Raw genomic sequence first — 461,373 nt, forward strand, 5'->3', positions numbered from 1 at the left:
GTAGCACTTACCGAAGCACAAATCCGTAAGATGATGAATCAAGAAATTGAAGATAATGCTGGAGTTGTTAGCGGATCTGTAGTGCCTTTGGATATCACAGGATTGAATTGGAATGACCTTAATGGTTATTACCAAATGAACCAAAACACGGATTTATCTGGTGGTAATTTAGTTTCCAATAGCAATGCTATTAATGGCGTTTTAAGATATATGACCACCCTACAACCAGAAACAGCACCTCTACCCTATCAATCAGTTGCTGATGGTGATTGGATGAACAGTAATACATGGCTTTATGGTAATTCGCAAGCACTGCCAAACAGTATGGGCATTGATGGTACTACCAAAGTAGATTGGAATATTGTAAGAAGTTCACACAATATTTCTTCTGGAAATAATAATTTGACACTATTAGGACTTGAAGTGAATGCCAATACACTTCGTCTTGAAAATACCGATCCAACTGATGGGCAAAGTCTTCGAGTTACAGATTATTTAATGATTGATGGTACGGACACTGTTTTAAAATTAGTGGGTGAATCACAATTGCTACAAGATACTGGCAGTGTTGTTGATTATTCAGGAACTGGTGCTTTACATCGCGATCAACAAGGCACTAACAATTACTACAATTATAATTATTGGGGCTCTCCTGTTAGTACTGATGGAGTTTCCTATTTAGTAGGCAATAGCCTATATGATGGCTCGCAACCTGTTCAATGGACCACAGATCATGATGGTATTGGTAGTACAACGCCAGTAACTATGAGTAGTAGATGGCTCTATATATATGAAAACTATCCTGTTAATTCCTATGCTGACTGGGTACGAATAAATCAAGCAACGCCTGTTGAAGTCCCTTTAGGGTTTTTAATGAAAGGTAGTGGAACAACTGATCCAGATCAGAATTATACTTTTGTGGGGCAGCCTAATAACGGTACGTATCTTTCACCTATTACTGCTGATTATGAAGCCTTAGTATCTAATCCGTATCCGTCGGCTATTGATGCCCATGCCTTTATAAATGATAACAGTGCTAGTACATTGGGAACTATTTATTTCTGGGAACATTATGTGTCTAACATGACTCATAATACCGTAGAGTACCAAGGTGGGTTTGCAGCTTATAATTTAACTGGTGGTAATGCCGCAATTTCACCACCTGAAATTAGTGGTTTGGGCGCACCATCAAAAATCCCAGAGCGTTATATTCCTATTGCACAAGGTTTTAATGTTCGTGGTAATAGCACAGGCGGTGATATTATTTTTAATAATGACCAACGTGTATTTGTTAAAGAGGCTGTTACTGGTGCTGCAGATAATGGTTCTGTGTTTATGCGTACACAAAGCCATGCTGAAAACAGACCAGAAACACAACCTATTCAACGTGTTCGTGTTGATTTTATAACTCCTGAAGGGGCTTTACGCCCTATTATGATAGGGTTTGTTCCAAACAATCTAGCAACCGACGGTGTAGATTACGGTTATGATGCCCTTAATACGGAAGATTTACCTAATGATATGTCTTGGATGATTGAAGACCTGCCTTACATCATACAAGGTGTTGGTGCGTTTGATATAAGTAAGCGCTATCCATTGGGTATTTTCTTGGAAGATGCAGGTACTTTTGAGATATCGTTACGTGGGTTGGAGAACTTTGAAGAAGACATAACTGTTTATGTATATGATGCATTAACGGATAATTATACCCTAATAAATGATTTTAACTATACTAATACTTTAGACGGTGGTGATTATTTAAACCGTTTTTATATTGCCTTTACACCTGACAATATACTTTCGACAGTGGATAATGATATGGATACTTTGGTTGTTAATTACCTAAACGATTCTGACGTTATTTATATAAACACACCTTATTCTTCATTGATAGAAGACGTTACGTTATTTAATATGCTTGGACAGCGTGTTATTACATGGGATGTTAGCGATGTGGACCAAAGTACAGCCCTGCGAATTCCTGTTACGGATTTGGCCGAAGGCAACTACATTATAAAAGTGGTTAGCGTTAATGGCACAATCTCAAAGAAAGTTGTTGTTTCTAAAAATTAAAATATACATTTATTTAATTCGGTTTATCTTGATAATTTAACAACTTATCGAAAAAACAATTTCGTAACCATTTATTAAACTTTAAATTTTGGGAACTTAATTTTTAATTACCTACTTTTAACAAGCTATTAATCAACATATCTACTTCACTAGGGATAAGTTGAGACTAACCAAAGTCTACTTTAAATTTATTATTTTCTAACAGAACAGTTGTATTTATTAAATGTTTCTGTAAGGTGATACTTGTGTTTTGGTATTGTTATTAACCAACACAAAACACAATGAAACGTTTTTACTTTCTGTTTTTTATTGCCTTCACTTTTATATTTTCAATTAATAGTTTTGCACAAGTCACATTTTCTTCACCAACATTTGTTAAGAACTATCCCGGATACCATGGTAATTGGGTTGTAGATAGTGGCACGGGATTAATTTATGTAATACCTGGTTTCAATAATCAAACAACCGTTTATGAGTATGCATCCTTGTCTGATTTATTGACCAATACAATTAATGAAACTTACATCTTACCATTTACTTTTGATGGAACAGGTCATGTTGTTTATAACGGATACTTATATTATAATAAAAACAACAGCAACAATCTTGTAAAATATAACCTTGCAACACAATCAGTCACTTTGGATGTATCCTTACCAGGTGCTGGGTTTCATAATTCATATCCATATCAATGGGGAGGCTTTAGTGACATAGATTTTTCTGTTGATGAAAATGGATTATGGGTAATTTATTCCACTAGTACTAATAGCGGTAATCTAGTAGTCAGTAAATTAGACACTAGCACATTAACAGCTACAACCACTTGGAATACGAATCATCCAAAATCTATTGGAAATGCTTTTGTTATTGATGGAAAAGTCTATTGTATTCAATCTTATAGCTCAATTAACAATTCAATAAATTATATTTATGACACGAACACGTCTTCTGGAACAGCAGCCTCAATTCCTTGGATAAATTATTCTGGTACTTCTGGTTCTTATTTAACTAGTGCTCAATACAATCCAACAGATGGTTTGATTTACTCGTGGAATTATAATTATGGAATATATCAAGGTGACCTTTATACAACAGAAGTTTTAGGACTTCTCAACTGCCAATCATCGGATGCAACAACAGCCTTTAATAATGAGCCTAATGATGGCTTTGGTAATTGGAGTTTTACAACAACAGGTAATTCTGGAAATTTCACTGCATCTTCTACTGATAATGGTGATGGTGACAACAACGGTGATGGTGATATAAATAGCTCGGGTACGGCATGGGGCTTATTTGCTAATTCTGGACAAATAGCAGAAATGATTCGACCCTTTGATAGTCCGTTAAGTACTGGAGACACCTTTAGTATTCAAATGGATAACGGTTGGATTGAATCCGGCGGTCTGGTTGGTTTTAGTTTAAGAAATAATTCTGGTGAAAATCTTTTAGAGTTTTATTATTCAAACGGTCAACCTAGCTACACTATAGATAACCTTAATGGTGCAGAAGGAACTGGAATTGGTTTTACAGACGAAGGTTTACAGTTCGACATGACTATGGCCTCCAATAATACAGTAGATATTACCATAACAGAATTATTTAATGGTGCTACACATAATTTTAGTAAATCCTTAAAAAACCCTTCTGGTGGACAGGTTATTTCAATTTTACGTATGTTTAATTTTAATGCAGGATTTAATTCAGAGCGTAATGCTTATTTTAATAATCTAGAAATCTGTACTAGTCCTGGAACTGATAATGATGGTGATGGCTTTAATGTTGATATAGATTGCGATGATAACGATGCTGCTGTAAATCCTGGTGCAACCGAAGTATATTTTAACGGTATAGATGACGATTGTGACTCTAACACACCAGACGAAAATTCTGGAATTTTTGGTAGTAATCTTATAATAAGTGTTTCAGGTAACACAGCAACATCTTATGATTTATTAGACGATACCGGAAATTCAGATTTTAATGGTTTTGATTTTGGAAGTTTTGATTGTGGAGACGAACTTGTAATTCAAAGATTTAAAAATCATGTGTACAAATGTCCTTTTGGTAATGGTGACATTACGGGAGGAGATTATTTTTATAGGGTTTACGAAACTGGAACAACAGCACCTGCATTTATAACTTTAAATCAAGTATTCACTAGTAACGATGCTGGTGGTTTAAATGGTTGCCAAAACCAAACATGGCAGGCAGCACCATTTGTAAACGTTTTAAATGGTTTACAACCTGGAAATTACACCATAGATGTTTATAACACCGCTTTCTATACTTATACTGGTGGGTCTGGAACACATGTAGACGATAATGGTGGTAATTATTACTCCGCTAGTTTTAGTCTTATAGATGATACAACATTATCTTCATTATTAGCAACTGATGTTACATTATCACCTCCGTTTGATCCTAATACCAATTTTTATTCAGCCACTGTTTGTAATGCTGTAACTAATACTACTATTTCAGCTGTGGCCAATAATGCTTTCGCCACTATAACTGGTGATGGAAATTTTGCATTGAATGTAGGTATTAATACAAGAGATATAGTAGTGCAAACAGATTGTGGTTCTTCAACTTATACTTTAGAAATTGAAAGGTTAAGTGGAGACACGTCACTTTCATCTTTATCAGGAACCGATTTAAACATAGTACCTGCTTTTAACCCTAATGACCTTAGCTATACTGCTGAAGTATGCAACAATATTAGTAGTACAACAATTTTGGCAATTGCCAACAATCCAGATACTACCATTACTGGTGATGGAGTAATTACTCTTAATGTAGGATTGAATACTATTCCTATTACTGTAGAAACATCTTGTGGAGAGAGTACAACTTATACTATTGAAGTACATAGATCTGGTATTCCTAGTATAAATATTATTACTCCAAATAGTTTAAATACTGAAGGTGGTCAAGCAGTCACTATTAATGGTTCAAATTTCAGCTCTTCTGGAAATCAAGTACTATTTAATGGTGTATCTGCTACAATACAAAGTGAAAGCACAAACTCAATTACTGTAATTTCTCCTGCAAATTTATGTAACGGAGGTATAACAGTAACAACTACTTGTGGTTTAGTCTCTAATTCAATTCCATACAATACTAACCCTCCTGTAATTAATAGTATAAATCCTAATGCATTGCCTACACCAGGTGGTGTATCTGTTGTAATAAATGGATCAAATTTTAGTAGTTCTGGAAATACGGTATATTTTGATGGCGTTCCTGGAGTGAATGTTCAAAATGAGTCTTTCAATTCCATTACTGTTACTTCACCTAGTGGATTATGTAGTGGCAGTATTACTGTAGAGAATGCTTGTGGAGTTACTTCCGGTTTAATTCCTTATTCTGTATTTCCACCAATCATTAATTCTATAGGTACTAGCCCAGTTCAACCTAACGCTGTGTTAGTTATAAATGGGTCAAACTTTAACCCAGGTCAAAATAGTGTAGCCATCAATGGAATTAATGCTCCAATTAATAACGAAAGTTTTAATCTAATTGAAGTCACAGTTCCTGATTTAAACAATGCATGTGAAGCTAATATCGAAGTAACTACTTGTGGTCAAGTATCTAATATATTTAGCAGTCCAGCTGTAGAATTAGTACCACCTACTATTACAGGATGTCCTTCTAATTTAAGTGAAGCGGCTACAAGTGCGTCTGGTGCAATAGTATCTTGGGTAGAACCTTCTGCTATTGATGCATGTACTGCAACTACTTTGAGCATAGCATCTAGCCCTACGGCTGGTTTATCAAGTGGTTCTACATTCCCAATAGGTATTACAACAGTAACTTATACGTTTACTGATGATTACAACAATACTGCTACATGCGTTTTTGATATTGAAGTTGTTGGTGTAGCACCAGCAATAGTTTGTCCAGGAGATATTACTCAAAATACAGATGCAAATATGTGTTCAGCAGTAGTAACCTTTAGTGCTACAGACAATGCAGGTATACCTGCTTCAACTATTACCTACTCTCATGATCCTGGAACAGTATTCCCGTTAGGAACTACAATAGTAACTGCTACTGCAACCAATGCTATTGGAAGTTCATCATGTACGTTTGAGGTTACTGTAGAAGATAATGAATCGCCAACAGCTGTTTGCAATGATATCACTGTTGAACTAGATGCTTCAGGTAATTATACACTAACTCAAAATGATATTAATGAAATTGGTTTTGGTAGTGATGATGCTTGTGGTGATGTAACCTTTAGTGTAGATAATGATACATTTGATTGTAGCGATGTGGCTAGTGGACCAACTACTCTTGCTGATTTGTTTATCTCTGAATATATTGAAGGTAGTAGTAACAATAAATGTATTGAAATTTATAATGGTACTGGTGCTGCTATTGATCTTTTAGCTAGTGGTTATACTCTGGAACGTTATTCTAATGGCGCAACTTCTGGAACGTCTATTCCGTTATCCGGAACTGTTGCTGATGGTGATGTATATGTTATATGTAACCCAAGTTCTACTTCTGCTTTCTTAAGTGAGTCTGATGAAACTAACAGTAATATTAATTTTAACGGAGATGATGCGGTTGTTCTATTAAAAGATGGCACTCCTATTGACGTCTTTGGTAAAATTGGTCAAGATCCAGGTTCTGAATGGAATCAGGGTGGTAATACCACAGCTAATAATACTTTAATAAGAAACGCTAGTGTTACTCAAGGTAATACTGATGATGCCACCGATTTTCCATCTCTGGCTACAGAATGGACTGAATTTACTCAAGATTATTCTGATGATTTAGGAAGCCATACCGTTTCTGGTGGTGGTGCATCTCCTACTGTGACATTAACAGTAACTGATGCAAATGGAAATTCTGCTACTTGTACAGCAACTATTACTGTTGAAGATAATATTGCGCCTAATGCTATTTGTCAAGCCTTTACTGTACAACTTGATGCTAACGGCGTAGGTATTCTAACTGCCGAAGATATTGATGGCGGGTCTAACGATGCCTGTGGCATTGCTAGCCTTTCTGCTAGTCAAACTGATTTTGATTGTTCGCATATAGGGACTAATACAGTAACCCTTACTGTAACAGATAACAATGGTAATACTGCAACTTGCGATGCAACTGTTACTGTGGAAGACAATGTGGCGCCTACTGTAGTCTGCAATGATATCACTGTTGAACTAGATGCTTCAGGTAATTATACACTAACTCAAAATGATATCAATGAAATTGGTTTTGGTAGTGATGATGCTTGTGGGGATATAACATTTAGTGTTGATAATGATACATTTGATTGTGATGATGTATCCAGTAATAGTAGTTCTACAACTAGTGTTTGGATTAATGAAATACACTATGATAATGATGGTGGTGACGTCGGCGAGTTTATTGAAATTGCTGGAACTGCTGGAATAGATTTATCAGCATATGACCTTTTAGCCTATGATTCTGATAACGCTCTAGATAGCACCGTACAACTCTCTGGAATTATTCCTGATGAAGGCTCTGGTTTTGGAGCCATTGCTTTCTACCTTTCTGATTTGAATAGTCAGTTCTTTGAAAACGGTCCTTCAGAAGGTAGAGCTTTAGTGACTTCAGGCAATGTGGTCGATTTTATTTCTTATGAAGGCATTGTAATAGCTAGTGATGGTGCAGCTTCTGGAGCAACCTCTACAAATATTGGCGAAGAACCAGGAGACACACCTATTGGGCAAAGCTTGCAGCAGACTGGTGATGGTACTGCTCCTTGGGTTGGGCCAACAACTGCTAGTCCTGGAACTTTAAATACTGGACAGTCTTTATCATCAGGTGGAGGCTCACAAATTACGTTGACTGTAACTGATGAGAATGGAAACTCTGCTACGTGTACAGCAACTATAACTGTTGAAGATAATATTGCACCTAATGCGGTTTGTCAAGCCTTTACTGTACAACTTGATGGTAATGGCGTAGGCGTTCTAACTGCCGAAGATATTGATGGTGGGTCTAACGACGCCTGTGGCATTGCTAGCCTTTCTGCTAGTCAAACTGATTTTGATTGTTCGCATATAGGTACTAATACAGTAACGCTTACTGTAACAGATAACAATGGTAATACTGCAACTTGTGATGCGATTGTTACTGTGGAAGACAATGTAGCGCCTACTGTAGTCTGCAATGATATCACTGTTGAATTAGATGCTTCAGGTAATTATACACTAACTCAAAATGATATCAATGAAATTGGTTTAGGTAGTGATGATGCTTGTGGTAATGTAACATTTAGTGTTGACAACACAAACTTTACATGTGCTGATGTTGCCACATCTGCTAATCCTTCAAACGACTTATTCATCTCTGAATATATGGAAGGTAGTTCAAATAATAAATGTATTGAATTATTTAATGGAACTGGAAATACTGTTGACCTCTCAAACTATAACTTAAGATTTTATTTTAACGGAGGCACCGTTCCTAGTAACACATTAAATCTTTCTGGAAACTTGAATGACGGTGATGTATTTGTAGTTTGTGATGATAGTGCAACTATTATTTCTGGAGATTATAATGCTCCTGGAAATTTCTTTAATGGAGATGATGCTATAGAATTAAGAAATAATAATAATATTATAGATGTTATTGGTCAAATAGGTAATGACCCAGGTTCAGAATGGGGTTCTGGTGTAGTTTCAACGCAAAACAATACCATCCGCAGAAAAGCTTCTGTAACCGATGGAGATACCAATGGAACAGATGTATTTGACCCTTCGATTGAATGGGATGGTTTTGACATAGACACTATTGATGGCTTTGGAAGCCATTCAGTTGGTGGCGGCTCATCACCTATTGTGACTCTTACTGTTACTGATGTAAATGGAAACTCTGCTACGTGTACAGCAACTATAACTGTTGAAGATAATATTGCACCTAATGCGGTTTGTCAATCCTTTACTGTACAACTTGATGGTAATGGCGTAGGTGTTCTAACTGCTGAAGATATTGATGGTGGGTCTATCGATGCCTGTGGCATTGCTAGCCTTTCTGCTAGTCAAACTGATTTTGATTGTTCACATTTAGGAACTAACACAGTAACCCTTACTGTAACAGATAACAATGGTAATACAGCTACTTGTGATGCGATTGTTACTGTGGAAGACAATGTAGCGCCTACTGTAGTCTGCAATGATATCACTGTTGAACTAGATGCTTCAGGTAACTATACCCTAACGCAGGAAGATATTAATGCTATTGGTTTAGGTAGTGAAGATGCTTGTGGTGATGTGACTTTTAGTGTTGATAATGATACATTTGATTGTAGCGATGTATCCACTACTGGTGTCGTAATACCTAGTGTTTGGATTAACGAACTTCATTATGACAATTCGGGAACAGATACTGGTGAATTTGTAGAAATTGCAGGTACTGCTAATTTTGATTTAACTGGATACTCCATTGTTTTATACAACGGTGCAAATAGTTCAGTTTACAATACCATTAATCTTTCAGGATTCATTGACAATGAAGGCACTGGTTTTGGTGCTATTGACATTCAATTACCAGCTAATGGTTTACAAAATGGGTCACCAGACGGATTAGCTCTAGTTGATAATAACAGTGGTGTAATTGAATTCTTGAGTTATGAAGGTACTATTACTGCAGCAGATGGACCTGCTTCAGGAACAACTTCAACTGACATTGGTGTTACGGAGCCTGGCGCTATAGGAGAATCTTTACAACTTATTGGTAGCGGTTCAAACTCATCAGACTTTACATGGTCTGGACCATCAGCTGAAAGCCCTGGTATGCTAAATGCAAATCAAAATGTTTCCTCTGGAGGTGGTGCATCCAATACGGTTATATTAACCGCTACAGATATCAATGGTAACACGGCAACATGCACAGCAACTATTACTGTTGAGGACAATACAGCCCCTACAGTAGTTTGTAATCCAATAACCGTTTCATTAGATGATAGTGGTGATTACACTTTAACTGAATCAGATATTGAGGCTATTGGATTAGGAAGTGATGATGCCTGCGGAATTGCTAGCTTGAGTGTTTCTCCTGAAAGTTTTACTTGTGCTGAAATTGGTTCAAATACCGTTACTTTAACGGTTATAGATAATAACGGCAATGAAAACACTTGTACAACAACGGTTACTGTTGTTGACACTACAGCTCCCGTTGTAATCTGCCAAGATTTTACTGTTGAATTGGATTCAAATGGTTCAGCATCTATAGTAGCGGCTGATTTAGATGGTGGATCTTATGACGTCTGTAGCAATGTGTCTTTAGCAATCAATCAAAATTCATTTGATTGTGATGATTTGAATGCTATAGTACCTATTAATGATTTATTCATCTCTGAATATATTGAAGGAAGTGGTAATAATAAGTGTATTGAAATTTTTAACGGAACTGGAAGTTCAGTAAATTTAGGTAACTATACATTAGTTAGATACTCAAATGGTACCACTAGTGGATTTAATATTAGTTTGTCTGGAACCATAGCAGATGGTGATGTTCACGTAATCTGTAACTCCAGTGCCGATGGTGCATTTTTAGCTGAAGCTGATCAAACTTCGGGCAGTTTAAGTCATAATGGTGATGATGCTTATGAATTAGTAAATAGCGGAAATGTTATTGACATATTTGGAAGTGTTGGTGAAGACCCAGGTGCTGAATGGAATGTTGCGGGTAATGAAACTCAAGACAGAACCTTGAGAAGAAACATCAATATCACTAAAGGAAATATAAATAATACTCCAGGGTTCCCTTCTCTTGGAACAGAATGGACTGAATTTGCACAAAATAATGCTGATGATTTAGGTAGTCATACGGTTGATGCTAGAGGTGTTGAAGTAACCTTAACAGTTACAGACGCTTATGGGAATTCTGATACTTGTGTAGCCATTGTACGTGTTGAAGACAACATTGCACCGGAGATTACTTGTGTACCAAATACAACTTTAGATACAGACCTTGGCGTATGTGATTATACAGTTGTTGGTACTGAATTGGATGCAACGTTTACTGACAATTGCTCATCTGGTAGTATAACCAACGATTATAATAACAGTGATTCGCTTGTTGGAGCTATATTCCCTCAAGGAACCACTGTAGTCACATGGACTGCTGATGACGGTAATGGTCAGACTGTATCCTGTACTACAGAAGTAACTGTTGAAGACAACGAAGCACCTGTTGTTAATTGTTTAAGCTTACAAGTACAATTAGACGAATTTGGTAATGGTAGTATTACGGAAGACGATATTGATGGTGATTCGTACGACAACTGTGAGATTGCTAGTATTTCGCTATCACAAACACAATTTGATTGTTCAGATATTGGTGGTGACCTTGATGGTTTAATCATCTCTGAATATGTTGATGGTGCTGGTGATAATGATTGTATTGAGATATTTAACGGTACAGGTAATACGGTGGATTTATTAGGCGACAACTATACCCTTAAGGTTTATGCTGATGGCGGTACAACCGCTCTTTACGAGATTCCTATTTTGGGAACCATTGCTGATCGTGATGTGTATGTCCTTTGCTTTGGAAGCAACGATGGTGCTGGACAGGCCGACCAAATTGCTGGTTTTGCCTTTGATGGTAACGATGCTGTAGCGCTTGTTAAAGATGGTAATGCTGTTGATGTGGTTGGTGTCATTGGTGACAATCCTGGTACAGGATGGTCTTCTGGTGGTGTAACCACTGCTGGTACAACACTAGTTAGAAATGTGGATGTGCTTCAAGGTAATATTAATGCCTTTGTTGCCAACTTGGCTTCTGAATGGACACAGTTCTCTCAAGGTACTTATGGTAACTTGGGTGTGCACGATATAGAGATTACAGATCTTGCCAATAACGTGATCCTTACAGTAACTGATACTAGCGGTAACGTCTCTACTTGTGAGGGTAATGTAACCGTTGTTGATTTGGTTCCTCCAGTTCCTGCTTGTCAAGATATCACTGTGCAACTGGGTGTAGATGGCACTGTTAGTGTAGCACCTTCACAGGTGGACAATGGTTCTACCGACGTTTGTGGTATTGCTACTCTTGAATTGGATGTCTCTGAATTTAATTGCTCAAACATTGGTCCTAACCCTGTGGTATTGACCGTAACAGATGTTAATGGTAATACAGCTACTTGTAGTGCTACAGTGACTGTAGAAGACAATGTGGCTCCTGATGTTGTCACACAGGATATTACCATTCAACTAGATGACCAAGGTAATGCGACTATTGAAGCACTTGAAGTGGATGGTGGATCTACAGATGCTTGTGGTATTGATTCTTATTCGGTATCACCTAGCAGTTTTGACTGTTCTAATATTGGTGATAATACCGTAACATTAACAGTTATAGATATTCATGGTAATTCGGCTAGTAATACAGCTGTTGTAACTGTTGAGGATATGGTGAACCCAATTGCGGTTTGTAATGATATTACAATCTATTTAGATCCTGATGGTACATATACCCTATCTCAATCGGACATTGATGCCATTGCAGATGGTAGTACCGATAACTGTGATAATGACTTAACGTACAGTGTGTCTCCGAGCTCATTTACTTGTGCTGAAGAGGGTGACAATACCGTAACGCTTACCGTAACTGATGATTATGGTAATAGTGCAACGTGTACAGCTGTCGTTACCGTTGATGGTAGCTTCCCAGAAGTCACTATTTCACAAAGTGAGCTTCCAGAGTTTTGCCAAGGTGCTGTAGTTGTATTAACGGCCAACAGTGATGAGGCTGTAGAATACTTATGGAACTCCGGTGAAGAAACGGCTTCTATCGAAGTGGCTGGCAATGGTATTTATGGTGTGCTGGTCACATCGGCTACTAACTGTACAGCTTATGCCGAGTTTGAAGTAACTGGATTTGATGCTGGTTCACTTACTGCCGCATACACCATACTAGCTGAAGAGGACGTATTCCTGCATGGTAACAACCTGGTACAATCAGGTGGTGTGGGTGCTATGGATCCAAATATTGGTAATATCAAGTTACACCAAGCAACTACTGTGGTTGATTTTGGTCAGGCCGTGAGCTTTAACCTGAATCAAGGTAGTACTATTGGTAGTCAAGTGTTTGCTCCGGCTAACCCAACGATTCCTCCGTTTGTCTTTAACACGTATTCAAATAATGGTAGTCCAGATGTTACAGTAAATAACAACCAGACACAGACTCTTAACGGTAGTGTCTATGATGTAATTACTGTTAAACAAAACGCAACGGTGATATTCAGTCAGTCTAATGTTTATATTAATGAATTAAAAACCTTTGATGGCGCTTCGATTGAATTTGAAAACTGTGCCAATGTCTTTATAAACGAGAAGTTTATGTTGGCTCAAAATGGTACTATTAATGACGATGACCCGAACAAGGTGGTCTTCTATGTCAATGAGGATGTACAGATTGAAAAAGGGTCTAATGTACGCGTTAGTATTCATGCTTATTATCATGAGTTACTGGTAAAAGGCAACCAGAATGGTGCGCCAACTTATATGACTGGACTCTTTATTGCTAACCGCGTGCATGGTAACAAAAACGTTATCTGGAATGCCGATGATTTATGTGATCCGTGTCCTGTTGACCAACCTGTTTCTGGTGGTACAGACGTGAGCGATAATAATGACTTAAGAATGGGTATTGATATGGAGGTTGCGGCTTGGCCAAATCCTTCTAACTCAAACTTTAACTTAAGATTGAAAACGGCTATCAGTACAGAAAATGTTATTGTTGAAGTCTTCGATATGAATAATAGACTGGTACATAAAGGTGACTTTAAATTTGATGGCACACACGTATTCGGGGATAAACTCGATGGTGGTGTCTATATTGTCAAAGTGACCCAAAGTGGTATCCAAAAGTCCGTGAGACTTGTGAGATACTAATGTGCTTAACTAGTTTTAGTGATTAAACATAAAAAACCCTCCTATTTGGAGGGTTTTTTTTATGTATTCACACAACATCAATCCAAACTTTGTAAAGCTAGAAAGGGTACCCCAATATTATAAGCCACTTTTTCAATTTTCTGTGAAGTAAAAAGTCTATCGAAAAAATCCACATTTCTATTAATCATAGTAAACATATCAATATTATGTGTCTTAATGTAATTTTGAATAGTATATAAAAAATCAGCATGTTTTTCTTCTACAAAGACATGAGAAATATTAGCAAATGCTTTAGCCAAATGAGTTTTAACTTTACTTGATTTATCTGTTAAAGCGTTATTTTCACTCATATGCAATATGTCAAGCTGAAAATTGTAATGCTCCGCTAAATCAATTAAAATCTTTAATTCAGATTTGTCATATTCATTTTGATAAGTTGTGGTAAATAAAATTTTATGCACAGGCTTAAATACATAATTACTTGGTATAGCCAAAACTGGTGTTTTTGAATTTCTAATTACGTGCAACGTATTACTTCCAATAATCTTCTTTAAACTGTTAGTCGCGCCTTTAGTTCCCATGACAATTAGCTCTACATCATTTTTTTCAACGCATTGGTTAATGGCTTCAAGAAAATTATCATAATCAATTATTGGTACTAGTTCATGTAGAATATTGTTAAAACTATTACCCAAACGCTTAACCTCCTTTTCCAGTTTGATTTTTTCAGATTCTATTAATTGAGAGTATAAAGAGCTAGAAGGCTTCATATTCATCAAATCATCTGAAATAAAACTTGAGGCTTTTACAACATGTAATATGTAAAAAGTACAAGCTTCATACTGAAATAAATTCATAATATATTCAGCAGCATGTGAAGCATTATGAGAAAAATCTGTGGTGATAAGTATGTTTTTCATATTTAATGAATAAGTAATCTAAAATTAGCATTATTATTCTAAATATAAAATGATAAATATCATGCCGCTTTAAGACATTAAATTTTTATTAGAATTATTATAGAAACCTTTTGTATTTTCGGCACGATAAATGTAAAATACACGTTATCTATTAAATTCATGTTTATGGCGCGATACTTCTTACTAACTACCTTTTTAGTTTTTTCTGTTTTAGGCTATTGTCAAAACAATGCTGTTTCGTCTAACGAAAAATTGACATTTACAGCTGCTTATAATATGTCTGGCTTGATGACAGATTTAGCTGAAGTAACTATGGAAACAAACACTGTAAAAACATCTAACGCCACACTATTAAAACTTAAATGTACGGCAACAACCTACAGTAAGTGGGATAATTTTTTTAAAATACGTGATTTATATGAAAGCTACGTTAATATGAATTCATTGACACCTTACCTACACAAAAGGGATATTAATGAAGGTGGCTATTATAAATTCATGCAATATAAGTTTAAACATAAATCCAACACCGTAGAAAGTACCAAGCGCAAAAAAGCTAAAACTGGTGGTTTTTATGAGGAAAACAAAACACTGTCTATTGGAACATCAACAATTGATATAGTTACTACAATTTATAAAATAAGGAATTTAGATTTATCAAAGGCAACACCAAATAAGATCTATAACTTTACTGTTTTATTTGACAACAAGGAGTTAAAAATATCAGTAATATATAAAGGTACCGAAACGATAAATACTAAAATTGGCAGTAAATCATGTCATAAATTGGCTGTTACCATAAGTAATAGCAATGTTTTAAGTGGCAGTAATAATAATTTAATTTGGTTAACAGCTGATGCTAACAAAATCCCAGTATATGCCAAATTTAAAATACCTGTGGGCAACGGTGAACTGAAAATAAAATCAGCTTCTGGACTAAAAAATTAAAAATCATGAGAAAATTATGCGTCATATTGGCTTTAATCGCTGCTATTCTAGCGGTTATACTTTCAGTATTACCTGTATCAAACCTTGCCTTTATACCTGCAATCGCTTCGCTTATTTTTGGACTCGTTGCCATGTATTTATCTAACAAACAAGAAAAACCTAAACACACTATAAAGCTTGCTTTTCTTTTAACTATTCTGGCTTTAGGATTAGCCACTTATAAAAGTATTTATAGTACTTCAGAAGTTGGAGATACGGAAGAACTTGAACAAAAAGAAATCCAATCGGAAGAAGATGCTATTGAAGAGCTGAATGATTTGGATTTGGACGACATCGATTTAGAATAGTATTATTTAATACTTTTTAACATGGTTATTTAGCAATTTTTTGTTTTATTTGACTGATAATTAGCTATTAATCAATGAAGTCTTTATTAATTGTTTCTGCGCTTACGCTAGTAGGCTCCTGTGCCACCACACGATACAGTACCAAAATTGAAAACCTGAAAGAAGGTATACAATTAAGTGATAGTACGACAGTTATGACTTACGCCAATACCATAACAGCTTCTGCATTAAAGTCGCAACTTTATGCTTTTTCCGCTGATGACTTTGAAGGACGAGAAACTGGAAAAGAAGGTCAAAAAAAAGCTGCTGAATTTTTAAAATCTTATTATAAAGAACAAGGGATTCACTCTCCAATTAATGACACCATTTATTTTCAAAACATACCTGCCTCCTATCTTCCTGAAGGTACTGGTAGTTCCGAAAATGTTTTAGCATTTATCAAAGGTTCCGAAAAACCGGATGAAGTTATTATAATTTCTGCGCACTTGGATCATTTAGGTGTTGAGGACGGAAAAATTTATAACGGAGCTGATGATGATGGTTCAGGGACTACAGCCATAATGGAAATGGCGCAAGCATTTAAAATAGCAAGTGAAAATGGTCATAGACCTAAACGCAGTGTGTTATTTTTACATCTTACTGCTGAAGAAATTGGTTTACAAGGTTCACAATACTATACAGAAAACCCCATTTTTGAATTAGAAAAAACCATGGCCAATTTAAATATTGATATGATTGGGCGAATTGATAATAAGCATAAAGATAATGGCAACTACCTCTATTTAATTGGCTCTGACAGAATAAGCAAGGAGTTACATTACATTTCCGAAAAAATTAATAATCGCTATTTCAATATCGATTTAGATTATACCTATAATGATGAGAACGATAGAAACAGGTATTATTACCGTTCTGATCATTATAATTTTGCTAAACAAAACATTCCAGTCATTTTCTATTTTAATGGTGAGCATGGTGACTATCATCAAGCTAGTGATACGCCTGATAAAATTGAATATGAATTATTAGAAAAAAGAACTCGGCTTATTTTTGCAACGGCCTGGCATTTAGCAAATCAAGAAACAACTTTAGTGCACAATATAAATTTATAAGTATTACACTTCAACACGTGTTAAAGTTTGTTAAAAAGCTGATTCCTATCGGCTTAATTACTGCACTTTTTTGTAATATCGCATCACAATTTACATATCTAACACAACGATAATTTTATGAGAAAACCGTTTTTATTATTAAGCCTTGCTTTCATCATTTTTAGCTGTGGTTCTTCCAAAGAAACTGCTTCGACTAAAACCAAAGCACCTGCCAATCCTACTGATTATGCCAATACCATCACTTCTGATGAATTAAAAGAAATGTTATATATATATGCATCTGATGAGTTTGAAGGTAGAGAAACTGGTCAACCTGGTCAGAAAAAAGCTGTCAATTACCTAAAGCAACACTACATTGATATGGGCATTCCAGCTGCAAAATCTGATGGTGATTATTTTCAAAATGTCCCTTTGGAAGTCATGGAAGCTCCAAAAGTTGACTTAACAGTAAATGATGTTAAGTTTACCAGTATTGATGATTATGTATCAGTTTCAACTGCCAAAGATGGTGGTCTAGAAACAAATGAAATTATTTTTGCTGGTTACGGTATTCAAGATGCTGCTTATTCTGATTATAAAGATTTAAATGTTAAAGGAAAAGTGGTATTGATTAAATCTGGCGAACCTAAAAATGATGATGGTAATTATGTGATTAGTGGCACAACTGAATCCTCAAAATGGTCAAATTTCAGACAGGAATTCGCTTCAAAACGTGATGTGGCTAAAGAACTTGGGGCTACTGCTGTTTTGTTTTACCATCCTGACGTTTATTCTATGGCAGCAAGTAGATTTGGCAGATCAAGTGGACGTATGTCACTTAAAGGAAATGCTGAAGACATGTATTACTTATTAATAAATACAGATTTAGCCAAAGCTATTTTAGAGGATATTGAAACGGCTTCTGAATCTCAAACCATTTCAAAATCTTTAAGTCTTCAATATTTAAATGCTTCAAATGAGTTTAATTCAGAAAACGTAGCGGCATTTATCAAAGGAACCGAAAAGCCAAATGAAGTTATTGTAATTTCTGCACACTTGGATCATGAAGGCGTAAAAGATGGTGAGGTTTACAATGGGGCTGATGATGATGGCTCTGGAACCATTGCCATTATTGAAATTGCAGAAGCTTTCAAAACAGCTGCTGAAAAGGGTCACGGACCAAAACGCTCAATACTTTTTTTACATGTTACAGGTGAGGAAAAAGGTTTATTAGGTTCTAGATATTATACCGATATGGATCCTATTATTCCGTTAGAAAATACTGTTGCCGATTTAAATATTGATATGATTGGCCGTGTTGATCCTAAACACGAAGAAGCTGGTGATGATAATTACTTATATTTAATAGGAAGTGATAAGTTGAGTACTGAACTGCACAATATTTCTGAAGAAATCAATAACAAGTATATCAATATGAATTTTGATTATACTTACAATGATGACAATGATCCTAATCGCTTTTATTACCGTTCGGATCATTATAATTTTGCTAAAAATAATATTCCTGTAATATTTTATTTCAACGGAACACATGCTGATTATCACAAGCCAAGTGACACGCCTGATAAAATTCGTTATGATTTATTAGAAAATAGAACACGCTTAATTTTCTATACAGCTTGGGAATTAGCAAACAGAGCTAATAGAATTGTAGTTGATAAAGCTACTGAATAACAATCAATACTTTATAAACAAAAGAAGCCTTTCAGAAATCTGAAAGGCTTTTGTTTTGGGTGGAAGATCGGTCTCGAACCGACGACCTCCTGAACCACAATCAGGCGCTCTAACCAACTGAGCTACAACCACCATTTTAAATAGGACTGCAAATGTAATTTATTTCCTTTTTTTTACAAAGCGTTTTTAAAATATTATTTCAAATCAAAGAAACTATTCACAGCAGGATACCGCTCAACAGTAAAACCTTCACCGTGTTCCGTATTTATTAAACGTCCTAAATCTCTGGCTCTATATTCTATACTATCTGTAAAGTTCTTACTTGAAATAGGTGTTTCGGGTTCTTTACTATTCGCATCATAGAATTGTGTTTTATAAGCCAATACAGCATCAACTTTAGTCTGAATAAAACCAGTAACATCAACTACAATTTGTGGTTCTAAATTTTTCCATTGAATATAATGATAAACAGCTTTTGGTCGCCACGGCTCTTGATAACCATCATAATCATCACATTTAGTATCTATCTTTAAAAGCCCACTTAAAAAACAGGCATCACTAACCAGTTTACTACCTTTTCCATGGTCAATATGTCTATCGTCAATAGCATTACACAATACAATTTCAGGTCGATATTTACGTATTATCTTTATCAGTTCAATTTGATGTGTCTTGTCATTTACAAAAAACCCATCAGCGAACTCCATATTATCTCTAACAGCAACACCTAAAATGTCAGCTGCTTTTTCTGATTCTCTATCTCTAGTTTCTGCTGTGCCTCGTGTTCCCAATTCACCACGGGTTAAATCAACTATTCCAACTTTTTTACCATTGGCAACTTCTTTGGCTATTGTAGCACCACAACCTAACTCAACATCATCTGGATGTGCTCCAAAAGCTAATATGTCTAATTTCATGTTTTTTATTTATAATTGAACTTGTATCCGTTCTTTTGTTTTTTGTATGGCTTGTTCTATATCTGTTATCAAATCCTTTTTAGATTCAATTCCAACTGAAAAGCGAATTAATTGGTCGCTAATACCAACTTTATCACGCTCCACTTGAGACAACAAAGCATGTGATGTAAGGTGAGGTGATAACACCGTGCTTTCAACACCAGCAAGGCTCATGGACGATTTTATTAATTTTAATTCTTTCTGAAACAACTTGGCGTCTAATCCATCTTGTAATTCAAAAGAGAGCATCCCTCCAAATCCTTTCATTTGCTTTTTTGCCAATTCGTAATCTGGATGCGACTTCAAACCAGGATAATTAACCTTTTTCACATCAGGATGCTTCATCAAAAATTTGGCTAACCGTTTAGCATTTTTATTTTGCGCTTTTACACGTAAGCCAAGTGTTTTGATGCTTCGCTCTAACATCCAAACTGTCATATCGCTTAAGTTTCCACCAAAATTTTTTGCAACGTGCCAGATTTCGGCCATATGCTTTTCCGAACCCATTAAGGCTCCAGCTAGTATATCACTATGCCCTCCTAAATATTTGGTTGCTGAATGCATAACAATATCAATACCTAAATCTATAGGATTTTGATTTACCGGACTTGCAAACGTGTTATCAATGGTGGTAAGTATTCCGTTACCCTGTGCTAATCTAACCACACCTTCAATATCAGTAATAGTCAGTAAAGGGTTTGATGGAGTTTCTATATGAATAAGCTTTGTATTAGGCTGAATAGCTGCTTCAAAATCCGAAATGCTATAACCATCAGTAAAAGTATATTCAATGCCAAACTTGGGAAATTCTTCACGTATAAAATTACTGGCTCCACCATATAGCGTGTTTTGAACAACCAAATGATCACCAGCTTTCAAGAAGGTTAAAAACATAGCACTAATGGCTGCCATACCAGAACCAAAAATCAAAGCTGATTCGGTATGTTCAAGTGCTGCTAATTTTTTTGCTAAAAATTCTTGGTTTGGGGTGTTAAAATATCGTGGGTAGCGTTTGACATCAACATCATTAAATTCATAAGAAGTAGCCATGTATATAGGTGATACAGCGCCTTTAAACTGGGTGTCCTTAACTTCTCCTACATGTGTGCAAACCGTGTTTAACCCGTATTTGTTCTTTGTCATACCTTTATGATAATTTGAGCTTCTAATTTACAAATAATGTTCTACACTTTTACCAACTTCCAAGCGCCTTTTTTGAACCATATAATTCCAATTACAGCGATTAAAACCTCGGCTAAAGTAATGGCCGAAAATACACCAATAGGTCCAAAATCTAAATAGACTGACATGATATATGCAAATGGTAATTGAAATAACCAAAAGCAAACAAAATTTATGTAAGTTGGCGTCTTGGTATCTCCTGCGCCATTAAAGGCGTTTATAATAACCATACCATAACCATAAAAAATATAACCAGCTGCAATAACCCGCAAACATAAGCTACCATACTTAACCACATCTGGAGTGGTATTAAACAGTAGTATTATTTGAGGTGCAAAAATCAAGTAAGCAATGGAAACCAACCCCATAAACCAAGCGTTATATTTTCCTGTTTTCCAAACAGATTGTTCAGCCCTATCAGGTTTTTGTGCACCAAGGTTTTGACCAACAAGTGTCGCAGCTGCATTGCTCATTCCCCAAGCAGGCATAAGTGTGAACATCATTACCCGTATGGCTATGGTATAACCAGCCAAAACCTCACTACCAAACTCACTCATAATGCGCATAAGAAACACCCAACTGGATGTTCCTATTAGAAATTGTCCAATTCCACCTAATGAGACTTTTATCAGATTAAGCATGACCTCCATTTGTAACACCATGTCCTTAAGCTTGATTTTTATTTTACTATAGCCATAAAATAAAATACCTAATTGAAATAGAACAGCTGTCCCACGTCCAATTGTGGTGGCAATGGCAGCTCCTTCAACACCATAAGCGGGAACTGGTCCAAAACCAAAAATAAAAATTGGGTCTAGAATAATATTCAACCCGTTTGACAATACCAATGTCCACATAGCTACCGAAGCATTTCCAGCACCACGAAATATTGCATTGATTAAAAATAAAAGCATGATGGTGATGTTACCACCTATGAGAACCCTTGTATAACCATATCCTTCTTCAATTAAATCAGGCTCTGCTCCCATTAATGATAGCAACTCTTTTGGATATATAATACCAAATACACTAATAATTGAAGCCACCAATACACCTAAAATAATAACCTGAACCGCAGCTTTTGAGGCACCTGGTATATCCTTTTCTCCAACACGCCTAGCCACAACAGCCGTTGCTGCCATGCTCAAACCAATAGCTATGGCATAAACTAGTGTAATTACGGATTCGGTTAAACCAATAGTAGCTACAGCATTTACACTAACTTGTGAGACATACATAATGTCTACAAGTGCGAAAATAGATTCCATGAGCATTTCAAGAATCATTGGTATTGAAAGCATAAATACCGCACGCCTGATACTTCCAGATGTAAACTCCTGCTCCTTTCCAGAAACAGCCATCTTAAAATATTGAAATAGTTTTTTTAAAGAAATGTTTTGTTGTTGCATTTTTGAAATTGTTTAATATAAAAAACATCAGGTAATTAAGTACTACCTGAAACTAAACGTCGTTAAGTTCACGACTCATCTAAATGGTTATATTAAACAATCATAGGCATACAAATATGGTAAATATATTGTAAAATTCAAAAAGGACTACGAAATACATATTGTGCTGATTTATAGAATGTTATAAAATATAATTGGATTTTTTAGCTTTTTTTTGCTATCTTTACAGTTATGACTACAACAGACAAACAGGAAAATACCGTTTTTTTAAAAGAATCATTAAGTTATTTAGAAAATTTAGGTTACGACAATATCAAAGCTGATGTTGACGGTTACGAAACGCCAAAATCGTATCACAAAAAAGGCAGTGACGTTACGATCACGCCAGACATTGTTGCCGAAAAAGCTGGTAGAAAACACTATTTTGAAATAAGCTTAAAATCAGAAGAGCCTATTCTTCTTAAGTCAAAATGGCGTTTTTTAGACGTGCTGACCAGGATGAAAGATCACAAATTTAGAATCATAACACGTCGTGGACATTACAAGTTCACACAAGATATGTTAGATGATTTAAATTTGGATAAAAATCCAATAAAGCTATAATTATTCCGACCTAGATTTTAGTAATCTATTCTGTTCTTCCATTAATTCCGAAAGTCTTGACAAGAGTTCAATGTCCTTTGGGGTCGCTACCGTATGGTCTTTTGTGTCTTGGGCACGTTTTCGTAAACGATTCATGAATTTCACCACAACAAAAACGGTAAAACCAATGATTATAAAATCCAGCAGCACTTCACCAAATGCACCATAACCAATAGCAACCTCATTTGTTACAATGGCTCCTGAAGCATCTGTAACTGCATCTTTTAATATAATACGTCTATCTTGAAAATTAACGCCATCAGTAAGCAAAGACAGTGGTGGTAAGAAAACTTGTTTTACCAGTACATCAATCACTTTATTAAATGAGGCTCCTATTATAATACCAACAGCCATATCCATCATATTGCCTTTTACAGCAAACTCTTTGAACTCTTTGAAGATTTTCATGTGAACTAATTATGAAATATTATTTTTTGTAGAACTTAACATACTTTCTATACGCTAACACACCTATTACAGCAACTATTCCAAAGGCTATAGCGATAAACTTTACACTCACTATTTGATCTCCGCTGGCATAAGAATGTAATCCAGCTAAATAGAAATTCACTCCAAAATAGGTCATCATTATACTGGAAAAGGCAATAATAGATGCCAAATTAAAACCAAAACGACCACGTAACCCTGGAACCAATCGCATATGAATGACAAACGCATAAATCATAATACTGATTAAGGCCCAAGTCTCTTTTGGATCCCATCCCCAATAACGTCCCCAACTTTCGTTAGCCCACATTCCACCTAAAAAGTTTCCAATGGTCAGCATAACTAACCCAACAGTTAATGCCATTTCATTAATGATGGTAATCTCTTTAATTTTAGATAATAATCTATCCTTATTATTCTTGTTAGTAAAAATCATTAACAATAAGGCTACCAATCCTAGTATCATTCCCAACGTAAAAGGCCCATAACTCGCCACAATAACAGCAACATGAATCATAAGCCAATAACTATCTAGTACAGGCTGTAGATTTGCAATGGCAGGATCCATCCAGTTCCAATGCGCGACCATCAAAATCATTGACGTTACAAAAGCAGTTGAAGCAATGGTTAAATCACTCTTACGCCCAAAAGCAAGTCCAAAAAACATCGTAGCCCAAGCTACATAAATCATGGATTCATAAGCATCACTCCAAGGCGCATGGCCCGAAATATACCACCTGGCAATTAAACCTAAAGTATGCAAAGCAAACAGGGCATGAATAACATATTTAAAGTTTGTAAGCTTATCAATCAATTTACTTTTATCCTTGAAAATTTGAACAATCAATAACACAAATAAAATCGTTGCTGCATATAGATACCAGCTAAACAACTTTTTAAAAATATCGTATTTATTGTAGGCTATTTCTGTTTTAATTTTCTTTTCGGAAAGCATCACCTCGCTACCATACTTTCTTTGCGTTTTAGTAAAGGATTCTAAAATCTCATTAGCTTGAGAATAATCACCTGATTTTTTGGCATTATTCAATGTCATTAAATAGGCACTAAATCCATTATTGATAAAGTTCCCGTAAAGTGAATCTTTTACTTGCTCTTTATACCCTTCTCGCCTATACTCTATTGACGAAATCCATTTATTGTTTTCATCATCAGGTAAGGGGAAAATTCGCAGCGCATAACCATCTATAGTATTGTACAGCAAATTGACTCGTTGATCAGTTTCCTTAAATTCTTTTTGAAAACCATTAGGGATTTGAGCCTTATAAGCTTCTTCAAGATAAGGAGCCAGTTTGTAATTACCTTCAGGCGTGAAAAAATCAACTAAAGCGATATATTTCTGATCCTTTTCTACACCTATTAACCTCCTGATAGAATCACCTTTTTGAGGTTTTAAATAAATGATTGGTACATTGTACCATAACAATGGGCTTTCTTGAATAGATAAAAACACCTGATTAGCATCAAATTCCTCATAAGTATCATGCTTACTCAATTTTCGTAACATTTCAGAAGCAAATGTATTGACAGGCATCATACGGCCACTAACATCCTGTATAACCAAATGCCCAAATTTATCAGCATGATCTTTGGGTGTGATATTGGCTCTTAAAATAGAATCTATTTGTGCTTTTGAAGTTCTCCCGTGGTCATGACCATCATTTACACTATGCGTCTGTGAATATCCTTGAAGGCCCAAACACAGAAACAGTATAGCTGCAGCTTTGGGTTTTTTATTTTTAACCTTTTCAAGTAAACGCTTTAAGTCACCAAAACGCGAATTTTTATCAAATAAAATAGCCATTAAACCAAGGTACAGTAAAAAGTACCCAATATAGGTTACCCAAGTACCTAACATATCATGATTAACCGATAGTTTCGTGCCTTTTTCATCAGGATCAAATCCAGATTGAAAAAAACGATACCCTCTGTGGTCTAAAATGTTATTCATAAAAATGCGATAATTAAAATCGCCCTGCTCCTCATCCAACACTGTTACCTCACTGGCAAATGCCGAATAACTATTTTCAGTACCAGGATATTTATCAGCAATAAAATCATTGAGTTTTATATTAAACGGTAATTCTAATATTTTAGAGCCGTATTTTACAGCAATATCCAATCCGCCAACTGATACCTCTTCAAATGGTTTACTATAACCTTGACCTCCTAATAATTTAATACGCTTTGTTTCACCTTTTGAAGTTACTTTTAAAACCAAACCATCTTCATCGCCTCGTAATAACTGTGATTTTTTAACAATATCAAATTTACCCTTTACAACGGGTTTTGGAAATACCATTTGCATATTACCAATGATGTAACGTGAACGCAGTACCAATGGTTGAATACTATCTTTGACCAATTTACCTGTATTGCCCGTAGCCATAGTCATATACTCACCTTCAAAAGGCGATTGTATGTTAAGCTCACCATCACTATAAGTGATATTTACAGCACCATCCACCTCTTTATTTAATGAAAAAAGGATGTTATGAATACTCTGAACTTCACCAGATTTTAAAAAATGATTGTGTGGCGCACCACCTCCTGCTTCAACAAGTTTAAGGTATTCTTCACCTTCGTCATCCGGCAAAATATCTTTTTCAGCTCCAGCAATAAATTTTTCTAATTCAAAAACCACAGGTTGATCATTATAGGTTTCTGTAATTTTAAAATCGTTATCCAATCTAGGCGAAAAGTCAACTTCCTCTTCAACAATTTTACGCTGCGGTAACCCATTTATCATATAATCACCATCAATGTAGGCTGTGATATACGTTTTTTGGGAAAGAAATACATTTTCGGTTTCACCTTCACGAATAGCCATCATTCCTTCAAACCCAATATAACGGGTAATACCTGCTCCAACAATTATGAGAATAAAGGATAAGTGTAATGTTAGTGTCGCCCACTGCTCCTTTCGCCAAAGGCGATATTTTTTAATATTTCCTAAAAAGTTAATTACAAATAATAACATAATAGCTTCAAACCACCATGTATTATAAATCAAATTACGTGTATAAGGTGTTGGCGATGTCTCTTGTCCAGCATCCATAAATGTACCAATAGCCATAGCAGCAGCAAAAGCAATAAATAAAATGGATGTTAAACGGGTAGAAAATAGAATTTTGGAGAGTTTATTAAGCATAGTATGAGACTCTAAAATTGGGTCGTGCAAATTTAATGCTTTTTGTTTAGTTTTAAGTCATTGAAGCTCGCGAAATGTTGTTAAAATTACGCAAATTACTAACGCGCTTCAAATATTTTCAAATACAAAAAAGTTCCCATTTTTCTGGCTCTGCGTTTAGCATTATCTGCTACTTCACCTACAAACAATTCGTCTATGGTTTGAAACCATAAATTAAGCCATATGCCAAAATGATGTTCCGTAATACTTTGATTGTTTTCCTGATCGACCTTAACATGAACCTCAAGAGGATTTCCATAATATTTATGCTCCAACTTTCGGGTCATAAATAAACTGGTTTCCCAAAATGATGTAAGCCGGTCAATATGCGCCTCCCAATCTGTTATTATAGGTAGAAAAAAAGGGCCCAGTAAGGCATCCTCTTTTACTTTATCATAAAACGATGATACAAGTAAATGAACATCATCACGGGTTTTAATATCTTTTTTATCCATACGCTAACAAAGATAATGCTTGTTGTTTTTATATCATATAATACTTACTTATTTTAGCCATATGATTACAGTTTGTCTTTTAGGCGCAGGAAACGTTGCAACACATCTTTATAAGGCTTTTAGAGATGCTGAAGGTATAACCGTAAAGCAATGGTTCAACAGAGATATAAAAAAAATAAGCAGCTACAAAAATAATGTTGAAATCACCAATGATATACAAGCTTTGAAAAAAGCCGATATATATGTACTAGCTGTAAGTGACGATGCCATTTCAGAACTTTCACAAAGACTTCCTTTTGAGAACAGATTTACGGTACACACATCAGGCAGTGTGAATATTTACGATTTAGACAAAAAAAACAGGCGAGGTGTTTTTTATCCGTTACAAACATTCTCAAAGGATGTAGCTGTCAATTTCTCTGAAATTCCAGTTTGCATTGAAGCACTTGACAAAAAGGATTTAAAAACCCTTAAAGCACTGGCTAATGCTATTGGAAGTAATTGGTATAAAATCAACACAGAACAACGTCAAACACTACACCTGTCCGCTGTTTTTGTAAATAATTTCACCAATCAATTATACCGTATTGCCCATGAAATAAGTGATGCCAAAAATATCAATTTTGATATTCTTAAACCGTTGATTTTAGAAACTGCAAAAAAAGTTCAAGAGGTCTCACCTTACATGGCGCAAACAGGGCCTGCAAAGCGCAATGATAAAAAAACCATAAAAAAACACTTAAAACAACTAGAAAGTGAGGAACATAAGGCCATTTATGAACTGCTTACACAATCAATAAAGAAAACACATGGAAGATAAAAGCTATAAAGAGTACTTAAATCACATCACCACCTTTATTTTTGATATTGATGGCGTACTAACTGATGGATCTGTCATGGTAACTACTTCTGGAGACATGTTACGAAGTATGAATATCAAAGATGGCTATGCCCTAAAAACAGCTGTAGATCGTGGCTATAATATATGTATCATTTCTGGAGGCTCTAATGAAGGTGTTAGACTGCGTTTAAATGGTTTAGGCATAAACAATGTGTTTTTAGGTGCTCATAATAAAATTGAGCAGCTTAACAACTATCTGGATTCAAACAATATAGATTTAAAAAATGTGTTGTATATGGGTGATGATATTCCAGATTTTCCAGTTATGAAGTTAGTAGGTTTACCTACCTGCCCACAAGATGCCGTTCCGGAAATAAAAGCAATCTCAAAATATGTATCCCATAAAAATGGTGGAAAAGGCGCTGTTAGAGATGTCATTGAGCAGGTTTTAAAGGTTCAAGACAAATGGCTGGGAAGCTTCGATGCTAAATATGATTAATACAGTTACTAAAAACTAAACACTAAAATTGAACATTCTCAACCTCATCCGCTGGAAAAATCTATTAATGATTGCCTTGATGCAATATCTACTTAAATATGTGTTGCTACTTCCTTTTGGTATAGACATCACATTAAATGGTTTTGGATTTTCGTTGCTTATGATTACAACCTTATGTCTGGCTGCAGCTGGCTATATCATCAATGACATTTTTGATCAGGAAACAGACCTCATAAACAAACCCAATAAGGTAATTGTTGGCAAAACTGTTTCAGAAAAAACAGCTTACACCCTTTTTATTGTTTTTAATGTTATTGGCGTTTTGCTTGGGTTTTATCTATCGCATTTAGTAGGCAGAAGTGGTTTTTTTGCCTTGTTTGTAGTAATATCAGCTTTGCTTTACATCTATGCAAGCTACTTGAAACAACTCATATTAGTTGGTAATATTGTGATTTCTATTTTAGTGGCCTTAAGTCTAATAATAGTCGGATTGTTTGAACTACTACCCGCTGTTACTCCACATAATCAAGAAACACAGTTAACCTTTTTTAAAATCATTTTTGACTACGCCGTTTTTGCGTTTCTATTGAATGTAATCAGAGAGCTCATTAAAGATATTCAAGATATTGATGGCGATCATAAAGCAGGTATGAACACTTTACCCATAGCTATTGGGCGTAATCGTGCAGCCAAAGTTACTTTTGCAATTGCTTTTATTCCGCTTTTTCTAGTCATATATTACGTTGCCACATACATGTACAAACAAATATATGTTGTTGTATATTTTTTAATTTTCGTCATTGCACCACTTATCTATTTAATTATTAAGCTATATATGGCAGAAACAAAAAAAGATTTTGCCTTCTTGAGTAAGCTGACTAAAGCCATTATGCTTTTCGGTATGTTATCGCTTGTGGTGTATAAATTTGTACTTTTAGATTAATGTTAAATAATAACCTAAATAATTACCATATCATTCTAGCTTCTGGGTCACCAAGAAGACAACAGTTTTTTAAAGATTTAAACATCCCTTTTGAAATTCGGTTAAAACCCGTAAAAGAAGAATTCCCAGATAGACTGAATCATTTTGAAATAAGTGATTACTTGGCTCAATTGAAAGCACTGCCTTTTAAAGAAGAATTAAAAAGCAATGATATCTTGATTACAAGCGACACCATTGTTTGGCATAACAACCAAGCTTTAGGCAAACCAAATACTGAAGAAGAAGCCTTCCAAATGATTCAATCGTTAAGTAACAACACACATGAAGTCATCACATCGGTATGCTTCACAACACCTACAATACAAAAAACAGTCAACGCCATCACTAAAGTAACTTTTAAAAAGTTAAATGATTCAGAAATAAATCATTACATAGATTTATTTAAACCTTTTGATAAGGCTGGAGCCTACGGCATCCAAGAGTGGATTGGACAAATAGGTATCACTAAAATTGAAGGCTCATACTTCAATGTAGTCGGACTACCAACACACCTTGTATATGAAACACTCAATTCATTAGTTTCCTAACACCATCTATACTTCTAAAGCCAATAGAATAGATACTACTATTGTCACCTAAACTCGCTTCAGTATCCAAACGCCAAAATAGTCGTCACTTCGAGTGATTGTCGAAGTATGAGAAAATGGTATCGAGAAGCAACCCCATTCAAGCAACACCAGAAAACCACTACCACAAATACGGCATCCTTTTTTGGTGCGTTAGAAATCAACAAAGCTCTTTTAACGCTTCAAAACCTTAAACGTCTCAACAACATCCCCAACAAAAACCCGAACCAAATAAAGCCCAGACTCAAATCCAGATACATCTATAGCATCACGCGATACACCAGCATTTGGTTGAGAAACCAAAACCCGTTGACCTAATAAATTATAAACAACCACAGACCTTATAGCGCTTTTAGCCGTAACCCGCAACACATCCCCTACAGGGTTGGGGTAAACCTGCACCACATCCAAACCAGTTTCCCCAACACCAAGCGTACAAGCCTCAACCTGCTCAAAAGCATCAGCACCGTATGTTTCTATCAACCCACCTTGAAAGGTCAAGGTAGCACGATGGTTAAAACCACCATCAACTAGGTATGGGGTTATAAATAGCACATACCGCTCACCTGCATTAACAGTAACATAAGGCCAAAATCCATCAATAGTGCCTCCACCCCCTTGAATCGGGTGATCACCGATACCTGTATAAGCATCAATAGAATTATTTGGATTATCAGTATTACAGATTATTTGATAATCCGTATTGTGCAAATCGATACAATCGGGGTTGTTACCAAACAGTATATACTCCCAATCCTCTTCTATTTCCGGTAAGATATAAAACCCAAACTCACCCGTATATTTGGGTGTAAAGGTAAACCAAGCAGAACTGGACTCAAAAGCAGCAGCACTGGTATTGGACTGACAAAAAATTCCTATTTCACCATAAGCATCATCTATGGCACCAGGCCCATTTACCTCAAAATAATAGCTCTGGCTGGCATCACAAATAGTATAGGCGTCTTGGCAATCAGCCTCTGCCATTATCTGCGCTTGTGTTTCAAATGTTAATAACAAAGCACAAACCAAATAAAAAACGTTTACAATGGACTTATGTGATTTCATATTATAAAATTACACCTTTTTACCCATACGCTCACAATCTAAATTTTCTTGTCACCTAAACTCGCTTCAGTATCCAAACGCCAAAATAGTCGTCACTTCGAGTGATTGTCGAAGTATGAGAAAAAAGCATTGAGAAGCAACCCCATTCTGTAAATGCAAGAATAGGTACAATAAAGATAAAATTCATGCTTACATCAGTAACAGGCTTTTTGGTTCGCTTTCAGTATCACAAAAACGAATATACAGTGCATAAAAAACCCAAAAGAACTTAACACATATACATTTCTATACTATCTTTACACTCAACATTAAGAACACAAATTATGTTTTTTGAGAAGTACCAATCAGAATTAATCATCAGCGCCTTTTTATTGGTTTTATTATTTGTGGTTCGCATCATTGCAAACACCTTAATAAAAAAACTAGGGAGAAAATCGGGTATTAATGATGCGCGTATTCAGTTAATTTGTCGCTATACTACAGTCACAATTTTTGGACTCTGGATTTTATTTGAAGCCATTATTTTTGGTGCTGAATTCAAGGATTTAGCCTTAGTGTTTTCTTCGGTATTTGCAGTAATCGGCATTGCGCTTTTTGCTATTTGGTCTATTCTCAGCAATATCACTTCTGGTATTATCATGTTTTTCTCTTTCCCCTATAAAGTAGGTGACAAAATCCAAATACATGATAAAGATTTTCCTATTGAAGCCATTATTGAAGATATTGGTGCCTTTCAACTACATTTAAGGCAAGATAATGGTGATTTAGTTACCTATCCCAACAACTTAATTTTACAAAAGGCGGTAACACTTGTTCAAAAAGATGCTATTGATGAAGGCTCTGATGCCGTTTAGTTAAAAAAAATATTGTAAATTTCTGTTCTATGGGTAAAAAAAGAACCAGTAAATATAAAAAGCACGTTGGTCAGGTTCCAGGAACCATGGTGTACACCGGCGACAAGACTTCACAAAAACTCTTTATAGAATCCTTTGATTACAATAGCGAATTTGTTCATGAACAGGAACATTTTGATATAGACGAAATTTTAAAATTCAAAACCACAGACACCATAACTTGGATCAATATCAATGGTCTTAATTATATTGACGAAATCCAACGTATTGGTGAATTCTACAACCTTCACAATCTGATTTTAGAAGATATTGTAAACACCTCACAAAGACCCAAAATAGATGAGTATGACGATTATATATTTGTCGTCTTAAAAATGCTCTATTATGATACCGATGAAAATATTGTTGCCGAACAAGTAAGCTTTGTGCTAGGCGATAATTATGTACTCACCTTTCAAGAAGCAGAAGGCGATGTATTTGATTCTGTTAGAGATAGATTGCGCTTCGCTAAAGGGCGAATTCGAGGTCTGGGATCAGACCACTTACTCTATGCTTTAATAGATGCTGTGGTGGACCATTACTTTATTGTCAATGAAACCATGGGTAATAAAGTAGAAGATCTTGAAGACCTGCTTTTTAGTGGCATAATAAAAGAAAATCTGAACAAACAAGTACTGGAACTTAAAAAAGAATTGCTCAAAGTACGTCGCGTTATTTTTCCAATGCGCGAAATCATAAGCCGTATTGAAAAAAGTGATCACAAACTCATTAAACCTAGAACCATTCAGTTCTATCGTGATATTTATGACCATACCATTCAGCTTTCAGATACCATTGATATTTACCGCGAGATGATATTCAGTTTAATGGATATGTATATGACATCCATTAGTAATAAAATGAACGAAGTCATGAAAGTATTAACCATCATGGCAACCATTTTCATTCCACTCACATTCATTGCAGGTATCTACGGTATGAATTTTGACCACATGCCAGAACTCCATTATCAATACAGTTACTATATTCTTTGGGCTGTTATGATTGTAGTCTTTATAGGCATGTTATACTATTTCAAAAGAAAGAAGTGGCTTTAAATACCTATTGTTTAAGTTAAAGAAACTTTAAAACACAACACAACCCTCGTTTACTTTATTATATTTGGCTGTAGCTAACCAGTTTATTATGTATAAAACATTACAAGCCTCATTATTATTCCTTTTAGTATCCTTTTGTGCACTTGCGCAGCAGCCTCAAAAACCCAACGCTTCAGAAATATACGAGTCCATTAAAAAGCTAAACTTTTTGGGTTCAGTTCTCTATGTAGCTGCACACCCTGATGACGAAAATACACGGCTCATTTCGTATATGTCGAATGAGGTTAAAGCTAGAACAGCTTATTTATCACTCACACGTGGTGATGGTGGTCAAAACCTTATTGGTCCTGAAATACGTGAATTATTAGGAGTTATTAGAACACAAGAACTCTTAACAGCAAGACAGATTGACGGTGGCGAGCAACGTTTTACACGTGCCAATGATTTTGGCTACTCTAAACATCCAGATGAAACATTACAAATCTGGAACAAAAAGGAAGTATTGAGTGATGTTGTTTTAGCCATCAGACAATTCCAACCAGATATTATCATCAACCGCTTTGACCACAGAACACCTGGAAGTACGCATGGTCACCATACCAGTTCTGCCATGTTAAGTGTTGAAGCATTTGATTTGGCAAATAGCCAAACTGCCTACCCAAATCAATTGGAAAATCTTAAACCCTGGCAACCAAAACGTATATTTTTTAATACCTCTTGGTGGTTTTATGGTAGTCAAGAGCGTTTTGAAAAAGCAGATAAAACCAATTTAATCGGTTTTGATACAGGCGAATACTTTCCCTCAAAAGGTTTAAGCAATACCGAAATAGCAGCGTTAAGCCGCAGTCAACACAAATCGCAAGGGTTTGGTAATACAGGAACTCGTGGTACCCAAATGGAGTATATTGAATTGATAAAAGGCGAAATGCCCAATGATAAAACTAATTTATTCGAAGGTATTGACACATCTTGGGGTCGTGTAAAAGGTGGCCAAGCTATCGGAACTATTTTAAAGGATGTTGAAGCTAATTACGACTTTAAGAATCCATCAGCTTCAATTCCAAAACTAGTTACTGCGTATCAATTGATTCAAAAATTAGAAAATGACCATTGGAGAACGGTTAAAACAGAAGAGATAAAAAAAATCATCGCGGCTTGTGCTGGCTTATATTTAGAAGCTGTCGCCAAAACCAATCACGCGACTTTAAATGAATCCCTTGAACTCAATCTTGAAGTGATTAATCGCAGTTCTTTAAATATGGACTTGGTATCCTATATAAATCCTAACGGCTTATTAGTTAATAAAGGAATCACTCTCACAGAAAATAATAATATTGCTATTGAAGAAAACTTCAAGGTTACAGCAACAGATGATGAAGAAATTACCACCACACCATATTGGCTGACAGAAAAAGGCACGCTTGGTATGTATAAAGTTTCTGACCCATCATTAATAGGAAAACCAGAAACACCTGATTACTTTACAGTAACCTTTAATATTACAATTGACAACGTTACCATTCCATTTACAAAATCAGTAGTATATAAAACCAATGACCCTGTAAAGGGAGAAGTTTACAAACCTTTTGAAATTATTCCGGAAGCCACTGCAAGAATTACAGAGAAAGTAATCATATTCGATTCGGACAATGAAAAAGAAATTTTAGTGAGTGTAAAAGCTGGACGAAACAATTTGAACGGTGTTGTGGAGTTATGCCATCCTAACAATTGGAATGTGTACCCAGATAAGCAAACCATTTCTATTTCCAATAAAGGAGAAGAGCAAACAGTGGCTTTCAAAGTAATTCCGCCTAATAATCAAGATGAAGGCTTTGTAAGTCCATTAGTTACCATTGGCGAAAACAAATACACTGATGAACTGATAGAAATTGATTATGATCATATCCCCTATCAAACGGTCTTGTTACCAAGTGAGAGTAAAATAGTTCGTTTAGACATAAAAAAGAAAGGTGATAATATTGGATACATTGCAGGAGCTGGCGATGTTGTTCCTGAAAGCTTACAACAAATAGGCTACCATGTTTTAACGATAGCTCCAGAAGACATAACTCCAGAAAATTTAAACCGCTTTGATGCTGTAGTTATTGGTATTCGCGCATACAATACAATTGAAACTTTAAAATTTAAACAAGATATCTTATTTGACTTTGTAGAGAATGGTGGTAATATGATTGTACAATACAATACCAGTCGCGGATTAAAAGTTGATAATTTAGCACCTTATAAATTAGAGTTATCTCGTGATCGCGTTACAGATGAGTTTGCAGAAGTTAAATTTCTAGAACCTAATCATCCTTTATTAAATTACCCTAACAAAATTACAGAACAGGATTTTGATGGATGGACTCAAGAGCGTGGTTTATACTTCCCAGATTCATGGGGAAAAGAATTTACACCTATATTATCCATGAATGATAAAGGAGAATCATCAAAAAAAGGTAGTCTTCTTGTTGCACAATATGGTAAAGGCTACTACATATATACTGGCTTAAGTTTCTTCAGGGAATTTCCTGCAGGTGTATCAGGAGCCTATAGGTTGTTTGCCAATATGTTATCCATTGGACAGGAAACATTAAAACCTGAACAAAACTTAAAAAACTAATCTCATGAATGAATCCAACTACCAATGGAAGAAAATGTACACATTAGTACTTCTAGCTAATGTGGTTTATTGGATTGTCTTCTATCTAATCATGCAAGCCTTTTAATTATGCAAACATTAGATTGGATTATCTTATCATTGACTTTATTGACAATAGTTGGTTATGGAACTTACCAAACTAGAGGTAGCAAGAACGTTCAGGATTACTTAAAAGGTGGTAACTCTTCCCAATGGTGGACCATTGGATTATCTGTTATGGCAACTCAAGCTAGTGCCATTACCTTTCTATCAACGCCAGGTCAGGCGTTTAATGATGGAATGGGATTTGTTCAATTTTACTTTGGACTACCAATAGCCATGGTTGTTATTTGTATGGTTTTTATACCACTTTACCATAGACTTAAAGTATATACAGCCTATGAGTTTTTAGAAAATAGATTTGATTTAAAAACCCGAACACTTACTGCTATATTATTCCTAATACAACGTGGCTTAGCTGCTGGGATAACCATTTTTGCTCCCGCAATTATACTATCAGTGGTATTGGGTTGGAACTTATTATTGCTTAACGTTATTATAGGTATTCTAGTTATTATTTACACTGTTTCAGGAGGTACTAAAGCTGTAAATGTCACTCAAAAACACCAAATGGTTGTTATTTTTACAGGAATGGTTATAGCTTTTATTCTTATAGTAAATAAGCTACCGGAAAATATCACTTTTAGTAATGCTTTAGACATTGCTGGAGCTAGTGGTAAAATGGACATTCTTGATTTCTCTTTTGATTTGAATAATCGTTACACCTTTTGGAGTGGTATTATTGGTGGTACATTTTTAATGCTTTCTTACTTTGGAACAGACCAAAGCCAAGTGCAGCGTTATCTATCAGGTAAATCCGTAAGGGAAATGCAATTAGGTCTGATTTTTAACGGAATCTTCAAAGTACCTATGCAATTCTTTATTTTGTTAGTTGGTGTGATGGTATTTGTTTTTTATCAATTTAATAAAGCTCCTGTTAATTTCAATCCTGTGGCAACCGAAGTTGTTTTAGAAACTGAATATGCTGATGAATATGAAAGACTACAAACTGAACAAGATGCTATTTATGAAGATAAGCAAGCTCTTATTGCCGATTTCATTACCAATAAAAACGAGGCTTCAATTCAAGGTGTTGCTCTTGCTAATGCCAAGAATGATAGTATTCGAAATCGTGCCAAAGCATTAATAGAAAAAGCTGGCGAAGCCAAACAAATAAAAGTTGAAAGTAACGATAAGGATTATGTTTTTATTCATTTTATCCTAAACAATCTCCCTCGTGGTTTAATTGGGTTGCTGCTAGCAGTAATTTTAAGCGCGGCCATGTCAAGTACAGCAAGTGAATTAAATGCACTAGCATCAACCACTACAATAGATTTATATAAGCGAAATACAACTGAAAAAACTGAAACCCAAATGGTAAAAGCCTCAAGATGGTTTACTTTAATTTGGGGAATATTAGCCATTTTGGTTGCCTGTGTTGCCAATTTAGCCGAAAATCTCATCCAGCTTGTAAACATCATAGGATCTATATTTTATGGCAATGTATTGGGTATTTTTCTTTTAGCATTCTTTTTCAAATATATTAAAGGTAATGCTGTATTCGTTGCTGCTTTAATAACGCAAGTTCTTGTAATAGGCCTGTTTTTGCTGAATGAATTTGAAATGATTAATCTACCTTTTCTTTGGCTTAATTTTGTTGGCTGTGTCATTGTAATTGTCATTGCTCACATCTTTCAAGGAATTACAAAACAAACAACTTAATAAATACCATCTTCATATAAAAGGTAGCTCAAATTGAGCTACCTTTTTTTGTCATATATATTATTCTTTTTGTAAATTATATTTGTCTATATGTAAAGTTTGTTTTACTTTTGATTAATCAATTTTAAAATCGAACAGTTATGAAATCAAATTATTTATTATCAAACAAATTCAAACCGCTAGGTTGGTTTTTGTTTATTATCGGACTTATTGGTGGTATCATTCTCTACGCTATAGATTACGATGGAGAGATTATGGTTACCAAAGTATTTTCTATTTATAGCGACCCTTTTATAGGTGATGCTGGGTTCTTTAAAGTAATTGAAAACGGTATTGCAGATGAACTTGTTTATGTATGTTTAATCATAGGAGGACTTCTTGTAGGCTTTACAAAAGAAAAAGTTGAAGATGAGTATATATACAAGCTTCGGACTGAATCATTAGTTTGGGCCATTATTTTCAATTATATATTATTACTTTTTACAATAGTATTTGTGTATGACATGACCTTTTTTAATGTGTTAATTTTCAACGTTTTCACACCGCTACTATTCTTTGTATTCCGATTTAACTTTATTAAACTAAAATCTGGCAACCATGAAGAATAACCTAAAAGTTGAGCGCGCGATTCACAATTTAACTCAAGCTGATTTAGCTGACAAAATAGGCGTAAGCAGACAATCCATTAACGCCATGGAAAAAAACAAATATGTTCCATCAACAGTGTTAGCTTTAAAAATTGCTAAGTTGTTTAATAAACCTGTTGAAGCTATTTTTTTTCTTGAAGAAACTGACTAAAAAAAAAAAAAGCGACCAATTGGTCGCTTTTATATTCTTATAAATTTAGAAAGCTAGTTCGCCTCCCACTCTTTTAATGACTCTTCATTAAACTTCACATATTGATTGTTACCAGCTTCTTTAGCTCCTGCTAACGATTTTTTAGCTAGTGCAATAGCGCCATCTTTATCTCCTGCTTTTGCATAAATTAAAGACTGTTGTCTTAATTGCCAAAAAGCTGGTTTTTCAGTCATTGACATAGCCTTATCTATCCATTCTTTAGCTTGCTTCATATCTTTACCTTCCTGTAAATAGTAAACAGATGCAGCATAATAATCTTGAGCTGTTGGATTACCGTTTAAGGCGTCATTTATAGAAGTTAAAACTTTTTCATCTGTAGGGACAGTGAAAGGCACGGCAATATATGTGTCAGCCCAAATAATATCTAATGTCGCACTACCATTTCTAATGTTGTTTATATCAATTGATAATGTTTCAACATTGAATGGTAATTTGTGAGATTGTACTTTTGCTATAGCTGCAACTTTGCTCTCATCCCATTCTTGTGGAACTCCCCAATTTTCAGTATCCGAATATAAGTAAACTTCCCAAAGTGACTCTCCAGGCTTTGTGAAAATAGCATAAGAACCTGCAGGTACTTTATTACCTCCAATGGTTATAGGGTCACTAAAAGTAATAATAGTATTTTTATTAGCTCCTGTACGCCACATTTTGTCATAAGCTTCCAATCCACCAAATATTTTTCTGTCCTTTACTCCAGGACGCGAATATTCAATGGTAATATCTGTTAACCCAACCTTTTGTTCTACTTTACTAAAAGGGCTTGGTTGTGGTGTTGTAACCTGCGCATTCATAGAAAATGAAAAGGCCAATAACAATGTAAATAATAATAGTTTTTTCATATGATTAGTGTAGTTTGATTTATATAGTAAAAATACGGATAAAGATTTTTATGAAATGTTAACAAAAAGATAAATAGCTAAAGCCTTTAAAAGCTAGTCGTTATCCCAATCAAACTTTTTATAAACACTCCGTTCTAATTCTGCAAAATTCTCTAAATGATTAATATACTGATCGGTTGTCAAAATTGCTTTAACCTCCATGTTCATTTTATCAACTATCTCGTCAAATTTAATGTGTATTTCTTCATCAGTATGAGCCTTATCCTTGTCATTCAAACGACTCATATCATAAATACGTGAAAAAATAATAGCATCATATTCCTCGCGCACCTCATCAGATAGTTTCATCTCATTCACACGCTCATATAACCAATGGGCCATATTTGCACGCTCCTCTACAGTATAAACTGTATCAACTTTTGCAGCTTGACGTCTTTGTTGTTTCGTACTAACGGTGTTTTGTCCAAATGAAGACACAACAACAAATAATGTTAAAATAGTTAGATAGTAGTATTTGTCTTTCATAGTAAAATAAAATTATATTCAAATATAATAATTCTTTAGAGTGTATGATGATATCATCTTGAATAATTTAAATCATATTTTTCTAACTAATTTATCTATATGACACCATAGATTATATAGATACTCATTTACAAAATCAAGCATTTAAAAATGGTAATTTAAAAAATTAAATACTTTTTGTCAAACTTATTTAAAATAAAATTGGACAAATAAATTATTTTATCTAACTTTGAAAATGAAATATTAGACAAACAACAATTTTAAGTTAAAATAATGCTTTGATTTCTGTTACAAACATAAGTACAGCATTACAAAAAAAGAGCTATGAAAATTAAAACTTTTGAAAAACCAAAAAACGGCCATCATTTAAATGGGTTTAGTGCAACAGAAATAGGTGACGATCATTTATACACGGGAATGGAAACTCCAATGAAAAAAGATGCCTTTAAGTTAACAGATGAAGAAAAGAAAAAGCGTATTGCTTTTCTTTTTGAAGAGATTATGGATGTTATGGGATTAGATTTAACAGACGATTCGTTAAAGGGCACTCCAGATCGTGTTGCCAAAATGTACATAGATGAAATATTTTCTGGGTTAAATCCAAAAAACAAGCCAAAAGTGGCCTTATTTGATAACAAGTATCAGTATAATCAGATGCTGGTGGAAAAAAATATAACGTTTTATTCTAATTGTGAGCATCATTTTGTTCCTATAATTGGTAAAGCTCATTTGGCCTATATTTCCTCTGGTAAGGTTATTGGACTGTCAAAGCTTAATCGGATTGTCCAGTATTATGCCAAGCGTCCTCAAGTGCAAGAGCGTTTAACCAATCAAATTGCTAACGAACTTAAAAATGTATTGGGAACAGAAGATATTGCTGTTATAATTGATGCTAAACATTTATGCGTATCGTCAAGAGGTATTAAAGATGATACATCAGCGACGGTCACAACCTATTACGGTGGTGCGTTTAACGACCCTCAAAAAATAATTGAATTACATAACTATATAAATCATTAAGCTATGGAACTAATAAACAAAGCGCTTGAATTTGAGCAAAGAAAGATGAAATCTTTATCAACTAGTGATAGAATTAAAATCTCAAGAGAAGCTAAGCAATTGATTTTAGACTTAAATCAGATATACAAGCAGAAAAAAGACGATCGTATTATGGATATTATGAAACGTTTAACTGTTATAAAACGAAAAGTAGAAAAACGTTTAAAAGGTAAGCCATTAATGGCATAAAAAACACATATGAAAACATATATCGTCATAGGTGGCAGCCGAGGAATTGGGCTGTCACTTGTTAATTTATTACTGGAAAACAATAATAAAGTCATAAACATTAGTCGTAATAAACCAGACTTAAGTCACGACAACCTAACACATCATAGTGCCAATGTTTTAAAAGACGAATTACCCGAAGTAGCATCTTGTGATGGCTTGGTTTATTGCCCAGGAAGCATTAACTTAAAACCAGTAGCTCGATTAAAGCTTGATGAGTTTAGAGAAGATTACGAAATAAACGTAATTGGAGCTGTAAAGGCCATACAAGCGTATTTACCAAGGCTTAAATCAGGACAAAATCCATCAATCGTACTTTTCAGTACTGTGGCTGTAAAATTGGGAATGCCATTTCATGCCAGCGTAGCAGCAGCGAAAGCTGGAGTTGAAGGTTTGACCAGGTCATTAGGTGCTGAATTAGCGCCAACAGTTCGTGTTAATGCTATTGCGCCTACAGTAACGGATACTGATTTAGCTTCAAAACTATTACGAAATGATAAAATGATCGAAAACATCACCGAAAGGCATCCTTTAAAGAAATTTTTAAAGCCAGATGAAGTCGCAAATATGGCAGCCTTTTTATTATCAGAAAACGCAAGGTCACTTTCGGGTCAAATATTTGAAATGGATTGCGGTATTGTTTCTTTTAAAATATAAATCATGAAAAAACTCTTTATAATTTGTCTTATGATAAACTTCTTCAATAAAACAAGAGCCCAAAATACGCCTACAGAATCTATTTATGATATTCAAATTAACAGTTTAGCAGGCGAGCCAATTAATCTAGCAGATTACAAAGGCAAGTATATTCTTTTTGTTAATGTAGCTTCAAAATGTGGTTTTACAGGGCAATATGCTGACCTTCAAAAGCTGTATGATGAATACCAAGATAATCTGATGATAATTGGTGTTCCTTGTAATCAATTCGGTGGTCAAGAACCTGGTAGTGCTAATGAAATTCAAACCTTTTGCGAAAAAAATTATGGCGTTAGTTTTTTAATGACGGAGAAAATAGATGTTAAAGGTGACAATCAGCACCCACTCTACAAGTGGTTGACGAGTAAAGAATTAAACGGAAATTCAAATTCAAGTGTGAAATGGAATTTTCAGAAATATTTGGTTGATGAAAATGGCAATCTTTTAGACTATTATTTTTCAGTAACCAATCCAACAAGCGCAAAAATAACAAAGCATTTAAATAAGTAAATTATGTTTGGAATATTTAAAAAACAGTCAGAAATTGAATCATTGCAGAAAAAATATGCCAAAGCCATGAAAGATTGGCATCGTCTTTCTACTACTGACAGAAAAGCTAGTGATGAAGTCTATGCGCAAGCCCAGAGTATAGCCGAACAAATTGAAGCTTTACAAAATAAATAATATGAGTTTTATTAAACGTTTAGTACTTTTTTTAATAATTAATTTTGGAGGTTTAGCAATTGGTGGATGGCTCATGAATAATGGGCCACAATCTGAATGGTACACCAATCTTAATCAAGCACCTTGGACACCACCTGGATGGGTTTTTGGTGTGGCCTGGACAACAATAATGATTTGCTTTTCAGTGTATTTAGCCAAATTATTTAGTCATCAAAATTCAAAATTTTTAAGAATTTTATTTGCTGTTCAAGTTATTTTAAATGTTTCATGGAATTATATTTTTTTCAATCAGCATTGGGTAAGATTAGGACTTCTAAACATTTCACTGTTAACCTTACTTATCTTTTATTTCTTTTTTAAATTCAGAATGGACGACATAAAGACCTATTCATATTTATTACTACCATATATGATTTGGCTACTGATTGCCACGTCCTTGAATGCTTACATATATGTTAATAACTAATGAAGATATACACCTTACATAAAAAACAAAATCTACCAATTTCTGTTGAGCAGGCTTGGGATTTTTTATCTGACCCAGGCAATTTAAAAGTTATTACTCCAGATTACATGGGATTTAATATTCTTTCTGGAGCAGATAGACCCATGTATGCAGGGCAAATAATTCAATATATAGTTACACCTGTATTAGGAATTAAAACAAAATGGGTAACAGAAATAACACATGTAATTGACAAACATTATTTTGTTGACGAACAACGATTTGGACCCTATGCGCTATGGCATCACAAACATTTTATTAAAGAAATTGAAGGTGGCGTGGAGATGGAAGACATTATAGACTATAAAATTCCTCTAGGCATTTTAGGACAGTTGGTTCAACCAATTTTAGTAAAGCCCAAACTAGAAGAAATTTTTGAATACCGCCAAAAAAAATTAATCGAGCTTTTCGGAACTTTGTAATATGAACGAGCCTGTAAATATTTTCTGGTTTAGAAGAGATCTGCGTTTAGATGATAACCGTGGATTTTTTGAGGCCCTAAAAAGTGATAATCTTGTTTTACCTATTTTCATTTTTGATACAGAAATTCTAGATAAACTTCCGGAAGACGATGCACGTGTAACGTTTATTTTTAATACGCTTCAAGGCATGCGGCAGACGCTTCAAAACGAACATGAAAGCAGTATAGCCATATTCAATGGAAAACCAAAAGAAGTATTTGAAAATTTAATTGAAGAATACAGCATTGATGGTGTTTATACAAATCACGACTATGAACCTTATGCCAAAAAGCGCGACAAGGAAATTAAGGATTTTTTAAGCAAGAATAATATAGATTTTAAGACATATAAAGATCAAGTTATTTTTGAAAAAAGTGAAATAGTCAAAAATGATGGCGATCCATACATGGTTTACACACCATACATGAAAACTTGGAAAAGTACATTTAATACTGATAATCTAGAAATATTTTACACAAACAATTATCTCAAAAATCTAGTCAAACATTCTAGATTACCTAATGTATCACTTTCAGATATTGGCTTTAAAAAGTCAGATCAAAATATCGCAGCATATGATGTCACGCCTACCCTAATGCAGGAGTATGAAAACAAGCGCAATTATCCAGCTAAAGATGCTACATCACGATTAGGGCCTCATTTACGATTTGGAACAGTAAGTATTCGAAAAATGGTAAAAAAAGCCATTGCAGAAGAAAACGAAATATTTTGGCAAGAATTAATATGGCGTGAATTCTTCATGCAAATTCTATGGCACTATCCACATACTGTAAGTGAGAGTTTTAAACCAAAATACGATAGAATTGAATGGCGAAATAATGAAACCGAATTTAAAGCCTGGTGTGAGGGCAAAACTGGTTATCCTTTAGTTGATGCAGGTATGCGTGAATTAAATAATACTGGTTTTATGCATAACCGTGTAAGAATGTTAGTAGGTTCATTTCTATGTAAACATTTATTAATTGATTGGCGTTGGGGCGAAGCATATTTTGCTGAAAAGTTACATGACTACGAAATGGCAAGTAATATTGGAAATTGGCAATGGGTTGCTGGATGTGGAGTTGATGCTGCACCATACTTTAGAATTTTTAATCCAACAACACAAATTAAGAAGTTTGATAAAAACCATGAGTACATTAAAAAGTGGGTTGCAGATTATCAAGAATTAACGTATCCTAAACCTATCGTAGATCACAAAGAAGCCAGAGAGCGGTGTTTAGCTGCTTATAAAGCAGCTCTTAATTAATTATTTTAATTAATTAAATTATCTTTACTACATCCAATTATATAATCATGTACAAAAAACTACTCACATTAGCAGTAATAATGCCTCTAATGTCCTTTTCTCAAATTACTTTTACAAATTCAAACACCCTTCTCATCAACCCTAATTTAACCAGCGGCTGTGCTATTGGCGTAAGTGATATGAATGGTGATGGTCTCGATGATATTATCAGACTTGATGATGCTAGAAACTTACAAATTGAATATCAAACTGCAGGTGGTGGAAATTTCACGCAGTACAATTTTGGAAGTGTTGGTGGTTCACAATGGGGTTTAGCTATTGCCGATGTCGACCAAAACGGCTATAATGATATTGTAACTGGCGGTTCTTATAATGGTATCAAACTAATAAAAGCAAATGCTGACGGTACTGCATATTCTTCCACAACACTTGGCGGTAATATTTTTCTACAAAGTGTCAATTTTGCGGATATAGATAACAATGGTTTTATTGACATATTTGCATGCCATGATGACGGTGTTTCTCTTGCTTATAGCAATGATGGCAGCGGTAATATGACAGTAAACAATGGTTTGATTAATGCAGTTTCAACCATTCCTTCTGACAACTCGGGAAATTATGGTAGTATTTGGGCCGATGTTAACAATGATGGTCATTTAGATTTATACATATCCAAATGTCGTTTAGGAGTAAACAACCCAAATGATGGCAGACGCGTGAATTTATTATTTATGAATGATGGCAATAATAATTATACTGATGATGCGGTAGCGAGAGGCTTGGCTCCTCTTGGTCAGTCGTGGTCGGCGAATTTTGAAGATATTGATAATGATGGCGACTTGGATTGTGTTTTAATAAATCATGATATATCAAGTAAAATATTTACCAATGATGGCAGTGGAAACTTTACAGATATTACCGCTACTTGTGGTATTACTTCAGTTTTGGCAGGTTTAGGCTCTGGTGGAATTCAAGTTATGATGGAAGATTTTGATAATGATACGTTTATAGATTTGTTTATCACCATGCGAAGTGGCACGCATCATTTATTCAAAAATAATGGCGACAAAACCTTTACCGAGGTTACGTCACCTTTCACCTTACCTGCAGGACCTTCAAGAATACAAAGCGCTGCTGTAGGTGATCTAAACAATGATGGCTTTATAGATGTTATGGCGGGCTTTGCTACGGGATACAATGGTCCATCAAGTAATCCTGATGTACTGTATTTAAATGATGGTAATACCAACAATTGGACAGAAATTAGATTAATTGGTGATGCAAGTAATATAAATGGTATTGGTGCTAGAATTGAAATTCAAGGTGCATGGGGAACTCAAATAAGAGAAGTAAGAGCAGGAGAAAGTTACGGAACCATGAATTCCTTGATGACGCATTTTGGACTCGGTGCAGCTACACAAATTGATGCAATAGTTGTGCATTGGCCTTCTGGAGCTGTTGATACCATTTCGAATCCAAATATAAACGAAGTCATAGTAATAGAAGAAGGTCAAACCTTAAGTGCTATTGGTTTAGATAATCATGAGATAAGACTCTACCCCAACCCTGTGAATGATTTCCTAAATATAACTATCAAAGGGAATACTAGCTCAAACTATGCAATTTATAATATAACTGGTAAGTTAATTCAGGAAATGACGATGCTACCAGCTTCAAATCAAATAAACATAAAATCTTTAAAGAGTGGCATTTACTTTATACATCTAAATACCAATCAAAACACAACAATTCATAAAATCGTAAAGAAATAAATGCACATCTAAATAATAAACATGAGCCGTTATGAGATAGCGGCTTTTTTTATTTAGCCACGTTTAGTCAAATTATAACATGTATTTAATTACCTGATATTTAATTTTTTACTAGCTTTAGTAAATAACTTAAAATCCAAAAACAATGAATACAAAAGAAGTAGCAAATAAATGGCGAACCATGTGTCAAGAGGGCAAAAACTTGGACTGTATCAATGAATTTTATGCAGATAATGTAGTGAGCAAAGAAATGCCCGGTATGCCAGGAGAAGTCATTACTGGAAAACAAAATGTTTGGAATAAAAGCAAAGAATGGTTAGACAGTGTTGAAAATTTTCACTCAAGTGAAATTAGCGAACCCGTTATAGCTGGAAACTTTTTTACAGCCAAAATGGGATTTGATTGCACGTTTAAAGAACGTGGCAGACAAAAAATGGAAGAGGTCTGTGTGTACGAGGTCAAAGATGGCAAAATTGCCAGTGAACAATATTTTTATAGTATGGAGTAGCACGCAAATAAAAAAGCTTCGAAATTTTCGAAGCTTTTTTTTGTTATTCATGTTCTTTAAGACGCTCAATTTTGGCTCCAATAGCTCGTAAACGCTCGTCTATATTTTCGTATCCTCTATCAATTTGTTCAATATTGTGAATGGTTGATGTGCCTCTAGCAGATAAAGCTGCTATTAACAGCGATACACCTGCACGTATATCTGGAGATGTCATTGTTGTTGCTTTTAAATCAGACTGAAAATCATGACCAATAACGGTAGCTCTATGTGGATCGCAGAGAATAATTTTTGCTCCCATATCAATAAGTTTATCCACAAAGAACAAACGACTTTCAAACATTTTTTGATGTACTAAAACACTACCTCTAGCTTGTGTAGCAACCACCAGAATAATACTCAATAAATCTGGTGTAAAGCCTGGCCAAGGTGCATCGGAAATGGTTAAAATAGAACCATCTATATAACTTTGAATTTCATATCCATCTACATGGGCTGGTATGTGAATATCATCACCGCGTCTTTCAACTGTAATACCCAATTTTCTAAATACGTTAGGAATTTGACCTAAATCATCCCAACTTACATTGGTTATGGTCAACTCACTTTTTGTCATCGCTGCCAATCCAATCCAGCTACCAATTTCAATCATATCTGGTAACATGGTATGTTCTGTACCACCAAGGCTATCAACACCTTCAATGATTAGCATATTAGATCCAATACCTTTTATATTTGCTCCCATCCTATTTAACATCTTACACAGCTGTTGCAAATAAGGTTCGCATGCGGCGTTATAGATTGTAGTAGTTCCTTCTGCCAAAACTGCAGCCATAACAATATTAGCTGTTCCTGTAACAGAAGCCTCGTCGAGTAACATATAAGTTCCAACTAACTTATCAGCTTCTACACCATAAAAATAATCTTCGCGATTATAACGGAATTTGGCTCCTAAACTTATAAAGCCTTCAAAATGGGTATCTAAACGTCTGCGTCCTATTTTATCGCCTCCAGGCTTAGGAATATATCCTTTACCAAATCTAGCCAATAAAGGACCAACTATCATGATGGAACCTCTTAGGCCTCGACCATCTACCTTAAAAGCTTCAGATTCTAAATATTTTAAATTGACCTCATCAGCTTGAAACGAATAAGCATTATTGGATAGCTTCTCAATCTTTACACCTAGCTTTCTTAAAAGTTCTATAAGTTTATTGACATCAACAATATCAGGTATATTATGAATAGTGACTTTTTCTGGAGTCAACAATACAGCGCATAAAATTTGAAGTGCTTCGTTTTTTGCTCCTTGAGGCTGGATGCTTCCTTTTAATTGATTGCCTCCTTCAATTTTAAATATTCCCATGAAGTTTAATAGCGTTTTCTATTTCTATTATTATTTTTTTTGTGATGTGCCTTTTTACTGGAGTTAGAACTGTATTTCTTTTTACTACGCATTAAGCTACTGGCATCGGTTAAATCTTCATCTGCATTAAGCAAATTGATTTTTCCTCCTGACAATTCTCGGAGATGCTCAAAAATCACATCATCCTCAACGGTGTCTTTGTTCCAGTTTAAAAAACATTTTTTCATATGGTTGGCTATGGTATAAACCAAAGCCTCTTTCAACTCGCCTTCCTCCCAAGTATTAGCCACATCAATCATGGTTTTAATATTATTTCCGTAGAAACGATATTTTGGATGGTTCTGCGGATAATCTAATGTTTCTGGACGTTCCGAGAGCACTTCTTTTGAAGGCTTTTCATAAGGTGAATCGGCATCTAATTCAAAATTAGACATGATAAATAATTGATCCCAAAGCTTGTGTTGAAAATCTGGTACATCACGCAAATGAGGCTGCAAATTACCCATCACAGATATGATGGCTTGAGCCAATTTATTACGTTCTTCTTTAGTTTCACGTGTTTTGGCATAATTCACCATTTTCTGTAAATGCCTACCGTATTCTGGTATAATTAAATGTTCGCGTTCCGAATTGTATTCTAAATGTTCTATCAAAATAAAAATGTGTAGAGGTTAACTTTTAGCAAGAAGTATCATGCCTGCGCAAAGTACAAAAAAATTCTAAAGACTAATAACTCCTTGAACGTTTTCTGCCACTTCTTTATATTTGGCAATAACATCTTCTGGTGTTTTCATATTAACGTTAATAGAAACGCTGGTATATTTACCATTTTTTGATTCGGTGGTATTAATTACGGCTCCCATATTATCAAAAAGTGCTTCAACTTCTGAAATGCCATTACCTTCCGATTTTACAATAAACTTATACAAATACTCAGATGGCCACGTAGCCGTATCATATAATTGACCCTTTAACTTTTCGTAAAAAGCATCCGGATTTTGATTCTCTTCCATATTAATTACATTAAGCTACAAAGATACTGTTTCCAATTCATTTTTTAGTTTCCTTTTTAATTACGATTTTTACATCCAAAATGTCGCTGTCTTGAACGTAAAAAAAATTGTAATTACTGGTGGTCCTGGAACTGGAAAAACGTCCATTATAAATGAATTAAAAAGACTGGGACATGTTTGTTTAGACGAAATTTCACGTGAAGTTACTCTAAAAGCGCGTAAGGAAGGTATTGAACAGTTATTCTTAACACAACCACTACTCTTTAGCGAACTCTTATTAAAAGGACGTGAAACACAATTTTCGCAGGCAAACACATTAGGAAAAGATTTGGTTTTTTTAGATCGAGGCATTCCTGATGTTATTGCCTATATGGATTATATTGGTGATGCATATCCTGAAAAATTTGTAAACAGTTGCAAAAACAATGTCTATGATATGGCTTTTATTTTAGAGCCTTGGCAAGAAATATTTGTAAGTGATAGTGAACGTTATGAAAACTTTGATCAAGCTGTAAAAATTCATCATCATCTTCTTAATACCTATGAGCGTTTTAACTACGCGCTCATGGATGTACCCTTTGATACCATTGAAAATAGAGCACAATTTATTCTTAATGTTGTAAAGAAACTATAATGGAACAACCCATCAATATATTAGAGAGATATTGGGGTTTTACAACTTTCAGACCATTACAAGAATCCATAATTAATGCGGTACTTGATAATGAAGACACCTTTGCGCTATTGCCAACTGGTGGCGGAAAATCACTTTGCTTCCAAATACCTGCTTTAATAAAAGAAGGGATTTGTATTGTGGTTTCACCTTTAATAGCCTTGATGAAAAATCAAGTTCAGGCACTCAACGAAAAAGGTATCAAAGCTATGGCATTAACCAGTGGTATTGCCTACAGTGAATTAGACACCATGTTGGACAATTGTATTTATGGTAATTATAAGTTTTTATACCTCTCCCCAGAACGCTTACAACAAGAAATCGTACAGGATAGAATCCGTCAAATGCATGTAAACCTCATTGCTGTTGATGAAGCACACTGCATTTCGCAATGGGGAAATGATTTTAGACCAGCTTATAAAAACATTGTCACGCTCCGAGAAATTCAACCCAATGTCAACTGCATAGCATTAACGGCTTCGGCAACGCCAAAAGTGGTTGATGATATTGTAGCTGAACTCGATTTTATTGATGCCAAAATATTTCAACAGTCATTTCATAGAGATAACTTGGCGTATATGACATTCGAAACCGAAGACAAACGCTATGAACTAGAGCGCATCCTAAAAAAAAATCAAGCGCCTTCAATCATTTATGTTAGAAACAGAAAGGCTACCCTTGAAATAAGCAGCTTTCTCGAAAGCAAAGGTTTCGCGACAACATATTTTCATGGTGGGCTCTCTAATTACGAAAAAGATCAACGACTTAACGCTTGGTTACGCGAACAAAAACCCATTATGGTTTCAACAAATGCCTTTGGAATGGGTATTGATAAACCTAATGTAAAAACTGTTATTCATTTAAATTTACCAGATAGTTTAGAGAGTTATTTTCAAGAAGCTGGAAGAGCTGGTAGAAATGGTAATAAAGCCTTTGCCGTTATTCTTAAAAGTAATTCAGATGAAGCACATCTAAAAAATCAATTTTTAAAAGTTTTACCTACTATTTATTTTATTAAAACAGTATATAGAAAACTCTGTAATTACTTTCAAGTTTCCTATGGCGAAGGCCAGCATAAGAGTTTTGATTTCAACTTTAATTCATTTTGCAAAACCTATAATTTTAATAGTGCTTTAGCCTATAATGCATTACAAGCCTTAGATCGTACAAGTGTCATTAATTTATCACAGCAATTCAAAAATCAAACAAGCTTACAATTTATAGTATCTAATAATAGCTTGTTTCAATACTTGAACAACCATCCCAATTTAAGTCTTACAGTTAAGTCACTATTACGAACATATGGTGGTATTTTTGAACATGAAACAACTATTAACACGCTACGGATTTCGGAAAAAGTTTCTATTACAGAAAAAGAGTTAGAGAACAAACTCCTAATGTTAGAAAAAGATGAGATCATCGCACTAAAATTATCTCGAACAGATGCGCAAATTACATTTATTGAGCCACGGGAAGACGATAAAACCATCAACAGAATTGCCAAAACCATCGAACAACAGAATAAGGTAAAAACCAATCAAGTCGCTTCGGTTATAGCATATATGAGCAATAATGATACCTGCAAGAGTATCCAGCTTTTAAGTTATTTTGGCGAAACCAATTTGGAGCCTTGTGGTATCTGTTCAGTTTGTATTAAAGATAAACAAGTGCAGCAAACAGACGCTGTAAAAGATATTACCGAAGCCATTATCACAAAATTAGAGCTTGGTCCATTATCATCTCGGGAAATGGTTGAACAACTAAAATTCAATAAAGAAATAATCCATAACACGCTAAAAGTCTTATTAGAACATGGCGTGATAGCTATCACAAACAACAACACCTATAAATTATCACATGTATGAACAAGGAACTGCGAATAGTTTTTATGGGAACACCAGATTTTGCTGTTGCCACCTTAAAAACCCTGGTTGAAAATAACTATCAAATTGTTGGAGTCATTACAGCTCCCGATAAGCCAGCAGGTAGAGGTCGTAAAATTCAGGAGTCGGCCGTAAAGACCTATGCAAAATCACAAGGTTTGCACATTATGCAACCTACCAACTTAAAGCATGACGATTTTGTTCAAGAATTAAAATTTTTAGAAGCCAATTTACAAATTGTGGTAGCCTTTAGAATGCTGCCAAAAATTGTTTGGCAAATGCCCGAATATGGCACCTTTAATTTACATGCCTCTTTGCTACCCAATTATCGTGGTGCGGCTCCTATTAACTGGGCTATAATAAATGGTGAAACAAAAACAGGGGTTACCACCTTCTTTATTGATGAAAAAATTGATACCGGTGAAATGATTCTTCAAAAGGAAGTTGCTATTGAAGATGAAGATAATGCTGGTACTCTTCATGACAAGTTAATGACCACAGGAAGCCAACTGGTTCTTGAAACCGTTAAACGAATAGAACAAGGTCAGGTTAAAACCAGTATCCAAAAAGAAAACCCGACCATTAAGGATGCTCATAAATTAAATAAAGACAATTGTAAAATAAACTGGGATAATGATATCAAGACCATTCACAACAAAGTTCGTGGTCTCAATCCCTACCCTGGAGCTTGGTGTTATTTAGAAAATGGTGAAGAACAGTTAGAAATTAAACTCTACCAAACAAGTTGGGTATTTGATAATCATGACCTTACTATAGGAACCCTAGTTGCTGATAAAAAAACTCTTAAAGTAGCTGCATCAAATGGCTTCATTTTGGTAGAACAAATTAAACTACCTGGTAAACGAAAAATGGATATAATTTCACTGCTAAACGGATACCATTTTCACGACAATGCCAAAATGCTGTAAACCCCTATCATTACTCATATCTTAAAAACATCGATAAAATGCACGCTCGTTATTAACAAAAGTGTTAAGTTATCAACAAATTCATGCATTTGCCTTGCTATTACTTGCGTGATACGATAATCCGTATAAATTTGTAGAGGATTTAACAAAAATGTTTAACCAACAATTTATTAATAATTAAAAATTAAATTATGAACAAAACAGATTTAATCGATGCTATGGCAGAACACGCAGGAATTACTAAAGCAGCTGCAAAAAAAGCTTTAGAGTGCGCGTTAATTGAAATTGAAGGAGCTTTACAAAAAGGTAACAGAGTTTCTTTAGTAGGATTTGGTTCTTGGTCAGTTTCTAGAAGAGCTGCAAGAGATGGAAGAAACCCACAAACAGGAAAGACTATTAAAATTAAGGCTAAAAATGTAGTTAAATTTAAAGCTGGTTCTGATTTATCAAGAGCAGTAAACTAATTTAAGCTTTACCATATTTTTAAAAAGGTCTTCAATTTTGAAGACCTTTTTGCTTATAAATGCTTTTATCTATTTGTTTTTTATAAAAAAAATGTTAGTTTTAGTAAGTAAATGCCCAACTATATGATTACAATACAACCCAAAAAAGGTAATTTGTTAATCGCCGAACCATCAATCATTGGTGATGTCTCCTTCAACCGTTCCATAATTTTACTGGCAGACCATAATAACGAAGGCTCTATTGGCTTTATATTAAATAAACCGCTAGACTATACCATATCCGATTTAATCCCGGAATTAGACACCAAAATGCGGGTTTATAATGGTGGACCTGTGGAACAAGACAATCTGTACTTCATTCATAAAATCCCAGAGTTAATCCCGGATAGTGTCGAAATTTCCTTGGGTATTTATTGGGGTGGCGATTTTAATAAAGTAGCTGAGCTCATTGCCGAAAATAAAATCAATGAAAAGAGCATTCGTTTCTTTTTAGGTTATTCAGGTTGGGAAGCCAACCAATTAAACGAAGAACTCAAATCCAATTCATGGATTGTTACTGAAAATATCTACAAAAAATCCATCATCGAAAAAGACTACGAAACCTTTTGGAAAGAAAAAATGTTGGAATTTGGAGGCGAATACACCATTTGGTCCAATGCACCAGAAGATCCTAGTTTTAACTAGTTAACCGAATCAGCGTATTCACTTTTTGAAAGATGTCCTTGGCTACTTGGTTATCAAATTCCTTTTTACGGTATTTACTCACTGGCTGAATCCCTGTAATCACATTAGTAATAAATAACTCATCAGACTTTTGCAATTCAAATGGAGACACATGATCTTCAATCAAAACATAGTTAGGTGATTTCTCTATCACATCCAGTACCTGCTTGCGCATAACACCTTTAAGGCAGCCATCTTCCAAAGGTGGTGTTTTAATGTCGTTCCCTTTCACCAGAAATATATTGCCATTCAAAGCCTCAACCACATGTTTGTTTGTATTTAACAGTAAACAATTGTCAAGCGTGTTTTCTTGGGCATAAATACTACCAACCACATTAATAGCCTTGTTGTTGGTTTTTAAGGTTGACAACAAACTAGGCGACACATAATAATCCTTAAACAAATCTACTTCATAAGGCGCATCATTAAAAAGATAGAAATCTGAAGCCAAGGGCCACACCTGAATTATAAAACCAACGCCGTTATCTTCAGGTGTATATAAACCACCTGCATGTCTATAAACGGACAATTTTACCCGTGTTGTTGCCTGCCCCAAGTCATTGGCCTGTATGGTAGCCTGTAATTGCGATTCCAAAAACTCCATGGTAAAATTCATAGGGATGTCCATACGTAAGATGCGCATAGAAGCCATGAGTCTAAAATAGTGATCTTCCCAAAACAACACCTTTCCGTAAGAAACTTTAAGGGTTTCAAAAAGGGTGTCGCCATAAGCAAAACCACGGTTAGTAGGTTTTAGAATGGTATCGTTATTTGTGAGGTCGCCGTTGTGATTAATCATAAAAAAAGTCCCGAAATAAATTCGGGACAAAGATATGGTTTATATTAAAATTGGCAGTTATGCAGAACCTAATACTTGTTTTAAATCTGCAATTTGATTTTCCCATAGCATTTTAGACTCATCAACCTCATCTTCTTCGGCAAAATCAATGACAATAATTGAGACATCTTTTGTGATTTCATCAACCTGAATACGAATTTCAAAGTAATAAGGATCCTCTTCATCAGCAAGCCACTTAAACTTGATGCGCTCACCACTTTTTTTGCTCACCAATTTAGCTTGTTCTTCAGTGCCATCCCAGATGAATTTAAACAGCTCGCCACGTGAGTTCACATTCTCGGCAAACCACTCTGATAATCCAGAAGGGGTAGATATGTATTGATATAATAATTGCGGTGAAGCGTGTATAGGAAACTCCATTTCAAATTTCACTTTTTCGTCCATAGTCATAAATATAATTTGTTCGCTCAATATATACATTAATTGATAAGTTTTAAAACTATTTTTTATAAATATTTTATTGTGACAATATTTGTACTGAATAAATTTGTTGTTATATTTGCAGCCTCAAAAACGGTATGCGCCGTTAATTATGAGATTCCTATTTTCATAGGAAAATGGCGAGATAGCTCAGTTGGTTAGAGCGTCGGATTCATAACCCGGAGGTCCCGAGTTCAAATCTCGGTCTCGCTACAACAGTAAAAGCCTGATGGTATCATCAGGCTTTTTTATACCTCGAAGCGAAAAGCTTGCTTTAAAGCGCAGGGGTGTAACAAAAGAACTGTTTAGTGCCTTCGAGAGCATTTCGACAGGCTCAATGTGACACCATTAGCATCAAACAATAGGTTATTACATGTGTACAGCTTACTTGGCAAAGATTCTATAAATCTCATCAAGTACTCCCCTCCGGATTCACTGATATATAAAGCTAAAAAAGCACTTAAACGGTAAAAACGACATGCCACAGCGTTTAAAAGAAAATTCATACTGTTTGTCTTTTTTATTGTTGTATATACAACAGTGCATTTTATATTAGCCCTACCGTAACATAAGTAGGTTAAGTTTTATGGTAGATTTGGGGCAAAAAAGACAAACGTATCGTTTGTCTTTTTTCATTCGTACCCGTGTCGTACTTTGGCAACGTGAGTATTACAGAAATACGAAGTTACCATGCTGTACTCGTTACGGCTTTTATAGTCCGTCACCAAAAGTAGACTCCCAATCCAGTAACCCATTTCCTGGGCAGCAGGAACACAACGACCTACTAATTCTAGATTTTTTTGTTTCGCTTGCCTTGAACCTGTCGAAAGGTTTAGGCGATGAAAGAGAGAAAAGACAAACAAACATATTTCTGTGAATTCGCCCCTACAATTATAAGTCACTTCAAGTGTTCCGACTTTTAGTGTTGGAATGTATGAGCTTATATGCAGTGTATTGAAATACATCAATATAAAATAAATAGATACTCAAACCCAATGCTTATTATTAACAAAGCCCATCTCAAACAGATAGGCTTTAATACATTGGTGTATGTAAACTGAATTAATTCATCATACCTGTGGTTAAGGAAGGTACCAATTGCATGGTCTCCGTCATTTCGCCCCAGCTTTCTAATGAGGCATCAAAATTCGTCTGGTCTTCTTTAAAGGTGCCCCAGCCAAATAACTCATCATAGTCTTCCATAAAGTTGTTTTCATGTTCTACGTCTGACCAGCGTTTGTCTTGATACTTATTAAAACCTCTAACAACTACAAACATATTATCGCTACCGCCACTTATACATCTAAACATTAATTGCGAGTCTTGATAGCCTCTTTTTTCTAATGTTTTGGTAATACGATAAATAAATCTCCTGAAATGTGTTATGCCATCGGGTTTAACATCATAGGTGGTACGTTCTAAATACTTTGCAGGAGTTCCCGGATTTTCAGGATCCCAATTTAGGGTTGCATTGTTAATACGGTCCCATCGCATTTGACCGCTAGCTTTCGCCACAAATTTAGAGACATTTTTATCCCAATAATCGCCTTCAGCACTGCGGTCTATGTCATAGTCTTTAGGAAACTTCATAGATTCCACACGTTCATACGTACCGCTGTTTCTGCCGGTTACAATCTTATACGTAAACATGGCTGTTTCGGCTGAATTATTAAACATTTGCATTTTTTTGGCTACTGCGGCTTCAAAGTCTGCCGTTTTCCCCTCCTTTGCGGTATATCGCCAAGAGTTCCAGTAATCATTGTTTTCATTACGCTGCGCGTAAAGGTTTGCACACAAGATAAGTGCCAGACCAATCCATAAATTTTTCATAATAATTGCATTTAAAAAGCTCTTTTAGATCAACCCGAAATGGGTAAGAGAAGAAGAAAATTTAAGCTTTGGTTAGTTGAATGTGAACAAGTTACTGTTTATTTTGGAATAACGTACGTAAATAAGGACAAAAAGAGATAACTTTTAAATAAGAGTTAGTTGTTTGACTTTTACTCATTACATTTAGAAAATAATTATTTTTATACCTTAACTATAAGTTTTAAACCTCAAAATGCCCAAAACCCAATACCGCATCTATGTAGTGGAACTCAAAAAGAAGGTTTTTACGGAGAACGCCAAGTTCCGTGCTGCCAATCCGCAGTTTAATGGTGTGTTGGAGTGCCTGTATGTGGGTATGACCAGTAAGACACCCCAAGAGCGCTTTATGCAGCATAAAACAGGGTATCGCAATAAAAAGGGTTATAAATTATCGGCTAACATTGTTGAAAAATATGGGGCTTACCTCCGCCCTAGCCTCTATAACCATATTGATCCTGTAAGCACCCGAGCCGAAGCCATTAAACTGGAAGCAGCATTGGCTTTGGAACTGCGTAGGAAACGGTATGCGGTATGGTATAATTAAACATGCTTTTCTCGATACAGTTTTACTTTATATAATTACGCGAACTGACAACAACCTTAAACTGATAGATTGACAGGTCACTTTACTCCATATTATTGGACAATACTATTTTGCGTATAAATTACTCAGGAGTTTTAAGGATGGGGTTGTTATATATACACAAACAGCACGCAAGTAATTTGAAACATACAGTAAACTTCTGGAACGGAGTCCCTAAAAAGAAACAAATTTTTGAATGCATATATAGTTTAAGTTGGTTAAAAAGAAGCATCAAAAAACAGGAGCATTTTGATGCTTTTTTGTTTCGACAAACGCCCTTTTTACTCGGTGTAAAGTATAAAAAACACGATGAAATGCATTTTTTTATAGGAAATTTGATTTTTTCTTTTTATCATTGTGCTAAATAATTGAATAAAGTTATGCTAGTGAGTTTGTTATCTTAAATAAAATAAAACGATAACTTAAATAACTCACAATGTTTGGTTTACGGTTCTATACAGAATAAAATGGTATTTGAACGAATATATTTGTTCTAGGGTCGTAATCACAATAATTTCGTTCTATCCCTCTTGAACAGTTAATAGCTAACTAGTGCTAAATAAAAGCTAAAGTTCAATTAATCCATTTAAAAATTTTGGCTTCATTTTGGTTATTGGTTAACGCCCCATAACTTTTAACTATTTGAGTATGAGAAAAATTACGTTTAAGTTACTTATTGTATCTTTTTTAATAATCCACAGTGTGGGTTATTCTAAAGTCGTATATGATAGTCATCAGCCTACTGATGCGAATCTCACCACTATAGATTCAAAATCCGCCATTAACAATTTTGTATCCTTTAATCCGTACACGGAAGCTAGAGCTTTGGCTATAGCAGTTTGTCAAGATATTTCTGTGAACCTAGATGGTTCTGGTAATGCCACTATTGTCGCTGCTGACATTGACAACGGTAGTGTTGGAGATGGGTTCGCCATTGATATATCTACTTTTTCATGTACTGATGTTGGAACACCCGTAACGGTTACCTTAACGGTTACGCAAAGTTTAACAGGTACAAGCGATACTTGTACAGCGCAGGTAACTGTGCTTGACACGCTAATTCCTACTATAACGTTAAATGGGGCAAATCCGCAAACGTTAGAAGCTTGCAGTTCTTACAATGAATTAGGTGCAGTTGCTAATGATAATTGTGCTGGTGTGGGTGCTGTGGTTATTGATGCCTCGGCGGTTAATATGAACGTACCTGGTAGTTATACGGTTACCTATAATGTGGATGATGCTGCTAGTAATTCAGCGACGCAAGTAACACGTACGGTGAATGTTGTTGATACAACCGATCCGACTATCACGCTTAATGGTGCTGCTACAGTAACTGTTGAAGCTTGTGGCACCTATAATGAATTAGGCGCTACTGCTGATGATGGTTGTTTAGCTATTGGTGCGGTAACGGTTGATAATTCTGCGGTAAATACCAATGCTGTTGGTTCGTATACCGTAACCTATAATGTAACAGATGCTGAAGGTAATTCAGCGACGCAAGTAACACGAACGGTAAACGTTGTTGATACAACCGATCCGACTATAACACTTAATGGTGCTGCTACAGTAACTGTTGAAGCTTGTGGAACCTATAATGAATTAGGCGCTACTGCTGATGATGGTTGTTTAGCTATTGGTGCGGTAACGGTTGATAATTCTGCTGTAAATACCAACGCTGTTGGTTCATATATTGTAACCTATAATGTGGATGATGCTGCTGGTAATTCAGCGACGCAAGTAACACGTACGGTGAATGTTGTTGATACAACCGATCCGACTATCACGCTTAATGGTGCTGCTACAGTAACTGTTGAAGCTTGTGGTACCTATAATGAATTAGGCGCTACTGCTGATGATGGTTGTTTAGCTATTGGTGCGGTAACTGTTGATAATTCTGCGGTAAATACCAATGCTGTTGGTTCATATACCGTAACCTATAATGTATCAGATGCTGAAGGTAATTCAGCGACGCAAGTAACACGAACGGTAAACGTTGTTGATACAACCGATCCGACTATCACGCTTAATGGTGCTGCTACAATAACTGTTGAAGCTTGTGGTACCTATAATGAATTAGGCGCTACTGCTGATGATGGTTGTTTAGCTATTGGTGCGGTAACTGTTGATAATTCTGCGGTAAATACCAATGCTGTTGGTTCGTATACCGTAACCTATAATGTATCAGATGCTGAAGGTAATTCAGCGACGCAAGTAACACGAACGGTAAACGTTGTTGATACAACCGATCCGACTATCACGCTTAATGGTGCTGCTACAGTAACTGTTGAAGCTTGTGGAACCTATAATGAATTAGGCGCTACTGCTGATGATGGCTGTTTAGCTATTGGTGCCGTAACGGTTGATAATTCTGCGGTAAATACCAATGCTGTTGGTTCATATACCGTAACCTATAATGTAACAGATGCTGAAGGTAATTCAGCGACGCAAGTAACACGTACGGTGAACGTTGTTGATACAACCGATCCGACTATCACGCTTAATGGTGCTGCTACAGTAACTGTTGAAGCTTGTGGTACATATAATGAATTAGGCGCTACTGCTGATGATGGTTGTTTAGCTATTGGTGCGGTAACGGTTGATAATTCTGCTGTAAATACCAACGCTGTTGGTTCATATACTGTAACCTATAATGTAACAGATGCTGAAGGTAATTCAGCGACGCAAGTAACACGAACGGTAAACGTTGTTGATACAACCGATCCGACTATCACGCTTAATGGTGCTGCTACAATAACTGTTGAAGCTTGTGGTACCTATAATGAATTAGGCGCTACTGCTGATGATGGTTGTTTAGCTATTGGTGCGGTAACTGTTGATAATTCTGCGGTAAATACCAATGCTGTTGGTTCGTATACCGTAACCTATAATGTATCAGATGCTGAAGGTAATTCAGCGACGCAAGTAACACGAACGGTAAACGTTGTTGATACAACCGATCCGACTATCACGCTTAATGGTGCTGCTACAGTAACTGTTGAAGCTTGTGGAACCTATAATGAATTAGGCGCTACTGCTGATGATGGCTGTTTAGCTATTGGTGCCGTAACGGTTGATAATTCTGCTGTAAATACCAATGCTGTTGGTTCATATACCGTAACCTATAATGTAACAGATGCTGAAGGTAATGCTGCGACGCAAGTAACACGTACGGTGAATGTTGTTGATACAACTGATCCGACTATCACGCTTAATGGTGCTGCTACAGTAACTGTTGAGGCTTGTGGTACCTATAATGAATTAGGCGCCACTGCTGATGATGGCTGTTTAGCTATTGGTGCGGTAACGGTTGATAATTCTGCTGTAAATACCAACGCTGTTGGTTCATATACTGTAACTTATAATGTATCGGATGCTGAAGGTAATTCAGCGACGCAAGTAACACGTACGGTGAATGTTGTTGATACAACTGATCCTAATGCTGTATGTCAAAATATTACCATACAATTAAATGCATCTGGAAATGCCTCTATTACGGCTTCAGATATTAATAATGGTTCGAATGATAGTTGTAGTTCTATAACTATAAGTGCTTCACAAACTGCTTTTAATTGTTCTGATTTAGGAAACAATAATGTGACACTTACCGTTACAGATGCTGAAGGTAATACTGATACGTGTATAGCAGTTGTTACTGTAGAGGACAATGTTAATCCAAATACACCAACATTACCAACCATAACGGCTCAATGTAATGTGACGGTTCCTACTCCAACTACAACGGATGGTTGTAACGGAACCATAACTGGAACAACCTCAAACCCTACAACATATAACACACAGGGTGCTTATGTTATTACATGGACATTTGATGACGGTAATGGTAATAGCATTAATGTCAATCAAAACGTGGTTATAAATGATACAGTAGATCCAGTTGCGATCTGTCAAGATATTACTTTGCCTTTAAGTAATGGAACAGGTACAGCTACTATAACTGCTGCACAAATAAATAATGGCTCTACCGATAATTGTAATACAAGTAATTTAACATACTCGTTATCACAATCTACTTTTGATTGTACAAATATTGGTCCGAATATCATAACATTGACTGTAACTGATGCAGGTGGTAATACAGATACCTGTACAGCTACCGTTACTGTTACTAGCCCAAATATTAATGGTGGTAGTGCTATTGGCTATTTGACTAATACAGAGACTGCTGCTGACGCTGATACAATAATTGAAGTTACAGCCTGTCCAGACGAACCACAAAATGCGATAATCACATTAAGTGGACAACAAGGTAATATTGTACGATGGGAGTTTTCTACTAATGGGGGCTTAAATTGGACTTCTGTTGCCAACACAACAAATACGTATAATTTTAACGATATTTTACAAACGACTTTAGTGCGCGCCGTAATTCAAATAGGTGCTTGTAGTGCTTATTCAAATTTAGTTTACGTTGCTGTTGTCCCGCCAGATGTACCGCCAACCATAGTTGGTCCTAGTTCATTTGACAATTGTATTGGTGATGTGATTACCGTTACTGCTCAAAGTGCTTTTGGTATAAATCCAGATTTTAACAATGGTGGTATGTTCAACGAAGCAAACCTTAATAATTTGGGTTGGATTGTTGATGGTGCCGCAGAAATGTCTGCAGGTGGTAACAATACCAATGATACCTACTGGAAAGAAACTAATGGTCCGAAGAAATTTAACGGTAGATGCTATGATACTACCGATAACTCAAAATTTGCTATAGTAAGTGGCGTATCAATTTATGATGCTCCAGACCATACTATTGCTCCTTTATCCACATTAGAGACTCCTATATTTAATACTCTTGGTCTTACAAATGCATCATTAGAGTTTGATCAAGCCTACTATTTGGAAGCTGGAGCTTGGTGTAAAATAGAACTGTCAGTAGATGGTGGTGCAACGTATAACATAGAATTAGATCCAGGTGCAGCTTATAATTATACCGGACCTAGTGATTCTGGGTTCCTTGCCAGTGTACCAGGTTTTACAGGACAATGTAGAAATACCACAGGTACTTTAGTTGACAAACCTGTTTCAATTGATTTACAAAGTTATATTGGTATGACTGGTTTGCGTATTAAATTCACATATTCTGGTACTACTAATAGTGCTTGGGCGTTGGATAATATTCGTATTCCACAAGCACCAGTTGATGAAGTTATTGAATGGGAAGATGAGGCTGGCGTTGTTGTAACAACAGGTGCTACCACAACCATAACACCCATTATTCCTGGTATTCAAATTTATGGTGCCACATCCCTAATTAATGGTTGCCGTTCAGAAGGTAGTGAAGGTACTGAATTTATAGATGTTAGTGCTAGTTTAGCCTATGCAGGTTTGGATGTTGATTTAACCACAGGAAACGACTGTGGTGAAGCTGAAATTCAATTGGCTGCTTATGATAATACCATTACAGCTTTAGACAATTACAACAATGGTGTTTGGGAACCAGGTGTCTATATTTATCCAGGTCAATCTTATGACCATGATAACAATGCCGCCACACCAAATATTATTGCTAATGAAAATCCTGATGGCACCATAAAAGACTTTATAGGAACTGGAAAAACTGGTTTTTGGTCAGCTACTGTAATTGATGATTTGGGTGGTTGTAATCCAGCGTATTCTTTTACAAATGCGAATAGTCCAAACTCTAAATTTATTGGTGAACCTGGTGAATATACTCTAACATGGACTGTTATTGTAGAATCTGAATCTTCACCTGGAGCCAATGATGCTGTTACGTGTAGTAGTGATATTAATGTGAAAATAGCAAAATGTAATGATGTTGATTTTGATGGTAATAATGATTACATAGCCTTTGATGATAATTTTGATCTATCTGGTAACTTTAGTATTTCGGCTTGGGTAAAACCTGAAGCAATTGGCGGTGACAAAACCATAATTTCGAAGAGAAATCCTAATAGTCCAAGTACTGGTTACGATTTAAAACTAAATAATGTTGGAAGACTTATATTTAGCTATAACAATAGTAATATTAACTCTGGCTCACGTCATTTAAATACTGACAGATGGTATCATGTAGCTGTTGTACGCCAAGGTTCAAACTATAAACTATATATTGATGGCATTGAAATAAGTTCCACAACAGGCTCTGCTCCTACTGGAAATAACAGTGATTGTCTGTTAGGTGCTGTTGAGCGCTCTACGGGAAAAACTAGTTTCTACAATGGCTGGATGGATGAAGTACGTATTTGGAATGTTGCACTTAATGTGAACCAGTTACGAGAAACTATGAATCAAGAAATCAGAGATAATGGTGGTTTAGTTGCTGGTGAAGTCATTCCATTAGATGTTCCAGGATTATCATGGAACAACCTAGACGGTTACTATAGAATGGGTGAAAACTGTGGAAAATTAACGCCTTACGCTGGTTCAATTTCTGGAAAATTACATAATATTAATTCACAACAAACTGAAAACGCCCCAATTCCTTACACCTCTCGTGTAGATGGTCAAAACTGGGCAACTGATAATACCTGGACACATTTCCAAGTTTGGGATGCACCAAATAGTATTGGTATTGATAACAGCACACCAATTGATTGGAATATTGTTCAAATTTCACATAATATTGATTCTGGAAATAAAGACATTACTGTTTTAGGATTAATATCTGATAATACAACGAAAGAATTAACCATAGCAAATCCAGGTTCTCCTCAAAATGAGACCAATACTGGTCAAATGTTATGGGTAACACATTACCTAGATTTAGATGGAAAAATAGATTTAGTTGGTGAGTCGCAACTCATTCAAAAGCGTTATAATGCTAGTCAAGTAAATGGCAGTATTTTCAATAATACGAGTTTAGGATATATTGAGCGAGACCAACAAGGTACCAGTAATCCGTTTAACTATAACTATTGGAGTTCTCCTGTAGCACAAAACAACGCTGCTGCTGATAATAGTAATAGTTATAACTTAAGTGGTGTGTTACGAGATGGTACAACAACCGTTAATAATCCAATGGGCAGACCAATTAATTGGATAGGTGGCTATACGGCTGCGGCCAGTAATCCAGCTCAAGTGAGTAATCGTTGGTTATATGCTTATATTAACAATCCTGCCGAGGACTATTATGAATGGGAATATATAGGTAATTCAACATCCATTCCAATTGGATTAGGTTATACTATGAAAGGTAGTGGAAATGCCGGAACAACCCAAAACTACGTGTATGTTGGAAAACCAAATAATGGCACCATTACAACACCTATTGGTGCAACAAGACAGTCGTTGGTTGGTAATCCATACCCTTCTGCTATAGATTCAAGACAGTTTATAATAGATAATGGTCCAAGTGGTACCAACAGTATTACGGGTACTTTATATTTCTGGGAGCATTATACATCTAATGCAACACACGTAACCGAATTATATGAAGGTGGTTATGCTGCTTTAAATTTCACTGGAGGTGTTGGCGCTGTTCAACATCCAGACTTAATCATTAGTAATAACGGAACTAAAGTTCCAGAACGTTATATTCCTGTTGGTCAAGGTTTCTTTGTAGAAGCAGGATCAAATACCAGTAATGTTGAGTTTAATAATGGTCAGCGAATCTTTAAAACTGAAGCATTTACAGCCGATTCCTATGAAGGCTCTGTGTTTATAAGAAGTGGTAATAACCAAAATAGAACTGAAGATTTAATTCAGCGTGTGAGATTGCGATTTACTTCTCCAGAAGGTGGAAAAAGACCATTACTACTAGGCTTTGTCCCTGGTGGTGCTGCAACCGATGGTGTTGACTGGGCTTATGATGGTAAGAATAATGATGAATCAAATGACAGTGATTTATCATGGTTGATAGAAGATAAGCGATTTGTAATTCAAGGTGTTGGTGAATTTGATATGACCAAGCAGTATCCGTTAGGTATGTTTTTAACTTCCAATGGTACTATCAATATTGAACTAACAGCATTAGAAAATTTTGAAACTGAAATTGACGTGTATATTTATGATTCTTTATTAGGAACGTATACACGCATTAATGATAGAGGTTTTGAACTGGATATGGACGCAGGTGAATACCTTGATAGGTTCTTTATTGCTTTCCAATCTGAAAGCTTATCAGTTGATGAATTTGAAAGCACAATAGAAAGTGATCTATTAGTGAACTACTTGAATAATTCAGGAGAAATTTATATAAATGTCCCTAATAATGTGACTGTGAAGCAAGTATTCTTAATCCAGATTCTTGGACAAACTGTTAATTCATGGCAAATAACTAACGCAAGTACTTATTTACTAGCTCCAGAAATTAGAATTCCTGTTAAAGGAATTACGGATGGTACCTACATTGTTAAAGTGATTACAAAAGATAATCAAACAATTAATAAGAAAGTAGTCATAAAAAAATAAAATAACTTATTGAATTTCTAAAAGCGACTCATATGAGTCGCTTTTTTTATTTGACTTTGTTAAAAAATAATGCATTTCATCGTTTTTTATCGTATTTCGTAGATTTAAGAGACTAAAATCATTATTTTAGTAGCACCTAACTTCCCTCCTTTTAATACCCAAATCAATGAGATTAATAGCCAACTTTAGCCTAGCTCTATTATTTTGCTTCATGAGTAAAAATTCTAACAGCTATAACGAAACCAAAACAAATGCCTTTGAATACAGAACCATGCAACGTGTTCGTATTGATTTTGAAAGCCCTAATGGCTATGTAAGACCTTTGTTATTAGGCTTTACTACCGATAATGCTGCAACTGATGGTGTTGACTACGGTTATGACGGTGCAAACTTTGATCAATTTCCTGATGATTTATTCTGGTTAATAGAAAACGATAGTTATGTTATACAAGGAGTCGGTGAATTTGACCAAACAAAGCAATACCCTTTAGCCCTGTTTTTAGAAAACTCTGGAAATATCGCAATTTCACTAAACAGTTTAGAAAATTTTGATACTACTATTAATGTATTTGTTTATGATAGCCATTTGGATACTTATACAGCTATAAACGATACCGATTTTAGTATGGATATTTCCAGTGGTGAATATCTGAACAGGTTCTTTATTGCGTTTCAAAACAACAATACTTCTGATGAAAATAACAGTATCTTAAACACAGAAGAATTTAACAAAAATGAGACTTCAATTTCTTATGTATCAAGTAATCAAGAATTGATAATTAAATCTTCACAGAATATTTCAAAAGTTGAAGTTTATGCCATGACTGGTCAAAAGCTATTAAGTATTGATAACGTAAATTCCAAGGAAACCAAAATTCCACTTAATAACACTTTCAAATCCTATGGCATTGTAAAAGCCTATTCTAGCACGAATTTAAAAAGTAAAATTATCATGATAAATTAAAGAAAGTTCTTTAATCACATTAAAAACAAAACCTCCAAAAATGACTATTTTCTTGGAGGTTTTTAATTATAAATTAGTTTATATCACTATTTAATAATGACCTTTTGAGTGATATTTTGTGTATTACTTTTCAACTGAACTATATATACACCAGAGCTCAAATTTGAAACATCTATTTCTTGTCTATTTAAATTAGACTTGATTGATTTTTTCAGAACTTCTCTTCCTTGTGTGTCAATTAATGTTACAACAGCATCACTGTTAATCATTCCATTAATGATGACCTCTTTTGGTGAAGAAGTGGCAAAAATCTGAACCGTGTTTGAGGTATTTTCATTTATTCCCAACGTAGCAGATTCAAAATGTAAAAAGAACCTACCTATATCAGATAAATTACTGTTGGCCGTAAATTGATAATTATTGTTGTTAAGTAACGTAAAGGTGTTTGTTACATTATCTTCCAAATATACCTCTACATCATCAGGCAATGTGTTTTCTAGCATTTCTACTGTTACAGGATCACCTTGAGTTGTATTGATTCCTAAAGGAATTACAAGATTGTTAAATAAATCATTAAAGCTTAAAGACTGAATGGCCATATCAATTCCCTCACTTTCTTGCACCAAATGTGAATAAATAGCAAAGCTTGGAGCTGAACCGCCATAAACTTCAGCATCATAACCAATATTTAATCCTAAAGAAGCATTATCAGTAAAGTAGAAGTCAGTTTTATAAATATTAGAACTGTTACTTACTTGAAGATTTAAAAATGAAATAGCATCTGGCCTATTTGAGGTTCTTCCTTCAATATAATCATCATCAAGATTAGTGTCTCCAGTAGCGATAGTTCGCATACTAGAATTAAACACCATAGTACCACCTCCTATTTTTGAAGACACTAGAAACCCTTGTCCTGGTGCTATAATAGCATTAGGGTTGGCTAATGAATATGCTAAATTTAGTATTTTCCATCCATCAGATGCATTACCGTCATAACCATAAATAGCAGCACTTGAAGGTAAAAACTCTGTTATATTGGCATTTAAAAAATCTGATAATTTAATATATGATGGATAGGGATTACCTATTAAGTTCCATTCTGGAAAAGCGTTAGCTGTATGTAATATATTAATATTTACAGTTCCTGTATTTACAGTTCCTCTAAACTCAAAAGTGCTATTATTACTTGATGCTGCTCTATATCCTACTGCTGGTTCTAAAACCACAGCAGCTTCGGCTGGAATATCCGTATCATAGGTTAGATATGATCCTGATGCCTTATCAAAAGGACCAAACAACTTTTCGGACGTATTAGACGGGTTTGAGAATATATTAGAATTCATGTTAGCAAAGTCTCCAAAAGTTTGTCCTGTTAAGGGTGCAGAAACTAAATCATTACCACCTGCATTTATATTAACATGACGCTTGTAAACCACATCACCCGTTACAGTTCCATTAACTATCAAACTCGCGTATTGGTCAGAAATAGAATTTAATATTAATTCACCATTATTAGTCAAATCACCATTCAATACCACAGATTCATAATCTTGTATATCAACAGTTGCTCCGTTTATAATTGTTAAATTATTTAACTGAACATTGTTAGTAACTGAATACGTCCCGCTTAAAACTAGTGCATTTTCTGATCCTGTAGAGCCAGAAGGCGCATTTGGTATCCAGTTGTCATTTAAATAAAGTAACCCATCATAAACCAAGTTTATGGCATAATCTTCTACTTCACCATTGCTAAAGGATTCACATGCAGAAGGTATGGCATTATTCTTCATAGAAACCCTCATCCTCGTTGATCCATAATGAATGTCAGTAGGCACCGTGAACGTACCAGAAACCGGAGATGCGTCTGTTGGTGTTAAAGACCAAACTTGTTCGCCAGTGTCAGCAAAATCACCATCACCATTATAATCAATCCAAACAGAGTAACCTTCGGATGAAGATGCACCCGTCCATGTAGGTGTAATAGTTATTGTGTATTGTGTTGTTGCTGATAAATTGGTCCTTAACGCTGTATTGCCAGTAAAATTAGAATAGCCTGTACTGGTTGTTCCAACTCCAGAATTATTGTCCAACGTGTTTAATTGCACGCGACTAATATATTCATTATTAGTGTTGTTTCCGTTTGAAGCACAATATGTTGGTCCTGTGATTTGAATCTGATCAATAGCCATATCACTTCGTCTTTGACCACCATTGCCTATGGTACCAATAAATCTAAACTTAACTGTTTGTCCAGTATAACTGTTTAAATTAATAGTTTGTGAATTCCATTGGTTTCCTAGATTACCATTTCTAGTAAATATGTTTGTCCAATTACTGCCGTTATCAGTAGTTATTTCTAGATTTAAACTACCCATCGTGCTTCCATACATATGGTAGTTAAAAGAGAAATTAGCAACTGTTAAGTTAGACAAATCGTAACACGGACTTACAATAATTGCTGAATTATTAGTACCAATATCATGTGCTTCAGTATAAAAATAGTTACCACCACCTGTTATATCATTAGAAGGCCCTGTGCTATTAGTTGGTGTTCCACCTGAATTAAGCGTCCAATTACCATTGTCACCTGTGGCTTGAGTCCAATCACCTGCACCAGAATCAAATGTTTCTAAATAAGGGAATGAGGAGATTTCTGTTCCGGTACAAGTAGTTATACCCAAAGTAGTAAAGAAAACTGAACTAGAATAATCTGAACTAGTACCAACATCACATACACTTCTAACCTGTACTTCATATTCAGTTAAACTAATTAAATTAGTTAAATCACTAGATAAGGTAGAAACATTATTTGTAGTCCAAGAGAAGCTACCAACTTCTCGATACCTTAAGTCGTAAGTAGTATCAACAACCTCATTCCAACTGACTGTTGCTGTTGTTACAGCAATATTTGATACAGATAATCCCGTTGGAACAGTTGGTGAACATACTGCAGCGTCTAAAGTTGTAAACAATTCTGAACTTGTATAAGCAGAATTGACTCCAACGTCGCACACACTTCTCACTTGCACCTCATAATCTGTTAAGTTATTTAATCCTGTTAAATCAGTTGAAGTTGATGAAACGTTATTGGTTATCCACGTTGGACTACCAACCTCACGATATCTGACATCGTAAGTAGCGCCAGAAACATCATCCCATGTAACCGTGGCAGAATTTTCAGTAATGTTTGAAACTGCTAGACCAGTTGGCACAGTCGCAGTACAGCCTTTTTGAATAGTGAAATAATCTGTTATAGCTCCAGTTTCTCTAATAAACTTTAAATTAAGAGTCGTTCCACTGACTTCAAGAACACATGACCCTAACTCGTTTAATGAAGCATACATGGCGTTATGATTTAGGTTTCCTCCAGAAATTTTACCAGCCGAACCTGTTGTTATATAAACCGCACCATCAGGATTTGAAGGACTTTTAGAATAAGCACCATTCCCGTCAGTTTTTCCGTCTCCTGCTCCATTTGCTCCAACAGTCATTGCTCCGCTATTAAATGTTCCAGATGTATCATAATGACCATTTAAAAAGTATGAACGCTCATATGAATGTGAATGACCAGACAAGACTAAATCAACACCATTAGACTCTAGCATGGGCAAGAAGTTCTCTCGCATTTCTATAAGTTCAGTTTCAGTATCAGAATTATGCGACCCTTTTGTGTATGGTGGATGATGCCATAATGCCACTATCCAATCTTGAGTCGTATTCTGAATGTCATTTTGTGCCCAATTATACATAGCACCACCTACAGATCTATCTGTTTCGTAAGATTCTAATACTATAAAATGAATATTAGCATAATCAAAAGAATAATAGGCTTCTGTTCCAGAAGCTAATCCACCTGCTTCGCCATTGGTTGGAAACGTGAAAATATCATAATAGTTACCAGTTTGGGAATCAGAATCTGCCGTGTAGCCATCGTGATTTCCTAATGTTGACCAAGCCACTGATTTTTTTAACATATCACCATAAATATCAAATAAAGCCGCTTGATATTCCGTATCAGTTCCAGAATTGTAGGCATTGTCTCCCAGAAATAACATCATATCAGTAAAGTCAGGATTTGTAGTTGCATTCTGAACATAAGTATAATATTGGTCCCTAACATCTCTTTGATCTTGATTAGCAGTACCTGCATCACCTAAAATCCATGCTCTAACAAATTGATCAGTTCCTATTGGTGGCGCTGTCTTAATATACATTTGCGCATCCTCTACCATATAAACTCCGTCGCTATCAGCTATATCAAAAAAGTACTTCGTATTGGGTGTTAGGCCAGTAATAGCGAGCTCATGATTAATTTTTGGTGTATTATCAGTTACATTTGACGTTAGAGCACCTAATGACGTACCATAGTTTACAATAGATTCAGTTGATGTGTTTGTTCGCCATTTGATAATTACCGAAGTTGAAGTTCCTGATTGCAGGTATGGACCACGAATGACTTCAGATGGTAGTGCTGCAAAGCCTTGTATTCTAAAATTAAAGCTTATATCAGAACTTCCGGCATTTTCTTGATGTATTTCAACTGCAATCACATTGTTACCATTAACTAGATTACTTGCAATGGCTTGAGATATCCAAGTTGTTTCAGCAGTACCACCAACAACAGAGTTAGCAAAGGTATTGTAATTAATTGCTCCTGGGTCCATGTTGTCACGCCAGACTTCTACTCCATTTATGTAAACAATCATACCATCGTCACGAATGGCTTCCAGAAGCAAATCGTTATATAAGGATGCATCAGGAATATTGATGGTTTTTCTAAAATAAGCTGTTTCAGTTGTATTATTTATAGCAGTTGCTTCATCGCCATCGCCATAACCTAACTCAGCATTCCCTGAAGCCCAACTAGCATCATTATAATCTGATTCAATCCAAGAATCACCTTCGCCATCATTAGCTGGTTCATTTTGTAAATCATAATATTTCCAAACCTCATCTTGAGCAAGAAGATAGTTTGAAGTTGCTAGAGCTTCTAATTCAAAATCAAAACTAATATCTGAACTTCCAGCACTTTCTTGATGTATTTCAACAGCCAAAACATTTGTTCCAACAACTAAACTATTTGCTATGCTAGTAGAAGCAGTTCCATTTTCAGTTCCAACACTTGATGCAAATACGCCATAAAAAGGAGTACCTGCAGGCATATTTTGACGCCATACTTCAACACCGTTTAAGTAAACAACGGCACCATCATCAAATGTTAAGTTTAAGGATAGTGAATCATATAACGTAGGGTCTGCTACATTAAAGCTATGTCTTACATATAATGCCAGGGTACTTGAATTCACAACAGTTGCTTCATCGCCATCTCCATAACCCATATGAGCATTTCCTGAAGACCAGGAACTATCATCGTAAGAACTATCATTCCAATCAAACGAACCTTGATCTGCTGGTTGATTTTGTAAGTCATAATATGACCAAGCAGAGCCATTGCTTATCAAAGTTGTTTGAGAAGAAACACTTGATATACCAATTAGGCATATCAAGTGTAAAAACTTTAATTTAAATAAGTGTTTCATAAATGTGCTATTAATCTTGATTTTTATTCAACTAGAAATTATTATTTTTTAATTATTATCCGTTTTGTTTTAATGAGATTGTTTTCACTATCTGCCAACCTTAAGAGATACATACCTTCAGCTAAATCACTAACATCCATCTGGATAATACCGTCATTAGCATTCTTTAAATCTAATCTTTTAACCTGTTGTCCATAAATATTATATAATGCCATTTGCATATTAGTATCCTTGAAATCTGTTGATTCTACAAAGACCATATCTTTAGCTGGATTAGGATATATTAAAATATCAATTGGATTAACTAAATCCTTTGAATATGCCATTTTAGCTGCTCCTCCAATAGTACAAAATGAAACTTGACTTATGTTTACACTCATTGTTATTCCCGCATTTCCATCATATGCATCATTGAGTGCTACTGTTATTGATTGTACATCTCCAGAAATAGAAACATTAACTGAACTACTATTTGTACCTAAGAAAGTTCCATAAGTCTGATTGGAACCACTTCCGTTAACATATGTAACTACTACTCTATCAATAAATCTCTGATTCTGCTTTCCATTTTGTTTTGAATTAATACTACTTATTGTAAACGAAACATCTTGACTGTTAGCAGGTAAACTTAAAATTGTTGTACTTGAACCTCCACCTGAATGTGTTAGTGGACTATTTGGAAAAGTAGCAGAATTAGGCGCACAATTATTACAAGTTGGTGAGTTTGTATCTGGCACACAAGGATCATTGTCATTTGGATCAACTGTACTACAATAACCATCGCCATCATTATCTGCTACAGGTATACCAACACATCCACAGTTGGAATCGTAAACATCATTTATAGTACAGGCATCGTCATCATCACAAGACGTACCTATAAGCGCATCATCAAATCCTGGACATTGATCTAAATCATCGCATACACCATCATTATCCGAATCTAAAGTAACTCCATTTTCGTCCACAGTATTTGGACATGGTGAATTGATTTCTTGATCTTCTGCATCACAAACACCATCACCGTCAGTGTCTTGAGTAAGAGTTCCTACACAATCACAATTAGCATCATACACATCATTCTCAGTACAAGCATCACCATCATCACAAGCACTACCAATTAAATTGTTATCACAAGAATCGCAACCATCAGGTATACCGTCATTATCTGAATCTAAATTATCATCTGAACCAGGGCATTGATCTAATTCGTCACAAACACCATCATTATCAGAGTCTATTGAAACACCATTAGCATCTACTGTGCTTGGACATGGTGAATTAATTTCTTGATCAATACAATCACTAACACCATCAGAATCTGTATCGACTAAATCATTACAAGGATCACAACCATCTGCAATACCATCATTATCAGTATCAATATTATCATCAAAATCTGGGCATTGGTCGTTTGGATCGCATACACCATCACCATCACTGTCATTACATACAATGCTTACCACACAGAAATCGACGTTACTCAAAATAACACTCATATTAGTAGATGAATTTCCATCATAAGCATCAAAAAGGCTGACATTAAGAGATTGAACAATTCCAGATATACTAACATTCACACTACTTCCACTACCAGCATTAAAAGTTCCATAAGTCTGGTTATTACCTTGTTCGTTAACGTAGCTTATTGTAACCGCTTCAATATATCTATTAGAAGGTTTCCCGCCTGTTCTTTGATCTAATCCTGAAATAGTAAATGAAATATCTTGACCATCGGTTGGGATTGTTGCAAATGTATTGCTGGAACCAGAACCAGAATGTGATAAATTACTGGTATTAAAATTCGTAGTGTCTGGTAAGCAATTTGAATTATCGCAAAAATCTGGAATACCATCACCATCTGTATCTACATTATCATTTCCTCCAGGACAAATATCATTATCATCACAAACACCATCACCATCAGAGTCAATTGAGATTCCATTGGCGTCTACATTATTTGGACAAGGAGAGTTAGGTTCTGAATCTAAACAATTAACCACACCATCATTATCAGAATCATTAGAAACACCATTAGAATCCACATCTAATGGACATGGTGAGTCTATTTCTAAATCTTGGGCATCACATACACCATCATTATCAGTATCTGGTTCTGGCGTACCGACACAGTTACAAGTTTCATCATAAACATCATTGGTGGTGCAATCATCACCATCGTCACAACTTGTTCCTACATCACAACCTTTCTGAATTGTGAAATAATCTGCTATCACACCTGTTTCTCTAATAAATTTAAGATTTAATGTGTTGCCATCCACTTCTAAAATACACGACCCTAATTGATTTAAAGAAGCATACATAGCATTATGATCTAGACTACCGCCAGAAATTTTACCTGATGATCCTGCCGTAATATATACTGCACCATCTGGACTACTCGGACTTTTTACATAGGCACCATTACCATCTACTTTACCATCACCAGACCCATTTGCTCCTACAGTCATACTTCCACTGTTAAATGTATTAGAAGCACCATAATGGTTATTCAGGAAATATGAACGCTCATAAGAATGTGAATGACCAGACAACACTAAATCAACACCATTACTTTCCAACATAGGTAGAAAATTTTGACGCATTTGTATCAAGTTTGATTCTGTATCAGAATCATGAGAACCTTTTGTATATGGTGGATGGTGCCACATAGCTACAATCCATTGTTGCGTTGTATTTTGAATATCATTTTGTGCCCAATTATACATGGCACCTCCTATAGACCTATCTGTCTCGTAAGACTCTAAAACAATAAAATGTATATTGGCGTAATCAAATGAATAGTAAGCTTCAGTACCTGATGCTAGACCACCTGACTCGCCATTAGTAGGAAATGTAAATATATCGTAATAAGGACCCGTTTGAGAATTGGAATCTGCTGTATATCCGTCGTGATTTCCTAAAGTTGACCATGCTACAGAGTTTTTCAATTTATCTTCATACATGTTTTGAAAAACAGCATTCTGATATTGAGCATCAGTACCATCGTTATAAGCATTATCACCTAAAAACAAAATACCATCAGTAACATTAGAACCAATGTAATTGTAATAGGCATCTCTTACAGCACGCTGGTCACTATTGGCTGTTCCTGCATCTCCCAAAGCCCAAAACGTAACAGGTTGTGTAGAACCAATAACTGGATGGGTTTTAAAATACATATCGGAAGACTCTGGAATCAAAACCGCAGCATTATTTGAAATTTCATAATAATAAACGGTATTGGAATTTAATCCTGTAAGTTCCACTTCATGTTCCGTTTTTAGCGTTAAATCACTATAGTTTGATGATAAAGACCCTAATGAGGTACCGTAATCTATTATTGTTTCTGTAGGTGTAGCTGTTCGCCATCTAACAACCATACTATTGGATGTCCCTTTTTGTAAATAAGGACCTCTATTAACATTAACTGAACCTGGTGCATTAGCGCTTAATTGAAAATCAAAACTAATATCAGAACTGCTAGAACTAGCTTGGTGGATTTCAACTGAAAGTACATTGGTTCCAGTAACTAGTGAATTTACAATTGTTGTTGAGGCTGACCCGTTTTCAGTACCTACTGATGAACTAAAGGTATTATAAGAAGGTGTTCCGGCTGGCATATTTTGGCGCCAAACCTCCACGCCATTCAAATAAACAACAGCACCATCATCAAAAGTTAAATTTAAATTTAATGAATCAAACTGTGATGGATTAGAAACGGTAAAACTATGCCGAACATATAATGTATAAGTATTACTATTTACAACAGTTACTTCATCACCATCTCCATAGCCCATATGTGTATTACCACTTGACCATGAACTGGAATCATACGATATATCATTCCAATCAAATGAACCTTGATCTGTAGGTTCATTTTGTAAATCATAATAAGACCAAGATGAGCCGTAATTAATCAAAGTTGTTTGACCTATTGCCAAATTTAAACTTCCAAAACAAAGAAGTGCTATCAAAGTTATTTTAAAAAAGGTTTTCATAATATTTGGTTGGTTATTAATTTAAATTTGATTGTAATTTATTAATATCAGACACTAAATCCCTGATATTTTGTGTGTTTTTTATTCTATCGGGTAAATCATTCACACTTTCATTTGAATTTTGAAGTGCCTCTTTACAAGCATCTAAATCTCCATTAGCAAAATATAATCTGGCCAAATCAAAATAAGCATGCTCCTTTCTATTCAAAATTTTAATGATTTGTTTTTGATCTTCTATAGCTAATTCATAATTAGCGTGATTATACTGGATACTTATTTTCTCTTCTAATAAAGAAATAACATTTCCTAAATTATCAATTCCAGTTTCTAAAATCTTTATAGCTTTATTAAAACCACTATCAACTTTGGTGAGAACCCATGCATTGGCACATTCAATGTAATTTTCAGGAAATGTTTTACTACTATAGGTAATGACAGACTCAAAAGAGTTGGCAGCCATTTCATATTGCTCTTGCTTCATATAAATTCTTCCCTTAATTTTTAGGAAAACAACATTGTGTGAGTCGTCTTGTAGTAAGGCATTTATTTTATCAAGTGCATTTTCATATAACCCAACCTCATAGTAGTTTTTAGAAAAAAGTAGATCTTGTTCAATATCATTATAGCCAAGTTTAGAAGATTTTTCTAAATCCTTAATACTTGACTCATAGTCATCATGTTGAAAGAGTAATTTACCTCGCTTAAAATAAAGAAACGCACTATCAGGAGCTTTTTTTATTTCTTCTGTCACAGCCAATATACGTTCATGTAAGTCACCATGTCCAAAAACACTGGCACTAACGCATAAGCAAAGAACTATTATTAGTCTTTTATATAAATTCAATTCATGAGTTGTTAGTTATTGATAAATTTATGAAATAGTTTTCTCTGGTATATTCTTTATCTAACAAAATATATCTAATTTATTAACACTGTAACATTTAAATGATTACCACTAGCTATACTCCTAATCCTTATAAGATATTATGAAAATTCCTACTTATTCAAAATACTGATATTCAGTTATTTAAATCACACAGCAGCATTTCATCGATTTTTTTTGCGTTTTATGGATGTTTTTTAAATCAAAAAATATATATTTGCTCCCGAACCCAAACTAAAAAAACATGAAGCTAAACCTACTTGTTTCATTTTTTGTTAAAAGAAAACCTACTAAGCAATTCTTTTTTTGCTTGATTTTCTTTGCCTATTTTGTCACGTTTGCACATGGAGATTTATCTAAACGCATTGAAGAATTATCAAGTAAAATTTCTAAAACACCTCATGATTCTGAATTATATTTAGAACGCGGATTTCTTTATCAACTGCATCTCGAATTTGATGAAGCCCTTGAAGATTACTTTCAAGCTGAAAAATTGGGTCTTGACACCAAACTGCTTCAATATAGAAAAGCCGAAACATTTTATCAAAAAGGCGAATATAGAAATGCCCATATTACTGCCGAATATTGTTTGAAGTTTGATACAATAGATGTTAAAACAAAAAAATTACAGGCGCAAATATTAATAAGCCTTGAAAGACTACAAGAAGCTCTTGATGTCTATGATTTTGTGATTAAAAACACTCAAGACATTAGACCCGAAGACATTATAGAATATGCTGAATTGATTCTTACAATTAATCCGAGTAATTATCCTAATGCAACTAAAGCTATCGATATCGGGTTAAAGAAGCTTGGTCAACATACTTTTTCACTTCAATTAAAAAAACTAGACTATTTCATTTATGACAACCAAGAAAGTTTGGCCATTGATCAATTCAACTATTTTATACTAACCAATAATAGAAAAGAATTCTGGTATCATAAAAAAGCTGAATACTTATATAAAATCAATAAACCTGAAGCTGCAAAAATTGCAATAATGCAATCTCGATTAGCCATTCAGTTATTAGATAAGCGATTTCAAGAAATGAAATCCATTAAAAATTTAACAACCAAACTAGATAACCTAGAAAACCTACTTAACAATGAATAATAAAACTACTCTAATTTTATTAAGTTTCTTTTTTTGTGCGTTCAGCTTTGCTCAAGGCACATTAGAAGTTTCAGGAAGTGGCAACACAATTAGTAACCCTGACACAACCCCAACATTAGTTGACGGTACGGACTTTGGTGATGTTGGAATATCTACAGCATCTGTAAATACATTTACTCTAGATAATACCGCTAATGGAGGAAGTCCTGCAAACAGATTAAACAACATAACTGTTGGTATTTCTGGTTCAAGTGATTTCGCTTTAAGTGCCACCAATTTAGGCAACTTAAAAGGAAATGATACACCTATTGATCTGGATGTAACCTTTACTCCCAGTTCTACTGGCTCTAAAACCGCAACGATTACCATCACATTTACCAATGGCACTAATTCCCCATATACTTTTGACATACAAGGAAATGGTATCATTTCACCAGCTGATATAAATATTTTAGGGAATGGAAACAATATCTCTGATGGAAGCACCACAACATCCGCAAATAACCATACGGATTTTTCCATAGTAAATAACGGAAGCTCATTAGTTAGAGTGTTTACAATAGAAAATACTGGTGGATCTGATTTAACTAACATTTCAAATGTTTCACTTACTAATAATACAGAATTTCAGGTGAGTTTACAACCAGCTGTATCCACATTATCAGCTGGAAATTCAACAACTTTTGAAATTACATTTAGTCCAACATCAACTGGAAATTACTCTGATACAGTAACCATAACAAGTGATGACACTGATGAAAGCCCATATACTTTTTCTATAAGTGGTGAAGGTGTTATACCTGCTCTAGTTAATGAGGATAGTATTTGGAAATATTATGATTTACAAAATGAACCAGCCAATGATGGCGAAGGTGATTCTTGGATTGAATCAGATTATAATGATGGTAGTTGGAATTCAGGAAATGCTGAATTAGGTTATGGCGATGGCGATGAAGCAACCGTTATAAATAATGCAACTGAAGTTGCTTATTTTAGACAAACCATCAATATTCCTGATGCAAGTTTATATAACGATTTAGTGATGGAAGCCATTCGTGACGATGGTATGATAGTTTATATTAACGGTACAGAAGTCTGGCGTGACAACATGGATCCTGGAGCAGTTAATTACAACACGTTTGCTAACTCTGTTGTTGGTGGTGGTGCTGAAACAACTTGGATTTCAAAAACTATTGCTAGCAATCTTGTAAATGGAAATAATGTGATTGCTGTTGAAATACATCAAGAAAATGCCGGAAGTTCTGATATAAGCTTTAATTTTAGAATGCAAGGCTACGAAGCCGTGCCAGCAGTGGTTGAACGTGGACCATATTTACAAAAGGCAACACCCAGTTCAATAATAATTAAGTGGCGTACAAACACATCAGCTGAATCTATTGTTAACTATGGTACCTCATTAGGGTCTTTAACTTCTAATATAACTGACAATAATTTAAAAATTGACCATGAAGTAGAGTTAACTGGATTAAACCCAAACACAAAATACTATTTTAACATTGCAAATGATGAGGGCGTTTATTTAACTGAAGATGTACAAATGTATGCAAAAACAGCTCCTAATGTTGGTACAGATCAGTTTGTAAGAGCTTGGATTTTAGGTGACGCAGGAACAGCCAATCAAGATCAAAGAGATGTTAGAGATCAATATTATAGCTATGTTCAAAATGCTTCTGTGAATCCTGATTTAACTGATATGATGTTGTTTTTAGGTGATAATGCCTACAACTCTGGAACGGATACAGAATATCAAGCAGCATTTTTCGATATTTATGGTGATATGCTAAAAAAATCTACATCTTGGTCAACATTAGGAAACCACGATGGTTATTCAGCTAATTCATCATCACAATCTGGACCTTATTATGATATTTTCAGCTTTCCAACTGCTGCTGAATCTGGTGGTTTGGCCTCTGGAACAGAAGCCTATTATTCTTTTGATTATGCAAATATTCATTTCATTGTTTTAGAATCATATACCTTAAGTAATGATGCTGCGCAAATGGCTTGGTGTACAAATGATATTCAAAATACAACTCAAGATTGGATAGTAGCTATTTTTCATCATCCAGCATACACAAAAGGCTCACATAATTCAGACACTGAGTCCCAATTAATTAATATGAGAAATAACTTCTTACCTATTTTAGAAGCTAATGGTGTTGATTTAGTGTTGTCTGGTCATTCACATTCTTATGAGCGTTCATACTTTTTAAATGGTCATTACGGAACTTCAGGAACTTTTAATAGCGGAACCATGACAGTTGGTGCCAATGGTGGTTTATCTGGTAAAGCTGATACTGGTGATGGTGCTTATTCCAAAACAAATGCTGATACTGAAGGAGCTGTTTATATAACAACAGGTTCTGCTGGAAAAATATCTGGAGGAAATTTAAATCATAATGCCATGTATGCTTCCTTAAACCAATTAGGTTCTTGTGTTTTAGAACTTGAAAATTCAGGTGGTGTTGATCAGAATTTAACGGTTAAATTTATAACAAACACGGGTAGCGTTACTGATTACTTTACAATCAACAAAAATGGTTTTACATTATCTACTGAAACGAATGCTTTAGAAGACAATACCATTAAAGTATTTCCAGTTCCTGCAAATGATTTATTAAACATCAAAACAGGTTTAAACGAAACATTCAAAAGCATTAAATTCTATAATACCATTGGTGAAGTAGTTAAAATAAGTGATAAATCTGTTATCAATGTTAGTAATATGTCAACTGGCATGTATTTAATTGAAATAAAGACAGATAATAAATCATACTTCAAATCTATTATAATAGAATAAAACGATAAATTATTAAGAAAATTTAATAGAGTAATTACAATTGTAATTACTCTATTTTTTTGACTTTCAATATTTTACAAATTAGAAATCAATTAAAAATTAAATAGTTAATGTTTTTTAACTTGTTGATATTCAGTAATTTAAAATACATTAATGCATTTCATCGATTTTTTTTGCATTTCATGGAATAAACACATATGTTTGTACCTTAATAATTAGTCCCAAACTAAAATTAACCGCTTATGAGACAATTAACTACTCTAAACAAGCTTTTTTTCGCATGTCTTTTTCTTTTGATTAATGGACATGTCTTTTCACAACAGATAGGAGTTATAGGAAACGGTTCCTATATTTCAGATAATGATTTAACTCCAGCTGCTGCCGATCATACCGATTTTGCGGCAACAACCTCACGCGTATTTTCTATTGATAATATACAAAATAGTGGTAATACAACCTTAACTGTTAGCAGTATTACATTATCTAATGCAACTGATTTTACTATTAGTTCGCCTTTGGCTGACAACACTATTAGAAAGAATGACACACCTGTTCCATTTACAATTTCTTTAACTGCATCAGGATGTGGTATTACTTATACATCAGATGTTATTATAGCTAGTAATGCCAGTAATGATGGCGGTGATAATGTTTGGACTTACCGAATTTCGGCCACTATAACCCCAGAGGCTGATATTGTGGACATCAGCTTGGTGCCTATTAGTGATTTTAGTACGGATAGTCCATCAGTTACAAACAGTACAGATTTTGGAAGTATTGGTGTTGGAGGAAGTTCAGGAGCCACTACATATGTTATTCAAAATAATGGTACTTGTAATTTAACATTAGCACCATTGCCCTTAGTGGTATTGAGTAATACAACTGATTTTACATTAGACACCACTGGAATGTCTAGTTCAATAGCGCCAGGAAACTCAACTACATTTACTGTTACCTTTAATCCACTTACAATAGGGACCAAAACATCAACAGTAAATATTACAAATAATGATTCTGATGAACCAAATTATACTTTCACTGTTCAAGGTGTTGGTGTAACACCTCAACCAGAAATTAACGTACAAGGTAATACAACTGATATTGTTTCAGGGCAAACCGTAACTTCAGCAACAGATCACACTGATTTTGGAAATGTGAATGCAGGAGGATTTTTTGACAGAACATTTACTATTCAAAATACAGGTACTTTAGCACTAACCATTCCTAGTGCTGTCACTACAGCATCTGGTTCAGATTTTACAATACAAACACAACCAACCTCACCTATTATTCCGGGAGGATCTTCAACTTTTGTTGTTAGATTTACACCTAGTTCATCTGGAATACTAACTGACACGGTTAGCATTCCATCTAATGATAGTGATGAAAACCCTTATACTTTTGATGTTAGCGGCACAAGCTACTTAATACCTCCAGGTGGTGTTTGGAGTTATTTAGATGATGGATCTGATCAAGGAACAGCTTGGCAAACCAGTAATGCTTACAATACAGTACCTTGGGCTTCTGGTAATGCACAATTAGGGTATGGTGATGGCGATGAAGTTACTGTAGTATCCTATGGTCCAGATGCTAGTAACAAGTACCCTACGACCTATTTTAGACGCTCGTTTACTGCTACGGCCTCAGACGTTGCGAATACAACACTTAATATGAATGCTGTTGTTGACGACGGTATGGTTGTATATATAAATGGTACCGAAGTATGGAGAGACAACATGCCAACTGGCACTATTTTATATAATACATACGCAGCAGGAGTTGGAAGTGACCTTAATAATTTTATATCATTGAATGTTGCAAACATTTTAAATGTTGGAACAAATGAAATAGCTGTTGAAATACATCAAGCAAGTGCTTCAAGTTCAGATATAAGTTTTGACTTCTTTATGTACACTAGTAATGATTATATTTTTGTTCCACCAACAAAACCGGATAATGATTTAGATGATATAGCAGATTATAAAGATTCTGATGATGATAATGATGGATTAACGGATCAATTAGAAGGCTGTCATTCAGGACAATTAGAAGATTTAAATTCGGACCCATATGGAGCTGGTTCTGAAGAATCACTTTTAAGCAACTTTCCATTTACTCAAACATTAGACGATGGAAACACTATAGACTATAGTTATACAGGCACTTTTACAGACATTACAAGTTATGATGCAGGTGACCATGGATGGTCAATAAGAACAAAAGGACCTGGAACTGCTGGAACGCTTACTTTAGATTTTGCAGATCCTGTAGACAATTTAACCTTTAGATTAATTGATTTTGACGAAGATGAAACCTATACAGTAAATGCATATGACGATTCTAACAACCTAATCGATTTAATCACTAACGTAAACATATACTATTTAGGATCTTATATCCAACAAACTGGTAATACAGTAACCGACTCTACAAACGGTGGATCTACAAATAATGATGGAGAAGATATTGATAGTGACCAATACGGTACGGCTTATTTTTATTTCCCAAATGTACGAGTAAGTAAAATTGACTTCATAGTGGATCAACCTATTGGTTCTTCCATTCGTATTGCCGGAATTGAATATTGTAATTTAGATACAGATGGTGATGGTGTTGAAGATTATCATGATTCAGATAGTGACAATGATGGTATTCCTGATTTAGTTGAATCTGGCGGAACCGATATTAACGGAGATGGTATTGTTGATGATTTAACTGATAATGATAAGGATGGTTTAGCCGATATTGTAGATAATGACGCGTCAAAATACAATACTTACGAAACAACAAAACTTGAACCTTTTATTGATTTTGATAACGATGGTGTTTACAACAGTAGAGATTTAGACAGTGATAATGATGGTATAGCTGACATAATTGAAATCGGTGAAGCAGATACAGATGGCAATGGCCAGATAGATGGTTTTACTGACATTAATCTTGATGGTTATCATGATAGTTATGATGGTGTAAGCAGTCGATTAATAACTGGATCAGATACTGATGCAGACGGTTTTCCAAACTCTTATCCCAACGCAAATCTTGATGGAACTGGATACCCAAACTTTATGGATATTGATTCAGATGATGATGGGATAACTGATAACACTGAAGCTCAAGCAACAACAGCATATATAACATATACAGCAACCGATACAGATAATGATGGTGTTTTAAATATTTTTGATAATTCAGGTAGTTTCGGCGGCAGTGGTCTCATACCTGTTGATACAGATTATGATGGAACTCCAGATTATTTAGATCTTGATTCAGACGACCATGAAGAAAATGATATTATTGAAGGTCATGACACCAATGGTGATGGTGTTATTAATGGAAGTGATTCGCCAAGTGCTGGCACAGGAATATTTATTGGAGTAGATTCTGACAATGATGGTCTTGATGATGGCTTTGACAACAATACTTCCAGCCCAATAGCAACAAACACATCATTACAACCAACCTCACACCCTATTGTTGATGGTGGATATGATCGTGATTGGAGAGCAACAACATCATCAATTGATTTTGATGGATTAAATGATTATATAGATATTGGAGACAATCATGATTTACCACATCCTTTTTCATTAGAAGCTTGGATATTGCAAGAAGTCACTAAACCTTTAGGTACCATTATTTCCAAAAGAGATGCTAAAACAACGAACAAAAGAGGATATCATTTAGGAATCACAAATACCAACCATGTTATCTTAAGATGGTTTGATGATTCTGGTAATACAATCGCAAATCTAACTTCATCTGACCCAATAACAAACAATAAATGGCATCATGTAGCTGCAACTTTTGACGGAACAACCGCCAAAATATATATAGACGGAATTGAAGTAGGAAATTCAACACCATCAAGCCCTCCTTCAAACACGAGTTACAAGTTTTTTATTGGAGCAATGCACGATAGTAGTTCTCCTAGTACTCCAATACATCACTTCAACGGTTTTATAGACGAAGTCCGTATCTGGAATGTTGGATTATCGGCTACTCAAATTCGTGAAATGATGAATCAGGAAATTGAACAAAATTCAACAGCTGTTAGAGGTAAAATCATACCAATTGATATTTCTGGTGGGTTGTTATGGGCAAACCTTAAAGGATATTACCCAATGACATCAAACACTTCTGAAGATAGATCCAATAACACCTTCCACGGTAACCCTAAAAACATTACAACCACTGAACCACAAACAGCTCCAATGCCTTACACAACAGTAAGAAATGGAACTTGGACAGATACATCTGGAGCAACACCTTGGACCTATGGTAACTCCGTTTGGAATTACCCAAATTCAAATGGTGTAGATGGCACTCCTATTGATTGGAACATTGTTGTAACATCACATAATGTTACTTCTGGAAACAAAGACCTTACAGTAAGAGGTTTAATTACAGAAACAACTGGAACAACTCTGACAATTGCTGATCCAAGCGACGATCAAGATGAAACTAATTCTGGACAAAGCTTAAGAGTAACTCATTATTTAGAGCTTGATGGAAATATTGATTTAGTTGGAGAGTCTCAACTGCTTCAGGATGAAGGCAGTATTTTAGATGCAGATAGTGGCGGCTATATTGAACGCGACCAACAAGGTACTGGAGACAGCTACTCATATAATTATTGGACATCATCTGTTGGGCCAATAGGCACAGGATTAGGCACAAAAGGTATTGGAATTAATAGTACCAATACAAACTTCTCATTGGCAAGTTCTATGAGTGATGGTACTGATACCGATTCGCCAGAAGTGATAAACTTCCAACCTGCTTACAATGCTGCTGACGGTACAGTAACTAGCCCAATAACATTAAGCCAATATTGGTTATGGAAATTTAATGGTACGGATGATGACTATGACTCATGGACACAAATTGATGAACATTCATCTTTATTGCCCGGAGAAGGTTTTACTATGAAAGGCTCATCTGGAGAATCTGGATTAAGCTATCAAAACTATATATTTAGAGGGAAACCTAATAATGGTGATATAACCTTAAATGTAGGTTTAGGCAACAACAGGTTAATTGGTAACCCATATCCATCAGCGATTGATGCTAATGAATTTATTTTAGATAACATCAATGATAGTGGTGGAAGAGCTGCTAGCAACATTATTAATGGTGCTTTATATTTCTGGGATCATTTTTCTGGAGGAACGCATATCTTATCAGAATATGTTGGTGGTTATGGTACTTACACATTAATGGGTGGTGTTAAAGCTGTTTCTAATGATACTAGAATTAACAATAATAATAACGTGTCAATAGTGACACCACAAAGGTATATTCCAGTTAACCAAGGGTTCTTTGTAAATGCTACATTAGATAATGATACCGATGATACTACCACTACCGTTACTGGTGGAACTGTAATATTTAAGAATAGTCAAAGAGTATTTAGCACTGAATCTTCAGGTAGCTCTATATTTTTCAGAAATTCTTCGCAAAGAACATCTGAACCAACTATAGATGAGAGAGCTAAAATAACACTTATGTTTAATTCTGCTGGTGGTTATCATAGACCTCTTTTGGTGGGTGCAGATGACAATGCCACGGAAGACTTTGATTTAGGTTTTGAAGCACCACTTATTGAAAACATCAATGACGACATGTATTGGATGATTAATGACAGGAAGTTCGTTATTCAGGCTATAAATAATTTTAACTCTGAAACTATCATCCCTTTAGGATTACATACTAGTGTTGACGGTTTAAACAACATTACAATTGATAACTTGGAGAATGTTCCAGACGATGTTCAAATATATGTTCACGATAAAGAATTAGATTATTATCATAATATCAGAACGAGTGCTTATGAAATCTACTTGCCGATTGGCGAATATTTAAATCGTTTTGAACTTACATTTGATTACGATCAACCATTAAGTACTGAAGACAATGCTTTAAGTAGTTCGTTGAATGTCTTTTACAACAATACTCAAAATAGTATTATGATTCAAAACCCTAAACTAATTGAGATCTCAAACATCCAATTGTTTGATGTTCTTGGCCAAAGTTTGATTAACTCAAATTCTGTTGAATCCAGAGATCATATTGAAATAAAAACTAGACCATTAAGTACTGGAACGTATATTATTAATCTAGAAACAAAAGATGGTACTGCAATCACGAAAAAAGTACTGGTTAAATAGTCCTAAACAGTAGTCCCAAATCTACTATAGCCATAACCGTGCTTTAATTGAGTCCCGAATGTATTCGGGACTCTTTTTTTATGTCAATGTTGAAATTAAAGTATCTAAAGTAACTTCAGATTGTTCACCCGAAATCATATTTTTTAAAGTAAAAGCATCTTTAGACATTTCCTGTTCTCCTACTAAAACAACAAAAGGAATGTTCCTCTTATTGGCATGATTCATTTGCTTTTTCATTTTAGCAGCATCAGGATACAGTTCCACATTAAAGCCCTTGTTACGCAGTATTTTAATAGCTTTTAAACTATATAAGGCTTCTTTATCTCCAAAGTTTATAAAAAGTACATCGATATTTTTATTGACGGTTACAGGAAATAAATCCAATTCTTCAAGAACTAGATAAATTCTGTCTAACCCAAAGCTAATACCAACACCGCTGATATCTTTCATACCAAAGATTCCAGTTAAATCATCATAACGACCTCCTCCGCCAATAGAACCCATATTGACACCTTCTGGAGCAGACACTTCAAAAATAGCACCAGTATAATAGTTTAATCCTCTAGCGAGTGTAACATCTAGCTGTAGTCTGGCTGTTTGAAGGCCTAATTCTGAAATAGCGTTATCTATAAACTCTAATTCCTCAATGCCTTTCTTACCGTCTTCAGAAGCGTTTAGAATAGCCTTGAGTTCTTTTATTTGAGAGCCAAAATCTCCTGATAAGGTAAACAATGGCTGCAATCTCTCAATACCAGATTGCGAAATACCTTTGTCTAGCATTTCTTGTTTTACCTTCTCCTCTCCTATTTTATCAAGTTTATCCAGCGCTACTGTAAAGTCAATTAACTTATCACTTGCGCCAATAACTTCAGCAATTCCTGAGAGGATTTTACGGTTATTTATTTTTATTGTAGTTCCATTTAATCCTAAAGCCGTGAAAACAGCGTCATATAATTGCACTAGCTCAACCTCTTGCCACAACGACGTTGACCCAACAACATCGGCATCACATTGATAAAACTCTCTTAAACGACCCTTTTGCGGTCTATCTGCACGCCAAACAGGTTGCATTTGGTAACGTTTAAATGGAAATTCAATCTCATTTTGATGTTGTACAACATAACGTGCAAAAGGCACAGTTAAGTCATAACGCAAGGCTTTTTCGGAAATAATTGGAGTAATTTTGTTTGAATCTTTTTCTTTAAATAAGCTATTTTCTACTTTACTTAAGTAGTCCCCAGAATTCAATATTTTAAAAATCAACCTATCCCCTTCATCGCCATATTTACCCATGAGGGTTTCAGAGTTTTCAAAACTTGGTGTTTCAATAGGTTGAAATCCAAATTTTTCAAATTGGCTTTGTATTATAGTAAATATATAGTTGCGTTTAGCAACCTGCTCTGGATTAAAATCGCGTGTGCCTTTTGGAATGCTTGGTTTTTGTGCCATGTTAACTTCTCACGAAAGTGAGAATCTCATTTAAGTTAGTACTTATAAACAAAACTATTAAAAAAATAGTTCTTGACTGCGCTCGAATAGACAATCTTGCTAATTAATCAACTTATCAAAATATTGAAATAATTCGCCTTTAGTAATTGCGCCTCCTTGCTGTATTAGTTTAAACTTATCCAAATGTCTGTCATCTGAATAGTCTTTTTTAGCTTGCATGAACTCCACATCATCATCCATTAAATTATCACGAAGCCAGTTAAAACCATCAGTTGTAGTCAAATCAATTGCATTTTTCAACTGAATTCCTATAACATGCATATTGGTTTCATTTAAATAAAATAAATGTATTTGCTGTGGCGAAATATGTTCAACATACTCAACTTTAGATAAGACACCTTCCCAAACCAAATCGCTAAAAACATCTAATTCTTGTTCAGCAACTTCTGGTTTATTTTTCTTGATTTCAGTCCATTCATCGGCTGTGATTGATTGTGTAGCCAAAAAATTAATAAATTCCTTATGTAGTTCTTCAAACTGTTCTTTAGTAAGTCTTGAATATTTCATCTTTAAAAAACTTTAAAAAAAAAGCCCCAACTAGGTTGAGGCTTTTTATATGATATATATGGTTTAAGCTTGAGCAATAACCTCGAATGGTAATTCTACAGTTACTTCTCTATGCAGACGAATAACAGCATTGTACTGACCTAAACGCTTAATATTACCACCAGTAATACTAACAAATTTCTTGTCAACAGTGTGTCCTTCTTTTTCAAAAGCTTCAACTAAATCTAATTTTGTTACCGAACCAAATAATTTATCACCAGCAGAAGCACCTTCAGTTGCTTTTGCAGTAATTTTTAAATCTAGTCCTTTAATAGCTTCAGCTACTTTTTGAGCATCTTCTATTACTTTCTTTTCTTTAAAAGCACGTTGCTTTAAGTTTTCTGCTAATACTTTTTTGGCAGAAGCTGTAGCTAAAACGGCTTGTCCTTGAGGAATTAAAAAGTTTCTACCATAACCGTTCTTAACCGTTACAACATCGTCTTTAAATCCTAAATTTTCAACGTCTTGTTTTAATATAAGTTCCATTGTTATGATAATTTTATTTTAATAAATCGGCCACGTATGGCATTAATGCTAAATGACGTGCTCTTTTAACAGCTACAGATACTTTTCTTTGATATTTTAAAGAAGTTCCTGTTAAACGTCTTGGTAAAATTTTTCCTTGTTCGTTTACAAAGTTTAATAACCAATCAGCATCTTTATAATCTACATACTTAATTCCAGACTTTTTAAAACGACAATATTTTTTCGTTTTATTGGTATCTATGTTTAATGGAGTAAGATATCTGATCTCTCCATCTTTCTTTCCTTTTGCTTGTTGTTCTATAGATGACATAATTACGCTTTTTGTTTAAGTTTTTCTCTTCTTCTCTCTGCCCAAGAAATCGCATGCTTGTCTAGAGTAACAGTTAAGTAACGCATAAAACGCTCATCACGTCTAAACTCAACTTCTAACTGATTGATAACTTCTCCTGGTACAGTGTACTCAAATAAGTGATAAAAACCACTTTTTTTGTTTTGAATTGGGTAAGCTAATTTCTTTAAGCCCCAATCTTCTTTGGCTACCATCTTCGCTCCGTTAGAAACAAGAAAATCTTCGTATTTCTTTACTGTTTCCTTTATCTGATCTTCAGATAAAACGGGATTTAAGATGAAAACAGTTTCATAATGATTCATAAAAATCTAATTTATAGTTAAAAATGGGTGCAAAAATAACTATTTTTTGCTTATATTACAACATAATCCCAACATTATTATTCGATGATTTGAATATGTTAAAATTATGTTAAAAAGAACCTTTTAACGATGTTTTTTGGTTTTTAACCGAATTTTTTGTACTATTGTCGATATCTTAACCGAAATAAAACAAATGTTATGACATTAAACTGTGTAGTAGTTGACGACTCAGCGATACAACGTCTCTCAATTGTAAAGTTAATTGAAAATCATCCTTCACTTAATTTAATAGCTGAGTACAATAGTGCGTTGGAGACTAAAAACGGACTCAATACCCACAAAGTAGATTTAATCTTCTTGGATATTGAAATGCCTGTTTTAAATGGTTTCGAATTGCTTGACGTCCTAAACAACAAACCCCAAATTATTTTTGTGACAGGTAAAACCGAATATGCCTTTAAAGCATTTAATTACGATGCTACTGACTATTTGCACAAACCTATCACAAGAGAACGTTTTAATACAGCTGTAGATAAAGCTGTAGAACAACACAAGCTTAAACTAGACTTCAATGAAACAGAAGGTGAACACATTTTTGTGAAGAGTAACCTGAAAAAACGAAAAGTTTACATTAAAGACATCAAGTGGATTGAAGCCCTTGGAGATTATGTAAAACTTGTTACTGAAGAAACTAGTTTAGTGGTTCTTTCAACCATGAAAGCTTTTGAACACGAACTACCAGAAGGTAAGTTTTTGAGAATTCACAAATCTTATATTGTGAATTTAGACAAAGTAGATAGATTTAATAGTAAGAATGTTGAAGTTGGAACTTACGAAATTCCTTTGAGTAGGAATAAGAAAACCCAACTTGTTGACGCTTTAAATAATATTTAATAGTTATCGACATTTAAAACTACTCTTATAGCCCTAAAATCTTTTACACTTGAGAAGCTGTTATTAATTTTAATAATAGCTTCTTTTGTTTTTGGTAATGATTGGGTTTTAGGTATTTTAACTAAAATATTTTTGTGATACTGATTTCGTATTCTTGAAACAGGTGGAAATTCAGGACCTAAAACACCTTGCTTAAAAACATTGCGAAGTGATTTTGCAAACCAATCGGCTCCTGTATTGACCTTGTTATAATCCCGATGCTTTAATGTGATTTTAATTAACCTGTATATAGGTGGATATTTAAAATTATGCCTATCATCCATTTGTTCATGATACATCTCCAAATAATTATTATTAGAGACCTGTTGTAATATTTTATGGAAGGGATTATAGGTTTGTATTAAAACTTTTCCGCGTTCTTTAGTTCTTCCGGCTCTACCAGAAACTTGCAATAATAATTGGAAACTCCGCTCGTGAGCTCTAAAATCAGGGAAATTCAGCATATTATCGGCATTCATAACGCCAACAAGCTTAACATTCCTGAAATCAAGGCCTTTAGTAAGCATTTGCGTACCAACTAAAACATCAACTTCTCCATGCTGAAAGGCATCAATTATCTTTTCATAGCCGTATTTACCACGTGTTGTATCTAAATCCATTCTAGCTACTTTGTAATCTGGAAATAAATCACTCACCTCCTTCTCTACTTGCTGGGTGCCAAAACCTTTAGTATCCAAATTTGATGTTCCGCAAGCTTCACAAGATTTCATCATGATGGTGTTAAAGCCACAATAATGACAACGTAATTGATCTCTGTATTGATGATAAGTTAAACTAACATCACAGTTAGGACATTGTGGTGAATGTCCACACGTTTGGCACTCAACAATTGGTGAGAATCCTCGTCTGTTTTGAAACAGAATAATTTGAAAACCATTTTTCAATGTATCGGTCATTTCAGCAATCAATCTATCACTGAAATGCCCTTTCATACGTTTTCGCTTGTGCTTGTCTTTTAAATCAACTAGCTCAATATCTGGCATCAAAACATCATTATATCGCGTATTTAATTCAACCATACCATATTTCCCTTGCTGCACATTATAATAACTCTCTAAATTAGGTGTAGCTGATCCTAAAAGGGTTTTGATTTTAAAAATGTTCGCCAATACAATAGCAGTATCTCTTGCATGATAGCGTGGTGCAGGATCAAATTGCTTATAAGACTGCTCATGCTCTTCATCAACAATTACCAAACCTAAATCTTGAAATGGTAATAACACCGCCGAACGTGCTCCTATAATAACTTGTGCTTTAGTAGAATTTTGCAAAACCTGTTTCCAGACCTCAACGCGCTCGTTACTGGAATATTTAGAATGATAAACAGCTACCTTTTCTCCAAAATAACCCTGTAAGCGTTGTACCAATTGTGTAGTCAAAGCTATTTCTGGTAACAAATATAAGGCCTGCTTATTTTTGTTTAAAACACTTTGAATGAGTTTGATATATATTTCTGTTTTCCCTGAAGACGTAACACCATGAAGCAGCACAACATCTTGATTATCAAATTTTTGAACAACATCATTTAAAGCATTATTTTGATCTTCGCTTAATTTCAAGTTAGGAGTTTCGCTATCATCATCATATTCAATTCTATCGGTTTGGATAAAATGTTCCTCTAAAATATGTTTATCTATCAAAGATTTTATAATGGCACTTGATGCATCACTTTCTTCAATTAATTCTGAAACTTTTATTGGTGATTTAGATTTTGCCGAAATAGAAAAAAGTGTCATGATTACTTGACGTTGTTTTGGCGCTCGACTTAAAGATTCTAATAACTCATTTAATTTTTGATCAGCTGCGTATTGCTTGTCCAACTGAACGTATCTTACCAATTTGGGTTTATATTTAGCATAAACCTCTTCTTTTACTAAAATAACCTCTTTATCTAAAAGGCGCTTAATTACTGGTAACGCATTTTTTTTATCAATAATACTCGTAATATCCTGTATGGTTAGTGATGATTGATGATGTAAAGCTTCGTAAACCATAAATTCATCATCCTCTAATTCAGAATCGTTAATGGTTAGTGAAGTATTTCTGTAAATAATTGTTTCGCTTTCAAGAATAAAAGCATTAGGCAATGCAGCACGCATAACGTCACCCAAAGTACACATGTAGTAGCTAGCAAGCCATTTCCAAAGATCAAATTGTTTTTCAGTTATCAGAGGTTCATCATCTAAAATCTGATGAATCTCTTTAGCTTCATATAATACAGGTGGTCTGCTATGAACTTCATGAACAAGAGCCGTATAAATTTTGGATTTACCAAAGGGCACAGATACACGCATACCAGGTTTTAAAAAATCGGCTTCTGCTATAGTAATACTATACGTAAAGAAGTTTGGTAACGGAATAGGCAGTATAACATCAATAAAATTTAACATAAGTCTCTAATCCTCTATTCGTTCCCAATATTGTGTTTTGTATAAAAAGGATATATAACCTCGAACTTCAAGAATGTCTTGGTTATCATCATTTAATGCTATGCGACAGGTATAATTTTTTCCGCTTTCAGGGTCAAAAATAGTTCCGTCTTTATAATACTTCCCGTCTTTTGTCAAGGCCTTGATAATAACCAAACCCACAACAGGTTGATTATAGTCATCGCCTTGACATTTTTTACACAATGCATTTTTATCAGATTCACTGTAAATGTCAATTATTTTACCATACACCTTTCCATTCTCCTTATAAACTTCAACAATAGATTTTGGCTCATGGGTCTGATCATCAATCGTTCGCCATTTCCCAAATATGTCTTGTGAATTGACTTTGATGCTGAATAATAAAAAGAACACGAAATACCTACCCATAAATACCTGAATTTAATTTGCGTAATCGGTTTAAGGAGGCATTCAATTCATAACCTAATAACAAAATATTGGAGTTTAACCATAAATAGAAAAGCAATATTAACAAAGCACCAATAGAGCCATATAATTCATTGTATTTTGAAAAATTTTCAATGTAAATTCCAAATAAATAAGAATTGAGTATTATTAAAAATGTAGTAAACAATGCACCTATTGAAAAGAATTTTGATTGTTTACCTTCCTTTGTTCCAAAATAATATAAAGTTGCTGTCGCCACATAGACCATAATCACAAAAAAAACATATTTAGCAGCAATAATCCAACCAATTGTAGCTTCTTCATCCACAATGCCATGCGTTTCTAAATTGCCCATAATGTATATTTGAAAATACCCAAATACGGCCACAGTGAGTAATAACAAAAAAGCCAATATAAGAGCCACACCTAAAGCATATAAATATTGTTTTAAAATATTTCTTGTCAACTGCTCATGATAAGAACTTTCAAAACCAGAAAACACAGCACTAATACCATTGGCCATTAATATGAGAGAAATAAAGAATACAGAAGATATCAGGCCTCCTCGTTCCGTTTTATCAATATTCTCAAAAATATTTGTTGCAAAAAAATCTGATGTGCTTGGCGGTAAAAAAGAATCTAGAAATTTCAAAAATTCAATTTTGAAATCATCAATAGGAATGAATGGAATAATGATAAGAATAAACAATAAAAAAGGAAACAAAGCTGTAAAAAAACTAAAGGCAATAGCACTAGCTCGCGTTGTTAAAGCACCTCTTACAACACCTATTGTATAAAGCTCCAGTAAATCATATAAAGATAAGCCTTCTAAAGCAGGCAATTTAATTTGTTTAAAAAGTCTGATTAGCAGGTTGATTATTGGAATTTTATCTAATTTATCCTCAATAGGTTTCGTCATTATCACACTGCTTTTAAGCTCAAATCCATATTATAAACAGAATGCGTCAAGGCTCCTGAAGAAATATAATCAACACCGCATTCAGCATATTTTCTAATCGTTTTTTCTGTAATTCCACCTGAACTTTCAGTAAGACATTGATTACCAATCATAGCAACTGCTTTTTTGGTATCCTCATAATTAAAATTATCAATGAGAATTCTATAAACCCCTTCAGATTCAAGTATTTCTTGGATTTCACTCAAGTTTCTGGCCTCTACTATAATCTTTAAATCTTTTTGATTATCCTTTAAATATTGTTTGGTCTTATCAATGGCTTTAGTAATACCTCCAGCAAAATCAATATGATTATCCTTTAGCATTATCATATCATAAAGTGCGAATCTATGATTCTGACCTCCTCCAATTTTTACAGCCCATTTTTCTAATGCACGAATACCTGGAGTTGTTTTTCTAGTATCTAATATTTGGGTTCCTGTACCTTCTAGCAAGTCAACAAACTGTTTGGTTTTTGTTGCAATAGCACTCATTCGTTGCATAGCATTTAAAACCAATCTTTCAGCTTTTAGAATTGATTGTGACGAACCTGATACATAAAATACAATATCGCCATACTTTACCGTGGAACCATCATTAATTATAGTTTCAACCTGTAAATCACTATCAATATACTCAAACACCATTTTTGCAAATTCAACACCAGCAATGACACCTTTGTCTTTAACCAACAATTTTGCTTTTCCTTGAGCAGTATGAGGAATACAAGCTAACGAACTGTGGTCACCATCACCAACATCTTCTCGTATAGCATTGGATATGATACCAGCTATTTCTTTATCAAATTGCTCCTTACTAATCATAATAAATTGTTTACAGCTAAAATAGTAATTGCTTTTTGATTTTTTAAGTCATTTACCACAAGATTATATGCTATTAATAATAAAAAATGCTCTCACATCATCCGTATAGTTAGAATGAATAGTAATATTTAGTAATCATCTTTTATTGTATTTAAAAATAATTTGAAAAGTTTAAATTTGTGTATGACTATTAAACTTTTAGCCATAGGCAAAACCGACAACAAACAGCTTCAGACATTAATAGCTGATTATCAAAAACGACTAGGTCATTATATAAAATTTGATTTCGAAATTATTCCAGATTTAAAAAAAGCCAAAAATCTTTCTGCAATACAGCAAAAACAAAAAGAAGGCGAATTGATTTTATTGCGAATCAATCCAACTGACATACTCATTCTGTTAGATGAAAATGGCAAACAAATGGATTCAGTTGTTTTTTCACAATACCTTCAAAAACATATGAATTCTGGAATTAAGCAACTTATTTTTGTAATTGGTGGACCATACGGGTTTTCTGAAGAAGTATATAATAAAGCGCAAGGCAAGTTGTCATTATCCAAAATGACATTCTCACACCAAATGATACGTCTGTTTATTGTGGAACAGCTCTACAGAGCCTTCACAATATTAAAAAATGAACCCTATCATCATAGATAGGTAAAGACTAATTATCCTAAATTAGCCATGGCTGATACATCAATTCCTACCCTACTAAAAAAACCAATAAAGAATATTATTAATTTAATCATTGCAAATGTAGCTAACGCTAGCATTAAGATTGTTGACATATTTACAACACGATTTCTCATAATTATTTGATGGTTGGTTAAACTTAAAAAGTTTTGGCTTGAGAACCGTAATTGACTGATGATGTGCTTAATGTATAAAAAAACTATCAATAAATTAACTTTTTGTTAACAATTATTGATAGTTCTTTATAATCTTGTATGAATTTTCACATCAAAATTTTTCAAAATGTTTTAATGCGAAGAAAATTGGTGTTTTCGTTTTTTTAACTGTTTCTCTAGGTCTTTGATGGTTTCTTTTACAGCACTCTCATAGTTTTCTTCATTTGAAGTAGCAAATATTCTTGGACCTGGCAAACTCAATTCCATCTTACAAATCTTACCTTTTCCTTTAGGATCATTGATAACTTCAAAATGAACTTGAGCACTAATAACCCAGTCATACTTTTTTCCTAATTTTTCTAATTTATCTGTCACGTAGGCATTCATCGCCTCACTAGTTAACATATTAACGTATTGAATATTGATTGTCATAGTTTATTATTTTTACAAATTAAAATTACTGCAGATTCCTTTAATCTCTAATGACTTTTGTCATATTTATTTAATCATTTTTAACACAGTCAATGCATTTTGAAACATCACTTTCTGACCCAACTCATTTGGGTGCAACCCATCTTCTAAAAAATGTTCTTTTTTCATGTTTTTAGAAAAATCAATACAAATTTTATCCTGATCTATACAGTATTGTAATAAGGCTTTCCTAAAGCTATTGATTGATTCTGAATAATTTTCTTGTGCAGCATTCAATTCCTCTAAATTGTATGACAGCGTAGGCAAACCTACTACAGGAACAACCTCATGATATTTCGCTTGACTTGTAATAGCTTGTAAATTAGAAATAATATACTCTTTTTTAAGACCATACCATAAATCATTAGTTCCTCCCAGTATAATGAGATGACTTGGTTTATGCTTGAAGATTAACTGTTCGCATCGTGCCAACATACCATTTGTAGTGTCACCACAAATTCCAGCATTTATGATTTCAGCATTTAATTCTTTTCTCAACAAGTTTACCCAACCCTTTTTCTGGTCAATCCCATAAGTTTCAGTTAGGCTATCTCCTAAACAAACAATCTTCATTTATTCAAAAATTACGCTTTCAGAACTTTCAAACCATTGTTTATAAAATTCCTGATGGATTTTTTCAATAGCATTACGCTTTACTTTTAGACTTGGTGTAGTTAATCCGTTGTCCACATTCCAGTCTTCTTTCATAACAATTACTTTCTCTATTTTTTCATGCTTTTCTAGTGCTGGATTCATTGATTCAACAGTTTCAACAAGACTAGCTATTAATTGCTCATGGGATTTTAGTTTACCTAGTTCAGACAAAGTTACCAATGCTATAGGTTGAGGAATACCAGTCCCAACAATACAAATTTGCTCAATATCTGTATTAGCAGACATTAAAAGCTCCATATGTGAAGGCGAAATATACTTTCCTTTGTCTGTTTTAAATTGATCCTTTACTCGGCCAGTAATAGTTAAAAAGCCATCGTGATCAAACTCACCAATATCACCAGTTTTTAAATAACCTTCTTCATCAAAAATTTCGGCAGTAGCTTCTGGGGATTTATAATAACCAATCATTAAGCAATTATTTTTTATGCAAATCTCTCCTTCAGGCGATAATTTTGCTTTCGCTCCTATTAAAGTTTTGCCAACTGTGCCAATTTTACTTTCACCGGGAACATTAAAATGTGACACACAACAATCTTCAGTCATACCATAACCTTGATGAATGGTAATTCCCAGTTTTTTATACCACTTAACCAAACTTGATGCAATAGGTGCGGCAGCTGACACAATGAATATAGCTTCATTTAATCCCAATTTCTTTTTAAGCTTTTTCTTAACAATAGAATTTAAAATAGGTATACTTAACAACACGCTTAATTTCTTTTGAGGCATGGAATCCAGTATCTTTTCCCTGAATTTTGTCCATATTCTGGGTACTGCAAAAAATACATGTGGTTGGGTATCCTCTAGATCTTTAGCATAGGTATCCATTGTATCAAAAAAAGAAATTGATGCTCCTAAAGTCAAACCTGCATTGCAAAGTGCTCTTTCTGCAACATGCGCCAATGGTAAATATGAAAACAGTCGCACATGTTGCGGAAGCTTCATGACTTTTTTGAAAGTGTTTGAGCTCACAGCAAAATTATTGACTGTGTGCATAACCCCTTTAGGGTTTCCTGTTGTGCCAGACGTATAAATAATGGTATGTAGATCATCACGCTTTGGAATATTTACATCCTGAAGTGGTTGATGAGCTTCTAGTAACTTCTCCCAGTTATTTCCATCATGCTCACCATATAATCCTACTGAAATAATAGGCATATTAGGAATACCAGATTTTTGGGAGTTAAAGTCGTCTAGTTTACCAACAATAATGGCTTTTGATTCGCTGTGTTCTAAAATTTGTTGGATGGATTTATCGTTTAAAGTAGGATAAATAGGTATTGATACAAAACCTGCCATCATAATGGCTATATCAGCAATGACCCAATGCGAACAATTTTTGGATAGTAATGCTACATGACTTTTCTCAGGTAAACCAAAAGCAAGTAATGCAGAAGCAATCTTTCTGGCTTCAATACCTGCTTCGGCATAAGTATGGGTTTTTATTGTGCCATTAAGTGGTTGTTTAAGAAAAATATTTTGAGGCGCTTTTGCTTCCCAGTATAGAAAAGCTTCAATTGGTGATTGAAAGTCAGGCATAATGTAGTTGGTTGATTCCCATAAAGATATACAATTATTTATTAAAGAGGAATATACATAACCATAAGTGATTGAATTACAAAAAATGTTAAAAATGGTAAAACTAAATAACCCATAACATCTCTAGCTTGTAAATTAACACCAGCTCCCATAATTGGAAAAACAAGCAATAAGAAAAAAGGTTGAAGCAAATTACTTAAACTTTCTCCATAGGCAACAGATAACGAAGCTCTAGAAATCATAGCTGTAATTTCATTGGGCTGTAACCCAAAACCTATTTCTTTTACTGCATTAATAATACTAGGTGCCACTACTGCAAATTCTCCTCCAGCAGAAGGGATTGCAAAATTTACAAATCCGCCAGTGAGATAAGCATAAAAAGGGTAATTATCTATAGTGGCAACAGTTGCAAAAATTTCTGCAAGTTTATTTCCCAAACCTGTATATAACATAATCCCCATAATACCAGCATAAAATGGATATTGAAATAAAATTCCAGATATGTTCTTACTGGAACGCTTCATAGCAACAACGTAGCGCATGGGTGTTTTATGCAAAAGCAATCCAATAATAATAAAAATGAAAATCATAATATTAAAATCTAAACTAAACCCCTTATTTACGAAATGATAGACTATATAAACAAAGCCCATAACAACAATTAAATATTGTAAAATCATGCTGTTATTCAAGGTGTCAGAAACTGCTTTTATAGGAAGCTTATAACTTTCAGCTTCTTGCTTAATTGTACATTCGTCAAATTGATTATTAGAATGAATTAAATCTTTTAGTTCTTTTGGCTTTTTAGTTTTTGGCATAAACATTAAAAACAAAATCGGAGCAATAACTACAATCAAGATTATCATGGCAATATTAAGTGTGGAGCCCAAGGTGTATGATGTAGGAATGGTTGTATTTAATATCCCTGCATTAATTAAATAATTATCTTGAGTATTTAATAACAATGGAATAGAGCTAGATAAGCCGGTTACCCAACTACCATTAGAAAAATAAACACACGCAATTAAAAAGGGGTAATTAACACCTTTTACACGTAACGCTAATTCTCTAGCTAATACGCAGGTAATAACTACCCAACCAAAACTGACTAATGTTAGTAACGAACCAATAACAAGTACAAAAAAATAAACCTGTCTGGGTGTTTTTATAAAGTTGGTTAGTTTATCAATGCCATTATTTATTACAGGAGACAATGCGATACAGAAGCCTGTGATTACAATTAAGACTATTTGCATTCCAAAGGCTAATAAATCAAAAAAACCGTCGTACCAAGCAACAATTATGTCAAGTGGATTGGCCTCTAACCAAAAAAATGACGTAACACCAGTTATGATTGTTAAAAGAATAGCAAATACAAAAGCATCTGGCATATACTTTAAAAACAAATGTGTGAATTTTTCGCCGAGTTTGGTTAGCATTGATTTATCAATTAATTATGAATTATTTTTTCACTTTCAATTTATATCCTATCGCCAATTTGCCCATGGATAAATTAAATAAGTATTTATTATCAAAATCTAAATTGGTTGAATAGATTCCTGTTCCATAAATTAGATTAACATAGAATCTTTTTACATTATATGCCAATGCTAACGAAACATCAAGTTTATACAACATAGGGTTCGATGGTCTGTAGCTACCATTCTCTAACTGTACCTTTTTGTTCATCAATGCTATTCCAGGCATTAAATTGCAGGTTGCAATAAATCTATCAGTAATTACAAACTGTGACAAAAAACCTCCCAGTATCCCAACAGCTCTACCACTGTATTTCTCAATTGCGGCTTCATCATTAAAATATTGCTCACCGTTTTCTGTCAAAATATTACCATCTGATTTAAATGAATCAAACACAGCAAATGTTCCCACTCCTCCAGAAATATGCACCTTCTTTTTTTTGGTTGGTAATCCAGCTTTTAACAGTGCATACGAAAATTCTATTTCTGAAAATGTATAGAGGTAGTTAAAACCAACGGTTGACGACTTTATATCTTTCCTGAAAACATCTGGCTCATCAAAATTATTACGAATATTGAACCCATTATAGGTTTGTAGATAAAAACTAACGTAATTATGCTTTCCAATAATTAAACTCCCCTGCGCATCAAACCTGTCAGTAGCCTGTTTATTTCCTGATTTAATATTGAAGGCAATATCAATCAGCAACTTACTATTAGCCACACCAAACCCTACACCAGACTTATTGTTTGGCACATAACGAGACCTGTAATCATCGTTTAAAATGCGAAATTGCTTCACTTTATAGTTTGAAAATATACGAGCAGAATAATTACTTAAATCATGATCTATAAATAGCGAATCTATTATTTTAAAAAAACCAGATGAGCTTTTTTTTTCTTCTTCTTGTGCTTGCCCAATTATTGTGACAAATAAAAAAACAATAAGTAACGAAATTCTTTGAATCATGTAACTTTAAACAACTAAATTTGATACGTTTTATTTTATCAACCTTGTTAAAAGCTAAAATTACATTAATTCAACTAATATGCAACTTGTTTTCGCTACCAATAATTTAAATAAACTCAAAGAAGTTGAAAAACTAATTCCAGATCACATAGCACTATTAAGCCTAAAAGACATTAACTGTTTAGAAGATATTCCAGAAACCCAAAACACCATTGAAGGCAATGCCATTCAAAAAGCCGAATATATAAAAAAACAGTATGGTTATGATTGTTTTGCAGATGATACGGGTCTGGAAGTTGAAGCCTTAAATGGTAAACCAGGCGTGTTTTCAGCGCGTTATGCAGGTGAACAGAGAAATGCTGATGACAACATGAATAAACTTCTCACTGCGCTTCAAGGTTCAAACAACAGGAATGCGCAATTTAAAACTGTCATAGCTTTACATCTCAACGGACAAATACAAACCTTCACTGGGATTTGTAAAGGTGAAATTACTTTAAGAAAGTCAGGTAAAGAAGGCTTTGGTTATGATCCTATATTTAAAGCTGAAGGCTTCAATAAAACCTTTGCTCAAATGATACTTGAAGAAAAAAACAAGATTGGTCATCGTGGAAAGGCCGTTAGCCAGTTAATTTCTTTTTTGAACAGCTATATTTAAAAAGCTAATTCAACAAATATTATAAATTACAATGCTTTCTTTACATTTTTTTTTATTTGACACTTTTTTGACACTTGAAAAGTTTCTGTCACAAACCTTTAGATTACTTTTGAAAAAAGTATTTATGAGCCGTACACAATCTCTTTTATGGTTAGTTTTAGCATGGGCAACCATCTCCTGTAATGGTCAAAAAAGTCAGGTTGATTCCAAAGACCAACCCACCAAAACAGAACCCAATTCTGATTATTTATTTTCAGCAAGTGCAAAACCCGATAGTACGGATATTCCCAATGATACTTTCGTGCCCTTATTTTACGAAGGACAATTGGCGCATTGGATTCGCACCATAAACGAAGACTCAAACGGAAATCTCTGGTTTGGCACCAATCATTATGGCGTTTTACGCTATGATGGTGAGGGCTTGACATATTTTACCACGGAAAAAGGCTTCGGTGATAGTCGCGTATCGGCAGCAGTTGTTGAAAACAATGGTACTGTTTATTTTGGAACCTCTCAAGGCATCTCACAATATCATCCTGAAGACGATAGCTTTTCTTTTTTAACCACCACTGACGGATTGGTTCATAATGAAATTTGGTGTATGACCAAAACTACAGATGGCATTATTTGGATTGGTACTTCGGAAGGTATCAGTCAATTTGATGGCCACACATTTTCGACGTTTACCATACCTAAATCTGATGTGTCAAATCCAAATGCTCTCATTTCCTATAACCGAATTACCAGCATTATAGAAGACAATCAGGGTAACTTATGGTTTGGTACAGATGGCTATGGCATTTGTAAATATGATGGTGAAAACTTTACACATTACACCAAAGCTGATGGGTTATGCGATAATACCATTTCCAATATATTTGAGGATCGTTCTGGTAACATTTGGATAGGCACCATGTTTGGAGGCGTCAGTGTATATGATGGTAAAACCTTCAAAAACCTCACCCAAGAAGGGCTGATTAAAGGTGAGGAAGCTTCAGCATTTTATGAAGATACCGATGGTTCTATTTGGTTTGCTATGGAACATCAGGGTGTTTATCGCTATGATGGTAACACATTTTCCAATTTTAACATGGATTCTAGATTGGGTTCTTCAGGTATTATTATCATTATGCGCGATAATAAAAACCGGTTTTGGTTTGGCGGTTGGAAAGGCTTATTCCGTTTTAATGGTAAACAATTTGATACCATTACCAAGGCTGGCCCTTGGGAATAACATACAACAAATTTTAATAAGTACCGTTTACATACTACTAAACCAAAAGATTATGAAAACCCTACTAAAACTTTTAGGCGCTGCCTTATTGATTATTACCTTATCCTTTACAAATTCTAAAAACAAAACGGTGGTTATTGATGTAAGCCATGGCGGTCATGACCATGGACAGAAAGAGCATAGCATTACTGAAAAAGAAATAGCTTTGCAGGTTGCCCAAAAACTCCAGGAACTCTCCCAGAATAGTTCAGTAGAAATCATACTGACCAGAGATTCCGATATGTTTGTAAGTTTAAAAGATCGCGTGGCTTTTATCAACAAGCAGAAACCCCATTATGTGATATCACTTCATACCAATGGGTATAAAGACGAATCTACTTCAGGATATAAACTATTTTATGGTGATGGAGATTATCATGAAGCTTCTAAAAAACTAGCTTCCACTCTTTCAGAAAGTCTAGATATTGCTATACAATCAAGAGGTATAAAACAAGCTGGTTTTTATTTACTGAAAAACGCCGCCTGTCCTTCGGTGTTTTTGGAAATGGGTTTTTTATCTAATCCGGAAGACCGAGACTATCTAACCAGTGAATCTGGTCAGACAGCCATTGCAATAGCAATTTTCAAATCATTGGAGCAGCTTTAATTTTGATGGCTTAAGTAGGAATCCAAATAGTTGCTGGTTGTCATATACTCCTTCTGAAGCTTTCTTAAATGAGATAAAATCGCATCCCGATCTGGATATTCTGGTTTCAGACAGTCCTGTAAATCGTCGTCATAAACCGTTAGGATGAGATACCAATGGCCTGTTCTGGTGGTATGATAACCATCCATTAAAGTCGATTGACCTTCCGACTGTAACTTGGCATCGACCACTAAAGGTACTAAATTGAGGAAGGTGGTGTTTTTTTCTCGTTCGTGAAAAGACAAATAATAGGTTTTATCATTTATGGATATAGGCACATTGTACTCCACATCTATATGCTCCCGATTGTATTTGGTATTGATGAAATTATAGAACTCATTGGCCTCCTTAGGGTCTTCAAAAATAAACCCATAACTCCTAGGCAAATCCCGCTTGAACTTTTTGGAAAGCTTAACGGTGTCTGTTTCAATATTGGGTGCTACCTGCAACGGAATACAGGCATAGGACACTAGGAGTACCACAACGGCCAGTAGTTTTTTCATGGTTTGGTTTTTCAATGTGTATCAAACATTGTACCAAGAACCTTAAAATTAAACTATTACTTTATTCGTTGGGCTGGCATATTTTGTCCATTTTGATGCAAAGTTAGACTGTCAATTTTGCCTTTATCGTTAGCATTAAAGGTTACCTGTGCCTCAACCACTTTTAAATAAAACTTATTGTAACTTGAAGCAAACAACTCAAATTGTGGCTGACCGGTAGCTTGGGCAAATAATTGCTTGTCTTGGCGTGTTACTGTGATAACAAAACCTGGTTGTAGCTCATATTGGCCACAATAAGAATCCAACGTAGCTATAGGAACTTCAACATTAGAAACCAATTCCGATTTATCAACACCAAATTGTAATAAAACCGTTTTGGCATTATCATTTGCAGGGTTTAACTCCAATGATTTTTTATAATTGATTATGGCCTGTGTGGTATCGCCTACTTTTAAATAAGCTTCTCCTAGAGAATCATAAGGATTGGAAGCATCAGGAAACGAAGCCACATTCAACTTAAAAAGTTCTAGTGCTACCTTATTATTGTCTTCACCAAGATATTGATAGGCCAGAGTATTCAATTGGTTTTCATCAAACTTATAGGCATCTGATTGTTCTACCTGTAATTGCTTGTATAGTTTTATAGCCGACTCGATACCATTGGCATCAATTTCTTTATTGATAACCGTCGCTATGGAAGGTTTTGGCACTTCTAATGGTCTTGGGTCACCCAACAATTTCATCCCAATTCGACCAATATCCGTATCTGCATTACCTAATACGACGACTCCTTTTTGGGTGCCTTCTATAAAACCTGTAAACGATTTATAGCCAGCTGTCGCGCCATTGTGCCAAATAATGGTATCATCGCCATTTTGGGCATAGTGCCAGCCCAGGCCTATTTTAAATTGGTTGGCTTCATTTTCATAAGCTACTTGCTGACTTAATTGCATGGCTTCAAAAATAGCCGGATGCGATACACCCATATTGGCTTGTAAAAATCTGACCATATCCTCTGTTGTAGAACGGATACCACCAGCACCAGCCAAGCCTGTTAAATCCCAATTGGAAACCTCAACACCTTGTGCATGGGGTTTGGCCAAATGGTTTGTCATACTATCAGTTAATACCAATCGGGTACTAATCATGTTACAAGGATGGGCTATTTTTTCGATTAACAATTCCTCGTAACTTTTGCCTGTATGCAATTCCAGAATATGTCCCAATAAGCCCATGGCATAATTGGAGTATTCATATTCCGAACCGATATCTCTGGTTAATTCATAGGATGACATGAATTCATAGATAAGCTCCGGTGTATAATCTACATACGGATTTCTAGGATCTTTAGGATTGAAATTATCAGGCATTCTAGGCAATGCCGAAGTATGGGTTGCTAAATCTAAAAGCGTAATTTCTCTGCCATTGCGTGTTGGAACCGTAACTGTCTTTGGTAAATAGTTTGCAATGGGATCCGATAGTTTCATACGGCCTTTCAACACTTCATCAGCCAGCATGATACAGGTGAAAACTTTGGAAATAGAACCTATTTCATATACCGAATGTTCATCTACCGCAACATTCTGTTTTAAATCAGTAGTTCCATAATTGTAGAAATCAACTTTATCACCATTTACAAAAGCTACTGAAATACCCACATTTTCACCCGACTCAACACGCGCTTGCATATTCTCTTTGACTTCCTTTGAAATGGTTGCCTCTTGTGCATGACCGATAAAAACGGTCATAATAAGACAGATACGGACTAATAGATTTTTCATGATGGTGTGTGTTAGCGTTATAACCATAAGACGCCAAGTCATACGACTTGTTACAATTACAACTTATTATCAATAATACTTTGTACAACTTCAGGATTCAAAAGGGTGCTGATATCACCCAAATCACTGGTGTTGTTCTCGGCTATTTTACGCAAGATACGGCGCATAATTTTACCACTGCGTGTTTTGGGCAGTCCTTCGGTAAACTGAATTTTATCAAGTTTGGCAATAGGTCCTATCCTATCGGAAATTAATTGGTTGATTTCGTTTCGCAGGTTCTCCTGTTTTCTAGTTTCACCAGCATCTTTCAACGTAATATAACCATAAAGCGCACTCCCTTTTATAGCATGTGGAAATCCTACAATGGCACTTTCGGCAACAGCAGGATGTTCATTTATAGCATCTTCAATAGGTGCAGTTCCTAAATTATGTCCCGATACAATAATCACATCATCCACACGGCCTGTAATACGGTAGTAGCCAACTTCATCGCGCAGGGCACCATCTCCCGTAAAATACTTATTTTCAAATGCCGAAAAATAGGTGTCTCTATAACGCTCGTGATTGCCCCAAATGGTTCGTGCCATACTTGGCCAAGGATACTTTATGCACAAGCGTCCTTCTACCTGATTGCCTTTTAACTCCGTACCCGATTCGTCCATCAACGCAGGTTGAATACCTATAAATGGTAAGGTTGCAAAGGTTGGCTTGGTAGGTGTTACAAACGGAATGGGTGTTATCATAATGCCTCCTGTTTCGGTTTGCCACCAGGTATCAACAATAGGGCTTTTGTTTTTACCTACCACATCGTTGTACCAATGCCAGGCTTCCTCATTAATAGGTTCGCCTACGGAACCTAAAACCGTAAGGGAAGACAGATCGTATTTTTCAACTAATTCGGCACCTTGTTTTGCCAAGGCTCTAATGGCTGTTGGTGCTGTATAAAACTGATTGACTTTGTGCTTTTGAACAATCTCCCAAAAACGCCCAAAATCCGGATAACTTGGTACGCCTTCAAACATCACGGTTGTAGCGCCATTGGCAAGTGGCCCATACACAATATAACTGTGACCCGTGATCCAACCAATGTCGGCCGTACACCAATACACATCATGCTCCCGATATTGAAACACATTCTTGAATGTATAAGCGGTATAAACCATATAACCAGCCGTAGTATGCACCATGCCTTTGGGTTTTCCAGTAGAACCCGAAGTATATAGAATGAATAACGGATCTTCAGCATCCATGACTTCGGCTTTGCCTTGTTTTGAGGCCTTATCCAATAACGGTTGTAACCATTCATCACGGCCTTCCTTCATGTTGATATCAGAATGTATACGTTTGGCTACCAAAACGGTTTCCACATTAGGGCAATCTTCGAGTGCTTCGTCAACAATACCTTTTAGATCAATGGTTTTGGCACCACGATACGAGCCATCGGCTGTGATAACCACTTTACAATCGCAATCGTTAATGCGTGTTGACAAAGCTTTAGAAGAAAACCCGGCAAACACCACTGAATGAATCGCACCAATTCTGGCACAGGCCAAAAGCGCAATAGCCAATTCTGGAATCATAGGAACATAGATACAAACCCTATCCCCTTTTGTAACGCCTTTATCCTTTAGCACATTGGCAAATTGATTGACGCGTTCGTATAAGTCTCGATAGGTAATATGCTCCGCAGGTTCGTCAGGGTTGTTGGGCTCAAACAGTATAGCTGTTTTATCTCCTCGGGTTGCCAAGTGTCTGTCTAAACAGTTTTCGGTAATGTTTAGTTTGGCGCCTTCAAACCAGGTAACTTCCGGTTTTGAAAAATCCCAGCTTAAGACCTTATCCCACTTTTTTCGCCATAGGAAATGTTCTTCGGCGACTTCTTCCCAAAAGTTTTCTGGTTCCCTAACCGATTTACGGTAAACTTGAAAATATTCTTCTAAATGTTTTATGTGATAGTTACTCATGCCGTGGTAAATATGTAATAGTTGTTTAACTCATAAGATATAAATCATTGTCTGCTTAAAATTAAAGATTTGTTATGAGGAAATTTCAAATAGTCACATAAAATTTCAAAAATTCATATTTTTACAACATATCGATTCTTAAATTTTCCTTACTATAAAGTTCAAATTTTTATATTAGCAACATAATCCTTTTTTGATGTTTAAATATTCACTAACCTTTCTCTTCAGTTTTATACTAGTTTTACAACTTAATGCACAAAAAAACACAGAGCCTACTCAAAATGAAATTGCACAAGCCAATACTATCAAGGAATCTTTTCAAGAGGACAATGTAGCGGTAGAAAAAGAAAGCTACCACATTACTTTTGACTTCAATAAAAGTGATCAAAAAGTAACGGTGTTCGAGAAAATCAATAAAAATTTAATTAATTTGGATTCACGTGCAGATATTCAAGCCTATTGTTTTTATGATGGTGAATCTGAAATTGAATCTTTTACTGTTAAATATAAAACCAATCGCGATGCTGACTATCCAGTCAATGATGAAGCTATAAAGAGTAGAGATTTATTTCATAATGATGCGCGTGTAAAGTATGTTAATTTAGATTTTCCTCTTAAAGGCTACAAGTATACAACTGAAACGGTTAAGAAATATAAGGACATAAAATACTTTACAAGTTTATATTTTAATGATGATTTTCCTACTCTTGAGAAGCAGATAATTGTTGAGATCCCTGATTGGCTTGATTTGGAATTAAAGGAAATGAATTTTGACGGTTATGATATTAAAAAAACCGTTGAACCAAACACCAAAAATAATTCAAAAATTTATTCTTACACATTAGAGAATATAGCAGGAATGTATAAAGATGAAAGTGCACCAGGCCCATCCTATATATATCCTCATATTTTGGTGCTAGCAAAATCATATACCTATGGAGGAGAACAATATAAAATTTTTGAGTCAACACAAGATTTATACAATTGGTATAAATTACTAGTAAATAGTCTTGAAAATGATAATACGGTAATTAAGGCTAAAGTTGAAGAACTTACAAAAGATGCTAAAACTGACGAAGAAAAAATTAAGAATATATACTATTGGGTTCAAGATAATATAAGGTATATAGCATTTGAAGATGGTATTGCAGGTTTTAAACCAGACGAAGCTTCAAATGTATTCAAAAAACGGTATGGCGATTGTAAGGGCATGGCAAACCTTACAAAGCAAATGCTTCTAGAAGCAGGCTTTGATGCAAGAATAACTTGGATTGGTACCAAACGAATTGCATATGATTATTCTACACCTAATCTGTCAGTAGATAATCATATGATTTGTACCTTAATGAAAGACAATAAACCTGTTTATCTTGATGGCACCGAAAAATTCAATGCATATGGTGAGTTTGCAGACCGTATTCAAGGGAAGCAAGTATTAATTGAAAATGGTGACAGTTATATTTTAAATACTGTTCCCGTTTCAGATGCAGGTGAGAACATAGAAACTTATGATTATAAATTAAAAATAGTAGATGATGTTATTTTTGGATCTGTAAGTAAAAAATTTGAAGGAGAAAGTAGATCTAGTCTTTTACAATATTTAAATCAGCTAAAAACAGATAAAAAAGAAGATTTTTTAGTTTGGTATTTGAATAAAGGAAATTCTAATATTGGCGTGGTAGATGTAGTAACTTCTGATTTAAGCAATAGAGAAATTCCTGTAAATCTGGATTATTTTATTACCATTAAAAACGCCATATCATCTTTTGATGGCACAGCATACATTGACCTTGATTTTGAAAAGGAATTGTCAGGTTACTATTTTGATGAACGCAAAACAGACTACATTCTAGATTATAAAAAACACCTAATCTCTACAACCACATTGGACTTGCCTGAAGGCTATACAGTTTCCGAGTTACCAAAAAACATCAATGCATCCAGTGAAAATTTTGATCTTTCAGTGACCTTTACCAAGCAAGGTAACAGCATCATTTACAAGAAAGATTTTAAAATTAAAAATGCCATTGTAAAAACATCAGATTTTGAAACATGGAATGTTTTTATTAAAAACTTAAAAGCACTATACAACGAACAAATCATACTAACTAAATCCTAACGCATGAAATTACGATTATCCCTCCTACTTACCCTCTTTTTCTCAACAATTATCATAGCGCAATCTAAAGATGAGCAAGAAGCCAGAGATTTTTTTTGGGGTGAAAACGACACGTATAAAACAGTCGTTAACGTACCTGAAAAATGGCAAAACGAATCCGCTGTAATTATCTACAAAAACGAAAACTACGATTTTCATAAGTTCGGTAAGAAAGTTAACTATAAATCGTCCATAAGAAAACGTATCAAGCTTTTAGATAAAGCAGCAGTAGAAGAATTTTCTGAATTTTCTTACCAAAAACGCTTCAGAGTCTCTAAAGGCGTCTCTTTGGGAACACGAGGCAACAATATCATTGGAGTAAAAGTTATCAAGCCAGATGGTTCCGAAAGCATTATTGACATTAATAAAGAAGCTGTTGAAGTGGATGGGGAGACTAAAGTAGCAATCCCTAATTTAGAAGTTGGTGATATAATTGACTATTATTCTTATAGTATTGAACCTTTTAAGTCAACATATGCCTTTGGGTTTAATCCAGTAGAACGCACATTAAGTGAGGAATATCCAATTATGGATTATAAGTTATTTTTTGAAACAGAAAATGACTTTTTCATAAATTTCAAATCGTTTAATGGTGCTCCAGAATTAAAAAAAATTGAAACAGATAAGAAAAACTTAAGACGTTATGAGCTTACTGAAAGCGACATAGAAAAGCATAAAAATGAGCGATGGTTTTTTCCTTTAGTAGAATTACCCTGTTATAAATTCCAAGTCTTTTTTGCAAGGTCGGGTAAATTTGAAAAACGCGCAGATGCCTTTTTATCTGACAAGGAGGAAATAATAAAAACTTCGGTTTCTAAAGAAGAAGTCTTGAATCAGTATGATGATATTTACCCTTATGGCGATTTAAAATATGAAGAACGTTTTTTAAAGAATAAAGAATTTGCTTCTGATTCTGAAAAGGCTATTGCCATTTATTATTTTATGAGGCATCATTATTTAACACGCTTTATTGAAGCTTATATTATAAAAGATGCTGGAATTTTAGATTATCCTTTTGGTGTTTATGGTAATGATGCAACCATGTTTAACAGTGACAATACTTTTTTAAAGCACTACATAGCCATACTAAAAGACAACAAAATAAAATGTGATTTACTGGTAGGAAAAAAACGCTATGATGGTTCATTAGATGATTTATTAATCTATAAAAACTTAAATACTTTAATAAAAACCCAAACCAGCCCTCCAGTTTACGTAAAACCTTTTGGTCCACATACAACAGTCAACACATTTGACCCTATGCTAGAAGGAGCTGAAGCTTATTTGCTTTCACCTGTAAAAAGATGGGATTATGATCAAATAGAACGTACTGCTGTTCCAGTTAGCAACTACCAAGTTAACAAAACAAACAAAAATATAGCCATTAGCTTAACAGATGATTTTAATGGGTTTTCTGTAAAAAGTGTCGTTAGTTATACAGGGCATGAAAAAGAAGACCAACAATTTGATAGGTTAATTTTTAAAGATTATGTTGATGAAGATTATCAAAAATATGAAACAGAATCTTTTATTGAACTACTTAAAAAATCAAAACAAGAAAAATATAGAAACGAATTAAACGCTGTCATTGAAAAACTACGTGAAAAGCAAAAAGAAACCTTTGTGAATTCAGCCAAAACAGAGTATAATTTGACAAACATTGAAGACTATACTTACAGTATTAATGAAACTGGTCGATATACCTTTGAAGATCCTCTCTCTTATACTGAAGCTTTTATATCAACAGGAGACTTAATAAAGAAAGCAGGACCTAATTACATTATTGAAATTGGCAAGTTTATAGGAGGTCAAATAGATATTTTAGATGAAAACAAGGAGCGCGATGAAAATATTTATATGGGCTACCCAAGAAGTTATCAATACAGTATAAATCTTACTGTTCCTGAAGGTTATACCATTGCTGGTTTAGATAAACTGAATAAATCAATTGACAATAAAACAGGTTCATTTGTGAGTTCTGCAAGTTTGGATGGTAATACCCTGACAATTAAAACTTCAAAAGAGTACAAGCACAATTATGTTTCAAAATCTGATTGGCAATTAATGATTAATTTCCTAGATGAAGCACATCAATTCACAAATGAAAAGATTCTTCTTAAAAAGAGTTAAGGACTTGATGTTTTTTTAGTGGATTTTATTGGCAAAAACACGCTTTTTATAAGCTTTTATTTCTTTTATTACCCTTGGTGCCATAATAAGTGTAGCTGTCATGGTAGGGATCGCCATAAGCGCAAAAAAACCATCAATAAGATTAATCATCATGCTTAAAGAAGTTGTTGCTCCAAGTATAATACTTACAATGTAAATGTAATTATAGTAATGCTTTTTGTCAGCACCAAACAAAAAAGACATACATTTTGTTCCATAGTAAGAATACGAAAATAACGATGACACGCTAAAAACTGCAATACAAACTAGTAGTAAATATTTACCCATTAATGGCATGGTATTACTAAATGCTGCTGCTGTTAAACTCACGCCATTGGCATCTGATGATTGCCAAACACCAGTGACCAAAATAGCCAAAGCTGTCATAGTACACACCACAAGTGTATCTATAGCGGGACCAAGCATCGCAACTAAACCTTCTCTTATAGGTTCGTCGGTTTTTGCAGCGCCATGAGCCATTGGAGCTGTACCTATTCCTGCCTCATTTGAAAAAGCACCTCTTCTAATTCCCAATAAAATAAGTCCGCCAACCACACCACCTAAAAAGGTATCTCCCTTATAAAAACTGGCGCTGAAAGCATCTGTAAAAATTAAGCTTAAATATTTAGGTACTTGATCTATATGAATACCCAGAATAATAAGTACCAAAATAAAATACAGTATTACCATACTAGGAACCAGTTTAGCTGCTGTTTTACTAATTCTGTTTAAGCCACCAAGAATCACAATAGATGTAACAATTACTAATAAAATGCCTATTATCAAATTAGAACCAAACCCAACCTCAATACCATTTGGGATCAATAAAATATCATTAATGGCTTGTGTTAGTTGATTAACATTAAACACGGGAAGTGCACCGACCAAACCACAAAAACTGAACATGATCGCCAATGGCTTCCATGATTTTCCCAATCCTTCCATAATGAAATACATGGGTCCTCCTTGAATCTCACCTGCACTATCTTTTCCACGATACATAATAGCCAACGTTGCAGTAAAAAACTTTGTTGACATACCAATTACGGCACTTATCCACATCCAGAATACAGCTCCTGGTCCTCCAATAGCAATGGCAACTGCTACTCCAGCAATATTTCCCATGCCTACAGTTGCCGATAAAGCAGTTGTTAAGGCTTGAAAATGTGAAATTTGTCCTGGGTCATTAGGATCATCATATTTACCTCGTAATACCTGAATGGCGTGACCCAAATACCGAAAAGGTAAAAACCTGGATAATAGTAATAAGTAAAGACCGCCACCAACCAATAACACCAACAGTGGTAAGCCCCAAACTGCTGATGCAAAATTTTCGATAAGTTTGTTGAGTATTTCCATCTGTTGCTTAAGGAGTTTAAAAGTACTAAAGAAAATAATATACTTATATAGAATTTCACAATAATAAGCCTTAAAGTGAATATAATAGTTTATTAATATTGATGTTTAATAAAACAGTGATAGACTTAAATCTTAACAGGAAAAACAAATCTTTACAAGATTTTGTATTAGTAAACTTTTTAAATGCTCTATGATTTTTACCGAAGAACCCAAACTTTTTACCTATTGCAAAAATTAATCTTATATTTAAACCACCTAAAATACACTATCATGAAATATTTTAAAATCCTTACAATACTATTAGCAAGTTCAACACTGTTGTTATCCTCTTGTAAAGATAAAGCCGAAACACCAGAGGCTACTACTACAACAGAAAATTCTGAATTACAACCCTTACAGGTATTTGACGCGCAAAACCAACAGAAAACCACAACTGCTCAAAATGTATCAGGTGTATATCACTATACTTGTAGCAACGGTTGTGCAGGTGGTGCAGCTGCCGCAGGAAATTGTAGTACATGTGGAAACGCTTTAGCACATAACCAAGCGTACCATTCTAACAACAATAACACTGCCAATACACCAGCTACTACACCAACTAATCCTGCAGCTACACCAACGCCTGAACCAAGTCAAAATTCGGCTGGCGTATGGCATTACACGTGTGGAAACGGTTGTGCAGGTGGTGCAGGATCTGCCGGAAATTGTAGCTCATGTGGTGGAACTTTAGCACATAATTCCGCATATCATTAAACAAACGATAAAATTTAAAAAAAGCTCTTAACATAATTTGTTAAGAGTTTTTTTTTGCTTGGAATATCTTATTTTGATACCTATCAGATGTTAATGATTTTCAAGGTTGAAAAAATTACTTCGGTTTGGTCTTTAAAATAGCCATAAATAGATTACCTTCAAACAATTACAATATATTGTAAACCAAAGATCTAATTAACATCAACACCTTATGAGACCATTAATTGTAAAATCAGTTTTTGCCCTTTTTATTTTTACTTTCATTTATTCGTGTAAAAAAGAACAATCTGAAGTAAAACAGACGGTAAAAATATACACCGAAGCTGAAATTTCTGCAGAATCTAAAAAAGTAAATGACTTTTTTCAAAAATCATTTGATGATCAATTAGCATTATATCCAGAATTTCAAACGAGACTTGGAATAAAAAGGGATTATGGCAAGCTCAATGATAATTCTCCAGAAGCGCGAGAACGAGATTTTAAAAAAGATAAAGAAGAATTAGCATGGTTAACAGATTCAGTTAATATAAATGCCCTTTCAAAAGATGTATTGTTAAGTTATAAACTCTTCAAGCAAAACAAAGAAAACTCTATTGACAATTATAAATTCAAACTATACAACTATCCAATTACACATAGAGGTGGTGCGCATTCTGGCAAACCAGCATTCTTAATAAACATGCATCGTATTGATAGTGTTTCTGATGCTGAAGCCTATATATCTAGATTAAATGGGTTTAATAAGTTTTTTTCTCAAGTAGTAGAGAATCTAAAAGAACGTGAAGCAATTGGAATAATTCCACCAAAATTTGTTTATGATAAAGCCATTAAAGTAGCTGAAAACGTATTAAGTGGTCAGCCCTTTGAATCGACCGATAAACAAAGTACCTTACTAAAAGACTTCATGAAGAAAGTCAACCAATTAGATATTGATGATGACACTAAAGCTACTTTAAAAAAGCAAGCAAACCAAGCCTTATTAACATCTGTAAAACCAGCATATGAAGGTCTTATTGCTTTTCTTAAAGCTCAAAAAGAACGCGCGAATTCTGATTATGGTGTTTGGAAATTTCCTGATGGTGAGGCGTTCTATACTATGGCGTTAAAACGAACGACAACAACCGATTTAACGAGTGATGAGATTCATAACATAGGATTATCTGAAGTAGCACGAATTCATAATGAAATGGAAGTCATTAAAAACCAAGTGGGTTTTGAAGGGACTTTACAAGAGTTTTTTGAATTTATGAAAACAGACAAGCAATTTTATTATCCAGCAACCCAAGAAGGAAAAGACGCTTATTTAGCCGAAGCAGTGCATTTAATTGATAGCATGAAAACAAGACTAGACGAAATTTTCATCACCAAGCCAAAGGCTGATATAATGGTAAAAGCTGTAGAACCATTTAGAGAACAATCGGCAGGGAAAGCGTTTTACCAACGTCCAGCAGCCAATGGTACCAGACCTGGTATTTATTATGCCAACCTATATGATATGGAGTCTATGCCAATCTATCAAATGGAAGCACTAGCGTATCATGAAGGTATTCCTGGGCATCATATGCAATTGGCCATTCAACAAGAATTAGAAGAAATACCTATGTTTAGAAAGTTTGGTGGTTATACGGCCTATACCGAAGGTTGGGGATTGTATTCTGAATTTATACCAAAAGAAATGGGTTTTTATTCTGATCCGTATTCTGATTTTGGACGTTTGGCTATGGAATTATGGAGAGCTTGTAGATTGGTTGTTGATACAGGAATACACGCAAAAAAATGGACTCGTGAAGAAGGTATAAAATATTACACTGATAATACACCAAATGCCGAATTTGACGCTATTAGTATGGTAGAGCGTCATATTGTAATGCCTAGTCAAGCAACGGCTTATAAAATTGGCATGCTAAAGATTTTGGAGTTGCGTAAAAAAGCAAAAGATGCGCTGGGAGACCAATTTAATATCCGCGAATTTCATGAAGTGGTCATTTCTCATGGCGCCATTCCATTAGATGTATTAGAAGAGTTTGTAGATGACTATATTTCATCTAAAAGTTAAAAGTAGTATTGCTTTTATTATAACTAACTTATTGTTTAAAAGTATTTGTTTAATATATCTTTTAACTATTGATTTTTGTCTTTCAAAAATTTAACTTAGCTTATCGTCTGATATAAACCATTAAAACGATTCATATCATATCGATAAGCTTAACTCTAATTCCATGTCTTAAAAGAGTTAATAATAACCCCTTAAGAATACCATCTCAAATAAAAGTGTATCTTTGCCGACTGAAACACAGAAAGCTGTGTTTTAAATTCCTCAGGGTGAGGATGTGTTACCAAGAAGTTTAGGTTTAAGTATGTCGATTCGCTTCTGTTGTAACACTTTATAACATAATCGAATACTTACATTTTAGAATGAACACATTCCAAGAATTAGGTCTTAACCAAGACCTATTACAAGCTATTACTGACATGGGTTTTGAAACCCCTAGTGACGTTCAAGCACAAGCAATTCCAATTCTTTTAGACCAAGACACTGATTTGGTGGCTTTGGCACAAACAGGAACAGGAAAAACTGCGGCCTTTGGCTTCCCCATGTTACAGAAAATTCAAATTGATAGTCGTACCACACAAGGTCTTATCCTCTCGCCTACTCGTGAACTTTGTTTGCAAATCACCAACGAATTGAAACTATACGGAAAGTATTGCAAAGGTTTAAATGTGGTTGCCATTTATGGTGGTGCCAGCATTACAGAACAAGCCAGAGATGTTAAGAAAGGGGCTCAAATTATTGTAGCTACACCTGGTCGTATGAAAGATATGATTAGCCGTCGTTTAGTTGATATATCTAAAATTGAATATGCTGTTTTAGATGAGGCTGACGAAATGCTCAATATGGGATTCTACGAAGATATCACTGATATTCTTTCACATACTCCAGAAGAAAAAAACACCTGGTTGTTCTCGGCTACTATGCCAAAAGAAGTGGCAACCATTGCTAAAAAATTCATGAGTAATCCGGTTGAAATTACAGTTGGCCATAAAAACGTAGGAAGTGACCAAGTATCACATGAATATTATTTGGTTAATGCTCGTGATCGTTATTCAGCTTTAAAACGATTAGCAGATGCCAATCCTGATATTTTTTCTGTTATTTTCTGTAGAACAAAGCGCGATACTCAAAAAGTTGCTGAAAAATTAATCGAAGATGGTTATAGCGCTGGTGCCTTGCATGGTGATTTAAGTCAGAATCAACGTGATTTGGTAATGAAATCGTTTAGAAACAAACAAATCCAGATGTTAGTAGCTACAGATGTTGCGGCTCGTGGAATTGATGTAGACGATATTACACACGTCATAAACTACCAATTACCTGATGAAATTGAAACCTATACACACCGAAGTGGTCGTACGGGTCGTGCTGGTAAAACAGGTGTTTCCATGGTCATTGTTTCGAAAAGTGAGGTTAGAAAAATTAAAAGTATAGAGCGCATTATAAAAAAGAACTTTGAAAAGAAAGACATTCCAGATGGTATGGAAATTTGCGAAGTTCAACTCATGTCGCTGGCTAATAAAATTCACAATACAGAAATTAATCATGAGATTGATAAATATTTAGATAGCATTAATCAATTATTTGAAGACACAAGTAAAGATGAACTGATCAAAAAGTTCTTTTCGGTTGAATTCACGCGTTTCTTTAATTATTATCAAAAATCCCAAAATCTAAATATTTCAGGTGATGTATCTGGTGACCGTCCAGGCGATTCTGGGGACAACACGCGATATTTCATTAATGTGGGTAGAAAAGATGGTTATGATTGGATGAAACTTAAAGACTTCTTAAAAGACGTTTTAGAATTAGGTCGTGATGATGTTTTTAAAGTAGATGTAAAAGAAAGCTTTTCATTTTTCACCACTGAAAGTAAGTTACAAGAAAAGGTACTTGCCTTCTTTACTGATTTTAAACACGATGGTCGTTTTGTTAATGTTGAAGTAAGTGAAGACAAAGGTCGTGGCACAAGTCGTGGCAAAAGACGTCGTGATGGCGGCAGTAAACGAAGACGTGATGATAAACCAAGAGGCGAAAGACGTTCAGGCTCTAGAAGTGGTGATTCTGGAGATAGAAGAAGCCGACGTAGTTCTGAAGGTGGATCCAAACCAAGACGTTCCGAAAACAGAACCTCAACTAGTTCCTCGAGACCAAGACGTTCAAGAAGGTAAATAACCTAAACAGGCTGTCTAAAAAACTAAAAATTGCATTTTTGTCAATCTGAACTCGTTTCAGATTCTGAAATACATTCAGAATGACAGAATTTTAGTTTTTTAGACAGCCTTTTTTATCGTTTTAATGTAAAATGCGATCTAAACTGTTTCGCTTGGCCATCTTCCTTATAATCTACCGTAAACCAATAATCACTCGTTGGTAATAGATATCCTTTTGACGTTCCATCCCAACCTGGACTCGATGGGCTTAACTGTTTTAATAGTTTACCATATCTATCAAAGATATATATCTTGGCATCCATCTGCGAACTAATTCCTGAAATTTGCCAGGTGTCATTATCGCCATCGTTGTTGGGTGTAAAGAACAATGGATAGTCCATTACTAGCACAGTATCACTTCCAATACCACATCCATAAATATCCCTAACCTGTATAACATGCTCACCAGGTGAAACATTAGTAAAAGTATAGGTGTTCATATTAGGGTCATTGCTCACCCATGGTCCATTGTCTATGCTAAACTCATATTGAGCTGCACCGTTTCCGGTAGCTGTAACTTGTATAACATTACCATCAGCAAATGCTTCTGTAACTACAACTGCATCAACTATAGGCGGAGAACTCTCCTCAACATCAACGGATATCACGCTAAAACACATGGTATCAATATCTGTTATGGTTACTATATGCGTTCCTGCTTGAACAGCCGTATAACTCGAGTCTATACTAACAATAACACCATTGGGATCCATCCATTCAAAAGTATAATCAGTAGTACTCAAACCTGTATCTATTGTTGGCGATCCAACAACTTCTGTACCATTGGTATTAACACAAATAGTGTATAACTCATCTGGCGTAAACATTGGAACTGGGTTCACAAGCAAATCAAAAGTTATAATGGCATAACAACCTGTTCCGTCATCACTACTATCACTTGGATCACCAGTATTGGTCACTCTTACATAAATAGTTTGGGGAGTTGCTATATTAGAATAACTTGAAGCGTTAGTAATAGCATTCTCTCCAGATTCAGCATCTGCCATAGACTCATAATATGTAACTGTTTCATCAAAATCATTGAGCATAAGCCCTTCGTTTTGAGTCAGATCAAACGCCTCTTGCAAGTCACCTGGATTGTTAATATCACAATCAATTAAATCAGGTAAAACATCGTTAGGTGTTGGTAACGGATTTACAACTAATGTTAATGTTGTTATTGCATAACAATTTCCACCACTTGTTGTTTCAGTAACGGTTACAAATATTGTTTGTGGATTATGAGGCAACCCAGTAATTGATGTATTTTCATAAGCAGAATCATTAGAAATAGGATTATTAGGAATATCTGCCATAGTTTCAAAATAATCTACTTCCAAAGTAACATCACCTCCTGTATAATTATCATTTTGAGATGTTAAATCAAAAATAGCATAACCATCATTATTACTAGTGTCATCACATATTTCAAAAATACTATCTTGAGCTTCAGCAGGTATAACTGGAAGTGGATTTACAATTAAATCAAATTGTCCAACTGTAACACAACCATTTATACCTTCAAGTCTTACATAAATCGTCGCATTTCCAGATACATAATTTGATAAATCTGGTTCAATAATTGGGTTTAAACCTGGAATCGATTCAGCGTCAGTCAATGATTCATGATAAGTCAAAATATAGTCTGACGTATTTTGAGACCCATAAATAGTTGAATCCATCGTTGTTAAATTGAATGTAGCTGTTCCATCTGAATCATCATCGCAAACAATGTAAGGATCAATATCAGTTGGCACAATTGGAGAAGGTTCAACAATAAGTTGTAACTCGAGTATTGTTGCACAACCAAGCCCAGTTCCAAAATCTACTCTTACATAAATAATTTGTCCTGCTACATTAGACATTGAATCTCCTTGAGGATTAACATTATCTAACGCATTTTGATACGTTAAATGAAACGTAACAACAAGCGTAGGATCTGAAGCCAAAATATCATCTCTAACTGGTGACAAATCAAAACTTCCTAAATTATCATTATCAACATCACAATCATATAATGGTAAAGGTGGGCTAACAGAAGGACCTGTTACTACATTTAAAGTCAAAGTCGTTGTATCATAACAACCTGTATTTGAATCTTCAACTCTCACATGAACAACTTCGCCATCTGTTCCAATATAAGCAGTGGAGGAAGGTGATACTTCTGGCATACCATTTTGAGCAGCCAGCAAACTGTTGTGATAAGTCACAATATAATCCGAGTTGCTTGCTGTTATTTCATCATTTTTAACCGTTAAGTTCATTTCGGTCATACCATCTATAACTGTATCATCACATGAAACCAATGGTGATGGATTTACTATTGATGGAAACGGATTCACTTCAATAGTCATTGTTTGAGTAAGAGCGCATTGTCCTGGGTTAGGCGTAAAAGTATATGTAGTAGTAACCGTATTATCCAAAGCAGGACTCCATGTACCAATTATCCCATTATTAGAAGTTGTTGGTAAAGCAGACAAAGGATCACCTAAACAAATGGGAGCAACTTGAGTAAAGGTAGGAGCTGTTGGAGGATTAATTACAATTGTCATAGTTTGAACACTAGCACAAATACCAGCATCTGGTGTAAATGTGTATGTTGTGGTCGCCATATTATTAATGGCAGGACTCCAAGCTCCTGTAACACCATTATTGGATGTTGTGGGCAACGCAGATAAAGCATCTCCCTCGCAAATTGGTGCCACTTGTGTAAATGTTGGAGTAATTGATGGGTTCACTACTATTTGTAATGTTTCAACTGTTGCACATTGTCCTGCGTCTGGTGTAAACGTATACGTTGTAGTTACTGTGTTATCAATTACAGGATTCCAAGTTCCTGTAACACCATTATTTGATGTGGTAGGTAAAGCGGCTAAAGTTTCGCCACTGCAAATTGGATCTACTGGTGTAAAAGTTGGTGTGACTATAGGATTTACAACTATTTCCATAGTTTCAGTTGCTGCACATTGCCCTACATCAGGTGTAAAAGTATAAGTTGTGGTACTTGTGTTATTTATTGCTGGGCTCCAGTTTCCAGTTATACCATTGTTTGATGTGGTAGGTAAAGGGGAAAGTGTCTCACCACTACAAATGGGTGGAACTTGAGTAAACGTTGGTGTTGTTGAAGGATTTACGACAATCTCCACGGTTTGTGTTGTTGCACAAACTCCAGCATCTGGTGTAAATGTATAGGTCGTGGTCGTGGTATTATCTATTACAGGACTCCATGTTCCTATTATGCCATTATTAGATGTTGTTGGTAAAGGTGATAGTGCTTCACCACTACAAATTGGTGTCACCTGTGTAAAAGTAGGTGTAATAACTGGATTTACGACTATTTCCATAGTTTCTACAGTACCGCATTGTCCTGCGTCTGGTGTAAATGTGTACGTGGTTGTTGTAGTATTATCAATTGCAGGACTCCAGGTTCCAGAAATACCATTGTTTGAAGTTGTTGGCAACGGTGATAGGGCATCACCACTACAAATTGGTGATACTTGTGTGAATGCTGAAGTAACAACAGGATTTACAACAATTTCCATAGTTTCAACTGTTCCACATTGTCCTGGGTCTGGTGTAAACGTATAAGTGGTTGTTGTTGTATTATCTAACGCTGGACTCCAGGTTCCCATTACGCCATTGTTTGAAGTTGTTGGTAATGGTGATAAGGTATCGCCACTACAAATAGGAGAAACTTGGGTAAACGTTGAGGTAACATTAGGATTTACAACTATTTCCATAGTCTGCGTTGTTGCACATTGACCTGCGTTAGGTGTAAAAGTATATGTTGTTGTTACTGTATTGTCAACAGCAGGACTCCAGGTTCCTGAAACACCATTAGTTGAAGTTGTTGGTAAAGCATTCAAAGTATCACCATTACAAATTGGATCAACTTGTGTAAATAGCGGTGTAACCGATGGGTTTACTGTAACGGTTTCTGTTTGCGTTAGTGCTTGCGAACAGATGACATCACCAGATGCATTCAAAACTTGCGCATTAATTAATTCGATAGTGGTATTTACACTTGGACTTTCGGTGATGGTAGCTGTTCCACTAGCATCCAAAAGTACATCTTGAGTAGTTCCTCCATTTAAGGTATAATGTACTGTAGTACTTGGTGTTCCCGTGATGGTGAATGTGGTACTTTCGCCATCACAAATAACTGTGGGAGAAACAGATACCATAGCATCCGGTATTTCAGAAACGATTAAGTTAAATTCAACTAAAGTATAACAATCTGTAACACTGGATAGTACTTTAGCATAAATCTGTTGCGGATTGGATGTGTTAGCATAAATTCCTGGCAGCTGATTAATACCATCCGTAGCATCGGCTAAATTGGCATAATACTCAACTGTTTCATTTGCTAAATCATTACTAATACTACCACTAAGGCCATTTAAGTTAAAAATACCAATGTCAGCTGTACTACTACAGGTTATTTGATCGTCAATGGTATTTGGTTCTGGTGGTGCTGGAAAAGCACCAGTACCATCCATTGCTGTTCCTGTCCACTGTAGTTCAAAACCTCCCTCTCCAGCTGGTCTGTCAATAGCTATATAGTATGTTTCTCCAACGTTAACATTTAACCAAAATACATAACCGTTGCCATTGGCACCTGGTCCAGTTTGGGTTAATGTTGTACTGCCATTTATTCCAGTATGATTGTTTGGAAGGCCTGCTTGATTAGGGTTAGTAGTCGCACATCGAATTGGGCTTCCTAAATTTGAACAAATTCTGTTAGGTCCAAAAACCCAAAAATCGTAATCAACATTAATGTCAGGATCATCAGGTATCAAATCAAAACCTAATGTACCTGCTTGTACGATATTAACTTCTAGCCACAATGAATTATGTTCAAAACCACCACACCCAGATACTTCTTGAGTATTACCAATACCACTGGCATTAGAAGAAAATGTTCCATTGCCACAAACTGTAATGGCATCAACACAATCATTAGGTTCTTGTGCACATACTTGAGTAAATACCGTTAAAAATAATCCTAAAATTGCGTATTTGTTCATTTTAATAGGTTAATAGCCATTATCATTAAATAATTTAACTATTAGAAATTATACTTATCAAAAACCTTGAAGTCTCTTAAAGATAGTTAAATTTTATCTGTTACTTTATTATCAAAAATTCTGATCGCCTGTTTTGGGCATCTTCTTCATCTGTGCATTGAGACTTACAATCAATTTTTGGATTAGAACTACCAACCCCTTTAGCCGAAAGTCTATCTTTATCTACTCCTTTTGAAATTAAATACTGAACCGTTGATTGCGCACGCTCTTCAGACAGTTTTAAGTTGTATTCAGCACTACCCTTGGTGTCTGTATGAGATTTTACAAGAATATTCATTTCTGGATAATCGTTCATAATCTTTACAAGTTTATCTAATTCAAAGGCACCTTGTTGGGTGATATTACTTTTATTAAACTCAAAATAAATATTATTTAATTTCACTTCTGTTTCTGTAATCATCTCATTAATTGGATTCAGTGAGAACTTAACAGTTAATTCATCTTTTTTAGGTCCAGTAACGGGTATCGTCATACTATCATACCCCTCTTTAGAAACAGAAATATAATAATCTGGTTTACACAACACATTAAATTGCGCTTCGCCATTATTATCACTATTTAAGTCATTTATGACATTTTGTTGTGAATCTTTAAGCACCACGTTGGCACCTGAAATGGAAGAGCCAGAATTAGCATCGGTTATTGAAGCCCAAATATCTACATGGCAAATAGGAACAGCGATATAAATGTTATCAACTCCTGAACGATTTGATGAAAAGTATGCGATTTCCTTTTGTTCATTTATACTAAAAGCGAAATCGTCTCTTTTAGTATTTACTGCGTTTCCCAAATTAATGGCATCTTCTCCTTTATTTAAATCTACTTTAAAAATGTCAAAACCACCAAATCCCTGTCTCCCACTTGAAGCAAAATACAAGATGTTATTGTCGCTAATAAATGGAAAGCCTTCCTTGCCAGATGTGTTAACTTTTGAACCTAAATTTACTGGCTCACCATAAGAATCACCGTTGACACTCACTTTCCAAATATCAGTATCACCCAATCCACCAGGCATGTTAGATGCAAAATAAAGTGTTTTACCATCACTGCTTAAACTTGGATGACTTACTGAATAGTCAACACTATTAAAAGGTAAGGCCTGAATATTATCCCACTTACCGTCTAATAAAGTCGCTTTGTAAAGTCCTTGCTGTGCAAGTTTTACTTGATTACTCTTAAGCTTTTTAAATGCTCCTTCACTATGTCCATCTCGGGCAAAAATCATGGTTTTACCATCAGCACTCAAGGTTATTGGACCATCATGATATGGTGTATTTAAGCTTTTTACTGGCTCTGGTTCAGATAGTGTACCATCGGCATTTCTTACTGATTTGTACACATCTAAATAAGAACTTTTAGTCCATTTATCTTCTTTAGTACTTTTATTTCTAGTACTAACAAAATAAAGCACATCATCATTTGATAGAATAGCTCCAAAATCACTTTGCTCCGAATCATTAATTTTCGCCACCTCAACATCATATAATTTCGATTTATCAGCTAGTTCTGATACATAATTTGGATTTTGTAAATGATTTTTAGCACGTTGATCATTAGGCACCATTTTAGAAAATGTGTCCATTTGATCTTTTGCAAGTTCATATTTTCCTTGTGATTTTAATACTTGCGCATAACGATAGTAAGTTTCAGCATCTTGCTGCGTTTCTATGGCTTTTGCATACCATTTAGAAGCCTCATCAATGTTAAAAATATTGTAATAGCTATCACCTAAATGTTTGTACACATGGGCATCTGCCTCATTTTTATCTACTAACTTAAGATATGACTCAATAGCATCAACATACTGATAGCTTTCAAAAAGGTTATCTGCTTTTTCAGATTGTTTACTTTGCCCGAAGCTCGCTAGAGTAATTAATGCAAAGCTTAAAAGACTGTATATATTTTTCATTTTATTATACTTTTAGGTTAGAAGAATCTTGGTGAAATAGATACTTTTTTCGGGAAATTCAAATCGAATAACAACATGATTTCATGCGATCCAGATGTTCTGACATTTAATTCTGATGTAACATAATCATAAGCATATCCAATACGTAAGGATGGTGTAATCGCAAAATTGGCCATAGCACCAACAGAATCATCCAAACGATAGGTTGCACCTAATTCAAACTTTTCAAAGAATAGGAAATTTGCTGAAACATCAAGTGAAGTTGGTGCTTCAAACGCCGACTTCAATAAAAATGATGGTTTGAATTTTGTGTTATCAGATAAATTAAAGACATATCCTGCAGATAAGAAATAATGCATAACATCAGTTCCATACTTAAATTCCTGTCCATTGTTAGTGACATCCAAATAGGTGTTTTTTAACATATTTGGTATAGAGAAGGATAGGTAATACTTATCCGTGTAATAAAATAAACCAGCACCAATATTTAAATGCGTATTACTCGTGTTTTCGCTAAATGCTTCATCGTTAGCATCTGGAACATAACCATTACCAATATCACTGTATAAACCAATTTTTTGGAACGTTGCACCAGCTTTTAAACCAAAAGCTAAACGGTGTTCACCTCCCATGTTTAACGTATAGGAAAAATCACCATACACATTGTTTTCTTCAACAGGGCCTATTTTATCTGAAACAATTGATAAACCCATACCAACATTTTTTCCCACAGGACTATGTGCTGAAAACGTAGCTGTTTTAGGTGCATCATTGATACTCACCCATTGAGACCTATACAATAATCCCAGCGCCAAGTTATCTTTAGATCCAGCATAAGCTGGGTTAATCACATTCATGTTATACATATACTGCGTGTACTGTGGGTCTTGTTGAGCCTGTGTACTTGCAAACATGATAAATACAAGTGTTATTGTAATATATATATTTTTCATCGGTGTGTTATATTGCTTTTTCATATTTGATTAGTGTGCTCTATTTATATAAACCCATCCTGTAACAGAACTGCCATCTTCCTTTTGAATACTGTAATAATATGTACCGTCTGGCAAATCATTACCATCTTTAGATTGTCCATACCATTGATTGGTATAAGCGCCACTAAACTTGTAAACTTCACGACCATGACGATTAAAAATAATTACGTTTGTAGCACCATAGTCTGTAAGGTCAAACGTATCATTTTTACCATTTCCATCAGGTGAAATACCACGTGGTATAACAGTTTCTTGACAAGCCAATTGTGTAGCTGTATAACTCGTTGTTGTGGAACAACCTCCAAAATCTACAGTCACGCTAAATTGGATTGGAGCTGAAACATTACCATTTTGATTAGCGTAATCGGTAACATTAAACATTTCAGAGTTCTCTCCTACTACATTGTTATTGGCGTCCATCCATGTGTAAGTAGCGTCATCTGGATCAAAAGAATTTGAAACAGGTATTGCAGTCAACCAATAATCATTGCCATTACAAGCACCTTCAACCGATACGCCTATTGTATCTAAAACAGTAATATCAAATAGGCTGATATTACCTTCAATACAATTGTTTAAATCATCCAAGACTTCATACACTATTGTGTAATTACCTATACTACTTGTTGAAATATTAATCTCTCCAGTAGCGGCATCAATTGACAATCCTGACTCCGCAGAAAAGACACCTCCTGTGGTAAATCCTGCTTCCAAAATTGGAAGTACATTGGAGCTATCCTCACAGAAAATATCATTCTCATAAGTAAAATCTGTTATAGAAGCTGTACTCGCAGTTATTTCTATACTAGTTGTAAAACTTCCTGCTTCAAGACAGGTAGCAGCATCAGCATCAATCGTATAGGTAATATCATGATTACCAACAGTTGCTGAAGCTAAATCTATTTCTCCTGTTGTACTGTTCACTATTAATGTTCCTGAACTAAACACGCCTCCTGTAGTAAATCCAGATGCTAAATTTGGTGATATCACCGCCATAGACAACTGACAGAAAGGATTAGTTCCATAATCAAATTCAGTTGTTGGTGTGATTGCAGTTGTGAACTCTATGGTTGCCGTAAATGTTCCAGCAAGCGTACACGTATCTGAATCACCATCATAGGTATAAACCACGTCGTGTTGTCCTGCTGTAGCTGAAGTAATATCAATCTCACCAGTGTCAGAATCAACTGTTAAAGTAGCAGATGAGAATGAGCCTCCAGTAACAAAACCAGAATTTAATGTTGGTAATGGATTGTTGGTATCTACTATACAAGTTGTTTCGTAACTAAATGTAAGTTCAGGAGTAACTGAAGCATTAACATTCACTACTATTTCTACACGTGGCCCTTCGCATCCATTAGTGTCTGCATTTGCCACATAATAAGCTGTGCTTCCCACAACTGATGTGTCTGGTGTTGGTGCTGTTGTGCTCCCAGTTCCGCCAACTGCTTGGGTGTACCAAACCAATGAATAACTTCCTGTAGGTGTAGCTGTTAATGGTTGTGCTGTATCGTTTAAGCAATACTCAACTGGTGTTTCAACTGTAGGCATTTCAGCAATACCATTATAAGTAAATGCTACACTGTTTTCACAATAAGTTGTTTGCCATGTAAAGATATATTCACCTGGTTGCAAGAAACCTGAAACTGTAGTAGAACTATTGTTAGCATCATCAATGATAACAGCACCTGGATTGTCTCCGTTTGGAATCCATGTACCAGTTCCATTAGCTTCAAGGGTTAATGTGGCATCTGTACAATCTATTACGGATGGTTGTGTAATGATTTCATTGTTGGCTACAAAACTAACTGCATCTAAAGCATTACCAACATTGTCTGTTCCGTTAGCTCTAAAAATAAATCGTGTTACATCTTGTCCGTTTGGAACCACATATTCACCAGAAACCACTTGCCAAACAGCATCACCTAAATGCAATGTCACTTGTGTGTATGGTCCACCTGGAGGTCCAGCTAATAATTCAACAGCATTACCATCAAATCTAGCATAATGCGCAAAGCTATAATCAAATAAGGTGATTTCAGATGTATCAAAATCAGTGTAGTAGCCTTTTACATTGATATTATCATTTTGGTCAATGGTTGTACCTTGATCCGAAAGCAATTGCACAAACTGACCACCTTCATATGGTGCTAAACCAGGTGCATTTAAAGATTCCCAAATAAATATAGAGTCTGACGAATCTAAATTACAACGCCATCCTGGCATGGTTTTTACATCTTTAATAGTCGTTATACCACTTAATCTATCTAAATTAGGTTCTTCAAAACTACCATTTACAGCTAGATTAAATGTACAAGCATCTTCTGGAGTTTTTACACAAATATTAAATCTATAAGCATCAGATTCATTACTATCTAGTGTAATACGTAGTTTATAGTTATCTCCTATAACCAATTCAGAGGAATACATTGCCAATAATAAATTATCATAACTACAAGCTATCTCTTCAAGTGTTCCAGCATTATCTCTGTAAAGCGTCATGATTAAGTTGTGGTAAGGCAAATCGCCATTACTTTCACGTAAGTCTCCAGAGAAACTATTAATTTCTAATACATGCGCTGTAGATTCAGCTGTAAATTCAAACCAAATATCACCACCGTTTACACCGTTACAACTCATAGTTTCTGATGAAGCTGTTGCACCAATAAACGAGGCTTCCGTTGCTGAAATATGACACACTTCATCAGTGTTAATTGGTAAAGTAATTGCTGTTGTAACATCATCATTTCTAACAAATTCAAAAGGTCCAGACCAATAACTTTCATCATCTGTTCCACAAACTGCTCTTACAAAATACTCGTAAGTTACAGCGAAAGGATCTGTAAAATCTGTAGCTGTTGGCGTGTATGAATTAGTAGTAACAATAGTTCCAGACTGTGGGATTGTTCCGTTTTCAATTGGTTGAATAGCAACTTCCCATTCCGTTTCACTACCACCTGCTGTCCAAGACATCACATTTGTTGCACTAATACTTAAATCTGTAGGTTGTGGACAAGAAATCGTTCCACAAATTGCAGTTCCTTCATAAACGGTTCGTCTAGGTATTAAACCAGTTGGACTTGTATAAATGGTAGTACCTTGATCATTACGAATTTCAAATGAGTAGTTCGCATACTGAGGAGCACTACTACCAAGCGTATAGAAATATACCGAGAACTCTACTCCAGAGCATAAAAACAACGGAAATTCGTCTCCTTGGTTACCTTCAAAAGGTAGTGCCTGAACTCCTTGATTATTTTGAGAGATTTGTAATTCTCCAGAAATATCAGAGTCACTATTTAATACAAATGTATATTGACATAGGTTTTCAAAACTACATCTAGTAAGTGCCTCAACTGGCCCTGTCCATTCGCCAATGTCACCGTCACAAACAGCTCTTACGTAAATATCATAAGCTGTTGAAGCTGTTAACCCTGTAACCGTAAAAGGATTAGTATCTGCGTTGTATAAATAACTTGGATCTGTATCACCTACTGGAGCAGGTGTCCCTGAAGGTTGCACCGAAATTTCCCATTCCGTTTCTGAACCATTGGCATCCCAAGTTACTTGAAACGCTGTATCAGTTACGTTGTCTATAAAAATATTAGTAGGTGCTGGACATTCAGGGATATCTTCAATATTAACATTATCAATGACTAAAGTTTGGCCTCTGTATGGTCCAGTACTTGGAAAGAACGGTACATGGAAGGCTATATTGACATCGCCCGTGATACCATCAGGAAAATTAATAATCTTAACACGATATTCTACATTATTTAGTAAAATTGGGTCGTCATCAGAATCATATAGAACGGTTGTAAATTGATCCAATCCAGTACCATTGGTTGATAACAATACTTCTAAATCTTCTGTAAAGAAGCTATCGTTTACTCTATAATAATATCTTAAGCGTTGGTTCTCGGTAATAGTTATGGTTGGTGATATTAGCCAATCTTCATTCCTACCATTGGTTCCAGTAAACATGGCTGCTGCTTGATCGCCTTCATAAGGAAACGCGCCACTATCTAATTCCCAAGTTTCCAAATCACCATTATCATTAACAATTACCCAACAATCTTCAGTTTCGGAATCATAATTAAAAGTTTCAACAAAAGGCGTTGAAAAAGGAGAACATAAGGTTCTAAAAGTTATTGGCCCTACCCATTCGCTTCCTTCAGCACCACAATCAGCCATGACATAAAATTCATATTCTGTATCTGGAGTTAACCCAGTTGCCGAAAAATTGGTGGCTGTTACAGTTTCTCCAGTACCTGTTGGTACACCAGAGCCTGCTGGTTGCACGACAATATTCCAATTAGTTTCCTGGAAACCTTCAGTCCACGACAACTCAGCACCATCAGTAAATACAGTATCAACAGTTAAATCAGAAGGGTTTGGACAAGCTGGTGCATCTGTAATACTAACATCATCCAAATTTAAAACTGACCATCCTCCAGTAAACTGAGGTGGCACTCTAAATGCAATGTAAATAGTTCCCGTGCCTTCAAGAATAATAGATTTTTCTATATAACCAGTGTTGGTAAATACCTCAAGAGGCTCTATTACTGTAAAACTTCCTGGGCTTGTGTTAGTAGTTGACATTAATACCTCAAGCCCAAAGCGTGGAGGACCTGTAAAGAATGAAAATTCTGCTCGGTACTTGTATTTTAATTCTTTTGTTGTACCGTCTAAATTAATAGCAGGGGAAATTAAATATTCATTAAAACTAGAAGGTGGAGAAAATGGCGCAGTCTGTATTAGAGCATTATTCTCATTAATACTCCAAGTTGTCCCATCATTATTAGCATCGGTAATTTTCCAGCAAAACTTTTGAGTATCTGGATCTGCATCATCAAAACTTTCATAAAATGGTGTGTCATAAGATTCACAAAGTGTTGTAAATGCAACTGGACCTATCCATTCACTTTGATCATCAGCTGCACAATAAGCTCTTACATAAAACTCATATCTATTTCCTGAATCTAAACCAGTAGCCATGTACGGGAAATTACTATCAACAAGTAACCCACTACCTGTAGGCACGCCAGAACCTTCATCTTGTATAGCTACTTCCCATTGAGTCTCTGCATCTCCTGCGGTCCAGAATAACCAAGCTGAATTGGTTGTAATCTGTAATACAAATGGGTTTAATGGGTCTGGACAAGTTGGTTTGTCTTCTATAAACACATCATCAATAGAAAGTCTTAAGGCATCTTCAGATGCATTAGGCTCAACAATCCAAGCTATATTAACCTCTCCAGTAATATCTTCAGGCAAGTCAACTATGACTTCTTGAAAACTGGTATTGTTTATTGTAGTTTCTGGTAAAACGGTAGTTGTAAAGTCATCATAACCAACACCTGTTGTAGAAAGTTTTACTGTATAAGTGGACACTCCTTGAGTCGCTCTGTGTTTATAACGAATTCGCTTTGGAGTTCCATCAAAATTTACACGAGGTGACGCATAAATATCATAATTTTCATTTTGTGAGGATTCAGTCTGTACTGTTGCATAACCTCCTATAAAAGCCCAAGTAATTCCATCTTTATTGGCATCAATTGTTGTCCAGCAAGGTTCTGGATTTTCATTTGTAGCATTAGCAAAATCAGTAGAATAAGGTGTGTCAAAGGTTGTACATTGGGTCATAAATGTTGAGGAATTGCTCCAAATACCTGGTGTACCTCCACAAACCGATCTTACATACAAATCATAAGTTGTTGCTGGTGTTAATCCAGAATTTATTAAAGTACCATTATTTGTGTTGGTAGAAGTGCCAGATCCAGTAGGTTCTCCTGAACCTGCTGGAACTACTGCATATTCCCAAGAATCTGCAAAACCACCAATATTATCCCATGAAAAAAGAACACTATCACTAGTTAGATTGTTATATTCAAAATCACTTGGAGGTGCACAGGTTGGGCTAGATATTTCTAACTCAAAACAAATACCTGCCGTAGAAGATAATTGAGACGATACAACAATTATGTAGGTTTGACCTGCTTGAACCAACAAATTATTAATGCTTCTAGGGTCAAATGAATTTGTTGTATTTGTACCTGCAATACAATTGATACCGACATTTGAACAACCTTCATATACAAAGAGTGATGATCTATTATTAAAGCAATTTTCTCCACCTCCAACAAATGTTGTAATAGATAATGAAATTAAACCATCTTCGGTAGGTGTATAAGACAAAAATACCTTGTCGCCGTTTAAATAGTTTGCAGTAGTTGAACCCACGGTATTACAATTAGTACCTTCTGTAGAATAAACTTCATCTGGGTTTACCCAATTGGCTAGATTATCTGTTAACACATAAGGTGCAGAAGATAAATCGGTTAATTCTATTGGAAAATCACAGCTCAAACCGAATTTTAAAGTTTCAAAAGTATATGGACCAGACCAACCACTTTGCGTGTCATTGTCACAAATAGCAGAAATATAAATGTCATATTCTGTTTGTGCATCTAAATTCATAAGTGAATAGCTAGTTCCTACAACAGGAATACCACTATCTGCTGGCACGCCTCCAGTAGGTAAGATTTGTATTTCAAAATTAGTAGCTGTTGAATGGTCCCAAGTGATTTCGGCTGAATTTACTGTTATTTGATCAATTGTAACATCTTCATCTAAAACTTCAGTACATCCTTCTAAAATAGCTACTTCATCAACAAACCATTCATCTCCTGTTGGTGTAGCACCATTTTGAGTATTAATTACAACAAAAGCAACATAAATGTTTAATCCAGTTGGAATAGATTCTGGAATCTCAACAACTTTCTTCTCATATGAAGTTTGAGAGCCAACGTTTAAATTAGATTCTGTATAAGATTGAATAGGTATGTTAAAACCGTTAATATCGGGCTGTGCTGCTGTTGAGATTCTTATTTCATATTGAGCTCCATTATCAGCTTCATTGGCTTGTTTGGTATAAAACTGAATTTCACCATTTTCCGGAACAGCTATTTGTGGTGTTACTAAAAAATACTGAGCCGTGTTTCCATCACCAATATTATCATCACTTGGATTAAGAGACACTCCATTAGTTCCTAAATAGCCATCGGATGTAGTAGTCCAATCGAATGTTCCAACACCATTCCCAAAAAGTGTCCATGCTCCTGGGATACCACTATCAAAAGATTCATTTAATTGAGCAAACCCTTTTCCTGAAATCATTAAAAATAATGATAGACAAAAAACGAAAACAAAACTTTTGTTTTTGCTTCTAGCTCTTAAAAATAAGGAAGGTAAAATTGCTACAGTTCTTGGTAACTTGTTTTTCATATTCAAACAATTTCAGTTAGTAATTTTGAGTTGTGAATATATTACAATATACTCTATATATATAATGAATGTCTTTGCACTTTACTGAAATTCAAAAACACAAAACAACCTGCAACTATTTGTTTTACAGATTGTTAATAAATATTCTTTTTGATTATTATTTAGGAGGTAGAATTTGACTTTTGTAGGGTTTCAACTTCTTTTTGAAGTGATTTTATAGCTTTTTTATTCTTTCTTTCAATTAAAAAAGTTGCAGCTAACATTAAAAAAACTATTAGAAAAAACCACTTTAGCCTGCCTTTAAATGCGTTCTCAAATTCTTGTAATTGCACAGTTTGTAATTCAATAGTTTTATCAATTGAATCACTTACAGAGCTACGTTCAGATTTTTTTATATCAAGCTGGGTTTTAGAATAGAGATCATAATATTTCTGATAATTATCCCATTCATTTAAAGCCAAATAGTTTTCAAACAAGCCTTTATAAATACCGAGGTTTAAAATTAAATCACCTACTTCTTTTGATTGATTTAAAGCATCTAATAATTGTGCTTTTGCCAAGTCATATTGACTCTCTAGCGTATAAACTTCTGCCAATCCTTTTTTTGCAAAAGATATGAGGCTATTGGCATTTTCTAATTTGGCGAATTTGATTGACTTACTAAAACTATTTTTAGCGTTATCATATTCGGATAAGAGGATATAACAATTACCTATATTGTAATAGACGATACTTAAATTGGCGTTGTTATTTGAATTTTTAATTTTTTCATACTCTCTGATGCCTCTATTAAAAAATTCAAGTGCAATATCACAATTTAAATTATCCTTATATATGAAGCCTTTAACTACATAACTATTTGCTAAAAAGCGACCAACAGAATCATGTTTTGGATATGTTAGAGCCAAGCGTTCTGTTTTTTCTAAAAACTCAATAGATTTATCGTATATTTTAAGTTGTTGATATAAAATACCTGTTCGGAACAAAATCTCAACTTGCAAAACTTGATCTTTCAAATTACTTGAAAGTTCGTTAGCCTTTTCAATATATTCCAGTGCTTTTTGATAGTTTCGTTTAGAGGTGTAGCCTAGTGACACCAACATAAGCGCTCTGGTTCTTGATCGAATTGAATATTTGTCATTATCAAAAACTGATAACCCGAAGGCTATAGTTTGATCAGGGTTTTCGTAAACACGATTTGTATTGGCTTTTAGCAAGCTGTCTATTTCTTGCTCTGTTTGATAAGGCTCTGTAATAGCAAACAACTTAATACTGAATGATAAGGTAAATAAGAGAAGATAATATGTTGATTGCCTTATAATCATTCTACGTTTTCTTTCTTTTTTAAACTCTTGCGTTCTTCTTTTATAAGGCCAATAAATGTTGCCGGTGACATACCAACTATAGATTTGAATACTGTTGCGAAACTACTATGGGATGTAAAGCCACATTCTTCAGCTAAATAACTTATTTTATAGTTCATATAGTTAGAATCACTTTTAAGTTTTTCAATAATATGTTTTATTCGGAGTTTATTAATAAAGGTGTTGAAATTGTCATTATAATGCCTATTGATTATCTCCGAAAGGTATTTTGTATTGGTTTCAAATTTCCCTGCTAATAAAGCTAGAGACATATCATTATTAAGAAATTGCTTTGATTTTTCAAATCGTTTTAACTTATCCAACAAATTTTTCTCGGTTTCTTCGGGTATTGCAATACGTCTTTTAGATGATTTTTTAGTTGGTTTTGTCTTTATGAGATTGGACTTACTTATTTCTAAATAACTAATAATCTCCTTTATTCTCTTTTTTCGAGCTTGACTTGTTAAAACAAAAAATCCACAAACAACAATTATGAATAAAATACCTGCTAGTAGTAAGTTTTGATATCTCTGATAAATATCCTTTTCAGATGACACCCAACTTTCATGTTGTTTTGTTATTAAGTTGTAAACGGTATTGACCGCTTCCTGCTCAATAAGCTCTACCTCATTGTTTAACAATAAAAACACATCATTATAGACTTTATGCTGACTTTTTTGACCAGAAGCCAGGTAATTAATAGCTAGCTCCCTGTTTATTTGCAACAGCAAATTATCGTTCCCAAGTATTTCAGCAAATCTCAAAGCAATAAAAAAGTTTTCTTCACTTTTATCGAATTCCTTTTTTTGTAAATGCAGATATCCTAATTCTTTATAAAGCATAGCTCTTTCATAAAGATTAGTTACTTGTGTGGAGTCCTTAACAGACAATATTTTATTAATATATACAAATGCTGAATCATATTGAGTTAAATCACTAAAGGCCCTTCCTTTGGCTATATGCAGACTCTGTTTTTTGTGCTTGTTACTTTCAAAAAAGCTTTTAAATTGTGCTTCAGTTTTATTAATAACAGCAAGTGCTTCAGTTGAATTTCTTCTATCAATTAGCATATTGATTCGTTCCAGATCAATATTACTTTGTAGAGAATCTTGTGCTTTAATTGATTCTTTAGAAAGCATCTCACTAGCTTGATTTAAATAGTGTTCTGATTGCTTGTCTAGATATAATTTACGTAGTAAAGTAGCCTTGATGATATTAATCTCCACTTGCGTTTCAACATTAATATCGTCAAGTAGGCTAACATCATCAAACGCATTTATAACAGCTTCATTAAAAGCGCCTTTAACTAAATAACTTTTGGCTAATAAAAGCCTAGCATGAGCATTATCTTGTGAATCCTGACTTGTTTTTAGAATAAGTTCAGCAATTTTTATGGCTTCATCAGGATTTGAATAAACCAACTCTGAAGCCTTACTTATAAGATTATCTTGTTGCGAAAACACATTAAATGACAACAAACAGCCAATTAACAGAAGTGTTAATTTCTTATAATATAATACACACTGTGAATGGTGTTGTGAGAGCTTATTCACCATTAAGTTAGTTTGTTATAGTTTAAAAAATATAATCTCTTGATTACTTTATTAACAATCGCAATGGTAAATATACTAAACTTAAAAATAGAAACCTTTAGTGCAATCTACATCTTACTGCATTGATTATGTGTTGATATTTTAGTTTCCTAAAATTCAAATCGTTGTATAAAAAAACATTACAGAACTTTATTTTACTAACATAAGATAAGATATACGATTTAAATAAATAAAAAAAGCAGCCATATGGCTGCTTTTTCCTGAAAAAAACTACTCCTTTTTATGAGCAGGAATATAAAATACCTAATACAACTACTACATACATTAAAATCAGTAATATTTGCAATCGATATTTATACATTTTATTCATTGAATAATATCATTTGTTTTTTCAAAGCTTGAGCAGCATAATATGTTACTCAAGCTTTTATAGCTATTAATTGTTCTAAAATTAATTTTTAATAACTCTTATGGTTTTTTGTGCATCATTGATAGAAACCGTTACAAAATAAACGCCCTTTTTCAATGTGTTCATATTTATTGTTGACTTGAAACTGTTTGGCGTAATAACCTGTACCTGTTGACCAACAATATTATGTACTGTTATTTTAGATATAGCATCTTTAGCTTCAACAGTAAATGTGCTTACAACTGGGTTAGGATAGTATTTAAAAGTTTCAAAAACAGATGACTCAACACTTAATGAAGGGTCTGGGTAAACAAAGAATTCATACTCTGCGGCAGAAGATGCATGAATCATAACTAAATATGTGTTACCAGCTACCAATTCTCCTGTTCTTGGAGTTGTTGAATTAAAACAACTAACAAGACCAGTTACATAACCAGCGGTTTCTGTTTGTGAACAATCGTTAGTATTGTAAACCGTATAACTTGCAGAGCCACTAACTCTAGTGAAGTTAAAGTTATACAATCCTGTATATTGAGGTGTAAAATTATACCATACAGATTCAGTACTAGAACTTGCGCAACCTTCAGGAGAATAATAAGCAACATCTGTAACGTTTATATTACCTGAAATTGAATTATTTCCGTTGGAATCAGCAGATTCCAAAATAGTTACTGAACTTGAACATTCACTATTGGCAACACCATCAGGTAATTGATAAACACAAAGGTTAAAATCAATACCAGGTCCATTAAGAGATGAACGAACTTGTACGTAATAAGTTTCTGAATTATCCATAAAATAAATCTGGTCACCATTAGATGTACAAGATGTGCTTTTTTCTACCAAAGAACCACAACTACCACTAAATACGGAATAGTAAGTAGAAGGCGTAGTACTTAATCTTTCCAATGTGAATTCATAATATCCCGTGTTTCCAGGATTAAACTCATACCAAACATCACTGTAGTCTGAAGAAACTGAAGTACATGTATTATCAGCTGAAGTTGTAGCACCTATAGTTGTTCCAGCTACAGCACTACCACATGTATTATCAGCAGAGGCAGTTAAAACAGTCGCATTAGAGCAGTCGTTATTTACAGGTGCTGCTGGTAATGTTCTGATACAAATATCATAGTTTTGAGCATATTCACCAGCCAAATTAGTGCTGTTACGAATATAATAAGTGTTTCCAATGGTTAAACCACCAAAAGCAACATAACTGCCTGTATTGCAAGAAAGGCTTGTTAAGGTTCCACAAGTACCTTCTAATAATTCAGTAGCTTGTAATGTTCCTCCAGAACCAATTGCTTCAGTAACATTTAAATATTCTAATATCATTGTTTCACTAGCAGCTACAAAACTAAACCAAACATCATTTGTATTGTTACCACACGTTAATGGATCTGAAACTGATTCTGTTGCTCCAGCATTTGATGCAGCAAGCACATTTGTACATGTCCCATCAGTGTTTACGGTTAATGCAATACTGTTTGCACATTCATCATTTACAGGTGGGCAAAAGAAATATATAGAATCTGTATAAAAACAAGAATTATCATTATTGTTGGTTAATGTTATTTCAACCGTTGATCCACTTGTATATGGACCATAACCAGCATAAACTCCAGTTGCATTAATACCACCACCTGTATTACCAAAATTGTCAGATATTGTCAGTGATGAAGCATCTCCCATATATGTTACATCTACATCAACATAAAACTCACCATTACCACAATCTTGAGTAGTAGATAACGTGAAATCAGGATTAATACAATCATTTTGAGTAATTATTAAGCTGTAAGTATATGTTCTTGAAGAAGATGAGTTACTCAAAACTAAAAAGTAAGTTTCACCAGCCAATAATACAGCTTCAGAGATATTTAATGAACCACCTGTTGTGCTAAATGTACCTTCAAAGGCTAAACACTCTTTATCAACATCGGTTGGACAACCTTTCATTAAATGCATTCCGGCACCATTGTTACTGATGCTTGTTAAATCAATATTAATAGATACGTCTGTTGTTGGCGTTATCGAATAAAATACATCGTTACCTAACATATAAGATGAATCATTAGCCCCACAACTTCCGGAGTTTACATTATTCTCATAGTTGGCAGTATCATCAGAAGCAACAATATATGGAAATGCACCAACTACATGTGGGTTAGAACATGCCGCTCCAACTACAGGAGCTACACGCGTTGTAAAACTTTCTTCTGTACAACCTGTAGCAGATCCGAAGCCATTGTAAGGAACAATATTTACAAAATATTCTGTTTCATAGTTAAGTCCTAAACCATCAAGTGAGTAATTGGTTTCAGTAGTAGTGTCAGCATTTACAATATCGGTACCACCTGAAGTAGTTCCAACAGATACAGTATAACCATCTGGAAAACCAGTAGCGGCATTCCAAGTTAATACTACATCAATATCTGCAGTATCTGAACCATTTAATGGCGTAGTCAAAACAACATCACAATTTGGTGCTGAATCTGGAACTTGAGTTAAAGATACATTATCAATAGCATAAACCAATCTTGGGCTACTTGCTGCGTTATCAGCTACGATTCTAACCTGAAAATCACTACCATCTGCAATAGATCCTACTGCTATATCACCTGTAGAAGTACAGGTAGTATTATCAACAAAGGTAAAATCTGAATCATCTACAGTTGTAATTGTAGTCCAGTTAGCGCCATTATCAGTAGAATATTCCATAGTTATCGTACCCCAATCAGCAGGAGGTGCTGAAAATGAACCAGGTCCTGCAACAGCAAATACATTAAAGCTAAAACTAGCTGTTAAATTAGTGCCATTGGAAATAGCTGAATAATCTGGTGATGTTAACGAACCTTGAGTACCGCCAAACAGATTGGCAAATACACCAGAACCAGTTCCTCCACAAGCTACCAAAGCATTAGCTGAAAACCCACTAGATGTCCATCCTGTAGGAATTTGATTATTATCAAAATTTTCAACTACTTCAACTTGCGAGAAAGCAGTGATACTTAAAAGCATCATTAATAAGAAAGTAATTTTCTTCATTTCATTTTAGTTTAAATTAATAATTAGTAAGTGGTTTTTTAATGAACAAGAATTTTGAAAAACTAAAATCAATCGAGCTCCTCAACTTGCCGTTTAAAGTTGAAATGTATAAATAGAAATACTATATAAAAAGGGAACACCTTTAGCATTTCCCGAAATCTAAAAGTCCAAATAGACACTTAAATCATTGATTATCATTCATTTAATTTAAACTTATCAAAAAACACTAAGGATTAGTTAAAATGTAAGAGAAAACTCTGTTTTGTGATAAATCCGGCTATTTAATCAACGTACAAATAATCTAAAAAATGATTTAATTGGGTCTTTAATAAAAATTTAGCAAATCAGATTATTAATGCTGGAGCATCATCAATTTGTTAATATTTAGACAAAATATCATCTAATTTTCCAATCTATTTTTTTGTTTAGTACTTTTATGCCTAATTTCGTGGTAATGATTAAACGCTTTTTCCTACTTATTTTAGTTTTGACTACTACCTTGGTCTATTCTCAAGAAGACACTTCGGTAAAAGGAGTAGTTGTGAATGCCTCTGGTGGCACACCCATGGAAAGCGTTAATATTGTTAATTTAAACCAAGTTATAGGTACAACTACAAATGACGAAGGTGAATTTGAATTAAAAGCGCAAGCCAATGATACCCTTCATTTTTCTTATTTAGGATTTAAATCTATAAGAGTTCGTGTTACTAATGACTGGATCAAATATGGTGCTTCTACTATTGAACTAACGGAACTAGCTCTTGCTCTTGAGGAAGTAGTCATTAATGAATTTAAACTTACAGGTGTACTAGAGGTCGATATTCTCCAAGTACCTATAAACACCAACTATCGTTATAGTATTTCTGGCTTACCAACTACTGGTTATGAAGCTGGAAATCGATCTAATTCTGTTTCCAAAGTATTGGGTGCTATTTTTAATCCAGCAGATTTCCTCTATAAAATGTTTGGTAGGAAGCCCAATGAAATGAAAAAGCTCAAACAAATGAAGCAGGATGATGAAATAAGAAACCTCCTAGCTTCACGTTTTGATCGCGAAATGCTAACCGTTTTATTACAAGTTGATCGCGTAGATTTGGATGAAATTGTGAGACAGTGTAATTATTCAGCCAGTTTTATACAAACTGCCAATGATCTTCAAATTCTGGATGCCATAAGTGAATGTTACGAAGAGTACAAAGTATTGAGCCGCAGTCGTAACAAAGGACGGTTGTAATCAGCTAATAGCTATTCATTAGAATGTAGGGCTACCCTGTTTCCTTCAGTATCCAAAAACACAGCCATATAACCATGTTCTGGTGAAATCTGCGTTTTAGGCTGATAAATTTTACCACCTGCTCCTTCTACCCTGTCCAACTCATTCTGAACATTGTCACTAATAAAGTAAACCAGAGTGCCCTCTTGACTGGGAATATAAGATTCCTGCTTAATTAAGGTTCCTTGAGCTCCAGTTACTTGACCTCTATCTGGAAACCAACCCATCAAAATACCACCGAAATCTACCACTTGTATATCAACCTTAAAAACAGTTTCATAAAATGCCTTTGCACGATTCATATCATCTACTGGAATCTCAAACCAGCCTACCATATTATGCTTCATAATTATTGATTTTCTAAAACTTCTTTTAATTTAGCTAACCCTTCTTCAAAGTCTTTACCAACTGCTTTCTCAAAATTAAAAAAAAGCATCATAATATTGTATGGTATTGGGTTAACTCCTTTAAAACCCCAAACGACTTTGGTTTGATTCGCTCCTACCTCATCTACAGTAAAAAAACCAAGTGATTCAGATTTCCACGGTTTAAAAAACCGCAATTGGGTTTCCATACGGTTGTTTTCATCGATACTTATTATTTCTTGCTCACCAGTACCAACTTGTTTATTACCTTCCCATTTAGAAACAAATCCTACTTCACCATCAGTTCCTAAATACTCTTGTTTCATATTTGGATCTTTTTGTTTCCAAGGTGACCAGACATTTTGATTTTTAACTAATTTGATATATTGAAAAACTTCCGTTAGGTTTTTGTTGATAACAACGTCACGTTTTACTTCATAATGTCTTGGCGCTATTAAGGCTAAAACTAGTATTAAGGCAAGAATGCCAATAAAGATATAAAGAACAATCATGATAAAAAGTATAAGTTATTTACGTTAAAGTTACAAAATACTCACTCACTATAAAATCTTTTGACAATGTCATCATAGCTTTTTATAGTTTTCTTTATCCAATCTAAACGTTTAAGGTTCTTTTCATCGTCTGATAATTGCCAATTAACATCTGACTTTTTTAGTTGTGTTGTAACGTGCTGTAATATTATGGCTGCCGAAACGGATATATTCAAACTTTCTGTAAAACCCACCATAGGAATCTTCAAAAAGCTATCAGCATTATCTAAAACTTCTTGTGAAAGTCCTTCGGTTTCACGACCGAAAAAAAAACAAGATTTGTTGCTTACATCAAAATCCTGCAACATGTAATCAGTATGTGGTGTTGTGGCTACAATATGATATCCTTGATCTTTAAGTGTTTTTAAACAATCTTTGACATTCCCAAAACGATTTAAATCAACCCACTTTTGAGCTCCCATGGCTATTTCACGATCAATGCGCTTACTGTTGATTTCTTCAATAATATGAACCTCCTGAATACCAAAAACATCACAGCTTCTAATAACAGCGCTTGTGTTGTGCAATTGGTAAACATCTTCTATTGCAACCGTAAAATGTTTTGTTCGCTGATTAATTACATTAGAAAAGCGTTCTTTTCTATTTTGGGTAAGATAGCCTTCTAAATGTTCAAGTAACCCTAAATCAACCATTTAATTATTTATACCTATGTTTCCTTGTGCTACTAAAGTATTCAAATTAGTAGCACTTAAGTGGATATTGATATAGCCATTAACTTCCAAGACATCATCATATCCAAATGGTGTACCATCATCTAACTGAATCACATTTGTTTGGCTAATTCCTGTATTACCATCAACATCATTAAAAGTGAATATAACTGGTCCTGTGGTGGAAATATCATTCTGATGAATATGACCAGGATGCATACCATCAACAGGTGTATTCATTAATTCTATAATAGCCAGTGCTTCACCATTTTGACGTTTATAGAATGAGGCTGTTCCGCTAATATCTGCAATAGCTACCTCGTCAAGTTCATATACTACAGACTCACCTGTTAACTCATTTTCTCCAATGTCTCCTTGTGCAATAATAGTATCCAAATCTGTAGGACTTAAATGTACATTAATGTAACCGTCAAAATCTTCAATGTTTTCGTATAAAAAAGGTGTGGTATCATCTAGTTGAGTAATATTAGTATGACTAATTCCTGTGTCACCATCAACAGGGTTAAAAGTTAATGCAACAGTTCCACTTTCAAGGGCTGTATTATTATGAATATGCGCAAGATGCTCATTCCCAGGAATTGCATTAGTTAATTGAATCGTCGCCAATGCCTCGCCATTTAGTCTTTCAGAAAATTTAGCAGATCCACTAATTCCATCTACATCCAATTCATTTAATCCATAAGTTTTTGTTACACCAGTCAATTCATTTTGGCCTATATCGGCTTGGGCAACTAGAATATCTAAATTTGAATTACTTAAATGTACATTTATGTAACCGTCAAAATCAAGTAGTTCTTCGTAGGTTATAGGTGTACCATCATCTAATTCGGTTATAGTAACCTCACTTCTACCCGTGTTACTGTTTATGGTTCCAAGAGTAATGGCAATACCTCCTGTTTCAGCTGCTGTATTATAATGAATATGAGCAGGATGCATTTGGTCTGATAGTAATCCTGAAAGATTCAATTCAATGGTAACCGATTGGTCTTCGTTTTTCACGAACCGTGAGTAACCCGTAACACTCGGGTCACTAATGGCGTTTAGAGCGTATACCTTATAAACTAGGCTGGTTTCAATACGAGTAATGTTATCATCATTAGCACAATTTGTGAATAATAAAATAGTAAATAGACAAACAAAACCTGACAAAAGATTTTTCATGATTTGATTTTTAGACTGTCTAAATTTACAATTATTACCAGAAACTAAAAATGTAATCACGGTATTCTACAATTATCAAATAATCTTTTTAACTTTATTAGCTATGAAACATGTTGTAGTGCTCACTGGAGCTGGTATGAGTGCCGAAAGCGGATTAAAAACCTTTAGAGATGAAAATGGCCTATGGGAAGGTCATGACGTTATGAAAGTAGCAACACCAGAAGGTTTTGCACGCAATCCTGAACTAGTTCTAGAATTTTATAATCAACGTCGTAGACAATTATTAAAGGTTGAGCCCAATAGTGCACATTATGATTTGGCACAGCTTGAAAATAATTATAAGGTAAGCATTATAACACAAAATGTTGATGATTTACATGAACGCGCAGGTAGTTCGAACGTGGTTCATTTGCATGGCGAATTACTAAAGGCGCGAAGTTCTTTTAATGAATCAGATATTATGGATTGGAAAACTGATTTGGTTACTGGCGACACTTGTAGTCAAGGTTATCAAATGCGGCCGCATATTGTGTGGTTTGGTGAAGCTGTTCCTATGATTGATAACGCTATTAATATATGTACTACAGCTGATATTTTAATGATAATAGGAACTTCCATGCAAGTATATCCCGCTGCTAGCTTAATGCATTATGTACCAGAAAACACACCAACATTTTTTATTGACCCAAAACCTGCTTTTGAAAGTCAAAGTAATATCACTGTCATTGCTGAACCTGCTACAACTGGTGTTAAAAAAGTATTAAAAAGATTATAATTATTCAAGTACATTTAAAGTATCACTATCTTAATAGAGGAAAAGAATTAGTCTTTTGAATTAATCTTTTAGACTGAATTTTTCTTAATTTATACAATGAATTTTATCGAAACAAAAAAAAGCACACTAGTAGATTTCTATACTAACATTCGTTCTCATACAGAAAATTTATGTAAGCCATTATCTATTGAAGATTACATACCTCAATCTGCTATATTTGCTAGTCCTCCAAAATGGCATATTGCCCATACCACATGGTTTTTTGAAGAAATGATTTTAAAGAAATTTCTACCTAACTATGATGTTTTTAACTCGGAATATTCTTTTTTATTTAACAGCTATTACAATAGTGTGGGTGAACGATTAGAACGAAAAAACAGAGGCTTACTTTCACGTCCTTCGGTACAAAAAGTATTTGAATATCGTGCTTATGTCGATGACGCTATGCGCAAACTTTTAAGCACCAGCAATAATGAAAAGCTGCGAGAACTGACCATTTTAGGTTTAAACCACGAGCAACAACATCAAGAGTTATTAATTACTGATTTAAAGTACACATTTTCATTAAACCCTATTTACCCAAAATACAGTCATAACAATTTCATTTCAGATGAGGAAACATCTTCAGGCTGGCTAACAATTACTGAAGGCATTTATGAAATAGGTCACAATACCAATAAATTCTGTTTTGATAATGAATTAGGAAAACATCGGGTATTTTTAGAAACTTTTACTATATCAAAGAGACTTGTAACTAACGGCGAGTTTATAAAATTTATTGAAAATGATGGCTATAAAAAGTCTAAATATTGGCATGATGACGGATGGACATGGGTTCAAGAAAACAACATAACTAAACCATTATACTGGAAAAATATAAATGGTGATTGGTATCAGTATTCTTTATCCGGATTAATTAAAGTAAATCCTAATCATATTATGACTCACGTGTCCTACTATGAAGCTGCTGCTTTTGCACAATATAAAGACAAACGTTTGCCTACAGAATTTGAATGGGAAATAGCCTCAAAACAACTTAATTGGGGAAATAGATGGGAATGGACTAACTCCGCATATTTGCCTTACCCAAATTTTAAAATTGCTGAAGGTGCTGTAGGAGAATACAATGGAAAATTTATGATAAATCAAATGGTTTTAAGAGGTGCTTCAAAAGCCACTGCTCAAAACCACAGCAGATATACCTATCGAAACTTTTTTTCACCTAACACCCAATGGCAATTTTCTGGAATACGATTAGCCAACTAAAATTATTATATGCAAACTACCAAAACAAATAATACCTCTACAGAAAACATATTGTTCTTAAAAGATGTGGAAAAAGGACTATCAGCAAAACAAAAGTATCTGCCCTCAAAATACTTTTATGATGAAAAAGGTGATGCCCTTTTTATACAGATTATGAATATGCCAGAGTACTATCTAACAAATGCCGAACTCGATATATTTAAAAATCAAACCGATGAGCTTATAACGGCTCTTGACTTACCTATAGAACAAGAGTTCGATTTAATTGAATTAGGTGCAGGAGATGGAACAAAAACAAAGAATCTGCTTAAAGCCCTAAATTCAAAAGGATTCAAGTTTACGTTTATCCCTATTGATATTTCACAAAATGCTCTGAACAATCTAGAGAACTCTGTAAAAGAAGAACTTCCAGAGGTTAAACTCACACCAAAACAAGGACATTACTTTAATGTATTAAATGAAATTAAATTATTTCATAAACCAAAAGTCGTGCTCTTTTTGGGTTCTAACATTGGAAATCTTGAAGATAATCAAGCAATAGATTTTATGACACAATTAAATGCTGTTTTAGAAAAAAACGACAAGGTTGTTTTAGGCGTCGATTTAATTAAACCTGAACATATTGTTTTGCCAGCTTACAACGATTCACAAGGTATAACGAAGCAATTTAATCTCAATTTACTCCAACGCATTAATAAAGAATTGGGTGGTAGTTTTATTTTGGAGAATTTTGAACACCTTCCTGAATATGATGAAAATAAAGGTATCGCAAAAAGTTATTTGGTTAGTAAAATAGATCAAACTGTTCTTATTAAAGCATTAGACAAAACATATCATTTCAGTGAAGGAGAAAAAATATATACTGAAACATCCCGAAAATACAACAGTACAATCCTAAAGCAAATTCTTGATAATACGCAATTGGAAATATCGCATAAGTTAACGGATTCCAAAAACTATTTTGCAGATTATATTCTAAAAAAAACTTCTGATTGATAGAAACTAAAGCACATATCAACATATTAGGTCTTGGTAGTCGGAGTACGCTATTTTATTTGGAATCTTTAAACAATTTGTATCATACTTATCTAGGAGATTACCATACGTTTCCGTGTACAGTTCACAATAAAGACTTTAATGCCATAAATCCATTTCTTCCCAATCAATTTGAAAGATTAGTTCCCAACTTACAAAATTACTTAAACGACATTGTAGCCACATCAAACGGCTATTTAATTATTCCGAATATCACGCTACACGAAGCCTATGACAGATGTCAATCAAGGCTAAAAATTCTACACCCACTACAACTGGCGGCAGACCACATTTCAAACAAGTTAATAAAAAAAATAACACTTCTTGGGTCAAAATACACTATGGAATCCGACTATATTTCCGCTTTCACAAAACGGTTGCATATTGACATTGTAATTCCCAAAGAACAAGACAGAGAAGTAATCGATACACTTCGAAAAGCTGTTTACAAGAATCCTCTTAACGATGAACATTTAGATATTTATAACAATTTAATAGCGAACTACACCAAAGATTCACATGCCTTAATTGCTTGTACTGAATTATCGATACTAAATAACATTTTTCAAAATAATAAAACAATTGATATGGCTGAACTCCAGATACAAGCAGCTGTTCAAAAACTTTTAACTTTAAATTCCACAAAATAATTATGGGAACACCAGATTTTTCAAATTTAAAAGCACTTTACGTCAATTGTACTTTAAAGCAATCGCCAAGAAAAAGTCATACTCAAGGGCTTATTGATGTTTCAAAAGCCATTATGAAAAAAGAAGGCGTAACTGTTGATGACATCCGTTTTATAGACCATAATGTGGCATTTGGGGTATATCCAGATATGACTAAACAAGGTGTTGATATAGACGAATGGCCAGAACTTTTTAAACGTATTGAAGCTGCTGATATATTGATTATAGGAACGCCTATTTGGTTGGGAGAAAAATCATCTGTTGCTCAAAAATTAATTGAACGATTGTATGCTATGAGCGGAAAAACCAATGATAAAGGGCAATACTTATTTTACAATAAAGTTGGCGGTTGTATTATTACAGGAAATGAAGATGGTGTAAAACACTGTGCTATGGGTATTTTATATGCTTTACAACATGTAGGCTACAGCATACCACCACAAGCCGATTGCGGATGGATTGGTGAAGTAGGTCCTGGACCCAGTTATTTGGATGAAGAAAGTAATGCCAAGGATAATGAATTCACCAACAGGAATACCACATTTATGACATACAACCTACTCCATCTTGCCAATATGATTAAACAACATGGTGGTTATTCGGCTTATGGGAATTCTAGAGAGGAATGGGATGATGGAACACGTTGGAATTTTGAAAATCCAGAGTATCGATAATTTAATTCAGTTTATGTAGTCATCAATATCTTTTATTAATTTATTTGTTACTTCCAATAAAATTTTGTTGATATCTTTTATACTACTAGAACTCGCAAGCCTATAATTCAATTGAGCAAAAACTGTTGCTTTCTCTCGACTATCAAATATTTTAGTTGAAATAATCTCATTGTTATCATCTACTTCTAAACCTAATCCATTATTAGCAACAAAAAGGCCAAAATTTGAATCCATCATATATAAATTATTATTATTAACAACAGATTCAACATAGTCTAATCGTTGAAAATATCTAATAACATCATTTTGTAATTCCTCATTTCTAACCAAATTAATACTACCACCTGAAATCATATTATTAAAAGTGGCACGATTGGCTTTAAATGTGTGCCTTGCTGCTAGTTCTCTGAATAATCGGTTTAAAACAGCTTTATTTGCCTCATCTGACACATAATTTTTGGCAGAATCTACTTGAGCTATCACAGCAAGCTCATAATCTATTTGCTCCTTAATAAGTTCTTTTTGGATTTCTAAATCTGCCTTTAAGTTTTTAAGCGTTACAATTTCATGCGCTTTATTCTGCTTTTCTTTATTCCACGTATTAATCTGTAAAGCAATTAAAATACCAATAACTACCAATAAAATTTCACCTATGGCATATAATATGTAACGTTGTGCCCTATTTTGTTCTAGCAATTTTTTTCTAATTTTTCGTAAAGCTGATACCATTAGTCAATGCGTTTTAAATCTAAATCCTGAAAATCGAAACTAAAATCGATGTTTGGTGAAATACCTTTCATTGTAAACGCTTCGGCTTTACCATTCTCACCTATTTCAAACATAGCAAAAGCATCGGCATTCATGTCTTGATATTCCCATTTAATGGCAAAGGTTTCATCTTTGTAATGTTTCAAAGGACCATTAAGTAATGGCGACCGATGACATTTAATCCATAATTGATTGTCTTTCTCAAAAACTTCAATCTTGCCAAACCAAACGTCTTCATAAACACCAATATATTTTTCTCGCTTTACAGCTTTTTGATCCATATTGGCAACCGTTTCCCAAACCTTTTGAGTTGCAGCATCATCGCCGCTTTGTCTAGACGCCAAATAGGCCGAATATTTATCAATCCATTGAAAATCATCCATTTCGAGATACATATCTAAAATAGTTTGTGAAACTGCCGAAAACAAACCGCCACCATCATTACTCGTATTGGTTAAAATAACTATGCCCAAATTCATATCTGGAATAAGCAATGTTCTAGATAACATTCCTGGTAATCCGCCAGTATGGGAAACTTGCATATTTCCATTAACATCAGTTAGATTCCATCCTAAGCCATAACCTGCAAAATGGGAATTATATCTTGGATTTCGATTAACATCCATAACCGTATGAATTTTCCACATTTCGTAGTGATTGCTTGTCGTAAATAGCTGACTGTTTAAATTATTACCATATTTGCCTTTATTTAAATGTAATAGCATCCACTGTGATAAATCGTTTACATTTGAAAAAATGCCTCCAGCTGCACCATTTATCATTTCTTCAAAGGTTGGGATTATACGCATCTCACCGGTTTCGGTTGAGTGAGAAGCAGACAAATTACTAGAATCTTGTATTGATGCTAATGATGCATATGAATTTTCCATACCAAGTGGCTCGAAAATTCGCGTTTCAATAAAAGCTTCCCAGGTCATCCCACTTTTTCTAGCAATGAGTTCACCAGCAACTAAATACAACAAGTTGTCATAGTCCCATTTAGTTCTAAAAGCAGACTCTTGTTTAAAATGTTGAAAGCTTGACAACAAGTCGTCAATGGTAAAATCAGACCCTTGCGGAAAAAACATGAGATCACCAACACCTAAACCTAAACCGCTACGATGCGTTACCAAATCGATTATATTAAAGTTCTCTTCTACATAATCATTATACATAGTAAATTCTGGTATATGCATCTTAACCTTATCGTCCCAATTAAGTTTGCCTTCCTCAACCAACAACGCTAAAGCAACCGTTGTAAAGGCTTTACTATTTGAAGCTATCGCAAAATTTGTGTGTTCATTTACGGGTTCATTGGTTTTAATAGATTTTATTCCATAACCTTTTTCATGCAATATTTTACCATCCTTTACAACCGCAACAGCACAACCAGCTACATTAAATTTAGACATGGCATAATTGACAATAGAGTCAATTTGTTGCGAAGTGACTTGTGCTTGAAGTTGGCAAAAACAAAACGAAAGAAATAATACAAATGCAACCGATTCCTTTTTAATGGATTTCATAGAAAATGGTTAGTTGGTTATAATAATGATTTTAAAGGTAAGCAATAAAATACTTTACTTCAATTATCATACTTCCATTCCTTTTGATTGGATTTCCAAAGTTTAAAGTATTCTTCTACATAAAGGCCTCTAGTTGGTATTAACTTTCTTCCTACTAATTTGTAGTAAGGCGCCACGTAATATTCTTGAGCACTATCCAATTTAGACTTTCTAACTTTAACATAAGCATTATTTCTGAACCTAATTTCTCTGACCTTGCTCTTAATAGAATCCATTCCATTAAAATACCAACTTCGTTTAGGGTCGTAATATTTAATAGCCCATTTATTGTCTTTTGTCCTAAAAATATCTCTATGAAACATCAAATAATACTTATCATCACAATATTTCCGTACAAATAGCATAGCATATTTATGTTTGTTGTAAATAAAACTGTCAATATAAGCATGTTCTGATGTTTCGAATTTTATAAAATAATTTTCGGATGAAAAATCACCATAAACCTCCTCCACAATTTCATATTTTCCTACACCATGAGAATTACGAAAATCTGCACAAGGACCATTATCAAATACATCCTTCATATAACTCTTTTTGCCTATAAAAACCAATAATTCTTTAGTTTTTGAATCACAGTATTGAGAGCTTAAAAACTCTATATCAAATAATTTTACATTAATATTTTCATCATTAAACACTAATCTTTTTGCTATTGTATAGCATTCCTCAACTTTCTCATATGCCTTAAAAATTAAAGTATCTCCAATTTTTCCTTTTATTGAATAATTTCCATCAAAATCAGTGATAACTTTTTCGCTTGAATTAGTGTTTACGACTTGTGCTCCAACAAACGCAAACCCACTTTCATCAACTACATTACCTTTTAAAATAATTTCTTGATTAAAAGTTAATTGGCTAGATAAAACAATAATTAAAATCAAAACCTTTTTCATATCATTTCTTATTCTTCTCCTCTATCCACTTACTCATATACTTGGTACTTTGTAAAGTTTGATGTTGTAACATCTGCCCTAAAGTATTGTTAAGCCTATGTTTTTCTAAATATTCTTTCAATTGTTGCAATCGTGCTATCAATTCTTTTTGATTGATTTCTTTATTAAATCGTGTATTTAAAACCCTAAAACCATTCTGTTGATTGATTTTCCATTGGTTTTCATCTGTATACAATTGTGCAGCTTTATTGGCAAAATCTACAGGATTATCTTCCATATAACCATTGGATTCTAAATCTCCGAACATACCTTCGGCAGCAATTGTGCTCATAACACAAGGAGTACCGCTTTTCATAGCATCAATCAATTTCCCTTTTAAACCTGCTCCAAATTGTAAAGGTGCTAAACAAACTCGGGTCTGTTGCATAACTGTATTAACATCTTCAACAAATCCTTTTATTATAAATCCTTGTTTGTCATTATGCAATTGATTTATTTTTTGTGAAACATAAGCTCCATAAATATGTAATTCTGCTTGTGGTAATTGCTTTCGGATTAATGGCCAGATGGTTTCCTTTAAATATAATACCGATTGAGAATTGGGTGCATGTAGAAAATTCCCAATGGTAATAAAATGTTGTCGTAATTCAAAATTAGGTAGTTGTACTATAAACTCATCTTCTAGTCTATCTTCCATAAAGGGTAAATAAGCCAATAGTGATTTGTCAACATGCAAATCGTTAATTAGCAAGTCCATTTCAAATTCTGAAATTATCAAACTTAAATCAGTTCTGAAGATACTGGCTAGTTCTCTTTTAAAGGTGTCATTGAGCAAATAGCTTTTATCAAAGGTCTTTTGATCTTTAAAAGCCTGCTGTCTGCCTTTTCGCAGTCCATGTAAATCTTCGGTATCTAAAATTCGAAATGCATCTGGGCAGTTTTCTGCCACACGCCAACCAAATTGCTCTTCCATCATAAAACGATCAAACAAAACCACATCTGGTTTTAAATGTTTTATGAAGTCATCAAAAGAACTAGAATTGACTTCAATGGACTTTTGGGAAATTCCTATAGCTTCCAAATCAAACGCTTGCTTGCGCTTTTCACAGGGACTAGCAAAGGTTATTTGATAATCTAGCGATTGAAACGTTTCTATAAGCTGCATCATGCGGCTTCCAGCTGCAGAACTCTTGGGTTCTGGCCAAACAAAGCCAATAATGAGCAGTTTAGACATTGATTATTCTGGCTTTGGTTCTAAACCATACTTGACTCTAACGGCTTGAGCCCAGTTAATAACCGATTGAATTTGAGCATCAGAAAGTTTAGCTTCTCCATGCGTCCACGTATAAGAGTTTAATGGCATTTCCTTATCCTCAACCATTTCAATTAACTCTTCTAACTTATGGTCTTTCTTTTTGGTAGAATACTCATCCCAAACAGACACATTAAAATGACCTTTTCCATGTTTTACATGATCAGCCAACCAATAATTCACAGGTGTTATGTTATTATACCAAGGATATCGCGTTACATCAGAATGACAATCATAACAGCTTTCTTTTAATATAGCTCTGACGTCTTCAGGTGGATTAGTATCTGCTAAAAAAGCATCAATTGAGCCTAAATCACCTTCATTTTTATCTGGACCAAAAAATTGTGCTATTATAAATGCTGCTAAAAGTATGAATAAGAGTTTCTTAATTATTTTCATTATGTTTAATTTTAGATTTTTAAAAATAGGAAATATTCGTGACTACCAAACAACTTTATGACGAATTAAATTACGTGAATCATTCCCGAGAAAAACGTTTACACTATGCGAATCTCATCATTGATAATCCCGATTTAATTCCCAAGCTATTAGACATTCTTTTTATGGTTGATGATAAGATTTCTTGTCGCGCTGCATGGGTCTTTGAATTTATGTGTGGTGAAAATTTAGAAGCTGCCATTCCTTATCTTGATGATTTTACTAAAAACGTAAGTAAAGTTCATTTAGATTCTGCTGTTCGTCCTGTTGCAAAAGTATGCGAATATCTGGTTAAAGCCTATTATTCAAAAAACGACAACAACATAAAAACAGCTTTATCACCACAACATAAAGAGCGTATCATTGAGGCTTGTTTTGATTATATGATTAACGACGAAAAAATTGCGCCTAAAGCTTATGCTATGAATAGCTTGTATTTATTAGGTCAAGACTATGACTGGATTCATCCGGAATTGGCTCTAATTTTGGAGCGTGATTATCAAATGCAAAGCTCTGGTTTTAAAGCTCGGGCCAAACATATATTAAAGAAAATTAAAAAGTAATCTACCAACTCAAAATTTCCTGAAGTTCATCATTTGTAACCACCAACAATTTGCTGACAACTAATCGTGATGTTAATGTTTTCCAGTCCGCATTTTGTTTAAAAATCGATGTCATTATGGGTTTTGCTTTATCAAACTGTTTGTTGTTTAATAGGTTTATAGCATACCAGTATTGCATTTCTAAATTATCTGGAAACAATTCTTGAGCTTTCATATAAAGCGATTCAGCTTCTTCTGAATTCCCATGCTCCATAGCCATATCGCCTTTATTCATAAAATCATAGGCTTTATGAATCTGCATTAAGCGCTCCAATTCTTGAATGGGATTTTCATGATCTTCAACACGTAAATCCATTATCGTATCTTCCCAGGAGTTACCTGTAGATTCGGCTTTTACAATTAAAATAGCAGCAGATTGTTTACCACGTATGTCTCCACGTTCATTTTCAGCAGCTTTCATAGCAGCTAACATACGTTCACTTAAGCTTCCTGTTGTACTTTCAAAAGCATCAGCCATTGCATCCCATACACTATTATTCAACATCATATTTGCTTGCACCGAAAAATTCTTGCCTTGCTTATGACCAGCTTCAGCTATACACAAACTTCCTGTATGAGTAGCCACATCACCTTTATGGTTTAAGAAAGCTACTTGCCTATACATTTGCCCAGCATCATTATTAAGTAACGCATTAAGTGCTTGTTGCGGACTCAATCCTTGTGACATTAAAGCCAATCCTTTAGGTCCGTAACTAGGATTCACCAAAGATTGTGTCGCTACAACACCAACACCTGCTTCACCATAAATTACAATGCTACCTACACTAAACCAATGTGATTGTACTGCAACTCCCATGTCGCCAGTTACAGAATCACGAGCCACAATGGAATAGGTATGTGTAAATGGTTCAGATTTCTTATAAACTTGAGAAAAACTGAATTCAGAAAGAATAAATAATAATAGAAAAAACGATCTAGTCATGGTTACAAGTTTAGGTATCTAATATACTTAAAAAATAAAATACAGCTCTAAATCTTATAGGTACAAACTTCGCTCTTCTATCTAAAAAGATTATCTTTGCATCTTTCAAAAACAAAGCAAAAACATGTCTATATCATCATTAAATGCCATCTCTCCTATTGATGGACGTTATAGAAATAAAGTTGAGAAATTAGCACCTTATTTTTCGGAAGAAGCCTTAATAAAATATCGTGTTCAAGTTGAAATTGAATACTTTATTGCTTTATGTGAAATTCCACTACCGCAGCTTGCTGATTTTAATACAGATTTATTTGATGATTTACGAGCGATTTATAAGAATTTTACTGCTATTGATGCATCAGCAATAAAAGACATTGAAAAGGTTACCAACCATGATGTAAAAGCAGTTGAGTATTTTATTAAAGAGCAATTTGATAGGCTTGATATTTCTAAATACAAAGAATTTATCCATTTTGGATTAACATCGCAAGACATTAATAACACAGCCATTCCGTTAAGCATTAAAGATGCCATGAATGATGTGTACATTTCTGATTATACCGAAGTATTAAATAAGTTAGAAGTGCTATCAAAAGATTGGTCAAACGTACCTATGTTAGCTAGAACGCATGGTCAGCCAGCTTCTCCTACCCGTTTAGGCAAAGAAATTGAGGTATTCGTAGTGCGTTTAAAAGAACAGTTTAACTTATTAAACGATATCCCAAGTGCGGCAAAATTTGGTGGTGCAACAGGAAATTTCAATGCGCATAAAGTTGCTTATCCAAATATTGACTGGAAAGCTTTTGGTGCTAATTTTGTTCAAGGAAAACTAGGCTTATACCACTCCTTCCCTACGACACAAATTGAGCATTATGATCATATGGCTGCTTTATTTGATTGCTTGAAGCGTATAAACACCATTCTAGTAGATTTAGATAGAGACATCTGGACCTATGTATCTATGGATTATTTCAAGCAAAAAATTAAAGCTGGTGAAGTTGGAAGTTCTGCTATGCCACATAAGGTGAATCCCATAGATTTTGAAAACAGCGAAGGTAATTTAGGAATTGCAAATGCTATTTTTGAACATCTTTCGGCCAAATTACCAGTTTCACGTTTACAGCGTGATTTAACTGATAGTACTGTTTTACGTAATGTTGGTGTACCTTTTGGACACACTTTAATTGGTTTTAAATCAACATTAAAAGGTTTAAATAAGTTATTATTAAACGAAACAAAATTTGCTGAAGATTTAGAGAATAATTGGGCCGTTGTAGCTGAAGCTATTCAAACCATTTTAAGGCGCGAAGGCTATCCTAATCCTTATGAAGCCTTGAAAGGGTTGACGAGAACCAATGAGAAAATCAATCAAAAGTCCATTTCAAATTTTATTGATACATTAGAGGTCTCAAATCAAATTAAAACCGAATTAAAAGCTATTACGCCTAGTAATTATACAGGTATTTAGCACGTGTTATGCTAACCGACAAACAATCCATTATACTTTGTACAGTAATAACTGTTCTTTTTGTTTTATCTGGAATTTTTGGAATTTTAGAAAACTTTGCAATTATTGGATTGCTGATTGTGGGCTTATTGGTGGTAATAGTTAACATCGTCATGGTTTTAACGAAAGGGAATGAAGATTAACAATCATCTACCATTATAAAAAAACGACTGCACTTTGATAACTTCAGTGGTCAGTCGTTTTTATCATTAACATTTTAAACTATTTATTTAAAAAAATCGGTAATTCCGTTTAATTGGGATTCATCAAAATCAGCATTTTGAAGAGCATTTGCCAATGTTGCCATATTTTCAGGACGCATATCATCGCCTAAAACTCGGATAATACCAAAACCCATATCAGGTGAATTGGCAAATATTATAACTTCATCAGCTGAATCATCATCACCAATATATTTAACATCAAACTTCATGGCTTTATCGCTAAATTCCATTAAGTCAATATATTTTTCATCCTTTAGAATCGCTTTTATTTTTGAAAGTTCTGCATTATAAACATCAGCATTATTTTCATTTTTTTTGTAACCTAAAAAGTTTAAACGCTTTAAAGATTTATAAGCTTCTTTTTGATCATCAGATAGTGACGCTTCGTCTAATGTAACTACAGACGTTGGAATATCAGCTGAAATAAAATCAGGTGATTCCTGATTATCTACAAAATATGTTTGTAGTGATGGCCCATTGTTGCAGCTTACTAGCATACTTAATGCTAGTAAACCGAACAATATTGTTTTGATTGATGTTTTCATATTTGTTTTTACTTTTTCTTATTCTCTAAATGCTCACCACCTTGGATGTTCATTTTTTGAGTCAATTTTGAAATTTGGTTTAAATCAATGTCTCCAGTCAAGGAAACAACGACTGTTTCAAACTCACGTTTTTTACCGTTCATTTCAATGTTTGCATCTTTAGTAATGGCACTTAAACCATCAACGAACATTAGAAATTCACTTACATGATCTGAATCACGACCTTCTTTTACATAAAAAGTCATATTCACACCATCATCTTTCACAACCATTAATTCTTCCAAAGAACTCTTACGAGAATTCACCCAATTTGTCACATCAGTAGAAATGGCTTTGTTATCAGTAGTAATTACTTTAAAACTAGTAATGCTATTAACCATTTTTACATATTCTTGTGTTTCAGGATCGTCAGTATTAATGTCCATTTTTGCTAACATTTGGAACATTTTTGGCTTGATTGACACGTACGTTACATCTGGATTTTCTGCATATTTAGCAAAAATATCTTGTGCCATAGACGTTAATGGTAATAACATAATTGCCATTAATAAAATTACTGTGTACTTTTTCATTGTTTTTGTTTTATTATTTATTGGAGTTTTCATTGTTTTTCTATTTAAAGTCTTGAAGTATTTTCTAAAATATTATTTAAATTATTGTTTCACAAAGCGTTTTACAACACGAGAATCATCGTATATAAACTGAATTAAATAAACACCAGCTTGTAAATCAGAAATATCTAAAGTTTTGTTTTGTGCATTTATAACTTGAGTTTGTACTTGCTTTCCTTGAGCGTTTAAAACTGTAATATTAACATTATTCTTTAATTCAGATGGTAAATCTATGGTTACCTTATCCTGTGATGGATTAGGATAAACTTTTAAATCCTTAAAAACCATACTGTCTTGAGATAATATTTTAGCTGAAGATTGTTTTGATTGGATTTGATCTCCGATTAAATCAAAATTTATTTGCTTTAAATCTATATTTCCAGTTACGGAAACTACAACTGTTTCAATATTGCGCGCTTTTCCATTTCCATCAGCTTTAGAATCATTCATCTGATTACTTATACCATTAATAAAAATTAAAAGTTCTTCAACATGGTCTTGCTCTCTACCTTCTTTGATATAGAACTTAACAACTGTTCCTTCGTCTCTTATTTCAATTAGTTCTTCTAAATTTTTAGATTTTGAATCTACCCAAGTGGTGATATCATTTGAAATAGACGCTTCTCCTGTGACTAGAGCTTTTAAACTGGTAATGCTATTTACTGTCTCTAAATAATCTTGCATATCTGGATCATCAATTTTAACATCCATTTTTGCCAATATTTGAAACATTTTAGGCTTAATATCAACGTAAGTGACGTCTATATTACCATCATATTTGGCAAATATATCTTGAGCCATAGATGTTAATGGCAACAATAGAATTACCATTAATAAGGTTACCGTATACTTCTTGAAAGTATTTATTTTTAAGTTATTTATAGTTTTCATTTTTTTAGTTTTTATTTAAAAATTTTACTCGTTGTATTATGCATTTCATCAAGGTATCCAACTTTAGATACACCTGTGTCCATGCCATTTAAATAATTTATTTTACCAGCTCCTTTATTAAAATTAGAGGAAATTAGCTCCAATGCTTTTGTAACTTCGTTATAAGCTACTTCAGGATCATCATAGGTTCCTAAATCATCTTGTACAACAAATGGATTGGAAAAATAAACACTGATTAAAAGAACGGCTACAGCTGCAACAGAAATCCACTTATAATTAAATGTCTTTTTAGTTTTTAATGGAATGTTTTTGGTGAACTGTTCTTTCTCATTTACCAAAAAATACGTAAACATAGGCTTGTACATTTCTAAATGTGGCGCTACAGTTTCTTGAGAAAAATAGCTTTTTAACTGTTGCTCTTCTTTTAGGCTTGTTCCGCCGTTCTCGTACTTTTCTAGTAACTTTTCTATATTATTTAATACCATAACTATGTGTATTAGTTAATTTTTTTCTTATTGTTTTTCTCGCTCTGGACAAAGCCACTCTTACTGCTGTATTGTTCATGTCTAACATTTTGGCTATTTCGTCATAATCATATTGCTCTATATCTCGGAGTTGAATGACCATTTTTTGCTGTTCTGGTAAATCCTCCATAATCCTGCCTACCCAATCCAAACTATCATTTAACTCTACTTGCTTTTGTACAGAGACACTGTGATCTTGATAATTACTGTGTACTATTTTTAAATTTTGAGCTTGTTTGGATTTCAACTTATCTAAACACAAATTCTTGGTCATGGTCATTGAAAATGCTTCCACATTTTTGTACTCTTCAATCTTTGCTTTATTGTTCCACAACTTCAATAAAATTTCTTGAGTGGCATCTTCAGCCTCCTCCCTAGATACCAGTAATCGTTTAGCTAAACGAAATACCTTATCTTTAAAAGGCATGACAATATTTAAAAACTCACTCTGTGTCATAAGTTGTGGTTGGTTAAAATTACCCTTTTGGGGTTATTTACTATTACGACGAACTACTATCAATTTTGTTACAAAAAATTTTTATTCTTCAATAAAGTAACTACTTTTAAAGTGAAAAAGAACACTTTATTGCTATGAAAATACTCAAACACCTACTACTCTTCTTTATTATTTCGTCTGTATTCATAAGCTGTTTCGAAGATTTAGATGATAATCCAGCATCAATTAAAGATTTAAATGATTTTGTTTATCGAGGCATGAACACATATTATTTGTATAAAGATGATGTCCCAGATTTAGCCAACAATCGCTTTTCAGATAGTGAGTATGACGCTTTTTTAAATAGTTATAATTCTCCCGAAGCATTGTTCAACCATTTAATATATCAACCTGAAACTGTTGATAGATTTAGTTGGATTACTAGCAATTATATTGAACTAGAAGCTTTTTTAAATGGTACTACACAAAACAACGGTATGGATTTTGGGCTTGTAAGACGACAGACATCCAGTTCAGATATTTTTGGTTATGTTGGCTATGTTTTGCCAAATACAAATGCTTCCAATCAAGGGTTACAACGCGGTGATATATTTTATGCTGTTAACGGCACACCTTTGAATGACAATAATTACCTCTCCCTGTTAAGCAATAACACTTATACTATTAATTTAGCCATATATGATGATAATGGCACACCAGATCCAGATGATGATACGATAACTCCAAATGGACAAAGTGTGACGCTAACAAAATCACCCTATACCGAAAATCCTATATTTGAAAGAAATGTTTTCCAAGTTTCTGGTCGCAATGTTGGTTATTTAGTCTATAATGGATTTACTAGAGATTTTGATGCACAATTAAATGATACATTTGGCTACTTTTCGAATAACAATATTCAAGATTTAGTTTTGGATTTACGCTATAATCCAGGTGGTTCTGTTAATACAGCCATTTTATTATCAAGTATGATAGCTGGAAGAAATGGTGAAGTTTTTAGTACTGAACAATGGAATAATGATATTCAATCACAGTTATCAGTGGAATCAACAGTTAATAGGTTTACTAATAATGACGAAGGCACACCATTGAATATTTTAAACCTTAATCGTGTTTATGTTTTAACTACTAAACGCTCTGCTTCTGCTAGTGAATTAGTGATTAATTGTTTAAGGCCCTATATAAATGTAGTTCAAATTGGAACATCAACCACTGGAAAATATCAAGCTTCCATTACGCTTTACGATTCTCCTGATTTCAGAAGGCAAGGCGCCAGCCCTTCTCATCTTTATGCTATGCAACCACTAGTTTTAAAATCTTTAAATGCTGCTGGAGTTACTGATTATTTTGAAGGTTTAGATCCTGATATTTTAGTTTCAGAAAACTATGCTAATATGGGTGTTCTTGGTGATGAAAATGAGCTACTGCTATCTGTTGCATTACAGCATATTGAGGATAACAGCCGTTTATCAGGACAAACGTTTGAACCTCTTGAAATTGTTGGTAGTAAAAGTTCTTTTACGCCATTACAAGACAACATGTATATTGAAAAATAAAAAAATCTGGTCAGTTGAGGTTCTCAAAATGACCAGATTATTAAATTATAAACTTAAATTAAATCCAATATTTACGTTTCTTCCCTTTGTAGAATAACCATATAATTCTTGGTAATCTTCATTAAAAATATTGGTTATGTTCGTAAAAAGCTTCAACTTGTTGTTTAAAATGGTATGACTTAAATAAAAATCAAAAAGGTTATACGATTCTAATACAACTGTGTCATTCATAAAAGTCGTATTATTAAAAACCATATCATTCCTATCATCATTGTATTGGTAAGACAAACTTAAAACCGTAGTACTAAATAACTGGTAATCTAGTTTAGCGTTAACCTTAAATTCAGGAATTCTCAAATTCAAATCCTCTTCAACTTTAGTATAAGTTAAGTTTGCATTCAGGTTCAGATTGGGTAAAACTTTATAAGTGGCTATAAACTCCAGTCCACTGGCTGTGAATTCATCTGCTACATTATTATACTGAAAAGCAAAACTTCCTAAATCAACGAAATCAATAAAATTGGTTTCTCTTCTATTAAAATATACTACACTTACTGTGGCTTTTTCTTTAAATTGAAATTCCAAACCACCTTCTATAGTTGCGCTCTCCTCTGGCTCTAACTCTGCATTACCATAAGTTGGCTCAAACAATTGATACAATGACGGTGTAATATATGCTGTACTGTAACTTGCCAAAGCTTTTAAATAACCAAAATTAAAATCTTCTCTATACGAAGGGTTAAAGCTATAAACCAAATGACTACCATACTCACTATGGTTATTCAAACGCGCTCCAGCATTTATATTTAGTCCAAAATCTGATACATAAACCATATTTAAATAAGGGTCAACAATTGTAAAGGTCGCCTCTTGCGGATTGATGCTTTGTTCCAGATTGGATGATCCAAAAGGAATTGTAAAACTTTCCATCTCATTTTGCTGTGCATTCACACCTAAAACAGCATAAAATTTGTTGTTAAAATTGTATCTATTGAACAAATCGCCAATAAAACTATTGGAATAAAATTCAGCTGGGAAACTAGATTCAATACTGCGTTCTACATCATTATAAGCAGCATTTAAAGTAAGACTTCCATTCTTGTATTTATATTCAGAATTAACACCTAAACGGTATTGATTGGTGGTTGAAATATCATCGGTATCAATTCCTGAAAAACCATCATCAAAATCTGCTTTAAACTTATCAAAACTAGCATAGGTGTTTATTTTAAATGCTTCACTAAACTGATAACCCATCTTTAAATTACCATTTATGGCATTGTAAGGATCACTTTCCTGACCACTTGAAATAGCCGATAAGCCATCAGTATATTGATTACCAAAGCTTGCTAAATAATTAAAATCATTTAAAGTACCATTTACAGAAACTGAATTTCTAAAATCTGCGACCGAATAGTTATTGTCATTTTGTGATTGGTTAGTGCCTATTACACTCCTTAAATTTGCAGAAATAGCTTCTTTTGAAGCCTTTTTCAATGTAATATTTATAACAGCAGTAGCAGCACCAGAACCATATAGCGTACTTGACGCACCTTTTAAAATCTCAATACTTTCTACTTGGTCAGCATGGAGTAAGCGTAAATCATAGTCATTAGCTATTTGCGATGGATCCGTCAAAGCGATGCCATCAATAAGAATTAAAACTTGACGATTACGTCCTCCTCGTACATAATAGTTTAAGTTTTGACCTGCATTACTTTTTACGCCATTGATTTCAATACCAACGGTATTATTAATAATTTCAGCTATTGACTTTCCTTGTAATTGTAGTAATTCTTCTTGTGAAATAGTAGTGATAACCTTACCTGAATTTTCACGTTTTAGGTTGAATTTAGAATCAGTAATTACCACTTCATCCAATTGCTCAACCTGTGTAGAGTCTGTTTTTTGTTGGGCATACCCAAATAATGATGTAACACAAAGCACACCAAAAAACCATGTTTTTTTGTTCATTTTAAATTAATTGCTCGAGAATCGCATGGACTATCATACGTAAACTTTTATCCCGAAAGTTTGACTTATTTGTTTGAATTTGGCAGGTCTCCTGACTTGCGTCTTTATGTTGGTCTTCCCAGAAATTTCCAGTGACTTCAGAAGTATAACATAAAGCGTTGTAGCTTACAGTTGCGGGAACAGTTCTGGACTAGACAATTACATGTCGCACCAGATTCCCTTTTAATTGACTTTGCCCAATTGCAAAGCCAAACCAAAATTCGCTGCGAAATTAAACATTTTGTTTAATGTTTCATCAATAACATGAAATAATATTACTTTTGGAGCATAATCTATTTGTTTTGAAAAAATTATTCTTATTAATTGTATTTATCAGCTTCATCTCTTGTGAAAATAAGCCTAAACAACCTGAAAATATCAAGCAAGATGTTGTAAACTCACATTTTGAATATGCCAAAGGCTTTCATATTACAACTAATGAGAACTTCAAAATTTTAACCATAAAAAACCCCTGGCCCAAAGCCGATAAAGCTTACAAATATGCATTGGTTCATCGCAATGTATTGCCTACTATTACTTTAAATAAAGATGAGTTTGACGGGATTATTACTATTCCTATTGAACGTATTGTCGTTACCTCAACAACCCATATTCCAGCCCTAGAATTATTAAATGTTGAAAATACTTTAATTGGTTTTCCTGGTACAGATTATATTTCATCAGAAAAAACTAGAGTGCTTATAGAAAATGATATGATTCGAGAACTAGGTAAAAATGAAGGACTCAACACAGAGGTCTTGTTGGATTTGAAACCAGATGTAGTCGTCGGATTTGGCATAGATGGTAATAATAAGTCACTCGAAACCATTAAAAAATCAAATATTCCTGTAGTTTATAATGGTGATTGGGTTGAAAAATCACCTTTAGCAAAAGCTGAATGGATTAAATTCTTTGGCGTTTTATATAATAAAGAAAAAGAAGCCGATTCAGTTTTCAAAACTATTGAAAATAATTACAAAGAAGCTAAATTACTAGCGGCACATGTTGAGGAGCAACCAACCGTATTATGTGGAGCGATGCATAAAGACATATGGTATTTACCGAGTAATACAAGCCCTGAAGCACAATTGTTAAAGGATGCTAATGTCAATTATTTATGGCAAGACAGTGATGGAAATGGCAGTTTAGCCTTGAGTTTTGAAAGTGTTTACAACAAAGCTAAAGATGCAGATATTTGGTTGAGCCCTTCCTATTATGGAACCTATGAAAGTCTTGAAAAAGCAAGTGACCATTATACAAAATTTGATGCGTTTAAAAACAAATCTATTTTTACCTTTAGTAATACTACTGGAACTACTGGTGGCGTGACGTATTATGAGTTAGGAATAGCTAGACCCGACTTGGTACTGAAGGATTTAATAAAAATTTGTCATCCTGATTTGCTTCCAAATTATTACACTCAGTTCTTTAAACCGTTGATGTAAGTGTCAGATATTAAAACATATAGACTATCATTTATAGTATTGATTGCTTTATTAATCGTATGCTTTTTCACTAATATTAGTCTAGGTTCTGTTTCTATTTCATTTGGTGAGATAGTAAATAGCTTATTCGGATTTTCAGATAATTATATTGTTCAAAATTACAGATTACCAAAAGCCATAACAGCTATATTGGTGGGTTCCGGTCTTGGTGTGTCAGGGTTGTTAATGCAAACTCTTTTTAGGAATCCTCTTGCTGGTCCTTTTGCTTTAGGAATAAGTTCTGGAGCAAGTCTTGGTGTGGCCATAGTCATTTTAGGTGCTGGCTTTTTTGGTGGTGCTTTTACAACGCTATTAGTGTCAAAATGGAGTATTGTCATTGCTGCTAGCTTGGGTAGTTTTCTCGTTTTATTAGCCGTTTTAGTGGTATCTACAAAAGTGAGAGACACAATGGCAATATTAATAATTGGTCTTATGTTTGGTAGTATTACTGCAGCCGTAGTGAGTGTACTCTCCTACTTTAGCTCTGCTGAACAATTACAACAATACATTTTCTGGGGATTTGGAAGTCTTGGAAATCTCTCATGGAATGAATTATTAATATTTAGTATTATTTACGGTTTTGGATTGTTATTAAGTATTATATCAATAAAAGCTTTGAACACCTTACTGTTAGGTGAAAATTATGCCAAAAGTTTAGGCCTTAATATTAAACAAAACCGATTGATAATTATAGTAGCGACCAGTTTATTGGCTGGAACTATTACCGCATTTGCAGGGCCCATTGCTTTTATAGGTTTAGCAATTCCGCATATTGTTCGCCAAATTTTCACTACATCAAATCATAAAATATTATTGCCTGCCATATTATTATTAGGCGCAATTGTTATGCTGGTATGTGATAGTATTGCTCAATTACCAACAAGTGACTATACTTTACCTATAAACGCCATAACCTCTTTGTTTGGTGCGCCTGTGGTTATTTGGTTATTGATTAGAAAACGTAAAATGATGTTTTAATGATTAATCAAAATCAACATATTATTTTAAAAACTAATAATCTTGCAATTGGCTACAAGACTAATAAGTCAAATACAGTTATTGCATCAGGTATAAATATTAATTTATTTGCTGGTGAATTAGTTGGTTTGGTTGGAGCCAACGGTATCGGAAAATCTACTTTACTACGAACCTTAACGCAGGTTCAAGACCCGCTGGATGGTACTATTTTATTAAACGATAAAAAACTTACTGAAATTCAACCATTGGAATTGGCAAAAAACTTAAGTTTAGTATTGACTGAACAGATTGTCTCCAAAAACCTTACAGTATTCGAGTTAGTTGCACTGGGCAGACAACCTTACACCAACTGGATTGGTAAACTATCAAAGCAAGATATTGAAGTTGTTGAAAAGTCCTTAAAACAAACAAACATTATAGAATTAAAGCATAGAAAATGTTTTGAATTAAGTGATGGACAACTGCAAAAAGTAATGATTGCACGCGCTTTAGCACAAGATACTGATGTCATAATATTAGATGAACCTACTACCCATCTAGACATGTATCACAAAGCATATATTTTAAAATTACTTCAAAAACTGGTTAAAGAAACTGGTAAGACCATTTTATTTTCTTCACACGAAATTGATTTAGCCATTCAACTATGTGATAAAATGATTGTGATGACGAAAAATAATGTTATTTCTGAAATGCCATGTAATTTAATTCAAAAAGGGACATTCAATGAATTGTTCCCAAAAGATCTTATTACTTTCGATGAAAAAACTGGAAGTTTTAGAATTAAAAAATAACTCATAACTCATTCGTTTTATTTAAAATAAACTATATTTACAATATTCTCTTTCAAGCCTTTGAACTACTCCCTGAATTAATCTTTTAGCATCAAATATTAACCATTAATTCAGTAATCATGAAATTTAAACAACTGGCAGTAGCACTATCATTAATTGCTATCATAGGAATTCTATTAATTTTCACCAATCAAGAGAAGGAGTTCGACGATTCACAAAAGGTTGGCATGAATTTTATTAAATGTACACCTGCAAAATTTCTTTTGACAGATGTAGATACCACAAAGCAAATTTCTCCATTATTTGAAAATCTAGGAAACCACTCGCATAAGGTTAGTACAGATAATGAATTAGCGCAACGCTTCTTTAATCAAGGGTTGCGATTGACCTACGCCTTTAATCATGCTGAAGCCCACAGGTCCTTTATGGAAGCTGCAAGATTAGATTCCAAATTAGCCATGGCTTATTGGGGACAAGCCTATACTTTAGGTCCGAATATAAATGACCCTTTACCAGATGATGAACGCAAAAAGAAATATAATGAAGCTATAGCTCATGCTTCAAAACTTGCTCCAATGGCTTCAAAAAAAGAGCAAGCTTTAATTGAAGCACTTACACACAGATATTCTACAGATTTAGAAAAAGATGTGGCTGAATTGAATCTTGCGTATATGCAAGCCATGGAAAAAGTAGCTTCAGATTATTCACAAGATGCAGATGTTCTGACACTTTATGCTGCATCAGTAATGAATACAGTTCCCTGGAATTATTGGGATAAAGAAGGGAACCCTTCTCCTAATATTACAGAAGCTAAAAACGCTCTTGAAAAAGCGATGGCATTAAGTCCGGACAATCCGGGAGCACATCATTACTACATTCATATGGTAGAACTGCCTAAACCAGATTTAGCAGTCCCTAGTGCCGAAAAATTAGGCTCCTTAATGCCTGCAGCTGGCCACATAGTTCATATGCCATCACACATATACATTCGGGTTGGTCGTTATAAAGATGCTGTATTGGCTAACCAGAAAGCTATTCTAGCTGATGAAGATTATATTTCGCAATGCTATGCACAAGGTATGTATCCATTGGGCTACTATCCTCACAATATTCACTTTCTTTGGTCAGCATCAAGTTTATTAGGTAATAGTGAAATGGCAATTGATGCCGCTAAAAAAACAGCAGAGAAAGTTCCTATTGGCGAAATGGAGGAGTTACATTTTTTACAAAATTTTGCTGCAACTCCTTTATTAGCTTATACCAGATTTGGAAAATGGAATGATATTTTAACTTATCCCAAGCCAAACGATAGCATTAAACACCTCAAACTAATTTGGCATTATACAAGAGGTATTGCTTTCACAAGGAAAAGCAACAGTAAGGAAGCCAAAGAAGAACTCGACGCAATCAAACAACTCATAAATGACCCTCAAATGGAATCTATTTATGCTTCCGGATTTGACAACGGAACCACCATTGCAAAATTGGCTTATGAAGTTGTAGCAGGTGAAATTGCTTCTCTTGAAGGCAACTTCAATTTAGCTATTAAACACATGCAAAAAGCCGTTGAAATGGAAGACAATCTTATTTATAACGAACCATCGGCTTGGCATATACCACCTAGACAAAATTTAGGAGCCATACTCTTAAAAGCTGAAAAATATGCCGAAGCAGAAAGTATCTATTTAGAAGATTTAAAAGTCTTACGACAGAACGGATGGTCTCTTATGGGTTTATATGAAAGTTTGGTTGCTCAAAATAAGATGGATGAGGCCACAGCTATTATGCAAGAATTCAACAAAGCATGGGAAGATGCTGATATAGATATAAAAACATCTATTCTTTAAAAATAGTGAATATTTAAGCTGTTACATTTCTTTTTATCCTCATGGTAAAAATTTATCTTTGGATAAACTTCTTATTAAATGAACGACAACATCATTCTTATTCTTGCTATCTTAATTTCAGGTGGGATTGGGTCTTATATTGGTATCACCATTACCAAATTAAAAAGCAAAAGTGATAAAAGCACATTAGAAGAACGTCAAAATCAATTATCACAAACCATTAATGATTTAAAAGAAAATTTAAGTAAAGTTGAAGCCAATCGTGAAACAATTCGAAATGAAAAAGAGTTCTTGAATTCTGAATTGGCACGTCGTAATACCGAATTTGAAAACTTGCAGAAACAAAATGCAAAACGTGACGAAGAACTTGTTAAACAACAAGAGCAACTTCGAAAAGATTTTGAGCTCATGGCAAGTAAAATTTTAGATGAAAAGAGCGAGAAATTCACCCTTCAGAATAAAGAAAATATCAAACAAATACTCAATCCGCTACAAGAAAAAATAAAAACATTTGAAGATAAAGTTGAGAAATCTCAAAAAGAAAGTATCAGCATGCATTCAGCTTTAAAAGAGCAGCTATTAGGTTTAAAAGACTTAAATCAACAAATGACTAAAGAAGCCAATAACCTGACTAAAGCACTAAAAGGAGACAGTAAAATGCAAGGTAATTGGGGTGAACTGGTTTTAGAGCGTGTTTTAGAAAAATCTGGTTTAGAAAAAGACCGAGAATATTTTGTACAGCAAAACTTTAATCGTGATGATGGTTCTCGCGTGATGCCGGATGTGGTATTACACCTACCAGATAATAAGCGTATGATTATAGATAGTAAAGTTTCTTTAACAGACTATGAGCGTTATGCCAATGCTGACGATGATGACAAAGCACTATTTCTAAAAGCACACGTCAACTCCATAAACAAACATGTCAATCAGCTTTCAGAAAAAAAATATGAGGATTTATATGATATTGAATCTCCTGATTTTGTACTAATGTTTATTCCAATAGAGCCTGCCTTTGCAGTAGCTTTGAATCAAGATAACACATTATACAACAAAGCATTTGAAAAAAATATAGTAATTGTTACACCTTCTACCCTTTTAGCAACACTTCGAACGGTAGATACAATGTGGAGCAATGAAAAACAACAACGTAATGCCCTTGAAATTGCAAAACAGGCAGGTGCATTATATGATAAATTTGAAGGTCTTGTTTCTGATTTAACAGGCGTGGGAAAGAAAATTGATGCTGCAAAATCAGATTATTCTTCGGCTATGAATAAATTAGTCGAGGGTAAAGGCAATCTCATTGGGCGTGTTGAAAAGTTAAAAAAAATGGGTGCCAAAGCTAAAAAATCTTTACCGCAGCCTATTTTGAAACGCGCAGAAAATAGTGAAGAAGAATAATAACTTAATATTATGAAAAAGTTTTTTTTAAAAGTATTGGGCGGCATAATTGTTTTATTTATAGCCTATGTTGCATTTCTATATTTTGCCTCCTATAGCGAAGGTATTCGGGCTGGCAGACTTGTTAAATTCAGTCATAAAGGTGTTATTATTAAAACTTGGGAAGGTGAGATAAGCCAAGGTGTTTCTGATGCTCAAATTTTTGTTTTTTCAGTTGAAGATAAAGAAAAACAAGTGATAAGTGATTTACAACAGTTTCAAGGCAAGTTTGTGAAACTTCATTATTTTGAGCGTTTTGGTAAGCTGTTTTGGTTAGGTGATACTAAATATTTTGTCACAAAAGTTGAAGAAGATAATACTATCAACCAGTACTTAAATGATTAATAATTACAAAAAAGTAGATGCGTCTCGTATCTCAATTTCTGAATTGATGCAGCCTTCACATTCCAATTTCGATGGTAAAATACATGGTGGCTACATTCTAAATTTAATGGATCAAATAGCTTTTGCATGTGCTTCAAAACATTCTGAAACCTATTGTGTCACAGCATCTGTTGATACTGTTGACTTTTTAAACCCTATTGAAATTGGAGAATTAGTTACCATGAAAGCTTCGGTTAATTATGTAGGAAAAACATCAATGGTTGTTGGTATTCGTGTTGAAGCTGAAAACATTCGTACAGGACACATAAAACATTGCAATTCTTCATATTTCACCATGGTAGCCAAAGATGATCTAGGAAAATCTATTTCTGTTCCTGGATTGATTTTAAATGATAAATCAGAAGTGAAGCGTTTTCTTAAAGCCATAAAACGTAAAGAAACTAAAGTGCATCGAGAACATGAGTTCAACAGCGCTTCTTTTTCTTTGGAAAATTATATTGAAGAATTAGAAGGCTATAGAATTAAAATTGACTTACCTGAAAATAGATAAATTATTATTCTGTAAAAAAGGAATATTTACATATATTCCATAATTAAGGCATGTATTTGTTTATTCCATTAAAAAGGCATACATTTGATTATCGCATTTTTAAATGATATTATTATTTATCACATTTTTAAATGATATTTATAACTATCACAAAATAATATGGTAAGTGTCATAACAGGAGATTTAATTAAATCACGTAACCTAAACAGTCCAACAGAATGGATTTCTGTTTTAAAAGATAGTTTAACAAATATTAGTAATAATCCTTCTAACTGGGAAATGTACCGTGGTGACAGCTTCCAATTAGAACAACCAGATATTATAGAAAGCTTTATTAATGCTATTTATATAAAAGCATGTATAAAAACCATAAAAGGACTGGATGTAAGATTGGCAATAGGTATTGGCAACAAAACTTACCAAGGCGAAAATATTACCGAATCTAATGGTGATGCTTTTCTATTTTCGGGTGAAACTCTTGAATCTTTAAAAAAAGAAAAGCAAAATCTAAAAATAAAAACACCAAACGAAACACTTAATCAAGAACTAAATTTATATTTTAAACTAGCCTTAATTGCCATGGATAGTTGGACTACTAATACAGCAGAAATAGTAAAACTCACACTTGAGCATCCAGATGCCCTCCAAGAAACACTTGGAAACATAATTGGCATTAATCAAAATGCTGTTAGTGGCAGACAAAAACGTGCCCATTTAGATGAAATTCTGAAATTGGATGCTATGTATCGTAGAAAAATTAGTAATTTCATTTTATGATTCTTATGACCAAACTTATTCTAGCACATCTAATTGGTGATTTTCTACTTCAACCAAAAAAATGGGTCAAGGAAAAAGAAAAGAAAAAATTAAAATCACTTAAGCTTTACTTTCATGTAGCTATTCATTTCCTATTATTATTTTTAATTGTTTGGGATTTATCATATTGGCCATTACTGGTTACTATTGGCTTATCACACTTTGTTATTGATGCAACAAAACTCGTTTTTCAAAATAAAAAAACAAGAAGACGTTGGTTTTTTATAGATCAATTATTGCACATAGTAAGCATTTTTATAGCTTATTATATATTCACAAATGCTCACTTTTCTGTAGCAACTATTGACAAGGAAAATATATTGTTACTTACTACTTGTCTACTGTTTTTAACACAACCTGTTTCAATAATCATGAAAGCCATTTTTGGCAAATGGAACATTGAAAAACTTACAAAGGGCAACGAATCATTGGAAGATGCTGGCAAGTATATAGGAATTTTAGAAAGGCTATTAGTTTTTATATTTATTATAACCAATCATTGGGAAGCTGTGGGATTTTTAATTACTGCAAAGTCAGTTTTTAGATTTGGAGATTTAAAAGAAAGTAAGCACAGAAAGCTCACAGAATACATACTAATAGGAACACTTATTAGCTTTGGAATTGCCATTGTAACTGGTATATTGTTTACAATCTTGACATAAAAAAACCATCAGAAAACTGATGGTTTATAATATATGATAATTCTTTTATTATTGTTTTACAAAACGTTTAGTTGTAGTACCATTATCTGAAGATACTCTCACCAAATAAACCCCTTTTTGCCATTGTGAGGTATTAATAGAAAATTTAGAACTATTTAATGTGTTGCTGTAAACTTTAGCACCTAAAATATTATAAATAGTTACTTGAGCATTTTTTTCTAAATTCGAGATATTTAGGTTTAAATTTCTAGAACTAGGATTTGGATAAATGCTAAAACTATTCTCCATTTTTAAATCTTGTCTGCTCAAAGTAGTCGAAGCCGTGATATTATCAACTCGAAGCGTTGCAGCAATCACTTCGCCTCGCCAATTATCAATATTTTCATCGGTAACACTAATTATTCGCATAGTGAAAGCATTTGACAATACTTCAGAAACAGTGTTGGCTCCTTGAACAATTGTAAAATCACTCAATCCTAACGGTAATGAAACACTATTCCATCCTGAACTAGCAGCAACTACAACAGGAACAGTAGATATCATACGTGTTCCACCTGGACCCTGAAAAGCTAACCTTAAATGCAAGTCATTAGTTGTTACTTCTGCATCAAACTGTATTTCAACTATACCTTCAGAAATAAAATCTCCAGACCATTGATTATTAGCATTAAAAATAGCCATTCTACTACCTATACTGCCAGCACCAGTTGAAGTATATTCTAAAAAATTATCGTCAACTCCATCAGGACCTCCTGAAGCTACATTAACTGGTGAACTTGAACCAGTAGCTCCAATAATCCAGTTTTGCACTGTTCCGTCTTCAAAATCATCAACCTGACCAGCAGATACTTGTGAAAACACAACAACAGAAGTTAACATAAGTATTAAAAAAAGTAGTTTTTTCCTCATAGCACAATATTTTCTACTAAAATAATACTTTTTGCGCAACTAAAATTAAATAACTGCTAATTGAACAATTTATTTGCTTAAATACATCTTACGCCTAGAGTAAAGATTATAAAACTCATCGTCTTTTAAGCTATCTATAAACAAGATGCTCTCACCTGTACTCTTCATCTCTGGCCCTAATTGTTTATTTACATTTGGAAATTTGTTGAAAGAGAATACTGGTTGCTTTATAGCAAATCCATCTAATTTTGGGTTAAACTCAAAATCAGTTACTTTTTTCTCTCCTAACATCACTTTGGTAGCATAATTCACATAAGGCTCGCCGTAAGCTTTTGCAATAAATGGAACTGTTCTAGATGCTCTTGGGTTGGCTTCAATTATATAAACCTTATCATCTTTTATGGCAAATTGAATATTAATCAACCCAACTGTGTTAAGTGCTAAAGCAATCTTTTTTGTATGATCTTTAATTTGTTGCATTACAAATTCACCCAAATTAAAAGGTGGTAACGTAGCATTACTATCGCCAGAGTGAATTCCACATGGCTCAATATGCTCCATTATCCCTATGATGTAAACATTCTCGCCATCACATATTGCATCAGCTTCAGCTTCAATAGCACCATCTAAATAATGGTCTAACAGCAATTTATTATCTGGCATGCCGCGTAATAAATCAACAACATGCTCTTCCAAATCTTTTTTGTTGATAACAATTTTCATCCCTTGGCCTCCAAGTACGTAGGATGGTCTTACTAAAATTGGAAAGTTTAATTTATCTGCAACCGCTAATGCTTCATCGGCCGATGTAGCTACATCAAATTCAGGATAAGGAATATCATTCTCTTTTAAAAGTTTAGAAAAACTTCCTCTGTCTTCGGCTAAATCTAAAGATTGGTAAGTTGTTCCTAAAATCTTAATGCCATATCTATCTAGCTTTTCAGCCAATTTTAAAGCAGTCTGACCACCTAACTGAACAATTACACCTTCTGGTTTTTCGTGTTGAATAATGTCGTAAATATGCTCCCAGAATACAGGTTCAAAGTATAGTTTATCTGCAATATCAAAATCGGTTGAAACTGTTTCAGGATTACAATTAATCATTATAGTTTCATAACCACATTCAGAAGCTGCCAAAACACCGTGAACACAGCAATAATCAAATTCGATACCCTGACCAATACGATTTGGTCCAGAACCTAAAACAACTATTTTCTTTTTGTCACTTACTTCACTTTCATTAGCCGGTTTTATATGTCCGTTCTTATCTTGAACTTCATTTTCAAAAGTAGAGTAATAATAAGGTGTTTCAGCTTTAAATTCTGCAGCACAGGTATCAACTAATTTATAAACACGCTTAACATTAAATTCTTCACGCTTTTTATATACTTGGCTTTCTAAACATTTAAGCATGTGAGCAATTTGCCTATCGCCATAACCTTTTTGTTTAGCTTCTAAAAGTAAGTCTCGCTCAATAGTATCTATTGTGAATTTTGATATTTCTCTTTCCAAATGGAAAAGTTCTTCATATTGCTTTAAGAACCACATATCAATTTTTGTGATTTCGTGAATACGACTTAAAGGTATTCCCATTTGAATAGCATCATAAATCACAAAAACACGATCCCAACTAGCGTTAGTAAGTTTATCAATTATCTGATCATAATTCTTATAACCTTTACCATCAGCACCTAATCCGTTGCGTTTAATTTCGAGTGATTGCGTAGCTTTGTGCAGGGCTTCTTGAAATGAACGACCAATAGCCATAACCTCACCTACTGCTTTCATTTGTAAACCTAGAGTTCTATCTGAACCTTCAAACTTATCAAAATTCCAACGTGGTATTTTTACAACTACATAATCAATGGTTGGTTCAAACAATGCCGAAGTAGAACCCGTGATTTGATTTGTTAATTCATCTAAAGAATAACCAATCGCCAATTTCGTTGCTACTTTCGCAATTGGATAACCTGTGGCTTTACTTGCTAAAGCTGAAGAACGTGATACACGTGGATTAATTTCAATAGCAATTATTTCTTCTTTTTTATCTGGACTTACTGCGAATTGCACATTACATCCTCCTTCAAAATCACCAATACTACGCATCATATGTATTGCCATATCGCGCATGCGCTGGAATGTTTTGTCAGATAAGGTCATAGCTGGAGCAATAGTAATAGAATCTCCTGTATGAATTCCCATTGGATCCATATTCTCTATCGTACAGATAATTACAACGTTATCATTTTTATCACGAAGCAATTCCAATTCGTACTCCTTCCAACCCATCATGGCCTTATCTATCATCACTTCATGAATAGGTGAAATTTCCAAACCACGTGTCAATAACTCATCAAAATCTTCCTCTTTGTAAACTATTGATGCTCCTGCTCCACCCAAAGTATAAGATGCTCTAATTACTAATGGAAAACCAAATTCTTGAGCTATTTCTTTTCCTTTTAGGTACGACGTTGCTGTTGCTTGCGGTGCCATTGGAACTCCAATTTTCAACATTAACTCTCTAAACTGTTCACGATCTTCGGTAATATTAATGGCATCAATATCAACACCTATTAGTTTTACGTTAAAGTCTTTCCATATCCCTTTTTCATCAGCTTCTATAGCTAAATTTAAAGCTGTTTGTCCTCCCATAGTAGGTAAAACAGCATCTATTTGCGGATGATCTTTTAGAACTTTAATAATTGATTTGGTAGTCAAAGGTAAAAGGTACACATGATCTGCCATGGAAGGGTCAGTCATGATTGTAGCTGGATTAGAGTTAATTAGAATAGTTTCAATCCCATCTTCTCGCAACGATCTTAAAGATTGTGTTCCAGAATAATCAAATTCGCATGCTTGACCTATAATGATTGGTCCAGAACCTATAATTAAAACCGATTTTATGTTTTTGTTTTTTGGCATGTTGAAAATTTTGTTTTGCAAAAATAGTTATCAATAGGGTACAAAAAAAGGTGTTACGCCTAAGTAACACCTTTAAAATATTAACAATTGTTAATCATTATTTCTTATGTCTTGGTTCAGAAGATACAGATAATTTCTTTCTTCCTTTTGCTCTTCTACGTGCAAGGACTTTTCTACCATTAACAGTAGCCATTCTTTCTCTAAAGCCATGCTTGTTTTTTCTTTTACGCTTTGATGGCTGAAATGTTCTTTTGCTCATTATTTATATCTTTAAAATCTTCTTATTTATTTTTAGAACTGGGATTTCAAAACATACTCCCAAAACTGCGTGCAAATATACAAACCCTTTTTTATTTGACAAACCTTATTTTAAAAATATTTTTTCAATAAAATTTTAGTTTCTTTGCAGTCTAATAGAAGTGAAATTGAACACTTGTTAAAAACACAACAAGCTTTTTATAAAACATCATTAAAATATGTATAATAAAATTATCAAATTAATTATTGCTTTCGGGATTATTGCTTTTGCAATTTATCAGTTTATTGAAGGAAATATTGGTAATGGTATCATGTATATTCTACTTTCTGGAATATTTATCTTTTTATATTTTAAAAATGAATTCATTTTATTAGCCTTTTTAAGGTTGCGAAAGCAAGATTTTGAAGGTGCAAAAAAATGGTTGAACAAAATTAAGAATCCGAGTGCTGCATTAGTAAAAAAACAACAAGGTTATTACAATTATTTACATGGCATCATGGTGTCACAAGATAATATGAATGAGGCCGAAAAATATTTTAAGAATGCCATTTCATTGGGTTTATCTATGGATCATGACCTAGCCATGGCAAAACTTAATTTGGCTGGTATTGCATTTTCAAAAAGAAGAAAACAAGAAGCTCAATTATTATTGAAGGAAGCAGAAAAATTAGACAAGAGAAATATTTTGGCAGATCAAATAAAAATGTTCAAACAACAAATGAAAAAAGCTGCCATCCCTAAACAACACTATGGTCAGCCAACTTCGTCAAGACAAAATAGACGTAGCAGAAGGTAATATTATAATAAGGGAGACCACAGCCTAGCATAGGATTCTTTAAGTTTGTTTGAAATTGGTCTTTCTTGCCAACGCTTTAAGTCTAGTTCTTCAGATTCTTTTAAATCATCTAGAAAATGTTGTTTTAATTCAACGCTGGTTTTCTTGTCATAGATTATTGCATTAATTTCAAAATTAATATTAAAGCTCCTATGGTCCATATTGGTTGTTCCTACTGTTGACAGTATATCATCTACAACCATAGTTTTTGCGTGAATAAATCCATTACAATATCTATATACCTTTACTCCTGCTTCTAACAATGGTTCTATGTAGGAGTTGGTAGCATGTTTGGCTGTCCATGAATCAGACATTTTGGGTATTATTAACCGAACATCAATATTACTTTTAGCTGCAACTTGTAAAGCCGTGATTATCTCATCGTTTGGAATAAAATAAGGCGTTGTAACATATACATAGTCCTCTGCTCTATTAATAGAAACAAACATAGCTTCCATAATGTTAGGCCAATTGGTATCTGGACCGCTAGCAGATATTTGTACAGCTGTTTCATGCTTGGTTTTTACCTCCGGAAATAATTCTTCGGTAATCTTTAAATCAGAATTGGATACAAAATTCCACGTCATTAAAAAATTTACTTGAAGTGGTTTAACCGCTTCTCCTACTATTCTTACGTGCGTGTCTCTCCAAAATGATTCTCCATTTTTATAATTAACATAATTATCAGATACATTTATACCTCCAACGTAACCAATTTCGCCATCAATTATCGCGATTTTTCGATGATTTCTATAATTCAATTTTCCTGTAAATCCACGAAATAATACTGGCATAAATACATTGCACTCAACACCAGATTCTTTCATTTTCCGTTTAGCTTTATTTGATATCTTGCTACCTACGTCATCGACACTTACTTTTACTGAAACTCCGTTTCGAGCTCTTTCGCAAATAATATCAATTAATTGTGTGCCAATATTATCATCTTTTAAGATATAATATTCAAGGTGAATATGGTGTTTTGCCTTTTTTAAATCTTCAAATAACAATTTAAATTTTGTTTTACCATTTTTCAATAATGCCACCTCATTGTAACGTGTTAAAGGTGTATGCTCTGAATTGTACAGAAGATGTACTAATTTCATTTTTTCGTCCAACAAATCATCAAATTCTTCGAGCTCTTTAGAATTTAGAGTAAAATCTTCACTGATTTTTTTCACTATACTCTTGTTCAAAACGTTTTTTCGATTAAATATTTTACTCTTACGATACTCCTGGCCGAAAAAATAATAAACTAATAATCCAATAAAAGGAAACATCACTAAAACCAGAATATAGGTAATGGTTTTAGTAGGATTTATGTTTTTAAAAAGAATAATGGCAATAGCAAAAATCACCAGTATGTAATTTAAGCCTAATAGTAAAGACCAGATATGCTCCTTTATATATTCAATCATTAAGGATTTGTTGAATAATAGCCAGGCTTAGGTATTTCAATAAAGTATTGCTTTCTTGATTTATTGTTTAAATGAGGCTCTCGCAACCAAGGATTATGAATTTTGAGAATTTTATAATTGATACTGAACTTTTCGGCAAAAGCTGTAAAATCAGTTACTGCTGTATCAACCTCAACTTTGAATGTTGGAACATCTTTATACAAATCCTTTGTTCTAAAGTTAAATCCGTATTTATCAGGGTGGGACAATATTTCTTTTAATGCCACGATACGGAACATGTAACGCCCTGTTTCTTCGCCTAATAATAAATCATAATAATCTGATACATTTTGCTCTTGTAAGCGTCTTGAAATTCCAGACATACCAGCATTATAAGCTGCCGCCGCCAAAGTCCAAGAACCCAATTTCTCCTTTGATTCTTTCAAATATTTACAAGCAACTTCAGTTGCCATTTCTAAATGGTAACGTTCATCAACATTATCATTTACTTCTAGCCCAAATTCTCTTCCAGTTGCTGGCATTATTTGCCAAACTCCTCTTGCTCCAGCTGGTGACACAACATTAACCAAACCACTTTCTATTACTGCCAAGTATTTAAAATCATCTGGAATACCATTTTTTTTCAAAATAGGCTCAATTATAGGAAAATATTTATGTGCTCTTTTAAACATAAGTAACCCATTGGATTGCCAATACGTATTAACTAAAAGCTCACGATCCATACGCTCCAAAATATCTGGGTTTTTAAGTGGTAACGGCTCTCCTGCAAAATCTAAATTATCAGGAACTTGTAGCGCATAAACGTTATAATCGTTGATTAGTTTTCGTTCAAAATTTTCATCACTTGGAGCATCCTGAAGTGCAAAAATGAAAATCATGCCAAGTGCAAATAATCCTATAATTGATAGTATGTTTTTAAGAGTTTTCATTGCGAGGAATTTTTTATTAAAGTTATAAAAAAAAACGACATGTTAATCTAGTCGTCCATTTAAAATTAGTTTAGGCAAATTTTCATTAAACCACTTAAATTTATTGATAATCATAATATGTGTACCACCTTTTATTTTTATACAATTAGTAATATGATGACACGGAAACACCATATCTTGATCACCATGAATATGAATAGCTTCTGGGATTGGTTTGTCTTGATTCCAACAAACCATATTTTTTAAAGCCCAATCCAAATAACGTTTATCATTGACTGATAAGTACTTTTTATATAGCTCAATTCGTTTTTTTACATTAGACCCAAAGGCATATTTTGCAAACATATCTATGTGACTTACCAAACTTGTTGGAGCTATAGCGTAAGCCTTTGTTTTACGAGCTATTCTCATGCGTTTTGGAAGTTCGTGCTTTGAACTAACGCTAGATATGATTATCAAGCGCTTTAACTTTAAATGCTTGCTCATTTCCTGAACCAAAACACCTCCAAAAGACACACCAACTAATACCAAGTTCTCATGTTTAATTTTTTGGGTCATCCTTATGGCATAAGCCTCTAAAGTTTCATCACGTTCTGGAATTAACCATTCTAAATAATGTATTTTAAACTGGTTTTCAGGCAGTTGTATGTTTTCAAATATTTTTGGACTCGCAGCCATTCCTGGCATGAAATAAACATGTATTATATCTTGATTCATAAGGTATTATGCAAATATTATCTTTAAAATGACAATAATTTTTCGTAAATTTGCGTTACAAAACTATATAAAATAGTCCTACTCCTTATAGTTCCAATTAATAAAAAAGATTATTATGATAGAAGCACATGAACTCGTTGACAATGATTTTTTGCGTCAGTTTGAATTAAAAATTGATAATGAACTTGCGAAAATTGAATACTCCCTTCAAGAGCGTAAAATTTTCTTAACTAAATTAATTATTCCTGAAACTATTTTTACGGAAGAATTTCAAAACGAATTTATTAGAACCGTATTTGAACATATTGAAGAACGCAATTTAAGCGTTGTTCCTACGAGTCCTGAAATAGCAAAATTTATTAGACGAAATAGACAATACAAAAGTATGCTCCCGGTTGGAGTTAGAATATAAAAAAAAGCCGAAATTAAATTTCGGCTTTTTTTATAATATCAGATTACAGTTACTGTTTTTTAAAAACATATGTTAAATCTTGAACTACAGTTGTCTCAAAAGTATCAATGTCTTTCGCAACAAAACCATCATCAATGGTCATAAACAAAGTATTTCCTTCCAATAGAAAAGTAGCTTCAATATCATTGTAATTTATAATTCCAGAATTATTACTTAACATATAACTAAATGGAATATCAACACGTTCATTATTAATTGAACTAGCTACCATATAAACTAAAGTACCATTTTCATCCCGAGTATTGTAAGTAAAATTATCAGAAAAGTAAATTATACCACTGTTATTATTATTAATAATGATTTCTGTATCGTAAGGTGAGTTAGTTCCTATATAAACAACATCGGTTAAGTTGCCATCATTGTGAAAATCAATAGGTGTTTCAATTGTTTTCATTGATAACCTCCAAACACCTTCAAAATTATTTGATCTATTAGATAAGTTGTCATCATTATCAGTGGAACAAGCGGTAAAGGAAAGGATCAAAAATATTGCACCAATAATAGATAAGGCTTTAGACATAAGTAGTTGATTTTGAGATGAAAATAATTTGTTTTCGAAAGACAAACGGAAAATAGAGGACAAAAAACATTAAAACTCGTTGAACTACTTGAAAAACCGAAGAGTCAAGCAGAAATCACCGATTCTTGAAAATTGAATCTTACAATACCATCTTCACCAATATTAGTTAATTCTACTTTTTGAATAGTATTAACCAATTCTGGGTTCCAAGGTGTTTTTACTTTTACGTAGTTTTCTGTAAATCCATGAATATAGCCTTCTTTATTTTCACTTTCAAAAAGCACTTCTCTTGTGGTACCAATCTGGCTTTCGTAAAAAGCACGACGTTTTTTTACAGATAAACCACGTAACATTTTACTTCTTTTAGAACGTACATTTTTGGGGACTATTTGCTCCATTTGCGAAGCTTCGGTATTGTCTCTTTCAGAATACGTAAAAACATGCAAATAGGAAACATCCAAATCATTTAAAAAATTATAGGTCTCAAGAAAATGCTCATCCGTCTCACCAGGAAATCCTACAATCACATCAACTCCAATGCAAGCATCTGGCATAACTTCCTTTATTTTCTCAACCCTATCAACATATAACTCACGTAAATAACGACGCTTCATACGCTTTAATATAGCGTTACTACCACTTTGAAGTGGCACATGAAAGTGCGGTACAAAACTATCAGATTCCGCAACTAAATTAATGGTATCATTTTTCAATAAATTAGGCTCTATCGAAGAAATTCGCAATCGTTCAATACCTTCAACTTGATCTAATTCTTTCACCAAATCCAAGAAAGTGTGATCATGGCGTTTGTTACCAAATTCTCCTTTACCATAATCACCTATATTCACTCCTGTTAAAACAATCTCTTTAATATCTTTTGCAGCTATCTCTTTAGCATTAGCAACAACATTTTCTACCGAATCACTTCTAGAGATTCCTCTAGCTAACGGAATGGTGCAGTAGGTACATTTATAATCACAGCCATCCTGAACCTTTAAAAAAGCCCTTGTTCTGTCTCCAAAAGAATAACTACCAACATAAAAATCGGCTTCTTGAATTTCACACGAATGAACTTCGCCAAAATCATTTTTAGATAAATCGTTCAAATAATCGGTAATCTTAAATTTTTCAGTAGCGCCTAAAACCAAATCGACACCATCGACATTAGCTAATTCTTGAGGTTTAAGTTGCGCATAACATCCAACAGCAGTTATAAATGCTTCGGGATTATTTTTTTGAGCTTGCTTTACTATGGTCTTAAACCGCTTATCGGCATTTTCAGTGACAGAACAAGTGTTGATAACATAAATATCGGCATATTCAGAAAAATCTACGCGCTCAAAACCTTCGTTCTTAAAAGTTCTTGCTATGGTTGATGTTTCTGAAAAATTCAATTTACATCCTAACGTGTAAAAACCGACTTTTTTTCTTGCTGTCATTCTTGTACTTTTACCAAGTTGCAAATTTACAACTATTAAACAAAATGATAAAACGCCACCTGTCATTATTGAGACTTCCCATAAAATGGATATGGATAATGTGTTTCACCATCATAATTATCTCTTGCAACAATGAGAATAAAGAGCATGATAGTTCATTAGTTTTCAGATATAATGAGCATAAAAATATTGGCTCATTAGATCCAGCATTTTCAAAAGACCTTGCAGATATATGGGCAACTAATCAACTTTTTAATGGTTTGGTGGAAATGGATGATAAATTGAATGTGCAACCAGCTATTGCAAAAAGCTGGACTATTTCAGATGATGCACTAACTTATACATTTACGCTTCGCAATGATGTAACATATCATAAACATAGATTATTTGGTAGTGATTCCACAAGAATCGTAACTTCAAATGATTTCTTTTATAGCTTCAATAGACTCAAAGATAAGAAACTAGCATCACCAGGAAGCTGGGTATTGAATAAAGTTAAAACGTTCTACCCTGTAAACGATTCTATTTTTGAAATTAAGCTAAAGCAACCTTTTCCAGCGTTTTTAGGCTTATTGACTATGAAATATTGTTCCGTTGTTCCAAAAGAAATTGTTGAACATTATGGTAATGATTTTAGATCAAATCCTATTGGAACAGGTCCCTTTCAATTTAAACGATGGGAAGAAAATTTAAAATTGGTTTTTAGGAAAAACCCTGATTACTTTGAAGTTGATAAAAACGGAAAGCAACTTCCTTACCTAGAAGCCATTGCGATAACTTTTTTACCCGACAAACAAAGTGAATTTTTACAATTTGCCCAAGGCAATATTGATTACGTATCAGGATTGGATGCTTCATATAAGGATGAAATATTAACAGCTGATGGTAAATTACGTGATTTGTATGATTCTGATGTAAATATGATTCGTGGTCCTTATCTGAATACTGAATATTTAGCCTTTTATATGGAATCTGATGCTCCTGAAATACAGTCAGAATTAATCCGTCAGGCCGTTAATTACGGTTTCGATAGAAATAAAATGATGATTTATTTACGAAATGGTATTGGTATTCCTGCCAATGCTGGTTTTATCCCTAAAGGACTGCCTGGTTACAGTAATAAAATTGGCTTCACCTATCAACCTGAAAAATCAAAACAACTTGTTCAGCAATACATAAAAGAAACAGGAAATAACAATCCAGAAATTAGCATAACAACTACCAGCAATTATTTAAGCTTTTGCGAATACATACAACGTGAACTTCAAAAAACAGGGCTTATTGTAAACGTAGATGTTGTTCCTGCTTCCAGTTTGAAAGATGCTAAAGCAAATGGAAAATTAGACATGTTTAGAGCCAGTTGGGTAGCAGATTATCCTGATGCTGAAAATTACCTATCACTCTATTACAGTAAAAATTTTGCACCAAATGGACCTAATTACACACATTTTAGCAGTGAACAGTTTGACACTTGGTATGAACAAGCCTTTATTGAAACAGAATCAAAAAAAAGAGAGCTTTTATACTCCAGAATGGATTCATTAATTATGAGTCATACGCCAATAGTGCCTATGTTTTATGACGAAGTTGTTCGCTTTACAAGAAAAAATGTAAAAGGGCTAGGAATTAACCCAATTAATCTTTTAGAATTAAAACACGTAAAAAAGACTAACTAATCCCCCCTAAACCTCTTTGTTTCCTCAAAAACGTGTTCTAAAATGGCTGCATCTTGCTCTGTAAATTCAATATTTCTTCGAGACATGACTACTTTGGCAACTTCAAACGCTTTTTTAGTTAGATAAGTTGAAAAACCACTACTTCCTCCCCAAGAAAAACTTGGCACAAAATTGCGCGGAAAACCACTTCCAAAAATATTGGCACTTACACCAACAACTGTTCCTGTATTAAACATGGTGTTAATGCCACATTTACTGTGATCTCCCATCATAAGCCCACAAAATTGCAAGCCAGTTCTAGCAAAATTTTCGGTTTCATAATTCCACAGGCGCACTTCAGCATAGTTGTTTTTTAAGTTAGAATTATTAGTATCCGCTCCTAAATTGCACCATTCACCCAATACTGAATTTCCTAGAAAACCATCATGACCTTTATTAGAATAACCAAACAACACCGAGTTATTTATCTCACCGCCTACTTTACTGTAAGGACCGACAGTTGTTGGTCCATAAATCTTGGCAGCCATTTTTACGGTAGCACCTTCACAAAGTGCAAAAGGGCCTCTTATCATGCTCCCCTCCATAATCTCAGTATCCTTACCTATATAAATGGGGCCATTTTCAGCATTAAGTGAGCAAAGAGGTAACTTGGCTCCTTCCTCAATAAAAATATCTTTTCTATTGAAAGCAACTGTTGTTTCAGGAATAGGTTGTGACTGTCTTCCTTTGGTAAGTAGTTCAAAATCATCCTCTATAGCTAAACCATTTTTACTAAATATATCCCAAGTATTTTCTATTTTTAAAACGTCATCAAGATACTCAATAGCTTCAAACGATTCCAAATCTATATTTTCCTGATTTTCTTTAGTAAAAAAAGCTACAACATCCTCATCTTTAAAAACAGCTTGATTTTCCTCCAAGCCTTTTATAATCTCTACTAATTCTTTATTGGGTAAAAAAGAAGCATTAATCATAATATTATGCTCCATTTCAACCATGGGATATTTATCAGCAAGATAGTCTTCTGTTATGGTTGTTGTGGTATATTCTAGATAGTTTTCCCATTTCTCTCGTATGGTTAAAATACCAACTCGAATATCTGCTACTGGTCGCGTAAAGGTAAATGGTAGAAGATTGTTTCTAAATGGACCGTCAAAAAGAATATAGTTCATAAGGTTGCTTTTGGTAAAAATAAAAAAAGCCTTTCAACAATTGAAAGGCTTTTGTAATTATATTTTACTACTAAATTATTTTTTAAATTTAGCGTATTTAGTTTTAAACTTATCAATACGTCCAGCAGTATCTACCAATTTAGATTTACCAGTGTAATAAGGGTGAGACGTTCTAGAAATTTCCATTTTAACTAATGGATACTCAACACCATCAACTTCAATTGTCTCGTTGGTATTTGCAGTAGATTTTGTTAAAAACACGTCATCATTTGACATATCTTTAAACGCCACTACTCTATAATTTTCTGGATGTATATCTTTTTTCATCGCTTTTCGATTTAATATCATTACTTTTTTCGAGGTGCAAATTTAAGCAAATTTAATAAATCTACAATATTTTTTTCATTTTTTATTCTTTCAATTAATGTGTAACGTTTTGGTATATTTGTTTACTAACTAATTAAATTAACTAAACTTTCAAACTATGGAAAATCAAAAACCTTCTCCAGGTAAATTCGGAGTAAATTACGGATTAATTCTTGGAGCGATTATGATCTTAATTTCTGTAATCATGTATGCTACAGGAATGCTACTTGAAGGCACACAATGGCCACAATATTTATATTATATTATTTTTCCAGTAATTATTTTTTATGCCATTGGTCAATTCAAAAAAACAAATGCCAATAGCCTTTCTTTCAGTGAAGCATTAAAAACAGGAATGGTAATTGCTGTAATTAGTGCCTTGGTTTATGCAGTATATGGTTTAATATTTAATTACATTATTGATCCTGAATTTATGGATGAAATGATGAAATTGGCTGAAGAAAAAATAGCAGAAGACCCAAATATGTCAGTTGAAATTAAAGAGAAAAGTTTGGAAATGGCCAAAACATTCTCAAATCCTTTACTCGGATCGGCTATGTGGCTTGCTTTAAGTGCCTTTTTTGGACTTATTTGGTCGGCAATTGCAGGTTTAGTGATGAAAACTAGCTCCCAAGATTAATATTTTCATATTTTTGAAAACATAATCTTCAAAAATCGTCAATGAATATATCAGTAGTCATACCACTACTTAACGAAAAGGACTCACTAAAAGAATTACATGATTGGATTGCAAACGTTATGCAATCCAATCATTTTTCATATGAAATCATTTTTATTGACGATGGTAGTACTGATGCCTCTTGGGAAACTATTATAAAACTTTCAGAAATTAATCCTCATGTAAAAGGTATTCGGTTTTTAGCAAATTTTGGAAAATCTCAAGCCTTACATGCTGGATTTGATAAAGCAATTGGTGATGTTATCATTACCATGGATGCAGATCTTCAGGACAACCCAGAAGAAATCCCTGAATTATATGAAATGATTATTAGTGATAATTATGATATGGTTTCGGGTTGGAAAAAAAAGCGTTATGATTCTGTTTTAACAAAGAACTTACCTTCAAAACTATTTAATTGGGCAGCACGAAAAACTTCTGGGGTCAAATTAAACGATTTTAATTGCGGACTAAAAGCCTATAGACTTAATGTTGTAAAAAACATCGATGTTAATGGTGAAATGCACAGATACATTCCAGTATTAGCCAAAAATGCTGGGTTCTCTAAAATTGGTGAAAAGGTCGTAAAACACCAAGCACGAAAATACGGAGAAACCAAATTTGGAATAGATCGATTTATACATGGGTTTTTGGATTTAATCACCATTTGGTTTTTGTCTCGTTTTGGTAAAAGACCTATGCACCTATTTGGCGCATTAGGTGTTTTAATGTTTGCAATAGGATTTATGTTTGCTCTATATTTAGGTATTGATAAGTTGTTTTTCCACAAAACTGGAAGGCTCATTACTGAAAGACCACAATTTTACCTTTCATTGGCCACAATGATTATAGGTACCCAATTTTTTGTAGCTGGATTTCTTGGTGAAATTATGCTACGTACAAAACAAGACAAAAAACGCTATTTGGTTAAAGAGGTTATTAATTTAGATACTGTTGCTAATTAATTCCCTATTGACACATGTCATTTTTTTGAATTGCGTATTTTTGCGTTCTATTTTAGTTACATCATGATATATATTGAACCTGAACTATTAAATCGAGTAAACACTTGGCTGACACCCGATTTTGATAAAAAGACTCAAGACTACATAAAAAATTTAATTGCCACAAACCCAAAAGAACTCAAGGAATCCTTTTACAAGGATTTAGAGTTTGGAACAGGAGGTATGCGCGGCGTTATGGGCATTGGTACCAATCGTATTAACAAGTACACGCTTGGAAGAAATACACAAGGCTTAAGTAATTATTTGAAAAGGTCATTCCCTAATGAAACAATCAAAGTAGCCATTGCTTTTGATTGTAGACACAACAGTCAAACATTGGCACAATTAGTAGCTGATGTTTTTTCAGCTAATAACATTGAAGTTTTTTTATTCGAAGATTTACGTCCAACTCCCGAGTTGTCATTTGCCTTAAAACATTTAAATTGTCATTGTGGTATAGTATTGACTGCTTCACACAATCCGCCTGAATACAATGGCTACAAAGTCTATTGGCAAGATGGCGGCCAGCTAGTGCCTCCTCAAGATGGTGAAATTATAGCAGAGATAAACAACTTAAAGTATTCTGAAATTAAGTTTGAATCCAACCCTAATTTAATTACAAAAATAGGCGCAGAAGTTGATAAAACTTTTATAAAAGCATCTATTAAAAATGGTAGTTTTAATACTAGTCAAAGTGCCAAAGATAATTTGACCATTGTTTTCACCTCATTATATGGTACATCTATCACTATTATCCCAGAAACGTTTAAACAAGCTGGTTATAAAAACGTACATATTGTAGAAGAACAAGCTATACCGAATGGCGATTTCCCTACTGTCAAATCACCAAACCCTGAAGAACCAGCAGCTCTTAAAATGGCATTGGAATTAGCAGAAAACGTAAATGCTGATATCGTAATTGGAACTGATCCAGACAGTGATCGTGTTGGTATAGCAGTTAGAAATGATAAAGGCAACATGCAATTATTGAATGGCAATCAGACCATGGTGGTTATGACTGCTTTTTTACTGAAACAATGGCAGAAAACTGACAAAATAAATGGAAAAGAGTTCATTGGCTCAACTATTGTAAGTACACCGATGATGAAGGAACTTGCCAATGCATATAATGTGGAATGCAAGATTGGACTGACTGGTTTCAAATGGATTGCCAAAATGATAAAAGATTTTCCAGAATTGAATTTTATTGGTGGCGGCGAAGAGAGTTTTGGTTTTATGGTTGGTGATTTTGTGCGCGATAAGGATGCAGTAACTGCATCTCTTCTAGCCTGCGAAATTGCTGCTCAAGCAAAAGCAGAAAATAGTTCGTTTTTTAACGAATTAATTACTTTATATATAGAGCATGGGTTTTACAAAGAACGTTTGATATCCATGACTAAAAAAGGTATTGAAGGTGCTGCGGAAATCAAACAAATGATGATAGATGCTAGGAAATCTCCTTTTTCGAAAATTAATGGCTCGAAAGTAATAAAGATTGAAGATTATCAGTCCTCCGAAGCTCTGAACCCAATAACTGGGGAAACATCCATAATTAATATACCAAAATCAAATGTTTTGATTTATTATACAGAAGATGGCAGTCAAATTGCATTGAGACCAAGTGGTACAGAGCCAAAAATTAAATTTTATATCAGTGTTAATGACAAATTGAAAACTAAAGAAGATTTCAATAAAACTGAAGCGTTTCTGGAGCAAAAAATAGACGCTATAGTAAAAGATATGCAGCTAAACTAAAATGAAAAAAATAATACATCAATTATTACCTTTTATTAAGAAATTTAAAGGCCATGTGTTTTTAAATATCTTTTTTAATTTGCTTTATGCTCTTTTTAGTTCATTAGCTTTTGTTTCATTAATTCCAATGTTAGATGTTTTGTTTGGAAAAACTACCATTGTTAAGAATGAACCTGTATGGACTGGAAAAATTGGTGATGTAAAAGATTATGCTTTAGAATTGCTTGATTACAAAGTTAGTGGCTTTTTAGAGTCAGGAAATGCTCAAATGGCTTTGGTCATAGTCATTGCAATTGTCATTTCAACTTTTTTATTGAAAAATTTGTTTGGATATTTTGCTATGCAACACATCATGTATTTAAAAAATGGTGTACTGACTGATTTAAGAAAAGAGATGTATGAAAAAATTATCCAACTGCCATTAAGCTTTTATTCTAAAAGACAGAAAGGAGATGTAATGGCAAGAATATTAGGGGACATTAACGAAATGCAAAATTCCTTTTTTATTATCCTTGAACTTATAGTCAGAGAACCATTAACCATTATATTCTCATTAGCTCTTATGTTTGCTATTAGTTGGGAATTATCTCTTTTTGTGTTGTGTTTTATTCCATTAGCAGGATTCATGATTTCAAGAATTGGGAAAAGCTTAAAAAGCAATTCATTAAAAGCACAACAAGAATCTGGGAAGTTGATTTCTATTGTTGAAGAATCCTTAACAGGCTTAAAGATTGTTAAAAGTTATAATGCTGAGCCAATTTTTAAAAATAAATTTAAAAAATCAGCAGATAGTATTTTAAGACTTTCAAATAAAATTGGCTTAAAAAATAACCTTGCGGGTCCCGTGAGCGAAGTTTTAGGTATAGCTACTATAGCTGTTTTATTATGGTATGGTGGTAAATTAGTTTTAGTTGACAAAGTAATTGAAGGTACTACATTTATTGCCTTTATGGGATTAGCCTATGCCATTTTAACTCCGGCAAAAGCTATTAGCAAAGCCTCATACAAAGTAAAAAATGGTATGGCTGCTGCTGATCGTGTTTTTGAAATTTTACATGAAGAAAATCAATTACCTGATGTACCAAATGCGAAAGAGATAAATACTTTTAATGATAAAATAAAAGTCGATAACATTTCTTTTAAATATGAGGAAGATCTCGTACTCAAAAATTTTAGTTTAGAAGTTCCGAAAGGTAAAACAGTTGCCTTAGTTGGACAATCTGGTAGTGGAAAAAGTACAATTGCCAATCTAGTAACTAGATTTTATGATGTAAATGAAGGAGGTATTTCAATTGATGGTACTAATATTAAAAATGTTACAAAAGAATCTTTAAGAAGTTTAATGGGATTAGTTACCCAAGATTCTATTTTATTTAATGATACGATAAGAAACAATATTTTAATTGGAAAGCCTGACGCAACTGATAATGAAATTATTGATGCCTTAAAAATAGCCAATGCTTGGGAATTTGTGAAAAACCTAAAAGGTCAATTAGATTTCAATATAGGTGATTCTGGAACTAATATTTCTGGAGGGCAAAAACAACGCTTAAGTATTGCACGCGCTGTAATAAAAAACCCACCTATTATGATATTAGACGAAGCTACTTCAGCATTAGACACTGAAAGTGAGCGTTTAGTTCAAATAGCATTGGAAAACATGATGAAAAACCGTACATCTATTGTTATTGCTCATAGATTATCAACCATTCAAAATGCTGATGAAATTGTTGTTATGAGAAAAGGTGAAATTGTAGAGCAAGGAACTCATACAGAATTATTGGCAAAAAATGGTACCTACAAAAAACTGGTGGATATGCAAAGTTTCGATTAAGTATAACCATTACTATATAAAAACTAAAAAGGGCTGAATTTTAATTCAGCCCTTTTTTTAGCTATTGTTAGACTTGGGGACGACTAACAAACATAAGTAGGTTTGTTGGTGTAAACATAAAACAAATTAGTTTACAAAACAAGAAAAATATGTATTTTATCGATATTATTTGCATTTTATCGTATTTATAAATTGTAACATATTGTTTTATAGCTATTTAAAGCTTATGGAATAAGACGAGAAAAAATTTAGTGAAGTCTGTAACTAATGTAGGTATTATCTTATTCTTTGAATTTCAAAAAACGTTTTACCAGTGAAACTATCTATTACAACGCCATTTGCTCCATTTGAACCATCATTGGTTTGGAAATTTTGAACAAATATCTCAACATAATCATTTGCATTAAGACTAACTATACAGTTAATAGACCTAACAACGTCGCCCGTAGCATAGTGATTAAATGATGACTCTTGGTATAAAACATTGTTTACCCAAACTCCAATACTATAAAACTCATTGTTGTTTTGGTAAGCAGTGTGATATCCTGCATTAATTTTATAATAACCATCACTACCAGCAACAAAGCGATTATCAGTACTGTTAAATTCACCATTGGTATCGAACAATGCAGTATCAAAAGTAATTTTTTGCCATCCTGAAGTATTGAGTATTTGATTTGCAGATAAATTAACCCTTACTAATGAAAAATTATTAGAGTCTGTATCTACCCAACTGACATTCCCAGAGCCATCAGTTTGCATAATTTGACCATTTGTACCCCGGCTTGCGGGTAAAACATAAACATTGGCACCAGTCTGCCCTATTGCGAATTTACCTCCTAAAAAATATCCTGAATAAATATCTTGGTTAGCAACAGTACCATTAACTGTGCTGTAAACACCAAATATATTAGCAGTATTATTTGCATTGGTTAAATCAGCATAAAACCCATAGCTGTTACTATTAACTCCAGTAGATTGACCAACATAGCTATAAACGCCAAATATATCTGTAGTAGTTGCACCTGAATTTGGCTTAAAAACCTCACTATAAACGCCGTATCTTGTTGCTGTTCCTAAACCTGAAACGTTATTGAAAATTCCATATTTAGCAGCCGTGAGTGATGGACTACTCGAATTAGTTAGGTGTAATGAAAATGTGTTTTGTTGAGCGGTTGAAGTACTATTTAAATCTACCCGAATACCTTTTCTTTCTGAAGTTGTCGTAGCTTGCGTTACGACATCCAACTGTGCTCCGGGAGTAACAGTGCCAATCCCAACTTGAGAAAAGCTTGGGATAACAAAAATTAATGAAATAAAACTGAAAAATATTCTTTTGGCCATAAAATCAGTACCATACATTTTTGAGTCATGATTACATCTAAAATAGTCTATTTTTACGGTGAAATGCAAAAAATATCTTTCAAACGACAATAATTTCAGACTAAAAACAACTACATCGTTGTAGTTATTTTATCATTTTATCTCATTATCTAATCATTAATTAAAACGCAAGAATCCATTATTTTCATTACTTTTCTTGACAGATTAAACTATTTCTAGTTTTAGAAGTCTAAAAACAAAATGTTTTTGTGGAAGAAGTCAAACTAATTAACGATTTAAAGTCTAAAGACAAACGAGATTGTGCTTTTAATGAATTGGTATCGCTCTATAAAGAACGTTTGTATTGGCATATTAGAAATATCGTAAAATCACATGATGATGCTGATGATGTATTGCAAAACACTTTTATCAAAATTTTCAAAAATATTGACTTATTTAAAGGTGATAGTAAACTCTATTCATGGATGTATCGTATAGCTACAAATGAAGCCATTACTTTTATAAACAAACGCGCCAAACAAATGCAAATAAGTAATGAGGAATTACAAAGTTTAGCAATTGATAATTTAAAATCCGACGTTTACTTTGAAGGTGATGCTATTCAATTGAAACTACAACAAGCCATAGCAACCTTACCCCAAAAACAACAATTAGTTTTCAATATGAAATACTTTCAAGATATTAAATACAAGGATATGTCGGAAATACTTGAAACAAGTGAAGGAGCACTCAAGGCTTCCTACCATTTAGCCATAAAAAAAATCGAAGCCTACTTATTAAACCAATAGCTTTTTTATTAGTCTAAACAATACAATGAAAAAAATAGGTAAACATAATATATCAACAGGAGGTTTTAAAACGCCGAAGGATTACTTTGAAACTCTTGAAAACAATTTAATATCAGAATTGAATTTGAGAGATCAGGTTAGTGAATCTGGTTTAAATATTCCTGATGGTTATCTTGAAGGTTTTAAAGTTGAACTACCTAAATCAGAATCTAATCCAAAGGTCATTGATTTATTTAATAAAAAGTCATGGCTTTATGTTGCTAGTGTAGCAGCTGTAATCATTTTTATTTTTACAATTCCTAAAATAGGTAGTAATGCTATTACCTTTGCCTCATTAGACAATGACAGCATTGAAAATTATCTTCTAACTAATGATTTAGAATCAGTGGAATTAAGCAACTTAATAACAAACACAACCGCATTTGAAAATATAATTTTGGAAGAAACACTCAATGACATACATCTTGAGGATTATTTATATGAGAATATTGATGTAGAAGATTTTAATATAGAATAAATAATAGCAATGACAATGAAACATAACCTAATAGCAATTATCATTTTATTTATGAGTACCACAATAATGGCACAAGATAGAATGGATAGAAACGAAAAAATAAAAACACTAAAAGTTGCCTATATTACAGAAAAGCTTGATTTATCAAAGACTGAAGCTGAAAAATTTTGGCCCATTTATAACGATTTTGAAGAGAATATGCATGAATTACGAAAAGCAGCTTACGAAGATCGAAAACTCATTGACTATGAGAATCTGACTGAAGAACAAGCCACTGACTTAATTAAGAAATTCAAAGAATCTAATATTCAAAAAAACAATCTGTATAGCAAATACTTATCTGATCTTCAGAAAGTATTATCATCAAAAAAAATAGTTTTACTTAAAAAAGCTGAAGACGATTTTAAACGTAAAATGTTTGAAGAGTTTAAAAAACGTCGTCATGAAAAAAAAGATAGACCTTAAATTAAAAGAGCCATATGGCTCTTTTTTTTATGGCTTAAAAGTGAGCTTTGATATTCTCCCTCTTCCAGCAGCATAAGCGACACTATCATTTAAAAATCGAAGTGTATAGAAACCTTCATCACTTAAATGCATCCAGGTCATTCCGTTATCGTTGGAATAATCAATCCCTTTAAACCCTACAGTTATTAGCTCCTCGCCTGCTCCATTTGGAATATATTGAACACAACTGCGATACCCTGGATTTTGGTTTTCAGCAACTAATTCCCAAGTTTTCCCGCCATCAAATGTTCTTATTTTGTTAGCTGAACTATCCGCAGGTTTTGTATAATCACCGCCAATTGCAAAACCATTCAGCTTATCATAAAAATCGATTGAATAAATCCCTTCGGTCTCTTTTTCTTTAATAATAGGCGTATCAAAAACATCCCAAGTCATTCCTTTATCACCTGAAAAATAAACGCTTCCAGTTGTTGTTGCTACCCAAGTATTATCATCTACAATTTCAATGTTTGTATTGCTAGCTGCAAAGGCGCCTTCACCTTCTATTCCTTTAGGTAAAACCTCGCATGGTAATTTCTGCCATGTAAATCCACCATCACGCGTAATAATAACACTCAAACACCCATTAAATGCATCACCAATCGCAATGCCTTCTTTAGCATTCCAAAACTTCATAGAGTCATAAAACACCTTCTCATGTGATTCTTTATAAACCAATTCCATTTCTCCATTATTTCCAGTTTTATAAAGCAAAGCTGGATTACCAACACTTATCATAAAAAAATCTTCTTGGTTGTTAGCAATAGCTCGAAATTCAATATTCAGAGAGTCTTGTTCAATTTTTGAAATTAACCATGAATCTGAAGCTGAATTATACAATCCATAGGTGTTGTTATTGGCTGCAAAAGCTAAACTTTTTTGATCTAAAATTTCAATAGCACGAATACTTAATGTTGAATCTTCAAGAATCGTTTTAAACGTAATTTTAGAAAATTCTCGCTTTTTAATCTTTTCTTCAGTTTGACAAGAAAGACATGAAACAGCAATAATAAACAGTATTAAATTCCTCATTTATAAAATATTTAGGATAAAAATAAGTAATTAAAATGTACCTTTGCACGCCTAATAAATTAAAATGCGTTTACACAGAAATTTATGTTTTGCCACTATTGATGGTTTGATGAAAATCTTCAATGAGGGTGAGTATGCTGACAAGGTTATCCAACAACTTTTAAAACGTGATAAGCGTTGGGGAAGCCGAGATCGTGGATTTGTGGCCGAAACAACCTATGATATTGTAAGATGGAAACGCTTATATGCGGAAATAGCTGAAGTCAAAGAACCCTTTGATCGTGATAATCTGTGGCGTATGTTCGCTGTTTGGGCAACTCTAAAAGGCATCAAACTACCAGACTGGAAGTATTTTGAAAATACACCTACGCGAAAAATTAAAGGTCGATTTGACGAATTATCAAAAATTAGAAGAATAAAAGAATCTATACCAGATTGGATTGATGAATTGGGTGTTAAGGAATTAGGTGAAAGTCAATGGACTAAAGAAATTCAAGCGCTTAACGAACAAGCCGATGTAATTTTAAGAGTTAATACCCTAAAAACAACTAAAGAAAAGTTACAAGCAGAATTGTTTGATTTAGATATAGAGACTGAATTCCTTAAAGGATACCCTAATGCTCTAAAACTTAAAGAACGTGCCAATGTGTTTCAGACAGAAGCTTTTAAAGAAGGTTTATTTGAAGTTCAAGACGCATCTTCACAATTAGTAGCTGATTTTCTTGATGTGCAACCAGGTATGCGTGTTGTTGATACCTGTGCTGGTGCTGGTGGTAAAACCTTACATCTGGCATCATTAATGGAGAATAAAGGACAAATAATCGCATTAGATATTTACGGCAATAAACTTCATGAGTTAAAACGTAGAGCCAAACGAAATGGCGCACATAATATTGAAACAAGAGTTATTGATTCAACTAAAGTCATCAAAAAACTCTATGATAAAGCCGATCGTGTATTGATTGATGCACCATGCTCTGGATTAGGTGTGTTACGTCGTAATCCAGATGCTAAATGGAAGCTTGAAACATCTTTTTTAGAAAAAATAAAAGCTACACAACAAGATATTTTACAGCAATATTCGCGCATAGTAAAACCAGGTGGAAAACTAGTTTATGCAACGTGTTCTATCTTACCATCAGAAAATCAAGAACAAGTAAAAACATTCTTAAAATCTGATTTAGGAAAAGATTTTAAATTTGTAGAAGACAAAAAAATATTGGCCCATAAATCTGGATACGATGGATTTTATATGGCCTTAATGGAAAAAAAATAAAATGAAACAATTTTACACGCTATTATTAGTATTAATACCAACTCTTATCTGTGCCCAAATTCCAGCTGGGTATTATGATACGGCAACAGGAACGGGTTACACGCTTAAAACACAATTACACAATATCATTGATGACCACAATGATCAAGGCTATGATGCCATAGATGCTTTTATAGCTTCATACGATCTTGATAATTATTATGAAACAACTAGTAATACGATTTTAGATGTTTATTCTGAAAATCCAACTGGTAACGACCCTTATAATTATACACCTGTCACTGGTGAATGTGGTGAGTATGATAGTGAGGGAGATTGCTATAACAAAGAACATGTTATCCCACAATCCATATTTGGTTCTAATTCACCTATGAGAGGTGATGCGCATCAATTATTACCTACTGATGGTCGCGTTAATGGCTTTAGAAGTAATACGCCTTTTGGTCGTGTTGATGATAGTCAATTGACAAGTCAAAGTGGTATAAGCAATCCAACGCAAAATGGTTCTAAACTAGGTAATAATTTAAACACTGGGTATTCAGCAGGCTATACTAACGACGTTTTTGAACCCATTGATGAATTTAAGGGTGATATAGCGCGTATCTATTTTTATTTTGTAACACGCTATGAAGATCAAGTAAGCAATTGGTCTGCTTATGATATGTTTGATGGTAGTAGTGACAAAGCTATTGCTGATCCCTTCTTGAGTATTTTAAGAACTTGGCACGAAATGGATCCTGTTTCTCAAAAAGAAATTGATCGAAATAATAACATTTACTACAATCATCAAGCCAATAGAAATCCATTTATAGATCATCCTGAATGGGTAGCTCTAGTTTGGGATACAGACCCAGATACTGAAAACCCTTCAGCTCCAACAAATTTAATAGCGTCAAACCCAACGGACAATTCTATTGATTTAGACTGGGATGCCGCAACAGATAATATAGGTGTTTCTTCTTATGATATTTACATTGATGACGTTAACACATACAATACTGCAAATACCAGCTTTACAGTAAATTCATTAGTAGCAAATACCACGTATTGTTTTAAAATAAAAGCTAAAGATGCAGCCGGAAATGAGTCTGTTTTTAGTAACGAAGCCTGTGAAACAACTACTAACAATGGTAGTAGCGGATCAGCATGTTCAAGCGAAACTTTTGAAAATATGCCTGCAAATTCTAGTTCTTACTCTAATAGAAATTGGGCAGGTGATAATGGTTTTGATTGGAATGCTACTGAAGCACGAACAGACCAAACTATCAATGGTCGTGCCATTACTATTCGTGATGGTGCCTTAATTGCGCCTACCGTTTCAGGAGGTATTGGAACATTAACTGTTGTTACGCAACGCGTGTTTTCTGGAGATACTGGAACATTTGATTTAAATGTAAATGGTAATTTCATCGCAACTATTCCTTATGGTGATACCGCACAAACAGTGACCATTTCAGACATTAACATGGAAGGCTCCATAACCGTTTTAATTAATAATAACACAAGCACTTCTAATCGTGTGATGTTTGATGATCTATCGTGGACATGCTATTCAAATTTGAGTACAGATGAATATGTAACAAATTCATTTAACATGTATCCGAACCCTGTTTCTGGCAATTTAGTAACGGTTAATTATAATGAATCACTTGAATTTGAAATATACAATATACTAGGTAAGGTTGTTTCAAAAGGAAAAACTGAAAATGGAAATATTTATTTAAACAATATTAATCGAGGCATTTACTTAATTAAATTAAAAACTCGTGATAAAATCATCACCAAAAAATTAATTAAACGATAAAAATAAAGCGGCTTTTTTAAGTCGCTTTTTTTTTGGTTAATAAACACGTGAATAACTCTAATTTTTCAAATCAAGTAATAGGAGAAAATACATCAAAAAAAAGTAAATTTGCATCTTTAAAACAACACACAAACAAAAACATAATGATTCACTTCTTCGGAAACCAAAACAGTAAAGTATTTGCTGTTCAAGCAACAAAAGAATTATCAACTGAAAATATCTCAAAATTAGTATGGTTATTTGGTAATCAACCAAAAATAGAACAAGCATCAATCGATGCTTTTTTTGTTGGCCCTAGAGCTGCCATGATAACACCTTGGAGTACTAATGCGGTTGAGATAACCCAAAACATGGGCGTTGAAGGTATAATCAGAATTGAAGAATTTGAATCTTGCCCTAAAGACTTTAAAGGTTTCGACCCCATGATTTCAGAAAAGTTCAATGGGTTAAATCAAGAGTCCTTTATTATAAATATTAAGCCAGAACCTATTATTAATATCAAAGATATTTCGGCTTATAATCAACAAGAAGGTTTAGCCTTAAGCGATGAAGAAATAGAATATTTAGAAGGTGTTGCTAAAAAAATAGGAAGACCATTAACAGATTCTGAAGTCTTTGGCTTTTCACAAGTTAATAGTGAACATTGCCGCCATAAAATATTTAATGGCACCTTTGTTATTGATGGAGAAGAAAAGCCTGTTTCATTATTTAAGATGATTCGTGAAACGTCTAATAAAAATCCAAACGATATTGTTTCGGCCTATAAAGACAATGTAGCATTTATAAAAGGCCCAAAAGTTGAACAGTTTGCGCCAAAACGTGCTGATATTCCAGATTATTATCAAACTCAAGATTTCGAATCCGTAATTTCACTAAAAGCGGAAACACATAATTTCCCAACAACAGTAGAGCCTTTTAATGGTGCTGCAACGGGATCTGGTGGAGAAATAAGAGACCGATTAGCTGGTGGAAAAGGTTCTATTCCGTTAGCAGGAACAGCTGTGTATATGACATCGTATTCGCGACTAGAAGACAACAGACCTTGGGAACAAGCAATGGCTGAACGACCTTGGCTATATCAAACACCAATGGATATCTTAATAAAAGCTAGTAATGGCGCGTCAGATTTTGGAAACAAATTCGGTCAACCTTTAATTTGTGGTTCGGTTTTAACCTTTGAACACGAAGAAGATGCAAGGAAACTTGGTTTCGACAAAGTTATTATGCAAGCTGGTGGAATTGGTTATGGAAAAGCCAGTCAAGCTTTAAAAGACACGCCTAAAGTTGGCGATAAAGTAGTTATCCTTGGTGGTGAAAATTATCGTATTGGAATGGGTGGTGCTGCAGTATCATCTGCCGATACTGGTGAATTTGCTTCAGGAATTGAATTAAATGCTGTGCAACGTTCTAATCCAGAAATGCAAAAACGTGCAGCTAATGCTGTTCGTGGTATGGTTGAAAGTGAAGAAAACCATATTGTATCTATTCATGATCATGGTGCTGGTGGGCACTTAAATTGTTTAAGTGAATTGGTTGAAGAAACTGGTGGGAAAATAGATTTAGATAAATTGCCAGTTGGCGACCCTACCCTATCTGCTAAAGAAATAATAGGTAACGAATCTCAAGAACGAATGGGATTAGTTATTGATCAAAAACATATTGAAACCCTTCAAAAAATTGCAGAGCGTGAACGCTCGCCAATGTATACTGTTGGTGATGTAACTGGCAATCATAGATTTACTTTTGAATCTAAAACAACTGGAGAGAAGCCTATGGATTTAGGTATGGATGATATGTTTGGTAGTTCACCAAAAACCTTCATGCATGATAAAACTGTAAATAGAAATTATTCAGATGCAGCTTACGATAAAACCAAATTCTACGATTATTTAGATCAATTGTTACAGCTTGAAGCTGTAGCCTGTAAAGATTGGTTAACTAATAAAGTAGACCGTTGCGTCGGTGGAAAAGTCGCAAAACAACAATGTACAGGACCGTTACAATTACCATTAAACAATGTTGCCGTAATGGCTTTAGATTTTAAGGGTAAAGAAGGTATTGCCACTAGTATTGGTCATACACCAATATCAGGATTAATTGATTCTAAAGCGGGTAGTCGAAATGCCATTACTGAAGCATTAACGAACATTATTTGGGCACCTCTAAAAGATGGTCTTAAAAGTGTATCACTATCAGCAAATTGGATGTGGCCATGTAAAAACGAAGGTGAAGACGCACGTTTATATGAAGCTGTTCAAGCTGTTTCTGAATACGCTATAGATTTAGGCATCAATGTCCCAACAGGAAAGGATTCATTGTCCATGAAACAAAAGTATCCTAATGAAGATGTCATTGCTCCCGGAACTGTTATAATTTCTGCGGCTGCAAATTGTACTAATATTATGAATGTTGTTGAACCTGTATTTCAAAGAAATGCTGGCGACATCTACTATATCAACCTTTCTCAAGACGAATTTAAACTCGGTGGTAGTTCATTCGCTCAAATATTAAATAAAATTGGAAATGAAACACCAAATGTTCAAAATGCTGATTATGTAAAAACTGTATTTAACACCATTCAGAAATTAATTGCTGATGAACAAATCGTTGCAGGACACGATGTGGCCTCTGGTGGGTTAATAACAACTTTCCTAGAATTGTGCTTTGCTGATAATAGTTTAGGTGCAGAATTAGATATTTCAGCTTTAGCAGAACGCGACTCATTTAAAGTTTTATTTGCAGAAAATTCTGGAATTGTTTTTCAGGCTCAAAGTAATTCAATAGAAACGGAATTAAGAGATGCTGGAATTGAGTTTTTCAATATTGGAAAAGTAACTGAAAGTGATGTTTTAAGTATTATTAATGATACAGACGTTTTTACCATGACCATTTCTCGTTTACGCGATATGTGGTACAAAACCTCTTACCTACTTGACCAAAAGCAAACTGCTAATAATTTAGCAAAACATAGATTTAACAACTATAAAACTCAACCACTTCAATATACATTCCCAAAACATTTTACAGGAAAACTTCCTAAACTAGATAATAGTAAATCAAGGCCTAAAGCTGCCATCCTTCGTGAAAAAGGGAGTAACTCAGAGCGTGAAATGGCAAACGCCATGTATTTAGCAGGATTTGATGTTAAGGATGTGCATATGACCGATTTAATTTCTGGTCGAGAGACACTTGAAGATATACAGTTTTTAGGAGCCGTTGGTGGTTTTTCAAATTCTGATGTTTTGGGCTCTGCAAAAGGTTGGGCTGGAGCCATAAAATACAATGAAAAAGCAAACAAGGTCATCAACGACTTCTTTAAACGTGAAGACACGCTGTCGGTTGGTATATGTAACGGTTGCCAATTGTGGATGGAGTTAGATCTCATCAACCCAGACCATGAGCAGCATGGTAAAATGACCTATAACGAATCTCAAAAACATGAAAGTTCATTTACTTCTGTAAAAATTCAAGAGAATAATTCAGTTATGTTATCGTCATTAGCAGGAAGCACTTTAGGCGTTTGGATTTCTCATGGTGAAGGAAAATTCAATTTACCAAAAACCGAAAACCAGTATAACATTGTAGCTAAATATAGTTATAGTGATTATCCACATAATCCAAATGGATCCGATTATAATACGGCTATGATGAGTGATAAATCGGGGCGCCATTTGGTCACGATGCCACATATTGAGCGTTCAACATTTCAGTGGAACTGGGCTCATTATGCAAAAGACAGAAAAGACGAAGTATCTCCTTGGCTTGAAGCTTTCGTGAATGCTAGAAAATGGATTGAAAATAGGTAATTAAAAAAGGGGCTATAAAAAAAGCTCCTTTTTTATGTCGCGATGACAGGGTTTAGGGTTTATAGAATCCTGTTAAAACCTCATTGCAAATAAAGCTTCAGTTCTTTTAAGAAAGCAAGCTTTCTACAAGAACTCTCCGCTTTATCTTGTCGGGATGACAGGATTTGAACCTGCGACCACACGGCCCCCAGCCGTGTACGCTAACCGGACTGCGCCACATCCCGAATTAATTGTCAATATACTATTTCCTGCGACCATTCCACTTATAGCGAAATGCGCTAACCGGATGGAGCCTATCTCGATCATTGCAAAGAGGCCACATCCCGAAATTAAATTTCAGTAGACAAAAATAAAATTTTAAATGAAAAATCCATTTAATTTATAAGTCACGATAAAAATTATTAAAATAATTTTTCGGTCCCAAAATAATAAAACCTAAAGATGTTATAAAGATTTGAAATATCTTCAGTAATTTTATATTTTGCCCAAGCAATTTTCCCTATCCAATATGACAAAAATTACGAGACTTTTTGATTTTCCTTATCACCAGTTAGAAACCTATAATTTAAATAAAGCTTTTTCTACAAAATATGATGGTGAATGGGTTTCCATTTCAACACAGGAATATATTAATCAAGCAAATGCTATAAGTCGTGGTTTGTTGCGTTTAGGTGTAAATCCTAACGATAAGATTGCTGTTATCTCAACTACTAACCGAACAGAGTGGAATGTAATGGATATTGGTATCCTTCAAATAGGTGCTCAAAATGTACCAATCTATCCTACTATTTGCAAAGAAGATTACGAGTATATTTTAAATCATTCTGAAGCCACTTATTGTTTTGTTTCAGATAAAGAGATAATAAATAAACTCAATGCCATTAAAAGTAATACAAAACTAAAAGGTGTTTATACTTTTGACGATGTGGTAGATGAAGCCAACTGGAAAGACATTTTAGATTTGGGTAAAGACGCATCAAATCAAGATGTGGTTGAGGATAGAAAAAAACAAGTGAAACCAGATGATTTAGCTACTTTAATTTATACATCTGGTACAACAGGAACACCCAAAGGTGTTATGTTATCACATAATAATTTAGTTTCTAATGTATTGGACAGTGAAAAACGGGTTCCTTTTGATTATGGTAAATCAAAGTCTTTGAGTTTTCTTCCCGTCTGTCATGTTTTTGAACGCATGATTCTCTATCTATATCAATTTTGTGGTGTAGAAATCTATTTTGCCGAATCTATAGAAGCAATGAGCGATAACCTAAAAGAGGTTAAGCCCAATGTCATGACGGCTGTACCTAGATTGTATGAAAAAGTATACGATAAAATTGTCGCTAAAGGCAGTGATTTATCAGGTATTAAAAAAGCACTTTTCTTTTGGGCTATTAATATTGGTTTAAAATACGAACCCTATGGTGTTAATGGTTGGTGGTATGAAAAACAATTAAAACTAGCACGCAAACTCATTTTTAGTAAATGGCAAGAAGGTCTCGGTGGTAATTTAGAGCTTATGGTATCTGGGTCTGCAGCACTACAACCACGACTAACACGTGTCTTTGCGGCTGCTGGCATGCCCATTATGGAAGGCTATGGACTAACAGAAACATCACCTGTGATTTCCGTAAATGACCAAAGAAATGGTGGTTTTAAAATTGGAACTGTTGGACGTATTATTGATAATGTTGAAGTGAAAATTGCAGAAGACGGTGAGATTTTGGTAAAAGGACCCAACGTTATGCAAGGCTATTATAAGGATCCAGAAAAAACAGCAGAAGTCATATCTGGCGATTATTTCCACACAGGCGATATAGGCGAAATTGATACTGATGGCTTTTTAAAAATAACCGATCGTAAAAAAGAAATATTTAAAACTTCAGGTGGTAAGTATGTTGCGCCTGCGCTACTTGAAAATCAATTCAAGCAATCGCGATTCATTGAACAAATAATGGTGATTGGCGAAGGTGAAAAAATGCCAGCAGCTTTAATTCAGATTAACTACGAATTTGCCGAAGAATGGGCTAAACGCCATAACATTCCTTTCTCACATGACTCCATTAGAGACAATCAAGAATTAAAAGACCGCATTCAGGAAGAAATTGATTCTGCCAATAAAAAATTTGGTAAATGGGAACAAATCAAAAAGTTTGAAATCACACCCGATGTTTGGACCATTGAAGATGGTCACCTGACGCCAACTATGAAAATGAGACGTAAGATTATTAAAGAAAAATATCTAAATCTCATTGAGAAAATTTACCGGTCATAAATTAACCCTTAGTATTTCAGTTAATAACTATCCTACTCTTTATAAGTATGTTAGCTACTAATATTCTATTTTTAGAACACTAACTAATACTTTTTAATATTATGAATACAAAAACTTTTATTGTAGGTGGTTTAGTAGGTGGTATTGTTGACTGGCTTTTAGGCTGGTTATTTTACGGAATTATTTTTTCTGATAAATTCCCACAACCAGACGAAACAACCAATGCCATGTTATTTATTACATGTGGATGCTTTGCTTTTGGTTTCTTTATGTCGTTTATTTATAACAAATGGGCAGAAATAAAGACGTTGAGTGCAGGATTAAAGGCTGGTGCAATTATTGGTTTATTTATGGGATTGATCGAAGGGTTTTTCAGTCTGGCCGAGCAATCAACACCAAACTATGAATTGTTTGGAATTGTAATATTCATTTCGATTGTTATGGCTGGTGTAGTAGGTGCAGCAATAGGGATTGTAAATGGTAAAATGAATTAAAACACTTTTTTTATCGTTTTATTAGCGCTTCAATTATGAAGCGCTTTTTTTAGTTTTATGCTTATTATTTTTTTGTAATTTATTATGCGTGCATAATAAATATTTCTTATATTTGGTTTTCTAAAAATCAATCTATGAAGGATAAAACCATTGATTACGTTTTCAGAACTACTTGGTTAGCCATTAATAAAATGTACAACGAAGAAGCTGCACAATTCGAGACAACTATGGCTACAGGTTTTGCATTATTAAGTATTGATCCTGATAATGGAACACCTTCAACCTCTTTAGGTCCAAAAATGGGCATGGAAGCCACCAGTCTGTCGAGAACATTGAAGTCTATGGAAGAAAAGGGCCTAATTGAGCGTAAACCAAACCCAGAAGATGGTCGTGGCGTTATTATTCATTTAACCGAATTTGGTCGTGAGAAAAGAGCTTACTCCAGAGAGAAAGTATTAACCTTTAATGAAGCCATTCGAAAGAATGTTTCTCAAGACAAACTAGACAACTTTTATGAAGTTGCAGAATTGATAAATAATATGATTTCTAATAAAAAAATATATAACCAAAAAGAACATATACTTAAATAACATGAGCAAACGTAGAATTAAAAAAGTAGCTGTTATTGGTTCCGGAATTATGGGTAGTGGTATTGCGTGTCATTTTGCCAATATTGGTCTGGACGTGTTACTGCTTGATATTGTTCCAAGAGAACTTAATGATGTTGAAAAAGCTAAAGGCTTAACGTTAGATGATAAGTTAGTCCGCAACCGTATAGTAAACAATTCACTGCAAGCGGCTTTAAAATCGAAGCCCTCTCCTATTTATCATCAAAAATTCGCTAGCAGAATTAATACTGGGAATTTAGAAGACGATATATCAAAAATCAAAGATGTTGATTGGATTATTGAAGTTGTTGTTGAACGGTTAGATATTAAAAAACAAGTTTTTGAAAATATTGAAAAACATAGAACACCTGGAACGCTTATAACATCTAATACTTCTGGTATTCCAATTCAGTTTATGAGCGAAGGTCGAAGCGATGATTTTCAAAAGCATTTCTGCGGAACGCACTTCTTTAATCCGGCGCGTTACTTGAAATTATTTGAAATTATTCCAGGTCCTAAAACGTCACAGGACGTTCTCGATTTCTTAAATGAATATGGTGAAAAATTTCTTGGCAAAACGTCTGTTATCGCAAAAGACACACCAGCCTTTATTGGTAACCGAATAGGCATTTTTGGTATACAAAGTTTATTTCATCAAGTAAAAGAGTTGGGCTTAACTATAGAAGAAGTTGATAAATTAACGGGTCCAGTTATAGGCCGTCCAAAATCAGCAACCTTTAGAACAGTTGATGTCGTCGGTCTAGATACGTTGGTGCATGTTGCCAATGGTATTTATGATAATTGTCCTAATGATGAAGCTCATGAGCTATTCAAACTACCAGACTTTATCAACACCATGATGGAAAACAAATGGTTGGGTAGTAAAACAGGACAAGGTTTCTATAAAAAGGTAAAAGACGACAAAGGCAAAAGCGAAATCTTATCACTAGATTTAGATACCTTAGAATACCGTTCTAAAAAAAGAGCACAATTTGCCACTTTAGAATTAACCAAAACGGTTGACAAGGTTATAGACCGCTTCCCTATTTTGGCAAAAGGAAAAGATAAGGCAGGTGAATTTTATCGCAAGAATTTTGCAGCCATGTTTGCCTATGTATCGAATAGAGTTCCTGAAATTTCAGATGAATTGTACAAAATAGATGATGCTATGAAGGCAGGATTTGGATGGGAACATGGACCATTCCAAATTTGGGATGCTGTAGGTATTGAAAAAGGTTTAGAGCTAATTAAAGCTGAAGGTCATCAAGTGGCTGATTGGGTAAACAATTTAGTAGCGAAAGGCTTTTCATCTTTCTATACCGTTAAAGATGGTGCAACATACTATTATGATATACAAACAGAAAAATTCCTTAAAAAGCCAGGTCAAGACAGCTTTATTATTTTAGATAATATCAGAAAATCTAATGAAGTATTTAAAAATTCAGGTGTTGTAATTGAAGATTTGGGCGATGGTATTTTAAATTGTGAATTTCAGTCGAAAATGAATACCATTGGTGGTGATGTTTTAGCTGGTTTAAATAAAGCTATAGATTTAGCTGAAAAAGATTTTGAAGGTTTAGTTGTTGGTAATCAAGCTGCTAATTTCTCGGTTGGAGCTAACATTGGAATGATTTTCATGATGGCTGCCGAACAGGAGTATGATGAACTAAACATGGCCATTAAATATTTCCAAGACACCATGATGCGTATGCGCTACTCTTCTATTCCAACAGTTGCAGCTCCTCATGGCATGGCGCTTGGAGGTGGTTGTGAATTGTCTATGCATGCTGATAAAGTTGTTGCTGCTGCTGAAACTTATATCGGACTCGTAGAGTTTGGTGTTGGTGTTATTCCCGGAGGTGGAGGCTCCAAAGAAATGGCTCTAAGAGCTCAAGATACCTTTAGAAAAGGTGACGTTGAATTAAATGTACTACAAGAATATTTTCTAACTATAGGTATGGCTAAAGTTTCAACTTCAGCTTATGAAGCATTTGATTTAGGAATTCTACAAAAAGGAAAAGATGTTATTGTCGTTAACAAAGACAGACAAATTGCTACAGCCAAAGCTCATGCAAAATTAATGGCTGAAGCAGGCTATACACAACCTGTAAAACGAAAAGACATTAAAGTACTAGGTAAACAAGCTTTAGGTATGTTTTTAGTTGGAACAGACTCGATGAACGCGAGCAATTATATTAGCGAACATGACCAGAAAATTGCGAACAAGTTAGCATATGTCATGGCTGGTGGCGATTTATCTGAGCCAACTCGAGTATCAGAACAGTATTTATTAGATATAGAACGTGAAGCTTTCTTATCACTATGCACAGAACGCAAAACATTAGAGCGTATACAACACATGTTAAAAACGGGTAAACCTCTTCGCAACTAGTTGCGAGAAGTAATAAGGGATTAGTTACTAGGAGTAAGTAGCTCACTAAATACTAATTACTAACAACTAAATACAAAAAAAATGAAACAAGCATATATAGTAAAAGCATATAGAACCGCTGTTGGTAAAGCTCCTAAAGGCGTGTTCAGATTTAAAAGAACGGACGAGTTAGCCGCAGAAACTATTGCGCATATGATGAAAGATCTACCAGATTTTGATAAAAAGCGCATTGATGATGTTATTGTTGGTAATGCCATGCCAGAGGGTTCGCAAGGCTTAAATATGGGTAGACTAATCTCGTTAATGGGATTAGATATTGTGGATGTTCCTGGGGTAACAGTAAACAGGTTTTGTTCTTCTGGTATTGAAACCATAGGTATTGCAACAGCAAAAATTCAGGCAGGAATGGCTGATTGTATTATTGCTGGTGGTGCCGAAAGTATGAGTGCTGTCCCAATGACAGGGTTTAAGCCGGAATTAAACTACGATGTTGTAAAAGCAGGTCATGAAGAATATTATTGGGGAATGGGCAACACGGCTGAAGCCGTTGCAAATCAATTCAACGTTTCTCGTGAAGACCAAGATGAGTTTGCCTACAATTCACATATGAAAGCTCTAAAAGCACAGGCTGAAGATCGTTTTCAGGATCAAATAGTTCCTATTAATGTAGAGCAAACTTATATAGACGAAAACGGAAAGAAAGCAACAAAATCATATACCGTAACCAAAGACGAAGGCCCTAGAAAAGGAACCAATTTAGAGGCATTGGCAAAATTACGTCCAGTATTTGCTCAAGGCGGTAGCGTTACTGCGGGTAACTCCTCACAAATGAGTGATGGTGCGGCATTCGTAATGGTTATGAGTGAAGATTTAGTGAAAGAATTAAATCTTGAACCTATTGCACGTTTAGTGAATTATGCCGCTGCTGGTGTTGAACCCAGAATTATGGGAATTGGACCAGTAAAAGCCATTCCAAAGGCACTAAAGCAAGCAGGATTAAAGCAATCTGATTTAGAACTTATAGAATTAAATGAAGCATTTGCCTCGCAATCATTAGCAGTAATTCGAGAACTCGATTTGAATAATGACATCGTGAATGTAAATGGCGGAGCTATTGCTCTAGGTCATCCTTTAGGATGTACTGGCGCTAAATTATCTGTGCAGTTATTTGATGAAATGCGCAAACGAAATATGACTGGCAAATATGGTGCTGTAACTATGTGTGTTGGAACGGGTCAAGGGGCTTGTGGCATATTTGAATTTTTAAATTAAAAACGAACAAAATAAATATTGGCAATGGAAGCAACAGAAAAAGAATTATTAAGAGGCGGTCAGTTTTTAGTTAAGGAAACTAATTGTGAAGATGTTTTCACACCTGAAGACTTTTCAGAAGAACAAAACATGATGAAAGAAGCGGTTATGGAATTTAATGATCGTGAAATCATCCCACATAAAGACCGTTTTGAAGCTAAAGATTATGCTTTAACCGAAGAGTGCATGCGTAAAGCTGGTGAACTTGGCTTTTTAGGTGTGGCTGTACCTGAAGCTTATGGTGGTTTAGGTATGGGATTCGTTTCTACAGTATTAACCTGCGATTATATTTCGAGTGGTACCGGTTCGTTTAGTACGGCTTTTGGTGCACATACAGGAATTGGAACAATGCCAATAACACTCTACGGAACTGAGGAACAAAAACAAAAATATGTACCAAAATTAGCCACTGGTGAGTGGTTTGGCTCGTACTGTTTAACAGAACCTGGTGCTGGTAGTGATGCTAATTCAGGTAAAACTACGGCTGAACTTTCTGAAGATGGTAAAACTTATAAAATTAATGGTCAGAAAATGTGGATTTCTAATGCTGGATTCTGCCGATTAATGATCGTTTTTGCACGAATTGAAGATGATAAAAATATTACTGGTTTTATCGTAGAATATGATCCTGAAAATCCAAATGGTATTACATTAGGTGAAGAAGAGCATAAATTAGGTATTCATGCATCATCAACAAGACAAGTATTCTTTAATGATACGGTTGTGCCTGTCGAAAACATGTTAGCTGGACGTGGAGAAGGATTTAAAATCGCCATGAATGCACTTAATGTTGGACGTATTAAATTGGCTGCCGCTTGTTTAGATTCACAGCGTCGTGTAACAACAACTGCGGTTCAATATGCCAATGAACGTAAACAATTTAAAACTAGAATATCTGATTTTGGTGCGATAAAAAAGAAATTAGCAGAAATGTCTGCAAGTGCCTATGCAGGTGAAGCTGCAACTTACAGAGCTTCTAAAAACATTGAAGACCGTATAGCTCTTCGTGAAGCTGCTGGCAACTCACATCAAGAGGCAGAACTTAAAGGCGTTGAAGAATATGCTATAGAATGTTCTATTTTAAAAGTGGCTGTTTCAGAGGATATTCAGAATTGCGCCGATGAAGGCATTCAAATATTTGGTGGAATGGGGTTCTCAAAAGAAACACCTATGGAAGCCGCGTGGAGAGATGCTAGAATCGCTAGAATCTATGAAGGCACAAATGAAATTAACCGCATGCTATCGGTTGGTATGTTAGTTAAAAAAGCTATGAAAGGCCATGTTGATTTATTAGGTCCAGCACAAGCCGTACAGGAAGAACTTATGGGTATTCCTTCATTTGAAACACCAGATTATTCCGAATTATTTTCTGAAGAAAAGGAAATGATCAAAAAGTTGAAGAAAACGTTTTTAATGGTTGCAGGTGGAGCTGTTCAAAAATTTGGTCCAGATTTAGAAGCTCATCAACAATTATTGGTTGCAGCAGCAGATATATTGATTGAAATATATATGGCTGAATCTGCTATACTTCGTGCAGAAAAGAATGCTAAACGTTTTGGAGAAAAAGAACAATCCGTTCAAATTGCAATGGCGAAATTATACTTATATAATGCTGTAAATATTGTTGAAGATAAAGGTCGTGAAAGCATCATTTCATTTGCTGAAGGCGATGAACAACGTATGATGTTAATGGGACTTAAACGTTTCACAAAATATCAAAACTATCCAGATATAGTGGATTTACGTAACGAGATTGCTGAAAAAGTAAAAGTTGAAAATAAATACTGCTTTTAAATTTAGTTAAGTTTAGTTAGAAGTGAAAAGCCGTTTCGTAATTGGAACGGCTTTTCTTTTTTCCTATTTTAGTAAAAATTTAAAAATGAAAAAACTAACACTAGTTCTTGTTTTAATATCTATTTCGGTCAATTGCTTTAGTCAAGGCTTACTCCAAGAAAAATCCAATTTCACTCATCAAGATACCTTACGAGGAACCATTACGCCCGAACGATCATGGTGGGATCTCACCTATTATCATTTAGATGTTAACATAAACCCAGAAGAGAAATTTATTTCTGGTAGAACATCTGTTTATTATAGAGTATTAAAAGACAGTAAAGAATTACAAATTGATTTACAAGAGCCAATGAAAATCAATTCGGTTATTCAAAATGGAAAAACATTAGCAGTTAGACATGACGGTAATGCGCATTTTATAAGTCTAAAGGATGATCAAGAAATTGGAAAAGTATATTCGGTTGATGTATTTTACGAAGGTTATCCAAAAGAAGCAGTTCGCGCTCCTTGGGATGGCGGTTTCTCTTGGAAAAAAGATGATAACGACAAACACTTCGTTGCAACATCATGTCAAGGTTTAGGTGCCAGCGTATGGTGGCCAAATAAAGACCATATGTATGATGAAGTGGACAGTATGCTCATTAGTGTTACAAATCCTAAAGGCTTGAGTAATATTTCTAATGGAAAATTACGATTTAAAACTGAAAACAATGATGGCACCGTAACATCGCATTGGTTTGTTAATAATCCTATAAATAATTATGGCGTAAATGTCAATATTGGTGATTACGTGCACTTTTCTGAAGTCTATGAAGGTGAAAAAGGGCCTTTAAATTTAGATTATTACGTATTGAGCTATAATCTTGAAAAAGCAAAAGAGCATTTTAAAGACACACCAAAAATGATGAAAGCTTTTGAACATTGGTTTGGACCTTATCCCTTTTATGAAGATGGATTTAAACTCGTTGAAGTACCCTATTTAGGCATGGAACACCAAAGTTCTGTTACATATGGAAACCAATATAAAAAAGGCTATTTGGGCAGAGACATTTCAGGTTCTGGATGGGGTTTGAAATTCGATTATATTATCATTCACGAAGCAGGACATGAATGGTTTGCCAATAATATTACTTATAAAGATATTGCAGACATGTGGGTACATGAAGGGTTTACCACATATTCAGAAAACCTATTTGTAGAATACTACTATGGAAAACAGGCTGGTTCAGAATATGTAATTGGGCAAAGAAAAGGTATCTCGAATAAACGTACGATTATTGGAGAATATAATGTAAACAAGGGAGGTTCTGGTGATATGTACAGTAAAGGTGCTAACATATTACATACGCTTCGACAACTTATTGAAAATGATGAAAAATGGCGACAGATTTTAAGAGGATTAAATAGCATTTTTTATCATCAAACAGTGACGACTGAGCAGGTTGAAAATTATATTAGCCAACAAACAGGTATTGATTTAACTGAATTCTTTAATCAGTATTTAAGGACTACCATGATTCCTACTTTTGAGTATGAAATAAAAAATGGAAAGCTAAAGTATCGTTGGACCAATATTGTAGATAATTTTGATATGCCAGTTGAAGTAACTATAGATAGTAAAAAGCAGTGGTTATTTCCAAATTCAGAATGGAAAACTACTTCTATTCAAAGCAATTCAATAACAATTGATCCTGACTTTTACGTGTATTCAAAAAAAATACCATAATAGTTTCGAAAGGATTTCAAAAACTTGACGACTGCACATTCTTTAATACTAAACATTATGACTAAATACCTTTTTTTGACTTGCTTATTTCTATGTATTACAGCTTGTAAAAACGATTCTACTAAAAACAATTCAACGGATGAATTGTCTTCCAGTAATTCAGAATTATCAATTAACACCTTTGTTTCTTCTATAGAAAAAGCTCACAAAAAAGAGCATTTCTTAAAAGAATCTGCAATTCAATTACAACTTAATATCCAATTTGGAGGTAACGAAAGGCTTAATGGTACAGTAACCTTTTCCACAGATTCTTCGAAAGGAAAATTGGAATTAAGTAATGGCGATACTATAATATATATTGATAATGAAGTTTTCTATTCACCTAGCATAACAAATACGCAACGCATCCGTTTTGATGCCTACACATGGAGCTATTTTTTATTATTTCCTTATAAATTGAGCGATGATGGTACAGTGTGGAATTCTTATCCAAATTCACAATTAGGTGATATCAAGTATAATGCTCAAAAATTAAGTTTCAAAAGTGGTGTTGGCGATGCTCCTGATGATTGGTACGTAGTTTATTCAAATCCTAATTCAAATTTATTAGAGGTAGCTGCTTATATTGTTACAAGTGGAAAAACTATTGAGGAAGCTGAAGCCGATCCTCACGCTATAAAATATGAAGATTTCGTAGCTGTTAACAATATTCCATTTGCAAGAAAGTGGACTTTCTGGGAATGGGAAGCAAAATTAGGCTTAACTCATCAAATTGGAGAAGCCACTTTAAAAAACATAAAATTCATAGAAGACCAAAAACTGTTTGAGGTTCCTCAAGACTTTTTGAAAAATTAAAAATTTGACTTCATTACCTGAATTATATTTTCCTCGAGATACTGATTGGTATGATTGGCTCCTACAGAATCATAAAAAATATGATGCGGTTTATCTTATATTTTACAAACTTGAGGCTAAAGTACCAACCATGCGCTGGGAAGAAGCTGTAAAAGTAGCTTTGTGTTTTGGCTGGATAGATTCTACTGTCAAAAGTTTAGGTAATGGAAAACGAAAACAATACTTCTCACCTAGAAATCCAAAAAGTAATTGGAGCGCACTAAATAAAAAGTACATAGTAGAACTTGAGCAGCAAGGCTTAATTCAAAAGTCTGGTTACAAAACGATTCAACATGCTAAAAAAACAGGAACCTGGACAGCCATGGATAACGTTGAAAAAGGCATAATTCCTAGCGATCTACAAGAAGCATTTGACAAAAACCCAAGTGCTTTTGAAAATTTCAAAAACTTCGCATCGTCATACAGAAAAGGGTATTTATCATGGATTCATCAAGCTAAACGTTCTGAAACTCGAAAGAAACGTATCAATGAAACCATATCTTGCTGTGTTAAAAACCAGAAATCCAGAAATTAAACGTTTCTTTTTCTTTATTTTTATTTCCTAACAAACCAAAACTTATGAAAAAAATAGTGTCTCTTGTCATGTTTTTCTGCATGACGCTTTTGTTTGCACAACAAGAGTTCTCTCTCGATTTAGTAAAAAATATGAAACCGCGTAACATTGGACCAGGTGGCATGTCTGGGCGTGTTACCGCTATTGATGTGGTTCATAATAATCCAGATGTGATGTATGTTGGTACAGCTTCAGGTGGGTTATGGAAATCAACCTCTGGAGGGATAAAATGGGAGCCTATTTTTGATAACGAAGTTACTGCGTCCATTGGTTCGGTTGCTATTCAACAATCTAATCCAAGCGTTATCTGGGTGGGAACTGGCGAAGGTAATCCCAGAAATAGTTTAAATGGTGGTTATGGTATTTACAAATCTCTAGATGGTGGTAAGAACTGGCAACTCATGGGATTAGAAAAAACACGTCATATTCATCGCGTAATTATAGACCCTACAAATCCAAACGTCGTATATGCTGGAGCAATAGGTTCGCCTTGGGGAGAACATCCTGAACGTGGCGTATATAAAACAACAGATGGCGGTAAAACATGGAAACAAATTCTATTTGCCAACAATAAAACTGGAGCTGCCGATTTAATAATGGACCCAACCAATCCCAACAAGTTAATTGCAGCCATGTGGGAACACAAACGTGATCCTTGGTTTTTTAATTCTGGAGGAGTAGGTTCGGGTTTGCACATTACGCATGATGGTGGAGAAACTTGGAAAAAAGTAACGTCTGAAGATGGTTTTCCCGAAGGTAATTTGGGAAGAATTGGTGTAGCAATAGCAGCCAATAAACCAAATATCATTTATGCATTAGTAGAAGCTAAAAAAAACGCCTTATATAAAAGTGAAGATGGTGGGTTTAAATGGAAAAAAGTAAACGACAAAAATGATATTGGAAACCGACCATTTTACTATTCTGAAATATATGTTGATCCACAGAATGAAAATCGCGTGTATTCGGTATTTACCTATGTAAATGTAAGTGAAGATGGCGGTAAGAATTTTAGTCAATTAATGCCTGCTTATGGTGTTGATAATGGTGTTCATCCAGACCATCATGCCTGGTGGATTCACCCAAACGATGGTAGTTTTATGATTGACGGTAACGATGGTGGTATGAACATAACACATGACGGTGGAAAAACTTGGCGCTTTATTGGTAATCTACCAGTTGCGCAATTTTATCATATCAATGTGGATAATGAGTTCCCTTACAATGTTTATGGTGGAATGCAAGATAATGGTTCTTGGCGCGGACCAGCATATGTTTGGCGTTCTCAAGGTATCAGAAATTCATACTGGCAAGAAATTAGTTTTGGCGACGGATTTGACGTAATACCAGATAAAGACGATTCTAGATATGGTTGGACAATGAGTCAGCAAGGCTATGTTATGCGTTATGATTGGGAAACAGGTAATAATTATATGGTTCGCCCTACGCCTCCAGACGAAGATACTATGCTACGATTCAATTGGAATTCAGCGATAAATATTGACCCATTTGATAATAGTACTGTTTATTTTGGAAGTCAATTTGTACACAAATCAACCGATAAAGGTGAAACTTGGGATATTATCTCAGACGATTTAACAACCAATGACCCTGAAAAGCAAAAGCAATCTGAAAGTGGTGGCCTAACAATGGATGCTACAGGAGCAGAAAACCATTGTACAATTTTAGTAATAGAACCGTCACCTGTTGAAAAGGATATGCTTTGGGTTGGCACAGATGATGGTCGTGTTCATGTCACACAAAATGGAGGAGAATCTTGGACCGATGTTTCAAAAAATATTAAAGGATTGCCTGCTGGCAGTTGGATAGCTCAAATTAAAGCAAGTAATAAAAATAAGGGGGAAGCCTTACTAATTGCCAACGATTATAGACGTTTCAATTATACACCTTATGCATACCGAACAAAAGACTATGGTAAAACATGGTCAAGAATAGTGGATGAAAATGATGTTGAAAGCTACACACTCTCTATTATTGAGGATATTGAAGAAACCAATTTACTCTTTTTAGGAACAGATGACGGCTTGTATATATCTCTGGATGCTGGAAATAAATGGACAAAGTGGACAGAAAATTTTCCAACGGTTTCTGTAAAAGATTTGGTTATCCAGCCTAGAGAACACGATTTAGTAATTGGAACCTTTGGTCGTGCAGCTTGGGTATTAGATGATATTAGACCATTACGCGCTATGGCTAAAGATAAGTCGGTTGTAAATTCAAAGCTAGAATTGTTTGAGCCACCAACAGCTTATCAAGCCGCCTATCAGCAACCAACTGGTAGCCGTTTTGGAGCAGATGCCATGTTCCATGGTGACAATAGAGGCTATGGTGCTACTCTCTCCTATTTTATTAAAGTTGATGAAAAGAAAAAAGATGAGGACAAAGATGACAATGAAAACGGTGAAGATATAGATGAAGAGGATAATACTGATGAAGATTCAGAATCAGTAGAAAAAACAGACAAAAACGTCATAAAATGGGATTCCATTACTATGCAATTCTATGATGGTGACAGACTCATTAGAACGCTTAAACGTAAAGTGCCTAAAGAAACAGGTGTTCATAAATGGACATGGTATATGGATGAAGCTGGAGTTTCCAGACCCTCACGTAGTATCAGAGAATCTAAAAGCGAGCCAAGTGGTGTTAGCGTAAAACCTGGACGCTATAAAGTAATAATGACATATGGTGATCAAACCTCTGAAGAATTTATTACAGTTAAATCAGATCCAAGAATAGCGATTTCTCAAAAAAATATTGACGACGTTTATAATGCAGAAAAGCAATTAGAAGTTTTGCAACAGGAGATTGCAGATGCGGTAAAGCAATTAGTTGAAAGCAAAAACATTGCTAAAAAGTATCAATCAGATTTAAAAAAGCTAGACGACGAAAAATATGAGGATAACATAAAAGCATCTAAAGAAATCATAGAAAAGATAGATGAATTAATAGCCGTATATTTAGGAAAAGAAGACAAAAGACAAGGCATTACTAGAAGTAAAGAAATGACTGTTAATAATAGATTAGGAGCTGCACGTAGTTATGTGGGTTCAAGTCAAAACGGATTAACACGTACAGAAACGCAACTGATAGAGTTTGCAAAAAATGCTATTAACGATGCCTTTGAAAAAACTAATGAATTCTTCAATAACGATTGGAAAACCTATCAATCCAATATGGAAGCATTAAATATTAATCCGTTTAAAGAAATAAAGACCTTTAAAATCAATTAAAATAAACCTGCAAAACTTAAAATTTTTAAACAATGAAAAAACTTTTAGTACTTTGCTTAATTGGCGCTTTCTTATCCTGCAAGGAAGATAAACAAGAACCAGTTGCAGAAAAAACACCTGACATTCAACAATATACCATAGAACAGTTTATGGATAATGAATCTGTGGGTAATGGTAGTTTTGCACCTGATAATTCAAAGTTACTGGTGCACAGTAACAAATCTGGTATTTTTAACTTATATGAAGTACCAACCAAAGGAGGTGAATTTAAACCACTAACTCAATCAGATAGTTCATCTATTTTTGCTATTTCATACTTTCCTAATGATGAACGTATTTTATTTTCGTCTGATGGTAATGGTGACGAGTTGGACCATATTTATTTAAGAGAACCTAATGGAAATATTACAGATTTAACACCATTTAAAGGTGCCAAATCAAATTTTTATGGCTGGTCTGACGACAAATCAACATTTTATTATGGTTCAAACAAAAGAGATCCACGGTATTTTGATGTATATGAAATGGACATAACAGATTTTTCATCTAAACTATTTTATCAAAATAATGATGGCCTAGATTTAAATGGTATTTCTCGAAATGAAAAATACATTACCTTGTCAAAATCCTTGAATACAAACGACAGTGATTTGTTTTTAGTTAATAGAGATACAAATGAAAAAACTAAAATTAACAGCACTTTAAGTGGTAACTCTTTTGAAGATTTTTCTGTGGATAATAAAACAGTGTATTACACTACAGATGATGGCGCTGAATTTGCCTATTTAATGGCTTATAATATTGAAACAGGTGAAAAATCTAAAGTATTAGAAAAAAAATGGGATATTTTAGGTGCTAGCTTCACTGATAAAGGCAATTACATGACCATATTTGTAAATGAAGATGGCAAAAATGCCATTGAAGTTCTTGATGCTGCAACCATGCAACCAATTGATTTACCGAACTTTGGCGATAAAAGTATAACTAGCGTTAGTTTTTCTGATGATGAAAACTGGATGCGCATGTATGTAGGCGGATCAAATACGCCTTCGGACTTATATACATACAATATGAAAACTAAAGAGCAATTCAAACTCTCTAATGTATTAAATGATGAAATTAACGCAGATGATTTGGTATCTGCAAAAGTTGTGCGATATAAATCGTTTGATGGTGTGGAAATTCCTGCAATCTATTATTTACCAAAACAGGCTTCTGAAAACAACAAAGTACCAGCCATGGTTTGGGTACATGGTGGTCCTGGTGGTCAAACTAGACAAAATTTTAGTTCTTTGATACAATACATGGTTAACCATGGTTATGCTGTTTTAGCTGTCAATAATCGTGGTAGTAGCGGTTATGGCAAAACCTTTTATAAAATGGATGATTTAAACCATGGTGAAAAGGATTTACAGGATTGTGTAGAAGGTAAAAACTGGTTGACGAAACAACCTGAAATTAACGGTGATAAAATTGGTATTATTGGCGGCTCTTATGGTGGTTATATGACTATGGCTGCATTGACTTATACACCAGAAGAGTTTGATGTAGGTGTCAATATTTTTGGAGTAACAAACTGGTTGCGCACTTTAAAAAGTATTCCACCTTACTGGGAATCGTTTAGAGAATCACTGTATCTAGAATTAGGTGATCCTTATTCAGCTGACTCTGTTAGGTTAAAGAAAATTTCCCCTTTATTTCATACTGATAAAGTCAAAAAACCATTAATTGTTTTACAAGGTGCCCAAGACCCAAGAGTTTTACAAGTAGAATCTGATGAAATAGTCGCTGGAGTAAAAGCAAATGGCGTTCCTGTAGAATATGTTTTATTTGAAGATGAAGGTCATGGATTCGTGAAAAAAGAAAATCAAATTGAAGCCTATAGTAGTATTCTGAAATTTTTAGATACGTATTTAAAAGAAGTTGACAAACCTGTTGATGGTGAAATTCCAAATACAGAAATTGAAGCTGAATAATAGATAAGTTAAAACGCTTCCAGATTTGGGAGCGTTTTTTTATTCTATACGTTTAAGACCATTAACATCTTCAATTTTAATCTGCTTACCAGAAGTAGTTATCAGGCCTTCTTTTTTTAGTTGAGACAATATTCTGATTGCAGATTCTGTAGCAGTTCCAACAATATTAGCATAATCTTCTCTAGACAAAACAACGCTCAAATACCCGTCATCATTATTCCCAAAATGTTCGTATATGTATAATAAGGATTCTGCCAACCGTTGTTTTACAGACTTTTGTGCCATATTCACAATCACATTGTCACTTTCCTTTAAGTCATGTGCCATCTGCTGCAAAACATCCATTGAGAAGTTCGAATTATTTTGGAGATCAGACATAATCTCACTTTTTGGGATAAAACAGACTTCCATATCATTTAATGCCACAGCACTCAAGTTGGCTGATTCGTCGCCAATCAACGAACGTTGACCCAGCAAATCACCTTTCACAACAAGCTTGACAATTTGATCCTTTCCGTTGGCACTTAATTTCGAAAGTTTACAAATACCATCTTTAACACAGAATACACCATTAAGCATATCTCCTTCTTCAAAGATGACTTCACCTTTTTTTATGACTTTAGATGTTTTACATCCAGAGATGCGCAATAATTCATCCTTTGTTAATGCCTTTAAAGAGTTAAATTGCCTAATAATACATTGTTCACATTTACTCATACCTATATTAAATGTTTTGTAAATTTAGTCAAAACATGACAAAAATCATATATTGTTGACACATGTTTTGTGACTTTTGTAATAGGTAAATTGAGCAAATTATTATGAGCAAGGCTTCTTGTTTCCATTGTGGTGATATATGTGTTTCAGAACTAATAACTTACAACGATAAATCTTTTTGTTGCAATGGTTGTAAAACAGTTTTTGAAATATTTCAAGAAAACGATTTAACTTGCTATTACGATTTACAAAATGCTCCAGGGGCTGTTCCAAAGGAAATAGCGGGAAAATATGATTTTCTTTCTCAAGAAAATATAATTGAGAAACTTACTGAATTCAATGATGGTAACATTCAAATTGTTACGTTATATATTCCACATATTCACTGTAGTTCTTGTATTTGGATTTTGGAAAACCTTTCCAAACTAAATCCTAATATTAGTTCATCACAAGTGAATTTTGGTAAAAAAAATCTACGTATAACTTACAATTCAAAACAAGCATCACTCAAAGAAGTTGTTTTATTATTGAGTTCCATTGGCTATGAACCTTATATATCACTAGACGATTTTAAAACAGGTAATCAGCATATAAACAGAACCTTAATTTACAAATTGGGTATAGCCGGTTTTGCCTTTGGTAATGTTATGTTTCTATCGTTTCCAGAATATTTTGAAGTTGGTGAGTTTTGGCTGGAAAAATATAAGCATCTATTCCGCTGGCTCATGTTTTTCTTTTCATTACCAGTAGTATTTTATGCAGGTCAAGACTACTTTATTTCAGCCTACAAAGGATTGAGATCCAAAATATTAAATATTGACGTGCCAATAGCACTAGGTATTGCTGTGCTTTTTATACGAAGTACAGTTGAAATAATCTTTGATCTAGGCTCTGGCTTTTTTGACAGCTTAACTGGATTGGTCTTCTTTTTATTATTAGGAAAGTTTTTTCAGCAAAAAACATATTCTTTTTTATCATTTGAAAGGGATTACAAGTCCTACTTTCCTATTGCTGTGACTAAAATTTTTGAAGGAAAAGAAACACCTATTCAAGTTTATGACATTAAAAAAGGTGATAGATTACTTATAAGAAATGAGGAACTTATTCCTGTTGATGGTATTTTAATAAATGGTAAAGCACGTATTGATTACAGTTTTGTGACTGGAGAGTCTGAAACAGTTTCAAAACAATCTGGCGACAAACTTTTTGCTGGCGGCAAACAAACATCTGGTGTTATTGAAATGGAGGCCTTAAAATCTGTTGAGCAAAGTTACCTTACGCAATTATGGAGTAACGATGTTTTCAGTAAAAACAAGGATGATGGGTTTACTACTTTAACAAATGCTATTAGTAAACGGTTTACTATTACTGTTTTAAGTATTGCCATTTTAGCCACAAGCTATTGGTTGGTTGTAGATTCGTCAAAAGCTATGAATGTATTTACAGCTGTATTAATTATTGCTTGTCCCTGTGCCATAGCACTTTCAGCACCTTTCACTTACGGAAATTTACTGCGTATTTTCGGGAAATTAAAGTTCTATGTTAAAAATGCTTCGGTTATGGAGCAATTAGCCAGTATAAATACGGTTATTTTTGATAAGACTGGAACCATTACCTCCAATCAAAAAAGTACTGCTAGCTATGAGGGGAAAGCACTTACTGGTTCTGAAGAAACACTTCTGAAGAACACACTACGTGGCTCAAACCATCCCTTAAGTAGAACGCTTTATGATATATTAGATGAACAAGATATCATTTCCTTAAATCACTTTGAAGAGCATTTAGGTCAGGGTATTGAAGCGTCTTATGAGCAAAACTCCATTAAAATAGGTTCGGCTAGTTTTGTTGGAGCAACTGAAACAGCTTTACTTAATACTGCAGTTCATATAAGTGCAAATAGTCAATACAGAGGAAAATTCACGTTTTACAATAGTTATAGAAAAGGTATTTCAAAACTATTTAACAAACTGAAAAAAAACTATGACTTGGTGATTCTTTCAGGAGATAATGAAGGAGAACTGGAAAACTTAAAAAAACTTTTGCCTTCCAAAACAAAATTGATATTTAATCAAAAACCTGACGATAAATTAGAATACATTAAATATCATCAATCTGAAGGTGCTAAAGTGCTTATGGTTGGTGATGGCCTAAACGATGCTGGAGCATTAGCCCAAAGTAATGTAGGAATTGCTATTTCTGAAAACGTCAATGTATTTTCACCAGCTTGTGATGCTATTTTAGATGCTTCAAAAATCAATCAATTAGTTAAATTTTTAAAAGCTTCTAAAAGTGCTATAAAAATCATCAAATGGAGTTTTGTGTTGTCTTTTATTTACAACATTGTCGGACTCTATTTTGCAGTTACAGGTCAGCTAGCTCCAGTTGTAGCAGCTATTTTAATGCCTTTAAGTTCTATAAGTATTGTGGTGTTTACAACTATTGCAACTAATATAATAGGAAGAAAACTAGAATAATTACAAATAATATGAAACATGACTTATATCATATTTTTAAGTATCTTTTAATAATATTTTTGACAAATAACTTCAAATAGGTATGGGTGTTATATATATTTTATTGAGTATTAGCATAGTAGTTGCTATAATTTTCTTCATCGCTTTCATTTATGCTGTCAAAAATGGGCAGTATGATGATAGTTATACACCTTCAGTACGTATGCTTTTTGAAGATGAAATTATAAAAGATCAAAAAAATCCAACTGTTAAAACCAAAAAGACTAATTAATTATTATGGAAGTACAACAATTTCATTACGATAACAAAATCGTTAAAAATTTCCTATATGCTACAATGCTTTGGGGAGTTGTAGGTATGCTGGTAGGTTTATTACTAGCATTCATGTTTTTATTCCCCAATTTAACCGATGGTATTTCATGGTTAAGTTTTGGTCGTTTAAGACCCTTGCATACGAATGCTGTAATTTTTGCCTTTGTTGGAAATGCCATTTTTGCCGGTGTTTATTATTCCTCGCAACGGTTATTGAAAGCCAGAATGGCAAGTGACCTATTGAGTAAAATTAATTTTTGGGGATGGCAACTTATTATTGTTGGTGCTGCTATCACCTTACCACTAGGTTACACAACTTCAAAAGAGTATGCCGAATTAGAATGGCCTTTTGATATTGCTATTGCATTAGTTTGGGTTGTTTTCGGGTGGAATTTAATTGCTACCATTTTAAAACGTAGACAACGTCACCTTTACGTAGCACTTTGGTTTTATATAGCAACTTTTGTAACTGTAGCAGTACTGCATATTTTCAACAGTCTGGAAATGCCTGTAAGCGCCTTGAAAAGTTACTCGGTTTATGCAGGTGTTCAAGATGCACTTGTACAATGGTGGTACGGACACAATGCTGTTGCATTTTTCCTGACCACACCCTTTTTAGGATTGATGTATTATTTTGTTCCTAAAGCGGCTAACAGACCTGTTTACTCTTACAGATTATCTATTGTTCACTTCTGGTCACTTATATTTATTTACATCTGGGCAGGACCTCACCACCTATTATATACAGCCTTACCTGAATGGGCTCAAAATTTAGGTGTCGCCTTTTCTGTTATGTTATTGATGCCATCTTGGGGTGGTATGATAAACGGTTTATTAACATTACGTGGTGCCTGGGATAAAGTAAGAACTGATCCTGTTTTAAAATTTATGGTTGTGGCCATTACTGGATATGGTATGGCAACCTTTGAAGGCCCTATGCTTTCACTTAAAAATGTAAATGCCATTGGACACTTTACCGATTGGATTATTGCGCATGTTCATGTTGGAGCGTTGGCTTGGAACGGTTTCCTAACCTTTGGTATGATATATTATCTGATTCCAAGGCTTTTCAAAACAAAATTATTCTCAATAGGTCTGGCTAATTTGCATTTCTGGATAGGAACTTTGGGAATAATCATATATGCGTTACCAATGTATGTAGCTGGTTTCACCCAAGCAAGTATGTGGAAACAATTCAATCCCGATGGTACATTGGTTTATGGAAACTTTTTAGAAACTGTTTCTGAAATCATTCCAATGTATTGGATGCGTGCTATAGGTGGTACCTTATTCATTACAGGAATGCTTATCATGATTTATAATGTAATTGTAACTATAAAATCAGGTAGTAAAGTTACTGATGAATTAGCCGAAGCACCTGCACTACAACGCGTGTCAAAACACCGAGTAGCTGGTGAAGGTTGGCATACTTGGTTAGAACGTAAACCAATAAGATTGACCATTTGGGCCACTATTGCTATATTAATTGGTGGTATTGTACAGATTGTTCCAACTATTATGGTAAAATCTAATATTCCAACTATTAGTAGTGTTCAGCCTTATACACCATTGGAATTAGAAGGGCGTGACATTTACATTAGAGAAGGTTGTGTAGGTTGTCACTCTCAAATGATTAGGCCCTTTAGAAGTGAAGTTGAACGATATGGTGAATACTCAAAAGCTGGTGAATATGTTTATGACCACCCTTTCCTTTGGGGAAGTAAACGTACAGGACCAGACCTACACCGTATAGGTGGTAAGTATTCAGATAACTGGCATTTAAACCATATGTACGATCCACAAAGTACCTCTTCTGGTTCTATCATGCCAGCTTACCAGTGGCTTGTTCATAATGAACTGGATAAATCACAAACCGAAGCTAAAATGAATGCTATGGTCAAACTCGGTGTTCCTTATAGTGATGAAGACATAGCCAATGCACAAGAAGCCATGTTGGAACAAGGAACTCAAATAGAAAAGAACTTGTATGCTGACCCTGATTTTGCCGAAACATATGAGGCTGACAAACAATCAGGAGGAGCTGACTTTGTTGAAATGCGAAATCGTGAAATAGTAGCACTTATTGCATATTTACAACGATTAGGAACTGATATTAAAGTAACCGATTTAGAAGAAACAACCACTCAAAACTAGAATTATGCTAAAATTTGTAAAAAATCATATGGAGAGTATTACTGGTATTGAAATATACCCTATCATCTCCTTACTTATATTTTTCATTTTTTTTGTAGTCCTTTTTTGGTGGGTTTTTACCGCAAAAAAAGACTATATCAAGACTGTAAGCAATATCCCTTTAGATAACCAAAACCAAACAAAACTATGAGACAGTATATCCCATCTTGGATAAGAGTTCCAGTAGTATTTTTTATAATCTATGGACTAGTAGAATATTTTATTGAATCAGGAGAAAAACCTGCATTCATGGAGCAACCTGTAATTATGCTTTTCCTAGTTTTGGTTTTGCTCATACTAATTGCAGTAGAAGCCATAGTAAGTTCTATGGATAACATTTTGTATCAAAGCCTGGATGCCAAAGCAAAAGCACGATACGATGCTAGAAAATCAAGTACACCAAAAGTTGTTATCTGGATTCAGAATACTTACAAGAAACTATTAGGGCAAAAACCTGTTGAAGAAGAACATGAGATTATTTTAGATCACAACTATGATGGTATAAGAGAATTGGATAACGATTTGCCACCTTGGTGGTTATATGGCTTTTATGCTTCCATAATTTTTGGTGCTATCTATTTAATTAGATATCATGTTTTTAATGGTCCAAATCAATATGAAGAATTAGAGGCTAAATATGCTCAAGCAGAGATTGAAATAGAAGAATATAGGAGAACAGCAAAAGACCTTGTTGACATTAATACCGTTACTGTTTTAACAGATGCTGCTGACATAAAAGCTGGCCAAGTTATTTTTGAAGAAAACTGTGTAGCCTGTCATATGGCTGATGGAGGTGGTGGTATTGGTCCTAACCTAACCGATAAGTACTGGATTTTAGGTGGTGGTATAAAAAATGTTTTCAAAACCGTGTCAGAAGGTGGTAGAAATGGAAAAGGTATGATTGCTTGGAAACAAAGTTTAAAACCATCAGAAATTGCTCAAGTTTCTAGTTATGTCTTACAATTCGAAGGTACCACACCGGCAAAACCAAAAGAAGCTGAAGGCGAAATTTGGGTAGATGAAAATGCACCCGTTGAAGACATACCTACTGAAGCCATGGAAGTAAAAACAGATTCAATTATTACAATAGAAAATTAATATAATCTTGTAAAAAAATCGTGGAAGCTCCAGAAAACGAATCGTTTAGAGATTCGATAGGTACCATTAACGAAGACGGAAAACGCGCTTGGGTATATCCGAAAAAGCCCAGCGGACGCTATTACGAAAAACGTAAAATAGTTAGCTATTTATTATTAGTTTTTCTGTTTGCCGCGCCTTTTGTAAAAGTTAATGGTAATCAATTTCTGTTGTTTAATGTATTAGAACGACGGTTTAATATTTTTGGGTTTCCGTTTTGGCCACAAGATTTCCACCTGTTTGTAATCTCTATGATTATTGGTGTCGTATTTATTACATTTTTTACAGTTGGATTTGGAAGAGTTTTTTGTGGTTGGATTTGTCCACAAACCATTTTTATGGAAATGGTCTTTAGACGCATAGAATACTGGATTGATGGTGATAGAAATAAACAACGAAAACTAGATAGACAAAAATGGGATGCTGAAAAAATTAGAAAGCGCCTACTAAAATGGTTCTTATTTTTAATTATCTCGTTTTTAATAGCCAATGTTTTTTTAGCCTACTTGATAGGTAGTGATAAACTTATTAAATATGTTATTGATGGGCCAACAGCACATTTAGGCACCTTGTTCCCATTAATCATATTTACAGCAGTTTTCTATTTTGTATTCGCCTGGTTTAGGGAACAAGTATGTATCATTGCCTGTCCATATGGACGCTTGCAAGGTGTTCTTTTAGATAACAAATCAATTGTTGTCGCCTACGATTATAAACGTGGTGAAGGTGAAAACGGTCGAAAAAAGTTTAGAAAAAATGAAGATCGGGAAGCTTTAGGTCATGGCGATTGTATTGATTGTTTACAATGTGTACATGTTTGCCCTACTGGTATTGATATAAGAAATGGAACACAATTAGAATGCGTAAACTGTACCGCTTGTATTGATGAATGTGATCATATCATGGAAAGCATCAACCTTCCTAAAGGTTTAATACGCTATGCGAGCGAAGATGAAATAGAAAAGAAAGAAAAATTTAAGCTCACAGCTAGGATGAAAGGGTACATCGCAGTGCTTATCATTTTAATTGGTGTTTTAATTGGTATGTTGATGATTAGAAATGATGTTGAAGCCAGAGTTTTAAGGCTACCTGGACAACTATATGAGCATAAGGAAGGTGACATAATAAGTAATGTATTTACCTATAAATTAGTGAACAAAACAGTACATGAAATAGACAACGTGAGTTTTAAACTGCGAAAATATGATGGCGAAATCAAAGTTGTTTCCAATAGTGATAATATCATTATTCCTGAAGAAGGACTAGCCGAAGGAACATTGTTTATTGAAATTGATAAAAAAGATTTGACTGGTGATAAGAATAAATTAGTAATTGAAGTTTACAGTGGTGATGAATTAATTGAAACTACAAGTGTAAACTTTTTAGGGCCTAGAAGTTATAATTAAGACAAGTGTTATGAAATTTAATTGGGGAACAGGTATTGTGATTGCTTTTGTAGGGTTTATTTCTTTCATCATGTATTTTGTGATTAGCATGAATACAGATAAAGCATTAGATCATGATTTAGTAACGGAAGATTACTATAAACAGGAATTAGAGTTTCAAAATGATATTGATAAAGAAAACAATTCTAAATCATTAACCAAAAATTTATCTTGGAAGAAAACCAATGAAGGTATCATAATAACATTTCCTGAATCCCTGGAGATTAATAGCATAACAGGAAACGTGTTCCTATATAGACCATCTAATAAACAATTTGACTTTGAAACGGACATTTCTTTGTCAAACCACAATTTGCTCATACCTGACAAGCGTTTGTTAGATGGTCGTTGGAACATTAAGGTTGATTGGCAATATAACGGAAAATCATATCTCTACAAAAAAGAAATAATATACTAAATGCTATGGTCTGCAATTATATTGGGTTTATTAGGCAGCTTTCACTGTGTTGGCATGTGTGGTCCTATTGCCTTTATGTTACCTGTTGATCGCAGTAATTCATTCAAAAAAACAACTCAAATTTTTGCATACCACATTGGTCGTCTATTTGCTTACGCACTTATTGGACTAGTTTTTGGGTTAGTTGGAAAAAGTCTTTATTTGTTTGGTTTACAACAGCAATTATCTATTGCCATCGGGATAGTTATGATAGTAATAATAGTTATACCTGCAAAAACTTTTAATCAATATAATTTTTCAAAGCCTATCTATAAATTAATTGGCAAAGTAAAATCTGGCTTGGGAAAAGCTTTAAAAAGAAAAACTGCTGATACTTTTTTAACTATTGGCTTTTTAAATGGCTTTTTACCTTGCGGTTTAGTTTATATGGCAGTTTTTGCCTCTTTAGCTATGCAAAGTGCTACTTATGGCGCTTTATATATGACTCTGTTTGGTTTGGGAACAATCCCTTTAATGACCGTTGCTATTTACTTTGGGAAGTTTTTAAATGTAACTGTCAAACAACGCATTCAGAAAGCTATTCCTGTATTTGTTGTTATTATTGGATTGCTATTTATTATTAGAGGATTAGGTTTAGGCATACCTTACCTCTCTCCTGCTCCAATTGTTGAAACGGCCGATGGAATTATTGAATGTCATTAAATATTTTATTTAAGATAATTTTGTCCGAATTAAATTTTACATTAAATTTGTATTAAATTACTAACGTATGTTTTCCAAAGCTTGTGAATACGGTATTAAAGCAGCTATATTTATAGCCATCAGCTCATCTGAAGGAAAGCGTGTTACTCCCAAGGAAATTGCCGAAGAGATAAATTCCCCACAAGCATTTACAGCCAAAATATTACAAGCGCTTGTAAAGCATGATGTCATTAATTCTGTTAAAGGAGCTTACGGTGGTTTTGAGATTGATAAAAATCAGATAAATAAAATTAAACTAGCGCAAATTGTAAATGCCATTGATGGTGATAAAATTTATAGAGGTTGTGGATTAGGCCTTGAAAAATGTGATGAAAACCATCCTTGTCCTGTTCATGAAAAATTTAAAAGTATTCGTAACAATTTACAGTATATGTTAGAACATACAACATTAGAAGAACTAGCCCTTGATATTAAATCTGGTGCTTCGTTTTTAAAAGTCTAAAAAAAATTAATATTAAATAGGATGTTTTTATCCGAAATAAAAACAATATGGAAACATTAGAAAAAAACACTCAAAAACAAATTGGTGAATATGTTGCAGAAGATTATAGAACGGCTGCTGTATTCTCGAAATACAAAATTGACTTTTGCTGTAATGGTGGTAGAACCCTAGATGAAGCTTGCCAAAAAAAGGATATAAACAGTAACCAATTGCTCGATGAACTTAATGCTGTGTTAAATAATAAAGGCAACCAAGCCATAGACTACAAATCGTGGCCTTTAGATTTGTTAATTGATTATATAGAGAAAAAACATCATCGCTATGTTGAAGAAAAAATTCCTGTAATTCGTCAGTTTTTAGAAAAACTGTGTCGTGTTCATGGTGAGCGTCATCCAGAATTATTTAAAATCAATGAATTGTTTACTGGTTCAGCTGGTGATTTGGCAGCTCACATGAAAAAAGAAGAACTCATTCTTTTTCCATTTATCAAAAAAATGGTTAACGCAACTTTAGACGGAAAAGCTATTGAAGCACCACATTTTGGTACGGTTGAAAACCCTATTGCCTTGATGAAAGAGGAACATGATAATGAAGGTGGTCGTTTTAGAGAAATAGCAACCTTAACCGATAATTACAATCCTCCTACAGATGCATGTAACACGTATAGAGTTACGTTTGCTATGCTAAATGAGTTTGAGCAAGATTTACATTTACATATCCATTTAGAAAATAATATACTGTTTCCTCAAGCCATAAAATTGGAACAGTTGTTTAGTGAGTAGTACTTAATAATTAGTTTGTTTGTTTAAATTCCAGAAAGTTAACCTAAAGGCTTTCTGGAATTTTTATTTAAAAATTCCTATTTTAAATTTCTATAAAATATTTCATGCTCAAAAAACTAGTATTAGTTAGCTTATTAAACTTCCTGATTGCCGCAATAATGGGTTTGTTATTACGGTATTCATTTTTGGGAGATTTACCCATTAATTATCGATATCTAACACATGCACATTCACATGTTGCTATGTTAGGCTGGGTGTATTTAATGTTATACACTTTTTATGTGTATTACTTTATTCCTGATAAAAAACCCATTTACAATCGCTTATTTTGGCTCACTGAATTTGCTGTTATTGGTATGCTGTTGAGTTTCCCTTTTCAAGGTTATGCTGCCATATCAATAACGTTTTCTACGCTTCATATTCTATGTAGTTACTATTTTGTTTATTTAATATGGAAGCACTTTAAATCTGATTCTATAGTCACCAAACTTTTAGTGAGAGCTTCGCTCCTATTCATGCTGGTTTCAACTCTTGGAGTTTGGTGTTTGGGTCCAGCAGTTTCAGCATTTGGTAAAGCTTCAGCATTTTATCAAATAGCCATTCAATTCTTTCTACATTTTCAATTTAATGGGTGGTTTTTAATTGGCGTTATTGCTATATTCTTTCACTTACTACAGATTAAAAACTCAAAAGCATTTAAACACTTTTATATTCTGTTAATTATCTCAACCATTCTAACCCTTGCATTACCTGTACAATGGTTTACGCCTCATAATAGTTTGTTTTGGATAAACGCGATTGGTATTACCCTACAAATGATAGCTTTAATCCTGTTATTTAAATTGATTAATCCTCAATTATCAAAATTTTTCATAAAACAGTCAAGTCTTACTCGAAATCTATTTCTGTTTGCCATTGCTTGCTTGGTATTAAAAATAGTATTACAATTTACAGCGTTACTACCTGAATTTTCTCAAGTTGTTTACGAACATCGAAATTTTGTAATTGGATTCATTCATCTTACTATGCTAGGTGTTATTTCTGGGTTTTTATTTGCTCTAATATTACAGAACAACGTTGTTAAATTTTCTAAAACCATGCAGTTTGGAGTCTATTTATTTATTTTAGGATTTCTGCTGACCGAATTATTAATTGCCCTTCAAGGATATAGATATTATATAGGCGAAGGTATCATTGCGCATTATTATTTATTGTTATTTCTATTTAGTATTTTACTCCCACTAGGCATAAGCTTTTTAATTATCAATATCAAATCAACAACCTATGAAACATCATAAACCACAGAAACGCCATATAGCTTTGCAACCCTTAAGCAGAGAACATCATCATGGTCTATTACTGTGCTGGAAGATAAAAATGGGATTTAAAAAGAATATATCGTCAGAAAGAATTTGGAAGTATGCCAATTGGTTTTACGAAACACATTTAATTCCGCATTTTGAAATTGAAGAAAAACATGTCTTCCCTATTCTTGATAATACCAATAATCTTGTAAATGAAGCTATAGAGCAACATAGGGAACTACAAATGCTGTTTACAGAATCTACCAAGGTCACAAACACCTTGTCAGCTATTGAAGTATTATTGGAAAAACACATTCGTTTTGAAGAACGTGTGCTATTTCCTGAAATACAAAATATGGCTAGTGAAACCCAAATGTTAGATATTGAAAAAATACATCAATCAGAATCGTTTCAAGATAATCTGACTGATGCATTTTGGAAATAATATACTTTATTTACCTAATTACAAACGACGCATTAACATAAAAGTTTCGACCTTGTCTAGGTATATTATTCCAGTCGGCATAGGTAGAATAAAAGGTATCTAATAGGTTTTCTACACCATATTTAAAAACCAGCTTATTGCTTTTTAAGTTTACAACATTACCTAAATTTAAATTCAATACGCCATAGGCAGGTGTTTCATCTTCGCCATAAAAGCTACTAAAACGCGTTTGGTTTCCATTACCTTCTAATTGCAAAGCGGCATTAAATTTAGATGTTGAATACGCTACTTCAGCTAGGTATGAAAATGGCTTGATAATTGGTAAGGGTTCGTCATTACTACCTTGTCCGTAATTATACCCTATAGTTCCATTAAATGATATGGTTTTAGAAAAATTATATGATGTATTTAAATACACATCAAAAATAGACGCATGTTCAATTCCAGTATAAATCTTAACTCCTGTTGCTCCAATAGTCATAGGGCTCAATGTTGGATCTATTTCACCAATAATATAATCCATGATATAGAAGTAAGAACTTTCAATACCTACTTTAAAGTTTTTTAAATAGTAATTAAATTTAATATTCGTTTCAATAGATTTTTCATTATTTAAATACGGATTTCCTATATAATCAAAATTATCGAAGCTATTAAACAAGAAAAAACCATAACCTTCACTTACAGATGGTGCACGTTCGCCATAACCTAAACCAAAGGCAAAATCATAATTATCTTTTTTTAATTGATAATCACCTGAAACACCCATTAAAAAGCGGTTTTTAGAATCGGTTAATTCTGGATAGAATATTTGTAAACTTTCTAAACCGACTTGTTCTCCAATAGTATTATTTTGAAAGCCAAATCGAGCAGAAGCTGATAAGATTGTCGTTTCACTTAATGCATAAATGTCTTTTGCATAAATACCCGAATATAAGGTTCTAATATCTGGCCACGTGTACATAAACATAAGCGGTTGGTTAGAATCGTTTGGATACATGGTCATTTCGGCTAATGAACGGTTGTAGAATCCGTTTAAATTGAATAACAAATTATGCTTATTTTCTTCAATTTTCACCTTGCTATAAAAACCGTAAGTATCGCTCCATCCTGGCATATCCATGCGAATAGGTACATCTGGCCGTTGCGAATCATCCATTATATGTGTTATGGTGTTGAAATACAGTTTAGATTCCCAATTCTTAATAAACGTTGAGTCGCTTTTATACGTGTGGGTTAACGATGTTATTAAAGCTTCTGCAAGAGACACATCCATTGGTAATGCAGGGTAACCTACATCTGTAGCTTTATCATAAATTATATTAGCATCTAACTGATGATTTTCTGATAATTTATAACCGCCTTGTAATGAAATATTATATTTCTGAAATTGTGAATACAAGACTTCTTGATTGCCTCCAGCATCATAATTGTCAGATTTTCTAAAAATACCATCTGCATTCAAATAAAAGGTATTTCCAGAGTACTCTACATCTAATCCAGCGGTTCTATAATTTCCGTTAGTTTCATAACCCAAATCTATACTCGATTTTAACCCAAAATCATAATATTTAGATTCAGGCAATTGTAAATCAATGGCACCACCAACACAATGTCCATTTTCGGTACCTTCTTGACCTGATGCAATAGTGACTTTCTTTAAGTTAGATACATCAACGTATGACGTAATAGGATCCATTTTATCGGTACAAGCACCAAATATTTGCATACCATCTATGGTAACGTTTAAACGCTCACTGGTCATGTTGCTCAATGTAGGTTCCCAAGCGTAATTTCCACGCTTAATCATAGTTATTCGATTAGATTTTTCTAAATAATCATCTATACTAGATAATGTTTTCTCTTGACGGTAGTTACTTAATTTACGCTGTGTGATTAAAATAACCTCATCTAATTGCGTTGTATCCTTTTCTATTGAAGGTAAAGTGTCTTGACCAAATGAAAACGTACTATATATGACGCCCAATACGATTATGAGCTTTTTCATGACTTTAGTGTTTAATGAGACTTCATAGATAGTTATGTCATCTATGAAATCTCATGTTTTGAAAATTAAAATTCTAATTCTAGATATAAGCTACTTTGCTCATTGGTATCAGTAACATCTTCTCCTTTTAAAACCTCATCATCCACATTCATAAGTTTTAAGTTTAACACCCAATACCCTGTCATGGTTAATGATAAGTTAGCGTGGTACAAATTGTCAGTCGCATTAAACGTTAAATTGGTATTATTTGGCGAAGTATGATTACCCATTCCTGGCATACGAGGATCAAGTGTTAAGATGTAATTTTCTACAACTGGAAAGGACATCATATTTTCCATTTTATAAACACCTACTACCAAATCATTATTCCCGATAATTGGGTTTTCTGGCTCTATAATAGCAACAACATAACGACTCGAATCCGTTCCCATAAAACTTGATACGTTTTGATTATCATTTTGCATAACTGTAATCGCATCTGAAACCATATAATCAACACCATCAATAGTGTAGTCCAGCATTAATGACCAACCTGATCCATCTGTATTAGTCATTTGATAAACAATAGTTCCTGTATAAACCGTGTTTTTTCCACTAGCCTTTATTGGATTTGTGTTTGGGCAAGAGTGTTGCATGGTTGGCATTTGCATCATTGGCATCCAACTCATTGTAGCATTCTCAATATAATTATTGGTTGATTTGTCTTTAATGCGAATACTTACCGCGTTATAGCCTGTATAGAACATACCTGATTTGTTGTATAATTCAATAGTATGCGTATCGTTATCTAATTCTTGAATAAGTCTTAACCCTTCAACTTCACTCGTTGGAGGTGTGAAATCATCGTTTTCGTCATCTGAACACGAGACTGTAAATAGTGCTAAAAAAAGGATTGGTAATATATATTTAAGTTTCATTTTAATATGTTTTAGAGCATATCAATAGTTGGTAACAGCATAAGAAGTTACATGTATTGACATTAAATTTTGAGTAATTTATTTTGACCTTTTGATGTAGAATCCCGCTCCTGGCTTATTATATCAAGCTAGACCAAGAAAAAAACATCGTATTTAAATTGATAGAAACTTAAGCGAAGTTTGGAGGTGGTGTATCAATCGAGAGATATGTTTCAGTAATGATTGGTGTTTGATAAAACACCTTGTTTTTGTTTATATGAAAAGAAATAAATTGGGCTTCAACAGCATTAATATCTGACACAAAATATACATCTAAAACAACACGCTTGCTTTCTTGAACAGGTGCTTTACCATTAGTTCCAGATTCGTTTTGTGCTAACTGCTTCTTTAAATGACATTTACCATTACAACCTTGTTGGTCATCTTTCTGAATACAAAGTGTTTTGGCAATAAAATCTTGATTAGCTAAATAATCACCCACAATAACCAACGTATTGATATTATGAGCTAGTAGAATAACTACTAAAACATACGCTGTTATTTTATGGGTTATACTTTTAATCATGGTACAAATTTAATTCATCTTTTTATGTTGAAACATGATATTGGTCACATTTTATTATAATTTGAAGTGTTCAAAATACGTCTGAATTAATGCCTGTAAATTTGTTAATGCCTCTGTTGCATTTGATACATTTTCAGTTTCACGAAGCATAGAAATTTCATCTAACATAGGAACCAAAACAACGTGCAATTGATCATGTGGTTCACCTGTCATAGTACAGTTTTTAATAATGTAGCTTGTTTGCTTTGATAAGGAATCACCTAATGTTTTATAATTGGTGTTTTCACTTTTTTTAAAGTCCGAAATTATAGCGTTCATTTTTGTGACACCTTCATGAGTTTCTGTATTCACTAACCATTTATCACTTAAATTTAATTTTAAACTTAAGGTGTCAACTATTGAAATATCGTCAACTGTATTATTAGCTTCAGTTTTTACTTCTTTTTTACAACCCACAAATGAGAGTAACCCAATAACAACTATTAAATTTGATACTTTCATAATTAAAAATCTTTTCTTTTAGATTTAAACATAATACGCAGTACAGGAAGCACAACCCAAACTATGAGCATAATAAAGGATACTATGAGTCCGAAACTTGTGCCAAAAAATTGTTTGAAAATAGCTCCTGTATAGCCTAGCAATGCAGAAATATCTAGTTTCAATAATATTAAGGTTCGTGATAAATCAATTGGGTTTAGCATGGTTCCGATTAATGATAATTTGTCTAATGGATAATCTTCAAATAAAATAAGTGTCATTAAAAATAACCCATCATAAATTACAGCTAAAAACAACCATAATAATATAGCGTAACCAAACCCTTTTATCTTATTCTCGTTAGATAAAGCAATATTAAAAGCCAAAGCTGTAAATATGAGTGTTAAAAACGAACCTGTTATTAACAGTAAAGAAAAGTCCCAAATGGCATTACTTTTAAACAAACCATAAAACACAAATGGAATACCTAAACCTAATATTAAACTCATAGATAATGATAATGCCACACCTAAATACTGCCCAAGAAAAATGGACGATCGTTTTAAGGGTTGGGCTAACAGCAATTCGGTAAACTCTTTTGAATTATAATAATACATCACGCCAAAAATGGTTCCTATTAATGGTACTAAAACTATGATTACGTTCATTAGAGTAATCACTGCTTTAGATAAATCATTATTCAAAAACAAAAGCACGACTCCAAGCAATAGATAAAAGGCGAAGTACACATAACTCCAACGGCTACGCATGAGATCGAAAAAACTATATTTCAATATTTTAAGCATGATTCTCTAATAATATAGACGCAATAGCATGTTCAAAATCAGGCTGATTGGTCTTGGTTTTTAATTCTGAAATAGTGCCTTTAAAATAAATTTTACCTTCTAGGATAAATACAATTTCATCAGACACTTCTTCTACAAAACTCATGATGTGTGAGGTAATAAGAATTGTTTTTCCTTTTGCTTTCTCTACTTGTATAAGCTCCTTTAAACGAATTAATGAAATAGGGTCTAACCCAGTTGTTGGTTCATCTAGAATAATTAAAGGACTATCAAACATAAAGGTTAAAACTAGGTTTACTTTTTGTTTAGTTCCTCCTGAAAGGTTACCCAATTTTTTATCTAAAAAGGGTTGCAACTTAAATAGCTCAATTAAACGCTCATCTTCATTGGTGTTTTTTCGTAAATCCTTTATCATACGAATCAACTCTTTTACCCTTAAATTACTAGGGAAATTAGCTATTTGTGGCAGGTAATCAATTTGATGTCTGTAGTTAGGGTTTTTCTTAATATTTTTACCTTGTACGTTAATGGCTCCTTGATCTGGAATTACCATACCTAAAACCGATTTAATTAAAGTGGTTTTACCCGAACCATTTGGTCCTAGAACAGCAAATATGCCACCATCCTTAATGCTTAAATCAACGCCTTTAAGCACTTCGTTTTTGCCGAATTTTTTATGTAGATTTTCAATACTTACCATGTTATACGTTTTGTTTGCGGATTATTATCCATAAGATTATCTGGTGTAAATACTGGCGATACTTTTTCTGAAAAATCAATTATATCTATAAATAAACTACGTAATAAAATTATAGTTTCTGGTGTACGGTTTACGATATACGAAAAAAGCTTTACAGGTCTGTAAGGCACGTCGCCTATACCATCTTTATCTAAATCATAACCTGTGTAATTACTCCAGTAGTTTCTATCAAAAATATTATCATTAACCTTACTATTGTATGAAATATCAAAGGAATTGTATAAAAAATTATTCTCAATAAAACGGTTGGTATAGCAGGCTCCTTTTACTTTGACAGCCCAACCATTATTAGAAAAATTGTTGTTTTTATAAGTTATTCTGTTAGAACCTTCAATGTTAATTCCAATGGTATTTTCTTTAAAACTATTTCCGGTTATTTCAGAATCATTTATTTCTTTTAATAATAAACCATAAGATGCAGTTCCCCAGTTTTCTTTAAAGGTATTGTTAACCATTTTTATTTTCTTGGAAAACATAACCGCTACACCTGCTCCATTATTTTCAAACGTATTGTCTTGATACACATCATCATTTGAAAACATAAAGTGTAAACCATAACGCAAATTTTCAGCACTTACATTATTTTTAATAATGCAATTGTCAGAAAACTCTAAATAAATACCATCGCGTACATGTTCAACAAAGTTATGCTCAATATCTACATAGTGACTGTACCATAATTGAATACCGTTACCCGAATTATACTCTTCAACAGCATCTCCAATTATTTTGTTGTGATACACTTTTCCGTAACTCGATTTTTCAATGTAGATACCAAAGAACAATTTTTCCAAAACAAGATTCTGTATTACAAAATGCTTACTTCTTTTTACCCGTATAGCTGCATAATCTTCTGTATAGCTATTCCCAACATTTATAATAAATAAACCATCTACCGTAACACTATCAGACACTACTGTAATAACCTCCCCTTTTAATTCACCATCGATTACTGGATAATTTTCACCAATTAGTGTTAGAGGTTTATCTACAAGTACATTATACTCTTTGTAAGTTCCTTTTTTTACAACAACAGTATCGTAGGGTTTGGCTGCAGAAATACCATCCTTCAAGGTAGTAACAGGGCACGTTCTGCATACTTCAATAGTTTGCGCATACATGCTGGTTACCATAAACATGGTAGTTATAAAACCGAGCTTAAAATTCATGTTTAGTCGTTAAAGTGCATTAATAATTCTTGCCACGTGTAGAGTGTTCCATCTTTTTCAGATAGCACGTACTTAGCATCAGCTTCTTCTTTAAATGCCGATAAAAAGGCTCCCATTGGGCTAGGTACATTTTTACTTATTAAAAATGTAGCCTTTGTAGCATCAATTAATTCTCCTGGCTCTGTGTAATTATTAGACAAGTACAATTCTATTTCAGAAGTGTCAAACTCATCCATAAAATTAATCATGCATTCGGTAGCATCAAATTTATAGACCTTGCCTTTTGTGGTTACAATTTCAGCAGCATGCAATTTATCAACAATAGTCATCTTACAAAAGTGACAACCATCATTGCCGTAGTCAATAGGCTTTGGTGATACGTTACAGCTTACTAGCATTATCATCAATAGAATTGCTAGATAGTGTTTTAGTGTTTGCATTTTATTTTAGTGTTTTAGTGTTTTTTACTGTAATACCTGTTTGTTACATATCTAAAGAATTTTTATGGTTTTTTTTACCAACTAAATAAGCAATTAAGGATGTTGCTATTCCTAATCCTAAAAATAAGGCTCCTAATCGTGGGTATGAATGTGCTCTAAAGTTAAGAATATCTTTACTACCAAATAATGGCGGTTGAAAACCCATTTGCGTACCATCTGGATTTGTAAATTTCATAATAGCTTTGGGATCTAAATTATGACCATAGTCATGCTCCCATATGTAAAAATCATACAATCCTGCACTGCTTAAAACAACCATGAGTATAAACCAGTATAAAAACCATTTGTAATTGCCTTTAAAAGCAATAGCCAAACCAATTATAGTTGTTATTATAATGCCTGCAGGGAAAATTTTGAATTCAGGAATAGCATCTGGAATATACTTCATCCCTACATAATGATTCATGAGGTTGATGTTTTTAATATCATGCGGATTAGCATCTGAAAAATCATTAATGTGGATATACATCCCTAATGGTGTTGGGTATTGTGGTGCTTCTAAAGTAATTTTCCAAAGCGGGAATAAAAATAATCCAAGTGGTAGAATGGCTGCAAGCAGCATGATGATATTAGACTTTTTCATCGTGATAAAATTAGTGGTTTTAATCTCCTACTCGTGCAGGAATAATAGTGTTTTTAAAAAGAAAGGCGAGAGCGAAATAATTACTCTCGCCTTTGATAGGAAAATAAACACTAAAACAAAATTCTCCTAATCTGTTTTATTCTATATCTTCTCCCATTGACCATTTTAATGGTGTATTAGCATTTGCAGGAGATACGCGAATATAACCTTGCATCTCTTGGTGTAATGCTGAACAGAAATCTGTACAATAAAATGGCCATACACCAACTTTTGTTGGCTCCCAAACCGATGTTTTAGTTTGTCCTGGCATAATCAATAATTCAGAGGTGTTTTGACCTATTACAGCAAATCCGTGTGGTACATCAAAATCTTGCTCTAAATTAGTTACGTGGAAATATACTTTATCACCAACTTTTATACCTTCAATATTATCTGGTGAAAAGTGACTACGAATGGTTGTCATGTAGATATGTACATTATTACCATCTCTAACAACTTTTGTATCATCATCAGAAAATGCAGCGTAAGGGTGCTTATTATCCTCTAAATCATATATTTTTTGAGAACGTTCTTTAATAAGGTCAGCTTTCATAGCTGCAGCATAATGTGGCTCGCCATGTGTTGGGAAATCTAATAATAATTCCATTTTATCTCCCGAAATATCATACAATTGTGCACTATGCTCCAATTCTGGACCTGTTGGTAAATAACGATCCTTTGTGATTTTATTCATAGCAAACATATATTTCCCTTGTGGCTTTCTAGAGTTACCACCTGGAATAGTTAAATGTCCTACAGAATAATACGTTGGTTGTCTATCTAATACTTCCCATGTACCTAATTTCCACTTCACTACTTCCGAAGAAATAAAGAACGTAGTATAAGCATTACCATTAGCATCAAATTCAGTGTGTAATGGGCCTAAACCTGCTTGTTCTACAACACCTGCTAATACATCTTCAAAATTTAAAATTGGAATACCATAAGCATCTCCAGCAAACTTCTTACCTTCGATTGCTGCCAACATATTTTTAAATGAGTGTACCGTTAAATTTGCCGATAACTTACCATTTCCAATAATGTATTCACCTGAAGGATCAACGTCACAACCATGAGGCGATTTAGGTGTTGGTAATAAATATACCGCTCCAGGTACCTCTGATGGGTTAACTACACGCACCTCTTTTTTCATAGTAGAAGTAGCTGTATGCGTGGCCTCATCATATACGTTATGAGCATATTCAGCGGGCATCATAGTACCACCACCATTATTTACATATTCTTCAATTTTCTTCCAGTTAATGGCAGCAATAAAATCTTTATCATTTTGTGATGCATTAACTTCTAACAAGGTACTTGCCTCTTCTGTATTATAAGTTGAGAAAAAGAACCAACCATGAGACGCACCACGACCTGGATGCGCTAAATCATAATTAAAACCAGGCATTAAAACTTGGAATTTAATATCCATATGACCATGTTCTGGCTCTACACTAATAAATGATAAGGCTCCTTGAAAGTTTCCTTTATAGTCTTTAATTGGCATATCACGTTGAGGAACTGGAACAGAAAAACGGGTTCCTGCTACAACATACTCGGTGTTTTCAGTTACAAAAGAGGAACTGTGATTACCAGCACTGTTAGGCACCTCAATGATCTCGGTAGTCTCAAATGTTTTTAAATCTATTTTCGCAATTCTTGGCGTGTTGTTTTCATTAATAAAAATGAAACGACCATCAATCTCTCCATTGGTTTGAGAAATATCTGGATGGTGTGAATCTCCCCAAGGAATAAAACCGTGAGAGGTGTTTAACATAGGTTTTGTTTCTTCAGAATAACCATATCCCGATGTTGGAAATTGAGAAAACACAGGGATTTCTTTAAACATACGTCCTGATGGTAATCCATAAACGGTTAAGTTACCGCTATAACCACCTGAAATAAAAGCATAAAATTCATCATGTTCTCCAGGTGCTACATACACCTTTTCTGCAACATTACTAGATAAGGCTCCAGATTTTGCATTTGATTTTTTGGTGTCGTCACAACTTGTAAATGCTATAAGAACAGTTACAAGCGCAGCTACTGATTTTAAAATATTCTTCATTGTTTATTTATTAATTGAGTTAGTGATTTATTTTTCTTCTGTTGGTGGTAATAATACCTTATCAACCACATGTACAATACCATTACCAGCTTTCACACTTGCAATAATGTTAGCGCCTCCAATTACTGGTTTACCATCAACAACTTCAACTTGAACGTATTGATTGTTTGCTTGACCTAGTTTTGGAAGTTTAGTAAGTATAGATGTACTTAAATTACCAGGTGTTACATGATACTTTAAAATGTTAGCAAGAACTTCCTTATTTTCTGGTTTAAGTAAATCGTCAATAGTACCCTCTGGTAAGGCTGCAAAGGCTGCATCTGTTGGTGCAAATACGGTAAGTGGACCAACATTAACCAAGGCATTCTCTACTTGCGCAGCTTGTACGGCTGCTACTAGTGTCTTGTGATCTGGTGAACCAATGGCAATTTGCAAGCAATTGGGCGTGGCTTCATCATCTTCAATAAAAGCTTGTCCAGAGCGTTCAGTTGTTGTTTTTTCAGTTTCTGTAACTGTATTGGTCGTTGAGGCTTCCTGATTCTCGTCTTTACATGCGAAAAGTAAACTTACACATGCCAAAACAAAAAATAACTGTTTAAATGTATTCATAATGTATTATTTTAGTGTTCTAAAGTATTCTAATACGGCTCTAGCATCTTCTTCTGAAAGATTCTGGTTTGCCATTGGCGAACCATTAAACTCTATCAATAAGTCCTTTGCTAATGGATCATTTTTAACCATCTCTTCTGGATTCAAAATCATGTTCATAACCCATTCAGGAGTTCTACGTTCTAATATACCTGTAGGTGCAGGACCAATAAATTTTTTGTCTGGTCTGTGACATGCGGTACACATTTTCTTGAATACATCTTCACCATGGGTTGCCATTGACTGATCAATATCTGCCGTAAGATCAACTGAATTAATTGGACCTACGCCTTTATTAGTAAGATCTACACGTTTTGATGCTGGAACTTTTTCTTCTTTTTTAGCGACGGTTTCTGTTTTAGTTGATTTCTTTTCGTAAGAAAATTTTTCTTCTTTTTTTTCTTCTTTACCACCACAGCTAATAACTAGTAGGGCAAATAATAGGGTCATTAATTTTAGTGTTGTTTTCATGTTATTTATAATTTGTACAACAAAACTAAATACTAAAAAGCTTTAAAAACATGACAAAAATCATATTTCGGATATTTTTATCCTATTTAAAAATTGTAACTACAAATACTACTGATAATAAGCACTCTGGCACAAAAAAAATCAAGCTTAAGGCTTGATTTTTTTTTATGATATTTATCTGAATTTATATTTTAAATGTCATCACAGGAAGTGTAGAATGATTGGCAATATCTTCTGAGATACTCCCTTCAAAGAAATGCGCCAGACCTTTTCTACCATGTGTAGCAATAGCTATCAAATCAGCTCCTACCAAATTAGAGAAATTGGTAATACCCTTCTCTACCGTATAATCACTTACATAAGTTACGTTAGATAAATTATCCAAATTACCATCGGCTTTCTTTAAAAAGCTAACAACCTTACCCTCCATTTCAGCAGTGCTTCTGAAATTTTCACTTGGTAAATTAACATAGATCATATGCATTTTTGATTGTAAGCTTTCAAACATGTTTTTAGCATTTATGTAGGCTGAAACAGATTCTTCAGAAAAATCACAAGCAAAAACAACATTATCAAACTCAGTTAATATAGGATTGTGTTTAATAACCAAAACAGGTATTTCTGAATACCTCACAACCTTCTCGGTGTTTGAACCTATAAAAAATTCTTTAATACCACTGGTACCATGAGAGCCCATAACTACCAAATCGGCACCTTGTTCTTTAGCAACCTCATTAACTTCTCTAAATACTTTAAAGTGCTTCACAATGGGTGTTACTTTTAAGCCTTCTAAATAGTCTTTATCTAAAAATTCGTTAAATCGTTTTTCTGCCAATTTTAAGAAAAAGACCGTTTCCATTTGCATCTCATTCTCGCCTTTAGTTAATATGGCTTCAGACATTTCCAACATGTGTAAGGCTAAAATCTCGGCATTGTTTTTTTTGGCAAGCATGGCAGCCGTTTCTAATGCGTAATCTGAATATTCAGAAAAATCTATAGGGACTATTATTTTTTTCATGGTTTCTAATTTTAAGTTAAACAAATACTACTATAATTTACGATATTTTTTACAGAACCTTTCTTATTGTCAATGCTTTAATCTTTTATTAACATGCGTTAAACAGTCATTGAAAATAATTGTTTTTCTGGCTGCTGACGCTGTAAAAGCAGGTCAAATGCCATACAAACATTCCGTACAAAGGGCTTTCCTTTTTCTGTTACTTGTAATGATTTTGATTCTATATCAACCAAACCATCAGTTTCCATTTCTTTTAATTTTATTAATACATCAGGTAAATCATTAAATCTCATTTGGTTATTATCCCAAGTTGTTTCAAAATGACACATTAAGTTTAATATGTGGGTTCTAATAATTAAATCTTCAGAATTTAAAATATGACCTCTATAAACAGGAATTTGATTTTTATCCAATAGGTTGTAATATGATTTTATATCCTTTACATTTTGAGCAAAGCCATACCAACTGTCACTAATAGACGACACACCTAAACCAATCATCATTTGCGTTTTGGAAGCTGTATAACCCATAAAATTGCGATGCAATGACCTGGATAACATGGCTTTATAGAGCGTGTCTGTCTCTAATGCAAAATGATCCATACCTATTTCATGATAACCTAAATCAGCCAACAATTGTTTGCCCAATTCATATTGTTCACGTTTGGTTGCAGGTTTTGGCAAATCGGCTTCACTAAAACCGCGTTGACCATTTCCTTTTATCCAAGGAACGTGTGCATAGCTATAAAAAGCAATGCGATCAGGTTTTAATAATTTGGTTTTTGTAATCGTTTCCTGTACATGATTAATCGTTTGAAAGGGTAATCCAAAAATAATATCATGACCAATTGATGTATAACCAATCTCTCTAGCGGCTTCTGTTACAAATTGCACATTTTCAAAAGGTTGAATACGATGGATAGCTTTTTGAACGCTTAAATTATAATCCTGCACTCCAAAACTTACACGTCTAAAGCCAAGATTGTAAAGCGTTTGTAAATGCTCTCGAGTTGTATTGTTAGGGTGACCTTCAAAACTAAACTCATGATTCTGGGCAACCTGACTTTTAGATAGAATACCTTCTATCAATCTTTTTAAGTTATCTGGCGAGAAAAAAGTAGGGGTACCACCTCCTAAATGTAATTCTTTAATTAGGGGCTTACCTTCAAATTTTTCACAGTATAAATCCCATTCCTTAAGCACATAAGAAATGTATGGCGACTCTACTTCGTGACGTTTAGTTATACGCTTATTGCAGCCACAAAACGTACACAAACTTTCACAAAATGGTAAATGAATGTACAAACTAATACCTTCATCATGATTACTTTCTTTAAATGACGTTTGTACAGTATGCAACCATTTTGATTGAGAAAACGTTGCGCTATCCCAATACGGTACGGTTGGGTAACTCGTGTAACGAGGTCCTGCTATATTATATTTATTTATCAACTTGCTTGACATACCTTTTGTAATATGGCTCAAAATTATTGCGAATGCGTTAAACATAATATGATAATTATCATATTCTTACCTCTACATATTTTATTATGATTTAAATAATATGTAATTTTATAGTAACTAAAACGAAATTAAACATCATGAAGAAAATAAGTTTATTACTTACACTATGTATTCTTGTTACTGTTTTTGCTTGTAAGAAGGATAAAAAGGAAAACACAGAAATGGAAACAACTGAAACAACAGAAATGGAAGAACCAGCTGTGATTGAGACCAAAACTGAAGAAGTTGAAAAAATAAAAGTGGCATTAAGTCCAAAAAGCGGTAGTAATGTAACTGGTAATGCTGTATTTAGGCAAGAGAATGGTCAGGTTACTTTTACCTCTATCATGTCTGGTTTAGAGCCAGGAACACATGCTATTCATCTGCATGAAACAGCTGATTGTTCGGCTGATGATGGTACTTCAGCAGGTGGCCATTGGAACCCTACAGGACAACCACATGGAAAATGGGGTGATGCTGCAGGTTATCACAAAGGCGATATAGGCAATTTTAATGCTGATGAAAAAGGCAATGGAACCATTACCCTAACTACTGATGAATGGTGCATTGGTTGTGGTGATCCTGCAAAAGATGTATTGGGCAAAGCCATTATTGTACATAAAGGTGCCGATGATTTTACCTCACAACCATCTGGAGCCGCTGGTGCTCGTGTAAGTTGTGCAGGTGTTATTGAATAACTATCTCACAAAACAAATTTGTAAAAGCTGCCTTGTGCAGCTTTTTTTATTGCTAATTATTGACTACTTTGGTGAAAAATAAACACTACATGCAATTAGAGCTTCTGGTTTCAAAGTTTCAAAACAAAGATGAAAAAGCTTTTGAAGCACTTTATAATATGTATAGTGACAGTATGCATGGCGTTATTTATAACATTGTTCGGGATCATGATATTGCCGAAGAAGTGATGCAAGACGTGTTTATTAAAGCCTGGCATAATGCCAGTAGTTATTCATCTAAAAAAGGTCGATTTTTTACCTGGCTTATAAACATTGCCAGAAATGCCGCTATAGACAAAACACGGTCTAAAACCTTTAAAAATTCTAAAAAAAACCTTCATGCCGATTTTTTCGTAGATATACTTGAGAACCATGAAAACCTAAACAGCCAAACCGATGCCATTGGCATTAAAAAATTTGTAAAAAAGTTAGCCAAAAAATGCATTGAAGTCATTGAGCTGTTATACTTTAAAGGATATACGCAAAAAGAAGCTTCAGAAACTTTAGAAATGCCTATTGGCACTATAAAAACACGCAATAGAAATTGTATTAACGAATTGCGAAATATGTTGGATGTAACCTAATGACGAATAAAGAGTACATAGAATCTGGAATTTTAGAGCTTTATATAGCTGGTGCCCTTTCTGAAGAAGAAAACGAAGCCGTGTATCAAAAGCTGTTAGAAAATCCGGATATTTTAGATGAAGTTTTAAAAATTGAAGCGGCTATTATTAAGCTAACAGCTGCCGCAAGACCATCGGATTCTAAACATATATTTACTGCTGTTAAAGAAGCATTAGGTTTAAGTAAAACTGAACCTAAAGTTATTCCATTACCTGGAAAACCAAAAACCAATTGGTTTGCCTACACAGGTTGGGCAGCCTCTGTATTACTAGCTGGTGGCCTCATCTGGTTATTGAACCAAAATAGTGCCTTACAATCTGAAATGAATACGGTTGAAACTGAAATGAACAAGCAGCTTATTGACAACCAACTTCTTGAAGAACAAATAAGCAGAGCCAACGCAAGTTTGGAAGAAGCCAATAAACTACTTTCAGTAATACGTGATAAAGATATCATAGCCGTGCCTTTATCTGGACAAGCTGTGTATCCGGAAGCCTATGCCAAGGTGTATTGGGATAAAAAGACTAATAACATTTACCTAGACGCCCAAGGCTTACCAGAACCTCCACGAGGCAAGGTGTATCAGGTTTGGTCTTTAACATTAAGCCCACTCACGCCTACTAGTTTAGGAACTATTGACAACTTTGCCACGGATGACAACAAAGTGTTTACTATAAGCAATGCCAATGCTTCTGAAGCCTTTGGTATTACACTAGAACCTGCAGGTGGTAGCGAAACACCGACTATGGAACAACTGTACACATTAGGAGCTGTTGCTAGCGCACCATAAACCAAGACACACGTCACACACTGTTGATATTTAGATTGATATAAAAATGCGCTGTTGATAATTTACGGTTTAGTTTTTTATAACGAAGGGCATTAAATAGTAAAGAAAAGTATTAACCCATTTTATTTATATGGAAAAACATTTGCTAAATAGATGCTTTAACGCATAACAATATATATAAAGACGTCAGCAAAAATTTAAAACCAATCATATGAACAAAATCATTCTTACATCAATCAGCGTATTTTTTGCTCTCAATTCAATTTTAGGGCAAACTACTAAAGAAGAGTACGCAAAAGACGTAATATCAGTAGATGCAATCATAAATGCATATTATGATGTTGTTTCAGGTTCGAATAGTGAGCCATGGGAATTTGAGCGAGATAAGTATATTCATTCGGAAAATGCTGTTATAACAAGACTAGACGAAAATGGGAAAGCAGAATCACATACTCTTGAAGCGGAATATATTCCAATTGGATTATCACCTAAAGAGGATTTTTACGAAAAGGAACTTAAAAGAATAGTAAGTAAATATGGAAATATTGCACAAGTTTGGAGTGCTTTTGAAATCCGAACTGACCCAAAAACGGAATCTAATATTAGAGGACTGAATAGTATCCAACTACATTATGAAAATGGAAGATGGTTTATTGATAGTTGGACTTGTGAAATGGAATCTGAAAAGAATAATATAGTTTTTGAATTTTTGAATAAGGAATGAAAAACTTTTGCTAGCAATGTATAAAAATAATTGCTTGCTCTCGCCTACTAACTACAATTGCTTAAGCCAGATAGCTCCACTTGCGTTTATTCGGTTTTTATTTACTAAATTACGTAAAATCTATTTACAAGACTCTAGAATAGAGTGTATAAAGGGATTGTAAAACCATAAATTCCGATGAAAAAATCACAACTATTCGATTTTAGCCACGTACACATCAAAGCATATAAATTCAAAAAGTACAAGTCTATCACACATGTCTTCTCAATCTTACTCGTATTTGGCATCATATTATCATGTTCCGAAAAGGATGCTAAAAAGGAAGCTAAAAAGAAAATCTATGAGAGACCTAATATTGTATTAATAGTTGCCGACGATTTAGGCTATGGTGATATAGGTTGTTATGGTGGAGATATTCAAACACCAAACATCGATGCTTTAGCCCATAAAGGCATTAAGTTTAGTAGTTTCCACACGGCTCCTATGTGTGCGCCTACTCGTGCCATGCTGTTGTCTGGAAATGACAACCATATTGCAGGAATGGGTGGTCAAGGTCGGATTACGACCGAGTTTGGCTATGAAGGAAAATTAACAAACCGGATAGTAACCATTCCAGCATTATTAAGAGATGCTGGCTACCATACCTATATGGCTGGCAAATGGCATCTAGGTAAAGAGCCTGAATCTAATCCGCATCAAAAAGGATTCGAACATTCGTTTGTTCTTCTAGAAGGTGCAGGCAATCATTACAACAACCGAAGCGCTTTGCATAATGGATATTCAAATTATACCGAGGATGGAGATTCTATTTCATGGAAAGCTGGTAATTACTCTACAGATTTTTATACCGATAAAATTATAGAATACATTGATTTGAATAAAGATGATAAGCAGCCATTTTTTGCTTTTGCAACTTATACATCGCCACACTGGCCTTTACAAGTAGATGAAAAATATTGGAAAAAATATAAGGGGCAATATGATGACGGCTATGAAAAGTTACGTGAACGAAGATTAAACAGTCTTAAAAAAGCAGGAATAATTCCAAATGAGATTATAGCTCCTCCTAGTCATGAAGACGTGGTCCCTTGGGACTCTTTATCTCCTAAAGACCAGATGAAAGAAGCTAGAAAAATGGAATTGTATGCAGGTATGGTTGATAATTTAGACTATAATATTGGCCGATTGATTACACACCTAAAAGACATTGGAGAATATGAAAACACATTGTTTGTTTTCATGTCTGATAATGGCGCTGCCTACAGAGACTTTATAAGTCATGATAGTTTTGGAAGTTTAAAGGATTATTACAATGATGATTATGATAATATGGGCAATGCTAATTCTTATATCTCCTATGGCCCGCAATGGGCAGAAGCCGGTTCGTCTCCTTTTAGATATTTCAAAGATTATGCTACCCAAGGAGGTATAAATACAACAATGGTTATTAAAGGACCAAATGTGACTAGAGAAAATGAAATCCATCATGGTTTTACCAGCTTATTGGATTTGGCGCCCACTTTTTATGAGGTAGCCAATGTTAAGTATCCTGAAGCTTACGATGGGAATAAAGTTTATCCATTAAGAGGTAATTCTCTAATTCCCTTTGTGTCTGGGGAAACAAATGAAATTCATGATTCAGATTATGTATTTGGGCTGGAGCATTACGGACATGCTATGCTACGAAAAGGTCATTGGAAAATTACAAATTTCACACGCCCCTTTAAAGTTGAAAATTTTGCGCTTTACGACCTTTCAAATGATATTGGCGAGCAAAATGATCTTAAGGAATTTGAGAAAGAAAAATATGCCGAACTGTTAAAAGAATGGATGAAGTTTTCAGATGAAATAAAAATTCAAACACCAACACCCAAACCTATAGCAAAGGAGACTTTGTAGCTATTATGACTAACCAAAAAGATTCACATACTTTAGTATATAATATATGATAAAGTTTTTTAGAAAAATAAGTTACGACCTAATGGGGAAATAGAAAAATCAAAAGATACGTTATCAAAAGCGAAGGAACTTATATCATTAATTGATGAATATTTAAATGTATATAATTGAAAGTTAAAAAAAGCGTCTGCTTTCACAGACGCTTTCCAACTAACAAAAAACTCCTAACAAACTTCTTAGCATAAAACTTCAGACTCTTGTTAGTTTCTTCATTAACAACAAATTCTTAAAATCTATAACTTACAACACCTTTCATAAAAAATGGTGTACCAGGTGTAAAGTGTATTTCTTCAACTGGATTTAGTTCATTTTGCAATCGTGATTCGGTTGCAAACTGGGTTTCGTTCCATTCGGTATCAAACACGTTTTCTATAACTACGCCAAAACTCAAGTTTTTGGTTAGGGCATAATTCATATTTAAATCGGTCACAAAATAGCCTTCAGCTACAACGGAGTTGTCCTCATTGGCTGGTCTGTCATCAATATAACGATAGCGTATGCCTGCCGAAAAACCTTTTAGATCATTAATAGCCAAACCTCCTGTAAGTGTAAAGTCTGGTGCCAATGGAATGTAATCGGAACCATCCGGTTCATCAACGCTTCTTGCATGTGTAAACGTAGCATCAGTATCAAAATACAACCAATCTGTAAATTGATAACGCAGACCAATGTCTAAACCATAACGTTCTGATTTTCCGCTAGGCTCAACAATACCTGCATCACCGACATATACAAACTCTTGTTCTAAAAATAAGTACCAAACAGCTGAATTGAACACCATTTTCGGAAAGGGTTTCCAGATAGCGCCTAAATCAGTTCCATAGGCCTTTGGTAATATTTCCTCACCACCTTGCGCCACCACTACTCTAGCATCATTAGAATGAAACCCAATTCCTGATTTTAAAAACCATTGTAAGTTGTTATTCTGATTAAAAAAGATATTCAGTTTTGGACTGAATGTTGTTTTAGTTTCAGCTTGAGTTTCATAAGGTGTTATCAAGTCGTCATTATACATGAACTTAAAATAATCCAAACGCAAGGCTGGTGTAATCACAAACTTGTTCAACTCAAATTCGGCGTTAATAAATCCAAACATATTGGTTTCATTTACATCGCCTAAAGCCAAATAATCTAAAGTTTCATTCCGATTTAAGGTGTGCGATAACTCAACATCATCTACCTGATCATGGCGTAAACCAAAACCTGATGTTAATTTGGTTTCAATATTTCCCAGTTGGGTGTCTTTTATGAACTGGGTATTAAACCCATAAATATTTCGGCTTTCATGTTGTTTTATTTGGTCACCATTGATAGGATCTTCTAAGAAGAATGTGAAATTTGAAAACAGCTCAAAGTCATATTTGGAATAAAACACATTAGACTTGAATTGTAAATCCTCTTTTAACAAAGCGTTATAACTCACATTTACGTTACTTCTAGAAGTAGTCCCGCCTTCGGTATCATCTATGGCTCCCCATCGTGTGATTAAACCACTATCAACAGCGCGTTGTGGTATTTGTCCAGACGCATCCCAACGACTCGTAAAATGTGACACACTTACCGATAATTTATCATTACCTTTTAAGTAGGTACTGAATTTCCCAAAAAGATTTAAACGGTTAAAATTTTGTGGTGAATCAAAGGGTCCATCAAAGGCAATATATTCAAGAGCCACATAAGCATTGGAACGTTTGTTGTTTTTTAATAGGTCAAACATACCTAATGTTCTTAAGGAATTAAACTGACCAATACTCAAACTAATTTCACTGCTTTCTAGCCTGTCTTTGGTATTAAAATCTACAAAACCTGCAGTAGCAAAATCACCTTTATTAGCATAATACGGTCCTTTACCAAAGTTAATGGCATTGACTGTTTCTGGAATTAAAAAGTGTAAATCGCTATAGCCTTGTCCATGAGCATGAGATACCATATTTACAGGCATACCATCAACAGCCAAACTAATATCGGTACCATGATCAATATCAAAACCACGTAAGAAAATCTGTTCTGCTTTTCCACCTCCAGCATGCTGTCCAATAATGAGGCCAGGCACTTTTCGTAATACTTCTTGTGAGGAATTTACAGGATTGGTTTCCAAATCTATTTTAGCCACACTGTTAAGGGCACTCACTTGTTCAGTGATTATAAGTTCATCTAGCAATATGGCTTTCGCCTTTAAACTGACTTCTAACCCATCTGAAAGATGTGCATTGGTGACAATTATAATGGTTTTTTCAAATCCTAAAAGACCAATATTTAAAGTGTCCCCTAGTTTATTATTTTCCAATATAAAAGACCCATTGGCTAATGTATGCGCATGACTTGTAGAGTTTGTATTATAAATATATGCGTTTTCTAGAGGTTGCCCTGAATCATCTAAAACAAGACCTTTAATATCGTCTTGTGCCATGATCCAATGACAGCAGAAAAAGAAAACAAATATAAAAATGGGTTTAATCTTAAAAAGCATAAGTTATAGTTGGTTTGTTGGTTAAATTCTTTTGATATCTTGCTCCATAACTGGTCCAAGTTCATAAAGACTTGCTTCCAATTCAGCTTTTAATTCCTTGGCTTTTTCATCCATTCCATTGGCTTTATAAATAATTGCCAAGTGATACATAGCAAGCGGTTCAAAAGTATAACCAACCACATAATCTTCCATAATGCTTAACGCCTTTTTAACATTTCCTTTTTTATAATAGCTCCAAGCCAATAAGTCATAGGATTGAGCCGTTGGTCTGTTTTGAACTTCCTTCTGAGCTAATTCAATAGCCATATTAACTGTTTCCTTTTCATTAACATACAATTCAATGTTGTAAGCATTGTACATGTCTCCATATAACTCATTTGAAACCAATTGCTCATAAGTCTTAACGTTTTCTATCTGGTCTTCTTCTTTATTTAAAAATTCAGCTATTTCAGCCTTAAGCAAATACAAATCTGGCACTTGATAATTGGCCGTAATGCTATTTAAAATACGCATGGCTTCTTCTGGATTACGTTCATAGGAATACACAATCCAGGCTATCCCTTTTTTGGCATAAGCATCATTAGGATCTAGTTCTAAAGCTTTGATATAATGGTTATAGGATTTTTGAATTTCTCCTGCATGTCCATAAAAATCCGCCAAATTGGTGTAAGCCCATTGCATGGTTGTGCTAATATTTGAAGATTCAGCAATTGCTGTGGCTTTTTCCATATACTTAATAGCCGCATCTAAATTACCTTCGTGATCGCTCCATTTGGAGAGTCTAATTAAATAATCAAAATCACTAAAGTTTTTGATACGTTCTAAATACTTTTTGGCATCTGCAGCGTTACCTAATTCCAATTGCACATCAAAAAGCATTTTGTAGGTCGCAGAAATATTTTCACCATTCAATTCTGCCTTTTTAAGTAGTTGTAAGGCTTCTTTAAAGCGGTGTTGCGAAATGTAATTTCTTGCAAGCATTCTTAAATAGCCTACATGGTTATAATTAGTTCGCTCATTAACTTCCAATAAGCTTTTTTCAGCTTGAATTAAGTGAACCACTTCTCCAGTTGCGTTGAATAATTGAGAATGACATGCTGCAATTTTGGCGAGATATGGAAACTGTCCTTCTTCTTTTTCTAGCTTTTTTTCCCAAAATAGTAAATCATTATTCACCATTTGCAACGCATCATTCTCGACTAATTCAAGGTAAGTATTGTATGTAGTTGGATCTGTTATTGTTTTATTGTTATCATGACAACTCATCATGACCATTAAACAGATTAATACGATTATATTTTTTGTTGTTAATGTCATCATATTGTGTTTTTTGTTGTTATTGTTGTTTTAATAAATCAGAGCACACCGTAGTATGCCCTGATTGGAATTATTCTACCAAGGAGACGCTAAATATGGAAAGTCGCTTAAAAAAGCTTTGTCATTAGCATCCACATTATCATTGGATAATGTTGGGTTTTCACTAAAGTCCTCGCCACCAAATATTAGTAATAACTCTACAGTTATGACGTCATCAGCTAAAGCGCGACCTGTAAGCACATTGGTTCCGTCAAAGAAGGTTGTTACTCCATCTAATGAAACGTTTAAAACATCTGTAGCTAAAAGTCCAGTAAAAGTTGCTGCATCAAGACCTAAAGCATTTGTGTCACCAGGATTGGCATATGCGGGACTTAAGGCTTCTAAATTATTCTGAAACATGGATTGAAATAATCCGTTTTGTTCAGAAGGCACAGTTACATTAAATAAGTCCTTACTATCAGAACTTACAAATACTGTATTTACTGCTGGTCTTCCCATTTGGTCTTCTTGTAAATAAACGGCATAAAAAGGACCACCTTTTTTACTTGCTATTTCCGTTTCAGACGAATTGGTTATCTCGTCCTCTTTACTACAGCTAAAAGCTACAACAGCAAAACATGTAGCAACAGCTATAATTATTGTTTTTTGAGCAAACACCTTTCTAACATTATTTAACAAAGCGTGTGTTTTTATAATAGTTTTCATGATTTTCGTTTTTTAAGGATTATTGTTTTCTTTTTGATTCTACCCACGTATTGATTGTTCCCGAACCACCTATCATGGTCTTTGGAACTTCTACAACTACTGATAGCACATTGGTACCAGCAAACGTGTCTGACCCAGGATTATTAAATCCAGATGCATTGCCACTTATAATAGCGCTGTACTGGGCAAAATCCATAAAAAACGGATCGTCTCTAGGACCGGCAAAAAATGACATACCATCTCTGGATGTACCTATAATTGCTGGTGAACCATAAGGCGTGATTTCTACTTTAGAAACATCGTTACCAAAGTTTGAAGCTTCAAGCGTACTAACTAAACCTGTTTGCGAAGGCGCTACAGGACCAACAAAAATCATTTTGTCGTCTTTTTTAATGGCTTGAATTACTAAATCCTCAACATTATCACCATTGGTGTCAATGTTAAATTCAATCATGACATTCTCGTCAAAACTAGCATTTGCTGTTGCATTTGGACTCAACAGTCCTTGCAGGTTAGCAACAAATACCATATTGTCTGTGTTTTTTCCTTGAAAAACATAAAAATCAGTAATATCGCTTGTACCGCCTTGTACTTCTGGAGCATCAATATGGTCTGCTGCGATAATGAATAAACCAGCGCCTAACAGCAAACTGATTCCAAAAATTTGTCTAAATCTTTTCATAATAAATAGTGTTTAATTAATAATTTATGTTCACAAATAATAAGGCAAATTGATAGAAATGGTTTGGGTTTAAGGCTGTGTTCATAACATTACTGGTTTAGATTAAGCATCAAAGTCAGGGCAGACTTTGATGCTTTTTAATATCCTACCAAGGGCTTGCTAGGTAAGGAAACGAGGTTAAGAACGGTTTGTCGTTTGCATCTACATTATCATTGGATAAGGTTGGATTTTCTGTAAAATCCTCACCCCCAAAAATCAATAACAACTCAACGGTTATCACATCATCGGTTAAAGCGCGACCTGTAAGAAGTGCACCAGAATTTGGATTGTAAAACGTGGTTTCACCATCCAATGATAGATTAAGCACATCAGTAGCTAATAGTGTAGTAAATGCTGCAGAGTCTTGTCCAAGAGCATTCATATCACCTGGGTTTGCAAAAGCAGGACTTAAAGCTTCTAAATTGGTTTGAAACATACTTTGAAAGGCTGCGTTTTGTTGCGTAGGAATAGTAGTATTAAACATATTTTTACTTCCACTTGAAACAAACACAGTATTCACTGCAGGACGTCCCATTTGATCTTGTTGGGCATACACACCTGAAAAATCAGGTTCATTATTGCCTCCACCATTATTTGGCGGTGTAAAGTCATCATCATTAGAACAATTAAAACTAATTGCTGCTAAAGCTAATGTCATTATTAGGTATTTTATATTTATAATTTTCATAATTTAAAGTCTTTTAGTTTATTATTGTTTTCTTTTTGATTCCACCCAAGTATTCACGGTTCCAGAACTACCAACCATTGATTTTGGTACTTCCACAACTATTGACAATACGTTAGTTCCTTGAAAGGTGTCACTGCCTGGATTATCAAATCCGGTAGCGTTTCCAGCTATAATATCACTATACTGTGCAAAGTCCATAAAAAATGGATCATCACGAGGTCCTGCAAAAAATTTCATTCCAGCATTTTGCTCTATAACTGGCGTCATTCTCGTAGAAATATCAACACTTGATTGTGTTGCGCTTGTCATAATAGAACTGTTTAATCCTGTAATTGAAGGTGCCACTGGCCCAAAAAAGTACATTTTACCATCTCTAGGAATAGCTTGAATAACGAGGTCTTCAACATTGTCCTGATCGGTATCAATATTGAATTCAATAAGCACATTTTCATCAAATGTGGCTGCGTCTGTTGATCCAGGCGCCAAAAGACCTTGTAGGTTTGCAACAAATACAACGTTATCTGTATCTTCACCTTGGAAGGCATAGAAATCAGTAACATCACTTGTGCCACCAGATACGGCTGGCGCATCAATATGGTCGGCTGCAACTAATAGGAAACCAGCAATCGCAAAAATTCCGATTCCCAAATAAATTTTCATGTTTTTCATAATGTGAGGTTTTTGTTAATTATTTTTGATTCTCACTTATACCTACGGAAAAACACGAAAGTCGGTTTTGTTAATATTTTGTTAAAGGAAAAAAGGCTTCTTCTTATGGATATAAAAATTATCTTTACCCAATAAAATTAATAGCATGAATCCATCGGCTAATGGCTGGATAAAAAAACTACTCAAGGATGCTGTTCTTATTGAAAAACTAAATAAGACAGCAATCATTTCTTTTTATGAAAGCTTAAGATATTGTGGCTTTATATATGGTAGCAATATCATGGTCATTGGTAACCTTATAAAAAATGATGACTTTACAAATGAGGAAATTTGTAAAATAAATTTCCTGTTAGCCTTTTATTATACACACCATATTTCTGATAGTAACGATGATTTTGCAGATAGTGTTATTGATTTTTACACTAAAATAAATGCACATAAAACCACTTTTTTTTCTGATTTATTGGGTGAAAAGAAATCAAATAGCCTATTAGAGAAAATAATTCACAAGCGCATTCAAATTGATGACAACATCATTGACAAAAGCTTTAATTACTTTATTACTAACGCCTTATTATTTACTGACATTTTAGCCTATAAGATGTATTTGAAGAACAATAAAATTTCTGAATCCTACATACAGAATTTTGAGTCATCTATTGAAACTATTGTCGTGGAAGCCTTAAATGCTAAAGTTGAAAAAAGCAATTATGACCATAGTTTAATAAATTTATTTGAACAATCACTACGCTATCAGCACAGTCAAAAAATAAGCTATCATGAAGCTATAGGTAAAATTAAAACAATTGAAGAATCTTACTATATAATTGATATAGCGTGCATGGCTACTTGGGGTGATTCTGTTATTGATAAGGACGAGAAAAAGTTTTTGAACCAATTAGGTCATGATTTAAAGTTGGATCATCACATTATTACCAATGCCATGGAGTCTATTAATTTTTTCTATGAAAAGCATAAAGATAAAATTGCATTATTAAGTTCTAAAAACCTTGTAAAAACCTTTTATGATAATTCGAGTAAAATGGTTAACAAACTGATTTCCAGAAACAGCAAACGTTTGTTAAATGAATTACGCGAAAGCAAGGAATTAATGAAATTGCTCACACAATCTACAGTACGTGACCTTAATGATGATGAGCAGAAAAAAGTAAACGAACAATTGCTTGATATTTTTAAATCCATACCTAGCCTGGCCATTTTTATGTTACCAGGTGGTGCTTTATTATTGCCTTTAGTAATTAAGTTTATTCCTAAATTATTACCATCTGCCTTTGATGATAACCGTATTGAAGACTAAAAAACTAATTCATGAGAGCCTTAACAGTTATATTTACAATTTGTCTCCTTTTTTCACTGTATAGTGTAACTATCCCAAATAAAAATTATAATCAAAACAACAATATACAGGCATCCAAATACTATTATGATAATTTAGTTGCCTTACAAAATGAGGTAAATACACTTACTGAAATGAGCTTGATAGATACCATTTCAGTAGATTCACTTCAGAAACAATTTCTTACAACCCGAACAGCCTTTAAAAAGGTAGAGTTTTTTCTGGATTATTTCCATTCAGCTTATGTGCATTGGTATATTAATGGTGGCCCAATACCTAAATTCAACGAAGAAACTACCCAAGTCATTCCTCCAAACGGATTCCAAACACTGGATGAGTTACTGTTTATTGAGGATGTACTTGAAGTCAGACCTAATATTAAAACACTGACTATTGAACTCAAGCAACGTCTCCAATTACTCACGAACAGTGAAAAAGGTGTTCGCATAAGGGATGTTCAAATAATGGAAGCTTTACGTTCAAGCTGTGTGCGTATTTTTGCTTTAGGTGTTACAGGTTTTGACACACCAGGTTCTGGAAATGCCTTAACAGATGCTTTAACCAGTTTGCAAAGTATGGAACAAACATTTTTATTTTTTGAATCTGATGATTTTGATAAAGATGAAAGGAAACACTTTAAATCCATTTTAAAACACTTCAAGAAAGGGCAAAAACAACTCAAATCCAGTAATGATTTTGATTCTTTTGACCGCATGTCATTTTTAAAAGAAGTTATCAATCCATTATATCGCGATATTTATGCTTTTCAAAAAGCTACTAATATCACTACTGATCGTTCTATATATCATGCTCAAAATTATGACGCTACCAACCTATTTGATGAAGATTTTTTAGATACTAACCATTATTCGCAATTCTCATTTTTACCATTAGACAATCCTGAAACTATTGCTCTGGGTGAAAAATTATTTTACGACACGAATTTATCAAGCGATAAAACCATGTCTTGTGCCACATGCCATAATCCACAAAAAGGGTTTGCCGATGGTCTTCCAAAAAGTAAAACGAACAAAACAGGTGTTTTTACGACCAGAAATTCGCCTACACTTATTGATGCGGCTTATGCTTCTCGCTATTTTTGGGACTTACGCGAATATGATTTAGAAAGGCAAGTCAATCATGTAGTTGAAAACAATTTAGAGTTTAATATTGACTTTAATTTAATTGCTGAACGCTTGAGACATGATGCAACATACAGAGCTATGTTTGATGCATCATATAAAGGCATTAATAAGCAAACTATTGACCAACGGTCTATTAGTAATGCCATTGCAGCTTATGTGAATTCGCTCACTTCATTCAATAGTGAATTTGATAAGTATGTAAGAAATGAGATAAAACAGTATCCCAAAGAAGCAGAAGCTGGTTTTAATTTATTTATGGGGAAAGCTGCTTGTGCAACTTGCCATTTTGTACCTGCCTTTAACGGCACAGTACCACCATTTTATGCAGAAACCGAATCTGAGGTTTTGGGAATTACTCAAGGATTTGATACTATAAATCCTATACTGGATAACGATTTAGGACGTATGCAAAATAACCTAGGTAAAGAAGATTTACAAATGTTTAAGCGTTCTTTTAAAACAGTAACTGTTAGAAATGTTGCGTTAACAGCTCCTTACATGCATAACGGCAGTTTTGAAACTTTAGAAGACGTTATAGAGTTTTATAATCATGGTGGTGGTTCTGGTATGGGATTAGAAATTGACAATCAAACCCTTTCTCCAGAACCTTTGGGTCTTTCGTCTAGAGAAAAGCAACAGCTTATTGCCTTTATGAAAACATTGACAGATACTACGGGTTTAACTCATCCTAAATTAAAGTAATAAAATTACTCCAACCAATTCTTAAAATCTCTAACACGCTCTCGTGCTACAATAACTTCTTGTTCGTTATAGTTATTTAGTTTTATTTGAAGTCTTGAATTGGTATAACTTACCATATCTTTTATAGCATTTATATTTACAAAAAACTTTCTGTTTATTCTATAAAACATTTGAGGCTCCAACTCCTCCTCCAATTGATCCAAAGTCATATCAATGAGATAGTTTCTACCTTCAATAGTATATAAATAGGTGCCTTTATTTTCGCTAAAAAAACATTCTATTTCATCAATATTAATGAGCTTTAAGTGCTGCCCAACCTTGACAGAGAATCGTTTTTTGTATTCGCGTTCTATTGGATTGATCAATAGTTTCTTTATATCATTAAAATCTATTGTAACTTGTTGTTTTTGTGGTTGATTTTCCTGATATTTTTTTATGGCTTTATTCAGTTCGTCCTCATCAATAGGTTTCAATAAATAGTCTATGCTATTAAGTTTAAATGCCTGAAGTGCATATTCGTCATAAGCTGTTGTAAAAATGATTGCAGATTTCACTTCGACAGCTTCAAAAATTTCAAACGACAAACCATCACTCAACTGAATATCTAAAAATATCAAATCTGGATGTGGATTGTTTTGAAACCATTCAATCGACTCTTCAACAGAATGAAGCATGGTCTCTGCTTGAATAGTTAATTTATCTAACATACGCTGCAACCGCCTTGCAGATGGTTTTTCGTCTTCAATTATTATTACGTTCATTAACTTATAATTTATACAGAATAATTAATTTATTCCCAGTACTTATTTTCTTTATCAAGTAACTCTTTTATCTTTCTATTCTCCCATTTCTTTGAGAATGACATGTTCTTTCCAAACACTAAAAACCAATGTGTTAAGATACCTATTCCCCAAAAAATAGCCATAGAAACTTGACCATATCCCATTCCCCAAAAACCGTATTGCGTATAACTTGACATGTCATTTGAAACAACTAAAATTAGTATCCATATCAGGTTAATAACGAAATACACAAACAAATGAACATAAAAGCCTTTTATTTCCTTTACTCTTTTTTCTGCTTTCCGTAATTGGTAAGGTTTATTTGAATCTTGATTCATATCAACTCCAGTGTTTTTTATCGCGCTCCATAATCGCTTTAATTTTGCGTTCCTCCCAATTCTTCCCTAATATAAAATTGGGTAGAAAAACTGAAAGACCATGCACTGCTAAACCTATTCCCCAGAAAAATAGCGTGAAAAAATTTTCATATTGAAAGTAACTCTCTCCAGGACCTAAATTTTGTACATTGATAATGACTATCATTAAATTTATGACCACATAGACCAAAGCATGTGAATAAAACCCTTTAATCTTTTTTACGCGCTTTTTGGCACGTTCTAGCCGTTTTTGTTTATCAAAATTTGATTCCATTAGTTCCAGTTTTTACGTTGATTTTCTTTCTCCAAAATTTCTTGAATTTTACGCTCCTCCCAGTTCTTTCCATAACCAAAAACTCCGAAGGCATGGAAAACTATTCCCATTCCCCAACCCAAAACAGGAAACCAAAACCATTGGAAGTTCCATGATGTTCTATAATTTATAAAGATTAGAAAGGGTATAACCACTATGTAAGAAATGATATTACCATAAAATCCCTTAATCTCTTCTACGCGTTTCTTGGCCTTATAATAAGCCTCTTCTTTACTATTTGTGTAATTTGATTCCATAATTGATATTTGTTTTGTAAGCATAGGAATTGCTACTGCAAAACGGTTTGCTTGTTGATTGATGTTTACTTTTCTGTTTGTCAATAATTGGTAGCGTTGCATGATATTACTCAATCCTACACCACTACTCTTTTTTATAATTTGTTTAGGTTGAAAATTATTTTCGACTATTAAATCTCCTTCATCCTCATAAATTTTAATATGTAATGGTTTACTTGATGTAACGGTATTGTGCTTAACAGCGTTTTCTAATAACAGCTGTAAAGACAAAGGCACTACCTTACTTTCAGGATTTGAAGCTTTATCAGGGATTTCAAAGACAATACTATCTTCAAATCGCATTTTAAGAAGCATCATATAGGTTCTGGCAAAATTCAATTCTTCATCAACTGAAACCAAATCCTTATTTTTTTGCTCCAAAACATAGCGATACACTTTAGACAAAGATGTTGTAAAACGTTGTGCATTATCAGGGTTCTCATCAATTAAACTGGTAAGTACATTTAAACTATTGAACAAAAAATGTGGATCCAATTGATTTTTTAAAGCATCAAATTTGGCACTAGCCGTACCTGCTATTACCTTCTGTTCTTTAATTTTATTCTGTTGATACTTATTATAAAAGTAAATGACATGAAAAACCACAACTATACTCAAGGTAATCCATAGTCCAAATTGATACGGTTTCCAACTCTCATTATTTAAGAATTGATCAAAAGAATTATTATAGTAATACAATGAAGTGAGCATTCTTAAAAAGAATAACCCGATTAATGTAATAACAACAGAACCAAATAAACCAATAGCAATACGCTTAATGCTTTCGTTCTTTTTCCAATTTCTTGATTCCAAAAACGTAAAGTAATACATATTAGAATACCCAAGTACAAAAGCATACAACTGATAAAACACAAAATTTATAAGAAAATCTTTAGCATCATCAAAATTGAATCCATCAGAAAGAAAATTTCCAATTAAAAAAACACCAACTCCAATAAAGAATGTAATAATGATATTTTTTACATGTTTGTTCATACGTTGTAATCAGAATTCAATAATTATTTTTTGCATTCAGCTAACACTTGTTCAGCACGCTCCCTTCCCCAATTAGGCGAAAATTCAGTTTCAGGTTCAAAACTATCAAATAGCTCAATTGACTTTTTGATATCTTCACAATATGGAGCTGTATCTTTTCCAAAATAGCGCGCGCTTCCCATATCCCATTCAGCTTTATTATAGACTACTCTTGGGTTTTTAGGTGCCAAACTTAATGCCTTATTATATATTTCAGCAATAATCCCACCATATTTCATACCATAGGTTGCACCATCAAAGGCTACCCAATTAGTATAAATATGTGCTTGCAGGACCATAATTTCAGGATTATTTGGGCTTTTACTTTTTGCTATGTCTATATATTCTTGTGCTTTATCCAATTGAGCCTTAAGCACATTAATATCCTTTTCTTCCCAACTTTTCAAACTATTAATTTGAGCTACATAATAATAAGGCAGCCAGGCATCTTTTTCTGCTTTGGCAATGCGTTCAAATAATTGTTCAGCAGCAGTCATGTCTCCTGAACCCCAGAGCTCAAAAGCTTTAGACATGCCTTTTTCATACTGATTTTGGGATTGTACATTAACAAAAATTAATGCAAAAGCAATAAATAGTAATTTCTTCATAATGATGGTTTTAGTGTTATACTGATCGTTATTAATTGACAGGTACAAATATCAATATAAATCAAAGAGAAGTAAAATGGAAACATCTGAACTGTTATTTTTTTATGATGAATTGTTAAACTTCGTTTGTTAGGCTCAAATTTTTATACCTTTAAACAACCTAAAGTTTCCTTTGCCTGCTTTTTATAACTCAATTACAAAATGAAATCACTAATCTGTTTTGCGCTAGCCAGTCTCTTATATTGTTTTCAGGGAACGGCTCAACATATCGATTTTGGCATGATAAATATTGGTTCTATTGACACCATTCAATCAACCGTTTTAAATGAACCTCGTAGGTTATGGGTGCATGTGCCACTTACTGAACCTAATTCTGGAGAGCGCTTTCCTGTTGTATATTTACTAGATGGAAGTGCGCATTTTCCATCAGTAGTTGGTATGATTCATCAATTAAGTACTATTAATGGCAATACCATTGTACCTAAAATGATTGTAGTTGGTATCCCGAATACGGACAGGATGCGTGATTTAACGCCTACAAAGGATTTAAATATGAATGAACCCAATACCTCTGGTGGTGGGGAAGCATTTATGGATTTCCTTCAGAAGGAACTTATGCCTTATATTGACGAGAAATACCCAACGAGTCCTTACAAAGTATATATTGGTCATTCGTTGGGTGGACTAACTGTAATTAACACATTGTTAAAGCGTCCTGAATTATTTAACAGTTACATTGCTATTGACCCGAGTTTATGGTGGGCTGAATCTAGCACACTTAAGGAAGCTTCAACGCTTTTAAATTCGAAACAATATTTGAATGAAAAATTATTTGTAGGCATTGCCAATACTATGGATTCAAATATGACCATTAATACGGTTATAAAAGATACAACACAAACTACGCAGCACATTCGAGATATTCTTGCATTCTCAAAAGAAGTTGTTCCAAATTCAACTAGCGGATTAGATTTTAGTTACAAATACTATAATGAAGACACCCATGGAAGTGTCCCTCTAATCTCTACCTATGATGGCTTACGTTATATTTTTGGATGGTATGATATTGACAATGATTTAATCCCGTTAATAATGAATCCAGAATCAAATGCTGAAACTGTTATAAGCAAAATAGAATCACATTACGCGACCGTCTCAAATAATATGGGATATACCATATTACCTGACGAAAGCTTGATTAATCAAATAGGCTATGGTTGTTTACAAAATGATTTACCAAAAAAAGCTGAAGCCTTCTTTAAATTAAATGTTAAAAACTACCCAAACAGTTCTAATGTATATGACTCATTGGGAGATTATTATGCCGCTGTTGAACAAACCGACAAGGCCATTGAGGCCTACCAAAAAGCTATGAATACAGATGGTGGTAATAGCTATTCGCAAGAAAAGTTAGATACCCTTAAAAAGGGCAACTAACTTATTTTTGAATCTTAAAATTTATTGGAATACTATAAGGCACTTTTACAGGTTTTCCGCGTTGCTTACCTGGCTCCATAGTGGGCAGCAAACCAATTATGCGCTCTGCTTCTTTTTCGAGTAAAGCAGCAGGACCTCGTGACTTAATATTAGATACACGACCGTTGGAATCAATAGCAAACAACACGAATACTCTACCATGCACACCCATTTCTAAAGCACTTTCAGGGTATTTAAAGTGTTTTTTGATATGTTCATTCATTTTTTGAGCAAAACAATCTCTTAATTCTGCATTATTCTTACCAACACACCCTGGAAACACAGGTACATTTTCAACTACTGTAAAAGGAACAGATACTTCTTCTTCTACTTCAACAACCTCAACATCTGCCACTTCAATTGGTTCTGCAATTTCATCTTCTTGATTAGTTTCAGAACTTTCTATAACTGTTTCTTCTATTTCTTCAGTGTCTTCTACTATAGTAATAACATCTGGTGCAGCTGCTGCAGGTGGTGGTGGCGGAGGTGGTGGCGCATCAATATTGGTAATTGGAATATCATCTTCTAAATCATCTGACAATAGAATAATATCTTGAGCAATTATATCCTTGTCATAAGTTTTATACTCCAAACCAAAATATGTAAAAAGCAACATCACATTTAGTCCAATAGCAAAATAAATACCACTATTGCGACCTATTTCTAAATTGGGATTTTTTTTAGGCTTCATAATATTCATATTTATATCATTGAAGTTAAACACAATAGCCTAGAAAAAATATGATAAATATCATCTTTACATAAGTGATTTAAATATTCCTTAACAACAAATAGCTAAAAGATTTTTTACTTTGTTACTTCTTAAGCTAAACACTATGAAAACCTTATTAACTGGTATTGTTTTTTTCTTTGTAATAAATACATTCCATGCACAAACTAAGGATAAGCAATCTTCTATTGATTTTGTAACTGTACTGAACGACAACCACGCTGAAACACTTTACTATTATCAAAATAATTGGAAAGTATTGCGTGAGGCTGCTATGAAAAAAGACTATATTGAAAGTTATGAGTTACTAGAAATTAAACCCAATGAAGCCACGCCTTACAGTTTTATTTTAATAACTACCTATGCTAATCAAAATCAATATGACAGCCGAGAAATTCATTTTGAAGAATTAATACAAGCGTCAGGCGGATTAAAACTATTGAATGAAAAAACACCAAATGATTTTAGGAAAGTTATTCATGGGCAAGATAACGTAAAGCATTGGTAACTTCAGCTATAACTCATATGTTTTTGTAAGCGATTAACTTAAAGCAAAAAATTATAGCCTTAATGCTACAAATATTAGCTGCATTCATTTTTTGATAGGATGCGTTTTATAAAAACTGTATCTTTCAGATAAACTGTGATGTATGTCTAAAATTTTCAACAATCTCTATTCTATAATCAAAAACATAAAAGGCAATATAGCCTTTTATCCTACTGTTTTAACGTTTATTGGTTTTTCCTTTTCTTTATTAATGATACTCCTTGAAGAGCAAGGTATTTCAAAATTTCTGTTGGAAACAACACCAATTTTGGTTGTTGAAAATGGGAACACAGCCTTAAATATTTTAAGCGTTTGCATAACTGGACTGATTTCTATGATGGTATTTAGCTTCTCCATGGTGATGCTTTTATTGAGTCAGGCTTCCAGTAATTTTTCTCCGAGATTGTTGCCAGGATTGGTTTCTGACAAACGGAATCAAATAATTTTAGGACTTTATTTGGCCACAATTGTTTACAACATCTTTACCATGTTTACAATTGAACCTAATGGTGAGGAATATAACCTACCAGGCTTTGCCGTTCTTTTAGGTATTTTAGCAACCATGGTGTGCTTGGGTGCGTTTATTTATTTCATTCATAACATGTCACAAAGTATTCAAATTTCCAAAATACTTGATGCCATATACGAACAGGCCAAAAAGCGTTTACAAAAAATGATAACCATTCAAAACGAAAACCCTGTTTCACCATCAAAAACCTACAACACAGAATCGTGGCATGCTTATACTTATAAAACTAGTGGTTACTTTCAAAATTACAATGTAGAAGGCATTATAGAATTTTGCAAGAGCTGTGAAACTAAAATTAAAATCATTAAGCCCAAAGGTTTATTTATTTTAAAAAACGAGTCATTTCTGCTATCTGAAAAACCATTAGATGATGATCAACTTGCAAATTGTTTTTCTAATATATACCTATCTAAAAACGAGTTGGTTAAAGAAAATTACAATCTAGCTTTCAAGCAAATTAGCGAGATAATTGTCAAGGCTATGTCGCCAGGAATTAATGACCCAGGCACTGCTTTAAATGGTATTGATTATCTTACTGAGTTACTTGCTTTACGATTACTTAAAAACGATTCTGAATTAATTTTTGATAAAGAATCAAAAACTTGCTACGGTGAAGTAGCTGTTATTACTTTTGAATCCCTATTAACCAATATGATGGCATCATTACGCACCTATTGCAAGCACGACCCAACAGTTGTGCAAAAACTCTTAAATATGTTGCATTATCTGAAAAAACAAGAGAAGCACCAAGACGATTATGAATCCATAATAAGCGAGCAAATAACTATCTTAATCAATCAAGCTGAATCTGTATTTGAAACAAAAAAAGATAAAGAATTATTAAAACAACTTGTAAACAATTAAACATTTGGTGCTTTTCAGTTGAATCTGTTCTATATTCACTAAATTAGTGTTTAATATTCACAGCAAACTGCCAACAACATGCAAAAATTATTTTTACTTTCCGCAGCCCTTTTACTTTTAAATATCAATATGCAAGCACAAGAAGACCCTTATCTTTGGTTGGAAGAAGTTGACAGTGAAAAAGCACTTGCTTTTGTTACCGACTTAAATAAAAAAACAGAAGAAAAGCTCACCAAATCACCTTATTACCAAGACATTTATGATAAGGCTTTGGAAATTTATAATTCAACAGACCGTATTGCTTACCCATCTACCAATGGTAATTACGTTTATAATTTTTGGAAAGACCAAGATCATGTGAGAGGTATTTGGCGAAGAACTTTGAAAGAAGACTATACAAGCGGAAATCCAAACTGGGAAATTCTGCTAGATATTGATGCACTATCAGAACAAGATGGTGTAAAATGGGTTTATAAAGGTGCTAGTGGCTTGTATCCAGATTATAATAGATTTTTAGTACAATTATCAAAAGGTGGTGGTGATGCAGTAGTTACAAAAGAATTTGATGTTAACACTAAGGAATTTATTGAAGATGGATTCTTTATTCCAGAAGCCAAAGGTGGTGCGACTTACGTAGATATGAACACTATTATTGTTGCTACAGATTTTGGTGAAAACACTATGACCACATCTGGCTATCCCAATCAAATTAAACTCTGGAAACGTGGCACAGATTTAAAAGATGCACAATTAATTCATGAGGGAAATCAAACCGATGTTGGCTCTTGGCCAAGTGTATTGCGCGATGGCGATAAAAAATATATTGTAATATTTCAAGCCGTAACATTCTTTACTCGAAATACCAAAGTTTGGCACAATGACAAACTTGTGACATTGGATATTCCTGATGATGCTGCTCCAAGTGGCGTATTGAATAATCAATTACTAGTTGATTTAAAATCAGATTGGAGCGTGAATGGTACAACCTATAAGCAAGGTGCGATAATTAGCTTGAATATGACCGATTTATTAAATGGAAAACATACGGTTAATCTTATTTACCAACCTGATGCCTTTTCTAGCGTTTCAGGTATTTCAACAACCAAAAACCATTTGCTTTTAAATGTCCTTAACAACGTAATTAGTGAGTTACACATCTACACGTTTAAAGATAATTCATGGAGTAGCACAAAAGTTGATGCACCTGATTACGGAACACTTTCAATAGTCAATACCAATGAATTATCTGACGACTACTATTTTCAATTTGAAAATTTCCTAACTCCGGAAACTCTATTTACTGCCAATGCGCACGAGAATACATTAAAGGCCTTTAAATCCTTACCTGCTTATTTTGATGCAAGTAAATACAAGGTAAAGCAGTTTATGGCCAAGTCACAAGATGGAACAATGATTCCATACTTTGTTGTTGGTGCAAAAGACATGAATATAGATGGTAGTAATCCAACCTTACTATATGCTTACGGTGGATTTGAATCGTCTTCCCTACCCTTTTACTCTGGAGGCTTTGGTTCATCTTGGTTAAATAAAGGCGGCGTGTTTGTTTTGGCTAATATTCGCGGTGGTGGCGAATACGGACCTAAATGGCACCAAGCAGGATTAAAAGAAAACAGACAGCGTGTTTATGATGATTTTCATGCTGTTGCTGAAGATCTCATTGCAAAAAAAATTACGACACCAGAACATTTAGGCATAATGGGTGGTAGTAATGGTGGTTTATTGGTTGGTGTAGCCTTTACACAACGTCCGGATTTATACAATGCTGTTGTCTGTCAAGTACCACTATTAGACATGAAACGCTACAACAAATTATTAGCAGGCGCCAGTTGGATGGGCGAATATGGTAATCCTGATATTCCTGAAGAATGGGCCTATATTAAAAAATACTCGCCTTATCACAATTTAAAAACAGATACAGCCTATCCTGAAGTATTTTTCTATACTTCCACAAGAGACGACCGAGTGCATCCAGGTCATGCTAGGAAAATGGCAGCTAAAATGTTGGATATGGGCTACCCTATTTATTATTACGAAAATACCGAAGGTGGTCATGCAGGTGCCTCAACCAACGAACAACGTGCAAAATCAACCGCGTTATCCTTTTCATATTTATTGCTAAAACTGAAGTGATTTGAGTGAGGGATATTAGTTACATCTTTTTATTTCTCGCATTAATAGCTGAAATAGTTGGTACCGTAGGTGGTTTTGGTTCATCCGTTTTTTTTGTTCCAATTGCTAACTTTTATTTTGATTTTTATTCAGTTTTAGGGTTAACAGCCTTATTTCACTTGTCGAGTAATCTGAGTAAAATTTTTCTATTTAGAAAAGGGCTAGACAAAAAGCTACTGATGCAAATTGGAATTCCATCGGTTCTTTTTGTTATAATAGGCGGCTTTTTATCCAAGTATGTAAACAGTCAATATCTTGAAGTTATTCTAGGCATATTTTTGGTGACCTTTAGTTTATTTTTTTTAATAAAGAATAAAGTTATTGTTTTACCTAATAAGAAAAATGCCATTCTTGGTGGCTCACTTTCTGGATTTTCGGCAGGTTTATTAGGAACAGGAGGTGCTATTAGGGGTTTGACTATGGCAGCATTTAATTTAGAAAAGAGTGTGTTCATTGCTACTTCCGCATTTATAGATTTCATGATAGATTTCTCACGCACATTTGTCTATTATCAAAACGGCTACATTCATAGTCATGATATGAAATATGTGCCATTTTTATTTCTTATTGGTATTATAGGCTCTTATTTAGGTAAAAGGATTTTGGCCTATATACCTCAAACAAAATTTCGTATCCTGTCTTTAGTCTTAATACTCTTAATTGGTTTGGTTACAATCGGTCAGTTAGTAGTGAAGCACGAAGTTCTATAAATTATCCAATTGATTATCGCTTTTATTTTCACTTATGGTCCAGAAAAAGCCTATAAAAAAGAAGCTGTCTGCTGCAGGCTTTAGAGCACGTCTATCAAACACACCATTAGCATTTGGTGTATTGGCATATTGGTATCCATTAATGTTCTGTGTACCCAACACATTATTTACAGACACATACAATATTTTTTGTTGGGTTATTAAATACGCCCAGTTCAAACTTATATTATTATAGTTTTTGGTTTTTTGGTTTAAAAAACCATCCAAATTGGGGTCTGTGTAACTTCTGCCTGTAGCAAACGCATAAGCTATCCCGACCTGACTTTTCCAATCTTCAATCCAGTACTTTCCTACCACAGAAAGATTATGTGTATTGGCAAAACTTGGCGTAGCTGCTTCTGGATAATTCTGGTAATCACGCTCGGTATCTAAGAAACTATAACTAATCCAGTAATCAAGGTTTTTAAAACTTTTGTTATCGCGCCAAAATAAATCCAATCCTGTAGCATAGGCAGAACCTGTATTGGTATAATTACTATTAAACATGGTAAACTCAGTATCGTATTTTACTAGATCGTAATAATTTTTATAATACGCTTCAGCTCTAAATATTTGTCCTTCACGGTTTAACTGGTAATTTAAAATATAATGCTGTGTGTTTTCGGCTTCTAAATCCTGATTAAACTTTAAAACAGCACTATTTGGGTTTTGGTAAAAATTACCGTATGCCAAGGACATTTGGCTGTTTTGTCCTGTTTTATAAGCAAATGAAATTCGTGGTGATAATGTAAACTGCTTGAACAGTTCACTGTACTCTAAACGCAAACCGGCCTTTAAGGCGAGTTGTTTTGAAAATATAACATCGGCTTCGGTATAAGCTGCAGCAATATTATTATTAAATCCATAATCAATGGCCTCTGTAAAGGGGTTACGATAATTCTCGTTAAAATCGGTTGCAAAATATTCGGTTCCAAAATTCAATTTAAATCGGCTACTAAAACGACGTTTAAATTTCAGCTTGGCATGAAAAGAGTTTTCGGTATCTATTATTTCGTCATTAATAAATTGCACATCGGTTTTGGCATAGGTATAACTCATCCCTCCAAAAACAGACCAAGTATCGGTCAGCATACCACGATATGAACCATTAAAATATAAATTATTATTGTTCAGCTTTGTGTAAACACCTTCAGGAATGTTAATGTCTTCTTGGGTTAAGGCGAATCCACCAGCATCAAAAGCGGTATAAAGTTTTAGCATCCCAGAATTAAATTTACGTCTAAACACAGCTTCTCCTGAACCACCATAAAAGGGTTTATCCCAATCGTTACGGTCTGGAAACAAGGCAATATAAGGTGCCAAGTTAATATAGGAACCATTAACACTTAAGGAACTTTTCTCCCACTTTTCAGTATGCCCTAATGCTGCACCAACGCTCATAATACCAATATCGGTTTTCTCTTGATCGGGTTCTTCAATAGTATTTAACAATAAGACACTGGAAAGCGCCTGACCAAATTCAGCAGAATAACCACCTGTAGAGAAGGTAATACCATCAAATAAAAATGGCGAATATCTACCACGCGTAGGAATATTATTTGTTGTTGGTGTAAACGGTGTAAATACGCGAATACCATCAATAAAAATTTGCGTTTCGTTGGCATCGCCACCACGCACAAACAAACGACCATCCTCGGCTACTGTTGATGTTCCAGGTAATGTTTGTAAAGCACCAACAAAGTCGCCTAAAGCACTAGCAGTAGTAACAACATCCAAAGGTTTTAAAACCGAAACCTTACTGTTGTCACCTGCTTCAAAGGTTCCAGCAGAAATAACGACTGTATCAAGAGAATTAACATCATCACGAAGTTTTACAGTGATATTGTTGAATGAATTTACATCGGCAATTTGTTTGTAGGTTTCAAAAGACAAAAATGAAACAATAAGTGTTTGTTGTCCAGTTTCTTGCGTGACAAAAGTGAAAGAGCCATCGGCTTGTGATGTAGCTCCATCATAAGTGCCGTCCAAATAAACGTTGGCACCTTCTAGCTCATTACCTTTAGAATCGGTTACGATACCTGAAATAGTGGTTTGTGCCAGTAGTGACATTGCATTGAGGCAGAGTAATAGGATGGTTAGTGATTTCATGTTAATGATTTTACTGTTCGCTAATTAATTGATACAGCAAAAGTGCTCACAAACCAAAAATAACGAAACTAAAAGAAACTGAACCGTTAAATATCTATGATGAATTGCATATTTTTGGAAGAAATCACATTGTATGCTAACTAAATCATATAAAAACTTCACTATCCTGTTTTGTTTTATCCTGTTATTTGAGATACTAACCGCCAACTATTATACCAAGTGGCATTATTTTGCAAAACCAGCATTACTTATATCACTTATTCTATTCTATTGGTACCATTGCAAGTCCATTTCTCAAAAATTTAAAACTATAACTTTAGGTGCTTTGGTGTTTTCTCTTTTAGGAGATATTTTATTGATGTTTGTTAATGAATCGCCTCATTTTTTTACTGCAGGTTTGGCGTCTTTTTTATTGGCTCACATTCTATATATTTTGGTGTTTTTAAAAGTGAGAGATTCCAACAAAAAACCATGGCTCTTTACTGGTGTTTTATTAGTTTATGGAGGTTGTTTATTCTATATTTTAAAAAGCAATTTAGGCGCGATGCTTCTACCGGTATTTTTTTACATGCTCGTAATTTTAACTATGGCAACAAGCGCATTTTTACGTCAGAGTAGTTTAGGTAAAGTGAGTTACAATTTTGTTCTTATTGGTGCCATTTTATTTTTAATTTCAGATAGTTTATTAGCAATCAACAAATTTTATACACCTTTGGCATATTCAAATTTTAGTATTATGTTTACATACGCTTTCGCACAGCTTTTTATCGTTTTTGGGCTCTTAAAACAACGATAGATTTTGCTTATAGTTAACTTTTATAAAATTGATAATCAATATTTTTGCATAGTTTTGATAAACTATTTATTTAACTTATCAAAAGGACGTATAATCAAACGTGCTGCTTTATCAAAATTGACATAATTATACACCCAATTAAAGAAAACGACCACGCGATTTCGAAATCCAACGAGTGACATGAGATGAATAAACATCCAAACAAACCAAGCGAAAAATCCACCGAACTTTACCTTCCCTAAATCGACAACTGCTTTATTTCTTCCTATAGTTGCCATGGAACCTTTATCGTTATATTTAAATTTACGCATCGATTTATTCGCCATCAAATTCATGATGTTTTCACCTAATAATTGCCCTTGCTGAATTGCCGGCTGAGCCACCTGCGGATGACCCTTTGGAAAGGCTTCAGTTTCCATATATGCAATGTCTCCTAAAGCAAAAATGTTCGAGTAGTTTTCAACCTGATTATACCGATTAACTTTATAGCGATTTGAACGCTCCATAAGGGCATTGGCAGCCAACCCTTTTACAGGACTTCCTGTTACACCAGCTGCCCAAATTAAGGTTTCCGACTCCAATTCTAAATCCGAATTGGTTTCAACTTTTTTACCATCATATTCTTTTACTAAAGTGTTGCAATGTACTTGCACACCTAAATCTTTCAAGAATTTTTCAGCTTTGGCAGATGCTTGCTTACTCATTGGTGGCAAGACTCTGTCAGCACCTTCCAAAAGATGTATTTGCATGTCTTGAGCGTTTAAATCTTTATAGTCTCGTGGAACAACGTGATTTTTAAGTTCGGCTATTGCACCTGCTAACTCCACACCTGTTGGTCCTGCACCAACAATGACAAAATTCAAATAGGCCTTCCGCTCCTCTTCGGTTTTTGCTATGGTAGCTTTTTCTAAATTTTGTAAAATTAAGCTACGAATATTCAGTGCTTCAGGCACCGTTTTCATAGGCATGCTATAGGCTTCCACATTTTTATTACCAAAAAAATTAGTAGTTGTACCCGTTGCTAAAACCAGATAATCATAAGAAATAGTACCTATAGTTGTTTCTATAGAATTTGATTGAGGATTGATTTCTTGGACTTCAGTTAAACGGAAAATAATATTATTTGATTTTTTAATAATCTTCCGTAACGGATAAGCAATGGAATCAGGCTCTAATCCCGAACTTGAAACTTGATACAATAAAGGTTGAAACGTATGGTAGTTATGCTTATCAATTAGAAGGACTTGAATGGGTTTGTTTTTTAGTGATTTAGCCAAATTAATACCAGCAAAACCGCCACCAACTATGATTAGTCTTGGGAAATTGGACTCGGGAATGTTCATAATATTTGTAAGAAAAAATGTCTAACAAAGATACAACATACCCAACTTAAAGACTATTTTTATAGAATATTTCATGAGTCTGTAACATTTTTAAATTAATGCTACATATAGTGTAACTAAACAACCGATTTGAGCGAAGAATTAGAACATAGTTTTATCGAGCAATTAGAGAAGCACCAAAACATCGTGCATAAGGTTTGTAGGCTTTATACCAACAATAAGGACGCACACAATGATTTGTTTCAAGAAATAACCATACAACTCTGGAAAGCCTTTCCAAAGTTTCGTGGTGAAGCAAAATTTAGCACTTGGATGTACCGTGTTGGCCTAAACACAGCCATTACGCTCTACCGAAAAAAGAAACGGACTATAAACACTGAAGCTTTTGATGCGTTTGAATTTAAAATTAAAAGTGAAGAGTATGATGACACTGAAGAACAGCAACTCAAATTGCTTTACCAAGCCGTGCATCAATTAAATGATATTGAAAAAGCACTCGTGTTTTTATATCTAGAAGACAAAAACTATAGAGAAATAAGTGAAACAATGGGTATCAGCGAGGTGAATGCTCGTGTGAAGATGAATCGTGTGAAAACAAAGTTAAGAACCATTTTAAATCCGTAATACTATGGATGAATTAGATTTATTAAAAAAAGATTGGCAGAAATTGGATAGTAATTACCCGAAACTCTCCTATAATGATCTGTATAAGATGATATTAAGAAAATCATCATCCATAGTAAAATGGATTTTTATTATCAGTATCATTGAATTTGTATTTTGGATTATAATATCCTTTGCTCTCAAGGATACTAAAAGCATGGAACGTTTTAATGAATACAATGCTGATGCTATTATCATCCCATTAGCTGTCGTTGGCTACATTATTTTAGCTTATTTTTTCTATTTGTTTTTTAAGAATTATCGTAATATTTCGGTTACAGACAATGCCAAGATACTTATGGAAAACATTCTCAAAACGCGACGTACTGTGAAACACTATGTCGCTTTTAATCTAGGCTATTTAATAGTTTCTGTAATCGTTGTTCTTTTTATAGAATTTGATCAAGACCCACAAATCATTGCTCAAGTTCAAAAGGCAGCTGCCGATGGTGAAGTGCTTAAGTTCTACGCTATTTTTATTTTAACAACCATGTTGTTTTTAGCTATAGCTATTGGTGTGCTTTTATTATTTTACTGGCTGGTTTATGGCATTTTACTGGGCAGACTTAATAAAAACTACAGAGAACTTCAGAAAATGGAGGTTTAGTTTTATGTTTATGAACGCCAACGTCTTTGTGCATTCAATGCTTCTTGAGCTTCTAACTCTTCTTGAGGTATAACCTTTAAAAATGATGGGTGCTGCTCTATAGCATATTCTATTTTTTCAACAATTTCGGCAACACTTTCATTTTTATAGTCTATTTGCAATGGCTCTTTAATTTCCATAGACTGCAAAATATTTTTCTTCTTAATACGTAGTCCTTTTTTATCAAATGAACGTCTAAAACCATCAATAACAATTGGAACAACTACAGGATTGTATTTTTTGATAATATGCGCTGTACCCTTTCTTATAGGCTTAAAAGGCGTTGTTGTTCCTTGCGGAAATGTAATTACCCAACCATCATTTAGAGCCTTACCAATATTAGAAATATCACTCATTTTAACCTGTCGGTTTACATCCTTTCCTTCTGCTCGCCACGTGCGCTCAATACTTACAGAACCTACATAAGCTAATATTTTTGGTAGTAATCCAGCTTTCATGGTTTCCTTGGCCGCTACATAATAAATGTTCAATTTCGGGTTCCACAAATAACCTATACCTTTTATAGAATCTTCACGATTACTCAAACTCGCATTAAACACATGAAACATGGCAACAACATCAGCAAAATACGTTTGATGGTTGGAAATGAACAACACATTAGTTTCTGGTAAATTTTTAATGATTTCAGAACCTTCTATTTGTAATTCATTAAACCCTCTGAAACGTCTATGTGTGGCAGCTCCCAGTATTCTGATAAGCCATTTTTTCATAAAGAGTATGTGTCCGAAAGGATTTTTTTTGAACAATCCCATGTTTAAATTTCCTTGATAGTTAAGATTACAAATGTAATAAAACTGATAGTTTACAGCGTTTCTTTTAACAAGTCTTTTATTTCGCTCAACATCATAGCTGTAGCTCCCCAAACCACATGACCATTTAATTTAAATGCTGGGACAACAACATCAACCTTATAGGATGTTGACACTCTTTCGGTTATCACATTGGATTCATCAATAAAATCTGATAACGCAACTTCAATAATGGCTTCAACCTCATCATCTTGTTTTACAAATAACGGTTTGCGTTTTACCACACCAATATAAGGCTGCACAAAAAAATTACTTGGCGGAATATAAACTTGTGTCATTTGCTTTAAAACATGTATCTCTTGCCGAGGCACACCAATCTCTTCATAGGTCTCACGTACAGCTGCCTCCATAAGGCTGTTGTCACCAGGCTCTAACTTACCTCCTGGAAAACCAACCTGTGCGGAATGCACACCTTTATAGGTTTTTCGCAATATCAACACTAATTTTGTCAGGCGTTTATCATCTGGATAAAAAAGTGCCATAACACCTGCATGCTTGGCTTTTTTTATATTATCCCTTTGTATTTCTTGAAGTTTTAATCTAAAAGGAGGCGACATTTTAAACTGCGAAGCCTCTGCTGGTAGTGGGATATTTTTTATTTTTGAAGCAGATTCTAAAAATTGATCAAAATTCATTTATGAAACAGATTCTTTTAATTGGTATCAGTATTGTTCTACTAGGTTGTGAAGATAAACAATCCAAACAAAAAAATACAATCTTAAAGCCAACCTCATCAACTGAAAAGCAAGTAAAGCAAAAGGATACCACAGTAAACCAAGAGCCTGAATTTCCTTATTTAACTGATGACAATGCCATGGAATTCTTTTTGGAATACGAAAAAGAGAACAAAGAAAACAAAGTGCGCATTACCACACGCTTTGGTGAAATTGATATCTTACTCTATGATAAAACCAAATTCCATCGCGCTAACTTTATCTACTTGACCAAACGCGGTTATTTTGACAAAACCCAATTTTATAGAGTGGTCAACAATTTCATTATTCAAGCAGGTAATACGGACGACCCAAAGGTAAAACGTAAACGTAAAAAAATTGGTTATTACTTGTTGCCTCCAGACACCAAACGTGGTTTTAAACACAAAAGAGGTGTTGTAAGTATGCCAAGTAGCGAGATAGAAAACGCCTATAAGCTAGCTTCTCCCTTTGAGTTTTTTATAGTTCAAGCTGAAAATGGTGCCCATCATTTGGATGGGGAATACACAATTTTTGGAGAAGTAATACGTGGCATGGATGTCGTTGATGAAATTGCAGCTCAAAAAACGGATGGTGGTGAATGGCCAATGCGCAATATTTATATTAAAAATGTAGAGATTATTGAATAGTTAGTGGTTAGTAAAAAATAACCGTGAAAAAATTTTATTCTTTATATATACTCGGTAAACTAATTTTAAAACGTACCGCTAGTAACCTCGTTACGATGACTACCATTCCAGAAATAATAAAAACCACATTGTTATCAATTGGTAGTTTTTTGATGAGAAAATAAGATAAACCGCCCAATATACAAGCAGTTGCATAAACTTCCTTTCTAAATATCACGGGAATTTCATTACAAAGAATATCACGAATAACACCACCAAAACAGGCAGACATGGTACCTAAAGCTATACATATTATAGGATGCAATTCTGCCGAAATACCTTTTTCAACTCCTACAACCGTATATAGCCCAATACCAATAGTGTCAAACAAAAACAATGATTTTCTTAAATAATCAATTTTGTTTTTAAAGATTACTGCAAAAAAAGCAGCACCAATTATTACATAAGTATAGGTTAGATTTTCCATCCAACTTACTGGTGTATCCCCTATAAGAATATCACGTAATGTTCCACCTCCTACAGCAGTTACAAAAGCAATGATTAATATTCCAAAGGGATCCATCTTCTTACTCAATGCTACCAAAACCCCTGAAATAGCAAAGGCAATAGTTCCTAAAATATCAATAAAGTAAAACATTACATATTTTGTGTATAGTAGTTATAATCCTTTAAGATGGTGTCAATAAATTCCTTATCAAATAAATCAGATTCTACCTGAAGGACATCACAAATCTTATTGCGTAAGATTGTTAATGTTTTAAAATCGTTATTCTTTTTAGAAATGATAAACGTGTCTTTTATTATTCGCACATCCTTGTCACTTAATTGGGTTACTGTATTAAATACGGGTTGATAATCATCTGTAATGTCCTCCAAAATAGTACTTGTAATTTTGTGTTTTTTCTTTACACTAATAACAACTGTACCAGCCGCAGCATCGCCTACACGTTGCTTTTTTTCTGATAGCAAAATGCTCATAACACCAATAGAGGAAAAGAACAGCCATATATCCACAATACGCAGCATCCACCTTACTAAAAAATTATACCACTGCGTGGGTGAACCATCAAAACGAACTACTTTTATTTTCATAATCATTTTACCAACAGTCTGTCCACCAAACAACACATGACAGAGTAGTGAATAAAAAAAGGCTGGCAATAAAAATAGTCCTAAAAACCCTCGTCGTGTCCAACTATCTACATCAAAAATTGCAGAAATCTCAACCAAATTCTCAACCACAAACATATAAGCCGTTAAAATTAACCCATCAATCAAGAAAGCCACAAAGCGTTCACCGATGCCAATAAGTTTATAATCTAAATTGACATTTTGGGCAGTGTTAATTGCTAATTTGCTCATGGAAATGTATATTCGTTTAAATTTAATTTTTCTATGCGCGAAGCATCTTTCGTGAAGCAAAATAAGGAAAAATGGATGGTATTTGAAAAGGCATTACACAATAATGTAAAAATAAATCCAGATGACCTTGCTTCATACTATATACAATTAACAAATGACCTGTCTTATGCTCAAACCTACTACCCTGATAGTAAGACGTTGTTGTATTTAAATTCGTTGGCATCTGAAGCACATCAGAAAATATATATTACTAAAAGAGAATCAAAAAACAAGATTATTTCTTTCTGGAAACATGAATTTCCATTGTTCTTTAAACAATATCACAAAACCCTCCTATACGCCTTTTTAATTTTTATGTCAGCTGTTTTAATTGGTGTGATTTCAACCTTAAATGACACTAGTTTTGTGAGACTTATTTTAGGCGATGGCTACGTAAACATGACTATTGAAAATATTGAAAATGGCGAACCCATGGCAGTTTATAAAAGTGGTAGTCAGGTAGGCACATTTTTGGGGATAACCATCAACAACATCCGAGTGGCCATTATAGCATTTGCGCTTGGTGTAATGTTTAGTGTTGGAACTATATATGTACTATTTAGTAATGGTATCATGCTAGGTGCTTTTATTACATTCTTCTATAATTATGGTATTTTAGAAAAAACATCAACCGTTTGGCTGCATGGCACCATCGAAATATCTGTAATTGTTATTGCAGGATGTGCTGGACTAGTAATGGGCAATAGCTTTCTTTTTCCTAAAACCTACTCCAGACGTGTGGCCTTCATGAAAGGCGCTAAAGACGGGCTAAAAATAGTGGTAAGCACCATTCCTTTTTTTATAATTGCTGGTTTTATTGAAGGCTTTTTCACACGGTTTGGCGAACACATGCATTGGACCTTATCCTACAGCATTATTTTAGCTTCATTAAGTCTTATTGTTTATTATTATATTATTTACCCAATCCGTTTGAATCGAAAATTATCAGTAATTAATAAGTAACCTACTCATGAGTGAGAAACCCTATATTGAACTACGTACAAGAAATACTTTTGGAGACATAATCAATACGTATTTTTTATTCTTAAAGTACAACTTCAAACATTACAGTAATTTGTATCTACGCTATAATGCCATTAGTATCATTTTAACCATAATTGGAACCTATCTTTTAGTAACAGGCTTTATGGGTTTGGCAAGTCGTGATTTTCGGTTTGGCATGGGAAGCAATATTGATAATAACATGTATGTTGGTTTAGGTGCCATTGTACTCCTAATTATTTATGCGGCAACAGCTTTTCTTAACAATAGCCTTTCAAGTGCCTATATAAGTGAATATGTAAAAAACAAAGGTCATGTTGAAGCCAAAAGTGTTTGGCAGGCTATCGTTAATAAATTAGGCGACTTAATTTTATTAATCCTGATTGGTATTGTAATTTATATCATTTACCTCATAGCCACATTTGTTTTGGCCATTATACCATTCTTGGGTATGATTGCACAATATGCTTTAAATTTTACAGTTTCAGCATTTTTTGGATTATCATTTATGGTCATGTTTTCAAGCAGAAAAAGTGTGGGGCAAGCTCTCACCGAAGGCATGAATTATACAACAGGTAATTTTATGCGTGTAGTATTTTACGGATTGATCATTGGTATTCTAAATTTAATGATTGCTGGTTTGATTGCTGCTATTCCAGGCTTTATTTTAGCTATTTACACTTATTTTTCAGCAGAAAGCGGTATCGACTTATCTACGAGCATGTTTGCAACGGTCATGTTCACAATGGGTTTTGCCATTTTTATTTTAACATTTATTTTTTCTCAAGCTCTGTCACAACTGGCTTATGGCGTGTTATATTTTAATCTGCATGAAGAAAAATATAATTTATTTTTAAGAGAACGTATTGAAGAAATTGGTGTTAATGAATAAACGAATTACATACACAACTTATTTTTCAGTTTGGTTATATATCATCCCATTTCACTTTTTTTTCGGCCAAGAAAAGATAAAAAAAGACTCTTCTACTGTAACCGTAGAGTATTTTAAAGACGGAATAAAAGACCGTTACAACGGAGATGATTTCAATTATAACATTAATGATTCTGGAGGTGTTAATCTTATTCAAGATATTTTCAGAAAGTTCTTTAGATGGCTAGGTGATTTATTTGGAATTGACATTGATTTTATTGACTATCAAACCATGGAATATATTGTGTACGGTTTATTGGCTCTTGGCTCCATTTATCTGCTTTTAAAATTCTTTTTACAAGCACCATTGAGCACTGTTTTTAAAACAGAAGAACAATCTATAGAGAACTTTAAATATGTAGAAGAAAACATTACCGAAGTCAATTTTGATGCTTTGATTAAAAAGGCTTTGAAAGATTCCAACTATCGTCTGGCAACGCGTTATTTATATTTAGCATCACTCAAAAAATTAACTAGCAAAAATGTCATTGAATGGCATTATGACAAAACCAATTCTGACTATCTGAACGAAATACAGGATGATACTATTAAAGGATATTTTAAGCGTATTTCCTATATATATGACTATGTTTGGTATGGCGAATTTAGCATTGATCAATCAGCATTCAATAAGAATCAAGAAGATTTTAATAAACTAAACAAAGTGCTTAATGGATAAACGTTCTAAATTCGCTTTGTATAGTATTGGCTTTATAATTCTGTTATTAATGGCAGCTGAAATATCAAAACCCAAGGCACTCAATTGGCGTGACTCATACTCGGCTGCTGATAAAATTCCTTTAGGTTGCTATGTCATTTTTAACGAACTAAAAAATAGTAGCTACAATAAGGTTGAAACATCTTCCAAAAGTCTTTACGAAAAACTCAAAGAAATTCCTGATTCAACCAAGAGCACTATTTTATTAATAAATAATTATATCAGTATTGAAGATGAAGGTTCAGAATCATTATTAGATTTTGTGGACAAAGGCAATACAGTATTTATTAGTACCAATTATTTTTATGGAAAAATAGCAGACACACTCCATTTAGAGTTTGATAGGAATTATGAAGGCTTTTTAAAAAGTCCTTCCCATAGCACCTTTACTAATCCTATTTTAGAAAAAAACAACACGTTCTTTACAGATGTAATTGAAAATAATTACATCACATCTATTGACACAAGCAGTACGACTGTTTTGGGTTACTATTGGGATGAAGACAAAGAAGTCTCAGAAGTTAACTTTATAAAAGTAGCTTTTGGCACTAACGGTGGCTCATTTTATATTCACAGCAATCCTTTTGCATTTACTAATTACCACATGTTGGATGGTAAGGAAAATTATGTAGCTTCTGTACTATCATATTTACCCAAACAACCAATAATTTGGGACAACTACTACAAAAGCGGTCGTAAGATAGTCTCAAGTCCCTTACGGTTTATACTATCAAATGAAGCCTTGAAATGGGCATTTTATACAAGCCTATTAGCTCTTATATTATTTGTGATTTTTAAAGGAAAACGTACACAGCGTATTATTCCAGTTATTGAGCCATTAAAAAATGCTACGATAGATTATACACAAACCATTGGTGACTTATATTTTCAACATGGTGATTACTCCAACATCATACATAAAAAAATTACTTACTTTCTTGAGCATGTTCGCAGTAGTTATTATTTAGATACCAATGAGTTTAGTGAACGTTTTATTCAGAAATTAGCAGTTAAATCATCAAATACTATACAGGACACTAAAGCACTAATAGACTTTATAACTTATTTAAAATCCAAAAGCTACCATACAGAAAAGGAACTCATTGAACTTAACAATAAAATAGAAGAATTCTTAAAAACGTAAAATCAAATGGAAGACAATCAATCCGAAACACCCGATAATCAAGCAACGTCAGAACATGTCAATTTTGAAAATAGAATTGATCTAAAACCATTGCAAGACCATGTTGAAAAAATAAAAAAAGAAATTGGTAAAATAATCGTTGGCCAAAACGACATGATTGAATTGCTTATCATTTCAATCTTATCAAATGGACATACGTTAATAGAAGGTGTTCCTGGTGTTGCCAAAACTGTCACTGCCAAACTACTTGCCAAAACATTAAATGTTGACTTTAGTCGTATTCAATTTACACCTGATTTAATGCCAAGCGACATATTGGGAACATCCATTTTTAATGTAAAAACCAATGATTTTGAATATAAAAAGGGGCCTATATTTTCTAATATTATCCTTATTGATGAAATAAATAGAGCACCAGCTAAAACCCAAGCTGCTCTTTTTGAAGTTATGGCTGAACGTCAAATAACTATTGATAACAATAAGTTTATCATGGAAGCTCCTTTTTTAGTGTTTGCTACCCAAAACCCAATTGAGCAAGAAGGTACTTATAGGTTACCTGAAGCTCAACTAGACCGTTTTTTATTCAAGATTGATGTGGATTACCCATCACTAGAAGATGAAGTTCAGATTCTGGTTGATAATCATAAACGTGAAGACAAGTTAGACTATAGCACTATAAATGCTGTACTTAACGCTGCCGATATCACAAAGTATCAAAGTTTGATTAAGCAAATTTTAGTTGAAGATGATTTACTACACTACATTGCATCTATAGTAAATAACACACGTGCTAATGCCAATTTGTATTTGGGAGCCTCACCTAGAGCTTCCATAGCTATTCTGAATGCAGCAAAAGCAAATGCCGCTATTAACGGAAGGGATTTCGTAACACCAGATGATATAAAACGTTGTACAAAAGCCGTTTTAAAACATAGATTGGTGTTAACACCTGAACGTGAAATGGAGGCTTTCACCGTTGAAAAAGTTATTGATCAAATCCTAGAAACTATTGAAATACCTAGATAATTGAAGCGTATTTTTAAAAATATTTATTTAGAGTTTCGCTTTTTTTTAAGCTTAATGGTCTTGATATTCCTGTATATTCTGTCTTATCAATTTCCAGGGTTATTGGTCATTACAAACATGTTATTCTATGTTTTTCTGGCTATCGTAATTATTGATAGCATTTTACTTTTTAAGCAAAAAGGAATAAAAGCTAGTCGAATTTTACCTGAAAAATTGAGCAATGGCGATGAGAATCCTATAGAAATCAAAATACATAATAATTACAATTTTACTGTTTCGCTCAATCTTATTGATGAGCTACCTTTTCAATATCAAAAACGTGACTTTCAAATTCAAACCATAATTAAAAAAAGAGCTGATAAAAAAATCACTTATACATTAAGACCTTTAAAACGTGGCGAATACCAATTTGGCCATTTGAACATTTACACTACTTCTCCTATAGGTATTATAACTAGGCGCTTTCAGTTTGGAAATGAATCTATGATTCCTAATTATCCATCATTTTTACAGCTCAAAAAGTATATGCTCATCGCTTTTTCCAATAAGATTTTTGAGTTCGGATTGAAAAAAATCCGTCGTATTGGCCATACTATGGAATTTGAACAAATAAAAGATTATGTGCCAGGTGACGACATACGTAATATCAATTGGAAAGCAACGGCTAAACGCAACCAGTTGATGGTCAATCAATATCAAGATGAACGCTCACAACCTATTTACTCTGTAATTGATAAAGGTCGTGCTATGAAAATGCCCTTTAACGGCTTAAGTTTATTGGATTATGCTATAAATGCCACGTTAGTCATTAGTAATGTCGCCTTAAAAAAACAGGATAAAGCAGGCATGTTTTCGTTTTCAAGAAAAGTAGAAAATAAGGTAGTTGCAGAACGAAGACCTTCGCAAATGAATCAAATACTGGAAACATTATACAACCTAAACACTGATTTTTCAGAATCTGATTTTTCTAGGCTGTACATTGACATTAAACGTAGTCTTACCCAAAGAAGCCTCATATTACTTTATACAAATTTTGAAACTTTAGATGCACTGCATAGGCAACTACCCTATTTGCAAGCTATTGCTAAAAATCATGTCTTAGTGGTTATCTTTTTTGAAAATACAGAATTGGATAAACTTGTTCAAAAACCATCCTCAAGTACCTATGATATTTTTGAAAAGACCATTGCAGAAAAATTTGTTTATGAAAAAAAGCTGATTATCACAGAACTTCATAAACATGGTATTCAAAGTATTCTAACAGCTCCTGAAGACTTAACCATAAATACGATAAATAAATATCTAGAAATTAAAGCTAGAGGGCTTATTTAGTGGTTAGTGGTTAGCGGTTAGCATAATTACAGTTCATCATACAGATACTACAATTCGGTAAAACAGATTATATACTTCTTTAAAATAGTCTGACTTTTACATTGTAATTATAAAAAACCAATTAATATGAAAACGCTTGCACTATTTATTGCACTAACCTTAACGGCAATTTTTGGCTATTCACAAGACAAATCAGAAACATTTACAATAACAGTAAAGGTTGACAACCCTTTAAACGACAATGGTCATGTTCTCATTGGCTTGCACACTGTAGATACCTTTATGAAAGGACAAGGTGTTCAAAACGCAAAAGAAAAAGTTAAAGATGGAAAGGTAATTATAACATTTGAAAATGTAACACCAGGTGATTACGCCATTATGGTATTGCATGATGAAAACGATAATCAACGAATGGATTTGGAAGCCAATGGCATGCCAAAAGAATCATATGGCATGTCTAATAACCCAATGCTATATGGACCTCCTACATTTACCGACGCCAAGTTTGAATTAACTGAAAGTAAAGAAATAGTCATACGTTTCTGAACATGAAACTCATTCAGAAACGCTCTTTAGCAGGATTTATAGATTACTGTATCATAATAAGCTATGCTGGAATTCTATTTTTACTGGTAACTACTTTCCGTCCTATTGAGAATATGTTGAGAACATCAAATCCAATTATCGCACAGCTAATTGGATTTTTCACCTTAACATTACCTGTTTTTATTTACTTCTACTTATCTGAAAAAGGCAGTCACAGGGCAACCATTGGAAAACGAATAACTAAAATACAAGTTAGTTGCACCGGTTCAATACTTAAACGTAACTTGTTTAAATTCCTACCATGGGAAATAGCCCATTTAGGTGTTCATTGGATATTCTATTACTCCAATAACAATATTGAAACACCTTTTTGGGTATGGTTTTGCTTGATCACGCCACAAGCTGCAGTATTCTTGTATTGCATAAGTATCATATGGTCAAACGGTAAGTCCAGTATCTATGATAAATGGAGTCAAACTGACATTATTCAAAAATAAAAGTGGTTAGATTTGATACCTGTAAAACCTAACCACTTTAAACTATTAACCAATTAAAGAAACTTAAACGGTTTCTCCCAACCAAGCTTTCATCATCCAAACTGTTTTTTCCTGCTCTGTTATAAAATCACTCATCATAGAATTAGTACCTTCATCATTAGCATCATCAGATTTGTCTAAAATGTGACGCTCTATTTTTAATAATTCGGTTAGAGATTCTACAATTAATTGAACAGCCTTTTCGTCTTGTGAAACATTTTGTCCCACAGGCACTTTAGCCGCTTTTGAATAATCTTCAAATGTATGTAAAGGCGTGACACCCAATGTTAAAATCCGCTCGGCTATTTCATCAACTTTTAAGTTGGCATCAGTATATAATTCTTCAAATTTCACATGTAGGTCAAAAAAACGTTTCCCTTTAATATTCCAATGAATACCTCTTAAATTTTGATAATATATCTGAAAGTTTGCTAATAATTGATTTAAATCATCAGCTATTTGTTTAGTTTTATTCTCGTCTAATCCTATACTATTTAATGACATTTTTTTATATTTTTTATTATCACCACAAATTTAATTTATAATTAACAGCTATTTCCATAAATTTTATTGATAGTTTTTATATTTTTATAGCCTAAATTGATATACATGACAATCACTCAATTATATTATGTTTTGGCAGTTGCCGAAAATCAAAACTTCACTAAAGCAGCTGAAAAATGCTTTGTAACGCAACCAACATTAAGCATGCAAATTCAAAAATTAGAAGACGAATTGGATGTGCAAATATTTGACAGAAGTAAAAAACCTATTGAATTGACTGATGTTGGTCGTAAAATAGTTAATCAAGCAAAAAACATTGTTAATGAGTCATATCGCATTCAAGATATTGTAGATCAGCAAAAAGGATTTATTGGTGGAGAATTTAAATTAGGAATCATTCCCACAGTAATGCCTACTTTATTACCTATGTTTTTAAAAACATTTATAAAAAAGCACCCAAAAATCAAATTAAAAATTGAGGAGCTTACAACCGAGGAGATAATTTCACGTATTAATGAAGGTCATTTGGATGCTGCCATAGCGTCAACACCACTGGAACATGAAAACATAAAGGAGCGTGTCTTGTATTTTGAGCCTTTTGTGGGCTACATTCCTAATCACCACAGACTCTATAATGCTGGGAAAATAGATGTTTCGGATTTAGAAATTGATGACATGCTCTTATTAGAAGATGGGCATTGTTTTAGAGATGGTGTCATTAACTTGTGTAAAGCATTTAAGGATCACAATGATGATCAGTTTCAATTGGAAAGCGGTAGTATTGAAACCTTAATAAAGCTTTCTGATGAAGGCTTGGGCATGACATTATTGCCATATTTACATACGTTAGATTTAAGTGAAAAAGGCAAACAAAATTTACATTATTTTAATGAACCAGCACCAGCTCGAGAGGTCAGCTTAATTTATCATAAGAGTGAGTTAAAAATGCAGATTATTGAGGCTATGCAAACCGTTATTTCGGGTATTATACGTGGAGCCATTACATTTCAAAATGTGCAAATTATTAGCCCCATTTCAAAATAAAATGAAATCGCATACCTTTTTTAAGTCATTTCACTCATTGAAGTGACCCGTTTACTCATTATCAATAGTGTTTTGGTACCATTTTGAATACCTTGATTGTACAATCACCAAAACAAATTGCTATGAAATATCTTTACTCATCTATCATTTTTGTTTTTTGTTTAATTGTTTATCTGCAAATTCAATATCCTCCTGTTCATGTAAACAAATCTTTGAAAGATCAAAACCTGAATTACAGTACCATGCTCTATAGCTCCTATTTTCTCGCAAATGTACCTTATATAAAAACTAAATCAACTGATGACTTATTTGGAGATTTAAAGAAAACTAATGGTTTAGCGTTTGATAGTAAAGGACATATTTATGTTGTAGAACATAGCAAATCACAAATCGTTAAGTATGATGAAGATGGCGTAGTTTTAAATACTTTTAAAGTCACAGATGGTTATCCTCTTCATATTATTAAATCTTTTGATTCAGATGCTATGATTTTTACAAACGTTACGGACAACAGTATTAATAAACTTTCAGAGCATGGAAAAATCACCAAACTCTATAAAGGATACCCATTGGATGTTCCTGTAGGGCTCACTTATAATGCAAAAGGGCTTTTACACGTAAGCAATTATGAGGAGAAAAAAGTATTCTCATTTAAAGATAACAAGTTACAATATATTACTACCCTACCAGAAGCAGATACCATAGTGTGTAAGGCCAAAAAATAGCACGTTTAATTTATTAAAAAAGCGACCAATTGGTCGCTTTTTAATTTTTATGATTTTAAATAAATTAGACATTGATTTAATTCGGGGTTTTGCTGTACTAAAGATTGAATAAAAATCTTTAACTCTTCAATTTCATACGGTAATAATCGTTGAAGTGCTTTTTGTACTTCTTTGCAAAACAACGTAGCATCAAAACTTACTTTATTAAGTACTGTTTTGGTGTACTCAAACATTGCTCTTGCCATTAATCTTAAGGTTTTTTGGTTAAAAAAGTAGTTTTAGTTATAGGCGAACGGTTTTATTATTCCGATTAAATGTACAAAAAAATTACATTCAAAATTCACCATATAGAAAATTTTAACAGAACAAACTTATTTTTTTATAACCTTATGAATGGATTTAACAGAATCAGTCTGTACTTCCAAGAAATAAATACCTGTTGATAACTTATTAATATTTAAAGTAGTTGTTTGATTATTAACAGTGCTTTTAATAAAGCCGACTTCTTGACCTGTTATGTCAAATAACTTTAAAGATCGAATTTGGCGTTTAGCATTAATATTTAAAATATCTGAAGTTGGGTTAGGGAATATTTTCACAACAGTATTGACCTCAAATTCCGAAATACTCAAACCTTCTTCAACTACTGTAGTTTGCTCATTATTGGTTACAATTGGAAAATTAAAATCAAAGAAAATTTCAGCATCATTTTCAATTACATCCCAAATTTCTAAATCAGGAAGCGTTTTAACTTTATATACTATAAAGCCATCGTTATTATCATCATCAAAGGGGAGATTAATATTTTCAAAAATAAATTCAATCAAATTACCATTGCTCACTTTGGTCACAAAATCGTGACTTGCATTAAGTGGTATTAAACTAGAAACATCAAATCTATCTGTATCTAGTTCATCCTTGACCACAATATTGGTTGCATTGGCTGTACCCATATTCTCAAAACAAATCATGTAATGCAAATAGTCACCTACTTTTTCAACATCTAGTGTATTCCCTTCTAAACACGTTTTATCATTTGGGTCAAATGAATTAACAACTATTTGGTTTAATTGAAATATATTATCATCTGGTGTTTCATCTGCTGTTCCAGACACTATTTCGGCTTCAAAAGTTAATACATCATCCGAATTTAAAGGAAATTCAGAATCAGTTGGTGTATTTAAATTCATTGTTAGTTGAATGGTACGTGTTTCAAAAGGCGCTAAATCAGTAAAATCCCAATTTAATAAACCTGTACTTTGAGAACTAGTAGATGTATTTGAAGACACAAAATCCATAAAATCATCATCGTAATTTAGACTAATCGAACCTGACAGAACAGTATTCCCTTTATTTTTAAAAATCAAGCCATATTGCGAATCAAAACCTGGAACAGCATCACTATATGGAGCTAATACTATTTCTAAATCATTATAAGAGCCATTTGGTGTTATACAAAAGCCTTGAGTAACTGTTTCGCCATCTTCGGGAAAAGAAACTTTTAAACTTGAGGGAGACACAGTAAAATAATCAGGGATTTCTATAACAGGCGTAATAATATGGGTTCCGTTTTGGACATAAATATTAAAATCACCAGTATTATCTGAAAAAGCGTGACCTTCAATATTTCCATCTGTAATATGAAATTTTAATTGTGGATAACTATTATCATTAACATCACAACCATCTGTATCTAAATCTAATATGCTATTACCAGAAACCGTAAAAAACTCTCCTCCTGGTGTAAATGAACAATATGAGCTAACTACTGCGTAATCAAAAAGACTTGTTAAAAATGAGACTCGCTCTTCATCAACACATATAAACTCTAAACTTGGCAATTCAGTTAACTCAATCCCTAAATCTGACCCTACACCATTTTTAATATTCAAATATGTAAGCATGAGGTTACTGTTGCATTGTAAATAATTAAGATTAAAGTTACCGCTAACATCTAATTCAGTTAAATCATTTGTATCAACTTGTAAACTTCTCAAAAAAAGATTATTACTTAAATCAATTTCAGTTAATTGATTATTCGAACAATATAAATATTGTAAATTTACTAATGGACTTAAATCAATAGAAGTAAGCTGATTATTATCAATACTTAACCTTTCCAAGAATTCATTCTCTGATAAATCTAAATTTTGAATTTCATTGTTATAACAAGATAAAATTAATAAGTTTATAAAGTTCTCAATACCTGCTAAATTGGTAATTCCAAAACCTCCAATATTTAAGGTGGTCACTTCTTCAGCTTCACTAACTTGAATTTCCCCATCGTTATTCGTATCTACACCGACTGCTATTAAAGCTGCTTTAAAATTAGCATCTGGAATATTTACTATTTGAGCATTAATTGAGATTGAAATTAATAAAGCTGTTAGTGCTAAAAATTGTTTCATGGTTGATTGTTTGTGGTCGTTATTTAATAATGTGGTCGTTATTTAATAAGTAGATGCCTAAAACTACAAAAGGTTGCGTCAAAAACACAACCTTTTTTCAATATTTTCCTACAAGTATTTGGATTAAAACCTATTATCGCCATCCAATAAATCACCCAAGCCACCTAAAATACTGCCTTCGCCTTTGTCTTTTCCTCCTCCTCTAGGTGCAGATGCTAACACACGTCCTGCCAAACGACTAAATGGTAGTGATTGAATGTAAACTATTCCTGGTCCTTGTAATTTAGCAAAGAATAAACCTTCACCTCCAAATATGGTGTTTTTTATTCCGCCTACAAATTCAATATCATAATCTACATCTTGAGTAAAGCCCACTATACAGCCAGTATCTACACGCAAGGTTTCACCCGCTTGCAATTCGCGTCTTGCCAAGGTTCCTCCTGCATGTACAAATGCCATACCATCGCCTTCCAGTTTCTGCATGATAAAACCTTCACCTCCAAATAGTCCACGTCCTAGCCGTTTGCTAAATTCTATGCCAACACTTACGCCTTTTGCCGCACATAAAAAAGCATCTTTTTGACAAATAAATTTTCCTCTGTAATTGGTCAAGTCAATAGGAACAATCTTACCAGGATAAGGTGACGCAAAACTCACTTTCCGCTTACCTGATAAATCATTATAAAAAGCGGTCATAAACAAACTTTCACCTGTCAATATGCGCTTTCCGGCTCCTAATATAGAACCTAAAAATCCTTTGTTCTTGGTAGAGCCATCACCAAAAATGGTTTCCATTTTGATACCATCATCCATCATCATAAAACTTCCAGCTTCGGCAACTACACCTTCTTGTGGATCTAGTTCTATTTCTACATATTGCATTTCCTCGCCGTAAATGATATAGTCTATTTCGTGTGCATTCATTGTAATTTATTTTAATTGATTGATACTACTATGTGTTGTTTAAATTACGAGTTTGTTACAATTTCACTTATTTTTTCAGCTTTAAGGTCCATTCAAAATTAAATGTAGATACTTCAATTCCTTCGGAGTTTATCCCTACAGACTGCATCCAAATGGTTTGCCCCTCACCTGTTTCAATAGTTTTATTGATAGCTTCGTCAATTTTATAACCATCCTTACAAATAAAATTAATTCGTCCTGTGGCCTTTTTAGTAAATGTGGCATTATTATTTAAAACCAACATGGATATATTTTTGCCGCTGGTTTTAATTTTCCCTAACACCAAAGCGCCAGTTGTTAACTCGGCAGCAATACCTTGAACTGCCCAAAACATAGAATTAAATGGATTTTGATTTATCCAACGGTGTTTGACTGAAACAGTACAAGATACATCATCAATCTCTGTAACGCGTACGCCTGTAAAGTAAGCAGCAGGTAATTTAAATAGGTTAAATAGGTTTATTTTTCTAGGTGTTAGCTTCATTTAGTGATATTTTATTTTCTAAAATTATTGAAAATAATCGACAATTCAATTTGTTAATTTTTTGTTAAATTTTAGTACTTTGTATTGCATAATACCTTCTTTTAGATATATATTTGCATAAGAAACTATTATATGATTTTAAAAATGATCGATAATCACCAAAAAAATATAGCCACTTTTATTCATCTATCTAGCTTTTCAAGGTTTATAATACCCTTTGGAAATTTTCTTGGACCAATCATATTATGGATAGCCAATAAGGATAAATCTGAATTTATAGATGCACATGGAAAGCAAATAATCAATTTCCAAATTAGTATTTTGCTTTATGCGCTAGTAATTGGTATGATAACCGTTCCTTTTTTTCTATTTAACATCTTTAATGGATTAGATTTTATTGACATCCACGCTTTTGATAGTATCCATATAAACATTGACCAGCCTTCTCCTCTATTATATATTGGAGGTGGATTAGGATTTCTGGCAGTCATTGCTTTTTTATTAGAAATGGTATTTATAGTTAGAGCTGGTTTAGCAGCTAAAGAAGGTGAGTTATTTAATTACCCTTTAACCATCAACTTTTTAAAATAAATGCTGAATAAATTTCAGCTTCATCAAATCAATCAAAAAATGAACAGTTTAAAAAATTTAAAACGCTTTAGAATATGAAGATAGAAAACACAAAAGCACAGATGCGTAAAGGTGTTCTGGAGTATTGCATTCTTTCAGTCTTGAAGGATGAAGATGCTTATGTAGCAGAAATACTAGACACCCTAAAAGACGCCAAGTTGCTTGTAGTTGAGGGCACCATATACCCATTGCTTACTAGGCTTAAAAACGCCGGACTACTCAACTATCGTTGGGAAGAATCCACATCTGGACCGCCTAGAAAATACTATGGTCTTACCGAAACAGGCAAGTTGTTTTTAAAGGAGTTGAATACAACTTGGAGTGAATTACAAAATGCAGTTAATATAGTAACCAGTCAAAAACAAAAATCAAAATGAATAAAACAGTCAACATAAATTTAGCAGGTATATTCTTTCATATAGATGAAGATGCATACGCCAAACTACAACGCTATCTTGAGGCTATAAGACGTTCATTTACAGACTCTCAAGGTCGTTCAGAAATTATTTCAGACATTGAAGCTAGAATCGCCGAATTATTTAGCGAACGTATTAAACACGATAAACAAGTCATAGGTAACAAAGAGGTAGATGAAGTTATTACCATTATGGGACAACCCGAAGACTACATTGTTGATGATGAAATCTTTGAAGACGAACCAAAACGATCATATCAAAGACCATCAGGGCCTTCCAAAAAATTATTCAGAGATACTGAAAACTCTTATATTGGTGGTGTATCAGCTGGATTGGGTCATTACTTTGGTATTGATGCCCTTTGGATTCGATTGGCTTGGATTTTATTGATTTTTGGAGCAGGAACTGGTGTCCTACTGTACATACTGTTATGGATTTTATTACCTGAAGCAGTTACCACAGCAGACAAATTAATGATGCGTGGTGAGCCAGTGAATATTTCAAACATTGAAAAAAAAATCAAGGACGGATTTGATAGTGTATCGGATGTCGCAAAAAATGTTACTGATTCTGTAACTGGAGCAGCAAAAAATGTTTCAGAATCAGTCTCTGATGCTGCTAAAAACGTCGATTTAAAGAGACAAGGAAATAAGATAAAGTCAGGGTCTCAATCCTTTTTTGATGCCATTGGAGACATCTTTATGTTCTTCTTTAAAGTACTAGCCAAGTTTATTGGAGTTATTCTAATTATTACAGGTGCTTCGGCCTTAATTGGTTTAATAATTGGGTTGTTTACTTTTGGTGCATCTGACTTCATTAACGTTCCAGGTTTTGATTTTGTTGATGCAGCAAATGCAGCCAATACACCAGTTTGGTTGGTGTCTATGCTAACATTATTTGTTGTAGGCATTCCATTTTTCTTTGTGTTTTATTTAGGTTTAAAAATCCTGATAAACAACCTTAAATCCATTGGAAACATAGCTAAATTCGTATTGCTTGGCGTTTGGTTAGTATCAATAATTAGTTTAACTGTTATTGGACTTAGACAAGCAAGTGAACATGCCTTTGATGCTAGTGTTACTAAAAAAGAGGTTTTAAACATCAGTGCCAACGACACCTTAAAGGTTAGAATGGTTGGAAATGATGAATACAGAAAAGGTGTTTACAGACATGGAAGTTCCTACAGGCTATTACGCGATGAAAATGATGAAAAAATTATTTACTCATCAGATGTTCGTTTGATAGTACGTTCAACTAAAGATTCTTTAGCATCAATAAGTATTGAAAAAAATGCTGAAGGTAGCGACTATCAAATAGCAAAAAAGCGCGCCAACAACATAAACTATAATTACGAATTAAAAGGAAATGAATTATTGCTTGATGGTTATTTAACTACTAAAATAGAAAATAAGTTTAGTGATCAAGAAGTTGAAATTATTTTGTACTTACCAGAAGGCTCTACACTTTATGCTGATGATAACACCTATAGTTTCCATAGAAATTCAAGCTATTATAATGATATTCTGGATAATGGTATGGAAGAACACTATCTTAAAGTTATAGATGATGATGTTATCTGTTCAGATTGTCCAGATGAAAATTTTCAATTAAAGGTAGATGTTGATAATGATGGCGCTAGCGTTAAAATTAATGATAAAGGAATAGAAATTAAAACTACCGATTCAAGTCTTGAAATCAATGACGATGGCTTAAAAGCAAATGGTGAAGAAGTAAAAGTGAATATCGACGAAAACGGTATTGAAATAACATCAGAAGACAATTAAAAAACATATCAATCAATCAATCAATCAATCAATCAATCAAAAAATCAACTAATCATGACAACTTTAACTAAATTAATTGTTTCTACAATCTTGGCCTTACTCTTATTTTCCTGTGAGTTCAGTACCAACTGGAATTCAGGAATAAAAGGAGATGGTAATGTGATAACCAAAGAACGACCCGTTGAAGGTAGTTTTAACGAAATTCATGTTAGCCGTGGACTAGATGTTTATCTGACTCCTGCTGATACTGATAAGGTAATTATAGAAGCCGATGGGAATTTGCATGACATTATCACAACGCATATTGATAATAATGTTCTTAAAATTACCGCAGAAGAGAATATTGGAACTGCAAGTTCCAAAAAAGTATTAGTAAATTTTAAAAATGCTCATAAAATTGTGGCAACAAGTGGCAGTGATGTTTATTCTACCAAAACCATAACCACTGAAAATTTAAAATTAGAAACAAATAGTGGTAGTGATATGAATTTAGACCTTAACGTGAACTCATTGGTTTGTTTAGCTACTAGTGGTAGCGATTTGGAGCTAACTGGAAAGGTGACTAATTTAGACGCTGAAGCCAATAGCGGAAGTGATATAGATGCAGCCGATTTACAAGCTCATACATCCAATGTTAAAGCAACAAGTGGTGCCAGCGTTAGTGTTAACACTTCTAAAGAACTTATAGCGAGTGCCAATAGTGGTGGCGATGTTATATACTTTGGGAATCCTGAAAAATTAGAAAAAACTGAAGGTGTTTCTGGAGAAATTCGAAAAAAATAATCACACTTTTTTAAAACCAACCAAAAGAAGAAAAGCCGAAGCTAATAAATTGTTTCGGCTTTTTATTATTCTTAAAAAGTCTTAATAATATTTTTAACTTGATTTGAAATACTACCATTAGCCTCTAACCAAGTATGAATATGACCTTCATAATACATACCTAAATAGTTAGCACTTTCTCTAAAAGGCATATCAAAACCTTCAAATATTTTGGAATCTGAACCACAGCTTATTGCAGCCATATTTTTACCTCTTAATAGACGACCTAATGGTTTGTTTTCACCATGAAGCATATCAGAAATACGATCAAAAAACGTTTTCATTTGAGCACTCATAGTGTACCAATAAATTGGTGTCGCAAAGATTAAGGTATCGTACTCTAAGAGGTTTATATATAAATCCATGAAATCATCAGTAGCATTTTTAAAATCATAATCATAGTAACCAATTTGATAATTATTTAAATCAAATAAGGTTGTATCTTTATTAATATTCATATAATAATCAACAATTACTCTTGTATTTCCCATTGACCTAGAGCTCCCAATTATTATAGCCGATTTTTTATTCATAATCTCGCTTGAAAAACAAAAACCGAAGTGGCTTACTTCGGTTTTTTCAGTTTATGTTGTCTTGATTTAATTATATGTAGATGTACTTACTTCAAAAGTTGAATCTTTAGCTGCTAACCATCTTTCAGCATCTAAAGCAGCCATACATCCAGTTCCTGCTGCAGTTACAGCTTGTCTATACACATGGTCAGCAGCATCACCAGAAACAAAAACACCTTCAACGTTGGTTTTGGATGTTCCTGGTTTGTTAATAATGTAACCTGTTTGATCTAGTTCCAGATAATCCTTAAAAATATCGGTGTTTGGTTTATGTCCAATGGCTACAAAAAATCCTGTAGCTGGAATTTCAAACTTCTCATTAGTCTGATTATTAAATACACGCACACCTGTTACTACTTGACCGTCACCTAAAACCTCATCGGTTTCTGTGTTGTAAAGTATTTCAATGTTTTCAGTATTTTTTACACGTGCTGCCATAATTTTAGAAGCTCTAAACTCATCACGACGCACTAACATAGTTACTTTCTTACAAAGTTTTGATAAATAATGTGCTTCTTCACACGCAGAATCTCCTGCTCCAACAATCACAACTTCCTGATTTCTATAAAAGAATCCATCACATACAGCACAAGCTGATACGCCACCTCCTAATTTTAGATATTTCTGTTCAGAATCTAGACCTAAATATTTTGCAGAAGCTCCAGTTGAAATAATAACGGTATCACAATGTATTTCTTTGGTATCATTAACCCAAACCTTGTGAACATCTCCTGAAAAGTCCACTTTGGTAATCCAACCATCACGAACATCTGTTTCAAACCTTTCGGCTTGTTTTTGCAGTTCAATCATCATTTCTGGTCCTGTAATTCCATCTGGATAACCCGGAAAATTTTCTACTTCATTAGTGGTTGTTAATTGACCTCCAGGTTGCGAACCTTGATATAAAACTGGTTTCATATTGGCTCTTGCCGCATATATTGCCGCAGTATATCCTGCAGGTCCTGAACCTATGATAAGACATTTTACTTTTTCGATTGTATCTGACATAATTTGATTATAATTTATAAGACAAAAGTAGAATTTTTGTCAAAAACCTTACTTATAAGTTATCAACAGTTATTATAAAGCCATAAGAAAAACGTATTTATCGACCTAACTAGCATTCTCGTCCTCTAAATCCTCGTGGTTTTCTTTTACTTTTTCTTGTTCCTCACTCAACAAAGAATGATCTTTTTTAAGCCCAACTATGAGTATAATATTTTTAACAGTATGATATAGCATTAAAATTACCACCACCATAACGCCACTCAATAGGGATGATAAAAATAATGTTGCCCAATAAATAGCAGTAAACCATACCGTTGGCACATTATCAGATTCTGTAATGGGTATGTTAAATAATTGAAACAAAATGAGCGTAACAATAAAGAGTGAAGTATCAATTTTCGCAATATTCAATACCTCGAGATAATGACCATCTTTTAATTTTGATTTGGTACTTGTGCTTATTGCTAACAGCGTAAGTAACAATGCCAAAATGGTAGCCGAAGCCAATACAATAGTGTTGCAAAGCATGTTTATACCTGGCAGTGACGCGCTTAACAGTTGTTTTGCCTCATAACCTGATATGTTTCCTAATAGAAATACGCTCAAGGCAACAAAAATAAAAGTGATTAGTCCGCCATAAATAGCTCTTTTATTTTGTTTTAAAAATTCCTTCATTTAATTGCAATTGGGTTAATTTTAAAAGTATTAAGGTTACAGTGATTTGATTTTTAGAAATAATTTTATCTAAAATTAAACTCATGGGAAACATAACAACTCATAATAGACAAAACACGCTATTTTTACATTCAGAATCTTCGTTAGGGAAACAATCATTAGCATATTTGAAATCATCAGATTTTGATATTCGGATTATAGATATTTCCGAGACCAAAGTCACTGGTACACAGTGGGCGGAAATTGCTGAAAAACTAAACATGAATTTATCAGATTTAGTTGCAAAAGATCATCCTGATTTTAAATCAAATTACGATACCTCTACCAAATTATCAAGTGATGATTGGATAAAAGTTCTTCAAAAACATCCTAAAGTTCTTTGCTGCCCTGTTTTAATAAATGGTGAAAATTATCATCTGATTCAAACGCCTTCAAAAATCGCTAAAATTCTGGAAGGTGAAGAGTCTTCTCAAGATGCACGATCTTCAGACTGAATTTAAATGTCTTCATTTGACTGATCATTTTCTTTAGGAATATTCTTAAAAAACTCATCGAGTTCCGTATCACTATTTGAACCATAATTAGCAGTAACCAAACCTTTCATACCATCTTCTGTTTCAATCACATAAAGTATAGACATATCTGATGGATTACTTAGGCCCTCAAATCTATGCTCTCGTTTTATAATGACTTGCTCTGGCTTATAAGTTTTTTTTGTTTTCAGTTCAATTAAACTGTTGTTTTCACATCTAAAATTACTGGTGTAACCCCTAGCCTGATATTTTTCTATATAATCTAATTCATTTCTTTCTTGTTCCATAATATTCAATTTAAAAAAAGGTAGAGGCATGTTTCAGTAACATACCATCTACCAACTAACTAATTAACTAACTACTAGTTTCTTTATGTTATCAATCCACTGCATCTTCAACATCATCCGCAACTTCTTCTACAGCTTCTTCGGCTTCACTTTCTTTAGTATCTCTACAGCTATTTAAAGTAATAGAAAATGTAAATAGCAATAAAAATAGATATGCTAGTTTCTTCATAATAAGTGTTTGTTTTAAGTGATTTGTTAATTAATAAAATCTAGACTTTTTTCCCTCTGATAAGCGAAATGATAAAAAGAACTAAAAAGATAAAGAAAAGCACTTTGGCTATTCCAGCAGCTCCAGCGGCAATACCACCAAAACCTAAAATACCTGCAATGATTGCAAGAACTATAAAAATTATTGTCCAACGTAACATAATAAAATATTTTATGGTTAATAATAGAAAATTGACTCTCAAATTTCTATAATATAAATATCTTACTATTCACATAGATTTATTTGCTCTTTAGAATTATTCATTAACTCAAATGAAAGACAAAATTTCTTTAATTTTTAAATTATGGATTGAGTCAATACGTTAAAAATAATTATAGTATTTTTAATTCCTTAAACATATTCTATTTTGGAAATTCACTGCGAGGCTAAAAATGCACACGATATAATTCAAATTGTTGCAGATAAACTGAATACAACTATTAATGAAGACGGAAATGAATTATGTTTTGATCTTCCTGAAGAAGTAGGATCTGGTCATATTAAATCGGTATTATTTGATTTTGGATTTAGTGTTTTTGAAATCGATGTGCTACTAAAAAAGAAGTTGGTAATCAATTTTGAAAAATATTCCATAAATGCTTTATACGTTCTATTCAATTTAGATTCATCAGTAAGTCATAAATTCAGCACGAGCGACAAAGCCAATTCAATAAAACAATTGGAATGCTTGATGAGTAGTGCCGGAAATAATGAATCACATTCACTAATACTAAAAAAAGGCAATCCAATAAATGTATTTACCCTAATAATTAATCGTAAATTATTTGAATCTAAAGTAGAAGCATTTGTCAAAGACATGGACGATAATATTGAAATGTTATTTAGAGACGTTAACGGAATTAATCAGTTTGATTATATAAACTTTTTTACACTAGAAATCTCTAAATTAATTGAAGAGTTTAAAAATTGTGACTTAACAGATTTCATGAAAGCAACCTATTTAGAAGGTAAAGCTTATGAAATTCTCACAAGACAATTAGAAAATTATTTAAGCAATAAGAACGGACCAGATGGACGCACGTTATTGCGCAATGCAACCATTAATAAAGTTAAAAATGCAGTTGATATTATTGAAAGTCAACTCGAAACCAGAATAAGTGTTAATTCTCTGGCAAAAAAAGTTGGACTTAACCAAAATACGCTTCAAAACGGATTTAAAACGTTATTTAGGAAATCGGTCAATGAATATATACAACATCAAAGATTAGAACAGGCTAAAGATTTAATTGAAAACTCTGCTTTAAATATAACAGAAATCACGTACAAAATAGGTATTAATTCTCGTAGCTACTTTTCTAAAGTATTTAAAGAAAAATTTGGTGTAACTCCAAACCAATATTTATCGCAAGTTCGCAACAAAGCCTCATAGCGAAACATTTACATATATTTCTTCACGTATCATTATACTCTAAAAGCACCCAATAGTGTTAAACTTCGTGCGTATAATGTTAAACAAAATCTGTTGATTATTCGTGCTTTGCAGCACTAACAACCAAAATTGAAATTATTCTAAAAATTTAATTTTTATTTTTAAAATGATAACAATATTTGTTAAGTCTGTTGGAATAAAGCAGATTATTGATGAGATCAACAAAGGCCTAAAAGGCACAATAAAAAATGAGTTTGGTGAGCAAACTTTGCAATTTGACAATAAAATAGGTAAGGGTAGTATAAGAATTATTGGTTTTGATTGGGGAATCTCACTTTTAGATTACAATGTCCTATTTTATGAAGACGTAAAAATGGTTTTTGAAATATCAGGAAATAGTCCTATTGAGTTTCTATTTATATCTGAAGGTAATTTAAAATATAGTCCAAATGGAAAATTTGTAGATCTTGAACGTTTTCAAAACGTTATATTATCGAATAAGACAAATGCAGAAAACTCTTTCTTATTTCCTGCTAATGAATTAATTAAAGTTAATTTTATTCAAATAATAAAGCAAGAGTATCGTAAAAAAACGAATAATAATATTAATTCGTTACAAGACTCTATACTATCCATATTTAGAATGGATAATCCGGATGTTGCTTTCCAACATTTAGGTAATTACAACATTAGAATTGCTGATTACATTAAAGATTTGAATGCATGCTCGGAGACAGGAATGATAAAGTCCTTGACTATAGAAGGTCAATTGAATCTTATTTTAGCCATGCAACTTTTAGAGCATCGTAATTACGAAAATAGGACCGTATTACCAGATTCACTTTCAAAGAGCGATTTAAAACAAATTCATAAGTTGGCAGATTACATTATTGACAATATTTCAAGTCCCTTGTCCATTGAGGTATTATCTCGAGAATCTGGATTAAGCCCGAAACGGTTGCAATTAGGTTTTCAATTACTATATAACAAATCTGTTAATGAATATGTGCGTAAATTAAAACTTGAACTAGCTAGAGACTTATTAAAGGATTTTGATTTGAATATATCTGAAATTGTTTACGCTATAGGTTATAAAAGCAGGAGTTACTTTTCAAAGCGGTTTTTTGAATACTATGGTATTTTACCAACCGAATACCGATCTCAATTGAAAAATAAATTTAAGGCAAATATCATTGATTAAGGTAAATCTTTATAATTAACCGGTTCCAACATAGATTCAAATACAATGTCGTTTTTAAAAAACTCTTTTGCAATTGGGTGAGCATGTAAATCAATTTCGTTCGAAGCTTTTGCAAAACTCTCTATATCCATATTAGATTCATTTTTTAACCAGTTTTCCCTGGCTTCTTTTGGTATAATTAAGGGCATTTTTACATTAATATTGTGAATATTCCTTATAAAATTATTCGCTTCAGAAACTAGTATAGTACAAGTTTTAAAACCATCATTTAGTTTATTATACAATCCTGCCACGCTAATTGGATTATTAAGTTTAGTATAAACATAATATGGATATATTGTTCCATTCTTTATATAGGAGGTAAAGAAACCTGTTATAATAATGAGGCATCTTTTACTACAGAATTGATTATTCAATGTATTATCGTTCTGTAACATGTCTTCGTCAAAATTCAAGGTGTTATTAACATTTTGAAAAATAATCCAATCATCTTCAAAATCTTTCGGAAGTAAACCCCAAATTCCAGGAACAATTTGATGGGGCATTTCATCTGTTATGATATAAATGCTCTCTTCCTTGAATCCGTTAATCAATGGGTTTGATTCGTACAGATTTGGATATTTAAACTTTGCATTGAACTCTCTTTCAATGCGCTCTTTTGAAGCCGTATTTGATAATTTGTAAAACATATATTATAAGCGCAAGTACGTGAAAATCAATAATTGGAATTATTCGAATAAAATTATTTTTTGACACATATGAATTTAAAATGTTAAAAAAAAGTGTTAGAAATTACTTTATCTCTTAACTGCCTTAATAACGACACACATAAACCCAATAGTGTTAACCAAGCTCAATTAGTTGCAATAAATTTACAGTAATATGTTTTTTAACATTCAAGACCTTATTAACTCAATTAGAATGGAAAATCAATTAATTACAATGAGCTGCAACACTCAAGCAAGTTATCTAGCTGATTTTATTGCAGAAATCCCTGTATTAAGTCATGGTATTCATCAATATAATTTGAGTACAAATGAGGGTTCAGGTTATGTTAGGTTTATAGATTTCGGACGAGGTTTTACTTCCATAGACTTAAATTTCAGACTTAAAGATCATCTTACTTTGGTGTTGGGAAATGAGATGAAGGACATTCTATATTTTATGTATGTTACTCAAGGTATCTGTTTCTATGAATTTAAAAATCATCATAAATCTAAACGTATTGAAGAATATAAATCGAGCTCAACGCGATGTGAAGTAGGAAACGAAGGTGAAATATCTATTAGTAAGGATATGCACTTTATCATGAATATAATTAGCTTGGACAAAGAATTATATTTTAAGCGTTTCATTGCCAGAAATAATGAAAGCACTAATAAATATGATAAACTGTTTGACTCTTTTAAATTGTTAAAAAATCATATACATGTATCGTCATATAGTCTGAAAATCGCTGAACAACTGCGCGTGATTCATAATAAAACTGAAACTTTTGAAATTGTAGACTCTATACGCTTAGAAAGTCGCTATTATTTCATTGTCGCTCTCCATTTAGATCAGCTATTTGGTGAAATCTATGGCTCCAAACAAGACAACAAACTTAATAAGACACAGTTAAATAAAATCTGCAAGGTTACCGAATTTATAGTTGACAATCCTGATCATGACCACTCAATTAAAAAATTATGTGATCATACTGGACTCTCTCCTGCAAAACTGCAAGAAGGTTTTAAATGTATGCACGCTACAACAGTAGCAGATTTTGTGCGAAATGCAAGAATTGAAAAGGCCGAAATTTTGTTGGCAAACACAGATTTAAACATTTCTGAAGTTGTTTACTCTATAGGTTTTACCAGCAGAAGTTATTTCTGTAAAATTTTCAGACAGAAATATGGCTGTAGTCCAAGAGAATACAAAAAGCGCCCTAGCTTATTACAATAAGCTACTCAAAATATTGAAAATAGAACCTCTACTTATGAAAAAAGGATGTAACTCACTGTGAGTTCATCCTTTTTTACTAACCAACCAACTAACTATTATTAATCATTTAGATCTTCTAAACGCTTAATATTATTAAGATCATTACAAATTGTATTTTTTTGATTTAACAACAAGTTTTTTGTGGAATCAGGCAAAGACATTTCATTTAATACATCTTCGTATTCTTCAACAGATGCTTTTTCTCCTCGAATGGCTTCTTCGAGCATAGCCTCTTCATTATCAGAAGAAAATATTGCTTTAACATCCATCCATGTTCTGTGCATACTACCTGTGAAGCTTCCTCCTTTATCAGGTTCTTCTCCAAAAGTTTGTAATTCACTTTTTATTTCATGACCAAAATTGTATCGTTCTTGGGCTTTTCTTTGAAAGAAATTCTTTAAACTTAAATTCTCTGTATTTTCCGAAGCTTTCTTATATCCTTTTTCTGCATCATAATTCTTTTCTAATAACTCATTGAGTTTACTGCCAATTTTTTCTGTGTAAGTTTCCATTCTATTAATTTTAAAATTACAGACGATTAACCTATTCGATGCTCGTCATATCGCACCTTTTTTTTGCTTTCACAGTAAAATTAACACTTCATTATATGAGTAATTAATTCAATAGATTTTTAAATTAACTCGATAAGATAAAATTGAATTATACCACAATTTTTGGTGTATAATTTTAGAAATAGCTCACGTATTATTAAGACTGCTGGCAAATTTGTCACGTACATTCGTATGTGTATACATATGTTATAAATTTTCAGACATATAAGATTTATACGGCTTGACTAAATTCATCTTTTGAGATTCATTAAATACCTTTCCTGCCAACTGAAAAAATGTGTGTTCCTCATCTTCTAAATGATGTTCAACTTTATCCTTTAAATCCTTTGCTGTCTTAAGCCAAGCTGAAGAATCGTATTCTGTATTTTCTAACTTTTCAATTAATTCGTCAATTTCATGATGTTCAGCAATACCATGTCTTGCGTGTTCTTGCATCATGTCATTACTAATTAATGGTTTATAAAAATGGCGTTCTTCAGCTTCAGCATGAATTTGCAGTTGCTGTTTTAGTTCTTTAAATATAGAATCTCGATTTTTTGTATCTCCGCTGGTATTTATTAATTTATCTAATAAATCTCGTTGAATGTCATGGTCATGTCTAATAGCTTCAAAAATGGTCATTGAAATTTGGTTTTAATGTTAATATAGTTACGAAATTAATACCTAACATCGAAAACTTTGGATACAATCCGTGTATTTAATGACTTATATGATTATGCGTATAACATTATTAGTGCGTCGTGATGTAGTCTAAAAGTATGTGTTTGTTGTAAAAAGGCCATAACGCATGGTCTCATTTAAGTAAATAAATTAACTCAATAAAGTAAAAAGTTAAATTATTTTGAAAAAAAAGTCGAAATTGCAATCACTTATTATTTAACCATCATGAACAATTTACATATACTTCCAAGAAACAATACTGATTTACTATCGAAACTCCAAACAAAGTTAGGAGGTAACATAACAGAGACCTTTGGAAAAATTACGCTTACTGTTAATAATAGTAATGGTTTTGGGACTATAAAATATCTCCAATTAGATTGGGGTGTTGAGCTTATTCAATTAGATATTAGATTTTCAGAATATTATAACTTAACACTTGATGCTAGTGAGTTTAATCCCATTCAATTTATTTATTCGTCAAATGGGCGTTTAGGGCATTATTATGAAGATCCTAAAGATCTACAATATGTTGAAGAATTTCACACCTTAATTCTTACCAGTAAAGATGGTAGTAAAAATAATTTTGTTTTTCCTAAAGATCAAAATCTGCAAATAACTATAATACAAATCGTACGACAAGAGTTTTTAAAGAAAAAGCATTCAAACGTATCCCAACTAAACAAACAGCTATACGAGGTGTTTATGGACACCGATCATGAAAATAAATTTCGCTTTTTCGGAAGTTTTAATTTAAAAATCGCTGATAAAATTAATGAGCTTCAGAACCTTAAGTCTAAAGGTATGATAAGGATTTTAAAGATAGAGGCTATTGTCTATGAAATATTATCACTTCACATTCAAACGCACAAAAACACTTTAGACGATATTAAAATCCCAGATTCGCTTTTAAAAAGTGAGTTGCGTATCATACGGAAACTATCAAAAAAGATTGTTGATAATCCTTCAAAAAATTATGACCTAAAATCCATGTCCATGGAATCTGGTTTATCACAGTTAAAATTACAGGATGGCTTTAAACACCTTTATAACCGAACGGTTACAGATTATATAAGACATATAAGGTTGCAAACAGCAAGAGATTTAATTCGTAATTCTGAATTAAACATTTCACAAGTAGTATATACAATTGGTTTTACGAGTAGAAGTTATTTTTCAAAAATATTTAAGGAAAAGTATGGCATTACGCCCCATGAGTTTAAAAAACAAGCTTTATCGGTAAGTGTTTAGATTTATCTTTTAAACAATTTTTTGAGCAAAATAAAAGCGCCATATTTACCTGCAATTTTTATCATACTTTGTATCCAATTATAAGGTTGAAGATCTTCCTTGAAATCATTTTTAACAAGTTTGAGTTCTTCCCATGCAATTTTTCGTTCTAGATTTAGACGTTTTAAATCGGCTTCAACCTCTTGAAAATTTCTATATGTTGGTTTCATAATGTGCAATTCTTATTTAAAAAATATCATTAATTGTCTTCAGAGAAAAACTTTGATCCCAATTTCTCCAAAACTATTTTATTGATAAACGAACGATTAACATAAATAATAACGCCTATCAAGATAAATATTAGCCCAACTAACAAATAGCCCAGCGACATACTCTCTAAAGCATTTCCCAAAGCTATTGCACCAGCCACAGCTCCAAAAATAAAGCCAATAAATACAAAGGAACCAATAGCTATCAGTTTAGTAATCAAACTAATAGAGAATGTGATTTGCTGAAAGACTTTCAGTTTAAAATACTGGTGAGAAGTTTTTAAAAACTTCTCACCAGTATCTGTTGCTTTATCAGCAGTTTCTCCTAATGAATCAAATACGCTCATAAATTGAATTATTATTATACATTAACAGAATTCTTCTGAAACTTTTTGTTTTTTTCTTTGAGGTCTTTTAGCTTAGCCTCTAATGTTGTTATCACATCTTCTGCCTTGTAACTAGCGTTAGAAACAATAGATTCTACTTGTTCGTCTAATGTTTGCTTTTGAGCTCCAACACTACTAACTACGCGATCTTTTAAATCTACAGCAGATGATGCTAATCTTTCTTTTTGAGCTTCAGCTTCGTCTGCTATTCGCTGTCTTGTCACGCTTCCTTTATCAGGAGCAAACAAAATGCCTAATACAGCACCTACAGCTGTTCCTGCTAAAATTCCTAAAACTGTATTTCCGTTATTACTCATGTCTATTTTTTGTTTTTAATTAAACTAAATTTCTTATCAGCAATATCAAGATAAATGTTGAATTATGTTATCGTTATAAATTTAAATCTTAACGTAAACAAAATTACGTAAAAGAGTTAACTATTTCACGTTTAAAGATAAGCAGAAAAGCTCTTTGTAAATAATTTTGAAAAGAAAAGATAAATGATGACTATACAAACCTTAAACCCTTACTCGGGTAATCAGATAAAAACTTATGAATTATTTTCTGACAACAAGATTGATGCTTGTTTAAAAATATCAGAAGAAGCATTTAGTCATTGGAAAGACCAAGATCTTGCCACAAGAACAGATTGTCTTGAAAGACTTTCAAAAACACTATTGCAAAATATTGACAGCTATAGTACGTTGATGACTGAAGAAATGGGAAAACCCATCACTCAAAGTCGGGCAGAAATTGAAAAATGTGTGTTTTTATGTGATTTTTATGCTAAAAATGCAGCCCTTTTTCTGTCTGATGAAATAATAGAAACTGATGCCAAAGAAAGTTTTGTAAGTTATGACCCAATGGGTATAATTTTAGGTATCATGCCATGGAATTATCCATTTTGGCAAGTATTAAGATTTGCCGTTCCAACACTGACTTCTGGTAACACCGTTCTATTAAAACATGCATCCAATGTAACTGGTTGCGCTCTTGCCATTCAAGAATTATTTGAATATAGCGGTTTCCCAAAAGGATGTTTCCAGACTCTAATCGCAGAGCATGACCAAATTGAAAAGCTCATATCAGATTCAAGAATTAAAGCAGTATCATTGACAGGTAGCGAAAAAGCAGGTAAACACATCGCAGAAGTAGCAGGTAAAAACCTGAAGAAAACTGTTTTGGAATTAGGAGGAAACAATGCCTGCATAATTTTAAATGATGCTAATTTGAAAAAGTACATGGGCACCATTGTGAATGCACGTATACAAAATACAGGTCAAAGTTGTATTGCTGCAAAACGATTTATAGTAATGGCATCTGTTTATGACGAATTTATAGAACGATTTACAGAAAAGATAAAAGACCTTAAGTATGGTAATCCCAAGGACAAATCAACAACCATAAGCACATTGGCTAGAGTTGATTTGGCTGAAACCTTAAAAGAGCAAATTGATGAATCGGTTAAAAAAGGAGGCAAAATCCTAATTGGAAATAATCAAGATAAAGCCTTTTTTGAGCCAACAATTATCACCAATGTCCAACCTGGCATGCCTGTTTTTGATGATGAAACTTTTGGGCCCATTGTCGCCATAACAAAAGTAAATGCAGAAGAAGAAGCCTATAAGCTTGCTAGTAAAACCAAGTATGGTTTAGGTACAATGGTTTTTACCGAAAACACAGAAAAAGCCTTAAAGCAATCCTCAAAAATTAGTGATGGTGCCTTTTTTATTAACGAATTGGTAAAATCTGACCCTAGACTACCCTTTGGAGGCACCAAAGCATCAGGATACGGCAGAGAGCTTTCCAGAGAGGGAATTTATGAGTTTGTGAACAGAAAAACAATTTATATTAACAAATAAAAACAATTATATTATGCCTTTTATTAAAGATAGTGATTCAGATAGAGAAGATTATTTATTACAAGATGACAAAACAACCATTTTCACTGGAACTTTTGTTATTGTAGCTTTAATAGTATTAGTAATAGCTGTAATAGTTTCAGGATTCTATTTTGAATGGTTTTAAAACCAAATAACATAAAAGAAAAGCCCAACACACGTTGGGCTTTTCTTTTCTATAGCAATTCTTTTTAATTAACATACATACCCAATTAAACAATCTTTTTCAAACATTTTGACCGCGAAAAAACTAATTTTGATGCACATGGTATTTTCTAATCAAGACATAAAAGCAGTTTAGCTTGTATTTAGAGATTTCCTTTTAGTTTTGATGCGTATTCCTTTTTATAAATTCTCACAATTATTAAAAACAGACTTACTAGAAGTGGTCCAAAAATTAAACCAATAAATCCGAATAAAGGAATACCAATGATAACACCAATGAGTGTAATTAAAGGGTGAACATTATCTAATTTTTTGAGAATAAATAATCTAATTATATTATCTGTTGCTCCAACTACGACAATTCCATAAATTAAAATAGCCCAAGCTTGGAATGCATGACCATTTGATAAGGAGAGAATAAAAACAGGAAAGGTTCCCAGCATGCTACCTACAAATGGAATCATTGACCCTATAGCAACTACTGCAGCCCAAAACAACGGATCATCAATCCCAAAAATTAAAAACCCAATTAAGGCTACAAAACCTTGAGCAATGGCAACTAATGGAATTCCCAAAGCGTTGGAACGTACCATTTCTCTAATTTCCTTACCTAATGTTTTTAAATTTTCCGTACTTACTGGCATATACTCATAAAGTGATTCTCGTAACATTTTCCTGTTAGTAAGCATATAGAACAATAAAAAATACATGATTGTAATGGCTAAAAACGCATTGAAAGTACCTCCTGCCAAACTTTGTAAGTTATCTGAAAGCCACGATGAAATAGCCGAAACATCTATTTGCGAGGAAATATCACGACCAATAAACGATTCAATATGATTCAACTCTTTCTTAAAAGCCGTTACAACTTCTTTTGAATTATCAATAGCATAACCAATTTTATTTGTCAGCATCAGAATCACACCTCCTACTGGAATTAAGATGATAATAAATGACATAAACATGAGAAAACCCGACGCAAGATTAACATTCCATCCTTTATTAATTAAAAAAACCAATGGCTTTTTGAGCAAAACATATAGCGTTATGGCTCCCAGAACACCTGAAAAATATGGTAACATTTCCTTAAAAATTAATGTGCCCATTAAAACAATTGTTAAGAGCACAAAAATTTGTCTGATGGTTTTAGCTTCAATCATAAATTAATATGTAATTATTTATAAAAATACACTTTTTAATTATTCCTTAAAGCTTGTATTAATTCAGATTTAGACATTTTTGATCTACCTTCTATACCAATCTCTTTAGCTTTGTTGTACAATTCCTCTTTTGTACGATCTTCATAGGCTGAAGCCTTACCTCCTTTTTCACCTGAATTGGGTGTGTTAGCAATTCTAGCAGCTTTTTGCTTACTATATCCTTTATCTTTTAGAGCTTCATACTGTTCTTCATTTTTCACACTGGGAATATCCATGATATTAATATTTTAAATTCACTTACAAAGATTAGCTTCCTTTAGATAATTATTTAGCACATTTACTATAAAACTTAACGCCTTTAATAGCTTCTTAATGATTATAGTCAAGGATTTATTGGTTTGCGATAATTTAACAAGTCACTTTGAGTTAATTTTTACACTAACAAAAATGAAGTATTAATTAAAACACAATATTATGAATTCTGAAGAATTAAAAGGAAAATGGAATCAAGTCAAAGGAGAATTCAAACAAAAATACGGCAATTTAACCGATGATGACGTAACTTTTGCTGAAGGAAAATTTGATGAAATGCTAGGTAAATTACAAGAGAAAACCGGCAAACAAAAAGAAGCTTTGAGAAAAGAAATAAGTGAGTGGTAACATATTTATTTCGCTCATTTAAAACCTCGACAAATGTTGAGGTTTTTTATGCAATTGTTTTTAAATCTTTTTCAATATTGTAGCCATATGCATTGGCATAAACCCACGTAAACTCTGCACCAAAAAATAGGATTAAACAAGAATACGATACCCATAATAAAATAAGTACAACTGTACCTGCAGCTCCATAAGTTGAACCTGGATCGGCTTCTCCAAAATAAAAACCTAATAATGATTTTCCTAATACAAAAAGAATTGCAGTAATTATGGAACCAACCCATACTGCTTTCCATTTAATTTTAGCATCAGGTAAATATTTAAACATTAAAGCAAATAACACAGTAATAATTCCAACAGACAGTAGTGCATCTAACCCATAAGCAATGTACACCACCAAATCAGGAAACAAACTCTTTATATAAGTCGTCAGTACAGTAATAGCTGTTGTTACAATAAAACTAATAAGTAAAAGAAAACCAATTGCAAGTATAAAAGCAAAACTTCTCAAGCGCCTTATAAACATTTTTAAAATACTTAAATCATCTTTAACTTTTACTTCCCATATATGATTTAATGATAGTTGTAAATGATAAAATACACCTGTTGCGCCAAAAATTATAGTACAAATACCCAAAATAGTAGCCATTGTGTTTCTGGTATTGTTTTGGGTTTCCGCAAGCATAGTTTGAATAGAATTAGCAGCATCACTTCCTAATGCTCTAGAAATTTCATCAGTCAATTGTCCTTGAACAATTTCAGTACCCCAAACCGAGCCTACCAAATTAATGATAATAATTAGTAAACCTGGTAATGATAAAACTGCATAATATGCTACTATGGCACTTAACCTAAAAGGCTTATCCTTTTCCCACGCTTTGTAAGTTTCTACAAGCAACCTAGGTAGGTGATTTATCTTAAAATGTTTTTCATTAACATCTGACATAAATAGAATTTAAATTTATTAGAAGTAAGAAAAAAGGTCAGCATTAACGCCAACCTTTAGGAATTTTATTTAATGATTTATTTGAAAGCTGTAAAATCAAATTTTTGACCAACTACTGAAATATCAGCCATCAATCCGCCCTTTGTCATAGTGACAACGAGTACGCCATCGCTATAATCTAGGTTTTTAGACTTACCTTTGTCAAGAACAACTGCAGAAATTTCAGCTGATAACTCATAGTTACCTTCTTTAAAATCAGATAATGCATCATCAGTCTCAAAAAATATAACTTCAATTACAGCTTGACCACCAGCCTGAAGACCAACGCTCAATTTTTTTAAATCAGCCATTCCAATCTTCACACCATCTTCATACACTACTCCATTGCCGCTGGCACCTCCTATAATGAGACCACCTTTTCCAACATTTGGAAAAATGGCATAACCAGAAGATGTACTAAAAAATGGGCTAATGTCTGAATTCATTTTAATTAGTTCAGTTTTAGCAGCTTCTGCATCGTTAATTATTTTCTTATCTTTTTCTGTTTGGGATGTTGCTGTCATTGTAATCATTAAGAAAACAGCAAGACATGTTTTTAGAATTTTCATAATTATTTTATTTTTTGGTTTATCCTTAAATAACATGAAATTCAGTTACATATGTAACTCTAATAAAATTTATATTATCGTATTTAATAATTATAAATTTAATAAGACAATCACTATCGAAATACTACATTAGAAGACTATGTACTTTAAAACCGAGCCAATATCCAAAACCTAAAATAAATGGATAACCAATAAATAGCCACAAATAATCTAAAATACCTAATTTACAAAAAGCGTGTTTTCCAAATTCGTTTAATAATTCAATAAAATCATACCAAGATTTTATGCCAATTTTTACAACTAGTGCATTTGCGATAATGGCAATAATGAGAATGCTTACTCCTATTATATATAATTTAAACATACCTTTAATATAATAAAAGTTAATCAATTCCATAAAACACTATTTAAAATTGTGATTGAGTTAAATCTTGTAGTAAAAAAGTAACAGTCCTATTGGGATTAAAAATAATTTTGCTTTATGGCAATTATAGGAAATATAATAAAAGGAGTTATAAACTTAAAAGGAACTTTGGAATCAGATCCTAATCCTGTTGAAGAGCAAAAAAGTGTGCTATCTGATTTATTGGAAAAAGCGAAAGACACTGAATTTGGAAAACATTATCAATTTAAAAACATACTGGCCACTGATAATATCCAAACTACTTTTTCTACAAGTATTCCCTATCATGACTATAACAAAATGAATACTGATTGGTGGAGCAGACTTCACAATGGTGAATCTAATATTACATGGCCAGGTGATTTAGGTTATTTTGCTTTGAGTTCAGGGACTACTGGTAAAAAAAGTAAGCGTATTCCGGTTACTGATGATATGATTGAAGCTATCAGACAAGCTGGCATTAAGCAAGTTTTTGCACTCAAGAATTTTGATCTCCCTGCAGATTTTTTTGAGAAAGAAATTATGATGCTAGGTAGCTCAACAGATTTAAATGAAAACGATCAATTTCTTGAAGGAGAAATTAGTGGTATTAGCGCAAGTAACATTCCCAGTTGGTTTAATGGTTATTATAAGCCAGGAGAAGAAATTGCAAAAATTGACGATTGGGATAAGCGCGTTCAACGAATTGCAGAACGTGCGAAAGACTGGGATATTGGTGCGTTGAGTGGCATTCCATCTTGGATTGAACTCATGCTTGAAAAAGTTATTGAACATCATAATCTCGATAACATCCACCAAATATGGCCTAATCTTCAGGTTTTCACTTCTGGCGGTGTTGCCTTTGGACCTTATAAAAAAAGTTTCGAAGCTTTAATGGGAAAACCTGTTACCATTATTGACACTTATTTGGCTTCTGAAGGATTCATTGCATTCCAACAGCGACCAGAAACATCATCAATGAAGTTAATTACAGATAATGGGATTTATTTTGAATTTGTTCCTTTTAAACCTGAATATATAAATCAAGATGGATCTATTGTGGCTGATGCTCCAGCGATTACTTTAGCTGATGTAAAACCCAATCAGGACTATATTCTAATCATAAGTACAGTAAGTGGTGCTTGGCGATATCTCATTGGAGACACCATTGAATTTACTGATATTGAAAAAGCTGAAATAAAAATTACTGGTCGAACAAAGTTTTTCTTGAATACCGTTGGATCACAATTATCAGTCAATAAACTTGATAAAGCTGTTCAGTTTTTAGAGGAAGAATTAAATCTAAAAATACCGGAATATACCTTGTCAGCTAAACGCTATGATGACGATTTTTATCACAGTTGGTATTTGGCGTGTGATAAATTGAATATAGACTCTAAAATATTGGCACAAAAACTAGATAAACATTTGAGTGATGCCAATAAAAACTATAAAGTTGCACGGTCTAAAGCATTGAAAGGTGTCAAAGTTCATATTGTTTCACCAGACGTTTTTTATGAATGGAGTGGAGCCAATAAAAAGAAAGGCGGTCAAGTAAAAATGGAACGTGTCATGGGTGAAGAAAAATTTGAAGAATGGGAACAGTTTGTCAACAATTACTCATAAGTATTTGAGGCTTTATGTTGTTCTGCAACAATTTCCATTATTTCTTCAGGTGACAAATAATATTTCTTAATACGGTTCTTATAGGTTTCGGATATATCAGCATGATTGAGTATGAAATTTTTAGTTTTTAAAATATAATCTGCCATACCATGATTAACCGCAAAACGATCTGCAGCGCGTTCTGCTTCAACTATATGATTTTCTGATAATAAGTATTTCAATCCAAACCAAATTAAATTAATTTTACTACGATTTTGGTAATCCATAATATGCCCTAATTCATGACCAATCCATCCTATTAAAATATCTGAAGGTATATCACGTGTTGAGAATTGTTTATTAGATATTTTAAAAGTTTCACTTATTAATATCACATAACTTCTATATGATTTCTTCCTAAAAAAACTACCAAACTTTGGTTGGGCTAGCATAGTAGATTTTTTTATATTCTTTTTAAAGCGAATTTCAATAGGTATATTTTCCAATTCTGGAAAATGCATGAAAGCGACTTGTGCTTCATTGCTAATAGATTTGGGAATAATATGCTGTGCATTGGTTTGACTCATAGAAACGATTAAAAAACTGATTAGATAGGTTTTGATCTTTATCATAACATTCAATTATAATCGATTTCAAAAATTCTATGTGATTGTTTCAATTAAAAAAGTATCGCAAATAAAAAAGCTCAACAAAATGTTGAGCTTTAAAGTCGGGGTGGCAGGATTCGAACCTGCGACCTCCGCGTCCCAAACGCGGCGCGATAACCGGGCTACGCTACACCCCGAAAATTGGTTATCTTTTAAGGACTGCAAATATATAGTTTTTCTACAAAACAAAAATAAAATTCCAATAAAATTAAAAGCTTTGTATCAAAGCCTTTCATTTATTGGTTAAATAACTAAATTTGTGTTTGTAAACTTTTCATGCATGTTAATAATAGGAATTGCTGGTGGAACTGGTTGTGGTAAAACCACCGTTGTCAATCAAATTTTAAATCAATTACCTGAAGGTGAAGTTGGTGTCATATCGCAAGACTCCTATTACAAGGACACCTCACATTTGAGCTATGATGAACGTGTAAAAATCAATTTTGACCATCCAAGATCTATTGATTTTGAACTGCTTGAGAAACACTTAAAAGAGTTAAAAAAAGGGAATGCTGTTGACCAACCTGTTTACTCATTTGTAAAGCACAATCGCACTGGAGACACTATTAAAACCAATCCACGGAAGGTTATGATTGTTGAAGGCATCTTGATTTTAACAAATCCTGAATTACGCAATATGTTTGACATAAAAATATTTGTACATGCTGATAGTGACGAACGTTTAATAAGACGCTTGAAACGTGACATTTCAGAACGTGGTCGTGATTTGGAAGAAGTTTTAAACCGTTATCAAAACACATTAAAACCGATGCACCAACAGTTTATTGAACCCATGAAAGAATATGCGGACATTATTATTCCAAACAATAAGTACAACACGGTTGCGGTTGATATTGTCAAAACCATCATTAATCAACGTTTAGTATAAATGGCAAAATTTAAAAGTAAATACTTGAAGCCATTCAAAAATATTTTTTTATTAATATTTGTTGTGTTTGCTATTTGGATGTTATTTTTCGATGCCAATTCTTGGTTTATTCATCATGAATTGAATAGTGAAATTGATAAATTAGAGGATGAAAAAGAATATTATAAAAAAGAAATTGAAAAAGACCGTAAAGAAATAAAAGAATTGAGTAATGAGGAGGGTATTGAAAAACTAGCCCGAGAGAAATACTATATGAAGAAAGACAATGAAGAAATCTTTATTATAGAATATGAAGATAGTATTCCAAAAGAAGACAAAAATGACTAAACCATTATTTCAAGAATTTCCAGAAGTTTCATCAAAGCAATGGAAACAAAAAATACAAGCCGATTTAAAAGGTGCTGATTACAATGACACTCTTATTTGGAAAACCATTGAAGGCATTGATGTTAAACCATTTTATCATCAAGATATAGTAGAAGAGCCTTTGGCAATTGATAACTCATTAAACCAGTGGTCAATTTGCCAAACAATTTACGCACACAGCGCCAAAGCCTCTAACCAAAAAGCCATTAATGCCCTAAAAAGAGGTGCTAATGCTATTAAATTTATTATACCTTCCACAGATATTTCATTAATTGAATTATTACTTGATATTGATTTAAGCGCTGTAAACGTTTATTTAGAGTGTTTGTTTATAGATCCAGAATACATAAAAAAGCACCAAGAATTATTAAGTAACGACAATATTCAACTTGAGTTAGACATTATTGGCAATCTTTGTAAAACTGGGAATTGGTTTCAAGATTTAAATACCGATCATGATAATCATTATGACATCGTTTCAATTACAAATGCCTTAACTATAAACTTATCATTATACCAAAACGCAGGTGCCAATATTGTTCAGCAATTAGCCTATAGCCTTTCACACGTTAATGAATATCTGAACCATTTGGACGCCAAAATAAAACCAAAAGATAAAGCTAGTTTCGTATGCTTGTTTAACGTTTCAATTGGTTCAAACTACTTTTTTGAAATTGCCAAACTTCGTGCTTTGAGAGTATTATATAAATCTTTAGCAAGTGAATATGGCTTTAATGAGGCTTGTACCATTTTTGCAAAACCAAGTAAACGCAACAAAACAATATATGATTATAACACCAATATGTTGCGCACAACTACGGAATGTATGAGTGCAATTTTAGGAGGGAGTGATGCTATTTGCAATATGCCTTATGATGTCATTTATCACAAAAACAATGAGTTTGGTGAGCGTATTGCCCGCAATCAATTGTTGGTACTAAAACATGAAAGCTATTTTGACAAGGTCAATAATCCTGCTGATGGAACCTATTATATTGAAGAACTAACGAATCAACTGGCCACAAAAGCTTTAATTCTTTTTAAAGAAATTGAAGCCAAAGGTGGTTTCTTATCTGCTTTAAAAGAAGGTACTATTCAACGAAAAATAAAAGAAAGCGACCAGAAGGAACAAGAACAATTTGAAAATGGAGAGATTACGCTTTTAGGTACAAATAAACATCCTAATCCAGATGACAAAATGGAACATGAACTGGAATTGTATCCTTTTGTAAAAACGAATATTCGTAAAACATTAATTGAACCAATAATAGAAAAAAGACTTTCTGAAAAAATAGAACAACAACGATTAAAAACTGAATAAACATTAAATTTAAAAACAATGAAAACATTATTAAAACTTACTGTACTTGTATTATGCTTATCATTTTATGGTTGTAAAAATGAGCCTTCTGCTGCTACTTTTGATGATTATAAGTATGCAGATTCAGAAAATGTTTTAAACTGTAATGACATTGACACCAAATTATATAATGAAGCATTACTGTCTTTTGAAAACGACATTTTAAAGGCATTTAACAGTCGAAATAACGACTTAAGAGTGGCATACACCACATTCTTCAGAACTTTACAAGGCAACCGTGTTCAATTTCAAGACGTCGCTTCACCGCACAGTATGAAAGTATTTGAAGCCTTAAAGGGTCAGCCTGACTTATGGAATGATGACAATAGCATTAATTATCGTGCTGATATTTTTAATTGCTTAAGCAGTAATTTCAAAAATCAAAGTTTAGCAACTACTTTTAACGCATTGGTACAAACCAATAGCATGCGATTGGATTTAATAGCTGCGCCTTTACAAAAAGTAATAAAAAATGCTAATAGTGATCGCTATTTAGCTGCGTATATCGCTTTAGACATGTATTATGCAAACTTATTCAATGTAGATCCAACTAAAGTAATTGAAAAACCTGAAACAGATGAAGCTATTCAAACAACGCCTAGTAAGCCTACAATAAACCAAACTCCTGCTAATGATCCACATGCTGGTCATGATCATGACTAGAATTCACTAGCTTATAATATTCTGTAAATGTCAAGAAAAAATATCCAACATATAAAATTAGAAATAGGCAACCAAAACCTAAAATCAAACAGTTCCTTTATCACAGCTGAAGATATTCCTGTTAAATCATGTTATTCCAAAACTGATCTAAAAGGTGTGGAACATTTGAATTTTGTAGCTGGTATTGCACCAAACTTGCGTGGTCCATACAGTACTATGTATGTCCGAAGACCTTGGACAATTCGTCAATATGCTGGTTTTTCAACGGCTGAAGAAAGTAATGCTTTTTACAGACGTAATCTAGCAGCCGGACAAAAAGGGCTTTCCGTAGCGTTTGATTTGGCAACACACAGAGGCTACGATTCCGATCATGAACGTGTTGTTGGTGATGTTGGAAAAGCTGGTGTGGCAATCGATTCGGTTGAGGATATGAAAATTCTGTTTGACCAAATCCCACTAGATAAAATGTCAGTTTCTATGACTATGAATGGTGCTGTATTACCCATAATGGCATTCTATATTGTGGCAGCTGAAGAACAAGGTGTCAAGCCGGAGCAACTTGCTGGAACCATTCAAAATGATATTCTCAAAGAATTTATGGTGCGAAATACCTATATCTATCCGCCAACACCTTCTATGAAAATCATTTCGGATATTTTTGAATACACGAGTCAAAACATGCCTAAATTCAACAGTATTAGTATTTCTGGATATCACATGCAGGAAGCTGGTGCAACCTGTGATATTGAATTGGCCTATACCCTAGCCGATGGTTTGGAGTATATTAGAAAAGGACTTGCAGCTGGTATGGACATCGATACCTTTGCGCCTCGTTTGTCTTTCTTTTGGGCTATTGGTATGAATCATTTTATGGAAATTGCTAAAATGCGTGCGGCACGTATGCTTTGGGCAAAATTGGTTAAACAATTCAATCCTAAAAACGAAAAATCCCTAGCATTACGTACTCATTGCCAAACATCTGGTTGGAGTTTAACAGAACAAGACCCATTTAACAATGTAGCGAGAACCACTATTGAAGCGGCTGCTGCGGCTTTTGGTGGAACGCAAAGTTTGCACACCAATGCGCTGGATGAGGCCATTGCACTCCCAACAGATTTTTCTGCACGTATTGCCAGAAATACACAAATCTATTTACAGGAAGAAACACATATTACCAAAACGGTTGACCCTTGGGCTGGCAGTTATTATGTTGAGAAATTGACTCACGATATTGCTCAAAAAGCATGGAAACTTATTGAAGAAGTTGAAGATTTAGGTGGTATGACCAAAGCTATTGAAGCTGGTATTCCTAAAATTCGCATTGAGGAAGCGGCTGCTCGTAAACAAGCTCGCATTGATTCTGGTCAAGATATTATTGTGGGTGTTAACCAATATCGATTGGATGAAGAAGATCCTATTACAACGCTAGAAGTCGATAATCAAACGGTTCGTAGTCAGCAAATAGCCAGTTTAAACAAAATTAAAGCAGAGCGTGATGCCAATAAAGTTAATCAGGCGTTAGCAAATTTAACCAAGGCAGCGCAAACAGGAGAAGAAAATTTATTAGCTTTAGCTGTTAAAGCGGCTCGTGAACGTGCAACACTAGGCGAAATCAGTGATGCTTTAGAAACCGAATTTGGACGATATAAAGCACAGATAAAATCATTTTCAGGGGTGTATAGCAAAGAAATCAAAGACGACGAATCCTTTAAAAAAGCCAAAGAACTGGCGGATACATTTGCCGAGCAAGATGGCAGACGACCACGAATTATGATTGCCAAAATGGGACAGGATGGTCATGATCGAGGCGCCAAGGTAGTGGCTACGGGTTATGCTGATGTTGGTTTTGATGTGGATATTGGCCCATTATTTCAAACACCTCAAGAAGCTGCAAAACAAGCTGTAGAAAACGACGTCCATATACTTGGTGTTTCGTCTTTAGCTGCAGGACATAAAACGCTCGTTCCGCAAGTTATTGAAGCGCTCAAGGCTTACGGACGTGACGATATTATGGTGATTGTAGGTGGCGTAATCCCAAAACAAGATTACCAATATTTATTTGATGCTGGTGCAGTAGCAGTTTTTGGTCCAGGTACTAAAATTAGTGATGCAGCCATTAAAATTTTGGAGATTTTGATTGATTAGTTTGTTTTGATTCTAAATCAAAAATCAACTAACTTCGTTTACAGTAGATATAAATCATTGAAACGGATTCATATCAAATCGTTGTGCTTCATTATGACCAAACATTATTTATTATTATATTCTTTAACTTCTACTAGAAACATTAATTCAATAATTAATAAAACACTTACTTTAATTAATGATATAAAACATATTAATATAAGTAATCAAAACATTGTGTTTTACCTTTAAATATAGTACATTTACATAGTAGGCTAATAAATGTCCAACACAGTAGGCTAATAAATGTCCAACACAGTAGGCTAATAAATGCCCGACGTAGTAGGCTAATAAATGTCCGGCATAATAAGTGAACAAACACTAAACATAAGAAAGAAATTCACAAAGGTTAAATAATTAGAAAAGAAATACATTAATAAAGCATTAAAGATGGCAACACCAGGAGAAAAATTAGCTGCTTCGTTGAAAGAATTAAGAAAACTTCAACAGAATGAAAATGTTGTTGCTATTAAATCTACTGAAATTAATAGAACTCATAGAGAAAGATTAACTAAGAATGGATTCTTACAAGAAGTATCAAAAGGATGGTACATTTTTACAAATCCAAATGACAAACCTGGAGAATCCACATCATGGTTTACATCTTATTGGAATTTTTGCTCTAGGTATTTAGAGGACAAATATAAAGGAGAGTATTGTCTTTCACCTGAGCAATCACTCTTATTGCATGTTGGAAATACAATAATTCCAGAACAACTTATTACAAAATCCCCAAATGGACCAAATAAAATTATTCCTCTTCTTTACAGTACTGAAATTCTAGAATTAAAAGGAGAACTTCCTTCTAAAGAAAATTTAGATACAAAGAATGATGTTAAAGTGTACAATTTAGAATCATCATTGATTAATATTCAACCCATAATGTTTACATCAAATTCAAATGATATCAGAGCAGCATTATTAATGATCAAAGATGCTTCTCAAATATTGGCCCCTTTACTTGATGGTGCACATACAAGGCCCGCCGGAAGACTAGCCGGAGCTTTTCGCAATATGGGTTTTGATAAAATAGCTGATGAAATTATCAATACGATGAAAGCATTAGATCATGACGTAAGAGAAGTTGACCCATTTGAAGAAAAATGTGCCATAAATTATTTGTCTCAAAATAATTCTCCACATATTAATAGAATAAAATTGAAATGGTCCGAATATAAAAAAATAATTGTTGAACATTTCCCTGCTGGACCGGACCAACCAGTTAATACTAATGATTATCTAAATTCGATTGATGAAATATATAAAACAGATGCATATCATTCTTTATCAATTGAAAGGTATAAGGTTTCTGAAGAATTAATAGAACTAGTAAGTAGTGGCGAATGGGATGTTTTAGAGAATGAAGATCACAAAGAACTTGAAAGTGCGATGGCCGCAAAAGGATACTTTGATGCATCAAAAGAAGTAAAATCATCAATTGAGAAAATATTAAATGGCACCAACGCGGGCAAAGTAGTGGACAAAGATCATCCAACTTGGTACCAAAAATTATTCTCTCCAAGTGTTTTATCTGGATTATGTAAACCTTCAGATTTAGCAGGTTATAGAAATAGACCTATTTATATTTCAAATTCAAGACATGTTCCAATGAGCAGAGAAGCTGTTAGAGATGCAATGCCTACACTATTTGAATTATTAATTAATGAAGATCATGCCGGAACAAGAGTGGTATTAGGACACTTCTTTTTTGTATATATTCATCCTTATTCTGATGGCAATGGTAGAATGGCAAGATTTCTAATGAATACAATGCTGGCTTCTGGAAATTATCCTTGGACTGTAATTCCAGTTGAAAGAAAGGATGATTATATGAATGCATTAGAAGAAGCCAGTGTTAAAAATAATATTGAACCCTTCACTAAATTCATTTCTGAACTTGTAGATTTAAGTTTAAAAGGAATTCCAGAAGCTAAATTAGTTGATAAAAGAAATAAATAACGAAAGCACAACAACATGTATAATTCATGCTGCGCAGATGTTTAAGTGGAAGATCTTATTTTCTTTCGTATATTCACTACTCTGAAAATTATATTCGGATTTCACGCACAAACCATACACGAACACGTAAACGAAACTTAAAAAATGAACCATACACAAAAAATGCTTCGAGATGACGCTTTAAAAGGCAAAATTATTATTGTAACTGGTGGAGGTTCTGGTTTAGGCAAGGCCATGACCAAATACTTTTTGGAACTGGGTGCTCATGTTGCTATTACCTCCAGAAATTTGGAAAAACTGGAAAACACCTCCAAAGAATTGGAAGCTGAAACTGGCGGCTCGTGCCTACCCTTACAATGCGATGTGCGCCATTACGACCAAGTAGAAGCCATGCGTGATGCCGTGATTGCAAAATTTGGAAAAATTGATGTGTTATTAAACAATGCCGCAGGTAATTTTATTTCTCCAACCGAACGTTTATCAGCCAACGCTTTTGACACCATAATTGATATTGTATTAAAAGGTACAAAAAACTGCACCTTGGCTATTGGTAAACATTGGATAGACACCAAGCAAACCAATACTGTTGTTTTAAATATCGTGACTACCTACTCATGGACAGGCTCTGCCTACGTAGTACCAAGTGCTGCTGCAAAAGCTGGCGTACTTGCTATGACTCGTAGCTTGGCGGTTGAATGGGCCAAATATGGTATGCGTTTTAATGCTATTGCTCCTGGACCATTCCCAACTAAAGGTGCTTGGGACCGATTACTTCCTGGCAACTTGAAAGATAAATTTGATATGGCTAAAAAGGTGCCTTTAAATCGCGTTGGTGAACATCAAGAATTGGCTAATCTAGCGGCTTATTTAGTGTCCGACTTTTCAGCATATGTCAATGGCGAAGTTATTACCATTGATGGTGGTGAGTGGCTTAAAGGTGCTGGTGAATTTAATCTTTTGGAAGAAATTCCGCAAGAGATGTGGGATCAATTGGAAGAAATGATTCGCAGTAAAAAGCGTAATTCATAACATTTTATACTATAAAAAAACGCCTATAATTGTTTAACGTTTGTTAACAACTTACGTTTTCTAAACCCACAAATAATTGTATTTTTACGCGTATTAAAACCAAATCATTTAATGGGTAAAATCATAGCAATTGCTAACCAAAAAGGCGGTGTTGGAAAAACAACCACTTCGGTTAATTTAGCCGCTTCCTTGGGTGTATTAGAAAAAAAAGTCCTACTTATAGATGCAGACCCTCAAGCCAATGCCACATCTGGATTGGGAATTGATGTTGAATCTGTTGAAATTGGCACCTACCAATTATTAGAACACACCAATAATGCTAAAGAAGCCATTATTGATAGTGGTACACCAAATTTAGATATTATACCTGCTCATATAGACCTAGTTGCTATAGAAATTGAACTAGTTGATAAAGATCAGCGTGAATACATGCTCAAAAAAGCATTAGAAGATATTAAGGATGATTATGATTTTATTCTAATTGACTGTGCACCTTCTCTGGGCTTATTGACATTAAATGCCTTAACAGCCTCTGATGCCGTTATTATTCCCATACAATGTGAATATTTTGCTTTAGAAGGTTTAGGTAAATTGTTGAATACCATTAAAAGTGTTCAAAAAATTCACAACCAACAATTGGATATTGAAGGGCTTCTTTTAACCATGTATGATTCGCGTTTACGATTATCTAATCAAGTTGTTGAAGAAGTACAAAAACATTTTAATGATATGGTTTTTCAAACAATCATTCAAAGAAATGTACGTTTAAGTGAAGCACCTAGTTATGGTGAAAGCATCATTAATTACGATGCCAGTAGTAAAGGTGCCAACAATTATTTAAGTTTAGCCAAAGAAATTATCAATAAAAACTCCTAGTTATGGCGAAGGCAACCAAGAAACAAGCTTTAGGTAGAGGATTATCGGCATTACTGAAAGATCCTTCAAATGATATTGCTTCAGCCAAAGATAAAAACGCAGACAAAGTCATAGGAAATATAGTTGAATTGGATGTCAACGCTATTGAAATAAATCCGTTTCAACCACGTACCAACTTCAATGAAGAATCACTTCGTGAATTAGCGTCTTCTATTAAAGAACTAGGCGTCATTCAGCCTATTACGGTTAGAAAATTAAATTTCAATAAATACCAATTGGTTTCTGGTGAACGTCGCTTTAGAGCATCAAAATCTATTGGTCTGGAAACTATTCCGGCTTATATTCGCATTGCCAACGACCAGGAATCGCTTGAAATGGCCTTGGTTGAGAACATTCAACGTCAGGATTTAGACCCTATAGAAATTGCGCTTTCTTATCAACGTTTAATTGATGAAATTAATCTTACACAGGAGCAAATGAGCGAACGCGTTGGTAAAAAACGTTCGACTATTGCCAATTATTTGAGATTATTAAAACTGGATCCTATTATTCAAACAGGCATGCGTGATGGTTTTATAAGCATGGGACACGGTCGAGCTATTATCAATATTGACGACCAAAGTTTGCAATTGGATATCTATGAACAAATTATCACGAATAAATTATCTGTTCGTGAAACGGAAGCTTTGGTAAGAAATTTTCAATCAGACAAGCCTTCAAAAACTTCACAAAAACAAAAACCTGAACTTCCTAAATACATCAAAAAAGGTGTTAAGGATTTTTCTGACTATTTTGGTCATAAAATTGATGTGAAAGTTTCAAAAAATGGCAAAGGCAATATTAGCATTCCTTTTCATTCCGAAGAAGATTTCAATAGAATAATTAAATTGATTAAGCGTGCTAAATAAATTCTCAATAGCGCTTTTATTAATTTTTGGCTTTGTTATCACATCTTTTGCCCAAGAGGATGATGAAAAGGAAGACAAAAAAGCATTAACTGAAACTGAAAAGCTAAATGTTGAAGCAAAAACAGTCATCAGTGACCCTATAGATCCGCTGTCACCTGCACGTGCTGCATTTTATTCTGCTGTATTACCTGGATTAGGGCAAGCTTACAATAAAAAATATTGGAAAATACCCATTGTTTATGCTGGATTGGGAATTGGCATGTATTTTTATTTGGATAATGATAAGGAATACAATCGCTACCGAGATGCTTATAAACGACGATTAGCCGGTTTTGAGGATGACGAATTTTTCGGAACCGTAACAGATGATGGTTTACGCGAGGCTCAAAAAACCCTTCGCCGAAATAAAGAAATTTCACTTTTAGTAACCATTGGTATTTATGCCTTAAATATCATAGATGCCAACGTTGACGCACATTTACTTCAATATAATGTTGATGAAAATTTATCCTTTAAGCCCCATTATAAAATCAATGAATTTGATAACACTGGTGATTTAGGTTTAACCGTAAATTTTAAATTTTAGTTTATGAAAATTGCATTATTAGGATATGGGAAAATGGGCAAAATCATTGAGCAAGTAGCCATAAATAGAGGTCATGAAATAGTCATAAAAACGTCAGAAGAAGATGGCTACGACATTACTGATGCCGATATTGCTATTGATTTTAGCGTTCCAACTGCAGCTTTTTTTAATATAGTAAACTGTTTTAAGCATCAAATTCCCGTAATTTCAGGAACTACTGGTTGGTTGCATAATTATGATAAAGCTATTGAAATTTGTAAAGATGAAAATGGCGCTTTTATTTATGCATCTAATTTTAGTCTGGGTGTCAACATATTTTTTGAATTGAACAGTCATTTGGCCAAACTTATGAATGGTCTGGAACAATATCATGTTTCCATGGAAGAAATTCATCACACTCAAAAGCTTGATGCTCCAAGTGGCACAGCCATTACCCTTGCCGAATCGATAATTAACAAACAAGGACGATATAGTAATTGGTCACTTGATGAAAACAGAGAAGATGCTCTTTCTATAAAAGCCAAGCGCATTGAAAACATACCTGGAACGCATATTGTTAATTATAAGAGCGAGACTGATAGTATTAAAATTGAACACGAAGCACACAATCGAGAAGGTTTTGCATTAGGGGCAGTTATTGCTGCTGAATGGCTTTTGGGCAAGACTGGTGTTTATACCATGAAAGATGTGTTAAATATTGGTTAAGATAAAATCTTGTGGTAACGAATTAGAATTTTGAACCACTAATTAAGACAGAAAAAAATAAGATATGACACTTACGCAATTATTTTTTGTATTTCTAGTAATTCAACTTATACACGGATTAGGAACCTGGAAATTATACATTAAAGCTGGCAGACAAGCCTGGGAAGCATTTGTTCCTGTTTACAATGCTGTGATTTTAATGAAAATAATTAACAGACCTTGGTATTGGGTTATTTTATTATTTCTTCCCATAGTTAACCTTATTATGTTTCCTGTAGTTTGGGTTGAAACGGCTAGAAGCTTTGGCAAAAATTCATCTTTAGATACTTTTTTAGCCATTATCTCTTTTGGTTTTTATAATTACTACCTTAATTATGCACTTGATTTAGATTACAAAGAAGATAGAGACTTACATCCTAAAACTGGTTTAGGTGATTGGGTAAGTTCTATATTATTTGCTATTGTAGCCGCTACTATTGTTCACACCTATTTTATTCAACCTTACACCATTCCAACCTCTTCCTTAGAAAAATCTTTACTCGTTGGCGATTTCTTATTTGTGAGCAAGTTTCACTATGGTGCTCGAGTACCAATGACAACGGTTGCAGCTCCTATGGTTCATGATACCATTCCAGTGCTTAAAAAGAAATCGTATTTATACAATGACAATGATAAAGATGCTTTTGTAAATAAGCTTTCTCTTCCCTATTTAAGAATTCCTGGGTTTCAAAATATAAAGCACAATGATATTGTGGTTTTCAACTGGCCCGCAGATTCATCATATAGCATGGCTGTAAACAATCCGGATAGAAAGTATTTAAAGCCTATTGACAAAAAAACCAACTATGTAAAACGTTGTGTTGGATTGCCAGGCGACTCTTTAGAAATAAAGGATGGTTTCGTTTATATTAATGGTAAACAGAATGTATTGCCAGATAGAGCCAAGTTACAGTTTTTCCATACTGTTGAAACCAAGTCTGAGATAAGCCAGAATTTTTTAGATAAATACGGTATTACCGAATTAGCCCAAGTTTTTTCTCTTCCAACGAATGTCTGGGATGACAAACGCGTACAAGATTTCTTATCTAAAAACAACACGCATTTAGAAATTGTTTACAAGGATAGTACCATTGTACATGTAACAGGGCAAATGAGTCGAACGGCTTTTGATAGACTTAAATTCAATTATGTAAGCAATAAAATAAGTGCCAACGCTACTTTAGAATTGGCAAATACTATAAAAAATGACCCGAATGTTATATCGGTTGTAAAAAACAATTCTAAAACAAGAGATAGTGGTATTTTCCCTCATAATGCCAATTACGATTGGAACAATGATAATTTCGGTCCGTTATATATCCCTAAAGCTGGCGCAACCATTGATCTTAATTTAGAGGTTTTACCGCTTTATGAACGTATTATTACTGATTATGAAAACAACACAGTTCAAGTAAAAGGTAATCAGGTTTTTGTGAATGGTGAATTAGCCTCCACCTATACCTTTAAAAAAGATTATTATTGGATGATGGGAGACAATCGCCATAACTCATTAGATGCACGATCTTGGGGTTTTACGCCTTTTGACCATGTTGTAGGGAAACCTGTATTTATTTGGATGAGCTGGAACACCAACGGAAACGGCATTAAAGAAAAAATACGTTGGGAACGTTTGTTTACGACTGTTAATGGTAGTGGCAAACCGATATCTTTCTTTATTCCATTTCTAGTCTTGTTGGCTATTTGGTTTGGTTTTAATCAATTTCGCAAGCGTAAAAAAGCAAAATCTTAATCAATTTAATCCTGTGTTAAATTGGAAATATGGCTATGAGTAATATATTGATTCATTCTACATATTTTCCTAACATAGCTCATTTTGTGGCAATGCTTCAGGCTGATTCCATAACCATTGAATGGGATGATAATTTCCAAAAGCAAACCTATAGAAATCGTTGTTATGTTTATGGCGCTAATGGCAAGCTGTCACTTAATGTTCCAGTAATTCATACGCAAAAGCAACGTCAAAAATACCGAAATGTCAAGATTCAGAATACTGAAAACTGGCAACGAAACCACTGGAAATCTTTGGAGTCTGCGTATAGAACGTCGCCTTTCTTTGAGTTTTACGAAGATGATTTAAAATTCCTATTTGAAACGCCATTTGAAAACTTATATGATTTCAACACACTTTGTTTTAATACCATTTGCACGTGTTTACAATTGGATTTGTCCGTAGAGAAATCGTTAGAATATATACATCAACCACCAGATAAAGTTGATTATCGACAACTCGTTAATGCCAAGCGCGAAAAACCTTTCGGCTTTGAAAAATATATACAGGTATTTAGTGAAAAACACGGGTTTATTGAAAATTTAAGTATTCTGGATTTATTGTTCAATGAAGGTCCAAATGCTATTTCTTACCTAGAATCACAAAGTCTAAATTGTCATGATTAGAACTACATGGCATTATGGTATTCATTTTATTCTGCCATTGCTCGTTGCACTTTTTATTTATCCTAAACAATGGAAAAAAGTATATATAATCATGCTAGCATGCATGCTCATTGATTTAGATCATCTGATTGCTAGTCCAATCTTTGATTCAAACAGATGCAGCATCAATTTTCATCCGTTGCATACTTATTATGCTATAGTTGCTTATATTATTTTAATAATACCTAGACGTACGAGAATAATTGGTTTGGGATTGATTATTCACATACTAGCAGATTATGTGGATTGCTGGTTAATGTAATTTAAAACGAGCCATTATTGGATAGTGGTCAGACAACTTATTGTCGTAGGTCTTAAAACTTGTGATTTCAATTTCTGGGTCAGAAAAAATGTAATCTATCCGTACAGGAAAAAACTTAAACTCATAGGTTCTACCAAATCCATTTCCAGCTTCCTTAAAAGCATCGTTTAAATCACCTCGTACTTCTTTATACACGTAAGAGAAAGCCGTATTATTAAAATCACCACAGATTATCATTTTGTATGGACATTGGATCTTGTGTTTCAAAAATAATTCTGTTTGTTCTTGTTGCATTTCAAATGTTTTCTCAACACGTTTTAAAAGGCGTTCAGAATCTTCTTGCTTCAATTCGGCATTGGCATCAATCTTCATAGATTGTAAGTGGATATTATAAATTCGCAAAGTATCTGAAGCCTTTACAATGTCAACAAAAATAGCATTATTGGAAGTGTTTGGAAATTCTATAGAACCTGAATTAACAATAGGATACTGTGAAAAAATAGCCTGTCCGTTCTTTACTTTATTACCTGAAAGTTTTTCAAATTTATACTTGAAAAATGATAAATCAATATTTTTGTGAGGATGGTATTCTTGGATACTTAAAACATCAGGTGCTTTTAACTTAATGAAATCAACAATAGTATTTTCGACATGCTTTTCAGGTATCCAATCATATAGGTTAAATAACCTAACGTTAAAATTCATCACATCAAGTTTATCATCATGCGATACAAATTCATTAGAAGAAAACTTGTAAAGCGAACCAAAACTAAAGTAACCAATAGCTAAAACCGTCAGTGGTAAAATCAATTGTTTCTTCAGCTTAATTAACCAATATAACAGAAATAAAACATTAACAAGTATTAAAAACGGAACGCCTAAACTTAACACAGATAAGAGTGCAAATGATTTTGGTGGCACATAAGTAAGCGCGTATGAAAGCAACAGCATAAAAGCTAATAGACCATTAATTAGGTAGATTATTTTGTCTATTAACTTTAGGTTTTTCATGATTATTTTCCTGCCTTAAACAAAAACTCCTTTTCCTCTTTTGTCAGACTGTCGTAGCCACTCTTACTAATTTTATCAAGTATGAGGTCTATTTTTTTCTGTTTATTAAACTCATTAAATTCTGCTTTAGTATAACCAGCCACTTTATCTGACTTCTTTTTATGAACTGTTTTTAAGGGAGATTTGCCACTTGATTTAAATAGACTAGCAATACGATCCATCATTTTTTCAAACCCCTTACCAATATCGTTTCCTTTTACAAGTTGCTTGGCATAAACATATCCTAAAGCTGCACCTCCCAAATGGGCAAGGTTTCCACCAGCATTCCCATAAATAGGATCGCTGATACCAGCCATAACTCCCAAAACATCAAAAACCACAATCACAGCACCAATATACCATAGCTTAATGTTGAAGGTAAAAAAACGCACCTCCATTGTAGGCATATAGGCACAAAGAAAAATCAACAACGCTCTAATAGCTGCTGATGCTCCAACCAGACGTGGACTGGTTTGAAAAATATCAGGAAATAAATTGTAACCCAGTAAAAACAAGAGACCTCCAAAAATAGTCCCTAGAAAATAGACATTTAAGCCCATTTTAACGCTGAACATATTAGAAAACATCCCTCCAATAAAGTATAACCAAACCATATTGAATAGAAAGTGCCAAAAGTCATAGTGAATAAAAGCATAGGTAATAATACTCCATGGTTTTAAAATGAAATCATTGAAATCACTAGGTAGTTCAAACCATTCAAATCCAAAATGGAAAATATTTTTCAATAACAAACCAATGACAAACAGAGCAAAGTTGACTACTATAAGTTTTTCAAAAACATTAAGTCGCTGCAATTTATCTTTTATATCGTAGTTCAAACTTGTCATTACCTATCCCAACGGTTTTTATTAAACTGTGTCTTTTTCCAATACAACATGATTAAGAATCCTGTTAAAGCACCTCCTAAATGTGCTACATAAGCTGTATTACTTGGACTAAAAAATGACTGACCAGTTATGGCAGAAATTAAATCTAAAGCAATAATTCCTGGTATAAAATATTTGGCTTTAATGGGAACTGGTAAGAATATAAGCATCAGTTTAGATTCAGGATACATCATACCAAATGCAACTAGCACACCCATTATAGCTCCTGATGCACCAACCATTGTACCATTAAAGACAGTAATAAAAGTTTTTAATTTATCTTCAGTCAGAAATTCAGACCACCTTCTATCGTACATAGCATAGCCAGACTTTAGTGTTTCTAATGTCTGTGTTTGATCAAAACCTGCTGCATTTAAAATATTTAATCCTGAATAAAATTGAAAAAAGTAGTATCCAATCATAAGCAAAGCTGCTCCCAATCCAGATGAAATATAGAAAAACAAAAACTTTTTACTTCCAAAACGTTGCTCTACAGCAGTCCCAAACATCCAAAGTGCAAACATATTAAAGAAAATATGCATAAAACCGCCATGCATGAACATATGTGTTATAATCTGCCAAGGCTTAAAAGCAGGGTTTTTAGGAAAATGTAATGCAAACCAATCATAGAAAACCGTATTTTCACCAAAAGCAGCGCCTCCTATTGCAAGCGTACCAATGAACATAATCACATTGATGATTATTAAGTGTTTGACGGTATCTGTAATATTATTCAACATAAGTTTCGCTTATATAAATTTTCTATCTAGCTCATCCATACTCAAGGTTATGAACGTTGGTTTATTAGCCGGTGAAATATTTGGCTCTTTACATCCAAACAAACTATTCACCAAGTGGTCTTGTTCTTTTGCTGTTAATGATTGCCCAATTTTAATAGCTAAACTTTTAGCCATGGATTTAGCCAATAAATCTGTAGCACTAAAATTACTTTCTGGAACTTCGTTTTGAATATCAGCAATTAATTGTTCAAAAATCAAAGACACTTCACTAGCTGGAACATTAATTGGCACACCCGTTATTTCAATTACGTCTTTGGTGAAATTAGAAAATACAAACCCTGTATGCTCTAAATCGTCTCTAACGTCTTTTATTATTTCAACCTCTTCTGGAGAAAAATGTGCTTCAACAGGAAACAACAACTGTTGGCTAACACTTTCTTTGATTGTAATTTGCTTTAAAAAATCTTCATACAATACACGTTGGTGCGCACGATGTTGATTAATCATTAACATCCCAGATTTTATATTACTAATAATGTACTTATTGTGCAGTTGATAGGTATTTTGAATGGCTTCAGCATCCTTGTCATCACTAAACATATCACTTGTTTGTTCTTCACTTTCAAACTGCAATTCACTAAAATCATTTGGAGACTTGGTACCTTTTGATTCCAAACCAACATACAAACTCTCCCAACTGGCAACAGGTTCTTTTCTAAATGCGGTTTTTACGCCAGACCTCATTGTTTTTTCTTCTTTAAAAGGATTGAAAGTGCTATCTACTTCTACGGTTGGAAACGATGCATTTTTATCTTTATAATTATAAGGCGTATCTAGATTTGAATCTCTATCAAAATCCAAAACAGGTGCAATACTAAACTGCCCTAAACTGTGTTTTACCGATGCTCGTAAAATAGCATAAAGTGTTTGCTCATCATCAAACTTGATCTCTGTCTTTGTTGGATGAATGTTGATATCTATAGTTTGTGGATTAACTTCTAAATTTAAAAAGTAACTGGCATGTGTACCATCTTTCAATAAACCTTCAAAAGCAGCATTGATAGCATGGTTTAAATAAGCACTTTTTATAAATCGTTGATTTACAAAGAAAAATTGCTCACCTCTTGTTTTTTTGGCATACTCTGGCTTACCCACAAATCCTGACACTTTGAGAACTTCGGTTTCTTCATTCACAGGAACCAATTTCTCATTGGTCTTGCTTCCAAAAATATTGACAATACGTTGTCTGTAATTACACTCTGGCAAGTTAAAAACCTCACTCCCATTATGATACATCACAAAATCAATATTGGGATGAGCTAAAGCTACACGATGAAACTCATCAATAATATGTCTTAACTCAACAGGATTTGACTTTAAAAAATTACGTCTAGCTGGAATGTTGAAGAATAAATTTTTAACAGCAATTGATGTTCCTTTTGGTGTAACTATCACTTCTTGAGATGTCACTTCACTTCCTTCAATGACTATTTGTGTGCCAACATCATCATGTTCTTGCTTTGATTTCAATTCTACATGTGCAATGGCCGCAATACTAGCCAATGCCTCACCACGAAATCCTTTGGTATGCAATTGGAAGAGATCGTCAGCTGATCGTATTTTGGATGTAGCGTGTCTCTCAAAACTCAAGCGCGCATCTGTAACGCTCATACCCACACCATTATCTATAACCTGAACCAATGTTTTACCAGCATCTTTAATTAATAATTTTATGATAGTAGCATTTGCGTCAATAGCATTTTCAAGTAATTCTTTTACTACCGAAGCTGGTCTTTGCACCACTTCTCCAGCTGCTATTTGATTGGCTACATGGTCAGGAAGTAACTGTATGATATCTGCCATTAGCTTTTAGAAAAGAAAATTGACAAATCAAAACCAATTATAAACAGGAAAATGAGAACTAATATGGAAACAATAATTAAAACACGTTTATCGGCATTTTTATCGGCATTATTTCGATAATCGTCCCATGCCGAAATAAATTTCGTTTTCAGACCTTTATTACTTCCAACCGTTGTTCTAAAATCATCAAACTTATGTTTTATTTCATACGGATTTCCTTCACCTTTGTAGTGTCTTGGCGTATAGCTGAATTTTTTATTTTTTCTTGTCTTAAAAAAACCCATAATTTACTTATTCATATTGACTTAAAACATACATAATTATCAGTACTGTAATCAAAAACAAGACCAAAAAAAGCGGTGAGCTTAAAAAACTCTTTTTTCTTGACCTAGAGTGCTTTAAGTTTTGCCATTCTGTCTTAATATTGGCATTATTATCTTTAGCCGCATCATCTTGAAATCTCGGTTTGTAATTAAAATTTCTATTTGATTTTGCCAAAGCACCTACTGTTAAGAGATAAATTCAAAAATACAGAATTTACAAAGAAATACTAAAGTAATAGTCCCAAAAATTGTTAACAAGTAGAAGTTAAAGCGCTATTGAACTTTAAGTTTTCAAGTTTAGCTTATCGTATTCAAATGAGCCATTTTAATCGCAGCAATAGCAGCCTCTGTACCTTTATTACCGTGTTTACCGCCTGAACGATCAATGGCTTGCTGCATAGTATTATCAGTAAGCACACAGAATATTACAGGTGTATTATGAAGAATATTTAAATCTTTGATACCTTGTGAAACGGCATCACAAACAAAATCAAAATGCTTTGTTTCTCCTTGAATCACGCTACCTATAGCAATCACAGCATCAACCTGTTGCTCCTGCATTTTCTTACAACCAAAAATTAATTCGTAGCTGCCAGGCACGTTCCAACGCAGGATATTTTCCTGACCTACTTGATTTTCAATTAATGCGTTATAGGCGCCATTGTAAAGGCCTTCAGTTATGGTATCATTCCATTCTGAAACAACAATCCCAAACCGAAAATTTTTCGCATTTGGGATTGAAGCTTTATCGTAATCAGATAAATTTTTATTTTCCGTTGCCATAGTACTTTATAGTATTTGGCTAATTATTTATTTGCTAATGCTCTTGTTTTACCTATAAAAACATCAATATTGGCAGCCTCTGTTGACTCGGGATAATTCTCCTTAATATTTTCAAAGTGCTTTAAAGCTTTATCAGTCTTACCCAATTCCATAGCAACAATACCTGCTTTATACAAATATAATGGTGTTGTGAAATCATTGCTACGCATGCTAGCAGCCTCTTCATAATAGCCTAATGCATCCTCTTCTTGATTCAGTTGAACGAAAGCATCACCAATTCCACCTTTTGCCATTGGTGCCAAAATTTCATCCTCTCCTGAAAACTCACTTAAATATGTTACAGCATTTTTATAATCTTTCATATTTAAATAAGCCATTCCTGCATAGTAATTAGCCATATCAGCAGCCTTTGAGCCACTATATTCTGAAGCAATATCTAACATGCCATACTTTCCTTCACCACCATTTAATGCTAAATTAAAAAGCGAATCTTTTGCAGTGGTTGAAGTAACTGCTTGGTCATAGTACTTTTGAGCTTGGAACATATCATTCATGGCCTCACTTTGTTTAGGCTTCGCTATAAATTCATTGTAACCAAGATATCCCAAAACTACGGCTGCGACAACTCCGATAATAACAAAAATATACTTTTGATTTGCTATTACCCAATCTTCGGTTTTTGATGCCGTTTCATCTAGGGTATTAAATACTTCAGCTGTTGTTGAGTTATCCTCAATATTGTGCTCCTTTTCTTCTTTCGTCTTTGGTTTATATCCTCTCTTCTTGTACGTTGCCATATATTGTAAATTAATGCGCCGCAAAAATATAATTTTTCTTTAGATTTAAAAGGGTATTTATTTGTTATTTTTCAATAATTTGCACATCCTTTAGCGAAAAAAACACAAAAATTATTAATACGTCGCTTTTTTATGATTCTAAAGTCATTAGCCTTACTCAATTATAAAAATTTTGAAAATCGTTCGTTTGATTTTAATGAAAAAATCAACTGTTTTGTTGGAAATAATGGCGTGGGTAAAACAAATGTATTAGATGCTATTTATCACTTATCATTTGGGAAAAGTTATTTTAATCCTATCGCTATTCAAAATATCAAGCATGATGAATCTTTTTTTGTTATCAATGGTGAATATGATAAAAATGATGCTACTGAAAAAATAGTTGTCAGCTTAAAAAAAGGACAGAAAAAAGTAATTAAACGCAATGCCAAAGCCTATGAGCGTTTTAGTGATCATATAGGTTTTTTGCCGTTGGTCATTATTTCACCAGCCGACCGTGATTTGATTATTGAAGGTAGTGCAACACGTAGAAAGTTTATTGACAGTGTTATTTCGCAGAGTGACAAAGCTTATTTAGAAACACTCATTAAATACAACAAGGTATTGGCACAACGCAATTCATTACTAAAATATTTTGCGCTAAACAATACGTTCAACAATGATACACTGCTCATTTATAATGAACAACTAAATCAATTTGGTCATGATATTCATAAGAAACGGACTCGTTTTTTAGAGATTTTCATACCCATATTTAAAAATCGTTATAAAGCCATAAGCAATGGCAATGAATCAGTAAATTTAATTTATGAAAGTGATTTAACTGATAAAAATTTAGGACAACTATTATCAGAAGTTATCAATAAAGATAAAGCACTACAATACACAAGCGTTGGTATTCACAAAGATGATCTACTCTTTAATATTGATAATCATCCCATTAAAAAATTTGGTAGCCAAGGCCAGCAAAAGTCTTTCTTAATTGCCTTAAAACTGGCACAGTTTGATTTTATAAAAGCACAAAGTGGTGTAAATCCTATTTTATTATTGGATGATATTTTTGATAAATTAGATGAACAGCGTGTTTCACAAATAATCAAATTGGTTGATGATGAAAACTTTGGTCAGTTATTTATTAGTGATACACATGCTGATAGAACGGAAGCTGCTATAAAACAAGTACATCAATCTTATGAAATATTCAAACTATAAATTCGCCTTAACACTATTAACTTTTTTGCTATTATTCGATTGCAAGCCTGATACAACTGATTATATAAATCATCTTGAGGGCTACTGGGAAATAGAATCTGTTATTTTAAATAATGGTGAGCAAAAAGATTATAAATTTAGCAATACCATTGATTTTATTTCAATAAATGATAGCCTTAATGGTAAAAGAAAAAAATTAAAACCTAATTTTAATGGTACATTCGAAACTTCAAAAAACTCTGAAAGTTTTACTATAAAATTTGAAAATGACAGTATAAATATGTACTATGAAACACCATTTGATAATTGGAAAGAAACAGTTTTAAAAGCAACCGAAACACAACTAACAATTATCAACGCGAATAATGTGATTTATAACTATAAACGTTACAAACCCATAAATTTAAATAACCTAAATTAAAGATTCCTGCTTTCGGAGGAAATTTATATGGCAAAACGACACACAGAATACCGAAATATAGCTGATGCTTTAAAAGAGTTTGTTGAAACTAATAAACTGGATAAAGGCTTAGATGCTGTGAACGTGCAAGATGCTTGGAAAAACATGATGGGTAATGGTGTTAATAATTACACAACTAATATTCAATTAAAAGGTGATGTGTTATATGTACAATTAAGCTCTAGTGTGTTACGCGAAGAATTAAGCTATGGGAATCAAAAAATCATTAGTATGCTCAATGAGAGCCTAGGAAAAGAGCTTATTAAAAAATTAGTTTTAAGGTAGTTTATAACAATTTTTTGGTATGACTTTATCATGGATATCCTGAATTAAGTTTACGCTAAAAAACACATACTCCACAACGTTTATAACAATAAAAAAACCACCAGTTTCCTGGTGGTTTTCTTTTATTTAATATTACTTAAACCATTAGTTATTAATAATTAATCGTTTAGTAGATACGCTGTCATTAGACTGAACGCGAACTAGGTACATACCGTAAGGTACATTATTAAGTTCTATTTGTAATTTAGGATCTTGTAAATTTTGAACCGTTCTGTTTAAAATAACATTGCCTCTCAAGTCAATTACCTGAACATTAATGTCATTGTTAACAAAATCTTTTAAGTCTAATTTCACTTGACCTTTTGATGGGTTTGGATACATAGTCCATTCTAAATCTTCAGCTAATGGTGCAGCTTCACGAGCTCCTCCACCACTACACGTCCAAGAAACAGTATAGTTCCAAGGGCTAGATATAGAGCTGTTTACAGAGCTGTCAGGTGTTACTCTTACTGTAATAGTATCACCACTAGCTTGGAAAGATAATCCAGTTAAATCGCCACTGGCTCCATAACCATTATATAATTGGGTACCATCAGTATCTAAAATGATTAACTCATCAAAGTTATTTTCTGTACGTCCAGAATTAAATTCAACTTTAATAGCAGAACCGTCTGTACTTGTGTAAACAAATGATTCTGTTGTGCTATTTGTGTACGTATAGCCTGTAATAACTTGAGAGTTATCACAAACTTCTGGTTCTGGACCTCCTGTACATGCCCAAGAAACAGTATAACTCCATGGATTTGATGTAGAACTGTTTACGGAACTATCAGGTGTTACTCTTACAGTAATTGTGTCACCACTTGCTTGGAATGATAAGCCTGTTAAGTCACCAGAATTACCATATCCACTATACAATTGAGAACCATCAGTATCTAAAATAATCAATTCATCAAAATTATTCTCCGTACGTCCACTTATGAAATCTACCTTAATTGGAGATCCATCTGTACTTGTATAAACAAAGGATTCTGTAGTACTATTAGTGTAAGTAAATCCAGTAACATCTGTTGTTTCAGCACATACTTCTTCAGTTGTACATGTCCATGAAACCACATAACTCCAAGGGTTGGACAAAGAACTGTTGACAGAACTATCCGGAGTTACTCTCACAGTAATAGTATCACCACTAGCTTGGAATGACAATCCAGTTAAATCACCAGAATTACCATATCCATTGTACAATTGCGAACCATCTGTATCCAAAATAATCAATTCATCAAAATTGTTTTCAGTACGGCCTCCTGTAAACTCAACATTAATAGCAGATCCATCAGTGCTAGTGTAAACAAAAGATTCTGTTGTACTGTTGCTATATGTAAATCCAGTTACGGTTGTTGAATTCTCACAACTAGTTTCTGGTCCTGGAACATAACAATCTACATCAAAATCCCACTCGGTTCTAGAGCCGCTTCCACAACTGACAGAAAAGTCAGAATCAACTACAATCATAATTGAATCACTCGTTCCATTAACTGTTAAGCCAGCTAAATCACCACCATTATTACCGCTGTAAAGCACAGGGTCTGATGTTGTAAGACCATCATATATAATGATGTCATCACAACAACTCTCAATAGTACCAGAATTGAACACAACCTCTAATGGCGAACCATCATCACTTGTAAACTGGAATTGGGTAGTATCATTGTTACCATAGCAATAAACTGTATTCTCTGGAGAACCACAGGTTACTGTTCTTGCTGGTGGTGGAGTGTATTCATTCACACAGATAGTAAAAGTACCTTCTGTATTAAAGTCATCATACCAAATAGCTAATGTGTAAGTTGTTCCAGCAGTTAAGCCTTCAAATCTCTGATCTGTACCAGATGCACAAGCTAATTGAGTACCGCTACAGCTGTCAAATAAAGCCATTTCAGTAGTACCTGATTGAGAACCATTAGTAACTTCAACATCAACTGAACCTGAAGCTGGAGCAACAAATGTGTACCATGAATCTAAATTAACTCCAGTGGTATCACAACTAAAGGTTGCATTACTATCTGTAGCATCAGTATGATCAGTTTCATACACTACAGCACAAGGATTGTCTGAAGCATTGACAGTTAATCCAACTGCCCCATCACAATCATCATTTGGTAGCGGGTCTTCAACAGTTGTAAAGCTCGACAAAGAACAACCTGAAGCCGAACCATTCACATTATATGGTGTTACTGTTACAACATATGTAGTTTCGTAATCTAAATCGAAGTCAATATCAAAAGACAATACATCCCCTACATCTTGACTATCAATTACTGCTACACCACCAGAAGTTTCAACATTTAACAAGTATCCATCAACGATACCTGTAGCAGAAGACCAAGAAATTGATGGTCTAATAGAAACATCTGATTCACCATCTGCAGGTGCTAATACATTAGCATCACAAAATGGTAATTGTTCATCACAACTTTCAGTACCACATGCACCCAAAGAATCACCATGATTTAAATGTGCTTGCGCAGCATTTACAGACACACAAATAGTTGTACCATTATGACATATTTCTATTTTATCTGAATTACCACGGTCACAATCAATATCAACAACATAAACAAAGAACTCTTGAGTTGAAGAACAACCATCAGCATCTACCATAGTCACAGAATATTGTTGAGTACCATCTGCAGCAAATACATCAATTGAAGGTGTAGTAGCACCTGTATTCCAATTGTAAGAAACAACTGGAGCACCACCTTGTAAAACACCTGTTAACGTAGTGCTAGACGTAGGATCATATCCATCATAAAGCGTAACACATTCTGTTGACGCCGTAAAACATGGACATTCAACTGAAATTTCAAATGTACCAACTTGAGTTCCAAATCCGGTAACATAAACATAATACGTAACACCACTATCAGTAGCAAATTGCACCGTTGACGTTCCTCCAGAACAACCTACGGCATCATCATTTCCTGCAATACAGTTTAAATCATCACATGGGTTATCTTCATCTGTAGAAGCAAAGACCAATATTTTTGTATCAAAATCTGCTGCTCCACAAGTAGACAAAATAATATCACCACCTGTTCCTTCAATAGTATACCATACTCCTTTTTCAGCATCACCTGCTCCATCACAAACAGATTCTGGTGCATCTCTATCAGTAGATAATACTGTAGAACCTTGTAGTGTAGTTCCACAACTTAAAGCAACGGCTGCATCACATAAATCATTTTCTACCGCATCTTGGCAACTTACTACTATTTCATAAGAACCTGAACTAAACAGGCTAAATCCAGACAGCCAAATGTAATAGGTCTCTCCGTCTTCAGCAAAGAAATCCACAGCAGACCTTGTACTACCGCACTGACCACCGAATGTATCATCATTACCAGTAACACAAACTAATTCATTACATGAACCAGAATAAACATTCAATTTAGTATCAAAAGTTGAGTTACATGCACTCACATTAACAAACTGACCTTCTCCTTCAAGAACATAAAAATATCCTCTAGGACCTGGTGTTGTACCACAGCTAACCGATGTATCAGGACCAGCTGTAGAACCATTCTCGCCACCTATATTACCAGTGTCTGAACCACCACATGAAATTGGAATAGCAATTGAACATGGATCTGGCTGGCAAGAGATTTCTAAATTAAAATCTCCAACTGCTCCAAAGAAACCTGATACAAAAATTAAATAATCAGTACCAGATTCAGATAAGAATCTTACTGAAGAATCATCGCTGAAATCTCCATTTTCACCTATAACACATGTTAATCCATCACACCCTCCAGTATAAACCGAAATTACTGCATCATAATTAACACCTTCTAAATCTAAATCGACTATATCACCTGTACCTTCAAACGCATACCAAACACCTGGAGAATTTGTAGCCGCATCTGAATCACAGAAAGGCACTCCAGCGTTAGTTGCTAAATAAGTATCACCAGAAACCGTGTCACCACATACAATGGTTTCAGCATCTTCACAATTATCATTATCTGGCGGTGTAGGTGGATCTTGACATGTAAGTGTTATATCAAATGTTGTATCTGGTGAAGAACTAATCCAGCTACCAACTCTTACATAATAGACCATATTTTCATCTGAAAGGAAATCAACAACTGACGGGTTAGAAAAACCATCAGCTCCTGTCGTACAACTTCCCAATGTAAAGTTATCACAATTGGCATCTATAACTTCATAAACTTCAACCTGTAATTCTTCATCTCCAGTAGCATTTACCGTTAAATTAAGATTAAAACCTGTACCTGCAACCAAATACCAAACATCATTACCAATAGAACCAAAACAAGAAGAAGAACTTCCTCCTGTAGCTAAAATAGTTGATTGGTCAACTAAAGTTTCACCGCAATCTAAATCTATAGCATCGGCGCATAAATCATTTGCTGGAATGCTAGGCGGTGGTGGTGGTGCAACACCATCACATAATACCTGCATTTCATAAGGACCTGTTCCATTACTAAAATCAGAAAAACCTGCTATATAAATATAATAATCTGTATTAGGCTGGGCATCAAACTCAAAGTAAGATGCATTCCCAGAACCACATTGTGAAAACAAATCATCATTAAAACCAACACAGTCTAAATTATCGCCTGAATAAACACTTACTTCAGTATCAAATCCAGAGCCGCATAAATCAAGAACTACTCCTGTGCCATTGACAAAATCTGACGTTACATTCATGGTGTACCAAACACCCACTTGACCAGTACTAAAATTAGTATTACAGTCCACACGACCTGCTTCAGTATTTCCAAAGCCAGTTGTATCACCAGATACTACATCACCACAACCAACAGGTAAGGCGGTTGCGCTAGATAAGCCATCACCAGTTGGTGCTTGACAATTTGATGATGTAACTTCAATTTGATAAGCTCCTACAGCAGTAGCTCCTCCTGTAACATATAAATAATAAGTATCACCTCCAGCAGCGAAAAAAGATGCTGAACCAGTTCCTTGACCAGCAACACCTCCTTGACATTGTAAGGCACCACATGAACCTGAATACACATGTACTCTAGGTGCAAAACCACCACTTCCTGTTACAGAAATTACATTATTGGCATTATCACCAGTCATCACATACCAAACACCGTTACCCAAAGAGGCTCCTCCTCCACAATTAATAAAACCTGCGTTAGAAAATCCTGATGTACTACCGGAGATAGCGCCATCATTACAGTCAATCTCAACAGCGTTCGAGCAGTCATTACTACCTTGTCTGGCATAATACAATGGAATACTTTCAGGGTTTTCAATTGCATTCATTTCAGCTTGAATCTGAATTTCAGATAAGCCTTTATTTTGCAGCCTAATTTCTTCCTTTTGAAGTATTCTTTCAGCTTCAGTTGAAACTGATTGAGTACTTAACGGTGTTTGTTGAACAGCCTGTCTTTGAAACACCATAGGTTGATCAAGCTCTACCTTATTGCCATATTTGGCATCTAAATAAGCTTGATTTCTAGCTTCTTTTTCTGTTAATTGCTGTTGCTTGTTACTTTGCGCGAAAATCAATGCAGGGAGTAACAAAAGTGCAAAAAACAAAGTTGCTTTAGAATAGAGTAAACCTCTAAAACTACAACAACTTTCTTGATTTTTTTGTCGATAACTCGACTCCAAGTTAGTTTTTCTCATAATTGTTAAAAATTGGTTAAAAATTAATTGTGCAGGTTCATTATAAACCCTTGATTATTACCACAAAAATCATTTGTAATATTTAGGTTTAAAATGTAGATCTGGAATATATTATTAATTTGAAGATTTTTACAATCTCAAAAATGTATTTTAACTGTCAATAAATCAAATAAATAATATATGTGTTGTGGTTCTAATAGCAAAAACCATTTCTAAAAATAGAAAAATTGTTAAAAAAAGTGTTAAAGAAATATAGAAAATAGATGAGTGTCGTGTTTTTATAGATTATCGTCACAAAAATGCAATTTTATAGGATGAACGTAACCAAAAGAAACAGTTTATTATTTTAGTTTTGAGGATTAAAACACTGAAATTCAGACACAAAAAAACCCGCACAAATTGTACAGGTTTTTATGCTAATATTTATGTTTGTTTTAGAACATATCACGCCCTGAAAAATGAAAAGCACCTTCAATGGCAGCGTTCTCATCACTATCACTTCCATGAACCGCATTTTCACCAATTGAAGCAGCATACAACTTTCTTATGGTTCCTTCTGCAGCTTCTGCTGGATTAGTAGCACCTATCAACGTTCTAAAATCTTCTACTGCATTTTCTTTCTCTAAAATTGCAGCAACAATTGGTCCACGCGTCATATACTCCACCAATTCACCAAAAAATGGTCGCTCTTTATGAATTGCATAAAATTCTTTAGCGTCAGCAGTTGTCATTTGCGTTAACTTCATCGCGACGATTCTGAATCCTGAAGCGTTAATTTTTTCTAATATTGCGCCAATGTGTCCTTTTTCAACAGCATCTGGCTTAAGCATTGTAAATGTTCTATTTGTTGCCATTTTCTTGTTTTAATTTGGCTGCAAAAGTAAGACTTTTAAATAAAAAACCCATACAATTCATTATTAAAAAATTGTATATTCGTTGCCTATGACAAATGACGATTTAAAAGCAATTAAGCAACTTTTACAATCACCAAAAAAAATAGTGATTGTGCCACATAAAAATCCTGATGGTGACGCCTTGGGCTCTACTCTGGCCTTACAGCTTTATTTGGAATTAAAAATGCACCGTTGTACTATTATTGCTCCTAATGATTATCCAGACTTTCTGAAATGGCTACCCAAAGAATCGGAAATATTAAAGTATGATTCTGATTTTAAATCTTGTGATACCTTAATTAAAGAAGCTGACATCATTTTTACGCTAGATTTTAATGCTTTAAATAGGGCTGGCGATATGGAAACTGCTCTGTCGAACAGTTCAGCAATAAAAATCATGATAGACCACCATCAACAACCTGATGATTATGCCACTTACATCTATTCTGATAGTAAAATGAGTTCTACCTGTGAAATGGTTTATCATTTTATAGATATGTTGGGTGACAAAAATGTGATTGATAAACATATAGCTACCTGTCTTTATACAGGTATTATGACAGACACCGGTTCTTTTAGGTTTCCATCAACTACAAGTGATACGCTTCGAGTTGTGGCCTTTTTAATGGATTGTGGTGCTGATCATTCTGAAATACACAATCAAATTTTTGACACAAATAGTTATGAGCGTTTACAGTTATTAGGCAAAGCATTGTCTAATTTAAAGGTGATTTCAGAATCAAAAACAGCTTATATTTCCTTATCACAAGAAGAATTAAATGCTTTCAATTTTAAAAAAGGAGATACCGAAGGTTTTGTAAATTATGCCCTGTCATTAAAGGATATTATTTTTGCCGCTATATTCATTGAGGATAAACAACAGGATATTGTAAAAATATCATTCCGTTCAAAAGGCAACTTCTCTGTGAATGAATTTGCACGAGCACATTTTAATGGTGGTGGACATACCAATGCTGCTGGTGGTAAAAGTGATTTCAATTTACAAGATACCATTGATAAATTTATTAGTATCTTACCGGCTTATAAAAATGCCCTAAATAATGAATAAATTTTTATACATATTAGTTTTTTCGTTGCTTCTTTCAGCCTGCAAGTCTCCAGAAGCAAGACGACCTATATCTGCTTCAACTGGCTCATTTATTGATCAATCTGTAGAACGCAATATTAAGCTGAATGAACGCGAAACAGCACGATTTGAAAAGCTTATGTCTAAAAACCCAGAGATTAATTATATAGCGTCTGAAAGTGGTTTTTGGTATTATTTCAATGATAAAGCAGCAGACTCACTAAGCACTCCAAAGTTTGGTGATTTAGTAAACTTTGACTACAATGTTAAAGCCATAGATGGTTCAGTAATTTACTCGAAAGAAACCTTACAAACACAAAATTATGTTATGGACAAACAAGAACTATTTACTGGCTTGCGTGAAGGTTTAAAACTAATGCGCCCAGGTGAGACAGCTACTTTTTTATTCCCTTCCCAAAAAGCGTATGGCTATTATGGAGACGAGAATAAAATTGGAACGAGCGTGCCTCTCATATGTGAGGTTACTGTCCATAATATAAAAGATATTCAATAAGTACCAATCACAATACAAACATAAATAATATGAACATTTTAAAACATACTATGAAAATTTTAGTACTTGCTCTTTTAATGAGCTTAAATTCTTGTGAGCAACAAAAATATCCAGATTTGGAAGATGGATTGTATGCTGAATTTGTAACCAACAAAGGAACTATGGTTGCCAAGCTTTATTATGACAAAGCTCCTGTAACAGTTGCTAATTTTGTCGCATTGGCAGAAGGTATGCATCCCGATGTTTCAGAACAGTTTAAAGGAAAACCGTACTATGACAGTATCGTTTTTCACCGTGTAATTGATAAATTCATGATTCAAGGTGGTGATCCTACTGGCACAGGTACTGGTGGCCCAGGTTATAAATTCCTTGATGAATTTCATCCAGATTTAAAGCACGACAAGCCTGGTATTTTGTCAATGGCCAATTCCGGACCTGCCACAAATGGCAGTCAATTTTTTATCACGGAAGTCCCAACACCACATCTTGACAACAAGCATTCAGTTTTTGGAGAACTCGTAATTGGTTTAGATGTATTAGATACAATTTCAAATGTAAAAGTTGCGCCCGGAAATAACAAACCTGTTGACCCTGTGGTTATTGAAAAGTTAAATATTATTAGAAAAGGTAATGATGCTACTTCCTTTGACGCAGCAAAAATTTATACCGAAGAGTTACCAAAAATAGAAGAAAAACAAAAAGCACTTAAAGAAGAGGCCCGCAAAAAGCTTCAAGAATCTGCAAGTATTGCTGCTGAAAATTTCATTGAAAAGAACAGTGATTTGCCTGGACCAGTTGAAAAACTAGATACTGGAGTTGTCATGATTTTCCACAATAAGAATAAAGATGGTAAAAAACCAAGTAGTGCAGATCGTGTATTGATTAATTATGCTGGCTATTTTGAAGATGGTCGTTTGTTTGATACGAGTTGGGCAGATGTGGCCAAAGAAAATAATGTGTACAATGAACAACGTGACAAACAAGGCGGTTACAAACCATTTGATGATGCCTACAATGAAACTGCAAGAGTTGTTCCTGGCTTTAGAGATGCCATGCTCAACATGAATGTTGGTGATAAAGCACGTGTATTTATACCATCATATTTAGGATGGGGTGAGCAAGGTTCTGGACCAATTCCACCTAATGCGAATGTTATTTTTGACATAGAACTTGTTGGAATAAAATAATTTTGAGAATTTTAAATAAAAAAAGCAGCTCGATGAGCTGCTTTTTTTATTTAACAATCATATTACTTTTTAGGAATTTGCTTTAAAATTTCTAAAACAAACTTCCAATACTTTTGTGCTGAAGAAATTTGAGCACGTTCATCAGGTGAATGCGCTCCTTTAATATTGGGACCAAAACTTATCATGTCCATATCTGGATAATTTTGACCTAAAATACCACATTCCAATCCAGCATGACAAGCTGCCACGTGAGGCTTCTCATTATTCATTTCAACGTAAATGCGCTCCAATACTTTCAAAATTTTTGAATCCATATTAGGTTTCCAACCTGGATAATCACCAGAAAATTCTACTTCACATCCTGTTAGTTCAAATGTTGCACGAAGCATATTTGCCAAGTCCCACTTTGAACTTTCAACAGAAGATCGTGTTAAACATTCAATTTTTATTTCGCCATTATTAATAGAAACTTTCGCAATGTTATTAGAAGTCTCAACCAAATCTGGAATATCTGCACTCATTCTATAAACACCATTACAAGCAGCATATAAGGCACGAGTTACTCCTTCTTGAACACCCAAATCCATTATAGTTTTAGGAGTTTCACATTTAGAAATAACAATCTCTAAATCAGGTTCCATTGTATGCAATTCTGTTTTAATAGTCTGGGCTAATTGTGCCATTTCCATAATAAAAGCATCTTCATGAATGGCATCTATAGCAACGGTTGCAACACTTTCTCTAGGAATGGCATTACGCAAACTACCGCCTTGTATTTCGGATATACGCAAACCAAAATTTTCAAAACCATCAAACACCATGCGGTTCATAATTTTGTTAGCATTTCCTAATCCTTCATGAATTTGCATGCCTGAATGACCACCTTGCAATCCTTTTACAGTAATTTTATAACCGATTTTAAATTCTGGTGTTTCTTCAACTTTATAAGATCGTGTTGCCGTTACATCAACACCACCTGCACAGCCAACACCAATTTCGTCATCTTCTTCGGTATCTAAATTCAACAAAATATCACCTTCAAGTAAACCACCTTTTAAACCCATTGCTCCGGTCATCCCTGTTTCTTCATCTATAGTAAATAGGGCTTCTATTGCAGGATGTTCAATATCTTTGCTTTCCAATATAGCCATTATTGTTGCTACACCCAATCCATTATCTGCTCCTAAAGTAGTTCCTTTAGCGCGAACCCAATCGCCATCAATATACATGTCTATTCCTTGCGAATCAAAATCAAATTCAGTGTCGTTATTTTTTTGATGCACCATGTCTAAGTGTGATTGCATAACGATTGTCATGCGATCCTCCATTCCTGGAGTTGCTGGTTTTTTTATAATAACGTTTCCAACTTCATCCTCTATAGTTTCCAATCCTAATTGCTCTCCAAAATCTTTCATAAATGCTATGACACGTTCTTCTTTTTTTGAAGGTCTGGGCACAGCATTTAAATCGGCAAATTTATTCCATAAGGCTTTGGGTTCTAATTCTCTTATTGCTTCATTCATATGTCTATTTTTTAAGTCGAACAAAGGTAATTAATGTATAGCGTATTACAAACAATTCGCTATTTTTGAATCATGCGAAGAAACCCAAAACTTTATTTAGCGCTTGCTTTAATTCCGCAACTCATTATAATTAAAATTCTAACCTACTTTCCAGAATTTATTGAAACGTATTATAGTAATGGATTGTATCAATGGATTTCAAAATTATCACGTTATATTTTTGGCTGGCTTCCATTTTCATTTGGAGACATTTTTTACGCACTAGCTATTATTTATGTTGTAAGATGGCTCATAAAAAATAGGTGGCGTTTTGTTAAAGATTTAAAAGGCTGGATAATTGATGTCTTTTCTGCTGTATCTGTTATTTATTTTGCCTTTCATGTATTGTGGGCTTTAAATTATTACAGACAACCGCTTCATGAAAATTTGGGTTTACAAGCAAATTACAGCACCCAAGAATTGCTTATGGTTACTAAAAAACTTATTGATAAGTCCAATGAGTTACATACATCCATTTCCAAAAATGATAGTCTCAAAATTGAATTACCCTATTCCAAAAACGATATTTTAGATTTATCTCCAAAAGGTTATCAAAATCTACAAAATGATTATCCACATCTAGCTTACTCACCTCCTAGCCTAAAAAAATCCTTGTTTAGTTTACCTTTAACATATATGGGATTTAGCGGTTATTTGAATCCATTAACCAACGAAGCCCATATTGACAAGCTGATTCCAACTTACAAGTTTCCAACAACAGTTTCACATGAAATTGCACATCAGTTAGGTTATGCTGCTGAAAACGAAGCTAATTTTATTGGTGCACTTGCAGCCATATCTCATGACGATATTTACTTTAAATATAGTGGCTATACGTTTGCGTTGAGGCATTGTTTATTTGAAGTTTACAAAAGAGACCAAGATTTATATTTTGAATTAGTTGAAACTATTAACAAAGGCATTATAAAAAACTATCAAGAAGTTCAGCTATTCTGGGATTCCTACCAAAACCCATTAGAACCCTTTTTCAAAAAAACCTATGACAGCTACCTTATTGCAAATAATCAAAAAGATGGTATGCAAAGCTATAGTTATGTCGTTGCTTTGCTTGTGAATTATTTAAATCAACCAGCTCCCTAAATGTTAAAAATAGGGTCTTATAGTTTTTATAGACTCGTGATTGCCTATCTTTAGACTTCAAAATTTCTAACCAATATTTTATGATTAAAAAAATTCTATTTCCTGTTCTGGTTTTGTGCTTTTATTTCGTTTCCGCACAAGACTATGTTCCTAAAAACGATGGCGTAAAAGCTGAAAATACTAATTATGTAGCATTTACTAATGCAACTATACATACCACACCTTCAGAGGTCATTAATAACGGAACACTTCTAATTAAAGACGGCAAAGTGGTTTCTTCTGGAACAAATATTAGCATTCCAAAAAATGCTGTTGTTCATGACTTATCAGGCAAGCATATTTACCCATCATTTATTGATGTTTACTCTGATTTTGGGGTTAAAAAACCACAACGTTCTGAACGTTCCAATGCTCCTCAATACGATGCTTCTCGAGAAGGGTACTATTGGAATGACCATATCAGGCCTGAACAAAACGCAATAGAGCATTATAATTTTGACTCAAAAGCCGCTAAAGAATTACGTGAAGCAGGTTTTGGAGTTGTTAACACCCATATTGCTGATGGTATCATTAGAGGTTCGGGAAGTCTAATTGCTTTAGCACCAAATACTAATGATGCTGAACGTATTCTAGATGACAGATCTGGACAATATTATTCAACACGTAAAAGTGTTACCTCTAACCAAGCCTATCCCACATCATTAATGGGTACTATAGCTTTACTCAAACAAGTAAATTACGATGCAGATTGGTATGGAAAAGGATTGTCAAAAGTAACAGATCGCTCTTTAGAAGCTTTCAATAACAACAAGTCATTAGTGCAATTCATAGAAGCAGGCAATAAAATGAATGCTTTACGATTTGATAAAGTTGGCGATGAATTCAACACACAGTATGTTATTATTGGAGGTGGTGATGAATATGAAATGATAAATAACATAAAAGCAACAAATGCCACATTTGTTATTCCAATAAACTTCCCAGATGCTTACGACATGGAAGATCCGTTTTTAGCTCAAGCTGTTGGCTTATCTGAATTACGCGAATGGAATCAACGCCCAACAAACCCAAAAGTCTTAAATGAAAACGGTGTAACATTTGCATTAACACTGCACGATTTAAAAGCTCCTAAAGAATTTAAAGAGAAACTTCAAAAAGCTATTGAATATGGTTTTGACGAAATAGCTGCATTAGAATCACTAACGACTATTCCTGCTAAAACACTTGGTAAAGAAGCTAGTTTAGGGCAATTAAAAGCTGGCTATTATGCCAATTTTCTAATTACGTCAGGAAATATTTTTGATAAAGAAACTACCTTATACGAAAACTGGGTGATAGGTGATAGACATGAAATTACTCCAATGAATGCAGTAGATTTACGCGGTGATTACGATGTTAATGTTGCTGGACAGAAATACCAGGTTTCTATTTCTGGTGATGTCAATAAGCCAAAATCAAAAGTCAAAACAGACAGTCAAGAATTAGGCTCTAGTATTTCGATGACTGATGATTGGATGACTCTAATTTTCTCAAGCATTGATACCACGAAACAAGATTTTGTGCGTTTAACTTCTAAAATAAAATCAACAGAAAACTTTAATGGTGTAGCCATTTTACCAAACGGTAACGAGACCACTTTTTATGCTACCAAAAAAGTTAATGAAGACACTTCTGAAGATAAAAATTCTGACATAGAAAAAGAGAAAGACCATCCAAAAGTATTCCCAGTAACCTATCCAAATGAAGCCTATGGCTTTACTGAAAAACCAAAGCAAGAAACTATTCTATTTAAAAATGCAACGGTCTGGACCAATGAATCAGAAGGTATTTTAGAACAAACCGACATCTTAATTAAGGATGGAAAAATTGCGAAAATAGGGCAAAACTTAAGCGCTGGTAATGCTAAAGTAATTGATGCTACTGGCAAACATGTAACCTCTGGAATTATTGACGAACATTCACATATAGCAACAGCAGCTGTAAACGAAGCAGGGCACAATTCTACTGCCGAAGTTAGTATTGAAGATGTTGTTGATTCTGAAGATATCAATATTTATAGAAATTTGGCTGGTGGTGTGACTTCCATCCAAATATTACATGGTTCTGCAAACCCAATTGGTGGACGTTCAGCAATCATTAAATTAAAATGGGGTGAATCACCAGATAATTTAATTTATAACAATTCACCAAAATTTATAAAGTTTGCATTAGGCGAAAATGTAAAACAATCCAATTGGGGAGACAACGTACGTTCTCGTTTTCCTCAAACAAGAATGGGTGTCGAGCAAATGTTCACAGATTATTTCACCAGAGCTAAAGCTTATGATGCTGCCAAAAAAAGTGGCAAACCATATCGTAAAGATTTAGAAATGGAAGTCATATCTGAAATTTTAAACAAAGAGCGTTTTGTCTCTTGTCATTCATACGTTCAAAGTGAAATTAATATGCTTATGAAAGTAGCTGAAAGATTTGACTTTAACATCAATACGTTTACACATATTTTAGAAGGCTATAAAGTAGCTGATAAAATGAAAGAACACGGTGTTGGCGGTTCTACATTTAGTGACTGGTGGGCTTATAAATTTGAAGTGAACGATGCTATTCCACAAAATGCAGCAATTATGCACAATCAAGGAGTTGTAACCGCAATAAATAGTGACGACAGAGAAATGTCTAGACGCTTGAATCAAGAAGCAGCAAAATCAATTAAATATGGTGGCATCAGTGAAGAAGAAGCTTGGAAATTTGTAACACTCAATCCTGCAAAACTATTACATATAGACAATCACGTAGGTAGTATAAAGGTAGGTAAAGATGCTGATATAGTTTTATGGAGTGATAATCCATTATCTATTTATGCCAAAGCTGAAAAAACACTTATTGATGGCACGGTTTATTTTGACATGGAGCGCGATGAACAAATGAGAGCATCCATGAAACGTGAAAAAAATGAACTCACAACCATGATGCTCCAAGCCAAAAACAAAGGTTTAAAAACAAAGCCTATTGAAAAGAAAATAGATAAAGAATTTCATTGCGAAACTATAAATTAGAAAGATGAACATGAGAAAACTATATATATTAATTGCTTGCTTTTTAATAACAAATATGAGTCAAGCACAACAGACACCAGCTCCCAAACAATCAAAAACAAAAGCTATTGTTGGAGCAACAGCGCATATTGGAGATGGTAATGTTATTGAAAACAGTGTCATTATTTTTGAAAATGGTAAAATCCAAACGGTAGCAGATGGATCTACTATAAGAATAGACAGAACTAAAACTGATATCATCAATGCTCAAGGCAAACATGTATATCCAGGTTTTATTGTTCCAAATTCTACTTTGGGTTTGGTAGAGATTGATGCCGTACGTGCCACGCAAGACAGTGATGAAGTTGGGCAAATGAATCCAAATATAAGAAGCTTAATTGCCTATAATGCCGAATCTAAAATTGTTGAATCCATGAGACCAAGTGGTGTACTTTTAGGTCAAATAAAGCCAGAAGGCGGTCGTATATCTGGTACCTCATCCATTGTACAATTTGATGCATGGAACTGGGAAGATGCAGCACTAAAAGTTGATGATGGTGTTCACTTAAACTGGCCTAGCCCCTATTCTAGAGGTCGTTGGTGGTTAGGCGAGCCAAATGTATTAAAGCCTAATGAAAATTATAACAATCAAATTACAGAACTCACTGACTTTTTTGCTGCTTCAAAAGCGTATTTAGAAGGTGATAGAAAAACTAAAAATCTCCAATATGAAGGATTAAAGGGTGTTTTAGATGGTAGTCAAAAACTGTTTATAAATGTTAATGATGAAAAAGGTATAACTGATGCTGTTGAATTTGCTAAAGAAAACAAATTGAATATTGTAATTGTTGGAGGTTATCATGCTTACAAGGTTGCTAATTTGTTAAAACAAAATAATATTCCTGTGATATTAAATGGTGTTCACAGCTTACCTAACAGTGATGATGATGATTATGATCTTCCCTTTAAAGCTGCTAAGCTATTAGTTGACCAAGGTGTATTGGTTGGTTTACAATCTGAAAGCCGAAATGAACGTATTAACACACGAAATATTCCATTTTATGCAGGAACCTGCGTGGCTTATGGTTTAGACAAAGAAGAAGCCTTAAAACTTTTAACATCTAACACAGCCAAAATATTAGGTATCGACGATTTTTGTGGTACTCTTGAAGTCGGGAAAGACGCTACTTTATTTATTAGTGAAGGAGACGCTTTGGATATGCGAACCAACATCTTGACAAAAGCATTTATTCAAGGTCGTGATATCAGTTTGGAAACGCATCAAACAGAACTGGCAAAACGATACTCCGATAAATACAAAAATGAATAATAAAAAAGCCTCAATTAAATTGAGGCTTTTTTATGTTATTAATTTATAATAAGCTTTTTTATCTCCTGAAATTCATCGTTATAAAACTTAATAACATACAAACCAGTAGATAAGTTAGAAACGTCTATTTGGAAATTTATTGTGTCAGTTTTATACAATTCATCCGAAATCAATTTTCCTTGAATATCATAAATCGCCACCGACAGCTGACTCCCTATTTGACCATTCAGATTGACATTTAATACATTATTTGTAGGGTTTGGATAGATTGAAAATTGTGAACTATCAAATTCTGTTACTGATAGATTATTGACAAATTCTGTTTCAAAAGTGTTCGTAGTAATAGCCGGATTAAAATCAAAATAGATATCTGCAGTATTTGGTATAATATCGCCTACTGCAAAACCAGAATTTGGTTTCACTTTGAATAACACAAAACCATTACTTCCTGCCTCATCTTCGCTTTCGGGTGGCAAATTAACATTACTAAATTGCCATACCAGTTCATTATCTATCCTAGTCAAAGTATATTCATGGCTGGCTGACAGCATTTTAAAGGTAGATACATCCAATTGAGAATCCAGTACATCCTCTATTCGAATATTAAGGGCATCAGCATTACCTAAATTCTGAAACCTGATGGTATAAAATAAATAATCGGATTCTGTGAAATCATCAATAAGAATTTTGCCGCCATGAGATTCCGCTTTATCGTTTGGATCATAGGAATTAACAACCTCTTCGGTTAAAGTAAAGGAATTATTGCTTAAATCTAAATCTGTTTCATTATAAACGACTGTGTGCGTTAACACATCTCCAAGATTTAAAGTTGTTGGAACATTGAGTCTAATTTGTACAATCTCTTGCTCATTAGCTGGTAAATCATTAAAATCTAATATAAACCCACTTGCGGTAGTAGTAACTGTATCGTCATTATTAACATAATAAATACCTTCTAAAGTAAGTGAATTATCATAGGTAACTTCAACAGAGCCAGAAATAGTAATATCGCTGTTATTCTCAATAAATAAATTAACTCTGTCTACAAGTCCTGGCCTTGGCGGAATGGCATTTGATAAAAAAACACCAATATCATAACAACCACTTATTTCTGTTATGGGAAAATCCACTGATTCTGTATTCCCAAACAGAACATTTACATCTTCAACCAAATTAAGAGTTTGGTTCAAACAAGTCTCATATTCTTCATATAATGCGAATCCAATATCATAGGTATTGTTTTCATCAAAATTGGGTATAATAAAAGTGCCTGTTGAAGATGTGACATTGTTGACAACACCATTGTTATTGACTTCATAAGTAAATACACCATGACTAAATAAAGATTCATTGTTATCGAATATGGTATCTTCATCATTATCCAAAAAGGCATTCACCCGAATAATGCCCACAGAATCCGAGCAGTAAACATCAAAGTCAATAGGACTGGCACAACAATCACTTCCAGATTCGCAACTTACGGAACCATTTGACACAATAGCCACTTTTATTCTTCCTGTAGTTGAATTAATCACTAAATCTGTTAAATCGCCACCATTATTCCCTGAATACAATAGATTATTAGTAAAATCATCAAATACTTGAATCTCATCACAACAAACTTCCAAACTTCCTGAATTAAATATTACTGTTAATGGCGACCCATCCTCACTTGAAAAAACAAACTCGGTTGTATCATTATCTGAATAACAATAAGTAACATAAGCAGGTTCACCACATGAAACTGGGCAATACGCAACTTCAAGACTTAAATCCGTAATTTCAAAGCATCCAGAATTAATATTCTCTACTCGAGCATAAATGGTTTGTTGATAGGGCAAAACGTTAAAATAATCTGTCGATATCTCATTAGTTTCAGATTCTGCATCTACCAAAGACTCATAATAAGTTATGGAGAATTCATTTGGGTCTAAACCATTTAGAATATCTGAATTAGCTTCATTCAAATCAAACTGCGCCAATCCATCGTCGGTATTTAAATAGTCGCAAGCTGTTAATGTATTTCCTGTACCTAAAACTATATCAACGTAAATAGTTATTGTTTCTGTTGCAGTCTCAGTATCGTTCGTACTTACATTATAATACTCTAGCACGGCTGTATAATTGGTAGTTGTTTCAGGGCAAACATTTATAGTAGCCTCATTACTTAGTAATACATTATTATTATCATACCAAGCATACATATTATTGTTGGCAGGACCATCTGGATTAAATCGCCATGCTTCATTTTGTGCTGTCCAAACACCTGTATTTCGCCCAGGAGGCACATATGCTATTGTCCCAGCATTATTTTGAACACCTATAACAGCATTGCCACCATTCCAAGTTTGACACACAGGTTTATCTTGTATGTAAACATCAACAAAATTGGTTGTCTCATATAACACTATCATTTGGGTTGTTTTTAAATCATTACAACTAAAATGTGCTACATTAAACATACTAACTACAAAAGCTCTAAATGGCGCTACCCCTATTACCTCCCATCCAAACTCGTGGGTTCCATTACTGGCAGCAGGGTCAATATCATGACATGCACCAAAAATATTACCTTCACTCAATGTTGGATTGGTATTATTTGGCAGAGATTCCGAAAAAGCCCATCCGTTTCCAGTATTGGCATTCGATACATCAAACGATAAAACGCCATTTGTACCTATTACTAGTTGATTATAGTTAGCACCAAAAAAATTAAAATCGAACGGTAGATTAACAACACCACTCCATAAATCATCGGTATTTAAAAATAACTGATTTACTAATCCGTTAAAAGTTGTAGGCGGATTATATGGAATACTTTCCACCTCATAACTTGTTGTTTCACTATTTTGAGTGAAATTTATAGTTAAATCAGAACAGTTTGTATCACAATCTGTTACCTGATCAATAATACTATTTGTCTGTGAGTAACTATTAAAAAATACAATAAAGAAGAGCGTTAAGGGTAAAAGATTTTTCATAAAGATTGGTTAATGATTATTAGCGTATATGTAATAGATACAAAAAAGCTCAAAAGGTTGCGTGAAAAAATACACAAATTATAAATTACATGTTTTCAATTAATCAATAATGAGCTTTTTTATCTCCTGAAATTCATCATTGTAAAACTTGATAACATACAAACCAGTAGATAAGTTAGAAACGTCTACTTGGAAATTTATTGTGTCAGTTTTATACAATTCATCCGCAATCAATTTTCCTTGAATATCATAAATCGCCACCGACAGGTGACTGCCTATTTGATTGCTCATTTTCACATTCAGGAAATCATTTGCCGGGTTAGGATAGATTGAAAATTGTGAACTATCAAATTCTGTTATTGATAGATTATTAACAAATTCTGTTTCAAAAGTGTTGGTTGTAATAGCCGGATTAAAATCAAAATAGATATCCGCATAATTAGGAATGACATCACCTAAAGCATAACCAGCCATAGGTTTGATTTTAAAATACACATAGCCATGACTGTTGGGTTCGTCCATACTTTCGCTTGGCAAATCAATGTCGTCAAATTGCCATGTCAAGTTATTATCTGTACGTGTTAATACATAATCGTGACTGGCATGCAGCATTTTAAATGTCGAGGCATCCAATTGGGAATCCAAGACATCTTCAATACGGATATCTATAGCTTCGGCAGTTCCCAAGTTTTGAAATCGGATGGTATAGTATAGGTAATCACTGCTGGTAAAATCATCCAACACAATTTCAGGACCATGGGATTCCATCTTATCATTTGGGTCATAAGAGTTAACCACTGCTCTTGTTAATATAGATTCATTGTTATCTAAATCAAGATCGCTGACGCTATACACAGCAGAATTGGTCACAATATCTCCTAAATTTGCGGTTGTTGGAACATCAAGAATAATGGTTACAGTTTCAGAATTTCCTGATTGTAAATCATTAAAATTTAAAATAAAGCCACTGGTCGTATTCGTAATTGAATTTCCTGTATCAACATCTACAACTTCAATAAGTGACAAAATATCATCATGAGTAAACTCCACGGAGCCTGAAATTGGATTTAAACCCAAATTCTCAACAATCAGTGTATTGTTATATTCTACTCCTGGCCTAGGAGAAGCACCGGTTAAATAGATCGATATATCATCACAATCAGAAATTGGTACTAAAGGGAATTCTGCATAAACCCTTTCTCCATTAGTAGCTGTTAGATTTTCTATCAAATTTATAGTTTGTGTAAAACAAACATTATAATTGTCATACAAAGTAAAACCAATATCGTAACTGTCTCCTTCCTCAACAATGGATAATAAAAAATTTCCAGAGTTGGTATAGGCATAACGCGTTATACCATCATCGTTTAATTCATAGGTAAACTCGCCACCATTAAAACTGACTTCGGAAGCATCAAAAATAGAATTGGCATTTTCATCAATAAAAGCAGTCACTTCAACAAGTCCAATAACATCACTACAATCCGCAGTGAATAGTTCAATAGTTGAATCTCCACAAGCTCCAGATGTTGTATACTGCACTGAATATGTAAAACCTGGCGTAATTCCAGTCACTTCTCCTGTAATTGGATCAATTACAGCACCATCTGGTGGTTCTGGATTAAAACTAAATGTCCCTCCTGGAGTACCTGTAATAGTAGCAAAAGCACCTCCTTCACAATCTGGTGTCATAAAGAAACTAGGGTCATCCCAAAACAACACGGTAAATGTTTCACTTGTAGAACTTCCACAAGTCGCAGTGATTTCGTAAACTACAGTTAATGTTTGTCCAGGTGAAGCTCCTCCAACAGTTCCTGTAACCGGGTCAACCCAAGCACCATCACCTGGATCTGGATCCAAATAAAATGTCCCTCCAGGATCACCCAATAAAGTTACTGTTCCCCCATCACAAGTTGGTGTCACTATAAAGTCTGTAAAAGCCGAAAGCAATACCGTAACGCATTCTGTACTAGAAACCGTTGAGGTTCCCGAAATTGTATAAGTAACACAATAGGTTGCCCCAGATGTTCCATCCGTAATGGTTCCTGTGTCAGGATGAATTGAAGCGCCATCGCCTGGTTCAGGATCCAATGAAAAAACACCTCCAGGATCACCAGTTATGGTTGCTATGGCACCATCACAAGTTGGAGTCATATAAAACGAAGCATCTTGAGCGTAAGAAAAAATATATAATGCGGGAAGTATTAAAAAATAAAAAAGTAATTTTGATTTCATTTTTAGACAATTAGTATTTAAAGATAGTCATAATGACTTATAAATCAATAAAAAGCACACAAAACCCATTTATCAAAGACCTTTTTCAGCTTAAGGAGAAATCACGTTCAAGAAAAAAATCTGGTCAATTTTTAATTGAGGGTGTTCGGGAAATAACGCTTGCCATAAAAGGCGGTTATGATATATCGTACATTCTATTTCTACCAGAATTAATATCGGAGCAAACTGTAACGGAACTAACTAAACAATCCATAGAGCTTATTGAAATTTCAAAAGAGGTCTATCAAAAATTAGCACATCGCGATACAACCGAAGGTATTTTGGCAGTTACCAAATCCAAAGAACATAGTATCAACAATCTAAAATTGACCTCAAAAAACCCATTAATACTCGTTGCTGAAGCACCCGAAAAACCAGGTAACATAGGTGCATTATTGCGTACGGCTGATGCTGCCAATCTAGATGCCGTAATTATCGCTAATCCTAAAACCGATTTATACAACCCCAATATCATACGCTCCAGTGTTGGTTGTTTATTTACCAATCAAATAGCCACTGGAACCACTTCTGAAATCATTCAGTTTTTGAAAAAAAATAATATCCATATTTACTGTGCTGCTTTACAGGCCTCAAAAGATTATCATATTCAAGATTATTCAAAATCTACTGCTATTGTCGTAGGAACAGAAGCGACCGGATTAAGCGACGAATGGCTTCAGGAATCTACCCAAAATATTATCATTCCCATGCAAGGAGAAATAGACTCCATGAATGTGTCAGTTGCGGCAGGAATTCTTATTTTTGAAGCCAAAAGACAACGCGATTTTAAATAATTATCATGACAGTAAACACCCTATTCTGGATCATTATTGCAATAATCCTCATTAATTTTATTATTGATAAAATTTTTGATGCCCTGAATGCCAAACACTTTAATGACGACTTGCCTGACGTTATCAATGATGTTTATGATGAAGACGAATACAATAAATCACAAGCATATAAACAAACAAATTACAAATTCGGGATTTTAACCTCAACATTTTCGTTGGTTTTAACATTAGTGTTTTTATTCCTTGATGGCTTTGAATATGTGGATAACCTCGCCAGAAGTTATTCAGACAATCCTATAATTATTGCTTTGATTTTCTTTGGTATTATCATGATTGGTAGTGATATAATAACGACTCCTTTTTCCTATTACAAAACCTTTGTAATTGAAGAACAATTTGGGTTTAATAAAACCACAAAAAAGACGTTTGTCCTAGACAAGATAAAAGGTTGGATTATGTTAGCTGTTTTAGGAGGTAGTATTTTAGCACTTATTATTTGGTTCTATCAAGCTACTGGAGACAACTTTTGGTTATATGCTTGGGCCGTTGTTACTGTATTTACTGTAATTATGAATATGTTTTATGCTAAACTTATTGTACCGCTATTTAATAAACAAACGCCATTAGAAGCTGGCGCTTTAAGAGATAAAATTTCATCTTACGCAAAAACAGTTGGTTTTAAATTAGATAAGATTTTTGTGATTGATGGCTCAAAACGAAGCACCAAAGCAAATGCTTATTTTTCTGGGTTTGGCAGTGAAAAAAGGGTAACACTATATGATACCCTAATCAATGATTTGGAAGATGAGGAAATAGTTGCTGTTCTAGCGCATGAAGTTGGGCACTATAAAAAGAAGCATATCATTTTTAACCTTGTAACTTCAATACTTCTGACTGGTTTGACCTTATATATCCTATCAATCTTTATTTCTAATCCGCTTTTATCTAACGCATTGGGTGTTGAAATTCCAAGTTTCCATATAGGACTTATTGCTTTTGGACTACTGTATTCGCCCATTTCAGAAATTACAGGACTAATCATGAATTGGTTTTCAAGAAAGTTTGAGTATCAAGCCGATAATTATGCCAAAGAAACTTACAAAGCTGAACCGCTAATAACGTCGCTCAAAAAGCTCTCAAAAAATAGCTTGAGTAACTTAACACCTCATCCAGTTTATGTGTTTATGCATTATTCGCATCCAACACTTTTGGATAGAATTAGAAACTTAAAATCTTAAAAACAATAAAGGTTACTTTTTACGCTTGGCCTTTGGTGGCATTGTACCAAATACTTTGTCCCAAAAGGTATTAGAAACACCAAACGCTTTATCTGGATATTGATAATGATGTAAACTATGATGATGCCATAAATGCTTAAATCGTTTAGGTGGCTTCATTATGTGGGTTGCTCTATGCACAAATGAATACATTAGATAACCTACAAAGAACCCTGGGAAAAAGCCATAGACTAATTGTGTGTAACCTGTTATCCAAAAAATGATAAAGAAAAAAACAAATAAGATTGACGCTAGTATTAATCCAGGTACAGGAGGCATTAATAAACGCTCCTCATCTTTAGGGAAATGATGATGAGACCCATGCATAATAAAATGAAAACGTTGTGACCACTTGGCTTCAGTGACCCAATGAAATACATAACGATGTAAAACATATTCCGCAAAAGTCCAAAAAAATAAGCCTATAACAAATAGTCCAGCAAACTGCAATACACTTAAGCCCATAACTTCAATCGCAATATAGCCTAAAACTAAATTAGTTATGCCATATACTATGATATTGGATACAGGGTCTGTTTTTGTCAAACGCTCTAAAAAGGGATTTTTAAAAATCTGCGCTTGACCTGTTTGAAATTCTGTTGTGACTCGTGGCTTCATAATTACAAAATTAACTTGTGTAAATAATAACACAAAATTACCTAATTTTGAATAAAAAATTGAATTCCTTTTAAAATTCCTCAAATTTAGACTTAACAAAATCGAATTATTGCATGAGACAATTAAAATTAATTTGGGATTTCAGAGGACCAGATGCCCTAAAAACGGCTGAACACCATGAAATTCATTTAAAAGATTATATTAAAACTGAACAGTTACAGACAGATATAACTGGATTTCAATCTATATCCAATATACATGCAATTGCTTATATGGTTGTACCAGAAAATATTATGAAACCCATTCGTGATACCTTAAAACCACATCGTGGCCAACTATATCAAGAATAAATATGATACTAACAGCCTTAATTTTTATAGTTCTAGGAGTTTTAATAAAGCATGGCAAATTTTATAATCTCATTGCTGGTTACAATACCATGTCCAAAGAAGAAAAAGCCAAATATAATATTGTAAAAATAGCTACACTATTCAGAAATGTCATGTTCTACATGGCCATTATTACCATACTAGGTAATCTACTATCTAAATATTATAAAAATGACAAAATTGGCCTGTACGCTATTATTCTAGCAACAATAACTGGTTTGCCTTACCTTTTAATAAAGTCGAATTCAAATGCTTATAAAAAGAAAGACACTGATTAACGTGAATAATTAGGTGATTCTTTAGTAATGGTCACATCATGTGGATGACTTTCATTAATACCAGAAGCAGTAATCTTTACAAATTGTCCAGTCTCCTTTAATGTTTCTATGTCTTTAGCACCGCAGTAACCCATTCCTGCTCTTAAGCCCCCAACAAACTGATGAATACTTTCGTTTAATTCACCTTTATAAGGTACACGACCAACAATTCCCTCTGGGACTAATTTCTTAATGTCATCTTCGACATCTTGAAAATAGCGGTCTTTACTACCTTGCTTCATAGCTTCTACCGAACCCATACCGCGATAGGACTTAAATTTACGTCCTTCATAAATTATTGTTTCACCTGGTGACTCTTTGGTACCAGCTAACAAAGAACCTAACATTACACAGTCTGCTCCTGCTGCAATAGCTTTAGGAATATCGCCTGTATAGCGAATACCACCATCTGCAATTACTGGAACACCTGAACCTTTAATGGCCGCAGCTACTTCCAAAACAGCCGAAAACTGCGGAAATCCGACACCTGCAACAACACGTGTTGTACAAATAGAACCAGGACCAATACCAACTTTCACGGCATCTGCTCCCGCTTCAACTAAATATTTAGCAGCAGCAGCTGTTGCTATATTACCAACAATGACATCTAAATTTGGAAACTTAGACTTGACATCTTTCAATACATTTACCACACCTTTAGTATGACCATGAGCTGTGTCAATTATAATAGCATCAACACCTGCATTTACCAAAGCTTCAGCACGATCAACGGCATCGCCTGTAACACCAATAGCAGCAGCAACACGCAATCTACCATAAGAATCTTTATTGGCATTTGGCTTTTGTGTTAACTTCGTAATATCTCTAAATGTTATTAATCCAATAAGTTTAAAGTTTTCGTCAACTACAGGTAATTTTTCAATTTTATTTTCTTGAAGAATATCTTCGGCATCCATCAAAGATGTTCCTTTACCTGCTGTCACCAAATTTTCAGAGGTCATAACCTCCACTATTGGACGATTATTGTTTTTCTCAAAACGCAAATCACGATTAGTCACAATACCTTTTAAAACACCATTATCATCAACAATGGGGATACCACCAATACTATGTTCCGCCATGTTTTCTTTAGCATCACGAACAATCGCAGTTAAAGGAAGTGTCACTGGATCGATAATCATACCGCTTTCTGCACGTTTAACCTTTCTAACTTTTGATGCCTGCTCCTCAATAGTCATATTCTTATGCAACACACCTATACCGCCTTCTTGTGCCATGGCAATAGCCATTTTACTTTCGGTAACGGTATCCATAGCTGCTGAAACTATAGGTACATTAATGGTAATGTTTTTAGTGAATTTTGTTTGAATACTGACTTCGCGTGGTAAAACTTCTGAAAAAGCTGGGACAAGAAGAACGTCGTCATAAGTTAAACCTTCTCCGACAATTTTGTTTTGATGTGCAATCATGATGCAATTACGATTATAATTGCATGCAAATATACAACTTAAAATAGGAATAACGTTTTTAGCAAGCGTTAATTTATTGGTAATGCTTTTTACAATAAGTTCTTAATTTGTTTAGAGCGTATTCGTAGCGCATTTCAGCACTCTTAATATCACCTTCAAAGCGAATAGCATTTGGCACCAAAAGTGCATAAAACCCCTTCCCTTTTGCCATTTTTGTTATCGTTTTTAAGGTTTCATTATCCACATCAGAATAAATTTCTGACAGCCACAAGTATTGTTCTTTATGTAAAAACATTTTATCCCATTCTAAAGCATTCTGCCCTTTTAAATTGTTGTTTGAATTTACCAATCTAGCAATTAGTTCAAAGGCATTATTAAAAACAGCCTCACTGCCTTGATAAGCATAATCTTGTACGCTCTTTTTTGTGAAAACATTAAACGGAAACGCTTTGGTTAATCGCAACTTTTTTGAGATATAATGTGCCATTTTTGGCCAAACAACCTCACTGTTTTTTTCTTCTAAACAATGATATAGCCATTCGTAGAAATCACGCCTTTGAACTATTGTAGTATATTCAAAGGGCTGTTGGTTATTCAAATTATAAATATTGGCCTCATGCCAAACTTGAGTATGACGCTTCCTGTCCGATTTCAACCAATCGGATGCCGTTAATTCTTTTAAACCAGTTTGTTTTTGAAAATCATTTAAAGATTTATATTCTTTGGAATAGCAAAGATTAGAAATATTTAAAGCTACAATAAGAATTAAAACGTACCTCATGTTTATTTATGAAGCTTAAAAATACAAGAAATTATTAAATTTTAATCTGTAATGTGGCATACCAGTTTCTTGGAGCCGATGGAATAATTCCTGGTCCAGGATAACCTGTAGCACGCCTAGTAAAATAAGTATTATCCAAAAGATTGTTTATGCCTGTTTCTAGTTTAAATCTTTTATAGCTGTAAGACAACGAAATATCTAAAATATCATAACTCGGTATTTCTCCAATGACACCACTAATTGGTGCATCAACGGAATTGGTTGCGTCTGTAAATTGACTAGACAAGTATGTATATTGTAAATTGGCTAATAGGTTTTTATACCCAAATCGCAAACCTGTTTTAATATTAATCTCTGGAACAAATTCTACTTTATTACCTTTAATTCCGGGTTTTTCAGAAGCTGTATATTCTGAATTAATGAACGAGGAATTTAAGAAATAATTCAATCTAAATTCAGGGTTTAAACCTACTAATCTCTTGGCATCAACATCAAATAAAGATTCTACGCCAAACATAACAGCATCACCAACATTAGTTCGCAAACTAATAATACGTCCATCTGATAAAACCTCTTGAACAAACCCAATTCTATTATTATAAACCAAGCTAAATATATTAGCATCATAAGAAACAATGCGCTTAAAATTACCTCGAATACCTAAATCTGATGTAAAACCTTTCTCATCTGTAATATTAGGGTCTATGGCAAAAGCTGGATTAAAAATACTGATGTCTGAAAATGTTACTGAACGATAGTTTTGTGATACATTTCCATAGAACTCTATATTATTATTTGGTTTAAAACTTAATCCTAAACCAAGCAATACAAACGATCGCTCAAAATCTTGATTTTCATAAACGGTTTCATTAAAAATTGGATTTCCTGCTCCATCCAAACGAATTTCTTGATAAAATCCATCACTTAATGTTTTTATATATTCAAAACGCGCTCCTGGTGTGATAGAAAACTTGTCAAATAAGTAAAAAATGTTTTCTCCAAAAACAGCAATGTTTAAATTTGGAAAATCATAGGAAGACTGATTTGGATAGTTAGGAAAATCTTCTGTTGCAACATTAAAATCTGGACCTATACCATCAGATCCTGGTCCTTGTTGCTGGTCGTTATTAGCATTGTAATATTTAGCTCCTATTAAAAATGTAGCTTCTTTTTCAAGAACTTTATATTTACTTAAATATCGCGTTTCAAACCCAAAATTCTTGAAATTCCCTTTTATTAAGTCACGTTCATTCAATGGGTCAATTTGATCAACACGATTAGTTCTGAACCCAAGAGCGTAGCGTGATGCTTGCAATCCGAAAAAGTTAAATGAAAAATCATTTTTTTTAGAAAATTGATGTTCAAACTTTAAATTATATAATAACCAATCTACCTGAAACCAGTTTCTAGTTCGGTTACTTTGATAAGGGTCTTCTTCGAACATATCATCAGTTAAACCACCTGCTTGCTGTGCCAAATAACGCATATAAGTTAACTCACCAGTCAATGAGGTTTTTTCAGAAAACTGATAGCCAATATGAGCAAAGACATTTTTAGATTCGAATTCGGAATTTGGTCTAAATCCATCTCCTTTCTTATAATTAAAGTAGCCATAATAACTCCAATTGTCTTTTGTTCCACTAATGCTGGTAAAGTTGGTGTATAATCCAAAACTACCTATTGTATTTCGTGTAATGAGTTCAATAGGTTTGTTTGGATTTGGAGATTTCATTTTAAAATTCACCAAGCCACCAAACTGTGTCCCGTATTGTAAAGATGCGGCTCCTCTTACAACTTGAATTTCTTCCAATCCTTCAGAAGCTGGTGTGTAGTAACTTTCAGGGTAACCCAAAACATCGGCACTAATATCGTAGCCATTTTGGCGTGTGTTAAAGTTTGATGTTCTGTTTGGGTCCAAACCACGACCACCAATATTAAGTTGTAAACCAGCATCATCATTTTGGTAAATGTTTAAACCAGCGACCTGACTAAATATTTGTCTAGCATTGTTTGAAGCTAGATTTGCCATAGATTGATCTACCAATACGACTTCTGTTTTTTTACCAGCAAAAATGGCTGTTCCTTCTACATCTTTCAATCGTGATAATTCAAAAACCTTGGTTTTTCTTGCTGTAATTTCAACTTCAGAAAGTTTTACTGATAATGCATTCAATTGAATGTTTAATTCTGTATTTTCAGATGCTATCAAGGCTATTTCATAAACTTCAAATTCATAAGAGAAAAACGCCAAGTTGATGTTTTCCTTATTAGTTTCAAATTCATAATATCCTGAAGAATTTGAATTTGTCATTAGACCCGAATCTTTATCATAAACAGAAACTTGACTAATTGGTTGATTGTCCTTGGCATTAGTTACAAAACCAGAAATTTTATACTGTGAATAGGTTGAGACACAGAAAAAAAGCATCCCTAATAATTTAAAATCCTTTAATGTCATCTGTAAATGGTAAAATCCAGGTTTTGTGCTGGAATGATTCTTTTTCTTTATATAAATCGACTGTTGAATCAATAAATGGTTGACTCAATCGGCCATTAAGTGCCACATAACTTTCGGCAAATACCTGAACATTTTTGTGTCCTTGCGCTGAAAAATGATCTCCTAAATAATGTGCGTATTCTAAAATAAAATCAGGTTGAAAACTCATTTGTTTTTCCTGAAATGCAGTTAAAAAATCTGAATTGTCAACTACAAATTGTTTACCTGTTTCAGCATTTTTAATGGTAAATGTGGTGTATCCCATTTTTTCCATAAGCATGACACGCCATGAAAACCGATAGCCTTCTTCTGTCCAAAACAATTCGCCTGGATAGGCTAAATAGCGAAAAGGAAATAATAATTGAATAACAAAAAATACTCCTATGATTGATAGCACTATTTTCTGTCTCTTTACATTGAAATTTTCCATGATTGCCATTGTTGTGAGACCACTAGATTGTGTTCTAGGTAACAACATGGATGTTATTTTTTTTATGACATATATAACTTTATGATGAAATTTTGCATCAAAGAAAATTAATGTTGAAACAATCATGATAAATGGAAACATACCTATTGGAAACAACACACGCGTAAACACATGAAAAAACACGACTAACACAAAAGCAACTAATCGGGTACGCTTGTATAGTAATAAAAACGGAATGCTTAAATCGTAGATCATCCCACTCCAACTCATAGCAAAATGAAACCATTCTTGTTGCATAAAGTTTTCGCCAATAAAAGGTAAATCATATTTAGATGGCAACCATATTTTTAAAGGCATGGCTTTAAACAACCAATCACTATTAACTTTGGCTAAACCAGCATAAAAATAGACAATACCTAAAAGGAGTTTTATACTATCAATAGTCCATTTAGGCACTTTTGAATAACTACGTTTCTTAAAGTAACTATCTAATGAAAAATAAGCATTGGCCGGTAAGAAAATCATTAAAAAACTCAACAGGCTTATAAAATAATAATGATTTAGATAGGTCGTTTTATCCATGAGTTCGATGTAAGTAAAACTCAAGAAAAATGTGATAATAGCAACCCTGTATTTTAAACCTAAAGCCACAAACAGAGCTGCTAATCCGCAAATAATAAAAAGCAAATAGGTGTAATTTCCTAACGGTTTCACCCATTCAAAACCATAAAATGAGAAATGAAATTTTGGCTCTAAATAAAGTTTTTCAATCCAACCATTTGCCCAAAAACGAATGATACTAAATATCATCATTACGCCAAACAATACGCGAAATACAGCTAAAGGTGCTGCATCTATCTGCTGATTACTATATCTTTTAAGGTTGCATGACATACAAAAAAAGATTCCTTAATAATCAAGTGCTATTAAAGAATCTATACTGATTTATTTAAGTTTTTTAATCGCCATCAGCATCAACATAATCTACACTGATATTCATAGCTTGAACCATATCTACTTTCAATAATATGACTGCTTTTTGCAATTCGTCATAAGCTTCAGTCATTTTAGAATTATCAGTGTTTATTTGTTGTGTGAAACTTGTGTTTAGGTCTTGAATTTTAGTTCGAGCTAGATTGAATTGATTGTTAATTAAAACATCTAAATCTTCACCATTTTTCATGGTGTTTAAATACTGCAAGTAATCTTTAAAACTATTATCAATTGAAGAACTGTTGTATGCCTTACCATTAAAAAAGTCTTGAACTGCATTTAAGGCTTCCAAAGCTAAAACTTTAGATACATTGCTATTATAAAAGGCTTCAACTTTGTCTGATAAGGGATCTGTAGAAAATATACCTGCAGGTATTCCTATTTTATTAGCACGTAAACCTTTTTCATAGTAAAAAATAAAATCGTTAGTTAACTTATTGGTAGAACTTGTTGCTGTATTGGCTGTGCTATTTATGAATTGACCTCTGTAAACTGTCGTCCAATCATTCAGTACCGATTGCGTTAAATTCTTCATTTGATCAACCAAATCAGATAAATACACTTTATAATTTTCGGCATTGGTGTTTGTTGTGTAAACAGCTACAATTTCCATGTCTGAATTAGCAACACCATACAGTAAATAATCTACTGCTGGAAATCCAACAGCATCTTGATTGTTAGGGTGTGCTAAATTGTAAGTTCCAGATGTAATATTAGCTTCAATTTCAGTTACAGAAGCAGGATAGATATTCATTTGTGAGTAATAGTTAATAGCTTCTGCATTCCCAATATTAAACATCTCGGCATATTGCCAAACCTTATACGCATTTAACCATGATGTACGCAAAGTATTCAAATTAGAAGCATTTGGAACTGCTACAAAAACATCTTTTGCATCAACCAAATTTTGCAACTTACCATTTAAATCTTCAAAAACTGGAATAATGATATTATCTGCCCAATTATTAAGCATACTTTGCCTGTTGAAATTATCAGGATTATTTCCTGAACCTGGATTATTATCGTCAGAAGAGCTACAGGCAGCTACAACAATCAAGACTACTAAAACTGAAATTATTTTTTTCATTACTAATTTATTTTAATTAGAAACCATAAAACAGATACCTTAAAAAACGGCATCTGTTTATGGTTATAAACTAACTCACTTAAAAATTCCTTTTTTAATCTATAGTTTGTTCAACAGTAAAGTTGAAACGTGATGCAATTTCTTCTGATATGGTGTCTAATGTTTCAGCTGTCACATCCCAAAAACCATTTCCTGTCATTAATTCAGTTACATAAGCTTCCACTTCCTCATGCGTAAAATAGGGTGCATTGGTATTAGGCTTTCTTGTAAACTGTAAACTATAAATAAATCCGAAACCTTCTGATAACTGATGACAAGCAGCTGCCATATCACCTTCAACAATTTTATTCTTACCTACTTGTAAATAATGAACAGCCCTTACAGCACTAACTTTAGAAATACGTTCTCTAATTATTTCGGCTTGTGCATCACGAACCTCATAGTTATTGGCAACGATTGCTGCACGACCTAATTTAAAAGCTTCAAATACTTCTGATGCAATACCCGAAAAATCACTATCAGCATCTACTTGATTTAAATAAGTGTTTAAAAAACTATCGGCTCCTAAAACTGGCATACTTGGGTCTGCTTCATTTCCATACAAATACCCATAGGCTTCATCCCATTTATGTTCCATAGTTGTGTATGATTTACCATCTTCTAGCACTTCATTATTGTTATTACTAACATTTGATGCTTCATCTAAAACAGAAGTACTTAAATAGTTATTAAGCATCTGGTCAGTCATCAACGCACCAATCAATCCTTTAGCTACGGCTTGATTTAACTCTAGACCTTTTGCATTTAAATAGCGTGTAGGACCACCATTAAACTGTTGTAATTGACCAGCCACACCTGCAGATGCTGTAACATTCCAATTTGGAAAAACATTGTTAGCCTGGTCAGCAATCCAAGCATCAAAATCAGCTTTTATTGAGTTAGAAACAGTTGTATTAGCAGAAAAATAATCTCTTGAAGCAGCTGTTTTACTACGTATATTTTTATTAGAAGCATTTAAATTGGCATTTGAAAAATCAGCTTCTCCCTCAATGTGAGCAAACATACTATTTAGTGTTGTTTCAGTTTGTGTGTTATCCCTTAAAGCTGATGTTAATTCACTAGCCATTAAAATTCGGGTTGTTTGACCTTCAAAACTTACTGTAGATTCTCCATTTCTTTCAAAAGAATAAGTTGTTGGAGTTGTGATACCGTTATCTATTATAATTGCGTTATCGTCATCATTAGAACATGATGTTAATACCATTGCAGTTAGGGCTGCTGCCACAATAATTTGCTTCATTTTTATTTAGACTTATTATAAATAGTTATTAAATTCAAGTGCAAAAATAAAACAGAATGACAGTTTAACAAAGTTTATTTAGATTAATTTTAAATAGTTTTTGAAGAAAAAATATAACTAATTAATAGTAAGAGCTATAAGAGCAAAAAAAATTAATGATATTGGCTAAAAATTTTAGTTGCTTCGTTATAAGCACTCTCAAAACTCATAGCATTTAAATCAGATTTCTTTTTTGTTGTGAAATACGACAGTAATTTTTCAGTGGGCATATTTCCAGTAAGCTCATCCTTAGCCATTGGGCAACCACCAAAACCTTGGATCGCGCCATCAAAGCGATTACAGCCGGCTTTATAAGCTGCATCAACTTTTTCAAACCAGGTTGATGGCGTAGTATGCAAATGTGCACCAAATTCAATTTCAGGATACTTTGGAATTAAATTAGAAAACAAATAATCAATATTTTCCGGATCTGAACTCCCAATGGTATCACTCAAGGATAATATCTTGACACCCATATTACTTAAGCGTTCAGTCCACTCCCCTACAATGTCAACATTCCAAGGATCACCATAAGGATTGCCAAATCCCATTGAAATATAAACCACGACTTCTTTATTTGATTTATCGGCTATCTCTAAAATTTCTTTCAAAGTTACAACCGATTGTGCAATGGTTTTGTGCGTGTTACGCATCTGGAAATTTTCTGAAATGGAGAACGGATACCCTAAATAATCGATTTCTGTATGTTGTGAAGCATCTTGTGCGCCTCTTGTGTTTGCAATAATAGCGAGTAGCTTACTGGTTGTTTTCGATAAATCAAGTTGTGCTAAAACTTCGGCTGTATCCACCATTTGTGGAATGGCTTTAGGAGACACAAAACTTCCAAAATCAATAGTATCAAATCCCACACGCAATAACGATTGAATGTATTGAACCTTCTTTTCAGTGGGTATAAACGCTTTGATACCTTGCATGGCATCACGTGGGCACTCTATGATTTTGATTTCTGTCATATTCTCAAAAATAGAATATTTAAACATTAGTAAAAAACAATTTAGGCATGATTCTATTTTTAATAGATTTATAATACCTTAACTGATTAAAAACAAATAAATTTTAGCTTTGATAAAACCAGTAATTTCAAAAGCCGATATAAAATTAACTACTCAATTAGCCCATAAAATTTGGAACCAACATTATGAGCCCATAATTGGGCAAGACCAAGTAAATTATATGGTTCATAAATTTCAAAGTGAATCGGCCATAACCAAACAGCTAGAGGATGGCTACCTATATTTTCTCATTGAACATCAGTCAAAACCATGCGGCTATCTTGCTTTAGTTCCTCATGAATCAGAAAATAAATTAATGATTAATAAAATTTATGTTGACATAGATTATCGAGGCTTAAGTTTGGGTACTAAACTTTTAGAATTCACCATTAAAAAAGCTAAAACAGAAAGCTTTAGAACTATTTGGTTAACAGTAAACAAATACAATACAAACTCTATAAAGTGGTACGAAAAAAAGGGGTTCAGAATAAAAAAAGAAATAGTAATGGATATAGGGAACGGCTATATAATGGACGATTATCTATTAGAACTACTAATAAATTAACCCATAGTTTGTAAGCAATCTATATTATGGCACGACTTAACTCAAAACATCTTGCCATGAAAAAAACTTACTTTTTTGTCTTTTTACTTTTTAATGCTTCTTTTATATTTAGTCAATCTGTTGCAACTTATGACATAACATTTCAAAGTACTTGGAACGCTTCCGAACATACTTCAATTCCTAATAATGCCCATTGGTCTAATTTAGTTGGTGCCACGCACAATACAGCAAATGAATTTGTTCAACTTGGTCAGAATGCTACTCATGGAATACAAGATGTCGCTGAATTAGGTAATAATGCAGCTTTTGAAGATGAAGTAAATATGGCAATCAATCAAAATAAAGCAGATAAGTGGTTGCAAATGGGTTTTTCGCCCAACATAGCCCAAGCTGTTACTACTTTGGCAGATATTGAAATTAGCGAAGATTTCCCATTTCTAACATTAGTTTCAATGGTTGCACCAAGTCCAGATTGGTTTATTGCAGTAAATAGTTTGAATTTAAGAAATGATGCGGATAATGGCTGGAAAGACACCTTTACAATTGATGTTTTTGCATATGATGCTGGAACAGATGATGGTTCCAATTATGATTCAGCAAATAACGCAAATACACCAGTTCCTGTAAGTATGATTAACGGTTTTCCTATTAACGGAAATAAAATGGGTACACTAACACTAACTCTTAAATCTGTTTTAAGTATTGAAACTCCTGATTTTTCAAACAATGTTAAGATTTATCCCAACCCAAGTAATGGTGTTGTTACAATAAAGAATAATACTGCAGCCAAATTGAGTACAATTAGTATTTATGATATTCTTGGTAATCAAGTACAATATATGCCATTAAAAACCAATGCTAATAATACTATTGATTTAACTAATCTTACAAAAGGAATTTATTTAGCGCGATTAGAAAGTGTTGATGGTCAAGTTAAAACTCAAAAACTAATTATTAATTAAAGCTTTATTTATATCCTTAATAAGTTTTGGGCCTTCGTATATAAACCCAGTATAAAGTTGAATGAGGTTTGCGCCTGCCTCGAATTTCTCTAAAGCATCAGCAACAGAATGAATACCTCCTACTCCAATTATCGGAAATGCTTTATTGCTTTTATCTGATAAAAACTGGATAACTTCGGTAGAACGATTGGTCAATGGTTTACCACTTAATCCACCCATTTCAGTTTTATTATCACTTGTCAATCCATCTCGTGATATAGTTGTATTGGTGGCGATTACACCATCAATTTGCGTTACGCTAACAATATCAATAATATCTAATAATTGTGAATCGGTTAAATCAGGTGCTATTTTTAATAATATGGGTTTTGGCTTAGGCTTTTCGTTATTTAAATCTTTAAGCGTCTGTAACAATTTTGTAAGCGGCTCTTTATCTTGCAGTTCACGTAAATTTGGTGTATTTGGTGAACTCACATTGACTACAAAATAATCGACATAATTAAATAATGCTTCAAAACATATTTTATAATCCTCAACAGCTTCCTCGTTAGGTGTTACCTTATTTTTCCCAATATTACCACCAATTAAAACGCCTTTATTTTTCTTTAGTCTTTCAACAGCAGCTTCTACACCACCATTATTAAAACCCATTCTATTTATTATAGCTGAATCTGATTGTAATCGAAATAAACGCTTTTTCGGATTGCCATCTTGCGGCTTTGGTGTTAGTGTTCCTATTTCTATAAAACCAAATCCAAAATTCGATAATTCATTAAACAGTTTAGCATCCTTATCAAAACCTGCAGCTAATCCAACTGGATTCTTGAATTTCAACCCAAATAAGTCACGTTCTAATTGTTTATTATCAACGTTATAAAAGCTTTTTATAATGCCTGAAACAAACGGTAATTTGTTAAAAAAACGAATAGTTGAAAATGTAAAATGATGAATTTTCTCTGGATCAAAAAGAAAAAATAATGGTCGGATTAGTAATTTATACATATTGCCTCTTTTGTGCTGCAAAAATACAATTCTAATTATTGAAAAACTGTGAAATTTTACTCTTTTTGAGAATGCTTGATATACTTTTCGATAACGACAGCAGTAACAATCACCAAATAAAATTGACCAATCATAGCTAAAAACATTGACGCTTTTTGAGCCACATCCGTTATAGGTGTAATATCGCCATAACCAATAGTCATAAGTGTTATGTAACTGTAATACATTAGGTCGTCAATATTAGTAGTGGTCATTCCTGATTCAATTAACCCATTAAAGGAACCAGGTTGTATCATTTCGATACAATTAAATATAAAAAAACCAATAAGCCCAAGAGAAATATAGCCACTCATTAAACCATAAATAACTGTTTTATTGACGCGTTTGGAGTTCCACACTTGAGAAATAATTTCCACAGAGACCAAAGCATAAAATCCGAAATAAACAAAAAACCTTATATAGTCTAGTATGCGCTCATCTGTTTTTGAAATCAAGCGATAAAGAAAAACTAATGACACGAGGATTAACATAATTACCACAACCCACGTTTGTTTTTTCCTTTTTTTAAATATCACTAAACCAGAAGCAATATTTAAAACAAATAACAGTGGCATAATAACCGTATTTAAAACATGCCTTGGAAATATTAATGAACCAAATAAAATAACAATTAAGCTGTAAAAGAATAGCTCAAAGCGATATGTATATAGCTTTTTTAATAGCATGTTAATCTTCCATTAATTCTTCATTGAACGTGTAATCCTTATAATTTACCTTATACAACACACTGTAAAATGATGGAATAAACAACAATGTTATAAAGGTTCCAAACAATAAACCAACCATTATACTTACAGCCATACCTTCCCACATTTCACCTCCACTTAAGTATAGTGGAATTAAACCTAACACGGTTGTAAATGTAGCTAATAAAATAGGTCTAAAACGTTGTAAGCAAGCTGCTATAATAGCATCTTGAATAGGTCTTTTCATTTCGTTTTCTTCAATCTGCATTCTATCAATTAATACAATGGCATTATTGATTACGATACCTGCTAATGAAATCACACCTAGAAAGGGCATGAATCCAAAAGGCTCTTGAAATATTAATAGACCTATAACAACACCAATAATCCCAAGAGGAATAGTTGATGCCACCATTATTGTTTTTCTAACAGAATTAAATTGAATAATTAATAACAAGATTATGATGAATCCAGACAACGGCAAATAGCCTAATACAGCTCCCATGTTTTCAGCAGTGTTTTCAGCATCACCACCAAATTTATAGGTATAACCTTCTGGCCAACTTTTAGATTCTTCTTCAATCCATGGCGTAACTTCTTTCATTATTGCTGATGCATTACCATCATCATTCAATTCACTTGAGACTACAATAGTTCTATCGATATCCAATCGTTTAATTTTAGCATATTGCCATTCAGGCACTATGGTTGCCACCTGACTTAAAGGAACACTTTTACCTGTATTTTGAGCATAAATATTTAATGTTTCAATAGATGCTAATGATTGTTGCTGACTGCCATCACTTCGCATAAGAATTGGAATGGATTTATCGTCTTCACGATATTCACCAGTTTGAAAACCATCTAATACAGTTTGTAAAGAGGTAGCTATATCCTGATTTGAAACACCTGCTAAACGTGCTTTATTTTGATCAATATCTACTACAAACTTTTTACTTTTTGGACCCCAATCATCTTTTACATTTTTAGTTCCAGTAATTTTAGAAAGTTTTTGTTTTGTTTGTTCTGATAGTGTAGCTAATATATCTGGATCTTCACCAGAAATTTTAATTTCAATTGGTGTGCCTCCACCTCCAGATCCTAAAAGACTTACTTTTACATCAGCATCTGGAAAATTGTCGTAACAAAAAGCATCCAATCTATTTACTAATTCATTGTTATAAATGGCATCAGAAACGTTTACAAGCATGTGACCATAACTTGCATCTGGCTCATCTGGCGTATAACCTAAATCATAAGACTCTGGTCCTTTTCCAACATAAGTGGACCAATCTGTTATGCCATTAACTCTTGTTTCATTAACTAAAAGTGAATCGCGCATGTAAACTTCCAACTCTGCAAATAATTCTTCTGTTCGCTCAATTCGTGTACCTTGAGTCAAATTAACATCTATCGTAATCATATTACGATCACTATCAGGAAAGAAAATAAAAGGTATTTTAGTGAAGCCGTAAAGTGAGAGTATAAACAAACCAACAATAGTTAAAAGGACTATTGCTTTAATAGATAAGGCTTTCAATATTAAATCTTTATAATAACCTTTAAGCTTATAAATAACTTTATCAATGGCGCTTGGTTCACGTTCAGCCTTTGGTTTTATTTTTAAAAATAGTACGCAAAACAAAGTAATTACTGTTAATGCCAATAACCAAGATGACAATAGCGCCATTGAAATTACCACGAAAATTGGTCCAACAATATCTCCCATAGTAGATTCCGCCAAGTAAAAAGCTAAAAAGGCAGCCGATGTTGTTAAAGTGGAAATCAATAAAGGCGTAAATAATTCTGCACAGGCATCAATAGCAGCCGTTTTTGCTTTTGCGCCATTCTCCATTTTAACCATAATGGTTTCAGCAACTACAATAGCATTATCAACCATCATACCTAAAGCCATAATTAATGCGGCTAGTGTTACCTGATTCAAGCCCATACTTATTACACCCATAAGCATGAGTGTCATAATAGTAACTAAAGGAATTAAACTAGCAATTATAGCTCCTGTTCTAACACCTAAAAATATTAGCATTACAAGCAATACAATAATGATTGACTGCATAAGATTGACAATAAAATCACTAATCTTAACGTCAATATAGGTGTCTAATGATGCTAGTCTAACGAGCTCTAAACCAACGGGTAGCCTGGTTTCCCAATAGTCCATGACTTTATTAACGTCTTCACCTAATTGAATAACATTAGCACCTTCTTTTAAGCTGATATGCATGGAAATGGCTTCTTTACCATTAACTTTTACAATTTGGGTAGGTGGATCTATATAGCCTTTTACAATGGTCGTTATATCGCCTAAATAAACCATTTGCGTTCCATCTCCAACTGGAATTAGGGTGTTCTTTATATCTTCAACTGAATTAAAATTTCCTGTTGGTTCTAAAATTATGCGTTCGCTGTCTAGATTGACTTGACCTCCTGAACTCAATATATTGGTGGCACTAATTGCGGATTGTAATTTAGATGCCGATAAACCGTATTCCTTTAATCGCGAATTATCAAATTCCACAAAAACACGCTCATCTTGAACACCTCCAAGCTCCACTTTTGCCGCAAATTCAAGCTTAATTAAATCATCCTTTATATCATCAACATACTCTTTAGCTTCTGCATAAGAATAACCATCAGAAATAATTCCTACTGCAATTCCAAAAACTTCACCAATACCATCGTCATCTAAAAATGGTACCACATTAGCAGGTAAACCTTCTATGGCATCTAATTTTCGCCTTAATCTATCCCAAACTGCTTGTAATTTTTCAGGTTTAACCTCATCTTTTAATTCTACGGTTACAACTGAAAGTCCAGCACGAGACGTACTGGTTACTTCTTTTAATTCCGGTAATTCTTGAGAGACTTTTTCAACCTTGTCGGTTACTAAAAGCTCAACACGTTCTGGACTCGCTCCAGGAAAACTGGTTACAATATTCGCAACACGAACCGTATAAGGTGGCATACTATCGCGAGATAAGCCTTGATACAAGACGATACCCATTAAAACAATAGTTGCTAATATCGTGAAGGTTATTCTATTGCGCTCTATTGAAAATTTCGCTAAATTCATATATTGCGCTTAATTTAATTTAACTTTTTGACCATCTAAAAGGGTTTGTAAACCTGCGGTCGCAATCTTTTGTCCTTCCTGAAGTCCTGATTCTATTTCAAATCCTTCAGCAGTTAACTCACCAATAGTTACTTGCTGACGTTTTATAACGTGCTTCCCTTCAGATTCTTCAATTAAAAATACAAAACGGTCATTGCCATTTTCGCCAACACTAACTGGTGGTATAACTAATTTGCGTTCCTCACTCTGACTTGTTGCAAACTCAAAAGTTACACTAGCTGCCATACCACTTTTAATTCTTTCGTCTTCTTCAGTTATTGTTACACGAATTGGATACGTTGATGTATTACTATCTAAAGCTGGTGCAACTTCGGTTACTTTAGCATCATACTGTTTATTATCAATAGCAGAAAAAGCTACCTTTACATTCATGCCTTTATGAACATTATTAATAACGCTTTCTGGTAATCCAATTTCTATTTCAATGGCTGTACCAGCATTTAAAACTCCAATGGTTTGACCAGGTGATACGTTTTCATCTACTTCGGCAATTACAGATGCAATAGCACCATCTTCTGGCGCATATAAATAACCAAATTTAATTTGTTCGGCCTGTATGGAAACACTTCGTTTAGCCGATTCAAAACTGGCAACTGCGGTCCTATAGGAGTTTTTCGCTGCTTCATAATCACTTAAAGAAGAACTTCCTTTTTCGTAAAGTGTTCTAACTCGGTTTAAATTAAGTTTAGCCGTGTTCATTTGAGATTCTGTACTATTTCTAGATTCAATTGAGCTTTCATAATTCAATCGTGCTTGTACATTATCTAACTGCGCTAATAAATCACCTTTTTTTACTTTTTGACCAAGCTTCATGTTAAGCATAACAATGATTCCTGTATTTCTAAAACTTAAATTTATTATTTTTTCAGTTTTAGCTGTACCACTAAAATGCCTAATTTTATCAGCACCAGAATACTTAACCTCCGCATACTTTACTGGCCGTAACACCTCTTTTTTAGGAGCTTCTTTTTTACCACAGCTCACTAAAATACCAAGTGTAAGAATTACTAATACTTTATAGTGTTTGTTTAGTTTCATAATATTTATTTTAATCTTCTATATTAGCTTTAAACTCTAAAAAACGAGCCAAGAAGGCATTGCGTTCATCAGTAGATTCAAGCAAGAAAAAGTTTCCAATGTAGCGTTCTAAAGTTAGCATAGCTATCAAGTAATTATACGTTGCATTGCTACTTGCTAATTGAGCTTGCAAGTAATTATTTTGAGCATCTAGTAACTGAATAATATTAACAGCTCCATTTTCATAAGACGTTTGGGTTAATTCTAAAACCTCTTTAGCAGTTTCTTCAAATACTATAGATAGTTCGATGTTGGTTACCTGATTAATGATTTCTAATACGGTATCGTTGATATTCTTTTCAATTTGAAGTTTGACATTATCTGTTGAAAATTGTATTTGTTCCTTTTGAATAGTAGCTATTTGCTTATTAATGTTTTGTTTATTTTGATTAAAAATAGGCATAGATAAACTAACACCTACATTATAATAGCCATCGGGTGGTGTCGGTATAAATACTGGAAATGTACTTCCAGCACCACTTCTAGAAAACACATGATTGTACTGACCTTGCAAAGCAACTGTTGGCAGAAACCTGCCTGGTCCAAATAATTTTTCACTACGTTCTGTAGCAATTAAATTATAATCTAAAAATTTTAATTCTGGTGAATTATTTAAAGCCTCTTCAATTAAAAAATCTGTAAAGGGTTTTCGCTCAACTGGATCATTTAATAACCCATTAAATTCATGATAATCATATTCTTCAAAAATTCCAGAGTCTAGTTGGGCATCGTTTACATCAATAATCAAATCAATAGGATTATTAAGCAACTGATTTAAAACATAATAACCTTGTTTTAGTTGATTAAACGATTCAATATTATCTTGCATATTTTGAACCAATTCACTCCTAAAACGCAATACATCAGATTTCCCAGACTGACCTGCTTCAAAATTTTGTGATGCAATTTCTAAATTTCGTTTAGTCAAATTAAGATTTTTACTTTGAATTTTATAATTGGCTTTCAGAATAAGCGTATTAAAATACGCCGTAGCTGATTCAAAAATTACGTTTAACTCCTCTCTGTTATAGTCTTCCATTTGTGCTTTTTGTAAAGCCGTTTGAATACCTATATTAGCATTAGCAGATTCAGAAAATATTGTCTGGGACAACGTTATATTTCCGGCTGTTAAGACTTCTGGATTTTGACCGTTTGTTGCTTCGGCAAATTCTGGATCGTTATAATTTGCCGATGCTGCTGCCGACACGTCTGGTAAATAATTACTTTTAGCTAATTCGGCATCTTTTTCAGCAATATATACATTTTGTTTTGCCTCTTTTAAAGTCAAGTTTTCAGCAATTACTTCTGTCATAACAGAAACTAAATCATATTCTTTATCAGCAACAATATCGGAAGCATCGCCAACAAAATTGGTAGTAGCAATAAGGCTATACTTAAGGGGTATACCAATTTTTTGAGCCGTGTTAAAATTTATGGTAAGGCTTTTATTTACGGTTAACAATGAGGATGACTCGTTAAACACATCATCAACCACAATAGATTCCACACTTAAAGCGATACGTCTAAAAAATTGATCAATCTGCGTTTGGTCATTATTGGTGGCAAGCAATCCGTTTTCAACATCGCTAATAGGTGATGTAGTAAATGATGGGATTTTTCGCTGAATCAAAGCATCAGCTACTGTTTTCATTTCAGCATCTGTAAGATACAATCCACCTATAAAATAAACCGCTTTTTGATCATCAAGTGCATTAATAATATCACTTGTATTATCAAAAGGCACCAATGATAAATCTAGCTCTAACTCTGCTGCTAAACTTGTTATCATTTCAGAAATAGGGTCGTAAGCAATTGCACCACGTTCAATTAAAATACCAACTTGTTTACACCCAACAAGCTTTTTTAGAAATTCTAAATCTTCTTTATAGGACAATGGCGTAACAATTGACGTAAAATTATCTACTTCATGATTAATGTGTTTTCCGTCTTCAATAAAATCTTCATTAACGGTTCCAAATAAAATAGTTGGTTTGGGATAGGTATCTCTTTTTGCTAACACTTCATTGCTAACAACACCATAAGCGATAATAATATCAACCTCATTAACCAAAGTCTCATATTGCTTTTTAGCCAATAAGGGATCAAAATTATTGGTGTACCTATTATTATCTGGAAATACAACGGTAGCATCTTCGCCTACAACTGCTGTAATTTCTTCCTCTAATTTATCTACCAATGAAGCTATTTTAGAATTCGTTTTATCTAATAGGAATCCTATTTTATACAATTTTTCTTGAGAAAGAGCAGTAGAACAAATTACGAAGCAGAAAGATACAGTTAAAAAATAGCGCATTTAAAAAAGTAAATTGTTGAATAGCTAAAATACTTGTAATTTCAATCTAATCAAAGACTAATAATAAATTAAATTATACTTCAAGATAGTTTATAATAACAAATGATATTTTTATTTTTGAACAAACAAACTAACCATGATAGATAAAAAGCACATCATAGATCGATTTATTAGTTACGTAACGGTTGATACAGAATCTGATCCAAAATCCGAAACCACACCAAGTACAGCCAAGCAATGGGATTTAGCCAATGCGCTGGCTGCAGAGCTAAAGGCCATTGGTATGAGTGATGTTTCTATAGACGATAATGCCTATATCATGGCCACTTTACCTAGTAATGTAGACCATGACGTACCAACTATTGGTTTTATTTCACATTTTGATACCAGTCCCGATTTTACGGGTGCCAATGTAAAACCTCAAATTGTTGAAAATTATGATGGTAAAGACATTATTTTAAATAAAGAGCAGGACATTGTACTCTCACCAGATTATTTTGAAGATTTATTATTGTACAAAGGACAAACCCTTATTACAACTGATGGTACTACCCTTTTAGGTGCCGATGACAAGGCTGGTATTTGTGAGATTGTTTCTGCAATGGAATATTTAATTCAGCATCCCGAAATCAAGCATGGAACTATACGCGTAGGTTTTACACCTGATGAAGAAATTGGTCGTGGTGCACATAAATTTGATGTTGAAAAATTTGGAGCTGATTGGGCTTACACCATGGATGGTAGTCAAGTTGGCGAATTGGAATATGAGAATTTTAATGCAGCAGGTGCTGTGGTAACTGTAAAAGGAAAAATAGTACATCCAGGTTATGCTAAAGGCAAAATGGTTAACTCCATGTATATCGCAACCGAGTTTATCAATTCGCTACCACGATTAGAAACTCCGGAACATACGGAAGGTTATGAAGGCTTTTTTCACTTACACAATATGAATGGTGCTGTAGAAGAAACTGTATTAGAATATATTATTCGTGATCATGACAAAGAGCATTTTGAAGCCCGAAAAGAAATGATGCAAAAATTAACCGATGAGCTCAATGAACAGTATGGTAGAGAGGTTATTACTGTTGAAATCAAAGACCAATACTTTAATATGAAGGAAAAGGTTGAGCCTGTGATGCATATAGTAGATATTGCAGAAGAAGCCATGAAGCAATTAAACATTAAACCACTTATAAAACCGATTCGTGGTGGTACAGATGGCTCACAATTAAGTTATATGGGCTTACCTTGTCCTAATATTTTTGCAGGTGGTCATAACTTTCACGGACGTTACGAATATGTTCCTGTAGAAAGTATTATTAAAGCTACTGAAGTGATTTGTAAGATTGCGGAGTTAACAGCTTTAAAGGCTAAAAATTAGATTACTACCATAATATGCCGACTTGAATTTGTCAGAAAAAAAGACGAACTTCGTTTTGCATTGTGTTTAATTTACCTATATTGATTATAGTCGAAATGTTAAAACAATGCCATACACTTTTGTTATATGCAAACAAAAGACCAAAATAAATATTGGTGACATGAAATTATTAACTCTTAAATTTAAAAACCATGAAATTAAATTGTTTGAAGTTTGGATTAATCCTTTTAATAGGATTTGCCTCCTGCAGTAAAGACGAAGATTCAAATCCAGAACCTGTAACAAAAGCTAATATCATTGGCTCTGTAAACTTGTTTGACGAAGGTGTAACGCAGATTGACAACTCAAATATGACTGTGAGCATTGAGGGAACAACATTTTCCGCAACAACAGATGTTAATGGTGATTTTGTATTAATCGATGTCCCTTTCGGTACATACACCCTCATTTATGAAAAGTCAGAATATGGAACATACAAAAAGTTTAACATCGAACACAGAAACACAGGTTCGTCAACAGTGATTACGAATAATCCTTCACTGGGTCAAGTTTCAACTACCACTATTACTAATCTAACGGTGAGTTCAAATACAAATGTCCCAGTAATACTTACCTCTACAACTAATCCTGCAGCCAGTTCTGTGAATCCAAAATATATTAGATACTTCTTATCTACAGATCCAACTGTTAGTAATATAAATTATGAAAATGCTTTAGAAACCCTTGAGGCAAATAATACACCCAACAATTTTAATTTGACTCAAGCTGCTATTGATGCACTTGGTTATGATAGTGGAACAACCGTCTATGCAAAATGTTATGGCGAATCCTTTTGGGGCAACAATTATGCTGATCCAAATTTAGGTAGAGATGTTTTTCCAAATTTAAATTCAACGTCAGCACCAGCAGTATCTTTTGTTGTGCCATAAAAATGTCGACATGCTATTTTGTATAAACGGCATTAAAACAACCGTTTATATTAACTTTAAAACGAAACATGAAAAAAGTTTATTCAGTAGAAGAGTACATTGAAGTCAATAATCATTTTGCTAATGAGTTGTCCGTTCTACGCGACATTATCATTTCAACTGAATTAGAAGAGACGGTAAAATGGAGTGCGCCTGTTTATGCCTTAAATGGTAAAAATGTGGTGGGTTTAGGAGCTTTTAAAAATCATTTTGGTATTTGGTTTTTTAATGGTGTGTTTCTTAAAGACGAGAAAAACCTATTAGTCAATGCACAAGAAGGCAAAACTAAAGCTCTACGCCAAATGCGTTTTGAAAGCATGAATGATATTGACCAAGCGGCAGTATTAGCTTATGTAAAAGAAGCTATAGAGAATCAAAAATTAGGCAAAGAAGTTAAAGCAGAACGTAAAGGCAAAAGTGTAACAATCCCTAGTGAACTCAAAACACTGTTTAAAAACCAGCCTGATGTTCACGATAGCTTTAAGGCGTTAACGCCAGGCAAACAACGGGAATACTGTGAACATATAGAATCAGCCAAACGAGAGGCCACCAAGCAATCGCGTTTAGAGAAAATTATACCTATGATTCTACAAGGTGTCGGATTGCATGATAAGTATAAAAACTGCTAGTTAGTTGCTAGTGGTTAGTGGTTAGTGGTAAATAAGCATAAAAAAACTCCGAAGTTTCCTTCGGAGTTTTTTATTTATGATTGATTGAAATTATTTAGCTGGTGCATTTAATTTCTTGCTCATTTCCATAGAAATAGCTGATTTATCAAATTTTATTTTTCCAGCTAATGTTTCAATCACACAGCTACCATCTTTATCATTCAGCTCAACAATTTTACCATGCATACCGCTTTTGGTAATTACTTTGTCGCCTTTTTTTAACTCGGCTGCGAATTTTTTTTCTTGTTTTTGACGTTTCATTTGCGGTGCAATCATAAAGAAATACACAACTACAAACATTAAAATAAACGGTAAAAACGTACTTATACCTTCTCCCATAAATTATTTTACTTGCGGTACAGCTGGTTTAGCAGGTTGTACGGCATTAGGATCTGGCTTTACAAAAGCTGTAATTTTTACAGTTTCTTTTCCTGTTTCCGTATTAGCAGTTATAGTTACTGTTTTAGAAACCTTATTCTTACCTGAACCATTAAATTTTACTGTAAACTTATCGCTCTCACCTGGTGCTAAAGGTTCTTTACTCCAATCTTCAGGTACTGTACAACCACAAGAACTCTTGATGTCAGTAATAACTAAAGGAGCATCACCTGTGTTGGTATAATTAAATACAGTCTCTACATTCGTTTTAGCTTCAATTTCACCAAAATCATGCTCCGTTTTATCAAAGCTTATAACAGGGAAATTTGATGCAGCTGCATCTCTTTCAGCAGCTTCTGCTACGTTATTATCATCAATCTTTTTTGTAGCATCCTCTTTACAAGATGTAAATGCAATTAAGCACATGGCACTTAAGCCTAATATCACTTTTTTCATAATAAATTATTTTTGTTCGGGCAGTAAAAGTAATAATATTTTCTTATTACATCAACCCTCTACCCGTTTTATTTAATTTGTCGGCTTCTTCGTACTCCCTAACCAATTTATCTAAAATACCATTTATAAAGATACTACTCTTTGGTGTAGAGTACTCTTTGGCTATTTCCAAATATTCATTAATAGTGACCTTTACAGGAATTGAGGGGAAATTGGTAAGCTCACAAATAGCCATTTGCAACAGTACATTATCAATATCAGCAATACGATCAGCATCCCAGTTTTTTGTTTTTTCAGAAATGGCCTGATTAAGCTTATTTTGATTTAAAATTGTTTTCTTGAATAAATCCAGTGCAAAAGCCCTATCATCGTCATCTTTATAAAGTTCTGGCAAAAGGTGTTTTTCTGGTGAGCTTGGCTTGAGTTTTCTGATAATTTTAAGAATAGCTGTATTAACCACTGGTAAATCATCAGTCCAGGTTAAATTTTGGTCTTGTAAATAATCATAGAGCTTATCATTAGGAGCTATTATTTCCTTAAACACATCTACAATAAAATTTTTATCTTCTTTAAAATCTGAAGTACGTGTTTGCATGTATTCTTTATACAAATCACTTGATAAAAGTGCTTTGAAAATAACATCGACATATTCATTGTCTAGTTCCCAATTAGTTATCTTTTCATCTTGAAGCGTTTCTTGAAGTAACACATTGTTCTTCAACTGTAAAAGCACTTCATTGTTTATAAACTTACTATTAGGGTTTTTATCCTCGGAAGTAGCTAAATGTTTCTTTTGTGTTTTTGCCAGATGATCTGCTGATCGCTTTTGAAGCTCAATAAGTAAGGAGAGTAAAAGCAAATAAAGGTTGAACATATTGTCCAAACTTCTTAATAAAAAGGTTTGTTCTGCTTTAAAATTGTCACCTTCACCACCTTTGAAGGCGTATATGGTTTGCATAACCTTGATACGAATATGTCTTCTATTTAGCATACTTACAAAGAACTTTTAATTTAAAGAGGCGAAAGTTATGCAACTTTCGCCTCGCAAAAATAATACTATTTTAAGAACTTACTTTGAATTCTCTTTTTTTCTTGTTTCAATTCTGTTTTGAGCAATATTCAACGCTGCATGATTGGTTGTTATATTGTGCGTTTGCGCATTGGATAATATCTCTAAGGTCGTGTTGTAGATATTTTCTGTTTTTCTCATTATTTCCTTGCGGTCATAACCCTCCAATTCAGCATATACATTAATAATACCTCCTGCATTTATCAAAAAGTCTGGCGCATACACAATACCTCTTTCCTGAAGAATCTTTCCGTGCTTTTCTTCAACAGCCAATTGATTATTTGCTGCTCCTGCAATAACTGCTGCTTTTAATTTATAAATGGTATCATCATTAATGGTAGCTCCTAATGCACATGGCGCATAAATATCCATAGATTCCGTATAGATATCATTTCCTCCATAAATGGTAACACCATATTTAGTACGTACTTCTTCTAAACGATCTTGACTAATATCTGAAATAGTCACATTGGCACCTTCATCAACCAAATGTTCCACAAGTGCTTCACCTACATTACCTATACCTTGAACAAATACCGACTTACCTTCAAGAACATCGCTTCCAAACTTAAATTTCGCAGCAGCTTTCATTCCCATAAACACACCATAAGCCGTAATTGGCGACGGGTTTCCGGCACCACCAATAGATTCTGAAATTCCAGTTACATAAGGTGTTACCTCACGAACTGTATCCATATCTTCAGTGGTCATACCAACATCTTCTGCTGTGATGTATTTACCATTAAGAGAATGTACAAATTCACCAAACTTTTTCATAAGTTCTGATGTTTTTTGTGTTTTAGCGTCTCCTATAATAACGGCCTTACCACCACCAAGATTTAATCCAGTGATAGCAGACTTAAAAGTCATACCTCGTGATAACCTCAACACATCATTCAACGCTTCCCATTCGTTTTGGTAAGCCCACATTCTGGTACCACCTAAAGCTGGTCCTAAGACTGTGTTATGAATTCCAATAATTGCTTTTAAACCTGTATCTTTGTCGTTGCAAAAAACAACTTGTTCGTGATTATCAAAAGATTGCTGTCCAAAAACAGGATCAACTTTATGTAAATCTTTTGTATTTATGACGTCTGTAACCATTGCGTTATTATTAATTGTTAGGTTCGCTTTTTATATATTTATTAAAAACGACGTGCAAAATTAAGGGAATATTAATGTTTTTACAACATAATTAATCTTAAAATACGAATTTGTTAAAAACTTTATTTTCAACCCAATCTATTAATGAAGGAGCTAAAACATCTAAACAAGTACTTTTTAAAATATAAATACAAGTTGATTGTTGGTGTTATTATCACAATTGTAGCCAGAATATTTCTACTCTTTACACCACGCTATGTAAGAAAGATATTTGATGCTATTGAAAAAGGACTCAATGGCTCTATTACAAAAGAAGCTTTTAAATCGGAACTCACATTAGCGATTCTTTATATAATTGGTGCAGCCATAATTGCTGGGATTTTCACCTTTTTAATGCGACAGACCATAATAAATGTCTCTAGATACATTGAGTTTGATTTAAAAAATGAAATCTATCAACAATACCAACGGTTATCATTAAACTTTTACAAGAAAAATAGAACTGGAGATTTAATGAACCGTATTAGCGAAGATGTTGGACGTGTACGTATGTATGCAGGTCCTGCCATAATGTATAGTATAAATACAGTCACACTTTTTGTTATAGCGCTCATTTTTATGTACAATCAAGCGCCTACACTCACACTTTATACTATTATTCCATTACCTATTTTGTCTGTTGCAATTTATAAATTAAGTCGTGAAATACACAAGCGTAGTACAATCGTACAGGAATACCTATCCAAGCTATCAACATTCACACAAGAATCTTTTAGTGGTATTGCGATAATAAAATCCTATGGAATAGAAACGCAGACTGCGGATAATTTCTATAATTTATCTCATGAGAATAAAGAAAAACAATTAAGCCTTGTAAAGGTTGGTGCTTTATTTTTTCCCATGATGATACTACTTATTGGCGTCAGTAATTTATTGGTTATTTACATTGGTGGATTGCAATATATGAATGGTGAAATTGAAAGTCTTGGTACCATTGCCGAATTTATTATTTATGTAAACATGTTAACTTGGCCAGTAGCTACTGTTGGCTGGGTGACATCAATTGTACAACAGGCTGAAGCATCTCAAAAACGTATTAATGAGTTTTTGAAAATAGAATCTGAAATCAAAAACCCAACCACTGAAAACACAAATATTATAGGCGATATTGTTTTTAAGAATGTTTCTTTCACTTATGATGACACCAATATTCAAGCTTTAAAAGATGTTTCTTTTTCGGTAAAGCATGGTGAAACTTTGGCCATTATTGGACAAACAGGCTCTGGAAAATCCACCATATTAGATTTAATTGGCAGATTATATGATATTGACAGTGGCCATTTGCTTATTGATAACAAACCAATTGATACAATTAACCTAAATGGCTTGAGAGATCATATAGGATATGTGCCACAAGATGCTTTTTTATTTTCAGATTCTATAGAGAATAACATCAAATTTGGTAAAGAAGATGCCACAGACCAAGACGTTATTCAAGCAGCAAAATATGCCCAAGTTCATAAAAATATTATGGGTTTTAAAAATGGTTACAACACGGTTTTGGGCGAAAGAGGCATTACACTTTCTGGTGGGCAAAAACAACGCGTATCTATTGCTAGAGCAATAATAAAGGATCCTAAAGTATTGTTGTTTGATGATTGTCTTTCAGCAGTTGATACTGAAACTGAAGAAAAAATACTAAATAATCTTAAAAAACTGACCTCTGGAAAAACAACCATTATTGTCAGTCACCGTATTTCTGCTGCTAAAAACGCTGATAAAATAATCATTTTAAATGATGGTAAAATTGTTCAATCAGGAAATCATGAAACACTCATTAACACGGAAGGCTATTACAAAGACCTTTATTTAAAACAGTTGAGCGAATCAGCCTCCAACTAATTAACTATCTAAATATAGCTTGCTGTTTAACAGTGAATTAAATCAAAAATAAATACCAAACCAAAAGAAAATTAATTATTTGTTGGTTGGTAAGGGTTTTTTTTAGATTTTTGGTGAAATAACAACATATTTTTTAATTGAATTTTGATTATGAATAATAATGATATGATGGAGAAAGAAGAAATTTTTTCAAAAGTGTTAAGAGCTGGTAGACGAACTTATTTCTTTGATGTACGTTCAACAAAAGCTGGTGATTATTATCTAACCGTTACCGAAAGTAAAAAGTTTACTAATGACGATGGATCCTACCACTACAAAAAGCACAAAATTTATTTGTACAAAGAGGATTTTTCTGAATTCAATAGTATCCTACAAGAAATGACTGATTATATTATTGCTGAAAAAGGCGATGAAGTCATAAGCGAACGTCACCAAAAGGATTTCAAAAAAGAGTATGACAGTGATGGAAGCTCTGAAAACGATTCAACTGAAGACAACAAACAAACTCCAGAAAGTTTTACAGATATTGATTTTGATGATATATAAACCAAACAATTATATACTGAAAAAGCCGCTATTAATTTAGTGGCTTTTTTTATGTTATAATTTTACAGCAAGTAAACTAGTTGCCAGCGTAAATAACACAAAATAAAAGGCAGCGACTCCTCCAAAACAAACACCCAGAATAAGCGCTATTACAAAAATCCACACAGGAACTAAAGTTATAGCAATTGCAAATCTGAAAGTAGAAACAAATTCAATTTCATTAATTCTAGGTTTAACGGCGTATCTCCAAACTAAATAAGGCACAAACAAAGCCAGCAACATCAAAAATTTAAAGATTTGTTTTACTGTTTCTGGTCTTCTATTCACCTTAAATGAGCAATCTTCATAGTTAGAATTTATACATTTATTAACAGCCGTTGGATTTAAAAAATCAACTTTAAGTTGCTGTAATTTTTCCATATGACTAGCATATGCTTCAACAGGTATATGCGTCGTTAATGTTTTTATAGTTTCAGACACTTTTTCTTTCAAATTCAAGATATTCTGATTCCTATTATCGGTTATAAAGGCATTAGCTTGTAATGAATCTCCAATAACCATAGAAACACTATCAGCAAAAGCATCGGCTTCTTCATAATTTAAACCAATAGGAATTATTTTAAGATTGGTATCAGGATAGTTGTCTAAAGTTTCGAAAATAATTCGCGTAAAACCTTTACTTAACGGTCTTACTGTACGTTTTATATTATGATTCCCTTCTGGAAAAAGCGCAACAACTTTTCCTTTATGAAGCAATTCTCTGCAATATTCAAATATGGCATTATTCTCTTGAATACTGGACCATCCATCACGTACGCGGTACACGGGTAACATGTTCAAACTCTTTAAAAAGGTCTTAACTTTTGGATTTTTAAAAACACTGGCACGTGTTAAAAAATATGAAAAACGTCCGGCACTAGTTGCAATCAACAAAGCATCCATCAAGGCATTATTGTGATTGGATAATATAACTAACGGTCCCGTTTTGGGAACTGCTTTTTTGTTTATCACATAAAATCTACGGTAATAAAAAAACAACCCTATTCGTAAATAACCTCTAACCAAATGTAACCAAAGTGATTTCAAACTAAAGCTTGTTGATTTTTTGTTTTAACAGACCAAAAGTAGGCTAGAACTAATCCTGAAATAATATGCCAAATACCCCAAAATGCAGCCATAATAGCCATGCCTCCCAAACCATTAAAGAAAGTAAATATCAGTAACAATCCTAAACCTGAATTCTGGATACCTGTCTCTATAGCAATGGTTTTTTGATTTTTAAATGAAAGCCTAAATAACTTGGCAACCAGTAATCCGAGTAAAATAGCTACTACATTATGGCTTATTCCCAATACCAACACATGATGAATGTAATTATTAAATACATCCAGATTTTTCATAAATGCCATAATTACAATAGCCACAAAAATAAGGATTGAAAAGGGCTTTAATAATTTTGATGTTTTTATAGCAAATTCCGTGAATCGATATCGTACTAGCATACCTATCAACAAAGGAACACCAAGAATTAAAACCACCAGTTTAATTAAGTCTATTGGACTTAAAGAGACAAACTCCAACAATTCTGCTGTTGGCGCATATCTGTTCGCATAAAACTGAAAGTTAAATGGTGTCATGACCACAGCAATAAACGTTGAAAATGCTGTTAGACTAACTGATAGCGCTGTATTACCATTAGCCAAATGCGTCATGAAGTTGGATATATTCCCACCTGGACAAGCTGCAACCATCATCATACCCAATGCTATACTAGCCTGTGGTTTAACAATTATAATAAACAGAAAGGTTACAAGTGGTAATAATATAAATTGTGACAACACACCAACTAATACCAATTTAGGCTGTTTTAATAAACCTTTAAAGTCATCTACAGTAATACCCAGTGCAACACCAAACATAACAACAGCAAGTGCTATGTTCAGTACCCATAAATTATTAGAATCGAAGTTTATTTGAACCTGATCGAGTTCTAGCATATATGATTAGTTAGTAAGCCGTAAGATGGTTGTAAATTTTATAAAAAACAAGTGTGTTTTTAAAAGAAGTCCCAGTTATGATACTACCGAACCGTTTTTTACCTTGTTTTCAGGGTTAAGTAAAACAACATCAGTACCCATAACAGCACCAAGCACAAGACACTCGCTCATAAACTTGGCTATTTGTTTTTTTGGAAAATTTACCACAGCAACTATTTGTTTACTTAATAATTCTTGTTTACTATAAAGCATTGTAATTTGAGCCGACGATTTTTTTATACCCAATGCGCCAAAATCAATAGTTATTTGATAAGCAGGATTTCTAGCTTCAGGAAAATCTTGCACATCTATGATAGTACCTATGCGTAAATCTACTTTTGTAAAATCCTCAAATTTTATTACATTATCCATCGGTTAAAAATACAATTTTTAACGAACTTTGATAAAAATAAAAAATATGTCTTTAACACCATCAAATATGCTTCCGTTGGGAACGCAAGCTCCAAACTTTAATTTACCAGATACCGTATCTGGAGAGAATTATAGTTTAAATGAATTAAAAGGGTTAAATGCTACGGTTATCCTATTTATTTGTAATCATTGTCCGTTTGTAAAGCATGTAAATTCAGAAATAGCCCAATTATCCATGGACTATAAAAGTAAAGGGGTTAATCTGATAGCTATTTCTAGTAATGATGCAGAAAACTACCCTGAAGACGCGCCAGATTTGATGAAGCAAAATGCTATTGAAAATAATTTTAAATTTCCGTATTTATATGACCAAACTCAAGAAGTAGCCAAAGCCTATGATGCGGCTTGTACTCCAGACACTTATGTATTTGATTCTCAACTAAAACTAGTTTACCGTGGACAGCTTGATGATTCGCGTCCAGGAAACAACATACCACTAACAGGTGAAGATGTTAGACACGCTTTGGACTGTGTTCTTGAGCAAAAAGAGAACACAAAGCCACAAAAACCCAGTATTGGTTGTAATATTAAATGGAAATAATTTATTTTTTTTCAATTGAGCCAAAACGAATCCTTTTATTTTAATCAACACGAACCAAACAAAAGTTGTTTGTTGACTCTTCGGGATATTATTAGTAATCAGGATGAGAATATAACTGAAACCAAAAAATATGGGATGCCCTGTTTTTGTTATAAAAACAAGATGTTTGCATACTTATGGGTTGACAAGAAAACTCAAGAACCTTATATACTGTTTGTTGAAGGACAACATTTAGAACATCCTGAATTGGAAACCGGAAATCGGTCACGCATGAAAATTTTCAGAATTAATCCTAAAGCGGATTTACCAATAACCACCATTAAATCTTTACTTCATGATGCATTAGATTTATATAGAAATGGTATAATTAAAATAAAGTAACTTAAATCCAGCCTTCACGTTTCATTAAGTTTTCTATATGCGTATAATGGTGGTCGCAATGCCAAGCATATATACCAATATTCTTTTTTAAAACCACTTCTTCATTATGTTCTGGATGAATAAAACTTTTATTTAAATCGGCTTCTGAAAGTTGCTTTAACAAATACACCAACTTCGCATGAACAGCTTCTAAATGCTTCAATGATAAATCAATTGGCCCATATTTAGAATCATCTAGTTCAGACCATAGCGCTTCATAATAATATTTTATTACTGGTTTATCTTCTGTTAATGCCCATTTAAATCTGATATAACTATGATGATGACTATCGGCAACATGATGTACAACTTGTCGTACAGTCCATCCCTCTGGTCTATAAGCTGTGTCTAATTGCTGGTTAGACAACCCAGATACTAATTGTGTTAATCGTTTTGGAAACATTTCTAAAACCAATATCCAATTTTCAATTTGTGCTTTAGAAATCACATCAGGACATTGAAAATGACCAATAGGATACATTAATCGTTCGAGTTCTCTGCTATTCCATGCCATAGTCCTTATTTAGGTTTAAATTGTCAAATAATCTTTAAAATCATAAAAGTAATCTAACTGAATAAATAGTGCACTTATATAAATTCCTCTTTAATTAAAAGTTTCATAGGAATAGATTTAAAAATTATACCTAATTCACTGTCTTGATTAATTAACTTTCTTTTCAATCAAATTACCAATTGGCTTGGTAAATGGTAAAATTACTATAGTAATAATCAAGTTAAAAATCAAATGGGCATATGCAACTTGAAAAGTAATGCCCACATTAATCATCTGAATTAAACTTACGAACAATTTAGAAAATGGTAAAAATATTAATAGACCAATTCCATTGAAAACTAAATTAGCCAATGCAGTTCGCTTAGCGACTAAAGATAAATTCATGGCAGCAATAAACGCTGTTGATGTAGTTCCAATATTTGACCCAACCATTATAGCTATGGCACTATCTAATTCTAAAAACCCTTGACCACAAAGAATTATGCTTAAACCAATAGTCACTGAACTTGATTGGCATATGGCAGTAATAACAGCTCCTAATAAGACACCAATAATTGGATTTGACGCAAATGACAAATAATGTATCAATTCTTCACTTTCCTTTATTGGCCCTAATTGTTCGCTAATCAACTCTAAGCTAAAGAGAATCAGTCCTAAATAAAAAATAGGTTTACCTATCATTCCCATTTTTCCCTTAAAATACCCTAAAACAAAACCTAATGCCAACAATACAATGCCAATTGTATCAACTTTAAAAGACACGAGCCAAGCTGTTAATGTCGTACCTAAATTTGAGCCCAATAAAACAGGTAATGCATTATGAAATAATATAATCCCAGAATCAACAAATGAAATAACTATAGCCACAACTGCACTACTTGATTGAATTACAGCAGTAGCCGTAAATCCAATAAAAATTGCTCTAATTTTAGAATCAGTAAATCGACCAAGTACATTCTTTATTTTCTCGTTAGCTCGTCCGCGTAAATTTTTAGAAAAACTTTCAAGGCTATGAGTAAATAAACCTATAGCTGCAACTATTGAAATAAGAATTTCCAAGTTATCCATTCTTCATGTGCATTTAATAATTACTTCATTTAAAAAATTGAATTTCAATAATATTATTTTAAGTTTTTGATTATCTCCATTTTAAACGATCCAAATCCGTATTCTATTTCCAAATATTAAATATCAATCCTACACTTAAAAAGAGTTGTAGTTTTTCAACATCATTTACATAAGAGACATCAAAATTTACAGGGCCTAATAGAGAGTCATAAGACAAAGTCATTCCGCTAGAAAGTAAATAACTTGTTTCTTGGGTTTCAGTCCAGTTATTCTGCTGTTTGAAAAAATCGTTAAAATAGTCTGAAGTATTAGTAAATCCAACAGAAGCAAAATTGGTATGTGGTGTTAAATATATACTCCCAAATAAATTTATTTGAACGGCTAAATTGAATTGTGCAAATTGGGTAACTATCAATTCCGAATCACTTAAACCCTTCAATGGTATAGAGTACCTGCGATTTTGATTAAGGTTTCCACCTATAAAGTATTTTGCACCTTGACCATGTTCAATAAATGATAATTGATTTGATTTTTGACTATCTATAAATGTCAATCCAGCACTTGCACCAAGCACAAAAGCATGTTTGTGAATAAATGGAAAACGCTTTTCATATTGAAAATTAACCTTTGTAAAACCGTTTGTCTCACCAGATACGTTAAATTCTGAAAACTCATAATACTCAACATTACCACTATTATACAATGATCGTGATACACGAAAGAGCAATTGCGTACCATCTGTTGGGAAAAACACTTTATTCATGGTGTTCAGATAATAGTAGGCACTAACTTCTAACGTATTGGACGAATAACGCCTTAAGTCATAAATGTTGTTATTGACTGATGGGTTTACTTTGGGTTTTGCTTTAAAATATTCGTAGTTAACATCTAATCCTACATAACTAAATAGCGGGTGAATATTTTTATTCAACTGCAAATTAGCCTTCAAATAACTATTCTTTAGTAATTCGCCTTCATCTCCATAACTATAGTAACTCTGCTTCATTTTTTGTCCAAAAATTTGGGTTCTCCACCACCATGTTTTTAAATCACCAATATTTTGCTGATACTCCACTCGAAATTTAGGCTGTTCGGCTATATCTACTCCTAAAAGTAAACGCGAAGAATGACCAAAAATATTTCTTCCGGTATAATTTGCTATTAAACCAACGCCTTGATTGGTGTCATAATGAATGGACCCTCCTATTTGACTGCTAGCTTTTTCAAAAAATTCGAGTTCTAAAATTGTCTTATCATTAATCTTCACAACATCAAAAGTAATCTGATGAAACAATTCAGTACCCATGGCTCTTTCAATAGCCATTTTAATTTCAGTCGTACTGTAAGGCACTTGCTCTTTTAAATTCATTCTTGCATTAACCAATGATTTGTTCTCATTACTTAATTTTTGATAATCTATTGATGAAAATGTAATTTTGCTCGCAATTTGTGGGAGTTCATGACTTCGCTGTGGAAATTTTTCCAATATTTTTGCCAGTTTAATTAACTCATCAGTTTTTTGGTTCGTTGCAATACTTCCTTGTTTTAGAATCTCTTGGTTTTTTTCAAAATCTTGAGTTGAGTAGGTTAAATTAGCCGTATGATCAATCAGAATATCACATAGTTCACGTTGACTATCATTCCTTAAATTGCTTGTTAGCATAGACGTTTGAAACAATATATTACCAACGTTATTTAATCGTTCTTTTTTTTGTAAACCACCACCTACATCACTTCCAATTATAATATCTGCACCCAATTCTTTTGCAATATTTACTGGAAAATTATTCAATATCCCACCATCAACCAATAGCGTCCCATTATAAGAAACAGGTTCAAAAACCCCCGGAATGGACATACTAGCTCTAATGGCTGCTGTTAACGAGCCTTCAGATATTACAACCTCCTTACCATTTACTAAATCGGTAGTGACTGACCTAAAGGGAATTGCAAACTCATTAAAGTCATTTAAATCATAAACAGGATAAATTAGAGATGCCAGATATTCCCTTAAGTTTTGATCCTCTAGAAACGCAGGCTTTAGTTTCGGTTTTCCCTTTATGACATCTAAATTCAATAAATATCTTTCAAACTCACTTTTTTCTTCAATGCTAACATCACGCATAGAAGTAGTGCCAAGCATTATTTGACTCCAATCCAAGGTTTTAATATGGTACTCAATACTATCTGCAGAATATCCAATACTATAAAGCCCACCAACAACACTGCCCATACTTGTACCTACAACCAAATCAGGTACAATTCCTAAACTGTCCAATTTTTTTAGTACCGTAACATGTGCAATTCCTTTAGCACCACCACCACTTAAAACTAAAGCTATTTTTGGTTTCTTTTCTTGTGAATATGTACCACTGATAAATATCAAGCAGATTATAACAACTAGTGACTTTAGATTCTTCATTGTTCAATTTTACAGTTTGTAATTGAGCTAATGCAAATATTATTAAAATATTTTATTTGGATGACTTATTACAAAATTTATGGAATATCACGAATACACAAATAGAACATTAAAGTGTTTTTTTAACTAACCGCTTAAACTTTATAATTTGAAAAGCGGAACAATTGACCTACCTTATTTGATGTCATCGCGTTGAATAGATAACATCTAAAAAAACGAATACTAAATAATTAATTTTATATTTACAAATATGATTCTTTTGTTAAAACTGACAATTATCATTTTTAAATAACACTAATTAATTAATTTTGCAATATTACTTCGGTAGCATAAACGAAAAATAAACTACTTCATTAAATCTTACAACCATGCTAAAAAAAACAAACACGATTCTTATTTTATTGATTACTTTATTCGTATTCAATTGTAATCAAAAAGCTGAACAAACAGAAGAAAAAAAGCAACCAACCGAATCTGTAAACCTTGATGAGTTTACCTCCAAACAAATGACAGGTATAGAACAAATAACTGTTGATGTTGATTTAGATGGTGCTGTACAACGTCTATCAAAAGCGGTTACGTTTAAAACCATTTCTAATCAGGATAGAGATGATTTTGATACTAAAGCTTTTACAGATTATCACAAATTTTTAGAGCAATCGTACCCATTGGTGCATAAAACGCTAAAAAAAGAACTACATGGCGACCCAAGACCATATAGTTTACTTTACACTTGGGAAGGCAAAGATCCTAATTTAGAGCCTGCATTATTTTATGCGCATCAAGATGTGGTACCAGTACCCGAAGAATCTAGAGATCAATGGAAACAAGATCCTTTTGCTGGAACCGTAGCAGATGGTTACATCTGGGGACGTGGTGTTTTGGATGATAAAAATCAAATCCACGCCATTTTGGAAGCTGCAGAAATGAAACTAAAAGAAGGTTGGCAACCAGCTAGAACTCTTTATTTTGTATTCGGACAAGATGAAGAAGTAGGTGGTGCTGAAGGTGCGAAAAAGATTGCTGATGTTTTGGAAGAACGCGGTATAGAACGCTTTGCTTACGTTATGGATGAATCGGCTCCATTAACGCCTGGTATATTCCCAGGTATTAAAGACAACACAGCCTTAATTGGTATTGCCCAAAAAGGGTTTATTAGTTTAGAATTAGCAATAAATGGTATTGGAGGGCACTCGTCTATGCCACCAGAAGAGACCAATATTGGTATTTTAGCTGAAGCTATAACGAAATTAGAAGCTGCTCAATTTCCTTATAAAATACATCCTGCTGTTCGTTCACAATACCGTTATATGGGACCAGAATTAGATGAAGAACTAAAACCTTTGTACGCAGCGGTAGCTTTTGGTAAAGATGATGAGTTAACTGAACAGGAACAAAAATTTATAGATGCAATGGCTGGAAATGAGGTGACTCGAGCCATGCTTCATACCACGATTGCCGTAACCATGTTTAATGCTGGTATTAAAGATAACGTTCTACCCCCTTCGGCAACAGCTGTTGTGAATTTCAGACCTATGCCAGGAGATACACCAGAAGTCATTATGGAACATGTTAAAAATGCTATTAAAGATGACCGTATCACTATGCGAGACATTTCTGCATCTACACCTGCAACAAACATTGCTGAAGTAGGCAATCCTGCTTATAATATGCTTGAAAAAACCATTCGTCAAATTTATGGTAACGACTTAATTGTATCGCCATTCTTTGTAGTAGGTGGTTCAGACTCGAAACACTTTCAAGCTAGAGATTTTGCTCCAGATGTATATACCATTACAGCCATTCAATTAGAAAACACCGAAGAGTTTAAAGGATTCCATGGGGTTAATGAACGTATTTTGGTAGATGAGTATGCAAAATCTATTGGCTTCTTTTATACCATATTTGATAATCTGGAGGAGCTTAAAAAATAAATACCAATTTAATATTTATAATTAAACAACTAAAAATTTAATAATTTTTAGTTGTTTAATTATAAGGTCAATACCCTTCGGAGTAACCTATTTGGTACACTTACTTTATTTATGATTGATTATTTAGTTCGGAAAAGTATTTTTATTTGGTGTTTTTTAGTTGGAGTAACTTTCAAGATAGAGGCGCAACAATTTGTTGGGGATAACCAATGGGTCGCACCACAAGGTGTTGCTACATTTGTGGCTACTGCGGGAAAAGAGTATTCGCAGTTTTATGGTGTCTTGGCTTTTTTACCAGAATGGGAGTTTAACACACAATTGGTCTATTACTATGATGATCCAAGAACCAATTCTGATTCGTATTTAAGCCCTTCATTTTATTTAAAACGTCGTTTATATCAAAATGAATCGGAAACCGCTGGATATGCTGTATTAGGTGGTGTTGGCTTATTTCCTCAACATTTAGATCAAGGTGAAGTAACCCAAGGATTTAATTCTTGGTGGGTAGTAGGTGTTGCCACTTATGCTTTTGCCAACAATACGGTATTATGGGATATCTTACCAGGTGCAACGGTTAATTTTGACCATAAGCAAACGGGTAATACGGCTTGGGGCTTTACCTACAGTTCGCGACTAGCTGTTTATAATATTATCCCGCAATCGGCTGTAGTAGGTGAAGTATTTGGAACAGCAGGTCAAGCAAATGCGCCTTTTAGTTATCGTGCAGGAGTAAGGTGGGAAAGTCCAAGATGGATAGCAGCACTAACCTATTCTAATGCTTTCGATGGTTCATACGGCGCAGGTCTAGAAATGGGACTGATGTGTTATACTAATGCTTTATTTGGTAAAAACCACAAAAAAAAGACGATTAAATAAACTGTTTTTTTTAATTATATTTAGAATGAAATTAACAACACATATTACAACATTGAAACATTATACAATTTTACTTCTTTTGGTTGCGGTTTTGATTCCATTGGGAATGTGCGCACAAGTAGAAACTACATCGGATTCGATTAGTGATCAGTTTGTAATTCCAGAAAAAGATCTTCGAGAACAGATTTTAAAGACTGCAAAAGAACAATTGATTGTTTCAGATTTCAAGGGATCCTGGCCCATGTTTGGCTCGGATTTACGCATGAAAATTGGCGGCTATGTGAAAGCCGATTTCTTGTATGATTTAGATGGCACAACAGACAAAAGTCAATTTTTACTATCTACCATTCCTGTTAGAGGAGAACCCGAATACGGCAATGAAGGTTACATCTCTTTTATAGCGAAGGAAACTAGGGTTAATATTGATTTAAGACGCTTTGCTGAAGATAAAATCCCCTTACAACTATTTATTGAAGGTGATTTCTTTTCAGATGGCAACCGCTTTAGATTACGTCATGCCTACATTACGGCGGGTGATTTTATAATAGGCCAAACCTGGACCACACTGTCCTTTTTAGGTTCAATGGCAGCTATGATTGACTTTGCCGCAGGCGATGCCTTGTTTGGTGGGCGGTCAGTGCAAATAAGATATCAAAATCAACTTTCAGAAAAAGTTAAACTTGCAGTTGGTGTTGAATATTTGAGTTCATTGGGCATTGAAAACCCTAACAATCTGGAAGGGCAAGCTAACGTGCAATTACCATTGTTAGCTTTAAGAATGGATTACAAATGGAAAACTGGTGTGCTTTGGACAGGTGCCAGTTTAGCGCAATTGCGATGGGATGGTGGTTCTACGGGACCATCAGATCAAACCGTCCAATGGGCATTAGTTGTTGCAGGACGACAGTATATTGGTGAGAATAACTATTTCACATTCAATTTTAATTATGGTGACGCCTATGGGGAAAATATCATCGCATTTGCAGGAAGTAACGCCAATGCCGTATTAAATGACCAAGGCAAGCTAGAATCCATGTTGGCAAAATCTATTATGGCTGGTTTCATGCATAGATGGAGTTCTAAACTGGAATCTAATTTTAATTATGCCTACGGCTGGTTGGATTCGCCAGACTCGAGAGCGCCTTTTTCCTTAAAACGAGGTGGTATTGGTCATGCCAACCTTATTTACCAATTTGATAAAAACTTCTCTATTGGTGCTGAATATATGTGGGGTGAACAACGCACCACCAATGATGCCTATGGTGCCGCACATAGAATACAGACCATGGCAAAATTTGAATTTTAAAAAATATAAAATAATGAAAAACAAATACTTAATATCAACAATTTGTTTGCTTTTTACAATAGCAACATTGAATGCTCAAGATGAAAAACCTGAAAAAAGTGCTGCCGATTTAGCTAAAGAATTGGCTAACCCTAATGCTACTTTAGGACAAATGTTATTTCCTATAGATTTTATTGGCTATAATGGCGATATCAATAATGCCAGTAGCCAAAGTGCTTCGGTTATTAGCTTTCAACCATCACTACCGATACCAATTTCTGAAGGATTAAATTTATATGTACGACCTTTAATTCCTATGTATATTTCACAACCTACAATTACAGCCAATGGTTTTGAACAAAAGTCTGGACTTGGTAATATTAGTGCAGATGTGGCTATAGGTAAGACTTGGACTTCTAAATGGATAACTTTAGTTGGTGTTTTCGGAAGTTTCAGAACAGCTTCAGATGAAGCATTACGAGCAAATTATACCACGTTAGGTCCAGAAATGATGATTGCAAAACTAACTAGTTTTGGAGCGCTAGGTATCATTGTTAGTCATGCATGGAGTGTTGGTAGTGGTAAAGATGCTGATCCTACCAGTTCAGCTATATTACCTGATGACTTTTGGGCTACTTCTGGTCCATCAGCAGATGGTATAAGCATAACGGCTGGACAATACTTTTATACCATTAATCTAAATAAAGGTTGGCAAATTACAGCCTCTCCAACTTACGCCTACAATCACAATGCTACTGATGGCAATAAATTTACATTACCTATTGGTACAGGTATTCAAAAAGTAACAAGAATTGGAAAGCTTCCAGTGAGATTTGGTGCACAGTATTGGTATTATGTTGCATCGCCTGAAGCCTTTGGTCCTCAGCATCAATTTAGAATAACTATTGCGCCAGTAGTTCCTTTACCATGGTAGTGCAAAGAACGCCTTTCAAAATTTGATGAGAAACATCTCCATCCTATTAAGTCTGCTTTTTATTACAACTCTTTCAATAGGGCAAAATAAAACTCAAGATAGCTTGAATCACACTCAAGTGAACGAAAAAAATCTGGACTTTACGGTTATGCCTTTTTTAAGTTATAACCGAAATTTAAAGTTTATGTTTGGTGGCATACCTATGGCGATGTACAAGTTAAATAAACAGGATAGTATATCGCCTAAATCCTTATCTGGTGTTGCTGGTGTGTACACTACTAACAAATCGTATTTTGTTGGTGTATTCAATAAGTTCTATTTCAATGAAGACCGTTGGCGTGGCACCTTATTTTTAGGTTTAGGAGACCTTAACTCGCAATTTTTTGCAGGTGAGTTTAATAGTGCTGACTTTTACAATTATGCTACCAATGCTACTATATTCAGCATCGGCATTCAAAGAAGAATAATCAACAATTTATACGGTGGTTTAACCTACACCTATGCCAGTTATAATACGGTTTTTGAAGATAATATTGTAGACGAATCAACCACAGTAACTCATGGCTTGGAACTAAATGCCTTATTCGATACACGAGACGATGTATATTATGCCACAAAAGGCCATATGGTTAATGCCAAATGGATTACCTATGCCGAATGGTTTGGAAACGATGCTAGTGCTAATAAAATAACTACCAACTATAACAAATATTTTCCTGTTAGAGATAAAACAGATGTATTTGCGGCACGTTTTTCTGGTACTTTTGGATTGGGTAATATTGCTTTTGAACAACAAGCTATAGTAGGTGGAAATGATATTAGAGGTTATTCAGAAGGTAAATACCGTGGGAATACCGTTATGGCGCTTCAAGGCGAATACCGTCTGAATTTCGCAAAACGCATGGGTGTTGTGGGCTTTGCAGGTATAGCCACACTATTTGGTGCTGATAACGACGATTTTAATGGCGAAGTTTTACCTGGTGGTGGCGTTGGATTTCGCTATAGGGCGTTTAAAGACACCAAGTTCAATATTGGACTTGATGCGGCATTAGGTAAAGACGATTGGGGTGTTTATTTTAGAATTGGAGAAGCGTTCTAAAATCACCGAAAAGGTATAACCCATGTTTTTTACTGTATGAGTATCAAAAAAAAGGCACTTAAAAATGTTGTGGATAGCAAATTAAAAACTCTAAATATCATTTTTAGAGTTTTAATTGTTTTCATGTCTGTAGTTGTTTTGTATGATGCTTTTGTTTATGGGACACCGCTTTATTATATGCTATTCTTTTTTGGTGGTATAGTTATTGGAAAACTATATTTAAAATTATACTCGGTTAAGCAAAATGAAGAAACGGGTAAATTGCATTTAAACACTAGCATATTAAACATTGTTCTAACACTATTGCTTTTAGCGCTGCGTTTTATATTCGGAAAACAAATTCTGGACTCTTTTGATTTTCAATATACTAGTGATGCACTTTACCTCTTTTTTATTGGTCTTTACAAATCGAAATGGAAAGCCATTGTACATCATTTAGAGAATAAATTATTCAGTAACTTCTAAAATAGAAAAGCCCAACATAACGTTGGGCCCTTCAGCAATTAACCAAATACTGGTTAGCTAGTTAATCTTACAACTATCGTTTTATAATGCGTTTAACAATATGCTTGCCTAGACTATCAGTAACTTTTACTAAATACACTCCTGAATTTAAATCAGATATATCTATTTGTGATGCTTGGTTAACTTGTTTAACTTGAGCACCCAACATATTATAGATAACAACAGATTTTGCATGAGCACCTGGCTCTAACGCAATATTCATAACATCTTTAACAGGATTCGGGTAAATTAATAATTCAGCAGTATCCAAAGTTGGTGTCTCAACACTCAAGGTTTGATAAAGAACATCATATGCTATAATCCCTAAATCTGATGTTGATAAATAGGTTGTTACTCCTGTACCATCGTCAAGAAAATCAAACGCCATACTCACAGATGTACTGTATAATAATTCAGTTGCTGGCACCATTGTCCAAGTTGTACCATTATCTGTAGAGAAATAAATAGCGGTTTCAGAAACTTGCGATGCATAAGTGGCTGCAACAATAATATCTGGGTTATTTGGATCGTAAGCCACTTTCTGAACATTATTAGTCGCTAAAACTTGATTCCATGTAGTTGCGCCATCGGTTGACTTCCAAACACCATTTGATGTAGCTAAAACAAATTCATTGGCATCATTAGCATTATTTAAGATTTGAAACACAAATTGAGATGTCACATTTAAATTTAGTCCAGCGCTCACATTACTCCAAGTAGTTCCACGATCTGAACTTGACCACACTTCACCACCTATTCCAATTAATACATTTTGATTATTTGATGGGTCAACCCAAGTAGAATAATGTCTTTCTTCCGTAGGGACCGTAATATCGATTATTGTCGGACTCCATGGGTCTGCACTTGTTACATCAATAATTTTTGTTCCGCTTCCAGAAAACACATCAAAAGACACCCATACTTCATTAGTATTTACAGCATCAGGCTGCATGTGTAATACTGGATCCCAAAAACCTGTATAGAACATTTGAAACGTTTGACCATTATCGGTACTCACATTCAAAGCTCTGCCATTAAAATCTTCAACTGAAGAAAACAAACGCCCATATTGGTTTTTATCTACAAAAAACATTGGAGGCGCACTACCAGATGCAATATCAACACCCTGTACACCATAAGCTGTTTCAGAATCATCTGTAAGATTTTTAGCAACTACTCCACCTTGTATTCCGTAATATAAAAAGGGGTCTTCAGCACCTTCATTATGTGAAACAGCTACTGACGTCGTGAATGAATAAGGTGTTTGGACTAAATCTAAAGTTATACCACCATCTGTAGAGCGATGAGGATACCAATTAGATGTAAAAAGCATTTCATCGACATCAAAAGGATTAAACGTAGCAGACAATCCAAAGTAATAGTTTGTTGGATCAAAAGATTCATGTATATAACTTGTCCAAGTTACACCGCCATCATAACTAATAACAATTTCATTTGTCTCAAGAATAAAAATTTCATCTTGATTAGTTGGGTGAAAAATAATTTCGTTAACCGCTTTGTCCCAATACGTATCAAAAGGAACAGTTAACTCATTCCAATTTGTTCCGCCATCCAATGTTTGGTAAACTACTTCATCATCTCCCCATCCTGGATCAGATCCAATAATCCAATGGTCAGCATCAAATGGATCTACAGCAACACCTCTAAAATTAATATCAGCAAAGTATTCTGTCCATGTAATTCCAGCATCGTGACTTACTAAAAATCCACCATTTACACCATTAGCACCGTTTCCTCTTGTAATAAACAATTGATTTGGATTGCTATGATTAATTAAACTCTTATCAACTGATATCAAATTATTTGAGGCCTCATCATAAACTAAAGTCCAGGTTTGCCCACCATCTGTTGTGTAATGCACACGATCGTAAGTATCAAACCCAACACGATAACCCTCATTATATAGCATGATATCAGTATCACTTTCGTAAATATTATAATCATCAATCCATCTATCAGAAGAATCATTATTCTGTGGTCTATTTATGGTTGTAATAGTCTGTGTAAATAAATCAAAAAGATGAATTGTATTATTTTCTGCAACATTTGCGTTTTTTAAAGCAAAACTTAAATGCGTATTATTAAGCATGCGCAACTCATTAATAAATCCTGAAGGAAGAGAATATAAAACATCCCAAGTAACAGCATTGTCGTTAGAAATTAAAATGTGATTGTTCATACTAGCCGCATAGACACGATTTTCTACATTTTGGTCGTAAACTAAATGGAAAATACGTCCATATTCTTCCGATCCTAAAAATGTGATTTGTGCGCTAGAAAATAACGTCCCCAGCATGAAGCATGCCGTAAGGAATAGTTTAAACTTTTTCATTGTGTACTTTTTTTGCATTATGATGTGATTTAAGATTTTCACAAAAGTCAACAAATGATCTTGTTTAAACCGAATTTTATTCCGGACAAAACGTGACATAATACATAAAAAACGTGATGTAGTCTATATTTGAGAGATGTACGTGTACAAGTCTTCGTTTTCAGTAAGCTCTATTTTTTTAGAAATTCGTTCTTTACGTTTTCTGCAAGCTTCTGGAGTAATATTCATTATAGTGGCTATTTCTTTCATAGATAAGTTCATAAACAAATACGAAATAAAACGAATATCATTAGCATTTAAATTTTCATGTTTTTCCTTAAGACGATTTAACAAACCATGGTTAACTTCATCAAAATACTGTACAAAATTCTCCCATTCCTCGTCACTTTTTAGAAGTCCTTTCAAACGTCTAATATGCTCTGTTACTTCCCTACTCGGTTTTATTTTATCTGACTGTTCTAATTCTTGAATAATAGTTTCAACCAAGCGGTTTCTATCTATTAAATACAGAGCTTTAGCTGAAAGTTTTCTGTTTTTAGATTCAATTTCTCGCTTATGTTGTTCTTGCTCTAATAGTAATTTGGTTTCGTTTTCTTTGAGCTGATTTTCTAAAATTAAATTATTGGCCTTTTCGTTCTCCAGTTCCAAATTCAGTATTTTTTCTTGTCTAGCCAACAAGTCTTTGCGTTGCTTGTTTTTTATTCTACTTAATCTTAAAGACCATAGCAGCAGAAAAATTATAAGAAAAGAACTAATAGCTAAAATAAGTATGAGTCGTTTTTGTGATTTAATACGTTCGCGACCGTCATGTAATTGTGTTTCATAGTTTAACACTTCAAACTTTACCTTATTAGCTTGATATTGTCTACCACTTCGCAAATCGTGAATTTCTTGTTTTATATGCAACATACTATCCATAGCAATTAATGCCTGAGAATAATTGTTGGCCTTTTCATTATACGAATGTAGTAGGCTATAAATTTTGTATCGTGTTTCTAAATTTATGGGTTCTTGATTAAGTGCAGTATTACCCAATACCAAAGCTTGGTTTAGATTGTTTTTGACATGCTCAATTTTGGCTAGTGTAAGAAAAAGTACAACTCGTGTCTCGGCATAGCGGTTACCTTTCAACTTTGGCAATAAACTAGTTATAAGATTTTCAGATTCTTGCTCCTTTCCTAATGCATGTAATAATACGGCCTGTAAAGCTTCAGCTTCAAGAAGATAATCTTCATCAGCTTCTAATAGTTTAATAGCCTCTTCAATATAAGGCATGGCAATATTAGCCTGACTTTTATCATTATATGCTTGAGCCAAATTTATGGCATAAATACCTTTCTTTAATTGATCTTGTGGTACTTCTGCTAGGTCATATGCTTTTTGAAAATATTCAATGGCCTTATCTAAATCATTCTCTTGCGAATATAGTATGGCTATATTATTCAAGGAGGTCATTTCATAAGAATAATCCAATTCTTTTATAGCAATCTTATACGATTCTAAATAATACTCTAAAGCTTCGTTATTATCTAAAAGTTTATGATAATTTAATCCAATATTATTTATAGCTACAAATAGATTTTTATAATCTTCTTCTTCCTCTGCTATAACACGAGCTCGAGTCAATAGCTCAAGAGACTCACTATAATTACCTTCCATCATAGCATTAACGCCTTCAACTATTATGGCATGGGTGTCATTTTCTTGACTAAACACAAATGATGTGTACAGACTCAAAAAGATGAATAAAATAAAAGACTTAATTTTCACACGAACACTATTTACTTTTACAAAAATACAATAACTGAATGACTATTAATTTCTATAGGTAAGCTTAAAATTATAAATTTATTAGAAACGCTATTTTAGGAGAAGTTATTTAGATATTTCAAATGAGAAATTGATAATTTTGTTACCTTGACCTTTTTTAAGTGCGCAGTAAATGAATAAAACCAATTGTACTTTAAGTTTAGGTTTTTTGTTTATTTTTCAGATTTCATGGTCACAAGCCCATACTACTGAAAAAGACAGCACCTATTCGCCATATCAATTATTGTCCAGTTATTACGATACAGATTTTAAGCCGTTTAAAAAAAGGAATGTGTATTTAGGCATGGCACTTTCTTTTGAGGACAGAAAAGTTGAAAATGCCAATAACATTATTGAAACGGTATTGGATGGTGACAGAACAAATTATGATATTACACTAAAAGGTGGTTATTATATTGGAAATTATGCTATGGCTGGCGTTGGTGTCAATTATCATCAGAACAAGTTTTTTGGAATAGTATTAAGAGATTCTGATACCATTCAATCTAAATCTATAACAAGAGGATATGCTATTACACCTTACTTTAGATCTACAGTACCGCTAACCAGTAATGAACGCTTAAGTTTTTATACCGAATTGGGCGTAACATTTGGAGGTGGTAATACTCTGACCCGAGACATTAAAAATTTGGACCAGATTGACAAAGTTTATACTACTAATTTCAATTTTAGAATTGGTTTAAGTCCTGGTATTACGTTTTTTGCTATGGAAAATTTTGCTTTAGAAGTGGGCTTGGATGTATTGGGTTATGAATTAAATTCCTCTAAAACTACCAAAAATGATATAGAAGAATCCAGTAAAGTCCGGCAAAATGTAGATTTCAACATTAATATATTGTCACTAAACATAGGATTGGCCTATTATTTTGGAGGATAACACTATAATTCGGTGTGCATTAAAGACTCAAAAAATGAAAAAGACTATTTTAATTATTACAGCATTAACATTCATGTTATGGTCTTGTGTTGAAGAGGATTATTTTGGAAAATCCCAGTACGGCTATATCAATACTATTGAAGTAATCAACCAATCTGGTGCGGCATCAATTATGAGGGATAGTTTATTGGTTACAGTAGAAATTCCTGGTGGCGTTGATTTAACCGCTATTAGTATTGAAAAAATTGAAATTTCTTCATTTGCACAAAGCAATAAAATACAAGGTGATATTCTTAACCTTGAAAATGATGATACTATTGTGGTTACTGCAGAAGATGGTTCTGTTTATAATTGGACGATTCGTGCTTTTGTGGCTTCAGAAACACCTCAACTCGATAATTGGCAGTTAAATGATTGGTATATGACCGCTACTAATTACTATGAACCAGGAACAGATGCCGAAACGACTATTTGGGGAACTGGAAATCAAGGGACACAAATATTAAACATACTGGCTACTATACCTGAAGATTTAGGTAATGATAATTTAGCTGCAAAAATGATGACCATGGATAATGGTTCCTTGGCAGGCACTTTTGGGGCACCCATTTCAGCAGGCTCATTGTTTACAGGATATTTTGACCCAGACAATATTGATTTAAGCGACCCTGAAGCAGCAATTGAGTTTGGCACGCCATTTTCTGGACGACCGTTAAAAATCAGATTTAAATATAGCTATGTGCCTGGTGAGGAAAATAAAGATCGTGATGGAAACCATTTAAGCTATGGCGATGCCTGTGATATTTATGCCTTATTAGAAATTAGACAAGGTGGAGAAGTACAGCGTTTAGGCACAGCTTGGTTTAGAAGTGATGAGACCCAAAACGAATTTATAACTCAAGAAATTGATTTTACTTATGGTGAACTGGATAGCAGTTTTCCAGCATACATGTATCCAGAAAACAACAATTATGTCACACCAGACGTGGCCGATTTTGGACTACCAACTCATATAACATTTGTGGCTTCTTCCAGTTTTGATGGCGCAAGTTTTGCAGGTGCCATTGATAGTATTTTAATAATTGATGATATAGAATTAGTCTATGAATAAGCCCATATGGCTGTTAAAGAAACACCTACTCCTTTTCAAATGCTTTAACAAATTGTTTAGCACGTGGATTCCCTGAATTGAGCTCCAATGCCTTTTTGTAGTTTTCATATGCATTCAAGCTATCGCCTGTTCGCAAATAGGCATCTGCTAAACTATCATACACGTTATCGCTTTCTGGATATAAAGCAACATTCATTTTAAAAACTGCAATGGCGTGCTCGTTTTCTTTTTTGCGCAATAATTCATAGCCATAACTATTAAATTCCCGTTCTTCAATAAATACACTAGTTGAATCTTGTTCCTTTATTTCTAAAAAGCCTGCTAATGCTGCATCAAAATTATTGGCTTTTAAATGCATACTTGGTGTTTTAAATGAATCTGGTACTTTTAAATAGTCATACGTGAATTTAGAATCATCACCTTCTGATACAATACCTAAATACTGTTCTTTAGTTTCTGGGTGCTGGACAAAACGCAATTTTTGATACATATCCACCATAAAAAAGGTGTTTTCGTCCAAAACAACCGGTTCAATTTTTTCTGCACCTCGCCATTTCACATATAACTTATTGTTTTCATAATATACTTCAATAAGCTCGTCAGGATTAAACAAATAGCGTCCAGACGTTTTTTCAATATGTTCGGGTGAATAGTTGAGATTTTTTGAACAACTGATTGTAATTACTGTGAATAGTAAAACGAATGGTAATAATTTTGATTTCATTGGTATTTTGATTGATTGGTTATCGCCTAAAATATAAGCAAAAAAAAGTCTCATTATAAATGAGACGATTTTTTATGAATTTTGTTACGTGATAAATAACGTTCTTATGGTATTATTTAATAGCCATTAATTCAACATCAAATATCAATGTTGCATCTGGTGGAATTACACCACCTGCACCACGACTACCATATCCTAAATCACTCGGAATAACTAAACGTGCCTTATCACCTACGTTAAGTAAGCAAATACCTTCATCCCAACCTGGAATTACTTGACCAACACCAACTGGAAATTCTAAAGGCTGATTACGCTTATACGACGAATCAAACACGGTTCCATCGGCTAATTGACCTTTATAATGTACAGAAACAGTTTGTCCTTTTTCAGCTTTCTCACCAGTTCCTTTTTGAAGAATTTGGAAACGTAAACCACTATCTGTTTTTTCAAATCCTGAAGCCAATTTATCAAGTTCCGCTTCACGAGCTTCCTTTTCAGCTGCAACACGTTTTTCTCTAGCACCTTCAAAGGTTCTGAAAGCTTCAACAGCGTTAAATTTTTCAGCCTCTTCTCCTACTCTGATGATTTCTAAAGATTCTATGGCATCACCTTGTGCTATAGCATCAACAACATCCTGACCTTCTTTTACTTTACCAAAAACAGTATGATTACCATCTAACCAAGGCGTTGCAACATGTGTGATAAAAAACTGACTACCATTGGTTCCTGGTCCTGCATTTGCCATAGACAAAACACCTGGTCCATCATGTTTTAAATCGGGATGAAATTCATCATCAAATTGATAGCCTGGATTACCTGTTCCAGTTCCTTGAGGACATCCGCCTTGAATCATGAAATCTGGAATAACACGATGAAATTGTAAGCCATCGTAGTAAGGATTTCCTTGCTTTTTTGCAGAATTTTCTAAATTCCCTTCTGCTAAAGCAACAAAATTACCAACCGTACCTGGCGTTTTTTTGAATTCTAAATTGATTAAAATATCACCTTTTGAAGTATGAAACTTTGCATATAAACCGTCTTGCATCTTATTAATTTTTAATGAGGTGCAAAGATAAGGAATCATCTTTGAAGTTAGAAACTAGCAAGCAGAAGATTTTATAAAAGACTAATTAGCAACTTCACTTATAAATTTAATCCGATATAAGCGCAATTCTTCATCATCATAATCACCATCAAACTCGTCAATGGCATCATCTATTTTATCTGTTTCAGATTCCATAAAATAATCATGAATTTCTTCTTGTTGATCTTCATCAAGCAAGTCTTGAATCCAATAATCAATATTCAGTTTAGTACCAGAATATACTATGGCTTCCATTTCTTTTATAAAATCTGCCATCTCCATACCCTTAGCTGATGCTATATCATCTAGAGGTAGTTTTCTATCGATATTTTGAATAATATAAAGCTTTAATGCCGAATTGGTGCCTGTTGATTTTACAATTAAGTCATCAGGACGCTCAATATTGTTATCTTCAACGTATCGTGCTATTAAGTCAACAAAATCTTTACCATATTTTTTGGCCTTGCCATCACCAACACCATGCACATTACTTAATTCATCTAGTGTTATTGGGTATTTTAAAGCCATATCTTCTAAAGAAGGATCTTGAAAAATAACAAATGGTGGCACACCAAGTTTTTTGGCATTACGCTTACGCAAATCTTTCAGCATCGCCATAAGTGCTTCATCGGCAACACCACCTCCTTTTGTAGCTGTTATAATAGAGTCATCATTTTCACTATCAAAAACATGATCTTCAGTCATCATAAAACTGTCTGGATTTTTCAGGAATTTTTCACCATCATCTGTTATTTTAATGACACCATAAGTTTCTATATCCTTCTTCAAATACCCAGCAACCAACACTTGGCGAATTAAAGCCATCCAGTATTTATCTGTTTCTGCCTTTCCCTTTCCAAAAAACGGTTGCTCATCAGTCTTGTGAGATTTTATAAGCGCATTTGCTTTTCCTATTAAAACATTCACCAAATCTTTTGATTTGTATTTTTCATTGGTTTTTTGAACAGTATTGAGCAAAATAGTCACATTTTCTTTGGCTTCATGTTGCTTTTTAGGATTTCGCATATTGTCATCCATATCACCACCTTCGCCAGTTTCATTGTCAAACTCTTCGCCAAAATAATGCAATATAAACTTACGTCTCGAAATAGATGTTTCAGCATAAGCTACAACCTCTTGAAGCAGAGCCTGACCTATTTCTTGTTCGGCAACAGGCTTACCAGACATAAATTTTTCTAACTTTTCAATATCCTTGTAATTGTAAAATGCCAGACAATGTCCTTCACCGCCATCACGCCCTGCTCTTCCAGTTTCTTGATAATAACTTTCAATACTTTTAGGAATATCATGGTGAATTACAAAACGAACATCAGGTTTATCTATTCCCATACCAAAAGCTATAGTGGCTACAACCACATCTACATCTTCCATAAGAAACATATCTTGATGGGAAGCTCTAGTTTTTGCATCTAAACCAGCATGATATGGTACTGCTTTTATACCATTCACTTGAAGGGTTTGAGCTAACTCCTCCACCCGTTTTCTGCTTAAACAGTATACAATTCCAGATTTACCTTCATTTTGCTTTACAAAGCGAATAATATCGGCATCAACATTTTTGGTTTTTGGACGCACCTCATAAAATAAATTTGGTCTATTAAAAGATGCTTTAAAGGTAACAGCATCAGTCATTCCTAGATTTTTAAGAATGTCCTCCTGTACTTTCGGCGTAGCTGTTGCGGTGAGACCTATAATGGGAATATCATCTCCTATTCGTCCAATAATGTGTTTTAAATTTCGATATTCAGGTCTAAAATCGTGTCCCCATTCACTAATACAATGGGCTTCATCTACAGCCATAAATGAGATTTTGACCGTTCGGAGAAAATCAACATTTTCATCTTTTGTAAGCGATTCTGGTGCTACATAAAGTAATTTAGTAATACCATCAACAATATCTTGTTTGACTTTTTTTATTTCAGTTTTGTTTAGGGAAGAATTTAAAACATGAGCAACACCTTCATGTTCAGAAACACCACGAATAGCATCAACCTGATTTTTCATTAATGCAATGAGTGGTGAAACAATAATGGCTGTTCCTTCTTGCATAAGCGCAGGCAATTGGTAACATAATGATTTACCGCCACCTGTTGGCATAATTACAAATGTATTTTTACCTGATAATAGTGTTTTTACAACTTCTTCCTGTAACCCTTTAAATGTACTAAATCCAAAATATTTTTTTAGTGCAACTTGCAGGTCTTTTTCAATTACAGACATCTACTTCTTAATATTAATTATCTTACGTTCAATACACCAAAAACAAAAATGCTATTAATTAATTATGTAGTGTATTTAGAGAACTCTCATTTATTTTTTTGTTAGCTTTGTAGCTTTAAAAACTAACCCTTAACAGTTAGTTTGAATTACTTTAAAGATAACAAAATCTTTAGAAGCATCAACCCAAAAAAATAATAAATTTTGAACAATCAAAATTCCATTATTCAACTAGCCAAGCAAACAATAGAAATGGAGAGTCAATCCATTTCCAATCTTTCCAATTTAATTGATAAAGATTTTGAAGCTTCGGTATCTTGTATTTATAACTCCAAAGGTCGTGTAATTATTACAGGAATTGGCAAAAGTGCCATTATTGCAACTAAAATTGTTGCCACACTCAACTCAACTGGAACACCAGCAGTTTTTATGCATGCTGCCGATGCGATTCACGGTGATTTAGGGCTTATTTTGGATGATGATGTGGTTATTTGCATCTCTAAAAGTGGTAATACTCCCGAGATTAAAGTATTGGTTCCTTTAATTAAACGAGCCAAAAACAAAATGATTGCTATCACCGGCAATCCGGAATCATTTTTGGGTAAAAATGCCGATTATGTTTTAAACACTTATGTTGAAAAAGAAGCATGCCCTAATAATTTAGCACCAACAACCAGTACAACCGCTCAATTAGTAATGGGAGATGCATTAGCAGTTTGTCTTTTGGAATTAAGAGGATTCTCAAGTAAGGATTTTGCTAAATATCATCCAGGAGGCGCTTTAGGCAAAAAACTGTACTTGCGCGTTAGTGACCTATCTGATAATAATCAAAAACCGGCTGTAACTTCAGAGGCAACCATAAAAGATGTTATTGTTGAAATTTCCGAAAAAATGCTTGGCGTGACTGCTGTTGTTGAAAACAGTGAAATTGTTGGCATTATTACAGATGGTGATTTAAGACGAATGCTAAATAATTCTTCAGACTTTTCTAATCTAAAAGCCAAAGATATTATGGGATCTAATCCAAAACGGATAGATTACAATGCTATGGCTGTAGATGCTAAAGAAGAAATGGAATCTTATGGTATCTCTCAATTATTGGTTGAAAAAAACGGGCAATATGCTGGAGTGGTACATTTACATGATTTAATAAAAGAAGGAATTCTATAATGGCTAAAAAGAATATCAATGAGATGTCTTTCCTTGACCATCTTGAGGATTTACGTTGGCATTTAATTCGTGCCTCTCTTGGTATTATGATTGCTGCCGTTGTAGCATTCTTATTTAAAAGTTTCATTTTTGACACCATTATTTTAGGACCAAAACACATGTCATTTCCAACCTATAAGTGGCTTTGCAGTGTTTCTAGGTTCTTTGGTATTGAAGACACGACGTTTTGTTTGGACGCCTTCCCATTCATTATTCAAAACCGTACCATGGGCGGGCAATTTTCAGCGCATATTTGGACCTCTATTTATGCAGGCTTGGTAATAGCCTTTCCCTATGTTATTTATCAATTTTGGCGATTTATCAGCCCTGGACTTCATCCAAACGAACGTAAACACTCAAGAGGATTTATAATTATCACATCGTTCTTGTTTTTTTTGGGCGTTTTATTTGGCTACTATGTGGTGACACCGCTTTCTATAAACTTTCTAGGGACTTACACGGTAAGTGCTGAAATATCGAATGAAATTGACATCAGTTCTTTTATTTCATTGGTAAGGTCATCATCATTGGCTTCTGGTTTTATATTTGAATTGCCAATCATTATTTACTTTTTAACGAAAATTGGATTGGTAACTCCTCAAATTTTAAAGAAATATCGAAAATTTGCTTTAGTGATTGTGTTAATATTATCGGCCATAATCACACCACCAGATATTACGAGTCAAATTATAGTAGCTATACCAATATTAATATTATACCAGGTGAGTATTTACATTTCTAAATTAGTTGTAAAAAAACAAGAAAAGAACGCAAAACATGTCTGAAATAGTAAAAGAATTTAATGATTATCGTTCAAAAATGAATGATAAAATATTGGCTGATAATAATAAAATTATCAAGCGAATATTTAATCTAGACACCAATGCTTTTCAAGCAGGTGCGCTAGATGTAAAAACAAAAGAATTATTAGGTTTAGTGGCTTCAACCGTTTTAAGATGTGATGATTGTATTAGGTATCACCTTGAAAGTTGCTACAAGGAAGGCTTAACAAAAGAAGAGGTTGTTGAAACCTTGAGTATTGCTACATTAATTGGTGGCACAATTGTTATTCCACATTTAAGACGAGCTTATGAATTTTGGGATGCCCTAGAAGCACAGCGTTAAACTTTATTTAAATTAAAACAGAATTTCTAATAGTCATTTTGATTTTACTATTTTAGCCTTGAGTTATTTTGTATGAAACTAAAAGCAGAACATTTAATGAAATCTTATAGCGGCCGAAAGGTTGTTAAAGATGTTTCTTTGGAAGTTAATCAAGGTGAAATAGTTGGGCTTCTAGGACCAAATGGTGCTGGAAAAACAACGTCTTTCTACATGATTGTTGGGCTTATAAAACCCAATGGCGGAACCATATATCTAGAAAACAAAAACATTACAAAATACCCCATGTATAAACGTGCCCAGAGTGGCATAGGTTATTTGGCTCAAGAAGCATCAGTTTTCAGAAAATTGAGTATTGAAGACAATATTCTAAGCGTGCTCCAATTGACCAAATTAAGCAAAAAGGAACAACATCTTAAAATGGAATCCCTAATTGACGAGTTTAGTTTAGGGCATATCCGTAAGAATCGTGGTGATTTATTATCAGGTGGTGAAAGGCGTCGTACTGAAATTGCCAGAGCCTTGGCAACAGATCCTAATTTTATTTTATTAGATGAGCCCTTTGCTGGAGTTGATCCAGTTGCAGTTGAAGATATTCAACGTATTGTAGCCCAATTAACCAAAAAGAATATTGGTATTCTTATAACAGACCATAATGTACAGGAAACGCTTGCTATTACTGATAGAACGTATTTAATGTTTGAAGGCAGTATTCTTAAAGCAGGTGAACCTGAAGAATTGGCCAATGACGAAATGGTGAGAAAAGTATATCTAGGTCAGAATTTTGAATTGCGTAAAAAGAAAATTCGGGATTAATTATTTCTTCAAACTTTTAATCACAAACATAACGCCTTTATAAATAAGTAAAGTCGCCAAACCTACTCCCAAGCCTACAATAAAATCACGCAACAAACTAGGCCAAGATTCCAAAATATGATGTAAAAAGTCAATATTATGAATAAAAATGCCTCCAGAAACCAATAAAAGGGCAATTGTTCCAATTATTGAAAGACTTTTTATTACCCAAGGTAAAGCCTTAACTAAAAGATTGCCAAGTGTATAAAGAAACCCTTTTTTATCTTGATTTTTATTAACCAACCACAATCCAAAATCATCCATTCTTACCAATAAAGCTACAATACCATAAACACCAACCGTAGCAATTATGGCGACAATAGAAACCACTAAAATTTGAAACAACAAATCCTCTTCTACAACAGTACCTAGCGCAATTATGACAATTTCAACTGATAAAATAAAATCGGTAACAATCGCCGATTTTACTTTTTTCTTTTCAATATCAATCACGGCTTCTTTAGGCAAGCTTGCTGATACTTTTTTTTCATCACTTGGATGCGCATGTGGGACAAAAAATTCATAAATTTTTTCGGCACCTTCAAAAGCAAGATAAACGCCACCTAAAACTAGAATGATTTTTATGGCTGGCGGTAAAAAAGCACTCAATAAAAACGCAACCGGTAGAATAATGAGTTTGTTTATAAAAGAACCTTTAGTAATAGCCCACAAAACTGGCAATTCTCTTGATGACATAAATCCAGAGGCTTTCTCGGCGTTCACTGCCAAATCATCACCAAGAATTCCTGCTGTTTTTTTGGTAGTCACTTTACTCATCACAACAACGTCATCCATAAGAGCACCAATATCATCTAGTAAAGCAAAAAATCCTGAAGCCATAAATTATGAGTAATTACATTGATTTTAAATTAAACAATAGATTTTTGGGATAATAAAGACAAGACTATGTAAGTCAATATGATTAACGGAATTGCGGCAAACTGCAACACAACCAATAAAACAATACAGAGTATAATAAAAATATAACGCATAGCATTACTTTTAAAATCCCACGTTTTAAATTTTAGAGCAAATAGTTTAAATGACCCATTTAATAAATAGCAACTCAATAAAGTGACGATAATCAAAAACCATTTATTTAAAATAATAGTATTCATAGCATCACTGTTTTGAAATTCCATAATAAGTGGTAGTGATAGAATAAGGATAGCATTTGCAGGTGTTGGAAGTCCTTTGAAGTAGGTCTGTTGGTCTTCATCAATATTAAATTTTGCCAATCTATAAGCAGAAGCTAATGTAACTAATAAACCAACTAGTACTATTGGTTGTATTTTGAACCCTAACCAGATCATAGTATCATTCCAATCTGCTTGGCTCACAATAAAAGAAGAGCCAATAGCAAGACCAATTAATTTACACATCACCAATCCAGGCGCAAGACCACTAGTAACCATATCGGCTAAAGAATCCAATTGAATACCCAAATCACTTTGAACTTGAAGTTTTCGAGCCAAAAGGCCATCAAAAAAATCAAAGAATATCCCTAAAAACACAAATAAAGCTCCCAAAACATAATTATCATTCAAGACAAAAATAACAGCAATGCAACCGCAAAACAGATTTGCGAGTGTAACCAAGTTAGGAATGTGTTTTTTCATAAGTTTAGAATATAGGATGTAAAAATAACAAACTATTTACGTCTAAAACAACAAACAGGCAATAAGTCGTGACTTTTCAAGTTTATTATATTGAAAAATTATAGCATCTTTGCAAAAAAAGAATTGTACTTGAAAACATTACTAACCACAGCACTATTTATAGTATCTGTATCAGTATTTGGTCAAACTGTACGCAAATATTCCAATGAGTTTATGAATATTGGTGTTGATGCAGCAGCTTTGGGTATGAGTAATGCAGTTACGGCCCACTCTGCCGATGTCAATTCTGGCTATTGGAATCCTGCTGGATTAGTACATATTGAAGATAAGCAAATAGCCTTGATGCATTCTAGCTACTTCGCTAATATAGCTAACTATGATTATATTGGTTTTGCAATGCCTATTGATGATAGAAGCTCGATTGGTATCTCGATTATTCGTTTTGCAGTTGATGACATATTAAATACCACCCAGTTAATAGATGACCAAGGCAATATTAATTATGACCGCATTAGCTTGTTTTCAACAGCTGATTATGGCGTGACTTTTTCATATGCCAGAAAATTACCTTTGGACGGTTTAAATTATGGCATTAATGCCAAAGTCATTAGAAGAATAATTGGTGATTTTGCATCATCTTGGGGTTTTGGATTGGATGCTGCTATTCAGTTCGAAACGCGTAATGAATGGAAGTTTGGAATCATGGCAAGAGATATTACAACAACATTTAATGCCTGGGCAATCGATGAAGATCAATTTGCCACCATTCAAAATGCCGTTGAAGGCCAAAATCAAGAATTACCTGAAACTTCTGAAATCACCATCCCTAAATTACAAATTGGCGTAGCTAAAAAATTTATTATTCGCTATGACTATTCCCTTTTAGCTGAATTAGATTTGAATGTACGATTTGAAGAAAACAATGACATTATTTCTACATCTTTTGCCAGCATCACGCCATCATTGGGATTAGAATTTGGTTATATTGACATGGTTTATTTACGAGCAGGTGTGGGTAATTTTCAAAATGAACTACAAATAGACAATAACGAAACCTTATCCTTTCAACCAAGTATGGGTGTTGGATTTAAATACAAAGGCATACAAGTTGATTATGCATTTACCGATATAGGTGACCAAAGCGTTGCATTATATTCCAATGTGTTTTCTTTAAAACTGGATTTTAGTATTTTTAGGTAAAACATGCTGATATGAAAATTCGATTTCTTTTTATTCTTTGTATTTCAGTATTTCAATTTATTTCCGCACAAACACTTTCTCCAAATGCTCAAGTTAGTGTGTTAACCATAGGACCAGGATTCTCGTTAAATGATGTATTTGGACATAATATTTTTAGAGTAAAAGATCCCTTAAACAATATAGACATTGCTTATGACTATGGCCGTTTTCCATTTAACGAGCCTAGATTTTACCTAAATTTTGCCAGAGGTAAGCTTAATTATTCCATAGGAAAGAGTAACTATCGTGACGTCAGAGATTTTTATATATGGCAAGACAGAACCATCAAAGAACAAATTCTCAATATTTCTGCAGAAGAAAAACAAGCTATTTTCAACTATTTAAAAAACAACTACAAACCTGAAAATAGAGAGTATCTTTATGATTTCTTTTACGATAATTGTGCTACTAAAATAAAAGATGTTTTAGAGAGTACACTCAAAGGGAAAATTGAGTTTCATGAGCCTGTTGCTTTTGAACAAAAATCATTTAGAACACTCATACAAAATAATTTAGACTACAACTCTTGGGGAAGTGTAGGCATTGATATTGCTTTAGGATCGGTAATCGACAAGACAGCTACTCCTGAAGAGCATATGTTTTTGCCAGAATACATCCATAGCTTTTTTGGAATAGCTACACATGGTAATTCAAAAAAACAATTAATTGATAACGAAAACACGTTATACGAGCAACAGAATTTAAAAACACATAATAGTTTTCTTACTAGCCCTTTAATGGTGTTTTTCCTTATAGCTATCATTATTCTGTTTGTAACATACAAAGACTATAAAAACCAAAAACGCAGCAAATACCTAGATGTAATTTTATTTTTTGTTACAGGAATGATAGGTGTTTTTCTATTATTACTTTGGTTTGCCACAGATCATACAGCGACAGCTCAAAATTACAATCTACTATGGGCTTTTCCTTTTAACATACTTCTTATTTGGAAATTGAAAGCACAAAAACCTTGGGTCATTAAATATCTAAAGTTTTTAGTAATCATGATGTGCTTATTAATCTTCCATTGGGTAGTCGGCATTCAGGTGTTTGCTTATGCGCTTATACCCCTTTTTGTGACTATGATAATTCGGTATATATTTCTAATCCAGTATTTCCAAAGAAGTAATAGTCGCTAACTACCGACAAACCACTACCAACAAAATACTAAATCACTGTCCTCTAAAAAAGATCATAGTGCTGAAAGTTTTAATAATAACATTAGCATCCAAAAAGAAACTTCTATGCTTAATGTAGTAAAGATCATATTGAAGTTTCAACAGACTGTCTTCAACTGTCGATCCATAGCGTACCTTTACCTGTGCCCAACCAGTTAAACCTGGTTTAATTATATGCCTTGTTTCATAAAAAGGAATGACTTGTGACAGTTCTTTTACAAAATAAGGGCGTTCTGGCCTCGGTCCAATTAAACTCATATCTCCTTTCAAGATATTAAGGAATTGAGGAATTTCATCCATTCTAGAACGCCTTAAAAATTTACCAAACAAAGTGATTCTTTGGTCGTCTTTACTAGCCCAAACTGCTCCATCTTTTTCAGCATTCACAATCATGGATCTAAATTTAATGATATTAAAAACGTCACCATTTTTTCCTACTCGCTCTTGATAGTAAAATAATGGCCCTCTATTAGCCAATAGGTTACCAACAAAAATAATTGGAATAAGCAAAACGCCTAGCGTTACACCCATTAAAGCAAATAAAAGATCAAAGAGTCTGTGAAAAAACAGATACAATTTGTTTTGATTACTACGGCTAAAAGGAAAATATTTATAAAAATCCTTTCCCACAAACTGAACAGGAACCCTATAAGTAATGTCTTCATAAACCTGAGTATATTCTTTAATTGGGAAACCACGTTCTAACAACACAATTAAGTCATGATAAATTTCAGGCGTAATGGTCTCTGCATTATAACTCGCAACAATTATTTCTGAAATATTTTCATTCTTGATAACACTATGTATTTCATCTGGTTTATACTCTGCAATACCTTTATATTTTAGGCTATTTGGCTGTTCCTCTTCACAGTTTATAAAACCAATAATTTTATAATTTGGATCTGAATTCTTAAAAGCTTCAACAATTGTTTCAATATTAGACGTTTCTCCAACAATCAATACTTTTTTATAAAAACGAGGTGATGTAATAAACGTCATGTAAATAAAGCGCCAAATAGCTAAAGCAAGCAAAATAGCTAAAAAGAAATACAATATTTGCAGCCTGTTTTCAGGTAAAGAAGGTGTAAACAAAGGAGTTAACAAATAGAATAGTACGGTAATGGATACGGTTAAAATAATATTTGGCATGACCGATTCCAACCTACTGGCTTTTTGCAAATCGTATAGTTCAAACACAGTTCCAAACACCGAAATATATAGAATGAGTACAAACACCCATGTCCAATTTTCTTTTGTTATTGTAAAATAATCAAATACAAATGAATTACTTATAAAGTATAATGACAAAAGAACACATACAATATCCATAATCCGTAATAATATTTTACGTTCAGATATATTAAAATGAATATCTTGTTTAGCCATCTTGTTAATGAAATGTTAAGGGTAAAGATAATAAGTTCATTAAACTTCACAAGTGATGTAGGTTAAATAAAGATTAGCCTATCTATTCAAAACTTTAAACCATTCTTGTTTTACTATTTTCCAATCATATGTCTCAACCTTTGTTCTAGCATTTTTTATAATTGTTTTCGTTAAGTTAGGTTCTTGTTTTAACCTTATAATCGAATCTGTTGTCATTAGGACATTATTTGCAGGAACAAGTAGCCCATCCTCCTCATGCTTTATTAAATAAGGTATACCACCAACATTTGTAGAAACAACAGGTAAACCAATTGCCATGGCCTCAATAACACTGACAGGCATGTTGTCAAAATTGGTGGTATTAATAAATACATTGTAATTTTCAGCTAACGTAATCCATTCTGATTTAGGCAATTTCCCGGTAAAAGTTACTGGAACATCTAGATTTCTAGCTATTTGCTGCGTTTCTTGAAAGCTCCCATCACCAGAATCGGGTCCCACCATACATAATTCCGCTTTATAGCCTTTATCTGTAAGCTGTTTGAGAACCTTGACTGCTAGGCTTGGATTGTAAATTTTAGAGAATGAGCGCACCCATAACAGTTTGATTGTATCAATATGCCATTCTCTAAAAGAATAATTATTAATATCTAATGCATTTGGAATAGAAACGATATTGAAGTAACCATAAGATTCAAAAACCGATTTAATAAAAGGAGATGGTGCTATATTTACTTTTGAGTATTTAAAAATTAAACGACTCAATTGAGGATAATGTTTTAAACGACTTTCAAGATTTCCACCATGAAGGATGGGTATATAAGGCATCTTCAATAAGCGACATAACTGACTTGTTACTAGTGCATAATAAAAATTTTGAGTGCTGTAGGTATCTATCAAAACGCAATCCACTTTTCTATATGACTTTAAACAAGTCAAAACCATGTCCAAAAGTCTTAACACTTTATTTGATTTAGAGGAAGCATACGTCAAAACAAAACTTTCTTTTTCCAGAGCTTTTCCTAAAACCTGAATGGAAGAAATGTTTGAAGAACTACGCCTTAACTTGTTTCCTATGTATAGAACGTTTATCATTTGTTACATGTAATAAAGCGAGTGCATACACAAAAGCTGGCATAGCTATACGCATGGACATATGATTAATAGTAAGAAACCAAAAAGCCAAAAAGGCAAAAAAATAATAATTTCGTTTGTTTTTTACACGGACATCTAATGGTTTAAATAGTAAAATAAGGAGTATCATAACACCGAAAATACCGTGCTCTGCCAAAGTTCTACTAAACTCACTGTGCGAGGTGACACCTTGCCCTTCTATTTCTATACGCTGATCTTTGGCCCGACTGGATCCAATACCCAAAAAAGGATTGGTTATAAAACCTTCAATCTCATTAGCGAACAGCTCTCCACGGCCTGTTGTTAAATCTTTCTTTTCACGACCTAGATGATCTTTATTGGCATAACGTAAATTAGTTAATCCTCCTGTTTGGTTAGCACTAACCATCCAAGTAATAACCAGACTAATACAAAACAACACAAATACAGCCAAAATATCATTCTTTTTTTTAGTATTCACTTGATTGTAATAAAAAAACAGGAATACCAGAATAGCTGCGATAGCTGTAATAACGCCACCACGACTTAAAGTTGAAATAGCACGAAAAGAAATTAAACCTAAAATAATGGCATTTAAAACTTTTAATTGGATGGTTGGCGATTTTGTAAATAACCTCATAGCCATGATAAACATTCCTAAACCTAAAACAGCAGCTACCTGATTAGCTCCAAATCCACCAGCGGCTTCCCTATTTGACACGGCACTAGATAAAACATCTTCCAAATTAGGTGTATACAAAAAAACATAGGCTGTATGGGCTATGATGGGCAATACCATAAATAACAATATTTGTGATATCTGATTATAACTTACTTTTTTATTATAACAAAACAGTGCTGCCAGCCCAAGGCACACAGGGCCACTCAACACAAAAGCTATATTGGTCCTGAAATTGGCATCAAAACTTAATGTTGTGGAAGCCACAAAAACTGAAGGCACAAGCAACATCAAATAAAGAAAGTATGGATAACCTTTACCCGATAAGCCCTTATAAAACATACCCATCAACACAAAAAGAATTACTAGATACTTTCCTGCTTCATAGGATATAGCACCTCTAGTTGTTCTAAAAAAGACTTCAGCACCAACAAAATAAGCACAAGCCAATAAAACCTCATGTGTTTTTCTATGATTAGCTGCCATAATAATGCGATAAACAAAATAAAACAACGCCGTAAAAAAGTAAATTTTGGCAAGGGTTTCATTTAAATAAATAAGCACCCCAATACAGGCATGAAAAACAATAGCAGTTATGTAGGTAATATTCTGTTTAAACACGTGTTGTTATAATAATTTATTTTAAGTAATTCTCTACTACGTGAAAATTACAGGAACAAGTATCCTCTTACATTCAATCCTTGAGGATTTCTAATTATAAATCTTCCGATAATCATCTAGTGGAAAGCGATAATGATAACTTTTACCAAAAACATAAATAATAAAGTGAATTATAAAAACCGGTACATATGGTCTAAAAAAACTCAAGTATTTATCATAAGTTTTATTGGAATAGTTACAGACTAGAAAGGGTATAGTATCTGGCTCTAAATAGTTTCTAGTGATTCTTTCGGCTTTTATTTCAAAGGAATCTTCAAATGCTTTATATGTGATTTTCTTATTCTCACGTAAATTTTCATATAGTTGAACAACCGATAAGGGCGTATCACTTTCAAAATAAAACATAATACAATAAGATATATCTACCAATACCCATTTATTCAGGTCGTTACAAAACACTTCATTAAAGGAGTGTCCTCCAAAAGCTTTGTGATATGGTCCTCTGGTAGAACCCCATTCACGAACTTTGATATTATTTATAACACAAAAATTGTTAAAAACTTGAGCCCGATCACTACAAACTCCCCCTTTTCCAGAAATCATGATTTTTAAGGCTTGTTCGGATGGCTCACTCAAACCAGGACCGCCCTTTATATGTTTTTTTAACCAAACCCCCATTTTTTTTACAATTTCCGAATCTTTTATGGGTTTACCGTTTGCAAATATTAGTTTATTTATTTCATTAAAGTATTCTGGTATTTCGTCTATGGGATTTACTTCATTATAAGTGTATGATTCAATTTCTTCTACACTTGAATGTTTTGAAAGCAATTTAAACCTGGTTATATACAGGAATGGATGTCGTTTAATAGCCCAAAGTAATTTTTTAAATACCATTATTTAGAAGAAATTGAATTTAAAATGCCAAAAGTAACTTTTTTTTTAATATGCCTAAAATCAAGGTTTTGTATCATAATAAATATTTTTAATACATTTTGTTTTTCATAGCTATAATATTCTTACGGCAACATGCGCATAATAACTTTTCGATGACTTTGTATAAGCTACAACCTCAAAATCAACACCATAAGCACTACAATAATCTTCAAAAGCTCTAAATTCGTGTAATATACTTGAAAATTCATCAAATATAATTATGGAATCTTTTTTAATTATGTCATGAGCCTTTGTCAAAACAAACAACGTTGAAGAATATAAATCAGCATCAATATTAATTATTAATAGATTACTTGGGTCATAATTAAATAGAAAATCAGGTAAAGTATCTTGAAATAAACCTTTTTTAAAGAAAACACGTTTGTCTGCAATTTGTGGTAACTGTCCATTAGTATCAAATGTTCCTTTTTTTAATCCACCCGTAAAATTATCCCAACTTTCTGGTAATCCACTAAATGTATCAAAACCTATAAATCTAGAATTTTTATCAGTATTCAAACGTGACCAATACTTAATACTCGCACCTTTAAAAACACCAAACTCACAATACGTAATAGCCTTATTATTAATTATAGAATTAACATACTTGTACAGTTCATTTCTACTAACCAAAACAGCACTATGTTGTCCGTACTTTTTATCGAAATCATGTAATTTTGGCAACCAAAAAAGATAACGTAATTTTTCTGAATTAGGAAGCAATTTGGAAAGCCATATTTTAAATTTTGTTGTAAGTTTTAATTTCATGAATTTTATTTTCTATTAAAATAATTTATCTCTCGCTTTGAATAAAACCAAAGCCACCTTTTTGCTTTTATGGAAGCTAATTTAACAAACCCAGCTTTTTCAATCCCTTTTATCGAGCTTTCATTTGTTTTGTTTACCACAACAAATACTTCATTACAAGTACTTTCTAATAACCATTTGGCTACGCTATTTATTACATAGGGATAAATGGATTGTCCTCTGTATTTTTTATTCGTAAAGCAATCACCAATCACGGGTCCATTTTTGTGAATTGACTTTAATAAAAAAACCTTTTTAAACACATAACTTTCGTGTACTAATGTATTTAAATCTTTTATAAAAAAACGTGTCTTATTATGAATATTCTCACGCTGAATAGTATATTTAAATTTAGGTAATTGAAATTCATTATGCTTAACCATATGGTATATAAATACATCAATACTAACTAGTCGAAATTTTCTAAAAAACCTATTCATTATTTAAGATGTGATAACAATTTAGATATTTTTGATTTATAAGGCTTCAAATGACTATCAAAAAATTTAAATAAATTGAAGTTAAACCCATTAAGTACTAAATGATAATGTGGGTTTTCATAAAAGATGTTTTCCGCACCAAATTTCGATTTGAAATCTTGAACTCCCAAAGATCCGCCCATAGAAATATTGTAACCATTAAAACCTTGCTCAAACGATTTTTTTATAATTTCATACTGTAACATATACCCTAATTTAATATCAGGTTTTTCTCGCAACACACCTCCCATAATATTAGTTATATAACCACTTGTTTCAACAAAAAATGCCGCTGCCTTGATTACATTATCTACTTTACAAATTATAAAATAGGCTTGCTTCTTTGCTATTAAGTCTAGTATAGTACCTTTAAATTCTTTAAATGATCTAAGCGCATAGCCTCCTTGATTGGCGTTTTCTAAAATTACTTGATATCCTTTTTCTATAGACTTTTCATCCGTTACAAATGTGGCTTTAGCGTTTTTGTTATAAGGCATTCTGATGTTGCGTCTTACTTTGGCTGACCGTTTTTTCAAAAAGGTTTCAGCATTATCAATCCCATAAAAATTTATCCAATTTAAGCCGTAGGTCGTGTAAACATACTTAAACAACTTACCTGAAACAAAGCCTTGATTTAGAGGGTTAATTCTTTTTGAATTATAAACATGCCTTTCAACAGATTTTTCAGTTGACAGCGGCAAACTCAACTGCAAATAACAACAACCTCTATTTAAGGCCTGCTTTTTCAATTCGCTAAGATGTGTATCAAAGCAGCCTTCATGATTACCATTATAAATAGGGCCATGAGGAATAATATAAAACTTAAAAAACAAAAATTTAGGTATGACTACACCACAACCACCAATAATTTCGCCATGTTTTAAAACCAAACCTAATTCGTATTCAAAACCATAAGCTGCATAAGACTGTAACCAATCAGAAAGTATTAAATGACTACCTTTTGGATTCTTGACAACAAACAAATCCCAGGCATCCAACCATTTCCTATCCTTGGTAAAAACATATTCTATCATCTTACTTTTCTAGTTATCAAATCGTCTTGGTTCAAGACAATTAAATTACCCTCGGCATCACAGTCAAATTTGACACTTTCAAATTGCTTCAAATAGCCTATGAGTTCAGTTAATGTAGGGTTCCAAATAGCTTGAGATTTAATCTTTTGAGACAAATAGGAAAAATTTTTTTCAACTTGAGCATCAATCTCTCCAACCTTTCCAAACAATTTACCTTGATGGTAATTCATTGGTGCCGAAAAATAGGTATGGGCTATAAACAAGCCATGCTCTTTTATTAATAGGTCTATATTATTCGGGCACAACCCTAACTTAAAATCAATCATCTCCAAGGTTTGGAATACGGTAAACGTTTTACCTGATAACTCATGATTAAAAATTACTGGTGCATATTTGGCCAAAGGATATACATTGTTTTTTCTATTGCGCCAAAAAAGTCCAATGGGAATAAACAACCTTAAAAGCTTTAAACCATTAACGAGAAAAAACAAATGCTTACTTATAGATTTTTTCCTTTTAAAAGTTTTTAAGTACCGAGCCACATACCGATATAATCGTAAACTATAATCGTTATTGAAATAATGGAATATGGTATTTTTAATAAACATGGAAACTTCCGTTTTCCAACCCAGATTCTCAAGACCCTTGGTAAATGTTCTTAATGTGAATTGGTTTGGATTTAGTTGATTAATAACACCTCGTACGGCAGTTCCGGAATCGACGTAATTCCATAAGGTATAAATACCGGCTTCCTTTAGTTTCTTTGCATAATCTGATTTAATTTGCTCATAATTATAATACTGAGACAGGTTGTAGGGCTGGAACCCATGATCTATATAGGTTTTAATAGACTTTAGAGGAGGATTAAAGTTTTGAAAATCCTGTAAACTATCTGACAAAGGTTTGATAGACTGTGATAAGGCATGATAAGCCAACTCATGACCATCTTCCAACCACTTTTTATATTCCTCTATATGTTGATTAAAACTCGCCGTTTCGGAGTGTTTAGAATAGTGAGTCAAAAAGAAACCCTTTGTGAGTTTGATGTGGTGTTTTTTAAAGAATTCACGTTGCTGTATTAAATTATTCAAAGTATCAAAATCACAGTGATCGGTAAAGCAGGTAATGGCCGAGAACGGAATTTTAGATCGGCTTAATTCCATAGCATAGTCTTTCACCAATAACAAGGCTAAAGTAGCTTGTTCTGAAACGCCTGAATTTGCATCAACTATGCGTTTGGAATTATTAGAATCATATTGGGCTAGCGGTTTTGAGTATCTTGGATTAAAATGCCACAATAGAATGTGACTTTGTGCTTTATCAATTTCCCAAATCCCAGTTTGTTGATTTGCCTGTATTATCTGACCATTTTCAAGTTTAATAATTTTTGGGGAATGCCAATTTACAGCATGTGTCTTTTTTACTTCAACCCAAGTATAATCGTGATTTCTAATATGTTTGATATTAGTATCAAATATAATTTGTAGCGTCAGGGGCTTTTCGTCAATTACAAGTGTATCAATCGTTATTTTGTGGACATGTTCCTTTCTAAACGAACATACTTGTTTGTCTTTACCACTAATAAGATTAATTGATTGAACCATGTAAATTCTTATAATCAAAGGTATCCATTACCTCTTAAAATTTTAGGCAAAATACGAGAATTTTTATAAGTATTAAATTAATATTAAAGAATGTCGTTTACTATACGTTTGTTGTAGTAATTATATGTAAATCGCTTCATTTCATTTTTTTGAGAGCTTATGATTTGTAAATAAGCTTGAGGTGTTAATTGTAAAAACTGCTTTAAGGCCTGATGTACTCCTTTTGAATCAATACTATTTAATAGATAGCCATTCTGTTTGTGTAACACATAAAGGCTGATGGCTGAAACATTGGATACTATAGGTAAGCAACCATAATTCATAGCTTCTGCAATCACCTTTGGGAATCCTTCGGAGGCCGAAGGCAATACAATAGCATGCGATTGCTTGTAGATATCATGGACTTCAGACCGTGCTAGCAGTCCATAAAATTTAAATTGGACTCCCGTTTTTTGAGACTGTTGTATATAGTAATCTTTTAAAGGACCATCTCCTATTATATGAATAGTCTTTAATTGCCTTTTTTCGACTTCATTGAGCAAATTGATGCCCTCAATTAAAATACTTAAACCTTTAGCATCTTCCAAGCGTCCGACAAAACATAAATGAATATCATTCTTGTCAAAATGCTTATTAGCTATAACAGTCTCGCCTTGTGAAACCTCAACATCGGTCAAACATGGATTTTCAAATGACAAGCATTGTTTAGGTTGGTCATGCCACAAACCATTAATAGTTACAGATCTTTGTTGATTCTTTAAAAGCCATCTTTGAAAACGAGACGCTAGTGGCGGATTTTTCTGTTTCCAATTACCCGCATATTTAAACCAGCCTATTTTATCTTGAAATAGTATTACATAAGGAATTATAAATACACCTATTCCCGTAGGTGCCCTAAATTGAAAACAATCACCTTTTTTAAGTTCTGCTTTTACAATCTTAATTATTTTGAGACTGTTATTTAAAATCCTTAACTTATCAGCTAGTGATTGCCCCCCAACTGCTGGCAGTGCCACAAACTTTATCCTTTCAGAACTATAAGGTAGAGCATTTGATGGTGGTTCACCTTTATGTAGCATAGCCACATGAGTAATGGTATCAAAAATATCCAAAAGATGATTAATCTCTGTTACCGTTGAGCCTAGCCCGACTAATGTACCATCAGATTTAATAAAATGTTCTGTATGAGAAATAATAATCAGCTTCACAGGTCTCTTACTAAAGATTTTAAATATAAAACTTCCTCCTCATTCAAAGCTTCTAAATAAGCTTTATTGGTTTCAGTTTTAATATGCCAACTTGTAATTATTGATTGAAAACGTAGTGAATAATGAAGCCCAGTTTTATCACAAATATCTTTAAAGAAAGTTACCTTGTCTTTTACTAAATCCTCATATTGTAACTCAAAAAAATTAAAACGCTCCAGTTCTTTTCGTTCATTGATGTATTGGCTGTATCGTTCAGAATAGCCTTTAATAAGTTCTTTTTTTGATTTTAATTGAAATGCTTCAAGATTATCCTTATAACCCCATTTATTCTTGTAATAAGACATGATGACGGCTTCTGGATTTCGGTTAATCCATAATATAGTAGGAGATTCAAAAACAGCATCCAAGGTTTGCCATCTTGAGTTTCCTGTCAATTTAGTAATAAACCGTTCTTTGTTTGATATTTTTAGAATTTTATTGATTGCCTTAATCGTTTCAGTAATTGCCTTTTCATCTGGATTTAATAGCATTTCAGAATTAAAACCTGGTATATAATGCGTCCAAAAGCCATAAGCTTCAGAAGGCCTTGGAACTCTACGTTTATTTCTGCTAAACTTTTCAAAGGCCCTATTATTCTGTAAACTATTGAGGTATGCCAATTCCAAAATATTTGGATACTTATTAATATAACCCGAAATCCATCCCAAATCCTCATGTAAAGACAGAATACTACTTAACAAGGTAGTGCCACTCCTTCCAGGTCCATGAACTATTATGGCATTTTTAATTTTCATGATATTGAGCTATTATTTCTATATAGTCTTTTACAATACATTCCCAGCTATGGTTTTTTGCCCAGGTTATCGCTTCTTTTGAAAACCTTTCATGTTTGGCTAAAATAGCATGTATTGCCTGTTTAAATGAGGTTATATCATCACTGTTAATCAAATAGCCTGTAATACCATCTGCAATAGCATCTTCAATACCACAACCCTTTGAACCAATGGCTGGAACACCTAAAGCATTGGCCTCTAAAATAGCGATTCCAAAACCTTCAACATCTCCAGTTATACTTTCAGTACTCAACATGACAAATATATCTGTGGTCACTAAAGCAGATTTCAGGTACTTATCATTAACAGCACCATGAAAGGTAACGTATGATTCAACACCTAAAGACCTAGCTATAACCATAAAATCTTCAGCCTCGGTGGGAATTCCAATGCAATGGTAATGAATTTCTGGAAAATCATAAATTAGTTTTGGCAAACGTTTGATTACTTCTAACTGCCCTTTACGACTACTCACACGCCCTATTGTGGTAAGTACGGGGTAACCCTTTAATTCCTGGCATTCCAAATGGTCTTTATTCCATACCACTGTATTGATTCCATTTGGAATCACAGTCACTTTTAAATTTAAATGAGACACGAGTTTCTTGGTATAATTTGAGACCGCAATAACCTCCGTAAATCGCTTAAGAGCCCAATTAACGGTAGTCCTTAAACCAAAGGATTTAAAATTCACTTCAGTACCATGAATAACAGCCAAACTCGGACGTTTCAAAAACAGGGTACACCACGCAACATTCCATAAAGAAAATTTTCCTGTTGCAATAACCAAATCACTTCGTTTTATAGAATTATATGTTTTAATCACTCTATCAAAATACATAAAAATACGCTGATTACGAAGCTTTATTCGTTTCACAACAAAGGAAACTTTCTGGTCAAACTCAAGGTCATTTTTTAAATCATATGATCGTTGATCTGCCAAGACTTCAACACTATAAGAATGCTTTGATAAAAACAATGCCAAATGATAGGCATGATTACCTATCCCTCCAGGTAAAGGTGGGAATTCAGAAGTGACTATGAGGATTTGCTTGTTATTCAAGGTTGTCGGTTGTTGATTGTCCCTTGCCTTCGCTTAAGCTTTGGATGGGCAAATGTTTCTTAATTTATTTGAGTTCGATAGTCCATACTATACTGCTTTGATGGTTCACACTTCTACGAGCTCAATGTGACCTAGTTAAACCATTTTCAGTCTGAGCCTGTCGAAGACGATTTATCTTCTATAATCTATTTCTTTATTCTTAATTTTTTGCACTTCAATTTCAATAAAACTCTTATGCCTTTTAACTTTTCACGATTCACTCACAACTCCTCAATCATCGCCCCTTCTTCCAGTTTCTTTCCAGCCAACCTCCAACTCTTAATTACCTGAAAAACCACCAAGGGCAGAAGCAAGATACTTAAGAATACTCCAATTAGTAACATGGGTTTATTTTTCTTAAACTGATAGGGTAAAATAGATGTTGGAATGGTGCGCAATAAAGCCCAGCGTGCCGCCTTATTGCCAAAGTATTTCCTAAAATAGTATAAAACGCTAGGAATGGGTCTTGGAGCAAAAACAGATGCTGGTCTAAAAGCATCCCAACTTCCCATGTCTCGCAAACCACCTGTTCCCGCTTTAACATCTATACAAGAGGCTTCTGGGTTTGAAATGCTTTTTAAATCAGCCAAATACAAGCGCATTCCAAATTCCCCATCACCCATACGCTGTTTTTCAAACTGCCTATCAAATAGTCCTACTGTTTTAAAAACATCACGGTATAGTATAGCATTGCCCGTAGCAAATTGCGACCCAATAGCAAAAAAAGAGCGCTCTTTAGGAATCTTTTGACCATCTGGATAAAAAACACCTGCCGAAATCTGCGCATTAAAGAAATCTAGACATTTTAAATGTGATGAAATCCAATTGGTATTAATGCGCACATCATCTTCTGATAATCCGATAATGTCTCCCTTGGATCTTTTAATGCCTGTATTCCGTGCTAACCAGAGCGCTTTTTCCTCCTGACGAATCAGTTGGATATCCAATTTGAATTTGGAATAAAAATCAGGGTCATAAGCATCAGATTGATCAATTACCAATACTTCAAAATTCGCATAATCCTGATTCTCAAAATCTCTTAAAATATGTTTTAAGTGGTCATAGCGATTTAACGTAGGAATAATAATACTAACTTTTGGATTCCTATCCATTAAAATAGAATGGAATGTTGGCCATTCTGAATACTTTATTGGTGAAAATTCCAGAAACCGCTGAACCTCACGTGTATTAAACCAAGCACTTAATTCTTTAATGGGGTTTTTTAAGGATACTAAACGGATGCATAAAACATATAAAACCCATGCACTATGAAAATAACGCCGTGCAAACCTATAATTATCATAAACCGATATGGCTTCAAAATGTTCATACCCATCGGCATCTCCAATATAACCAAGTTGTATGGCTTGCCAAGATAAATCATACTCTTGCGCTCGTTCAGATTGATAGTTACTATCTCGTTTTAAATGATGCAATATCCTGTCAGGCAACAAATCAATTCTAGGAAAAACGGTTCGTCCAGTTTTCGTATGCAATCGAAAATAATGCGTGGGCTGTAAGTATTTAAGAAATAAAAACGGCATCAAATGGTGTTTGGCAGGGGTGCATTTTGTGGTATCCCTTTTAAATAATGAGGATAGGATTTGTTTTTAGGCAGTAATAACAAGTGGCATTTGCCACGATTCTTAATGGTAACGGCATTAATTAATGCCTCACCTGTTTTAAGATACCAGGCATTGTAGTCCATCTCTTTACACCAGTCTAACATCAGCTGGCCTGCCGCTTCCATACCTAAATGTTCAACATTGTGCATTTCGATAAAAAAAGTACATTGTGTTTCTTTGGCTAGTTTTTTAGAAGCTTCCATCACCAGTGTCTCCGCACCTTCAACATCAATCTTAACTAAATCGGGAACTGGTTTATAATCATCATACAAATAATCTAAAGTCAGGGTTTTCACATCCATAGAAGCGCCAAGCGCTGAAGCTGTTTGGGCATGCGAAGCATGCATACTGCCTGCTGCACCAGAACCTATGGTATAAAACTTAATAGTATCATCCACAGAGTTACCAACAAAGGCCGACACGTAATTCACGTGATTTCCAACCCCATTCATGATAATATTTTGAGCTGCTTTTTGTAGAGCATTCGGGTTTGGATCAACCAAAACCAACTGTTTTTGCGGATCTTGAATTAACGCCAGTAAAGCCGTATAGCCCACATTACAGCCAATATCAAAAATGACTTGGTGATGTTTTGCCAAATAAAACCACCAGGCATCATCTTGATCTACTTGCTGTCTAATAGTTCCCGCCAAAACTTGCAAGGGTACCCCACATAGTTTTATAGTATCTATTTTTTCTTTGTTATTACCTATTTTATAAGATAGCGCCTTTAGTATCATTTTTATTTGCATCCTGTTGGTTGTTTTTTTTATCTTACAGTTGCTAATTTAAGCATTTACCTTATTTATAAGCGACAGCAATTAAATGAGCTGTTCCCGATGGTGTCTCTTGAACACCTATAGACTGAAGCCTATTAACTATATTTCCTGTTATGGATTTAAAAAGTGTCAAAGGATTCCCTTTTTTAAAACTTTGCAAACCCCATACACGATATTTACCTGTTCTTACAGCATAATGCACGTCAACGTTTGAAAAATACTTTTCCAGCAAGGTTTGTAATTGCTGCTTTGTATAATGCCTTACATGATCGGGATTTTTATCAGGGCCTTCATTTTTAATATAATCCCCATTGGGTGTTGTAAAATAAGCCCAACCACCTTTTTTTATAACTTTAGAAATGTTTTGAACAAACAACTCATCGGCCTCCACATGCTCAATAACCTCAATACTTACCACTGCGTCATAAGAAGCCTCTGGTAGTTTTGATTGGGTCATGTCCTGAATAATAATCTCATTAATATTGCTACGCTTATTTTCAACAAATGATGATATGTCACTTGTAAATCCTAAATGTAGCTGTTCTTGAGTTTCACTTTCTTGTGGCACATCGAGCAAGGTGACATCTGCTTTTAAATTGATAGTATAAGGTGATTTCCTACCCCCAACATCTAAAATATTCAGGCAATTATCAACTTTACTAGTAACTTTCAACAAATGTTTTAGGTCATTTCTAACAACATTTAAATGTACGGGCATCAAAGGAAAGGTTGCCCAACGCATAAATTCATAAATGGTCATTGCTGATTTTTAAAAAATTTTTAAAATACAATAATAAGCGATATACATAAGAAATCCTTAAAGTTTCTTAAAAAGAAATATAATAAGCTGTGTCATTTAAATTTATAAGGCACCTTCTACCATATTTGTCTTTGTGTCATAAAACGCTAAAAATGCTTGCTGTTGTAATTCCAGATTAAACTGCTCACGAACTCTTGTAACAGCCTGATCTCTGATGGATGCTTTGATAGAATCAGGTAATGCCATGACTTCCTGAATTTTTTCGGCTAATAGTTTAGGCTGACGTTTGGGAACAACCCAACCCGTTTGCTCATGCAAAATATTTTCAGACAAACCCTCGGCGTCACTAGAAATACATAACAATCCCATGGCTTGCGCCTCTAAAACCGCATTACAAAACCCTTCTTGAATGCTGTATTGCAAATAGATATCTGCCTTACTTAATTGTTCCTTTATAACTTCGTGATTGGCCTTACCTAGAAAATGAATGTTGTCTAAAATGTTTAATTGATAAGCAGCAAACATTAAACGTTCATACTGTTCACCTACTCCAATAATGGTGTATGTAAACCTAACGCCACTAGCTTTTAGAAGCGATAAGGCTTCCAAAGTATATTCCAATCCTTTTTTCCAATGCAATCTGGCTACAGTAATAATCTTAAGCATTTCCCCATTATAAATCAGGTTTTGATCTTGTTTTTGAAAAAATGAAACATCAATAGCTGGTGTTATTACCTGAATTTTTTTACTGGAAATACCATATTGCTGTAAATCTCGCTTCATTTCCGCTGACAAAACGTGATAATGAACATGCTTTTTAAATAAATTCACATAACAATTTGGATGTTTTAAAGGCGATAAGTACAAATCAAACCCTCTAAAACTCACAGCCATTTGGGCTCCTATAGCTTTAGCAACATTTTCACGATTTACAGCCAGCATACCAAAACCAAAATGCAACCAATCTAAATCCTGTTTTAAAATAAAAGCATTTAAAACAATGTTCTTTATTCTTTTTTTAAAAGAAAAACCATCAGACTTATCTAAACGATAAAGCCTCAAGGTTCGCATTGGGTGTAAAATAAAAGACCGAATCAACACGCTAAAAAAGGTCATTGCTTTCAAAACTATACCGCCATTAAAACTAGGGGCCGCATAAATTGAACAATTTAAATCATCTGGTATTTGGCCTAAATTTTCAACAAATAGGACTACCACATAACCATGTTTCTGAAGGCCTCTTATTTTATTCCTAAAAAAGGTTTCAGAATACCCTGGTGGTGATGATAAAACTAACCCAATTTTAATTTTTTGTTTCATTCTATAAAAATGAATCTAATAGTTTTTAAAATATTTTATGACATCAGTTCATTATAAATTTGAATCATATTCAGTACCATTTGTCTTTCGTTATGATTTTCAATAATAGTGCTATAGGCTTCATTCAGCACTTCTGTTTTACGACGATCATCCAATTTACTAATCGCTAATATACTATTAGCCATTTGCACTGAATCTCTTATAGGTGCTAAAAAACCATTCTTATCATTTACAATTACTTCTTCAACACCTCCACAATCCGTACTTAAAACCAGAGTTTTAAGAGCCATTGCCTCCAATACGACATTAGCTAAACCTTCTTTTGTGCTGGGTAATAACAATAAATCTGAATTATTAATATATTTTTTGACTTCGTGTAACGGCATTTTATTCAGCAGCACAACTTGCTCTTGCAGGTTTAAATCGTGTATTTGGTGCATTAATTCAACATTATTAGCTGCACCGATAATTATGTACTTAAACATAAAGTTTTTGGACTTCAATATACTACAAGCATCAAGAGCATATTTATAGCCTTTAATCCAATGTGGTCGTCCAACCGAAATAATATTAAAACATGAGCCTGTTTTCGTTTGTTTATCTAAATTAAAATCATTTAGGTCAAGACCACTATAAACGACTTTAATTATGTCTTTTAGAGCACCATACTTTTCAGATTCTATGCCTATTGACTCTGAAACGGCATGAAACGCATCAACTTTAGGAAAAGTTTGCTTATATAATTTGGCCAAATTGACATCTGCTATGGGCGAATAATTAATGTGGGCACCTCGCAAGCTTACCACAAGTTTCATCCCAAATTTCTGAACCCACATCCAATCTCCAATACCTTTCGCCCATTGCAAATGAAATATATCTGGTTTGTGCCATAATACGGGATAACTTTTCACTTTATCATTTAGTGTATTTCTATCAGCATCTTTAAGAAGTGCATCAAGAATACATTTTTCTTTTCTTTTAAAAAAGAAGAGCAATAATGTATATTTTAATAAATGTAATGCTTTACTTAAACGGTTCTCTTTATACCCAATCACCTTAATTACTTTAGGGTATTTAAGAGAAATTCTTTTAATTCCAAAAAGAAAAATTTCATGGCTTTCATTTGACAATCCCTTAATTAGCCGTTCAATAAAAGTTGTACTTGGTATTTCACCTGAATAAATGGCTATTGTCATAGGCTTTTTCAAAAATTCATGGTTGTTTTAAATAGTCCAAAAAATCTGCAGCAAATTGAAGACTAGCCTTTTTTCTACCCGAGGTATTGATATGAATAATATCATGAAAAAAACTTGAATTTTTTAATAAATCAGAGTGATTAATGATATGATAATTCTTGTTATCCACAAGAGCTTTAAGGCCTTTCATTGGTGTAATATAACAAATCATCGTAATGCCATGCAAATCACATAAATCTTTAATTTTTTGAACATACTCATTTTCAAAAGTAATAGAACTAGGTTTAAATGACTTAATTGGAGAATCAATAAAACTTTTATTAGGATAGGTATAATTGCCCTTATCATCAAATCGATTATGACTTTTAGGTTTTATAAAACTATATAATGAAGGATATAATAATTCAGCATTGTAGTAAGATACTCCAAGAACGGGCAACCAACTACTGTGCTTTAAAATATTGGCACGAGTTCCTGAAAATAGTTTGTAATAACCATTTACATAAGGTCTATTGGCATACATTATAAAACGGTAATCATTATCACTTAAAGTATGGATTCTGGTATTGTAATTTTTTGGGTTTGGTGCCAATATACAATAATCTGTTCGTTTCCCTTGCGCTAAAAAGTGTTGTAACATCAAATACTGACTGGGTAAAGCCGTATCATCAACTGATAAATTTAAGCCTTCAGTATGTAAAACAGAATCTATAGTATGCGTATTTAAAGTTGTTAAACCCGTACTAGCTCCCAAAATTATATAGTCAAAATCCGTTTGCTTAATACCGTTAGTCAAATAACTAGGCTTATAAAAATGGGACTGACGCAATAACCACAGGCTTGCATGACTAATTATGTAGGATACTAAGAAAGCTCCTATTAAAATCAGTCCCATTTTTTTAAAAAATTGCAACATCTTTAAAATTGAAAATAAATAAAATCAGATGGGTTTTTAAAGACACCCATAAAGACTATTAACAGCACTATAAATATAGCGGAATAAGAAGTTAACTGAACCTCTTTCTGGTTTTTTTGAACTGTTTTCAACTCAAAAAACAACATGATTATTATGCTAAAAGTTATAATAATACTAAATAACTGTGATTTTGAAGTAGCATAAAAAAACGATATAGATTTACTATTGAAACTTAATATATTTTCAATGATGCTATTAGCCATCGTAATTGTGTCAGCTCTAAAATACACCCATGCTAATGTTACTAATACAAAAGTAACAATCACTTTAGGAAGTTGTAAAAGTGATAACCGCGTAGTTATCAAATGAGTTCTATTAATTTTTGCTAATAACAAAGGTAAAAATAACATAGCATGAATACCACCCCAAGCTATAAAGGTCCAATTGGCACCATGCCAAAAACCACTAATCAAAAAAACGATAGCAACATTGCGCACACGCATCCATGTACTACCTCGCGAGCCACCCAATGGTATATACAAATAATCCCGAAACCAGGTTGAAAGCGATATATGCCAGCGTCGCCAAAACTCGGCAATATCTCTTGAAAAATAAGGAAATGAAAAATTTATCTTTAGTGAAAAGCCAAACAATCTGGCAACACCAATAGCTATATCTGAATAGCCCGAAAAATCACCATAAATTTGAAATGCAAAAAGTACTGCTCCCAAAAACAATTCCATTGAAGAGAAACTACCCGAACCATCAAATATCTGATTGACAAAAAAGGCACAATTATCGGCCACAACTACTTTTTTAAACAAGCCCCAGATTATCAAATAAAAACCACTTATAGCAAATTGACTATCAAAAACTCTGGTCTTATTAAATTGAGGTAGTAAGTTTTTAGCACGCTCAATAGGACCAGCTACCAACTGCGGGAAAAATGATACAAATGCTGCAAATTGAACAAAATCATTTGTTGGCTTCAGTTTTTTTCGGTAAATATCTATGGTATAACTCAAGGTCTGAAAGGTATAAAAGGAAATACCAACAGGAAGAATAATCCTTAAAGTTTCAATTTGCATAGAAACTCCAAATAATGACCAAGCATCCATCCAGCTTTCAATAAAAAAATTGTAATATTTAAAAAAACCTAACAGCCCTAAATTGATGAGTAAACTTATACACAGAAGACATTTTCTATTTATATCATGTTGAACTTTGTTTATTTGTTGAGCAACAAAAAAATCAACTAATGTACTGAACACAATCAAAGAAAGAAACCGCCAATCCCACCAACCATAAAACACATAACTAGCTATAACAATAAATAGGTTTTGCAGTTTTAATGAGTTCTTAAAAACAAACCAATACAGCACAAAAACTATTGGTAAAAATATAGCGAAATCTATGGAGTTAAATAGCATATTATTTTATATCACTCAAGTTTGGGGTAAAGTCGTGTTTTAAAAACATCTAATATCAAATTTATTCTTTCTAAATCACTGACAACCCATTTATTTTCTTGTTTGTCTGTATTTATTATAACACTTCTTGAATGTGTTTTAGTTGATGGCTGTGCATATAATTTATCTAAATCATCTATTGGTGTAATATCTAATTCTTCACATAACAATCTATATTCCTCAACATTTGACTTTAAATCTTCATATCTGACTAATTTAAACAGCTTATTAGTATTCTTTAGGACTTCCAAAGGCAATACATTTTCTATACACCATCTTAAAGTTAATACTTCAACATCACTCAATTGCGAATAATTGGAAATATCAAAGTTAAACTTGTCTTTGATTAAGATTTTTAAATCTTCCTGAACTACAAAATGTGACAAATCATAGAGCCATGGAAATTTGACACGTTTTTGTGACAATATAACATCATATGGGTTTCTAATCATGTGAATTACGGGAATCTCAAAGTAGTCATTAAAATAATGAGATAAAAGATTAGCACGAACAAACTTAATAATATACTTTTTGGGTATCAAGGGCCATAAATGACGTTTAAATTTACGATTGCTATTTTGTGCAATCCAATCATTATCAATCTTATTCCCAAACACATTATTTAAATACCTATGAGCATCTGGACTGTCATTTGTATTTCTATACCATTTATCACAAACTAAATGTCCTTTTTGAGTTTGTGTTTCATGCTCTGGTTCAAACAAAAGGCGGTATCTATGTTGGCTGGCCATTGTTTCGCTCAACCAACTTGTCCCACTCCTAGCGCTACCCAAAATAATGATATGTTTATTGAACCTTGACATTATTAATTTTTATTCACTAGTTTTTTATACAAGGATTCATGAGACGCTATAAATGTTTCCATAGAATAATGAGATTTACAATAAACCCGTAGGCGTTCTCCAAGTGCTTTGCGCTTTTCAACACCTATAGACTGCATCTCCCGAATCTTCAAACCTAAAGCGTTTGAATCACCAGACTCAAAAAGCAGTTCCTTAAAATCTTTTAAAACAAAATTGATTCCCGATATATTCGAACCAAGTGCAGGCACTCTCATACTCATTGCTTCAACCAATGCCATTGGCATACCCTCTCTTCGCCCTTGGTTTAAGGTTGGTATAACATACAAGTCAGATGACACCAAATATGGCCTGACATCAAGTTGTTTTCCAATAAAATCAACTTGTTTTGACATTCCTAACGTTTCGGTTAAACCTATTATTTCTTGCGCATATAATGTTTGATTATCTCCTAGAACTGTAAGTTGAATAGTTGAATCATTAAGATTTTTAATAGCATGAATCAAAACTTCAATCCCTTTAACAGGTACCAAGTTGGCTACTGTAATTACTTTAAATTTAGAATCATTATTATTATTTTGATTTTTAAAACTATCCGGATTATAATAATCTGTATCAATACCCAAAGGAATCAATGCTTGTGCATTCTTATTAGGAAAATAATCACGCATCTCATCATTAATAGTAACAATAAAGTCAGCTATATAACTTTTAATGCGCCAATGCTTACTTTTAAAACCCATTGCTTTTTTAGTGTATAACCATTTGGCACCACTAAATTTAGCTGCAACGGCCTCTGTCCAATCATTGCTCCACTGCCAAGAGTGGACTATATCATACTGATGTGTTCTGAAAAAACGAGATATTTTCAGAATCCTATAAAGCAATGAATGATAGGGCCTATAAGTCGTTTTTGTTTTAAAAATATGAATAGGTAAACCTAAAGATTTTACAACTTTAAAATAATGTCCCTCGTCATTTCCACAAGCAATCTCAATATCAAATTTTGTTTTATCCAACCCATTGATTAAATCATAAATAACTTTTCCACTACCAGCAGTATTGAAATTGGAAGTTGTAAAAAGGATACGTATTTTTTTACTCATTAGGTAGTGTTCTAATTATTTGAGCTGGATTTCCGGCAATAACACAATTAGAGGGTACGTCTTTAACAACAACCGAACCTGCCCCTATGCTAACGTTATCACCTATAACAATATCGCCTATAATGACTACTTGGGCACCTACCGTAACATTGTTTCCAATTTCTGGTAGCAGTGAATTATCATTGTTTTTGTTTCCAATAGTTAAACCATTTCTAAATTGAAAATTCTCTCCTATGGATTTAGCATTAATAACTGTCGCAAAGGGATGATAACACATTAAACCTCCAGCTATTTTAGTGCTCTTAAAAATTTTACAATGAAATTCCTTTACAAATAACCTGCGCCAACGGTAGTTATTTTTATCAATCCGCCAAAAAAATAAAAAGGCAAATTCAGGGTAATATAACATAAGATGATCAAATTGTTTTTTGGGTATTTCAGCTACCATTTTACTACCTCTTGCTGCTAAAGTCTGTTTCATATCTGCCTTTACAACATCATTACTCAAAACATATTTTTGAAATAACAATTTTAATAAAAGTTTCTTTAATATATGTCTTAATTTAAGGCTCATTTCAGTATGGCTTTTGGCTTGGAATTCTTTTTACAGCATACGGAACAATATAATAGCCATATATTTTTCTATTAAAAGAGAATGGAAATACAACTAAAATAGTTAAATAAACCCGAATCAATAGCGGTATTTCAACTTCGGCAATCTCATCAAATAGCTGTTTTTTTAATTGAAACCTTTTTGTAATACCTTCTGTGAAAGTTATTTGACGGCCTAAAGACTGGAATAGTTGTGAAAACAGTAAGATTTCAAAACGCTTCGGTACTTTATGTGAGAAATAAAAAGGCAAATGCTCTTTTACCAAGCGCGGCCAAACCATAAAAGCACGAGGCATTTTCTTCTTGACACCTTGAATCAGTGAAATATCATGCTTAAAATATAAATAAATATAGGTGTCCAAATAAGCTATATTACATAACATACCTAACTTAATATCAAAAGCCAAATCGGTACCAATTATTGGCAACTCCTCCGTATAACAGCCAATTGTTTCAAATACCTTTCTGCGATGCATAAAAGCCCCTTCTCCTACCACAGAACCCAAATCAGAAAACCATTTTAAACCCCAATAGGGTTTCTCTTTAATCAGAACCTCGTGTGTTTGATCACTAGGTATATTAATTGTTGCTAATGTTTTGTTGGTTTTATACATCTTACCAAATACTGCATCTACTTCAGGGTATTTGTCCAAAACTTTAATCATACGATTTAAGACACTAGGAAAAGTTTGGTCATCTACATCCAATTGATATAAATAATCGCCACTAGCTTTCTCAATACCCATGTTTCTGGCTTGTGCTTCTCCCTGCTTCGTTTGATTATATAATTTGATTTGAGAATTTTCCTGTTGTAGAATTCGTATAATTTGTTCTGAATTGTCAGTAGAATTATTATTGATGTATAAAATTTCATAATCGATATCCTCAATATTCTGATTCAGAATAGATTTATAAGATCTTAAAATAAATTTTTCACCATTATAAACGGGTATGATGATAGATAACTTCATTAGCCTATTATTTCATTAATGCTTTAGCTTGTTATTAAAATGTTTCTGCCATAACGCAAAAGTCAACAACATGCTCACAGGGTGCGAGTAATATACCACATCTTTTTCCTTAAACAAATTGTAAAATGTATGTGTAACCTCTTGAGGAATAAAATCTGATAACATATCATCAAATAAATGCATACTTAAGGCCTTATCATTTTCAACTCCTAAAAACTGTAATTCAAAATTACGCTGAATGTAAGGTTTACCAGTAGCTGCCTGTAAACTTCTTTGTAATTTATTCATTACCCTATAAGGCAGGTTGTAAGGTGTTTTATTATAATCAAAATTATTGATACTATAGGGTCTTTGAGCTTGCCAAGTAATATTAGACAAAGCTTTATCTTGTTTTAAATGTGCAATTTGCAACCTACGATTCGCTAGAAATGCTTCAGGAACTGTACATATAAACTGACTCATCCGATTATCATAATAAGGAAGTGTTATGGGATTTGCAGCTTCAAAAACACTTAAATTGTTCGTCGTCCAACGATGTGCCCATTGAGTTGTTTTAAATGCTCTTATTTTGGCACTTACATTTTCTATATTGATTTTGGATAATGCAATTTCTATTCTACCAATAAAATAAGATTTAAAATCACCATCCAAACCCCAAGCTTTCCATAGAGCATTGGCAAATTCCAACCCACCAGGCTTCAACATTTTTTTTAACAATAAGGGTAGTATCTCGACATGAGTTGACCCTTCTGGTGCACCCTTATCAAAAAGGACGTCACCCCAATGACCTAATGAAAACACACCTTTCATTTGCTTTAATTGTGGTAAAACAGCCATTTGCCTTGGATGGGTAAATTCAGAATAGCACTTATTTATATGAGCCAAATCATCGATGCAATGCCACAAATAACCCTTTGGGATCTGAAAAGCTTCAAAAGAAAAACCACAAACATCGGCTATCTTTTTCGCTATATGATGTTCTGGATACCCATTTAAAAAACGATAACTGTAAGCGTGTACAGGATTATCAAAATCTTTAAGAACCATTGCCTGACTGCGACTATCTAAACCACCTGATAAAGGTAAAATAACAGGGTTATCGCCCAATTGTTCTTTAGTAATTTGTGTCAATAAAGCTATATAAGCTTCAAGAGTTTGTTCAAAAGTCAGTTCGTTTGGTGAATAATGCCATTCAAACCAAGGTTTACTGGATTTCAAGATACCATGCTCATCTAACTGATGTTTGTGAGCTGGACGCAAACAAACTTCATTTTTCCAATAAGTATCGTCATCCATAAAAAAACCCGTAGCTGCAAAGATGCAAAGAGCTTTTAAATTTAAGGTGTTTGGCTGGTCAACCTTGGCTATAACATGACAATTTGGTAAAATGTCAGTTTTAATTACTTCCACACGTGTTAGGTTAGGTTGGAGTCAAAGTTATTCAATTATAATAAAATATGTATGCCGTTTGCTAATTAAATACCTAAAATTTTAAGAATTATTATATTTTCTGATTGTCTAAACGACAATACACAGTAAAACTTTCATACTAATAGAAATTAAAATTTAAACAATTGCAATTAGAGTTAATTACTTAAATATATTTGTCATTAATTAAATAAAAAAGGTAATTTGTCAATTAAGAATTTAAATTTGATTAAAACCTTATATCTTTTATATTGGTATTAAATTATTTTTGATAATGATTCAAACACGCATTAACACTAATGATAAAAATATTGGTCAAGTATCAAAAAATAATCCTGGCTGGAGAGGAAGCGGAGAGCCTTCGTTAAAAAGTCTGATAAATCAATCGTTTCATAATATTAAAGCCAACCTCTTAAAAGGAAATGTAAGGTTTTTTTTAAATTATCAGATTCAGGTTTTTGCCAATACAAAAACTTTCGTTTTTAATAAAAATAAGAAGATCAAAATATGTCCTTGTTGCAAATATTCAGGTCCAGGATTTATTGCAACATCAAATGATAAGAGAATTACTTATCATTCTAGATGCCCAAACTGTGATTCTAGATCAAGGCATCGTGGGCTTTCTATTGTACTCAACCAGCATCTTGAAAACAAAAAACTGAATCTTCTTTTTTTTGCACCTGAAAAAGTAATTCTAAAAATTCTACAGAGCAAAAAAAAAAATATTAAAATAAAAACCACCGATTATTATTCTCATGATGTTGACTTTCCTAATCAGGATATTCAAGAATTAACTTTTCCTGATAAAAGTTTTGATTACATTTTATGCAATCATGTAATTGAGCACGTACCAAAGGATGATTTAGCCTTCAAAGAACTATCAAGAATTTTAAATAATGGCGGAAAGGCCATAATTACAATACCTGGCGATTACCATTTGTATGATACAGTTGAATTTAAAAGTACGGACAGAAATGGTCATTTTCGACATTATGGTTTAGATGTAATAAAAAAAATGCAATTATATTTTGACAAGGTAGAAGTTATAGACATGGGCTCCGCTTGCAAACCTGAGTTTGGCGTTAGAAAAAATGATTTGGCCTTTATTTGTTATAATCTCTCCAAACAATAACCTTTAAAATTTCTATTAGTATAACCTTTGACTTTAAGCTAAAGTTTTATTTTTGAGAAGAATGCTAATTTTAAATTAACTATTCATTTAGGTTTTACAAATTCTTAATTATCAAAAACCCTTTAAGTATTTTTGATAAGGAACTTAAAAAACTTACGAATGGTGTGCGGTCTTCCGTTAAAGGTGACTATTTTATAGATAAAAATTACTGTAAGTATCTTTAGCTGTTCTGTTTTAGAAATAAAATTAAAATCAACCATTTTATTTACTGTAGCCTTTATGGTTTTAACCATCATATAATCAGCAAAAAACAGCATGTTGGATTTAAAAAAATATAGTAAATCCGCTTTGTTAATATTTTTATCATGAAAATCTTTTAGGTAATAATCTAACATCAGAAGCTTATCCTTATAAATCTGTCCATTTCTTTTGTATTTTTTGGTCGTGTTCCGCTCATGCAACCTCATAAAATTTAAGGGTTGTGGTAAAAAAAAGATATCATAGTTTAGAGCAACACCCAGATAAACAAATACATCACCTGTATTTTTAAACTTTTTTAGACTATTAAAATCCAATTGTAAAAGGGCTTCTTTTTTAAAAAGTACACTACTGGCATTTACAATAACCATTTGTTTTAATAAATAGCTAGATAAGTTTGACTTATTAATTAAATCATTATTATTTGATAAATCAGCCAATATACTCTTGCTTTTAGACACAAGACCTAGAGAGTTTCCTTGATAGTCAACTTTTTCAGTATCAGTAAATACCATACCCAAAGAATCATTATACGAAAATGGACTAAGTGTTGTTTCTAAAAATTTAGAATCAGCATAATCATCACTTTCAGCTATCCAAATATATTTGCCTTTAGAGAGCTCAATACCTTTTATCCATTGCTTGAATACAGACCCTGAATTAACTTCATTAATTAACAAACATGATACTTTTGGATGAGATAAATAAAGTTTTAAAACATCTTGACTATCATCACTAGACGCATCATCTAAAAGGATTAACTCAAAGTCCTGAAATGTTTGATTAAACACACTATCAATTCTTTGTTTTAAAAAAGGCTGGTGATTAAAATTAGGAATGATTATAGAAACCTTGGGCATGTTAATTATTCGTTATAAGTCCAAAAATATAATAATAGTATTCTTTTAAGGTTTAATTAAAAACTAATTAAAAGCTTCTTCAATTTTAAGCAGAATAAAATAAAACCATAAATCAAAAAATAAAAATAGTGATTTTGAGTTTTATACTTTTTTACAATTTTGGTGGTGATATTAATCAAATTATTCAATGGTAATTTAAAAAATCCATACTTAAACAATATTTCATTTTTTAAATCCAAAAACTTCTCATCTCTATTATGTGTACTATAGCCATCGTCAGCATATTCTGCAATGGTTACTTCTATGTATTGATGTGGTATCTTGCGGTTATAAAACCATCTAATATTATGGTGCCAATCGGCAACAGACGTATAACTGGTATCAAAATTACCTATTTTATCAAAAACATGTTTCTTTACAAATATGGCTTGGTGACAAATGTTTTTACGTGTCAGTTTTAAACAATCAAATTCTCCGTCATAAAGACCGTTAAAACCATCTGACTGCACTTGACCATAAACAACTTCATAAGTAGTATTAACAATAAAGCTATGAACAGATTCCAATACTTGATTATCAAATAAATAATCATCGCTACCTAAAAAGTACAACCATTCCCCTTTTGCTAAAACAATACCCTTATTCATGGCATCATAAATCCCTGAATCGGGTTCTGAAACCAGGCTGATAGAAGGATTTTTTACTTTAAAAGCTTCAACAATAGCACACGTGCTATCGGTTGATAGACCATCCATTATTAAAATTTCATAATTTTTAAATGACTGCTCTAAAATACTTTCAAGCGCCCTTGCTAAAGTAGCTTCAGAATTATAGGTAGGGATTATTATGGAAAATACCGGTTTTTTCAACTGTTGGTATGAAAATAAATACTATAAGATTGTAACAAATATAAGATTCATAACCAAACAAAAGTATTAAGTAGGTACAAACCTTGTTTTATAAACCGATTCAATACCAGAAACAAGCTCAATTTGGTGTCGCCATCCCAGATCATGAATCTTACTTACGTCCAATAATTTTCTGGGAGTACCATCTGGTTTGTTGCTATTCCATATAATAGAGCCCTTGAAACCAACAATTTCCTTGATAATTTCAGCTAATTCCTTAATAGATAAATCAGTTCCTGTGCCTACATTAATTGGTGCGCCATCAGAATACTGTTCCATTAAAAAACAACAAGCCGAAGCCAAATCATCAACATGCAAAAACTCGCGTTTAGGATTCCCAGTACCCCAAACCTCTACAGTAGGTAAATCAGCCTCTTTGGCTTCGTGAAACTTCCGCAATAATGCAGGTAGCACATGTGAAGTCTTTAAATCAAAATTATCATTGGGACCATATAAGTTTGTGGGCATCACCGAAATAAAATCACAACCGTACTGTCTTCTATAGTTTTCGCATAACTTCACGCCAGCTATTTTGGCAATAGCATAGGGTTCGTTGGTAGGTTCTAAAGCCCCTGTAAGCATACTGGATTCATCAATGGGCTGATTGGCAAACTTTGGATAAATACATGATGAACCCAAAAACAAAAGTTTTGTAACATTGTACTCATAACTCGCATGAATAACATTTGAAGCCATCATAAGATTATCATATAAAAATTCAGCCCTAAAAGTATTGTTAGCTTGAATCCCACCTACTTTTGCAGCTGCCAAGAAAACATAGTCAGGCTTTTCGACTTCAAAAAAATCCCAAACAGCTTCTTGATGTATTAGGTTTAATTCTTTTGAGTTTCTAACCACGATATTTTTAAAGCCATCTGCCTGAAGCTGCCTTAAAATAGCAGACCCAACCATACCTGTATGTCCAGCAATATATATTTTAGCTGTTTTATTCATACTTAAACGCCGATTTTTTGTCCTCACTATCAAAACCACCTGCACTTAAATGGGAATGGCGTTTACAGTGTTCCAAGTCACAAGCCATCATTTCGGTTATTAATTGTTGTAAATTATATTTTGGCTGCCATTTTAAAAGATTATGACATTTACTGGCATCACCTACCAACAAATCAACTTCTGTAGGTCGGTAATAATTAGGATCAACTCTTACTACAATATCACCAGTATTTAATTGATAATCTGGATGATCACAACTATCAACAACAGCTACCTCTTCTGCCCCTTCACCTTTAAATATGAGACTTACACCTACCTCTTTAAAAGCCTTTATTACAAACTCACGAACGGTAGTCGTAACACCTGTCGCAATCACATAATCACGAGGTTCGTCTTGTTGTAGCATGAGCCACATAGCTTCAACATAATCCTTGGCATGACCCCAATCACGTTTGGCATCCAAATTACCTAAATACAGAACATCTTGTTGTTTTAAAGCTATCCTGCTGGCGGCGCGGGTGATTTTACGCGACACAAAGGTTTCCCCTCGTAAGGGCGATTCATGATTAAATAAGATACCATTACATGCAAACATGTTATAGGCCTCCCTGTAATTTACCGTTATCCAATAGGCATAAAGCTTGGCAACACCATATGGTGAACGTGGGTAAAATGGCGTGGTTTCGCTTTGAGGGGTTTCTTGCACCAAACCATATAACTCAGACGTTGAAGCCTGATAAATTTTGGTTTTTTCAACGAGCCCTAATAAACGAACCGCTTCTAAAATACGTAAGGTTCCCAATCCATCTACATTAGCAGTATATTCAGGCATATCAAAACTCACTTTTACATGACTCATGGCACCCAAATTATAAATCTCATCGGGTTGAACTTCTTGAATAATTCGTGTTAAATTCATAGAGTCACTCAAATCACCATAATGTAATGTAAACCGAATATGATCCTCATGTGGGTCTTGGTACAAATGGTCTATCCGGTCTGTATTCAATAATGAAGCGCGGCGTTTTACACCGTGTACTATATAACCTTTAGCCAATAAAAATTCAGCCAGATAGGCACCATCTTGACCAGTTATTCCTGTTATCAATGCTATTTTCATTGCTCTGTTCTTTCTTTTTGTAATAATCTATTGTCTCGCAAACTATATTGCTGCTTATCATGCAAATAGCGAATATCTAAACCTTCTATATTCAGCAGTTTATAACGCTTGCTCTCTAAATAATTGAGGTTAAATAGTCGCAACTTACTCAATAATCTAATAAAAAAACTAATCCAACGTATTTTTTTTAAAGCCAACTTTTCAGCTTGATTTTGGGAATACGAAACCACAATATCAAATACTTCCTCATTATAAGTATCATAGTGCAATGCGGATAACTGCCCTGGCCGTTTCCTGAAGGCACCTAAAGGAATGGCCACATAATACAATCTGGCATGTTGAAAAAATCGAAACCACAGTTCAAAATCGCCTGCTAATTTTAGATTAGTATTTATTTTGGCACCTGAAGTTTCCCAAAGACTACGACGCCAAAAGGTCGATTCTTGTTGTATCCATCTATAATCGCCATTTAGTACAGTTATCAGACTAAATCGCTTGGGAAATTGAGTACTTATAATATAACCCTTCAAATCAATTACAGTATTCAAGCCCTGCAACCAATTTACCTGGGGTAAATCGGTAAATAATTTTGAAAGGGTCAACAAGGCTTTTGGCAACAAAATATCATCACTATTTATCCAGCCCATAATATCCCCTGTTGCGTGTTCAAAGCCTTTGTTCAAGGCATCGTACATCCCTTCATCGCGTTCACTTACGTAAGTGCTTAAGTGTTCTTCGTAGGCTTTTATAATTTCCAATGTGCCATCCGTACTACCACCATCAATAATGATATACTCTAAATTGGGATAATCTTGCGTAATAACTGATTGTATTGTAGCTTCAATATAATCCACCTGATTATATACGGGTGTGACAAGTGATATTTTTGGATAACTGCTATACAAACTTTATTGGTATGAATGATGTGTAAAAGCCTTATCAGTCTTTTTAACAAAAAATGTGTCCATTTGCCAAAAAGAGTGGTCATAAGCCCTTAAGGTAAAATCAACCATTTCAATAGGATAAAAACCCAAGGTTTCCATATACTGACACATCTCATAATACCGCAAGCTATTAGAGGTTAGCTGATAGTTATAGGTTTCTATAATAACCAACGACGCTTCTTGCAATATAGCTGTAGCTCCTTCCAATATTGGAACTTCAAAACCATGGGTATCCAGTTTTAACAAATAAGGGGGTTCAAATCCGCGACGCACAACTTCATTATCAAGTGATATAGCTGCGACTTCATGGTTATTATTTAACGGGTCTATTGAAGCTAAACCACCAAATAAATCGGCATTATCAAAATACACGGTACCATCTTCAGGTCCTGCAGCAGCTATGGTGTAAACTGCATGTGGATGACTCTTACAATAAACTTCCAACCTATCTTGGTGTTCCTGTTGGGCTTCTACTAGTAAATAATGGGCATCAGGATAGCTTTGGGCACAAAGTTTAGACCACCTACCATCAGACGCTCCAACATCTATTACGGTTTTAACTGATAAACCTCGCGCTAAACAGCGCTGTAAACCACCTGCCATGGTAAATGATTTATTGACATTAACGTTGCCAGTCTTAAAAGGCCTCCGCCTTAACTCTAGGCCAAATCGAGCCAATAATTTATTTAAAAAATTCTTAATCATTCATCAACATGTTAATACTCTATTTCATCTATATAGTTCCAACAATTTCTGTAATTACTGATTTCTAATAAATTTTCATCTAATATATTCATTGATTTTTTTTCCTCAAAAACACTTGAAGAAAGCTCTAAATGAGCTCTTGCCAGTAACGCGTTCCTATAATCCGCATCTGTAATTTTAATCATAGCATTATAAATGTCATCAGATAATAATGGGTTAAAATATAGTGCCCCATCTCCCATTTGCTCTTTATGGCCTTCAATATCAGAACAAAGTACTGGGCAATCTAAAGCTCTAGCCTCTAACAAAGGCATATTAGTAGGCCCTAAACATGTTGGCATAACTAGTGCTAAAGCATTTCTGTACAAAGTATTCATGGCGTCTAATTCAACAAATCCTAAATATTTAACTGATTCCGTTAGCTCCTCTTTTTCTATTAAACTTAAAATATAGTTTAAGTTTCCTTTATCACTCCCAGTCAAAACTAATTTCACATCCTTTTCTATTGAAGAAAAAAGCTTAAAACCTTGAATTAAATTATAATGGTTTTTATGTGCCCAAAATTGAGCAGGGTAAAAAAAGTATTTTTGAGATTTTAAACCAAGTTTAGAAAGTATCTTGGTCTGAATATCAAAACTTAAATCAACATGAATAACTTTACCAGGAAAAATGGGTGTTACAAATATTCTGGCTTCATTAACATTCAAGTAATTTGTTACTTCTCTTTTTCCAGATTCAGATTCAACAAAAACAGCTAATGCTTTTTTAAATGTAGTATGATACCATTTTTCTCTTTTGGCAAAACAAGCATCATTACTCACTTCAGGGAATGCATGCATACTCAAATGACCTAAATCCCAATTGGTAGCTATAAAAGGAAAGTTTGGCACACTCTGCATAGTTTGAAACAAATAATATATAACATGAACATGGTTAATCTGTAATTCTTTTATTTCGGCTGCATTAACCTTTTTTTTATGCTTATTTTTGAGTCTGACAGAAATATTATTGAAAATTTTGATTTTATTAAAAAAGCCAATAAGTATTTTATGAAAAAATGGCATTTTTAATTCTGATCTTGAGTTTAGAATTAAAACTGGTTTTTTATATTTAGCCTTTAAAGGTTTTCTTGCCAAAAAAATTAATTCTAAATCTTTTGAGAACTCTTTCTCATCAATAAGTTCTACCAATCTATCAGAGTAGGAGAAACCTCCTCCAACTTGTTTATCTATATCTTCATTGAGCCAAACTGCTACTTTCATCTAGATTTTTTTTGCTATAACAACTGCATTCCAGCAAGAGTCATTAGGTTTATCAAAAGTCATCCATTCAAAAAAATCTGCCATTTTAAAGCCTGAACTTTCCAAATAAAATGCTAATTCTTTAATAAAAAAATAGCGCATTGAGTGTTTTTCTTTTATACTTTCTGAAGAACCTGAATTTTTATCCAAAATGTCAATTTCATAATTTACATCTACAACATTTTCATTTATAAAGAGTCGTGGCAAGGCCTTTCGCTTTACTACAATCTTATTATTTTCTAACTCCTTAATTCGCATTTCAGGACGTTCAGTCAATACGCCAGGGCCATACCAAAAATCAAAAATAAACAAGCCTTGATTTTCTAAATGATTATAAGCCGTTTTAAAAGATTTTAATAATTCAATATTGGTATTCTGATAACTTATTACATGAAATAATGATGTCACTAAATCATAAGTCTTATTTGATTTAAATTCAATTATATCATCAACATAAAAGTTAAGTAGCTGATTATTTCCAAAAGTGTTTTCAGCTTGTTCAATCATCCTTATCGAAGCATCTACGCCATCCACATTACAACCTAATTTGGATAACAAATTAGCATGAATACCCGTTCCACATCCTAAATCCAATACATTTTTTAAGGGAGAAAGACTATGACGTTCAAACAACTGGAGAATATAGTTGACTTCAGATTGATAATCTTTGTCTTCGTATAAAAGGTTATAATATGCTGCATAAAGATTAAATCTATCCATTGCAATCAGCCGCTTTTAATAAATGCTCTGAGACTTCATCAATTTCTGAATCACTTAATCCTAAACCTGAAGGAATATAAAAACCGTTTCTTGCCATTCTTTCAGCATTTGGATAGGATTCTCCCAAAAACAAACCTTTTGAGTTAAAAACTGGTTGCTCATGCATACACCAAAAAAATGGACGAGTTCCTATTTTATGTGAATTTAATCTCTTTTGAATGGTCAAAGACAAATCCTCACTTTCTGCAACCATACCAAAAACCCAATAGATATTTTCCGAATACAACGTAGAATCCAAAGGTAATTGAAGACCTTTAATATACTTCAAGTTATCTTGATACCTATGGCCTATATATCGCTTCCTTTCTATTATATAATCTATTTGTTCTAATTGAGCTACACCTAGAGCCGCTTGCATATTGGTCATCCTATAATTCCAACCAATCTCTCTATGGACAAACCGACGCTCTGCAATAAAACATAAATTTCTTAATTGCCTACAACGTTCTGCTAATTCATTATTATTTGTCAAAACCATGCCTCCTTCACCAGTCGTAATGTGCTTATTGGGGTAAAAACTAAAAATACTAATATCACCAAAGCTACCACACTTCTTTCCATTATAAGTTTGACCGTGCATTTCAGCCGCATCTTCAATAATTTTTAAGTTATATTTCTTTGCAAGGTCTAAAATTGGTTGAACATCTACAGGTAATCCATAAATATGGACTATTAATATAGCCTTGGTTTTAGCGGTTATTTTGGGCTCTATTTGGTTAACATGCATGTTCCAAGTGTTAGGGTCAGAATCAATTAATACTGGAACTAATTTTTCGTTATATATAGATTGAATAGGAGAAATAATAGTAAAAGTAGGAACTATAACTTCGGACCCTTCTTCTAAATTTAGGGCGCGCACTGCTATGTCCAAGGCGGCCGAACCATTACTTACAGCAATACCATGACTCATACCAATATACTTTGAAAAGTCATCTTCAAAACGCTTAACAAATGGTCCTTCAGAAGATATCCAACCAGAATCTATACACTCATTAAGATATTTTTTTTCATTCCCTTTAAGTAGTGGCGTATTTACTGGAATCATTTGTATCTGATATTTTCTTTACTTACCGGAGTAAATCTAGTTTTATCTTTATCTCCCGAATAAGGTCCTTGTTTGACTTCAATTATCTCACTTGTCTCTAGCATGCAAAATCCATGACCTCCTGATGCCAATAAAATAACATCACCTTTTTTAACTATTCTACTTTCTAAATATACTTTATCATCATTATAAAAGTCAACACGTACCCTACCCGACTTAATAAAAAGAACTTCTTGTGTCCATACAACCTGTCTTTCAACCGGATTATGTACATGGGGTTCAATAAAGTAATCTTTTTCACGTTTCATGTAACCCAGCTGTTGAGAAAAATCATTTGGAGTAAAAAAAGATATGCCTTCCTTTTCATATGATGATTTAACAAGTATTCCCAATAGTTGATTATTATGCTTTATTTCTTCAATCATTTTATTCTCTTTGAAGTTTTAAAATCAAACGTTTCTTAATAAGTCTTCCCAAACTCAATTCCTCATCCTTTTTTGTTAAAAGCTCAAAACTAGAATTAAATATATAACTTTTTTTAGGCTTATGTTTTTTTAAATTTGTAATAATTGTATTTAAATCGTATTCAAAATAATCAGGATAACTTTTCTGCAGCTCTTTTAAATAACCCAAAGCTAGTTCTTTCTTTTGACTTGTGTCAATTATTTTTTTCCAACTATCAATATAATTATCTGTAGCTTGTTGATGCTTTTTTAAGCTTTTGGTATCTATAGATTTTGTTTCACTAAATGTCTCTTCAAGATTATAGGTCAACATATTTTTAGGAACTTCCAAAGACAAGTAATTGAAAATTTTTTTTAGCTCAAGTTCAGGATTCTTAACCAATTTCTCATACTCAATTAAAATATGTTTATTGTGTTTATTAGCAAAATTGCTTATGTTTTTTGGAGCTAAAAACAAATCATCCATTCTGTCTGATGATGATAAAAACTTAAAGTATTTTCCATTAAAGTTATAATCGAGCATAGAAGCAAAAACAGATAAGGGGTTTCTAACTAAAAACACGTATTTGGCATTTGGGAATAATTCATTTAAATCTTCCAATATGTGGTAATATCTAGGTGTTTTATCTAAAAAATAGCCTTTAAACGGCTTCCTAATATTATAAGTTTCTAATGCAAGTTCTTTTATTTGACTTTTAAAATCTTTTAAACCATTGTCAGTCAATTCCAAAAATGAGATGAAATTGGAAGCAGTAAAATTAGGATTATAACTAGAAGAAATAGATGTACTTTTATAGGTATGAATTAATGAAAGCATCATCCAAGGTTCAGGTACCGAAAAAATTTGCTCACTATTAAGTAACAATTGTTGAAGCAATGATGACCCAGAACGTGGTTGAGATATTAAAAACAATAATTGATTTTCTTGCATAAATCTAGTTAATTAATCTCCAGTCACAATCAATTATGACACAACCAATATCATCATTAAAATGATTTTGAAATATTGTTCCTGTTTCTTCAATTGAGAAGTTTACAATATTATCTAATTTCCTAATAATATATTTTTTAAATACATGATATCCTACTGTAATGTTATAATCGTTAGGAGAAAGTAACAAACTAGGTATAGTAACCTTAAAAACGTACACCCCTTCAGAATCAATATAATCAATTAAATTAATATTCGTTGAAAAAACGATTCTTTCAGATTTGTCAATTACTTTAAAACCTAACCTCGCTTTTAAGTCATTTGAAGCAACTTTTAGTTTAAATTCAATGTCAATAGCATCAGAAAAAGAAAAAACATTACTTGGAATACCTTCTTTTTTCACAACTATTTCTAAAATGTCTGACTCTTTAATTTGATTATCATTTATAAATTGATAAGAATTATTTTGTGAATTAATCTGTAAATAATAATCCACAGCCTCATCAGTATTACCCTCAAAAACTGTTGTTCCATGCTCTAATACCATGGCCCGTGTACACAAACTTTTTACCGCTGCCATATTATGACTTACAAACAATAC

Annotated in this window: 396 protein-coding genes, 4 tRNA genes, 1 pseudogene and 1 riboswitch (2 of these 402 only partly in view); of the genes and pseudogenes, 194 read left to right on the plus strand and 207 right to left on the minus strand. The window is 33.7% G+C overall.

Going from position 1 to position 461,373, the window contains the following annotated elements:
• Both C1S72_RS01825 and C1S72_RS01830 read left to right on the plus strand, forming a co-directional pair.
• Nucleotides 1-2,073 carry the 3' end of an immunoglobulin-like domain-containing protein gene (locus C1S72_RS01825; protein ID WP_104733971.1) on the plus strand. 3,339 nt of this gene lie to the left of the window's left edge, so the window shows 2,073 of its 5,412 coding nt (coding positions 3,340-5,412); its start codon lies beyond the left edge, outside the window; its stop codon occupies nt 2,071-2,073.
• 281 nt (nt 2,074-2,354) lie between these two features.
• Nucleotides 2,355-13,955: a lamin tail domain-containing protein gene (locus tag C1S72_RS01830; protein WP_104733972.1), complete on the plus strand. Its 11,601-nt coding sequence runs from the start codon at nt 2,355-2,357 to the stop codon at nt 13,953-13,955.
• Nucleotides 13,956-14,032: 77 nt separating this feature from the next.
• Here the strand turns inward: C1S72_RS01830 and C1S72_RS01835 are convergent, their stop codons facing one another.
• Entirely contained in the window at nt 14,033-14,875 is an 843-nt protein-coding gene (locus C1S72_RS01835; protein ID WP_104733973.1) for a universal stress protein, read from the minus strand.
• Nucleotides 14,876-15,040: 165 nt separating this feature from the next.
• On the opposite strand from C1S72_RS01835, the gene C1S72_RS01840 reads away from it, so the two are divergent.
• The 4 genes from C1S72_RS01840 (at nt 15,041) to C1S72_RS01855 (ending at nt 18,956) form a co-directional block, all read left to right on the plus strand.
• Nucleotides 15,041-15,823: a DUF3108 domain-containing protein gene (locus tag C1S72_RS01840; protein WP_104733974.1), complete on the plus strand. Its 783-nt coding sequence runs from the start codon at nt 15,041-15,043 to the stop codon at nt 15,821-15,823.
• Between the two features lie 5 nt (nt 15,824-15,828).
• Nucleotides 15,829-16,170 carry an FUSC family protein gene (locus tag C1S72_RS01845; protein WP_104733975.1) on the plus strand — a complete coding sequence of 114 codons (342 nt, stop codon included), beginning with the start codon at nt 15,829-15,831 and terminating at the stop codon, nt 16,168-16,170.
• Between the two features lie 74 nt (nt 16,171-16,244).
• A complete protein-coding gene (locus C1S72_RS01850; protein WP_104733976.1) occupies nt 16,245-17,282 on the plus strand; it encodes a M28 family metallopeptidase in 1,038 nt (345 codons plus the stop codon).
• 117 nt (nt 17,283-17,399) lie between these two features.
• Nucleotides 17,400-18,956, plus strand: coding sequence for a M28 family peptidase (locus C1S72_RS01855; RefSeq protein ID WP_104733977.1), 1,557 nt, complete (start codon nt 17,400-17,402; stop codon nt 18,954-18,956).
• 57 nt (nt 18,957-19,013) lie between these two features.
• On the opposite strand, the gene C1S72_RS01860 is transcribed toward C1S72_RS01855, so the two are convergent.
• The 4 genes from C1S72_RS01860 to C1S72_RS01875 form a co-directional block, all read right to left on the minus strand.
• Nucleotides 19,014-19,089, minus strand: a tRNA-His gene (locus C1S72_RS01860).
• A gap of 61 nt (nt 19,090-19,150) precedes the next feature.
• Entirely contained in the window at nt 19,151-19,873 is a 723-nt protein-coding gene (gene bshB1, locus C1S72_RS01865; RefSeq protein ID WP_104733978.1) for a bacillithiol biosynthesis deacetylase BshB1, read from the minus strand.
• 9 nt (nt 19,874-19,882) lie between these two features.
• The gene (locus C1S72_RS01870) at nt 19,883-21,055 is read right to left on the minus strand and encodes a trans-sulfuration enzyme family protein (protein ID WP_104733979.1); all 1,173 of its coding nucleotides are present in this window, start codon (nt 21,053-21,055) and stop codon (nt 19,883-19,885) included.
• A 41-nt stretch (nt 21,056-21,096) separates the two neighbouring features.
• Nucleotides 21,097-22,503: an MATE family efflux transporter gene (locus tag C1S72_RS01875; RefSeq protein ID WP_104733980.1), complete on the minus strand. Its 1,407-nt coding sequence runs from the start codon at nt 22,501-22,503 to the stop codon at nt 21,097-21,099.
• 231 nt (nt 22,504-22,734) lie between these two features.
• On the opposite strand from C1S72_RS01875, the gene C1S72_RS01880 reads away from it, so the two are divergent.
• Complete coding sequence (locus tag C1S72_RS01880; protein WP_104733981.1) at nt 22,735-23,106, plus strand: hypothetical protein; 372 nt, start codon at nt 22,735-22,737, stop codon at nt 23,104-23,106.
• On the opposite strand, the gene mscL is transcribed toward C1S72_RS01880, so the two are convergent.
• The 3 genes from mscL to C1S72_RS01895 all read right to left on the minus strand — a co-directional run bounded on the left by mscL (nt 23,107) and on the right by C1S72_RS01895 (nt 27,255).
• Nucleotides 23,107-23,553 carry a large conductance mechanosensitive channel protein MscL gene (gene mscL / locus C1S72_RS01885; protein ID WP_104733982.1) on the minus strand — a complete coding sequence of 149 codons (447 nt, stop codon included), beginning with the start codon at nt 23,551-23,553 and terminating at the stop codon, nt 23,107-23,109.
• A 19-nt stretch (nt 23,554-23,572) separates the two neighbouring features.
• Complete coding sequence (ccsA, locus tag C1S72_RS01890; RefSeq protein ID WP_104733983.1) at nt 23,573-26,761, minus strand: cytochrome c biogenesis protein CcsA; 3,189 nt, start codon at nt 26,759-26,761, stop codon at nt 23,573-23,575.
• Nucleotides 26,762-26,859: 98 nt separating this feature from the next.
• Entirely contained in the window at nt 26,860-27,255 is a 396-nt protein-coding gene (locus tag C1S72_RS01895; RefSeq protein WP_104733984.1) for a group III truncated hemoglobin, read from the minus strand.
• Between the two features lie 61 nt (nt 27,256-27,316).
• On the opposite strand from C1S72_RS01895, the gene C1S72_RS01900 reads away from it, so the two are divergent.
• Genes C1S72_RS01900 through C1S72_RS01915 form a run of 4 tightly spaced genes read left to right on the plus strand, consistent with a single transcriptional unit; the run spans nt 27,317 to nt 30,125 of the window.
• Entirely contained in the window at nt 27,317-28,075 is a 759-nt protein-coding gene (locus C1S72_RS01900) for a Rossmann-like and DUF2520 domain-containing protein (RefSeq protein WP_104733985.1), read from the plus strand.
• Complete coding sequence (locus tag C1S72_RS01905; protein WP_104733986.1) at nt 28,065-28,595, plus strand: KdsC family phosphatase; 531 nt, start codon at nt 28,065-28,067, stop codon at nt 28,593-28,595. The genes C1S72_RS01900 and C1S72_RS01905 overlap by 11 nt, the downstream gene beginning before the upstream one ends.
• Before the next feature lie 28 nt (nt 28,596-28,623).
• On the plus strand, nt 28,624-29,538 hold the full coding sequence (locus C1S72_RS01910) for a geranylgeranylglycerol-phosphate geranylgeranyltransferase (protein WP_104733987.1): 915 nt from the start codon (nt 28,624-28,626) through the stop codon (nt 29,536-29,538).
• Nucleotides 29,538-30,125, plus strand: coding sequence for a Maf-like protein (locus C1S72_RS01915; protein ID WP_104733988.1), 588 nt, complete (start codon nt 29,538-29,540; stop codon nt 30,123-30,125). Before C1S72_RS01910 ends, C1S72_RS01915 begins: the two co-directional genes overlap by 1 nt.
• A gap of 213 nt (nt 30,126-30,338) precedes the next feature.
• On the opposite strand, the gene C1S72_RS01920 is transcribed toward C1S72_RS01915, so the two are convergent.
• On the minus strand, nt 30,339-31,229 hold the full coding sequence (locus C1S72_RS01920; RefSeq protein WP_104733989.1) for a T9SS type A sorting domain-containing protein: 891 nt from the start codon (nt 31,227-31,229) through the stop codon (nt 30,339-30,341).
• 323 nt (nt 31,230-31,552) lie between these two features.
• Here C1S72_RS01920 and C1S72_RS01925 point away from each other — a divergent pair, with 323 nt between their 5' ends.
• The 6 genes from C1S72_RS01925 to C1S72_RS01950 all read left to right on the plus strand — a co-directional run bounded on the left by C1S72_RS01925 (nt 31,553) and on the right by C1S72_RS01950 (nt 38,401).
• Nucleotides 31,553-32,083, plus strand: a complete 531-nt coding sequence (locus C1S72_RS01925) for a mechanosensitive ion channel domain-containing protein (protein WP_104733990.1) — start codon at nt 31,553-31,555, stop codon at nt 32,081-32,083.
• A 29-nt stretch (nt 32,084-32,112) separates the two neighbouring features.
• The gene (corA, locus tag C1S72_RS01930; protein WP_104733991.1) at nt 32,113-33,180 is read left to right on the plus strand and encodes a magnesium/cobalt transporter CorA; all 1,068 of its coding nucleotides are present in this window, start codon (nt 32,113-32,115) and stop codon (nt 33,178-33,180) included.
• Between the two features lie 88 nt (nt 33,181-33,268).
• Nucleotides 33,269-35,803: a PIG-L family deacetylase gene (locus tag C1S72_RS01935; protein ID WP_104733992.1), complete on the plus strand. Its 2,535-nt coding sequence runs from the start codon at nt 33,269-33,271 to the stop codon at nt 35,801-35,803.
• A gap of 108 nt (nt 35,804-35,911) precedes the next feature.
• Nucleotides 35,912-37,603, plus strand: coding sequence for a sodium:solute symporter (locus tag C1S72_RS01940; RefSeq protein WP_104733993.1), 1,692 nt, complete (start codon nt 35,912-35,914; stop codon nt 37,601-37,603).
• A gap of 140 nt (nt 37,604-37,743) precedes the next feature.
• Entirely contained in the window at nt 37,744-38,211 is a 468-nt protein-coding gene (locus C1S72_RS01945) for a hypothetical protein (protein WP_104733994.1), read from the plus strand.
• Nucleotides 38,201-38,401 carry a helix-turn-helix transcriptional regulator gene (locus tag C1S72_RS01950; RefSeq protein WP_104733995.1) on the plus strand — a complete coding sequence of 67 codons (201 nt, stop codon included), beginning with the start codon at nt 38,201-38,203 and terminating at the stop codon, nt 38,399-38,401. Before C1S72_RS01945 ends, C1S72_RS01950 begins: the two co-directional genes overlap by 11 nt.
• Nucleotides 38,402-38,454: 53 nt before the next feature.
• Here C1S72_RS01950 and C1S72_RS01955 read toward each other — a convergent pair whose 3' ends face one another.
• Together C1S72_RS01955 and C1S72_RS01960 are read right to left on the minus strand one after the other, a co-directional pair.
• The gene (locus C1S72_RS01955; protein WP_104733996.1) at nt 38,455-39,303 is read right to left on the minus strand and encodes a DUF2911 domain-containing protein; all 849 of its coding nucleotides are present in this window, start codon (nt 39,301-39,303) and stop codon (nt 38,455-38,457) included.
• Between the two features lie 93 nt (nt 39,304-39,396).
• Complete coding sequence (locus C1S72_RS01960) at nt 39,397-39,828, minus strand: hypothetical protein (protein WP_104733997.1); 432 nt, start codon at nt 39,826-39,828, stop codon at nt 39,397-39,399.
• Nucleotides 39,829-40,152: 324 nt separating this feature from the next.
• Here C1S72_RS01960 and folE point away from each other — a divergent pair, with 324 nt between their 5' ends.
• The 10 genes from folE to C1S72_RS02010 all read left to right on the plus strand — a co-directional run bounded on the left by folE (nt 40,153) and on the right by C1S72_RS02010 (nt 47,008).
• The gene (folE, locus tag C1S72_RS01965) at nt 40,153-40,848 is read left to right on the plus strand and encodes a GTP cyclohydrolase I FolE (protein ID WP_104733998.1); all 696 of its coding nucleotides are present in this window, start codon (nt 40,153-40,155) and stop codon (nt 40,846-40,848) included.
• 3 nt (nt 40,849-40,851) lie between these two features.
• On the plus strand, nt 40,852-41,076 hold the full coding sequence (locus C1S72_RS01970; RefSeq protein ID WP_104733999.1) for a hypothetical protein: 225 nt from the start codon (nt 40,852-40,854) through the stop codon (nt 41,074-41,076).
• A gap of 9 nt (nt 41,077-41,085) precedes the next feature.
• Complete coding sequence (locus C1S72_RS01975) at nt 41,086-41,772, plus strand: SDR family NAD(P)-dependent oxidoreductase (RefSeq protein WP_104734000.1); 687 nt, start codon at nt 41,086-41,088, stop codon at nt 41,770-41,772.
• Between the two features lie 3 nt (nt 41,773-41,775).
• Nucleotides 41,776-42,321, plus strand: a complete 546-nt coding sequence (locus C1S72_RS01980; protein WP_104734001.1) for a glutathione peroxidase — start codon at nt 41,776-41,778, stop codon at nt 42,319-42,321.
• Between the two features lie 3 nt (nt 42,322-42,324).
• Complete coding sequence (locus tag C1S72_RS01985) at nt 42,325-42,495, plus strand: Lacal_2735 family protein (RefSeq protein WP_104734002.1); 171 nt, start codon at nt 42,325-42,327, stop codon at nt 42,493-42,495.
• Nucleotide 42,496: 1 nt separating this feature from the next.
• Nucleotides 42,497-42,961, plus strand: a complete 465-nt coding sequence (locus tag C1S72_RS01990) for a TspO/MBR family protein (RefSeq protein ID WP_104734003.1) — start codon at nt 42,497-42,499, stop codon at nt 42,959-42,961.
• The gene (locus tag C1S72_RS01995; RefSeq protein WP_104734004.1) at nt 42,961-43,422 is read left to right on the plus strand and encodes an SRPBCC family protein; all 462 of its coding nucleotides are present in this window, start codon (nt 42,961-42,963) and stop codon (nt 43,420-43,422) included. The genes C1S72_RS01990 and C1S72_RS01995 overlap by 1 nt, the downstream gene beginning before the upstream one ends.
• A 1-nt stretch (nt 43,423) precedes the next feature.
• Entirely contained in the window at nt 43,424-44,728 is a 1,305-nt protein-coding gene (locus tag C1S72_RS02000) for a cryptochrome/photolyase family protein (RefSeq protein ID WP_104734005.1), read from the plus strand.
• Between the two features lie 47 nt (nt 44,729-44,775).
• Entirely contained in the window at nt 44,776-46,500 is a 1,725-nt protein-coding gene (locus C1S72_RS02005) for an FG-GAP-like repeat-containing protein (RefSeq protein WP_104734006.1), read from the plus strand.
• Nucleotides 46,501-46,645: 145 nt separating this feature from the next.
• On the plus strand, nt 46,646-47,008 hold the full coding sequence (locus C1S72_RS02010) for a SnoaL-like domain-containing protein (RefSeq protein ID WP_104734007.1): 363 nt from the start codon (nt 46,646-46,648) through the stop codon (nt 47,006-47,008).
• 43 nt (nt 47,009-47,051) lie between these two features.
• Here C1S72_RS02010 and murA read toward each other — a convergent pair whose 3' ends face one another.
• The 3 genes from murA to C1S72_RS02025 form a co-directional block, all read right to left on the minus strand.
• Entirely contained in the window at nt 47,052-48,371 is a 1,320-nt protein-coding gene (gene murA / locus C1S72_RS02015; protein WP_104734008.1) for a UDP-N-acetylglucosamine 1-carboxyvinyltransferase, read from the minus strand.
• A gap of 5 nt (nt 48,372-48,376) precedes the next feature.
• A complete protein-coding gene (locus tag C1S72_RS02020) occupies nt 48,377-49,024 on the minus strand; it encodes a DUF4290 domain-containing protein (RefSeq protein ID WP_104734009.1) in 648 nt (215 codons plus the stop codon).
• 66 nt (nt 49,025-49,090) lie between these two features.
• Nucleotides 49,091-49,384 (minus strand): DUF493 family protein, encoded by a 294-nt coding sequence (locus C1S72_RS02025; protein ID WP_104734010.1) that lies wholly within the window; start codon nt 49,382-49,384, stop codon nt 49,091-49,093.
• A gap of 91 nt (nt 49,385-49,475) precedes the next feature.
• Here C1S72_RS02025 and C1S72_RS02030 point away from each other — a divergent pair, with 91 nt between their 5' ends.
• The 5 genes from C1S72_RS02030 to C1S72_RS02050 all read left to right on the plus strand — a co-directional run bounded on the left by C1S72_RS02030 (nt 49,476) and on the right by C1S72_RS02050 (nt 54,017).
• Nucleotides 49,476-50,018, plus strand: a complete 543-nt coding sequence (locus C1S72_RS02030; protein ID WP_104734011.1) for an AAA family ATPase — start codon at nt 49,476-49,478, stop codon at nt 50,016-50,018.
• Complete coding sequence (locus C1S72_RS02035; protein WP_104734012.1) at nt 50,018-51,922, plus strand: RecQ family ATP-dependent DNA helicase; 1,905 nt, start codon at nt 50,018-50,020, stop codon at nt 51,920-51,922. Before C1S72_RS02030 ends, C1S72_RS02035 begins: the two co-directional genes overlap by 1 nt.
• Entirely contained in the window at nt 51,919-52,869 is a 951-nt protein-coding gene (fmt, locus tag C1S72_RS02040) for a methionyl-tRNA formyltransferase (protein ID WP_104734013.1), read from the plus strand. Before C1S72_RS02035 ends, fmt begins: the two co-directional genes overlap by 4 nt.
• Nucleotides 52,870-53,060: 191 nt before the next feature.
• Nucleotides 53,061-53,333 carry an HU family DNA-binding protein gene (locus C1S72_RS02045; RefSeq protein WP_092206834.1) on the plus strand — a complete coding sequence of 91 codons (273 nt, stop codon included), beginning with the start codon at nt 53,061-53,063 and terminating at the stop codon, nt 53,331-53,333.
• A gap of 123 nt (nt 53,334-53,456) precedes the next feature.
• Nucleotides 53,457-54,017 (plus strand): YqgE/AlgH family protein, encoded by a 561-nt coding sequence (locus tag C1S72_RS02050; protein ID WP_104735751.1) that lies wholly within the window; start codon nt 53,457-53,459, stop codon nt 54,015-54,017.
• On the opposite strand, the gene C1S72_RS02055 is transcribed toward C1S72_RS02050, so the two are convergent.
• Both C1S72_RS02055 and C1S72_RS02060 read right to left on the minus strand, forming a co-directional pair.
• Nucleotides 54,010-54,855 (minus strand): aminotransferase class IV, encoded by an 846-nt coding sequence (locus C1S72_RS02055; protein WP_104734014.1) that lies wholly within the window; start codon nt 54,853-54,855, stop codon nt 54,010-54,012. The genes C1S72_RS02050 and C1S72_RS02055 overlap by 8 nt on opposite strands.
• A 57-nt stretch (nt 54,856-54,912) precedes the next feature.
• Nucleotides 54,913-55,299: an START-like domain-containing protein gene (locus C1S72_RS02060; RefSeq protein ID WP_104734015.1), complete on the minus strand. Its 387-nt coding sequence runs from the start codon at nt 55,297-55,299 to the stop codon at nt 54,913-54,915.
• A 175-nt stretch (nt 55,300-55,474) separates the two neighbouring features.
• Here C1S72_RS02060 and C1S72_RS02065 point away from each other — a divergent pair.
• Nucleotides 55,475-55,548: transfer RNA gene (locus tag C1S72_RS02065), tRNA-Met, on the plus strand.
• 849 nt (nt 55,549-56,397) lie between these two features.
• Here the strand turns inward: C1S72_RS02065 and C1S72_RS02070 are convergent.
• A complete protein-coding gene (locus C1S72_RS02070; protein ID WP_104734016.1) occupies nt 56,398-57,165 on the minus strand; it encodes a hypothetical protein in 768 nt (255 codons plus the stop codon).
• Between the two features lie 232 nt (nt 57,166-57,397).
• Here C1S72_RS02070 and C1S72_RS02075 point away from each other — a divergent pair, with 232 nt between their 5' ends.
• The 3 genes from C1S72_RS02075 to C1S72_RS02090 all read left to right on the plus strand — a co-directional run bounded on the left by C1S72_RS02075 (nt 57,398) and on the right by C1S72_RS02090 (nt 67,139).
• Nucleotides 57,398-57,748 carry a ribose-5-phosphate isomerase gene (locus C1S72_RS02075; RefSeq protein WP_104734017.1) on the plus strand — a complete coding sequence of 117 codons (351 nt, stop codon included), beginning with the start codon at nt 57,398-57,400 and terminating at the stop codon, nt 57,746-57,748.
• Between the two features lie 687 nt (nt 57,749-58,435).
• Nucleotides 58,436-66,175: an immunoglobulin-like domain-containing protein gene (locus C1S72_RS02085; RefSeq protein ID WP_104734019.1), complete on the plus strand. Its 7,740-nt coding sequence runs from the start codon at nt 58,436-58,438 to the stop codon at nt 66,173-66,175.
• 211 nt (nt 66,176-66,386) lie between these two features.
• Entirely contained in the window at nt 66,387-67,139 is a 753-nt protein-coding gene (locus C1S72_RS02090) for a hypothetical protein (protein ID WP_104734020.1), read from the plus strand.
• 86 nt (nt 67,140-67,225) lie between these two features.
• On the opposite strand, the gene C1S72_RS02095 is transcribed toward C1S72_RS02090, so the two are convergent.
• Genes C1S72_RS02095 through C1S72_RS02105 form a run of 3 tightly spaced genes read right to left on the minus strand, consistent with a single transcriptional unit; the run spans nt 67,226 to nt 77,524 of the window.
• Entirely contained in the window at nt 67,226-72,679 is a 5,454-nt protein-coding gene (locus C1S72_RS02095; protein WP_104734021.1) for a GEVED domain-containing protein, read from the minus strand.
• Between the two features lie 41 nt (nt 72,680-72,720).
• Nucleotides 72,721-76,680, minus strand: a complete 3,960-nt coding sequence (locus C1S72_RS02100) for a metallophosphoesterase (protein ID WP_104734022.1) — start codon at nt 76,678-76,680, stop codon at nt 72,721-72,723.
• 16 nt (nt 76,681-76,696) lie between these two features.
• Nucleotides 76,697-77,524 carry a tetratricopeptide repeat protein gene (locus tag C1S72_RS02105; protein ID WP_121495515.1) on the minus strand — a complete coding sequence of 276 codons (828 nt, stop codon included), beginning with the start codon at nt 77,522-77,524 and terminating at the stop codon, nt 76,697-76,699.
• Between the two features lie 283 nt (nt 77,525-77,807).
• Between C1S72_RS02105 and C1S72_RS02110 the strand changes: the two genes are divergently transcribed.
• The 3 genes from C1S72_RS02110 (at nt 77,808) to C1S72_RS02120 (ending at nt 87,668) form a co-directional block, all read left to right on the plus strand.
• Nucleotides 77,808-78,677: a tetratricopeptide repeat protein gene (locus tag C1S72_RS02110; protein WP_104734024.1), complete on the plus strand. Its 870-nt coding sequence runs from the start codon at nt 77,808-77,810 to the stop codon at nt 78,675-78,677.
• The gene (locus tag C1S72_RS02115) at nt 78,670-81,498 is read left to right on the plus strand and encodes a choice-of-anchor D domain-containing protein (RefSeq protein ID WP_104734025.1); all 2,829 of its coding nucleotides are present in this window, start codon (nt 78,670-78,672) and stop codon (nt 81,496-81,498) included. The genes C1S72_RS02110 and C1S72_RS02115 overlap by 8 nt, the downstream gene beginning before the upstream one ends.
• 242 nt (nt 81,499-81,740) lie before the next feature.
• Nucleotides 81,741-87,668 (plus strand): choice-of-anchor D domain-containing protein, encoded by a 5,928-nt coding sequence (locus tag C1S72_RS02120; protein WP_104734026.1) that lies wholly within the window; start codon nt 81,741-81,743, stop codon nt 87,666-87,668.
• A gap of 78 nt (nt 87,669-87,746) precedes the next feature.
• On the opposite strand, the gene hisS is transcribed toward C1S72_RS02120, so the two are convergent.
• The 5 genes from hisS to rpsF all read right to left on the minus strand — a co-directional run bounded on the left by hisS (nt 87,747) and on the right by rpsF (nt 90,860).
• Nucleotides 87,747-89,117: a histidine--tRNA ligase gene (gene hisS / locus C1S72_RS02125; RefSeq protein ID WP_104734027.1), complete on the minus strand. Its 1,371-nt coding sequence runs from the start codon at nt 89,115-89,117 to the stop codon at nt 87,747-87,749.
• 99 nt (nt 89,118-89,216) lie between these two features.
• Nucleotides 89,217-89,684: a DUF6495 family protein gene (locus C1S72_RS02130; protein WP_104734028.1), complete on the minus strand. Its 468-nt coding sequence runs from the start codon at nt 89,682-89,684 to the stop codon at nt 89,217-89,219.
• A gap of 63 nt (nt 89,685-89,747) precedes the next feature.
• On the minus strand, nt 89,748-90,209 hold the full coding sequence (gene rplI, locus C1S72_RS02135; protein ID WP_104734029.1) for a 50S ribosomal protein L9: 462 nt from the start codon (nt 90,207-90,209) through the stop codon (nt 89,748-89,750).
• A 13-nt stretch (nt 90,210-90,222) separates the two neighbouring features.
• A complete protein-coding gene (gene rpsR / locus C1S72_RS02140; RefSeq protein WP_104734030.1) occupies nt 90,223-90,519 on the minus strand; it encodes a 30S ribosomal protein S18 in 297 nt (98 codons plus the stop codon).
• 2 nt (nt 90,520-90,521) lie between these two features.
• A complete protein-coding gene (rpsF, locus tag C1S72_RS02145; protein ID WP_103052634.1) occupies nt 90,522-90,860 on the minus strand; it encodes a 30S ribosomal protein S6 in 339 nt (112 codons plus the stop codon).
• 198 nt (nt 90,861-91,058) lie between these two features.
• Between rpsF and C1S72_RS02150 the strand changes: the two genes are divergently transcribed.
• Nucleotides 91,059-91,754 carry a LytR/AlgR family response regulator transcription factor gene (locus C1S72_RS02150; protein ID WP_104734031.1) on the plus strand — a complete coding sequence of 232 codons (696 nt, stop codon included), beginning with the start codon at nt 91,059-91,061 and terminating at the stop codon, nt 91,752-91,754.
• Here C1S72_RS02150 and priA read toward each other — a convergent pair.
• Genes priA through nadC form a run of 4 tightly spaced genes read right to left on the minus strand, consistent with a single transcriptional unit; the run spans nt 91,751 to nt 96,430 of the window.
• A complete protein-coding gene (gene priA, locus C1S72_RS02155) occupies nt 91,751-94,204 on the minus strand; it encodes a replication restart helicase PriA (RefSeq protein WP_104734032.1) in 2,454 nt (817 codons plus the stop codon). The two genes, C1S72_RS02150 and priA, sit on opposite strands and share 4 nt — an antisense overlap.
• Before the next feature lie 6 nt (nt 94,205-94,210).
• Nucleotides 94,211-94,633: a DUF2147 domain-containing protein gene (locus C1S72_RS02160; protein ID WP_104734033.1), complete on the minus strand. Its 423-nt coding sequence runs from the start codon at nt 94,631-94,633 to the stop codon at nt 94,211-94,213.
• On the minus strand, nt 94,626-95,570 hold the full coding sequence (locus C1S72_RS02165; RefSeq protein ID WP_104734034.1) for a YihY/virulence factor BrkB family protein: 945 nt from the start codon (nt 95,568-95,570) through the stop codon (nt 94,626-94,628). The genes C1S72_RS02160 and C1S72_RS02165 overlap by 8 nt, the downstream gene beginning before the upstream one ends.
• Nucleotides 95,571-95,572: 2 nt before the next feature.
• Nucleotides 95,573-96,430: a carboxylating nicotinate-nucleotide diphosphorylase gene (nadC, locus tag C1S72_RS02170; RefSeq protein ID WP_104734035.1), complete on the minus strand. Its 858-nt coding sequence runs from the start codon at nt 96,428-96,430 to the stop codon at nt 95,573-95,575.
• A 183-nt stretch (nt 96,431-96,613) separates the two neighbouring features.
• On the opposite strand from nadC, the gene rlmH reads away from it, so the two are divergent.
• Nucleotides 96,614-97,087, plus strand: coding sequence for a 23S rRNA (pseudouridine(1915)-N(3))-methyltransferase RlmH (rlmH, locus tag C1S72_RS02175; RefSeq protein ID WP_104734036.1), 474 nt, complete (start codon nt 96,614-96,616; stop codon nt 97,085-97,087).
• Nucleotides 97,088-97,410: 323 nt separating this feature from the next.
• Here the strand turns inward: rlmH and hpf are convergent, their stop codons facing one another.
• The 5 genes from hpf to C1S72_RS02200 form a co-directional block, all read right to left on the minus strand.
• A complete protein-coding gene (hpf, locus tag C1S72_RS02180) occupies nt 97,411-97,710 on the minus strand; it encodes a ribosome hibernation-promoting factor, HPF/YfiA family (protein ID WP_104734037.1) in 300 nt (99 codons plus the stop codon).
• Nucleotides 97,711-97,776: 66 nt separating this feature from the next.
• Nucleotides 97,777-98,322 carry a GDSL-type esterase/lipase family protein gene (locus C1S72_RS02185; protein WP_104734038.1) on the minus strand — a complete coding sequence of 182 codons (546 nt, stop codon included), beginning with the start codon at nt 98,320-98,322 and terminating at the stop codon, nt 97,777-97,779.
• Complete coding sequence (locus tag C1S72_RS02190) at nt 98,323-99,963, minus strand: AMP-binding protein (protein ID WP_104734039.1); 1,641 nt, start codon at nt 99,961-99,963, stop codon at nt 98,323-98,325. It abuts the gene before it with no gap.
• A gap of 41 nt (nt 99,964-100,004) precedes the next feature.
• Nucleotides 100,005-101,402 (minus strand): short-chain fatty acid transporter, encoded by a 1,398-nt coding sequence (locus C1S72_RS02195; RefSeq protein ID WP_104734040.1) that lies wholly within the window; start codon nt 101,400-101,402, stop codon nt 100,005-100,007.
• A 22-nt stretch (nt 101,403-101,424) separates the two neighbouring features.
• On the minus strand, nt 101,425-102,411 hold the full coding sequence (locus tag C1S72_RS02200) for a DUF4421 family protein (RefSeq protein ID WP_104734041.1): 987 nt from the start codon (nt 102,409-102,411) through the stop codon (nt 101,425-101,427).
• Nucleotides 102,412-102,490: 79 nt separating this feature from the next.
• Between C1S72_RS02200 and C1S72_RS02205 the strand changes: the two genes are divergently transcribed.
• The 3 genes from C1S72_RS02205 to C1S72_RS02215 all read left to right on the plus strand — a co-directional run bounded on the left by C1S72_RS02205 (nt 102,491) and on the right by C1S72_RS02215 (nt 104,949).
• The gene (locus C1S72_RS02205) at nt 102,491-103,069 is read left to right on the plus strand and encodes a non-canonical purine NTP diphosphatase (RefSeq protein WP_104734042.1); all 579 of its coding nucleotides are present in this window, start codon (nt 102,491-102,493) and stop codon (nt 103,067-103,069) included.
• Between the two features lie 124 nt (nt 103,070-103,193).
• On the plus strand, nt 103,194-104,303 hold the full coding sequence (locus tag C1S72_RS02210; RefSeq protein ID WP_162919900.1) for a ligand-binding sensor domain-containing protein: 1,110 nt from the start codon (nt 103,194-103,196) through the stop codon (nt 104,301-104,303).
• A gap of 52 nt (nt 104,304-104,355) precedes the next feature.
• On the plus strand, nt 104,356-104,949 hold the full coding sequence (locus C1S72_RS02215; protein WP_162919901.1) for an N-acetylmuramoyl-L-alanine amidase family protein: 594 nt from the start codon (nt 104,356-104,358) through the stop codon (nt 104,947-104,949).
• Here the strand turns inward: C1S72_RS02215 and C1S72_RS02220 are convergent.
• From C1S72_RS02220 to acs, 3 genes are read right to left on the minus strand one after another with little or no spacing between them, the layout of a single operon-like run.
• Nucleotides 104,946-105,491: a hypothetical protein gene (locus tag C1S72_RS02220; protein WP_104734045.1), complete on the minus strand. Its 546-nt coding sequence runs from the start codon at nt 105,489-105,491 to the stop codon at nt 104,946-104,948. The genes C1S72_RS02215 and C1S72_RS02220 overlap by 4 nt on opposite strands.
• Nucleotides 105,492-105,547: 56 nt before the next feature.
• Entirely contained in the window at nt 105,548-107,272 is a 1,725-nt protein-coding gene (locus C1S72_RS02225; RefSeq protein WP_162919902.1) for a serine hydrolase, read from the minus strand.
• 56 nt (nt 107,273-107,328) lie between these two features.
• On the minus strand, nt 107,329-109,236 hold the full coding sequence (gene acs / locus C1S72_RS02230; RefSeq protein ID WP_104734047.1) for an acetate--CoA ligase: 1,908 nt from the start codon (nt 109,234-109,236) through the stop codon (nt 107,329-107,331).
• Nucleotides 109,237-109,432: 196 nt separating this feature from the next.
• On the opposite strand from acs, the gene C1S72_RS02235 reads away from it, so the two are divergent.
• Together C1S72_RS02235 and C1S72_RS02240 are read left to right on the plus strand one after the other, a co-directional pair.
• The gene (locus tag C1S72_RS02235; RefSeq protein WP_104734048.1) at nt 109,433-111,355 is read left to right on the plus strand and encodes a transglutaminase-like domain-containing protein; all 1,923 of its coding nucleotides are present in this window, start codon (nt 109,433-109,435) and stop codon (nt 111,353-111,355) included.
• Nucleotides 111,356-111,358: 3 nt separating this feature from the next.
• Complete coding sequence (locus C1S72_RS02240; RefSeq protein ID WP_104734049.1) at nt 111,359-113,524, plus strand: DUF3857 domain-containing protein; 2,166 nt, start codon at nt 111,359-111,361, stop codon at nt 113,522-113,524.
• 15 nt (nt 113,525-113,539) lie between these two features.
• On the opposite strand, the gene C1S72_RS02245 is transcribed toward C1S72_RS02240, so the two are convergent.
• A complete protein-coding gene (locus C1S72_RS02245) occupies nt 113,540-114,922 on the minus strand; it encodes an alanine/glycine:cation symporter family protein (RefSeq protein ID WP_104734050.1) in 1,383 nt (460 codons plus the stop codon).
• A gap of 270 nt (nt 114,923-115,192) precedes the next feature.
• On the opposite strand from C1S72_RS02245, the gene C1S72_RS02250 reads away from it, so the two are divergent.
• The 3 genes from C1S72_RS02250 (at nt 115,193) to C1S72_RS02260 (ending at nt 119,899) form a co-directional block, all read left to right on the plus strand.
• Nucleotides 115,193-115,675 (plus strand): hypothetical protein, encoded by a 483-nt coding sequence (locus C1S72_RS02250; protein ID WP_162919903.1) that lies wholly within the window; start codon nt 115,193-115,195, stop codon nt 115,673-115,675.
• A 211-nt stretch (nt 115,676-115,886) separates the two neighbouring features.
• On the plus strand, nt 115,887-117,731 hold the full coding sequence (locus C1S72_RS02255) for a DUF885 domain-containing protein (protein ID WP_104734052.1): 1,845 nt from the start codon (nt 115,887-115,889) through the stop codon (nt 117,729-117,731).
• A 359-nt stretch (nt 117,732-118,090) separates the two neighbouring features.
• Entirely contained in the window at nt 118,091-119,899 is a 1,809-nt protein-coding gene (locus C1S72_RS02260) for a DEAD/DEAH box helicase (protein WP_104734053.1), read from the plus strand.
• Between the two features lie 116 nt (nt 119,900-120,015).
• On the opposite strand, the gene C1S72_RS14380 is transcribed toward C1S72_RS02260, so the two are convergent.
• From C1S72_RS14380 to C1S72_RS02310, 7 genes are all read right to left on the minus strand, one after another.
• Nucleotides 120,016-124,968 carry a T9SS type B sorting domain-containing protein gene (locus C1S72_RS14380; RefSeq protein WP_162919904.1) on the minus strand — a complete coding sequence of 1,651 codons (4,953 nt, stop codon included), beginning with the start codon at nt 124,966-124,968 and terminating at the stop codon, nt 120,016-120,018.
• 100 nt (nt 124,969-125,068) lie between these two features.
• Nucleotides 125,069-126,937: an OmpA family protein gene (locus tag C1S72_RS02285; RefSeq protein WP_104734058.1), complete on the minus strand. Its 1,869-nt coding sequence runs from the start codon at nt 126,935-126,937 to the stop codon at nt 125,069-125,071.
• Nucleotides 126,938-126,954: 17 nt separating this feature from the next.
• Entirely contained in the window at nt 126,955-127,890 is a 936-nt protein-coding gene (locus C1S72_RS02290; protein ID WP_104735752.1) for a PorP/SprF family type IX secretion system membrane protein, read from the minus strand.
• 30 nt (nt 127,891-127,920) lie between these two features.
• Nucleotides 127,921-135,219, minus strand: a complete 7,299-nt coding sequence (locus C1S72_RS02295; protein ID WP_104734059.1) for a choice-of-anchor J domain-containing protein — start codon at nt 135,217-135,219, stop codon at nt 127,921-127,923.
• 161 nt (nt 135,220-135,380) lie between these two features.
• A complete protein-coding gene (locus C1S72_RS02300) occupies nt 135,381-136,544 on the minus strand; it encodes a tetratricopeptide repeat protein (RefSeq protein ID WP_104734060.1) in 1,164 nt (387 codons plus the stop codon).
• Nucleotides 136,541-138,139, minus strand: a complete 1,599-nt coding sequence (locus C1S72_RS02305; protein WP_104734061.1) for a helix-turn-helix domain-containing protein — start codon at nt 138,137-138,139, stop codon at nt 136,541-136,543. Before C1S72_RS02305 ends, C1S72_RS02300 begins: the two co-directional genes overlap by 4 nt.
• A gap of 448 nt (nt 138,140-138,587) precedes the next feature.
• A complete protein-coding gene (locus C1S72_RS02310) occupies nt 138,588-141,596 on the minus strand; it encodes a T9SS type A sorting domain-containing protein (protein ID WP_104734062.1) in 3,009 nt (1,002 codons plus the stop codon).
• A 454-nt stretch (nt 141,597-142,050) separates the two neighbouring features.
• Between C1S72_RS02310 and C1S72_RS02315 the strand changes: the two genes are divergently transcribed.
• A complete protein-coding gene (locus C1S72_RS02315; protein WP_104734063.1) occupies nt 142,051-142,830 on the plus strand; it encodes a carboxypeptidase-like regulatory domain-containing protein in 780 nt (259 codons plus the stop codon).
• 11 nt (nt 142,831-142,841) lie between these two features.
• On the opposite strand, the gene C1S72_RS02320 is transcribed toward C1S72_RS02315, so the two are convergent.
• The 4 genes from C1S72_RS02320 to C1S72_RS02335 are packed head-to-tail and all read right to left on the minus strand — an operon-like array spanning nt 142,842 to nt 145,638.
• The gene (locus C1S72_RS02320) at nt 142,842-143,216 is read right to left on the minus strand and encodes a VOC family protein (protein WP_104734064.1); all 375 of its coding nucleotides are present in this window, start codon (nt 143,214-143,216) and stop codon (nt 142,842-142,844) included.
• A gap of 2 nt (nt 143,217-143,218) precedes the next feature.
• Entirely contained in the window at nt 143,219-143,746 is a 528-nt protein-coding gene (locus C1S72_RS02325; RefSeq protein ID WP_104734065.1) for an SRPBCC family protein, read from the minus strand.
• A 41-nt stretch (nt 143,747-143,787) separates the two neighbouring features.
• A complete protein-coding gene (locus tag C1S72_RS02330) occupies nt 143,788-144,438 on the minus strand; it encodes a TrmH family RNA methyltransferase (protein ID WP_104734066.1) in 651 nt (216 codons plus the stop codon).
• Entirely contained in the window at nt 144,439-145,638 is a 1,200-nt protein-coding gene (locus C1S72_RS02335) for a CHRD domain-containing protein (RefSeq protein ID WP_104734067.1), read from the minus strand.
• 103 nt (nt 145,639-145,741) lie between these two features.
• Here C1S72_RS02335 and C1S72_RS02340 point away from each other — a divergent pair, with 103 nt between their 5' ends.
• The 5 genes from C1S72_RS02340 (at nt 145,742) to C1S72_RS02360 (ending at nt 150,077) form a co-directional block, all read left to right on the plus strand.
• Nucleotides 145,742-146,413 carry an SIR2 family NAD-dependent protein deacylase gene (locus C1S72_RS02340; RefSeq protein ID WP_104734068.1) on the plus strand — a complete coding sequence of 224 codons (672 nt, stop codon included), beginning with the start codon at nt 145,742-145,744 and terminating at the stop codon, nt 146,411-146,413.
• A 96-nt stretch (nt 146,414-146,509) separates the two neighbouring features.
• Entirely contained in the window at nt 146,510-147,679 is a 1,170-nt protein-coding gene (egtB, locus tag C1S72_RS02345; RefSeq protein ID WP_104734069.1) for an ergothioneine biosynthesis protein EgtB, read from the plus strand.
• Nucleotides 147,680-147,688: 9 nt separating this feature from the next.
• A complete protein-coding gene (locus C1S72_RS02350; RefSeq protein WP_104734070.1) occupies nt 147,689-148,675 on the plus strand; it encodes an L-histidine N(alpha)-methyltransferase in 987 nt (328 codons plus the stop codon).
• Nucleotides 148,672-149,364, plus strand: a complete 693-nt coding sequence (locus tag C1S72_RS02355) for an aspartate/glutamate racemase family protein (protein WP_104734071.1) — start codon at nt 148,672-148,674, stop codon at nt 149,362-149,364. The genes C1S72_RS02350 and C1S72_RS02355 overlap by 4 nt, the downstream gene beginning before the upstream one ends.
• A gap of 2 nt (nt 149,365-149,366) precedes the next feature.
• The gene (locus tag C1S72_RS02360) at nt 149,367-150,077 is read left to right on the plus strand and encodes a flavodoxin family protein (RefSeq protein ID WP_104734072.1); all 711 of its coding nucleotides are present in this window, start codon (nt 149,367-149,369) and stop codon (nt 150,075-150,077) included.
• 6 nt (nt 150,078-150,083) lie between these two features.
• On the opposite strand, the gene C1S72_RS02365 is transcribed toward C1S72_RS02360, so the two are convergent.
• From C1S72_RS02365 to C1S72_RS02385, 5 genes are read right to left on the minus strand one after another with little or no spacing between them, the layout of a single operon-like run.
• Nucleotides 150,084-150,806: a DUF6090 family protein gene (locus C1S72_RS02365; RefSeq protein ID WP_104734073.1), complete on the minus strand. Its 723-nt coding sequence runs from the start codon at nt 150,804-150,806 to the stop codon at nt 150,084-150,086.
• Nucleotides 150,806-152,371, minus strand: coding sequence for a serine hydrolase (locus tag C1S72_RS02370; RefSeq protein WP_104734074.1), 1,566 nt, complete (start codon nt 152,369-152,371; stop codon nt 150,806-150,808). The genes C1S72_RS02365 and C1S72_RS02370 overlap by 1 nt, the downstream gene beginning before the upstream one ends.
• Before the next feature lie 59 nt (nt 152,372-152,430).
• The gene (locus tag C1S72_RS02375) at nt 152,431-153,324 is read right to left on the minus strand and encodes a hypothetical protein (protein WP_104734075.1); all 894 of its coding nucleotides are present in this window, start codon (nt 153,322-153,324) and stop codon (nt 152,431-152,433) included.
• Nucleotide 153,325: 1 nt separating this feature from the next.
• Nucleotides 153,326-154,558 carry a glycosyltransferase gene (locus C1S72_RS02380; RefSeq protein ID WP_104734076.1) on the minus strand — a complete coding sequence of 411 codons (1,233 nt, stop codon included), beginning with the start codon at nt 154,556-154,558 and terminating at the stop codon, nt 153,326-153,328.
• A gap of 3 nt (nt 154,559-154,561) precedes the next feature.
• A complete protein-coding gene (locus C1S72_RS02385; protein WP_104734077.1) occupies nt 154,562-155,035 on the minus strand; it encodes a heme-binding domain-containing protein in 474 nt (157 codons plus the stop codon).
• 38 nt (nt 155,036-155,073) lie between these two features.
• On the opposite strand from C1S72_RS02385, the gene C1S72_RS02390 reads away from it, so the two are divergent.
• Nucleotides 155,074-155,637, plus strand: coding sequence for an adenylosuccinate lyase (locus C1S72_RS02390; protein WP_104734078.1), 564 nt, complete (start codon nt 155,074-155,076; stop codon nt 155,635-155,637).
• A 1-nt stretch (nt 155,638) separates the two neighbouring features.
• Here C1S72_RS02390 and C1S72_RS02395 read toward each other — a convergent pair whose 3' ends face one another.
• Complete coding sequence (locus C1S72_RS02395; RefSeq protein ID WP_104734079.1) at nt 155,639-156,619, minus strand: DUF1028 domain-containing protein; 981 nt, start codon at nt 156,617-156,619, stop codon at nt 155,639-155,641.
• A 124-nt stretch (nt 156,620-156,743) separates the two neighbouring features.
• On the opposite strand from C1S72_RS02395, the gene purB reads away from it, so the two are divergent.
• Both purB and C1S72_RS14385 read left to right on the plus strand, forming a co-directional pair.
• The gene (purB, locus tag C1S72_RS02400) at nt 156,744-158,087 is read left to right on the plus strand and encodes an adenylosuccinate lyase (protein WP_104734080.1); all 1,344 of its coding nucleotides are present in this window, start codon (nt 156,744-156,746) and stop codon (nt 158,085-158,087) included.
• An 8-nt stretch (nt 158,088-158,095) separates the two neighbouring features.
• The gene (locus C1S72_RS14385) at nt 158,096-158,269 is read left to right on the plus strand and encodes a hypothetical protein (RefSeq protein WP_162919905.1); all 174 of its coding nucleotides are present in this window, start codon (nt 158,096-158,098) and stop codon (nt 158,267-158,269) included.
• An 83-nt stretch (nt 158,270-158,352) separates the two neighbouring features.
• On the opposite strand, the gene C1S72_RS02405 is transcribed toward C1S72_RS14385, so the two are convergent.
• The 5 genes from C1S72_RS02405 to C1S72_RS02425 all read right to left on the minus strand — a co-directional run bounded on the left by C1S72_RS02405 (nt 158,353) and on the right by C1S72_RS02425 (nt 161,378).
• Complete coding sequence (locus tag C1S72_RS02405) at nt 158,353-158,895, minus strand: DUF4252 domain-containing protein (RefSeq protein ID WP_104734081.1); 543 nt, start codon at nt 158,893-158,895, stop codon at nt 158,353-158,355.
• 8 nt (nt 158,896-158,903) lie between these two features.
• Nucleotides 158,904-159,467 (minus strand): DUF4252 domain-containing protein, encoded by a 564-nt coding sequence (locus C1S72_RS02410; RefSeq protein ID WP_104735753.1) that lies wholly within the window; start codon nt 159,465-159,467, stop codon nt 158,904-158,906.
• 81 nt (nt 159,468-159,548) lie between these two features.
• A complete protein-coding gene (locus C1S72_RS02415; protein WP_104734082.1) occupies nt 159,549-160,397 on the minus strand; it encodes a DUF4252 domain-containing protein in 849 nt (282 codons plus the stop codon).
• Nucleotides 160,398-160,408: 11 nt separating this feature from the next.
• On the minus strand, nt 160,409-160,882 hold the full coding sequence (locus C1S72_RS02420; protein WP_104734083.1) for a hypothetical protein: 474 nt from the start codon (nt 160,880-160,882) through the stop codon (nt 160,409-160,411).
• On the minus strand, nt 160,869-161,378 hold the full coding sequence (locus C1S72_RS02425) for an RNA polymerase sigma factor (protein WP_104734084.1): 510 nt from the start codon (nt 161,376-161,378) through the stop codon (nt 160,869-160,871). The genes C1S72_RS02420 and C1S72_RS02425 overlap by 14 nt, the downstream gene beginning before the upstream one ends.
• Nucleotides 161,379-161,512: 134 nt before the next feature.
• Here C1S72_RS02425 and C1S72_RS02430 point away from each other — a divergent pair, with 134 nt between their 5' ends.
• On the plus strand, nt 161,513-162,934 hold the full coding sequence (locus C1S72_RS02430; RefSeq protein ID WP_104734085.1) for a S41 family peptidase: 1,422 nt from the start codon (nt 161,513-161,515) through the stop codon (nt 162,932-162,934).
• 45 nt (nt 162,935-162,979) lie between these two features.
• Here C1S72_RS02430 and C1S72_RS02435 read toward each other — a convergent pair whose 3' ends face one another.
• A complete protein-coding gene (locus tag C1S72_RS02435) occupies nt 162,980-164,908 on the minus strand; it encodes a TonB-dependent receptor plug domain-containing protein (protein WP_104734086.1) in 1,929 nt (642 codons plus the stop codon).
• 64 nt (nt 164,909-164,972) lie between these two features.
• Nucleotides 164,973-165,181: riboswitch (cobalamin riboswitch) on the minus strand.
• A 68-nt stretch (nt 165,182-165,249) separates the two neighbouring features.
• On the opposite strand from C1S72_RS02435, the gene C1S72_RS02440 reads away from it, so the two are divergent.
• The 9 genes from C1S72_RS02440 to C1S72_RS02480 all read left to right on the plus strand — a co-directional run bounded on the left by C1S72_RS02440 (nt 165,250) and on the right by C1S72_RS02480 (nt 173,866).
• Nucleotides 165,250-166,392: an ABC transporter substrate-binding protein gene (locus tag C1S72_RS02440; protein WP_104734087.1), complete on the plus strand. Its 1,143-nt coding sequence runs from the start codon at nt 165,250-165,252 to the stop codon at nt 166,390-166,392.
• Nucleotides 166,393-167,409 (plus strand): FecCD family ABC transporter permease, encoded by a 1,017-nt coding sequence (locus C1S72_RS02445; RefSeq protein ID WP_104734088.1) that lies wholly within the window; start codon nt 166,393-166,395, stop codon nt 167,407-167,409. It begins immediately after the preceding gene.
• Nucleotides 167,409-168,203, plus strand: a complete 795-nt coding sequence (locus C1S72_RS02450) for an ABC transporter ATP-binding protein (RefSeq protein ID WP_104734089.1) — start codon at nt 167,409-167,411, stop codon at nt 168,201-168,203. Before C1S72_RS02445 ends, C1S72_RS02450 begins: the two co-directional genes overlap by 1 nt.
• 119 nt (nt 168,204-168,322) lie before the next feature.
• The gene (locus C1S72_RS02455) at nt 168,323-170,050 is read left to right on the plus strand and encodes a tetratricopeptide repeat protein (RefSeq protein ID WP_104734090.1); all 1,728 of its coding nucleotides are present in this window, start codon (nt 168,323-168,325) and stop codon (nt 170,048-170,050) included.
• Between the two features lie 78 nt (nt 170,051-170,128).
• On the plus strand, nt 170,129-171,454 hold the full coding sequence (rmuC, locus tag C1S72_RS02460; RefSeq protein WP_104734091.1) for a DNA recombination protein RmuC: 1,326 nt from the start codon (nt 170,129-170,131) through the stop codon (nt 171,452-171,454).
• 12 nt (nt 171,455-171,466) lie between these two features.
• On the plus strand, nt 171,467-171,838 hold the full coding sequence (locus C1S72_RS02465; protein WP_104734092.1) for a 6-phosphogluconate dehydrogenase: 372 nt from the start codon (nt 171,467-171,469) through the stop codon (nt 171,836-171,838).
• Complete coding sequence (locus C1S72_RS02470) at nt 171,831-172,388, plus strand: acyl-CoA thioesterase (RefSeq protein ID WP_104734093.1); 558 nt, start codon at nt 171,831-171,833, stop codon at nt 172,386-172,388. Before C1S72_RS02465 ends, C1S72_RS02470 begins: the two co-directional genes overlap by 8 nt.
• Nucleotides 172,389-172,547: 159 nt before the next feature.
• Nucleotides 172,548-173,165 carry a transcriptional regulator gene (locus C1S72_RS02475; protein ID WP_104734094.1) on the plus strand — a complete coding sequence of 206 codons (618 nt, stop codon included), beginning with the start codon at nt 172,548-172,550 and terminating at the stop codon, nt 173,163-173,165.
• Nucleotides 173,166-173,170: 5 nt separating this feature from the next.
• Nucleotides 173,171-173,866, plus strand: coding sequence for a DUF3307 domain-containing protein (locus C1S72_RS02480; RefSeq protein ID WP_317045753.1), 696 nt, complete (start codon nt 173,171-173,173; stop codon nt 173,864-173,866).
• Between the two features lie 48 nt (nt 173,867-173,914).
• Here the strand turns inward: C1S72_RS02480 and C1S72_RS02485 are convergent, their stop codons facing one another.
• From C1S72_RS02485 to rpmH, 3 genes are all read right to left on the minus strand, one after another.
• Complete coding sequence (locus tag C1S72_RS02485; RefSeq protein WP_104734096.1) at nt 173,915-174,775, minus strand: T9SS type A sorting domain-containing protein; 861 nt, start codon at nt 174,773-174,775, stop codon at nt 173,915-173,917.
• Nucleotides 174,776-174,844: 69 nt separating this feature from the next.
• Nucleotides 174,845-177,697 (minus strand): carbamoyl-phosphate synthase large subunit, encoded by a 2,853-nt coding sequence (gene carB, locus C1S72_RS02490; RefSeq protein WP_104734097.1) that lies wholly within the window; start codon nt 177,695-177,697, stop codon nt 174,845-174,847.
• 97 nt (nt 177,698-177,794) lie between these two features.
• Nucleotides 177,795-177,956: a 50S ribosomal protein L34 gene (rpmH, locus tag C1S72_RS02495; protein WP_104734098.1), complete on the minus strand. Its 162-nt coding sequence runs from the start codon at nt 177,954-177,956 to the stop codon at nt 177,795-177,797.
• Between the two features lie 217 nt (nt 177,957-178,173).
• Between rpmH and C1S72_RS02500 the strand changes: the two genes are divergently transcribed.
• Nucleotides 178,174-178,752, plus strand: a complete 579-nt coding sequence (locus C1S72_RS02500; protein ID WP_104734099.1) for a hypothetical protein — start codon at nt 178,174-178,176, stop codon at nt 178,750-178,752.
• 2 nt (nt 178,753-178,754) lie between these two features.
• Here C1S72_RS02500 and cls read toward each other — a convergent pair whose 3' ends face one another.
• From cls to C1S72_RS02515, 3 genes are read right to left on the minus strand one after another with little or no spacing between them, the layout of a single operon-like run.
• Complete coding sequence (cls, locus tag C1S72_RS02505) at nt 178,755-180,209, minus strand: cardiolipin synthase (protein WP_104734100.1); 1,455 nt, start codon at nt 180,207-180,209, stop codon at nt 178,755-178,757.
• On the minus strand, nt 180,209-181,138 hold the full coding sequence (locus C1S72_RS02510) for a lytic transglycosylase domain-containing protein (protein WP_104734101.1): 930 nt from the start codon (nt 181,136-181,138) through the stop codon (nt 180,209-180,211). Before C1S72_RS02510 ends, cls begins: the two co-directional genes overlap by 1 nt.
• A 42-nt stretch (nt 181,139-181,180) precedes the next feature.
• Nucleotides 181,181-181,855 carry an alpha/beta hydrolase family protein gene (locus C1S72_RS02515; RefSeq protein WP_104734102.1) on the minus strand — a complete coding sequence of 225 codons (675 nt, stop codon included), beginning with the start codon at nt 181,853-181,855 and terminating at the stop codon, nt 181,181-181,183.
• Nucleotides 181,856-181,970: 115 nt separating this feature from the next.
• On the opposite strand from C1S72_RS02515, the gene C1S72_RS02520 reads away from it, so the two are divergent.
• Complete coding sequence (locus tag C1S72_RS02520; RefSeq protein ID WP_104734103.1) at nt 181,971-182,267, plus strand: N-acetyltransferase; 297 nt, start codon at nt 181,971-181,973, stop codon at nt 182,265-182,267.
• Nucleotides 182,268-182,316: 49 nt separating this feature from the next.
• Here the strand turns inward: C1S72_RS02520 and C1S72_RS02525 are convergent, their stop codons facing one another.
• A complete protein-coding gene (locus tag C1S72_RS02525; protein ID WP_104734104.1) occupies nt 182,317-182,847 on the minus strand; it encodes a hypothetical protein in 531 nt (176 codons plus the stop codon).
• 104 nt (nt 182,848-182,951) lie between these two features.
• Nucleotides 182,952-184,286 (minus strand): tRNA (N(6)-L-threonylcarbamoyladenosine(37)-C(2))-methylthiotransferase MtaB, encoded by a 1,335-nt coding sequence (gene mtaB, locus C1S72_RS02530; protein ID WP_104735754.1) that lies wholly within the window; start codon nt 184,284-184,286, stop codon nt 182,952-182,954.
• Between the two features lie 44 nt (nt 184,287-184,330).
• Between mtaB and C1S72_RS02535 the strand changes: the two genes are divergently transcribed.
• Nucleotides 184,331-185,962, plus strand: a complete 1,632-nt coding sequence (locus C1S72_RS02535; protein WP_104734105.1) for an ABC transporter substrate-binding protein — start codon at nt 184,331-184,333, stop codon at nt 185,960-185,962.
• Here C1S72_RS02535 and C1S72_RS02540 read toward each other — a convergent pair.
• Both C1S72_RS02540 and C1S72_RS02545 read right to left on the minus strand, forming a co-directional pair.
• The gene (locus C1S72_RS02540) at nt 185,959-187,134 is read right to left on the minus strand and encodes a GlmU family protein (protein ID WP_104734106.1); all 1,176 of its coding nucleotides are present in this window, start codon (nt 187,132-187,134) and stop codon (nt 185,959-185,961) included. The genes C1S72_RS02535 and C1S72_RS02540 overlap by 4 nt on opposite strands.
• A 75-nt stretch (nt 187,135-187,209) precedes the next feature.
• Entirely contained in the window at nt 187,210-187,461 is a 252-nt protein-coding gene (locus C1S72_RS02545) for a type B 50S ribosomal protein L31 (RefSeq protein ID WP_104735755.1), read from the minus strand.
• A gap of 157 nt (nt 187,462-187,618) precedes the next feature.
• Between C1S72_RS02545 and C1S72_RS02550 the strand changes: the two genes are divergently transcribed.
• The 4 genes from C1S72_RS02550 to C1S72_RS02565 all read left to right on the plus strand — a co-directional run bounded on the left by C1S72_RS02550 (nt 187,619) and on the right by C1S72_RS02565 (nt 192,772).
• Entirely contained in the window at nt 187,619-188,140 is a 522-nt protein-coding gene (locus C1S72_RS02550) for a DUF4199 domain-containing protein (RefSeq protein WP_104734107.1), read from the plus strand.
• Between the two features lie 41 nt (nt 188,141-188,181).
• Nucleotides 188,182-189,144 (plus strand): glycosyltransferase family 2 protein, encoded by a 963-nt coding sequence (locus tag C1S72_RS02555; protein WP_104734108.1) that lies wholly within the window; start codon nt 188,182-188,184, stop codon nt 189,142-189,144.
• 63 nt (nt 189,145-189,207) lie between these two features.
• Nucleotides 189,208-190,938 carry a phospho-sugar mutase gene (locus tag C1S72_RS02560; RefSeq protein WP_205527077.1) on the plus strand — a complete coding sequence of 577 codons (1,731 nt, stop codon included), beginning with the start codon at nt 189,208-189,210 and terminating at the stop codon, nt 190,936-190,938.
• Between the two features lies 1 nt (nt 190,939).
• Nucleotides 190,940-192,772 carry an ABC transporter ATP-binding protein gene (locus C1S72_RS02565; protein ID WP_104734109.1) on the plus strand — a complete coding sequence of 611 codons (1,833 nt, stop codon included), beginning with the start codon at nt 190,940-190,942 and terminating at the stop codon, nt 192,770-192,772.
• A gap of 276 nt (nt 192,773-193,048) precedes the next feature.
• Here C1S72_RS02565 and C1S72_RS02570 read toward each other — a convergent pair whose 3' ends face one another.
• Nucleotides 193,049-194,116, minus strand: a complete 1,068-nt coding sequence (locus tag C1S72_RS02570) for a hypothetical protein (protein WP_162919906.1) — start codon at nt 194,114-194,116, stop codon at nt 193,049-193,051.
• A 248-nt stretch (nt 194,117-194,364) separates the two neighbouring features.
• Between C1S72_RS02570 and C1S72_RS02575 the strand changes: the two genes are divergently transcribed.
• Genes C1S72_RS02575 through C1S72_RS02585 form a run of 3 tightly spaced genes read left to right on the plus strand, consistent with a single transcriptional unit; the run spans nt 194,365 to nt 195,886 of the window.
• Complete coding sequence (locus C1S72_RS02575) at nt 194,365-194,904, plus strand: RNA polymerase sigma factor (protein ID WP_104734111.1); 540 nt, start codon at nt 194,365-194,367, stop codon at nt 194,902-194,904.
• A gap of 25 nt (nt 194,905-194,929) precedes the next feature.
• Complete coding sequence (locus C1S72_RS02580) at nt 194,930-195,421, plus strand: hypothetical protein (RefSeq protein WP_104734112.1); 492 nt, start codon at nt 194,930-194,932, stop codon at nt 195,419-195,421.
• Between the two features lie 15 nt (nt 195,422-195,436).
• Nucleotides 195,437-195,886 carry a hypothetical protein gene (locus C1S72_RS02585; RefSeq protein WP_162919907.1) on the plus strand — a complete coding sequence of 150 codons (450 nt, stop codon included), beginning with the start codon at nt 195,437-195,439 and terminating at the stop codon, nt 195,884-195,886.
• A gap of 27 nt (nt 195,887-195,913) precedes the next feature.
• Here the strand turns inward: C1S72_RS02585 and C1S72_RS02590 are convergent, their stop codons facing one another.
• The gene (locus tag C1S72_RS02590; RefSeq protein ID WP_104734114.1) at nt 195,914-196,957 is read right to left on the minus strand and encodes a WD40/YVTN/BNR-like repeat-containing protein; all 1,044 of its coding nucleotides are present in this window, start codon (nt 196,955-196,957) and stop codon (nt 195,914-195,916) included.
• 64 nt (nt 196,958-197,021) lie between these two features.
• Between C1S72_RS02590 and C1S72_RS02595 the strand changes: the two genes are divergently transcribed.
• The 3 genes from C1S72_RS02595 to purL all read left to right on the plus strand — a co-directional run bounded on the left by C1S72_RS02595 (nt 197,022) and on the right by purL (nt 203,843).
• On the plus strand, nt 197,022-198,233 hold the full coding sequence (locus C1S72_RS02595; RefSeq protein WP_104734115.1) for an RsmB/NOP family class I SAM-dependent RNA methyltransferase: 1,212 nt from the start codon (nt 197,022-197,024) through the stop codon (nt 198,231-198,233).
• 1 nt (nt 198,234) lies between these two features.
• A complete protein-coding gene (locus C1S72_RS02600) occupies nt 198,235-200,037 on the plus strand; it encodes an endonuclease (protein ID WP_104734116.1) in 1,803 nt (600 codons plus the stop codon).
• A 143-nt stretch (nt 200,038-200,180) separates the two neighbouring features.
• The gene (gene purL, locus C1S72_RS02605; RefSeq protein WP_104735757.1) at nt 200,181-203,843 is read left to right on the plus strand and encodes a phosphoribosylformylglycinamidine synthase; all 3,663 of its coding nucleotides are present in this window, start codon (nt 200,181-200,183) and stop codon (nt 203,841-203,843) included.
• Nucleotides 203,844-203,992: 149 nt separating this feature from the next.
• Here purL and C1S72_RS02610 read toward each other — a convergent pair.
• A tRNA-Pro gene (locus C1S72_RS02610) sits at nt 203,993-204,067 on the minus strand.
• Between the two features lie 284 nt (nt 204,068-204,351).
• Here C1S72_RS02610 and C1S72_RS02615 point away from each other — a divergent pair.
• From C1S72_RS02615 to C1S72_RS02665, 11 genes are all read left to right on the plus strand, one after another.
• Entirely contained in the window at nt 204,352-206,118 is a 1,767-nt protein-coding gene (locus C1S72_RS02615) for an AMP-dependent synthetase/ligase (protein ID WP_104734117.1), read from the plus strand.
• Nucleotides 206,119-206,219: 101 nt separating this feature from the next.
• Nucleotides 206,220-206,612 (plus strand): hypothetical protein, encoded by a 393-nt coding sequence (locus C1S72_RS02620; RefSeq protein WP_104734118.1) that lies wholly within the window; start codon nt 206,220-206,222, stop codon nt 206,610-206,612.
• 134 nt (nt 206,613-206,746) lie between these two features.
• Nucleotides 206,747-207,202, plus strand: coding sequence for a MarR family winged helix-turn-helix transcriptional regulator (locus tag C1S72_RS02625; protein ID WP_104734119.1), 456 nt, complete (start codon nt 206,747-206,749; stop codon nt 207,200-207,202).
• A gap of 1 nt (nt 207,203) precedes the next feature.
• The gene (locus tag C1S72_RS02630; protein ID WP_104734120.1) at nt 207,204-209,612 is read left to right on the plus strand and encodes a 3-hydroxyacyl-CoA dehydrogenase/enoyl-CoA hydratase family protein; all 2,409 of its coding nucleotides are present in this window, start codon (nt 207,204-207,206) and stop codon (nt 209,610-209,612) included.
• A gap of 81 nt (nt 209,613-209,693) precedes the next feature.
• Nucleotides 209,694-210,884 (plus strand): acetyl-CoA C-acyltransferase, encoded by a 1,191-nt coding sequence (locus C1S72_RS02635; RefSeq protein WP_104734121.1) that lies wholly within the window; start codon nt 209,694-209,696, stop codon nt 210,882-210,884.
• Between the two features lie 24 nt (nt 210,885-210,908).
• A complete protein-coding gene (locus C1S72_RS02640) occupies nt 210,909-212,717 on the plus strand; it encodes an acyl-CoA dehydrogenase family protein (RefSeq protein WP_104735758.1) in 1,809 nt (602 codons plus the stop codon).
• A gap of 85 nt (nt 212,718-212,802) precedes the next feature.
• Complete coding sequence (locus C1S72_RS02645; protein WP_104734122.1) at nt 212,803-214,443, plus strand: M1 family metallopeptidase; 1,641 nt, start codon at nt 212,803-212,805, stop codon at nt 214,441-214,443.
• A gap of 57 nt (nt 214,444-214,500) precedes the next feature.
• The gene (locus tag C1S72_RS02650; protein WP_104734123.1) at nt 214,501-215,298 is read left to right on the plus strand and encodes a DUF6503 family protein; all 798 of its coding nucleotides are present in this window, start codon (nt 214,501-214,503) and stop codon (nt 215,296-215,298) included.
• A gap of 4 nt (nt 215,299-215,302) precedes the next feature.
• Complete coding sequence (locus C1S72_RS02655; protein WP_104734124.1) at nt 215,303-215,872, plus strand: YdeI/OmpD-associated family protein; 570 nt, start codon at nt 215,303-215,305, stop codon at nt 215,870-215,872.
• A 44-nt stretch (nt 215,873-215,916) separates the two neighbouring features.
• On the plus strand, nt 215,917-219,162 hold the full coding sequence (locus tag C1S72_RS02660) for a WD40/YVTN/BNR-like repeat-containing protein (RefSeq protein WP_104734125.1): 3,246 nt from the start codon (nt 215,917-215,919) through the stop codon (nt 219,160-219,162).
• Nucleotides 219,163-219,194: 32 nt separating this feature from the next.
• Nucleotides 219,195-221,138, plus strand: a complete 1,944-nt coding sequence (locus tag C1S72_RS02665; protein ID WP_104734126.1) for a S9 family peptidase — start codon at nt 219,195-219,197, stop codon at nt 221,136-221,138.
• 39 nt (nt 221,139-221,177) lie between these two features.
• Here the strand turns inward: C1S72_RS02665 and C1S72_RS02670 are convergent, their stop codons facing one another.
• Nucleotides 221,178-221,855 (minus strand): Crp/Fnr family transcriptional regulator, encoded by a 678-nt coding sequence (locus C1S72_RS02670; protein ID WP_104734127.1) that lies wholly within the window; start codon nt 221,853-221,855, stop codon nt 221,178-221,180.
• Nucleotides 221,856-221,959: 104 nt separating this feature from the next.
• On the opposite strand from C1S72_RS02670, the gene C1S72_RS02675 reads away from it, so the two are divergent.
• From C1S72_RS02675 to C1S72_RS02730, 12 genes are all read left to right on the plus strand, one after another.
• Nucleotides 221,960-224,329, plus strand: a complete 2,370-nt coding sequence (locus C1S72_RS02675; RefSeq protein ID WP_104734128.1) for a heavy metal translocating P-type ATPase — start codon at nt 221,960-221,962, stop codon at nt 224,327-224,329.
• A gap of 82 nt (nt 224,330-224,411) precedes the next feature.
• On the plus strand, nt 224,412-224,600 hold the full coding sequence (ccoS, locus tag C1S72_RS02680) for a cbb3-type cytochrome oxidase assembly protein CcoS (protein WP_104734129.1): 189 nt from the start codon (nt 224,412-224,414) through the stop codon (nt 224,598-224,600).
• Nucleotides 224,601-224,605: 5 nt separating this feature from the next.
• On the plus strand, nt 224,606-226,795 hold the full coding sequence (gene ccoN, locus C1S72_RS02685) for a cytochrome-c oxidase, cbb3-type subunit I (RefSeq protein ID WP_104734130.1): 2,190 nt from the start codon (nt 224,606-224,608) through the stop codon (nt 226,793-226,795).
• 4 nt (nt 226,796-226,799) lie between these two features.
• The gene (locus tag C1S72_RS14490) at nt 226,800-226,985 is read left to right on the plus strand and encodes a CcoQ/FixQ family Cbb3-type cytochrome c oxidase assembly chaperone (RefSeq protein ID WP_104734131.1); all 186 of its coding nucleotides are present in this window, start codon (nt 226,800-226,802) and stop codon (nt 226,983-226,985) included.
• On the plus strand, nt 226,982-227,932 hold the full coding sequence (locus C1S72_RS02695) for a cbb3-type cytochrome c oxidase N-terminal domain-containing protein (protein WP_104734132.1): 951 nt from the start codon (nt 226,982-226,984) through the stop codon (nt 227,930-227,932). The genes C1S72_RS14490 and C1S72_RS02695 overlap by 4 nt, the downstream gene beginning before the upstream one ends.
• 20 nt (nt 227,933-227,952) lie before the next feature.
• The gene (ccoG, locus tag C1S72_RS02700) at nt 227,953-229,377 is read left to right on the plus strand and encodes a cytochrome c oxidase accessory protein CcoG (RefSeq protein WP_104734133.1); all 1,425 of its coding nucleotides are present in this window, start codon (nt 227,953-227,955) and stop codon (nt 229,375-229,377) included.
• Nucleotides 229,378-229,387: 10 nt separating this feature from the next.
• Nucleotides 229,388-229,834 (plus strand): FixH family protein, encoded by a 447-nt coding sequence (locus C1S72_RS02705; protein WP_104734134.1) that lies wholly within the window; start codon nt 229,388-229,390, stop codon nt 229,832-229,834.
• Nucleotides 229,835-230,536: a sulfite exporter TauE/SafE family protein gene (locus C1S72_RS02710; RefSeq protein WP_104734135.1), complete on the plus strand. Its 702-nt coding sequence runs from the start codon at nt 229,835-229,837 to the stop codon at nt 230,534-230,536.
• A gap of 67 nt (nt 230,537-230,603) precedes the next feature.
• Nucleotides 230,604-231,038 (plus strand): RrF2 family transcriptional regulator, encoded by a 435-nt coding sequence (locus C1S72_RS02715; RefSeq protein WP_104734136.1) that lies wholly within the window; start codon nt 230,604-230,606, stop codon nt 231,036-231,038.
• Nucleotides 231,039-231,085: 47 nt separating this feature from the next.
• Complete coding sequence (gene ric / locus C1S72_RS02720) at nt 231,086-231,820, plus strand: iron-sulfur cluster repair di-iron protein (protein ID WP_104734137.1); 735 nt, start codon at nt 231,086-231,088, stop codon at nt 231,818-231,820.
• A gap of 104 nt (nt 231,821-231,924) precedes the next feature.
• On the plus strand, nt 231,925-233,118 hold the full coding sequence (locus tag C1S72_RS02725) for a hypothetical protein (protein WP_104734138.1): 1,194 nt from the start codon (nt 231,925-231,927) through the stop codon (nt 233,116-233,118).
• Nucleotides 233,105-233,569, plus strand: coding sequence for a hemerythrin domain-containing protein (locus tag C1S72_RS02730; RefSeq protein WP_104734139.1), 465 nt, complete (start codon nt 233,105-233,107; stop codon nt 233,567-233,569). The genes C1S72_RS02725 and C1S72_RS02730 overlap by 14 nt, the downstream gene beginning before the upstream one ends.
• 10 nt (nt 233,570-233,579) lie before the next feature.
• Here the strand turns inward: C1S72_RS02730 and C1S72_RS02735 are convergent, their stop codons facing one another.
• The 14 genes from C1S72_RS02735 to hemN all read right to left on the minus strand — a co-directional run bounded on the left by C1S72_RS02735 (nt 233,580) and on the right by hemN (nt 247,064).
• Entirely contained in the window at nt 233,580-235,577 is a 1,998-nt protein-coding gene (locus C1S72_RS02735) for a TonB-copper family protein (RefSeq protein WP_104734140.1), read from the minus strand.
• A gap of 65 nt (nt 235,578-235,642) precedes the next feature.
• Complete coding sequence (locus C1S72_RS02740; RefSeq protein WP_104734141.1) at nt 235,643-236,494, minus strand: hypothetical protein; 852 nt, start codon at nt 236,492-236,494, stop codon at nt 235,643-235,645.
• Between the two features lie 169 nt (nt 236,495-236,663).
• On the minus strand, nt 236,664-237,059 hold the full coding sequence (locus C1S72_RS02745) for a hypothetical protein (RefSeq protein WP_104734142.1): 396 nt from the start codon (nt 237,057-237,059) through the stop codon (nt 236,664-236,666).
• A gap of 54 nt (nt 237,060-237,113) precedes the next feature.
• A complete protein-coding gene (locus C1S72_RS02750) occupies nt 237,114-237,560 on the minus strand; it encodes a hypothetical protein (RefSeq protein ID WP_104734143.1) in 447 nt (148 codons plus the stop codon).
• A 2-nt stretch (nt 237,561-237,562) separates the two neighbouring features.
• Nucleotides 237,563-238,345 (minus strand): ABC transporter permease, encoded by a 783-nt coding sequence (locus C1S72_RS02755; RefSeq protein ID WP_104734144.1) that lies wholly within the window; start codon nt 238,343-238,345, stop codon nt 237,563-237,565.
• Nucleotides 238,338-239,045: an ABC transporter ATP-binding protein gene (locus C1S72_RS02760; RefSeq protein WP_104734145.1), complete on the minus strand. Its 708-nt coding sequence runs from the start codon at nt 239,043-239,045 to the stop codon at nt 238,338-238,340. Before C1S72_RS02760 ends, C1S72_RS02755 begins: the two co-directional genes overlap by 8 nt.
• Entirely contained in the window at nt 239,039-240,274 is a 1,236-nt protein-coding gene (locus C1S72_RS02765; RefSeq protein ID WP_230401561.1) for a nitrous oxide reductase family maturation protein NosD, read from the minus strand. The genes C1S72_RS02760 and C1S72_RS02765 overlap by 7 nt, the downstream gene beginning before the upstream one ends.
• A 2-nt stretch (nt 240,275-240,276) precedes the next feature.
• Nucleotides 240,277-240,714: a nitrous oxide reductase accessory protein NosL gene (locus C1S72_RS02770; protein WP_104734146.1), complete on the minus strand. Its 438-nt coding sequence runs from the start codon at nt 240,712-240,714 to the stop codon at nt 240,277-240,279.
• A gap of 43 nt (nt 240,715-240,757) precedes the next feature.
• On the minus strand, nt 240,758-241,357 hold the full coding sequence (locus C1S72_RS02775; RefSeq protein WP_104734147.1) for a hypothetical protein: 600 nt from the start codon (nt 241,355-241,357) through the stop codon (nt 240,758-240,760).
• A 136-nt stretch (nt 241,358-241,493) separates the two neighbouring features.
• Nucleotides 241,494-243,464: a Sec-dependent nitrous-oxide reductase gene (nosZ, locus tag C1S72_RS02780; RefSeq protein ID WP_104734148.1), complete on the minus strand. Its 1,971-nt coding sequence runs from the start codon at nt 243,462-243,464 to the stop codon at nt 241,494-241,496.
• Nucleotides 243,465-243,491: 27 nt separating this feature from the next.
• The gene (locus C1S72_RS02785) at nt 243,492-244,073 is read right to left on the minus strand and encodes a fasciclin domain-containing protein (RefSeq protein ID WP_104734149.1); all 582 of its coding nucleotides are present in this window, start codon (nt 244,071-244,073) and stop codon (nt 243,492-243,494) included.
• Between the two features lie 6 nt (nt 244,074-244,079).
• Nucleotides 244,080-244,583: a c-type cytochrome gene (locus C1S72_RS02790; protein ID WP_104734150.1), complete on the minus strand. Its 504-nt coding sequence runs from the start codon at nt 244,581-244,583 to the stop codon at nt 244,080-244,082.
• A gap of 184 nt (nt 244,584-244,767) precedes the next feature.
• A complete protein-coding gene (locus tag C1S72_RS02795; RefSeq protein ID WP_104734151.1) occupies nt 244,768-245,601 on the minus strand; it encodes a universal stress protein in 834 nt (277 codons plus the stop codon).
• A gap of 98 nt (nt 245,602-245,699) precedes the next feature.
• Nucleotides 245,700-247,064: an oxygen-independent coproporphyrinogen III oxidase gene (gene hemN, locus C1S72_RS02800; protein WP_104734152.1), complete on the minus strand. Its 1,365-nt coding sequence runs from the start codon at nt 247,062-247,064 to the stop codon at nt 245,700-245,702.
• A gap of 137 nt (nt 247,065-247,201) precedes the next feature.
• Here hemN and C1S72_RS02805 point away from each other — a divergent pair, with 137 nt between their 5' ends.
• The 5 genes from C1S72_RS02805 (at nt 247,202) to C1S72_RS02825 (ending at nt 251,877) form a co-directional block, all read left to right on the plus strand.
• Nucleotides 247,202-247,801, plus strand: coding sequence for a superoxide dismutase family protein (locus C1S72_RS02805; RefSeq protein WP_104734153.1), 600 nt, complete (start codon nt 247,202-247,204; stop codon nt 247,799-247,801).
• An 89-nt stretch (nt 247,802-247,890) separates the two neighbouring features.
• A complete protein-coding gene (locus tag C1S72_RS02810) occupies nt 247,891-248,424 on the plus strand; it encodes an RNA polymerase sigma factor (RefSeq protein ID WP_104734154.1) in 534 nt (177 codons plus the stop codon).
• A complete protein-coding gene (locus C1S72_RS02815) occupies nt 248,424-249,254 on the plus strand; it encodes an anti-sigma factor (RefSeq protein ID WP_104734155.1) in 831 nt (276 codons plus the stop codon). The genes C1S72_RS02810 and C1S72_RS02815 overlap by 1 nt, the downstream gene beginning before the upstream one ends.
• 211 nt (nt 249,255-249,465) lie before the next feature.
• On the plus strand, nt 249,466-249,978 hold the full coding sequence (locus C1S72_RS02820) for a hypothetical protein (protein WP_104734156.1): 513 nt from the start codon (nt 249,466-249,468) through the stop codon (nt 249,976-249,978).
• Between the two features lie 177 nt (nt 249,979-250,155).
• Nucleotides 250,156-251,877, plus strand: coding sequence for an arylsulfatase (locus C1S72_RS02825; RefSeq protein WP_104734157.1), 1,722 nt, complete (start codon nt 250,156-250,158; stop codon nt 251,875-251,877).
• Between the two features lie 286 nt (nt 251,878-252,163).
• Here the strand turns inward: C1S72_RS02825 and C1S72_RS02830 are convergent, their stop codons facing one another.
• The 5 genes and pseudogenes from C1S72_RS02830 to C1S72_RS14495 all read right to left on the minus strand — a co-directional run bounded on the left by C1S72_RS02830 (nt 252,164) and on the right by C1S72_RS14495 (nt 258,507).
• Nucleotides 252,164-254,347 carry a TonB-dependent receptor gene (locus C1S72_RS02830; protein ID WP_230401562.1) on the minus strand — a complete coding sequence of 728 codons (2,184 nt, stop codon included), beginning with the start codon at nt 254,345-254,347 and terminating at the stop codon, nt 252,164-252,166.
• An 81-nt stretch (nt 254,348-254,428) separates the two neighbouring features.
• Nucleotides 254,429-255,727: a tetratricopeptide repeat protein gene (locus tag C1S72_RS02835; RefSeq protein ID WP_230401563.1), complete on the minus strand. Its 1,299-nt coding sequence runs from the start codon at nt 255,725-255,727 to the stop codon at nt 254,429-254,431.
• Between the two features lie 72 nt (nt 255,728-255,799).
• Nucleotides 255,800-256,429, minus strand: coding sequence for a DUF4331 family protein (locus C1S72_RS02840; protein ID WP_104734159.1), 630 nt, complete (start codon nt 256,427-256,429; stop codon nt 255,800-255,802).
• Between the two features lie 19 nt (nt 256,430-256,448).
• The gene (locus tag C1S72_RS02845) at nt 256,449-257,111 is read right to left on the minus strand and encodes a DUF4331 family protein (protein ID WP_104734160.1); all 663 of its coding nucleotides are present in this window, start codon (nt 257,109-257,111) and stop codon (nt 256,449-256,451) included.
• 145 nt (nt 257,112-257,256) lie between these two features.
• Nucleotides 257,257-258,507 (minus strand): annotated as a pseudogene (locus C1S72_RS14495) (DUF4331 family protein).
• A gap of 145 nt (nt 258,508-258,652) precedes the next feature.
• Here C1S72_RS14495 and C1S72_RS02860 point away from each other — a divergent pair.
• Both C1S72_RS02860 and C1S72_RS02865 read left to right on the plus strand, forming a co-directional pair.
• Nucleotides 258,653-259,825 (plus strand): LETM1-related biofilm-associated protein, encoded by a 1,173-nt coding sequence (locus tag C1S72_RS02860; RefSeq protein WP_104734163.1) that lies wholly within the window; start codon nt 258,653-258,655, stop codon nt 259,823-259,825.
• 11 nt (nt 259,826-259,836) lie between these two features.
• Nucleotides 259,837-261,711, plus strand: coding sequence for a cytochrome-c peroxidase (locus C1S72_RS02865; RefSeq protein WP_104734164.1), 1,875 nt, complete (start codon nt 259,837-259,839; stop codon nt 261,709-261,711).
• Between the two features lie 5 nt (nt 261,712-261,716).
• Here the strand turns inward: C1S72_RS02865 and C1S72_RS02870 are convergent, their stop codons facing one another.
• Genes C1S72_RS02870 through C1S72_RS02890 form a run of 5 tightly spaced genes read right to left on the minus strand, consistent with a single transcriptional unit; the run spans nt 261,717 to nt 265,122 of the window.
• Complete coding sequence (locus C1S72_RS02870) at nt 261,717-262,472, minus strand: LytR/AlgR family response regulator transcription factor (RefSeq protein ID WP_104734165.1); 756 nt, start codon at nt 262,470-262,472, stop codon at nt 261,717-261,719.
• Between the two features lie 29 nt (nt 262,473-262,501).
• Nucleotides 262,502-262,831, minus strand: coding sequence for a 2TM domain-containing protein (locus C1S72_RS02875; RefSeq protein ID WP_104734166.1), 330 nt, complete (start codon nt 262,829-262,831; stop codon nt 262,502-262,504).
• 1 nt (nt 262,832) lies between these two features.
• Nucleotides 262,833-263,144, minus strand: coding sequence for a 2TM domain-containing protein (locus tag C1S72_RS02880; protein WP_104734167.1), 312 nt, complete (start codon nt 263,142-263,144; stop codon nt 262,833-262,835).
• On the minus strand, nt 263,144-264,475 hold the full coding sequence (locus C1S72_RS02885) for a 2TM domain-containing protein (RefSeq protein ID WP_104734168.1): 1,332 nt from the start codon (nt 264,473-264,475) through the stop codon (nt 263,144-263,146). The genes C1S72_RS02880 and C1S72_RS02885 overlap by 1 nt, the downstream gene beginning before the upstream one ends.
• A 23-nt stretch (nt 264,476-264,498) precedes the next feature.
• Nucleotides 264,499-265,122: a tetratricopeptide repeat protein gene (locus C1S72_RS02890; protein ID WP_104735761.1), complete on the minus strand. Its 624-nt coding sequence runs from the start codon at nt 265,120-265,122 to the stop codon at nt 264,499-264,501.
• A gap of 201 nt (nt 265,123-265,323) precedes the next feature.
• Between C1S72_RS02890 and C1S72_RS02895 the strand changes: the two genes are divergently transcribed.
• On the plus strand, nt 265,324-266,559 hold the full coding sequence (locus C1S72_RS02895) for an alpha/beta hydrolase-fold protein (RefSeq protein WP_104734169.1): 1,236 nt from the start codon (nt 265,324-265,326) through the stop codon (nt 266,557-266,559).
• 1 nt (nt 266,560) lies between these two features.
• Here C1S72_RS02895 and C1S72_RS02900 read toward each other — a convergent pair whose 3' ends face one another.
• On the minus strand, nt 266,561-267,289 hold the full coding sequence (locus tag C1S72_RS02900) for an energy transducer TonB (RefSeq protein ID WP_104735762.1): 729 nt from the start codon (nt 267,287-267,289) through the stop codon (nt 266,561-266,563).
• Between the two features lie 145 nt (nt 267,290-267,434).
• Between C1S72_RS02900 and C1S72_RS02905 the strand changes: the two genes are divergently transcribed.
• The 4 genes from C1S72_RS02905 (at nt 267,435) to C1S72_RS02920 (ending at nt 272,168) form a co-directional block, all read left to right on the plus strand.
• Complete coding sequence (locus tag C1S72_RS02905; protein WP_230401564.1) at nt 267,435-267,836, plus strand: hypothetical protein; 402 nt, start codon at nt 267,435-267,437, stop codon at nt 267,834-267,836.
• A gap of 142 nt (nt 267,837-267,978) precedes the next feature.
• Nucleotides 267,979-269,268, plus strand: coding sequence for a DUF2254 domain-containing protein (locus C1S72_RS02910; protein ID WP_104734170.1), 1,290 nt, complete (start codon nt 267,979-267,981; stop codon nt 269,266-269,268).
• 78 nt (nt 269,269-269,346) lie between these two features.
• On the plus strand, nt 269,347-271,419 hold the full coding sequence (locus C1S72_RS02915) for a prolyl oligopeptidase family serine peptidase (RefSeq protein WP_104734171.1): 2,073 nt from the start codon (nt 269,347-269,349) through the stop codon (nt 271,417-271,419).
• A 5-nt stretch (nt 271,420-271,424) separates the two neighbouring features.
• Entirely contained in the window at nt 271,425-272,168 is a 744-nt protein-coding gene (locus tag C1S72_RS02920; RefSeq protein WP_104734172.1) for a sulfite exporter TauE/SafE family protein, read from the plus strand.
• On the opposite strand, the gene C1S72_RS02925 is transcribed toward C1S72_RS02920, so the two are convergent.
• Nucleotides 272,163-274,316, minus strand: a complete 2,154-nt coding sequence (locus C1S72_RS02925) for a TonB-dependent receptor (RefSeq protein ID WP_104734173.1) — start codon at nt 274,314-274,316, stop codon at nt 272,163-272,165. The two genes, C1S72_RS02920 and C1S72_RS02925, sit on opposite strands and share 6 nt — an antisense overlap.
• Nucleotides 274,317-274,449: 133 nt before the next feature.
• Between C1S72_RS02925 and C1S72_RS02930 the strand changes: the two genes are divergently transcribed.
• Nucleotides 274,450-275,112, plus strand: a complete 663-nt coding sequence (locus C1S72_RS02930; protein WP_104734174.1) for a lysoplasmalogenase — start codon at nt 274,450-274,452, stop codon at nt 275,110-275,112.
• Between the two features lie 62 nt (nt 275,113-275,174).
• Here C1S72_RS02930 and C1S72_RS02935 read toward each other — a convergent pair whose 3' ends face one another.
• Nucleotides 275,175-276,455: an NAD(P)/FAD-dependent oxidoreductase gene (locus tag C1S72_RS02935; RefSeq protein WP_104734175.1), complete on the minus strand. Its 1,281-nt coding sequence runs from the start codon at nt 276,453-276,455 to the stop codon at nt 275,175-275,177.
• A 129-nt stretch (nt 276,456-276,584) separates the two neighbouring features.
• Here C1S72_RS02935 and C1S72_RS02940 point away from each other — a divergent pair, with 129 nt between their 5' ends.
• Together C1S72_RS02940 and C1S72_RS02945 are read left to right on the plus strand one after the other, a co-directional pair.
• Nucleotides 276,585-277,079 carry an RNA polymerase sigma factor gene (locus C1S72_RS02940; protein ID WP_104734176.1) on the plus strand — a complete coding sequence of 165 codons (495 nt, stop codon included), beginning with the start codon at nt 276,585-276,587 and terminating at the stop codon, nt 277,077-277,079.
• Between the two features lie 4 nt (nt 277,080-277,083).
• Nucleotides 277,084-277,725, plus strand: a complete 642-nt coding sequence (locus C1S72_RS02945) for a hypothetical protein (RefSeq protein WP_104734177.1) — start codon at nt 277,084-277,086, stop codon at nt 277,723-277,725.
• A gap of 8 nt (nt 277,726-277,733) precedes the next feature.
• Here C1S72_RS02945 and C1S72_RS02950 read toward each other — a convergent pair whose 3' ends face one another.
• Together C1S72_RS02950 and C1S72_RS02955 are read right to left on the minus strand one after the other, a co-directional pair.
• Entirely contained in the window at nt 277,734-278,537 is an 804-nt protein-coding gene (locus tag C1S72_RS02950) for a lysophospholipid acyltransferase family protein (protein ID WP_104734178.1), read from the minus strand.
• 50 nt (nt 278,538-278,587) lie between these two features.
• A complete protein-coding gene (locus C1S72_RS02955; protein ID WP_104734179.1) occupies nt 278,588-279,229 on the minus strand; it encodes an NUDIX hydrolase in 642 nt (213 codons plus the stop codon).
• Between the two features lie 2 nt (nt 279,230-279,231).
• Between C1S72_RS02955 and C1S72_RS02960 the strand changes: the two genes are divergently transcribed.
• Nucleotides 279,232-279,936, plus strand: coding sequence for a peptidylprolyl isomerase (locus C1S72_RS02960; RefSeq protein ID WP_104734180.1), 705 nt, complete (start codon nt 279,232-279,234; stop codon nt 279,934-279,936).
• 34 nt (nt 279,937-279,970) lie between these two features.
• Here C1S72_RS02960 and C1S72_RS02965 read toward each other — a convergent pair whose 3' ends face one another.
• Both C1S72_RS02965 and C1S72_RS02970 read right to left on the minus strand, forming a co-directional pair.
• On the minus strand, nt 279,971-280,573 hold the full coding sequence (locus C1S72_RS02965) for a trimeric intracellular cation channel family protein (RefSeq protein WP_104734181.1): 603 nt from the start codon (nt 280,571-280,573) through the stop codon (nt 279,971-279,973).
• A complete protein-coding gene (locus tag C1S72_RS02970) occupies nt 280,573-281,298 on the minus strand; it encodes an RDD family protein (protein WP_104734182.1) in 726 nt (241 codons plus the stop codon). Before C1S72_RS02970 ends, C1S72_RS02965 begins: the two co-directional genes overlap by 1 nt.
• A gap of 33 nt (nt 281,299-281,331) precedes the next feature.
• Here C1S72_RS02970 and C1S72_RS02975 point away from each other — a divergent pair, with 33 nt between their 5' ends.
• The 8 genes from C1S72_RS02975 (at nt 281,332) to C1S72_RS03010 (ending at nt 288,533) form a co-directional block, all read left to right on the plus strand.
• Complete coding sequence (locus tag C1S72_RS02975; protein ID WP_104734183.1) at nt 281,332-282,300, plus strand: stage II sporulation protein M; 969 nt, start codon at nt 281,332-281,334, stop codon at nt 282,298-282,300.
• Nucleotides 282,301-282,307: 7 nt separating this feature from the next.
• On the plus strand, nt 282,308-283,231 hold the full coding sequence (locus C1S72_RS02980) for a hypothetical protein (protein WP_104734184.1): 924 nt from the start codon (nt 282,308-282,310) through the stop codon (nt 283,229-283,231).
• The gene (locus C1S72_RS02985) at nt 283,224-283,949 is read left to right on the plus strand and encodes a hypothetical protein (protein WP_104734185.1); all 726 of its coding nucleotides are present in this window, start codon (nt 283,224-283,226) and stop codon (nt 283,947-283,949) included. The genes C1S72_RS02980 and C1S72_RS02985 overlap by 8 nt, the downstream gene beginning before the upstream one ends.
• Entirely contained in the window at nt 283,942-285,132 is a 1,191-nt protein-coding gene (locus C1S72_RS02990; protein ID WP_104734186.1) for a DUF4350 domain-containing protein, read from the plus strand. The genes C1S72_RS02985 and C1S72_RS02990 overlap by 8 nt, the downstream gene beginning before the upstream one ends.
• A 6-nt stretch (nt 285,133-285,138) precedes the next feature.
• Nucleotides 285,139-286,158, plus strand: a complete 1,020-nt coding sequence (locus C1S72_RS02995; RefSeq protein WP_104734187.1) for an AAA family ATPase — start codon at nt 285,139-285,141, stop codon at nt 286,156-286,158.
• Between the two features lie 54 nt (nt 286,159-286,212).
• Nucleotides 286,213-287,490: a DUF58 domain-containing protein gene (locus tag C1S72_RS03000; RefSeq protein ID WP_162919975.1), complete on the plus strand. Its 1,278-nt coding sequence runs from the start codon at nt 286,213-286,215 to the stop codon at nt 287,488-287,490.
• A 126-nt stretch (nt 287,491-287,616) separates the two neighbouring features.
• Nucleotides 287,617-288,036 (plus strand): DUF2141 domain-containing protein, encoded by a 420-nt coding sequence (locus C1S72_RS03005; protein WP_104734189.1) that lies wholly within the window; start codon nt 287,617-287,619, stop codon nt 288,034-288,036.
• A gap of 2 nt (nt 288,037-288,038) precedes the next feature.
• A complete protein-coding gene (locus C1S72_RS03010) occupies nt 288,039-288,533 on the plus strand; it encodes an RDD family protein (RefSeq protein WP_104734190.1) in 495 nt (164 codons plus the stop codon).
• A 63-nt stretch (nt 288,534-288,596) separates the two neighbouring features.
• Here the strand turns inward: C1S72_RS03010 and C1S72_RS03015 are convergent, their stop codons facing one another.
• Nucleotides 288,597-289,076 (minus strand): Dps family protein, encoded by a 480-nt coding sequence (locus tag C1S72_RS03015; protein WP_104734191.1) that lies wholly within the window; start codon nt 289,074-289,076, stop codon nt 288,597-288,599.
• A 105-nt stretch (nt 289,077-289,181) separates the two neighbouring features.
• Here C1S72_RS03015 and C1S72_RS03020 point away from each other — a divergent pair, with 105 nt between their 5' ends.
• Both C1S72_RS03020 and C1S72_RS03025 read left to right on the plus strand, forming a co-directional pair.
• On the plus strand, nt 289,182-290,120 hold the full coding sequence (locus tag C1S72_RS03020; RefSeq protein WP_104734192.1) for a hydrogen peroxide-inducible genes activator: 939 nt from the start codon (nt 289,182-289,184) through the stop codon (nt 290,118-290,120).
• A gap of 122 nt (nt 290,121-290,242) precedes the next feature.
• A complete protein-coding gene (locus C1S72_RS03025; RefSeq protein ID WP_162919908.1) occupies nt 290,243-290,845 on the plus strand; it encodes an NHL repeat-containing protein in 603 nt (200 codons plus the stop codon).
• A 47-nt stretch (nt 290,846-290,892) separates the two neighbouring features.
• On the opposite strand, the gene C1S72_RS03030 is transcribed toward C1S72_RS03025, so the two are convergent.
• The 4 genes from C1S72_RS03030 to C1S72_RS03045 form a co-directional block, all read right to left on the minus strand.
• Complete coding sequence (locus tag C1S72_RS03030) at nt 290,893-291,090, minus strand: hypothetical protein (RefSeq protein WP_104734194.1); 198 nt, start codon at nt 291,088-291,090, stop codon at nt 290,893-290,895.
• A gap of 126 nt (nt 291,091-291,216) precedes the next feature.
• Complete coding sequence (locus C1S72_RS03035) at nt 291,217-293,253, minus strand: T9SS type A sorting domain-containing protein (protein ID WP_104734195.1); 2,037 nt, start codon at nt 293,251-293,253, stop codon at nt 291,217-291,219.
• A gap of 123 nt (nt 293,254-293,376) precedes the next feature.
• Nucleotides 293,377-294,177, minus strand: coding sequence for a TIGR00266 family protein (locus C1S72_RS03040; RefSeq protein WP_104734196.1), 801 nt, complete (start codon nt 294,175-294,177; stop codon nt 293,377-293,379).
• 67 nt (nt 294,178-294,244) lie between these two features.
• Nucleotides 294,245-294,700, minus strand: a complete 456-nt coding sequence (locus tag C1S72_RS03045) for a DUF4442 domain-containing protein (RefSeq protein ID WP_104734197.1) — start codon at nt 294,698-294,700, stop codon at nt 294,245-294,247.
• 144 nt (nt 294,701-294,844) lie between these two features.
• Here C1S72_RS03045 and C1S72_RS03050 point away from each other — a divergent pair, with 144 nt between their 5' ends.
• The 4 genes from C1S72_RS03050 to C1S72_RS03065 all read left to right on the plus strand — a co-directional run bounded on the left by C1S72_RS03050 (nt 294,845) and on the right by C1S72_RS03065 (nt 298,313).
• Nucleotides 294,845-295,291: a DUF4870 domain-containing protein gene (locus C1S72_RS03050; protein ID WP_104735764.1), complete on the plus strand. Its 447-nt coding sequence runs from the start codon at nt 294,845-294,847 to the stop codon at nt 295,289-295,291.
• Nucleotides 295,292-295,365: 74 nt separating this feature from the next.
• Complete coding sequence (locus tag C1S72_RS03055) at nt 295,366-295,707, plus strand: PadR family transcriptional regulator (protein ID WP_104734198.1); 342 nt, start codon at nt 295,366-295,368, stop codon at nt 295,705-295,707.
• Nucleotides 295,704-297,530: a PspC domain-containing protein gene (locus C1S72_RS03060; protein WP_104734199.1), complete on the plus strand. Its 1,827-nt coding sequence runs from the start codon at nt 295,704-295,706 to the stop codon at nt 297,528-297,530. Before C1S72_RS03055 ends, C1S72_RS03060 begins: the two co-directional genes overlap by 4 nt.
• A 54-nt stretch (nt 297,531-297,584) precedes the next feature.
• Nucleotides 297,585-298,313 carry a head GIN domain-containing protein gene (locus tag C1S72_RS03065; RefSeq protein ID WP_104734200.1) on the plus strand — a complete coding sequence of 243 codons (729 nt, stop codon included), beginning with the start codon at nt 297,585-297,587 and terminating at the stop codon, nt 298,311-298,313.
• 71 nt (nt 298,314-298,384) lie between these two features.
• Here C1S72_RS03065 and C1S72_RS03070 read toward each other — a convergent pair whose 3' ends face one another.
• The 3 genes from C1S72_RS03070 to C1S72_RS03080 form a co-directional block, all read right to left on the minus strand.
• Nucleotides 298,385-298,885: a flavodoxin family protein gene (locus C1S72_RS03070; RefSeq protein ID WP_104734201.1), complete on the minus strand. Its 501-nt coding sequence runs from the start codon at nt 298,883-298,885 to the stop codon at nt 298,385-298,387.
• 66 nt (nt 298,886-298,951) lie between these two features.
• The gene (gene trxB / locus C1S72_RS03075) at nt 298,952-299,932 is read right to left on the minus strand and encodes a thioredoxin-disulfide reductase (protein WP_104734202.1); all 981 of its coding nucleotides are present in this window, start codon (nt 299,930-299,932) and stop codon (nt 298,952-298,954) included.
• A 105-nt stretch (nt 299,933-300,037) separates the two neighbouring features.
• Nucleotides 300,038-300,607, minus strand: coding sequence for a hypothetical protein (locus C1S72_RS03080; protein ID WP_104734203.1), 570 nt, complete (start codon nt 300,605-300,607; stop codon nt 300,038-300,040).
• Nucleotides 300,608-300,690: 83 nt separating this feature from the next.
• On the opposite strand from C1S72_RS03080, the gene C1S72_RS03085 reads away from it, so the two are divergent.
• Nucleotides 300,691-301,101, plus strand: coding sequence for an arsenate reductase family protein (locus C1S72_RS03085; protein WP_104734204.1), 411 nt, complete (start codon nt 300,691-300,693; stop codon nt 301,099-301,101).
• Nucleotides 301,102-301,103: 2 nt separating this feature from the next.
• On the opposite strand, the gene C1S72_RS03090 is transcribed toward C1S72_RS03085, so the two are convergent.
• The 3 genes from C1S72_RS03090 to C1S72_RS03095 all read right to left on the minus strand — a co-directional run bounded on the left by C1S72_RS03090 (nt 301,104) and on the right by C1S72_RS03095 (nt 301,855).
• A complete protein-coding gene (locus C1S72_RS03090; RefSeq protein WP_230401566.1) occupies nt 301,104-301,457 on the minus strand; it encodes a hypothetical protein in 354 nt (117 codons plus the stop codon).
• Nucleotides 301,458-301,518: 61 nt separating this feature from the next.
• Nucleotides 301,519-301,656 carry a hypothetical protein gene (locus C1S72_RS14390; protein ID WP_162919909.1) on the minus strand — a complete coding sequence of 46 codons (138 nt, stop codon included), beginning with the start codon at nt 301,654-301,656 and terminating at the stop codon, nt 301,519-301,521.
• A 40-nt stretch (nt 301,657-301,696) separates the two neighbouring features.
• The gene (locus C1S72_RS03095) at nt 301,697-301,855 is read right to left on the minus strand and encodes a DUF1328 domain-containing protein (protein WP_104734205.1); all 159 of its coding nucleotides are present in this window, start codon (nt 301,853-301,855) and stop codon (nt 301,697-301,699) included.
• A gap of 207 nt (nt 301,856-302,062) precedes the next feature.
• Here C1S72_RS03095 and C1S72_RS03100 point away from each other — a divergent pair, with 207 nt between their 5' ends.
• Together C1S72_RS03100 and C1S72_RS03105 are read left to right on the plus strand one after the other, a co-directional pair.
• Nucleotides 302,063-303,085, plus strand: a complete 1,023-nt coding sequence (locus C1S72_RS03100) for a helix-turn-helix domain-containing protein (protein WP_104734206.1) — start codon at nt 302,063-302,065, stop codon at nt 303,083-303,085.
• Nucleotides 303,086-303,251: 166 nt separating this feature from the next.
• Nucleotides 303,252-304,286 carry a helix-turn-helix domain-containing protein gene (locus C1S72_RS03105; protein WP_104734207.1) on the plus strand — a complete coding sequence of 345 codons (1,035 nt, stop codon included), beginning with the start codon at nt 303,252-303,254 and terminating at the stop codon, nt 304,284-304,286.
• On the opposite strand, the gene C1S72_RS03110 is transcribed toward C1S72_RS03105, so the two are convergent.
• Nucleotides 304,283-304,975, minus strand: a complete 693-nt coding sequence (locus C1S72_RS03110) for an SOS response-associated peptidase family protein (protein WP_104734208.1) — start codon at nt 304,973-304,975, stop codon at nt 304,283-304,285. The genes C1S72_RS03105 and C1S72_RS03110 overlap by 4 nt on opposite strands.
• Before the next feature lie 232 nt (nt 304,976-305,207).
• Between C1S72_RS03110 and C1S72_RS03115 the strand changes: the two genes are divergently transcribed.
• Nucleotides 305,208-306,230 carry a helix-turn-helix domain-containing protein gene (locus tag C1S72_RS03115; protein ID WP_162919910.1) on the plus strand — a complete coding sequence of 341 codons (1,023 nt, stop codon included), beginning with the start codon at nt 305,208-305,210 and terminating at the stop codon, nt 306,228-306,230.
• 98 nt (nt 306,231-306,328) lie between these two features.
• On the opposite strand, the gene C1S72_RS03120 is transcribed toward C1S72_RS03115, so the two are convergent.
• Entirely contained in the window at nt 306,329-306,781 is a 453-nt protein-coding gene (locus tag C1S72_RS03120) for a ferritin-like domain-containing protein (protein ID WP_104734210.1), read from the minus strand.
• A gap of 246 nt (nt 306,782-307,027) precedes the next feature.
• A complete protein-coding gene (locus tag C1S72_RS03125) occupies nt 307,028-307,462 on the minus strand; it encodes a hemerythrin domain-containing protein (protein ID WP_104734211.1) in 435 nt (144 codons plus the stop codon).
• 264 nt (nt 307,463-307,726) lie between these two features.
• Between C1S72_RS03125 and C1S72_RS03130 the strand changes: the two genes are divergently transcribed.
• Nucleotides 307,727-308,752 (plus strand): AraC family transcriptional regulator, encoded by a 1,026-nt coding sequence (locus C1S72_RS03130; RefSeq protein WP_104734212.1) that lies wholly within the window; start codon nt 307,727-307,729, stop codon nt 308,750-308,752.
• A 2-nt stretch (nt 308,753-308,754) separates the two neighbouring features.
• Here C1S72_RS03130 and C1S72_RS03135 read toward each other — a convergent pair whose 3' ends face one another.
• From C1S72_RS03135 to C1S72_RS03145, 3 genes are read right to left on the minus strand one after another with little or no spacing between them, the layout of a single operon-like run.
• The gene (locus tag C1S72_RS03135) at nt 308,755-308,961 is read right to left on the minus strand and encodes a hypothetical protein (protein WP_104734213.1); all 207 of its coding nucleotides are present in this window, start codon (nt 308,959-308,961) and stop codon (nt 308,755-308,757) included.
• A 29-nt stretch (nt 308,962-308,990) separates the two neighbouring features.
• The gene (locus C1S72_RS03140) at nt 308,991-309,347 is read right to left on the minus strand and encodes a hypothetical protein (protein ID WP_104734214.1); all 357 of its coding nucleotides are present in this window, start codon (nt 309,345-309,347) and stop codon (nt 308,991-308,993) included.
• A 14-nt stretch (nt 309,348-309,361) separates the two neighbouring features.
• Nucleotides 309,362-309,703 (minus strand): YtxH domain-containing protein, encoded by a 342-nt coding sequence (locus C1S72_RS03145; RefSeq protein WP_104734215.1) that lies wholly within the window; start codon nt 309,701-309,703, stop codon nt 309,362-309,364.
• A gap of 183 nt (nt 309,704-309,886) precedes the next feature.
• Here C1S72_RS03145 and C1S72_RS03150 point away from each other — a divergent pair, with 183 nt between their 5' ends.
• Both C1S72_RS03150 and C1S72_RS14395 read left to right on the plus strand, forming a co-directional pair.
• Nucleotides 309,887-311,248 (plus strand): NAD-dependent succinate-semialdehyde dehydrogenase, encoded by a 1,362-nt coding sequence (locus tag C1S72_RS03150; RefSeq protein WP_317045754.1) that lies wholly within the window; start codon nt 309,887-309,889, stop codon nt 311,246-311,248.
• Between the two features lie 13 nt (nt 311,249-311,261).
• Complete coding sequence (locus tag C1S72_RS14395) at nt 311,262-311,414, plus strand: hypothetical protein (RefSeq protein WP_162919911.1); 153 nt, start codon at nt 311,262-311,264, stop codon at nt 311,412-311,414.
• 181 nt (nt 311,415-311,595) lie between these two features.
• Here C1S72_RS14395 and C1S72_RS03155 read toward each other — a convergent pair whose 3' ends face one another.
• Both C1S72_RS03155 and C1S72_RS03160 read right to left on the minus strand, forming a co-directional pair.
• Nucleotides 311,596-312,612: an AI-2E family transporter gene (locus C1S72_RS03155; protein WP_104734217.1), complete on the minus strand. Its 1,017-nt coding sequence runs from the start codon at nt 312,610-312,612 to the stop codon at nt 311,596-311,598.
• Between the two features lie 35 nt (nt 312,613-312,647).
• On the minus strand, nt 312,648-312,887 hold the full coding sequence (locus tag C1S72_RS03160) for a DUF7218 family protein (RefSeq protein WP_104734218.1): 240 nt from the start codon (nt 312,885-312,887) through the stop codon (nt 312,648-312,650).
• Nucleotides 312,888-313,086: 199 nt separating this feature from the next.
• Here C1S72_RS03160 and C1S72_RS03165 point away from each other — a divergent pair, with 199 nt between their 5' ends.
• Entirely contained in the window at nt 313,087-313,272 is a 186-nt protein-coding gene (locus C1S72_RS03165; protein ID WP_104734219.1) for a CsbD family protein, read from the plus strand.
• 46 nt (nt 313,273-313,318) lie between these two features.
• On the opposite strand, the gene C1S72_RS03170 is transcribed toward C1S72_RS03165, so the two are convergent.
• From C1S72_RS03170 to C1S72_RS03180, 3 genes are all read right to left on the minus strand, one after another.
• Nucleotides 313,319-314,215: a YihY/virulence factor BrkB family protein gene (locus tag C1S72_RS03170; RefSeq protein ID WP_104734220.1), complete on the minus strand. Its 897-nt coding sequence runs from the start codon at nt 314,213-314,215 to the stop codon at nt 313,319-313,321.
• Between the two features lie 77 nt (nt 314,216-314,292).
• Complete coding sequence (locus C1S72_RS03175; protein WP_104735766.1) at nt 314,293-314,823, minus strand: lipid-binding SYLF domain-containing protein; 531 nt, start codon at nt 314,821-314,823, stop codon at nt 314,293-314,295.
• A gap of 124 nt (nt 314,824-314,947) precedes the next feature.
• Entirely contained in the window at nt 314,948-315,220 is a 273-nt protein-coding gene (locus C1S72_RS03180; RefSeq protein WP_104734221.1) for a DUF7672 family protein, read from the minus strand.
• An 84-nt stretch (nt 315,221-315,304) separates the two neighbouring features.
• On the opposite strand from C1S72_RS03180, the gene C1S72_RS03185 reads away from it, so the two are divergent.
• Complete coding sequence (locus C1S72_RS03185) at nt 315,305-316,831, plus strand: GH3 family domain-containing protein (protein WP_104734222.1); 1,527 nt, start codon at nt 315,305-315,307, stop codon at nt 316,829-316,831.
• Here the strand turns inward: C1S72_RS03185 and C1S72_RS03190 are convergent.
• On the minus strand, nt 316,822-317,442 hold the full coding sequence (locus C1S72_RS03190) for a hypothetical protein (RefSeq protein WP_230401567.1): 621 nt from the start codon (nt 317,440-317,442) through the stop codon (nt 316,822-316,824). The genes C1S72_RS03185 and C1S72_RS03190 overlap by 10 nt on opposite strands.
• 98 nt (nt 317,443-317,540) lie before the next feature.
• Nucleotides 317,541-317,615, minus strand: a tRNA-Pro gene (locus C1S72_RS03195).
• 143 nt (nt 317,616-317,758) lie between these two features.
• Here C1S72_RS03195 and udk point away from each other — a divergent pair.
• The 14 genes from udk (at nt 317,759) to C1S72_RS03265 (ending at nt 331,758) form a co-directional block, all read left to right on the plus strand.
• A complete protein-coding gene (gene udk, locus C1S72_RS03200) occupies nt 317,759-318,367 on the plus strand; it encodes a uridine kinase (RefSeq protein ID WP_104734223.1) in 609 nt (202 codons plus the stop codon).
• Entirely contained in the window at nt 318,368-318,694 is a 327-nt protein-coding gene (locus tag C1S72_RS03205; protein WP_104734224.1) for an FtsB family cell division protein, read from the plus strand.
• The gene (locus C1S72_RS03210; RefSeq protein ID WP_104734225.1) at nt 318,687-320,054 is read left to right on the plus strand and encodes a methylmalonyl-CoA mutase subunit beta; all 1,368 of its coding nucleotides are present in this window, start codon (nt 318,687-318,689) and stop codon (nt 320,052-320,054) included. The genes C1S72_RS03205 and C1S72_RS03210 overlap by 8 nt, the downstream gene beginning before the upstream one ends.
• Before the next feature lie 18 nt (nt 320,055-320,072).
• Nucleotides 320,073-320,756 (plus strand): hypothetical protein, encoded by a 684-nt coding sequence (locus tag C1S72_RS03215; RefSeq protein ID WP_104734226.1) that lies wholly within the window; start codon nt 320,073-320,075, stop codon nt 320,754-320,756.
• A 27-nt stretch (nt 320,757-320,783) separates the two neighbouring features.
• Nucleotides 320,784-322,901, plus strand: a complete 2,118-nt coding sequence (scpA, locus tag C1S72_RS03220; RefSeq protein WP_104734227.1) for a methylmalonyl-CoA mutase — start codon at nt 320,784-320,786, stop codon at nt 322,899-322,901.
• Between the two features lie 429 nt (nt 322,902-323,330).
• Nucleotides 323,331-324,899 (plus strand): Fic family protein, encoded by a 1,569-nt coding sequence (locus C1S72_RS03225; protein WP_104734228.1) that lies wholly within the window; start codon nt 323,331-323,333, stop codon nt 324,897-324,899.
• 144 nt (nt 324,900-325,043) lie between these two features.
• The gene (locus C1S72_RS03230; RefSeq protein WP_104734229.1) at nt 325,044-325,928 is read left to right on the plus strand and encodes an SDR family oxidoreductase; all 885 of its coding nucleotides are present in this window, start codon (nt 325,044-325,046) and stop codon (nt 325,926-325,928) included.
• Nucleotides 325,929-326,039: 111 nt separating this feature from the next.
• Nucleotides 326,040-326,804, plus strand: a complete 765-nt coding sequence (locus C1S72_RS03235) for a ParA family protein (RefSeq protein ID WP_104734230.1) — start codon at nt 326,040-326,042, stop codon at nt 326,802-326,804.
• A 2-nt stretch (nt 326,805-326,806) separates the two neighbouring features.
• On the plus strand, nt 326,807-327,712 hold the full coding sequence (locus tag C1S72_RS03240; RefSeq protein ID WP_104734231.1) for a ParB/RepB/Spo0J family partition protein: 906 nt from the start codon (nt 326,807-326,809) through the stop codon (nt 327,710-327,712).
• Complete coding sequence (locus tag C1S72_RS03245; RefSeq protein WP_104734232.1) at nt 327,702-328,298, plus strand: DUF5683 domain-containing protein; 597 nt, start codon at nt 327,702-327,704, stop codon at nt 328,296-328,298. Before C1S72_RS03240 ends, C1S72_RS03245 begins: the two co-directional genes overlap by 11 nt.
• Before the next feature lie 3 nt (nt 328,299-328,301).
• Nucleotides 328,302-329,003 carry a 4-hydroxy-tetrahydrodipicolinate reductase gene (gene dapB, locus C1S72_RS03250; RefSeq protein ID WP_104734233.1) on the plus strand — a complete coding sequence of 234 codons (702 nt, stop codon included), beginning with the start codon at nt 328,302-328,304 and terminating at the stop codon, nt 329,001-329,003.
• 64 nt (nt 329,004-329,067) lie between these two features.
• The gene (lepB, locus tag C1S72_RS03255) at nt 329,068-330,792 is read left to right on the plus strand and encodes a signal peptidase I (protein ID WP_104734234.1); all 1,725 of its coding nucleotides are present in this window, start codon (nt 329,068-329,070) and stop codon (nt 330,790-330,792) included.
• 35 nt (nt 330,793-330,827) lie between these two features.
• Nucleotides 330,828-331,457 carry a WbqC family protein gene (locus C1S72_RS03260; protein ID WP_104735768.1) on the plus strand — a complete coding sequence of 210 codons (630 nt, stop codon included), beginning with the start codon at nt 330,828-330,830 and terminating at the stop codon, nt 331,455-331,457.
• Nucleotides 331,450-331,758 (plus strand): DUF6122 family protein, encoded by a 309-nt coding sequence (locus C1S72_RS03265; RefSeq protein WP_104734235.1) that lies wholly within the window; start codon nt 331,450-331,452, stop codon nt 331,756-331,758. The genes C1S72_RS03260 and C1S72_RS03265 overlap by 8 nt, the downstream gene beginning before the upstream one ends.
• Here C1S72_RS03265 and C1S72_RS03270 read toward each other — a convergent pair.
• The 7 genes from C1S72_RS03270 to C1S72_RS03305 all read right to left on the minus strand — a co-directional run bounded on the left by C1S72_RS03270 (nt 331,750) and on the right by C1S72_RS03305 (nt 338,201).
• Nucleotides 331,750-332,769: an endonuclease/exonuclease/phosphatase family protein gene (locus C1S72_RS03270; RefSeq protein ID WP_104734236.1), complete on the minus strand. Its 1,020-nt coding sequence runs from the start codon at nt 332,767-332,769 to the stop codon at nt 331,750-331,752. The two genes, C1S72_RS03265 and C1S72_RS03270, sit on opposite strands and share 9 nt — an antisense overlap.
• A 2-nt stretch (nt 332,770-332,771) precedes the next feature.
• On the minus strand, nt 332,772-333,656 hold the full coding sequence (locus C1S72_RS03275; protein WP_104734237.1) for a rhomboid family protein: 885 nt from the start codon (nt 333,654-333,656) through the stop codon (nt 332,772-332,774).
• On the minus strand, nt 333,656-334,432 hold the full coding sequence (locus C1S72_RS03280) for a rhomboid family intramembrane serine protease (RefSeq protein ID WP_104735769.1): 777 nt from the start codon (nt 334,430-334,432) through the stop codon (nt 333,656-333,658). The genes C1S72_RS03275 and C1S72_RS03280 overlap by 1 nt, the downstream gene beginning before the upstream one ends.
• 12 nt (nt 334,433-334,444) lie before the next feature.
• On the minus strand, nt 334,445-336,298 hold the full coding sequence (mutL, locus tag C1S72_RS03285) for a DNA mismatch repair endonuclease MutL (protein ID WP_104734238.1): 1,854 nt from the start codon (nt 336,296-336,298) through the stop codon (nt 334,445-334,447).
• Nucleotides 336,298-336,582 carry a riboflavin synthase subunit beta gene (locus C1S72_RS03290; RefSeq protein ID WP_104734239.1) on the minus strand — a complete coding sequence of 95 codons (285 nt, stop codon included), beginning with the start codon at nt 336,580-336,582 and terminating at the stop codon, nt 336,298-336,300. Before C1S72_RS03290 ends, mutL begins: the two co-directional genes overlap by 1 nt.
• Nucleotides 336,583-336,918: 336 nt before the next feature.
• Nucleotides 336,919-337,404, minus strand: a complete 486-nt coding sequence (ribH, locus tag C1S72_RS03300; protein ID WP_104734241.1) for a 6,7-dimethyl-8-ribityllumazine synthase — start codon at nt 337,402-337,404, stop codon at nt 336,919-336,921.
• 23 nt (nt 337,405-337,427) lie between these two features.
• Nucleotides 337,428-338,201: a tetratricopeptide repeat protein gene (locus C1S72_RS03305; protein ID WP_104734242.1), complete on the minus strand. Its 774-nt coding sequence runs from the start codon at nt 338,199-338,201 to the stop codon at nt 337,428-337,430.
• A gap of 132 nt (nt 338,202-338,333) precedes the next feature.
• On the opposite strand from C1S72_RS03305, the gene recF reads away from it, so the two are divergent.
• From recF to C1S72_RS03320, 3 genes are read left to right on the plus strand one after another with little or no spacing between them, the layout of a single operon-like run.
• Nucleotides 338,334-339,413: a DNA replication/repair protein RecF gene (recF, locus tag C1S72_RS03310; RefSeq protein WP_104734243.1), complete on the plus strand. Its 1,080-nt coding sequence runs from the start codon at nt 338,334-338,336 to the stop codon at nt 339,411-339,413.
• Nucleotides 339,394-339,834, plus strand: a complete 441-nt coding sequence (locus tag C1S72_RS03315; protein WP_104734244.1) for a hypothetical protein — start codon at nt 339,394-339,396, stop codon at nt 339,832-339,834. The genes recF and C1S72_RS03315 overlap by 20 nt, the downstream gene beginning before the upstream one ends.
• Nucleotides 339,835-339,861: 27 nt before the next feature.
• Entirely contained in the window at nt 339,862-340,158 is a 297-nt protein-coding gene (locus C1S72_RS03320) for a DUF721 domain-containing protein (protein ID WP_104734245.1), read from the plus strand.
• 144 nt (nt 340,159-340,302) lie between these two features.
• On the opposite strand, the gene C1S72_RS03325 is transcribed toward C1S72_RS03320, so the two are convergent.
• Together C1S72_RS03325 and C1S72_RS03330 are read right to left on the minus strand one after the other, a co-directional pair.
• Complete coding sequence (locus C1S72_RS03325) at nt 340,303-345,840, minus strand: T9SS type A sorting domain-containing protein (RefSeq protein ID WP_104734246.1); 5,538 nt, start codon at nt 345,838-345,840, stop codon at nt 340,303-340,305.
• 434 nt (nt 345,841-346,274) lie between these two features.
• Nucleotides 346,275-346,694: a nucleoside-diphosphate kinase gene (locus tag C1S72_RS03330; RefSeq protein ID WP_104734247.1), complete on the minus strand. Its 420-nt coding sequence runs from the start codon at nt 346,692-346,694 to the stop codon at nt 346,275-346,277.
• Between the two features lie 88 nt (nt 346,695-346,782).
• On the opposite strand from C1S72_RS03330, the gene C1S72_RS03335 reads away from it, so the two are divergent.
• From C1S72_RS03335 to C1S72_RS03345, 3 genes are read left to right on the plus strand one after another with little or no spacing between them, the layout of a single operon-like run.
• Complete coding sequence (locus tag C1S72_RS03335) at nt 346,783-347,802, plus strand: DHH family phosphoesterase (protein ID WP_104734248.1); 1,020 nt, start codon at nt 346,783-346,785, stop codon at nt 347,800-347,802.
• Nucleotides 347,795-348,334, plus strand: coding sequence for a gliding motility-associated peptidyl-prolyl isomerase GldI (gene gldI, locus C1S72_RS03340; RefSeq protein ID WP_104734249.1), 540 nt, complete (start codon nt 347,795-347,797; stop codon nt 348,332-348,334). Before C1S72_RS03335 ends, gldI begins: the two co-directional genes overlap by 8 nt.
• Before the next feature lie 29 nt (nt 348,335-348,363).
• Nucleotides 348,364-349,521 (plus strand): peptidylprolyl isomerase, encoded by a 1,158-nt coding sequence (locus C1S72_RS03345; protein ID WP_230401568.1) that lies wholly within the window; start codon nt 348,364-348,366, stop codon nt 349,519-349,521.
• A gap of 62 nt (nt 349,522-349,583) precedes the next feature.
• Here C1S72_RS03345 and C1S72_RS03350 read toward each other — a convergent pair whose 3' ends face one another.
• Nucleotides 349,584-351,044: an aminoacyl-histidine dipeptidase gene (locus C1S72_RS03350; RefSeq protein ID WP_104734251.1), complete on the minus strand. Its 1,461-nt coding sequence runs from the start codon at nt 351,042-351,044 to the stop codon at nt 349,584-349,586.
• Nucleotides 351,045-351,116: 72 nt separating this feature from the next.
• Between C1S72_RS03350 and C1S72_RS03355 the strand changes: the two genes are divergently transcribed.
• From C1S72_RS03355 to C1S72_RS03365, 3 genes are all read left to right on the plus strand, one after another.
• Nucleotides 351,117-352,184, plus strand: a complete 1,068-nt coding sequence (locus C1S72_RS03355; RefSeq protein ID WP_104734252.1) for a DUF3810 domain-containing protein — start codon at nt 351,117-351,119, stop codon at nt 352,182-352,184.
• 80 nt (nt 352,185-352,264) lie between these two features.
• Entirely contained in the window at nt 352,265-355,237 is a 2,973-nt protein-coding gene (locus C1S72_RS03360) for an amidohydrolase family protein (protein WP_104734253.1), read from the plus strand.
• Nucleotides 355,238-355,292: 55 nt separating this feature from the next.
• Complete coding sequence (locus C1S72_RS03365) at nt 355,293-356,546, plus strand: amidohydrolase family protein (RefSeq protein WP_230401569.1); 1,254 nt, start codon at nt 355,293-355,295, stop codon at nt 356,544-356,546.
• Between the two features lie 38 nt (nt 356,547-356,584).
• Here the strand turns inward: C1S72_RS03365 and C1S72_RS03370 are convergent, their stop codons facing one another.
• Together C1S72_RS03370 and C1S72_RS03375 are read right to left on the minus strand one after the other, a co-directional pair.
• Entirely contained in the window at nt 356,585-359,527 is a 2,943-nt protein-coding gene (locus C1S72_RS03370; protein ID WP_104734255.1) for a T9SS type A sorting domain-containing protein, read from the minus strand.
• A 99-nt stretch (nt 359,528-359,626) separates the two neighbouring features.
• Nucleotides 359,627-361,762, minus strand: coding sequence for a T9SS type A sorting domain-containing protein (locus tag C1S72_RS03375; RefSeq protein ID WP_104734256.1), 2,136 nt, complete (start codon nt 361,760-361,762; stop codon nt 359,627-359,629).
• A gap of 32 nt (nt 361,763-361,794) precedes the next feature.
• Here C1S72_RS03375 and C1S72_RS03380 point away from each other — a divergent pair, with 32 nt between their 5' ends.
• Nucleotides 361,795-362,595: a TrmH family RNA methyltransferase gene (locus C1S72_RS03380; RefSeq protein WP_104734257.1), complete on the plus strand. Its 801-nt coding sequence runs from the start codon at nt 361,795-361,797 to the stop codon at nt 362,593-362,595.
• Nucleotides 362,596-362,600: 5 nt separating this feature from the next.
• Nucleotides 362,601-363,833 (plus strand): M48 family metallopeptidase, encoded by a 1,233-nt coding sequence (locus tag C1S72_RS03385; RefSeq protein WP_104734258.1) that lies wholly within the window; start codon nt 362,601-362,603, stop codon nt 363,831-363,833.
• A 12-nt stretch (nt 363,834-363,845) separates the two neighbouring features.
• Here the strand turns inward: C1S72_RS03385 and C1S72_RS03390 are convergent, their stop codons facing one another.
• Nucleotides 363,846-364,490, minus strand: coding sequence for a sterol desaturase family protein (locus tag C1S72_RS03390; RefSeq protein WP_104735770.1), 645 nt, complete (start codon nt 364,488-364,490; stop codon nt 363,846-363,848).
• A gap of 113 nt (nt 364,491-364,603) precedes the next feature.
• Here C1S72_RS03390 and C1S72_RS03395 point away from each other — a divergent pair, with 113 nt between their 5' ends.
• Nucleotides 364,604-364,840: a hypothetical protein gene (locus tag C1S72_RS03395; protein WP_104734259.1), complete on the plus strand. Its 237-nt coding sequence runs from the start codon at nt 364,604-364,606 to the stop codon at nt 364,838-364,840.
• A gap of 2 nt (nt 364,841-364,842) precedes the next feature.
• The gene (locus C1S72_RS03400) at nt 364,843-365,157 is read left to right on the plus strand and encodes a DUF3784 domain-containing protein (RefSeq protein ID WP_104734260.1); all 315 of its coding nucleotides are present in this window, start codon (nt 364,843-364,845) and stop codon (nt 365,155-365,157) included.
• On the opposite strand, the gene guaB is transcribed toward C1S72_RS03400, so the two are convergent.
• The 7 genes from guaB to C1S72_RS03435 form a co-directional block, all read right to left on the minus strand.
• A complete protein-coding gene (gene guaB / locus C1S72_RS03405; protein ID WP_104734261.1) occupies nt 365,154-366,626 on the minus strand; it encodes an IMP dehydrogenase in 1,473 nt (490 codons plus the stop codon). The genes C1S72_RS03400 and guaB overlap by 4 nt on opposite strands.
• Before the next feature lie 73 nt (nt 366,627-366,699).
• Nucleotides 366,700-367,407 carry an Insecticidal toxin complex protein gene (locus C1S72_RS03410; RefSeq protein WP_104734262.1) on the minus strand — a complete coding sequence of 236 codons (708 nt, stop codon included), beginning with the start codon at nt 367,405-367,407 and terminating at the stop codon, nt 366,700-366,702.
• Between the two features lie 34 nt (nt 367,408-367,441).
• Complete coding sequence (locus tag C1S72_RS03415; RefSeq protein WP_104734263.1) at nt 367,442-369,865, minus strand: TonB-dependent receptor domain-containing protein; 2,424 nt, start codon at nt 369,863-369,865, stop codon at nt 367,442-367,444.
• Nucleotides 369,846-371,228: an HTTM domain-containing protein gene (locus C1S72_RS03420; protein WP_104734264.1), complete on the minus strand. Its 1,383-nt coding sequence runs from the start codon at nt 371,226-371,228 to the stop codon at nt 369,846-369,848. The genes C1S72_RS03415 and C1S72_RS03420 overlap by 20 nt, the downstream gene beginning before the upstream one ends.
• Nucleotides 371,229-371,292: 64 nt before the next feature.
• The gene (locus C1S72_RS03425; RefSeq protein WP_104734265.1) at nt 371,293-372,414 is read right to left on the minus strand and encodes an imelysin family protein; all 1,122 of its coding nucleotides are present in this window, start codon (nt 372,412-372,414) and stop codon (nt 371,293-371,295) included.
• 94 nt (nt 372,415-372,508) lie between these two features.
• A complete protein-coding gene (locus C1S72_RS03430; protein WP_104734266.1) occupies nt 372,509-373,714 on the minus strand; it encodes a DUF4856 domain-containing protein in 1,206 nt (401 codons plus the stop codon).
• Between the two features lie 152 nt (nt 373,715-373,866).
• Nucleotides 373,867-374,727 (minus strand): hydroxymethylglutaryl-CoA lyase, encoded by an 861-nt coding sequence (locus C1S72_RS03435; RefSeq protein ID WP_104735771.1) that lies wholly within the window; start codon nt 374,725-374,727, stop codon nt 373,867-373,869.
• A gap of 109 nt (nt 374,728-374,836) precedes the next feature.
• On the opposite strand from C1S72_RS03435, the gene C1S72_RS03440 reads away from it, so the two are divergent.
• Both C1S72_RS03440 and C1S72_RS03445 read left to right on the plus strand, forming a co-directional pair.
• The gene (locus C1S72_RS03440) at nt 374,837-375,331 is read left to right on the plus strand and encodes a GNAT family N-acetyltransferase (protein ID WP_104734267.1); all 495 of its coding nucleotides are present in this window, start codon (nt 374,837-374,839) and stop codon (nt 375,329-375,331) included.
• 56 nt (nt 375,332-375,387) lie between these two features.
• Nucleotides 375,388-376,293, plus strand: coding sequence for a T9SS type A sorting domain-containing protein (locus C1S72_RS03445; RefSeq protein ID WP_162919912.1), 906 nt, complete (start codon nt 375,388-375,390; stop codon nt 376,291-376,293).
• Here C1S72_RS03445 and C1S72_RS03450 read toward each other — a convergent pair.
• From C1S72_RS03450 to C1S72_RS03470, 5 genes are all read right to left on the minus strand, one after another.
• Complete coding sequence (locus C1S72_RS03450) at nt 376,279-377,295, minus strand: quinone-dependent dihydroorotate dehydrogenase (RefSeq protein ID WP_104734269.1); 1,017 nt, start codon at nt 377,293-377,295, stop codon at nt 376,279-376,281. The two genes, C1S72_RS03445 and C1S72_RS03450, sit on opposite strands and share 15 nt — an antisense overlap.
• A gap of 56 nt (nt 377,296-377,351) precedes the next feature.
• A complete protein-coding gene (locus tag C1S72_RS03455; RefSeq protein WP_162919913.1) occupies nt 377,352-377,909 on the minus strand; it encodes a potassium channel family protein in 558 nt (185 codons plus the stop codon).
• A gap of 112 nt (nt 377,910-378,021) precedes the next feature.
• The gene (locus C1S72_RS03460) at nt 378,022-381,135 is read right to left on the minus strand and encodes an efflux RND transporter permease subunit (RefSeq protein WP_104734271.1); all 3,114 of its coding nucleotides are present in this window, start codon (nt 381,133-381,135) and stop codon (nt 378,022-378,024) included.
• Nucleotides 381,136-381,144: 9 nt separating this feature from the next.
• Nucleotides 381,145-382,233 (minus strand): efflux RND transporter periplasmic adaptor subunit, encoded by a 1,089-nt coding sequence (locus C1S72_RS03465; protein WP_104734272.1) that lies wholly within the window; start codon nt 382,231-382,233, stop codon nt 381,145-381,147.
• 10 nt (nt 382,234-382,243) lie between these two features.
• Complete coding sequence (locus C1S72_RS03470) at nt 382,244-384,520, minus strand: TolC family protein (RefSeq protein ID WP_205527078.1); 2,277 nt, start codon at nt 384,518-384,520, stop codon at nt 382,244-382,246.
• Nucleotides 384,521-384,722: 202 nt separating this feature from the next.
• On the opposite strand from C1S72_RS03470, the gene pepT reads away from it, so the two are divergent.
• The 3 genes from pepT to C1S72_RS03485 all read left to right on the plus strand — a co-directional run bounded on the left by pepT (nt 384,723) and on the right by C1S72_RS03485 (nt 387,564).
• The gene (gene pepT, locus C1S72_RS03475; RefSeq protein ID WP_104734274.1) at nt 384,723-385,967 is read left to right on the plus strand and encodes a peptidase T; all 1,245 of its coding nucleotides are present in this window, start codon (nt 384,723-384,725) and stop codon (nt 385,965-385,967) included.
• 191 nt (nt 385,968-386,158) lie between these two features.
• Nucleotides 386,159-386,896, plus strand: coding sequence for a peptidase associated/transthyretin-like domain-containing protein (locus C1S72_RS03480; protein WP_104734275.1), 738 nt, complete (start codon nt 386,159-386,161; stop codon nt 386,894-386,896).
• A gap of 68 nt (nt 386,897-386,964) precedes the next feature.
• Nucleotides 386,965-387,564: a YdeI/OmpD-associated family protein gene (locus tag C1S72_RS03485; RefSeq protein ID WP_104734276.1), complete on the plus strand. Its 600-nt coding sequence runs from the start codon at nt 386,965-386,967 to the stop codon at nt 387,562-387,564.
• A 90-nt stretch (nt 387,565-387,654) separates the two neighbouring features.
• Here C1S72_RS03485 and yajC read toward each other — a convergent pair whose 3' ends face one another.
• The 4 genes from yajC to C1S72_RS03505 all read right to left on the minus strand — a co-directional run bounded on the left by yajC (nt 387,655) and on the right by C1S72_RS03505 (nt 390,610).
• The gene (gene yajC / locus C1S72_RS03490; RefSeq protein WP_104734277.1) at nt 387,655-387,942 is read right to left on the minus strand and encodes a preprotein translocase subunit YajC; all 288 of its coding nucleotides are present in this window, start codon (nt 387,940-387,942) and stop codon (nt 387,655-387,657) included.
• 3 nt (nt 387,943-387,945) lie between these two features.
• Nucleotides 387,946-388,437, minus strand: a complete 492-nt coding sequence (locus C1S72_RS03495; protein ID WP_104734278.1) for a DUF1573 domain-containing protein — start codon at nt 388,435-388,437, stop codon at nt 387,946-387,948.
• A 46-nt stretch (nt 388,438-388,483) separates the two neighbouring features.
• A complete protein-coding gene (nusB, locus tag C1S72_RS03500; protein WP_230401570.1) occupies nt 388,484-389,428 on the minus strand; it encodes a transcription antitermination factor NusB in 945 nt (314 codons plus the stop codon).
• 78 nt (nt 389,429-389,506) lie between these two features.
• Complete coding sequence (locus tag C1S72_RS03505; RefSeq protein WP_104734279.1) at nt 389,507-390,610, minus strand: Glu/Leu/Phe/Val family dehydrogenase; 1,104 nt, start codon at nt 390,608-390,610, stop codon at nt 389,507-389,509.
• A 144-nt stretch (nt 390,611-390,754) separates the two neighbouring features.
• On the opposite strand from C1S72_RS03505, the gene C1S72_RS03510 reads away from it, so the two are divergent.
• A complete protein-coding gene (locus tag C1S72_RS03510; RefSeq protein WP_104734280.1) occupies nt 390,755-392,512 on the plus strand; it encodes an ABC transporter ATP-binding protein in 1,758 nt (585 codons plus the stop codon).
• Nucleotides 392,513-392,662: 150 nt separating this feature from the next.
• A complete protein-coding gene (locus C1S72_RS03515) occupies nt 392,663-393,058 on the plus strand; it encodes a PUR family DNA/RNA-binding protein (RefSeq protein ID WP_104734281.1) in 396 nt (131 codons plus the stop codon).
• Between the two features lie 54 nt (nt 393,059-393,112).
• On the opposite strand, the gene C1S72_RS03520 is transcribed toward C1S72_RS03515, so the two are convergent.
• The 3 genes from C1S72_RS03520 to C1S72_RS03530 all read right to left on the minus strand — a co-directional run bounded on the left by C1S72_RS03520 (nt 393,113) and on the right by C1S72_RS03530 (nt 395,466).
• Entirely contained in the window at nt 393,113-394,144 is a 1,032-nt protein-coding gene (locus tag C1S72_RS03520) for a 1-acyl-sn-glycerol-3-phosphate acyltransferase (RefSeq protein WP_230401571.1), read from the minus strand.
• A complete protein-coding gene (locus C1S72_RS03525) occupies nt 394,141-395,055 on the minus strand; it encodes a bile acid:sodium symporter family protein (protein WP_104734282.1) in 915 nt (304 codons plus the stop codon). Before C1S72_RS03525 ends, C1S72_RS03520 begins: the two co-directional genes overlap by 4 nt.
• A gap of 75 nt (nt 395,056-395,130) precedes the next feature.
• Nucleotides 395,131-395,466: a tRNA-binding protein gene (locus C1S72_RS03530; RefSeq protein ID WP_104734283.1), complete on the minus strand. Its 336-nt coding sequence runs from the start codon at nt 395,464-395,466 to the stop codon at nt 395,131-395,133.
• A 46-nt stretch (nt 395,467-395,512) separates the two neighbouring features.
• Between C1S72_RS03530 and C1S72_RS03535 the strand changes: the two genes are divergently transcribed.
• Together C1S72_RS03535 and C1S72_RS03540 are read left to right on the plus strand one after the other, a co-directional pair.
• Nucleotides 395,513-396,067 (plus strand): thioredoxin family protein, encoded by a 555-nt coding sequence (locus C1S72_RS03535; protein WP_104734284.1) that lies wholly within the window; start codon nt 395,513-395,515, stop codon nt 396,065-396,067.
• 69 nt (nt 396,068-396,136) lie between these two features.
• Nucleotides 396,137-396,448 carry a DUF1801 domain-containing protein gene (locus tag C1S72_RS03540; protein WP_394338514.1) on the plus strand — a complete coding sequence of 104 codons (312 nt, stop codon included), beginning with the start codon at nt 396,137-396,139 and terminating at the stop codon, nt 396,446-396,448.
• A 1-nt stretch (nt 396,449) separates the two neighbouring features.
• Here C1S72_RS03540 and C1S72_RS03545 read toward each other — a convergent pair whose 3' ends face one another.
• The 3 genes from C1S72_RS03545 to C1S72_RS03555 all read right to left on the minus strand — a co-directional run bounded on the left by C1S72_RS03545 (nt 396,450) and on the right by C1S72_RS03555 (nt 400,491).
• On the minus strand, nt 396,450-397,001 hold the full coding sequence (locus C1S72_RS03545; RefSeq protein ID WP_104734286.1) for a YfiT family bacillithiol transferase: 552 nt from the start codon (nt 396,999-397,001) through the stop codon (nt 396,450-396,452).
• Nucleotides 397,002-397,148: 147 nt separating this feature from the next.
• Entirely contained in the window at nt 397,149-398,069 is a 921-nt protein-coding gene (locus tag C1S72_RS03550; RefSeq protein WP_104734287.1) for a Na/Pi cotransporter family protein, read from the minus strand.
• 103 nt (nt 398,070-398,172) lie between these two features.
• Nucleotides 398,173-400,491, minus strand: coding sequence for a patatin-like phospholipase family protein (locus C1S72_RS03555; protein WP_104734288.1), 2,319 nt, complete (start codon nt 400,489-400,491; stop codon nt 398,173-398,175).
• Nucleotides 400,492-400,859: 368 nt separating this feature from the next.
• On the opposite strand from C1S72_RS03555, the gene C1S72_RS03560 reads away from it, so the two are divergent.
• From C1S72_RS03560 to C1S72_RS03585, 6 genes are all read left to right on the plus strand, one after another.
• Nucleotides 400,860-402,425: a M20 family peptidase gene (locus C1S72_RS03560; RefSeq protein ID WP_104734289.1), complete on the plus strand. Its 1,566-nt coding sequence runs from the start codon at nt 400,860-400,862 to the stop codon at nt 402,423-402,425.
• Between the two features lie 111 nt (nt 402,426-402,536).
• Nucleotides 402,537-403,301 (plus strand): hypothetical protein, encoded by a 765-nt coding sequence (locus tag C1S72_RS03565; RefSeq protein WP_104734290.1) that lies wholly within the window; start codon nt 402,537-402,539, stop codon nt 403,299-403,301.
• A 25-nt stretch (nt 403,302-403,326) separates the two neighbouring features.
• Entirely contained in the window at nt 403,327-404,607 is a 1,281-nt protein-coding gene (locus tag C1S72_RS03570; protein WP_162919914.1) for a DcaP family trimeric outer membrane transporter, read from the plus strand.
• Nucleotides 404,608-404,620: 13 nt separating this feature from the next.
• A complete protein-coding gene (locus C1S72_RS03575) occupies nt 404,621-405,520 on the plus strand; it encodes a hypothetical protein (RefSeq protein ID WP_104734292.1) in 900 nt (299 codons plus the stop codon).
• 25 nt (nt 405,521-405,545) lie between these two features.
• Nucleotides 405,546-406,619 carry a BamA/TamA family outer membrane protein gene (locus tag C1S72_RS03580; RefSeq protein ID WP_104734293.1) on the plus strand — a complete coding sequence of 358 codons (1,074 nt, stop codon included), beginning with the start codon at nt 405,546-405,548 and terminating at the stop codon, nt 406,617-406,619.
• A gap of 123 nt (nt 406,620-406,742) precedes the next feature.
• Nucleotides 406,743-407,084, plus strand: a complete 342-nt coding sequence (locus C1S72_RS03585) for a hypothetical protein (RefSeq protein WP_205527079.1) — start codon at nt 406,743-406,745, stop codon at nt 407,082-407,084.
• 73 nt (nt 407,085-407,157) lie between these two features.
• On the opposite strand, the gene C1S72_RS03590 is transcribed toward C1S72_RS03585, so the two are convergent.
• Nucleotides 407,158-409,476, minus strand: coding sequence for a VPS10 domain-containing protein (locus C1S72_RS03590; protein WP_162919915.1), 2,319 nt, complete (start codon nt 409,474-409,476; stop codon nt 407,158-407,160).
• A 123-nt stretch (nt 409,477-409,599) separates the two neighbouring features.
• On the minus strand, nt 409,600-411,246 hold the full coding sequence (locus C1S72_RS03595) for a tetratricopeptide repeat protein (RefSeq protein WP_162919916.1): 1,647 nt from the start codon (nt 411,244-411,246) through the stop codon (nt 409,600-409,602).
• 172 nt (nt 411,247-411,418) lie between these two features.
• Here C1S72_RS03595 and C1S72_RS03600 point away from each other — a divergent pair, with 172 nt between their 5' ends.
• Nucleotides 411,419-412,183 (plus strand): hypothetical protein, encoded by a 765-nt coding sequence (locus C1S72_RS03600; protein WP_104734297.1) that lies wholly within the window; start codon nt 411,419-411,421, stop codon nt 412,181-412,183.
• A 34-nt stretch (nt 412,184-412,217) separates the two neighbouring features.
• Nucleotides 412,218-413,294 carry a PCMD domain-containing protein gene (locus C1S72_RS03605; RefSeq protein WP_104734298.1) on the plus strand — a complete coding sequence of 359 codons (1,077 nt, stop codon included), beginning with the start codon at nt 412,218-412,220 and terminating at the stop codon, nt 413,292-413,294.
• 25 nt (nt 413,295-413,319) lie between these two features.
• Here the strand turns inward: C1S72_RS03605 and C1S72_RS03610 are convergent, their stop codons facing one another.
• The 3 genes from C1S72_RS03610 to recQ form a co-directional block, all read right to left on the minus strand.
• The gene (locus C1S72_RS03610) at nt 413,320-414,018 is read right to left on the minus strand and encodes a tetratricopeptide repeat protein (RefSeq protein WP_104735774.1); all 699 of its coding nucleotides are present in this window, start codon (nt 414,016-414,018) and stop codon (nt 413,320-413,322) included.
• Between the two features lie 112 nt (nt 414,019-414,130).
• Entirely contained in the window at nt 414,131-415,063 is a 933-nt protein-coding gene (locus C1S72_RS03615) for a peptidylprolyl isomerase (RefSeq protein WP_104734299.1), read from the minus strand.
• Nucleotides 415,064-415,144: 81 nt separating this feature from the next.
• Nucleotides 415,145-417,343: a DNA helicase RecQ gene (gene recQ, locus C1S72_RS03620; RefSeq protein WP_104734300.1), complete on the minus strand. Its 2,199-nt coding sequence runs from the start codon at nt 417,341-417,343 to the stop codon at nt 415,145-415,147.
• Nucleotides 417,344-417,544: 201 nt separating this feature from the next.
• On the opposite strand from recQ, the gene C1S72_RS03625 reads away from it, so the two are divergent.
• The 4 genes from C1S72_RS03625 to lptB all read left to right on the plus strand — a co-directional run bounded on the left by C1S72_RS03625 (nt 417,545) and on the right by lptB (nt 420,487).
• Nucleotides 417,545-418,510: a KpsF/GutQ family sugar-phosphate isomerase gene (locus tag C1S72_RS03625; RefSeq protein ID WP_230401572.1), complete on the plus strand. Its 966-nt coding sequence runs from the start codon at nt 417,545-417,547 to the stop codon at nt 418,508-418,510.
• The gene (gene tatC / locus C1S72_RS03630) at nt 418,510-419,334 is read left to right on the plus strand and encodes a twin-arginine translocase subunit TatC (RefSeq protein ID WP_104734301.1); all 825 of its coding nucleotides are present in this window, start codon (nt 418,510-418,512) and stop codon (nt 419,332-419,334) included. Before C1S72_RS03625 ends, tatC begins: the two co-directional genes overlap by 1 nt.
• A complete protein-coding gene (locus tag C1S72_RS03635) occupies nt 419,327-419,674 on the plus strand; it encodes a carboxymuconolactone decarboxylase family protein (protein ID WP_104734302.1) in 348 nt (115 codons plus the stop codon). Before tatC ends, C1S72_RS03635 begins: the two co-directional genes overlap by 8 nt.
• 72 nt (nt 419,675-419,746) lie before the next feature.
• Complete coding sequence (gene lptB / locus C1S72_RS03640; protein ID WP_104734303.1) at nt 419,747-420,487, plus strand: LPS export ABC transporter ATP-binding protein; 741 nt, start codon at nt 419,747-419,749, stop codon at nt 420,485-420,487.
• Here lptB and C1S72_RS03645 read toward each other — a convergent pair whose 3' ends face one another.
• Together C1S72_RS03645 and C1S72_RS03650 are read right to left on the minus strand one after the other, a co-directional pair.
• Nucleotides 420,488-421,366: a DUF808 domain-containing protein gene (locus C1S72_RS03645; RefSeq protein WP_104734304.1), complete on the minus strand. Its 879-nt coding sequence runs from the start codon at nt 421,364-421,366 to the stop codon at nt 420,488-420,490.
• A 29-nt stretch (nt 421,367-421,395) separates the two neighbouring features.
• Entirely contained in the window at nt 421,396-422,145 is a 750-nt protein-coding gene (locus tag C1S72_RS03650) for a CDP-alcohol phosphatidyltransferase family protein (RefSeq protein WP_104734305.1), read from the minus strand.
• 129 nt (nt 422,146-422,274) lie between these two features.
• Here C1S72_RS03650 and C1S72_RS03655 point away from each other — a divergent pair, with 129 nt between their 5' ends.
• A complete protein-coding gene (locus C1S72_RS03655; protein WP_104734306.1) occupies nt 422,275-423,345 on the plus strand; it encodes a putative type IX sorting system protein PorV2 in 1,071 nt (356 codons plus the stop codon).
• Between the two features lie 11 nt (nt 423,346-423,356).
• Nucleotides 423,357-424,526 (plus strand): lipoprotein N-acyltransferase Lnb domain-containing protein, encoded by a 1,170-nt coding sequence (locus C1S72_RS03660; RefSeq protein ID WP_104734307.1) that lies wholly within the window; start codon nt 423,357-423,359, stop codon nt 424,524-424,526.
• Between the two features lie 33 nt (nt 424,527-424,559).
• Here C1S72_RS03660 and C1S72_RS03665 read toward each other — a convergent pair whose 3' ends face one another.
• The 23 genes from C1S72_RS03665 to C1S72_RS03775 form a co-directional block, all read right to left on the minus strand.
• Nucleotides 424,560-425,951, minus strand: a complete 1,392-nt coding sequence (locus C1S72_RS03665; protein WP_104734308.1) for a sugar transferase — start codon at nt 425,949-425,951, stop codon at nt 424,560-424,562.
• A 78-nt stretch (nt 425,952-426,029) separates the two neighbouring features.
• A complete protein-coding gene (locus tag C1S72_RS03670; RefSeq protein ID WP_104734309.1) occupies nt 426,030-427,046 on the minus strand; it encodes a glycosyltransferase family 4 protein in 1,017 nt (338 codons plus the stop codon).
• Entirely contained in the window at nt 427,006-428,364 is a 1,359-nt protein-coding gene (locus C1S72_RS03675; RefSeq protein WP_230401573.1) for an O-antigen ligase family protein, read from the minus strand. Before C1S72_RS03675 ends, C1S72_RS03670 begins: the two co-directional genes overlap by 41 nt.
• 90 nt (nt 428,365-428,454) lie before the next feature.
• Nucleotides 428,455-429,195, minus strand: coding sequence for a transglutaminase domain-containing protein (locus tag C1S72_RS03680; protein ID WP_162919917.1), 741 nt, complete (start codon nt 429,193-429,195; stop codon nt 428,455-428,457).
• A 177-nt stretch (nt 429,196-429,372) separates the two neighbouring features.
• Nucleotides 429,373-430,068, minus strand: a complete 696-nt coding sequence (locus C1S72_RS03685; protein ID WP_104734311.1) for a TylF/MycF/NovP-related O-methyltransferase — start codon at nt 430,066-430,068, stop codon at nt 429,373-429,375.
• Nucleotides 430,069-430,073: 5 nt separating this feature from the next.
• A complete protein-coding gene (locus tag C1S72_RS03690; RefSeq protein ID WP_104734312.1) occupies nt 430,074-430,547 on the minus strand; it encodes a hypothetical protein in 474 nt (157 codons plus the stop codon).
• A complete protein-coding gene (locus tag C1S72_RS03695; RefSeq protein ID WP_104734313.1) occupies nt 430,547-431,620 on the minus strand; it encodes a peptidoglycan bridge formation glycyltransferase FemA/FemB family protein in 1,074 nt (357 codons plus the stop codon). Before C1S72_RS03695 ends, C1S72_RS03690 begins: the two co-directional genes overlap by 1 nt.
• On the minus strand, nt 431,617-433,224 hold the full coding sequence (locus C1S72_RS03700) for a hypothetical protein (RefSeq protein WP_104734314.1): 1,608 nt from the start codon (nt 433,222-433,224) through the stop codon (nt 431,617-431,619). Before C1S72_RS03700 ends, C1S72_RS03695 begins: the two co-directional genes overlap by 4 nt.
• Before the next feature lie 83 nt (nt 433,225-433,307).
• Nucleotides 433,308-434,432, minus strand: a complete 1,125-nt coding sequence (locus C1S72_RS03705) for a glycosyltransferase (RefSeq protein WP_104734315.1) — start codon at nt 434,430-434,432, stop codon at nt 433,308-433,310.
• Nucleotides 434,429-435,226: a sulfotransferase family protein gene (locus C1S72_RS03710; RefSeq protein ID WP_104734316.1), complete on the minus strand. Its 798-nt coding sequence runs from the start codon at nt 435,224-435,226 to the stop codon at nt 434,429-434,431. Before C1S72_RS03710 ends, C1S72_RS03705 begins: the two co-directional genes overlap by 4 nt.
• The gene (locus tag C1S72_RS03715; RefSeq protein ID WP_104734317.1) at nt 435,216-436,328 is read right to left on the minus strand and encodes a glycosyltransferase family 4 protein; all 1,113 of its coding nucleotides are present in this window, start codon (nt 436,326-436,328) and stop codon (nt 435,216-435,218) included. Before C1S72_RS03715 ends, C1S72_RS03710 begins: the two co-directional genes overlap by 11 nt.
• Nucleotides 436,329-436,588: 260 nt before the next feature.
• A complete protein-coding gene (locus tag C1S72_RS03720) occupies nt 436,589-437,863 on the minus strand; it encodes a glycosyltransferase family 2 protein (RefSeq protein ID WP_230401574.1) in 1,275 nt (424 codons plus the stop codon).
• A gap of 47 nt (nt 437,864-437,910) precedes the next feature.
• A complete protein-coding gene (locus C1S72_RS03725) occupies nt 437,911-438,732 on the minus strand; it encodes an FkbM family methyltransferase (protein ID WP_162919919.1) in 822 nt (273 codons plus the stop codon).
• Between the two features lie 61 nt (nt 438,733-438,793).
• The gene (locus C1S72_RS03730) at nt 438,794-439,531 is read right to left on the minus strand and encodes a class I SAM-dependent methyltransferase (RefSeq protein WP_104734320.1); all 738 of its coding nucleotides are present in this window, start codon (nt 439,529-439,531) and stop codon (nt 438,794-438,796) included.
• A gap of 102 nt (nt 439,532-439,633) precedes the next feature.
• Complete coding sequence (locus C1S72_RS03735; protein ID WP_104734321.1) at nt 439,634-440,851, minus strand: glycosyltransferase family 4 protein; 1,218 nt, start codon at nt 440,849-440,851, stop codon at nt 439,634-439,636.
• 35 nt (nt 440,852-440,886) lie between these two features.
• Nucleotides 440,887-442,047, minus strand: a complete 1,161-nt coding sequence (locus tag C1S72_RS03740) for a glycosyltransferase family 4 protein (protein ID WP_205527080.1) — start codon at nt 442,045-442,047, stop codon at nt 440,887-440,889.
• A gap of 16 nt (nt 442,048-442,063) precedes the next feature.
• On the minus strand, nt 442,064-442,942 hold the full coding sequence (locus C1S72_RS03745) for a hypothetical protein (RefSeq protein ID WP_162919920.1): 879 nt from the start codon (nt 442,940-442,942) through the stop codon (nt 442,064-442,066).
• A 23-nt stretch (nt 442,943-442,965) separates the two neighbouring features.
• On the minus strand, nt 442,966-444,393 hold the full coding sequence (locus tag C1S72_RS03750) for an MBOAT family O-acyltransferase (RefSeq protein ID WP_104734324.1): 1,428 nt from the start codon (nt 444,391-444,393) through the stop codon (nt 442,966-442,968).
• 11 nt (nt 444,394-444,404) lie between these two features.
• Nucleotides 444,405-445,256 carry a sulfotransferase domain-containing protein gene (locus C1S72_RS03755; protein ID WP_104734325.1) on the minus strand — a complete coding sequence of 284 codons (852 nt, stop codon included), beginning with the start codon at nt 445,254-445,256 and terminating at the stop codon, nt 444,405-444,407.
• A 2-nt stretch (nt 445,257-445,258) separates the two neighbouring features.
• Nucleotides 445,259-446,359 (minus strand): glycosyltransferase, encoded by a 1,101-nt coding sequence (locus C1S72_RS03760; RefSeq protein ID WP_104734326.1) that lies wholly within the window; start codon nt 446,357-446,359, stop codon nt 445,259-445,261.
• Nucleotides 446,352-446,933 carry a serine acetyltransferase gene (locus C1S72_RS03765; RefSeq protein WP_205527081.1) on the minus strand — a complete coding sequence of 194 codons (582 nt, stop codon included), beginning with the start codon at nt 446,931-446,933 and terminating at the stop codon, nt 446,352-446,354. The genes C1S72_RS03760 and C1S72_RS03765 overlap by 8 nt, the downstream gene beginning before the upstream one ends.
• A gap of 1 nt (nt 446,934) precedes the next feature.
• Nucleotides 446,935-447,942: a glycosyltransferase family 2 protein gene (locus C1S72_RS03770; RefSeq protein WP_104734327.1), complete on the minus strand. Its 1,008-nt coding sequence runs from the start codon at nt 447,940-447,942 to the stop codon at nt 446,935-446,937.
• A 15-nt stretch (nt 447,943-447,957) separates the two neighbouring features.
• Entirely contained in the window at nt 447,958-449,352 is a 1,395-nt protein-coding gene (locus C1S72_RS03775) for an asparagine synthase-related protein (RefSeq protein ID WP_230401575.1), read from the minus strand.
• A 292-nt stretch (nt 449,353-449,644) separates the two neighbouring features.
• Between C1S72_RS03775 and C1S72_RS03780 the strand changes: the two genes are divergently transcribed.
• Nucleotides 449,645-450,502: a class I SAM-dependent methyltransferase gene (locus C1S72_RS03780; protein ID WP_104734328.1), complete on the plus strand. Its 858-nt coding sequence runs from the start codon at nt 449,645-449,647 to the stop codon at nt 450,500-450,502.
• 122 nt (nt 450,503-450,624) lie between these two features.
• Here the strand turns inward: C1S72_RS03780 and C1S72_RS03785 are convergent, their stop codons facing one another.
• From C1S72_RS03785 to C1S72_RS03840, 12 genes are all read right to left on the minus strand, one after another.
• Nucleotides 450,625-451,620, minus strand: a complete 996-nt coding sequence (locus C1S72_RS03785) for a glycosyltransferase family 2 protein (RefSeq protein ID WP_104734329.1) — start codon at nt 451,618-451,620, stop codon at nt 450,625-450,627.
• A 56-nt stretch (nt 451,621-451,676) separates the two neighbouring features.
• A complete protein-coding gene (locus tag C1S72_RS03790; RefSeq protein ID WP_104734330.1) occupies nt 451,677-452,489 on the minus strand; it encodes a glycosyltransferase family 2 protein in 813 nt (270 codons plus the stop codon).
• A 66-nt stretch (nt 452,490-452,555) separates the two neighbouring features.
• Nucleotides 452,556-453,482, minus strand: coding sequence for a GDP-L-fucose synthase family protein (locus C1S72_RS03795; RefSeq protein WP_104734331.1), 927 nt, complete (start codon nt 453,480-453,482; stop codon nt 452,556-452,558).
• Nucleotides 453,475-454,602, minus strand: coding sequence for a GDP-mannose 4,6-dehydratase (gene gmd, locus C1S72_RS03800; protein ID WP_104734332.1), 1,128 nt, complete (start codon nt 454,600-454,602; stop codon nt 453,475-453,477). Before gmd ends, C1S72_RS03795 begins: the two co-directional genes overlap by 8 nt.
• A complete protein-coding gene (locus C1S72_RS03805; protein ID WP_104734333.1) occupies nt 454,599-455,507 on the minus strand; it encodes a glycosyltransferase family 2 protein in 909 nt (302 codons plus the stop codon). The genes gmd and C1S72_RS03805 overlap by 4 nt, the downstream gene beginning before the upstream one ends.
• A 3-nt stretch (nt 455,508-455,510) precedes the next feature.
• Nucleotides 455,511-456,251: an FkbM family methyltransferase gene (locus C1S72_RS03810; RefSeq protein WP_104734334.1), complete on the minus strand. Its 741-nt coding sequence runs from the start codon at nt 456,249-456,251 to the stop codon at nt 455,511-455,513.
• A gap of 11 nt (nt 456,252-456,262) precedes the next feature.
• A complete protein-coding gene (locus C1S72_RS03815) occupies nt 456,263-457,513 on the minus strand; it encodes a glycosyltransferase family 4 protein (RefSeq protein ID WP_104734335.1) in 1,251 nt (416 codons plus the stop codon).
• A complete protein-coding gene (locus C1S72_RS03820) occupies nt 457,514-458,272 on the minus strand; it encodes a class I SAM-dependent DNA methyltransferase (RefSeq protein WP_104734336.1) in 759 nt (252 codons plus the stop codon).
• The gene (locus tag C1S72_RS03825) at nt 458,265-459,377 is read right to left on the minus strand and encodes a DegT/DnrJ/EryC1/StrS family aminotransferase (protein WP_104734337.1); all 1,113 of its coding nucleotides are present in this window, start codon (nt 459,375-459,377) and stop codon (nt 458,265-458,267) included. The genes C1S72_RS03820 and C1S72_RS03825 overlap by 8 nt, the downstream gene beginning before the upstream one ends.
• Nucleotides 459,374-459,769, minus strand: a complete 396-nt coding sequence (locus C1S72_RS03830; protein ID WP_205527082.1) for a cupin domain-containing protein — start codon at nt 459,767-459,769, stop codon at nt 459,374-459,376. The genes C1S72_RS03825 and C1S72_RS03830 overlap by 4 nt, the downstream gene beginning before the upstream one ends.
• A gap of 34 nt (nt 459,770-459,803) precedes the next feature.
• Nucleotides 459,804-460,772 (minus strand): sulfotransferase family protein, encoded by a 969-nt coding sequence (locus tag C1S72_RS03835; RefSeq protein WP_104734339.1) that lies wholly within the window; start codon nt 460,770-460,772, stop codon nt 459,804-459,806.
• A 4-nt stretch (nt 460,773-460,776) separates the two neighbouring features.
• On the minus strand, nt 460,777-461,373 hold the 3' portion of the coding sequence (locus tag C1S72_RS03840) for an ABC transporter ATP-binding protein (protein ID WP_104734340.1). Its footprint extends 660 nt past the window's final position; only the last 597 of its 1,257 coding nucleotides appear in the window; the start codon falls outside the window, past its right edge — the gene reads right to left on this strand; it ends in the stop codon at nt 460,777-460,779.

Origin of the sequence: Hanstruepera ponticola (genome assembly GCF_002940745.1) — a bacterium.
GTDB classification, from domain to species: Bacteria; Bacteroidota; Bacteroidia; order Flavobacteriales; family Flavobacteriaceae; genus Hanstruepera; species Hanstruepera ponticola.

Coding starts and splice junctions, on each gene's coding strand:
- C1S72_RS01915 (WP_104733988.1), top strand. CDS start 29,538: ATGTTAAATAATAACCTAAATAATTACCATATCATTCTAGCTTCTGGG.
- C1S72_RS03430 (WP_104734266.1), bottom strand. CDS start 373,714: ATGAAGCAAATTATTGTGGCAGCAGCCCTAACTGCAATGGTATTAACA.
- C1S72_RS02330 (WP_104734066.1), bottom strand. CDS start 144,438: ATGGTTGATTTAGGGTTACTTGAACATTTAGAAGGCTATCTTACCCAA.
- C1S72_RS02245 (WP_104734050.1), bottom strand. CDS start 114,922: ATGGAAATACTCAACAAACTTATCGAAAATTTTGCATCAGCAGTTTGG.
- C1S72_RS02650 (WP_104734123.1), top strand. CDS start 214,501: ATGACTAAATACCTTTTTTTGACTTGCTTATTTCTATGTATTACAGCT.
- C1S72_RS02865 (WP_104734164.1), top strand. CDS start 259,837: ATGAGAGCCTTAACAGTTATATTTACAATTTGTCTCCTTTTTTCACTG.
- egtB (WP_104734069.1), top strand. CDS start 146,510: ATGAATTTTATCGAAACAAAAAAAAGCACACTAGTAGATTTCTATACT.
- C1S72_RS02555 (WP_104734108.1), top strand. CDS start 188,182: ATGAATATATCAGTAGTCATACCACTACTTAACGAAAAGGACTCACTA.
- C1S72_RS02600 (WP_104734116.1), top strand. CDS start 198,235: ATGAAACAATTTTACACGCTATTATTAGTATTAATACCAACTCTTATC.
- lepB (WP_104734234.1), top strand. CDS start 329,068: ATGACACTTACGCAATTATTTTTTGTATTTCTAGTAATTCAACTTATA.
- C1S72_RS02455 (WP_104734090.1), top strand. CDS start 168,323: ATGAAATTTAAACAACTGGCAGTAGCACTATCATTAATTGCTATCATA.
- C1S72_RS03770 (WP_104734327.1), bottom strand. CDS start 447,942: ATGAAGTTATCTATCATCATACCCGTTTATAATGGTGAAAAATTTATT.
- C1S72_RS03385 (WP_104734258.1), top strand. CDS start 362,601: ATGACAGTAAACACCCTATTCTGGATCATTATTGCAATAATCCTCATT.
- rpsF (WP_103052634.1), bottom strand. CDS start 90,860: ATGAATCATTATGAAACTGTTTTCATCTTAAATCCCGTTTTATCTGAA.
- C1S72_RS03415 (WP_104734263.1), bottom strand. CDS start 369,865: ATGACATTAAAGGATTTTAAATTATTAGGGATGCTTTTTTTCTGTGTC.
- carB (WP_104734097.1), bottom strand. CDS start 177,697: ATGCCAAAAAACAAAAACATAAAATCGGTTTTAATTATAGGTTCTGGA.
- C1S72_RS02810 (WP_104734154.1), top strand. CDS start 247,891: ATGCAATTAGAGCTTCTGGTTTCAAAGTTTCAAAACAAAGATGAAAAA.
- C1S72_RS02795 (WP_104734151.1), bottom strand. CDS start 245,601: ATGAAAAAAATAATAGTCCCTATAGATTTTTCTGAATATTCAGATTAC.
- C1S72_RS03125 (WP_104734211.1), bottom strand. CDS start 307,462: ATGACCATTTTTGAAGCTATTAGACATGACCATGACATTCAACGAGAT.
- C1S72_RS02785 (WP_104734149.1), bottom strand. CDS start 244,073: ATGAATACATTTAAACAGTTATTTTTTGTTTTGGCATGTGTAAGTTTA.
- C1S72_RS03510 (WP_104734280.1), top strand. CDS start 390,755: ATGAAGGAGCTAAAACATCTAAACAAGTACTTTTTAAAATATAAATAC.
- C1S72_RS02365 (WP_104734073.1), bottom strand. CDS start 150,806: ATGGTATCAGCTTTACGAAAAATTAGAAAAAAATTGCTAGAACAAAAT.
- C1S72_RS02765 (WP_230401561.1), bottom strand. CDS start 240,274: ATGAATTTTAAGCTCGGTTTTATAACTACCATGTTTATGGTAACCAGC.
- C1S72_RS03455 (WP_162919913.1), bottom strand. CDS start 377,909: ATGCCACTGTTATTTGTTTTAAATATTGCTTCTGGTTTAGTGATATTT.
- C1S72_RS01900 (WP_104733985.1), top strand. CDS start 27,317: ATGATTACAGTTTGTCTTTTAGGCGCAGGAAACGTTGCAACACATCTT.
- C1S72_RS02745 (WP_104734142.1), bottom strand. CDS start 237,059: ATGATTAAAAGTATAACCCATAAAATAACAGCGTATGTTTTAGTAGTT.
- C1S72_RS02100 (WP_104734022.1), bottom strand. CDS start 76,680: ATGAAAACCTTTTTTAAAATAACTTTGATAGCACTTCTTTGTTTTGGA.
- C1S72_RS02475 (WP_104734094.1), top strand. CDS start 172,548: ATGGTAAGTGTCATAACAGGAGATTTAATTAAATCACGTAACCTAAAC.
- C1S72_RS03050 (WP_104735764.1), top strand. CDS start 294,845: ATGATCGATAATCACCAAAAAAATATAGCCACTTTTATTCATCTATCT.
- C1S72_RS03115 (WP_162919910.1), top strand. CDS start 305,208: ATGGAAAATCAATTAATTACAATGAGCTGCAACACTCAAGCAAGTTAT.
- C1S72_RS02435 (WP_104734086.1), bottom strand. CDS start 164,908: ATGAACAAAAAAACATGGTTTTTTGGTGTGCTTTGTGTTACATCATTA.
- C1S72_RS03750 (WP_104734324.1), bottom strand. CDS start 444,393: ATGCTATTTAACTCCATAGATTTCGCTATATTTTTACCAATAGTTTTT.
- C1S72_RS02950 (WP_104734178.1), bottom strand. CDS start 278,537: ATGGGATTGTTCAAAAAAAATCCTTTCGGACACATACTCTTTATGAAA.
- C1S72_RS02775 (WP_104734147.1), bottom strand. CDS start 241,357: ATGAAAAAGTCTAATATCATCATGCTGCTTGCAGCCATTCTACCACTT.
- C1S72_RS03085 (WP_104734204.1), top strand. CDS start 300,691: ATGGGAAACATAACAACTCATAATAGACAAAACACGCTATTTTTACAT.
- C1S72_RS01985 (WP_104734002.1), top strand. CDS start 42,325: ATGTTTGGAATATTTAAAAAACAGTCAGAAATTGAATCATTGCAGAAA.
- C1S72_RS03275 (WP_104734237.1), bottom strand. CDS start 333,656: ATGACAAGTTTGAACTACGATATAAAAGATAAATTGCAGCGACTTAAT.
- C1S72_RS02975 (WP_104734183.1), top strand. CDS start 281,332: ATGCGCGAAGCATCTTTCGTGAAGCAAAATAAGGAAAAATGGATGGTA.
- C1S72_RS02025 (WP_104734010.1), bottom strand. CDS start 49,384: ATGGAAGAGAATCAAAATCCGGATGCTTTTTACGAAAAGTTAAAGGGT.
- C1S72_RS02715 (WP_104734136.1), top strand. CDS start 230,604: ATGTTTTCCAAAGCTTGTGAATACGGTATTAAAGCAGCTATATTTATA.
- C1S72_RS02890 (WP_104735761.1), bottom strand. CDS start 265,122: ATGAAGAAATTACTATTTATTGCTTTTGCATTAATTTTTGTTAATGTA.
- recQ (WP_104734300.1), bottom strand. CDS start 417,343: ATGTCTGTAATTGAAAAAGACCTGCAAGTTGCACTAAAAAAATATTTT.
- C1S72_RS03425 (WP_104734265.1), bottom strand. CDS start 372,414: ATGAAAAAAATAATTTCAGTTTTAGTAGTCTTGATTGTTGTAGCTGCC.
- C1S72_RS02350 (WP_104734070.1), top strand. CDS start 147,689: ATGCAAACTACCAAAACAAATAATACCTCTACAGAAAACATATTGTTC.
- C1S72_RS03030 (WP_104734194.1), bottom strand. CDS start 291,090: ATGGCAAGAGCAATGTTTGAGTACACCAAAACAGTACTTAATAAAGTA.
- C1S72_RS03145 (WP_104734215.1), bottom strand. CDS start 309,703: ATGAGTAATAACGGAAATACAGTTTTAGGAATTTTAGCAGGAACAGCT.
- C1S72_RS02825 (WP_104734157.1), top strand. CDS start 250,156: ATGAAAAAATCACAACTATTCGATTTTAGCCACGTACACATCAAAGCA.
- C1S72_RS03745 (WP_162919920.1), bottom strand. CDS start 442,942: ATGGGACTGATTTTAATAGGAGCTTTCTTAGTATCCTACATAATTAGT.
- C1S72_RS02075 (WP_104734017.1), top strand. CDS start 57,398: ATGCCCAAAACCCAATACCGCATCTATGTAGTGGAACTCAAAAAGAAG.
- C1S72_RS02500 (WP_104734099.1), top strand. CDS start 178,174: ATGTATAATAAAATTATCAAATTAATTATTGCTTTCGGGATTATTGCT.
- C1S72_RS02550 (WP_104734107.1), top strand. CDS start 187,619: ATGGAAAATCAAAAACCTTCTCCAGGTAAATTCGGAGTAAATTACGGA.
- C1S72_RS03560 (WP_104734289.1), top strand. CDS start 400,860: ATGCTAAAAAAAACAAACACGATTCTTATTTTATTGATTACTTTATTC.
- C1S72_RS02860 (WP_104734163.1), top strand. CDS start 258,653: ATGAATCCATCGGCTAATGGCTGGATAAAAAAACTACTCAAGGATGCT.
- C1S72_RS02965 (WP_104734181.1), bottom strand. CDS start 280,573: ATGTTTTACTTTATTGATATTTTAGGAACTATTGCCTTTGCTATTTCA.
- C1S72_RS02000 (WP_104734005.1), top strand. CDS start 43,424: ATGAACGAGCCTGTAAATATTTTCTGGTTTAGAAGAGATCTGCGTTTA.
- C1S72_RS03350 (WP_104734251.1), bottom strand. CDS start 351,044: ATGAATGAAGCAATAAGAGAATTAGAACCCAAAGCCTTATGGAATAAA.
- C1S72_RS02735 (WP_104734140.1), bottom strand. CDS start 235,577: ATGAAAAAGCTCATAATCGTATTGGGCGTCATATATAGTACGTTTTCA.
- C1S72_RS02525 (WP_104734104.1), bottom strand. CDS start 182,847: ATGTCTAAAGCCTTATCTATTATTGGTGCAATATTTTTGATCCTTTCC.
- C1S72_RS02540 (WP_104734106.1), bottom strand. CDS start 187,134: ATGAACTATATTCTTTTTGACGGTCCATTTAGAAACAATCTTCTACCA.
- C1S72_RS02630 (WP_104734120.1), top strand. CDS start 207,204: ATGAGCAAACGTAGAATTAAAAAAGTAGCTGTTATTGGTTCCGGAATT.
- C1S72_RS03820 (WP_104734336.1), bottom strand. CDS start 458,272: ATGGATAGATTTAATCTTTATGCAGCATATTATAACCTTTTATACGAA.
- C1S72_RS02895 (WP_104734169.1), top strand. CDS start 265,324: ATGAAATCACTAATCTGTTTTGCGCTAGCCAGTCTCTTATATTGTTTT.
- C1S72_RS02640 (WP_104735758.1), top strand. CDS start 210,909: ATGGAAGCAACAGAAAAAGAATTATTAAGAGGCGGTCAGTTTTTAGTT.
- C1S72_RS02660 (WP_104734125.1), top strand. CDS start 215,917: ATGAAAAAAATAGTGTCTCTTGTCATGTTTTTCTGCATGACGCTTTTG.
- C1S72_RS03010 (WP_104734190.1), top strand. CDS start 288,039: ATGAAACTCATTCAGAAACGCTCTTTAGCAGGATTTATAGATTACTGT.
- C1S72_RS01875 (WP_104733980.1), bottom strand. CDS start 22,503: ATGCAACAACAAAACATTTCTTTAAAAAAACTATTTCAATATTTTAAG.
- C1S72_RS03110 (WP_104734208.1), bottom strand. CDS start 304,975: ATGTTTTACAAATTATCAAATACGGCTTCAAAAGAGCGCATTGAAAGA.
- C1S72_RS02625 (WP_104734119.1), top strand. CDS start 206,747: ATGAAGGATAAAACCATTGATTACGTTTTCAGAACTACTTGGTTAGCC.
- C1S72_RS02935 (WP_104734175.1), bottom strand. CDS start 276,455: ATGAACATTCCCGAGTCCAATTTCCCAAGACTAATCATAGTTGGTGGC.
- C1S72_RS02045 (WP_092206834.1), top strand. CDS start 53,061: ATGAACAAAACAGATTTAATCGATGCTATGGCAGAACACGCAGGAATT.
- C1S72_RS02480 (WP_317045753.1), top strand. CDS start 173,171: ATGACCAAACTTATTCTAGCACATCTAATTGGTGATTTTCTACTTCAA.
- C1S72_RS03045 (WP_104734197.1), bottom strand. CDS start 294,700: ATGAAGCTAACACCTAGAAAAATAAACCTATTTAACCTATTTAAATTA.
- C1S72_RS03190 (WP_230401567.1), bottom strand. CDS start 317,442: ATGATAAAGATCAAAACCTATCTAATCAGTTTTTTAATCGTTTCTATG.
- C1S72_RS03480 (WP_104734275.1), top strand. CDS start 386,159: ATGAAATTAAATTGTTTGAAGTTTGGATTAATCCTTTTAATAGGATTT.
- C1S72_RS02285 (WP_104734058.1), bottom strand. CDS start 126,937: ATGAAAAATATATACAGTCTTTTAAGCTTTGCATTAATTACTCTAGCG.
- C1S72_RS03265 (WP_104734235.1), top strand. CDS start 331,450: ATGATTAGAACTACATGGCATTATGGTATTCATTTTATTCTGCCATTG.
- hisS (WP_104734027.1), bottom strand. CDS start 89,117: ATGGCACAAAAACCAAGCATTCCAAAAGGCACACGCGATTTTAATCCA.
- C1S72_RS03795 (WP_104734331.1), bottom strand. CDS start 453,482: ATGAATAAAACAGCTAAAATATATATTGCTGGACATACAGGTATGGTT.
- C1S72_RS01950 (WP_104733995.1), top strand. CDS start 38,201: ATGAAGAATAACCTAAAAGTTGAGCGCGCGATTCACAATTTAACTCAA.
- C1S72_RS02385 (WP_104734077.1), bottom strand. CDS start 155,035: ATGAAAATAATTAAGAAACTCTTATTCATACTTTTAGCAGCATTTATA.
- C1S72_RS02730 (WP_104734139.1), top strand. CDS start 233,105: ATGAAACATCATAAACCACAGAAACGCCATATAGCTTTGCAACCCTTA.
- C1S72_RS02215 (WP_162919901.1), top strand. CDS start 104,356: ATGAAAACCCTACTAAAACTTTTAGGCGCTGCCTTATTGATTATTACC.
- C1S72_RS03150 (WP_317045754.1), top strand. CDS start 309,887: ATGATGACTATACAAACCTTAAACCCTTACTCGGGTAATCAGATAAAA.
- C1S72_RS03485 (WP_104734276.1), top strand. CDS start 386,965: ATGAAAAAAGTTTATTCAGTAGAAGAGTACATTGAAGTCAATAATCAT.
- C1S72_RS03065 (WP_104734200.1), top strand. CDS start 297,585: ATGACAACTTTAACTAAATTAATTGTTTCTACAATCTTGGCCTTACTC.
- C1S72_RS02070 (WP_104734016.1), bottom strand. CDS start 57,165: ATGAAAAATTTATGGATTGGTCTGGCACTTATCTTGTGTGCAAACCTT.
- C1S72_RS03555 (WP_104734288.1), bottom strand. CDS start 400,491: ATGAAGAATCTAAAGTCACTAGTTGTTATAATCTGCTTGATATTTATC.
- C1S72_RS03185 (WP_104734222.1), top strand. CDS start 315,305: ATGGCAATTATAGGAAATATAATAAAAGGAGTTATAAACTTAAAAGGA.
- acs (WP_104734047.1), bottom strand. CDS start 109,236: ATGAGTAACTATCACATAAAACATTTAGAAGAATATTTTCAAGTTTAC.
- C1S72_RS02945 (WP_104734177.1), top strand. CDS start 277,084: ATGGATGAATTAGATTTATTAAAAAAAGATTGGCAGAAATTGGATAGT.
- C1S72_RS03780 (WP_104734328.1), top strand. CDS start 449,645: ATGATTCAAACACGCATTAACACTAATGATAAAAATATTGGTCAAGTA.
- C1S72_RS02815 (WP_104734155.1), top strand. CDS start 248,424: ATGACGAATAAAGAGTACATAGAATCTGGAATTTTAGAGCTTTATATA.
- C1S72_RS03180 (WP_104734221.1), bottom strand. CDS start 315,220: ATGGAATTGATTAACTTTTATTATATTAAAGGTATGTTTAAATTATAT.
- C1S72_RS03565 (WP_104734290.1), top strand. CDS start 402,537: ATGATTGATTATTTAGTTCGGAAAAGTATTTTTATTTGGTGTTTTTTA.
- C1S72_RS02090 (WP_104734020.1), top strand. CDS start 66,387: ATGAGTAAAAATTCTAACAGCTATAACGAAACCAAAACAAATGCCTTT.
- C1S72_RS03315 (WP_104734244.1), top strand. CDS start 339,394: ATGAAATATTCAAACTATAAATTCGCCTTAACACTATTAACTTTTTTG.
- C1S72_RS03660 (WP_104734307.1), top strand. CDS start 423,357: ATGAAAATTCGATTTCTTTTTATTCTTTGTATTTCAGTATTTCAATTT.
- C1S72_RS02120 (WP_104734026.1), top strand. CDS start 81,741: ATGAGACAATTAACTACTCTAAACAAGCTTTTTTTCGCATGTCTTTTT.
- C1S72_RS03155 (WP_104734217.1), bottom strand. CDS start 312,612: ATGATTGAAGCTAAAACCATCAGACAAATTTTTGTGCTCTTAACAATT.
- C1S72_RS02225 (WP_162919902.1), bottom strand. CDS start 107,272: ATGAAAAATCTATTAGTCCGTATCTGTCTTATTATGACCGTTTTTATC.
- C1S72_RS02740 (WP_104734141.1), bottom strand. CDS start 236,494: ATGAAACTTAAATATATATTACCAATCCTTTTTTTAGCACTATTTACA.
- C1S72_RS02370 (WP_104734074.1), bottom strand. CDS start 152,371: ATGAAATCCATTAAAAAGGAATCGGTTGCATTTGTATTATTTCTTTCG.
- C1S72_RS01945 (WP_104733994.1), top strand. CDS start 37,744: ATGAAATCAAATTATTTATTATCAAACAAATTCAAACCGCTAGGTTGG.
- C1S72_RS03040 (WP_104734196.1), bottom strand. CDS start 294,177: ATGAATGCACACGAAATAGACTATATCATTTACGGCGAGGAAATGCAA.
- C1S72_RS03635 (WP_104734302.1), top strand. CDS start 419,327: ATGTCTGAAATAGTAAAAGAATTTAATGATTATCGTTCAAAAATGAAT.
- C1S72_RS03090 (WP_230401566.1), bottom strand. CDS start 301,457: ATGCCTCTACCTTTTTTTAAATTGAATATTATGGAACAAGAAAGAAAT.
- ric (WP_104734137.1), top strand. CDS start 231,086: ATGGAAACATTAGAAAAAAACACTCAAAAACAAATTGGTGAATATGTT.
- C1S72_RS02360 (WP_104734072.1), top strand. CDS start 149,367: ATGGGAACACCAGATTTTTCAAATTTAAAAGCACTTTACGTCAATTGT.
- purB (WP_104734080.1), top strand. CDS start 156,744: ATGTCTATATCATCATTAAATGCCATCTCTCCTATTGATGGACGTTAT.
- C1S72_RS02395 (WP_104734079.1), bottom strand. CDS start 156,619: ATGACTAGATCGTTTTTTCTATTATTATTTATTCTTTCTGAATTCAGT.
- C1S72_RS03060 (WP_104734199.1), top strand. CDS start 295,704: ATGAATAAAACAGTCAACATAAATTTAGCAGGTATATTCTTTCATATA.
- C1S72_RS02915 (WP_104734171.1), top strand. CDS start 269,347: ATGCAAAAATTATTTTTACTTTCCGCAGCCCTTTTACTTTTAAATATC.
- C1S72_RS03450 (WP_104734269.1), bottom strand. CDS start 377,295: ATGTATAAATTACTAATCCGACCATTATTTTTTCTTTTTGATCCAGAG.
- C1S72_RS03305 (WP_104734242.1), bottom strand. CDS start 338,201: ATGGCAACGTACAAGAAGAGAGGATATAAACCAAAGACGAAAGAAGAA.
- C1S72_RS02510 (WP_104734101.1), bottom strand. CDS start 181,138: ATGAAAACTCTTAAAAACATACTATCAATTATAGGATTATTTGCACTT.
- C1S72_RS02430 (WP_104734085.1), top strand. CDS start 161,513: ATGAAAATACTCAAACACCTACTACTCTTCTTTATTATTTCGTCTGTA.
- C1S72_RS02840 (WP_104734159.1), bottom strand. CDS start 256,429: ATGAAAACTATTATAAAAACACACGCTTTGTTAAATAATGTTAGAAAG.
- C1S72_RS02405 (WP_104734081.1), bottom strand. CDS start 158,895: ATGAAAACATCAATCAAAACAATATTGTTCGGTTTACTAGCATTAAGT.
- rlmH (WP_104734036.1), top strand. CDS start 96,614: ATGACTATTAAACTTTTAGCCATAGGCAAAACCGACAACAAACAGCTT.
- C1S72_RS02470 (WP_104734093.1), top strand. CDS start 171,831: ATGATTAATAATTACAAAAAAGTAGATGCGTCTCGTATCTCAATTTCT.
- C1S72_RS02250 (WP_162919903.1), top strand. CDS start 115,193: ATGAAATATTTTAAAATCCTTACAATACTATTAGCAAGTTCAACACTG.
- C1S72_RS02885 (WP_104734168.1), bottom strand. CDS start 264,475: ATGAACAAACATGTAAAAAATATCATTATTACATTCTTTATTGGAGTT.
- C1S72_RS02585 (WP_162919907.1), top strand. CDS start 195,437: ATGAAACATAACCTAATAGCAATTATCATTTTATTTATGAGTACCACA.
- C1S72_RS02200 (WP_104734041.1), bottom strand. CDS start 102,411: ATGATTCAAAGAATTTCGTTACTTATTGTTTTTTTATTTGTCACAATA.
- C1S72_RS03465 (WP_104734272.1), bottom strand. CDS start 382,233: ATGAAACTAAACAAACACTATAAAGTATTAGTAATTCTTACACTTGGT.
- C1S72_RS01955 (WP_104733996.1), bottom strand. CDS start 39,303: ATGAAAAAACTATTATTATTTACATTGTTATTGGCCTTTTCATTTTCT.
- C1S72_RS02990 (WP_104734186.1), top strand. CDS start 283,942: ATGGATAAACGTTCTAAATTCGCTTTGTATAGTATTGGCTTTATAATT.
- C1S72_RS03135 (WP_104734213.1), bottom strand. CDS start 308,961: ATGAAACCAACATATAGAAATTTTCAAGAGGTTGAAGCCGATTTAAAA.
- recF (WP_104734243.1), top strand. CDS start 338,334: ATGATTCTAAAGTCATTAGCCTTACTCAATTATAAAAATTTTGAAAAT.
- C1S72_RS02710 (WP_104734135.1), top strand. CDS start 229,835: ATGCTATGGTCTGCAATTATATTGGGTTTATTAGGCAGCTTTCACTGT.
- C1S72_RS02675 (WP_104734128.1), top strand. CDS start 221,960: ATGAGCAAGGCTTCTTGTTTCCATTGTGGTGATATATGTGTTTCAGAA.
- rmuC (WP_104734091.1), top strand. CDS start 170,129: ATGAACGACAACATCATTCTTATTCTTGCTATCTTAATTTCAGGTGGG.
- C1S72_RS02820 (WP_104734156.1), top strand. CDS start 249,466: ATGAACAAAATCATTCTTACATCAATCAGCGTATTTTTTGCTCTCAAT.
- C1S72_RS02830 (WP_230401562.1), bottom strand. CDS start 254,347: ATGGCACAAGACGATATTAAAGGTCTTGTTTTAGATGATTCAGGGCAA.
- C1S72_RS02725 (WP_104734138.1), top strand. CDS start 231,925: ATGCTCAAAAAACTAGTATTAGTTAGCTTATTAAACTTCCTGATTGCC.
- C1S72_RS03380 (WP_104734257.1), top strand. CDS start 361,795: ATGACTTATAAATCAATAAAAAGCACACAAAACCCATTTATCAAAGAC.
- C1S72_RS02635 (WP_104734121.1), top strand. CDS start 209,694: ATGAAACAAGCATATATAGTAAAAGCATATAGAACCGCTGTTGGTAAA.
- C1S72_RS03335 (WP_104734248.1), top strand. CDS start 346,783: ATGACAAATGACGATTTAAAAGCAATTAAGCAACTTTTACAATCACCA.
- C1S72_RS03700 (WP_104734314.1), bottom strand. CDS start 433,224: ATGGTTCAATCAATTAATCTTATTAGTGGTAAAGACAAACAAGTATGT.
- C1S72_RS01880 (WP_104733981.1), top strand. CDS start 22,735: ATGACTACAACAGACAAACAGGAAAATACCGTTTTTTTAAAAGAATCA.
- C1S72_RS01935 (WP_104733992.1), top strand. CDS start 33,269: ATGTATAAAACATTACAAGCCTCATTATTATTCCTTTTAGTATCCTTT.
- C1S72_RS02755 (WP_104734144.1), bottom strand. CDS start 238,345: ATGCTTAAAATATTGAAATATAGTTTTTTCGATCTCATGCGTAGCCGT.
- C1S72_RS03525 (WP_104734282.1), bottom strand. CDS start 395,055: ATGCTAGAACTCGATCAGGTTCAAATAAACTTCGATTCTAATAATTTA.
- C1S72_RS02770 (WP_104734146.1), bottom strand. CDS start 240,714: ATGCAAACACTAAAACACTATCTAGCAATTCTATTGATGATAATGCTA.
- C1S72_RS03435 (WP_104735771.1), bottom strand. CDS start 374,727: ATGACAGAAATCAAAATCATAGAGTGCCCACGTGATGCCATGCAAGGT.
- C1S72_RS02520 (WP_104734103.1), top strand. CDS start 181,971: ATGATAGAAGCACATGAACTCGTTGACAATGATTTTTTGCGTCAGTTT.
- C1S72_RS02160 (WP_104734033.1), bottom strand. CDS start 94,633: ATGGGTAGGTATTTCGTGTTCTTTTTATTATTCAGCATCAAAGTCAAT.
- murA (WP_104734008.1), bottom strand. CDS start 48,371: ATGGGAATATTTAAAATTGAAGGAGGCAATCAATTAAAAGGAAGCATC.
- C1S72_RS03330 (WP_104734247.1), bottom strand. CDS start 346,694: ATGGCAACAAATAGAACATTTACAATGCTTAAGCCAGATGCTGTTGAA.
- C1S72_RS01870 (WP_104733979.1), bottom strand. CDS start 21,055: ATGACAAAGAACAAATACGGGTTAAACACGGTTTGCACACATGTAGGA.
- mutL (WP_104734238.1), bottom strand. CDS start 336,298: ATGGCAGATATCATACAGTTACTTCCTGACCATGTAGCCAATCAAATA.
- C1S72_RS02010 (WP_104734007.1), top strand. CDS start 46,646: ATGAATACAAAAGAAGTAGCAAATAAATGGCGAACCATGTGTCAAGAG.
- C1S72_RS02970 (WP_104734182.1), bottom strand. CDS start 281,298: ATGAGCAAATTAGCAATTAACACTGCCCAAAATGTCAATTTAGATTAT.
- C1S72_RS14385 (WP_162919905.1), top strand. CDS start 158,096: ATGCTAACCGACAAACAATCCATTATACTTTGTACAGTAATAACTGTT.
- C1S72_RS03685 (WP_104734311.1), bottom strand. CDS start 430,068: ATGAAATTAAAACTTACAACAAAATTTAAAATATGGCTTTCCAAATTG.
- gldI (WP_104734249.1), top strand. CDS start 347,795: ATGAATAAATTTTTATACATATTAGTTTTTTCGTTGCTTCTTTCAGCC.
- C1S72_RS01990 (WP_104734003.1), top strand. CDS start 42,497: ATGAGTTTTATTAAACGTTTAGTACTTTTTTTAATAATTAATTTTGGA.
- C1S72_RS02665 (WP_104734126.1), top strand. CDS start 219,195: ATGAAAAAACTTTTAGTACTTTGCTTAATTGGCGCTTTCTTATCCTGC.
- C1S72_RS14390 (WP_162919909.1), bottom strand. CDS start 301,656: ATGAAGAAACTAGCATATCTATTTTTATTGCTATTTACATTTTCTATT.
- C1S72_RS03345 (WP_230401568.1), top strand. CDS start 348,364: ATGAACATTTTAAAACATACTATGAAAATTTTAGTACTTGCTCTTTTA.
- udk (WP_104734223.1), top strand. CDS start 317,759: ATGTTAATAATAGGAATTGCTGGTGGAACTGGTTGTGGTAAAACCACC.
- C1S72_RS03215 (WP_104734226.1), top strand. CDS start 320,073: ATGAAAACATTATTAAAACTTACTGTACTTGTATTATGCTTATCATTT.
- folE (WP_104733998.1), top strand. CDS start 40,153: ATGAAAATTAAAACTTTTGAAAAACCAAAAAACGGCCATCATTTAAAT.
- C1S72_RS03730 (WP_104734320.1), bottom strand. CDS start 439,531: ATGACCATTTATGAATTTATGCGTTGGGCAACCTTTCCTTTGATGCCC.
- rpsR (WP_104734030.1), bottom strand. CDS start 90,519: ATGTCATCTATAGAACAACAAGCAAAAGGAAAGAAAGATGGAGAGATC.
- C1S72_RS03165 (WP_104734219.1), top strand. CDS start 313,087: ATGAATTCTGAAGAATTAAAAGGAAAATGGAATCAAGTCAAAGGAGAA.
- dapB (WP_104734233.1), top strand. CDS start 328,302: ATGAAAATTGCATTATTAGGATATGGGAAAATGGGCAAAATCATTGAG.
- C1S72_RS03835 (WP_104734339.1), bottom strand. CDS start 460,772: ATGCAAGAAAATCAATTATTGTTTTTAATATCTCAACCACGTTCTGGG.
- C1S72_RS03590 (WP_162919915.1), bottom strand. CDS start 409,476: ATGAAAAAGTTTAAACTATTCCTTACGGCATGCTTCATGCTGGGGACG.
- corA (WP_104733991.1), top strand. CDS start 32,113: ATGGGTAAAAAAAGAACCAGTAAATATAAAAAGCACGTTGGTCAGGTT.
- C1S72_RS03360 (WP_104734253.1), top strand. CDS start 352,265: ATGATTAAAAAAATTCTATTTCCTGTTCTGGTTTTGTGCTTTTATTTC.
- C1S72_RS02380 (WP_104734076.1), bottom strand. CDS start 154,558: ATGTCTAAACTGCTCATTATTGGCTTTGTTTGGCCAGAACCCAAGAGT.
- bshB1 (WP_104733978.1), bottom strand. CDS start 19,873: ATGAAATTAGACATATTAGCTTTTGGAGCACATCCAGATGATGTTGAG.
- C1S72_RS02985 (WP_104734185.1), top strand. CDS start 283,224: ATGAATAAACGAATTACATACACAACTTATTTTTCAGTTTGGTTATAT.
- C1S72_RS02955 (WP_104734179.1), bottom strand. CDS start 279,229: ATGAATTTTGATCAATTTTTAGAATCTGCTTCAAAAATAAAAAATATC.
- C1S72_RS02695 (WP_104734132.1), top strand. CDS start 226,982: ATGAGACAGTATATCCCATCTTGGATAAGAGTTCCAGTAGTATTTTTT.
- C1S72_RS03570 (WP_162919914.1), top strand. CDS start 403,327: ATGAAATTAACAACACATATTACAACATTGAAACATTATACAATTTTA.
- C1S72_RS03140 (WP_104734214.1), bottom strand. CDS start 309,347: ATGAGCGTATTTGATTCATTAGGAGAAACTGCTGATAAAGCAACAGAT.
- C1S72_RS03105 (WP_104734207.1), top strand. CDS start 303,252: ATGATAACAATATTTGTTAAGTCTGTTGGAATAAAGCAGATTATTGAT.
- trxB (WP_104734202.1), bottom strand. CDS start 299,932: ATGTCAGATACAATCGAAAAAGTAAAATGTCTTATCATAGGTTCAGGA.
- C1S72_RS02150 (WP_104734031.1), top strand. CDS start 91,059: ATGACATTAAACTGTGTAGTAGTTGACGACTCAGCGATACAACGTCTC.
- C1S72_RS03000 (WP_162919975.1), top strand. CDS start 286,213: ATGGTCTTGATATTCCTGTATATTCTGTCTTATCAATTTCCAGGGTTA.
- C1S72_RS02130 (WP_104734028.1), bottom strand. CDS start 89,684: ATGAAATATTCAAGACTTACTAAAGAACAGTTTGAAGAACTACATAAG.
- C1S72_RS02565 (WP_104734109.1), top strand. CDS start 190,940: ATGAAAAAAATAATACATCAATTATTACCTTTTATTAAGAAATTTAAA.
- C1S72_RS02410 (WP_104735753.1), bottom strand. CDS start 159,467: ATGAAAAAGTACACAGTAATTTTATTAATGGCAATTATGTTATTACCA.
- C1S72_RS02110 (WP_104734024.1), top strand. CDS start 77,808: ATGAAGCTAAACCTACTTGTTTCATTTTTTGTTAAAAGAAAACCTACT.
- C1S72_RS03170 (WP_104734220.1), bottom strand. CDS start 314,215: ATGTCAGATGTTAATGAAAAACATTTTAAGATAAATCACCTACCTAGG.
- C1S72_RS01840 (WP_104733974.1), top strand. CDS start 15,041: ATGGCGCGATACTTCTTACTAACTACCTTTTTAGTTTTTTCTGTTTTA.
- C1S72_RS02620 (WP_104734118.1), top strand. CDS start 206,220: ATGAATACAAAAACTTTTATTGTAGGTGGTTTAGTAGGTGGTATTGTT.
- C1S72_RS03650 (WP_104734305.1), bottom strand. CDS start 422,145: ATGAAAAAACACATTCCTAACTTGGTTACACTCGCAAATCTGTTTTGC.
- C1S72_RS02980 (WP_104734184.1), top strand. CDS start 282,308: ATGAGTGAGAAACCCTATATTGAACTACGTACAAGAAATACTTTTGGA.
- C1S72_RS02085 (WP_104734019.1), top strand. CDS start 58,436: ATGAGAAAAATTACGTTTAAGTTACTTATTGTATCTTTTTTAATAATC.
- C1S72_RS03725 (WP_162919919.1), bottom strand. CDS start 438,732: ATGATACTAAAGGCGCTATCTTATAAAATAGGTAATAACAAAGAAAAA.
- C1S72_RS03235 (WP_104734230.1), top strand. CDS start 326,040: ATGGGTAAAATCATAGCAATTGCTAACCAAAAAGGCGGTGTTGGAAAA.
- ccoS (WP_104734129.1), top strand. CDS start 224,412: ATGGGTGTTATATATATTTTATTGAGTATTAGCATAGTAGTTGCTATA.
- C1S72_RS02790 (WP_104734150.1), bottom strand. CDS start 244,583: ATGAAAACAACACTAAAATTAATGACCCTATTATTTGCCCTACTAGTT.
- C1S72_RS03390 (WP_104735770.1), bottom strand. CDS start 364,490: ATGAAGCCACGAGTCACAACAGAATTTCAAACAGGTCAAGCGCAGATT.
- C1S72_RS01850 (WP_104733976.1), top strand. CDS start 16,245: ATGAAGTCTTTATTAATTGTTTCTGCGCTTACGCTAGTAGGCTCCTGT.
- C1S72_RS02925 (WP_104734173.1), bottom strand. CDS start 274,316: ATGAAATCACTAACCATCCTATTACTCTGCCTCAATGCAATGTCACTA.
- C1S72_RS02425 (WP_104734084.1), bottom strand. CDS start 161,378: ATGACACAGAGTGAGTTTTTAAATATTGTCATGCCTTTTAAAGATAAG.
- mtaB (WP_104735754.1), bottom strand. CDS start 184,286: ATGACAGCAAGAAAAAAAGTCGGTTTTTACACGTTAGGATGTAAATTG.
- C1S72_RS03530 (WP_104734283.1), bottom strand. CDS start 395,466: ATGGATAATGTAATAAAATTTGAGGATTTTACAAAAGTAGATTTACGC.
- C1S72_RS01980 (WP_104734001.1), top strand. CDS start 41,776: ATGAAAAAACTCTTTATAATTTGTCTTATGATAAACTTCTTCAATAAA.
- C1S72_RS02210 (WP_162919900.1), top strand. CDS start 103,194: ATGAGCCGTACACAATCTCTTTTATGGTTAGTTTTAGCATGGGCAACC.
- C1S72_RS03670 (WP_104734309.1), bottom strand. CDS start 427,046: ATGATAAACGTTCTATACATAGGAAACAAGTTAAGGCGTAGTTCTTCA.
- C1S72_RS03815 (WP_104734335.1), bottom strand. CDS start 457,513: ATGAAAGTAGCAGTTTGGCTCAATGAAGATATAGATAAACAAGTTGGA.
- ribH (WP_104734241.1), bottom strand. CDS start 337,404: ATGGCAACGGAAAATAAAAATTTATCTGATTACGATAAAGCTTCAATC.
- C1S72_RS02305 (WP_104734061.1), bottom strand. CDS start 138,139: ATGGTGAATAAGCTCTCACAACACCATTCACAGTGTGTATTATATTAT.
- C1S72_RS03270 (WP_104734236.1), bottom strand. CDS start 332,769: ATGAAAAACCTAAAGTTAATAGACAAAATAATCTACCTAATTAATGGT.
- C1S72_RS03810 (WP_104734334.1), bottom strand. CDS start 456,251: ATGATTAAGAATTTTTTAAATAAATTATTGGCTCGATTTGGCCTAGAG.
- lptB (WP_104734303.1), top strand. CDS start 419,747: ATGAAACTAAAAGCAGAACATTTAATGAAATCTTATAGCGGCCGAAAG.
- C1S72_RS03175 (WP_104735766.1), bottom strand. CDS start 314,823: ATGAAAATTCTAAAAACATGTCTTGCTGTTTTCTTAATGATTACAATG.
- C1S72_RS03495 (WP_104734278.1), bottom strand. CDS start 388,437: ATGAAAAAAGTGATATTAGGCTTAAGTGCCATGTGCTTAATTGCATTT.
- C1S72_RS03210 (WP_104734225.1), top strand. CDS start 318,687: ATGACTAAACCATTATTTCAAGAATTTCCAGAAGTTTCATCAAAGCAA.
- C1S72_RS02845 (WP_104734160.1), bottom strand. CDS start 257,111: ATGAAAAGATTTAGACAAATTTTTGGAATCAGTTTGCTGTTAGGCGCT.
- guaB (WP_104734261.1), bottom strand. CDS start 366,626: ATGATTGCACATCAAAACAAAATTGTCGGAGAAGGTTTAACTTATGAC.
- C1S72_RS03605 (WP_104734298.1), top strand. CDS start 412,218: ATGAAAAAGACTATTTTAATTATTACAGCATTAACATTCATGTTATGG.
- C1S72_RS02060 (WP_104734015.1), bottom strand. CDS start 55,299: ATGGACGAAAAAGTGAAATTTGAAATGGAGTTTCCTATACACGCTTCA.
- C1S72_RS01940 (WP_104733993.1), top strand. CDS start 35,912: ATGCAAACATTAGATTGGATTATCTTATCATTGACTTTATTGACAATA.
- C1S72_RS03445 (WP_162919912.1), top strand. CDS start 375,388: ATGAAAAAAACTTACTTTTTTGTCTTTTTACTTTTTAATGCTTCTTTT.
- nusB (WP_230401570.1), bottom strand. CDS start 389,428: ATGCTAAATAGAAGACATATTCGTATCAAGGTTATGCAAACCATATAC.
- C1S72_RS03535 (WP_104734284.1), top strand. CDS start 395,513: ATGTCTTTAACACCATCAAATATGCTTCCGTTGGGAACGCAAGCTCCA.
- C1S72_RS03055 (WP_104734198.1), top strand. CDS start 295,366: ATGAAGATAGAAAACACAAAAGCACAGATGCGTAAAGGTGTTCTGGAG.
- C1S72_RS02255 (WP_104734052.1), top strand. CDS start 115,887: ATGAGACCATTAATTGTAAAATCAGTTTTTGCCCTTTTTATTTTTACT.
- rplI (WP_104734029.1), bottom strand. CDS start 90,209: ATGGAACTTATATTAAAACAAGACGTTGAAAATTTAGGATTTAAAGAC.
- C1S72_RS03550 (WP_104734287.1), bottom strand. CDS start 398,069: ATGGATAACTTGGAAATTCTTATTTCAATAGTTGCAGCTATAGGTTTA.
- C1S72_RS02560 (WP_205527077.1), top strand. CDS start 189,208: ATGATATATATTGAACCTGAACTATTAAATCGAGTAAACACTTGGCTG.
- C1S72_RS02900 (WP_104735762.1), bottom strand. CDS start 267,289: ATGAAGCCTAAAAAAAATCCCAATTTAGAAATAGGTCGCAATAGTGGT.
- C1S72_RS02645 (WP_104734122.1), top strand. CDS start 212,803: ATGAAAAAACTAACACTAGTTCTTGTTTTAATATCTATTTCGGTCAAT.
- C1S72_RS03695 (WP_104734313.1), bottom strand. CDS start 431,620: ATGATAGAATATGTTTTTACCAAGGATAGGAAATGGTTGGATGCCTGG.
- C1S72_RS02300 (WP_104734060.1), bottom strand. CDS start 136,544: ATGATTATAAGGCAATCAACATATTATCTTCTCTTATTTACCTTATCA.
- C1S72_RS02310 (WP_104734062.1), bottom strand. CDS start 141,596: ATGAAGAAAATTACTTTCTTATTAATGATGCTTTTAAGTATCACTGCT.
- C1S72_RS03080 (WP_104734203.1), bottom strand. CDS start 300,607: ATGAAGGAATTTTTAAAACAAAATAAAAGAGCTATTTATGGCGGACTA.
- C1S72_RS03290 (WP_104734239.1), bottom strand. CDS start 336,582: ATGGGTTTTTTTAAGACAAGAAAAAATAAAAAATTCAGCTATACGCCA.
- C1S72_RS02590 (WP_104734114.1), bottom strand. CDS start 196,957: ATGAGGAATTTAATACTGTTTATTATTGCTGTTTCATGTCTTTCTTGT.
- C1S72_RS03015 (WP_104734191.1), bottom strand. CDS start 289,076: ATGTCATTAAATAGTATAGGATTAGACGAGAATAAAACTAAACAAATA.
- C1S72_RS03320 (WP_104734245.1), top strand. CDS start 339,862: ATGGCAAAACGACACACAGAATACCGAAATATAGCTGATGCTTTAAAA.
- C1S72_RS01830 (WP_104733972.1), top strand. CDS start 2,355: ATGAAACGTTTTTACTTTCTGTTTTTTATTGCCTTCACTTTTATATTT.
- C1S72_RS02195 (WP_104734040.1), bottom strand. CDS start 101,402: ATGCTAACCAAACTCGGCGAAAAATTCACACATTTGTTTTTAAAGTAT.
- C1S72_RS02035 (WP_104734012.1), top strand. CDS start 50,018: ATGGAACAACCCATCAATATATTAGAGAGATATTGGGGTTTTACAACT.
- C1S72_RS03365 (WP_230401569.1), top strand. CDS start 355,293: ATGAGTCAAGCACAACAGACACCAGCTCCCAAACAATCAAAAACAAAA.
- C1S72_RS14380 (WP_162919904.1), bottom strand. CDS start 124,968: ATGAACAAATACGCAATTTTAGGATTATTTTTAACGGTATTTACTCAA.
- C1S72_RS02930 (WP_104734174.1), top strand. CDS start 274,450: ATGCTAACTAAATCATATAAAAACTTCACTATCCTGTTTTGTTTTATC.
- C1S72_RS03035 (WP_104734195.1), bottom strand. CDS start 293,253: ATGAAACAATTTTTAGCACTAACAGCTTTATTAATTTCAATCTCAATT.
- C1S72_RS02910 (WP_104734170.1), top strand. CDS start 267,979: ATGTCTAAAATTTTCAACAATCTCTATTCTATAATCAAAAACATAAAA.
- C1S72_RS02340 (WP_104734068.1), top strand. CDS start 145,742: ATGAAACATGTTGTAGTGCTCACTGGAGCTGGTATGAGTGCCGAAAGC.
- C1S72_RS03325 (WP_104734246.1), bottom strand. CDS start 345,840: ATGAGAAAAACTAACTTGGAGTCGAGTTATCGACAAAAAAATCAAGAA.
- C1S72_RS03410 (WP_104734262.1), bottom strand. CDS start 367,407: ATGAGGTACGTTTTAATTCTTATTGTAGCTTTAAATATTTCTAATCTT.
- C1S72_RS03005 (WP_104734189.1), top strand. CDS start 287,617: ATGAAAACGCTTGCACTATTTATTGCACTAACCTTAACGGCAATTTTT.
- C1S72_RS03515 (WP_104734281.1), top strand. CDS start 392,663: ATGAATAATAATGATATGATGGAGAAAGAAGAAATTTTTTCAAAAGTG.
- C1S72_RS03765 (WP_205527081.1), bottom strand. CDS start 446,933: ATGAGCCTTAAATTAAGACATATATTAAAGAAACTTTTATTAAAATTG.
- tatC (WP_104734301.1), top strand. CDS start 418,510: ATGGCTAAAAAGAATATCAATGAGATGTCTTTCCTTGACCATCTTGAG.
- C1S72_RS02705 (WP_104734134.1), top strand. CDS start 229,388: ATGAAATTTAATTGGGGAACAGGTATTGTGATTGCTTTTGTAGGGTTT.
- C1S72_RS02995 (WP_104734187.1), top strand. CDS start 285,139: ATGGAAGACAATCAATCCGAAACACCCGATAATCAAGCAACGTCAGAA.
- C1S72_RS03610 (WP_104735774.1), bottom strand. CDS start 414,018: ATGAAATCAAAATTATTACCATTCGTTTTACTATTCACAGTAATTACA.
- C1S72_RS01975 (WP_104734000.1), top strand. CDS start 41,086: ATGAAAACATATATCGTCATAGGTGGCAGCCGAGGAATTGGGCTGTCA.
- C1S72_RS02485 (WP_104734096.1), bottom strand. CDS start 174,775: ATGAGGAAAAAACTACTTTTTTTAATACTTATGTTAACTTCTGTTGTT.
- C1S72_RS03825 (WP_104734337.1), bottom strand. CDS start 459,377: ATGATTCCAGTAAATACGCCACTACTTAAAGGGAATGAAAAAAAATAT.
- C1S72_RS02615 (WP_104734117.1), top strand. CDS start 204,352: ATGACAAAAATTACGAGACTTTTTGATTTTCCTTATCACCAGTTAGAA.
- C1S72_RS01925 (WP_104733990.1), top strand. CDS start 31,553: ATGTTTTTTGAGAAGTACCAATCAGAATTAATCATCAGCGCCTTTTTA.
- C1S72_RS02670 (WP_104734127.1), bottom strand. CDS start 221,855: ATGAGTAAATGTGAACAATGTATTATTAGGCAATTTAACTCTTTAAAG.
- C1S72_RS02870 (WP_104734165.1), bottom strand. CDS start 262,472: ATGAACGTAATAATAATTGAAGACGAAAAACCATCTGCAAGGCGGTTG.
- C1S72_RS03575 (WP_104734292.1), top strand. CDS start 404,621: ATGAAAAACAAATACTTAATATCAACAATTTGTTTGCTTTTTACAATA.
- nadC (WP_104734035.1), bottom strand. CDS start 96,430: ATGATTAGTAAGGAGCAATTTGATAAAGAAATAGCTGGTATCATATCC.
- C1S72_RS01855 (WP_104733977.1), top strand. CDS start 17,400: ATGAGAAAACCGTTTTTATTATTAAGCCTTGCTTTCATCATTTTTAGC.
- C1S72_RS02165 (WP_104734034.1), bottom strand. CDS start 95,570: ATGACGAAACCTATTGAGGATAAATTAGATAAAATTCCAATAATCAAC.
- yajC (WP_104734277.1), bottom strand. CDS start 387,942: ATGGGAGAAGGTATAAGTACGTTTTTACCGTTTATTTTAATGTTTGTA.
- C1S72_RS03785 (WP_104734329.1), bottom strand. CDS start 451,620: ATGCCCAAGGTTTCTATAATCATTCCTAATTTTAATCACCAGCCTTTT.
- C1S72_RS02320 (WP_104734064.1), bottom strand. CDS start 143,216: ATGAAGCATAATATGGTAGGCTGGTTTGAGATTCCAGTAGATGATATG.
- pepT (WP_104734274.1), top strand. CDS start 384,723: ATGATAGATAAAAAGCACATCATAGATCGATTTATTAGTTACGTAACG.
- C1S72_RS03260 (WP_104735768.1), top strand. CDS start 330,828: ATGAGTAATATATTGATTCATTCTACATATTTTCCTAACATAGCTCAT.
- C1S72_RS03025 (WP_162919908.1), top strand. CDS start 290,243: ATGAAATATCTTTACTCATCTATCATTTTTGTTTTTTGTTTAATTGTT.
- C1S72_RS02260 (WP_104734053.1), top strand. CDS start 118,091: ATGAACACATTCCAAGAATTAGGTCTTAACCAAGACCTATTACAAGCT.
- C1S72_RS02315 (WP_104734063.1), top strand. CDS start 142,051: ATGATTAAACGCTTTTTCCTACTTATTTTAGTTTTGACTACTACCTTG.
- C1S72_RS03585 (WP_205527079.1), top strand. CDS start 406,743: ATGTCTGTAGTTGTTTTGTATGATGCTTTTGTTTATGGGACACCGCTT.
- C1S72_RS03070 (WP_104734201.1), bottom strand. CDS start 298,885: ATGAATAAAAAATCGGCTATAATAATTGGGAGCTCTAGGTCAATGGGA.
- nosZ (WP_104734148.1), bottom strand. CDS start 243,464: ATGAAGAATATTTTAAAATCAGTAGCTGCGCTTGTAACTGTTCTTATA.
- C1S72_RS03740 (WP_205527080.1), bottom strand. CDS start 442,047: ATGACAATAGCCATTTATTCAGGTGAAATACCAAGTACAACTTTTATT.
- priA (WP_104734032.1), bottom strand. CDS start 94,204: ATGTTAAATTTTATTGATGTTATACTGCCTATTCCGTTACCAAACTTC.
- C1S72_RS03600 (WP_104734297.1), top strand. CDS start 411,419: ATGAATAAAACCAATTGTACTTTAAGTTTAGGTTTTTTGTTTATTTTT.
- C1S72_RS02235 (WP_104734048.1), top strand. CDS start 109,433: ATGTTTAAATATTCACTAACCTTTCTCTTCAGTTTTATACTAGTTTTA.
- C1S72_RS02450 (WP_104734089.1), top strand. CDS start 167,409: ATGATTAATCAAAATCAACATATTATTTTAAAAACTAATAATCTTGCA.
- scpA (WP_104734227.1), top strand. CDS start 320,784: ATGTCAAGAAAAAATATCCAACATATAAAATTAGAAATAGGCAACCAA.
- C1S72_RS02805 (WP_104734153.1), top strand. CDS start 247,202: ATGAAGAAAATAAGTTTATTACTTACACTATGTATTCTTGTTACTGTT.
- mscL (WP_104733982.1), bottom strand. CDS start 23,553: ATGAAAATCTTCAAAGAGTTCAAAGAGTTTGCTGTAAAAGGCAATATG.
- C1S72_RS03400 (WP_104734260.1), top strand. CDS start 364,843: ATGATACTAACAGCCTTAATTTTTATAGTTCTAGGAGTTTTAATAAAG.
- C1S72_RS01960 (WP_104733997.1), bottom strand. CDS start 39,828: ATGAAAGACAAATACTACTATCTAACTATTTTAACATTATTTGTTGTT.
- C1S72_RS02375 (WP_104734075.1), bottom strand. CDS start 153,324: ATGAAAAAGGTTTTGATTTTAATTATTGTTTTATCTAGCCAATTAACT.
- C1S72_RS02465 (WP_104734092.1), top strand. CDS start 171,467: ATGAAAAAGTTTTTTTTAAAAGTATTGGGCGGCATAATTGTTTTATTT.
- C1S72_RS02005 (WP_104734006.1), top strand. CDS start 44,776: ATGTACAAAAAACTACTCACATTAGCAGTAATAATGCCTCTAATGTCC.
- hpf (WP_104734037.1), bottom strand. CDS start 97,710: ATGACAATCAATATTCAATACGTTAATATGTTAACTAGTGAGGCGATG.
- C1S72_RS14395 (WP_162919911.1), top strand. CDS start 311,262: ATGCCTTTTATTAAAGATAGTGATTCAGATAGAGAAGATTATTTATTA.
- gmd (WP_104734332.1), bottom strand. CDS start 454,602: ATGAAAATAGCATTGATAACAGGAATAACTGGTCAAGATGGTGCCTAT.
- C1S72_RS01920 (WP_104733989.1), bottom strand. CDS start 31,229: ATGAAATCACATAAGTCCATTGTAAACGTTTTTTATTTGGTTTGTGCT.
- C1S72_RS03205 (WP_104734224.1), top strand. CDS start 318,368: ATGGCAAAATTTAAAAGTAAATACTTGAAGCCATTCAAAAATATTTTT.
- C1S72_RS03130 (WP_104734212.1), top strand. CDS start 307,727: ATGAACAATTTACATATACTTCCAAGAAACAATACTGATTTACTATCG.
- C1S72_RS01970 (WP_104733999.1), top strand. CDS start 40,852: ATGGAACTAATAAACAAAGCGCTTGAATTTGAGCAAAGAAAGATGAAA.
- C1S72_RS03735 (WP_104734321.1), bottom strand. CDS start 440,851: ATGAAACAAAAAATTAAAATTGGGTTAGTTTTATCATCACCACCAGGG.
- C1S72_RS02415 (WP_104734082.1), bottom strand. CDS start 160,397: ATGAAAACTATAAATAACTTAAAAATAAATACTTTCAAGAAGTATACG.
- C1S72_RS02055 (WP_104734014.1), bottom strand. CDS start 54,855: ATGATTAATCACAACGGCGACCTCACAAATAACGATACCATTCTAAAA.
- ccoN (WP_104734130.1), top strand. CDS start 224,606: ATGGAAGTACAACAATTTCATTACGATAACAAAATCGTTAAAAATTTC.
- C1S72_RS03120 (WP_104734210.1), bottom strand. CDS start 306,781: ATGGAAACTTACACAGAAAAAATTGGCAGTAAACTCAATGAGTTATTA.
- rpmH (WP_104734098.1), bottom strand. CDS start 177,956: ATGAGCAAAAGAACATTTCAGCCATCAAAGCGTAAAAGAAAAAACAAG.
- C1S72_RS02875 (WP_104734166.1), bottom strand. CDS start 262,831: ATGAATCAAGATTCAAATAAACCTTACCAATTACGGAAAGCAGAAAAA.
- C1S72_RS03355 (WP_104734252.1), top strand. CDS start 351,117: ATGCGAAGAAACCCAAAACTTTATTTAGCGCTTGCTTTAATTCCGCAA.
- C1S72_RS02835 (WP_230401563.1), bottom strand. CDS start 255,727: ATGATGACATTAACAACAAAAAATATAATCGTATTAATCTGTTTAATG.
- C1S72_RS03460 (WP_104734271.1), bottom strand. CDS start 381,135: ATGAATTTAGCGAAATTTTCAATAGAGCGCAATAGAATAACCTTCACG.
- C1S72_RS02750 (WP_104734143.1), bottom strand. CDS start 237,560: ATGAAAGTATCAAATTTAATAGTTGTTATTGGGTTACTCTCATTTGTG.
- C1S72_RS03230 (WP_104734229.1), top strand. CDS start 325,044: ATGAACCATACACAAAAAATGCTTCGAGATGACGCTTTAAAAGGCAAA.
- C1S72_RS03225 (WP_104734228.1), top strand. CDS start 323,331: ATGGCAACACCAGGAGAAAAATTAGCTGCTTCGTTGAAAGAATTAAGA.
- C1S72_RS03420 (WP_104734264.1), bottom strand. CDS start 371,228: ATGTCATGCAACCTTAAAAGATATAGTAATCAGCAGATAGATGCAGCA.
- C1S72_RS02960 (WP_104734180.1), top strand. CDS start 279,232: ATGAAACAGATTCTTTTAATTGGTATCAGTATTGTTCTACTAGGTTGT.
- C1S72_RS02050 (WP_104735751.1), top strand. CDS start 53,457: ATGATTACAATACAACCCAAAAAAGGTAATTTGTTAATCGCCGAACCA.
- C1S72_RS02290 (WP_104735752.1), bottom strand. CDS start 127,890: ATGAAAAATATATATATTACAATAACACTTGTATTTATCATGTTTGCA.
- cls (WP_104734100.1), bottom strand. CDS start 180,209: ATGATTGAATATATAAAGGAGCATATCTGGTCTTTACTATTAGGCTTA.
- C1S72_RS02570 (WP_162919906.1), bottom strand. CDS start 194,116: ATGGCCAAAAGAATATTTTTCAGTTTTATTTCATTAATTTTTGTTATC.
- C1S72_RS02185 (WP_104734038.1), bottom strand. CDS start 98,322: ATGAAGATTGTTTGTTTAGGAGATAGCCTAACTGAAACTTATGGGATT.
- C1S72_RS01895 (WP_104733984.1), bottom strand. CDS start 27,255: ATGGATAAAAAAGATATTAAAACCCGTGATGATGTTCATTTACTTGTA.
- ccsA (WP_104733983.1), bottom strand. CDS start 26,761: ATGCTTAATAAACTCTCCAAAATTCTATTTTCTACCCGTTTAACATCC.
- hemN (WP_104734152.1), bottom strand. CDS start 247,064: ATGTCAAGCAAGTTGATAAATAAATATAATATAGCAGGACCTCGTTAC.
- C1S72_RS03095 (WP_104734205.1), bottom strand. CDS start 301,855: ATGTTACGTTGGACAATAATTTTTATAGTTCTTGCAATCATTGCAGGT.
- C1S72_RS02760 (WP_104734145.1), bottom strand. CDS start 239,045: ATGGTAAGTATTGAAAATCTACATAAAAAATTCGGCAAAAACGAAGTG.
- C1S72_RS03760 (WP_104734326.1), bottom strand. CDS start 446,359: ATGAGTAAAAAAATACGTATCCTTTTTACAACTTCCAATTTCAATACT.
- C1S72_RS03580 (WP_104734293.1), top strand. CDS start 405,546: ATGAGAAACATCTCCATCCTATTAAGTCTGCTTTTTATTACAACTCTT.
- C1S72_RS02190 (WP_104734039.1), bottom strand. CDS start 99,963: ATGCCTGACTTTCAATCACCAATTGAAGCTTTTCTATACTGGGAAGCA.
- C1S72_RS03710 (WP_104734316.1), bottom strand. CDS start 435,226: ATGAAAATTAAAAATGCCATAATAGTTCATGGACCTGGAAGGAGTGGC.
- C1S72_RS03665 (WP_104734308.1), bottom strand. CDS start 425,951: ATGGCTAAACAAGATATTCATTTTAATATATCTGAACGTAAAATATTA.
- purL (WP_104735757.1), top strand. CDS start 200,181: ATGATTCACTTCTTCGGAAACCAAAACAGTAAAGTATTTGCTGTTCAA.
- C1S72_RS02095 (WP_104734021.1), bottom strand. CDS start 72,679: ATGAAACACTTATTTAAATTAAAGTTTTTACACTTGATATGCCTAATT.
- C1S72_RS02535 (WP_104734105.1), top strand. CDS start 184,331: ATGATAAAACGCCACCTGTCATTATTGAGACTTCCCATAAAATGGATA.
- C1S72_RS02240 (WP_104734049.1), top strand. CDS start 111,359: ATGAAATTACGATTATCCCTCCTACTTACCCTCTTTTTCTCAACAATT.
- C1S72_RS02205 (WP_104734042.1), top strand. CDS start 102,491: ATGCAACTTGTTTTCGCTACCAATAATTTAAATAAACTCAAAGAAGTT.
- C1S72_RS02295 (WP_104734059.1), bottom strand. CDS start 135,219: ATGAAAAACAAGTTACCAAGAACTGTAGCAATTTTACCTTCCTTATTT.
- C1S72_RS03240 (WP_104734231.1), top strand. CDS start 326,807: ATGGCGAAGGCAACCAAGAAACAAGCTTTAGGTAGAGGATTATCGGCA.
- C1S72_RS02880 (WP_104734167.1), bottom strand. CDS start 263,144: ATGGAATCAAATTTTGATAAACAAAAACGGCTAGAACGTGCCAAAAAG.
- C1S72_RS03370 (WP_104734255.1), bottom strand. CDS start 359,527: ATGAAAAATCTTTTACCCTTAACGCTCTTCTTTATTGTATTTTTTAAT.
- C1S72_RS03755 (WP_104734325.1), bottom strand. CDS start 445,256: ATGTCAAGGTTCAATAAACATATCATTATTTTGGGTAGCGCTAGGAGT.
- C1S72_RS01995 (WP_104734004.1), top strand. CDS start 42,961: ATGAAGATATACACCTTACATAAAAAACAAAATCTACCAATTTCTGTT.
- C1S72_RS03615 (WP_104734299.1), bottom strand. CDS start 415,063: ATGCAAGACGGTTTATATGCAAAGTTTCATACTTCAAAAGGTGATATT.
- C1S72_RS01835 (WP_104733973.1), bottom strand. CDS start 14,875: ATGAAAAACATACTTATCACCACAGATTTTTCTCATAATGCTTCACAT.
- C1S72_RS03395 (WP_104734259.1), top strand. CDS start 364,604: ATGAGACAATTAAAATTAATTTGGGATTTCAGAGGACCAGATGCCCTA.
- C1S72_RS02420 (WP_104734083.1), bottom strand. CDS start 160,882: ATGGTATTAAATAATATAGAAAAGTTACTAGAAAAGTACGAGAACGGC.
- C1S72_RS14490 (WP_104734131.1), top strand. CDS start 226,800: ATGCTAAAATTTGTAAAAAATCATATGGAGAGTATTACTGGTATTGAA.
- fmt (WP_104734013.1), top strand. CDS start 51,919: ATGAACAAGGAACTGCGAATAGTTTTTATGGGAACACCAGATTTTGCT.
- C1S72_RS01905 (WP_104733986.1), top strand. CDS start 28,065: ATGGAAGATAAAAGCTATAAAGAGTACTTAAATCACATCACCACCTTT.
- C1S72_RS02115 (WP_104734025.1), top strand. CDS start 78,670: ATGAATAATAAAACTACTCTAATTTTATTAAGTTTCTTTTTTTGTGCG.
- C1S72_RS02905 (WP_230401564.1), top strand. CDS start 267,435: ATGAAAACCTTATTAACTGGTATTGTTTTTTTCTTTGTAATAAATACA.
- C1S72_RS02545 (WP_104735755.1), bottom strand. CDS start 187,461: ATGAAAAAAGATATACATCCAGAAAATTATAGAGTAGTGGCGTTTAAA.
- C1S72_RS01845 (WP_104733975.1), top strand. CDS start 15,829: ATGAGAAAATTATGCGTCATATTGGCTTTAATCGCTGCTATTCTAGCG.
- C1S72_RS03020 (WP_104734192.1), top strand. CDS start 289,182: ATGACAATCACTCAATTATATTATGTTTTGGCAGTTGCCGAAAATCAA.
- C1S72_RS02580 (WP_104734112.1), top strand. CDS start 194,930: ATGAAAAAAATAGGTAAACATAATATATCAACAGGAGGTTTTAAAACG.
- C1S72_RS03545 (WP_104734286.1), bottom strand. CDS start 397,001: ATGGCATGGAATAGCAGAGAACTCGAACGATTAATGTATCCTATTGGT.
- C1S72_RS03505 (WP_104734279.1), bottom strand. CDS start 390,610: ATGGTTACAGACGTCATAAATACAAAAGATTTACATAAAGTTGATCCT.
- C1S72_RS02220 (WP_104734045.1), bottom strand. CDS start 105,491: ATGAAAAAACTACTGGCCGTTGTGGTACTCCTAGTGTCCTATGCCTGT.
- C1S72_RS02595 (WP_104734115.1), top strand. CDS start 197,022: ATGCGTTTACACAGAAATTTATGTTTTGCCACTATTGATGGTTTGATG.
- C1S72_RS03375 (WP_104734256.1), bottom strand. CDS start 361,762: ATGAAATCAAAATTACTTTTTTATTTTTTAATACTTCCCGCATTATAT.
- C1S72_RS02515 (WP_104734102.1), bottom strand. CDS start 181,855: ATGAATCAAGATATAATACATGTTTATTTCATGCCAGGAATGGCTGCG.
- C1S72_RS03645 (WP_104734304.1), bottom strand. CDS start 421,366: ATGGCTTCAGGATTTTTTGCTTTACTAGATGATATTGGTGCTCTTATG.
- C1S72_RS03690 (WP_104734312.1), bottom strand. CDS start 430,547: ATGAATAGGTTTTTTAGAAAATTTCGACTAGTTAGTATTGATGTATTT.
- C1S72_RS02335 (WP_104734067.1), bottom strand. CDS start 145,638: ATGAAAAATCTTTTGTCAGGTTTTGTTTGTCTATTTACTATTTTATTA.
- C1S72_RS03160 (WP_104734218.1), bottom strand. CDS start 312,887: ATGGATATTCCCAGTGTGAAAAATGAAGAACAGTATGAAGCTCTAAAA.
- C1S72_RS02325 (WP_104734065.1), bottom strand. CDS start 143,746: ATGATTGTTCTTTATATCTTTATTGGCATTCTTGCCTTAATACTAGTT.